This is a genomic window from Winogradskyella sp. PC-19, from assembly GCF_002163855.1.
GTDB lineage: Bacteria > Bacteroidota > Bacteroidia > Flavobacteriales > Flavobacteriaceae > Winogradskyella.
Window position 1 is genome coordinate 896,159 of sequence record NZ_CP019332.1, and the last position, 461,373, is coordinate 1,357,531.

At 33.3% G+C, this 461,373-nt stretch carries 421 protein-coding genes, 5 tRNA genes and 3 rRNA genes (2 of these 429 only partly in view); 182 read left to right on the forward strand and 247 right to left on the reverse strand.

What is annotated here, in order from left to right; genetic code table 11:
• Both carB and rpmH read right to left on the reverse strand, forming a co-directional pair.
• A protein-coding gene (gene carB, locus BTO05_RS04175) for a carbamoyl-phosphate synthase large subunit (protein WP_087491453.1) crosses the window boundary here: on the reverse strand, nt 1–1,677 show its 5' portion. It extends 1,179 nt beyond the left edge of the window; only the first 1,677 of its 2,856 coding nucleotides appear in the window; the start codon lies at nt 1,675–1,677; its stop codon lies beyond the left edge, outside the window.
• Between the two features lie 100 nt (nt 1,678–1,777).
• The gene (gene rpmH / locus BTO05_RS04180; RefSeq protein ID WP_087491454.1) at nt 1,778–1,939 is read right to left on the reverse strand and encodes a 50S ribosomal protein L34; all 162 of its coding nucleotides are present in this window, start codon (nt 1,937–1,939) and stop codon (nt 1,778–1,780) included.
• Nucleotides 1,940–2,099: 160 nt separating this feature from the next.
• Between rpmH and BTO05_RS04185 the strand changes: the two genes are divergently transcribed.
• Nucleotides 2,100–2,678, forward strand: a complete 579-nt coding sequence (locus BTO05_RS04185; RefSeq protein WP_087491455.1) for a hypothetical protein — start codon at nt 2,100–2,102, stop codon at nt 2,676–2,678.
• A 75-nt stretch (nt 2,679–2,753) separates the two neighbouring features.
• On the opposite strand, the gene BTO05_RS04190 is transcribed toward BTO05_RS04185, so the two are convergent.
• Entirely contained in the window at nt 2,754–3,695 is a 942-nt protein-coding gene (locus BTO05_RS04190) for a lytic transglycosylase domain-containing protein (RefSeq protein ID WP_087491456.1), read from the reverse strand.
• 42 nt (nt 3,696–3,737) lie between these two features.
• Nucleotides 3,738–4,406: an alpha/beta hydrolase gene (locus BTO05_RS04195; protein WP_087491457.1), complete on the reverse strand. Its 669-nt coding sequence runs from the start codon at nt 4,404–4,406 to the stop codon at nt 3,738–3,740.
• A gap of 182 nt (nt 4,407–4,588) precedes the next feature.
• On the opposite strand from BTO05_RS04195, the gene BTO05_RS04200 reads away from it, so the two are divergent.
• Complete coding sequence (locus BTO05_RS04200; RefSeq protein ID WP_087491458.1) at nt 4,589–4,885, forward strand: N-acetyltransferase; 297 nt, start codon at nt 4,589–4,591, stop codon at nt 4,883–4,885.
• Between the two features lie 72 nt (nt 4,886–4,957).
• Here BTO05_RS04200 and BTO05_RS04205 read toward each other — a convergent pair whose 3' ends face one another.
• Both BTO05_RS04205 and mtaB read right to left on the reverse strand, forming a co-directional pair.
• Nucleotides 4,958–5,449: a hypothetical protein gene (locus BTO05_RS04205; RefSeq protein ID WP_087491459.1), complete on the reverse strand. Its 492-nt coding sequence runs from the start codon at nt 5,447–5,449 to the stop codon at nt 4,958–4,960.
• 39 nt (nt 5,450–5,488) lie between these two features.
• Nucleotides 5,489–6,808, reverse strand: a complete 1,320-nt coding sequence (mtaB, locus tag BTO05_RS04210; RefSeq protein ID WP_087491460.1) for a tRNA (N(6)-L-threonylcarbamoyladenosine(37)-C(2))-methylthiotransferase MtaB — start codon at nt 6,806–6,808, stop codon at nt 5,489–5,491.
• Between the two features lie 72 nt (nt 6,809–6,880).
• Here mtaB and BTO05_RS04215 point away from each other — a divergent pair, with 72 nt between their 5' ends.
• Nucleotides 6,881–8,518 (forward strand): ABC transporter substrate-binding protein, encoded by a 1,638-nt coding sequence (locus BTO05_RS04215; protein WP_087491461.1) that lies wholly within the window; start codon nt 6,881–6,883, stop codon nt 8,516–8,518.
• Here BTO05_RS04215 and BTO05_RS04220 read toward each other — a convergent pair.
• The 3 genes from BTO05_RS04220 to BTO05_RS04230 all read right to left on the reverse strand — a co-directional run bounded on the left by BTO05_RS04220 (nt 8,505) and on the right by BTO05_RS04230 (nt 10,972).
• Nucleotides 8,505–9,413 carry a PD40 domain-containing protein gene (locus BTO05_RS04220; protein ID WP_198295257.1) on the reverse strand — a complete coding sequence of 303 codons (909 nt, stop codon included), beginning with the start codon at nt 9,411–9,413 and terminating at the stop codon, nt 8,505–8,507. The two genes, BTO05_RS04215 and BTO05_RS04220, sit on opposite strands and share 14 nt — an antisense overlap.
• Complete coding sequence (locus BTO05_RS04225) at nt 9,406–10,581, reverse strand: GlmU family protein (protein WP_087493283.1); 1,176 nt, start codon at nt 10,579–10,581, stop codon at nt 9,406–9,408. Before BTO05_RS04225 ends, BTO05_RS04220 begins: the two co-directional genes overlap by 8 nt.
• Before the next feature lie 139 nt (nt 10,582–10,720).
• Nucleotides 10,721–10,972: a type B 50S ribosomal protein L31 gene (locus BTO05_RS04230; protein ID WP_087493284.1), complete on the reverse strand. Its 252-nt coding sequence runs from the start codon at nt 10,970–10,972 to the stop codon at nt 10,721–10,723.
• Nucleotides 10,973–11,189: 217 nt separating this feature from the next.
• Here BTO05_RS04230 and BTO05_RS04235 point away from each other — a divergent pair, with 217 nt between their 5' ends.
• The 7 genes from BTO05_RS04235 (at nt 11,190) to BTO05_RS04265 (ending at nt 18,035) form a co-directional block, all read left to right on the forward strand.
• Nucleotides 11,190–11,720: a DUF4199 domain-containing protein gene (locus tag BTO05_RS04235; RefSeq protein ID WP_087491463.1), complete on the forward strand. Its 531-nt coding sequence runs from the start codon at nt 11,190–11,192 to the stop codon at nt 11,718–11,720.
• A 45-nt stretch (nt 11,721–11,765) separates the two neighbouring features.
• Entirely contained in the window at nt 11,766–12,716 is a 951-nt protein-coding gene (locus BTO05_RS04240) for a glycosyltransferase family 2 protein (RefSeq protein WP_087491464.1), read from the forward strand.
• Nucleotides 12,717–12,782: 66 nt separating this feature from the next.
• Nucleotides 12,783–14,510, forward strand: a complete 1,728-nt coding sequence (locus BTO05_RS04245; protein WP_198295258.1) for a phospho-sugar mutase — start codon at nt 12,783–12,785, stop codon at nt 14,508–14,510.
• On the forward strand, nt 14,511–16,337 hold the full coding sequence (locus tag BTO05_RS04250; RefSeq protein WP_087491465.1) for an ABC transporter ATP-binding protein: 1,827 nt from the start codon (nt 14,511–14,513) through the stop codon (nt 16,335–16,337).
• Between the two features lie 106 nt (nt 16,338–16,443).
• On the forward strand, nt 16,444–16,986 hold the full coding sequence (locus BTO05_RS04255) for an RNA polymerase sigma factor (RefSeq protein WP_087491466.1): 543 nt from the start codon (nt 16,444–16,446) through the stop codon (nt 16,984–16,986).
• A 103-nt stretch (nt 16,987–17,089) separates the two neighbouring features.
• On the forward strand, nt 17,090–17,590 hold the full coding sequence (locus tag BTO05_RS04260) for a hypothetical protein (RefSeq protein ID WP_087491467.1): 501 nt from the start codon (nt 17,090–17,092) through the stop codon (nt 17,588–17,590).
• A gap of 7 nt (nt 17,591–17,597) precedes the next feature.
• Nucleotides 17,598–18,035, forward strand: a complete 438-nt coding sequence (locus BTO05_RS04265) for a sensor of ECF-type sigma factor (protein WP_157662535.1) — start codon at nt 17,598–17,600, stop codon at nt 18,033–18,035.
• Between the two features lie 26 nt (nt 18,036–18,061).
• Here the strand turns inward: BTO05_RS04265 and BTO05_RS04270 are convergent, their stop codons facing one another.
• Complete coding sequence (locus BTO05_RS04270) at nt 18,062–19,144, reverse strand: WD40/YVTN/BNR-like repeat-containing protein (protein WP_087491469.1); 1,083 nt, start codon at nt 19,142–19,144, stop codon at nt 18,062–18,064.
• Nucleotides 19,145–19,323: 179 nt separating this feature from the next.
• Between BTO05_RS04270 and BTO05_RS04275 the strand changes: the two genes are divergently transcribed.
• From BTO05_RS04275 to BTO05_RS14105, 10 genes are all read left to right on the forward strand, one after another.
• Complete coding sequence (locus BTO05_RS04275) at nt 19,324–20,535, forward strand: RsmB/NOP family class I SAM-dependent RNA methyltransferase (protein ID WP_087491470.1); 1,212 nt, start codon at nt 19,324–19,326, stop codon at nt 20,533–20,535.
• A gap of 5 nt (nt 20,536–20,540) precedes the next feature.
• Nucleotides 20,541–21,539, forward strand: coding sequence for an endonuclease (locus tag BTO05_RS04280; RefSeq protein WP_087491471.1), 999 nt, complete (start codon nt 20,541–20,543; stop codon nt 21,537–21,539).
• 72 nt (nt 21,540–21,611) lie between these two features.
• Entirely contained in the window at nt 21,612–22,094 is a 483-nt protein-coding gene (locus tag BTO05_RS04285; protein ID WP_157662536.1) for a hypothetical protein, read from the forward strand.
• Between the two features lie 119 nt (nt 22,095–22,213).
• A complete protein-coding gene (gene purL / locus BTO05_RS04290) occupies nt 22,214–25,876 on the forward strand; it encodes a phosphoribosylformylglycinamidine synthase (RefSeq protein WP_087491473.1) in 3,663 nt (1,220 codons plus the stop codon).
• Between the two features lie 99 nt (nt 25,877–25,975).
• Nucleotides 25,976–27,751, forward strand: coding sequence for an AMP-dependent synthetase/ligase (locus tag BTO05_RS04295; RefSeq protein WP_087491474.1), 1,776 nt, complete (start codon nt 25,976–25,978; stop codon nt 27,749–27,751).
• Between the two features lie 166 nt (nt 27,752–27,917).
• Nucleotides 27,918–28,373, forward strand: coding sequence for a MarR family winged helix-turn-helix transcriptional regulator (locus tag BTO05_RS04300; RefSeq protein WP_087491475.1), 456 nt, complete (start codon nt 27,918–27,920; stop codon nt 28,371–28,373).
• On the forward strand, nt 28,373–30,781 hold the full coding sequence (locus tag BTO05_RS04305) for a 3-hydroxyacyl-CoA dehydrogenase/enoyl-CoA hydratase family protein (protein WP_087491476.1): 2,409 nt from the start codon (nt 28,373–28,375) through the stop codon (nt 30,779–30,781). The genes BTO05_RS04300 and BTO05_RS04305 overlap by 1 nt, the downstream gene beginning before the upstream one ends.
• Before the next feature lie 7 nt (nt 30,782–30,788).
• Nucleotides 30,789–31,982 (forward strand): acetyl-CoA C-acyltransferase, encoded by a 1,194-nt coding sequence (locus BTO05_RS04310; protein WP_087491477.1) that lies wholly within the window; start codon nt 30,789–30,791, stop codon nt 31,980–31,982.
• A 32-nt stretch (nt 31,983–32,014) separates the two neighbouring features.
• Entirely contained in the window at nt 32,015–33,826 is a 1,812-nt protein-coding gene (locus BTO05_RS04315) for an acyl-CoA dehydrogenase family protein (protein WP_087491478.1), read from the forward strand.
• 136 nt (nt 33,827–33,962) lie between these two features.
• Nucleotides 33,963–35,141, forward strand: a complete 1,179-nt coding sequence (locus BTO05_RS14105; RefSeq protein WP_198295259.1) for a nuclear transport factor 2 family protein — start codon at nt 33,963–33,965, stop codon at nt 35,139–35,141.
• 6 nt (nt 35,142–35,147) lie between these two features.
• On the opposite strand, the gene BTO05_RS04325 is transcribed toward BTO05_RS14105, so the two are convergent.
• Nucleotides 35,148–36,488, reverse strand: coding sequence for a M24 family metallopeptidase (locus BTO05_RS04325; RefSeq protein WP_087491479.1), 1,341 nt, complete (start codon nt 36,486–36,488; stop codon nt 35,148–35,150).
• A 61-nt stretch (nt 36,489–36,549) separates the two neighbouring features.
• On the opposite strand from BTO05_RS04325, the gene BTO05_RS04330 reads away from it, so the two are divergent.
• The 5 genes from BTO05_RS04330 to BTO05_RS04350 all read left to right on the forward strand — a co-directional run bounded on the left by BTO05_RS04330 (nt 36,550) and on the right by BTO05_RS04350 (nt 42,123).
• Nucleotides 36,550–37,701: a DUF6265 family protein gene (locus BTO05_RS04330; RefSeq protein ID WP_232459776.1), complete on the forward strand. Its 1,152-nt coding sequence runs from the start codon at nt 36,550–36,552 to the stop codon at nt 37,699–37,701.
• A gap of 69 nt (nt 37,702–37,770) precedes the next feature.
• Entirely contained in the window at nt 37,771–39,102 is a 1,332-nt protein-coding gene (locus BTO05_RS04335) for a M28 family metallopeptidase (protein WP_087491480.1), read from the forward strand.
• A gap of 47 nt (nt 39,103–39,149) precedes the next feature.
• On the forward strand, nt 39,150–39,908 hold the full coding sequence (locus BTO05_RS14235) for a M23 family metallopeptidase (protein WP_157662537.1): 759 nt from the start codon (nt 39,150–39,152) through the stop codon (nt 39,906–39,908).
• Nucleotides 39,909–39,910: 2 nt separating this feature from the next.
• A complete protein-coding gene (locus BTO05_RS04345; protein ID WP_087491482.1) occupies nt 39,911–41,551 on the forward strand; it encodes a M1 family metallopeptidase in 1,641 nt (546 codons plus the stop codon).
• Nucleotides 41,551–42,123 (forward strand): YdeI/OmpD-associated family protein, encoded by a 573-nt coding sequence (locus BTO05_RS04350; RefSeq protein WP_087491483.1) that lies wholly within the window; start codon nt 41,551–41,553, stop codon nt 42,121–42,123. Before BTO05_RS04345 ends, BTO05_RS04350 begins: the two co-directional genes overlap by 1 nt.
• A 6-nt stretch (nt 42,124–42,129) precedes the next feature.
• Here the strand turns inward: BTO05_RS04350 and BTO05_RS04355 are convergent, their stop codons facing one another.
• Nucleotides 42,130–43,593 (reverse strand): magnesium chelatase, encoded by a 1,464-nt coding sequence (locus tag BTO05_RS04355; RefSeq protein ID WP_087491484.1) that lies wholly within the window; start codon nt 43,591–43,593, stop codon nt 42,130–42,132.
• An 86-nt stretch (nt 43,594–43,679) separates the two neighbouring features.
• Nucleotides 43,680–44,828 carry a vWA domain-containing protein gene (locus BTO05_RS04360; protein WP_087493288.1) on the reverse strand — a complete coding sequence of 383 codons (1,149 nt, stop codon included), beginning with the start codon at nt 44,826–44,828 and terminating at the stop codon, nt 43,680–43,682.
• A 117-nt stretch (nt 44,829–44,945) separates the two neighbouring features.
• Between BTO05_RS04360 and BTO05_RS04365 the strand changes: the two genes are divergently transcribed.
• Together BTO05_RS04365 and BTO05_RS04370 are read left to right on the forward strand one after the other, a co-directional pair.
• Nucleotides 44,946–48,131: a WD40/YVTN/BNR-like repeat-containing protein gene (locus BTO05_RS04365; protein WP_087491485.1), complete on the forward strand. Its 3,186-nt coding sequence runs from the start codon at nt 44,946–44,948 to the stop codon at nt 48,129–48,131.
• A gap of 20 nt (nt 48,132–48,151) precedes the next feature.
• Nucleotides 48,152–50,104 (forward strand): S9 family peptidase, encoded by a 1,953-nt coding sequence (locus BTO05_RS04370; RefSeq protein WP_087491486.1) that lies wholly within the window; start codon nt 48,152–48,154, stop codon nt 50,102–50,104.
• 77 nt (nt 50,105–50,181) lie between these two features.
• Here BTO05_RS04370 and BTO05_RS04375 read toward each other — a convergent pair whose 3' ends face one another.
• Nucleotides 50,182–50,859, reverse strand: coding sequence for a Crp/Fnr family transcriptional regulator (locus BTO05_RS04375; RefSeq protein ID WP_087491487.1), 678 nt, complete (start codon nt 50,857–50,859; stop codon nt 50,182–50,184).
• Nucleotides 50,860–50,967: 108 nt separating this feature from the next.
• On the opposite strand from BTO05_RS04375, the gene BTO05_RS04380 reads away from it, so the two are divergent.
• From BTO05_RS04380 to BTO05_RS04420, 9 genes are all read left to right on the forward strand, one after another.
• Nucleotides 50,968–53,340 carry a heavy metal translocating P-type ATPase gene (locus BTO05_RS04380; protein ID WP_087491488.1) on the forward strand — a complete coding sequence of 791 codons (2,373 nt, stop codon included), beginning with the start codon at nt 50,968–50,970 and terminating at the stop codon, nt 53,338–53,340.
• Nucleotides 53,341–53,420: 80 nt separating this feature from the next.
• On the forward strand, nt 53,421–53,585 hold the full coding sequence (ccoS, locus tag BTO05_RS04385) for a cbb3-type cytochrome oxidase assembly protein CcoS (RefSeq protein ID WP_087491489.1): 165 nt from the start codon (nt 53,421–53,423) through the stop codon (nt 53,583–53,585).
• Nucleotides 53,586–53,609: 24 nt separating this feature from the next.
• Nucleotides 53,610–55,802, forward strand: coding sequence for a cytochrome-c oxidase, cbb3-type subunit I (ccoN, locus tag BTO05_RS04390; RefSeq protein ID WP_087491490.1), 2,193 nt, complete (start codon nt 53,610–53,612; stop codon nt 55,800–55,802).
• Nucleotides 55,803–55,808: 6 nt separating this feature from the next.
• Nucleotides 55,809–55,994: a CcoQ/FixQ family Cbb3-type cytochrome c oxidase assembly chaperone gene (locus tag BTO05_RS04395; RefSeq protein ID WP_087491491.1), complete on the forward strand. Its 186-nt coding sequence runs from the start codon at nt 55,809–55,811 to the stop codon at nt 55,992–55,994.
• Nucleotides 55,991–56,971: a cbb3-type cytochrome c oxidase N-terminal domain-containing protein gene (locus BTO05_RS04400; protein WP_087491492.1), complete on the forward strand. Its 981-nt coding sequence runs from the start codon at nt 55,991–55,993 to the stop codon at nt 56,969–56,971. Before BTO05_RS04395 ends, BTO05_RS04400 begins: the two co-directional genes overlap by 4 nt.
• 8 nt (nt 56,972–56,979) lie before the next feature.
• Nucleotides 56,980–58,404 carry a cytochrome c oxidase accessory protein CcoG gene (ccoG, locus tag BTO05_RS04405; protein WP_087491493.1) on the forward strand — a complete coding sequence of 475 codons (1,425 nt, stop codon included), beginning with the start codon at nt 56,980–56,982 and terminating at the stop codon, nt 58,402–58,404.
• A 10-nt stretch (nt 58,405–58,414) separates the two neighbouring features.
• Entirely contained in the window at nt 58,415–58,861 is a 447-nt protein-coding gene (locus BTO05_RS04410) for a FixH family protein (protein WP_087491494.1), read from the forward strand.
• Nucleotides 58,862–58,866: 5 nt separating this feature from the next.
• Nucleotides 58,867–59,568 carry a sulfite exporter TauE/SafE family protein gene (locus tag BTO05_RS04415; RefSeq protein ID WP_087491495.1) on the forward strand — a complete coding sequence of 234 codons (702 nt, stop codon included), beginning with the start codon at nt 58,867–58,869 and terminating at the stop codon, nt 59,566–59,568.
• Between the two features lie 39 nt (nt 59,569–59,607).
• Nucleotides 59,608–60,087, forward strand: coding sequence for a hypothetical protein (locus tag BTO05_RS04420; protein WP_087491496.1), 480 nt, complete (start codon nt 59,608–59,610; stop codon nt 60,085–60,087).
• A 79-nt stretch (nt 60,088–60,166) separates the two neighbouring features.
• Here the strand turns inward: BTO05_RS04420 and BTO05_RS04425 are convergent, their stop codons facing one another.
• The gene (locus BTO05_RS04425; RefSeq protein WP_087491497.1) at nt 60,167–61,000 is read right to left on the reverse strand and encodes a universal stress protein; all 834 of its coding nucleotides are present in this window, start codon (nt 60,998–61,000) and stop codon (nt 60,167–60,169) included.
• Nucleotides 61,001–61,043: 43 nt separating this feature from the next.
• Nucleotides 61,044–62,408 (reverse strand): oxygen-independent coproporphyrinogen III oxidase, encoded by a 1,365-nt coding sequence (gene hemN, locus BTO05_RS04430; RefSeq protein WP_087491498.1) that lies wholly within the window; start codon nt 62,406–62,408, stop codon nt 61,044–61,046.
• 145 nt (nt 62,409–62,553) lie between these two features.
• Here hemN and BTO05_RS04435 point away from each other — a divergent pair, with 145 nt between their 5' ends.
• The 3 genes from BTO05_RS04435 to BTO05_RS04445 all read left to right on the forward strand — a co-directional run bounded on the left by BTO05_RS04435 (nt 62,554) and on the right by BTO05_RS04445 (nt 64,856).
• A complete protein-coding gene (locus BTO05_RS04435; protein ID WP_087491499.1) occupies nt 62,554–63,135 on the forward strand; it encodes a superoxide dismutase family protein in 582 nt (193 codons plus the stop codon).
• A gap of 70 nt (nt 63,136–63,205) precedes the next feature.
• Nucleotides 63,206–64,378, forward strand: a complete 1,173-nt coding sequence (locus BTO05_RS04440) for an LETM1-related biofilm-associated protein (protein ID WP_087491500.1) — start codon at nt 63,206–63,208, stop codon at nt 64,376–64,378.
• A 49-nt stretch (nt 64,379–64,427) separates the two neighbouring features.
• A complete protein-coding gene (locus BTO05_RS04445; protein ID WP_087491501.1) occupies nt 64,428–64,856 on the forward strand; it encodes a DnaJ domain-containing protein in 429 nt (142 codons plus the stop codon).
• Here the strand turns inward: BTO05_RS04445 and BTO05_RS04450 are convergent.
• The 10 genes from BTO05_RS04450 to BTO05_RS04495 form a co-directional block, all read right to left on the reverse strand.
• Nucleotides 64,848–65,603 (reverse strand): LytR/AlgR family response regulator transcription factor, encoded by a 756-nt coding sequence (locus BTO05_RS04450; protein ID WP_087491502.1) that lies wholly within the window; start codon nt 65,601–65,603, stop codon nt 64,848–64,850. The two genes, BTO05_RS04445 and BTO05_RS04450, sit on opposite strands and share 9 nt — an antisense overlap.
• 35 nt (nt 65,604–65,638) lie before the next feature.
• Nucleotides 65,639–65,953 (reverse strand): 2TM domain-containing protein, encoded by a 315-nt coding sequence (locus BTO05_RS04455; protein ID WP_087491503.1) that lies wholly within the window; start codon nt 65,951–65,953, stop codon nt 65,639–65,641.
• Between the two features lie 2 nt (nt 65,954–65,955).
• Entirely contained in the window at nt 65,956–66,312 is a 357-nt protein-coding gene (locus BTO05_RS04460; protein WP_087491504.1) for a 2TM domain-containing protein, read from the reverse strand.
• Nucleotides 66,313–66,316: 4 nt separating this feature from the next.
• Nucleotides 66,317–66,643: a 2TM domain-containing protein gene (locus BTO05_RS04465; protein ID WP_087493289.1), complete on the reverse strand. Its 327-nt coding sequence runs from the start codon at nt 66,641–66,643 to the stop codon at nt 66,317–66,319.
• A gap of 5 nt (nt 66,644–66,648) precedes the next feature.
• On the reverse strand, nt 66,649–68,010 hold the full coding sequence (locus BTO05_RS04470; protein ID WP_087491505.1) for a histidine kinase: 1,362 nt from the start codon (nt 68,008–68,010) through the stop codon (nt 66,649–66,651).
• 14 nt (nt 68,011–68,024) lie between these two features.
• Nucleotides 68,025–68,648: a tetratricopeptide repeat protein gene (locus BTO05_RS04475; protein WP_087491506.1), complete on the reverse strand. Its 624-nt coding sequence runs from the start codon at nt 68,646–68,648 to the stop codon at nt 68,025–68,027.
• A gap of 25 nt (nt 68,649–68,673) precedes the next feature.
• Nucleotides 68,674–69,096 carry a DUF2141 domain-containing protein gene (locus BTO05_RS04480; protein ID WP_087491507.1) on the reverse strand — a complete coding sequence of 141 codons (423 nt, stop codon included), beginning with the start codon at nt 69,094–69,096 and terminating at the stop codon, nt 68,674–68,676.
• 183 nt (nt 69,097–69,279) lie between these two features.
• A complete protein-coding gene (locus BTO05_RS04485; protein WP_087491508.1) occupies nt 69,280–69,975 on the reverse strand; it encodes a tetratricopeptide repeat protein in 696 nt (231 codons plus the stop codon).
• Between the two features lie 93 nt (nt 69,976–70,068).
• Complete coding sequence (locus tag BTO05_RS04490) at nt 70,069–70,497, reverse strand: hypothetical protein (RefSeq protein ID WP_087491509.1); 429 nt, start codon at nt 70,495–70,497, stop codon at nt 70,069–70,071.
• Nucleotides 70,498–70,612: 115 nt separating this feature from the next.
• Nucleotides 70,613–71,545 (reverse strand): peptidylprolyl isomerase, encoded by a 933-nt coding sequence (locus BTO05_RS04495; RefSeq protein ID WP_087491510.1) that lies wholly within the window; start codon nt 71,543–71,545, stop codon nt 70,613–70,615.
• A gap of 124 nt (nt 71,546–71,669) precedes the next feature.
• Here BTO05_RS04495 and BTO05_RS04500 point away from each other — a divergent pair, with 124 nt between their 5' ends.
• The gene (locus BTO05_RS04500) at nt 71,670–72,128 is read left to right on the forward strand and encodes a hypothetical protein (RefSeq protein WP_087491511.1); all 459 of its coding nucleotides are present in this window, start codon (nt 71,670–71,672) and stop codon (nt 72,126–72,128) included.
• A gap of 2 nt (nt 72,129–72,130) precedes the next feature.
• On the opposite strand, the gene BTO05_RS04505 is transcribed toward BTO05_RS04500, so the two are convergent.
• Together BTO05_RS04505 and BTO05_RS04510 are read right to left on the reverse strand one after the other, a co-directional pair.
• Nucleotides 72,131–72,676, reverse strand: a complete 546-nt coding sequence (locus BTO05_RS04505; RefSeq protein WP_087491512.1) for a hypothetical protein — start codon at nt 72,674–72,676, stop codon at nt 72,131–72,133.
• Between the two features lie 18 nt (nt 72,677–72,694).
• Nucleotides 72,695–74,896 (reverse strand): RecQ family ATP-dependent DNA helicase, encoded by a 2,202-nt coding sequence (locus tag BTO05_RS04510; RefSeq protein WP_087491513.1) that lies wholly within the window; start codon nt 74,894–74,896, stop codon nt 72,695–72,697.
• Between the two features lie 96 nt (nt 74,897–74,992).
• Here BTO05_RS04510 and BTO05_RS04515 point away from each other — a divergent pair, with 96 nt between their 5' ends.
• The 4 genes from BTO05_RS04515 to lptB are packed head-to-tail and all read left to right on the forward strand — an operon-like array spanning nt 74,993 to nt 77,944.
• Nucleotides 74,993–75,958, forward strand: coding sequence for an SIS domain-containing protein (locus tag BTO05_RS04515; RefSeq protein ID WP_087491514.1), 966 nt, complete (start codon nt 74,993–74,995; stop codon nt 75,956–75,958).
• Nucleotides 75,958–76,794: a twin-arginine translocase subunit TatC gene (gene tatC / locus BTO05_RS04520; protein WP_087491515.1), complete on the forward strand. Its 837-nt coding sequence runs from the start codon at nt 75,958–75,960 to the stop codon at nt 76,792–76,794. The genes BTO05_RS04515 and tatC overlap by 1 nt, the downstream gene beginning before the upstream one ends.
• Before the next feature lie 4 nt (nt 76,795–76,798).
• Nucleotides 76,799–77,164 (forward strand): carboxymuconolactone decarboxylase family protein, encoded by a 366-nt coding sequence (locus tag BTO05_RS04525; protein WP_087491516.1) that lies wholly within the window; start codon nt 76,799–76,801, stop codon nt 77,162–77,164.
• Between the two features lie 39 nt (nt 77,165–77,203).
• Nucleotides 77,204–77,944, forward strand: coding sequence for an LPS export ABC transporter ATP-binding protein (lptB, locus tag BTO05_RS04530; protein ID WP_087491517.1), 741 nt, complete (start codon nt 77,204–77,206; stop codon nt 77,942–77,944).
• Nucleotide 77,945: 1 nt separating this feature from the next.
• Here lptB and BTO05_RS04535 read toward each other — a convergent pair whose 3' ends face one another.
• Together BTO05_RS04535 and BTO05_RS04540 are read right to left on the reverse strand one after the other, a co-directional pair.
• On the reverse strand, nt 77,946–78,743 hold the full coding sequence (locus BTO05_RS04535) for a TerC family protein (protein ID WP_087491518.1): 798 nt from the start codon (nt 78,741–78,743) through the stop codon (nt 77,946–77,948).
• 6 nt (nt 78,744–78,749) lie between these two features.
• Nucleotides 78,750–79,502: a CDP-alcohol phosphatidyltransferase family protein gene (locus tag BTO05_RS04540; RefSeq protein WP_087491519.1), complete on the reverse strand. Its 753-nt coding sequence runs from the start codon at nt 79,500–79,502 to the stop codon at nt 78,750–78,752.
• A 170-nt stretch (nt 79,503–79,672) separates the two neighbouring features.
• Between BTO05_RS04540 and BTO05_RS04545 the strand changes: the two genes are divergently transcribed.
• The gene (locus BTO05_RS04545; protein WP_087491520.1) at nt 79,673–80,698 is read left to right on the forward strand and encodes a PorV/PorQ family protein; all 1,026 of its coding nucleotides are present in this window, start codon (nt 79,673–79,675) and stop codon (nt 80,696–80,698) included.
• Between the two features lie 17 nt (nt 80,699–80,715).
• Nucleotides 80,716–81,885 carry a DUF4105 domain-containing protein gene (locus BTO05_RS04550; protein ID WP_087491521.1) on the forward strand — a complete coding sequence of 390 codons (1,170 nt, stop codon included), beginning with the start codon at nt 80,716–80,718 and terminating at the stop codon, nt 81,883–81,885.
• A 3-nt stretch (nt 81,886–81,888) separates the two neighbouring features.
• Here the strand turns inward: BTO05_RS04550 and BTO05_RS04555 are convergent, their stop codons facing one another.
• From BTO05_RS04555 to BTO05_RS04680, 26 genes are all read right to left on the reverse strand, one after another.
• Nucleotides 81,889–83,283 (reverse strand): sugar transferase, encoded by a 1,395-nt coding sequence (locus tag BTO05_RS04555; protein WP_087491522.1) that lies wholly within the window; start codon nt 83,281–83,283, stop codon nt 81,889–81,891.
• Between the two features lie 60 nt (nt 83,284–83,343).
• Nucleotides 83,344–84,360 (reverse strand): glycosyltransferase family 4 protein, encoded by a 1,017-nt coding sequence (locus BTO05_RS04560; RefSeq protein ID WP_087491523.1) that lies wholly within the window; start codon nt 84,358–84,360, stop codon nt 83,344–83,346.
• The gene (locus BTO05_RS04565; RefSeq protein ID WP_087491524.1) at nt 84,360–85,946 is read right to left on the reverse strand and encodes a hypothetical protein; all 1,587 of its coding nucleotides are present in this window, start codon (nt 85,944–85,946) and stop codon (nt 84,360–84,362) included. Before BTO05_RS04565 ends, BTO05_RS04560 begins: the two co-directional genes overlap by 1 nt.
• Complete coding sequence (locus BTO05_RS04570; protein WP_087491525.1) at nt 85,943–86,890, reverse strand: glycosyltransferase family 2 protein; 948 nt, start codon at nt 86,888–86,890, stop codon at nt 85,943–85,945. The genes BTO05_RS04565 and BTO05_RS04570 overlap by 4 nt, the downstream gene beginning before the upstream one ends.
• A complete protein-coding gene (locus tag BTO05_RS04575) occupies nt 86,880–87,854 on the reverse strand; it encodes an O-antigen ligase family protein (protein ID WP_157662538.1) in 975 nt (324 codons plus the stop codon). The genes BTO05_RS04570 and BTO05_RS04575 overlap by 11 nt, the downstream gene beginning before the upstream one ends.
• 341 nt (nt 87,855–88,195) lie before the next feature.
• A complete protein-coding gene (locus BTO05_RS04580; RefSeq protein ID WP_087491527.1) occupies nt 88,196–89,332 on the reverse strand; it encodes a glycosyltransferase in 1,137 nt (378 codons plus the stop codon).
• Complete coding sequence (locus tag BTO05_RS04585; protein WP_087491528.1) at nt 89,329–90,435, reverse strand: glycosyltransferase family 4 protein; 1,107 nt, start codon at nt 90,433–90,435, stop codon at nt 89,329–89,331. Before BTO05_RS04585 ends, BTO05_RS04580 begins: the two co-directional genes overlap by 4 nt.
• On the reverse strand, nt 90,435–91,715 hold the full coding sequence (locus BTO05_RS04590) for a glycosyltransferase family 2 protein (RefSeq protein WP_232459777.1): 1,281 nt from the start codon (nt 91,713–91,715) through the stop codon (nt 90,435–90,437). Before BTO05_RS04590 ends, BTO05_RS04585 begins: the two co-directional genes overlap by 1 nt.
• A 66-nt stretch (nt 91,716–91,781) precedes the next feature.
• Complete coding sequence (locus BTO05_RS04595; RefSeq protein WP_087491530.1) at nt 91,782–92,969, reverse strand: glycosyltransferase family 4 protein; 1,188 nt, start codon at nt 92,967–92,969, stop codon at nt 91,782–91,784.
• A gap of 32 nt (nt 92,970–93,001) precedes the next feature.
• Nucleotides 93,002–93,952 (reverse strand): DUF6625 family protein, encoded by a 951-nt coding sequence (locus BTO05_RS04600; protein ID WP_317041910.1) that lies wholly within the window; start codon nt 93,950–93,952, stop codon nt 93,002–93,004.
• A complete protein-coding gene (locus BTO05_RS04605) occupies nt 93,939–94,955 on the reverse strand; it encodes a glycosyltransferase family 2 protein (protein WP_087491532.1) in 1,017 nt (338 codons plus the stop codon). Before BTO05_RS04605 ends, BTO05_RS04600 begins: the two co-directional genes overlap by 14 nt.
• Nucleotides 94,956–96,047: a glycosyltransferase gene (locus BTO05_RS04610; RefSeq protein ID WP_087491533.1), complete on the reverse strand. Its 1,092-nt coding sequence runs from the start codon at nt 96,045–96,047 to the stop codon at nt 94,956–94,958.
• Nucleotides 96,040–97,425, reverse strand: a complete 1,386-nt coding sequence (locus tag BTO05_RS04615) for an asparagine synthase-related protein (RefSeq protein WP_087491534.1) — start codon at nt 97,423–97,425, stop codon at nt 96,040–96,042. The genes BTO05_RS04610 and BTO05_RS04615 overlap by 8 nt, the downstream gene beginning before the upstream one ends.
• A 28-nt stretch (nt 97,426–97,453) precedes the next feature.
• Nucleotides 97,454–98,629, reverse strand: a complete 1,176-nt coding sequence (locus BTO05_RS04620) for a glycosyltransferase family 4 protein (protein ID WP_087491535.1) — start codon at nt 98,627–98,629, stop codon at nt 97,454–97,456.
• Between the two features lie 38 nt (nt 98,630–98,667).
• The gene (locus tag BTO05_RS04625) at nt 98,668–99,426 is read right to left on the reverse strand and encodes a class I SAM-dependent methyltransferase (RefSeq protein ID WP_157662540.1); all 759 of its coding nucleotides are present in this window, start codon (nt 99,424–99,426) and stop codon (nt 98,668–98,670) included.
• Nucleotides 99,423–100,328: a glycosyltransferase family 2 protein gene (locus BTO05_RS04630; RefSeq protein WP_087491537.1), complete on the reverse strand. Its 906-nt coding sequence runs from the start codon at nt 100,326–100,328 to the stop codon at nt 99,423–99,425. The genes BTO05_RS04625 and BTO05_RS04630 overlap by 4 nt, the downstream gene beginning before the upstream one ends.
• 9 nt (nt 100,329–100,337) lie before the next feature.
• Entirely contained in the window at nt 100,338–101,279 is a 942-nt protein-coding gene (locus BTO05_RS04635; protein WP_087491538.1) for a class I SAM-dependent methyltransferase, read from the reverse strand.
• 13 nt (nt 101,280–101,292) lie between these two features.
• The gene (locus tag BTO05_RS04640) at nt 101,293–102,219 is read right to left on the reverse strand and encodes a glycosyltransferase family 2 protein (RefSeq protein ID WP_087491539.1); all 927 of its coding nucleotides are present in this window, start codon (nt 102,217–102,219) and stop codon (nt 101,293–101,295) included.
• Complete coding sequence (locus BTO05_RS04645) at nt 102,212–103,048, reverse strand: glycosyltransferase family A protein (protein ID WP_087491540.1); 837 nt, start codon at nt 103,046–103,048, stop codon at nt 102,212–102,214. Before BTO05_RS04645 ends, BTO05_RS04640 begins: the two co-directional genes overlap by 8 nt.
• A gap of 29 nt (nt 103,049–103,077) precedes the next feature.
• Nucleotides 103,078–104,007 carry a glycosyltransferase family 2 protein gene (locus BTO05_RS04650; RefSeq protein WP_087491541.1) on the reverse strand — a complete coding sequence of 310 codons (930 nt, stop codon included), beginning with the start codon at nt 104,005–104,007 and terminating at the stop codon, nt 103,078–103,080.
• A complete protein-coding gene (locus tag BTO05_RS04655; protein ID WP_087491542.1) occupies nt 104,004–104,819 on the reverse strand; it encodes a polysaccharide pyruvyl transferase family protein in 816 nt (271 codons plus the stop codon). Before BTO05_RS04655 ends, BTO05_RS04650 begins: the two co-directional genes overlap by 4 nt.
• Nucleotides 104,820–105,419, reverse strand: coding sequence for a CatB-related O-acetyltransferase (locus BTO05_RS14240; RefSeq protein ID WP_087491543.1), 600 nt, complete (start codon nt 105,417–105,419; stop codon nt 104,820–104,822).
• On the reverse strand, nt 105,398–106,675 hold the full coding sequence (locus BTO05_RS04665) for an ABC transporter ATP-binding protein (RefSeq protein WP_087491544.1): 1,278 nt from the start codon (nt 106,673–106,675) through the stop codon (nt 105,398–105,400). Before BTO05_RS04665 ends, BTO05_RS14240 begins: the two co-directional genes overlap by 22 nt.
• Nucleotides 106,676–106,680: 5 nt before the next feature.
• Nucleotides 106,681–107,544, reverse strand: coding sequence for an ABC transporter permease (locus BTO05_RS04670; RefSeq protein WP_232459778.1), 864 nt, complete (start codon nt 107,542–107,544; stop codon nt 106,681–106,683).
• Between the two features lie 96 nt (nt 107,545–107,640).
• Nucleotides 107,641–110,115 (reverse strand): GumC family protein, encoded by a 2,475-nt coding sequence (locus BTO05_RS04675; protein ID WP_087491545.1) that lies wholly within the window; start codon nt 110,113–110,115, stop codon nt 107,641–107,643.
• A gap of 3 nt (nt 110,116–110,118) precedes the next feature.
• Nucleotides 110,119–110,841, reverse strand: coding sequence for a polysaccharide biosynthesis/export family protein (locus BTO05_RS04680; protein WP_232459779.1), 723 nt, complete (start codon nt 110,839–110,841; stop codon nt 110,119–110,121).
• A gap of 175 nt (nt 110,842–111,016) precedes the next feature.
• Between BTO05_RS04680 and BTO05_RS04685 the strand changes: the two genes are divergently transcribed.
• The 6 genes from BTO05_RS04685 (at nt 111,017) to secA (ending at nt 119,268) form a co-directional block, all read left to right on the forward strand.
• Entirely contained in the window at nt 111,017–112,879 is a 1,863-nt protein-coding gene (locus BTO05_RS04685; protein ID WP_087491547.1) for an ABC-F family ATP-binding cassette domain-containing protein, read from the forward strand.
• A gap of 94 nt (nt 112,880–112,973) precedes the next feature.
• Nucleotides 112,974–113,744, forward strand: a complete 771-nt coding sequence (locus BTO05_RS04690; protein ID WP_087493291.1) for an O-methyltransferase — start codon at nt 112,974–112,976, stop codon at nt 113,742–113,744.
• Nucleotides 113,745–113,830: 86 nt separating this feature from the next.
• Complete coding sequence (locus BTO05_RS04695; RefSeq protein ID WP_087491548.1) at nt 113,831–114,517, forward strand: ABC transporter ATP-binding protein; 687 nt, start codon at nt 113,831–113,833, stop codon at nt 114,515–114,517.
• A gap of 215 nt (nt 114,518–114,732) precedes the next feature.
• Nucleotides 114,733–115,308 (forward strand): cob(I)yrinic acid a,c-diamide adenosyltransferase, encoded by a 576-nt coding sequence (locus BTO05_RS04700; protein ID WP_087491549.1) that lies wholly within the window; start codon nt 114,733–114,735, stop codon nt 115,306–115,308.
• A gap of 198 nt (nt 115,309–115,506) precedes the next feature.
• Nucleotides 115,507–115,728, forward strand: a complete 222-nt coding sequence (locus tag BTO05_RS04705; protein ID WP_034057512.1) for a DUF2795 domain-containing protein — start codon at nt 115,507–115,509, stop codon at nt 115,726–115,728.
• A gap of 180 nt (nt 115,729–115,908) precedes the next feature.
• On the forward strand, nt 115,909–119,268 hold the full coding sequence (gene secA, locus BTO05_RS04710) for a preprotein translocase subunit SecA (protein ID WP_087491550.1): 3,360 nt from the start codon (nt 115,909–115,911) through the stop codon (nt 119,266–119,268).
• A 186-nt stretch (nt 119,269–119,454) separates the two neighbouring features.
• On the opposite strand, the gene BTO05_RS04715 is transcribed toward secA, so the two are convergent.
• The 4 genes from BTO05_RS04715 to BTO05_RS04730 form a co-directional block, all read right to left on the reverse strand.
• A complete protein-coding gene (locus BTO05_RS04715) occupies nt 119,455–120,159 on the reverse strand; it encodes a peptidoglycan DD-metalloendopeptidase family protein (protein ID WP_232459780.1) in 705 nt (234 codons plus the stop codon).
• Nucleotides 120,160–120,251: 92 nt separating this feature from the next.
• Nucleotides 120,252–121,856 (reverse strand): hypothetical protein, encoded by a 1,605-nt coding sequence (locus BTO05_RS04720; protein WP_087491551.1) that lies wholly within the window; start codon nt 121,854–121,856, stop codon nt 120,252–120,254.
• Nucleotides 121,857–121,901: 45 nt separating this feature from the next.
• Nucleotides 121,902–122,474 (reverse strand): hypothetical protein, encoded by a 573-nt coding sequence (locus tag BTO05_RS04725; protein WP_087491552.1) that lies wholly within the window; start codon nt 122,472–122,474, stop codon nt 121,902–121,904.
• Nucleotides 122,458–123,003, reverse strand: a complete 546-nt coding sequence (locus BTO05_RS04730; RefSeq protein WP_087493293.1) for an RNA polymerase sigma factor — start codon at nt 123,001–123,003, stop codon at nt 122,458–122,460. The genes BTO05_RS04725 and BTO05_RS04730 overlap by 17 nt, the downstream gene beginning before the upstream one ends.
• 185 nt (nt 123,004–123,188) lie before the next feature.
• Here BTO05_RS04730 and BTO05_RS04735 point away from each other — a divergent pair, with 185 nt between their 5' ends.
• Together BTO05_RS04735 and meaB are read left to right on the forward strand one after the other, a co-directional pair.
• Entirely contained in the window at nt 123,189–123,779 is a 591-nt protein-coding gene (locus BTO05_RS04735; RefSeq protein WP_087491553.1) for a DUF2911 domain-containing protein, read from the forward strand.
• A 10-nt stretch (nt 123,780–123,789) separates the two neighbouring features.
• On the forward strand, nt 123,790–124,869 hold the full coding sequence (meaB, locus tag BTO05_RS04740) for a methylmalonyl Co-A mutase-associated GTPase MeaB (protein ID WP_087491554.1): 1,080 nt from the start codon (nt 123,790–123,792) through the stop codon (nt 124,867–124,869).
• Nucleotides 124,870–124,872: 3 nt separating this feature from the next.
• Here the strand turns inward: meaB and BTO05_RS04745 are convergent, their stop codons facing one another.
• Complete coding sequence (locus tag BTO05_RS04745) at nt 124,873–125,814, reverse strand: NAD-dependent epimerase/dehydratase family protein (RefSeq protein ID WP_087491555.1); 942 nt, start codon at nt 125,812–125,814, stop codon at nt 124,873–124,875.
• A gap of 109 nt (nt 125,815–125,923) precedes the next feature.
• On the opposite strand from BTO05_RS04745, the gene BTO05_RS04750 reads away from it, so the two are divergent.
• Complete coding sequence (locus BTO05_RS04750) at nt 125,924–126,628, forward strand: glycosyltransferase (RefSeq protein WP_087491556.1); 705 nt, start codon at nt 125,924–125,926, stop codon at nt 126,626–126,628.
• On the opposite strand, the gene BTO05_RS04755 is transcribed toward BTO05_RS04750, so the two are convergent.
• The 6 genes from BTO05_RS04755 to BTO05_RS04780 form a co-directional block, all read right to left on the reverse strand.
• On the reverse strand, nt 126,618–127,205 hold the full coding sequence (locus BTO05_RS04755; protein ID WP_087491557.1) for a phosphatase PAP2 family protein: 588 nt from the start codon (nt 127,203–127,205) through the stop codon (nt 126,618–126,620). The genes BTO05_RS04750 and BTO05_RS04755 overlap by 11 nt on opposite strands.
• Nucleotides 127,205–127,432: a hypothetical protein gene (locus BTO05_RS04760; RefSeq protein ID WP_087491558.1), complete on the reverse strand. Its 228-nt coding sequence runs from the start codon at nt 127,430–127,432 to the stop codon at nt 127,205–127,207. Before BTO05_RS04760 ends, BTO05_RS04755 begins: the two co-directional genes overlap by 1 nt.
• A gap of 4 nt (nt 127,433–127,436) precedes the next feature.
• Nucleotides 127,437–128,816: an MATE family efflux transporter gene (locus tag BTO05_RS04765; protein WP_087491559.1), complete on the reverse strand. Its 1,380-nt coding sequence runs from the start codon at nt 128,814–128,816 to the stop codon at nt 127,437–127,439.
• Between the two features lie 56 nt (nt 128,817–128,872).
• A complete protein-coding gene (locus BTO05_RS04770; protein ID WP_087491560.1) occupies nt 128,873–129,814 on the reverse strand; it encodes an NAD(P)H-dependent flavin oxidoreductase in 942 nt (313 codons plus the stop codon).
• An 83-nt stretch (nt 129,815–129,897) separates the two neighbouring features.
• Entirely contained in the window at nt 129,898–131,091 is a 1,194-nt protein-coding gene (mnmA, locus tag BTO05_RS04775; protein ID WP_087491561.1) for a tRNA 2-thiouridine(34) synthase MnmA, read from the reverse strand.
• A 97-nt stretch (nt 131,092–131,188) separates the two neighbouring features.
• Nucleotides 131,189–131,899: a toxin-antitoxin system YwqK family antitoxin gene (locus tag BTO05_RS04780; RefSeq protein WP_087493294.1), complete on the reverse strand. Its 711-nt coding sequence runs from the start codon at nt 131,897–131,899 to the stop codon at nt 131,189–131,191.
• A gap of 57 nt (nt 131,900–131,956) precedes the next feature.
• Here BTO05_RS04780 and BTO05_RS04785 point away from each other — a divergent pair, with 57 nt between their 5' ends.
• Nucleotides 131,957–132,994, forward strand: coding sequence for a fasciclin domain-containing protein (locus tag BTO05_RS04785; RefSeq protein ID WP_087491562.1), 1,038 nt, complete (start codon nt 131,957–131,959; stop codon nt 132,992–132,994).
• A gap of 120 nt (nt 132,995–133,114) precedes the next feature.
• The gene (locus tag BTO05_RS04790; RefSeq protein WP_087491563.1) at nt 133,115–133,552 is read left to right on the forward strand and encodes a hypothetical protein; all 438 of its coding nucleotides are present in this window, start codon (nt 133,115–133,117) and stop codon (nt 133,550–133,552) included.
• Nucleotides 133,553–133,963: 411 nt separating this feature from the next.
• Here the strand turns inward: BTO05_RS04790 and yidC are convergent, their stop codons facing one another.
• Together yidC and BTO05_RS04800 are read right to left on the reverse strand one after the other, a co-directional pair.
• A complete protein-coding gene (yidC, locus tag BTO05_RS04795) occupies nt 133,964–135,880 on the reverse strand; it encodes a membrane protein insertase YidC (RefSeq protein WP_087491564.1) in 1,917 nt (638 codons plus the stop codon).
• Nucleotides 135,881–135,972: 92 nt separating this feature from the next.
• Entirely contained in the window at nt 135,973–137,589 is a 1,617-nt protein-coding gene (locus BTO05_RS04800; RefSeq protein ID WP_087491565.1) for a CTP synthase, read from the reverse strand.
• Nucleotides 137,590–137,853: 264 nt separating this feature from the next.
• On the opposite strand from BTO05_RS04800, the gene BTO05_RS04805 reads away from it, so the two are divergent.
• Nucleotides 137,854–138,291 carry a hypothetical protein gene (locus BTO05_RS04805; protein ID WP_157662541.1) on the forward strand — a complete coding sequence of 146 codons (438 nt, stop codon included), beginning with the start codon at nt 137,854–137,856 and terminating at the stop codon, nt 138,289–138,291.
• A gap of 70 nt (nt 138,292–138,361) precedes the next feature.
• Here BTO05_RS04805 and BTO05_RS04810 read toward each other — a convergent pair whose 3' ends face one another.
• The 5 genes from BTO05_RS04810 to bshC all read right to left on the reverse strand — a co-directional run bounded on the left by BTO05_RS04810 (nt 138,362) and on the right by bshC (nt 144,440).
• Nucleotides 138,362–138,583 carry a DUF3820 family protein gene (locus BTO05_RS04810; protein WP_087491567.1) on the reverse strand — a complete coding sequence of 74 codons (222 nt, stop codon included), beginning with the start codon at nt 138,581–138,583 and terminating at the stop codon, nt 138,362–138,364.
• A 54-nt stretch (nt 138,584–138,637) separates the two neighbouring features.
• Entirely contained in the window at nt 138,638–139,183 is a 546-nt protein-coding gene (locus BTO05_RS04815; protein WP_087491568.1) for a DUF922 domain-containing protein, read from the reverse strand.
• 73 nt (nt 139,184–139,256) lie between these two features.
• A complete protein-coding gene (locus BTO05_RS04820) occupies nt 139,257–141,182 on the reverse strand; it encodes a LysM peptidoglycan-binding domain-containing protein (RefSeq protein WP_087491569.1) in 1,926 nt (641 codons plus the stop codon).
• A 37-nt stretch (nt 141,183–141,219) separates the two neighbouring features.
• Entirely contained in the window at nt 141,220–142,755 is a 1,536-nt protein-coding gene (gene guaA / locus BTO05_RS04825; protein WP_087491570.1) for a glutamine-hydrolyzing GMP synthase, read from the reverse strand.
• A gap of 89 nt (nt 142,756–142,844) precedes the next feature.
• The gene (gene bshC, locus BTO05_RS04830) at nt 142,845–144,440 is read right to left on the reverse strand and encodes a bacillithiol biosynthesis cysteine-adding enzyme BshC (protein WP_087491571.1); all 1,596 of its coding nucleotides are present in this window, start codon (nt 144,438–144,440) and stop codon (nt 142,845–142,847) included.
• Between the two features lie 141 nt (nt 144,441–144,581).
• Between bshC and BTO05_RS04835 the strand changes: the two genes are divergently transcribed.
• The 4 genes from BTO05_RS04835 to BTO05_RS04850 are packed head-to-tail and all read left to right on the forward strand — an operon-like array spanning nt 144,582 to nt 151,448.
• Complete coding sequence (locus BTO05_RS04835; protein WP_087491572.1) at nt 144,582–147,062, forward strand: M14 family metallopeptidase; 2,481 nt, start codon at nt 144,582–144,584, stop codon at nt 147,060–147,062.
• A gap of 32 nt (nt 147,063–147,094) precedes the next feature.
• Nucleotides 147,095–149,947, forward strand: coding sequence for a M16 family metallopeptidase (locus tag BTO05_RS04840; protein ID WP_087491573.1), 2,853 nt, complete (start codon nt 147,095–147,097; stop codon nt 149,945–149,947).
• A gap of 59 nt (nt 149,948–150,006) precedes the next feature.
• Nucleotides 150,007–150,975, forward strand: a complete 969-nt coding sequence (locus BTO05_RS04845) for an MBL fold metallo-hydrolase (RefSeq protein ID WP_087491574.1) — start codon at nt 150,007–150,009, stop codon at nt 150,973–150,975.
• Entirely contained in the window at nt 150,972–151,448 is a 477-nt protein-coding gene (locus BTO05_RS04850) for a DinB family protein (RefSeq protein WP_087491575.1), read from the forward strand. Before BTO05_RS04845 ends, BTO05_RS04850 begins: the two co-directional genes overlap by 4 nt.
• Before the next feature lie 56 nt (nt 151,449–151,504).
• Here BTO05_RS04850 and BTO05_RS04855 read toward each other — a convergent pair whose 3' ends face one another.
• A complete protein-coding gene (locus tag BTO05_RS04855) occupies nt 151,505–151,924 on the reverse strand; it encodes a nucleoside-diphosphate kinase (RefSeq protein WP_087491576.1) in 420 nt (139 codons plus the stop codon).
• A gap of 80 nt (nt 151,925–152,004) precedes the next feature.
• Nucleotides 152,005–153,051: an alkaline phosphatase D family protein gene (locus BTO05_RS04860; protein WP_087491577.1), complete on the reverse strand. Its 1,047-nt coding sequence runs from the start codon at nt 153,049–153,051 to the stop codon at nt 152,005–152,007.
• An 84-nt stretch (nt 153,052–153,135) separates the two neighbouring features.
• Between BTO05_RS04860 and BTO05_RS04865 the strand changes: the two genes are divergently transcribed.
• The 3 genes from BTO05_RS04865 to BTO05_RS04875 are packed head-to-tail and all read left to right on the forward strand — an operon-like array spanning nt 153,136 to nt 155,919.
• Nucleotides 153,136–154,152 carry a DHH family phosphoesterase gene (locus tag BTO05_RS04865; protein WP_087491578.1) on the forward strand — a complete coding sequence of 339 codons (1,017 nt, stop codon included), beginning with the start codon at nt 153,136–153,138 and terminating at the stop codon, nt 154,150–154,152.
• Complete coding sequence (gene gldI / locus BTO05_RS04870; protein ID WP_087491579.1) at nt 154,152–154,694, forward strand: gliding motility-associated peptidyl-prolyl isomerase GldI; 543 nt, start codon at nt 154,152–154,154, stop codon at nt 154,692–154,694. The genes BTO05_RS04865 and gldI overlap by 1 nt, the downstream gene beginning before the upstream one ends.
• Nucleotides 154,687–155,919 (forward strand): peptidylprolyl isomerase, encoded by a 1,233-nt coding sequence (locus tag BTO05_RS04875; RefSeq protein WP_087491580.1) that lies wholly within the window; start codon nt 154,687–154,689, stop codon nt 155,917–155,919. The genes gldI and BTO05_RS04875 overlap by 8 nt, the downstream gene beginning before the upstream one ends.
• An 84-nt stretch (nt 155,920–156,003) precedes the next feature.
• Here the strand turns inward: BTO05_RS04875 and BTO05_RS04880 are convergent, their stop codons facing one another.
• Nucleotides 156,004–157,470: an aminoacyl-histidine dipeptidase gene (locus BTO05_RS04880; protein WP_087491581.1), complete on the reverse strand. Its 1,467-nt coding sequence runs from the start codon at nt 157,468–157,470 to the stop codon at nt 156,004–156,006.
• Between the two features lie 61 nt (nt 157,471–157,531).
• On the opposite strand from BTO05_RS04880, the gene BTO05_RS04885 reads away from it, so the two are divergent.
• From BTO05_RS04885 to BTO05_RS04900, 4 genes are all read left to right on the forward strand, one after another.
• On the forward strand, nt 157,532–158,599 hold the full coding sequence (locus BTO05_RS04885; RefSeq protein ID WP_087491582.1) for a DUF3810 domain-containing protein: 1,068 nt from the start codon (nt 157,532–157,534) through the stop codon (nt 158,597–158,599).
• Between the two features lie 79 nt (nt 158,600–158,678).
• Complete coding sequence (locus BTO05_RS04890) at nt 158,679–161,648, forward strand: amidohydrolase family protein (RefSeq protein WP_410529718.1); 2,970 nt, start codon at nt 158,679–158,681, stop codon at nt 161,646–161,648.
• A gap of 20 nt (nt 161,649–161,668) precedes the next feature.
• Nucleotides 161,669–162,973 carry an amidohydrolase family protein gene (locus tag BTO05_RS04895; RefSeq protein ID WP_087491584.1) on the forward strand — a complete coding sequence of 435 codons (1,305 nt, stop codon included), beginning with the start codon at nt 161,669–161,671 and terminating at the stop codon, nt 162,971–162,973.
• A 13-nt stretch (nt 162,974–162,986) separates the two neighbouring features.
• Nucleotides 162,987–163,337: a hypothetical protein gene (locus BTO05_RS04900; RefSeq protein ID WP_087491585.1), complete on the forward strand. Its 351-nt coding sequence runs from the start codon at nt 162,987–162,989 to the stop codon at nt 163,335–163,337.
• A 110-nt stretch (nt 163,338–163,447) separates the two neighbouring features.
• On the opposite strand, the gene BTO05_RS04905 is transcribed toward BTO05_RS04900, so the two are convergent.
• On the reverse strand, nt 163,448–164,242 hold the full coding sequence (locus BTO05_RS04905) for a DUF6503 family protein (protein WP_087491586.1): 795 nt from the start codon (nt 164,240–164,242) through the stop codon (nt 163,448–163,450).
• A gap of 77 nt (nt 164,243–164,319) precedes the next feature.
• Here BTO05_RS04905 and BTO05_RS04910 point away from each other — a divergent pair, with 77 nt between their 5' ends.
• From BTO05_RS04910 to BTO05_RS04925, 4 genes are read left to right on the forward strand one after another with little or no spacing between them, the layout of a single operon-like run.
• A complete protein-coding gene (locus BTO05_RS04910) occupies nt 164,320–165,117 on the forward strand; it encodes a TrmH family RNA methyltransferase (RefSeq protein ID WP_087491587.1) in 798 nt (265 codons plus the stop codon).
• 8 nt (nt 165,118–165,125) lie between these two features.
• On the forward strand, nt 165,126–166,361 hold the full coding sequence (locus BTO05_RS04915; protein ID WP_087491588.1) for a M48 family metallopeptidase: 1,236 nt from the start codon (nt 165,126–165,128) through the stop codon (nt 166,359–166,361).
• A 27-nt stretch (nt 166,362–166,388) separates the two neighbouring features.
• Nucleotides 166,389–167,075, forward strand: coding sequence for a hypothetical protein (locus BTO05_RS04920; RefSeq protein ID WP_087491589.1), 687 nt, complete (start codon nt 166,389–166,391; stop codon nt 167,073–167,075).
• 1 nt (nt 167,076) lies between these two features.
• Nucleotides 167,077–167,841, forward strand: coding sequence for a M15 family metallopeptidase (locus tag BTO05_RS04925; RefSeq protein WP_087491590.1), 765 nt, complete (start codon nt 167,077–167,079; stop codon nt 167,839–167,841).
• On the opposite strand, the gene BTO05_RS04930 is transcribed toward BTO05_RS04925, so the two are convergent.
• The 6 genes from BTO05_RS04930 to rimO form a co-directional block, all read right to left on the reverse strand.
• Entirely contained in the window at nt 167,838–168,545 is a 708-nt protein-coding gene (locus BTO05_RS04930; RefSeq protein WP_157662542.1) for a hypothetical protein, read from the reverse strand. The genes BTO05_RS04925 and BTO05_RS04930 overlap by 4 nt on opposite strands.
• The gene (locus BTO05_RS04935) at nt 168,542–174,124 is read right to left on the reverse strand and encodes a T9SS type A sorting domain-containing protein (protein ID WP_157662543.1); all 5,583 of its coding nucleotides are present in this window, start codon (nt 174,122–174,124) and stop codon (nt 168,542–168,544) included. Before BTO05_RS04935 ends, BTO05_RS04930 begins: the two co-directional genes overlap by 4 nt.
• Before the next feature lie 32 nt (nt 174,125–174,156).
• Nucleotides 174,157–176,613 carry a hypothetical protein gene (locus tag BTO05_RS04940; RefSeq protein ID WP_087491593.1) on the reverse strand — a complete coding sequence of 819 codons (2,457 nt, stop codon included), beginning with the start codon at nt 176,611–176,613 and terminating at the stop codon, nt 174,157–174,159.
• 26 nt (nt 176,614–176,639) lie between these two features.
• On the reverse strand, nt 176,640–177,152 hold the full coding sequence (locus BTO05_RS04945) for a T9SS type A sorting domain-containing protein (RefSeq protein ID WP_087491594.1): 513 nt from the start codon (nt 177,150–177,152) through the stop codon (nt 176,640–176,642).
• 104 nt (nt 177,153–177,256) lie between these two features.
• Nucleotides 177,257–177,907 carry an outer membrane beta-barrel protein gene (locus tag BTO05_RS04950; protein ID WP_157662544.1) on the reverse strand — a complete coding sequence of 217 codons (651 nt, stop codon included), beginning with the start codon at nt 177,905–177,907 and terminating at the stop codon, nt 177,257–177,259.
• Nucleotides 177,908–178,239: 332 nt separating this feature from the next.
• Nucleotides 178,240–179,544 (reverse strand): 30S ribosomal protein S12 methylthiotransferase RimO, encoded by a 1,305-nt coding sequence (rimO, locus tag BTO05_RS04955; RefSeq protein ID WP_087491596.1) that lies wholly within the window; start codon nt 179,542–179,544, stop codon nt 178,240–178,242.
• 173 nt (nt 179,545–179,717) lie between these two features.
• Here rimO and BTO05_RS04960 point away from each other — a divergent pair, with 173 nt between their 5' ends.
• The gene (locus tag BTO05_RS04960) at nt 179,718–180,731 is read left to right on the forward strand and encodes a serine hydrolase domain-containing protein (protein ID WP_232459781.1); all 1,014 of its coding nucleotides are present in this window, start codon (nt 179,718–179,720) and stop codon (nt 180,729–180,731) included.
• Here the strand turns inward: BTO05_RS04960 and BTO05_RS04965 are convergent.
• The 9 genes from BTO05_RS04965 to BTO05_RS05005 all read right to left on the reverse strand — a co-directional run bounded on the left by BTO05_RS04965 (nt 180,728) and on the right by BTO05_RS05005 (nt 187,376).
• The gene (locus BTO05_RS04965) at nt 180,728–182,401 is read right to left on the reverse strand and encodes an amidase family protein (RefSeq protein WP_087491598.1); all 1,674 of its coding nucleotides are present in this window, start codon (nt 182,399–182,401) and stop codon (nt 180,728–180,730) included. The genes BTO05_RS04960 and BTO05_RS04965 overlap by 4 nt on opposite strands.
• A 103-nt stretch (nt 182,402–182,504) precedes the next feature.
• Nucleotides 182,505–183,479 (reverse strand): signal recognition particle-docking protein FtsY, encoded by a 975-nt coding sequence (ftsY, locus tag BTO05_RS04970; protein ID WP_087491599.1) that lies wholly within the window; start codon nt 183,477–183,479, stop codon nt 182,505–182,507.
• A gap of 140 nt (nt 183,480–183,619) precedes the next feature.
• On the reverse strand, nt 183,620–183,772 hold the full coding sequence (locus tag BTO05_RS04975) for a DUF4295 domain-containing protein (RefSeq protein WP_087491600.1): 153 nt from the start codon (nt 183,770–183,772) through the stop codon (nt 183,620–183,622).
• Nucleotides 183,773–183,784: 12 nt separating this feature from the next.
• A complete protein-coding gene (gene rpmG / locus BTO05_RS04980; protein ID WP_008271040.1) occupies nt 183,785–183,967 on the reverse strand; it encodes a 50S ribosomal protein L33 in 183 nt (60 codons plus the stop codon).
• Nucleotides 183,968–183,993: 26 nt separating this feature from the next.
• The gene (gene rpmB / locus BTO05_RS04985) at nt 183,994–184,230 is read right to left on the reverse strand and encodes a 50S ribosomal protein L28 (RefSeq protein WP_087491601.1); all 237 of its coding nucleotides are present in this window, start codon (nt 184,228–184,230) and stop codon (nt 183,994–183,996) included.
• A gap of 160 nt (nt 184,231–184,390) precedes the next feature.
• A complete protein-coding gene (locus tag BTO05_RS04990) occupies nt 184,391–185,641 on the reverse strand; it encodes a competence/damage-inducible protein A (protein ID WP_087491602.1) in 1,251 nt (416 codons plus the stop codon).
• A gap of 3 nt (nt 185,642–185,644) precedes the next feature.
• Nucleotides 185,645–185,986, reverse strand: coding sequence for an Hpt domain-containing protein (locus tag BTO05_RS04995; protein ID WP_087491603.1), 342 nt, complete (start codon nt 185,984–185,986; stop codon nt 185,645–185,647).
• The gene (locus BTO05_RS05000; protein ID WP_087491604.1) at nt 185,987–186,598 is read right to left on the reverse strand and encodes a fumarylacetoacetate hydrolase family protein; all 612 of its coding nucleotides are present in this window, start codon (nt 186,596–186,598) and stop codon (nt 185,987–185,989) included.
• Nucleotide 186,599: 1 nt separating this feature from the next.
• The gene (locus BTO05_RS05005) at nt 186,600–187,376 is read right to left on the reverse strand and encodes a 3'-5' exonuclease (protein WP_087491605.1); all 777 of its coding nucleotides are present in this window, start codon (nt 187,374–187,376) and stop codon (nt 186,600–186,602) included.
• A 244-nt stretch (nt 187,377–187,620) separates the two neighbouring features.
• Between BTO05_RS05005 and BTO05_RS05010 the strand changes: the two genes are divergently transcribed.
• A complete protein-coding gene (locus BTO05_RS05010; protein ID WP_157662545.1) occupies nt 187,621–188,259 on the forward strand; it encodes a suppressor of fused domain protein in 639 nt (212 codons plus the stop codon).
• Between the two features lie 199 nt (nt 188,260–188,458).
• Here the strand turns inward: BTO05_RS05010 and BTO05_RS05015 are convergent, their stop codons facing one another.
• The 4 genes from BTO05_RS05015 to recR form a co-directional block, all read right to left on the reverse strand.
• A complete protein-coding gene (locus BTO05_RS05015; RefSeq protein ID WP_087491607.1) occupies nt 188,459–189,787 on the reverse strand; it encodes a dihydrolipoamide acetyltransferase family protein in 1,329 nt (442 codons plus the stop codon).
• Nucleotides 189,788–189,905: 118 nt separating this feature from the next.
• Nucleotides 189,906–190,526, reverse strand: coding sequence for an HAD family hydrolase (locus tag BTO05_RS05020; RefSeq protein WP_087491608.1), 621 nt, complete (start codon nt 190,524–190,526; stop codon nt 189,906–189,908).
• Nucleotides 190,519–191,091: a phosphoribosyltransferase gene (locus tag BTO05_RS05025; RefSeq protein WP_087491609.1), complete on the reverse strand. Its 573-nt coding sequence runs from the start codon at nt 191,089–191,091 to the stop codon at nt 190,519–190,521. Before BTO05_RS05025 ends, BTO05_RS05020 begins: the two co-directional genes overlap by 8 nt.
• Before the next feature lie 10 nt (nt 191,092–191,101).
• On the reverse strand, nt 191,102–191,719 hold the full coding sequence (gene recR / locus BTO05_RS05030; RefSeq protein WP_087491610.1) for a recombination mediator RecR: 618 nt from the start codon (nt 191,717–191,719) through the stop codon (nt 191,102–191,104).
• Nucleotides 191,720–191,810: 91 nt separating this feature from the next.
• On the opposite strand from recR, the gene BTO05_RS05035 reads away from it, so the two are divergent.
• On the forward strand, nt 191,811–193,334 hold the full coding sequence (locus BTO05_RS05035) for a sodium:solute symporter (RefSeq protein ID WP_087491611.1): 1,524 nt from the start codon (nt 191,811–191,813) through the stop codon (nt 193,332–193,334).
• Nucleotides 193,335–193,338: 4 nt separating this feature from the next.
• Here BTO05_RS05035 and BTO05_RS05040 read toward each other — a convergent pair whose 3' ends face one another.
• Nucleotides 193,339–193,701 (reverse strand): CoA-binding protein, encoded by a 363-nt coding sequence (locus BTO05_RS05040; RefSeq protein ID WP_087491612.1) that lies wholly within the window; start codon nt 193,699–193,701, stop codon nt 193,339–193,341.
• Between the two features lie 99 nt (nt 193,702–193,800).
• On the opposite strand from BTO05_RS05040, the gene BTO05_RS05045 reads away from it, so the two are divergent.
• The gene (locus tag BTO05_RS05045; RefSeq protein ID WP_087493295.1) at nt 193,801–196,269 is read left to right on the forward strand and encodes an outer membrane beta-barrel family protein; all 2,469 of its coding nucleotides are present in this window, start codon (nt 193,801–193,803) and stop codon (nt 196,267–196,269) included.
• A 449-nt stretch (nt 196,270–196,718) separates the two neighbouring features.
• On the opposite strand, the gene BTO05_RS05050 is transcribed toward BTO05_RS05045, so the two are convergent.
• Both BTO05_RS05050 and BTO05_RS05055 read right to left on the reverse strand, forming a co-directional pair.
• Nucleotides 196,719–196,949, reverse strand: a complete 231-nt coding sequence (locus BTO05_RS05050; protein ID WP_087491613.1) for a hypothetical protein — start codon at nt 196,947–196,949, stop codon at nt 196,719–196,721.
• Between the two features lie 5 nt (nt 196,950–196,954).
• Nucleotides 196,955–197,965, reverse strand: coding sequence for a 3-oxoacyl-ACP synthase III family protein (locus BTO05_RS05055; RefSeq protein WP_087491614.1), 1,011 nt, complete (start codon nt 197,963–197,965; stop codon nt 196,955–196,957).
• 199 nt (nt 197,966–198,164) lie between these two features.
• Here BTO05_RS05055 and htpG point away from each other — a divergent pair, with 199 nt between their 5' ends.
• From htpG to rlmF, 7 genes are all read left to right on the forward strand, one after another.
• Nucleotides 198,165–200,051, forward strand: a complete 1,887-nt coding sequence (gene htpG / locus BTO05_RS05060) for a molecular chaperone HtpG (RefSeq protein ID WP_087491615.1) — start codon at nt 198,165–198,167, stop codon at nt 200,049–200,051.
• Nucleotides 200,052–200,228: 177 nt separating this feature from the next.
• Nucleotides 200,229–200,888: a carboxypeptidase-like regulatory domain-containing protein gene (locus tag BTO05_RS05065; RefSeq protein WP_087491616.1), complete on the forward strand. Its 660-nt coding sequence runs from the start codon at nt 200,229–200,231 to the stop codon at nt 200,886–200,888.
• An 11-nt stretch (nt 200,889–200,899) separates the two neighbouring features.
• Nucleotides 200,900–201,898, forward strand: a complete 999-nt coding sequence (locus BTO05_RS05070) for a transglutaminase domain-containing protein (protein WP_087491617.1) — start codon at nt 200,900–200,902, stop codon at nt 201,896–201,898.
• 305 nt (nt 201,899–202,203) lie between these two features.
• The gene (locus BTO05_RS05075; RefSeq protein ID WP_087491618.1) at nt 202,204–202,539 is read left to right on the forward strand and encodes a hypothetical protein; all 336 of its coding nucleotides are present in this window, start codon (nt 202,204–202,206) and stop codon (nt 202,537–202,539) included.
• 97 nt (nt 202,540–202,636) lie between these two features.
• Nucleotides 202,637–203,242: a Crp/Fnr family transcriptional regulator gene (locus BTO05_RS05080; RefSeq protein WP_232459783.1), complete on the forward strand. Its 606-nt coding sequence runs from the start codon at nt 202,637–202,639 to the stop codon at nt 203,240–203,242.
• Nucleotides 203,243–203,437: 195 nt separating this feature from the next.
• Nucleotides 203,438–204,619, forward strand: a complete 1,182-nt coding sequence (locus BTO05_RS05085; RefSeq protein WP_087491619.1) for an NAD-dependent epimerase/dehydratase family protein — start codon at nt 203,438–203,440, stop codon at nt 204,617–204,619.
• Between the two features lie 34 nt (nt 204,620–204,653).
• Nucleotides 204,654–205,559, forward strand: coding sequence for a 23S rRNA (adenine(1618)-N(6))-methyltransferase RlmF (gene rlmF, locus BTO05_RS05090; protein ID WP_087491620.1), 906 nt, complete (start codon nt 204,654–204,656; stop codon nt 205,557–205,559).
• Nucleotide 205,560: 1 nt separating this feature from the next.
• On the opposite strand, the gene BTO05_RS05095 is transcribed toward rlmF, so the two are convergent.
• The 3 genes from BTO05_RS05095 to BTO05_RS05105 form a co-directional block, all read right to left on the reverse strand.
• Entirely contained in the window at nt 205,561–206,466 is a 906-nt protein-coding gene (locus BTO05_RS05095) for a TIGR01777 family oxidoreductase (RefSeq protein WP_087491621.1), read from the reverse strand.
• A 64-nt stretch (nt 206,467–206,530) separates the two neighbouring features.
• Nucleotides 206,531–207,202: a tRNA (5-methylaminomethyl-2-thiouridine)(34)-methyltransferase MnmD gene (gene mnmD, locus BTO05_RS05100; RefSeq protein ID WP_087491622.1), complete on the reverse strand. Its 672-nt coding sequence runs from the start codon at nt 207,200–207,202 to the stop codon at nt 206,531–206,533.
• Nucleotides 207,202–207,717, reverse strand: a complete 516-nt coding sequence (locus BTO05_RS05105; protein ID WP_087491623.1) for a DUF4920 domain-containing protein — start codon at nt 207,715–207,717, stop codon at nt 207,202–207,204. Before BTO05_RS05105 ends, mnmD begins: the two co-directional genes overlap by 1 nt.
• A gap of 118 nt (nt 207,718–207,835) precedes the next feature.
• Here BTO05_RS05105 and BTO05_RS05110 point away from each other — a divergent pair, with 118 nt between their 5' ends.
• Nucleotides 207,836–208,906, forward strand: a complete 1,071-nt coding sequence (locus BTO05_RS05110; protein WP_087491624.1) for a branched-chain amino acid aminotransferase — start codon at nt 207,836–207,838, stop codon at nt 208,904–208,906.
• A gap of 31 nt (nt 208,907–208,937) precedes the next feature.
• Here BTO05_RS05110 and BTO05_RS05115 read toward each other — a convergent pair whose 3' ends face one another.
• The gene (locus tag BTO05_RS05115) at nt 208,938–209,324 is read right to left on the reverse strand and encodes a nucleoside triphosphate pyrophosphohydrolase family protein (RefSeq protein ID WP_087491625.1); all 387 of its coding nucleotides are present in this window, start codon (nt 209,322–209,324) and stop codon (nt 208,938–208,940) included.
• Nucleotides 209,325–209,377: 53 nt separating this feature from the next.
• On the opposite strand from BTO05_RS05115, the gene BTO05_RS05120 reads away from it, so the two are divergent.
• On the forward strand, nt 209,378–209,563 hold the full coding sequence (locus tag BTO05_RS05120) for a hypothetical protein (RefSeq protein ID WP_087491626.1): 186 nt from the start codon (nt 209,378–209,380) through the stop codon (nt 209,561–209,563).
• 52 nt (nt 209,564–209,615) lie between these two features.
• Here BTO05_RS05120 and BTO05_RS05125 read toward each other — a convergent pair whose 3' ends face one another.
• On the reverse strand, nt 209,616–211,637 hold the full coding sequence (locus tag BTO05_RS05125; RefSeq protein WP_087491627.1) for a dipeptidyl-peptidase 3 family protein: 2,022 nt from the start codon (nt 211,635–211,637) through the stop codon (nt 209,616–209,618).
• Between the two features lie 89 nt (nt 211,638–211,726).
• Here BTO05_RS05125 and BTO05_RS05130 point away from each other — a divergent pair, with 89 nt between their 5' ends.
• On the forward strand, nt 211,727–212,746 hold the full coding sequence (locus BTO05_RS05130) for an SRPBCC family protein (protein WP_087491628.1): 1,020 nt from the start codon (nt 211,727–211,729) through the stop codon (nt 212,744–212,746).
• Nucleotides 212,747–213,112: a fluoride efflux transporter CrcB gene (gene crcB / locus BTO05_RS05135; RefSeq protein ID WP_087491629.1), complete on the forward strand. Its 366-nt coding sequence runs from the start codon at nt 212,747–212,749 to the stop codon at nt 213,110–213,112.
• 54 nt (nt 213,113–213,166) lie between these two features.
• On the opposite strand, the gene BTO05_RS05140 is transcribed toward crcB, so the two are convergent.
• Entirely contained in the window at nt 213,167–213,766 is a 600-nt protein-coding gene (locus tag BTO05_RS05140) for a DUF1684 domain-containing protein (RefSeq protein ID WP_087491630.1), read from the reverse strand.
• A 231-nt stretch (nt 213,767–213,997) separates the two neighbouring features.
• On the opposite strand from BTO05_RS05140, the gene BTO05_RS05145 reads away from it, so the two are divergent.
• The 4 genes from BTO05_RS05145 to BTO05_RS05155 are packed head-to-tail and all read left to right on the forward strand — an operon-like array spanning nt 213,998 to nt 216,340.
• A complete protein-coding gene (locus BTO05_RS05145; RefSeq protein WP_087491631.1) occupies nt 213,998–215,209 on the forward strand; it encodes an MFS transporter in 1,212 nt (403 codons plus the stop codon).
• Nucleotides 215,210–215,365 carry a VOC family protein gene (locus BTO05_RS14245; protein WP_317041912.1) on the forward strand — a complete coding sequence of 52 codons (156 nt, stop codon included), beginning with the start codon at nt 215,210–215,212 and terminating at the stop codon, nt 215,363–215,365. It begins immediately after the preceding gene.
• Nucleotides 215,366–215,370: 5 nt separating this feature from the next.
• Nucleotides 215,371–215,586: a hypothetical protein gene (locus tag BTO05_RS14250; RefSeq protein WP_317041913.1), complete on the forward strand. Its 216-nt coding sequence runs from the start codon at nt 215,371–215,373 to the stop codon at nt 215,584–215,586.
• Nucleotides 215,587–215,596: 10 nt separating this feature from the next.
• Nucleotides 215,597–216,340 carry a DJ-1/PfpI family protein gene (locus tag BTO05_RS05155; protein ID WP_087491632.1) on the forward strand — a complete coding sequence of 248 codons (744 nt, stop codon included), beginning with the start codon at nt 215,597–215,599 and terminating at the stop codon, nt 216,338–216,340.
• A gap of 2 nt (nt 216,341–216,342) precedes the next feature.
• Here BTO05_RS05155 and BTO05_RS05160 read toward each other — a convergent pair whose 3' ends face one another.
• Nucleotides 216,343–216,786: an Lrp/AsnC family transcriptional regulator gene (locus BTO05_RS05160; protein ID WP_087491633.1), complete on the reverse strand. Its 444-nt coding sequence runs from the start codon at nt 216,784–216,786 to the stop codon at nt 216,343–216,345.
• Between the two features lie 115 nt (nt 216,787–216,901).
• Between BTO05_RS05160 and BTO05_RS05165 the strand changes: the two genes are divergently transcribed.
• Nucleotides 216,902–217,297, forward strand: a complete 396-nt coding sequence (locus BTO05_RS05165) for a hypothetical protein (RefSeq protein ID WP_232459784.1) — start codon at nt 216,902–216,904, stop codon at nt 217,295–217,297.
• Here BTO05_RS05165 and BTO05_RS05170 read toward each other — a convergent pair.
• The 4 genes from BTO05_RS05170 to BTO05_RS05185 all read right to left on the reverse strand — a co-directional run bounded on the left by BTO05_RS05170 (nt 217,294) and on the right by BTO05_RS05185 (nt 224,180).
• Nucleotides 217,294–218,844 (reverse strand): alanine/glycine:cation symporter family protein, encoded by a 1,551-nt coding sequence (locus BTO05_RS05170; protein WP_087491635.1) that lies wholly within the window; start codon nt 218,842–218,844, stop codon nt 217,294–217,296. The genes BTO05_RS05165 and BTO05_RS05170 overlap by 4 nt on opposite strands.
• 94 nt (nt 218,845–218,938) lie before the next feature.
• A complete protein-coding gene (locus tag BTO05_RS05175; RefSeq protein WP_087491636.1) occupies nt 218,939–220,057 on the reverse strand; it encodes a helix-turn-helix transcriptional regulator in 1,119 nt (372 codons plus the stop codon).
• 77 nt (nt 220,058–220,134) lie between these two features.
• Nucleotides 220,135–220,758 (reverse strand): DEAD/DEAH box helicase, encoded by a 624-nt coding sequence (locus BTO05_RS05180; RefSeq protein ID WP_087491637.1) that lies wholly within the window; start codon nt 220,756–220,758, stop codon nt 220,135–220,137.
• 5 nt (nt 220,759–220,763) lie between these two features.
• Entirely contained in the window at nt 220,764–224,180 is a 3,417-nt protein-coding gene (locus BTO05_RS05185) for a methylmalonyl-CoA mutase family protein (protein WP_087491638.1), read from the reverse strand.
• Nucleotides 224,181–224,626: 446 nt separating this feature from the next.
• On the opposite strand from BTO05_RS05185, the gene BTO05_RS05190 reads away from it, so the two are divergent.
• Entirely contained in the window at nt 224,627–225,724 is a 1,098-nt protein-coding gene (locus tag BTO05_RS05190; protein WP_087491639.1) for an OmpA family protein, read from the forward strand.
• A gap of 35 nt (nt 225,725–225,759) precedes the next feature.
• On the opposite strand, the gene BTO05_RS05195 is transcribed toward BTO05_RS05190, so the two are convergent.
• The gene (locus BTO05_RS05195; RefSeq protein WP_087491640.1) at nt 225,760–226,887 is read right to left on the reverse strand and encodes a TlpA family protein disulfide reductase; all 1,128 of its coding nucleotides are present in this window, start codon (nt 226,885–226,887) and stop codon (nt 225,760–225,762) included.
• Nucleotides 226,888–227,041: 154 nt separating this feature from the next.
• Here BTO05_RS05195 and BTO05_RS05200 point away from each other — a divergent pair, with 154 nt between their 5' ends.
• Nucleotides 227,042–227,746, forward strand: a complete 705-nt coding sequence (locus tag BTO05_RS05200) for a DUF4197 domain-containing protein (protein WP_087491641.1) — start codon at nt 227,042–227,044, stop codon at nt 227,744–227,746.
• A gap of 51 nt (nt 227,747–227,797) precedes the next feature.
• Nucleotides 227,798–227,992, forward strand: coding sequence for a Lacal_2735 family protein (locus BTO05_RS05205; RefSeq protein WP_087491642.1), 195 nt, complete (start codon nt 227,798–227,800; stop codon nt 227,990–227,992).
• A gap of 42 nt (nt 227,993–228,034) precedes the next feature.
• On the opposite strand, the gene BTO05_RS05210 is transcribed toward BTO05_RS05205, so the two are convergent.
• From BTO05_RS05210 to prfA, 3 genes are read right to left on the reverse strand one after another with little or no spacing between them, the layout of a single operon-like run.
• The gene (locus BTO05_RS05210) at nt 228,035–228,817 is read right to left on the reverse strand and encodes an ABC transporter substrate-binding protein (protein ID WP_087491643.1); all 783 of its coding nucleotides are present in this window, start codon (nt 228,815–228,817) and stop codon (nt 228,035–228,037) included.
• A gap of 36 nt (nt 228,818–228,853) precedes the next feature.
• Nucleotides 228,854–229,669, reverse strand: coding sequence for an orotidine-5'-phosphate decarboxylase (pyrF, locus tag BTO05_RS05215; protein ID WP_087491644.1), 816 nt, complete (start codon nt 229,667–229,669; stop codon nt 228,854–228,856).
• A 34-nt stretch (nt 229,670–229,703) separates the two neighbouring features.
• The gene (gene prfA, locus BTO05_RS05220; RefSeq protein ID WP_087491645.1) at nt 229,704–230,780 is read right to left on the reverse strand and encodes a peptide chain release factor 1; all 1,077 of its coding nucleotides are present in this window, start codon (nt 230,778–230,780) and stop codon (nt 229,704–229,706) included.
• Between the two features lie 445 nt (nt 230,781–231,225).
• Between prfA and BTO05_RS05230 the strand changes: the two genes are divergently transcribed.
• The gene (locus BTO05_RS05230; RefSeq protein WP_087491647.1) at nt 231,226–231,942 is read left to right on the forward strand and encodes an ATP-binding cassette domain-containing protein; all 717 of its coding nucleotides are present in this window, start codon (nt 231,226–231,228) and stop codon (nt 231,940–231,942) included.
• Here the strand turns inward: BTO05_RS05230 and BTO05_RS05235 are convergent.
• From BTO05_RS05235 to BTO05_RS05270, 8 genes are all read right to left on the reverse strand, one after another.
• On the reverse strand, nt 231,877–232,884 hold the full coding sequence (locus BTO05_RS05235; protein WP_087491648.1) for a DUF3078 domain-containing protein: 1,008 nt from the start codon (nt 232,882–232,884) through the stop codon (nt 231,877–231,879). The two genes, BTO05_RS05230 and BTO05_RS05235, sit on opposite strands and share 66 nt — an antisense overlap.
• 5 nt (nt 232,885–232,889) lie before the next feature.
• The gene (locus BTO05_RS05240) at nt 232,890–234,068 is read right to left on the reverse strand and encodes an AIR synthase related protein (protein WP_087491649.1); all 1,179 of its coding nucleotides are present in this window, start codon (nt 234,066–234,068) and stop codon (nt 232,890–232,892) included.
• 112 nt (nt 234,069–234,180) lie between these two features.
• On the reverse strand, nt 234,181–235,689 hold the full coding sequence (locus tag BTO05_RS05245; protein WP_157662546.1) for a carboxypeptidase regulatory-like domain-containing protein: 1,509 nt from the start codon (nt 235,687–235,689) through the stop codon (nt 234,181–234,183).
• A gap of 1 nt (nt 235,690) precedes the next feature.
• Entirely contained in the window at nt 235,691–237,265 is a 1,575-nt protein-coding gene (locus BTO05_RS05250) for a CsgG/HfaB family protein (protein WP_087491651.1), read from the reverse strand.
• 25 nt (nt 237,266–237,290) lie between these two features.
• Entirely contained in the window at nt 237,291–237,716 is a 426-nt protein-coding gene (locus BTO05_RS05255) for a curli assembly protein CsgF (RefSeq protein ID WP_087491652.1), read from the reverse strand.
• A gap of 14 nt (nt 237,717–237,730) precedes the next feature.
• Nucleotides 237,731–238,471, reverse strand: a complete 741-nt coding sequence (locus tag BTO05_RS05260; RefSeq protein ID WP_087491653.1) for a CsgE family curli-type amyloid fiber assembly protein — start codon at nt 238,469–238,471, stop codon at nt 237,731–237,733.
• Between the two features lie 20 nt (nt 238,472–238,491).
• Nucleotides 238,492–239,025 (reverse strand): hypothetical protein, encoded by a 534-nt coding sequence (locus BTO05_RS05265; RefSeq protein WP_157662547.1) that lies wholly within the window; start codon nt 239,023–239,025, stop codon nt 238,492–238,494.
• A 136-nt stretch (nt 239,026–239,161) separates the two neighbouring features.
• On the reverse strand, nt 239,162–240,358 hold the full coding sequence (locus BTO05_RS05270; protein WP_087491655.1) for a hypothetical protein: 1,197 nt from the start codon (nt 240,356–240,358) through the stop codon (nt 239,162–239,164).
• Nucleotides 240,359–241,098: 740 nt separating this feature from the next.
• Here BTO05_RS05270 and BTO05_RS05275 point away from each other — a divergent pair.
• Nucleotides 241,099–242,112: a glutamine synthetase beta-grasp domain-containing protein gene (locus BTO05_RS05275; RefSeq protein WP_087491656.1), complete on the forward strand. Its 1,014-nt coding sequence runs from the start codon at nt 241,099–241,101 to the stop codon at nt 242,110–242,112.
• Between the two features lie 94 nt (nt 242,113–242,206).
• Nucleotides 242,207–243,598 (forward strand): OmpA family protein, encoded by a 1,392-nt coding sequence (locus BTO05_RS05280; RefSeq protein ID WP_087491657.1) that lies wholly within the window; start codon nt 242,207–242,209, stop codon nt 243,596–243,598.
• Between the two features lie 57 nt (nt 243,599–243,655).
• On the opposite strand, the gene BTO05_RS05285 is transcribed toward BTO05_RS05280, so the two are convergent.
• Complete coding sequence (locus tag BTO05_RS05285) at nt 243,656–244,606, reverse strand: calcium/sodium antiporter (RefSeq protein WP_087491658.1); 951 nt, start codon at nt 244,604–244,606, stop codon at nt 243,656–243,658.
• A 164-nt stretch (nt 244,607–244,770) separates the two neighbouring features.
• On the opposite strand from BTO05_RS05285, the gene BTO05_RS05290 reads away from it, so the two are divergent.
• Both BTO05_RS05290 and BTO05_RS05295 read left to right on the forward strand, forming a co-directional pair.
• The gene (locus tag BTO05_RS05290; protein WP_087491659.1) at nt 244,771–245,130 is read left to right on the forward strand and encodes a BlaI/MecI/CopY family transcriptional regulator; all 360 of its coding nucleotides are present in this window, start codon (nt 244,771–244,773) and stop codon (nt 245,128–245,130) included.
• A gap of 1 nt (nt 245,131) precedes the next feature.
• Entirely contained in the window at nt 245,132–247,483 is a 2,352-nt protein-coding gene (locus tag BTO05_RS05295; protein ID WP_087491660.1) for a M56 family metallopeptidase, read from the forward strand.
• A gap of 44 nt (nt 247,484–247,527) precedes the next feature.
• Here the strand turns inward: BTO05_RS05295 and BTO05_RS05300 are convergent, their stop codons facing one another.
• A complete protein-coding gene (locus BTO05_RS05300; RefSeq protein WP_087491661.1) occupies nt 247,528–249,567 on the reverse strand; it encodes an endonuclease in 2,040 nt (679 codons plus the stop codon).
• Nucleotides 249,568–250,146: 579 nt separating this feature from the next.
• On the opposite strand from BTO05_RS05300, the gene BTO05_RS05305 reads away from it, so the two are divergent.
• On the forward strand, nt 250,147–250,299 hold the full coding sequence (locus BTO05_RS05305; RefSeq protein WP_087491662.1) for an SsrA-binding protein: 153 nt from the start codon (nt 250,147–250,149) through the stop codon (nt 250,297–250,299).
• Between the two features lie 44 nt (nt 250,300–250,343).
• On the opposite strand, the gene BTO05_RS05310 is transcribed toward BTO05_RS05305, so the two are convergent.
• Nucleotides 250,344–250,417 (reverse strand) — tRNA-Arg (locus BTO05_RS05310).
• Between the two features lie 87 nt (nt 250,418–250,504).
• Here BTO05_RS05310 and BTO05_RS05315 point away from each other — a divergent pair.
• The 7 genes from BTO05_RS05315 (at nt 250,505) to BTO05_RS05345 (ending at nt 254,947) form a co-directional block, all read left to right on the forward strand.
• Nucleotides 250,505–251,140: a Crp/Fnr family transcriptional regulator gene (locus tag BTO05_RS05315; protein ID WP_087491663.1), complete on the forward strand. Its 636-nt coding sequence runs from the start codon at nt 250,505–250,507 to the stop codon at nt 251,138–251,140.
• A 58-nt stretch (nt 251,141–251,198) separates the two neighbouring features.
• The gene (locus BTO05_RS05320; protein ID WP_087491664.1) at nt 251,199–251,756 is read left to right on the forward strand and encodes a YeeE/YedE family protein; all 558 of its coding nucleotides are present in this window, start codon (nt 251,199–251,201) and stop codon (nt 251,754–251,756) included.
• Between the two features lie 2 nt (nt 251,757–251,758).
• Nucleotides 251,759–252,175: a DUF6691 family protein gene (locus BTO05_RS05325; RefSeq protein ID WP_087491665.1), complete on the forward strand. Its 417-nt coding sequence runs from the start codon at nt 251,759–251,761 to the stop codon at nt 252,173–252,175.
• Complete coding sequence (locus tag BTO05_RS05330) at nt 252,175–252,975, forward strand: sulfite exporter TauE/SafE family protein (protein WP_087491666.1); 801 nt, start codon at nt 252,175–252,177, stop codon at nt 252,973–252,975. Before BTO05_RS05325 ends, BTO05_RS05330 begins: the two co-directional genes overlap by 1 nt.
• A gap of 68 nt (nt 252,976–253,043) precedes the next feature.
• Nucleotides 253,044–254,450 carry an MBL fold metallo-hydrolase gene (locus tag BTO05_RS05335; protein WP_087491667.1) on the forward strand — a complete coding sequence of 469 codons (1,407 nt, stop codon included), beginning with the start codon at nt 253,044–253,046 and terminating at the stop codon, nt 254,448–254,450.
• Between the two features lie 14 nt (nt 254,451–254,464).
• On the forward strand, nt 254,465–254,671 hold the full coding sequence (locus BTO05_RS05340) for a DUF2892 domain-containing protein (RefSeq protein WP_087491668.1): 207 nt from the start codon (nt 254,465–254,467) through the stop codon (nt 254,669–254,671).
• 3 nt (nt 254,672–254,674) lie between these two features.
• Entirely contained in the window at nt 254,675–254,947 is a 273-nt protein-coding gene (locus BTO05_RS05345; protein ID WP_087491669.1) for a heavy-metal-associated domain-containing protein, read from the forward strand.
• 53 nt (nt 254,948–255,000) lie between these two features.
• On the opposite strand, the gene BTO05_RS05350 is transcribed toward BTO05_RS05345, so the two are convergent.
• The 7 genes from BTO05_RS05350 to BTO05_RS05380 all read right to left on the reverse strand — a co-directional run bounded on the left by BTO05_RS05350 (nt 255,001) and on the right by BTO05_RS05380 (nt 261,511).
• On the reverse strand, nt 255,001–255,276 hold the full coding sequence (locus BTO05_RS05350) for an ATP-dependent Clp protease adaptor ClpS (protein ID WP_087491670.1): 276 nt from the start codon (nt 255,274–255,276) through the stop codon (nt 255,001–255,003).
• Between the two features lie 191 nt (nt 255,277–255,467).
• A complete protein-coding gene (locus tag BTO05_RS05355) occupies nt 255,468–256,502 on the reverse strand; it encodes a M57 family metalloprotease (RefSeq protein WP_087491671.1) in 1,035 nt (344 codons plus the stop codon).
• A 246-nt stretch (nt 256,503–256,748) separates the two neighbouring features.
• Nucleotides 256,749–257,585, reverse strand: coding sequence for a 50S ribosomal protein L11 methyltransferase (prmA, locus tag BTO05_RS05360; protein WP_087491672.1), 837 nt, complete (start codon nt 257,583–257,585; stop codon nt 256,749–256,751).
• A 131-nt stretch (nt 257,586–257,716) separates the two neighbouring features.
• Nucleotides 257,717–258,466 (reverse strand): triose-phosphate isomerase, encoded by a 750-nt coding sequence (gene tpiA / locus BTO05_RS05365; protein ID WP_087491673.1) that lies wholly within the window; start codon nt 258,464–258,466, stop codon nt 257,717–257,719.
• Between the two features lie 83 nt (nt 258,467–258,549).
• Nucleotides 258,550–259,626 carry an ABC transporter permease gene (locus tag BTO05_RS05370; protein ID WP_087491674.1) on the reverse strand — a complete coding sequence of 359 codons (1,077 nt, stop codon included), beginning with the start codon at nt 259,624–259,626 and terminating at the stop codon, nt 258,550–258,552.
• A 1-nt stretch (nt 259,627) separates the two neighbouring features.
• Complete coding sequence (locus BTO05_RS05375; protein ID WP_087491675.1) at nt 259,628–260,962, reverse strand: BT_3928 family protein; 1,335 nt, start codon at nt 260,960–260,962, stop codon at nt 259,628–259,630.
• A gap of 6 nt (nt 260,963–260,968) precedes the next feature.
• Nucleotides 260,969–261,511, reverse strand: a complete 543-nt coding sequence (locus tag BTO05_RS05380; RefSeq protein ID WP_087491676.1) for a DUF1599 domain-containing protein — start codon at nt 261,509–261,511, stop codon at nt 260,969–260,971.
• Nucleotides 261,512–261,606: 95 nt separating this feature from the next.
• Between BTO05_RS05380 and folP the strand changes: the two genes are divergently transcribed.
• Genes folP through BTO05_RS05405 form a run of 5 tightly spaced genes read left to right on the forward strand, consistent with a single transcriptional unit; the run spans nt 261,607 to nt 265,537 of the window.
• Complete coding sequence (gene folP, locus BTO05_RS05385; protein ID WP_087491677.1) at nt 261,607–262,434, forward strand: dihydropteroate synthase; 828 nt, start codon at nt 261,607–261,609, stop codon at nt 262,432–262,434.
• Complete coding sequence (locus tag BTO05_RS05390; RefSeq protein WP_087491678.1) at nt 262,435–263,094, forward strand: hypothetical protein; 660 nt, start codon at nt 262,435–262,437, stop codon at nt 263,092–263,094.
• A 36-nt stretch (nt 263,095–263,130) separates the two neighbouring features.
• The gene (cdaA, locus tag BTO05_RS05395; RefSeq protein WP_087491679.1) at nt 263,131–263,913 is read left to right on the forward strand and encodes a diadenylate cyclase CdaA; all 783 of its coding nucleotides are present in this window, start codon (nt 263,131–263,133) and stop codon (nt 263,911–263,913) included.
• Complete coding sequence (locus BTO05_RS05400; protein ID WP_087491680.1) at nt 263,913–264,701, forward strand: DUF3667 domain-containing protein; 789 nt, start codon at nt 263,913–263,915, stop codon at nt 264,699–264,701. The genes cdaA and BTO05_RS05400 overlap by 1 nt, the downstream gene beginning before the upstream one ends.
• A gap of 2 nt (nt 264,702–264,703) precedes the next feature.
• A complete protein-coding gene (locus BTO05_RS05405) occupies nt 264,704–265,537 on the forward strand; it encodes a DUF3667 domain-containing protein (protein ID WP_087491681.1) in 834 nt (277 codons plus the stop codon).
• Here BTO05_RS05405 and BTO05_RS05410 read toward each other — a convergent pair.
• Together BTO05_RS05410 and truA are read right to left on the reverse strand one after the other, a co-directional pair.
• Nucleotides 265,534–267,303, reverse strand: coding sequence for an ABC transporter ATP-binding protein (locus tag BTO05_RS05410; RefSeq protein WP_087491682.1), 1,770 nt, complete (start codon nt 267,301–267,303; stop codon nt 265,534–265,536). The two genes, BTO05_RS05405 and BTO05_RS05410, sit on opposite strands and share 4 nt — an antisense overlap.
• A 23-nt stretch (nt 267,304–267,326) precedes the next feature.
• Nucleotides 267,327–268,079 carry a tRNA pseudouridine(38-40) synthase TruA gene (gene truA, locus BTO05_RS05415; protein ID WP_087491683.1) on the reverse strand — a complete coding sequence of 251 codons (753 nt, stop codon included), beginning with the start codon at nt 268,077–268,079 and terminating at the stop codon, nt 267,327–267,329.
• 80 nt (nt 268,080–268,159) lie between these two features.
• Here truA and BTO05_RS05420 point away from each other — a divergent pair, with 80 nt between their 5' ends.
• Complete coding sequence (locus BTO05_RS05420; protein ID WP_087491684.1) at nt 268,160–268,654, forward strand: metallophosphoesterase family protein; 495 nt, start codon at nt 268,160–268,162, stop codon at nt 268,652–268,654.
• Nucleotides 268,655–268,713: 59 nt separating this feature from the next.
• Here the strand turns inward: BTO05_RS05420 and BTO05_RS05425 are convergent, their stop codons facing one another.
• Nucleotides 268,714–269,124, reverse strand: coding sequence for a DUF4293 domain-containing protein (locus tag BTO05_RS05425; protein ID WP_087491685.1), 411 nt, complete (start codon nt 269,122–269,124; stop codon nt 268,714–268,716).
• Between the two features lie 213 nt (nt 269,125–269,337).
• On the opposite strand from BTO05_RS05425, the gene rho reads away from it, so the two are divergent.
• Nucleotides 269,338–271,005, forward strand: coding sequence for a transcription termination factor Rho (gene rho, locus BTO05_RS05430; RefSeq protein WP_087491686.1), 1,668 nt, complete (start codon nt 269,338–269,340; stop codon nt 271,003–271,005).
• An 82-nt stretch (nt 271,006–271,087) separates the two neighbouring features.
• Here rho and BTO05_RS05435 read toward each other — a convergent pair whose 3' ends face one another.
• The 4 genes from BTO05_RS05435 to BTO05_RS05450 all read right to left on the reverse strand — a co-directional run bounded on the left by BTO05_RS05435 (nt 271,088) and on the right by BTO05_RS05450 (nt 282,586).
• Nucleotides 271,088–275,824 (reverse strand): T9SS type B sorting domain-containing protein, encoded by a 4,737-nt coding sequence (locus BTO05_RS05435; protein WP_087491687.1) that lies wholly within the window; start codon nt 275,822–275,824, stop codon nt 271,088–271,090.
• A 21-nt stretch (nt 275,825–275,845) separates the two neighbouring features.
• Nucleotides 275,846–277,597, reverse strand: a complete 1,752-nt coding sequence (locus BTO05_RS05440) for a PKD domain-containing protein (RefSeq protein ID WP_087491688.1) — start codon at nt 277,595–277,597, stop codon at nt 275,846–275,848.
• A gap of 12 nt (nt 277,598–277,609) precedes the next feature.
• Complete coding sequence (locus BTO05_RS05445; protein ID WP_087491689.1) at nt 277,610–278,062, reverse strand: hypothetical protein; 453 nt, start codon at nt 278,060–278,062, stop codon at nt 277,610–277,612.
• 192 nt (nt 278,063–278,254) lie between these two features.
• Complete coding sequence (locus BTO05_RS05450; protein WP_087491690.1) at nt 278,255–282,586, reverse strand: T9SS type B sorting domain-containing protein; 4,332 nt, start codon at nt 282,584–282,586, stop codon at nt 278,255–278,257.
• A 179-nt stretch (nt 282,587–282,765) separates the two neighbouring features.
• Here BTO05_RS05450 and folE point away from each other — a divergent pair, with 179 nt between their 5' ends.
• The 6 genes from folE (at nt 282,766) to BTO05_RS05480 (ending at nt 287,190) form a co-directional block, all read left to right on the forward strand.
• Complete coding sequence (gene folE, locus BTO05_RS05455) at nt 282,766–283,440, forward strand: GTP cyclohydrolase I FolE (RefSeq protein WP_087491691.1); 675 nt, start codon at nt 282,766–282,768, stop codon at nt 283,438–283,440.
• Between the two features lie 56 nt (nt 283,441–283,496).
• On the forward strand, nt 283,497–284,978 hold the full coding sequence (gene cysS, locus BTO05_RS05460; protein ID WP_087491692.1) for a cysteine--tRNA ligase: 1,482 nt from the start codon (nt 283,497–283,499) through the stop codon (nt 284,976–284,978).
• A 6-nt stretch (nt 284,979–284,984) separates the two neighbouring features.
• Nucleotides 284,985–285,218: a membrane protein insertion efficiency factor YidD gene (yidD, locus tag BTO05_RS05465; protein ID WP_087491693.1), complete on the forward strand. Its 234-nt coding sequence runs from the start codon at nt 284,985–284,987 to the stop codon at nt 285,216–285,218.
• 134 nt (nt 285,219–285,352) lie between these two features.
• Nucleotides 285,353–286,189, forward strand: a complete 837-nt coding sequence (gene lgt / locus BTO05_RS05470; protein ID WP_087491694.1) for a prolipoprotein diacylglyceryl transferase — start codon at nt 285,353–285,355, stop codon at nt 286,187–286,189.
• A complete protein-coding gene (locus BTO05_RS05475) occupies nt 286,189–286,677 on the forward strand; it encodes a DUF192 domain-containing protein (protein WP_087491695.1) in 489 nt (162 codons plus the stop codon). Before lgt ends, BTO05_RS05475 begins: the two co-directional genes overlap by 1 nt.
• A gap of 78 nt (nt 286,678–286,755) precedes the next feature.
• Nucleotides 286,756–287,190, forward strand: coding sequence for a hypothetical protein (locus BTO05_RS05480; RefSeq protein ID WP_087491696.1), 435 nt, complete (start codon nt 286,756–286,758; stop codon nt 287,188–287,190).
• A gap of 60 nt (nt 287,191–287,250) precedes the next feature.
• On the opposite strand, the gene secDF is transcribed toward BTO05_RS05480, so the two are convergent.
• The 5 genes from secDF to BTO05_RS05505 form a co-directional block, all read right to left on the reverse strand.
• Entirely contained in the window at nt 287,251–290,271 is a 3,021-nt protein-coding gene (gene secDF, locus BTO05_RS05485) for a protein translocase subunit SecDF (RefSeq protein WP_087491697.1), read from the reverse strand.
• Nucleotides 290,272–290,392: 121 nt separating this feature from the next.
• Nucleotides 290,393–290,941, reverse strand: a complete 549-nt coding sequence (locus BTO05_RS05490) for a hypothetical protein (protein ID WP_087491698.1) — start codon at nt 290,939–290,941, stop codon at nt 290,393–290,395.
• Between the two features lie 114 nt (nt 290,942–291,055).
• Nucleotides 291,056–291,706, reverse strand: coding sequence for a DUF4412 domain-containing protein (locus BTO05_RS05495; protein ID WP_087491699.1), 651 nt, complete (start codon nt 291,704–291,706; stop codon nt 291,056–291,058).
• Between the two features lie 71 nt (nt 291,707–291,777).
• Entirely contained in the window at nt 291,778–292,704 is a 927-nt protein-coding gene (locus BTO05_RS05500; protein ID WP_087491700.1) for a malate dehydrogenase, read from the reverse strand.
• A gap of 127 nt (nt 292,705–292,831) precedes the next feature.
• The gene (locus tag BTO05_RS05505) at nt 292,832–293,848 is read right to left on the reverse strand and encodes a DUF6588 family protein (protein WP_087491701.1); all 1,017 of its coding nucleotides are present in this window, start codon (nt 293,846–293,848) and stop codon (nt 292,832–292,834) included.
• A gap of 242 nt (nt 293,849–294,090) precedes the next feature.
• On the opposite strand from BTO05_RS05505, the gene BTO05_RS14180 reads away from it, so the two are divergent.
• The gene (locus BTO05_RS14180) at nt 294,091–294,237 is read left to right on the forward strand and encodes a hypothetical protein (protein WP_232459785.1); all 147 of its coding nucleotides are present in this window, start codon (nt 294,091–294,093) and stop codon (nt 294,235–294,237) included.
• A 240-nt stretch (nt 294,238–294,477) separates the two neighbouring features.
• Here the strand turns inward: BTO05_RS14180 and gyrB are convergent, their stop codons facing one another.
• Both gyrB and asnB read right to left on the reverse strand, forming a co-directional pair.
• Complete coding sequence (gyrB, locus tag BTO05_RS05515) at nt 294,478–296,430, reverse strand: DNA topoisomerase (ATP-hydrolyzing) subunit B (RefSeq protein WP_087491702.1); 1,953 nt, start codon at nt 296,428–296,430, stop codon at nt 294,478–294,480.
• A 285-nt stretch (nt 296,431–296,715) separates the two neighbouring features.
• Nucleotides 296,716–298,377: an asparagine synthase B gene (asnB, locus tag BTO05_RS05520; protein ID WP_087491703.1), complete on the reverse strand. Its 1,662-nt coding sequence runs from the start codon at nt 298,375–298,377 to the stop codon at nt 296,716–296,718.
• A 237-nt stretch (nt 298,378–298,614) separates the two neighbouring features.
• Here asnB and BTO05_RS05525 point away from each other — a divergent pair, with 237 nt between their 5' ends.
• Nucleotides 298,615–299,154, forward strand: a complete 540-nt coding sequence (locus tag BTO05_RS05525; RefSeq protein WP_087491704.1) for a DUF2911 domain-containing protein — start codon at nt 298,615–298,617, stop codon at nt 299,152–299,154.
• Nucleotides 299,155–299,201: 47 nt separating this feature from the next.
• On the opposite strand, the gene BTO05_RS05530 is transcribed toward BTO05_RS05525, so the two are convergent.
• Nucleotides 299,202–299,834 carry a 7-carboxy-7-deazaguanine synthase QueE gene (locus BTO05_RS05530; RefSeq protein WP_087491705.1) on the reverse strand — a complete coding sequence of 211 codons (633 nt, stop codon included), beginning with the start codon at nt 299,832–299,834 and terminating at the stop codon, nt 299,202–299,204.
• 72 nt (nt 299,835–299,906) lie between these two features.
• The gene (locus tag BTO05_RS05535) at nt 299,907–300,356 is read right to left on the reverse strand and encodes a Rid family detoxifying hydrolase (RefSeq protein ID WP_087491706.1); all 450 of its coding nucleotides are present in this window, start codon (nt 300,354–300,356) and stop codon (nt 299,907–299,909) included.
• A gap of 58 nt (nt 300,357–300,414) precedes the next feature.
• Between BTO05_RS05535 and BTO05_RS05540 the strand changes: the two genes are divergently transcribed.
• From BTO05_RS05540 to BTO05_RS05570, 7 genes are all read left to right on the forward strand, one after another.
• A complete protein-coding gene (locus BTO05_RS05540) occupies nt 300,415–301,953 on the forward strand; it encodes a helicase HerA-like domain-containing protein (protein WP_087491707.1) in 1,539 nt (512 codons plus the stop codon).
• Between the two features lie 353 nt (nt 301,954–302,306).
• On the forward strand, nt 302,307–302,516 hold the full coding sequence (locus BTO05_RS05545) for a hypothetical protein (RefSeq protein WP_157662548.1): 210 nt from the start codon (nt 302,307–302,309) through the stop codon (nt 302,514–302,516).
• An 11-nt stretch (nt 302,517–302,527) separates the two neighbouring features.
• A complete protein-coding gene (locus BTO05_RS05550) occupies nt 302,528–302,899 on the forward strand; it encodes a cupin domain-containing protein (protein WP_087491709.1) in 372 nt (123 codons plus the stop codon).
• Between the two features lie 5 nt (nt 302,900–302,904).
• Nucleotides 302,905–303,732 carry an alpha/beta hydrolase gene (locus BTO05_RS05555; RefSeq protein WP_087491710.1) on the forward strand — a complete coding sequence of 276 codons (828 nt, stop codon included), beginning with the start codon at nt 302,905–302,907 and terminating at the stop codon, nt 303,730–303,732.
• Between the two features lie 21 nt (nt 303,733–303,753).
• Nucleotides 303,754–304,521 carry a pseudouridine synthase gene (locus BTO05_RS05560; RefSeq protein WP_087491711.1) on the forward strand — a complete coding sequence of 256 codons (768 nt, stop codon included), beginning with the start codon at nt 303,754–303,756 and terminating at the stop codon, nt 304,519–304,521.
• Between the two features lie 68 nt (nt 304,522–304,589).
• The gene (locus BTO05_RS05565) at nt 304,590–305,546 is read left to right on the forward strand and encodes a YybH family protein (RefSeq protein WP_087491712.1); all 957 of its coding nucleotides are present in this window, start codon (nt 304,590–304,592) and stop codon (nt 305,544–305,546) included.
• Between the two features lie 35 nt (nt 305,547–305,581).
• Entirely contained in the window at nt 305,582–306,004 is a 423-nt protein-coding gene (locus BTO05_RS05570; RefSeq protein WP_087491713.1) for a VOC family protein, read from the forward strand.
• Here the strand turns inward: BTO05_RS05570 and BTO05_RS05575 are convergent.
• The 4 genes from BTO05_RS05575 to BTO05_RS05590 form a co-directional block, all read right to left on the reverse strand.
• On the reverse strand, nt 305,990–306,715 hold the full coding sequence (locus BTO05_RS05575) for a TIGR02206 family membrane protein (RefSeq protein WP_087491714.1): 726 nt from the start codon (nt 306,713–306,715) through the stop codon (nt 305,990–305,992). The two genes, BTO05_RS05570 and BTO05_RS05575, sit on opposite strands and share 15 nt — an antisense overlap.
• A gap of 9 nt (nt 306,716–306,724) precedes the next feature.
• Nucleotides 306,725–307,603, reverse strand: coding sequence for a bifunctional 5,10-methylenetetrahydrofolate dehydrogenase/5,10-methenyltetrahydrofolate cyclohydrolase (locus BTO05_RS05580; protein WP_087491715.1), 879 nt, complete (start codon nt 307,601–307,603; stop codon nt 306,725–306,727).
• A 30-nt stretch (nt 307,604–307,633) separates the two neighbouring features.
• Nucleotides 307,634–308,965 carry a signal recognition particle protein gene (gene ffh, locus BTO05_RS05585; RefSeq protein WP_087491716.1) on the reverse strand — a complete coding sequence of 444 codons (1,332 nt, stop codon included), beginning with the start codon at nt 308,963–308,965 and terminating at the stop codon, nt 307,634–307,636.
• 159 nt (nt 308,966–309,124) lie between these two features.
• On the reverse strand, nt 309,125–311,395 hold the full coding sequence (locus BTO05_RS05590; protein WP_087491717.1) for a hypothetical protein: 2,271 nt from the start codon (nt 311,393–311,395) through the stop codon (nt 309,125–309,127).
• Between the two features lie 97 nt (nt 311,396–311,492).
• On the opposite strand from BTO05_RS05590, the gene BTO05_RS05595 reads away from it, so the two are divergent.
• The 3 genes from BTO05_RS05595 to BTO05_RS05605 are packed head-to-tail and all read left to right on the forward strand — an operon-like array spanning nt 311,493 to nt 315,244.
• Nucleotides 311,493–312,008: an RNA polymerase sigma factor gene (locus tag BTO05_RS05595; RefSeq protein ID WP_198295260.1), complete on the forward strand. Its 516-nt coding sequence runs from the start codon at nt 311,493–311,495 to the stop codon at nt 312,006–312,008.
• 46 nt (nt 312,009–312,054) lie between these two features.
• Nucleotides 312,055–312,942, forward strand: coding sequence for a FecR family protein (locus tag BTO05_RS05600; protein WP_087491719.1), 888 nt, complete (start codon nt 312,055–312,057; stop codon nt 312,940–312,942).
• 13 nt (nt 312,943–312,955) lie between these two features.
• Entirely contained in the window at nt 312,956–315,244 is a 2,289-nt protein-coding gene (locus BTO05_RS05605) for a TonB-dependent receptor plug domain-containing protein (protein WP_157662549.1), read from the forward strand.
• Here BTO05_RS05605 and BTO05_RS05610 read toward each other — a convergent pair.
• Complete coding sequence (locus BTO05_RS05610) at nt 315,241–316,107, reverse strand: Brp/Blh family beta-carotene 15,15'-dioxygenase (RefSeq protein WP_157662550.1); 867 nt, start codon at nt 316,105–316,107, stop codon at nt 315,241–315,243. The genes BTO05_RS05605 and BTO05_RS05610 overlap by 4 nt on opposite strands.
• A gap of 110 nt (nt 316,108–316,217) precedes the next feature.
• Here BTO05_RS05610 and BTO05_RS05615 point away from each other — a divergent pair, with 110 nt between their 5' ends.
• Together BTO05_RS05615 and BTO05_RS05620 are read left to right on the forward strand one after the other, a co-directional pair.
• Entirely contained in the window at nt 316,218–316,952 is a 735-nt protein-coding gene (locus tag BTO05_RS05615; protein WP_087491722.1) for a bacteriorhodopsin-like, read from the forward strand.
• 106 nt (nt 316,953–317,058) lie between these two features.
• A complete protein-coding gene (locus BTO05_RS05620; RefSeq protein WP_087491723.1) occupies nt 317,059–317,607 on the forward strand; it encodes a YfiT family bacillithiol transferase in 549 nt (182 codons plus the stop codon).
• Nucleotides 317,608–317,610: 3 nt separating this feature from the next.
• Here BTO05_RS05620 and argS read toward each other — a convergent pair whose 3' ends face one another.
• A complete protein-coding gene (argS, locus tag BTO05_RS05625) occupies nt 317,611–319,383 on the reverse strand; it encodes an arginine--tRNA ligase (RefSeq protein ID WP_087491724.1) in 1,773 nt (590 codons plus the stop codon).
• 477 nt (nt 319,384–319,860) lie between these two features.
• Here argS and BTO05_RS05630 point away from each other — a divergent pair, with 477 nt between their 5' ends.
• Both BTO05_RS05630 and BTO05_RS05635 read left to right on the forward strand, forming a co-directional pair.
• Nucleotides 319,861–321,906 (forward strand): tetratricopeptide repeat-containing sensor histidine kinase, encoded by a 2,046-nt coding sequence (locus BTO05_RS05630; protein ID WP_087491725.1) that lies wholly within the window; start codon nt 319,861–319,863, stop codon nt 321,904–321,906.
• 40 nt (nt 321,907–321,946) lie between these two features.
• Nucleotides 321,947–322,591 carry a chromophore lyase CpcT/CpeT gene (locus BTO05_RS05635; protein ID WP_087491726.1) on the forward strand — a complete coding sequence of 215 codons (645 nt, stop codon included), beginning with the start codon at nt 321,947–321,949 and terminating at the stop codon, nt 322,589–322,591.
• Here BTO05_RS05635 and ctlX read toward each other — a convergent pair.
• The gene (gene ctlX, locus BTO05_RS05640; RefSeq protein WP_087491727.1) at nt 322,588–323,520 is read right to left on the reverse strand and encodes a citrulline utilization hydrolase CtlX; all 933 of its coding nucleotides are present in this window, start codon (nt 323,518–323,520) and stop codon (nt 322,588–322,590) included. The two genes, BTO05_RS05635 and ctlX, sit on opposite strands and share 4 nt — an antisense overlap.
• Before the next feature lie 112 nt (nt 323,521–323,632).
• Here ctlX and BTO05_RS05645 point away from each other — a divergent pair, with 112 nt between their 5' ends.
• Nucleotides 323,633–325,369: a M14 family metallopeptidase gene (locus BTO05_RS05645; protein WP_087491728.1), complete on the forward strand. Its 1,737-nt coding sequence runs from the start codon at nt 323,633–323,635 to the stop codon at nt 325,367–325,369.
• Here BTO05_RS05645 and BTO05_RS05650 read toward each other — a convergent pair.
• Together BTO05_RS05650 and BTO05_RS05655 are read right to left on the reverse strand one after the other, a co-directional pair.
• Entirely contained in the window at nt 325,366–325,755 is a 390-nt protein-coding gene (locus tag BTO05_RS05650) for a hypothetical protein (protein WP_087491729.1), read from the reverse strand. The genes BTO05_RS05645 and BTO05_RS05650 overlap by 4 nt on opposite strands.
• A gap of 64 nt (nt 325,756–325,819) precedes the next feature.
• A complete protein-coding gene (locus BTO05_RS05655) occupies nt 325,820–326,401 on the reverse strand; it encodes an NUDIX hydrolase (protein ID WP_087491730.1) in 582 nt (193 codons plus the stop codon).
• A gap of 119 nt (nt 326,402–326,520) precedes the next feature.
• On the opposite strand from BTO05_RS05655, the gene pyrE reads away from it, so the two are divergent.
• Both pyrE and BTO05_RS05665 read left to right on the forward strand, forming a co-directional pair.
• Nucleotides 326,521–327,165 (forward strand): orotate phosphoribosyltransferase, encoded by a 645-nt coding sequence (gene pyrE, locus BTO05_RS05660; RefSeq protein ID WP_087491731.1) that lies wholly within the window; start codon nt 326,521–326,523, stop codon nt 327,163–327,165.
• An 86-nt stretch (nt 327,166–327,251) separates the two neighbouring features.
• Nucleotides 327,252–327,647 carry an orotate phosphoribosyltransferase gene (locus BTO05_RS05665; RefSeq protein WP_087491732.1) on the forward strand — a complete coding sequence of 132 codons (396 nt, stop codon included), beginning with the start codon at nt 327,252–327,254 and terminating at the stop codon, nt 327,645–327,647.
• Here the strand turns inward: BTO05_RS05665 and BTO05_RS05670 are convergent.
• Complete coding sequence (locus tag BTO05_RS05670) at nt 327,644–328,372, reverse strand: biotin--[acetyl-CoA-carboxylase] ligase (protein WP_087491733.1); 729 nt, start codon at nt 328,370–328,372, stop codon at nt 327,644–327,646. The genes BTO05_RS05665 and BTO05_RS05670 overlap by 4 nt on opposite strands.
• A gap of 95 nt (nt 328,373–328,467) precedes the next feature.
• Here BTO05_RS05670 and rsfS point away from each other — a divergent pair, with 95 nt between their 5' ends.
• The 7 genes from rsfS to BTO05_RS05705 all read left to right on the forward strand — a co-directional run bounded on the left by rsfS (nt 328,468) and on the right by BTO05_RS05705 (nt 334,332).
• Nucleotides 328,468–328,839 carry a ribosome silencing factor gene (rsfS, locus tag BTO05_RS05675; protein WP_087491734.1) on the forward strand — a complete coding sequence of 124 codons (372 nt, stop codon included), beginning with the start codon at nt 328,468–328,470 and terminating at the stop codon, nt 328,837–328,839.
• Nucleotides 328,840–328,854: 15 nt separating this feature from the next.
• On the forward strand, nt 328,855–330,792 hold the full coding sequence (gene ftsH, locus BTO05_RS05680; protein ID WP_087491735.1) for an ATP-dependent zinc metalloprotease FtsH: 1,938 nt from the start codon (nt 328,855–328,857) through the stop codon (nt 330,790–330,792).
• Between the two features lie 103 nt (nt 330,793–330,895).
• Nucleotides 330,896–331,504, forward strand: a complete 609-nt coding sequence (locus BTO05_RS05685) for an LUD domain-containing protein (protein ID WP_087491736.1) — start codon at nt 330,896–330,898, stop codon at nt 331,502–331,504.
• Nucleotides 331,505–332,329 (forward strand): phosphatidate cytidylyltransferase, encoded by an 825-nt coding sequence (locus tag BTO05_RS05690; RefSeq protein WP_087491737.1) that lies wholly within the window; start codon nt 331,505–331,507, stop codon nt 332,327–332,329. It abuts the gene before it with no gap.
• Nucleotides 332,319–332,972, forward strand: a complete 654-nt coding sequence (locus BTO05_RS05695; protein ID WP_087491738.1) for a phosphatidylserine decarboxylase family protein — start codon at nt 332,319–332,321, stop codon at nt 332,970–332,972. The genes BTO05_RS05690 and BTO05_RS05695 overlap by 11 nt, the downstream gene beginning before the upstream one ends.
• Entirely contained in the window at nt 332,973–333,239 is a 267-nt protein-coding gene (locus tag BTO05_RS05700) for an acyl-CoA-binding protein (RefSeq protein ID WP_087491739.1), read from the forward strand.
• Nucleotides 333,240–333,258: 19 nt separating this feature from the next.
• Complete coding sequence (locus tag BTO05_RS05705) at nt 333,259–334,332, forward strand: NADH:flavin oxidoreductase (RefSeq protein ID WP_087491740.1); 1,074 nt, start codon at nt 333,259–333,261, stop codon at nt 334,330–334,332.
• A gap of 347 nt (nt 334,333–334,679) precedes the next feature.
• Here the strand turns inward: BTO05_RS05705 and BTO05_RS05710 are convergent, their stop codons facing one another.
• The 37 genes from BTO05_RS05710 to rpsL all read right to left on the reverse strand — a co-directional run bounded on the left by BTO05_RS05710 (nt 334,680) and on the right by rpsL (nt 360,995).
• Nucleotides 334,680–335,591: a dimethylarginine dimethylaminohydrolase family protein gene (locus BTO05_RS05710; protein WP_087491741.1), complete on the reverse strand. Its 912-nt coding sequence runs from the start codon at nt 335,589–335,591 to the stop codon at nt 334,680–334,682.
• A 69-nt stretch (nt 335,592–335,660) separates the two neighbouring features.
• Nucleotides 335,661–336,947: a citrate synthase gene (locus tag BTO05_RS05715; protein WP_087491742.1), complete on the reverse strand. Its 1,287-nt coding sequence runs from the start codon at nt 336,945–336,947 to the stop codon at nt 335,661–335,663.
• A gap of 159 nt (nt 336,948–337,106) precedes the next feature.
• Complete coding sequence (locus BTO05_RS05720) at nt 337,107–340,721, reverse strand: reprolysin-like metallopeptidase (protein WP_087491743.1); 3,615 nt, start codon at nt 340,719–340,721, stop codon at nt 337,107–337,109.
• Nucleotides 340,722–340,955: 234 nt separating this feature from the next.
• Nucleotides 340,956–342,248, reverse strand: a complete 1,293-nt coding sequence (gene eno / locus BTO05_RS05725) for a phosphopyruvate hydratase (RefSeq protein WP_087491744.1) — start codon at nt 342,246–342,248, stop codon at nt 340,956–340,958.
• Between the two features lie 196 nt (nt 342,249–342,444).
• Nucleotides 342,445–343,545 carry a glutamine-hydrolyzing carbamoyl-phosphate synthase small subunit gene (gene carA, locus BTO05_RS05735; RefSeq protein WP_087491746.1) on the reverse strand — a complete coding sequence of 367 codons (1,101 nt, stop codon included), beginning with the start codon at nt 343,543–343,545 and terminating at the stop codon, nt 342,445–342,447.
• Nucleotides 343,546–343,660: 115 nt separating this feature from the next.
• Nucleotides 343,661–344,134, reverse strand: coding sequence for a 50S ribosomal protein L17 (gene rplQ / locus BTO05_RS05740; protein ID WP_087491747.1), 474 nt, complete (start codon nt 344,132–344,134; stop codon nt 343,661–343,663).
• Between the two features lie 69 nt (nt 344,135–344,203).
• Nucleotides 344,204–345,196 carry a DNA-directed RNA polymerase subunit alpha gene (locus tag BTO05_RS05745; RefSeq protein ID WP_087491748.1) on the reverse strand — a complete coding sequence of 331 codons (993 nt, stop codon included), beginning with the start codon at nt 345,194–345,196 and terminating at the stop codon, nt 344,204–344,206.
• 98 nt (nt 345,197–345,294) lie between these two features.
• Nucleotides 345,295–345,900, reverse strand: coding sequence for a 30S ribosomal protein S4 (gene rpsD, locus BTO05_RS05750; protein WP_087491749.1), 606 nt, complete (start codon nt 345,898–345,900; stop codon nt 345,295–345,297).
• 204 nt (nt 345,901–346,104) lie between these two features.
• Nucleotides 346,105–346,488 (reverse strand): 30S ribosomal protein S11, encoded by a 384-nt coding sequence (gene rpsK / locus BTO05_RS05755; RefSeq protein WP_087491750.1) that lies wholly within the window; start codon nt 346,486–346,488, stop codon nt 346,105–346,107.
• 100 nt (nt 346,489–346,588) lie between these two features.
• Nucleotides 346,589–346,963, reverse strand: a complete 375-nt coding sequence (gene rpsM / locus BTO05_RS05760) for a 30S ribosomal protein S13 (RefSeq protein ID WP_087491751.1) — start codon at nt 346,961–346,963, stop codon at nt 346,589–346,591.
• A gap of 2 nt (nt 346,964–346,965) precedes the next feature.
• Nucleotides 346,966–347,082 (reverse strand): type B 50S ribosomal protein L36, encoded by a 117-nt coding sequence (gene ykgO / locus BTO05_RS05765; RefSeq protein ID WP_008269159.1) that lies wholly within the window; start codon nt 347,080–347,082, stop codon nt 346,966–346,968.
• A 25-nt stretch (nt 347,083–347,107) separates the two neighbouring features.
• Entirely contained in the window at nt 347,108–347,323 is a 216-nt protein-coding gene (infA, locus tag BTO05_RS05770; protein WP_007094967.1) for a translation initiation factor IF-1, read from the reverse strand.
• 10 nt (nt 347,324–347,333) lie between these two features.
• Entirely contained in the window at nt 347,334–348,683 is a 1,350-nt protein-coding gene (gene secY, locus BTO05_RS05775) for a preprotein translocase subunit SecY (RefSeq protein ID WP_087491752.1), read from the reverse strand.
• A gap of 10 nt (nt 348,684–348,693) precedes the next feature.
• Nucleotides 348,694–349,146 (reverse strand): 50S ribosomal protein L15, encoded by a 453-nt coding sequence (rplO, locus tag BTO05_RS05780; protein ID WP_087491753.1) that lies wholly within the window; start codon nt 349,144–349,146, stop codon nt 348,694–348,696.
• Between the two features lie 16 nt (nt 349,147–349,162).
• The gene (gene rpmD / locus BTO05_RS05785; RefSeq protein WP_045468968.1) at nt 349,163–349,342 is read right to left on the reverse strand and encodes a 50S ribosomal protein L30; all 180 of its coding nucleotides are present in this window, start codon (nt 349,340–349,342) and stop codon (nt 349,163–349,165) included.
• A gap of 13 nt (nt 349,343–349,355) precedes the next feature.
• Complete coding sequence (rpsE, locus tag BTO05_RS05790; protein WP_087491754.1) at nt 349,356–349,880, reverse strand: 30S ribosomal protein S5; 525 nt, start codon at nt 349,878–349,880, stop codon at nt 349,356–349,358.
• A gap of 6 nt (nt 349,881–349,886) precedes the next feature.
• On the reverse strand, nt 349,887–350,243 hold the full coding sequence (gene rplR, locus BTO05_RS05795) for a 50S ribosomal protein L18 (RefSeq protein WP_087491755.1): 357 nt from the start codon (nt 350,241–350,243) through the stop codon (nt 349,887–349,889).
• A 10-nt stretch (nt 350,244–350,253) separates the two neighbouring features.
• The gene (gene rplF / locus BTO05_RS05800) at nt 350,254–350,796 is read right to left on the reverse strand and encodes a 50S ribosomal protein L6 (RefSeq protein WP_087491756.1); all 543 of its coding nucleotides are present in this window, start codon (nt 350,794–350,796) and stop codon (nt 350,254–350,256) included.
• 13 nt (nt 350,797–350,809) lie between these two features.
• Nucleotides 350,810–351,208: a 30S ribosomal protein S8 gene (gene rpsH, locus BTO05_RS05805; protein ID WP_087491757.1), complete on the reverse strand. Its 399-nt coding sequence runs from the start codon at nt 351,206–351,208 to the stop codon at nt 350,810–350,812.
• Between the two features lie 80 nt (nt 351,209–351,288).
• The gene (rpsN, locus tag BTO05_RS05810; protein WP_042245225.1) at nt 351,289–351,558 is read right to left on the reverse strand and encodes a 30S ribosomal protein S14; all 270 of its coding nucleotides are present in this window, start codon (nt 351,556–351,558) and stop codon (nt 351,289–351,291) included.
• Between the two features lie 2 nt (nt 351,559–351,560).
• Complete coding sequence (gene rplE / locus BTO05_RS05815) at nt 351,561–352,112, reverse strand: 50S ribosomal protein L5 (protein WP_087491758.1); 552 nt, start codon at nt 352,110–352,112, stop codon at nt 351,561–351,563.
• Between the two features lie 2 nt (nt 352,113–352,114).
• A complete protein-coding gene (gene rplX, locus BTO05_RS05820) occupies nt 352,115–352,426 on the reverse strand; it encodes a 50S ribosomal protein L24 (protein ID WP_087491759.1) in 312 nt (103 codons plus the stop codon).
• Between the two features lie 13 nt (nt 352,427–352,439).
• On the reverse strand, nt 352,440–352,808 hold the full coding sequence (rplN, locus tag BTO05_RS05825; RefSeq protein ID WP_087491760.1) for a 50S ribosomal protein L14: 369 nt from the start codon (nt 352,806–352,808) through the stop codon (nt 352,440–352,442).
• Nucleotides 352,809–352,810: 2 nt separating this feature from the next.
• Nucleotides 352,811–353,068 carry a 30S ribosomal protein S17 gene (gene rpsQ, locus BTO05_RS05830; RefSeq protein ID WP_087491761.1) on the reverse strand — a complete coding sequence of 86 codons (258 nt, stop codon included), beginning with the start codon at nt 353,066–353,068 and terminating at the stop codon, nt 352,811–352,813.
• Between the two features lie 17 nt (nt 353,069–353,085).
• The gene (gene rpmC / locus BTO05_RS05835; protein WP_087491762.1) at nt 353,086–353,274 is read right to left on the reverse strand and encodes a 50S ribosomal protein L29; all 189 of its coding nucleotides are present in this window, start codon (nt 353,272–353,274) and stop codon (nt 353,086–353,088) included.
• Nucleotides 353,275–353,285: 11 nt separating this feature from the next.
• The gene (rplP, locus tag BTO05_RS05840; RefSeq protein WP_087491763.1) at nt 353,286–353,705 is read right to left on the reverse strand and encodes a 50S ribosomal protein L16; all 420 of its coding nucleotides are present in this window, start codon (nt 353,703–353,705) and stop codon (nt 353,286–353,288) included.
• A gap of 22 nt (nt 353,706–353,727) precedes the next feature.
• The gene (gene rpsC / locus BTO05_RS05845) at nt 353,728–354,450 is read right to left on the reverse strand and encodes a 30S ribosomal protein S3 (RefSeq protein ID WP_087491764.1); all 723 of its coding nucleotides are present in this window, start codon (nt 354,448–354,450) and stop codon (nt 353,728–353,730) included.
• A 9-nt stretch (nt 354,451–354,459) separates the two neighbouring features.
• A complete protein-coding gene (rplV, locus tag BTO05_RS05850) occupies nt 354,460–354,867 on the reverse strand; it encodes a 50S ribosomal protein L22 (RefSeq protein ID WP_087491765.1) in 408 nt (135 codons plus the stop codon).
• 5 nt (nt 354,868–354,872) lie between these two features.
• On the reverse strand, nt 354,873–355,151 hold the full coding sequence (rpsS, locus tag BTO05_RS05855) for a 30S ribosomal protein S19 (protein WP_008269180.1): 279 nt from the start codon (nt 355,149–355,151) through the stop codon (nt 354,873–354,875).
• A gap of 13 nt (nt 355,152–355,164) precedes the next feature.
• Nucleotides 355,165–355,992, reverse strand: a complete 828-nt coding sequence (gene rplB, locus BTO05_RS05860) for a 50S ribosomal protein L2 (RefSeq protein WP_087491766.1) — start codon at nt 355,990–355,992, stop codon at nt 355,165–355,167.
• Nucleotides 355,993–356,002: 10 nt separating this feature from the next.
• A complete protein-coding gene (gene rplW / locus BTO05_RS05865) occupies nt 356,003–356,293 on the reverse strand; it encodes a 50S ribosomal protein L23 (RefSeq protein ID WP_087491767.1) in 291 nt (96 codons plus the stop codon).
• A 6-nt stretch (nt 356,294–356,299) separates the two neighbouring features.
• Entirely contained in the window at nt 356,300–356,929 is a 630-nt protein-coding gene (rplD, locus tag BTO05_RS05870) for a 50S ribosomal protein L4 (protein WP_087491768.1), read from the reverse strand.
• Complete coding sequence (rplC, locus tag BTO05_RS05875; protein WP_087491769.1) at nt 356,929–357,546, reverse strand: 50S ribosomal protein L3; 618 nt, start codon at nt 357,544–357,546, stop codon at nt 356,929–356,931. Before rplC ends, rplD begins: the two co-directional genes overlap by 1 nt.
• A gap of 122 nt (nt 357,547–357,668) precedes the next feature.
• A complete protein-coding gene (gene rpsJ, locus BTO05_RS05880; protein WP_007650482.1) occupies nt 357,669–357,974 on the reverse strand; it encodes a 30S ribosomal protein S10 in 306 nt (101 codons plus the stop codon).
• Nucleotides 357,975–357,987: 13 nt separating this feature from the next.
• Nucleotides 357,988–360,114, reverse strand: coding sequence for an elongation factor G (gene fusA / locus BTO05_RS05885; RefSeq protein ID WP_087491770.1), 2,127 nt, complete (start codon nt 360,112–360,114; stop codon nt 357,988–357,990).
• Between the two features lie 6 nt (nt 360,115–360,120).
• The gene (gene rpsG, locus BTO05_RS05890; RefSeq protein WP_087491771.1) at nt 360,121–360,597 is read right to left on the reverse strand and encodes a 30S ribosomal protein S7; all 477 of its coding nucleotides are present in this window, start codon (nt 360,595–360,597) and stop codon (nt 360,121–360,123) included.
• 23 nt (nt 360,598–360,620) lie between these two features.
• Complete coding sequence (rpsL, locus tag BTO05_RS05895; protein ID WP_008269190.1) at nt 360,621–360,995, reverse strand: 30S ribosomal protein S12; 375 nt, start codon at nt 360,993–360,995, stop codon at nt 360,621–360,623.
• A gap of 178 nt (nt 360,996–361,173) precedes the next feature.
• Here rpsL and BTO05_RS05900 point away from each other — a divergent pair, with 178 nt between their 5' ends.
• The 3 genes from BTO05_RS05900 to rlmB all read left to right on the forward strand — a co-directional run bounded on the left by BTO05_RS05900 (nt 361,174) and on the right by rlmB (nt 365,387).
• On the forward strand, nt 361,174–362,862 hold the full coding sequence (locus BTO05_RS05900; protein ID WP_232459786.1) for a POTRA domain-containing protein: 1,689 nt from the start codon (nt 361,174–361,176) through the stop codon (nt 362,860–362,862).
• 93 nt (nt 362,863–362,955) lie between these two features.
• Entirely contained in the window at nt 362,956–364,593 is a 1,638-nt protein-coding gene (locus tag BTO05_RS05905) for an aryl-sulfate sulfotransferase (protein WP_232459787.1), read from the forward strand.
• A gap of 59 nt (nt 364,594–364,652) precedes the next feature.
• A complete protein-coding gene (rlmB, locus tag BTO05_RS05910; RefSeq protein ID WP_087491774.1) occupies nt 364,653–365,387 on the forward strand; it encodes a 23S rRNA (guanosine(2251)-2'-O)-methyltransferase RlmB in 735 nt (244 codons plus the stop codon).
• Nucleotides 365,388–365,396: 9 nt separating this feature from the next.
• Here the strand turns inward: rlmB and BTO05_RS05915 are convergent, their stop codons facing one another.
• On the reverse strand, nt 365,397–366,143 hold the full coding sequence (locus BTO05_RS05915; RefSeq protein WP_087491775.1) for a rhomboid family intramembrane serine protease: 747 nt from the start codon (nt 366,141–366,143) through the stop codon (nt 365,397–365,399).
• A gap of 86 nt (nt 366,144–366,229) precedes the next feature.
• On the opposite strand from BTO05_RS05915, the gene BTO05_RS05920 reads away from it, so the two are divergent.
• Nucleotides 366,230–367,507: a replication-associated recombination protein A gene (locus BTO05_RS05920; RefSeq protein ID WP_087491776.1), complete on the forward strand. Its 1,278-nt coding sequence runs from the start codon at nt 366,230–366,232 to the stop codon at nt 367,505–367,507.
• Here BTO05_RS05920 and BTO05_RS05925 read toward each other — a convergent pair.
• From BTO05_RS05925 to radC, 4 genes are read right to left on the reverse strand one after another with little or no spacing between them, the layout of a single operon-like run.
• Entirely contained in the window at nt 367,504–368,421 is a 918-nt protein-coding gene (locus tag BTO05_RS05925) for a cell envelope integrity protein TolA (protein ID WP_087491777.1), read from the reverse strand. The two genes, BTO05_RS05920 and BTO05_RS05925, sit on opposite strands and share 4 nt — an antisense overlap.
• Before the next feature lie 51 nt (nt 368,422–368,472).
• Nucleotides 368,473–369,159 (reverse strand): YjjG family noncanonical pyrimidine nucleotidase, encoded by a 687-nt coding sequence (locus BTO05_RS05930; protein ID WP_087491778.1) that lies wholly within the window; start codon nt 369,157–369,159, stop codon nt 368,473–368,475.
• Nucleotides 369,152–370,450 (reverse strand): polysaccharide deacetylase family protein, encoded by a 1,299-nt coding sequence (locus tag BTO05_RS05935; protein WP_087491779.1) that lies wholly within the window; start codon nt 370,448–370,450, stop codon nt 369,152–369,154. Before BTO05_RS05935 ends, BTO05_RS05930 begins: the two co-directional genes overlap by 8 nt.
• Before the next feature lie 3 nt (nt 370,451–370,453).
• Nucleotides 370,454–371,152, reverse strand: coding sequence for a RadC family protein (radC, locus tag BTO05_RS05940; protein WP_087491780.1), 699 nt, complete (start codon nt 371,150–371,152; stop codon nt 370,454–370,456).
• Between the two features lie 52 nt (nt 371,153–371,204).
• Between radC and BTO05_RS05945 the strand changes: the two genes are divergently transcribed.
• On the forward strand, nt 371,205–371,648 hold the full coding sequence (locus BTO05_RS05945; RefSeq protein WP_087491781.1) for a DUF1569 domain-containing protein: 444 nt from the start codon (nt 371,205–371,207) through the stop codon (nt 371,646–371,648).
• Nucleotides 371,648–372,244 carry an FMN-binding negative transcriptional regulator gene (locus tag BTO05_RS05950; protein WP_087491782.1) on the forward strand — a complete coding sequence of 199 codons (597 nt, stop codon included), beginning with the start codon at nt 371,648–371,650 and terminating at the stop codon, nt 372,242–372,244. The genes BTO05_RS05945 and BTO05_RS05950 overlap by 1 nt, the downstream gene beginning before the upstream one ends.
• A gap of 37 nt (nt 372,245–372,281) precedes the next feature.
• Here the strand turns inward: BTO05_RS05950 and BTO05_RS05955 are convergent, their stop codons facing one another.
• Nucleotides 372,282–372,683, reverse strand: a complete 402-nt coding sequence (locus BTO05_RS05955) for a phage tail protein (protein WP_410529719.1) — start codon at nt 372,681–372,683, stop codon at nt 372,282–372,284.
• Nucleotides 372,684–372,863: 180 nt separating this feature from the next.
• On the opposite strand from BTO05_RS05955, the gene BTO05_RS05960 reads away from it, so the two are divergent.
• The 7 genes from BTO05_RS05960 to BTO05_RS05990 all read left to right on the forward strand — a co-directional run bounded on the left by BTO05_RS05960 (nt 372,864) and on the right by BTO05_RS05990 (nt 378,624).
• Nucleotides 372,864–374,708 (forward strand): PLP-dependent transferase, encoded by a 1,845-nt coding sequence (locus tag BTO05_RS05960; protein ID WP_087491783.1) that lies wholly within the window; start codon nt 372,864–372,866, stop codon nt 374,706–374,708.
• A 1-nt stretch (nt 374,709) separates the two neighbouring features.
• Nucleotides 374,710–375,009 (forward strand): immunity 53 family protein, encoded by a 300-nt coding sequence (locus tag BTO05_RS05965; RefSeq protein WP_087491784.1) that lies wholly within the window; start codon nt 374,710–374,712, stop codon nt 375,007–375,009.
• 119 nt (nt 375,010–375,128) lie between these two features.
• Entirely contained in the window at nt 375,129–375,980 is an 852-nt protein-coding gene (locus BTO05_RS05970; RefSeq protein WP_087491785.1) for a helix-turn-helix domain-containing protein, read from the forward strand.
• Between the two features lie 90 nt (nt 375,981–376,070).
• Nucleotides 376,071–376,466 carry a hypothetical protein gene (locus tag BTO05_RS05975; protein ID WP_087491786.1) on the forward strand — a complete coding sequence of 132 codons (396 nt, stop codon included), beginning with the start codon at nt 376,071–376,073 and terminating at the stop codon, nt 376,464–376,466.
• Nucleotides 376,463–376,948, forward strand: a complete 486-nt coding sequence (locus tag BTO05_RS05980) for a DUF1772 domain-containing protein (RefSeq protein WP_087491787.1) — start codon at nt 376,463–376,465, stop codon at nt 376,946–376,948. The genes BTO05_RS05975 and BTO05_RS05980 overlap by 4 nt, the downstream gene beginning before the upstream one ends.
• Before the next feature lie 11 nt (nt 376,949–376,959).
• Nucleotides 376,960–377,802 (forward strand): SDR family oxidoreductase, encoded by an 843-nt coding sequence (locus tag BTO05_RS05985; RefSeq protein ID WP_087491788.1) that lies wholly within the window; start codon nt 376,960–376,962, stop codon nt 377,800–377,802.
• 69 nt (nt 377,803–377,871) lie between these two features.
• Nucleotides 377,872–378,624, forward strand: a complete 753-nt coding sequence (locus BTO05_RS05990; protein ID WP_087491789.1) for a hypothetical protein — start codon at nt 377,872–377,874, stop codon at nt 378,622–378,624.
• A 130-nt stretch (nt 378,625–378,754) separates the two neighbouring features.
• Here the strand turns inward: BTO05_RS05990 and BTO05_RS05995 are convergent, their stop codons facing one another.
• The 6 genes from BTO05_RS05995 to BTO05_RS06020 form a co-directional block, all read right to left on the reverse strand.
• Nucleotides 378,755–380,107 carry a UDP-N-acetylmuramate--L-alanine ligase gene (locus BTO05_RS05995; protein ID WP_087491790.1) on the reverse strand — a complete coding sequence of 451 codons (1,353 nt, stop codon included), beginning with the start codon at nt 380,105–380,107 and terminating at the stop codon, nt 378,755–378,757.
• Between the two features lie 65 nt (nt 380,108–380,172).
• Nucleotides 380,173–381,576 carry a TolC family protein gene (locus tag BTO05_RS06000; protein WP_087491791.1) on the reverse strand — a complete coding sequence of 468 codons (1,404 nt, stop codon included), beginning with the start codon at nt 381,574–381,576 and terminating at the stop codon, nt 380,173–380,175.
• 3 nt (nt 381,577–381,579) lie between these two features.
• Nucleotides 381,580–382,932 (reverse strand): HlyD family secretion protein, encoded by a 1,353-nt coding sequence (locus BTO05_RS06005; RefSeq protein WP_087491792.1) that lies wholly within the window; start codon nt 382,930–382,932, stop codon nt 381,580–381,582.
• A 9-nt stretch (nt 382,933–382,941) separates the two neighbouring features.
• Nucleotides 382,942–384,603 carry a peptidase domain-containing ABC transporter gene (locus BTO05_RS06010; protein WP_087491793.1) on the reverse strand — a complete coding sequence of 554 codons (1,662 nt, stop codon included), beginning with the start codon at nt 384,601–384,603 and terminating at the stop codon, nt 382,942–382,944.
• Complete coding sequence (locus tag BTO05_RS06015; protein ID WP_087491794.1) at nt 384,603–385,280, reverse strand: TetR/AcrR family transcriptional regulator; 678 nt, start codon at nt 385,278–385,280, stop codon at nt 384,603–384,605. The genes BTO05_RS06010 and BTO05_RS06015 overlap by 1 nt, the downstream gene beginning before the upstream one ends.
• A gap of 114 nt (nt 385,281–385,394) precedes the next feature.
• Nucleotides 385,395–386,348: a tetratricopeptide repeat protein gene (locus BTO05_RS06020; RefSeq protein ID WP_087491795.1), complete on the reverse strand. Its 954-nt coding sequence runs from the start codon at nt 386,346–386,348 to the stop codon at nt 385,395–385,397.
• Between the two features lie 171 nt (nt 386,349–386,519).
• Between BTO05_RS06020 and BTO05_RS06025 the strand changes: the two genes are divergently transcribed.
• Together BTO05_RS06025 and BTO05_RS06030 are read left to right on the forward strand one after the other, a co-directional pair.
• Complete coding sequence (locus tag BTO05_RS06025) at nt 386,520–392,933, forward strand: alpha-2-macroglobulin family protein (RefSeq protein ID WP_232459788.1); 6,414 nt, start codon at nt 386,520–386,522, stop codon at nt 392,931–392,933.
• 100 nt (nt 392,934–393,033) lie between these two features.
• Nucleotides 393,034–393,405 carry a DoxX family membrane protein gene (locus tag BTO05_RS06030; protein WP_087491796.1) on the forward strand — a complete coding sequence of 124 codons (372 nt, stop codon included), beginning with the start codon at nt 393,034–393,036 and terminating at the stop codon, nt 393,403–393,405.
• Nucleotides 393,406–393,455: 50 nt separating this feature from the next.
• Here the strand turns inward: BTO05_RS06030 and BTO05_RS06035 are convergent, their stop codons facing one another.
• The 4 genes from BTO05_RS06035 to BTO05_RS06050 form a co-directional block, all read right to left on the reverse strand.
• Nucleotides 393,456–394,010 (reverse strand): DUF664 domain-containing protein, encoded by a 555-nt coding sequence (locus tag BTO05_RS06035; RefSeq protein WP_087491797.1) that lies wholly within the window; start codon nt 394,008–394,010, stop codon nt 393,456–393,458.
• 88 nt (nt 394,011–394,098) lie between these two features.
• Nucleotides 394,099–394,614: a DUF4136 domain-containing protein gene (locus BTO05_RS06040; RefSeq protein ID WP_087491798.1), complete on the reverse strand. Its 516-nt coding sequence runs from the start codon at nt 394,612–394,614 to the stop codon at nt 394,099–394,101.
• A gap of 64 nt (nt 394,615–394,678) precedes the next feature.
• Nucleotides 394,679–395,677 carry a GTPase ObgE gene (obgE, locus tag BTO05_RS06045; RefSeq protein WP_087491799.1) on the reverse strand — a complete coding sequence of 333 codons (999 nt, stop codon included), beginning with the start codon at nt 395,675–395,677 and terminating at the stop codon, nt 394,679–394,681.
• A 91-nt stretch (nt 395,678–395,768) separates the two neighbouring features.
• Nucleotides 395,769–396,881, reverse strand: coding sequence for an adenylate kinase (locus BTO05_RS06050; RefSeq protein WP_087491800.1), 1,113 nt, complete (start codon nt 396,879–396,881; stop codon nt 395,769–395,771).
• 128 nt (nt 396,882–397,009) lie between these two features.
• Between BTO05_RS06050 and BTO05_RS06055 the strand changes: the two genes are divergently transcribed.
• From BTO05_RS06055 to BTO05_RS06065, 3 genes are read left to right on the forward strand one after another with little or no spacing between them, the layout of a single operon-like run.
• Nucleotides 397,010–398,164, forward strand: a complete 1,155-nt coding sequence (locus BTO05_RS06055; protein ID WP_087491801.1) for a 5-(carboxyamino)imidazole ribonucleotide synthase — start codon at nt 397,010–397,012, stop codon at nt 398,162–398,164.
• A gap of 2 nt (nt 398,165–398,166) precedes the next feature.
• Complete coding sequence (gene purE / locus BTO05_RS06060; RefSeq protein ID WP_087491802.1) at nt 398,167–398,649, forward strand: 5-(carboxyamino)imidazole ribonucleotide mutase; 483 nt, start codon at nt 398,167–398,169, stop codon at nt 398,647–398,649.
• Between the two features lie 34 nt (nt 398,650–398,683).
• A complete protein-coding gene (locus tag BTO05_RS06065; RefSeq protein WP_087491803.1) occupies nt 398,684–400,717 on the forward strand; it encodes a M3 family metallopeptidase in 2,034 nt (677 codons plus the stop codon).
• Nucleotide 400,718: 1 nt separating this feature from the next.
• Here the strand turns inward: BTO05_RS06065 and BTO05_RS06070 are convergent, their stop codons facing one another.
• Together BTO05_RS06070 and BTO05_RS06075 are read right to left on the reverse strand one after the other, a co-directional pair.
• Nucleotides 400,719–401,078: a hypothetical protein gene (locus BTO05_RS06070; protein WP_087491804.1), complete on the reverse strand. Its 360-nt coding sequence runs from the start codon at nt 401,076–401,078 to the stop codon at nt 400,719–400,721.
• Nucleotides 401,060–401,995 (reverse strand): T6SS phospholipase effector Tle1-like catalytic domain-containing protein, encoded by a 936-nt coding sequence (locus BTO05_RS06075; RefSeq protein WP_087491805.1) that lies wholly within the window; start codon nt 401,993–401,995, stop codon nt 401,060–401,062. Before BTO05_RS06075 ends, BTO05_RS06070 begins: the two co-directional genes overlap by 19 nt.
• 97 nt (nt 401,996–402,092) lie before the next feature.
• On the opposite strand from BTO05_RS06075, the gene BTO05_RS06080 reads away from it, so the two are divergent.
• The 7 genes from BTO05_RS06080 (at nt 402,093) to BTO05_RS06115 (ending at nt 405,832) form a co-directional block, all read left to right on the forward strand.
• Complete coding sequence (locus BTO05_RS06080; protein ID WP_087491806.1) at nt 402,093–402,596, forward strand: GbsR/MarR family transcriptional regulator; 504 nt, start codon at nt 402,093–402,095, stop codon at nt 402,594–402,596.
• A gap of 60 nt (nt 402,597–402,656) precedes the next feature.
• On the forward strand, nt 402,657–402,995 hold the full coding sequence (locus BTO05_RS06085) for a hypothetical protein (RefSeq protein WP_087491807.1): 339 nt from the start codon (nt 402,657–402,659) through the stop codon (nt 402,993–402,995).
• Nucleotides 402,992–403,333: a hypothetical protein gene (locus tag BTO05_RS06090; RefSeq protein WP_087491808.1), complete on the forward strand. Its 342-nt coding sequence runs from the start codon at nt 402,992–402,994 to the stop codon at nt 403,331–403,333. The genes BTO05_RS06085 and BTO05_RS06090 overlap by 4 nt, the downstream gene beginning before the upstream one ends.
• 343 nt (nt 403,334–403,676) lie before the next feature.
• Entirely contained in the window at nt 403,677–404,066 is a 390-nt protein-coding gene (locus tag BTO05_RS06100) for a hypothetical protein (protein ID WP_087491810.1), read from the forward strand.
• Nucleotide 404,067: 1 nt separating this feature from the next.
• Nucleotides 404,068–405,000, forward strand: a complete 933-nt coding sequence (locus tag BTO05_RS06105) for a TIGR01777 family oxidoreductase (protein ID WP_087491811.1) — start codon at nt 404,068–404,070, stop codon at nt 404,998–405,000.
• A gap of 21 nt (nt 405,001–405,021) precedes the next feature.
• Complete coding sequence (locus BTO05_RS06110) at nt 405,022–405,576, forward strand: sigma-70 family RNA polymerase sigma factor (protein ID WP_087491812.1); 555 nt, start codon at nt 405,022–405,024, stop codon at nt 405,574–405,576.
• A gap of 4 nt (nt 405,577–405,580) precedes the next feature.
• Nucleotides 405,581–405,832 (forward strand): hypothetical protein, encoded by a 252-nt coding sequence (locus BTO05_RS06115; RefSeq protein WP_087491813.1) that lies wholly within the window; start codon nt 405,581–405,583, stop codon nt 405,830–405,832.
• Here BTO05_RS06115 and BTO05_RS06120 read toward each other — a convergent pair.
• Nucleotides 405,815–406,648 (reverse strand): hypothetical protein, encoded by an 834-nt coding sequence (locus BTO05_RS06120; protein ID WP_087491814.1) that lies wholly within the window; start codon nt 406,646–406,648, stop codon nt 405,815–405,817. The genes BTO05_RS06115 and BTO05_RS06120 overlap by 18 nt on opposite strands.
• A gap of 121 nt (nt 406,649–406,769) precedes the next feature.
• Between BTO05_RS06120 and gcvP the strand changes: the two genes are divergently transcribed.
• From gcvP to BTO05_RS06140, 4 genes are all read left to right on the forward strand, one after another.
• Nucleotides 406,770–409,619: an aminomethyl-transferring glycine dehydrogenase gene (gene gcvP / locus BTO05_RS06125; protein ID WP_087491815.1), complete on the forward strand. Its 2,850-nt coding sequence runs from the start codon at nt 406,770–406,772 to the stop codon at nt 409,617–409,619.
• A 176-nt stretch (nt 409,620–409,795) separates the two neighbouring features.
• Nucleotides 409,796–410,854: a 3-oxoacyl-ACP synthase III family protein gene (locus BTO05_RS06130; RefSeq protein WP_087491816.1), complete on the forward strand. Its 1,059-nt coding sequence runs from the start codon at nt 409,796–409,798 to the stop codon at nt 410,852–410,854.
• 15 nt (nt 410,855–410,869) lie between these two features.
• Nucleotides 410,870–411,403 carry a methyltransferase gene (locus tag BTO05_RS06135; protein WP_087491817.1) on the forward strand — a complete coding sequence of 178 codons (534 nt, stop codon included), beginning with the start codon at nt 410,870–410,872 and terminating at the stop codon, nt 411,401–411,403.
• A 51-nt stretch (nt 411,404–411,454) separates the two neighbouring features.
• Nucleotides 411,455–412,303 (forward strand): glycosyltransferase family 2 protein, encoded by an 849-nt coding sequence (locus tag BTO05_RS06140; protein WP_087491818.1) that lies wholly within the window; start codon nt 411,455–411,457, stop codon nt 412,301–412,303.
• Here the strand turns inward: BTO05_RS06140 and pafA are convergent.
• Complete coding sequence (gene pafA / locus BTO05_RS06145) at nt 412,300–413,961, reverse strand: alkaline phosphatase PafA (protein ID WP_087491819.1); 1,662 nt, start codon at nt 413,959–413,961, stop codon at nt 412,300–412,302. The two genes, BTO05_RS06140 and pafA, sit on opposite strands and share 4 nt — an antisense overlap.
• A 114-nt stretch (nt 413,962–414,075) precedes the next feature.
• Here pafA and BTO05_RS06150 point away from each other — a divergent pair, with 114 nt between their 5' ends.
• Both BTO05_RS06150 and BTO05_RS06155 read left to right on the forward strand, forming a co-directional pair.
• Nucleotides 414,076–414,813: an MlaE family ABC transporter permease gene (locus tag BTO05_RS06150; RefSeq protein ID WP_087491820.1), complete on the forward strand. Its 738-nt coding sequence runs from the start codon at nt 414,076–414,078 to the stop codon at nt 414,811–414,813.
• Nucleotides 414,813–415,580 carry an ABC transporter ATP-binding protein gene (locus tag BTO05_RS06155; RefSeq protein WP_087491821.1) on the forward strand — a complete coding sequence of 256 codons (768 nt, stop codon included), beginning with the start codon at nt 414,813–414,815 and terminating at the stop codon, nt 415,578–415,580. The genes BTO05_RS06150 and BTO05_RS06155 overlap by 1 nt, the downstream gene beginning before the upstream one ends.
• Before the next feature lies 1 nt (nt 415,581).
• On the opposite strand, the gene BTO05_RS06160 is transcribed toward BTO05_RS06155, so the two are convergent.
• The 11 genes from BTO05_RS06160 to porU all read right to left on the reverse strand — a co-directional run bounded on the left by BTO05_RS06160 (nt 415,582) and on the right by porU (nt 433,374).
• Complete coding sequence (locus BTO05_RS06160; RefSeq protein ID WP_087491822.1) at nt 415,582–417,057, reverse strand: DUF389 domain-containing protein; 1,476 nt, start codon at nt 417,055–417,057, stop codon at nt 415,582–415,584.
• A 2-nt stretch (nt 417,058–417,059) separates the two neighbouring features.
• Nucleotides 417,060–418,142 carry a mannose-1-phosphate guanylyltransferase gene (locus BTO05_RS06165; protein WP_087491823.1) on the reverse strand — a complete coding sequence of 361 codons (1,083 nt, stop codon included), beginning with the start codon at nt 418,140–418,142 and terminating at the stop codon, nt 417,060–417,062.
• A gap of 31 nt (nt 418,143–418,173) precedes the next feature.
• Complete coding sequence (locus tag BTO05_RS06170) at nt 418,174–418,773, reverse strand: SprT-like domain-containing protein (protein ID WP_087491824.1); 600 nt, start codon at nt 418,771–418,773, stop codon at nt 418,174–418,176.
• Between the two features lie 16 nt (nt 418,774–418,789).
• Nucleotides 418,790–422,848 carry an FG-GAP-like repeat-containing protein gene (locus BTO05_RS06175; protein WP_087491825.1) on the reverse strand — a complete coding sequence of 1,353 codons (4,059 nt, stop codon included), beginning with the start codon at nt 422,846–422,848 and terminating at the stop codon, nt 418,790–418,792.
• A 138-nt stretch (nt 422,849–422,986) separates the two neighbouring features.
• Nucleotides 422,987–423,673 (reverse strand): SDR family NAD(P)-dependent oxidoreductase, encoded by a 687-nt coding sequence (locus BTO05_RS06180; RefSeq protein ID WP_087491826.1) that lies wholly within the window; start codon nt 423,671–423,673, stop codon nt 422,987–422,989.
• Entirely contained in the window at nt 423,663–424,661 is a 999-nt protein-coding gene (locus BTO05_RS06185) for a M28 family metallopeptidase (RefSeq protein ID WP_087491827.1), read from the reverse strand. Before BTO05_RS06185 ends, BTO05_RS06180 begins: the two co-directional genes overlap by 11 nt.
• A 214-nt stretch (nt 424,662–424,875) precedes the next feature.
• On the reverse strand, nt 424,876–426,501 hold the full coding sequence (locus BTO05_RS06190; protein WP_087491828.1) for a pyruvate dehydrogenase complex dihydrolipoamide acetyltransferase: 1,626 nt from the start codon (nt 426,499–426,501) through the stop codon (nt 424,876–424,878).
• Between the two features lie 3 nt (nt 426,502–426,504).
• Nucleotides 426,505–427,506 (reverse strand): pyruvate dehydrogenase (acetyl-transferring) E1 component subunit alpha, encoded by a 1,002-nt coding sequence (gene pdhA, locus BTO05_RS06195; RefSeq protein ID WP_087491829.1) that lies wholly within the window; start codon nt 427,504–427,506, stop codon nt 426,505–426,507.
• Nucleotides 427,507–427,641: 135 nt separating this feature from the next.
• Nucleotides 427,642–428,124: a cytidine deaminase gene (gene cdd, locus BTO05_RS06200; RefSeq protein WP_087491830.1), complete on the reverse strand. Its 483-nt coding sequence runs from the start codon at nt 428,122–428,124 to the stop codon at nt 427,642–427,644.
• Nucleotides 428,125–428,199: 75 nt separating this feature from the next.
• On the reverse strand, nt 428,200–429,459 hold the full coding sequence (gene porV / locus BTO05_RS06205) for a type IX secretion system outer membrane channel protein PorV (RefSeq protein WP_087491831.1): 1,260 nt from the start codon (nt 429,457–429,459) through the stop codon (nt 428,200–428,202).
• A gap of 63 nt (nt 429,460–429,522) precedes the next feature.
• Nucleotides 429,523–433,374 carry a type IX secretion system sortase PorU gene (gene porU / locus BTO05_RS06210; protein WP_087491832.1) on the reverse strand — a complete coding sequence of 1,284 codons (3,852 nt, stop codon included), beginning with the start codon at nt 433,372–433,374 and terminating at the stop codon, nt 429,523–429,525.
• A 266-nt stretch (nt 433,375–433,640) separates the two neighbouring features.
• Between porU and gldJ the strand changes: the two genes are divergently transcribed.
• Both gldJ and BTO05_RS06220 read left to right on the forward strand, forming a co-directional pair.
• Nucleotides 433,641–435,299, forward strand: a complete 1,659-nt coding sequence (gene gldJ, locus BTO05_RS06215; RefSeq protein ID WP_232459789.1) for a gliding motility lipoprotein GldJ — start codon at nt 433,641–433,643, stop codon at nt 435,297–435,299.
• Nucleotides 435,300–435,362: 63 nt separating this feature from the next.
• Nucleotides 435,363–436,646, forward strand: a complete 1,284-nt coding sequence (locus tag BTO05_RS06220) for a UDP-N-acetylmuramoyl-tripeptide--D-alanyl-D-alanine ligase (protein ID WP_087491834.1) — start codon at nt 435,363–435,365, stop codon at nt 436,644–436,646.
• 59 nt (nt 436,647–436,705) lie between these two features.
• On the opposite strand, the gene BTO05_RS06225 is transcribed toward BTO05_RS06220, so the two are convergent.
• The 10 genes from BTO05_RS06225 to BTO05_RS06270 all read right to left on the reverse strand — a co-directional run bounded on the left by BTO05_RS06225 (nt 436,706) and on the right by BTO05_RS06270 (nt 445,172).
• Nucleotides 436,706–436,780: transfer RNA gene (locus BTO05_RS06225), tRNA-Val, on the reverse strand.
• A gap of 41 nt (nt 436,781–436,821) precedes the next feature.
• Nucleotides 436,822–436,896 (reverse strand) — tRNA-Val (locus BTO05_RS06230).
• Nucleotides 436,897–436,957: 61 nt separating this feature from the next.
• Complete coding sequence (locus tag BTO05_RS06235; protein ID WP_087491835.1) at nt 436,958–438,175, reverse strand: bifunctional folylpolyglutamate synthase/dihydrofolate synthase; 1,218 nt, start codon at nt 438,173–438,175, stop codon at nt 436,958–436,960.
• Nucleotides 438,176–439,024: an energy transducer TonB gene (locus BTO05_RS06240; protein ID WP_087491836.1), complete on the reverse strand. Its 849-nt coding sequence runs from the start codon at nt 439,022–439,024 to the stop codon at nt 438,176–438,178.
• 45 nt (nt 439,025–439,069) lie between these two features.
• Nucleotides 439,070–440,236 (reverse strand): cell envelope integrity protein TolA, encoded by a 1,167-nt coding sequence (tolA, locus tag BTO05_RS06245; protein ID WP_087491837.1) that lies wholly within the window; start codon nt 440,234–440,236, stop codon nt 439,070–439,072.
• A gap of 32 nt (nt 440,237–440,268) precedes the next feature.
• The gene (locus tag BTO05_RS06250) at nt 440,269–440,661 is read right to left on the reverse strand and encodes an ExbD/TolR family protein (RefSeq protein ID WP_087491838.1); all 393 of its coding nucleotides are present in this window, start codon (nt 440,659–440,661) and stop codon (nt 440,269–440,271) included.
• A 1-nt stretch (nt 440,662) separates the two neighbouring features.
• Nucleotides 440,663–441,352, reverse strand: coding sequence for a MotA/TolQ/ExbB proton channel family protein (locus BTO05_RS06255; protein ID WP_087491839.1), 690 nt, complete (start codon nt 441,350–441,352; stop codon nt 440,663–440,665).
• Between the two features lie 60 nt (nt 441,353–441,412).
• Nucleotides 441,413–442,804, reverse strand: a complete 1,392-nt coding sequence (gene nhaD / locus BTO05_RS06260) for a sodium:proton antiporter NhaD (protein WP_087491840.1) — start codon at nt 442,802–442,804, stop codon at nt 441,413–441,415.
• A gap of 4 nt (nt 442,805–442,808) precedes the next feature.
• Entirely contained in the window at nt 442,809–444,035 is a 1,227-nt protein-coding gene (locus BTO05_RS06265; protein ID WP_087493298.1) for a Glu/Leu/Phe/Val dehydrogenase dimerization domain-containing protein, read from the reverse strand.
• Between the two features lie 75 nt (nt 444,036–444,110).
• On the reverse strand, nt 444,111–445,172 hold the full coding sequence (locus BTO05_RS06270) for an anhydro-N-acetylmuramic acid kinase (RefSeq protein WP_087491841.1): 1,062 nt from the start codon (nt 445,170–445,172) through the stop codon (nt 444,111–444,113).
• 91 nt (nt 445,173–445,263) lie between these two features.
• Here BTO05_RS06270 and BTO05_RS06275 point away from each other — a divergent pair, with 91 nt between their 5' ends.
• Entirely contained in the window at nt 445,264–446,406 is a 1,143-nt protein-coding gene (locus tag BTO05_RS06275) for an acyl-CoA dehydrogenase (protein ID WP_087491842.1), read from the forward strand.
• 58 nt (nt 446,407–446,464) lie between these two features.
• On the opposite strand, the gene BTO05_RS06280 is transcribed toward BTO05_RS06275, so the two are convergent.
• From BTO05_RS06280 to BTO05_RS06325, 10 genes are all read right to left on the reverse strand, one after another.
• Nucleotides 446,465–448,900 carry a helix-turn-helix domain-containing protein gene (locus BTO05_RS06280; protein ID WP_198295262.1) on the reverse strand — a complete coding sequence of 812 codons (2,436 nt, stop codon included), beginning with the start codon at nt 448,898–448,900 and terminating at the stop codon, nt 446,465–446,467.
• A gap of 96 nt (nt 448,901–448,996) precedes the next feature.
• Nucleotides 448,997–449,105: ribosomal RNA gene (rrf, locus tag BTO05_RS06285) — 5S ribosomal RNA — on the reverse strand.
• 107 nt (nt 449,106–449,212) lie between these two features.
• Nucleotides 449,213–452,033: ribosomal RNA gene (locus tag BTO05_RS06290) — 23S ribosomal RNA — on the reverse strand.
• Between the two features lie 162 nt (nt 452,034–452,195).
• A tRNA-Ala gene (locus BTO05_RS06295) sits at nt 452,196–452,269 on the reverse strand.
• Between the two features lie 73 nt (nt 452,270–452,342).
• Nucleotides 452,343–452,416: transfer RNA gene (locus tag BTO05_RS06300), tRNA-Ile, on the reverse strand.
• Nucleotides 452,417–452,511: 95 nt separating this feature from the next.
• Nucleotides 452,512–454,037 (reverse strand): 16S ribosomal RNA (locus BTO05_RS06305).
• Together the 16S, 23S and 5S rRNA genes with 2 tRNA genes alongside form the textbook arrangement of a ribosomal RNA operon.
• Nucleotides 454,038–454,629: 592 nt before the next feature.
• Entirely contained in the window at nt 454,630–456,585 is a 1,956-nt protein-coding gene (locus BTO05_RS06310; protein WP_087491843.1) for a putative porin, read from the reverse strand.
• A 106-nt stretch (nt 456,586–456,691) separates the two neighbouring features.
• Nucleotides 456,692–457,519 carry a hypothetical protein gene (locus BTO05_RS06315; protein WP_087491844.1) on the reverse strand — a complete coding sequence of 276 codons (828 nt, stop codon included), beginning with the start codon at nt 457,517–457,519 and terminating at the stop codon, nt 456,692–456,694.
• A gap of 18 nt (nt 457,520–457,537) precedes the next feature.
• Nucleotides 457,538–459,028 (reverse strand): RagB/SusD family nutrient uptake outer membrane protein, encoded by a 1,491-nt coding sequence (locus tag BTO05_RS06320; protein WP_087491845.1) that lies wholly within the window; start codon nt 459,026–459,028, stop codon nt 457,538–457,540.
• 12 nt (nt 459,029–459,040) lie between these two features.
• Nucleotides 459,041–461,373, reverse strand: the 3' portion of a protein-coding gene (locus BTO05_RS06325) for a SusC/RagA family TonB-linked outer membrane protein (protein ID WP_087491846.1). Its footprint extends 709 nt past the window's final position; 2,333 of the gene's 3,042 nt are visible here — the last part of the coding sequence; its start codon lies beyond the right edge, outside the window; the stop codon is at nt 459,041–459,043.

Here is a 461,373-nt window from a genome sequence, read left to right on the forward strand (position 1 = left end):
TACAGTGACTGTTCCATCAGGATATTCAACCTCGCTTTCAAAAGTTGAATAATAATATGGCGTCATCGCTTTAAACTCAGCAGCACAAGTATCTACGAGCTTATAAACTCTATTAATTTTTAGCTCTTTTCGTTTGTTGTACACTTGACTTTCAAGACAGCCTAACATATGGGCTATCTGACGATCACCATATCCTTTTTGTTTTGCTTCAAGTAATAAATCTCTATCGATAGTTTCGATTTTATAAGTAGAAATCTCCTTTTCAATCTGAAATAACTCTTCATATTGCTTTAAGAACCACATGTCGATTCTTGTGATATCATGAATTCTACTTAACGGAATACCCATTGCTATTGCGTCGTATATTACAAATACACGATCCCAACTTGCATAGGTTAACTTTTCGATTACCGTATCGTAATTTGTATAACCCTTTCCGTCTGCTCCTAAACCATTTCTTTTAATCTCTAAAGATTGTGTGGCTTTATGTAGAGCTTCAGAGAAAGAACGTCCAATTGCCATTACCTCACCAACAGCTTTCATTTGAAGCCCTAATGTTCTATCAGAACCTTCGAATTTATCAAAATTCCAACGTGGTATTTTAACAACTACATAATCTAACGTTGGCTCAAATAATGCCGAGGTAGATTTTGTGATTTGGTTGTCTAATTCATCTAAAGTATATCCAATAGCTAATTTGGCAGCAATTTTTGCAATCGGATAACCAGTAGCTTTACTTGCCAAAGCAGAAGAGCGTGAAACACGAGGATTAATTTCAATAGCAATAATTTCTTCTTGATCATCTGGACTTACAGCAAATTGCACATTACAACCACCAGCAAAATCACCAATACTTCGCATCATATGTATTGCCATATCACGCATTTTTTGCTGAGTTTTATCCGATAGAGTCATTGCTGGTGCTACAGTAATAGAATCTCCGGTATGGATACCCATAGGATCCATGTTTTCGATTGTACAAATAATGACAACATTGTCATTTTTATCTCTTAACAGCTCTAATTCATATTCTTTCCATCCTAACAAGGCTTTGTCTATCATCACCTCATGTATCGGAGAGATTTCTAAACCACGTGTTAGGTTTTCATCAAACTCTTTTTCGTCATAAACAATTGCTGCACCTGCACCACCAAGCGTAAAGGATGCTCGTATACATAATGGAAAACCAAATTCTTGCGCAATTTCTTTACCTTTCAAAAATGAAGTTGCTGTTGCTTGTGGTGCCATACCAACACCAATTTCTAACATTAACTCACGGAATTTCTCTCTATCCTCTGTAATATTAATTGCATCAATATCAACACCAATAATCTCTACACCAAAATCTTCCCATATACCTTTTTCATCTGCCTCAATACATAAGTTTAAAGCAGTTTGTCCACCCATAGTTGGTAATACCGTATCAATCTGTGGATGATCTTTTAAAATCTTAATTATAGATTTTGTCGTCAAAGGCAACAAATACACATGATCCGCCATTGACGGATCGGTCATTATAGTTGCTGGATTAGAATTTATTAAAATAGTCTCTATTCCGTCTTCTCTTAAAGACCGCAGTGCTTGAGAACCCGAATAATCAAATTCACAGGCTTGACCTATAATAATTGGACCTGAACCTATGAGTAAAATGGACTTGATGTTTTTGTTTTTTGGCATTTGATTAATTTATTTGATTTACAAAAATAAGTATCGTTTGGGTACAAAAAAAGGCGTTACACCTAAGTAACGCCTTTAAAATATTAACAATTGTTAATCATTATTTTTTATGTCTTAAATCTGAAGATACAGATAATCTTTTTCTTCCTTTAGCTCTACGACGCGCTAAAACTTTTCTACCATTAGCAGAAGCCATTCTTTCTCTGAAACCATGTTTGTTTCTTCTCTTTCTCTTTGACGGTTGAAACGTTCTTTTCGGCATGTCTTATATATTTTAAAATCTTATATTATTTATTAATACTGGGTGCTATCCCAAAACTGCGTGCAAATATACAACAAGTTTTTACTTTAACAAGTCTCAAATAAAAATTATTTTTAATTGTTTTTATTACCTTTGGCATCCGCAATTTATAACAAAATTTATGTTCAATAAAAATATAAAATTAGTCATCGCAGCAGCTATTATTGCTTTTGCAGTGTATCAATTTACAGAAGGAGAAATAGGGAATGGTATTATGTACATATTATTGTCATTGATATTCATTTTCTTATACTTTAAAAACGAAATGATTCTCTTGGCTTTTTTGAAGCTTAGAAAACAAGATTTTCCTGGTGCAAAAAAATGGTTAGATAAAATTAAGAACCCAGAAGGCGCCTTGGTAAAAAAGCAACAAGGTTATTTGAATTACTTAAATGGAGTAATGGTCTCTCAAACCAACATGAATGAAGCTGAAAAATATTTTAAGAAAGCTATTGACCTTGGATTATCCATGGATCATGATTTGGCAATGGCAAAATTAAATTTAGCTGGAATTGCTTTTAGTAAGCGCAGAAAACAAGAAGCTCAAAAACTTTTGGCGGAAGCTCAAAAACTTGATAAAAGAGATATGTTAGCTGAACAAATAAAAATGATGAAGCAACAGATGAAAAAAGCTTCGATTCCAAAACAACAATACGGGCAACCTACTTCTTCTAGACAGAATAGACGAAGTCGTCGATAGATGGTTAGATGAAATCAAAAAGCTCATTTTCTTAATTAAGAAAATGAGCTTTTTTTAGTACCTGTTATCTAAAAGTTACTTGTAAAATCCTTCTTTAGGAATTGCAATTTCGTAAAGCTTTCGTGATTTGTTGTTAAGGTGTGGTTCACGTAACCAAGGATTGTGAATTTTTAGAATCTTATAATTTATACCAAATTTTTCAGCAAATTTTGTAAAATCAGTAACTGCAGTATCAACTTTTACCTTTGTTGTTGGGACATATTTATATAAATGCTTTTCATTAAAATTAAAACCATACTTTTCTGCGTTATTTAAAATCTCTTTTAACGCAACAATTCTGAACATGTATCGGCCTGTTTCTTCTCCTAAAAGCAAATCGTAATAGTCGCTAACGTTTTGCTCTTTAAGTCGTCGTCCTATTCCGGCTTTGCCAGCATTATAAGATGCTGCTGCCAAAGTCCAATTTCCAAATCTTGCTTTGGCTTCTTTAAGATATTTACAAGCTACCTTAGTTGCTTTCTCTAAATGGTAGCGTTCGTCAACATTACTATTAATTTCTAAACCATTTTCTCGCCCAGTAGTTTTCATGATTTGCCAAAAGCCTCTCGCTCCTGCTGGAGAAACAGCATTTGTCAAGCCACTTTCGATAACTGCTAAGTATTTAAAATCTTCAGGAATTCCATTTTCTTTTAAAATAGGTTCAATGATAGGAAAATACTTCTGGGCACGTTTTAACATTAATAATCCATTAGATTGCCAATAGGTATTAACCAAAAGCTCTCGGTCCATACGTTCATAGATATCAGGATTGTCTAGTGGCAATGGCTCATCAGCGAAGTTTAAGTCCATTGGTACATCCAATGCATAAACATTATAGCCGTTTGTCACTTTTGGAGAAATATTACTCTTATCTGCATCAGTAACCTGATCAGAAGGACCTTTTTGCATAGCGAAAATAAAAAATCCTGAAAGCGCCATCAGGCAAATCACCGATAATATATTTTTAATAGTTTTCATATTAATCTTTTGTTTTAAATGTATTAAATAAACATGATGCTGTCAAGGTTTATCGTTAATTAGTTTTGGTAAATTTTCGTTAAACCATTTATACTTATTAATAATCATAATGTGTGTGCCACCTTTAATTACAATACAATCACCTTCACAAGAATGTGGAAATACAAAATCTTTATCACCATGAATATATATTGCGTCTGGGTTTGCCTCTTCCTCATCCCAGCAAACAACCTGTTCTATAGCCCAATCAAGATATGCCTTATCATTAACCGATAAGTATTTTTTATACAGTTCTACTCTTTTTTTTATAGTTTCACCAAAAGCATATTTTGCCAATAAATCTATATTACCAACTAATTGCGTTGGTAATATCTTGTAGGCTTTTGTGTACTTTAAAAGTTTGAAACGCTTTGGTAATTCATGATGAGACTTTACACTTGAAACTACGAAAAGCTTCTTTAAGCTCATATGTTTGCTCATTTCCTGTACCAAAATTCCTCCAAAAGAAACTCCCAAGAGTACAACGTTATCGTGACTAATATCTTTTATCATACGCTTTGCATATGATTCTAGTGATTCATTTTTATTCGGAATCTTCCATTCTAACCAATGAATTTGAAATTTATCTTCAGGAAGTTTTATATGCTCGAAAATCGTAGGATTTGCAGCCATTCCTGGCATTAAGTAAACATGAGTCAAATTATTCTTCATCTTTAAAATTATTATAAAAAATGCATAAAAAATACAATTCCAATTTCACCGAAAACCCTTACAACACTGATGTTTAACACAATAAATTCAGAATTTTATTAGAATTTTTGTACATTTGCACAAATCTATTGAAAAATATAGTTTCTACTCTAGCCAACCGCTAATTTAAAATACAAAAGATTATGACAGAGACCGCAGAATTAGTTGACAATGAATTTTTACGTCAATTTGAATTAAAGGTTGAAAAAGAAATGGCAATCATAGAGTATTCTTTACAAGAGCGTAAGATATTCTTAACAAAATTAATTATTCCTGATGCTATTAGGACCAGAGAGTTTGAATTAGAATTTATAGACATGGTATTTAGTAACATCAAGGAACGCAACATTTGTGTTGTTCCTACTAGTCCAGAAATCGCAAAATTTGTAAGAGGAAACAGGAAATATAAGCGTATGCTTCCTGTTGGGATTAGAATATAAAACATTACTTATTTTTAAATAAAAAAACCGAAGCAAATGCTTCGGTTTTTTTTATGTTTTTTTAATTGACAGCTATTTAGTATAACTAAGAGTCAAGTCTTTAGTTTCAATGACTTCAGTAAAATCATTATTGTAGATTCGTATTGCATTTTTGAAGACTCTAGTTAACTGCTTTCCACTAAATATAAATTCTTCGTTATTAGGAGCAATGACAACCGTATCTCCAACCGTTTTGTAGGTTGATGCAAAACCTAAAGCTCCTTTATTACAATTTACATCAAATACATATTTGCTATTATTTTTTGAAATCTTGACAATAGGGTTATATGTATTAACGGCATTTAAAGTACCATCAGACTTTATAGTCAAAACCTCTTTATTATCACAGTCAACTTCGTCCAATAAATTAGTACTCTTTATTCCATTTTTGTCTAAATCTATTTCTACACCAATATACCATGAAGACAATTTCCATTCACCATATAATGGATTTGTATCCTGACAAGATATTACTGTAAAAAAAGTTATAGAAATTAGAAGAAGAATTTTAAAAGTGTTCTTCATATGTAAATTACAATACGTATTAATTAATCCAAAGCAAAACTAATCTATAAAATCGAAACGAACTAAACCATCGTCATCAATTTTTGTGAGTTTTACATGATGTATTGTATTCACTAATTCAGGATTCCAAGGTGATTTCACTTTTACATAATTTTCTGTAAATCCATGAATATAACCTTCTTTGTTTTCGCCTTCAAACAAAACTGTCCTATTAGTATTTAATTGACATTCGTAATAAGCACGTCGCTTTTTGGCAGAAAGTCCACGCAACATTTTACTACGTTTTGCTCTAATATTTTTTGGAACTACACCATCAAAATCTGCAGCTTCCGTATTGTCGCGTTCAGAATAGGTAAAAACATGTAAATACGAAATATCTAACTCATTGAGGTAATTATAGGTTTCTAAAAACAACTCATCTGTTTCACCAGGAAAACCTACAATAACATCAACTCCGATACATGCATGTGGCATGACTTCTTTAATTTTAGCAACACGGTCAGTGTACAATTCACTCATGTAACGGCGTTTCATTTTTTTGAGTAAACTATTGCTTCCGCTTTGAAGAGGTATATGAAAATGAGGAACAAAAGCTCTTGATTTAGCAACTAGATCAATCGTTTCATTTTTTAATAGATTCGGTTCAATTGAAGATATTCGTAATCTTTCAATACCGTCGACATTATCAAGTTCAGAAACTAAGTCTAAAAAAGTATGTTCATGTCTTTTGTTTCCAAACTCTCCTTTACCATAATCACCAATATTGACTCCTGTCAAAACGATTTCTTTGATCCCCTTTTCTGATATTTCTTTAGCGTTTTGCAATACGTTTTTCATAGTGTCACTTCTAGAAATACCTCTAGCCAAAGGAATTGTACAATACGTACATTTATAATCACAGCCATCTTGTACCTTCAAAAATGCACGTGTTCTGTCACCTATTGAATAACTACCGACATAAAAATCGGCTTCTTCAATTTCGCAAGAATGCACTTCACCAAAATCGTTTTTGGATAAATCATTGATATAATCTGTAATCTTAAATTTTTCTGTAGCGCCTAATACTAAATCTACACCATCAACAGCAGCTAATTCTTCAGGTTTAAGCTGGGCATAGCAACCAACAGCAGCAACAAAAGCTTCTGGATTTGTTTTTTGCGCTTGTTTAACAATGGTTTTAAAACGCTTATCAGCGTTTTCGGTAACAGAACATGTATTTATAACGTAGATGTCCGCATTTTCTTTAAAATCAACACGATCAAAACCTTCGTCATTAAAGTTTCGAGCGATTGTAGATGTTTCAGAAAAATTAAGCTTACAACCTAATGTATAAAATGCGACTTTTTTTCTACCGTTCATTCTTGTATTTTTACTCGATAATAGAGATAAGAGCTTTTTTTCGAGGGCACAAATTTACAACTAATACTCAAAATGCTAAAACAAATATTAAGCTTTAGATCTTTAAAAATCAGTAGACTAATTTTTGTCATAACACTGATTCTAATTCAATCTTGCTCTGAATCGGTTACGGACAACAAAGATTATCTTGTATTTAGATATAATGAACACAGAAACATAAGCTCTCTAGACCCAGCTTTTTCAAAGGATTTAGCAGATATTTGGGCGACTAACCAGATTTTTAATGGACTTGTGCAAATGAATGACAATCTTGAAGTACAGCAAGCTATTGCAAAGACTTGGAAAATATCTGATAGTGCAAAAACGTATACCTTTACATTAAGAAATGATGTTTATTTCCATAAGCACAACTTATTTAAGCATGACTCTACACGCACAGTAAATGCATCAGATTTTGAATATAGTTTTAATAGACTTAGAGACGAGAAACTAGCTTCTCCTGGCAGTTGGGTCTTAAATAAAGTAGAAAGATTTTATGCCGAAAATGATTCGGTTTTCACCATAAAACTCAAACAACCATTTCCTGCTTTTCTAGGATTGCTTACTATGAAATATTGTTCAGTAGTACCTAAAGAAATTGTGGAATATTATGGAACAGATTTTAGATCAAATCCAATTGGCACTGGTCCTTTTAAATTTAAACGTTGGGAAGAGAATATAAAGTTAGTCTTAAGAAAAAATCAAAACTATTTTGAAAAAGACACAAAAGGAAATAAACTCCCAAAACTTGAAGCAGTTGCAGTTACATTCTTGCCAGACAAGCAAAGCGAATTTCTACAATTTGCTCAAGGTAATATTGACTTTGTATCAGGTTTAGATGCATCATATAAAGATGAAATTTTAACTACTAAAGGTAAACTAAAAGCCAAGTACATTGAAGACGTGAATATGATTCGTGGTCCGTATCTAAACACTGAATATCTTGCTTTTTTTATGGCAAGTAAGGTCAACGAAGTTCAGTCTCAAAAAATAAGACAGGTCATTAATTTAGGGTTTGACAGAAAAAAAATGATAACCTATTTAAGAAACGGTATTGGTATCCCTGCAAATGGTGGCTTTATCCCTAAAGGTCTTCCAGGTTTTGATGAAACTATTGGCTATTCTTACAATCCTGAAAAGGCCAAAGAATTACTGAGTCAATTCAAAAAAGAAACAAATATTAATAACCCAAAAGTTACGCTAACAACCACGAGTAATTATCTCAATTTCTGTGAATATATACAAAGAGAACTTCAAAAAATAGGTTTAGAGATTATTGTAGACGTTATTCCTGCTTCGAGTTTAAAAGATTTAAAAGCCAATGGTCAACTCGATTTTTTTAGAGCCAGTTGGATTGCTGATTACCCAGATGCAGAAAACTATTTATCGCTTTACTATAGCAAGAATTTCGCACCAAATGGACCAAACTATACGCATTTTAAGAATGACACATTTGATGCATTATACGAACAATCCTATTTAGAAACTAATTCTGAAAAACGTAAAGAATTGTATATTAAAATGGACAGTTTAGTAATGCAATCTGCACCAATCATCCCATTGTTTTATGACGAAGTTGTAAGGTTTACTAGAAAAAACGTAAATAATCTAGGAATTAATGCCACAAACCTTCTAGATTTAAAAGATGTTTCTAAATCTAAAATCCAGTAAAATAATAAATATCATCATTTCCTTTTCCTCTTAATCTTCTAGAGGTAAAAAAGCCACTCTTTCCATCTTCTTTTAAGAAGAAAGAAAAATCTTCACCGACACTGTTAATAGGTTCTGGGAGTAATTTGGGAATTATAGTTTCGTCTGTTTCTTTAAGATTATAACTATAAATATCATAGCCACCTATTCCGTTACGTCTATTAGAAGAAAAGTAAAGTATATTGCCCCTAGATATAAAAGGATATAATTCTGTTCTTGAAGAATTTATAGATTCGCTTAATTTCTCGGGGTTACCATAAGCGCGATGCTCGAAAACAGAAACTTTATATAAATCAGTTCTTCCTTTTGTACCCTCTATATTTGATACAAAATAAAGTGTTTTATTATCTGGGCTTAGAGCTGGGTGACCGTAATTAAAATCTTTATTACAAAACGGCAAAAAAGTAAAATTTGTCCAACCTTTACCTTTTACATATTCTGCACGTTGTAATTGTAAGTTATAGGTTTTAAAATCTTTACGGTTATTATCTCCAACTTCGAGAGCATTAGTGGTAAAGTACATATACCGTCCATCGTTGGTAAAAGTCGCTACAGAGATATTTTTTTTTCCATATCTATTACCTAGTACTGGTTTTTTTTGACTGAACTCTCCTTGAGTATCAACATTTGCTTCAATCAACGTAAAAAGTTGAGTTCCAAAACGGTCTTTAACAAGTTTCCCTCTAGCAGTTAATAAATTACGGCTATAAAACATTTTACCATTAAGCATGACAGGAGAAAAATGGTCTAGTTTATTATTAAGCTTTATGTTTTTTATTTTTATATTCTGCCCAAGACTTAAATTAGAGCAAAGTAAAAAAACAATAAAAATTTTATAAACTAAAAATTTAATCACGTCTAAACTTTTGGGTAGTTTCAAACACATGCTCTAATATTTTTTTATCCATCTCAGAAAAAGCAATATTTCGACGTTTCATTACAACTTCCGAAACTTCGAAGGCTTTATTTGTTTTGTAAGTGACAAAGCCTTTGCTTCCGCCCCAAGAAAAACTTGGTACAAAATTACGAGGGAAACCACTACCAAAAATGTTAGAACTAACACCGACAACAGTACCAGTATTAAACATTGTATTGATACCACATTTACTATGATCACCCATCATTAGTCCACAAAACTGAAGTCCTGTCTTAGCAAAACCCTCAGAATTATAATCCCATAACCTAACTTCTGCATAATTGTTTTTTAAGTTTGAATTATTAGTATCAGCACCTAAATTGCACCATTCGCCAAGTACAGAATTACCTAAAAATCCATCATGACCTTTGTTTGAGTATCCAAAAATCACCGAATTATTAACTTCACCACCAACTTTACTGAAAGGTCCAACAGTTGTTGGTCCATAAATTTTGGCTCCTAATTTTAAAACACCATTATTACAAAGTGCAAACGGTCCACGAACTAAACTACCTTCCATCACTTCTGCGTCTCGACCAATATAAATTGGGCCATTACTAGCATTAAGAGTTGCAAAATTTATTTTAGCACCTTTTTCGATAAAAATTTGTTCAGGATTTATCGTATTAACTGTGGCCGGAATTGGTTGTGATTTTCGGTTTTTGGTAATCAATTCAAAATCATCTGAAATAGCTTCTGCATTTTTTGAAAAAATATCCCAAGTATGTTCTATTTTAATAATATCACTTTCAAACTCAATAGCTTCAAAATTTGAAAAATCATCATGTTCTGCGCCTTCTTCGACACAAAAAGCAACTACATCTTCATCTTTAAAAATAGCTTGATTTATTTTAAGCTCTTTTACAAGCGCAATGATTTCGGTGTTTGGTAAAAAAGATGCATTAATCATTGTATTGATTTCCATCTCTACCATCGGAAATTTTTCAGACAAATAATCTTCGGTAATGGTAGTAGTGGTGTAATCTACATAAGACTCCCACTTTTCTCTAATAGTCAAAATACCAACTCTAATATCAGCAACAGGTCTTGTATAAGTAAAAGGTAATAAGTTGTTTCTGTTAGGACCGTCAAAAAGGATGTAGTTCATAAAAAACCAATGTTTGTTATTTGAAGTAAAAACCAATGTTTTAATGCTCCAAACGTTGAACATCAAATTTAATTGAATTATGGGTATAAAAAAAGCCTTTCTTGTTCAGAAAGGCTTTTGATAAAATATGTATATATGCTTATTTCTTGAATTTAGCATATTTGTTTTTGAACTTATCAATACGTCCAGCAGTATCTACTAATTTAGATTTACCAGTATAGTACGGATGAGATGTTCTAGAAATTTCCAATTTTACTAATGGATACTCTACGCCATCAACCTCAATTTTTTCTGCTGTATCGGCTGTAGATTTAGTTAAAAACACTTCATCGTTAGACATGTCTTTAAATGCTACTATTCTATAATTTTCTGGATGTATACCTTTTCTCATCACTAAATGCTTTAATATTTCGATTTTTTTCGAGGTGCAAATTTAATTATTTTTTACAAAACTACAATCTTTTTAAATCTTTATTTTATGTGATTTTCATTTTTATGTGTTGTTGGTCATAAAATGATATAGATTTCAACTTTATTTCAATCAAATTGTAACGTTTACGTATATTTATATACTTACTAACTGATTAATTAACTAACCTTAAAAAACCATGGAAAAATCAATTAAATCAAATGCCATCAATTATGGTCTATATTTAGGAATTGCGTTAGCAGCAATAAATATTCTAATTTATGTAATCGACATTAAACTTTTTAACAGTTTATTACTTGTTGCAGCGATATTTATTTCAATAATTGTGTTCGGAGTTTTGTCCATTAATTCATCTAAAAAAATATTAGGTGGCTTCATCTCATTTAAAAAAGCATTTACATCTTACTTCATAACAATTGCTTTAGGGCTATTTATAAGTTCGACTGTGTATTTTTTAATTTTTAATGTAGTAGATACGGAGGCTGCACAGATTCTAGCAGAAATGCAAGTTGAAAATCAAGTGAAAATGATGGAGAACTTTGGAGCTCCACAAGAGTCAATAGATCAAGCAGTAGTACAATTACAAGAAAATGACCCTTTCTCATTAGGAAATCAATTTTTAGGGTACTCTATTTTCCTTGTAATAATGAGTCTTATTGGTCTTATTGTAGCGGCAGTTACAAAAAAGAATGACCCTAACGAAGCTTAATTTTTTTATTTACATTTGAAGTCTAAACACTAGACCTCGAAACACATGAATATATCTATAGTCATTCCGCTTCTAAATGAAGCCGAGTCGCTAACAGAATTACACGATTGGATTGTATCTGTGATGCAATCCAATTCGTTTTCTTATGAAATTCTGTTCATCGACGATGGCAGTACAGATAATTCATGGCAAGTTATTTCTTCGCTTTCTAAAAAAGATACCAATGTAAAGGGTATTAGATTTCTTAAAAACTTTGGTAAATCTCAAGCGCTTCATGCTGGTTTTGCAGAAGTCACTGGTGATGTCGTAATTACTATGGATGCTGACTTACAGGATAATCCTGAAGAAATCCCTGAATTATATAGTATGATAACCGAGGATAATTTTGATTTGGTTTCTGGTTGGAAAAAGAAACGTTACGATTCTGTAATTGCAAAAAATTTACCATCAAAACTATTTAATTGGGCAGCAAGACGCACTTCTGGTGTTAAGCTAAATGACTTTAATTGTGGTCTCAAAGCTTATAAGAATATCGTTGTAAAAAACATTGATGTTAACGGAGAAATGCATCGCTACATACCCGTATTAGCTAAAAATGCAGGCTTTACTTCTATTGGAGAAAAGATTGTAAAACACCAAGCCAGAAAATACGGAACAACAAAATTTGGAATGAATCGCTTTATCAATGGATTTTTAGACCTGATTACTATTTGGTTCTTATCGCGTTTTGGTAAAAGACCAATGCATTTGTTTGGCGCCTTAGGTGTGATTATGTTTTTAATAGGTTTTACGTTTGCATTTTACATGGGTATAGATAAGCTTTTTCTAAATCCTTCAGGTAGATTAATTACTCAAAGGCCAACTTTTTATATTGCGCTAGCAACAATGATTATTGGAACTCAATCCTTTATTGCTGGTTTTTTAGGAGAACTTATATTGCGCTCTAAAAGAGATAACAAACGCTACCTTATAAAAGAGAATTTAAATCTAGATTAAATTCCATCATCATTCTTATTACCCATTATTCTAATTATGTACTTTTGTACCAATAATTAATAGACTATGTTGCATATAGAACCAGAAATTTTAAAAAAAGTAAACGAATGGTTAACACCAACTTTTGACAAAGAAACTCAGGAGAAAGTAAACCATATGGTTGCTGGTAACCCAAAAGAACTTAAAGAAAGTTTTTATAAAAATTTAGAATTCGGAACTGGTGGTATGCGAGGTGTTATGGGTGTTGGTAACAACCGTATCAACAAATATACACTCGGCAAAAACACACAAGGTCTTAGTAATTATTTAAAGCAATCGTTTCCTGACGAACAAGTAAAAGTTGCAATTGCATATGATTGTAGACACAACAGTAAAGTCTTCGGAAAAGTAGTTGCAGATGTGTTTTCGGCTAATGGCATACAAGTTTTCTTATTTGAAGACTTACGCCCTACTCCAGAGCTATCTTTTGCTTTAAAACATTTAGATTGCCATTGCGGTATTGTATTGACTGCATCACATAATCCACCAGAATACAACGGTTACAAAGTGTATTGGCAAGATGGCGGACAATTGGTGCCTCCTCAAGATGCTGAAATCATTTCTGAAATAAATAGTCTTGATTATTCTGAAATAAAATTTGAATCAAATGCAGATTTAATAAAATACATTGGTGAAGATGTCGATGATGTATTCATAAATGCATCTGTAAAAAATGGAAGCTTTGATACATCAGCAGAAGCTCGAAACAATTTAAATATTGTTTTTACTTCTTTACACGGTACGTCAATTGTTTCGATTCCTGAGACTCTAAAACGTGCAGGATATAACAATGTTCATATTGTACAAGAACAAGCAGAACCGAATGGTGATTTCCCAACAGTTGATTCACCAAACCCAGAAGAACCTGCTGCTCTTAAAATGGCTATGGAATTAGCAGAGAAAGTTAATGGAGATATAGTTATTGGTACTGACCCAGATAGTGACCGCGTTGGTATTGCAGTAAAAAACTCAGAAGGTAAAATTACATTACTCAATGGTAACCAAACCATGATTGTAATGACAGAGTTCCTTTTAAAACAATGGCAGAATAAAGGTAAATTAAAAGGGAAAGAGTTTATTGGCTCTACAATAGTTTCAACACCAATGATGAGTGTTTTAGCGGATTCATATAACACAGAATGCAAAATTGGATTGACTGGTTTTAAATGGATTGCAAAAATGATTAAAGACTTCCCAGAACTCGATTTTGTAGGTGGTGGTGAAGAAAGTTTTGGTTTTATGGTTGGTGATTTTGTACGTGACAAAGATGCCGTTACGTCGACATTATTAGCTTGTGAAATCGCTGCACAAGCAAAAGCAAATAGTAGTTCATTTTATGAGGAATTAATCAAACTTTACACAAAGCATGGCTTTTATAAAGAGCGTTTAATTTCATTAACAAAAAAAGGTATTGAAGGTGCCAATGAAATCAAACAGATGATGGTTGATGCTAGAGAAAATCCTTTAAAAGAAGTCAACGGCGAAAAAGTTGTCCTAATCGAAGATTACAAATTATCAGTTGCAAAAAATCTTCAAACACATGAAAGTTCTAAGCTAGATATTCCTGAGTCTAATGTCTTGATATATTATACCGAAAATGGAAGTAAAATAGCTTTAAGACCTAGCGGAACAGAACCAAAAATAAAATTTTACATCAGTGTAAATACAGAACTAGACAATGTGTCTGATTTTGATAAAACGGAGCAATTGTTGGAATCTAAGATTGATGCTATTCTAAAAGACATGAATATTTAGATGAACTATTTTAAACAAATCATACGCTTTGCGCTGCCTTACAAAACATACGCGGTACTAAACGTTATATGTAATATTTTTTACGCTTTATTTTCGGGACTATCCTTTATGGTATTAATGCCATTATTAGAGGTTTTATTTAATCCTGAAGCCGAAAAGCCAACATCAAAACCAGTTTATGAAGGTTTTACAGAGTTTGGGAATTATTTCAGTAATAGCCTTAATTATTACATTACAGATATAGCTGGGTCTGATGCTTCTAAAGCGTTAATTTTTGTTATAGTACTCATATTAAGTGTTTTCTTTTTAAAGAATCTTTTCAACTATTTAGCGATGTATTTTATTACGTTTTTACGTAATGGTGTTCTTAAAGATTTACGTAACGACTTATATGACAAAACATTAGAGCTTCCAGTTTCATTTTATTCTGAAAAGCGTAAAGGTGATATTTTAGCTCGTTTTGGGACTGATGTATTAGAAATTCAACACTCTTTTCTTTCAATTTTAGAATTGATATTTAGAGAACCGTTAACTATAATATTCACAATTCTTTTCATGCTTACAATTAGTGTAAAGCTGACAATATTTGTGTTTATTTTTATTCCAATTTCGGGATTTATCATCTCACTGATTGGCAAAAGTCTTAAACGTAAATCCGATAAAGTTCAAAAGGAACAAGGCACTTTTTTATCTATTTTGGAAGAGACTTTAGGCGGACTTAAGGTTATAAAAAGTTATAATTCTGAAAATAATTTTGCATCAAAGTTTCAAAATTCTACAAATCGTTTTTTTAAATTTTCAAATTCATTATTAAACCGAACAAATCTAGCAAAACCAACAAGCGAATTTTTAGGAATCGGTGTTATTGGTGTTTTACTTTGGTTTGGTGGTCGTATGGTTTTAGTTGATGGCACATTAGACGGCAAACAGTTCATCGTATTTATGGGACTTGCCTACAACATCTTAACACCTGCAAAAGCAATTAGTAAAGCTAGTTACAGTGTTAAAAAAGGTAATGCTGCAGCAGAACGAGTTTTAGAGATTTTAAATACTGAATCTCCAATAAAAGATAAAAATAATGCTAAGTCCAAAGACGACTTTAATTCCGAAATTGGTATTAATAACATCTCTTTTAAATATGAAGACGATTTAGTTTTAAAGGATTTCACACTAAAAGTCCCAAAAGGAAAAAGTGTTGCACTTGTTGGACAGTCAGGTAGCGGAAAAAGTACCATTGCTAACTTGGTGACACGTTTTTACGATGTTAATCAAGGTGATATTTCTATCGATGGTAATGATATTCGTGATTTGAAAAAATCCTCACTTCGCGGATTAATGGGATTAGTTACTCAAGACTCAATTCTATTCAACGATACTGTAAAAAATAATATCCTTATTGGAAAAGAAGATGCATCTGATGACGACGTTATTGAAGCTTTAAAAATAGCTAATGCTTGGGAGTTTGTTAAAGATTTAAAAGGTGGCTTAAATTTTAATATTGGTGATGGTGGAACTAAGATTTCTGGTGGACAAAAGCAGCGTCTTAGTATTGCACGTGCAGTTTTAAAAAATCCACCGATTATGATTTTGGATGAGGCTACCTCAGCTCTAGATACTGAGAGTGAACGTTTAGTACAAGTAGCTTTAGAAAACATGATGAAAAACAGAACATCAATTGTTATTGCACATCGCTTATCTACTATTCAAAATGCAGATCAGATTGTTGTAATGTCAAAAGGTCAAATAGCCGAACAAGGTACACATACCGAACTTTTAGCAAAAGATGGTGTCTACAAAAAACTTGTTGAGATGCAGAGTTTTGAATAATTAATGTCATTTAGAACATAGCGAAAAATCTAAACTTATTGCTTTTTACTAATTCAAATTAAACCATTTCTAATTACCTTAGTCAAAGTTTCAAATAACAGATTTGTTGACAGAAGAATTAGATTTAATATCACGTTTACAAAACGATGACACTAAAGAAACCGCTTTTAGAGAGTTATTATCTCTTTACAAAGAAAGGCTCTATTGGCATATTCGTAAAATTGTGATAAATCATGACGATACCGATGATGTACTTCAGAATACTTTTATTAAAATTTTCCGAAGTATAGATAAGTTCAAAGGAGATAGTAAGCTTTATTCTTGGATGTACCGAATAGCTACAAACGAATCGATTACACATATCAATAAAAATGCAAAACGATTAAAAATCTCTAACGAAGAAGTTCAGAATAACGTCATAAATAATTTGCAAGCCGATATTTACTTTGAAGGTAATGATATTCAAATCAAACTTCAGAAAGCTATTGCAACTTTACCGCAAAAACAACAATTAGTATTTAATATGCGCTATTTTGACGATATGAAATATAAAGATATTGCCAATGTATTAGAAACCAGCGAAGGTGCTTTAAAAGCTTCCTATCATATAGCAGCAAAAAAAATTCAAACCTTTTTAACCTCTGATTAGTTCTTAGAAATTTTATAAAGAAGAATTAAACCTTTTAGAAAATTAATAGTCAAAGAAACAGAAAAAGATACTGAAAAAGATACTGAAACAAGTTCAGCACAAAGTGAAAGAAGATAAATTACATAGCGTCAATTCAACTGGGTTTAAAACTCCAAAAGATTATTTTGAATCATTTGATGAAAAGTTAATGCAACGATTAAATGAAGAAAAATTAATGGAAGGCATTTCATCACCTGGTTTTACAGTACCAAAAGATTATTTTGCATCTGTTGAAACAGAGATTCTTAATAAAGTAACTTCTGAAAGTAACACTAAAGTTGTTCGTCTATTTTCAAGAAAACAATTGTATTTCGTTTCCGGAATTGCAGCTTCTCTCCTACTGATGCTTGCTATTTTTAATGGTTCGACCACTGAAGAGTTATCTGTAGAAATGGTAGAATCGTATTTTGAAAGTAGTGATATTAATAGTTACGAATTAGCTCAGATGATGTCAGATACAGATTTTTTAGAAGACGACTTTATTGTTACAGAAACAATTTATACTGAAGAAAATCTTGAAACTTATCTATTAGAAAATACAGATATAGAATCAATTATAGAATAAAATAATTATGAAAAAAATACTACTCATACTATCACTATTCTTTGGCTTAGTAAGCTTTGCGCAAAGAGGTCAAATGAAAGAACGAATAAAAGCACAAAAAGTAGCTTTTATTACTGAAAAACTAAGTTTAACTGCAGATGAAGCTGAAAAATTTTGGCCAATTTATAATGCTTTTGAAACCACAACAGATAATATTAGGTCAAAAGATCTTAGAGATGTTAAACAATCTGTAAGACGTAATCCTGACATGTCTGACGCTGAAGCTAATAAAGTATTAGACAAACTTCTTAAAGCTGAGAATAATATGCATAAAGCTAAGGTTAAATTAATTTCAGATTTAAAAGGCGTTATACCTGTAAAAAAAATTATTCGTCTCAAAAGAGCCGAAGATGAATTTAACAGAGAGCTATTAAAAAAATTAAGAGATAGACGAAAAAGAGATTAAAAAAAGAAGCCAATTGGCTTCTTTTTTTATCTAAACAGTAGTTTGCTAATTCTTCCTCGACCTGCAGTATAAGCAGTAGAGTCGTTCACAAATCTTAGAGCATAAAAACCTTCATCACTAAGATGTGTCCAAGATTGACCAGCGTCATTACTGTAGTCAATACCTTTAAAACCAACTGCAACTAATTCTTTAGCATTACTATTAGGCACATATTGGACGCAACTACGGTAACCAGGATTTTCTCCATCAGCAACTAATTGCCAGGTTTCCCCACCATCATTTGTTCTTATTTTGTTTCCAATATTTCCATCAGCATCTGTATAATCACCACCAATAGCAAACCCATTTTTTACATCATAAAAATCTAAAGAATATATGCCAGTAGTCGGTTTACCTTGCACAATTGGAGTATTAAAAATCTCCCATGTTTTGCCTTTGTTTGGTGAGTACAAAATGCGGCTAGCCATTCCACCAGTAGCAATCCAAGTTTCGTCACCTACAATGGCAATGTTTGTGTCACTTGCTGCAAAAGCGGCTTCACCTTCAACGGATTTCGGCAAAATATCGCATGATAATTTTTGCCATGATTCACCAGAATCTCTAGTGATAATAATACTTATACAATCGTCAGTTGGATCACCCATTGCGATACCTTCTTTATCATTCCAAAACTTAATTGCATCATAAAAAACCTTGTCGTGACGTTCTTCATAAACCATTTCAACACGTTTTGCCTTTTTGGATAATTTATAAAGTCTTGCTGGGTTTGCAATTGATAAAGCAAATAGATGACCATTAATTTCTTCTACAGCTCTAAAGTGTAAAGGTAAACTATCACCTTTGTAAACGTATTTAAAATGATTTTTACCATTTTTAACTTTAAAATCAGTGATGTCGATTTTTAATTCTTTATTCAATGCTCTTTTACCAAAATGGTCAGCACTTCCGTAAAACAAGTACTCCTCATTAAAATCTATGGCTCTAACGCTTAATGTAGAATCTACCATTATGTCTTCTACAACAATTTTTGAAATTAACTCAGGTCGCTTATAATCTTCTTGACAAGAAAAGAGGCAAATCACAAGAAATATTAAAATAAGGTTTCGCATTGGTTTTTAATTTTTGATAAAATTAATAAAATTAAAATCGTAGTTAATTACTCATTTATTTATCTTTCTACTGTTCAATAAATAAAGAAAAATAGAAGTATTAAACGTTTAATTACAAAGTAATTAATTAGTAGAATCATTAAATAATACTAACTTTGCACGCTGAATTTTTTTATACTATGCGACTACACAGAAACTTATGCTTTGCAGTAATTGATGGCTTACACCTAATCTTTAATGAAGGTGAATATGCCGACAAAGTGGTTCAAAAACTTTTGAAACGCGATAAGCGCTGGGGAAGTCGTGATCGCGGTTTTGTAGCAGAAACGGTGTACCAAATCGTTAGATATAAAAGATTATATGCAGAAATTGCTGATGTTAAGGAGCCTTTTCATAGAGATAATTTATGGCGGATTTTTGCTGTTTGGGCTACATTAAGAGGTATTACACTTCCCGATTGGAAATATTTTACAGATACACCAACACGAAAAATCAAAGGACGTTTTGACGAGCTTTCTAAAACAAGAAAACTAAGAGAATCTGTACCTGATTGGATGGATAACTTAGGACTTGAAGAACTTGGTGAAAAATTATGGACTGCAGAAATAGCTATGCAAAACCAGCAAGCCGATGTTATTCTTAGGGTTAATACTTTAAAGACAAATAAAAAAGATTTGCAAGCCAAATTGGCCTCTGAAGATATTGAAACCGAGTTTTTACCAAATCATCCATCTGCTTTAAAATTAGTAGAACGTGCAAATGTTTTTAAGACTGAAGCTTTTAAAAATGGTTGGTTCGAAGTACAAGACGCTTCTTCACAATTGGTTGCAGATTTTCTAGACGTAAAGCCGGGCATGAAAGTTGTGGATGTTTGTGCAGGTGCTGGTGGTAAAACATTGCATTTGGCGTCTTTAATGGAAAATAAAGGACAAATCATTGCTATGGATATTTACGAGAGTAAATTAAAGAAACTTAAAATACGAGCACGTAGAAACGGTGTTCATAATATTGAGTTAAAGGCAATTGAAAACACAAAACCTGTTAAGAAATTACATGGCAAAGCAGACAGATTATTAATTGACGCACCATGTTCTGGCTTAGGCGTTTTAAGACGTAATCCAGATGCTAAATGGAAATTACAACCTGAATTTATTGAGAATATTAAAAAAACTCAAGAAGAGGTTTTAGAACAATACTCTAAAATGGTAAAAGATGGCGGTAAAATGGTATATGCTACCTGCTCAATTTTACCATCTGAAAATGAAAAACAAGTTGAAAAATTCTTAACTTCGGAAAATGGAAAGAATTTTAAACTTGTAAAAGACAAAAAAATATTAGCCCACAAATCTGGCTTTGATGGTTTTTACATGGCCTTACTGGAAAAAAATTAATTCTTATGAAACACATTTACCAACTCTTTTTATTATTAGCAACTGGTGTTTTTAGCCAAACAGTTGTTCCTCCTGCAAATTTATCTACTTACTACGACAGTAGTAATATAGAATATTCCGCATCAAATTCAGACTTATATGATGAATTAGCAACTATCATTATAGGAAGTCACTCAACCTTCTTAACATATGGGCAAAGACATAATTTTTTATATGACGCAGACACTTCATCTAATGATCCAAATAATGTAACTCTTATTTACAGTGGTGACGTTCAACCAGACGACCAATGGTTATCAGGTAATAATCCTAACACACCTCAGACTTACAATACAGAGCATGTATATCCACGTTCTTTACTAGGCTCTGGAACTGCAGAAGCTGATTTACACTTGTTACGTGCTTGTATCATAAGTGTTAATTCGTTAAGAGGTAATGATCCTTTTAGAGATGGCTCAGGAAACTATTTCTCATCAAATAACGAGTTTTTTCCAGGTAATGACTGGCGTGGAGATGTTGCTAGAATAATAATGTACGTTAATCTTAGGTATAATGAACCATTTACTGATGTGGGTTCGCTTGCTTTATTTTTAGAATGGAACGCCGCTGACCCAGTAGTTGATAACGGAATAGAAGATAACAGAAATACAGTTATAAGCGGAGCACAAGGAAATAGAAATCCATTTGTAGATAATCCTTATTTAGCAACTTTAATTTGGGGAGGCACACCAGCACAAAACAGATGGACAGTTTTATCAACAGAAGATTTTGAGCAAGAGAAAATCAAAGTATACCCAAATCCTGTTCAAGGAAATGAAGTTACAATACTTTCTAACAAAGCGATTATAGCAGAAGTTTATGATGTGCTTGGAAAAAAAGTCAAAAAGCAAAATTTAACATCAAATCAAAAAAAGCTTAATATTGCTAACCTAAAAAAAGGTGTATACTTATTAAGACTAAAAACAGACAATGGCATAGTTACAAAGAAATTAATAAAACAATAATTTATCATTTTAAAAGCGACTCATAAAGTCGCTTTTTTTATGCCTATTTTTGAATACACTAATAATCAAATCATGAAATCAATTTTATTCTCATTTCTTTTTTTATTAACTATAAATTTAAATGCTCAAAAAACTGTTTTTTCAAAAGAATACGGTATCTCACTTACTGTACCTAATGACGTTTACAAATATGAAACTGAAGCAGTAACAGTATTAGGCTACGAGTCCGAAGATGAGAATTTATCAGTAGATATTGAGGTCTTTAACATAAGTGAACAACTAGAAAGCTTTATAAAATCTCAAAAAAATGGTGCCGTCAATACCGCCAAAGGCTTAGGCTTAAAGAAAGTAACTTATGGAGGAATCGTTCCAAATATTAAAAATGCACATTATGCTATTGCCCATGATTATTATGATGGTGAAGATAACCTAGTTTATGTTATTGCTGCCATCAACCCAAAAAAACAATTAGCATACGAAATCACAATTTACATGTACGATAATAATACCTCTGTTGGCAAAGACATTCTTAATAGTTTCAGGCTTATCAATTAATAGTCATTTACAAGTTTTAATAACCCGTGAATAACTCTAAATTTTCGATGGAATAATTTGCTTTTAATAGACTTAAAAAAACTAAATTTACACCTTCATAACTCAACAAAATTCACATAATGATTCATTTCTTCGGAAACCAAAACAGTAACGTATTTGCTGTTCAAGCAACAAAAGAATTATCAACAGAAACCATCTCAAAATTAGTATGGCTATTTGGCGACCAACCAAAAATAGAACAAGCATCAATCGATGCTTTTTTTGTTGGACCACGAGCAGCAATGATTACGCCTTGGAGTACAAATGCTGTCGAAATCACTCAAAACATGGGAGTTTCTGATATAATCCGTATTGAAGAATTTAAAGCTATAGATTCAGACTTTTCAGACTTTGACCCAATGATTTCTGAAAAATATAATAGTTTAACTCAAGATATTTTTACAATAGAAATTCAGCCAGAAGCCATTTTAAATATTGAAGATATTTCAGTATACAACCAACAAGAAGGTTTATCATTAAGTGAAGAAGAAGTTGCGTACTTAGAAGATGTATCAAAGAAAATAGGACGTCCATTAACAGACTCTGAAGTTTTTGGATTTTCTCAAGTAAATTCTGAGCACTGTCGCCATAAAATTTTTAACGGCACATTTGTTATCGATGATGAAGAAAAACCAACATCGCTTTTTAAGTTAATCAAAGAAACTTCGAAACAAAATCCTAACGATATTGTTTCAGCATATAAGGATAACGTAGCGTTTATAAAAGGGCCAAAAGTGGAGCAATTTGCACCAAAACGTGCCGATGTTCCAGATTTTTATACAACTGAAGATTACGATTCTGTAATTTCCCTAAAAGCCGAAACACATAATTTTCCAACAACTGTAGAACCTTTTAACGGTGCAGCCACAGGTTCTGGTGGAGAAATTAGAGACAGACTTGCTGGCGGAAAAGGGTCTCTACCTTTGGCAGGCACAGCGGTTTATATGACTTCATATTCGCGATTAGAGCAAGACAGACCTTGGGAACAAAAATTTGAGGCTCGTAAATGGCTTTATCAAACACCTATTGATATTTTAATTAAAGCATCAAACGGAGCTTCAGACTTTGGAAACAAATTTGGGCAACCGCTTATTTGTGGTTCAGTCTTAACTTTTGAACATGAACAAAATGACAGAAAGTTAGGTTACGACAAAGTTATCATGCAAGCTGGTGGTATTGGTTACGGAAAAGCTGACCAAGCTTTAAAAGACACCCCAGAAACTGGTGATAAAATCGTCATTCTTGGTGGTGAAAATTATCGTATTGGTATGGGTGGCGCAGCCGTTTCATCGGCAGATACTGGTGAGTTTTCTTCAGGAATTGAATTAAACGCTGTGCAACGCTCTAACCCAGAGATGCAAAAACGTGCAGCTAATGCAGTTCGTGGTATGGTTGAAAGCGAAGAGAATTTTATAGTTTCTATTCATGACCATGGTGCTGGTGGACATTTAAATTGCCTATCGGAATTAGTTGAAGATACTGGTGGGAAAATAGACTTAGACAAACTACCTGTTGGTGACCCTACATTATCAGATAAAGAAATTATTGGCAACGAATCTCAAGAACGTATGGGATTAGTTATTGCTGATAAACACCTCGATACATTACACAAAATAGCAGACAGAGAACGCTCGCCAATATACGATGTTGGTGAAGTTACTGGTGACCATAGGTTTACATTCAAGTCTAAAACAAATGGTAATTCGCCAATGGATTTGGCTTTAGAAGACATGTTTGGGAGTTCTCCAAAAACTATAATGACTGACAAAACTGTTGAACGTAATTATGGAGGAATTTCATACAATCCAGATGATATTTACGACTACCTAGACCAAGTGCTTCAGCTTGAAGCTGTAGCATGTAAAGACTGGCTGACTAATAAAGTTGACCGTTGTGTTGGCGGAAAAGTTGCCAAGCAACAATGTGTTGGCGCATTACAATTACCACTAAATAACGTTGGTGTTATGGCACTGGATTATAATGGTAAAGAAGGTATTGCTACCTCAATTGGACACTCGCCTATTTCTGGTTTAATTGACCCTATTGCAGGAAGTCGTAATAGTATTACTGAAGCATTAACCAACATCATTTGGGCACCACTAAAAGATAATTTAAAAAGTGTTTCATTATCTGCAAACTGGATGTGGCCTTGTAAAAATGAAGGTGAAGATGCTAGATTATATGAAGCAGTAAAAGCCATTTCAGAATTCTCTATCGATTTGGGTATTAACGTACCGACTGGTAAAGATTCATTATCAATGAAGCAAAAATACCCAGATGGCGATGTGATTTCTCCTGGTACGGTTATTATTTCTGCTGCTGCAAATTGTAATGATATTACAAATGTGATTGAGCCCGTTTTTCAGCATGGAAAAGGAGATATTTATTACATCAACATATCTCAAGACAATTTTAAACTAGGAGGAAGTTCATTCGCTCAAATCAACAATAAAATTGGCAGTAATACGCCAAGTGTAAAAAGCGCAGCTTACGTAAAAACTGTCTTTAACACAACACAGAAACTAATAAAAACTAAGAAAATTGTTGCAGGACATGATGTTGCTTCTGGTGGTTTAATAACAACTTTGTTAGAACTATGTTTTGCTGAAAATAATTTGGGTGCAGAACTAGACTTAACTGCATTGCAACAAAAAGATTCTATTAAAGTATTATTTGCTGAAAATTCTGGAATAGTGTTCCAATCCTCAGACAACAGTATTGAAGCTGAATTATCTGCAGCTAATATAGACTTCCATAATATTGGAAAAGTTACTAAAAGTGACACGCTAAGCGTGATTAACCAAAACGATGTTTTTACCATGACTGTTTCTAGATTAAGAGATATGTGGTACAAGACTTCATATTTACTAGACCAAAAACAAACGGCAAATGGTTTAGCAAAAGACCGTTTTAAAAATTATAAAAATCAGCCATTAGCTTATACGTTTCCTGAAAAATTTACAGGCGTTTTAGAAGATTACAAAAACAATACAAACAAACCGAAAGCTGCTATTATCCGCGAAAAAGGAAGTAACTCAGAACGAGAAATGGCAAATGCGATGTATTTAGCTGGTTTTGATGTAAAAGATGTACACATGACAGATTTAATATCTGGTCGTGAAACTTTAGAAGACATTCAATTCATAGGTGCTGTTGGCGGATTCTCTAATTCTGACGTTTTAGGTTCGGCAAAAGGTTGGGCAGGTGCTTTTAAATACAATGAAAAAGCAAACAAAGCACTAAAAAACTTCTTTAAAAGAGAAGATACCTTATCTGTAGGTATCTGTAATGGCTGTCAATTATGGATGGAACTAGACCTTATTAATCCAGACCATGATCTACACGGAAAAATGACGTACAATAATTCTGGTAAACACGAAAGCGCATTTACATCTGTAGAGGTTCAAGAAAACAATTCTATAATGCTTTCAACTTTAACAGGCACTACATTGGGTGTTTGGATTTCTCACGGTGAAGGTAAATTTAGCTTACCATATTCAGAAGACAAGTATGATATCGTTGCTAAATATGCTTATGAAGCCTATCCACACAACCCAAATGGCTCGGACTTTAATACAGCGATGTTGTGTGATAAAACAGGTCGTCACTTAGTAACTATGCCACACATTGAGCGTTCTACGTTTCCATGGAATTGGGCGAACTATCCAACCGACAGAAATGATAAAGTGTCACCTTGGCTAGAGGCGTTTGTAAATGCAAGACTATGGATTGAAAAGCAATAAATATTTGTTAAAAACTCATTCTCATTTTTAATCATTCAAAATACTAATGTTAATTTTCATATTTTCGTAATATTGCTTTCCTATAATTGAATTTTGACTATGACAGAAATAAAACGACTTTTTGATTTTCCGTACCACCAATTAAAGCATAATCCAAATGATAGCGCCTTGGTAACTAAATATGATGGAAAATGGACACCTATGTCTACACAAGAATATTTAGATAAGGCAAATGCGATAAGTCGTGCACTTTTGAGAATGGGAGTTCAAAAAGGTGATAAAATTGCCTTAATTTCTTCAACAAATCGTACCGAATGGAATATCATGGATATAGGTACATTACAAGTTGGTGCTACCAATGTACCAATTTATCCTACTATTTGTGCAGAAGATTATGAATATGTCTTAAATCATAGTGAATCTACATATTGCTTTGTATCTGATGCCGAAGTATTAGAAAAAGTAAATAAAATAAAAGCAAAAACTCAGCTTAAAGAAGTATATTCTTTTAACCAAATCGATGGGTGTAAGCATTACTCAGAATTATTTGAACTTGGAAAAGACGACAGTAACCAATCTGAGGTTGAAGCCCGTAAAGATAAAGTTAAATCTGAAGATTTAGCAACTATCATTTATACTTCTGGTACTACAGGAAAACCAAAAGGTGTTATGTTGAGCCACTGGAATATTACAAGTAATGTATTAGCAAGTTCACCTAGAGTACCTCTTCCAGAAACTGGAGGAACACGTGTATTAAGCTTTTTGCCTATTTGCCACATTTTTGAGCGTGTCCTAATTTATGTATACCAGTATGCTGGTACATCAATTTATTTTGCTGAAGCTTTAGATAAAATCGGCGACAACGCTAAAGAAATAAAACCTAACCTTATGAGTGTTGTACCTAGACTACTTGAAAAGGTTTTTGACAAAATAATGCTTAAAGGCGAAGACCTAACTGGTATAAAAAAAGCATTATTCTTTTGGGCTGTAAGACTAGGTGAAAAATGGGAACCTTACGGCGCCAATGGTGCTTTTTATGAATTTAAATTAAAGATAGCAAACAAACTTATCTTTAGTAAATGGAGAGACGCTTTAGGCGGAAATCTATACACTATGGTATCCGGAAGTGCAGCGCTTCAACCACGATTAGCTAGAGTCTTTGGAGCAGCTGGCATGAGAGTCATGGAAGGTTATGGGCTAACAGAAACCTCACCTGTCGTTTCCGTAGGATTATACAAGGACAATATGTACCAAGTAGGTACTGTAGGTAAACCAATACCAGATGTTGAAGTTAAAATTGCAGATGACGGAGAACTTTTAATAAAAGGGCCAAATGTAATGATGGGTTATTATAAAGACCCTGAAAAAACGGCTTCAGTAATGACTGACGATTATTTTCATACTGGAGATAAAGGAGAAATCACCCATGACGGATTCTTAAAAATTACTGGACGTAAAAAAGAAATGTTTAAAACTTCTGGAGGAAAATATGTCATTCCGACACTTCTAGAAAATGACCTTAAACAATCTTTATTTATAGAACAAGTTATGGTTGTCGGTGAAGGCGAAAAAATGCCGGGTGCAATCATTCAGCCTAACTTTGAGTTTATAAAAGACTGGATAGAACATAAAGGTCACGAAATTGGTACATCTGAAAGTGAGATTGCATCTTCAGAAATTGTAATAAAACGCATTCAAAAAGAAGTCGATAAATACAATAAAAACTTTGGGAAATGGGAACAAATAAAACGTTTTGAGCTCACACCTACTGTTTGGTCTATTGATAACGGTGAATTAACACCGACTATGAAAATGAAAAGAAACGTGATTAAAGAGATGTATAATCATCTCTATGAAAAAATTTATAGACCTTAACTTACACAGAAAATAATAATACAAACCTGCTCTTATAGCAGGTTTTTTTGTTCTTCTTATTTACTAGAAGATAAAAAATACTATGCGTGCATAATTTATTCACATATACTATGCGTGCATAGTATTTTTTATTATATTTGTTTCCCTAACACGAAAACGTTTGAGTTTGAAAGACAAAACTATAGACTATGTATTGAGAACAACTTGGTTGGCTATCAATAAAATGTATAACGAAGAAGCTGCGCAATTTGGTGTTACCATGGCTACAGGCTTTGCTTTGTTAAGTATAGATCCAGAAGAAGGAACACCTTCTACTTCTTTAGGTCCTAAAATGGGTATGGAAGCAACTAGCCTTTCACGAACACTTAAGACTATGGAAGAAAAAGGTCTCATCGTACGTAAACCAAATCCCGAAGATGGTCGTGGTGTACTAATCCATTTAACCGATTTCGGTAAAGAAAAACGAAACTATTCTCGTGATCGCGTTTTGACATTCAATAATGCAATAAGAGAAAATGCTTCTGAAGAAGAGTTATTAGGCTTCTACAAAGTCGCAGAGGTTATCAATCGCATGATTTCAAATAAAAAAATATACAATCAAAAAGAAACAATTCTAAAATAATGAGTAAACGTAGAATTAATAAAATAGCAATTATTGGCTCTGGTATAATGGGTAGCGGTATTGCTTGTCATTTTGCCAATATTGGTGTTGATGTCTTGTTATTAGACATTGTACCAAGAGAATTAAACGACAAAGAAAAAGCCAAAGGCTTAACTCTTGAAGACAAAATAGTCAGAAACAGGTTAGTAAACGATGCTCTAACAGCGTCTTTGAAGTCAAAACCTTCTCCTATTTATAAACAGTCTTTCGCAAAACGAATTACCACTGGTAATTTAGAAGATGATATTGCAAAAGTTGCTCATGTCGATTGGATTATGGAAGTTGTTGTTGAGAGATTAGATATCAAGCAACAAGTTTTTGAAAAACTTGAGAAACATAGAACTCCAGGCACACTAATAACATCAAATACCTCTGGTATTCCTATTAAGTTTATGAATGAAGGACGAAGTGAAGATTTCCAGAAACACTTCTGTGGTACACACTTCTTTAACCCTGCGCGTTACTTAAAATTATTCGAAATCATTCCAGGACCAAAAACAGATGCTTCGGTTTTAAAATTCTTAAATGGATATGGAGAACAATTCTTAGGAAAAACATCTGTAATTGCTAAAGATACACCTGCATTTATTGGAAACCGTGTTGGTATTTTCTCAATCATGAGTTTATTCCATACCGTAAAGGAAATTGATTTAACCATCGAAGAAGTTGATAAATTATCTGGCCCAGTAATTGGTCGTCCAAAATCAGCAACTTTTAGAACAGTTGATGTCGTTGGTTTAGATACGTTAGTTCATGTGGCTAATGGTATTGCAGACAATTGTAAAGATGACGAACGCTTAGAGCTTTTCAAACTTCCAGATTTCATCAATACTATGATGGAAAATAAATGGTTAGGAAGTAAAACTGGGCAAGGTTTTTACAAAAAAAATGTTTCTGCAGATGGTAAAAAAGAAATTTTAAGTCTTGATTTAAACACTTTAGAATATAGAGAAAAGAAACGTGCAAAATTTGCAACGTTAGAATTGACTAAAACTATTGATAAAGTTGCAGACCGTTTCAAAGTATTGGTAAAAGGAAAAGATAAAGCAGGAGAATTCTATAGAAAAAGTTTTTCGGCATTATTTGCTTACGTATCTAACCGTATTCCTGAAATATCAGATGAATTATATAAAATTGATGATGCTATGAAAGCTGGATTTGGTTGGGAACATGGTCCTTTCCAAATTTGGGACGCCATTGGTGTTGAAAAAGGAATTGAAATGATGCAAGCCGAAGGTTTAAAACCTGCTGATTGGGTTGCAGATATGCTAGAATCTGGAAGCGATAGCTTCTACTCTATCAAAGACGGTGCAACATACTTCTATGATATTCCAAAGAAAGAACAAGAAAAAGTTCCTGGACAGGATGCGTTTATAATTTTAGATAATATTAGAAAAACAACAGAAGTATTTAGTAATTCTGGAGTTTCAATTCAAGATTTAGGTGATGGTATTCTTAATGTAGAATTCCAATCTAAGATGAATACTATTGGTGGTGATGTTCTAGCAGGTATTAATAAAGGTATTGATTTAGCAGAAAAAGATTTTGCTGGATTAATCGTAGGTAATCAAGGTCCAAATTTCTCAGTTGGCGCAAACATCGGAATGATATTCATGATGGCTGCAGAGCAAGAATATGACGAGCTTAATATGGCTATCAAATACTTCCAAGACACAATGATGCGTATGCGTTATTCTTCAATACCAACAATTTCTGCACCTCACGGTATGGCACTTGGTGGTGGTTGCGAAATTTCATTACACGCAGATAAAATTGTTGCTGCAGCAGAAACTTACATGGGACTTGTAGAGTTTGGTGTTGGTGTGATTCCTGGTGGTGGAGGCTCTAAGGAAATGGCCTTAAGAGCATCAGACACTTTCAGAAAAGGTGATGTTCAATTAAATACACTGCAAGAATACTTCCTAACTATTGGTATGGCTAAAGTGTCTACCTCTGCATACGAAGCTTTTGATTTAGGTTTAATGCAACAAGGAAAAGATTTTGTTGTGGTTAATAAAGACCGTCAAATAGCAACAGCAAAGGCACACGCAAAACTAATGGCTGATGCTGGATACACGCAACCAGTAAAACGAAATGATGTTTTAGTATTAGGAAAGCAAGCACTAAGTATGTTTATGGTTGGTACAGATTCTATGCAAGACAGTAAATACATTAGCGAACACGACCGTAAAATTGCAAATAAATTAGGTTATGTAATGGCTGGAGGAGATTTGTCTGAACCAACTAGAGTATCTGAACAATACCTATTGGATATTGAAAGAGAAGCTTTCTTGAGTTTATGTACAGAACGTAAAACATTAGAGAGAATCCAACACATGCTAACAAAAGGTAAACCTTTAAGAAACTAAGAAAAAGATGAAAACAGCATATATAGTGAAAGCATATAGAACCGCAGTTGGTAAAGCACCAAAAGGCGTGTTCCGTTTTAAAAGAACAGATGAGTTGGCAGCAGAAACCATCAAACATATGATGAAAGAGCTACCAAATTTAGATCCAAAACGTATTGACGATGTTATTGTTGGTAATGCAATGCCAGAAGGTTCTCAAGGATTAAATATGGCGCGTTTAATCTCTTTAATGGGATTAGAAGTTATTGATGTTCCTGGTGTAACCGTAAACCGTTTTTGCTCTTCTGGAGTTGAAACAATCGGTATGGCTACAGCAAAAATACAAGCTGGCATGGCAGATTGTATCATCGCTGGTGGTGCAGAAAGTATGAGTAGCGTTCCAATGACAGGTTTTAAACCAGAATTGAATTACGATGCTATTGTAAAAACTGGTAACGAAGATTATTATTGGGGAATGGGTAATACTGCTGAAGCAGTTGCAAATCAATTCAATGTATCTCGTGAAGACCAAGATGAGTTTGCATACAAATCACACATGAAAGCGTTACGCGCACAAGCCGAAAACCGTTTTCAAGACCAAATTGTACCAATAAATGTTGAACAAACTTACATTGATGCGAACGGAAAGAAAGCGACAAAATCATATACCGTAACTAAAGACGAAGGTCCAAGAAAAGGGACCAGTAAAGAAGCATTAGCTAAACTAAGGGCTGTTTTTGCAGCTGGCGGAAGTGTTACTGCAGGTAACTCATCACAAATGAGTGATGGTGCAGCATTCGTAATGGTTATGAGCGAAGACATGGTTAAGGAGTTAAACTTAGAGCCAGTTGCACGTATGGTAAACTATGCTGCTGCAGGTGTTGAACCTCGTATTATGGGTATTGGTCCAGTAAAAGCTATTCCCAAAGCACTGAAACAAGCTGGTCTAAAACAAGATGATTTATCATTAATTGAATTGAATGAAGCCTTCGCTTCTCAATCTCTTGCTGTTATTAGAGAATTAGACTTAAATCTGGATATCATTAACGTTAATGGTGGCGCAATTGCTCTTGGTCATCCACTAGGATGTACTGGCGCTAAATTGTCAGTGCAATTATTTGACGAAATGCGTAAACAAAATATGCAAGGTAAATATGGTGCAGTTACCATGTGTGTAGGTACTGGTCAAGGTGCTTGTGGCCTATTTGAATTTTTAAATTAAGAAAGTAAAGAAATTAAGATTATATAGTAGTTATGGAAGCAACTCAAGAAAAAGAATTACTAAGAGGCGGACAGTTCTTAGTAAAAGAAACAAAATGCGAAGACGTATTTACTCCTGAAGATTTTTCAGAAGAACAGAATATGATGAAAGAAGCGGTGATGGAATTCAACGAGCGTGAAATCATTGCACACAAACCAAGATTTGAAGCTAAAGATTATGCATTAACTGAAGAAGTTATGCGCAAAGCCGGAGAATTAGGATTCTTAGGTGTAGCAGTTCCTGAAGCTTATGGTGGATTAGGAATGGGATTTGTTTCTACCTGCTTAACCTGTGATTATATTTCTTCTGGAACAGGTTCTTTTAGTACTGCTTTTGGAGCGCATACAGGAATTGGCACTATGCCAATAACATTATATGGAACTGAAGCTCAAAAACAAAAATACGTACCTAAATTGGCTTCTGGTGAGCAGTTTGGTGCTTATTGTTTAACTGAACCGGGTGCAGGTTCGGATGCTAATTCTGGTAAGACAACTGCTGAGTTAACTGCAGATGGAAAGTCTTATAAAATTAACGGACAGAAAATGTGGATATCCAATGCAGGTTTCTGTAGTGTGATGATAGTTTTTGCTCGTATAGAAGATGACAAAAATATTACTGGTTTCATCGTTGAATATGATGGAGATAATCCAAACGGAATTACTTTAGGAGAAGAAGAACACAAATTAGGTATTAGAGCAAGTTCTACACGTCAAGTATTCTTTAACGATACTGTTGTACCTGTAGAAAATATGTTAGCAGGTCGTGGCGAAGGTTTTAAAATTGCAATGAATGCTTTAAATGTTGGACGTATTAAATTAGCGGCTGCGTGTTTAGATTCTCAAAGACGTATAATCACTACTGGTGTAGAATATGCTACGGAAAGAAAACAATTTAAAACACCTATCGCTGATTTTGGTGCTATTAAAATGAAATTAGCCAAAATGGCAACAGACGCCTATGCTGGTGAATCTGCAACGTATCGTGCTGCTAAAAATATTGAAGACCGTATCGCTTTACGTGAAGCTGCTGGTAATACTCACCAAGAAGCAGAACTTAAAGGCGTTGAGGAATATGCTATTGAATGTTCCATCTTAAAAGTAGCCGTATCAGAAGACGTACAGAATTGTGCTGACGAAGGTATCCAAATTTTTGGTGGTATGGGATTCTCTGAAGAAACACCTATGGAAGCTGCTTGGAGAGATGCGCGTATAGCACGTATCTACGAAGGAACTAACGAAATTAATAGAATGCTTTCTGTTGGTATGTTAGTGAAGAAAGCAATGAAAGGTCATGTAGATTTATTAGGTCCTGCACAAGCTGTACAAAGTGAACTGATGGGTATTCCTTCTTTTGAAACGCCAGACTATTCAGAGTTATTCTCAGAAGAAAAAGCAATGATTGCGAAACTTAAAAAAGTATTTTTAATGGTTGCAGGTGCTGCGGTTCAAAAATTTGGTCCAGAAATGGAGAAACATCAACAATTATTAATTGCTGCTTCTGATATCTTAATCGAAATATATATGGCAGAATCTACAATTTTAAGAACTGAGAAAAATGCCAAACGTACAAGCGAAAAAGAACAATCCGTACAAATTGCTATGTCTAAATTATATTTATACAATGCTGTAAATATCATTGAAGATAAAGGAAAAGAAAGTATTATTTCTTTTGCAGAAGGCGACGAGCAACGTATGATGTTGATGGGACTTAAACGTTTTACGAAGTATACAAACTATCCAGATATCGTTGATTTACGTAACGAGATTGCTGAAAAAGTAAAAGCAGAAAACAAGTATTGCTTTTAATAAAATTTTGTTCTGAAGGATTAATTGCCGACAGATTGAAGTGGTTAAGTTTAAATTAGATTTTTAAAAGCCGATTTGTTTAAATACAAATCGGCTTTTATATTTCCGTATATTTAGATTTCAAATTACTTGCAATATGAAATTCAGATTACTAATACTCTCATTTTTTGTTATTACTACTACTCTAGCCCAAAACACAGAAGTTCATCTTTTTGATATTAAAAATACGGATGGCGAATTATCCTTAATCAATCAACGCAATGTGTCAAACAACGAAGGTTACGATAACCAACCTAGTTTTTATAACGATAATATCTTAACCTATGTTTCTACAAGAAATAATCAGACAGATATTGCCAAGTATAACATAAGAGATAAAGTTTCAAGCTTTATAAATAGTACACCAAATGGTGGTGAGTATTCTCCTGTAAAAATTCCAAATTCAAAAGATGTATCTGCTGTACGATTAGATAATGATGGTAAACAACGCTTATATCGTTATAATTTTAAAACAAGAGAATATACTGAACTAATAAAAGACTTAGTTGTAGCCTATTACACATGGTATGATAGTAACACTGTAGTTTCGGCAGTAATAGTAGATGATGGCTTAAATCTATTTGTAACAGATATCAAAACTCAAAAAAGCCGAAAATATGCCACTAATGTAGGGCGCTCGTTTCATAAAATCCCAAATTCTAAATTAGTAAGCTTTATCTCAAAAGAAGATGATAAATGGCTTATAAAATCTTTAGATCCATTAACGGGTGAGATAAAAACAATTATCCAAACAGTACCAGATGTCGAAGACATGTGCTGGCTTATTGATGGTAGTATTTTAATTCCAACAGCGAATAGAATCTACAAATTTAATCCAGAAAAAGATTCTCGGTTTTCGATTCTTAAAGATTTTGAAGATGATAATATCCAGAATATAACGCGTATTACCACAAATGAAATTGGCACGATGCTCGCTTTAGTATCAGAAGTATCACCAGAAGTTATTGTACAAAAACAATTAGACGCTTATAACGCAAGAGATATTGATGCATTTATGACCACTTACACCAAAGACATTAAGCTCTATAACTTTCCGAATGAATTACGTTCTGAAGGTCAAGAAGCTATGAAAAACTCTTACAAAGGCTTTTTTGAGAGCACACCTGATTTACATTGCAAAATATTATACCGTATCGTTACGGGCAATAAAGTCATTGACCATGAATTAGTGACTGCCAATGGCAGCACCTTTAAAGCAGTTGCCGTTTATGAGGTCGAAAATGGTTTGATTAGCAAGGTGACTTTTATAAACTAATTTCTGTTACTTAGAACCAATCAAAATCAAATCCTTTTGTGGTGCAATTAAATATTCTGCACCATCTTTTTTTACAACTGCCATCTCCTCTACCGAAATGGTTTTCACACCACCGTTGTCTAATTTCCAAGCATGGAAACCATCAAAAGCAAAGGTCATACCTTCTTTAATTAGCTTCTCTGAAGCTGGTCTTACATGTGAGGTTTGTGAGCCTCCAAGATTAGGACCAACATCGTGCGCCACATAACCTACAGGATGTCCTGTACTCCACATCACATAATCAGAACCTGCTTTTTCCATCAATACACGTTGTACTCTATCGACATCTACACCTTTTACGCCAGGTTTCATAGCAGTTAACGCTGCACGATTTCCTGCTTTACCGCTTTCCCAATAATGTAAAATATCATCTGGTGCTTTAGTTTCGCCATCTTCTAATACATAAGCAAAACGTTGTATATCGCTTACCCAACGGTCATAAACCTTTATACCAAAATCTATTTGTATCACATCGCCAGGCATAATCACTTTATCTGTAGCGTGCGAATGCCCACGGTCTTCACCAGAATTTACATTAGGATTTTGGTCTGGTGCCCAACCATCTTTGACACCATATTCAGTCATTTTTTGTTTTAAAAACTTAGCAATATCAGCGTCTGTTGACTTACCTGGAACAACTTGTTTATAAGCTTCAATTTGCCAATCGGCAGTAAGTTGTGCTGCTTTCTTTAAAATTTTAACTTCTGCTGGTAGTTTTATGGACAACCATTCGTAAACAACATCTGTTGATGGCACCAAACGGTCGGTATCTTCGCCAAGAAAATCTTCTAAATTTTGACGTTGCGTAAATGATAAACCATCAGCAACAGAATTGCTATCAGAGGAATTTACAGCAATAGCCTTAAAATCTTTTTTCTTAATAAAATCGACAGCCATTTTTACAGCAGACGTACCACGTTCAACAGAAACCACCTCATCATGGATATCTAAATCATCTAAAGCTGTGGCTTCACCAGATGGTGAAAATACTTTGGAGTGAAACCCTTCTGCATCGTTATAGAACAAAAATACCGCAGTACCACCAGCATTTTCGCCTCCGATATGGTCTGCCATTGGATCATTATTATTTTCTCTACAAATGGTTAACCATGCATCTACATTCGCATTTTTTAAAGCATTAGGCAGTAATGTATTTATGCGCTCCTTTCTAATCTCTGGCCATGGACTCTCACCCCAATACGTTTCAGGGTTAATTTCAGCAACTTCAGAGTTAGAAGATATTTTTGAATCTGTACAACCAATAATTAAGATGGTAATAAGAAGTAATAATGGATAAAATCGTTTCATTTTTTAACTTTATAGTATCTTGACGAAGATACACATTAAAAGAAAAAATAATTAAATACAAATGAAGTACATTTCAATTTTCACACTTCTCTTTTCTATTTGCTTTTATGCTCAGAACAAAACATTAGAACCAAAACTAGAAAACATCGCTTGGATTTCTGGCACATGGCATGGTGAAGCTTTTGGTGGTATAACCGAAGAAATTTGGAGTGAACCTTCTGGTGGCTCAATGATGGCAACCTTTAAACTTATTAATGATGGTAAAGTAACATTCTACGAAATTGAAATTATTCGTGAGATAGAAAACTCGCTTATACTCCAACTTAAACATTTTGGAGCAGATTTAAAAGGCTGGGAAACCAAAGATGAAACAGTAGATTTTCCACTCATAGAAATTACAGAAAATAAAGTAGTTTTTGAAGGTATGAGCTTTGAGCGTGTATCTAATACTGAAATGAATGTCTATGTAGACATAAAAGAAAACGGACAAACAGAGATAGTAAAATTTAACTATAAAAAGAAAATTAAAAAGCCTCTAAAACAACTTATTAAAGTAAAACAGGCAAGGATAAATCCAATAATTGATGGCGTCGCCAATGAAGATATTTGGAACACTTCAGAATGGTTACCCATTAATCAACTATGGCTAGGAGATTTATATACACCACAAGATTTTCAAGGACGTTATAAATTAGCTTGGACGTCTGATGCACTGTATTTGTTGGCTGAAATAAAAGATGATATTTTAATTGACAACGAAAAAGACCCATTAAAAACTTGGTGGAACGATGACTGCCTAGAAATATTTATTGATGAAGATAATAGTGGTGGAAACCATCAGTACAATCATAATGCGTTTGCTTATCATATTGCTTTAGATGGTAACGTCGTAGATATGTCACCAGATCAAAAAGGTAAACTCTATAATTCTCATATTAACTCGAAACGAATTACAACTGGTAATACTTCTATATGGGAAGTCAAAATTTCACTTTTTGATGACAGTTATAAGGACAATACCAAAAACAAACCCGTAAAACTAACCGCAAATAAAAATATAGGTTTTGCACTAGCCTATTGTGATAACGATAAAAGTCAAAATCGTGAAAATTTTATAGGATCAGTTGCTGTCCACGGTGATGATAAAAATCGAGGTTGGATTGATGCTAATATTTTTGGGACCTTATTATTATCCAAAGACCAAAAAAAGTAATTAACAAATATTTAAAAACTATTTCTTTACTAAAGACCTATTTTTAGAACGAATAAACACCATCAACTTATGAGAAAAATAATTTTAGCCATTGCATTACTAAATTTTACCTTCGGCCAATCCCAAACCGACCCAAAAATCTATGATATTATTGATGATGTATCAGAAGAACGCTTACGAAGTGACGTTAAGACATTAGCAGATTTTGGAACAAGACACACCTTGAGTGATACAATTTCTGAAACAAGAGGTATTGGCGCAGCACGTCGTTGGATAAAAGGACAATTTGATAATATCTCAAAAGATTGTAACGACTGCTTAGAGGTTTTTTACCAACAAGATTTAGTGAAAAAAGGCACTAATCAGCGTATCGTTAAAGATGTTATGGTGGTTAATGTGGTAGCCATTCAACGTGGTACAAAATACCCCAACCGATATGTGATTATGAGTGGTGATATAGATTCGCGTGTCTCAAATCCTGCAGACTATACATCAGATTCGCCAGGTGCAAACGACAATGCTACAGGAATGGCTGGCGCAATTGAAGCAGCTCGTGTATTAAGCAAATATAAGTTTGAAAGCAGTATTATTTATGTAGGACTTTCGGGTGAAGAACAAGGTTTATTTGGTGGGCAAGGTTTAGCTAAATACGCTCAAGATAACAACTGGGATATTGTTGGTGTATTAAATAACGATATGATTGGAAACATTAAAGGCGTAGATGGCGTTATTGATAATCGAACGTTCAGAATATTTTCAGAACCTGTTCCTGCTAATGAAAGTGAACGCGCAAGACGCGCAAGACGTTTTTATGGTGGAGAAGTTGATGGTATTTCGCGTCAATTAGCCCGTTATATTCATAAAAATGTAAAAACATACATGCCTGAAATGAATCCAATGATGGTATACCGTCTAGACCGTTTTGGTCGTGGTGGACACCATAGACCTTTTAATGATGTTGGTTTTGCAGGTATTCGTATTATGGAAGCTCACGAAAATTACACGCAACAGCATCAAGATATTCGTACCGAGAACGGCATCAATTACGGCGACACTTTTGAGCATGTAAATTTTCCATACTGTAAAAAAATAACTGCTGTAAATGCTATTAATCTGGCAAGCATTGCTTCTGCTCCACCAGCACCAAAAAATGTTGGTATTGGCGGTATCGTTCAGCCATCAGCTAAATTTAGTTGGGAAAAAGTAGATGGTGCTGTGGGTTATAAGATTTATTGGAGAGATACTACATCTCCAACTTGGGACAATAGTCGTTTTGTTGGTGATGTCAACCAATTTACATTAGATGGTATTGTCGTCGATAATTTTTTCTTTGGTGTAGCTGCAGTTGGTAAAGATGGGCACGAAAGTATAGTAGCATTCCCAAGTAAAATAATCAGATAAACATGATTAGAAATTGTTTCTGTATTTGCTTTATAATACTAGTGTTTGTGAGTTGTTCAAAAAAAATAACATCACCTAGCTTTATAGATTTCAAAGTCGAAAACGATTCTATTTATGTGATTTCAAAAAATAAATTACACTGTCCACTTTATGTAAAAGCTATACATAGAAAAACAAATAAAGAAATATTGAATCAACTCGAGTCAAAAGGGGAATCTGTAATCCTTAAATATCCGAAGAACGAAATTGATTCTAATAAGATACTTAAGCGTTACAAATTTGCAGGATATTACGGAAGATATCCATATCAAGAAAATGATACCAATCAAATGTATACTTTACCTTTTCAAAAAGGATATGAATCACTTGTGATACAAGGCTATGATGGCGATTTTTCTCATCATGGCTCTTTTTCGGCTAAATGTTTAGATTTCGAAATGGCAGTTGGTGATACTATTGTAGCTGCAAAAGATGGTATTGTTGTAAAAATTGTATCTGAACATAATAAACAAGGAACTACAGAAAGCTTCAAAAAATATGGCAATTATGTTATGTTGTATCATAAAAACAATACATTCTCCCAATATGTACATATCAAACAATATGGCAATTTGGTAAAAGTTGGAGATTCTGTAAAAGCTAAACAACCTATAGCATTATCCGGATTTACAGGATGGTCTACGTCTCCACATTTACACTTTGGTGTATATAAACCCGAAGTAAATGGACTAGAGTCAATTCCTATAATTTTAGATTCTATACCCGCAAAAAATATAAAACGTGGTCATATTTTAACCAAGAACTAAAAATGAAAATATTAAAACACATTCTGTTTACAGGAATAATCTTATCCTCTTCTTTAGGCATGGCTCAAGGTTTGCTTAATAAAAAAAATAATTTCACAAGACAAGACACACTTAGAGGAAGTATTACTCCAGAGCGCGAATGGTGGGATTTAACTTACTACCATCTAGATATTGAGGTAAAACCTGATGAAAAATTTATTTCAGGAAAAAACACCATTCAATATAAAGTTTTGAAACCTAATCAGTCTATACAGATAGACTTACAGTCACCCATGGAAATTACCAAAGTCGTTCAAAACGGTAAAGAACTAGATGTAAATCATGATGGAAATGCGCATTTTATTCAACTTGAAGAAAAGCAAAACATAGGCGATGTTAATTCGGTAATAGTGCATTACAAAGGTTTTCCTAGAGAAGCTAAACGTGCACCTTGGGATGGCGGGTTTTCATGGAAAAAAGATAATAACGGAAAGCATTTTATAGCCACGTCTAATCAGGGTTTAGGCGCCAGTGTTTGGTGGCCAAATAAAGACCACATGTACGACGAAGTAGACAGTATGCTTATAAGTGTTACTAACCCAAAAGGCTTAACAAACATATCTAACGGTAGATTGCGTAAACTCGAAGATTTAGGAGACAAAGTAAAGTCTCATTGGTATGTTAATAATCCAATCAATAACTATGGCGTCAATGTAAACATAGGAGATTACGTAAACTTTTCAGAAGTTTATAAAGGTGAAAATGGTAACCTTGACATGGATTACTGGGTACTAAAAGATAATCTTGAAAAAGCAAAAGAGCATTTTAAAGATGCTCCTAAAATGATTAAAGCTTTTGAGCATTGGTTTGGACCTTATCCATTTTACGAAGACAGCTTTAAGTTGGTTGAAGTTCCATATCTTGGTATGGAACATCAAAGTTCTGTAACCTATGGTAATCAATACAAAAAAGGCTACTTGGGAAGCGATTTGTCGCGAACTGGTTGGGGTTTAAAATTTGACTTTATAATTATACATGAAGCTGGTCATGAGTGGTTTGCAAATAACATCACTAATAAAGATGTTGCCGATATGTGGATTCATGAAGGTTTTACCGCTTATTCAGAAAATTTGTTTTTAGACTATTACTACGGTAAAGAAGCGTCTGCTGATTATGTTATTGGCACTAGAGCTAATATCAGAAATGACAGACCATTAATCGGCAAATACAATGTTAATAAAGAAGGCTCTAGTGACATGTATTATAAGGGTGCTAATTTATTGCATACCATCAGACAAATCATTGAAGATGACGATTTATGGCGTGAAATTCTAAGAGGACTAAACGAAGAATTTTACCATCAAACAGTAACAACTAAACAGGTCGAAGATTATATTAACAACTACTCATGGACTAGTCTTACATCCATATTTGACCAATATTTAAGAACTGAAAAAATCCCAAGACTAGACTATAAATTTGAAGACGATAAATTCTTCTACAAATGGTCTAATGTTATAGATGGTTTTGATATGCCAGTAAAAATAACTTTAGATAACGAGACGTCATTATTTTTTCCTGAAACCAAATGGAAATCTACACCTATAAAAACAGAAGTAATTGTTGTAGATAGAAACTTCTATATTGATACTAAAAAATTATAATGGAATTCCCTGAACTCTATTTTGAGCGTGATATCGATTGGTACGATTGGTTACTTACTAATCATGATAGTTACAAAGCTGTGTATTTGGTCTTCTACAAACTTGAAACCAAAAGACCAACCATGCGTTGGGAAGAGGCAGTAAAAGTAGCATTGTGTTTTGGTTGGATTGATGCCACTGTAAAGAGTTTAGGTGATGGAAAACGCATCCAATACTTCACTCATCGTAACCCGAAAAGTACTTGGAGTGCTCTAAACAAAAAGTATATTATCGAGCTTGAAGAAAAAAAATTAATTCAAGATGCTGGATGGAAAATGATTGATTTAGCAAAAAAAACTGGTACGTGGACAGCTATGGATGATGTTGAGAATGGCATTATCCCAGAGAATCTTCAGCAAGCTTTAGATAACAACCAACGCGCTTTTGAAAACTATCAAAACTTCTCTAAAGGTTATAGAAAAAGTTACTTATCATGGTTAACTAGTGCAAAACGTGAAGACACAAAACAAAAAAGAATCGCAGAAATAATAAGACTCTGCGATGCTAATATAAAAAGTCGAGATACTTGGTGAATTTTTTTACAACCCATTAATATAGCTTCCGTACGGATCTTGAAACTTTAATCCTTCTGAATATTTGTATTTACTCAATTTTTTAAATTGTGTTAGTCCCCAAAGAATAAACTCTTTTTCAAAATAGACGTCTTCTTTTTCAATATCTGGTTGGTAATCTGCAAGCAAAGCGTCAAGCGGTGTTACCTCATCTAATTTAGCTTTATATACAGCATCATTGAGGTTGTCTAAAAGCTCAAAACCATCGCTATTAAAAAACCATGACACTAAATCATCATAGGGTGTTTCTTCGTCTTGTTTCTGTAGTTTTTCAACCTTCGGAAAATACCTTGGGAATAAGGTTTTAATGGCACTATCTAATAAAGCATTCGCTACAAAATCGGCGCCTTCTTGCTCTCCTTCGTAAACCAATTCTACCTTACCAGTTATTGCAGGAATAATCCCAGTAAAATCAGATAATCTTACAGACGTATTAGTATCACCGTTAAGTAATGAACGACGCTCTGCAGTACTTAATAAATTCTGAAATGCTGTGATGCTCATTCTTGCGCTCACACCACTTTTTACATCTACGTATTCGCTTTCGCGAGCTTCGAAACTGATCTGTTCTAATAAGTCTTTTGCTAAATCTGGAATATGAATTGCTTCTGACTGTCGCTCATCTAATCGTGCTTCTTGTGCTGTTATAGTTCTTGCCGTATCTACATTATCTGGGTAATGCGTCAAAATCTGACTTCCAATTCTATCCTTTAAAGGCGTTACAATACTACCACGATTGGTATAATCTTCAGGGTTTGCTGTAAACACAAATTGCATATCTAAAGGCAAGCGTAACTTAAATCCTCTTATCTGTATATCACCTTCTTGTAGAATATTAAACAATGCTACTTGGATTCGAGCCTGCAAATCTGGTAATTCATTTATTACAAAAATACAACGATTCGCTCTTGGAATCATGCCATAGTGAATCACACGGTCATCGGCATAACTCAGTTTTAAATTAGCTGCTTTTATAGGATCAACATCTCCAATAATATCTGCCACAGTAACATCTGGTGTTGCTAACTTTTCAGCAAAACGCTCATCACGATGCAACCATGTGATTGGTGTATTATCGCCTTTTTCTTCGATTAATTCTGTAGCAAATCTCGAAATCGGTTGTAATGGGTCATCATTAATTTCAGAACCTTCTACAACAGGAATATATTCATCTAATAATTTAACCATCATACGTGCCAAACGCGTTTTTGCTTGACCACGTAATCCTAATAAATTAATATTATGTCTTGATAAAATCGCCCGTTCCAATTCAGGAATCACGGTATTCTCATAACCATGAATTCCTTCAAAAGTTGTGACTTTGTTCTTAATATTTTCAATTAAATTATCTCTCAATTCATCTTTTATTGATTTTGATTGATAACCCGCTTTTTTTAATTCGCCTAGTGTTTTTATATTTTCTATTTTCATAATTCAATTTTAGAGAAAATAAGATAAAGAGACATAGACATCTATTTGTGGTTTAATTTCTTTTTTCTATTCTCTTATTTCTTTTTTTATCCTTTAATCCTCTTTTTTCTATTATTCTCGTAATCTTCAAAAATCATTTCTCCCAATCCTTTCAAACCTGTATAAAATGCTTTACCTCTATTGGCTTGGGTAAACTCACGCACAAATTGCATCAAATATGGGTCTTCTGCAATCATAAATGTGGTAATTGGAATGTGTAAACGCCTCGCTTGTTGCGCCATAGCATAACACTTGTTAGTGATGTATGGGTCTAGCCCATTACTATTTTTATAATATTGACCATCAGGCAAACGCAAACAACTTGGTTTACCATCAGTTATCATAAAAATTTGCTTATTGGTGTTTCGCTTACGTCGAAGCATATCCATAGCTAATTGTAAACCTGCAACTGTATTTGTGTGATATGGTCCAACTTTGAGATATGGCAAATCCTTAATTTTAATTGGCCAAGCATCGTTCCCAAAAACTAGAATCTCAATAGAGTCTTTAGGGTAACGTGTGGTTATCAATTCTGACAACGCCATAGCAACTTTCTTTGCTGGCGTAATACGGTCTTCGCCATATAAAATCATACTATGGCTGATGTCAATCATCAAAACCGTACTCATCTGGCTTTTATGAAGTGTTTCTTCAACAACCAAATCGTCTTCAGTAAGATTAAAATCTCCTATTCCATTGTTAACTTGAGCATTTCGTAAACTTTCAGTCATTGATACTTTATCTAAAGCATCTCCAAACTGATACGCTCTAAAATCGCCAGTATGTTCATCTCCTAAGCCAACACCTTTACTTTTATGATTGCCTGCACCACTTCGTTTTATTTTACCAAAAATATGATCTAGCGCTTGTTGTCGGATAGCGCGTTCTGTTTTAGCAGTAATTGTTAATCTACCCTTTCCATCGCCTTCTCCATCGCCTTGACCAGTAGGGTCAATTTCTTCGCGGATATAACCTTTGTTCTTTAAATCTTCAATAAAATCATCAATACTATAATCTGGCGTAGTTAATTCATATTCTTTATCCAATTGACGTAACCAATCAATAGCTTCGTCAAAATCACCTGAAGTATAAGTGATTAACTCTTTAAAAATTTCAAAAAGCTTGTCAAAAGGTGACTGATGTGGCGCTTCGTATGTTTTAAATACAAAGCCCGTTTTTTTCTTTTTTTCCTGCATAGCCATGTAAAAATAATGCTTTTATAAGTGGTTACTAAAAGCATTAACATCACTTTTATAAATCCTTCAATAGTTTTCCTTAATTTTAAGCATTACTCTAACTAACCAATTTTTAAAATGAAACAATTTTTCTCTTTTGTTATGCTAATATGCATAACATTCCTTTCTGCTCAAGAATTCTCAATGGACATGGTTAAAAACATGGAACCTAGAAACATTGGTCCAGGTGGCATGTCTGGTCGTGTAACTGCGATTGATGTTGTAAACAATAATCCCGATGTAATGTACGTAGGTACTGCATCTGGTGGTCTTTGGAAATCTACTTCTGGAGGAATTAAATGGGAACCGATTTTTGACAAAGAATTAACGGCTTCTATTGGTGCTGTCGAGATACAACAATCTAACCCTAGCGTCATTTGGGTTGGAACAGGAGAAGGAAATCCACGTAACTCACTTAATGGCGGTTATGGCGTTTATAAATCACTTGATGGTGGGAAAACTTGGATGGCTATGGGCTTAGAAAAAACCCGTCATATTCATAGAATCATTGTAGACCCAACAAATCCAGACGTAGTTTATGTCGGTGCCATTGGTTCTCCTTGGGGTGAACATCCAGAGCGTGGTGTTTTTAAAACGACTGATGGTGGAAAAACATGGGATAAAATCTTATTCGCTAATAATAAAACTGGGGTTGCAGATTTAGTTATGGACCCAACAAACCCAAACAAGCTGTTTGTTGCAATGTGGGAACATAAACGTGACCCATGGTTTTTTAAATCAGGTGGCGAAGGTTCTTCATTACAAATGACACATGATGGCGGAAAAACATGGAAAAAAATTACTGATAAAGAAGGTTTTCCTAAAGGAGATTTAGGAAGAATTGGAGTTGCAATAGCTCCTGGGAAACCAAATGTTGTATATGCATTAGTTGAAGCAAAAAAGAATGCACTTTATAAGAGTGAAGATGGTGGCTTTAACTGGAAAATGATAAACAAAAAAAGCGATATTGGAAATAGACCTTTTTATTACTCTGAAATCTATGTCGACCCCCAGAATGAAAATCGTGTATACTCTGTTTTTACTTATGTAAATGTTTCTGAAGATGGTGGAAAAAACTTTAATCAACTAATGCCTGCTTATGGCGCAAATAATGGTGTGCATCCTGACCATCATGCTTGGTGGATTCATCCAGAGAATGGAAACTTTATGATAGACGGAAACGATGGCGGCATGAATATCACAAAAGATGGTGGCAAAACGTGGCGCTTTATAGGTAATTTACCTGTAGCTCAATTTTATCATATTTCAGTTGATAACGAATATCCTTATAATGTATATGGCGGTATGCAAGATAACGGTTCTTGGCGTGGCCCAGCATATGTTTGGCGTGCTCAAGGAATTCGGAATAGCTATTGGCAAGAGATTAGTTTTGGAGATGGTTTTGATGTAGTACCGGACAAAGACGATAGTCGTTATGGTTGGTCAATGAGTCAACAAGGATTTGTTAGTCGTTATGATTGGCAAACTGGAAATAATTATGGTGTTCGTCCAACACATCCAGATGCTGATGTGCAATTGCGTTTCAACTGGAATTCAGCAATAAATATTGATCCTTTTGATAATAGCACTATTTATTTCGGAAGCCAATTTGTACATAAATCAACAGATAAAGGCGAAACTTGGACAGTTATATCTGGCGATTTATCAACTAACAACCCAGAAAAGCAAAAACAATCTGAAAGTGGTGGGTTAACTATGGACGCTACTGGTGCTGAAAATCACTGTACTATTTTAGTAATTGAACCATCACCTGTAGAAAAAAATATGCTTTGGGCTGGCACTGATGATGGTCGCGTCCATTATACAACAGATGGTGGAAATTCTTGGACGGATGTGTCAAAAAACCTAAAAGGTTTACCAGAAGGTAGTTGGATTGCACAAATTAAAGCGTCTAATAAAAATAAAGGTGAAGCTCTATTGATAGCTAACGATTATAGACGTTTTAACTACACACCTTATGCCTATCGAACAAAAAACTACGGAAAAACATGGGAACGTATTGTAGATGAAAATGATGTACAAAGCTACACATTAGCAATTGTAGAGGATTTAGAAGAGTCAAACCTCATGTTCTTAGGTACTGATGATGGATTATATGTTTCTGTAAACGCAGGTGAAAAATGGACTAAATGGACCAATGGTTTCCCAACAACTTCGGTTAAAGATTTAGTAATACATCCTCGAGAACATGACTTAGTCATCGGAACTTTTGGACGCGCTGCTTGGGTCTTAGATGATATTAGACCTTTACGTGAAATGGCAAGTAACTCTTCAGTGATGAAGTCAAATATTACATTATTTGATCCACCAACAGCGTATCAAGCGTCATACCAACAACCAACAGGAAGTCGTTTTGGTGCAGACGCTATGTATCATGGCGAAAATAGAGCTGGTGGTGCTCGTTTTGCTTATGTTTTTAATAAAAAAGAACAGCCAAAAAAAGAGAAAAAAGATAATACCTCTGAACAAGAAGAAACAAAAGTAAAATGGGATTCTCTCAGTTTAAAGATTTATGATGGCACACGTTTAATTAGAACCTTAAAAAGAAAAGCGCCTAAGGAAAATGGATTGCAACGATGGACTTGGTATATGGATGAAGCTGGTGGAGATAGACCTTCTAGACGTATTAGAAAATCGACTAGAGAACCAGGTGGTGTTTCAGTGAAACCAGGTACTTATAAAGCAGTATTGCATTATGGTGACCAGACTTCTGAAACTATGGTCGAAGTAGCATCTGACCCAAGACTTAATGTTTCTCAAAAAAATATAGATGAAGTTTATGCGGCATCAAAAGAGTTAGAAAATATTTCGCAAACCCTTGCAGATGCTTCAAAACAACTAGTCGAAAGCAAAAATATAGCTTCAAAATATCAATCAGAACTTAAAAAGCTAGATAAAGAGACATATAAAGACCAAATGAAAGCCTCAGATTCTGTAGTTAAGTCTATTGATAAACTATTAAATAAATACTTCGGTAAAGTTGATAAACGTCAAGGTATTACTCGTAATCCAGAAGTAACAGCGTTACAACGTTTACGAACAGCTAGCGGTTATATTAGAAGTAGTCAAACTGGTTTGACAACAACAGAAACAACTTTAATGAAACATGCAAAAGACGCCGTTAAAGAATTACTTAACGAAACTAATACATTCTTTAACAATGAATGGAAATCTTACGAAGCTGATATGAAAACTTTGAAGACTAATCCATTCAAGGATACCAAAACATTTGGGATTGATTAAATCAACTAAAAACAATCATTATGAAAACAAAGATTTTAAGTTTTTGTATTGCTGTACTCTTATTTTCCTGTAAGGAAGATGCTAAAAAAACAGATGAAGCACAAAGAGAAGTTAAGCAATACTCTATTGAACAATTTATGGATAACGAAGCTATTGGTGGTGGAAGTTTTTCATACGACAACTCACAACTACTAGTTTCTAGTAACCGTTCGGGAATTTATAATGTCTACACAGTTCCTACAAAAGGAGGAGAAATGACAGCTATTACCCAATCAGATAGTACCTCTGTTTTTGCAAATGCTTTTTTTCCAGAAGACAACCGAATGTTACTTAGTGCAGATGGAAATGGTGATGAAATAAATCATCTTTTTGTAAGAGATTTAGAAGGAAACGTAAAAGATATTACTCCAGAAAAAGGTGCTAAATCAGATTTTTATGGCTGGTCAAAAGACAATAAGAGTTTATACTTTGGTTCTAATAAAAGAGATCCAAGATTTTTTGACGTTTATAAAATGAATTTAGAGGATTTTTCATCAGAAATACTATACCAAAATGAAGACAACTTAACGTTTAGCGGTATGTCCGATGATGAAAACTATTTTGCCCTAACTAAAAGCGTTAATACAAATGATAGTGATTTATTTATTTATAACTCAAAAACAAAAGAGAACATAAAAATTAATGAAAATCAAAGTGCTAATAGTTCTCAAGATTTTTCTGCAGATAATTCATTGTTTTATTACACCACAGATGATGGTGGAGAATTTTCGGTTTTAATGTCTTATAATTTTAACACTAAAGAACGTAAAAAAGTTCTTGAAAAGAAATGGGACATCAGCAGTAGTTATTTTACAAAAAACAATAAGTACATGGTTGTTTTTGTCAATGAAGATGGTAAAAATGCTATTGAAGTTTTGGATTCAGAATCCATGCAACCAATAAATTTACCAGATTTTGAAGGTAAAAGCATAACTAGTGTTGGTTTTAGTAACGATGAAAAATTAATGCGTATGTATGTTGGTGGTTCGAATGCACCTTCTGACTTATATACTTATAATTTTGAAACTAAAGAACAACATAGAATTAGTAATGTACTAAATAAAGATATTAATGCAGAAGATTTAGTCACTGCCAAAGTTGTACGTTTTAAGTCTTTTGACGGTGTAGAAATCCCAGCTATTTATTACTTACCTCATCAAGCATCTGCAGAAAATAAAGTACCAGCTATGGTTTGGGTACATGGTGGTCCAGGTGGACAAACACGTCAAGGATTTAGTTCTTTGATTCAGTATATGGTAAATCAAGGTTATGCGGTTTTAGCTGTAAATAATAGAGGAAGTAGTGGATACGGAAAAACATTTTATCAAATGGATGATAAAAACCATGGCGAAAAAGATTTACAAGACTGTGTAGAAGGTAAAAATTGGTTAGCTGAGCAAACTGAAATTGATGGTGATAAAATTGGAATCATTGGTGGTTCATATGGTGGCTATATGACCATGGCTGCCTTAACTTATACACCCGAAGAATTTGCCGTAGGTGTTAATCTATTTGGGGTTACAAATTGGATGCGGACTCTAAAAAGTATTCCTCCATATTGGGAGTCGTTCAGAGAATCTTTATATAAAGAGTTAGGTGATCCATACTCTGCGGACTCAACAAGATTAAAACGTATTTCTCCACTTTTTCATACAGATAAGGTAACAAAACCCTTGATTGTATTGCAAGGTGCACAAGACCCACGTGTTTTGCAAGTAGAATCTGATGAAATTGTCGCTGGTGTGAGAAAAAATAATGTTCCTGTCGAATATGTTTTATTTGAAGATGAAGGTCATGGTTTTGTGAAAAAAGAAAACCAAATTGAAGCCAATGAGCGTATCGTACAATTTTTAGACAAATACCTCAAAAAAGATGGTGCACCAAAAGATGGACAAGAACCTATGAACGAAAAGATTGAAGTTGAAACTAATTAGATGCAGTCTTAAACAATAAATTAAAAGAGCCGATAACTAAGTTATCGGCTCTTTTAATTTAATAGTGAATTATAAAATTATTGAATCCACTTTAAAGATTTTGGGTCTTCTATCTTTATCTTCTTACCAGATGTCGATATATATCCTGATTTTTTGAACAGTGACAAAATACGAATAGCAGACTCAGTTGCAGTTCCAACTATACTAGCATAATCTTCTCTAGATATTACGATACTTAAATAACCTTCATCATCAGTACCAAAATCATCTAAAATGTAGAGTAATGTTTCTGCCATACGTTGTTTTACTGGCTTTTGTGCCATGTCAACTAAAGTATTTTCAGATTCTCTTAAATCTGATGCCATCTTTTGTAAAACATCAAAAGTGAAGTTAGTATTTTTCTGTAAATCTGTCATGATTTCACTTTTAGGAATAAAACACATTTCCATATCATTAAGTGCGGTTGCACTTAAATTCGAAATTTCGTTAGATACTATTGAGCGTTTTCCTAATAAGCCACCTTTGACAACCAGTTTGACAACTTGGTCTTTTCCATTTTCACTAAGCTTAGATAATTTACAAACACCATCTTTTACACAGTAAACACCGTTTATAGATTCGCCTTCTTCAAAAATAACTTGACCTTTTTTGTAAATGTTACCTGTTTTACAAGCGGATACACGCATTAACTCATCTCTGGTTAATGCTTTTAAAGAGTTAAACTCTTTAACTATACAGGATTCACATCTACTCATACCTTTTGTTTTAACAACTATTTCAAATATAATAATTACATGACAAATATCATATTTTAAAGTGAGATGAAATGTAATCTTTGTTACAGGTATAAATGAGCAAATTTTATGGATAATACATCCTGTTTTCACTGTGGAGACGATTGTGGTAAACATCCAATCGAGTTTCAAGAAAAATCATTTTGTTGTAATGGTTGTAAGACTGTTTTCGAAATCTTTAGCGAAAATGAGCTAACATGCTATTACGATTTACAAAATTCTCCTGGAGCAATCCCAAAAGAGGTCGAAGGCAAATACGACTTCTTATCTCAGGAAAATATTATTGAAAAACTTACTGAATTTAGAAGTGATACTGTAGAAATTGCTACGCTATATATTCCGCATATCCATTGTAGTTCGTGTATTTGGATATTAGAAAACCTCAACAAGTTGAATCCAAATATTACAGACTCTCAAGTAAATTTTGGAAAGAAAACTGTTAGGGTTACCTATAAATCGGAAGAGACTGACTTAAGATCAGTTGTACTCCTTTTAAGTACCATTGGTCACGAACCCTATATAAGTTTGGACGATTTTAAGTCTACAGAAAAACATATAAACCGTTCGCTAATCTACAAATTTGGTGTTGCCGGATTTGGATTTGGTAATATTATGTTTTTGTCTTTTCCTGAATACTTTGAAGTTAATGAGTATTGGTTAGAGCAATATAAACATCTTTTTAGATGGCTTATGTTTGCATTGTCTCTACCGGTGGTTTTCTACTCTGCCCAAGACTATTTTATTTCAGCATATAAAGGACTAAGAGCAAAGATTTTAAATATTGACGTGCCGATTGCTCTTGGGGTTTCGGTGTTATTTATAAGAAGTAGTATTGAAATAGCTTTTGACCTAGGTTCAGGATTTTTTGATAGTTTGGCCGGTTTAGTTTTCTTTTTATTAGTTGGAAAATTCTTTCAGCAAAAAACCTATGATTTTTTATCTTTTGAACGTGACTACAAATCATACTTTCCAATCGCTGTAACTAAAATAAAAGACAACCAAGAAGAAACTATCCAAGTTTATGATATAAAAAAAGGTGATAGAATCCTTATTAGAAATGAAGAGCTTATACCTATGGATGGTATTTTAATTAATGGTCGTGCTAAAATTGATTATAGTTTTGTAACAGGAGAATCACAATCTGTATCCAAAAAATCTGGAGATAAACTATTTGCAGGCGGAAAACAAACTGCTGGAGTTATAGAACTAGAAGCTCTTAAGTCTGTAGAACAAAGTTATCTCACACAGTTATGGAGTAACGATGTATTCAATAAAAATAAAGAAGACGGTTTTACCAATATAACTAATAAAATAAGTAAACACTTTACGATTGCAATTTTGGCAATAGCTTTTATAGCAACGGCATACTGGCTCTTTTTCGATGCTAGTAAAGCAATAAATGTTTTTACAGCAGTTTTAATAATTGCATGTCCATGTGCTATTGCATTATCTGCACCATTTACTTTTGGAAATCTACTACGGATTTTAGGCAAACAAAAATTCTACATTAAAAATGCGAGTGTTATCGAACAGTTAGCACAAATAGATACTATTATTTTTGACAAAACTGGTACGATAACTTCTAATAAAACTAGTACAGCCGAATATGATGGTGAGACGTTATCTGATGACGAATCGCTGGTACTAAAAAACTCTCTTCGTGGCTCTAATCATCCGCTTAGTAGAACACTTTATGACATATTAAAAGCAAATGATATTGTTAGTTTAGATACTTTTGAAGAGTACATAGGTCAAGGTATTGAAGCCAAACACAATGATATAAATCTTAAAATTGGCTCAGCAAATTTTGTGGGTAATACAACCGAAAAAAAAGTTTTAAACACAACTGTTCATATTAGCAGCAATAATACTTATAAGGGAAAATTCACCTTTTATAATAGTTATAGAAAAGGTGTTTCTAAATTATTTAATCAACTAAAATCTAACTACGACCTAGTTATTTTGTCAGGAGATAATGAAGGAGAACGCGAAAATTTAAAAAAATTATTACCGTCAAAAACGAAACTAATATTTAATCAAAAACCAGAGGATAAACTCGATTATATCAAACACCATCAAAACGAAGGCGCAAAAGTCTTAATGATTGGTGATGGACTAAATGACGCTGGTGCACTAGCTCAAAGTAATGTCGGTATTGTCATTTCTGAAGATGTCAATGTCTTTTCGCCTGCTTGTGACGGGATTTTAGATGCCTCAAAATTTAAACAGTTATTCAATTACATAAGAGCTTCAAAATCAGCTATAAAAATTATAAAGTGGAGTTTTTTACTTTCATTCTTTTATAACATAATCGGATTATATTTTGCAGTTACTGGCCAATTAGCGCCTGTCGTTGCTGCGATTTTAATGCCCTTAAGTTCTATTAGTATCGTTGTATTTACAACGCTTGCTACTAACGTTTTGGGTAACCGATTAAAATGATAAAAAATGATTAGATATGATAAATGTCATGTTTTAAAAAAAGGTTCAACAGTATTTTTGAACCATAACTTCAAATAGGTATGAGCGTTATATATATATTATTAGCAGTCAGTATTATAGTTGCTATTGTTTTTTTTGCAGTCTTTGTTTTTGCTGTAAAATCAGGACAATACGACGATAGTTATACGCCATCTGTGCGTATGCTTTTTGAAGACGAATTGGTAAAACCAGAAAAAAAGAAATAACTAAATAAATCAATTACACTAACTATGGAAATTCAACAATTTTATTACGATAACAAAATCGTTAAAAAATTCCTCTATGCGACGATACTTTGGGGAGTTGTTGGTATGCTTGTGGGTCTTATACTCGCATTTATGTTTTTATTCCCTAACATGACTGACGGTATTTCGTGGCTAAGTTTTGGACGTTTAAGACCATTACACACAAACGCAGTTATATTTGCCTTTGTAGGTAACGCTATTTTTGCAGGTGTCTACTACTCTACCCAACGTCTCTTAAAAGCTAGAATGTTTAGCGATATGCTAAGTAATTTTAATTTTTGGGCTTGGCAATTACTTATAGTTGGTGCAGCAATTACATTGCCTTTAGGTTATACAACATCAAAAGAATATGCAGAACTAGAATGGCCTTTTGATATTGCTATTGCATTAATTTGGGTAGCCTTTGGTGTTAACTTAATTGGTACTATACTAAAACGTCGTCAACGTCACCTTTATGTGGCTATTTGGTTTTACTTAGCAACTTTTGTGACAGTAGCTGTACTTCATATTTTTAATAGCTTAGAAATTCCTGTTAGTGGTCTAAAAAGTTATTCTGTATATGCTGGCGTACAAGATGCATTAGTACAATGGTGGTACGGACACAATGCGGTTGCATTCTTCTTAACAACACCATTCTTAGGTTTAATGTATTACTTTGTACCAAAAGCTGCCAATAGACCTGTATATTCTTACAGACTATCTATTGTTCACTTCTGGTCGTTAATATTTATTTATATCTGGGCTGGACCTCACCACTTATTATACACAGCTTTACCAGAATGGGCACAACATTTAGGTGTAGCATTCTCTGTAATGCTTATCGCACCGTCTTGGGGTGGTATGATTAATGGACTGTTAACTCTACGTGGAGCTTGGGACAAAGTACGTACTGATCCCGTTTTAAAATTCATGGTAGTCGCAATTACTGGTTATGGTATGGCAACTTTTGAAGGCCCAATGCTTTCATTAAAAAATGTTAATGCAATTGCACACTTTACGGATTGGATTATTGCTCACGTACACGTAGGTGCTTTAGCATGGAATGGGTTCTTAGCCTTTGGTATGATATACTGGCTAATACCGCGATTATTTAAAACAAAACTATACTCAATAGGCTCAGCCAATGTACATTTCTGGATTGGTACATTAGGTATCATATTATACGCATTACCAATGTATGTTGCTGGATTTGCACAAGCAAGTATGTGGAAACAATTTCAGCCAGACGGAACATTAGTTTATGGTAACTTCTTAGAAACTGTTACTGAAATTATGCCAATGTATTGGATGCGAGCTATTGGTGGTACACTTTACATAACCGGTATGTTAGTTCTAGTTTATAACGTTATTATGACTGTAAGACGTGCTGAAGTTAAAGTTACTGACGAGCTTGCTGAAGCACCAGCTTTAAAGCGTGTTTCAAAACGTCGTGTCGCTGGCGAGGGTTGGCACACTTGGTTAGAACGTAAGCCAGTTCTGTTAACAGTTTATGCAACAGTTGCTATTTTAATTGGTGGTATAGTACAAATTATTCCAACACTGGTTGTCGAATCTAATATTCCAACAATTAGTAGTGTAAAGCCATACACACCTCTAGAATTAGAAGGACGAGACATTTACATCCGTGAAGGTTGTGTTGGCTGTCACTCACAAATGGTACGTCCTTTTAGAAGTGAAGTAGAGCGTTATGGCGAATACTCAAAAGCAGGAGAATATGTGTATGATCACCCATTCCTATGGGGAAGTAAACGTACAGGTCCTGATTTACATCGTGTTGGTGGAAAATATACAGACAGTTGGCACTTAAGTCACATGTACGACCCACAGGCGATGAACGAAAAATCAATTATGCCACGTTACCAATGGCTTATTAAAAATGAGTTAGATAAATCCATGACCGAAAAGAAAATGGAAGCTATGGTAACATTAGGTGTTCCTTACTCTGAAGAAGAAATTGCTAACGCACAAAAATCTATGTTAGAGCAAGGTGCCAGTATAGAAAAGAATCTTTACGATGACCCTGACTTTGTAAAAAGTTATGAGGCAGATAAAGCTTCAGGTGATTCTGATTTTGTAGAAATGAAGAATCGTGAAATTGTAGCGCTTATAGCTTATCTACAGCGTTTAGGCACAGATATAAAAGTGAAAGAAATTATTGAAGAAACTACTAAAAACTAACGTATTATGTTCAAATTTATAAAAGGCCATCTCGAAACTATCACAGGTATAGAAATATACCCTATGATATCGCTACTCATATTTTTTATCTTTTTTGTAACACTCTTTTATTGGGTATTTACAGCAAAGAAAGACTACATCACTAAGGTGAGTAATCTACCTTTAGATAACCAAAACGAAACATTATCATGAGAAAGTTAATCCCTTCATACATAAGAATACCAGCTATATTTTTTATTATCGCTGGTCTGACAGAATATTTTGTAGAATCAGGAGACCAACCTGCATTCATGGAAAAACCAGTAGTATTGGTATTTTTATTACTCGTTTTGGTCATATTGATTGCAATTGAAAGTATCGTGTCCGCAATGGAAAATGTGCTTTTTCAAAGTTTAGATGAAGAAGCCAAAGCAAGATATCTAGCAAAACAAAAAGAACCTTCTAAACTCGTATTATGGTTAAAAAATACTTACACGAAACTTGTAGGTACAAAACCTATAGAAGAAGAAGGCGAAATTATACTTGATCATAATTACGATGGCATAAAAGAGCTAGATAACAACTTACCGCCATGGTGGGTTTATAGCTTTTACATTACCATAATTTTTGGTATTATATATATGGTACGATATCATGTATTAAATGCAGATGACCAATTTGTAGAATTCGAAATCGAATATGCAGAAGCCCAGCGTGCCATTGAAGAATACAAAAAGAACGCAAAAGACTTGGTAGGTGTAAATACAGTAGAATTATTAGCTGATGCATCAGATTTAAAAGCTGGAGAAGCAATTTTTGTTGCCAAATGTGCAGTTTGTCATAAAGCCGATGGTGGTGGTGGAATTGGTCCTAATTTAACGGATAAACATTGGATACTTGGCGGTGGCATCAAAAATGTATTTAAAACAATTTCTGAAGGTGGTCGTGACGGAAAAGGTATGGTATCATGGAGAACTGAAGGTCTAAAACCATTTGAAATGGCACAGGTAGCTAGTTATGTCTTACAATTTGAAGGCACAAGTCCTGCAGAACCTAAAGCTGCTGAGGGTGAAATCTGGGTTGATGAAACAGCAGCAGAAGAAGCTCCTAGTACTGAAAGTGAAGAAACTACTGAAGATACAGAAGCAGATGTTATTACTGAAGGTAAAACCATTGCATCTAATAAATAAAGTAAAAAATGGAGACCCCAAGTAACGAAGTCTTTAGAGATTCTATTGGAACCATCGGTGAAGATGGCAAACGTAGTTGGGTGTTTCCAAAAAAACCGTCAGGTCCGTTTTGGGAAAAACGAAAACTAGTAAGTTATATTTTACTTGCATTTTTATTTGCTGCACCATTTGTAAAAATTAACGGCAATCAGTTTTTGATGTTTAATGTTTTGGAGCGTCGTTTCAATATTTTTAGTTTTCCGTTTTGGCCTCAAGATTTTCATTTGTTTGTAATCTCAATGATAATTTTAGTCATTTTTATTACATTTTTCACTGTTGGATTTGGACGTATTTTCTGTGGTTGGGTTTGCCCACAAACCATTTTTATGGAAATGGTGTTTCGCAGAATTGAATTCTGGATTGATGGTGACAGAAACAAACAACGTAAGTTAGCTAAGCAAAAATGGGATGCCGAAAAGATAAAAAAGCGTGTCTTTAAATGGTTCATTTTCTTAGTGATTTCCTTTTTAATTGCCAATGTGTTTTTAGCTTATTTAATTAGTGGAGACAAACTACTAAGCTATATTTCGGAAGGTCCATTACAACACTCAAGCACCTTAATTTCATTACTAATATTTACTGCTGTATTTTATTTTGTTTTTGCTTGGTTTAGAGAGCAAGTTTGCATTATTGCCTGTCCATATGGACGCTTACAAGGTGTCTTATTAGATACAAAATCTATAGTTGTCGCTTATGACTACAAACGTGGTGAAGCAGAAAATGGCAGAAAGTCTTTCCGAAAAAATGAAGATAGACAAGCACTAGGTCATGGTGATTGTATTGATTGTATGCAATGTGTCCATGTCTGCCCAACAGGAATTGATATCCGAAACGGTACCCAATTAGAGTGTGTAAACTGTACCGCTTGTATTGATGAGTGTGATACCGTAATGGAAAAAATAAATCTTCCAAAGGGATTAATTCGTTATGCTAGCGAAGAAAATATTGAGAACAAAACAAAGTTTAAGATAACAGCTAGAATGAAGGGTTATATCGCAGTCCTTACAATTTTAACTGGTATTTTATTTGGTATGCTAATGCTTCGAAATGATGTAGAAGCAAATATATTGAGATTACCAGGACAACTATATGAGCAAAAGGGAGAAAATATTATTAGTAATGTCTACACCTATAAATTGGTCAATAAGACATCACAAGATATCGAAAACATAAGCTTTAAAATTAGAAATAAAGAAGGCGAAATTAAATTAGTCTCTAATTCAGATAGTTTTAGCTTAAAAGCACAAGACATTGCAGAAGGCACACTTTTTATAGAATTAAACAAAAGTGATTTGTCTGGTGATAAAAACAAATTAACAATAGACGTTTATAGCAACAAAAAACTTATTGAAACTACTAGTATAGGTTTCTTAGGTCCAAGAAGTTACAATTAAAAATAGAATTATGAAAATCAACTGGGGAACAGCAATAGTCATAGCATTCGTGGCATTTATTTCTTTTATCATGTACTTTGTTATAAGCATGAGTACTGACAAAAAGTTTGACCATGATTTGGTAACTGAAGATTATTATCAACAAGAATTAAAATACCAGGATGATATTAACAAGGTCGAAAATGCAAAAAAACTAAATCAAAACATAGAATTTAAGAAAACTAATGAAGGCATTATTTTAAGTTTTCCCAAAGACCTAAATACCAATAATATAAAAGGAAAAGTGTTCCTATATAGACCATCTAATAAGCAACTAGATTTTGAGATGCCTATCTCATTGTCTAATCACAATTTGCTCATACCTGACAATAGTTTGTTAGATGGTCGTTGGAACATTAAAATTGATTGGTCTTATAAGGCTGATGAATTTATGTTTAAAAAAGAATTTAATTACTAAAGATAATGTTAGCAACAGCTTTTGCATTAGGCCTTTTAGGAAGTTTACATTGCGTTGGTATGTGTGGGCCTATTGCCTTTATGTTACCTGTTGATCGTTCTAATTCTTTTAAAAAAGTTACGCAAATTGCTATTTACCATTTTGGGCGGTTATTAGCTTATAGTCTTATTGGTTTGGTATTTGGTATTGTTGGCAAAAGCCTTTATATTTTTGGTTTACAGCAACAATTATCAATAATTATAGGAATATTAATGATTGTTTTAGTCATAATACCATACAAGACTATTGGTAAATACAATTTATCAAAACCTCTACATCGTCTCATTTCAAAGGTGAAATCGTCACTAGGAAAAGCTCTAAAAAAGAAAACTGCCGACACCTTTTTAACCATAGGTTTTTTAAATGGATTTCTCCCATGTGGTTTGGTATACATGGCAGTTTTTGGAGCTATTGCTTCAGGAAGTTTGGCTAAAGGAAGCTTATATATGTTGCTATTTGGACTGGGAACTATTCCGCTAATGACTACGGCAATTTACATTGGTAAATTCTTAAATAGTTCAGTAAAACAACACATTCAAAAAGCAATTCCAATATTTGTTGTAGTGATTGGTGCATTATTCATTGTAAGAGGTTTAGGGCTTGGTATTCCTTATATTTCACCAGAACCGGTTGTAGAAATGGTTACAGGTAATATTGATTGTCATTAAAAATTTTAATTTTAGAGTTATATTCTAAATTAAAAATTGATGCAACAAAATCTGACAAATACATCACCAAAACATATTATAAAAACGCTAACTATTATTCACGCTGCTTTTATAGCTGGCCCTTTTATTTTTAGCTTAGTTATTCTTTTTATCTCATCAGAAATATCAATATTCAATACCGATAATATCCCAGCAGCTTATTATATCATTCCTTTTGTTGCTCTAATAATTATATATGCAGGTTTAAGGTTTTTTAGAAATCAATTATCTAAAATTGACAAACAGTCACCGCTAAATCAAAAGTTAGTCAATTATCAAACAGCATTTATTATAAAATGTGCATCTATTGAAGCTCCTGCATTTTTATGCATCATGCTAACTATATTATCTGGAGAAACTGTTTTCTTAATAATAACCTGGTCTATTTTATTGTTCTTATATACAATAAGACCAAAAAAAGAAAAGGTTATTGCAGACTTAAGTCTAAGCTTTGATGAACGTAAATTATTGAATGCATAAAAAAACACCAACGTTATTAAACGCTGGTGTTTTTTTTTACTTAAATAATTGCTAAATAATTATTTACCCATTTTAGGTATTAAATTTTAAATGTCATTACTGGTAATGTTGAGTGGTTAGCAATATCCTCAGAAATACTACCTTCAAAGAAATGTGCTAAACCTTTTCTACCATGAGTAGCAACGGCTATTAAATCTGCGCCAATGTTATTAGCAAAATTAAGAATACCTTGCTCTACAGAATAATCAGATACTACATGTACATCAGATAAAGACTCAAGATTACCATCCGCTTTTTTCAAAAAAGAAGATACCAATCTGTCAATTTCAATAGAACTTTTAAAGCTTGTATCTGGCGTATTTACATAAATCAAATTCATAGTGGCATCTAACTTATTAAAAACAGCCTTAGCTTTTAAATAAGCTTCTACTGCTTCCTCAGAGAAGTCACTAGCAAATATCGCTGTATCAAACTCTACTAAAATAGGATTCTGTTTAACGATAAGTACTGGTATATCAGCGTGTCTAACTACTTTTTCTGCATTCGAGCCAATAAGCACCTCTTTAACGCCACTTGCACCATGAGATCCCATAACGATCAAGTCTACTTGTTGCTCATCAACTATATCATTGATCTCTTTAAAAACCTTAAAGTGTTTAATTACTGGTGTAATCTCAACACCTTCCAAGAATGGACGGTCTAGAAATTTACTCATCTTTTGTTCTGCTAGTTTTAAATAAAAAACAGCTTCTTCTCCAATAGAACTTCTACTTGCTGTATAGACAGCGTTTGATAGCTCTAGCATGTGTAATACTATAAGTTCTCCATTATGTTTTTTTGCAATTGAAGCAGCAGTTTCTAAAGCATATTCAGAATGTTCAGAAAAATCTATGGGTACAATAATTTTTTTCATGATTTATATTTTTTTAATTTATACTAGATTGATTTCTAAAATACTAAATTGTCATAGAAAACAGTTGTGTTTCTGGCTTTTTTCGTTGTAATAACAAATCAAAAGCCATACAAATATTTCTTATAAAAGGTTTTCCTTTTTCTGTGACCTGTAATCCTTCACTTTCGAAAAATAACAAACTATCATTTTCAAACTCCCTAAGTTTTATAATCACTTCAGGAAGCTCATTAAATTTTGTGTTTGAAGTATTCCAATATGTTTTAAATTGACACATAAGATTCAAAACATGACTTCTAATAATCAAGTCTTCGTCATTAAGGCCATGACCTCTGTATACCGGAATAATATTAGCATCTAACAAATGATAATACTCTTCAATAGATTTTACATTTTGAGCAAATGCATACCAACTATCACTAATAGCAGAAACACCAAGTCCAATCATTCCTTTAGTTTTTGATGCTGTATATCCCATGAAATTACGGTGAAGTTTACCGCTCTTCATCACAGTATATAGACTGTCAGACGTTAAAGCAAAATGATCCATTCCAATTTCTTTATAACCTATAGTCTCTAGCAGTCTTTTACCTATATCGTATTGTTGGCGCTTGCCTTCTCCTGATGGTAAGTCTTCACTTTTGTATCCACGCTGACCATTACCTTTAATCCATGGCACGTGGGCATAACTGTAAAATGCAATTCGGTCTGGTGTTAATAGATTTGTTTTGGCAATAGTCTCAATTACATCAGCTTCGGTCTGAAATGGTAATCCAAAAATAATATCATGACCGACAGATGTATAACCAATTTTTCTGGCTAACTCAGTTACTTTTTTTACATTTTCAAAAGGCTGAATACGATTTATAGCCTTCTGAACTTTAAGATTATAATCTTGTACACCAAAACTAACACGTCTAAATCCTAAATCGAATAGCGTTTTTAGGTGTGCTTCTGTGGTATTATTTGGATGGCCTTCAAAACTAAACTCATAGTTTTCCGCCAAGTCTGAAGTTAATAATAATTCAGAGATTAGAAATTTTAAATTTTCAGGCGAAAAAAATGTCGGCGTACCTCCACCAAGATGTAATTCCTTAATTCTTGGTCTTCCTCCTAAAACATCTCTATAAAGTTTCCATTCTTTTAAAAGTGCTTTTATATAAGGTAACTCTACATCATGTCTTTTTGTAACACGCTTATTACATCCACAAAATGTACACATACTTTCGCAAAACGGTAAATGCAAATACAAGCTTAGACCTTCGGTAGTATTACTTTGTAAAAAAGTCTGTCTTAGAGATGATTTCCATTTGTTTAACGAAAATGAATTAACATCCCAATATGGCACCGTCGGATAGCTTGTATATCTCGGTCCTGCCACGTTATATTTATTTACAAGTGAATTGCACATACCTATTTTATTGATACTCAAAATTACTAGTGTAACTTTGTTTAAAATATGATATTTATCATATAGGTGATTTTTACGAAAAAATTAAGTATTTGCATAGCCGATACAATCTGTGTAACTTTACTTCAAACCAAAAAACTGAATAATGAAAAATTTAAAATTAATAGCCTTTCTTATATCCTTAACCTTTGTATTCGCTTGTAAAAACGAGAAAAAGACTGAAGAAGTCATTGAAGTAGAAGAAATTGAAGAAATAAAAACACCAGAAAAAGAACAGTCTGGCATGGTTATGACTTTATCTCCTAAAAGTGGCAGTACAGTCAACGGAACTGTAAATTTCATATACGAAAACGGAACTGTAAGTATGACTGCTAATATGACTGGTTTAACGGAAGGAACGCATGCCATTCACATTCATGATAAAGCAGATTGTTCGTCTGATGATGGGAAATCAACTGGAGGTCACTGGAACCCAACAGCACAACCTCATGGTGAATGGGGAGACGAAAAAGGGTATCACAAAGGTGATATAGGAAATTTTGAAGTTGGTACAGATGGTATTGGTAAGGTTCAGTTTAAGACTGACCAGTGGTGTATTGGATGCGGAGACCCTAACAAAGATATATCAGGAAAAGCAATAATTGTTCACCAAGGTACTGATGATTTCGTATCCCAACCAAGTGGAGCAGCTGGTAAACGTATCAGTTGTGCTGGAATTATTGAATAATAAACCTTTCTGACTAATCATAAAAAAGCTACTTTTATGGTAGCTTTTTTATTTTAAATTAACCAAACCCATGAATCCTTCTGCCAGCGGCTGGATAAAAAAAATACTCACTGTACTTCCTAAAAGTTCAATTTTAAAATTTGATAAACATCAATTTTACAATAAACTTAAGGATACCGGTTTTATATACGGTAGTAACATTAGCTGCCTTTGTGGTTTGGTTAAAGACAAAGATTTTAATCAAGAAGAACGCTGTAAAGTTAATCTAGTTAGTGCTTTTTATTACATACATCATACAGAAAAAAATAGTACAGACTTTACACAAAGTATCGTTGATTTTTATAAAGCAACTGACGAGCATAAACGCTCTTTCTTATCAGGACTTTTTGGTGAGCCTGAAAAAGACAGACTCCTTGAGCAGATTATCCATAAACGTATTCATATAGATGATAATATCATTACTAAAAATTTTAATTATTTTTTAATTAATGCCTTTCTCTTTATTGATATTATCGGATACCATCATTTTTTGACATCCCCAGATGACACCAAAACTTACATCTCAGATTTTGAGTCGGATTTAGAAACAATTGTGTTTGCTGTTTTGGACTCAAAAACTAACAAAACTGAGTATGACAATAATTTGGTGAAACTTTTTGAAGCTTCATTAGGTCACAAAAACAGAAAGCGTAGTGATGGTAATGATGTCGCAAAAACAATAACAGAACCTTTAGAAAAACTTTATGTTATTGATACGGTTTGTATGGCATCTTGGAGTGATAAACAAATTGATAAAGAAGAATATATATATCTAAATCAGTTACGTAAAGATTTACAAGTTGACACAGAAACTTTAATACAATCAGTCGATGATATTAATACGTTTTATGAGCTTAATAAAGAAAATATTTCGTTTTTAAGTGCAAAAAATCTTGCACAAAGTTTCTATGACAATAGTAGCAGTATTGTTACTAGACTTATAAAACGAAATAGTAAGCGTTTACTTAAAGAACTTTCTCAGAGTAAAGAAGCCATGCTTTTATTATCGCAATCTACAACTCGAAACCTAACTGATGAAGAGCAAAAAAAGATTCAGAATCAGTTATTAGACATCTTTAAATCTATACCTAGCTTAGCGATATTTATGTTACCTGGAGGTATGTTATTACTACCATTATTTGTAAAGTTCATTCCTAAATTGTTACCATCTGCTTTTGACGAAAATCGTATTGAAGACGATTAATTGTAACAATTTTAATGTATCTGTGACTTACAGATAAAGCCTTTACAAAATGATTACTGACTATTACTCTATACTTAGTGTTGATAAAAATGCTGATTTAGAAACCATTAAAAAAGCATTTAGGAAACAAATTGCTTTATATCATCCAGAAAATAATAAATCACCAGAAGCGAAAGAGAAGTTTGATATAATAATCGAAGCGTTTAATGTACTTTCTAACAACAAAAAACGTGCTGAATACGATATCATCCTAGAAAAAAGCTTTTCTAACAAACCGATGGTTATTACTCCCAAAGAAGAAAAAACTTATGAAAATTGGCAAAAAGAAGCCAAGAAGAAGTCTAAAAAGTCTTGGGAGTCTGACTTAACAGATTTATTACTTCTTGATTTATTTTTGGATGTCAGCATGTTTGGTGTCTTTGATGATTTTGGAGATATCATCGGAGATAGCCTAGGTGATGTATTCGACTTATTCTAACCAGTTTTTAAAATCTTTTACACGCTCTCTTGCTACAATAATATCTTGCTCCTTAAAAGTATTCAACTTTATTTGTAATCGAGAGTTTGTATAACTCACCATGTCTTTTATAGCATTAACATTGACATAAAACTTTCGACTAATACGAAAGAATACGTGTGGTTCTAATTCATTTTCTAGTTGGTCTAAAGTCGAATCTAAAAGATAATTTCTTCCTTCATTAGTGTAAGCATAAGTACCCTTATTTTCACTATAAACACATTCAATATCCTCTATGTTAATTAGTTTGAGATGCTGTCCGACTTTTACAGAAAAACGCTTCTTATATTCACGTTCAATTGGATTAACCAAAAGATTTTTTATGTCATTAAAATCTAGTGTGACTGCTTGTTTTTTTGGAGCATGCTCTTTGAATTTATCTACAGCGATTTTTAAATCTTCGTCATCTATTGGCTTTAATAAATAGTCAATACTATTGAGTTTAAAAGCCTGCAGCGCATACTCATCGTAAGCTGTTGTAAAAATTACAGCAGACTTAATCTCTACAGCGTCAAAAATCTCAAATGATAACCCATCACTTAACTGTATATCTAAGAATATTAAATCAGGATGTGTATTATTCTGAAACCAGTCTATAGCCTCTTCAACAGAATGCAACATCGTTTCTGCATTAATATCAATTGCGTTGAGCATACGTTGTAATCGTCTTGCTGATGGTTTTTCGTCTTCTATAATTATAACATTCATAGTACTACTTTCAGTAAATTAAATTTTAAACTTTTTTATTCCCAGTTTTTATGGTCTTTTCCCATAAATTCTTTGAGTTTTTTGTCTTCCCATTTTTTATTAAAAATAAAGTCACTTTTAAAGACTCTTATTCCGTGAAGCAAAATAAAAAAGCCCCAAACGAAAAGCGTAGAATAGTTTATAGCGAGAATGGCATCAGTATACTCTGTATCACCAATTATAATATTATTCCAGATAATAAATCCAGTCATCACTAAATATCCAGCTAAATGAACATAGAAAATCCTAAGTTTAGAAACTTTTTTTTGAGCTTCTAGATACATACGTTTATTCTTTTCCTGTTGATTCATGATTATTCGTATTCGTTAAATTTATTACGCTCTTTCTCTATAAATTCATCAATTTTACGTTGTTCCCAATTTTTTCCTAACAAAAAATTAAAACCAAAGACTCCTATAAAATGGAACGCTAAACCAATACCCCAAAAGAAAGCAGTTGCGTAAGTACCAAAGCCTGTAAATCCTTCATTTGAATTAAGAGCAATTAGTAAGATTAAAAATATATTAACAATTACATAAGCTGCTAAGTGCCAATAAAAGCCTATAATAGCTTCTACTCGTTTTTTGGCGCGAATGTAAGCATCTTCATTTCTATAATCTTGTCCAGAAGACTGTTCGTTTTTGTAAGGTTCTATACTATACTTTTCCATAATTCTATTTTTTTTGTGCGTTTTTTTCCTCTTCCATGATTTGCTGAATTTTTCGTTCTTCCCAATCGTAACCTAATAGTGATGGTAAAATAAATACTGTAAAGGCATGCACTAATAAGATAAGTCCCCATATTATCCATGAACTTAGTGTACTAAAGCTAAATAAATCTGCTGTAAAAGCATCCCAACTATCTAAGTTGTTATAAACTTTGAATCCCGTGATGATAGAATTTATTACTAGATAAACAGTAAGGTGCGAGTAAAATTTTCTTAATTTTTCTACTCTATTTTTTGCGCGCTGAAATTTTGAAATTGATTCTTGATTTTTCATAATCTTTAGTTCCAACGGTTATTATTTTCTTCTTTACGCATAAATTCTTCAATTTTACGTTCTTCCCACTTGGCACCAAATGCGCCATCATTTACAAATACTTTATAGGCTTGAAAACATAAACTTAATCCCCAACCTAGCATCGGAAACCAAAACCATTGAATCGTATTACTTGAATAGCGGTACCAAATAAATATTAAAAAAGGTATAACTAAGCAATACGATACTAAGCTACCGTAAAAGCCTTTAAGTTCTTCAAGACGTTTACGTGCTTTTACGTAACTATCGTCTAGTCTGTTTTGAGGTAATTGTGATTGTCTCATGATTGATACTTGTTTTGTGAGCATTGGTATTGCGACTGCAAAGTCTTCTGCTCGTTGATTGATGATAACTTTTTTATTTGATAACAGTTGATAACGCTGCTTTATATTTTCTAATCCTACACCACTACTCTTTTTTACAATTTGCTTTTTCTGAAGGTTATTCATAACTACCAAATAACCACCATCTTCGTATATTTTAATATGCAGTGGTTTACTTGATGTAACCATATTATGCTTTACTGCATTTTCTAAAAGTAACTGTAATGATAGTGGCACTACACGACTTTCTGGATTTGAAGCTTTCTCTGGTATTTCGAAAATTATACTGTCTTCGAAACGCATCTTCAGTAAAGACATGTAAGTTTTGGCAAACTGTAACTCTTCATCTACTGTAACTAAATCCTTACTTTTTTGTTCTAAAACATATCTATATACTTTAGATAAAGCTGTTGTAAACTTCTGAGCACTGTCCGGGTTTTCTTCTATTAAGCTTGTTAAAACATTTAAACTATTAAATAAGAAATGTGGGTCTAACTGATTTTTTAAAGCATCGAACTTAGCACTTGCTGCACCTGCAATAACTTTTTGCTCTTTTATTTTTGTTTTTTGATACCTATTGTAAAAATAGATGACATAAAAAACTGAAATTATTGTAAGTGTAATCCATAAAGCAAAAGAATAATCCTGCCAGCTAGTCGTTTCAATAAATCTTTTGAACGAAACTCCTTCAACAAATCTAGAAATCATAACTCTCAAAATAAATATTGTAATTAGAGTTACTAAAATTGCCCCTGTTATCCCATATGAAATTCTCTTTATAATTTCATAACTAGTAAATTTGAGTTTTAATACATAATTAAAATAAATTGAATTAACATAACTTATGGCAAATGTATAGACTTGATAAAATGCAAATTCAATCACAAACTGATTAACATCTTTATAGGTAAACATATCTTTTGATAATAGCTCACCAATAATAAATATTAAGCAACCTATAAGAAATGTTATTACTACACTTTTAATTGATTTTAGATTTAGCATTTTTGATTTTTTAATTACTCTTTACAGCCTTTAATAGCTTGTTTCGCTCTATTTTTCCCCCAAGTTGGATGGTATTTACTTTCTACTTCAAAAGCATCAAATAATACTAGTGAACTTTCTAACTCTTCACAATAAGGTTTTGGGTCTTGACCAAAATATTTTGCAGAACCCATTGCCCAATCCGCTTTACACATAACAACTCTAGGATTTTCAGGAGCAATCTTGTAAGCGTTATTATACAATTCCGAAACCTTTGCCGCATACTTCATTCCGTAAGTCCTACCGTCAAATGCTACCCAATTAGTATATATCTGCCCTTGCATCACTAAAAGCTCTGGATTATTCTTACTTAAAGCCATTGCAGTATTCAAATGCTCTTGCGCTTTTTCTAATTGGGCTTTTAATACAGTTTCGTCTTTTACATTCCAACTTTTTATACTATTGATTTGTGCAATGTAGTAATGAGGTAACCAGTTGTCTTTTTCTGCATTTGCTATACGCTCAAACAAATTTATAGCTTCATCTGGTTTATCAGATTGCCATAGCTCAAAGGCCTTATCCATACCTTTTTCAAACTGTGTTTGGGCTTGATTAAAACCAGAAACTAGAATTGTACAGATGATGATTAATTTTTTCATGATGATGTATTTTATTGATTGATGTTTATAATGTAATATCTATAGTTTTATCGCTTTTTAATTCAAACTTGGCATCTTTCCATTTTGGTGGCCCCATAAATCCTTTAGCATTATTTGAGCATCCATAATCTTCTTTAGGTATACCCATAAAATTGGTGTCCATTTTTCCATTATCATTTTCGTCATGTATAAAAGATATAGCATAAGTTCCTTCTGGGATATCAGTAAATGTTATTGTACTCTTCTCTTGGTCTATTTCACCAATTGCATCTTTAAAACGGTCTTTTAAAAACTTGTTTTCTTCATCGTATAGACCGATTAATATTTTACCGTCATTACTTTCTAGTCCACTGATATTGACAGTAATATCGTGACTAGTTACATTTTGCATTCCAAAAAAAGCAGCCTTAATAGCTAACATGATTAATATTTTAACGAGTGTTGACATGATGATTATTTTTTATTTGATTCAAATATCCGAAGGTCTTCTTGATAAAAAAACCAATATTTACTCAATTGTAGTTTTTTTATGATGAATTGTAATATACTAAAAAAAGCATCTGAAAAATGTAATTTTTGAGCACAAAAAAAGCAGCTATTATAAGCTGCTTAAAAGAGATTTGGTTGAATATTACTTACTATCGTAAGCATCTATATATTTTTTTGCTCTTCGATTTCCATTATTAATTTTATAAGCTTTTTTATAATTTTTATAAGCATTAAGGCTATCACCGGTAACCAAATACGCTTGACCTAAACTATCATAAACATTATGTTTATTAGGGTGCAGTTTTGTATTCATTTCAAAAATAGCAATAGCATCTTCAAAATTTTCTTCTCTAATATATTTATAACCTATTCTATTAAATTTATACTGGTTTATAAACTCACTTAATGAGTCTTCTGCTTTAATCTTCAGTAAACCTTCGAGTGCCTTATCAAAATTCTTTTCTGCGATATATTGACTGGGTGTTTTGTAACCATTAGGTGCTTTAAGATAGTCATAACTTAAACTATCTGAATTAGTTTCCGATATTATAGAAAGGTAACGTTGGTTGGTTTCAGGATGCTTCAAAAAACGCAATTTTTTATACATATCTGGAACAAAAAACTCGTTTAACTCAGTAACAACTGGCTTTGTTTTCACACCGCGCCAGTTCATAAACATTGTATTGCCTTCATAAGAAATAGCAATAACATCATCGGCATTATATAAATAAGAGCCCTCTGTTTCTTTTTTGAAAGCTTCCGTGTATTCAATGGATTTTGTACAACTATATACTAGAAACAAAAGCATTAGAACTGAAAAATAAGTTTTGATTTTCATTTTTAATATGGATTGATTGGTTAACTAAAAGCAAAAAAGTCTCACTATTACTGAGACGAATATTTCAGAAAAATGTTACTCTAAAGTCTAATATTATTCCGCAGCCTCTGTAATTCCCTTATTCCTAGCCCAATCTATAGCAACTTCAAGGCTTTCGAAACGTTGAATTTTTTTATTGAAAAATAAATTTTCTATCATAGTATTCATTACACCATCTTTAGTTTTTGAAACAATACCATAACCTCTTATACTATAACTATGAGAAAAGAACTTTAACCAATCATTTGGTTTTACTGCGTAAGAATTAATGCGATTGGAAATATAAACTAAATTATTACCTGTTTTTCCAAAAAAATCCACAATATCATCGACAACCTTTTTTCCATGGTTATCCCATGAGTATGTAATACCATAGTTGTTTTCTGAAACTACAAATCCTTCAAAAATGTAGACGTCTCCGTGACTATAATTAAACTCTTTTATAACGTCCTTATAAAAAGGAGAATCTTTTACATGCATCATTATTTGGGGTTATAATGGAACACTAAATTAGAAAAAAATAATCGGCAAATAAATTTAAACTAAAAAAGCTCTGAGTTATAAAACATCAGAGCCTTTATATAGTTTAATTAGGTATTTACTTTACATCCATTAACTCAACATCAAATACTAATGTTGCATCTGGTGGTATAACACCGCCAGCACCAGCACTACCATAGCCTAAATCACTAGGGATAACCAAACGTGCTTTATCACCAACATTAAGCAAGCAGATACCTTCATCCCAACCTGCTATTACTTGTCCTACACCAACTTGAAAATCTAATGGCGCATTTCTTTTGTATGAAGAATCAAAAACCGTACCGTCTGCTAATTGACCTTTATAGTGTACAGAAACTGTATTCCCTTTTTCAGCTTTTTTACCTTCTCCTTTTTGGATGACTTGGTAACGTAAACCAGAGGCTGTTTCTTCAAAACCAGCAGATATTTTATCTAATTCTGCTTTTTTTGCTTCACGCTCAGCAGCTACTCTTTTTTCTCTAGCACCTTCAAAAGTTCTAAATGCCTCTACAGCATTAAATTTTTCAGCTGCATCTCCTACTCTTACAATTTCTAAGCTTTCGATTGTATCGCCTTGTGCAACAGTATCTACAATATTTTGTCCTTCAACAACATTTCCAAAAACAGTATGCTTACCATCTAACCAATCTGTAGCTATGTGAGTAATAAAAAACTGGCTACCGTTTGTTCCTGGACCAGCATTGGCCATTGATAATTTTCCTGGAGCATCGTGCTTTAAATCTGGGTGAATTTCATCATCAAATTTGTAACCTGGATTACCAGTACCTGTACCTTGTGGGCAACCACCTTGAATCATAAAATCAGGAATAACTCTATGGAATTTTAAACCATCATAGTAAGGCGTTCCTTGAGGTTTAGCTGAATTTTCTAAATTTCCTTCTGCTAAAGCCACAAAGTTACCAACTGTACCAGGTGTTTTTTCAAATTCTAGATTAACTAAAATTTTACCTTTTGAAGTATTGAATTTTGCGTATAAACCGTCTTGCATTGTTCTATGTTTTATTTAAAGCTGCAAAGATAATGCTTTAAGTTACAAGTAAAAAGTCGAAAGTGTAAAGTTTACCTGTACTGCAAAATGGAAAATAATCTTAGTTTTGTTGAAAAAAAAAGAGATGAATTTTATCACCAAAATAAAAGCTGCTTTTGGTAATCCTAGAGCAATGGAAAAGTTACATGTCGATGACCATACAGAAGCTATAATAAAAGATGTTGAAAATACACCTTTTGGGGTTTCTGAAAATAATGTTCTGTATGCAGGTTTGAATGAATTGGGTGGTTATTTCTTTTTTCAGACTGTTGTTGTTGGACAGTTTCATATCAAAACCATAAAAGGTGCTACACTGACTTTAAAAGGTGAAGAGATAGAATTACAGTTAAATTCTGATATGTTAGAGTTAGAATCAGATTACTCTAACGTTTCTAATAGAAGTATTACTAAAATAGACTTCCAAATTGAAGAAGCTGATATCAAAATGCTTCAAAATAGTAAGATTAAAAGTATTCAATTAAAAGCTAAGAAGCAGGATATTTTGTTCACGAAGTATGTTGGTGACAGTGATGAGGAAGAGTAGAATTATTTTAATTTATTTTTAAATTCAATCTCAAATTTTCTTAATATTTTTTTATTAGAAAAGTAAAGCAATGGATTGGGAGTTTTCCCTAAAGCGAAAGAAATACAGTTCACAAAAACTTTGTTTTCGTTATAAAGTATTACAATTTGCTTACCATAACCTGAAAACGATTTTAATTCATTGACTTCTATAATACTAACCTTGTCTTCTGTCTTTATTGCCCATTTTGCATTATCACTTATCTGTTTAATAACTTCTAAATTCTCTATTTCAGAAATTCCTGATAGTTCTTTAAAATTATACATTTTTGCAATAAAATAAATCACATAAACCAACAAAGAAAATATTAATAAAGACATAAATAGAGATGACAAATAATTTTCATTATTTACCATATTATTATAAAGATATGATGTAGCGATGCATAATAATAAAGTAATATGAAGTGGTATCAATCCATGTTCCCATATTTTAGTTACCAGTGTTTTGTTTGAAACTAATTTTTTATTATCGATAGATTTTTTAAAATCAATACTCTCGAAATTCATCTAAAAACTATAAAGTAATTAATTCGCAACCTCACTCATAAACTTAATACGATACAAGCGTAGTTCCTCGTCATCGTAATCGCCATCAAACTCATCAATGGCAACGTCTATTTTATCAGTTTCAGACTCCATAAAGTAGTCATGGATTTCTTCTTGCTGGTCTTCGTCCAAAATATCGTCTATCCAATAACTAATATTCAGTTTAGTTCCAGAAAAGACAATTGCTTCCATCTCTTTTATAAAATCAGGCATTTCCATTCCTTTTGCAGATGCAATATCTGATAGTGGCAACTTTCTATCTACGTTTTGGATAATATATAGTTTTAATGCGGAGTTACTTCCAGTAGATTTTACGACCATGTCTTCTAAACGCTCAATATCATTTTCTTCGACATAGTCAGCAATCATACTCACAAAAGGTTTTCCAAATTTTTTGGCTTTTCCTTCTCCGACACCGTTTACATTAGACATTTCTTCTAATGTTGTTGGATATTTTAGTGTCATATCCTCCAAGGAAAATTCTTGAAAAACTGCATATGGCGGCACATCGTTTTGTTTTGCTACGCGACGCTGTAAATCTTTTAGCATTTTCATTAGCGTTTCGTCAACAACAGCTCCACGAGATTTTGAATTCGTAATAATATTATCGTCTGTAGTTTCGTCAAACGTATGGTCTTCTGCCATCATAAAAGATGTAGGAGACGCAATAAATTTTTGACCAGCATCAGTTATCCGTAAAACACCATAAGTCTCGATGTCTTTTTTTAGAAGTTTACCAACTAAAATCTGACGTATCAATGCCATCCAATGTCTAGCGTCTTTATCTTTACCAATACCAAAAAATGGTTGTTGGTCAGTTTTATGAGAGGAAATTAAAGCATTGGCATTACCAACAATTACTTGTACTAAATCTTTAGCCTTGTATTTTTGGTTGGTCTTATCAACCACGTCTAAGACAATTTTTACATCGTCTTTAGCTTCTTTTTGTGGTTTAGGAAAACGCACATTATCATCCATATCGCCACCATCTCCAGTTTCGTTATCAAATTCTTCGCCAAAATAATGTAGAATAAACTTACGTCGCGACACTGAAGTTTCTGAGAATGCAACGACTTCTTGTAAAAGCGCATGTCCAATCTCTTGCTCTGCGACAGGTTTTCCTGCCATAAATTTTTCGAGCTTCTCAATGTCTTTATATGCATAATAAGCCAAACAATGACCTTCGCCACCATCTCGACCTGCACGACCAGTTTCTTGATAATAACTCTCAATACTTTTTGGGATATCATGGTGAATCACAAAACGTACATCTGGTTTATCAATTCCCATCCCAAATGCTATTGTCGCAACAACAACATCAGTATCTTCCATCAAAAACATATCTTGATGTTTCACACGAGTTTTTGCATCTAAACCAGCATGATAAGGCACAGCTTTTACACCATTGACTTGTAATACTTGTGCTAATTCTTCAACACGTTTACGACTCAAGCAATAAACAATTCCAGATTTTCCTTCGTTTTGTTTTACAAAACGAATAATATCTGCATCAACATTTTTTGTTTTTGGACGTACTTCGTAATATAAGTTTGGGCGATTAAATGATGCTTTAAACTTTACAGCCTCAGGAATACCTAAACTCTTTAAAATATCTTCTTGTACCTTTTCTGTAGCTGTAGCAGTTAATCCCACAATTGGAATATTATCACCAATACGCTTTATAATATGTCTTAGATTTCTGTATTCTGGTCTAAAGTCATGACCCCATTCGCTTATACAATGTGCTTCGTCAACAGCCATAAAAGATATGGTAACTGTTCTTAAAAACTCTACATGCTCTTCTTTAGTCAGTGATTCTGGTGCGACATACAAAAGTTTTGTGACACCATTAGTAATGTCATCTTTAACTTGTCTGACTTGTGTTTTATTTAATGAAGAATTTAAAACGTGAGCAACACCTTCATTTTCTGATACACCTCTAATAGCATCTACCTGATTTTTCATCAATGCGATTAAAGGCGAAACCACGATAGCAGTACCTTCTTTAATCAATGCAGGCAATTGGTAGCATAAAGATTTTCCTCCACCTGTTGGCATAATAACAAAGGTATTATTACCTGCTACTACATTTTTTATAACGTCTTCTTGTAATCCTTTGAATTGTGAAAATCCAAAGTATTTTTTTAGTTCGGCATGTAAGTCAATTTGTGCAACGTTCATTAATCCCTATTCGTAATTTTATATTTACCTTTGCATGAAGTTTAAAGATAACAAAAATCTTTAGAATTAAACATTATATCAAAATACGAATTGATTTTGAAAACTGAATCCTCTATTCTAGATATCGCAAAGTCTACAATAACTATGGAAAGCAATGCAATTGCTAACCTTGTTGACTTATTAACTGATGATTTTGCAAATGCTACCGAACTCATTTACAACTCCAAAGGCCGTGTTATTATTACCGGAATTGGAAAAAGCGCAATCATAGCCAATAAGATTGTCGCCACTTTAAACTCTACAGGAACGCCATCTGTTTTTATGCACGCCGCAGATGCAATACATGGAGATTTAGGACTAATCTTGGAAGATGATGTGGTCATTTGTATTTCAAAAAGCGGAAATACACCAGAAATTAAAGTTTTAGTTCCTCTTATAAAAAATGCTAAGAATAAAATGATTGCTATTACAGGCAACAAAGATTCATTTTTAGGACAGCAAGCCGATTATGTACTTAATGCTTATGTAGAACAAGAAGCTTGTCCAAACAACTTAGCACCTACCACAAGTACAACAGCGCAATTAGTTATTGGTGACGCTTTGGCTGTTTGTCTTTTAAAACTCCGTGGATTTTCGAGCAGAGATTTTGCAAAATACCATCCTGGTGGCGCATTAGGAAAACGTTTATATCTCAGAGTTAATGATTTGTCATCGGTAAATCAAAAACCTGAAGTGACATTAGATGCTAGCCTAAAAGAAGTTATCATAGAAATTTCTGAAAAAATGTTAGGCGTCACTGCTGTTACACAAGACTCAAAAATAGTAGGCATAATTACTGATGGCGATTTGAGACGTATGCTTAGTAAAAGTGATGATATTGCACATTTGACTGCTAAAGAAATTATGGGTAGCAGCCCAAAAAGCATAAGCGAAGATGCCATGGCCGTAGACGCTAAGGAAGTTATGGAAGAGTTTGGTATTTCTCAATTATTAGTTGAAAAGGACGGAAAGTATGCTGGTGTTGTTCACTTACACGATTTAATAAAAGAAGGCATAATCTAATGGCAAAAAAACCTGTTGACGAAATGTCTTTTCTTGACCATCTTGAAGATTTAAGGTGGCATCTTATTAGAATTACAATAGCTATTCTCATAGCTGGTATTGTAGCATTCTGTTTTCCTAAGATTCTGTTTGGTGTTATTATTTTCGGGCCAACAGAAATGACTTTCCCAACATACCAATGGTTATGTGAAATGTCACAGATGATGGGTATTCAAGATACGACCTTTTGTGCAGACAGGTTTCCATTTGACTTACAAAACAGAGCTGTTGCAGGACAATTCTCAACTCATATATGGACATCGATATATGCCGGTTTTATAATAGCATTTCCTTATGTCTTATATCAATTATGGCGATTTATTAGTCCAGGTTTAAAGAAAAATGAACGTAAAAATTCAAGAGGATTTATTATTGTTGCTTCTTTTTTATTCTTTACAGGTGTCTTATTTGGATATTATGTCATTACACCGTTATCCTTTAACTTTTTAGCTAATTATAGCATAAGTGATTTGGTTGTTAACGACTTTGATTTAGACTCTGTTATAGCTGTTGTAAAGTCTTCTTCGTTGGCTTCAGGATTAGTATTTGAACTTCCAATTATTGTTTATTTCTTGACTAAAGTCGGTTTAGTCACTCCTGAAATAATGAAAAAATACAGGAAATTCGCCCTAGTCATTGTATTAATAATATCAGCAGTAATTACTCCACCAGACCTTAATAGTCAGGTAATTGTAGCTGTTCCAATTTTAATACTATATCAAGTTAGTATATTAATTTCGCGAATAGTTGTAAGGAATCAAAAAAGAAAAGAACGAAAACAGAAAGCAAAAGCATAAAAAAATGTCAGACGTTGTAAAAGAATTTAATGAGTACCGTTCTAAAATGAACGATAAAATATTAGCAGATAAAAATAAGATTGTAAGACGCATCTTCAATTTAGACACCAATGCATTTGCAGCTGGTGCTTTAGATGTAAAAACAAAAGAACTACTTGGTCTGGTTGCCTCTACAGTATTGCGTTGTGATGACTGTGTAAAGTATCATCTTGAAACAGCCTACAAAGAAGGTATTACAAAAGAAGAAGTAAGCGAGACTTTAGGTATTGCCACTTTAATTGGAGGGACAATTGTTATTCCTCATTTGAGACGTGCCCACGAGTATTGGGAAGCTCTAGAAAATTCTGATTTCGTTTCGCCTTCAAACTAAAATTGTATTTTTACCGTTCTAGAGTATAGAAAATAATAGATGAAATTACACGCCGAAAATTTAATGAAGTCCTATAGTGGACGAAAAGTTGTAAAAGATGTCTCGCTTGAGGTTAATCAGGGAGAAATTGTAGGATTACTTGGACCAAATGGTGCTGGTAAAACGACTTCTTTTTACATGATTGTAGGTATTATAAAACCTAACGGCGGAAACATCTATCTTGAAGATAAAAACATCACCAATTATCCGATGTACAAACGTGCTCAAAATGGTATTGGCTATTTGGCACAAGAAGCTTCAGTTTTCAGAAAACTAAGTATTGAAGACAATATCTTAAGTGTTCTTCAAATGACAAAACTGAGCAAAAAAGAGCAGCACGATAAAATGGAATCACTAATTGAAGAATTTGGTTTGGGACATATCCGTAAATCTCGCGGTGATTTGTTATCTGGTGGTGAACGTCGTCGAACAGAAATAGCCCGTGCTTTAGCTACCGACCCAAACTTTATTTTACTTGATGAACCTTTTGCTGGTGTTGATCCAGTTGCAGTTGAGGATATTCAGCGAATTATTGCTAAACTGACTAAGAAAAATATTGGCATACTTATTACTGACCACAACGTACAAGAGACACTTGCTATTACTGATAGAACATACCTTATGTTTGAAGGTGGTATCCTAAAAGCTGGTATTCCTGAAGAACTTGCTGAAGACGAAATGGTGCGAAAAGTTTATCTTGGTAAAAACTTCGAGCTTCGTAAAAAGAAATTAGAATTCTAAATTACTTATTTGCTTCCTTCAATAATTTCTTCTGATATCGTCCTTGAACAATATCGACTATAACCAATACTACAATTACAAAATAGAAAGTAGTTTTACTCATTGGAACAATTTCTTCCCCAAAGATTTTTAGATGTGCTAAATGGCCACCTTCTGTAACAAGCATTATCCCTACTATAAAAAGAATAAATAAGCCTAGCACTTCATACATTCTATTTTTTGCTAAAAATGTTGAAATACGGTCTGCTAAGAACAACATCAATAAACCACTAGCAACAATAGCGATAGCCATAACGATAAATGCTGTTGTTGAGTTTTCTATTTCGCTAGTCAAACCGATAGCCGCTAAAATAGAATCGAATGAAAACACTAGATTCATTATAACAATACTTACTATAACCGCATTTGACGACTTAGTACCTTTAGAAGCATCTTCTACATCAATAGTTAAATCTTTTAGAGAAATCATATGCCAAATTTCCTTTATTGCTGTGTAAATTATAAACCCGCCACCCGCAAGTACAATGAGACTATGACCATTAAAAGCAAACTCTAAAACATCTTCCATTTTTCCTGTTAAAAAAGAAAATGGACTTTGAAAATATCCTATCAATGACACCAACACAAAGAGCAATACAATCCTTAGAGCTATGGCTATTAGAATTCCAATTTTACGTACGCGTTTTCTATCCTTTTCAGGTGCTTTTTTTGACTCTAAAGAAATGTATAAAAGGTTGTCAAAACCGAGAACTGCTTGTAACATAACAAGCATGAGTAGTGTGAAAATAACTTGAGCCATAATAATTTATGAGATTGATTTTTGTGTAAATATTGAAACTAAAATGTAGGATAAAATGATTATTGGTATTGCAATAAACTTAAAAATTACTAATAAAATAATACTTGCAATTAAAAACAAGTAGCGGAGGACATTAGGTTTAAAGTCCCAAGTTTTGAATTTTAAAGCAAACAATTTAATATTAGCATTTAGTAGATAACAACTAATTATTGTCAAAGCTATCAAAAACCAAAGTTGACCAAATAAATTAGCAATCGTAATAGAATATTGGTAATGCAAAATTAATGGCAAAGACAAAATCAGTAACGTATTTGCTGGAGTTGGTAGACCTTTAAAATAATTCTGTTGGTCTTCATCTATATTAAATTTAGCCAACCGATATGCGGATGCTACCGTTATTAATAAACCAATCAAAGCTACTGGAGTAATTTCTACTCCTACCCAACCAACAGTTTTATTCCATGTGTTATCAATGACAAAAGAACTGTCGCCGCCTAAGGCATCTTTAATTAAACCATACATTACTATACCTGGTACAACACCACTAGTAACTACATCTGCTAAAGAATCTAATTGTAATCCCAACTCGCTTTGAACATTTAGTTTTCGTGCTAGAAGTCCATCAAAAAAATCAAAAAATATACCCAAAAAGACAAATAAAGCAGTACCAACGTATTGTCCTTGAACTGCAAAAAGAATAGCTACACAGCCCGAAAATAAATTAAGACCCGTAACAATGTTAGGAATGTGTCGTTTCATTCTATTAGTTAGTTTCTGTAAAAATAGAAAAGTATTTTAGTTCTAACCATATCGTATACAATAACTGCTAAGTTTTATAGTTTAATAGAAACAAAATATTGTGCATCTTTGTAAAAAATTTGTTCTTGAAAAAGTACTACTTTATAGTCTTGGTCTTTGTTTCGCTTGCTATGTCGGGACAAACCACAAGAAAATACTCCAATGAGTTTATGAATATTGGTGTGGATGCTGCAGCTCTAGGTATGAGTAATGCAGTAACTTCACATACCAGCAATGTAAATTCGGGGTATTGGAATCCCGCAGGTTTGGTAAATATAGAAGATAACCAACTCGCCTTAATGCACTCCAGCTATTTTGCAAATATTGCTAACTACAACTATATAGGCTATGCAATGCCTATAGATGATAGAAGCGCTGTTGCAATATCAGTGATAAGATTTGGGGTTGATGACATATTAGACACAACTCAATTAATTGATGACCAAGGTGTTATCAACTACGATAGAATAAACACATTTTCGACTGCAGATTATGGTGTGACTTTATCCTATGCGCGTAAACTACCGATTGATGGTCTAAATTATGGTATTAATGCAAAAGTAATTCGTCGAGTTATTGGAGATTTTGCAACAGCTTGGGGATTTGGTTTTGATGTTGGTATTCAATTTGAAAGCAAAAACGATTGGAAATTTGGTTTTATGGCTCGTGATATTACAACAACTTATAATTCATGGGCAATTGACGAAGAGCAATTCGAAAAAATTAGTGGAGCAATTGATGGTCAAAATCAAACCTTACCAGAAAAGTCTGAATTGACATTACCTAAACTTGAGCTTGGTGTTTCAAAACTGTGGACTTTTCATTACGATTATACCTTATTAGCCGCTTTTAATCTTAACGCACGTTTCGCAGAAACTAATGATGTAATCTCTACGTCTTTTGCGAGTTTTGCACCTGCTTTAGGTTTTGAATTTGGCTATACAGATTTAGTATTTCTAAGAGCTGGCGTAGGAAATTTTCAGAATGAATTACAAATAGATAACTCTGAAAACTTAACTTTTCAGCCAAACTTTGGTGTAGGTTTTAAATATAAGGGTATTGAAATCGATTACGCATTCACAGATATTGGAGACCAAAGTGCCGCATTATATTCTAATGTGTTTTCAGTGAAGCTAGATTTCAGTATTTTTAGATAGAAATTCCAAACTTACTTATGAAGCTTAATCTATACTTTCTCACTTTATTATTCTTTTTCAGTTTTAGTTTTTCTCAAAACATGCAGCTTTCTTCAAATGCAGAAATATCTGTATTAACTGTCGGTCAAGGCGACAATCTCAATGACGCTTTTGGTCATAGTGCCTTTAGAATAAAAGATAGAAATAGTGGACTTGATGTGGTTTATGGTTATGGAAGATATAATTTTAACACACCAAATTTTTATTTAAAATTTGCGCAAGGCAAGTTGAATTATTTAATGGGGAAAAGAAAGTTTTCAGATTTTTTTGAGTTATATCGTTTTTACGACAGAACAATCGAGGAGCAAAAATTAGACCTATCGCAGGAGCAAAAACAACGTCTTTACAACTACCTTATTAATAATTACAAACCAGAAAATAGAGCTTATCTCTACGATTTTTTTTACGATAATTGTGCAACTAAAATTAGAGATGTCGCCAATGTCGCTAGCAATAGAACCATCATTTATCCCGAATTAAATAACGAAAATAAAAAGTCCTTCAGAAATCTAATACACGAAGAGGTAGGCCACAATACTTGGGGAAGTTTTGGGATTGATATAGCTTTGGGCTCAATTATAGATAAAACTGCAACACAAGAAGAGCAGATGTTTTTGCCAAAATACATTTTTGAAAGCTTCGGAAATGCAAACATAAATGGAAAACCATTAGTGAAAAGTACTAATACTATCTACAAATCTAAACATGGTGTAAGTTATAAGACTAGTTTTTTTATAAGTCCGATTTTTATAATGTGTCTTATTGCTGCAGGTATACTATTTATAACTTATAAGGATAATAAAGGTAATAAAAGGTCTAATTGGCTAGACGTTATACTTTTTTCAATCTCTGGTATTTCGGGAGTTTTATTACTATTCTTATGGTTTGGTACTGACCATACAACTACAGGATACAACTATAATATACTATGGGCTTTTCCGCTAAATCTTTTTACTTTATTCCAATTTTTTAAAAAGACACCAAAAAAATGGTTTAGAAGTTATTTGAAATTTTTAATAATCTTACTCGTATTAATGTCAATGCATTGGACAATTGGTGTGCAAGTATTTGCAATAGGTTTACTGCCACTTCTAATTGCGCTTATGGTTAGATATATTTATCTTATTAAATATTACAAAACTGTCTAGCTATTACTGTCCTCTGTAATATAAAACTGTACTTAAAGTTTTTAGTATGATATTTAAATCTAGGAATGGACTACGATGTTTTATGTAATATAAATCGTATTGCAATTTGGTAAGACTTTCTTCAACAGATCCTCCATATCGGCTATTCACTTGAGCCCAACCGGTAAGACCAGGTTTGACGATATGCCTAGTTTCGTAAAATGGTATTGAACGAGATAATTCAGCCACAAAAAATGGACGCTCTGGTCGTGGTCCGATGATACTCATTTCACCTTTGAGTACATTAATAAATTGTGGAATTTCGTCCAAACGTGAACGCCTTAAAAACTTGCCAAAATATGTGACTCGCACATCGTCCTTAGTTGCCCATTGCGCTTTTTGCGATTCGGCATCAACAACCATAGTTCTAAACTTAAAAATTGTAAATAGCGTACTATTTCTTCCAATACGTTCTTGAGTGTAAAATAAAGGTCCTTTATTCCCTATAGCATTTCCAATTAGTAAAAAAGGAATAATCGCTATCATAAATAATAGTCCAAAAAATGAAAAAATGATATCAAACGCACGTTGAAAAAACTTATATAGCTGATTTTCGTTGTTTCTACTAAATGGAAAGTATTTGTAAAAGTCTTTCCCTACATATTGAATAGGTACTTTATTAGTGACCTCTTCATAAACCTGAGTATACTCTCTGATTTTAAAACCACGCTCTAATAATAGCATCAATTCATGGTATAAATCTGGTGTAATATTTTCTGCATTATTAGCCGCAATTATAATCTCAGATATTTGTTCGTCAATAATAACATTTGATAAGTGCTTAGTAGTATACTCTTTTAGACCTTTATACTTTATTGAATCGTTATTGTTTTTTTCACTATTGATAAATCCAATAAATCTATAATTTGAGTCCGCCGACGTTAATGTGCTAACAACATTATCAATATTTGGTAATTCACCTACCAAAAGCACATGTTTATAAAAACGTGGTGAAGCAATAAGTATATTATATAATACACGCCATAAAAAAACGGACGCTATTAGCGCAATATAAAAATAGATGATTTGTAAACGTGCTTCTGGTAAAAAAGGGGTAATTATTGGAGTCAGCAGATAAAAGAGTACTACTGTAGACATACATAAAACTATGTTTTTGAAACTGACATCTAGCTTACTAGCTTGCTGCAAATCATAGATTTCGAATATAGTTCCGAATATAGAAATATAAACGGCTAACACTATCAGAGGAACCGTATTTTCTATACCAATATTTAGATATTCGAATCCAAAATAGTTAGAGAGCACAAAAATGCCCAAAAATGCCATAATAATATCAATCAGTCGCAGTAATACCTTGCGCTCTGAAATCTCAAAGTGTATGGCACTATTTTGTTTCATTAATTAGGAGATAGTTGGTGTTGTAAAGATAAATCTCTTGAACAGAAAACAAAACAAATCTTAAAGTGCTTTAAAAATAGCATGCCATTCATTTTTTAAAGACTGCCAATCAAAACGTTCTGCGTTTTTCCTTGTATTAGTAGATAGCTTTACCCTTAATTTTTCGTCTTCAAAAATTCTAATAATGTTTTCTGCCATTGCCTCCGCATTATTTTTTGGTGACAAGAGACCTTCTTCTTCATTTTTTATCAAATAAGCAATACCGCCAACCTTTGTACTTACTAATGGAAAGCCTAATGCCATTGCTTCAATAATACTTACCGGCATATTATCATAATTGGTAGTATTCATAAAAATATTGTAATCTTCAGAGATATTAATCCATTCTTTTTTTGTCAATTTACCAGTAAACTTAATATTGACACCTGTCTTTTTTGCATATGCTTTAACTTTTTCCAAACTACCGTCCGTATCTGGTCCTACCATGCAAAGTTCTGCTTCATGACCCAATTCTTTCAAACGTATCAACACCTCTATAGCCATAATAGGATTATAAATTTTTGAAAACGAACGCACCCAAAGCAACCTGATTGTATTAAATGATTTAGGGTAAACTGCATAATTTTCTAACGAAATGCTATTAGGTATATATTCGACATTATCATATCCTTTTTCAGAAAAAGCATTTTTGAGATATATTGAAGGTGAAATATTTTTAAAACTATTATCAAATATTGAAGCAGATAATTTTGGGTTTTTATCTAAACGTTCTGGTAAATTTCCACCATGAAGTATAGGTAGATAAGGAATATTAAATAATCGACACACTAAACTACAAGTGTAGGCATAATAAAAATTTTGCGTACTGTAAGTATCTATTAAAACTGCATCCGCCCATTTTGAATTCCATATGCAACTCCATATCATATGCAGTAATCGAAGGAATTTATTCCTTTTCGAAGAAGCATAGCGCAAATTATAGCCTTCAGACTCAAGCAAAGCTCCTAAAACCTGTATTGATGATACATTGGTTTTTGAAGAGTCTAGGTTATTTCCTATGTAAAGAATTCTATACATTATAATTTATAAAGATATAAATCTCCTTCCTCATTTAGAATCTCTAAAGATTCTATTATTTTGTTGGTAACCATATGTGTTGCACCAATAGTCTTAACAAACTCTACTTTATTTTTATCATCATGAAAACTTTCTAAAATTTTTCTTCTATTGTACCAATTAATTAATCTTGCTGGATTTCCTTCTATCAGCATAGATGCTCCTTTAAAGTCTAAGATAACTGAACGCTGTGACGACACTCTATACAAGTGACTTGCATAAATAACAGCATCTATATTTGTATGTGTTTTTATGAAGTATGCCATCTTATCTTGATTTGAAATGCTTTTAACTGACTTAGGTCTTAGGCTTAGGTTAGAAGGCAAAATAGTTCTAAAAATATCATCTCCAAATACAGGTATTTTATTAAATAAACTTATATGACAGACTATTAAACTTACTACAAATACAATCGAAATTTTGAGCATATATTTATTAAAAACTTCATATTTTTCAAGTAAATAATCAATCAGAAAAAACATTGAAAGATAATATGGTATAATAACTAGTTTTTGTATTCTGATAAGTTGAAAGGACATCCTAATATTAGTATCCATCACTGAATTAATAACATCTTCTATATAGACAGAAATATTTGGTAAAAAAATTAATGCTAGAGCTGAGAATAATATAAATTTTGCTCTTTTTCCTTCAGATTTATCACGGAGACATAATACGAGGTAACTAAGAAATGGGATATAAAAAAACAGATATTTTATATCCATCCATTGGTTTATATAATATATTGGTTTAGAGAATTTTAAAGAGATACGTTCGCTAAAAGCTGCTTCGAATAATTCTAAATCATAATCAATAGTTGAATTGGTATATGTGAAATATGTAATAATAAAAGGTATCATTCCAAGGATTACTGCCAAAAAACATAATAGTATCAAATAGTAATTAACTTTCGAGTTGTCGTAATACATCTTAGCAATAGCATAAATCAAGAACAACAAAATACCTCCTAACCCACTTATGGGATGAAAGTTAAAAAGTAAACCTATTAAAAACGAAGCTAAAAAAATTCGTATCAATACATTTTTTTTAAATATTAAAAATGGTATGGGTATTAGGGTAAAATATAGTGTTCGCGGAAGTAATAAATCCAAATTAGAAACACCCCAAAACTCAAAGCCAGGTAGCCAAATGACACCTTTTAAAAGCAGAGAAAAAATAAGTGAAAGAAAAAATTTATTTGAAAAATTATAAAAAATATAAAACCATAAAATACCATATAGCAGGTGACTAAATGTGTTAAGAATATTTAATGCTAGAATATAATTCTGATTTACAAGATTTGAAATGAAGTGTAAACATTTTACAAAAAAAGGTGTGTAATATTCAACATTTTTAATGTCATTCAAATAAAGATCATTCTGAAATAAATTTGGATTATCTAATTTTTGAATTATTGGAATTATATTATGCAAATCAGTAGATAAATCACTGTATTTGTAATCTAACCCTTCAAAAAAATAACCTACACAAACAATTAAATTTAAGGCAATAACGATTAAAAAAATGTTTGTCTTCTTATGTTTCATTTGCTAGGCCTAGGAGAATTTTCAATATCATTATTAATTACTTGTAACAGTAATTGAAAACCGAGAATAATACATAAAGTAATTATCATTATGGTGCCTGTAGGTGTAAAAATATCTCGAGATGAGTAATATATCCAATTGTAAACACCATATACTATACCGAATAAAAACAATGGCAAACCAAATATCAAATACACAGATGATATATTAAAGTCGTATATAAAATAGCGCTTAACGATTCTACTTATAAATAACCTTATAAGTTTAGGAAGAAAAACAAAAGGCATTTTCCACACTTTCATATTTGATGTCTCATCTCCATAAACCGCACTCATCGGCACATCTACTATTCTTGCTTTCTGAAAATATAATTCTGACAAAATTGAGGTTTCAAAGAAATATCTGTTACTAAGTTTTTGAAAATTCATTTTTGTTAATGAAGCTGTTTTTATGGCAAAAAAACCATTTGTAGGATCAAACACATGCCAATATCCTGTCGCCGATTTTGTTAAAAATGACAATATTAAATTACCTATTTTCCTAATAAAGGGCATTTTACGCAACTTAGCAAAATCATGAAAACGATTCCCTTTTGCATAATCCGCAGTGCTTTGGATTAATGGTTTAAGTAAATCAGGAATATATTTACTCTCCATTTGACCATCAGCATCCACTTTTATTAAATAGTCCATGTTATCAGTTATTCCAGCTATAAAACCTTTTTTAACTGCGCCACCAACACCAAGATTTACTTCACAATCAATGATTTTCACTTTTAAAAAAGTGTTAACCTGACTAGGTATTTCTTCTAAGCTTGCATCGTTAACCAAATAGATTGTATCTATATATTCTGGTAAATTCTTAATAACATCTGCAATAAAGTCTTTAGCATTATAATAAGGGATTATGACACCAATTCTATAATTATTTAAATCAAAATCCATACTTAAAATATCTCGGTGAAATTAATAATGCTACTACAAATAAAAATAAGCCTAATAATGCGAACACTGGTCTAAAAATATATAAATGCTCTCCAAATAACAAGGTTACCATCATTGCCAAAACTACGGCTTTTAAAAAAACACCCAAGGTTTTATAAGTTTTAAAGTTTATGAATAGATAACCCAAAAGCCAAATTACATAAAAAAATAATCCAACTAAACCAACTTCGTTAATGAGCGTCAAATACATATTATGAGGCGAATTACCTGGAAATAGCATTCTATTATTAAAACCAGCTCCAAAAGGCACAACATATAAATTATCCTTTAAACTCAGTAAAAAACGTGTTTGTAATTCTTTTCTTCCAGCACCCAAATCCTCATATAACTCAGTTACGTTACTATCTCTAAGTTGTTCTTTATTACTTATTCGTGATTCAATTCTATACTGATAAACTTCAACTATTTTATTCCTTATTTCTGGCACAAAAAATGTAATTCCAAATAATAAAACTAAAGAAACACCTAAGCTTACTAGCATTTTACCAGGTTTAAATAGAAGTACTATTGCTAAAAGAATACCAAGGGCTAAATAAGATGTTCGTGATCCAGAAATTAATAGGTTTACTACAGACAGAGATATAGCTATAAAAGCTAAAGTTCTATTAATTTTTATACGCTTCTCTAGGGATAAAGCTAGAAGTGCCGCAATTGATAAAAACATTGTTAGCCCCAATACAATTTTATTTGGCCCTAAAGTACCAGACAAAAAACCAAGATAATCTCTTCTGTCTATTTCGCCCCATAAAAAATCTATAAAGCCAAAATTCTGAAGTAAAACAATAGCATTTTCAAAAATAACTAGCCCAATAAAAAAAGTAACAATTTGCTTATAGAACTTTTTTTCTCTTAAAAATACGAGAAAGAATAAATAAGCCGTTGAGAATACAAAAAGATGATACATAAACAGAATTGTACGTAAAATCCAAATTATTTTATTGATATAAATGCTAAAAATAAAAGTAAAAATCATTGTAATTAAAGCCCAAAAAATAAATAAAAACAGCCTATACAGATAAGGTTTTGCCTTTATATATAACATAAAATATGTTCTATATTTTATTAGGTAATAGAGCAAAAACAAACCTGTAAAATCATACAATCGTAACTCGTTTTGACCAGTTAAACTGTAGCCCATAACTTTTAGGTTGTAGAAATAACTCAACAATGTTAAAAACAAAATAATACGCAGGGTTTTATTTTTCCTGATGTAAACCATAAATGCTTTTAGCTGATTGTAATCACTCATATGGCAGCACTGGTTAATATACCTTCTACTATTTTGGAATTATAATTGTCATAAGAGAACTTTAAGACTAAATCTTGATTAGTCATTTTAAAAGTTAGATTATCGGGTTTATCAGACAATAAATCTGCTAAGACTTCCTCTAATTTTTCAGCAGTTACTTCAGACAACAATATCCCATTATCTCTGTCAATAACGTATTGTGCTATAGATGAGATATTTGAAACTACAGGAATGCATCCAAAATTCATTGCTTCGGCAATTACCTTCGGAAAACCTTCAGATGCAGTTGTAGGCATCAAGAAAAAATGTGACTTTTTATAAATATCAAAAACATCTTTTCTATCTAAAAAACCATAAAATTTAAAGTTAATCTTACTATCATTAGCTAAGTCTAAAAACTTTGATTTTTCTGTACCATCACCAACCAAATGAACTGCTTCCACTCTATCCTTTAATGAAGGCTCTAAATTTTTGAAAGCATTAATAATTCTACCCACACCTTTTGGTGTTTCCAAACGACCAACATAACAGAAACTCAATTTTCCGTTCGTTTTTTTTGATGCTGTAATGGATTTTCCTTCATTTATATTATCCTCAGTTAAGCATGGGTTTTCAAATGTTATACAATGTGCAGGTTGATTTTTCCATTCTCCATTAATGGTCACTTTCCGTCTTTGATATTTTAACAAAAAACGTTGCAAAGCATAACTCAAAGGCGCATCATTTTGATTCCAATTACCTGCATACTTATACCAACCTTGCTTTTTAGAAAACAATGTCAAATAAGGAATTAAATATGTACCAATACCTGTGGGTGTACGCAACTGAAAATAATCTACCTTCTTTAGAATTGTAGATATAATACCAATAGTTTTAGGCGCGTTAAAAATAATTCTAAATTTATCTGTAAAAGTTTTTCCACCTGAAGATGGTATTTCAATAAATTTAATTTTATTCGATTTATAAGCCATTGTACTGGCCGGCGCAACACCATGATAAAGCATAGATGCATGATAAATTTCATCAAAAATATCTAATAAATGATTAATTTCATTTACAGTCGGAGCCCAACCTAAAATTTGTCCATCAGTGGACATATAATGTTCGGTATGTGAAATTATTAAAAGTTTCAAGATTTTATAAAAGATATGTAACGTTTAATTATTTGACTCCATTGATGTTTTTCTGCCCAAATTTTAGCTTTAACTTTATAATGTGGTAAGTTATTAAGTATTTGAAATATTGCGTTCTCAAACTCTTTAATTTTAGAAGAATCCACCAATAATCCCGAATTTTGATGATTAATAGCGTCTTCAATCCCACAATTTCTTGACCCAATTGTCGGTAGTCTAAAATAATTAGCTTCTATCAAAGCTATACCGAAACCTTCTATATCACCTGATGCAGTATTTTGACTTAGCATTACAAAAATATCAGAACTACGATAAAAATCATGAAGTTTCTCTACACCAACATGACCATGAAATGTAACATATTTAGAGACACCTAAGTTGTCACAAAGACGTCTGTATTTATCAATTTCAGTTTTTAAACCTACACAATGGTAATGTAAATCTGGATATTTTTTAATAAGACTAGGTAAATATTCAATAACTTTAGCTTGTCCTTTGCGTTCTGTCAAATTTCCGACAGTCAATAAACTTGGTGAACCTTTTAAATTTATAATTGAGGCTGCACTCGATGAAAAATTTGAAATTTCAAATCCATTTGGTATGACCATGGTGTTTTTTAACTTCAAATGTGAAACTAAATTTTTTGTATAATTAGAAACTGCTATAACTTTGTCAAACCGCTGTAATGAAATACTTATCGATTTTTTTAGATTTTGATTTGAAAAATTAACTTCTGTTCCATGAATTACAGCTATAACTTTAGCCTTAATAATTGGCTTTAAAACAGCACCTATCCACAATGGAAACTTACCAGAACAGATTAATACATCCGCAGACTTTGACAGTTTAAAAGATAACCAAATGCGTTTTAGATACATTAAAGAACGTATCGACACTTTTTTTACACGGTATATTTTACTTTTTAAACTCTTATCAAATATAACTTCTTGATTTGAATCTGCACGTTGGTCTGCAATGACAGAAACTCTATAACCAGACACTGTAAGATTCTCTGCCAAATTACAAGCATGATTTCCTATTCCACCAGGTAGCGGAGGAAATTCCGAAGTTAAAATTACAATGTGCTCTTTCTTATCAGACATTACAAACGCTCAATCTTAGGACCTATTTTAAGTTTCCTTGTTGCCAAATTCCAAGATTTTATAATCTGATATATTAGAATTGGTGCTATCAATATAGCCAAAAACGCCCCTAAAACAGATAAAATTTTGTTTCGTTTAAGCCTGTAAGGTAACACTGAAGCTGGAATTGTTTTTATTAAAGCTAATTTAGAAAGCTTATTACCAAAATAAAATCTAAAATAATAAAGAACACTTGGGATAGGCCTTGGTACAAACCAATTTTGAGTTCTAAATGCATCCCAAGCTCCAAATTCTCTTAAACCACCTATTGGTGCTTTTACATCTAAGCAATAAGCTTTTGGATTAGAAACGCTCTTATAGCCCTCTAAAAAACAACGTAAGCCAAAAGCGCCATCTCCCATTCTACCTTTCTCAAACTGTCTATCAAATAAGCCGACAGTTTTAAATATGTCTTTTGATAACATCGCATTACCTGTCGCAAATTGCTCTGAAATAGTAAAAAAATCTTTATCCTTTGAAATAGACTCATTCTCAGGGAAAAATATCCCAGCCGAAATATCTGCATTGAAATAATCTAAACATTTTAAATGTTCGGATAACCAATCTGGCTTAATACGCACATCATCTTCAGAAAAAGCTATTAAACTACCATTAGCTTCTTTAATAGCCGTATTCCTTGCTAACCACAAAGCTTTTTCATCTTGATATATTACAATTATTTTTAAACTGAAATCATTATAAAATTCTTTTGTAAAGCCGTCAGATTGGTCTACCACAATAATCTCAAAATTTTTGTATGTCTGCTTTTCAAAATCTCTTAAAACCCTATTTAAATAATCATATCTATTTAAAGTTGGGATAACAACGCTGATTAAAGGCTGCTTATCGTGAAACTTAGATTTGAAATTCTCAGGAATTTTGGAGTGAAACGGAACTTTGTACAGTGAAATTGGATTTATTTTTTGTGATTTTAAAAAAGCTTTTATCTCATTTATTGGATTTTTAAAGCTTAATAATCGCAGTACTAGAATATAAATCAACCAATGCTTTTTATAATATTTAGCAATAAAATTATATTCATCTTGAATACTTAATTCATCAAATGTCTTGTAGAATTCAGCTTGACCTAAAAAACCTCTTTTATAAGCTTGCCAAGACAGGTCGTAATTTTTGGCAGTTTTAGAACTGTAATTAACATCTTCATTTAAAAGAACCTTTATTTCTTCTGATAAGGAACTGACAATGGGAAAAACAGAATTTCCATTTATGTCGTACCTCATAAAATAACTCGTAGGTTGTATGTATTTTAAAAATGAAAATATCATTTATTCTATTTGAAACATTAATTACTTTGACAATATATTAAAGAATCTTACAAACTGTTTCTGCTGTTTTTTAATTGTAAAATTTAACTTTACACGTTGCTGTGCATAACTTCTTATACTAAACATTTTTTTATCGGATAGCTTAATTACTTCCTCTATTTTTTCTGCCAGTGCTTTAGGGTTTCGTTTTGGAATAACCCAACCACTTTTTGAGTGTTCTATATTTTCCGGCAAACCTTCGGCATCCGAAACTATGCATAACAAACCCATAGATTGAGCTTCTAATGCAGCATTACAAAATCCTTCAGTTATGCTATATTGAATAAAAACATGAGATTTCTTATAAAGATTAATGACATCGTCTTTTGCCTTTTTGCCAACTAAATGTATATTCTCGGTCAAATCAAGCTGATGAATTGCATAAGTAACTTCCTCGAGCAATGGGCCATCTCCCACTATAGTATATTTAAAATTAATGCCTTTAGATTTTAATAATGCTAATGCTTCTAATGTATAAGAAAAACCTTTTTTCCAATGTAATCTTGAAACACTAATTAGGTTTACAAAACCATTATCCTTTTTAAAATCCGTTAACTCAACAGTAAAAAAATCTGTATCAATTGCTGGCGTAATCTTTTCTATTGGGATGTGTTTGGGCAAACCTTCAGCTCTTAATTTTAAAATTAAATCATCAGAAATAGCATGCACTTTATCTACATTTTCCCATAACAACGTATAACATCCAGGATGTTTTACAGGATAAATACATATATCAAAGCCTCTGATACTTACACCCATTTTTGCTCCAATAGCTTTTGCTAAATGTTTTTTTTGTAATGCTAAAGTTGCAAATCCGAAATGCAACCAATTTAAATCCGCACTTAAAATATGGACATTCAGGTATATTTTCTTAAGTATATTTAATAAAGATGTATGTGCGTTTTTTTCTAATTGATAAAAATTTTTGATTCTTGGGAAATTTGAAATAACAAGCCAAAAAACAGAAAACAGATTTATTAGAACAATAAATAGATTTTTACTTTTAGCTTTTGCAACTTTAACTGCGCACAAATCAAAATCTTTATTTTTATGTTGAACAAATAGTGTTATATCTGCACCGGCATCTTGCAACCCTTTTATTTTCGAAATAAAAAAGGTTTCAGAATAACCTGGTGTTTGCGACAGAACAATTCCTATTTTTTTACTCATTTTATTGACTGAATAGTCATTTAAAAGTTTCTTTATTTAAATAGTTTTTTTATTACCAAATCTAGCTTTACACTTAAAACTCTCAAATAGTAATGGGTTATATTCTTATGAAATCCATATTTAGAAATATAAAATTTATCAGAACTAATGTCCCAATTGGGATACTTAAAAAATTTGCTTCGTTTTTCTGAAATGTAATGATAATGTAAAAACCTCTCTTTATTAGTTAAATTTGATTTTCCTGATTTAAATACTTCTATTGTTCCTTTCTCATATTTAATTAGCATCCCATAATCTATCGACTCTTTTATTAGGGTTTTAAAATGTACATACAAATTAGATTTAAGAAGCACTTTAGTAAAACTTTCAATCTCAGTAGGTATACTTAATAAATCTTCACCTTTCATCAAAGCTCCAAAAATTGAAAATCCTTTTATATTTGCTCTAGAACATTCATCAAACCCAAGGTAAGTTGGTGTTTCAAAAACTCTTTTCCAATCCTTAGACTTTTTAAATAAAGAGTTTACAACTTCTACATTTTTATACAATGCAAATGAACCAGAAAGCCATTCTTGTCGGAAAGATAAAACCTCATAGTTTTCAAGTGTTGGGTCATCATATAAAAAATGGTTTAAATTCCCAAGTACCAAATCAATATCTATATGTCCCCAAAAGTCAACCTCTTTAATATAATCTTGAAAAATATATCCATAACAAGGTTTTAAGTCACAAAGTTTATAAGCATTATCGAACTCAGTATTTATACCAATTTTCTCCTTAATTAGAGTGGTTAATTCCCTTAAACTAAATGGTATAATTTTAAAGTTACTGGGCACAGTTTTTTTGTAAACGATATTGGTAAAACAGAGAAAATCATAGTCTGGATTGTATTTTACCGAATTTAGAAATAGGGGAAAATACTTTGGGAAATTTTTACCAAAATATGGGATTATAAATGTTATTTTCTTTCTACTTGACAACACTAAAATTTGTCTTATAAGATTTAACGATTAATTTCAAAGCGATTTTAAGCACAAAATCACTAGCAGATAGGACCAATATTGAAATAAGAAACTGAAGCCAAATAGGTATATTTAATGGTGATATTTCAGCTTTTAATCTAGTATTAAGTTGTTGTCTGCTTTTAAAACCTTGTTTTCTTTTTATCATTTTTACAAACGATGCAAATACCTTTCTTTTTAATATAGTTTTAAATATTTCTAGCCTCTCATGATTTTGATAATAAGGTATATAGTGCTTAACATATTGTTCCCAATAGGTGTATAAATAATCCTGCTTATTGTGAATTCGGGACACAGTAGAATCGGGATGTCTGTTATAGAAATAAACTAAACGATTGACGTAACCGATATTTTTAAACAAACCTAACCTTATATGAAAAGCGGCATCTTCTCCAATTAAAATTTCTTCTGGAAAAAATCCAATATCATCAAAAACTTTTTTTCTGTGTAAAAAAGCAGGTGGACCAACTAATTTTGAGAAGTGTGTAAACCAAAGTAGTCCTTGTTTGGGCTTTTGAATTTGCTTTGGGTTATATATATCTCCTTTTGTTATGAAATTTTCTAATTGATATATATCTCGCGTTAAATCCCCAAAAACACTATCCAAATTTGGATATTTAACCAATATTTCTATCAACACATTAATTGCATCTGGAAAAAGTCTATCATCGACATCAAAAAAATAAATAAAATTACCTGTAGCTTCTTCTATGCCTTTATTTCTAGCAGCACCAGCACCTTGAGTTTTTGCTCTAAATAGATGAACTCTATTGTCTTGTGCAATAATATCTTTGATTTCAGATTTAGAATTATCTGTAGAATTGTTGTCTACAAAAATTAATTCAAAAGGTAATTTGATCTCTTGCCTAATAATCTCGTTATACGCAGGTTTTATATAGCTTTCGCCATTAAATACAGGTATGATAACTGAACACTTATTAATATTTCCTTGGTCTTTTATCATTTATTTAAGCATTGAAGCATATAAATTTTCATGATTTTTAATAAACACACCAATGCTATAATTTTGAACAATATGTTGACGCATTAATGTTGCTACTTCCTGATGATTACTTTCGTCTAAATTTAATACTTGCTCAATTTTTTCTTTTAAACTTTTTGTATCTCCTTCAAAAATAAACTTATTAAATGGTCTTAATATATCTTTTATTCCAGAAACGTTTGACCCTATTACCAAACACTGAGACGACATAGCTTCAACTAGAGCTATAGGAAAACCTTCGCCTTTTTTTAATGTTGGTATAACAAATAAATCTGCCATATTTAGATACGGTCTAACATCCTGTTGTGCTCCTAAAAAACGAATATTATTAGCTTTGTATAGTGACTTTAAGTTTTTTGCGTAGTCATTAGTGTCGCTTCCTATTATAAGTAGTATAATATTACGGTTTTTTATGTTTATAACAGCCTCTAACAAGCGTTCAATTCCTTTTACTCTGACTAAATTTGCAACAGAAATTATAACAAAGTCCGATGGTTGTATACCCAATTCAGTTTTTAATTCATTATTAAGCTGTAAAGGTTTAAAATAGCTAGTAGCTACACCTAGAGGCATGTAAATAACTTTATCTAAATAAGGTTTAAAAAACTCTGAAAGCATATCTTGATTAATAGCTACTACTTTGGTGCTTAATTTTGTACGCCAACGCCAAGATTTATTACCCCAACCCATAGCTTTTTTTGTATATATAAAAGGAATACCAGCCAACTTTGCCGCCACTGGTTCTGTAAAATCAGAACTCCAATGCCATGAATGAATCACATCAAAATTATGCTTTTTAAAAAAGTTTTTTATTTTTAAAATACGTTGCGGTAAAGTAATTAGGGGTTTGTAGTTTTCGGCTACTGTAAAAATATGAATTGGAACGTTTAAGGCTTCTACTTCTTTAAAAAAACTACCGCGATCATGGTTGCAACACACATGTGGTTCGAACTTTGAAGTGTCTATGTGTTTTACCAAATCATAAACTACTCTTCCGCTACCTGCTGTGTCAAAATTAGGAATTGTGAATACTATTTTTATTCGTTTATTCAAAATTTGAGTTTTGGTTAAATTTGGCTAAAACTAACAGCATATTTAATGCATGTGCATTGTTTAAAGCATCTTCATTATAAAAGGCTTTTAGATATTTTTGAATGAGTGGTTTTGGAATTAGATTTGATAATGAAGATTCATTAATCGTATTTAATAATTTTTTTTTGTTTTCTTCTCCCAAAAATTGAAGTTCCCAATTACGTTGGACATACTGTTTTCCTAGTACAGATTTAAAACTGCGAGTGATTTTATTATTTATTTTATATGACCATGTTTTAATATGGTTTTTATTATTGTAATTAAAGAGATTATAAGGTCGCTTATCTTGCCAAATGACATTTGCTAATTCTGGATTTCGTTGTTTTATATATTCTATCTGAATTTTACGACCTGCTAAATAGTCTTCTGGAATTGTACATATAAATTCGCACATTCTATCATCATAATATGGTAATGTTATGGGTTTAGCTTCCTTAAAAACAGAAAGATTAACTGATGTCCATCGTGGTGCCCAATATTTAGATTTAAAAGCACGTAATCTCGCATTGGTATTTTCAATGTCTATTTTGTTTAGGCTTTCTGACAATCTAAAATGCAAATACAACTTAAAATCCCCTTTTAGATGCCATGATTGCCATAACTGTTCGGCAAAATCTAAACCGCCCCGTTTTAGTAGTTTTTTAGTTAAAAGTTGAACTTGTTCTTTATGAGATAAGTTATCTAAGTTATAATTATCAAATAAGACGTCACCCCAATGACCAAGCGAAAAAACATCTCCCATTTTAGAAAACTGTTCAATAACGGCCATTTGTCTTGAGCTTGTAAAATCAGAATAGCACTTATTTATTTGTGCTAAATCGTTTATTTTATCCCATAAATAACCTTTCTTTATTTCAAAAGCTTCAAAATTAAAATTACAAACCTCAGCAATTTTTTTTGCCAATTTTGTTTCTGCATATCCGTTGATAAACTCGTAACTATAAGAAGACACATCTGCATTTAAATGTTTTAATGCTGCAGCCTGACTCCTACTGTCTAATCCGCCAGACAATGGTAAGATAACTTTTTTACCATCTGTTTGTTCTTTAACAATAGTTTCAAAAAGTGTTGCAAACTCATCAAGTGCTTGAGAAAATGTAATGTTTCTAGGTGTATAATGCCAATTAAAGTAGCTTTCTGATTTTTGAAGTTTGTTCTCTTCTAATAAAGTGTTTTCTGTTGCTGGCCGTAGTACTTTTCTGTTTGTAAAATAGGTGTCATCTTCTAAAAAAAATCCTATTGCCGCAAATATGCATATTGCTTTATAATCAAGTTCTGAATCACCACCAGTATTAACTTCGATTTGATGTATTGGTATAATTGGAGATTTGATTTGCATAACGTTTACTCAGACTAATATATGATTTTTAGTTCATGACTGACTTATACAAATTAATAAACTGGGCAATATTTTCTTTAGTATTAAACTCAGACTTTATAAGTTCATTTGCATTTTTTACAATATTACTTAATTCTTTATTTGAAGTTTGTGAATAGTCTATTACAGCATCTGCGATGGCTTTTGGGTTACGAATTGGAACTAACCAACCTGTTTCCCTATGTTTTACAACTTCTGACATACCGCCACAGTCTGATGAAATTACTGGTAAAGACATCGCCATGGCTTCTAAAACCACATTAGCAATACCTTCATTTAGACTTGGTAAAAGAAGCAAATTTGATGTTGCCATTAGGCTAAATACATCTTGCTGAGAAAGACCGTTAATAATTGTTACACTGTCTTGAAGATTTAACTGATTGATTTGAAACAATAATTCTTCATTATTACTATGCATAGCAACAATAGTATAATCAACTAAAATGTTATTATCCTTAAGAATTTTTATAGCATCTAAGGCATATCGATATCCTTTTATCCAATGATATCGACCAACTGATAGTATTTTTATTTTTTTTGATTTAATACCAGAATTACTTGTCTTGACGAATAATTCTTCTGACAATATAGAATGAATCACTTGAGTTTTGCTCTCTAAAGCTCCATATTTAATAGCTTCTTGGGAAATTGCATGTGACACAGCATGAAATTTATCTACTTTCGGAAAATTATCTCTGTAGGATTGTGCTAAAACTTTGTCCTTAATTGGTGAGTAATTAATATGAGAACCTAATAAACTAAGAACGATTTTCACATCTAACTGCTCTTTTAAAAATAGCCATTTTTCTAAATCTTTTGCCCATTGTATATGGAAAACATCTGGTAAATGAAGCATTACACCAGCAGCTTTTGAAACAAAAATAAATTTTGAATACCTAGACTCATATTTATTATGCTCTTTAAATATCACCTTTATTCTATTAGGATACTTAAGTAGTACTAACAATAATCTGAAAGCTGTTACAGTAAGTTTACCAATTTTAGACTTGTAGTTATATACTATCTTAGTATTCTGGTTTATATTATTGTATTCTCCATTTTTGGTACCAAATAAATAAACTGTATTATTTTTAGAAATACCTTTTATTAGGTTTTCTATAAACGTTGTACTTGGTATTGCTCCTGAATATATTGCTACTTTCACCCTAGACTTTTTTGGCTTTAATTTAAGCTATTAGATAATTAATATTCTTGTTTCTCTAAAACACACATGATACTTGATGAAAACCATTTTGAAGGATAGCGCTCTACATATTTATCAAAAAAAAACTTAAAAGCTAGCCGATGTAATTTATAAATAACTTTTTGAAAAAAATTATGCTTTTGATGTACATTGTAAGGAAATGTCCCAAAATAAGAGAGATGTTTTATTTTCAAATTATTTCGCTCTGCAAACTTTTTAAAAACCTTTAAGGACATAATTTTTAGGTTATGCGTCTTCAAATTATTGTAATCATTAACGTATTTGTACCATTTTATGTAACCTCGCATATTTGGTAACATAATAAGCATACTACCATTGGGTTTTAAATATTGCATGTGTAAATCTAGGATTTTATCATAATTCTCAAAATGCTCAACAAATCCATTTGATGTTACATAATCGTATTTTTTTTGGGGTATATATGTTGTGAAATCTTTTTTTAAAATTTCATATTCGTTAATTCCCATAACATTATAGCAACCTTTTATCTGCTCGGTATCAGAATTATAATCTAGACAGGTTGTGTGAATCTTATATCTCCATGATAAATAAGCCAAAAACCGGCCTGGATACCCACCAATCTCAATAAGGTTTTTTTCTGGTTCAATATCACTTAATAATATATTCCAGTACTTTTCGTAAGGTTTACAGACATAAATAATTTTCTCCTTATTGGCGTAACCTTTTGCATAGTACTTTTCCCAGTATTCTTTTGTGGTAAGTAAAGAGTCTTTCAAAATAATGTTTTTAATTTTCGTTTTACTTTAGCAATGAACCCATGAGATTTTATTTGAGATTTAAAAAAATAACGATTGTTTTTTATAATTTCTGGGAAACGTCTTTTAATTCGTCTATAGTACATATCCTTACTACCTTCAATGTAAAGATTAGGTTCGTCGATATATATTGATTTTAAATGGTCTTGCATCAACTTAAACGAATCAATCTTTGCTTGTACTTTTTTTGCTGTTTCAGAACTTACATTTCCTTTCGTGTGATGTCTATATAATACTCTTGCATCCTTAACAAACTTAACTTCTGTACAGTTAAGTAAAACCCTAACAAAATATTCGGCATCTTGGTTGATAATTATCGATTCATCCCAAAAACCTGCCATATCAATTAATCGTCTTGGAACCAAATAACATAATGGCGGAATCCATTTTTTACCAAGTGCATTTAAATATAGTTTTGCTGACGAAAAATTTTTAGCATAGGGCAAAAGTTTTTTAAAATTCGCTTCTGAAACATCAGAATGAAACCTATCCCAATCACAAATTGCCACAGTAGTATTACTAGACTGATTTAAAATATTTACTTGCAATCTTAATTTTTCAGAATCCATATAATCATCAGAATCTAAAAACTGAACGTAGTCACCTTTACTATTAGTTATCCCCAAATTACGGCACGGATTTGCGCCTTTGGTTATATCAATTGGTCTTTCTATAAAAGTAAATCTACTATCTTTTGATTGATATTCTTTTAGTATAGATTTTGTACCATCACTAGACCCATCATCAATCATCAAGCATTCCCAATTTGTGTAAGTCTGGTTCAATACAGAATTAAGAGTATCGTTTATTAAATCTACTCTATTAAATACTGGAATTATGATTGAGACCAAGGGTTGTTTCATCGTATCAAATTAATGAGATTTTACAAAATACAACGCTGTATGATCATGACTAGGTTTCATAACTCTATTATAAATAGACTTTAAAGTTTTTATGCTAGCATTTTTTAATGAGTTTTGGTGTGTGTGGTATAATGGCAATTCAACAGGTCTCAACTTACATAAAGCTGCCATTTTGATGATACTTGCCGAAGAAAAACAATTGATATGCTCTAACGGTGCTACAGAGTTTAGAGAGTTTATACTTCCTTTTGGCGCTTGCCAGTCATTTTTTGCAAGTCTTGATTTTATATCACCTCCATTTGGTACACTTATTTTTATAATACCATCTTTTTTAAGTGCATTAACTAATAGTTTTAAATCAGTCAATGGATTTGGAATATGTTCAAAAACTTGTTCTGTATGGATATAGTCAAATTTTGAGTTATACAAATCATCCCAGGCTATAAGTTTAATTCCATTTGCTTTTGCCAACTCAATTTTCTTATCCGATAATTCTAGGCCATATGCGTTTGCGCCCATGGCTTTAACCATCTGTATCCATTTGCCCCAACCCATTCCAAAATCCAAAATATCTAAGGCTTTGGGCTTTTTATTGAAGTGTCTTAAGATGCTTATAACTTCAGTAGCAATTTGATTAAAATATGAGAATCCAAAATTTTCGGTTCTTTCGAGTGTCTTTTCTGGATTTATCCAATGATTATAAAGCGTAAACATTAATTCGTCATTTGGAATATATTCCTGATAAACCAAATCACATGTATTACAGTTTAAAAGATTAAAATTTTGGTCTTTTAAATAATTTAAATCTATCTCACCACCTTGAGACGTGTAAAAGTTAGTTAGGTATTCTTTCAAAACAACATCTTCGTAAGGCAAACTGTAAATTACCTTAGAGTCATTGGTATGACAAGCTGGACAAATTTCTCTTTTTACAATATACTTACTTGCCATAACGGTGATGAAATTACAGATAATTTGGTCCTATTAGAGCATTTATTTCTCTGCTTTTTTGTATCTCTTTAAATATTTCCTTAATTAGATATCTCTGCTTTAAATAGCCATTAAATGTAGCTATTTCAAATTTAATAAACGCTTTGATAGCGCGTTTAAAATATTTATTTCTCTCGTAATTAATATCAGATTTGCTTACTGTTAGATTTAAATCTGCATATTTCATTTTTAGATTTTTCTCAAAGCTATCAAAATATGATTTTGAAAAAGGTTTTACGTTCTTTTTACTTCGGTTTTCTCTATCATGCCGAATGTAATTATTTGTTACTACACCTATTTTTAATCCATGGTATTTCAAGCGTTGGCAATAATTATCATCTTCTCTATAATGAAAAAAAATAGGGTCAAAACCACCAATTTTCTGTAATGTTTGATTTGGAATTAACCATGCTGCCGCATTAACAAATGGTAGGTCGAAGATTTTTGACAACTTATTATTATCTAAAATAGTAGCCTCTAGCTCTCGGTTTGCTTTTATAAATACCGAAAACCAATGATCTAATTTTAAACCTTCTCCATTTAAATGAACTGGGCTAATAATACCATAATCCTTATTCTCAGTAGCTAATTGGACTAGATTTTTTAGCGTATTCTTCTCTAAATACGCATCCTGATTAAGTAAAAAAACAAAATCAGTTCTCAATTCAAGCGCTTTTTTTATGCCTAGATTATTAGCTTGACCAAATCCAAGGTTTTTATTTTGAGATAAGACGATACATTGAGGAAAGTGTGTTGCTATATACGTCAATGTATTGTCTTTACTATTATTATCTATTATAATAATGTCTGACTGTTGGGTTGACTTTAATATACTTTGCAAGCATTTGTCAATCCACGGCATAGCATTATATGTTACAACTATCGTAAACACCTTAGTCATAACGTTTGTCTTTTAATGTTCCGTCAGTAGATAGTCGCCACGAACTTGAGGCATTGCAACTATTCATAAAAAATTGAGTCTCTTTGGATAGATTATCGGTATCTATATACCAACTTAGGTGTTTTGCTATATAAGGAGAGGCAGTTCTTATGCCGCTTAAAAACCTACCATCTTTTGCATGATATTTTGGTCTGTACATTGCAAATGTAGTATCTATGTTGGCTTCGTAAAGCTCTGCAGATAAGGGTTTGAGCCACCATTGTGTTTCCCATTCAATAATTTTTAATTTATTTTTATTTGTGTTAGGAATATCATCAATTTTAAGGCTTAAACCTACTTTGGTAGCTTTACTGTTTGTATTTAATATTTTTATAAATAGATTCATAAAATTTTCAGCATTTTCATGAAGTGGCAAAATATCTGGGTCTGTAACTACGTAATAACCGCCAGCGTACTTTTTGTAAACTTCAGGAACTTCCCAAAATACCTTATGACCGTAATTTTTTTTCAATCTTTTAATCGCTACAACAGATTTGATTTCATTAAAATAATCTAATAAGGGCTTGTAAGTAGAATTGTTGTCAATAATTATAATATTTCTAAAACCAGAGGAAAGTAAATAATCAATGAGTTGTTTTAAATAAGTAAGTTGATTAAAACTGATAATTATAATTGGTATTGATAAAACATTTTTCTCTTGTGCTATTGCAAGTCTATTAAAATAACGATTTACCAATTGATTATAAGCAAATTTAAAAACCAACTGAAGCTGACTTAATGTACTATAAGCACCTAGTTTTTTAGATATGTTTCTCAGTAGACTTTTCATTATAAATCAAACCTTAATCTCATTAAGGGCTATTTAAATTTTAAAGGATTATAGTATTTTTTAAATTTCAGTAATTTAGGATATTTGGAGACTAAACTTATCCAATAAAACATATCAGAAATATAGCTTTTTTTCAGAGATTTTCTGTTTCTCCATAAACAAGTCCAAAGTTTAAAAAATCTGTAATCGTTAATATTTTTTTTAAAAGACCAATTTAAAAGAGACTCATACATTAATTTTCTGTTTTTGATATATAATGCCTCATTACCTCTAAAAACATTAGTATCATGCACGCCACGCAAAGCAACTGGCGTATCAATTACTCCTCCAATTAATTTACATTGTAAAGCCATTTTAAGATACAATTCTGTATCCTCGGCAACACTCAATTTTGGATTAAAAAAACCTACACTGTCAAAAACTCGACGATGTACGGTGAGTCCATCTCCTGAAAAATAACCTTTATGCCCAATTGGTGTCATTGACTCAAATAATTTTTCTGGAGGAATAACTTCCCATACAGAAAGTAGTTTTAATTTTTCTTTTTCTTCAATACTACAATCTATATAAAAATGCGAGCCAATTGCATTATAAACACCATCTACGGAATTGTCATTATTAAAGATTTTCTTATCCATATCAAAGCGATGTGGTAAGTAAAAATCATCTGCATCTAAAAAAGCTATGTAAGTACTTTTAGCATTTTGTATACCAAGATTTCTACTTTTAGAGCGACCTTTATTAACACCATACTGATGTCTTAAAACGACCAACCTTGGCTCTTTTTTTTGAATTTTATATAGCAAATCTAAAGTACTGTCTGTACTACCATCTTCAACAACAACAACCTCTACTACATCTTTTTGACTAAAAGCAGATTCTATGGCTTTTTCAATGTATTTTTCGCCATTGTAAACCGGTATAATAACAGAGATGTTGAAAATCTTGAGATTACTCATATTGCAAAAGGACAAACATTCAATAAACCTGAAGAGAGCTCATTTACGACTTCTGGCTTTGGCAAAGCAATATCGCTGTAGTGCTCAAAAAAGGTATTTATATCGGTATTATTAAGTTTTGACTTAGAAATTATAATTGGCTCAGGATAATCTAAACCAACGGAATTAAAATAATCATAAAACTTAATATCATCACCATATAAGTTATCTGAAAATTTTATCCATAACGCAGGAATACCATATGAATGAGCAACAATTACACCATGTAAAGATGATGATATAATTTTGTCACATTCAACGATTTTATCAACTGTATTTTCAATATTATTTGTTAAGAAGTTTATCAGACCTATATTTTTATTTAAAAACTCATTTTTTTCGAAGATTTTGTTATCAACATAATGTGGAATAATACCTACATCATAACGCTTTTCTAATTTTGGATTATACAATTTTGGCAACAAAATTGCTGGATCACCATAAACTTCTGGCACACTATAATTCTTTTGTAAAAGATATTGTCTGGTTTGCGGACCTCTTACAGCAAGAAATGTTGCGTTTTTGACTTCGTCTGTTTTACTAATAATTCCGCTTCCCCAAACAATTGATTTTTCTGTAGCCACAGTTATTATACTACCGATTGCTAAATAATGTTTTGGCGTGATTAAACGTTTTTTATTGGGGTTAAACCATTTTACTTCTTTGCCAGAAATTTTTTGAACTATATATTTTGATAATAAGTCTCCAAAATTTTCAGGCTCATCTAAACTGAGTTTTGATTTTGACCACCAATATAAATTTAAATGTCCCATTTATACTTCTGATTTAAGAGGATTTAAATTTAAATCTGTGAAGAATAATAATTTATTTTTTTCAATTTCGGATTTTGACATATGCCACCATTCTAAATTTTCTAGATATAAAATGGTTTCTTCATTAAATCTGTTTTTAATCTTTTTGGCTGGAACTCCAGCGTATATTGCATAATGTTCAACATCCTTGGAAACTACACTTCCTGCACCTATACATGCACCGTTTCCTATTTTTACTCCCGGTAATATAGTAACATTATCTCCAATCCACACATCATGTCCAATAGTTATTGATAAATGGTTTGGGTCTTGTATTTTATAGGGTAATTCCTTAAAATTATTTCTATAAAATGTATATTGGATTGAAGCAAAATTATAATTATGGTTAGATTTTATTAAAGTAATATTTCTACCAAAAGCACAATAGTTACCAATTTTTATAATTCCTTGGCCACGTATTATAAAACCACCATTGTGATAAGTTTCGATACCAGTCGATAAAAACTCTGAATTACTTATTAAAAAAGGTGGCTTTTTTACCACAGTTTCTCCAATCAGATACTTTTTAAAATATTTTTTTAATGTTCTTTTAACTCCCATTTTGCATGATTGTATGTTAAATATCCTCCAAAGGGAATTTTTCCAGTCTTAAACACGTCACTTTCTTGTATAACAAAACTTAATGCATTCTCAATAATTTCAATTGTTTCATTTGAATTAGCCAAAGCAAAAGTTAATATATACTCGCCTGGCATCAAATTAAAGTCATCGATCTTAACATTCAATATAAAATTACTTTTAGCTTCTAAACTATGGTTAAGCATTTCATGAGAACGTATTGCACTTACCTTAATATCGTTACTATTTTTGATTATTATACTTGCCTTAATATTATTTAACTTAATCGCGTTACTTATGAAAAGTTCAAAATGGATAGCTTCTCCCATGTAGAATAGATCCGTTAATTTTTTTTGCGAATTATAAAGGTTGACTTCTTTTAAGTGAGTATCTTTTTTCTTTAAATCTAAAGTTAACTTTCCATTATTTCGACTATTAAGCTGATTTGACTTTAAATATTGCTTAATAACTTCACTAACATCTCCGTTCTTAACTACATTTCCATTTTCAATTAATAATGCTCTAGTACACAGACTATCTATAGCCACCATATTATGACTTACAAATAGCACTGTACGACCTTCACCTCTGCTTATATCTTGCATTTTACCAACCGCCTTTTTCTGAAACTCGGCATCACCAACAGCCAAAACCTCATCAATGACCAAAATATCTGGCTCTAAAAATGCAGCTACAGCAAAAGCCAACCGCACTGTCATTCCGCTACTGTAACGTTTTACAGGTGTATCTATGTATCGCTCACATCCAGAAAATTCTATAATTTCATCTAGTTTATCTGAAATTTCGGATTTGGTCATTCCTAATATAGCGCCATTTAAAAACACATTTTCTCTACCTGTCAATTCCTGATGAAAACCGGTACCTACTTCCAACAATGAGGCAATGCGACCATTAAACTGCACTTTGCCAGTTGTTGGCGCCGTAACTCGAGATAATATTTTTAATAGTGTAGATTTTCCGGCACCGTTCTTACCAATAATCCCTAATACTTCGCCTCGATTGACTTCAAAATTTATGTCTTTTAAAGCCCAAACATAATCGCTATTTCCTTTTGAAGACCTATCATTATCGTCACCAATTTTCAGAAATGGATTTTCTTTACCACGAACTCTATACCAAAATCGTTTTAAATCATCAACAAGCGTACTCGCACCAACTAATCCTAAGCGATACTGTTTACTTAAATTACTGACTTTCAAAATTATTTCGCTACTCATAATAATTATACGGTATCAATAAACGTTTTTTCAGTTTTATTAAAAATAACTATTCCTAAGAATAAAACACATAATGTTACTAATCCCGAAATTAAAAGACCTTGCAGCGATATTTCTCCAGAAGATAAAAGCATATATCTTGCTGCTTCAATAAAATAAGCTATTGGGTTATACTCAACTAACCAAGCAAAATTTGGTAATTTTTCTCGCATTAACGCTATCGGGTACATTACCGCAGAAATATACATTAAAAGTTGAATTCCAAAATTGAGTAAATATTTTAAGTCGCGGTATTTAGTTACCATAGAAGAAATTATCATACCCAATCCTAAACTTAGCATTGCCATAAAGATTATTAAAACTGGAAACAAAAATGCACTTTTATGGAGTGCTATAGAAGCACCTGCAAAATAGTAATAAACATAAAATGCCATAAAAATAAGCAGCTGAATACCAAACTTAAATAAATTGGATATTACCGTAGACATAGGAGAAATTATTCTCGGAAAATAAACCTTACTAAAAATATTAGCGTTGGACGTAAACGTGTTAGACGTTGTTGTAAGGCAATTTTTAAAATAGTTCCAAACAGTTACACCTGCTAGGTTGAATAAAAATGGAGGCACAGTTCCTGTTCCAATATTTGCTACTTTATTAAAAATTAAAGTAAATGTTAGTGCCGTAAATAAAGGCTGAATGAGATACCATAATGGCCCTAAAATGGTTTGCTTATATACAGTAACTATGTCTCTTTTTACAAAAAGCAACAACAAATCACGATACTGCCACATTTCCTTAAAATTAAAGTCAATGAGTTTTCGTTTTGCAGAAATTGTATAAAGCCACTTATGAGTTTGATTGGTTTTCAACGACAACTTTTAATTTTAGATTAGCAAGTACAATTTTAATTAATATCACTCTGCAGATACACCAAAGTATATAAACATTAGGTTATAGTAAAATAATTATTTTCCTCTAAAAAAACGCTTTATGCGTTTTGACCAACGCTTATTTTCTTTTTCATGATAAGCATCTCCATAACTTCCATAACCATAGCCATAACCATAGCCATTGCCATAACCATAGGCACTTCCTGTTTTATGGCGATAAAAATTAAGCAAAAAGTTAACGTTTTTTAGTTCTCCTTTTTTCACTTTAGAATTAACCAAAGCCAACATACCTTTTTTTGTGTAGTTTAATCGTACCACAAAAATAGTAGCATCTACATACTGAGTTAGTTCTAATGCATCAGTCACCAAACCTAATGGTGGCGTATCTAAAACAACAATATCATATTTCTCTTTTAACTCTCCTATAAACGTATCCATACGCTCACCAATTAATAATTCTGAAGGGTTTGGTGGTATTGGGCCAGATAGAATTAAGTCTAAATTTGGAATGTGGGTTTTATGTGTAATATCATCTAAGTCACTATCATTAATCAAATAATTTACAGCACCTTTGTCGTTCTTAACCTCAAAATCTTCAAATATTTTTGGTTTTCTTAAATCCAAACCAACCAAAACTGTTTTTTTGCCTGACAATCCAAAAACAGTAGCTATATTAATTGATGAGAACGTTTTGCCTTCGCCACTAACAGAAGATGTAAATAGCATTGTTTTGGCAAGGCTCTTTTTATTGTCACCATAAACAAATCTTAAACTAGAGCGTATAGCTCTAAAAGATTCTGCAACGGCTGACTTTGACTTCTCAAAAGCTACAAGATTATTTTTGTACGCATACTTACCAACCAGTCCAATGATTGGAATGTTTGATAATTGCTCGACATCATCCACAGAGTGAATATTACGATCCAAAATAAAAATTAAAAGAATAACTAAAACAGGTAAGATAAACCCAAACATAAATGCTGTTGCATAATTTAAAGATTTCTTGGGACCAATCGGACCATTACCAACATCCTTGGCAGGATCAATCATTGTAATGTCAGATATATTAGCTGCTTTAACTATTTCGGCTTCAGATTTTTTTGCTTGGTAAACATTATAAGCCTCTTGACTAATATCTAATTTACGCTGTATTTTTAAAAAATCTTGTTGCTCCTGAGGTAACTTTTTTAATTTACCTCTTAAATCTCCAATCATACCATTTAGAGAACTTAACTGTAAGTTAATTCCTCGCCTAGCTGCACTGATGAGTTCGAATGCTATGGCTTTTTCCGTATCAATTTGTGCATCTAAACGGCGTATAAGTATTGAACCTTCTCGTGCAGTTTTTTCTTGGTTTTGACGTTGCGTTGCTAAAGCATTCAATTTACTTATGCTATTTAACAAACCAGACTCGTCAATACCTACCGAAGATGGTGCAGCAATCTTTGATAAGTCTGTTTTAGTCTGTAAATAATTCTCAAGATTATTTAAGTAGTTGATTTTTGTTCGTTCAAACTGTCTATCAGCCTCATACTGTTTTAGCTGCTCTGAAGTATTTGAGATATCATCAGGTACATTAAATACTTTGTTAGAAGACCTAAACTTATTCAATTCTTTATTTACATCATTAATAGTATTCGATACATTACCTAAAGTACTATCAATAAAAGCTATTGTATTTGTTGCATATAAATTTTTGGTTCGCAATTCTGTATCTCGTAAAATTTCTACTGTAGCATTGAGATAATCAACAATTTTAGATTTATTATAACCAGACTGAGCCAAGGTTAAAACAGTAGAACTTCCTTTAAAAAAACTAACTTTTACACTATTTTGAAATCCTGATACTAATGCATCAAAATTTAAAAAATTAATAAAATATTGCTTAGAAGTGTCTGCATTTCTACCTTCTCTTTTTGTAACTACACCATTAAAAAATGGTAGAGATACTGTTTCACCGTAAGCGAATTTTTGTTTGAATACACCTGGTGATACTTTAATAGTTTTCACTATTCGGTCTGAAAAACGTTGTCCTTTGACTGAGGTGAGTTCTTGAAAATTATAAACTAGCTCAAAATTATAATCATCAATAGATTTAATCTCAATTGGTTTACCTAACATTTGAAATTGCTTCTTATCTATATTAACCTCAAATGGAGAATTTTTATATATATCAAGCAAGTGGTATTCTCCTTGCTGTAAATATTGTTTGTAAAACTGAAGTGAGTCAACAACTAGTTCATTATGCCTTCTAGTCGCTAGTGTGGTCATTACCTTATCAGTTTTACCTGTAACTCCTCCCCAATTAAAGGAAATACTAGTGTTTGAGGTAAAAAAAGGATTTTGTTCAGTTTCTACAGATACTAAAGCGTTCAATCTATAAATATTCTGCTTTCTTACATTAAAATAGTAGGCAATACAGATTCCAATACCAATTGAAATAAGAATAAAAAACCAATTCTTTAAAATTTTAAATAAGAATCCCCTAAAATCAAAATTTAATTTACTTACTAAATCTTCAGAACCAAAATCATCTTCAAAACCTGCCATAAACTATAGTCTATCTATCAATAAAATTGTACTTGTTATAACTGTTACAACGCCTAAGATTGCAGTAAATGTTTGCAAACCATTTGTACCTGTACCCAATGATTTTTGCACTAAGGGATCTACAATAATAACATCATTTGGTTGTATGTAATAGTAAGGCGATTTCATAACATTAATGTCCGTTAAATCTAAACGATGTATTTCTTGACCATGTGGATATTGCCTAAGTATACGTACCGATTTACGATTTCCTTCAATGGGAATATCACCAGCATTAGCAACAGCTTCTAAAATAGTAGCACGTTCTTGAAATATGACCTGTGATCCCGTTGAATTTATTTCTCCTAAAGTCGTGTAACGTAAACCAGCTAGTTTTGCCGTGACAAATATTTGTGCAAACTCATTGAATTCCTTTTCTAAAAGACGTTGATTTACAAGCACCTCGATATCTTCAAGTGTCATATTAAGCACTTCAAAATCACCTAATTGCGGTATTTTTATTTTACCTCTCAAATCGACAGTAAAACCATCAAAATATGCACGTTCCTGTGAACTTGCCTCTAACACACCTTCTCCTGTAGGATTAAAAATCGTAGCGTTTTCTTGATTTAATACCTTGATTCTAATGTTTAAGATATCATTAATCTGTACACGATAAGGTTTTTGTTGTTCTACTAAACTTGGTATACTATCGTTAGAATTGCCTTTATCTTGAAGGTAAATCAAATCCTTTTGAGGTACACAGGACGTACATAAAAAAAGGCCTAAGCAAATAACAGCCAACAAATACCGAGTCATATATAAAATAGGTTTACTCACAAATATAATCTAACGCTAGAAATAACAAAACTATTGAGTTGCTTTTTGGATTAATTCTCATATTTGCAAAAAACAATACAACTTGAATTATCTTAACGTTGAAAATATATCAAAATCTTATGGCGAGCTAGAATTGTTTAGTAACATTTCATTTAGTATCCATAAAGACCAAAAGATTGCTTTTGTTGCCAAAAATGGTAGTGGAAAATCATCAATCTTGAATATTTTATCCGGAAAGGACACACCTGATTCTGGACAAGTTGTAGTACGTAAAGGTTTACGGTTAGCTTTCTTAGACCAAGAACCCAATCTCGATGGAAATCTTACTATCGAAGAAACTATTTTTGCAAGTGATTTACCAATACTTAAGGTTATAGAAACTTATGAGAAAGCACTTCAAAATCCTGAAGATACAGAAGCTTATCAAGATGCTTTTGAAGCCATGGACAGACATAATGCCTGGGAATTTGAGACGCAGTTTCAACAAATATTGTCTCAATTAAAGTTAGATGATTTAAAGGCTAAAATTAGTATGCTTTCTGGTGGACAAAAAAAGCGATTATCATTAGCACAAGCACTAATTAGTAAACCTGATATTTTAATATTAGACGAGCCTACAAACCATCTTGATTTAGAAATGATAGAATGGTTAGAGGATTACTTTGCTAAAACACAGCAGACCTTATTTATGGTAACACACGACCGTTATTTTTTAGAACGTGTCTGTAACGAAATCGTTGAACTAGACCATGGTAAAATGTATACCTACAAAGGCAATTACTCTTATTACTTAGAAAAAAAAGAAGAACGCATTGCTAACGAGCAAACCGAAGTCGGTAAAGCCAAACAGTTATTTAAGAAAGAATTAGATTGGATGCGTCGCCAACCTAAAGCCAGAACTACAAAATCTAAAAGTCGTATTGAAGATTTTTTTGAAATAAAATCAAAAGCGCATCAGAGACGAAAAGACCAAACCATTGAGCTCGAAATCAATATGGAACGTTTGGGCAGCAAAATTGTAGAAATGCATAATGTATCAAAATCATTTAAAGACAAAGTGATTTTGAATGGTTTTGATTACAACTTCAAAAAAGGAGAACGTATTGGTATTATCGGAAAAAATGGTACCGGAAAATCTACTTTTCTGAATATGCTAACACAATCCATGCAACCAGATGGTGGAAAAATTGTAATTGGAGAAACTGTAAAATTTGGTTATTACACTCAAGGTGGCATCAAAGCAAAACCAAATCAAAAAGTGATTGATGTCGTTAGGGATTATGGAGATTACATTCCTTTAGCCAAAGGACGACAAATTAGTGCTCAACAATTATTAGAACGTTTTTTATTCGACCGAAAAAAGCAATACGATTTTGTTGAAAAATTAAGTGGTGGCGAACAAAAACGTTTATACCTGTGTACCGTTTTAATTCAGAATCCAAACTTTCTGATTCTTGATGAGCCGACAAATGACTTAGATATTGTAACGTTGAATGTATTAGAAAGTTTTCTGATGGATTTCCCTGGTTGCTTACTTGTTGTATCTCACGACCGATATTTTATGGATAAAATTGTAGATCATTTGTTTGTTTTTCAAGGTGAAGGCGTTGTCGATGATTTCCCAGGTAACTATTCTGATTATCGTGCTTATGAAAGCAGCCAGCCAAAACAAGAGACTAAAGTTGAGAAAGCAGAAAGTATTACAGTCGTAAAGCAAAATCAGACCAATAAACTATCTTACAACGAGCAGAAGGAATATAAAAACTTAGAATCAAAAATACGCTCATTAGAATTGGATAAAAAAACTAAAGAAGCTGAGTTTTTAAATCCTGATTTATCCCAAGAAAAAATCGCTAAACTTTCTGAAGAATTACAAGTTATAATAGACACTATTGAAGAAAAAGAAATACGTTGGTTTGAATTAGCTGAGAAGTTTGAGAGTTAATAAAACAGAGATGTCATTCGGAGCGATAGTGAAGAATCTCATTAATTAAACCATCAGACTCTTCAGTCCCTCGTCCTTCTGAATGACAAAAAATATGTACCAAATAATTACATACATAAAATTCCTTTTAAAATCAACAAACCAACATGGTGTGCATTCTCCTTTTATGTATGATTTTGTAACCAAATGCCTTTACGATAAAAAAAAATACGATACCTATCTTGATTTAAAAGCTTACAGGAACGGGTTATTAAATTCTGAAAAATCTCTTGAAATCACTGATTTTGGAGCTGGCTCAAAACTATTGGATGCCAATAAGCGTAAAGTCTCTAAAATGGTAAACATCTCTAGTAGTAGTTTTAAAGACACTAAATTATTATACAGAATATCTCAATATTTTAAGTTTAAAAACACTTTAGAACTTGGCACATCGTTAGGTGTTGGTACACAAGCTTTAGCTTTAGGAAATCCTAGTAACCAAATCACAACAATTGAAGGATGCCCTAATACATTTCGGTTTTCTGAAGGTAAATTCAAAAAACTACATCTATCAAATATAATATGCATCAATTCAGATTTTGAATCGGCAATTAATAAATTAGAAGCAGAACATTTTGACTGTATATTCTTCGATGGGCATCACAAAAAAGACGCTACTTTAGAGTATTTCAACTTACTTTTAACAAAAGCGCATAACGATTCCGTTTTTATTTTTGACGATATCTATTGGTCCAAGGACATGACGCAAGCGTGGGAATTGATTATTTCAAACTCTAAAGTCACAGCATCAATAGATTGCTATAATTTTGGCTTTATTTTTTTCCGAAAAGAACAACCTAAACAACATTTTAGAATCAGGCTGTAACAACATTCAGATTTTAACGTCTTATTCAGATAACAGCTTTCAAATTCTTTTATCTTGCAAAAGATTTAGCCAAAACACTAACAAACATGAGTGACAACGTTATTGAAATCAGAAATATAATCAGAGATTTTAAACTCGGTCAAGAAACCGTACATGTACTTAAAGGTATTGACTTAGACATAAAACGTGGTGAATATGTAGCCATTATGGGACCTTCAGGTTCTGGAAAATCTACTTTAATGAATCTTTTAGGTTGTTTAGATACACCTACAGCTGGTTCATATTTATTAAGTGGTAACGATGTCAGTGAAATGACAGACGATGAATTGGCTGAAATCAGAAATACAGAAATTGGTTTTGTTTTTCAAACCTTTAATCTTTTGCCAAGAACTACAGCCTTGGATAATGTTGCCTTACCTATGATTTATGCAGGTGCTTCAAAAAAAGAGCGTGTTAACAGAGCATCAGAAGTACTTACCGATGTAGGCCTTGACGACCGAATGGACCACAAACCAAATCAACTTTCTGGTGGTCAACGCCAACGTGTTGCTGTTGGACGTGCATTAGTCAATAGACCATCTATTATTCTTGCAGATGAGCCAACAGGAAACCTTGATTCTAAGACTGGTACCGAAATCATGGCACTTTTTGATGAAATCCATGCCAAAGGAAATACGGTAATTATGGTAACACATGAAGAAGATATTGCTGCACACGCAAAACGTGTTATTCGTTTACGTGACGGAATTATAGAAAGCGATACTTTTAATTAGAAAACACTTCTAATCCTAAAATTAGGTTTCGTTACAATGTCTTTTTTCTTAAGTAAAACCTCTACAACTTGACGAAGAGATAAATTCATTGATTCTTACTAAAAGAAAAAAAAACGAAAACTCCAAAAATAATTTCTATTCGTTTTACTTTATTTAAAGTTAAAACTTATAAAATAAGTGGTAATCTTTAACACTGAAATTCATAAATTTGATTTATGAAAATCTACACTAAAACAGGTGACAAAGGCACCACTGCCCTATTCGGAGGAACTCGTGTTCCTAAACATCATATACGCATAGAAAGCTATGGTACTATTGATGAGCTCAACTCTCACATAGGTTTAATTAGAGACCAAGCTATTGACCCTATGCATAAAAAAGTTTTGATGGAAATCCAAGACCGTTTATTTACGGTTGGCGCTATTTTAGCAACTGACCCAGAGAAAGCCACTTTAAAAAATGGTAAAGACCGCTTAAATATTCCTAAAATTTCAGAAGCAGATATAAAACTTCTAGAAGAAAACATGGATAGTATGAATGCAACTTTACCACCGATGACACATTTTGTTTTACCTGGCGGACATCAAACCGTGTCATTCTGTCACATAGCTAGAACTGTATGTCGTCGTGCAGAGCGTTTAGCGAGTCACCTTAATGATTTAGAACCTTTTCAACCTGAAACATTAATGTATATCAACCGACTATCTGACTATCTATTTGTATTGGCACGAAAGTTGTCTCATGAGTTACAAGCAGATGAAGTAAAATGGATTCCTAAAAAAGAATCTTAAGTTTCATTTGCCTAGGATTTGCAAATGCAATACGCTAATCCGAAAAGGTATAAGATTATACGTTCTTTTATAGTAATGAAAAACAGGATTATGAATCGTTTTTAAAACTAAATTCATAACAAGCATTAAATAATTTGATTTTTTCTTGACTTTTTAAACTAAAAAATTATTTTTGCAAAAATTAAAACGCAATAGCAAATGTATTGGACACTAGAATTAGCATCGCATTTAAGTGATGCACCATGGCCAGCAACTAAAGATGAGTTAATCGATTATGCGATTAGAACAGGTGCACCTTTAGAGGTTACTGAAAACTTACAAGCTATAGAAGACGAAGGTGATTCTTACGATTCTATAGAAGAAATTTGGCCAGATTATCCAACTGACGAAGATTACCTCTGGAACGAGGACGAATATTAATATTATAAAAATATACTAAAAAAAGTCTCTTTCGTTTTTAACGATATTGAGACTTTTTTTGGTTAATAAGGTTTTATCAAACCTAATACAAACCGTATATTTGAAATCCTTTCGAGGGACAAATAAAAGACTAACATAAAAGCACCTTTTTTAGGTAGCTTTTTACAAAATATAACCAAAATGGGATTACTAGATTCAGTACTTAAGGTATTTGTTGGAGACAAATCCAAACAAGACGTTAAGTCTATATCGCCTATCGTAAATCAAATAAAAACTTTTGAAAAAGCTTTGGAAGCCTTATCTCATGACGAGTTAAGAGTTAAGACTACAGAATTTAAAGCCAAAATAGCCGATGCTCGCGCTTCATTTAACGCACAAATTGATGAGCTTAACATCAAAGCAGAAAATACTGAAGATATTGATGAGCGTGAAGATATCTATCAAGAAATTGATAGTATAAAAGACGAAATCTACACAGTAACAGAAGACGTCTTAAACGAAATACTTCCTGAAGCTTTTGCTGTAGTTAAAGAAACTGCAAAACGCTTTGTAAACAACACACAAATAGAAGTTACCGCTAACGCTTTTGATCGCGAAATTTCTGGTGATAATGATTATGTAACTCTTGATGGAGATAACGCACTTTGGGCAAACTCTTGGGATGCTGCAGGTAAACCTATTACTTGGGACATGATTCACTATGACGTACAGCTCATTGGTGGTATTGCAATGCACCAAGGAAAAATTGCAGAGATGCAGACTGGTGAAGGTAAAACACTTGTAGCAACACTTCCTGTTTACTTAAACGCATTAGCTGGTCGTGGTGTACACTTAGTAACAGTAAATGATTATTTAGCAAAACGTGATAGTGCTTGGATGGCACCATTGTTTCAATTTCATGGGTTAAGTGTAGATTGTATTGATTATCACAGACCAAACTCTGATGAACGTCGCAAAGCTTACAACGCAGACATTACATACGGGACAAACAACGAATTTGGTTTTGATTACCTACGTGATAATATGGCACATTCACCAGATGATTTGGTACAGCGTCCACACCATTATGCAATTGTCGATGAGGTCGATTCTGTATTAATTGATGATGCACGTACTCCATTAATTATTTCTGGACCTATACCAAAAGGAGACGAGCACGAGTTTGATGAACTAAAACCAAAAGTTCAACAAATCGAAGAAGTACAGCGTAAATATTTAGTTGGTGTTTTGGCAGAAGCAAAAAAACTAATTGCTGCTGGAGATACTAAAGAAGGTGGATTCCAATTATTACGTGTTTACAGAGGTATTCCAAAAAATAAGGCATTAATTAAGTTCCTATCTGAAGAAGGTATTAAACAACTCCTTCAAAAAACAGAAAACTTTTATATGCAAGATAACAATAGAGAAATGCCAAAAGTTGATGCAGAACTCTATTATGTTATTGACGAAAAAAATAACCAGGTTGAATTATCTGATAAAGGTGTAGAATTTTTATCTGGTAAAGACGACCCAAATTTCTTTGTGATGCCAGAAATGGGAACCGAGATTGCAAAGATTGAAAATAAAGGCTTATCCTCAGAAGAAGAAGCTGCTGAAAAAGAAGTATTATTCCGTGATTTCTCAGTAAAATCTGAGCGTATACATACTCTAAATCAGTTATTAAAAGCATACGCTCTTTTCGAAAAAGATACGCAGTATGTCGTTATGGACAACAAAGTAATGATTGTCGATGAGCAAACAGGTCGTATCATGGATGGTCGACGTTATTCAGACGGATTACACCAAGCGATTGAAGCTAAGGAAAATGTAAAGATTGAAGATGCTACACAAACATTTGCTACAGTAACACTTCAAAATTACTTCCGTATGTACCGCAAACTATCTGGTATGACTGGTACTGCAGTTACAGAAGCTGGCGAGCTTTGGGAAATCTACAAATTAGATGTTGTAGAGATTCCGACAAACAGACCAATTGCACGTGATGACCGTGAAGATTTAGTTTACAAAACAAAGCGTGAAAAATATAACGCTGTTGTAGACGAAGTAACCAAATTATCACAATCTGGTCGTCCAGTATTAATTGGTACAACATCAGTAGATATTTCTGAATTACTAGGGAAAATATTAGCGCAACGTAAAATCTCACATAACGTTTTAAACGCAAAGCAACATAAACGCGAAGCGGATATTGTTGCAGAAGCAGGAAATGCGGGACAAGTAACGATTGCTACAAACATGGCAGGTCGTGGTACAGATATTAAATTGTCTGATGAGGTTAAAGCTGCTGGTGGTTTGGCTATTGTTGGTACAGAACGTCACGATTCGCGTCGTGTAGACAGACAATTACGTGGTCGTGCTGGTCGTCAAGGAGATCCAGGAAGTTCACAATTCTATGTATCTCTTGAAGATAATTTAATGCGTCTTTTTGGTAGTGAGCGTATTGCTAAAATGATGGATAAAATGGGCCTTAAAGAAGGTGAAGTTATTCAGCATAGTATGATATCCAAATCTATTGAACGTGCACAGAAAAAAGTAGAAGAAAACCAGTTTGGTGTTCGTAAGCGTTTACTAGAGTATGATGATGTCATGAACGCTCAGCGTGAGGTTGTTTACAAACGTCGTCGTCATGCATTAAACGGTGTTAGACTTCGTGTGGACTTAGCCAATATGATTTTTGATACTTCAGAAATTATTACAGAGGCAAATAAAGAAGCCAACGATTATAAGAATTTTGAGTTCGAGTTGATTCGTTATTTCTCAATGCCATCACCAATTTCTGAAGCTGAATTCAATAAAATGGGTGCTCAAGAAATCGCAGGTATCGTTTATAAAGAAGCTTTTGCACATTACAGAGAAAAAATGCAACGTGCAGCAGACTTGGCTTATCCAGTAATCGAAAACGTATATAATACGCAACGTGACAAATACAAGCGTGTCGTTGTACCTTTTACTGATGGTACAAAAACATTGCAAGTTGTCACAGACTTAGAAAAGTCTTATGAAACAAAAGGAAAGCAGCTAATTAACGATTTCGAAAAAAATATTTCTTTAGCCATAGTTGATGATGCATGGAAAACGCATCTTCGTAAAATGGATGAACTTAAGCAGTCTGTACAATTAGCTGTACACGAGCAAAAAGACCCATTACTAATTTATAAGTTTGAAGCTTTCGAATTGTTCAAAGTCATGATTGACCAAGTAAATAAAGATGTCATTTCTTTCTTATTTAAAGGTGAGATTCCTCAAGACACTGCGAACAATCTTCAAGAAGCTAAAGCGCGTAAGCAAGTAAAAACACAAGAGCAAAAAGAAGAAATCCAAAACATGGATGAGCGTGCTGCAGAAAGCCGTTCTGTCGGTGAAGGCGCATCTCGCCGTCAACAACAAGTCGTAGAGACTATTGTACGCGACCAACCAAAAATTGGGCGTAATGACCGTGTCACAATAAAACATGTCATGAGTGGTGAAGCCAAAACTGTAAAGTACAAACAAGCCATACCTTTAATTGATAAAGGCGAATGGGTTTTGGTAGATGACTAATAAAACATATAATGTCATTCTGAGCACAGCGAAGAATCTCACATAATTAAAATCCTGATACCTTACGTATCAGGATTTTATGCTTATAGTTGACTTTGTCATTTTAAAACCCGAACTTCGTTTAACGCTTGATAAAAAACATTGAAACGATTTTTTATCAGTGGAACATTAAACGAAATCCTCTATTTACTCCAACCTCAACAACAAATTTGGATTTGGGCAATTGGTTTTATAAAACTCTAAATCTTTCTGATTAGAAACACCAGGATAATCGCCAATGTAATCTTCGATATCTTTTATAACCTGAAAATGTAGATGTGGTGGATAATCACCGTTAACTTTGGCTGTACCCAAAGTAGCAATTTGCTGTCCTTTTTCTATCTTTTCTCCTACTCTTTTTTCATTCAGAGAACTTTTGCTTAAATGCCCATAAAGTGTATAAAACTCTAAAGCATCTATACTGTGTTTTAGTATTAGTGTTGGTCCATAATTTCCAAATCCAAAATTATCTTTAAAACTATGTAATTCGGCATCTAATGGCGTATAAATTGGCGTATTGACTTCAATCCATAAATCTATGCCTAAATGGATGTTACGTTCTGTTTCTTTATTTTGTTGATTAAAATGGGAGCTCCGATTGTAAATACCTCGTTTTTCGATATAGCCACCATAGGCTATTTTTGCTTTTGATGTTTTTATATGATTCCAGATATACGTTTCCAAATCTTCAGAAGAAGATACATTGACTGCTTGTAAATCAGGATTATTTACACATAAATCTAATGGTACATAATCGTCGTTTGCATATGCTTCTCCAAGAACTGGAAAAGTGTCTAAAGATTGTAATACACTATCAAAAGGTGAAGTGGGCATAAATAAAAAATTTCCCATAAAAATACAAATCTATTCTATGGAAAACAGGAAAGAAAAATTGTAATTGTGAGGATGAGATGCTGAATCTAGTTCAGCATGACAAACTCTTTTTAATCTACATTAACATTACTATACTTTGCATTAATGACGATAGATTTACCAGAATTGCCATTAACGGTTTTTGTTTTTGTGATTTCGTTATTAAATTTTGAACGCTCGCCTCTAAACATTAAGCTATAATCTACCTTTGGTAATTTTACCCAAGCATCACTATTTTCTAATACGATATTAAGGTTACTAAATGTTTCTAGGATATTGTGTATCGCTAGTTCTCCAAAACTTCCATCAATAATATTATTACCCGATAAATAATCGATATTAATATTAGACGAGTTTGAATTTAGAGTTAATCCTTGTACATTTTTTAATAGTGCATCTTTAACGTATTTAAGGCTAAGTGTGCCGTTTTTCCAGTCGTTAACCAAAACTTTAGAGTAAGAAGCATTGATGGAAGTGTCACTTCCATCAATGTCTTGTGCTAATAAAGTTGTGTGAGATAAATTGCCTTTTGCATTGTGTATTAATGAAGCAATTTTGAGTTCTCCATGTCTTACATTAAGCATAAGTTTTGCCTTTTTTGGCATCTTAATTTTTATGACACGTTTTACTTGACTGTTACCACCTGAGCTGTAACCTCTTGCAAAAACAGATTCTCTTCTATTACGCATCTCATCTCTTCTACTTTCTAATTCTGCTCTACGCTCTAATAAGGCTTGTTTTCTGACTTCATTTCGTTCTAATAAAGCTTCTTTTCTATCTTGTTGACGCTCTGCTAATTCTTGCTCTCTTTTGGCTCTATACTGCTCTTTTCTTTTGGCATCTTGTTCCATTTGTTTTTCAAAACGCTCTCCAAATTCCTCGCCCCATTTCTCCATGTCTTTACCGAATTTCTCACCAAACTCTTCACCCCATTTTTCCATATCCTTTTCAAAACGTTTCCCGAATTTCTCTCCCCATTTCTCCATGTCTTTTGCCCATTTACCTTCAAAACGCTTACCGTATTCTTCGCCCCATTTAGCCATTTTTTCTTCATAACCTGAGTCCGCAAACTTCTTAGCCCATTCTTCCATGCGTTTCTGTAATTCTTTTCCGCCTTCTTTTTCATATTTTTTGCTCCATTCAGCTAAATATTTCTCACCATCATTCTGATACTTATCGTAATCGAACTTAATAGTATTTACACCTTCTGGTAATTCTGGAAGCTCAGGAAATTCAGGCATCTCAGGAAGTTCTGGCATTTCAGCTAGGCTTAACATTTCTGGTAAATTCTTAAGCGCTGGCATCTCTGGTAAATCTGCTAAATTAAACTCTAAATCTTTTAGGATATCATCATAAGAACCTTCTGCAAATAATACTGGTCTTCTTCCACCTTCTGATGATATGATTACATTATCCATTGAAGCATCGATATTGAGATTCCAAGCTTTTAAAGACTTCTTCAATTCTTCGTCAGACAATTTTGTGCTTTCAACATAAGCTTCGACTTCTACAACATCTTTGTTCCATGTTTCGATTTCAATTTCGACATAATTGGTATTTAAGTCTACGACTACATCTTTATTAACTTTAATAGTCTGAGATGTTTTACTTTGCTTCTTTTGTGCAAAACCTATAGTGGTGATTAAGCACAAGGTTAAAATTCTAAGTGTGTTCATTTTGTTTGGTTTTAAAACTGTTCGTTTTTTGATTTATAATTGTGATTAGATACTTACTTCTTTAAAAGTGTCTTCGCTAAACTCTTGTAATTTTTCCTTTAGTTGCATAACTAGATTCAATCTAAATTTTAGATTATCAATTAATGCGTCCAACGTTTCTTCGTTAGGTCCATTATCGTTTAGCTCTACAGTTAAGTTGTCATATTCTGAATTTAATTCTTTAAGTCTTGCTATGTATCCGTCTACAAGACCTTTGTTATCTGGCGTTAGATTAACTTTAGATAGTTCTAGATTGATACTAGCTAGATAATAATCTTCGACTTTTTTTAGGTCTGGAGAAATGTCTCCCATTGTTTTTATCTTATCAGTTGTTACAACTTCTGTTGGCTCTATTGTTGGGTCTACAGGTGTATTAAAAAACTGAAAAGCGCCATAACTTAATCCTAGTAACACAATAACACTTGCTGCAATATTTAAAAATCCGAAATGGCTAGATTTCTTTTTCTGCGGTAACGCATCGTCTAGCTTATCTAAAAAGCGTGCTTCGTGTCCTTGAGACATTTTTATGCTCTCGTCTTTAGGCTGATTTTTAAATAGGTCTTTAAGATTCTGTCCCATTTTTTTGTGTATTTAATAATTCTTTTAATTTTCCTTTTCCTCTCGACAGTTGCGTTCTTGAAGCAACTTCAGAGATGTTCAATATTTCTGATATTTCTTGATGATCATAACCTTCGATTAAATACAACATCAATACATATTTATATTTTTCTGGTAATTGTTGCATGGCTGTTTTTACATCTTCGATAGTAACATTATAATCAACAGACCAATTATCATCTTCTTCAACCACTTTGAGTTGTACGTCTTCCAAATCAACCAATCTCTGCTTTTTAGATTTTAGTAGGTCAATACTTTTGTTAACTACTATTCTCTTTAACCAAGCTCCAAAAGTTACTTCGGCTTTATACTGCTCTAGTTTTGTAAATGCTTTTATAAAAGACTCTTGAACAACATCTTCTGCTTCCATAGTATTCTTTACAAAACGCTGTGCCACGATAAGCATACCATTACAATATTGGTTATACAGTTTTAACTGCGCCTTTCGGTCGTTTTTCCTACATTTTTCAATAATGTCTACTTGAAACATGTTTGGTTTGATATTGGTTGTTTTTGATTGGTTTGTATTAAAGACGACACAAAAAAATGAATGTTGCAAAAAATTGAAAAAAAACTCAAAATAATTTATTTGTCTTAAAATTAAATAGCCTTAGTTCATAAATTTAGGGATTTCGATTATCTTTAATTTTTTAAAATTATGACCTCTATAGATTTATGTTGAAACGCATCCTGATTTTTCTATCCATAGCAACCGTTGCTTTATTACTGTATTCTGTTTTTGTAGAAAATATTTTTTCGCCACCATTAAGTCCAAAAGACTCTGCAGCAATAGAACTTAATGACCTAAAGCTTGAAGTTGAGTACAATAGACCATCAAAAAGAGAACGCGAAATTTTTGGTGCCTTAGTACCTTTTGATCAAGTTTGGAGAACTGGTGCAAATGAAGCTACTACTTTTTCTTCTAATAAAGATTTAGTTATACAAGGTATGCTTTTGCCAAAAGGCAAGTATACTTTATGGACTGTACCAATGGAAAATTCTTGGAAAGTGATGTTTAATTCAGGGCAATATAAATGGGGTGTTGACGAAAAAATGGAACCAATGTGGGATCCAAATTACGATGTTATAGAATTAGAAGTCCCAACAGAAAAAGTAGATGGTACAGTCGAAAAATTTACTATAGCTTTTGATAATACTACTGGAAATCTAAAACTAACTCTAGCTTGGGATGCTACTAAAATTGAAGTCCCAATACAAGAAGCCAGTTTAGGAAATAATACAAATAGTATGAAACGCAGACAATAACGAAATCGAAGTGGCAAAATCTGATACATCCAAAACATCTGTATTAAACGAAAAGGAAGGTATTAAAGCACCAAATTCTTTAAGTTCAGTTTCTGCCAAAGCCATTAAATCAAAACGTCAAAAACAACCTTCTGTCGATGATTTAGTTAAGGGAATTATAGACGGAAATATCACAGCATTAAGTCGCGCTATTACCCTAGTAGAAAGTACTAACCCTAAACATTCCAAAAAAGCAAATAAAATTGTAACCGCATGTTTACCTTACGCTAATAATTCTATTAGAGTTGGTATTACTGGTGTACCTGGTGTTGGTAAGAGTACGTTTATTGAAGCCTTAGGTAAGTATTTAACCCATCAAAATAAAAAAGTTGCAGTCTTAGCTGTTGACCCAAGTAGTTCGTTGAGCAAAGGCAGTATTTTGGGCGACAAAACGCGCATGGAAGATTTGGTAAAAATCAAAAATGCATTTATCAGACCTTCGCCTTCGGGAGATTCACTTGGTGGTGTTGCACGTAAAACTCGCGAAACTATTATTCTTTGTGAAGCTGCAGGTTTTGATACGCTTTTGATTGAAACTGTTGGCGTAGGACAGAGTGAAACAGCTGTACATAGTATGGTCGATTTCTTTTTGTTATTAAAACTTGCTGGTGCTGGAGACGAACTTCAAGGTATAAAACGTGGTATTATCGAAATGGCAGATGCTATTGTCATTAACAAAGCTGATGGAGAAAACGTAAAAGCAGCAAAATCTGCTAAGCTAGAGTTTAATCGGGCATTACACTTATATCCGGAAAAAGCCTCGGGTTGGACTCCAAAAACAGCTTTATGTAGCGCATTACATAATGAAGGCATCTCTGAAGTTTGGGAAATGATAACCAATTATGTTTCTAACACTAAAGAGACTAATTATTTTGATAGTCATCGCACTGAACAAAATAAATTCTGGTTACTACAAACCATAGAAGAACGCTTAAAGTCTAACTTCTATAATAAATCTGAAATAAAATCCGAACTACAAAAACAGATTGAACTTATCGAATCTGGAAAGACAACACCTTTTAATGCTGCTGAGTACTTATTAGGACTATAAACCCTAAAGAAAATTTTCCTGAAACCATTTAACCTGAGCCTCAACACTTTCTAATAAAGTTGTTTGTGGATTATAACCTAAAAGATTTCTAGCTTTATCAATATTAGCTTTTGTTCGGAGTTGGTCTCCAGCTCGTTTTGGCTTAATATCTATCTCGATAGGTTTTCCTAAAACTTTAGAAACTGCATCAATACCATCTTGTGTGGTATGCTCTACCTCTGTACCAAGGTTGATAATCTCGCCATCTACCTTGGCTTCATTACCCACAACACTTACAATACCATCAATAATATCGCCTACATAGGTAAAACTTCTTAGATGTTTATCGCTTCCTTCAAATAGAGGAAAAGCTTGACCCTTTATACCTAAATCAATAAGTTTAGTATACATCTTTTCAGGTCGTTCTCTTGGACCAATGACAGAATATAATCGTAAACTACAAGCTTGCATTTGATTTTCTCTACTTTTTTGAAGTACCAATTGTTCAGCTGCGAGTTTAGTAACACCATAATGCGACGCTGGTTTTGGAGCAACATCTTCCGAAAAAGTTGCTTGTAGACCATAAATTGAGGATGTTCCAATATTTACAAAAAGTTTAAGCGACTTACAGCTTAATGCAAAATCAACAAGATTTTTTGTAGCGATTACATTATTAGAAAAATAATCTTCAAAAGTTGAAGTTTGAGAAATCCCAGGTTGAGCGGCGAAATGAAATATATAATCGAAATCAGTATCTAATGTCTTTCCAAAATCTTCGGAACGCAAGTCCGTTTTTATAATCTTTGCGCCTTTTGTTTCAACAGCGTTTGCGTTTAGTGTTTTTAAGTCTAGACTGTAATAGTCTGAAAAATTATCAATTCCGACTACAGAATGTCCTAAATCCAAAAAACGCTCAGCACAATGCGAACCAATAAAACCAGCAACTCCGGTAATTAATATTTTCATGTTGACTTAAACTATGCGTTACAAAGTAACAGCTTTTTTTTGTTTTAATCCTATGCTCCAAAAAGTAAACTAAAAAGAATATTTTTATCGTAATAAAGTTGAATCTAAAATGAGTCGCACATTTACAATTATAATTCCTGTTTATAATGAGGAAGATAACCTAGAACGCCTTGAGATGGCATTATTAAACTTTCTCAATAGAGTATCTATACCTACTTCTATACTCTTTGTAAATGATGGGTCTACGGATAATAGTAAAACAATGATTGAATCTATTTGTTTACGTAACAATGCGTTTAACTTTATCTCCATTAAAACAAATAAAGGTCTAAGCACTGCATTAAAAGCAGGTTTTGATTTTGTTGACAGCGATTTGATTGGGTATATGGATGCTGACCTTCAAACATCACCAGAAGACTTTAATTTATTACTTAAGCACATTGACGATTATCACCTAATAACTGGAGTTAGATTAAGTAGAAAGGATACTTTTTTTAAAAAAATAACTTCAAAAACAGCTAATGTTGTTAGACGCATTTTTACGCGAGATGGCATGGATGACACCGGTTGTCCGTTAAAAGTTATTCATTCAGACTACGCAAAACGCATCCCAATGTTTAGAGGACTACATCGTTTCTTACCTGCTATGATATTACTACAAAATGGAAAAATAAAACAAGTACCTATCAGGCACTTTTCAAGGATTAAAGGGAAATCAAAATTTAGTCTAAGGAATAGATTTTTTGGACCATTAATAGATTGTTTTGCTTATCTATGGATGAAAAAAAAATATGTCAACTATACTATTGAGTAGAAGAAGTCATCGGAAAATACTTTTTGGCAATAACACCATAAAGTTTATAAAAACCAAAACCAGAAATAGCTCCGAATGTCATACCACAAATGATATCAATAGGAAAATGCACTCCAACATATATGCGGCTGTAAGCTACTGTTGCACTCCAAAATAAAAGTATAAATATTAAATTTTTATAATACGGTCTTAATATAAGTCCACCAAATACAGCAGCTGCCATCGAATTAGAAGCATGTCCTGAGAAAAAGCTACGATTTGTACTACAACGCTCTGCAATATAACGTATGGTATCCATTATTTCTTCGCAAGCACATGGCCTAAATCGCAATACCGAACGCTTAACAACATTTGTCATCTGATCTGTAAATGTTATCATAGCTGCAATTACAACTGCCATAACTAATAGCTTTTGCCAACCATATTTCCTATAAATAAGAGTTAGTAATATGGCGTAAAGTGGTATGAAGGTTAATTTATCTGTTATGACCAACCATAGTCCATCCCATGTTTCACTTCCTAAACTGTTTAGAAAAACAAATAATTGAGTATCGTAATCTAATAATTGCTCTAACATTAATCGTCGTATCTAGCTACTTCTCTATCGTAAAAATCTGTGGCTTGCTGAATATAATTTTCAGTCTCAGTTTCAAGTTCCTTTTGATCGTGCTGATCAAATTCTTCAAACCACTCGACTTCATCGTTTTCAAGATTAATTATAAATCTTGGAAACTCTGTATGAATGATAAATATAGCGTTTGGATAATCTGTATTATCGCCAAGTATAAATTTTGGTAACTCCATAATTTTAATTTACGTTTTTTAATATTAAACGCTTTGTCAAATATACAAACCTTATGTATAATAAAATCGCTGCAGAAGTTAATCCTGCTAATAATCCAATCCATATACCCAAGCTACCATAAGCGTCTGCCTTTCCTAAAAAATAACTAATAGGAAAACCTATTAACCAATAAGCAATAAAAGTTATTATAGTTGGTATATAAACGTCTTGAAGTCCACGTAACGCTCCTAAAACTATAACTTGTAAACTGTCTGTAATTTGGAATACAGCAGCAGCTAATAATAAAGTCGCAGCAATTTTAACAACTTCAGCAGTATCCAAAGCGTTAACTGGGTCATCAAAATCTACATACAGATTAGGCAGCATACTATTAAAGATTACAAAGACCAAAGCAAATATTACAGCGAAAATAAAACCTAGGAAAAATATAGATTCGGCTATTCTTTTTAAGGCTTTAAAATCCTTAAGTCCTTTTTGATTTCCTACACGAATCATTGCCGCTACACTTAATCCCATAGCAACCATAAATGTCATTGAAGATAAGTTAAGCGCTATCTGATTAGCTGCTTGAGCGTTTCGACCTAATGTTCCGCTAAGCCAAATAGCTGCAGTAAATATTCCTACTTCAAAAAACATTTGCATAGCACTTGGCAAGCCTAAATTGGTAAGTTTTTTCAGAGCTTGCTTTGTTAATGTGAAGAAATTTATCCCAGTAACATAAAGTCTAGATTTTTCACGCTTAGACAATAAAAACCATAAATAAAATAGCATTACAAAACGTGACACTAATGTTCCAACTGCTGCTCCAACAATTCCCATTTGAGGAAAACCAAACTTTCCAAAAATCAATATATAATTGATTATTACATTTAACACATTAGCAATTATAGTAGCATACATCGGATATTTTGTCAAGGACATACCATCACTAAACTGCTTAAATGCTTGAAAAATAATTAATGGCACTAATGAAAAAGCAACCAAATCTAAATAAGGTAATGCCAGAACAACCACTTCTTCAGGTTGATCCATAATGTACATTAGGGGCTTGGCAAATAATAGTAATACAAAAAGTATAAGTGATAAAAGTGTACATAAAAATAAGCCGTGTTTGAAGGCTGATTTTCCTTTCTCAAAATTTCCTTCGGTATCTGCTTCTGCTACTAATGGTGTAATTGCAGTTGAAAAACCGATACCAATTGACATAGCAATAAAAATAAAACTATTACCCAAAGATACTGCTGCTAATTCTGCAGCACCCAATTGACCTACCATAACGTTATCCACGAAACTGACAAACGTATGACCAAGCATACCCAAAATCACTGGTGTTGCTAACTTTAAGTTGTATGAAAATTCTTTGGTGTAGTTGCTTAAAACCATGGCGCAAAAGTAGCAGTTTTGCTTTTAGAAAAATACGCATTATAAATCTATTTATATTACAGAATAGCAATACACTTCTTAGCCTCCTCAAATTCAGCAACCATTTCCTCAACAATTTTAGAAACAGGTTTTATATCATGAATTAATCCTGCAATTTGACCAATCTCCAATTCACCATCTTCTAAATCGCCTTCAAACATACCCCGTTTGGCGCGTGCACGCCCAAGTAATTCTTTTAGTTGCTCTGGTGTTGGTCCAGTCTTATATAATTCTTGAACCTCATTATAGAATTTATTTTTTATCAAACGTACTGGCGCTAATTCTTTTAAGGTCAGCTGCGTATCACCTTCTTTAGCATCAACAACAACTTCCTTAAAAGCTTTGTGCGCAGAAGATTCGTCACTAGCGACAAAACGACTTCCAACTTGTACGCCATCTGCTCCTAAAATCATAGTAGCTAACATAGCTTTACCAGTAGCAATACCACCAGCTGCAATAAGCGGAATACTTAACTGCTCTTTTACCATTGGAATTAATGTCAGTGTTGTTGTTTCGTCACGGCCATTGTGACCACCAGCTTCAAAACCTTCTGCAACTATAGCATCCACACCTGCTGCTTCTGCCTTAAGTGCAAATTTGACACTGCTTACCACATGAACAACAGTTATACCTCTATCCTGTAACCACTTGGTCCATGTCTTTGGATTGCCCGCAGAAGTAAAAACAATCTTGACGCCTTCTTCTAGAATGATATCCATAATCTCTTCAATATTTGGATATAGCATAGGTACATTGACTCCAAAAGGTTTATCTGTTGCTACTTTACATTTTTGAATATGTTCTCGTAAGACATCTGGGTACATTGAACCTGCACCAATAAGACCTAATATTCCTGAATTACTAGCAGCAGAAGCTAAACGCCAGCCACTATTCCAAATCATACCAGCTTGAATGATTGGATATTTTATATTAAAAAGTTCAGTGATTTTATTTGCCATTAATTTGATTATTTAATGGCATAAAGTTAAGGAAAAGATACTTCGACAAGCTCAGTATCGTATTAAATTATAAGCTTGAAATATTATGAAATAACACCCGAACCAATTAATTCGTCATCTAGATACCAAGCTACAAATTGTCCTTCTGTAATTGCGGATTGTTTATTTTCAAATTCAACATATAAACCTGATGCTACTTTGTGAAGTGTAGCATTTTCTAAAACTTGACGATAACGAATACGAGCTTTGACTTGCATGTTTTCGCCATCTGATAATTGTAAATCTTCACGAACCCAATGTAACTCTTCATTTTTTACAAATAAAACAGAACGGTATAATCCAGGATGTTTATTTCCTTGCCCTGTGTAAATAACATTTTCGTTGACATCGGTATCTATTACAAAAAGAGGCTCTACAGTTCCACCAACTGCCAAACCTTTGCGTTGTCCTTTGGTAAAATAATGTGCGCCTTGATGCTTACCAACAACTTTACCGTCAGAAGTAGAATACTGTATTTTATTAGCATGAAAAGCGAGCTCACTCTCTTTAGAATCAAAGCGAGGAATAGATTTATGGTATGCTTCTAAATTTTCTGGAATTTCGATAATAACACCTTCTTTTGGCTTTAATTTTTGTTGTAAAAACTCTGGAAGTCTTACTTTTCCAATAAAACAAAGTCCTTGAGAATCTTTTTTATCGGCTGTTATTAAATCTTGCGTTTTTGCAATTTCTCTAACCTCGGGCTTAGTTAACTCTCCTATTGGAAATAAAGCCTTTGCGAGTTGAGCTTGCGATAACTGACACAAAAAATAAGATTGGTCCTTATTGTTATCAACACCTGATAATAATTGATGTACTTTTTCTCCACTTTTTTCAATCGTTGCTTTACGGCAATAATGTCCGGTTGCCACATAATCAGCTCCCAATTCTAAGGCGATATCCATAAAGACATCAAATTTAATTTCGCGATTACATAATACGTCTGGGTTTGGTGTGCGTCCGTTTTCGTATTCTTTAAAGATGTAATCTACAATGCGTTCTTTGTATTGCACACTTAAATCAACTGTTTGAAAAGGTATACCTAACTTATCTGCCACTAACATAGCGTCATTGCTATCTTCTAACCATGGACATTCATCAGAAATAGTTACAGAATCGTCATGCCAATTTTTCATAAATAACCCAATGACCTCATAACCTTGTTCTTTTAGAAGGTATGCTGCTACACTTGAATCTACGCCTCCAGAAAGGCCTACTATGACACGTTTATTATTCATTATAATCTATAACTTAAAGTGGTGCAAATTTAAAAAATAAATGCCCATAATGGGCAGTTATTGTATTGGAAAGATGAATCTAATGTATTGATATAATCTATTGCTTTTTAAAGAGAACCTTATTGTCATCATGGTCTACTTTTCTAACTAGTTTTCCATTCTTGAAATATTCCCAATTACCAGTTTTTAGATTAACTTTAAAGCTCCCAACAGCTTCAAGATTACCATCCAAATCGAAGTATGTTGTTTTGCCGTCTAACTTATCATTTTTATAAAAGGACTCTTGTAAAACTTTATTAGACTCAGAATAAATTTTTAGTACTCCATTTTTCATTCCGCCTTTGTATTGTGCTTCTTCAGCTAATACTCCATTAATAAAGAAAACTTTTCGATTACCTTCTAACTGACCATTTGGATTGTAGCTTTCTTCAATCATAACAACATCAGAGTTTTTATGAAAAAACAGCCATTGACCGATAAACTTTTTACCATTCATGTTACCCTTACTAATGACATTGCCATTAGAAGTCATAAAAGTAACATTTGCCTTATTGTCTTTGAGATTAAAAACTTTTACAGCACTCAAGACACTTTTCTTTCTTTTGAGTTTATAATACTTAAAAGTATCTATTTCTTTTCCATGATTAAATTTACCTTGATACCGAACTTGGTCAGTATTTGGGTAGTTTTTCTTCCAAATACCGTGTCTTTTACCATTTTCATCGAACTTATTAACTTCATTCTGAGACGATACCGATGTTAAAGTTATTGTAAAAAAAATAGCCAGAAGTATGTTTTGTTTAATCATTTTATATTTTTGCTGAACAATCATGAACAAGAATTATTAATTTAAAAACTCAAAAAAATGAAAATTATTTCAAAAACTTTCAAGTTATTAACAGTATTTTTATTGGTTTTAGGAATTACTGGATGTAGCGACGATGATGACAACACTCCTACAAGAACTACTGTAGTAGACTTAGCTGTCGCAAACGGATACACATCACTTGCAGCTGCATTACAAGCAACTGATTTAGTAACTACACTTCAATTAGATGGCGCTTACACAGTATTTGCACCTTCAAATGATGCTTTTACTGATTTATTAAATGCAACAGGATTAGATTTAGCTAATTTATCTACTGCTGAAGAAGAATTAGTTAGACAAATACTATTAAACCATGTAATCATAGGCACTGAAGTTCCTTCATCAGCCATTACTGCAACTGGAATATATGCAAATACTGGAGCTGATGCCCCAGGAAATAACAATTTGAGTATATATGCAAGAAACAATAACGGAGCTTTTGAAATAAATGGAGGTACAACAACTACTGCTGGTGCAAACGTTGTTTTAGCTGAAGCAAACCAACAAGCTGATAACGGTATTATACACGGTATTGATAAGGTATTAGCTTTACCAACTGTAGTCGATATGGCATTAGCTAATCCAGAATTTGGAAGCTTAGTGGCATCATTATTAGAGGCTGATGGTAGTTCTGCTAATCCAATGTATATAGCTACACTATCAACTGCCAATGGTACAACTCCGGCTCCATTTACAGTATTTGCTCCAACAAATGCAGCATTTCAAGCATTATTGGACTCTAACATGATGTGGAATACACCTGCAGATATTGATGATGATTTATTAAATGCTGTACTGGCTCATCATGTATTGGCTGCACAAAACGTACAGTCTGGTGATTTAAACCAAACAGGTACTACAAGCCCAACAACTTTACAAGGACAAACAATAGACATAACACTACCTGGTACAAATGGCAACATCGCAGATGTTGTTGATGGTGCCGGAAACGACGCAGGAATTATTGCTGTAGATGTACAAACATCAAACGGTGTAATACACGTTGTAAATGCTGTTTTATTACCAGCATCTTAAATTCGGAAAATCGAGGCTGATTACCTCATTTTTATATTGATTGATTTAGTTAGTAAAAGCCTTCCTCCTCGGGAAGGCTTTTCTTTTGTATTATATTTATCTAAACTATTAGTATTACAAATGACAGACTCCAATAAAGAATTAACTACAAAAAAACTTTACAAAACAAAATCTATTACTCTTGCTACCTTTTTTGGTGGACCATTAGCAGCTGGATATTTAATAGGAGAAAATTTTAAGGCATTAGGCGAAAGAGATAAAGGTCTTAAATCTAAAATAATTGGAGTAATAGCAACTTTAATACTTTTTACAACAATATTCTCAATACCAGAAAAAGTAATGAGTAAAGTACCTAATTCTATAATCCCCATAATTTACACTGGACTTATTTGGTTTTATGTAGAATGGTCTCAGGGAGAATTTCTTAAAAAACATGAAGAAAACGATAAGTCTTTCTTTTCTGGTTGGAGGGCAAGTGGAATAGGTTTAATTTGTCTTTTAATTATTTCTGCTGGTATTTTTAGTTATATCTATATAGATTCTAATAATCCAGCATAAGATATTTATGACACAAAAATTTCTGCATTTTCTACTAATGAAGAAGAGTCTCTAGAATTTTATAATAATATTGAAAGAAAAGGAAGAATATCTCTTTTAAAAGAATTAGATAATAAAGTTATACCAGCATGGGAAGACAATATCAAAATAATAAATGAAATTAAGACTATTGAAGGCTTACCATCTGATTTATTAGAAAATAATAAAATTCTTTTGAAGTATTCGGAATTACGACTTGAACTATTTTCACTAACAAGAAAGGCTATTAACGAAGACACAAACAAATACGACTTTAAAATCGGTACATTAAATTCAGAAATAAATAGCACTATAGGTCAATTGGAATAGATTAATAAAAATAAAAAAGCCACAACAGATGTTGTGGCTTTTTTATTTTTATTAAATGGCAAATTACTTTTTCTTATTACGTTGCTGCATTTGCTTTTGTTGCTCTGCCTGCTCCATCATATCAGCCATTTTTTTCTGGAAACGATTCTGCTTTTTAGGTTTGCTCTTACTAACCTGAATCTTAGCTAATACTTTTTCTTCATCGATGATGTAGTTTTTAATAACTAACATAATACCAATACTAATTAGGTTAGAGATAAAGTAATATAAACTCAATCCTGAAGCATAATTATTAAAGAATACTAACATTAATAGTGGCGAAAAGTATATCATATACTTCATCATTTTACTCATATCTGGCATACCTTCTTGAGTTGGTTGGTTTGCCATTTGCTGACCTGTTGTCATTTTCATGTAGAAGAAAATGGCAATAGCAGCTAATATTGGAAATAAACTTACATGATCTCCATAAAATGGAATATTAAAGCCTAAATCTAATACAGAATCATAAGAACTTAAATCATCAGCCCAAAGAAAACTTTTTTGACGTAAATCAAATGCCGTTGGGAAGAACATAAACAAGGCGTAAAATACTGGTATCTGCATTAAACCTGGTAAACAACCACTCAGCGGACTTGCACCTGCTTTGCTTTGTAGTGCCATTGTTTCTTGCTGTGCTTTTAGCTTATTGTCTTTATGCTTTGCTCTAATAGCATCTAATTCCGGCTTTAAAATTTTCATTTTTGCTTGAGACAAAAACTGCTTATACTGTACAAAAGATAATACAATCTTCACCAAAATAGTCATCACTATAATAGCAATACCATAAGGTAAGAAACCACTTAAAAAGCCAAATAATGGAATAAAAATAGTTTTGTTAATCCATCCAAAAATACCCCAACCAAATGGTATACTTTCTTCTAGATTTTTATCGTATTCTTTCAGAACTTTAGCATCTGTTGGACCATAATATAATCCCATTGATGTGTCAAAATTGCCACCGCTTAAATTTAATGGAAACTTAGATGCGTATAATTTTGTGTAAACAGAATCTACTTCTTCATCTAAAACCAAGTCTTTAGAAGACATATTTACCAATTTTAATGGAGAATCTGGAACTAAAATGCTACTAAAAAAGTGTTGTCTATAGGATAACCAAGCGACATCAGAAACCACTTCTTCATCGTCTTTCATCTGAGCAAGCTTATCTATTTTATCGCCATCGTGTTGGTAAGTTAAGCGTGTATATCTGTTTTCGTAAGTAATACTTTGGTCATGACTGTAACCTTTGAGTTTCCAATCTAAGCTCATCTCTTGAGAGCTATTGACTACATTGTCTAAACCTTGAGATTTGATTGACAAATCAATCATATAATCATTAGGCTTTAACTCATATCTATACTCTAAATATTGAGACTCAGACACCTTTAATTTCATCGAAACAATAGTGTTATCTCCGCTTTTGGTAACACTAGGCTGAAAGTATAAACTTTCAGTATTTAAAATACGGTTGTCTGTCGTTGCAAAATTAATATTGAAATTAGTATTACCGTCTTTCACCAAATAAATTGGTTCATCATTATGGTCAACAAATGGTTTAAGTCTTACTTCCGATAGGTGACCACCTTTGTTATTAAATTTTAATGCCAAAAGCTCAGTCTCTACATCTGTTGTGGCATCTGTAGCTGATGGTAGTGTTGATGCATACGCAAACGACCCTAACTTATTCTGAAGTGCAACGCGCTGTAAAGAATCAGTTGCAGAAGCATTAGAGTAATCTTCAGAAGTTGTCACTTTAGTTGTTAAAGCTTGTTCTACTTCTTTTGCCTTCTTGTCAGCTTCAATTTTTTCTGTCTCTGCTTGTTTTTGTGCTTCTAACTCTTCTGGTGTTGGCTGGTTTTGCCAAAAATACCAAAGCATAATTCCAAAAAGGAGTACAAATCCTATGATTGAGTTAATGTCAAATTTCTTTTCTTCCATATGTGTTATGTCGCAAGAGCGACGCTATATTGATTAGTTGTATTGCATAACCCAAAAAGCTATCCAAAAATCTTACTTGTGCCAAACTGACACTATTTTTTTGTCTTATAATCTAAAGCTGCTGCTACAAAAGATACAAAAAGCGGATGCGGATTAGCAACCGTACTCTTATATTCAGGATGGTATTGTACACCAACAAACCAATTATGAGTTGGGATTTCGACAATTTCTACCAAACCAGTTCCAGGGTTTAAACCTGCGGCTTTAAGTCCAGCTCCTTCAATTTGAGATTTATAATCGTTATTAAATTCAAAACGGTGTCTATGACGCTCTTTAATTTCGGTATGACCATAAGATTTGTAGGCCAAACTATCACTATCTAGTTTACAATCCCATGACCCCAAACGCATCGTGCCACCTTTATTTACAACATCCTTTTGTGATTCCATCAAATCTATTACTGGATGTGGTGTATTTTCATTCATCTCGGTAGAATTAGCATCTTTAAGACCCAAAACATTTCGAGAATACTCTATGACTGCCATTTGCATACCTAAACAAATTCCTAAAAACGGAATGTTATTTTCTCTGACATAACGCACAGCATCTATTTTCCCTTCGATACCGCGTTCACCAAATCCTGGCGCCACCAAAATACCGTCTAAATGCCCAAGTTTTTCTTTAACGTCAGTTGCAGACAAATATTCTGAGTGTATCGACTCTACATTGACCTTTACTTCGTTCTCAGCACCTGCATGTATAAATGCTTCTAAAATAGATTTGTAAGAATCTTGAAGCTCTACATACTTTCCTATCAATCCGATTGTAACTTCACTTTTAGGGTTCTTATGACGCTTTACAAAAGTATTCCACTGACCTAAATCCGGAGCATTACTAGTAAGTTTTAGTTGTTTTAAAACTACCTTATCCAATCCTTCGTCCAACATTAAATTTGGAACGTCATATATGGTAGAGGCATCAATAGATTGTATTACCGCTTCTTCTTTGACGTTACAAAAACGTGCTAATTTATTTTTAATACCATCACTCAATTCGTGCTCCGTACGGCAAACCAAAATATCGGCTTGTACACCACTTTCCATTAAAGTTTTTACACTATGTTGTGTCGGCTTAGTTTTTAGTTCTCCCGCAGCAGATAGGTATGGCACAAGAGTCAAATGAATTACACAGGTATTACCTTCTCCTAAATCCCATTCTAATTGACGTACAGCCTCAACGTATGGTAAAGACTCGATATCACCAACAGTACCACCAATTTCGGTAATGACAATATCGTAATCACCAGAATTACCTAAAATCTGAATACGGTGTTTTATCTCATCTGTAATATGCGGAATAACTTGTACCGTTTTACCTAAAAACTCGCCGCGACGCTCTTTGTCAATAACACTTTGGTAAATACGACCAGTAGTAACATTATTGGCTTGTGATGTTGGCACATTTAAAAAACGCTCGTAATGCCCTAAATCCAAATCCGTTTCTGCACCATCATCAGTCACATAACATTCGCCATGCTCATAAGGATTTAATGTACCTGGGTCTATGTTAATGTATGGGTCTAATTTTTGAATGGTCGTTCTGTAACCTTGAGCCTGAAGTAATTTGGCTAAAGATGCTGCTATAATGCCTTTTCCGAGAGAAGACGTTACACCGCCAGTTACAAAAATATACTTTGGATTTGTTGTCATGTTGCGCTATTAAACGCAGGCAAATGTACGAAATAAAACCACTTATTTGATAATTGTTTTGGGTTTGTTTTGATGAATTAATCGGAGGTAACATACTTGACTTTATAGATTTTTTCATCTAACTTCGTTTATGTTAGACTGAGCTAGTCGAAGTCATGTCTGATAAAAAATATTAAAAGGATTTTTATCAACGAAGCATCATTTGAAATTTCTATGAAAACACTATTTGAAAATTATATAACCAAAATTAACTTGAATAGATTAATGAAAGACATATTTATTAACGCTCCTATCTCAGCTTTAATATTTAGTTTATTTATATCTATTCTGACATGGACAAAACCGAATATTAATCAAATATTGATTTTTATATTAGTCTTCGCGATATTAAAATCATTCAAAACTCTAAAACATAATTACAGAAATCACTTAGAGAGAATTTTACTTGACTATGAGAATGGAAAAATAATTATTAATCAAATAAGACCATCAATAAAAAAGACTGAGACAATAATTAATTATAAAGAAATAAGGATATCTGAAATTAGACATATACCTATTTCTTGGTTTTCTTTTGAAAACTATTTTTGGATCTCTGACAAGTATTCAAAAATTAAAATCTCTACTGCTAGTAATGAAAATAGAGAAATCAATATAAATGAAATTTACTCTGAATTAAAGAACCTTCAACAACGTGGATAATTCATTGCTAGTTTAGTTACTGAAACACTCAGCTAAATTATACTCATAATCATTAAACGAATCTAAAAAATCAAAACTCTCTGCGTATCGTATAAATCAACTCCTCTAACCCATTTACTTTGATTTCATACATCTGTTGCATCATATTACCTAGCTTTCCTTTCGGGAAGCCTTTTTGTTTAAACCAGGTATAATAAAATTCTGGTATATCCACTAGGTATTGGTCTTTGTACTTACCAAAGGGCATTTTGTATTTAGCGAGTTCTATTAAGGCTTGTTTATTAGGCTGCATAAAAAACGCTTCGACAAGCTCAGCGTAATATTTAGTTTTAATTTTTATCTTTTGTTATTGAGCTTTAAAATCTTCGAGTTTTTTGAGCTCAGCAACTATATAATCGTCCCACTTTTTTTGTTGCACTTTGTCAATGGAGTGATTTGTTTCTTCGTCGTATAAATTCTGCATAAGCGAAGATGCTTTGCTAATTTCCTTATACAAATTATTAAGTTGACCTCTTAATCGTGATGATGCTTTGAGTTGACTTATCTGCTGTCTAAACTTACGTGCATGTAATTCTGTAATGTCAAAATGCAATTGTTCATGTCTTAGTATATGTGCATTAGCATCTTCAATTTTGTACCAAGACTCTGTTGGATAAAATATACACTCGACATCTGCTGTAAAACCCGTAATCCTATTACCTGTTTTACTTATAGAAAACCCAAATGAAATCCCTGATGCTGTTAACGCTGCTGCATCTGTATTAGGGTTTGGTTTGCCTTTAAAATCTTTCCAAACCAATGGTTTATCTTCTTGCCATGCAGCTGTTTCTAAGTCTTGATTTTGACTAAAACAAAACGATGAGATTAATAAGAAAGCGAAAAGAGTTTTCATCAAAAGCAAAGATTTAATTTTCAATATAACGCTATTGAAGATTTCTTATTACACGAAGCAAGTTCAAAAGCGATTACTCTTTGACCTCAACAATCTTAAGGTTGTCATACTTTACGATATACATGGCTTCGTTGATATGACCACCAAAAGTTTTTTTATTATAACGGAACTTATTCTCGATATATTCGGTTTCTAAGTTTTCTTCAGAGCTATCAAAACCGTCTTCGTTAGCAGATAAACGTAATAAAACATCTAATACTAAATCAAAACCACGCGTTGCATATTTACTTGGAGACACACCATATCTACGTTTGTAGTCTCTGATGAATCCGGCTTCATTATCTGTATCGTACTGTTTATTAATTGTCGCATAATGAAACTGTAAGTTAGACAGATGATAATTATTATCAGGATCATTACTCTCAAAAGCACGGCTCTTATTTGTAGTTGTCAAAATTATTTTAATATCGTCTATAGACAACCCATTGAGCAAACTAATAATACTAGAACCAAAGGAGACGTCATCAGTTTCTAAAAACACAATATTTTTCCCTTTTTTAAACATTCCTTCAAAACGAGTTGGGTAAATAAAATATTCGTCCTTACCTTTATTTTTTCCTTTTTTTGCCACCTCAGAAAATAGCTGTTTTGCAGCTGGAAACTGAGATTTAAGGTTGTTACTTTCTGCTCTATGCTTTTGGTCTGCTATAATAACCACCTGAACTTTAGCACTGTCTTGTTTAATATAGTCAACCATCTTTTTGGACAGAATCTTCCTGTCCGGAATAGTTTGATAAACATTACTAGACACTTTTGAAGGCATTGCTAATGGTGCAAAAACCGGAACAGCATCTCCTTTTACCTCTGATGTAAAACGGTCAAAAGTTTTGGTCATCATTGGTCCAATAACAGCATCATAATTAGAAAAATCTTCTCTATCTGCAATACTAGCTACCTGTGATGTTCTATTTTGTGTATCGAAAACTTTTAAATCTACGCTTATACCTAATGATTTTGCCGAATCTAATGCCATTAATGCGCCAGAATGAAAATCTAAAGCTGTACTTAAAATTTTATCAGATTTCATGATAGCTTTTGCTTCGGCTACTGAGTCTAAATCTATTTTATGCAAATTAAAAGGTAATAGAATCGCAAGTTTTTTAGTAGAGGTATTAATTATATTATCTCTTAAATCTGTAGTATTAAAATCTCTATCTAGACTAGTGGTAGCAACCTCAATATCTTTTGGCAATCTTAAAACCATACCGCTTTTTAAACCCGAATCTGCAAGTCCTGGATTTAAAGCTTCTATCTCTTCTTGAGTTAAACCTAACTTTATTTTTAATCTGTAAAAACCTTCTTTAGGCAAAACCTCGTAGTAATTAAACTCGGTATCAGTTGCTTTCTCCTCATTGTTTGCAATATTAGGCACATTAAGTACGTCACCAGGCTGAAGAACATCTTTTATGTTCGGATTTAAATCTTCTAATTCCTGTACTGTTATCGCAAATTTATAAGCAATACGCCATTTACCTTCTTTTGGTCTTACAGCGTATTTTTTTACAGTATTAGATAAGGTTTGCTGTGAGACCACTGTTTTGAATCGTGGAATCCTGATGCGGTCACCTTTTCGTAAGTTTTCTGAATAAAGTCTTGGATTTGCCTTTTTAATCTCGGCTTCAGTTACATTATATTTTTTTGATAAACCGTAAAGTGTTTCTTTTCGTTTTACTTTATGCTTTTTATAATCTATGGCTTCTTTTGATTCTTCTTCGATAGCAACATTCTTAACCTTAGAATTAGGAATAATGAGCATAGTATCTGTTCCGAAGTTATTTTTGGCATCAGGGTTTAATGCTAAAATATCAAATGGTGTTACTAAATATTGTTTAGCAATACTCTCAATAGTTTCTCCGGCTTTTACTTTATGTGTCTTGTAATTTTGAGCACTAAGACCGATTGTAAAAATGGAAAATAAGATGATTAAAAAATGCTTCATATTATATTATCTAAAACTAATTATTGCACACAGAACGCTATTCCCATTCTATAGTTGCTGGTGGTTTTGAGCTTATATCATATACAACTCTATTGACACCTTTTACTTTATTTATAATTTCATTCGAGGTTTTTTGTAAAAACTCGTATGGTAAATTTACCCAATCTGCCGTCATACCATCTGTACTTTCGACAGCTCTTAGCGCGACACATTTTTCGTATGTTCTTTCATCTCCCATCACACCAACACTATTGACTGGAAGTAGCATTGCTCCTGCTTGCCAAACCTTGTCGTACAAATTCCAAGAGCGCAGATTATTGATAAAAATCGCATCTACTTCTTGTAATATACGAACTTTCTCTGGTGTTAGATCTCCAAGGATTCTAATTGCCAATCCAGGTCCAGGAAACGGATGACGCCCTAATAACTGGCTATCCATATTCATACTTGCTCCAACACGTCTTACCTCATCTTTAAATAAAGCCTTTAATGGCTCTACCACTTTTAGCTTCATAAAATCTGGTAATCCTCCAACATTATGATGACTCTTAATTGTTGCGCTTGGTCCTCCAGTTGCCGAAACACTTTCAATAACATCTGGATAAATCGTGCCTTGTGCCAACCATTTTACATCTTGTATCAAATGTGCTTCGTCATCAAAAACCTCAATGAACATAGCCCCAATAGTTTTTCTTTTTTCTTCTGGGTCACTCTTTCCTGCTAAGGCATCCAAAAAGCGTGCCGAAGCATCAACACCTTTAACGTTAAGCCCCATACCTTCATATTGGTGTAAGACATCATCAAACTCATTTTTACGTAACAAGCCATTATTTACAAAGATGCAGTACAAATTTTTTCCGATGGCTTTGTGTAATAACATAGCCGCTACAGAAGAATCTACACCACCAGATAAACCAAGAACGACTTTATCGTTTCCTAATTGTGCTTTTAATGCATCAACTGTTTCGTCGACAAAAGCATTTGGTGTCCAATCTTGTTCAACTTTAGCAATTTTTACTAAAAAATTTTGCAGTAATTGATGTCCATCTGTTGAATGGTATACTTCTGGATGAAACTGAATAGCATATGTTTCTTCACCCTCAATTCTAAAGGCTGCATTTTCTACATCTTCGGTACTAGCCAACAAAACTCCGCCAGTTGGTAATTTTTTAATCGTATCGCTATGGCTCATCCAAACTTGACTACCTTCATGGATGTTTTCGAAAAAATCATCGTTTTCTTTCACGAAACCAAGATTGGCTCGACCATACTCTCTTGTATTAGATTCTGCGACTTCACCTCCAGAAAAATGAGCCAAATATTGTGCGCCGTAACAAACAGCGAGCATTGGTTTTTTTCCTCGAATATTAGTCAAATCTGGATGAAGTACATCTTCGCCTCTTACAGAGTTTGGACTACCAGATAATATGACAGCTTTAAAACTATCTGAATCTGTTGGAATTTTATTGAATGGATGAATCTCGCAATAGATGTTTAACTCTCTAACGCGACGGGCAATAAGCTGTGTGTATTGCGACCCGAAATCTAAAATTAGGACTTTGTTGTGTTGCATGCACAAAAATAGTAATTGATTTCAGATTTGCGATTGACGAATTACGATTTTTTGAATAGTTTTTAACAGTGTTTTAAACTCTAAAAAACTTACATCGTTATAATGGTAAATTCTCCTTTTAGAGGTTTTAAAGAATCTATTAACTCTGGTATTAGAGCATCTCCAAATTCTAAGTATGATTCAGAAAAATTAGTATTTCTTTCTTGCAAGCTATTATTTGGGAATAATTGATTTTGCAAATCTGTTGCTCTTTCAATTTCATCTTTTAATTTTATTTTTTGAGCTTTTAATAATCTCTTTTCGAGATGTTGCAAGCCTTTGACTTGTTTTTTCACTTGTGCATCTACCGCTCCAATAAAAGACTTATCGGTTTGCTCAGCCAAAGTATACAAATGATGAAACTGCTTTTGTAAATGTTCTAACTGTTCAGAGAAATCGATATCAATATTAGATATATTTCGGACACGTTTGTTAATAAAGCTATCACGTTTTAAGAATAAGTGAGATTCTGAAATACCCAAAGCTTCCTGTTTTTTTGCTTGTTTTTCAGTTTTAATTAAAACAGAATTACGCAACAAAAGAATCGGAAATGTGACATTTTGAGTTTCAAAATTAGACTTTAACTGAAACCAATATGCTAGTTCTCCACCTCCACCTATATAACATAGGTTTGGTAAAATAGCCTCTTGATAAAGTGGACGGATAATTACATTTGGCGAAAAACGCTCAGGCTCATCATTAAGATGCTTAATCAACTCATCTTTTGTCCAAGTGATATCAGTGTTATTCACTTTAAATGTATCAGTTTCAAAAACAATACGTTCTCTTAGATTTTTATCTAAATAGAATAAATTGATTTCACGAGGATTAACTTGAATGTTTAATCCTAATTCTTCAATCTTTTTATTAGTTTTAGATACAGTTTTATAAGCTGTTTGTTCTAATAACTCTTTTTGCATTTGTGGGATAAAAAGACGCTTCAACTCTTTATCATCTGCATCTAAAATGACTAAACCGTATTCCGCAAAAAGTGTATTGGCTAAATATCGTGTTGCATCTGCAAGGTTATTATGATTAACATATGCGTCGCGAAACAATTTTTTTAATTGTTCTGCATGTCGACCTGGGCCAAATTCTGCAGAAACTATATCCAAAACATCGGCTAAACCATTTGTATCAAAACGACCAACTGCGCCACCATCTTCTCTATTCCATTGGATTTTTTTACCCCTAAAATTGAAATAATTAATCTCGTCAAAATCATGATCTTCTGAAGCCATCCAATATATTGGAACAAAATTATAATCAGGATAAGCTTCCTTTAACTCTTTTGTTAAATTAATAGTCGATACTATTTTATGCAAAAAGTATAATGGTCCAGTAAATAAATTAAGTTGATGACCAGTTGTAATAGTAAATGTTTTCTCTGATTTTAAACTTTCAATATTAGTAATTGTCAATTCAGATGCTTCAATATTTTGATATTGACTCTTTAAAGTTTTGGCTAAAATACTTCTTGAATGTGATGATACTGATAAGCTTTTCTCTTCTATTTGAACTTTAAAATTTTCAAGATTTGGAAAACGACCATAAAGCGATTTTAACTTCGGATTTTCATCCAAATAGTCGCATATCAACGAAGAAAAGTAATTTGTGTCTCTAAACGAAATACAGTTGGTTGGCATGTAATGGTTATTATTATGGCATAAATATACTGCAAGTGTAAAAGACAACTGCTAATATTTAGTTAATATGATTACTAAAACAAGTATTCTAAATTGCAGTTTTTATTTTTACTAGCTTTATTGCTTATTAAAATCAACCACATGCATAAATATTTATTCTCGACAGTTCTTACGTTTTCAATTGTATTTTCAAGCTTTTCTCAAAATATCCCTAGCCCAGATGAATTTTTAGGCTATCCAATAGGAACACAGTTTAGTCGACACCATCAAGTACTAGACTATTTTAAAGCTGTTGCTAATGCTGTTCCAAACCAAATAAAAATTGAAAAATATGGCGAAACTTATGAGAGACGTACACTAAGTTTAGCGTACATCTCTAGTGAAGAAAACATCAAAAGGTTAAACGATATCAGAGAAAATAATCTTAAAAATGTAGGATTATTAAGTGGTCAAGCTATCAATCAAGAGATTGCTATTGTATGGTTAAGTTATAATGTTCATGGAAATGAAGCATCAAGTACAGAAGCGTCAATGCTTACACTATATAAACTTCTTACAGAAAAACAAGATTGGTTAAAAAACACAGTAGTAATTTTAGATCCATGTATAAATCCTGATGGTCGTGACCGCTATGTCAATTGGTATAACGAAACGACTAGTCAGCCTTATGATATAGATCAACAAGCCAGCGAACATAACGAGCCATGGCCAGGCGGAAGACCTAACCACTATCTATTTGACCTGAATCGCGATTGGGCTTGGGCAAGTCAGATAGAGTCAGCTTCAAGATTAAAAGTCTATAATAAATGGATGCCACATATACACGTGGATTTTCATGAGCAAGGTATTAACGAACCCTACTATTTTGCGCCAGCTGCTGAACCATTTCATGAAATAATTTCGGATTTTCAACGTGATTTCCAAACCGAAATAGGTAAAAACCATGCTAAATATTTTGATAATGAAGGTTGGCTATTTTTTACTCGCGAACGTTTCGATTTGTTTTATCCGAGTTATGGAGATACGTACCCAACTTATATGGGTGCCATCGGTATGACTTACGAACAAGGCGGACATGGACGTGCTGGTTTAGGAATTTTGAATGATGAAGGACATGTTTTAACCTTAGTCGAAAGATTGACGCATCACACCACAACTGGACTTTCTACTGTGGAAATAGCCTCTAAAAATGCAAAAAGACTAAATGATGAGTTTGGAAAATTCTTTGACAATAGAGGTTTAAAGTACAAGAGTTATGTCCTTAACGGAAATCCTGACAACTTAAATAGCCTAAAGTCTTTGTTAGATAAACATGATATCCAATATGAAAATGCTACATCTAGTAAAGCATCTGGATATAATTTTAAAACAGGAACTTCAGGTAGCATCGATACTGATGGTAATTCATTAGTTGTACATACCAATCAACCAAAAGGTAAAATGGTCAAAGTATTATTTGAACCTAATGCAAAATTGTCAGATTCATTGACCTATGATATTACGGCTTGGAGCATGCCATATGCTTACGGCTTGGATGCTGTGGCTAGTACAACAAAAATTGCAAGTTCTAAATCATTAAAACAGCAAAAATATTCGCCTTTGTCCGAGGCGTACGGTTATGTTAGTGATTGGAATTCGATGAAAGATGCTAAATTTTTAGCGTCATTATTAAAAGCAAATTATAGAGTACGTTTTACAGAAAAACCTTTTACTTCTGGTGGAAAAGATTTTGGACGCGGTTCGTTGATTATTACAAAAGGTGATAATGCAAATATGGAAAATATGCTCGTAACCTTAAATGACATTGCAGCAAAACATAACAAACAACTATCGACTATCAATACTGGTTTCTCGCAACGTACTCCAGATATTGGCTCACCTGATATTAAGTTGATTAACAAACAAAAAATAGCAATCCTTTCTGGAGAAGGCACATCGTCTTTAAGTTATGGTGCGCTATGGCATTTCTTTGAACAGCAATTAAAATATCCAGTAACATCAATTAATACAGATAATTTAAGCCGTACAAATCTTGATAAATACAACATTTTAATTATGCCTAGCGGATATTACGGTAGCATACTTAATGAAGATATGATGAATTCTTTAAAAGATTGGGTTCGTTCTGGCGGTAAAGTTATTGCCATTGATGCCGCTTTAAGAAGTTTTGCAGGTAAAGATGGTTTTAGTTTAAAATATAAGGAAAACGAAAGTGAAGAAGCCTCTGATAATCTTATTCCGTATGCTGAACGCGAGCGTCAATATTCAAATAATATGATAACTGGTGCAATCTTCAAAAGTAAAGTAGACACAACGCATCCAATGGCTTTTGGTTATGAAGAAGATTACTTTACATTAAAAATTGGAAGCTCCACTTATAGTCTATTGGATAGAGGTTATAATGTGAGTCATATAAATGACACCAAGGTATATTCAGGATTTTCTGGCAAAAATGCACTAAACAATCTCGGTAATACGTTAGTATTTGGAGAAGAACGTATGGGTAGCGGTAGCTTTATCTACATGGCAGACAACCCAATGTTTAGAAGTTTCTGGGAAAATGGAAAACTATTTTTAGTGAACTCTATTTTCTTTGTAAATAATAATGCATTCGAATTATAAAATACTTAGACAACAAAATAAATAACCAACTCATGAAAATATTCAGATTTGTATCAATCGCTTTCTTAACAGCACTTCTTATAGTAAGTTGTAAAGATGAAACTACTAAAAACGAAGACCAATCTTCAGAATTAAAAGTAGACTACGAGAAATTCACCCTTGACAATGGACTAGAAGTTTTATTTCATGTAGACCGTTCTGACCCAGTTGTAGCAGTATCACTAACAGCACATGTTGGTTCTGCTAGAGAGATTGAAGGTCGTACTGGATTTGCTCACCTTTTTGAACATTTATTATTTTTAGAATCAGAAAACTTAGGAAAAGGCGGGCTTGATAAAATGAGTGCACGTATTGGTGGCTCTGGTGCAAATGGTTCAACAAGTCGTGACCGTACAAACTATTTGCAAACGGTACCAAAAGATGCTTTAGAAAAAATGATTTGGGCCGAAGCAGATAAACTAGGTTATTTTATCAATACTGTAACCGAACCTGTTCTTGCAAAAGAAAAGCAAGTTGTAAAAAATGAAAAACGTCAGTCTGTAGATAACAGACCTTATGGTCATACACAATATGTGATTGACAGTAATTTATATCCAAAAGGACATCCGTATAGCTGGCAAGTTATAGGCTCATTAGAGGATTTACAAAATGCTACATTACAAGATGTAAAAGACTTTTTTAACCGATGGTATGTACCTAACAATGTAATTTTAACCATTGCTGGTGACTTTGATACATCACAAGCAAAAGAATGGATAGAAAAGTATTTTTCTGAAATTCCACGTGGCAATGATATTCCTACTCTAGCAAAACAGCCTGCTAAACTAGACGCTTCAAAACATTTGTATTACGAAGACAATTTTGCTCGAGCGCCTAGATTAACAATGGTTTGGCCAGGCGTACCACAATATCATGAAGATTCATATGCATTAAGTGTTTTAACTCAGTATTTAACAAACGGAAAAAAAGCACCTTTAGACAAAGTTTTGGTTCAGGACGAACAACTCACAAGTTTTGTTGGTATGGGTGAGTACAATTCTGAAGTGTCTGGACAAATACAATTAAGCGTAACAGCTTTTGACCAAACAGAGTTAGATGATGTTGCAAAGGCTATTCAAAAAGGATTTGCAGATTTTGAAGCTAATGGTATTTCGGAAGCCGATTTAAATCGGATTAAAGCTGGTCAAGAAACTAATTTTTATTCTAGTCTGTCTAGTGTTTTAGGAAAAGGTGCACAATTAACGCAATACGAAATGTTTGCTGGTGACGCAGGTTATATTACAAAAGATGTTGAGAATATTTTAGCAGTTACACCTGAAGACGTCATGCGTGTTTACAATACTTATATAAAAGACAAAAATTATATCGCTACGAGTTTTGTGCCAAAAGGACAAGCCAATTTTGTATTGGAAAATTCTGAATTAGCACAAGTTGTGGAAGAAAAAATTATAGAAGGCGCTGAAGAAACTTTTGACGCATCTATCGTTGCCACATACGAAAAAACACCATCTAGTTTCGACAGAAGTATCGAGCCACCTTACGGAGATAGTCCTGACGTAAAAGTTCCAGAAGTTTGGAAAACTGATTTAGAATCTGGAATCAAAGTATCAGGTATAGAAAATGACGAAGTTCCACTGGTACAATTTCAACTAAAAATAAAAGGCGGAATGCTTTTAGAAAACCTTGACAAAATTGGTGTTTCTAATATTATGGCAGATTTAATGTCACGTGGTACAAAAAACAAAACACCAGAGCAATTAGAAACAGAAATTGAAAGTCTTGGTGCACGCATCAACACATATGCTACTGATGACGCAGTTTACATAACCGGAAGTTGTTTATCAAAAAACTATGAAGCCACGATGAATTTGGTGTCAGAAATACTTTTGGAGCCACGTTGGGATGCCAAAGAATTCGACTTAATCAAGCAAAGCGTAACCTCCAGTATTCAACGCCAAAAGGCAAATCCAAATGCGATTGCAGCAAACGAGTATGCTAAATTATTATATGGAGAAAATCACATTTTAGCTCAAAATAATCAGGGTACTGAAGCTTCGGTTGAAGCTATTACTATCGAAGATTTAAAAAATTATTATAATACTAATCTAACACCAAAATTAGCATCTTTAAATGTGGTTGGTGATATCTCAAAAGCAGAGGTGACAAAAAACTTAGAATCTATTAATACAAGATGGGAAGCAAAAGATGTAACTATACCAGAGATACCAACTGTACAAGCTCCTGAAAAAGGAACAGTATATTTTTATGATGTACCTAACGCAAAACAATCACAGTTACGTTTTGGCTATCCAGCGCCTAAAGCCACAGATGATGACTATTTTGCTGCTGGTGTCATGAATTACAGACTTGGTGGTGGCGGTTTTGCATCGCAACTCACCCAACAATTACGTGAGGGCAAAGGTTACACCTATGGTATTCGTTCGCGTTTTAGCGGTGACGAAAACTCAGGAAATTTCACCATTTCTAGTGGTGTGAGAAGTAACGTCACATACGAATCTGCAGCTTTAGTTAAAGACATATTAGATAACTATGCAAAAGATTTTGACAGTAATGATTTAGAAGTCACTAAAGGTTATACCATAAAAAGTAATGCACGCGCTTTTGAAACACTCGGCGCAAAATTACGTATGCTATCAAACATAAGTGACTTAGGTTATGATGACGATTATGCAAAACAACAAGAAGAAATTGTTAAGGCATTGACTGTAGAAGATATGAAGTCTTTAGCAGGTAAATATCTAAGACCTGACCAGATGATTTATTTAGTTGTTGGCGATGCTAAAACACAATTAGATAAATTAGAACAATTAGGTTTTGGAAAACCGGTTTTACTAAACCCTACTTTCGAAGCTTTGGATAAGTAAAACAAAAATGAATAATGTAAAGGTGTTTTTTTTCTATATTTAAGACTAAAACACCTTTTATGTTTTATAAATACATTCTATTTATACCATCCTTATTATTGCTGTTTGGATGTGAAAATAAATCCGCTACTACAGAAATAGAATTTTCAAATTCTAAAACCATTTCTAAAACATCATTAGTTGTTTTAGGTGTTGCTCAAGATGCAGGCTATCCTCAAATTGGATGTACAAAATCTTGTTGTATTAATACATGGAATAATTTTACCCCAACTTTAGTTACCAGTTTAGGTATTGTAGACAAAACAACACAAAAAACATACTTATTTGAAGCTACTCCTGATATTAAATTTCAAATTAAAGAATTATCATCTTATTTAAAAAGTGATAAGATTGTAATGCCAAATGGTATTTTTCTAACACATGCCCACATGGGACATTATACAGGTTTAATGCAATTAGGTCGTGAAGCCATAAACTCTAATAATATTCCTGTATATGCAATGCCTAGAATGTATGAATATTTGAACTCAAGCGGACCTTGGAATCAATTAATTGATTTAAAAAATATTAATTTAAAACCTATAAATGATGGTATTGAAGTAACTTTGAGTTCGACTTTAAAAGTAACTCCTTTTATTGTTCCGCATAGAGGAGAATATACAGAAACTGTTGGCTATAGAATTTCTGGACCTAATAAGACGGCTTTATTTATTCCAGATATAGACAAATGGAATAAATGGAAAACTCCGATTGAAGAAGAAATTAAAAAGGTAGATTACGCATTCATAGACGCAACATTCTATAAAAATGGTGAGATTGGAAATAGAGATATGTCCGAGATACCGCATCCTTTTGTTGAAGAAAGTTTAAAACGTTTTAAAAATTTGACTTCAAAGGATAAATCTAAAGTACATTTTATTCACTTTAATCATACGAATCAGCTTTTACAACCGAATTCTGAAGCGCAAAAACAAGTCAAAATATTAGGATATAATATTGCTCAACAAGGACAAATCTTTGATTTATGATTAATAAAAATATAGAATTACTTAGTAAACACTTTAAATCTATCTTCTTCGGCGGTAATTGGACAGCAGTTAATGTTAAGGATACATTAGATTCAATTGTTTTAGAAGAAGCAAATTATAAAGTTAATAACTGTAATACAATCGCACATTTGATTTTTCATATTAACTACTATATCGAAGGTGTGTTACCTGTATTTGATGGTGGTAATCTAGATATTAAGGATAAATTCAGTTATGACGCACCGATTTTTAAGAATGAAAGTGAATGGAAAGATTTCAAGGTTAAGGTTTTAAAAAATGCCGAAGATTTAAATCATAAGATATCACAGCTAAACGAAGACCAATTATTTCAGCCATTTGTTGCTGAGAAATACGGTACCTATTATTCAAACATTCATGGTATTATAGAACATACACATTACCACTTAGGGCAAATTGTAATTCTAAAAAAACTTATTGAGAATAAGCTTTAAAACAAAAAAGCCGATGCAATTGCATCGGCTTTTTATATTATAATTTTTATGAAGTCCTAAAACATTTCTCTTCCAGAAAAATGAAAAGCACCTTCAATAGCAGCGTTATCATCGCTATCACTACCGTGAACAGCATTTTCTCCCATAGAAGTTGCGTACAGCTTACGTATCGTACCTTCTGCTGCATCAGCGGGATTAGTAGCGCCGATTAAGGCTCTAAAATCTTCTACAGCATTGTCTTTTTCTAAGATTGCTGCAACGATAGGACCACGAGTCATAAACTCGACTAATTCTCCAAAAAACGGACGCTCATTGTGTACAGCATAAAATGCTTCAGCATCAGCCTTTGTCATTTGCGTTAATTTCATTGCTACGATTCTAAAACCTGCAGTGTTGATTTTTTCTAATATTGCGCCAATGTGTCCATTTTCAACAGCATCTGGCTTTAGCATTGTAAACGTTCTGTTAGTTGCCATAATTTTTCTTTTTTTGTATTACCAAAATTAGTTTCGGTTTTTCGCGTGCAAAAATACGCTATTTTGTAGAATATACAAGCCTAATATTGCTGTGTAATTTCTTGTAATTTTCTATTATTATCAGCAAACATTTGCATGGTAATTTGCGATTTTTTGAAATCAAAATTTAGTAAACCATAACTTTTTCCAGAAACTACTTTACCTACTCTATATTTATTATTCTCACCTGAAAAATTGGTATAACTGTGAGTAAGGCCGCTAGATGTAAAGTCGATTAATGGATAACTCAAACCCTCTACACTCATTCTAGAAAATTCTGAAATGTGTCTATCGCCTGAAAGTAATAACACACCTTTGGCTTTAGAATTAACAATTACATTTTGCAACTTATTTACCTCATGAGGAAAATTACCCCAAGTTTCGAACCCATGTTCCTTTGATAAAAATTGTATACTACCTACAATAATATTAAAATTCGCATTTGACGATTTTAGCTCATTATTTAACCATTGCCATTGGGTTTCTCCCAAAATAGTAGTGTCCGTATTCTTTGTAGGTTTGTAACGTTTTTTTGTTTGGGTATCTTTTTCTAATTCAGACCTAAAATAACGAGTATCTAATACTATAATTTTTATAGATCCTTTATCGATTTTTAAAACTTCGGAATAATAAATACCTTCTATATTTCTTCGTTTATCAGTTTCTGAAACACCCATGAAGTCAAGAAATAGCTGCTGGCTTTCTTTTTTCATGGTATATTCTGCACCAGCATCATTTTTGCCATAATCGTGATCATCCCAAGTTCCTAAGATTTTTGTTCTGGAGACTAACTTTTTATATTCAGGATGTGCTATTTGTTCTTCATATGCAGCTTTAAGCTCAGACATGTCATATGTGTCAGAGTAAATATTGTCACCTCCCCAAATCCACAGATTAGGATTTTTGGCTAAAATATCATCCCATAAATCATTTGCACTGTATTGCTTATTACAAGAACCAAAAGCAATAGTAAAATCTGCTTCAGCGACTTTACTTTTATTATCGGTTTGAATAGCTGTTTCGTTTTTAGTTTTACATCCAAAATTGAATAACAACACTAACAAAAGGGCTTTATAAATTAGCTTCATAACTTAAAAATTTACTTCAAATATAATCTAAAATATAGCTAAAGCGCTTCAAAGATTTGTGATTAAATTGTATATTCGTCCGTTATGAAAACAGAAGAAATTTCAGCAGTTAAGGACGTATTAAGCGTACCGAAAAAAATAGTTATTATTCCTCATAGAAACCCAGATGGCGATGCTATAGGCTCAACTTTAGGATTAATGCACTATTTAAAGCAGCAAAAGCATGAAGTCACTGTTGTAGCTCCGAATGATTATCCACATTTTCTAAAATGGATACCAGGAGAATCTACTATCGTAAAATTTGATACACAGCGTGAAGTTTCCGAACAACTTATAAATCAAGCAGATATATTATTTACATTAGATTTTAATGCTTTACACCGAACTGGCCACGATATGGGTGCCTTTTTAGAGCAAAACCAAGCTTTAAAAATAATGATTGACCATCATCAAGCACCAGACGATTATGCAAAATATATGTATTCTGATGTTACTATGTCTTCGACTTGTGAGATGGTATATAATTTTATTGAAATGCTTGGTGATACTGATAAAATAACCGCAGATATAGCGACATGCATTTATGTAGGTATAATGACAGACACTGGTTCATTTCGATTTAGGTCTACCACAAACAGGACGCACCAAGTTATTGCTAATCTCATCGAAAAAGGTGCTGACAATACCGAAATACACAATCAAGTATATGACACAAACAGCTATAGTAGACTTCAACTTTTAGGTAGAGCGCTTCAGAATTTAAAAGTCATTCCTGAATACAACACCGCTTACATTACACTGTCACAAGCGGAGTTAGATAAATTCAATTTTAAGAAAGGTGATACTGAAGGTATTGTTAATTATGCCTTGTCCATACACAATACTATTTTAGCAGCCATTTTTATTGAAAACACTCAAGAAGGTATTATTAAAATCTCATTACGAAGCAAAGGCGATTTTTCAGTCAATGAATTATCTCGTGCACACTTTAATGGTGGTGGTCACACAAATGCTGCTGGTGGTCGTAGTGAAAGTTCTTTAAAGACAACTGTTGAAAAATTTATTGCTATATTGCCTGAGTATAAAAGCCAACTCACATAATGAAAAACCTACTTTTTATTCTTATTCTGGCTAGTGCTTTTTGTAGCTGTAAATCTCCTGAAGCAAGACCTCCTGAAGTTGTTAACTCAGGTTCTTTTATAAAAGAATCTGTAGAACGTAATAAAGCCCTAAATAAAGCTGAGCGTGAAAAAATCCTAAAACTTATTGCTAGTTTACCAGATAAAGATTTTGTGACATCCGAAAATGGCTTTTGGTACCATTACAACTCTAAGGTCGAAAATGACGCTCAAACACCGCAATTTGGAGACAAAATCACTTACACTTATAATATCTCTGATATTAATGGAAATGAAATTTATTCAGAAGATGATATTGGACAGCAACACTATATCATGGATAAAGAAGAGTTATTTTCTGGACTTCGAGAAGGTTTAAAATTAATGAAACCTTCAGAAAACATAACATTTATTTTCCCATCACAAAAAGCGTATGGCTATTATGGTGATGACAACAAAATTGGTACAAACGTACCATTAATTTGCAACGTAATTTTAAAAACAATAACCCAAAACAATGATTAAGAAACTATTTATTCCATTTGCAGCATTACTTATAATTGCTTCATCGAGTTGTAAAGAACCTAAATATGATATCGAAGATGGACTTTACGCAGAAATCGTTACCTCTAAAGGTACTATGGTTGCTAAGCTGCATTATGACGAAGTTCCAGTAACTGTAGCAAATTTTGTTGCTTTATCAGAAGGTAATCATCCTTTAGCTGAAGAAAAATACAAAGGAAAACCGTTTTATGATGGTATTACATTCCATAGAGTAATGAACAATTTTATGATTCAAGGTGGTGATCCTACTGGTACAGGAAGTGGAACTCCAGGTTATAGATTTGCAGCTGACTTTAGCAAAGAATTAAAACATGACAAGCCAGGTATATTATCTATGGCTAATAGTGGTGGCATAAACACAAATGGAAGTCAATTTTTTATTACTGAAAGACCATATCCAAGAGGTGATTTCTTCGATGCAGAAGGAAACTTAAAGCCTTGTGACCAGCGTGGCATTAGTTGCCATTCTGTATTTGGAGAGCTAGTTATAGGTCTAGAAGTACAGGATTCTATTTCTAATGTAGAAGTCATAGACCCAAGAGCAAGAAACAACAAGCCAGTTGAAGATGTACTAATAAATAAGGTTAACATTATAAGAATTGGTAGAGATGCAAAAAAGTTTGACGCTCCTAAAGTGTTTCAAGAGAATATGCCAAAAGTTGAAGAAACTTTCAATGAATTAAGAAAAGAGGCTGCTAAAAAAGCTGAAGAGGCTAAACTTATTGCAGAGGAAAAGAAAGCCAAAATAGCTTTAGAGTTTAAGCCTACAATAGATGATTATGCTTCAAAAGCAAAAACATTAGCTTCAGGTTTAAAAATGCACTATTTAAACAAAGGAACAGGTGAAAAACCAAAAACTGGTCAAACAGCTATGATCAATTACCAAGGTTATTTCACTGATGGAAAATTACTAGATAGTAATGTAAAAGAAGTTGAAGAAAAATTTGGTATGCTTAATCCTCAAAAAGTTCAACGAGGCATGTACGCTCCTGCTCCTATGAAGATAAGTCCAGATGCAAATTTATTTCCAGGATTTAAAGAAGCATTAGCTACATTACGTGTTGGTGATAAAGCTTTTTTCTACTTTCCAAGTCATTTAGCTTATGGTGAAGCAGGAAGACCTCCAGTTGTTCAACCAAACACCGATTTAGCTTTTATTATCGAAATGGTGGATATTCAGAAATAATAATATAAATAAAAAGAGCAGCTTAGTTGAGTTGCTCTTTTTTTTTGTGAATACTGAATCAAGTTCAGCATAAAAAAAATTGTATTAATTTTTTTCTGGTATATTTTCCAAAATCTCTAAAACAAATTTCCAATACTTCTGTGCCGATGAAATCTGAGCACGTTCATCTGGTGAATGTGCACCTTTAATATTTGGCCCAAAACTAATCATATCCATTTCTGGATAATTTTGACCTAAAATACCGCACTCTAGTCCTGCATGGCAAGCAGCAACGTGCGGCTTTTCTCCATTATTAAGTCTTTCGTAAATTGGTACCATGACTTTTAAAATATCAGAATCCATATTTGGTGCCCAACCTGGATAATCACCAGAAAAATCTACTTCACAACCCGTTAATTCAAAAGTAGCTCTTAGTGTATTTGCTAAATCTAATTTTGAAGATTCTACAGAACTACGTGTTAAGCAACCAACCTTAATGTGACCATCTTTGACTATTACTCGCGCTAAATTATTAGACGTCTCTACCAATTCCGGTATATCTGGACTCATTCTATAAACACCGTTTAATGCAGCATAGATTGCTCTTGTCAATCCTTCTTGAACACCTAAGTCCATAATTTTATTAGGAGTTTCAGCCTTAGAAATTACAATTTCTAATTCCGGTTCCATGGTTTTAAACTCTTTCTTTATTGTTTCAGAAAGTTGATTTAATTCAAAATTAAAAGCGTCTTCGCGAACGGCATCAATCACCACAATTGCATTACTTTCTCTAGGAATGGCGTTACGTAAACTTCCGCCATCAATTTCTGAAATTCGCAATCCAAAATTCTCAAAACCATCAAACAATAAACGATTCATAATTTTATTGGCATTACCTAAACCTTCGTGTATTTGCATGCCCGAATGTCCACCTTGTAAGCCTTTTACAGCGATTTTATATCCAATTTTAAACTCTGGTGTATTTTCTTCAGCATATTCACGAGCTGCAGTAACGTCAATTCCACCAGCACAACCTACACCTATTTCATCATCTTCTTCGGTATCTAAATTCAAAAGAATCTCTCCTTTAAGCAAACCTCCTTTTAAACCCATGGCACCAGTCATTCCTGTTTCTTCATCGATTGTAAATAACGCTTCTAAAGCTGGATGTGCAATAGTACCACTTTCTAAAACTGCCATTATTGTAGCAACACCAAGTCCGTTGTCTGCACCCAAAGTGGTTCCTTTTGCCTTAACCCAATCACCGTCAACAAACATATCAATGCCTTGGGTGTCAAAATCAAAAACCGTATCGTTATTTTTTTGATGTACCATATCCAAATGACTCTGCATCACTATTGGCTTTCTGGACTCCATACCTTCTGTGGCTGGCTTACGAATAATTACATTTCCAACTTCATCTTCTATAGTCTCTAGTCCTAGTTTCTCTCCAAAATCTTTCATGAATTGTATGACACGTTCCTCTTTTTTTGAAGGTCTTGGAACTGCGTTTAAATCTGCAAATTTATTCCACAAAGCTTTTGGTTCTAATGCTCTTATTTCTGCACTCATAATTATCTTTTTTAAGTCCTGTAAAGATAATTAAACTAAAACTATTTTCTATTTTTGAAACATGCGTATTACAAAAAAAGGAGCATTACTTATTTTTTTAGGATTTCAGATTATACTTCTTAATATCCTGAAGTATTTTCCGGAATTTATAGAACGATATTATAGTAATGGTCTATATATATTTTTATCTAAATTAATGCGCTATTCCTTTGGTTGGGTACCATTTTCAGTTGGTGATATTTTATACACTTTCGCTGGTATTTATTTAATACGCTGGTTTATTTTAAATTTTAAAAACATCTACAAAGACACTATTAATTGGCTTTTAGATATTACCTCAGTACTTTCAATAGCATATTTTGCATTTCACCTGCTTTGGGCATTTAATTATTACAGACAACCACTACACAAGTCATTAAATCTAAAAGCTGATTATACTACCAAAGAGTTAGTGTCATTTACAGAGAAACTAGTTAAAAAATCAAACGCAATTCACAATAGATTAAGTCCTAATGATTCTTCAAAAATTGATTTTCCATATTCAAAAACTCAAATTTTTGATAAAGTAAAACCTGGCTATGTATCACTATCAAAACAATATCCTCATTTAGACTATAGTCCACAAAGTCTTAAAAAATCAATTTACAGTATTCCATTAACTTACATGGGATTTTCAGGTTATCTAAACCCATTTACTAACGAGGCGCAGGTTGACGGATTGATTCCTACATACAAATACCCTACGACATCGTGTCACGAAGTAGCTCATCAGTTGGGCTACGCCGCAGAAAATGAAGCTAATTTTATTGGTATGCTTGCTGCTGTAAATAATAACGATTTATACTTTAAGTATTCGGGCTATACATTTGCCTTACGTTATTGCTTAGCCGAAATATACAAACGAGACCCTGAGCATTATAAATCCATTTTAAGTTCTATTAATATTGGGATTTTGAAAAATTACCAAGAAGTCCAAGATTTCTGGAAGTCGTATCAAAATCCATTAGAACCAGCTTTCGAAAAAACCTTTGACACATTTTTAAAAGCAAATAATCAATCTGCAGGAATGAAAAGCTATAGTTACATTGTTGCTTTGCTAGTTAATTTTTACGATAACAATCCGCTATAAAAACGTTAAAAGTTCTTAATTAAAATGCAGATTTAGACATAAATATTATCTTAGAATTCTAATTTAACCAACTATTTTTATGATTAAAGCTTATTTACGGCTGCTCATGTTCATGTGCAGTTTCTCGTTATTTGCACAAGATTATTTTCCTAGTAATTCTGGAGTAAAATCAAACAACTCCAATTACATGGCGTTTACAAATGCAAAGATTCATGTATCACCAACAGAAGTTATTAAAAACGGAACGCTTCTTATCAAGAATGGCAAAGTAGTTAGCGTTGGTAAGTCCGTTAGTATTCCAAAAAACACAACTAAGGTTGATTTATCTGGAAAATCTATTTATCCATCTTTTATAGATTTACACACCACATTTGGTGTAACGAAACCAAAACGTGGAGGTAGCGGACCCTCTTACGGACCAAGTCGTAGTGGTTTCTATTGGAACGATCATATTATGCCAGAACAAGATGTTATGGCGAATTTTAAATATGATGCTAAAGCAGCTTCAGAATTACATAAACTTGGTTTTGGTGTTGTAAATACACACATGCCAGACGGTATTGCTCAGGGGACAGGTGCATTAATTGCACTTAATAATGATGCTGATAATTCACTTCGCGTAGTTGACGGAGAGACTACTCAAAATTTTTCATTTAGAAAAAGTGTAAAATCTCGTCAATCTTACCCTTCTTCAATTATGGGAAGTATGGCACTTTTACGTCAAATATACGACGATGCCAAATGGTATGCTGGTGGAAATGTAAATACTAGAGATTTATCACTTGAAGCTTTAAATGGAAATAAAAATCTTCTTCAAATATTTGAAGCTGGAAGTCGATCAAATCTACTTCGCGCCGATAAAGTTGGTGACCAAAGTAATGTACAATACACTATTGTTGGTGGTGGTGATGAATATGAGCGTTTAGACAAAGTTAAAGCAACGAATGCAACCATTATTTTACCAATTAATTTTCAATTGGCTTACGATGTAGAGAATCAATTCTTATCGTCTTTACTCTCTTTGAGTGATATGCGTGCTTGGAACCAAGAACCACACAACCCAAGATTATTGGCAGAAAACGGTGTAAAATTCGCTTTAACAACACACGGTTTAAAATCTAAAAAATCGTTTAAAAGCAATTTAATGAAAGCCATTAAAAACGGACTTTCAAAAGAGAAAGCTTTAGAAGCTTTAACAACAATTCCTGCGCAATTATTAGGAAAGTCTAATATGCTTGGTTCATTAAAAACAGGCAGTTATGCCAATTTTTTAATTACATCTGGTGATGTTTTTGACAGTAAAACCAAACTCTACGAAAACTGGGTTCAAGGTATGCAACACGTCATTACAGATATGACTATAAAAGACATTGATGGCGACTACAGTTTTAAGTTGGCTGGCACAGATTACAAACTTAATATCAGCGGAAGCTCAAGTAAGGCAAAAGCTAAATTAGAGTCTGGAGAGAAAAGCTTAGGTACAAAAGTAAGTTACTCTGGAGATTGGTTAAATCTTACAGTTAAAACGCCAGACAGCACAAAGAACGAGTTTATGCGTATTGCTGTTAATACTATAAACAGCAACAATTTAAATGGAACTGCAATAATGCCAAACGGTAGTGAATACTCGTTTTTTGCAACAAAAGCGTCTAAAGAAGAAATAGCAAAATCAGAAGAATCTAAAAAAGAGGATTCTAAAGAAAAACCATTTATGAGTCCTGTTACCTATCCTAATTTAGCTTATGGTTTTACAGAAAAACCAAAAGCTGAAACTCTATTATTTAAAAATGCTACGGTTTGGACTAATGAAAGTGATGGTGTTCTCGAAAATACAGATATATTAATTAAAGACGGAAAAATAGCAAAAATTGGTAAAGACATTTCAGACCGAAATGCCAAAACTATTGATGCAACCGGAAAGCATATCACATCTGGAATAATTGATGAGCACTCACACATTGCTGCTGCTTCGATTAATGAAGGTGGGCATAACTCTTCAGCGGAAGTTACAATTGAAGATGTAATCGATGACGAAGATATTGATGTGTACAGAAATCTTGCTGGTGGCGTAACTTCTATTCAGATTTTACATGGGTCGGCAAATCCTATTGGAGGACGTTCAGCTGTCATTAAATTAAAATGGGGAGAAACAGCAGATGATTATGTGTATGATAATTCTCCAAAATTTATAAAATTCGCATTAGGTGAAAATGTAAAACAATCGCGTGCTAGACGTAACGAGCGTTTTCCACAATCTCGAATGGGTGTAGAGCAAGTTTTTATTGATTACTTCAGTAGAGCAAAAGCTTATGACAAAGCTAAGAAAAGTGGCAAACCTTACCGTAAGGACACTGAAATGGAAGTTTTAGCTGAAATCTTAAACGGCGAGCGATTTATTTCTTGTCACTCGTATGTGCAAAGTGAAATTAACATGCTCATGAAAGTAGCAGAGCAATTCAATTTTAGAATTAATACATTCACACACATTTTAGAAGGTTACAAAGTTGCCGATAAAATGAAAAAACACGGTGTTGGCGGTTCTACCTTCAGTGATTGGTGGGCTTATAAATATGAAGTTAATGATGCTATTCCTTACAATGCGGCAATTATGCATAATGAAGGTGTAACGGTAGCTATTAATAGTGATGATGCCGAAATGTCGCGTCGCTTAAATCAAGAAGCTGCAAAATCTATTAAATATGGTGGTGTTAGTGAAGAGGAAGCCTGGAAGTTTGTAACTCTTAATCCAGCTAAACTTTTACATCTAGATGACCGTGTTGGAAGTTTAAAAGTAGGCAAAGATGCTGATGTTGTTTTATGGACAGATCATCCACTTTCAATTTATGCAAAAGCCGAAAAAACAATTATTGAAGGTGTAACGTATTTCGATTTAGAAAAAGACAAGCAAATGCGTAAAGCTATTACTAAAGAGAGAAGCGAGCTTATAAACTTGATGCTACAAGATAAAAACAAAGGCTTAAAAACACAACCTGTTAAGAAGAAGGAAAAAGTATTGTTGCATTGCGACTCTAAAGATTCTGGACTTTAATCAGCTTTAAATTAATTAAGATGAAAAACATAAAATATATAGCAATACTTCTACTCACAGTAAGTTTTAGTTTTGCGCAACAAACACCAGCGGCAAAGCAATCCGAAGATATAGCTATAATAGGTGCAACTGCGCATATCGGCAATGGCACTGTCATAGAAAACAGTATTATTACGTTTTCTGATGGAAAAATAACCAACATTGGAGACGCCAGAACAATGAAAATTAATACAGCTTCAATGGAAGTTATTAATGCTTCAGGCAAAAATGTATATCCTGGATTTATAGTCGCAAACGGAACTTTAGGATTGGTTGAAGTTGATGCTGTAAAAGCTTCTAGCGATTTGTCAGAGTTGGGAACATTTAATCCCCACATTAGAAGTATCATTGCTTACAATGCAGAATCTAAAATTGTAGAATCAATGAGACCAAACGGTGTCCTTCTGGGGCAAGTTGTTCCACGTGGTGGTCGTATAACGGGCACATCGTCTGTAGTACAATACGATGCTTGGAATTGGGAAGATGCAGCCATAAAGACTGATGATGGTATTCATATCAATTGGCCAAGTAATTTTAGCCCTGGTCGTTGGTGGCTTGGAGAAGACCCAGGATTTAAAGTAGATAAAGGTTATGCAAAGCAAGTTAAAGAACTCGACATGTATTTTAACGAAGCTAAAACGCACAACGCAGGTGCAAAAAAAGAACGTAATCTGCCTTTTGAAGCTATGGCTGGTTTGTTTGATGGTTCTAAACACCTATACATTAATGTTAGTGGAGAAAAGAACATAAGAGATGCTGTAAACTTTGCAAAAGCACAAGGCGTAAACAAAATCACTATCATTGGTGGTTACCAAGCTTCTAAAATTGCAAACTTTCTAAAAAACAATAATGTATCTATTTTTCTAGATAGAGTTCACTCAAGGCCAATGTTTGAAGATGAAGATTATGATTACAATTACGCTCATGCAAAAAAACTAGTTGATGCCGGAGTTTTAGTAGCATTAGAACCAAGCGGACAAATGGAACGTATGAATTCTCGAAATCTTCCGTTTTATGCAGGTACGACTGTAGCTCATGGATTAACTAAAGAACAAGCGTTACAACTTATTACTCAAAATCCTGCTAAAATTATGGGTATTGACAATATGTACGGTACTCTTGAAGCTGGTAAAAGTGCAACACTATTTATTAGTGAAGGTGATGCTTTGGATATGCGAACTAATATTGTAACCGCAGCTTTTATTGATGGTAGACAGCTAAGTCTAGAAACACATCAAACTAAATTATGGAAACGTTATTCTAATAAATTCAGTCAAAAAGATTAAAAAATATTTTTTAGTGGAAACATTAGAAATTGTATTTTCTCTGTCAATAATTATAATAATACTTTTCTATTTTATTAACTTAAAAATAGAAAACACTCGTTGGCATAAAGATGAATCTGAGGCTATTTACAAAAGTATTTCAAGATTTTTTAAAAAGAGAAATTATGAAGTTTGTAAAATTGACATTGTAAAAGAATCATTAAAAAAATCAAAACTTAAAAGTTCAATACTACAAGAATATACATATACGAGGTTAGTGGTGATTATGGATTCGAAACGTAATAAATATGAAACCATAATAAAAGTCAAAAAAAGTTTTGTTTTTGGAACTTCTGTGAATTTAATTAGGCAACAAATAATATAAAAAAATGCGAACCTGTTGGTTCGCATTTTTTTATTTATCTATTTCATTCAGAAAGAAGTGAAAAATCTCATTCTCTAAAAGATTCTTCACTTCTTTCTGAATGACAAAAATTACTCAATAATCTTAGCACCTTCTGGCATACCAAACATGCTATTCTCAGGAGCATCTTCTGATATTACAATGTTAGAAAACTCCCTTACTCTTGCTACTTCTGTTGGTTTTTGGTCTTCAACTTTATACCAGGTTATACTGTTAGGTAAAACCAAACCATTTAGGGTTTGCCAATCGTCATATCGTATATAACTGAATTTTTTACTTTTTTCTTCCTGACCAAAAGTAACCGTATAGGCCAACCATTCCATTTGTCCAGTTTCATCATTATAATACACGATATATTCATCATTTGGTGACAAACCTACGCCTGCCTCATAAGAAATGAGTACTCCAGGGTATGTCTTTCCTTCGAACGATAATGGCTCCGCATCTTCATATACTATACCATCATCACCAACAATAAATGGCATTGCGTAGAAATACATCATCAATCCTTTATAGAACTTTGCATTGCGTTTATATTCTTGACCATCCTTTTCATTCACCCATAAAGTTCGTCCATCAAAACCAGCAGAATATGTTGGTGTATCTCTTAGTTCGGCTCGAGTTTTCAGATTTGTAGTTACCACTTCTGTTCCGTTTGGATTTTCCATGGTAAATGCTAATGTTTTCATCTTATTCCAGTTGTCAATGCCGCCATGTGCATCAAAGACTTTTGTAATGTTTTCTGGATAGATACTTGTTGTGATATCTTCTTTAGTTATTTCTTCAATGACTGTAGATTCTTTTTTATTCTCTTTACACCCAACAAATAATAATGCCAGTGTGAATACAAATAGTAAATTTTTCATGTGTATATTTAAATTGGTTTTTAGATGAAGCTTTGGACGTTACATTTCCTGTAAAATTACATTACTTTTGCTACTATATGCACAAATCTATTACAAGTCCGCAAAATCCATTTATAAAACAGCTTATTAAGTTGAAAGATAAATCTCGAGAACGTAAAAAAACGGGACAATTTTTACTCGAAGGCAAACGCGAATTATCACTTGCTATTAAAGGTGGATATACTATTGAAACACTACTCTACTTTCCAGATCTGTTTTCAGAAAGTGAGGCGAAAGCTATGGAGCATTACACAATAGAAATTATTGAAATTTCGAAAGAAGTATTTCAGAAATTAGCATACCGTAGTACAACCGAAGGCGTTATTGCTGTCGGAAAAACAAAACCACACACACTCGAAGAGTTAAAACTAACATCTAAAAATCCTTTGATTTTAGTTGCTGAAGCTCCTGAAAAACCAGGGAATATTGGTGCTTTACTTAGGACTGCAGATGCTGCAAACGTTGATGCCGTGATTATTGCCAATCCTAAATCAGATATTTATAATCCAAATATCATACGTTCTAGTGTTGGTTGTGTTTTTACAACAGAGATTGCCGCTGCAAGTAGTAAAGACGTTATTACCTATTTACAGAAATACAATTTTAATATTTTTAGCGCCATCCTCCAGGAATCCGAGCCATATCACACACAAGATTACACATTACCAACAGCGATTGTTGTTGGTACAGAAGCTACTGGATTAACACAAGAATGGCGTGATGCTGCAACACAAAACATAAGTATCCCAATGCAAGGCGTTATAGACTCTATGAATGTTTCTGTGGCTGCTGGTATTTTGATTTTTGAAGCCAAAAGGCAGCGTGATTTTAAATAATTTTATAAATGAATTCAGAAATTCTTTTTTACATTATTATAGGCATTATTATTATCAATTTTATAAAAGATAAAGTACTAGATGCCTTAAATGCAAAACATTTTAATGATAAAATACCAGACGAGCTAGTCGATGTGTTTGATGAAGATGCTTATAAGAAATCACAAGACTATAAAGCGGTTAATTATAAGTTTGGGATTTGGTCATCTCTATTCTCATTAGTTATAACTCTTGGATTTCTATTTCTAGATGGATTTGAATATGTTGACACTATTGCTAGAAGTTATTCTGAAAATTCTATTATAGTCGCACTATTGTTTTTTGGAATTATTATGATTGCTAGTGACATTATCACCACACCATTCGCTTATTACAAAACTTTTATTATTGAAGAAAAATTTGGTTTCAATAAAACAACAAAAACAACTTTTGTATTAGATAAAATTAAAGGATTACTAATGATGTCTATTGTTGGAGGTGGCATACTATCCTTAATAGTTTGGTTTTATGAGCTAGCTGGCCCACAATTTTGGTTGTATGCATGGGCTTTGGTTACCTTTTTTACGGTATTTATGAATATGTTTTATTCGCGATTAATAGTACCATTATTCAATAAACAAACACCTTTAGAAGATGGAGATTTGAGAGACAAAATTTCTAACTATGCCAATTCTGTTGGTTTTAGTTTAAAAAAAATATTTGTTATCGATGGCTCAAAACGAAGTACAAAAGCCAATGCCTATTTTTCTGGATTTGGTAGCGAAAAAAGAGTGACACTTTTTGACACATTAATTAATGATTTAGATGAAGAAGAAATTGTTTCTGTATTAGCTCATGAAGTTGGGCATTATAAACAAAAGCACATTATTTTTAATTTATTCGCTTCAATACTATTGACGGGATTAACGCTGTATATTCTCTCTATCTTTATTTCTAACCCATTACTATCAAATGCAATTGGTGTAGAAACTGCTAGTTTTCATGTTGGTCTAGTCGCATTTGGATTACTCTACTCACCTATCTCTGAAATAACTGGGCTTATCATGAATTATTTCTCACGTAAATTTGAGTATCAGGCCGATGATTATGCAAAGAAAACTTACAAAGCCGAGCCTTTAATTACTTCTTTGAAAAAGTTATCTAAAAACAGCTTAAGTAATCTGACGCCTCATAAAGCTTATGTTTTTATGCATTATTCGCATCCCACACTTTTAGAAAGAATTAAGAATCTAAGCCTTAAGTAATCTTATCTTTACATTACAAATTAAGGTATGGCGCAAACAGTAATTGTTTCATTTTTTAAATACAAAGGCCGAAAGAATAAGTGGCAAGCTTTAGGCAGAATGGGACGTCCACCAATATCTAAAAAGAAAATTAAAGGCTTGACATTTTGGAGACCGTTTGGTGCAGGAAGTGGCAACGGTTTTTCAATATGGCCAGATTGGTCATTGTTTGGATTACTTACCGTTTTTAATTCTGAAGATGAAGCAAACGACTTTTTAGATTCTGACGTTATTTCAGAATATACTGATACTGCATCAGGTTTTAGCCATATTTTGATGCATTCCATAAAAGCTCATGGCGAATGGAGTAAACAAAATCCATTTATTTCAGAAGTTAAATACGACCCATCTAAACCCATAGCTGTGATTACAAGAGCTACAATAAAACCAAAATTAGCCTATAAATTTTGGCGATATGTACCATCAGTTTCTAAATCGATGAATGGACACGACGGTTTAATATTCTCAAAAGGTATTGGCGAATGGCCGATTTTTATGCAAGCTACATTCTCGTTTTGGAAAGAAGGTCAACACATGATGGATTATGCCTATAAAAATAAAAAGCACGCAGATATGGTAACTAAAACAAGAGAATTAGGTTGGTATTCTGAAGAATTATTTTCGCGTTTTCATCCGTTTGACATTAAAGGAAGTTTGATTGATTTTGAAATTTAGTATGAAAAAAAGTGCTTTATTAATCCTTATCCTTTTGTCAGTTTCGTGTATTGACAGACATAAAACCAAAATTGCTGTCGTTGAAACTAGTGAAATCAAAACAGATACTATCATTGAACAACCAAAGCTTGAAAACGATTTTCTTTTAGGGAGATTTGATTATAAGTCACATCCTGAATTTGCTAAAGTCGCCTCTGAATTTTCTTCTAAAACACTATATCTTCAAAAAGAAACCTATGCCGCATTTTTGAAGATGCAAAAAGCTGCAAAAGCAGATGGTGTCAATCTAACTATTATATCCGGCTCAAGAAATTTCGCTGAACAAAAAGCTATTTGGAACAGAAAATGGAAACGCTATAATAGTCTAACACCAATTGAGCGTACTAAAAAGATTTTAGAATATAGTTCAATGCCATCGACTTCTAGACATCATTGGGGAACAGATATGGATTTAAATAATTTATCGAATTCTTATTTTGCTTCAGGAACAGGAAAAAGAATCTATGGCTGGTTAACTAAAAACGCAAATAGCTATGGTTTTTACCAAGTTTATAATGACAAAACAAAGGGTAGAACAGGTTATAACCTAGAACGCTGGCATTGGTCTTATTTACCTTTGGCTTCAAAATATTTAACCGCTTACAATTCGCAAATCACCTATCAGAATATTTTAGATTTTGAAGGCTCAGAATATGCAGAACAGGTGAAAGTGATTGAAGAGTTTGTGAATGGGATTTCGATAAAAGCAAAAAACTACGTCAATTAATTTTGAACTTCAAACTGGTAAACATCAGTTTCTGAAGTGTTTCCTTCTGCATCTTTAGTTTCTACTTTCCAATAATAAATTGTTCCTGGTATTACTGATACCGTCAAATTGTTTGTACTAGTATCACTAGTGTTTAAATCTGGTGGATTAGTACTTCCGAAGTAAACGTCATAACCAACTATATCATCATCTACATCACTTCCGTTCCATTGCAAATTTACAGAGTTGGTTGTTGCTATAGTTTCTGCCATCATTGGAGAAACTATTTCGGCCTGAAATGGCGCATAGGTTTGTATTGCTTCACCTTCGTTATAAAAATTCCAAATTTCACTTAGGTAAATTTCATTTTGATACACATAAGAAACAGACCATCTAAAAGCATCTGCACGATTTATGGTTACAGGAAAAATAAAATCTTCGGTTTGAAATTCTGAAACAGTGCTTGTAGACAAATTTTCGACTGTGAGTGTATAGCTTTGAGCGTTATTATTTGTTGTCCATTCAAAAAGAACCGTACTTGTAGTAGGTGTTACGTTTGTACCTTCAGTACACAGAGAATTTTCAAACGGAAAAATTAACTGTACTGCTTCGACCTCATCTGGGATTTCTCCGCTTGGAATCATTGTATTTATATTATCATCTGTAGTGTCTTTACATCCTAGTATAAAAACCATAAAACAAATTATTGCTATTATTTTTTTCATTGCTTGATAATTTTATAAGTAGAAACTCTAGTTTTTGATTGTATAGAAATGATATATAAACCAGCATCAATGTTATTGGTGTTAATGTCTAGCTGTTGCTCTTCGGCAAAATAAGTCTTATTATAAACCAGTTTTCCTACCATAGAATAGATATTGACCGTTATATTTTCGTCTAATACAACATTGTTAATCTTTAAAATATTTGTGAAAGGATTTGGCGAAACAACAAAGTCTTTTGTATTAAATATAACCTCTTCAAAAACGCCTTGACAGTCTAAATCTGTACTAACTCTTAACGTGTTTATTCCTTCTTTTAAATCAAGTACAAGTGCTGGATTAAATGTCGTAAAGGTTTCGTTATTAAACTCGATATTATAACTGATACTACCAGACATATCCAGAGCAATTCTACTTCCTGAAGCTACCCTACTTGAAAAAACTTCTAGAGCATTTGGTTCTGTAATAACTATGGTATAACATACTTCGTAATCTGGCCATTCTTCGATAGTTATACACATTTCGTAGGTACCAGCCAAAAGATTAAGTATGTCAATATCATTTGTAAAATTATATTCTTGAAAGAAATCGTTCCCAGTTAAGGTCACGGTATACGCATATAGCTGCTGCGAAACAATATTTATGTGACCGTCATTAGCATTTTGACATGTTTCACTTAAAATAGAAATCGCAAAATTATTATTAGACAAATCAGGAAATGGACAGCCAAATAAATCTACTGGTGTACCAAAAATGGTGCCCGGGCATTGGTCATCTACATTAGGAACGCCATCATTATCTGCATCTATACAAACCACTTGGTAAGCAGCTGTATTATCTATATTCCAATTATCATAGAAGCCATCAAAGTTATTAAGTACAGCAGGTGGATTATCTACAAGAACACAAGCTAAATCTGGATTATCAGTAGCGTTAAAAGTTTGAATGTTTTGGTTATTTCCATTCTGTAAATTAAGTTGATCTGCAATAAAAGCGTTAGACTGACAAAACAAAACAGTAAGATTTATGTTTTGAGTTACACTTAAACTACTTATAAAATTAACGTTACAGTTTAATTCCTCTAAATTAATAAGCGTATCAACATTAAGCGCTGTAAGTGAATTATTGGAAACGTCGATATTTACAAGGCCCGTATTTGAAGTAAGGTTTAATGTAGCTAATTGATTATTTGGGAAATTTAAAAGTGTAAGGTTGGTATTATTAGAAACGTCAAGCGTTGTTACCTGATTATTTGAAGCTTCTAAGAGTTCAAGGCTATTATTATCAATAAGATTAATAGTAGTTAATTGATTATCAGAAATATTAAGATCAACTAAATTTGATAGATTTGAAATATCAAGGTCTTGGAGTAGATTCATTGAAGCATTCAAATTTATTAAAGCTGTATTATTACTTAAATCTGCCAGAGTAACACTATTAATTTCAAAATCTAAATCTGTCAAAGCTATGAAATCCTCAATACCTGTTAAGTCTGAAATTGCTTGTTCACTTATATCTAAATTTGTAATACTGTTTATATTTTGTGTTGGCACATAATCGTCTAAAGTACCAGAATCAAAACCAGAATTTATTAGAAATTGTTCAAAATTATCATCGGGTACAAACGTCTGACCATAAAAGCAATCTACTGCAAAATCCACATCTGTATCTACGAGCCATGTTGCTCCAGCTGGCACTGTCCCTGTATCGGTTTCAATACAATCTAAATTTGGATTGTTCTGGGCATCTAAATTTAGTAATATATCATTTTGTGTATTTTTTACAGTTAGCACCTCTAAAAGATTAGAACTGCAATAAATATCAGTTACAAGTTGATTTTGTTGAAAATCAAGCTCTGTTATAGTATTTTCTTCACAATTAAAAACTTCTAAGGATGGTATTTCACTTGGTAGAAAACTCGTAAATAAGTTATTTGAAATATTTAAATTAGAAAGATTTATGTTACTATCTAGATCAAGATTACTAATAGAGTTGTTTGAACAATTTAGTGTTGAAAGGTTTAAATTATTTGACACATCTAAGCTTAAAAATTGATTATTGGACACGTTTAAATCTATCAAATTATCATTATTACTGAGGTCGATTGTTGACAAATTATTAGTAGAGACATTGAGTGTTTCTAGAGCTGCGAAATCTTCAACACCTATTAAGTCTGTAATAGCATTTCCGCTAACATCTAAAGTCAATAAACCTTCTATATTTGCAGTTAACACATAATCATTTAAAGGAGCGACATCTAAACCTAAATCGATAAGTGCTTGTTCAAAATTATCGTCTGGGACAAAGGTTTCGCCAAAATTACAGTCTTCATTATATTCTGTAAAACTATCTTTTTGCCAACCTGTACCAATAAAACTAATATCATCTATTTGAATACAATCTAAGTTGGGATTTGAAGTTGTATTAAGTAACGTAATGTCTGGGTTTATTCCATTCTGAAGATTTACACCTTCAAATAAATTATTAGAAATATTAATAGAAATACTGTTAGGACAAAATTCTGTTTGGTCGGGTTGTGCCGTACAAGCAGAAATGGCAAATGTGGTTAAATCTAGATTGCCCTCAATTTGATTACTGCTAGCATTTAAGGTTTTTAAACTTCCTAAATTAGCTGATAAAACTAAGCTTACTAACTGGTTTGAGCTAAAATCAGCTTCAATAAGATTGCTGTTATTACTTAAATCTAACGTGGTAAGTTGATTATTTGATAAAGCCAAGTATTTAAGAGTAACATTAGTATTTAGAATTAATTGTTGTAAATCATTAAAGCTAACGTCAATATTTTCTATAAGTGTATTGGATGTTACATCTAATTGAGTAAGACTATTTTGAGATGCAAATAGCTCTACTAAATTTACATTATTAACCAAATCAATTGTTGTCAATTGATTAATCAAAAAGTTTAACACTTCTAAGCTTGTATTTCCGCTTACATCAAGTTGGTTTAACGTATTAGAACTACAATTAAGTGTAATTAGTCCTTGATAATTAGTTATATCAAAAGCTGACAAATCGTTATTTGCACAATTTAAATTTATCAATGTTGTATTTGGGCTAGCAGATGTTACTAAATTATTTATTTGGTTATTACTGCAGTCTAAATTTTTTAAATCAGCATTTGCACTGATATCAAGATTTGTTAAACTATTATTAGAAACAAAAGCACCTGTTAAAAGTATATTATTAGTTAGGTCAAGTGTTGATATATTATTATCTGAACAATCTAAGGTTAAAAGATTATCAAGTTGCGTTGTATCTAAATTTTCTATGTTATTTCCTGCGCAAAACAAATCTGTTATATTTACTGAATCATTAATATTTAATACATCTATAGCATTAGAATTACAATTTATACGCTTTAAAAACAATAGTTCACTAACATCTAAGTCTTCTAAAAAATTCCCATTACAGTCTAACTCTTCAAGTAATTTAAAATCTTTTATGCCTGTTAAATCCAAAATACTTGAATCACTGATATTCAAAATTTGAATTTGCTCAATATTTGAAGTTAGTACTACGCCATCTATTACTGTATCTAAATCTAAATCTATCAGAGCCTGTTCAAAAAATGTATCTGGTATTGTTGTAAAACGGCTATTTTCACAGTCGCCATTATAATCTGCAATATCATCTTTTTGCCATGTCATAGGAATATTCGCCAAAATGGCGTCATCAACATTGATACAAAATAATCTTGGATTAATAGTAGCATTAAATGTTGTTAGTAAATTATTATTTCCGTTTTTAATATTTAAAGTTTCTATTAAATTGTCGTTACAAAGCAATGACGTTAAATTGATATTTGCTGTCAGGTTAAGCGATTCAATTTGATTATTAGAAGCATCTAAAATTGAAATTGCAGTATTGTTTTCAAGGTTTAAAACTGATAGCATATTACCTGAACAGTTTAAATTACCAAGCATTGCAAAATCTTCGATACCAGTTAGGTCTGCAATTGCAAGATTTGAAACATCTAAATCGGTTAGACTAGAAATATCTACTGTAGGTACAAAGTTATTAAGTGTACCATCCGTATCAATACCTTGATCTATGAGATATTGTTCAAAATTATCATCAGGAATATAAGTACCACAATCTAAATTGTATGATGCAGAAGCATCTTTTAGCCAACCAGCTGCAGCATCAGAAAAAGCCGCATCATCAACTTGTATACAAAACAAGTTAGCGTTATTTGTTGCATCAAAAGCCATTATTGCAACATTATTACCGTTAGCTAAGCTAAGCGCAAATAAATTATTATTACTGCAAGAAATACTTGAAAGTACTGTATTTAATGTTAGATTTAAATTTTCTATTTGATTAAAAGAACAATCTAAAACTTCTAAAAGTGTGTTATTCTGTAAATTTAAATTTATAAAAATATTACCTGAACAATTTAAAGTATTTAAAGCTACGTTATTGCTTACATCTAATTCTGATAAATTATTATTTGAAACATTTAACTGAAGTAGTGCTGTATTATTTGAAAGATCTAGTTTTTCAAATACATTAGTATCGTCATCTATATCTGTTAAATTATTGTCTGAAACATTTAGTTGAAGTAATGCGGTATTATTTGAAACATCTAGTTGTTCTATACTATTGCTACTGATGTCTAAATTTTCAAGGGCAATGAAATCTTCGATACCTTCTAAACTTAAAATACTAGAATTAGAAACATCTAAATCGGTTAGTGTGCTAATATTCATTCTAAGCACAAAATTGTCTAATACATCATCAAGACCCTGATTAATGAGTGCTTGCTCAAAATTATCATCTGGTACGTAGGTAAAAATATCGACACAAGCCACATCACTGAAATAAGTAAAATCGTCTATGACCCATCCGTTTGGTGTAAAACCAGTATCAATTTGAATACAAAATAAATCTGAGTTACCAGAAGAGTCAAAGAATATTAATAAATCGTTGAAACCATTTGCAACGACCAAATCATTTAAATTATTACGAGATACATTAATTGTTGAAGAACCTTGACATAAGGTTGGCGGATTTGTTTGTGGATTTGGGCAAGCAACAGTATTTATATTTGTTAAATCTAAACTTGTCAATATATTATTTGAAGCATCAAGATTTTTTAAAACTGTATTTGTTGATAAATTTAAGATACTAATTTGGTTAGATGAACAAAATAAACTTTCTAGGTTTGTATTGTTACTTACAATCAATTCTCCAGTAATTCTATTATTAGAAACATTTAGTAAGGTTAAATTAGCATTATTAGAAACATCTACTTGTTCTACCCTATTATTATTACAAACTAAGACTTCTAAGCCCGTAAAATCCTCAATTCCAGTAAGGTCTGATATATCTAAATCTACAAGATTTAATGTTGTTACATCAGATATCCTATCTGTAGGTACAAAACCATCAACCATACCATCACCCATACTATTTGCGTCACCTATGATTACTACAGCCCCATCAGCTGAATGTGTTTCTAAATAATTCTCAAAATTAGTATCTGGTATAGCTGTTTGTGCTTGTACTACAAAACAGCAAAAGAACGTTGTAAAAATTAAGAATTGGAATCTCTTTTTCATAATACGATTTTGCATTAAATCTTAGATTATTCTTAATTTTTTGATTGATTCATTACTTCTTTATGGTAATGAAGCTGTTTGTCTAATTTCTTTTTTAAGGCATCTTTAAGCTTTGATTTGAATGCTGCATCTTCTCTTAGTTTTTTCCAAACAAAATGTTTTTTCGTATCAACACCTTCATCTTGCATACTCTTTTCAGCTAATAATAAACCATTTTCTACATCAGCATCCGTTATTTCGTAATAAATAATATCATCTTCAATATTATAATTTCTCCCATCTGACGAGACGCCACTATTTGCTATATCCGAATCAGCAGGTACTGTATTTCCGTTTTCAATAGCAGTAATTCTACTTAATGTTTTTTCTAAAACGTTTTTAAGCTCATCTATTTCATTTTGTTGCTGTGAAATCTGATTTTCTAATTTTTCAATAAAATGACTTGTATCATTAGCGTTTAATCCAACAGCAACATTAACATAATTAAAACCTGGTTTTGATTTAACAGCTTCCCAAGCTACACCAACTATATTTTTTATATCACTTGAAGTAATTTGATTTGGTGATATAGCTTTACCAAACCCATCATTATTTCCACTTGGGACAATATAATCACCGATATTAACTAAACCATAAACTTTTACTGGTACTTGACCCATAAAAGCCACTTTTTCGTAATTTTTCTCAAGATGTGGTTGGGGCAAAGCTCCTAAAACTGCTGGTTTATATGAGATTACCATCTTTCTTTGGTTATTATCTGTATTTTTAGAAATTTTACCACCGTTGGCACTCACAATATCTCCGTAAGACATGGCCTCATTGAGGTTTTCTCTTAATAAATACTCAGCATAATCTCCAGCACCTGAAGCATAAGATACACCTTTGAAACGTTGTTTATGGTAATTATAAACATCAAGATTTCTGAAAGCAAAAGCTTCATTTGCTATTGCTGCAAGTTCTTTAAGTACTTCTAATGCTAAAATTGCAATATCTCCTGCTATTGGGGATGGTCCAGGCGATACTACACAAGCTCCAAAACCAACACAAGGTCTAACATCTGCCGAAGAACTAACAAGCTCTATGCCCGCAACTACAACGTCAACTGTTTGCCATACTAAATCTAAAGTAGCATCAACTTGATCATATTTTAGTGCTAACAAATCCATATTATAATCAGCATTGTTAACAAATTCACTTTCATCTGTTTCTCCTTCAATTCGTCCCCACATCATTGGTGCACCAGTATAACTTGCTACGGTTTCGTATGATGTTGTATTCCCTGCCGGAACATCATCTGTAGTTGGCACCTCGAAAAAATCTATTCCTATTTCATTAAAAAGACCTACAATTCCATCTGAAATATCTCCACCATTATAGGCTGGTTCTCTTAAGGCAGTACTTGGAGGTGTATCGTCCCAAAATGAAATAAAGTTATTTTTATTTGTTGTATCAGTTCCATTAATTTTAATGGCTATCCCTTGGTCTGCACCTTCAACTAATAATGGATAGGAATTGATGTTTTTATCATCATTTGTAAATCCTTGAAAATCTTGGTCTGCTAATGTAGATGCAATCCTTACTTGTTGGTTAGAGTCAATATCAACACTTCCGTTTAAACTGGTCGATTCTGTTACTGTCAAATCTGTTGCAGTTAAATCTCCAAAACCAGCTTCGCCATTTACTGTTAAATTTTCTAATGTCGTATCACCAAGTACGTCTAAAGTACTCTGTAAACTAGTAGCCCCAACGACATCTAAAGTACTTCCTAAGTTAGTGACATCTGCAACAACTAAAGTGCTACCTAAACTTGTAGCTCCTAGAACATCTAATGTTCCATCTAGGTTACTATTACCACCAACTTGTAAATCTCCAGATAAATCTGTAGGGTTGTTTCCTGTAACGCTCAAAGAATTATTAATACTGGTTTCTCCATCTACATTCAATGTACCTGTTAGGTTGGTTGCATTTCCATTATTAACATCCAATGAACTATTTAAATTTGTTGGGTTTTCGACTTGGAGCTCGCCATTTAAAAAGGTATTGCCATCAACAGTTAATGTGCCAGATGCCGTAATATCTCTATGTGATGCATAAGGAAGAAACGTCAACTCTTCAACACTAATAAGTGAAAAATCACTCCCTGCTTCAAAATCTATTTCAACCTTTAAGAGTTTTGTTTCTCCATCCCAATTTATAGTTCTAAATGCATCATTATCCTTACCTATTACAACATTAACTCGACCAAACTCATCAGTATCCGTAAATACAATTTCTTGGAACTCTGCAGGGTTTTGATCATTATCGCCATTGATTATTGAAAACCTAATAGCGATAGATGTACTTGGTAAAAAATTACCTGAAGAATCTACACCAGGCAAATCCGTAGCACTTGGATTTATAATCACAGCTTGATAGGTTAAACCGTCTGTCTGTGAAAAAACTTGAGAGGTTAAGCATAGAATAAATGCTAGAGTAATTATTCTTTTCATAATTAGTGATTTTAAAATTTAAATATTTAGATTTTAATAAGCTTTGTATTAAAGCTTTTATTTTTCGATGTAACTTTTAGAAAATAGGTTCCCTTTTGTATGTGTCCCAATTGTAAATTAATGGTCTGTGAAGCAGTATGTTTATCTGAGTATATTAGTTTACCTAAAACATCAAAAAGTTGGATATTCACATTATTCTTAATAATGCTTGAAAACGAAATATTTATGTCTCGGGTAAATGGGTTAGGATGAACTTTAGCATTTAAGTTTACAGTTGTATTTACAGTTGAGTTTAAATTTTCTAAAGGCTGCTGGTAACCTTGTCTAACAATGTAACCGTTACTACTTGAGTGTGTACCAATAACGCTAGCCTGCCCGACACTTTGGCTTACTAAATATGTTCCGTTTGCTGTAGCTACTGTCGTCGATGAACCAGCAGTACCTAAGTTAGAACTTATAATTCTATACTCAGATATAGTTTGCCCAGAAACACTATTCATAAAGCAAAAAAATGAGATTATTTGTAAAAATGTTTTCATATTATTTTGGTTTTTTACTCTGCTGTAATTTTATCCAATGTATTACTTAATCTTTATCGTCTTTAGAGATTAATAATTTGTCCACCTTTTATCTACTAAAATTCTCAATACCCGAAATCACAATTACAATTAGGTAGATTAATTATAAAACCTATACCAAATTGGTGCGCATTTAAGTTTAATGATTCTGATGTATCTCCTGAATTTATCAAAGCTGTTTTTCCATAACTATAAACTGCCGTAATTGCTGCATATCGTGATAATGGATATTGCATCTCTAAACCACCTCTAAAAAACAAAATGGTGTTATTGAATTCTTCTTCTCCAACTAGATTAAAAACTCTATTATTTATTGTTTGATTCCCTCTAACTAAAAACTCTGGTGATACATTAAGATTTGCCAAAAATGTAAGGTCATTAAGTTGGAATAATTGAATACCTAAACCTGCCTTGAGTCCTAAATAAGAAACATCCCACTCAAAGAAATTATCAATAGTATTTGCACTACCAATAGCACCGTAACTATTATAACTTGCTCCCAATGACAAAAACAATGTCTTAGCAGGATTGATACTTTGCCTGTAACCCATGCCATAATAGACGTTTGATGTAGATAATAAATTATCTAATGGCTGGCCTTGCGAGTTTTCATAGTCAAATGAAGACAGAGTCGAACCAATTTCGAAATAGAGTTGTTGACTCGAACATAAATTTACTGATAGTAATATCAGTAAAAAAAACACATAATTTTTCACCCTTTTTATTTTTGTTGCGAACGAAGGTAGTTTTTAAAATTAACTTATGAAACAAAAAATATAATATCCACCTTTTGTTCAACTTGCTTTAAAGCTTGTCCACCACTTGTCCTCTTACTTTATTTTTTATTGACAGTATTTCAAAACAAGTTTACGAAGTCATTAAAATAATGACCCTTAAATTTTGTGGTGTCTTGCACTGGTTAAGTCAATAGGTTTCCAGATGCAAGCCGCTGCAAAAGTTATTTAACCAATAAAAAAGTAATGGCAATTATTATAATCTATAAATTGTTAAGCGCAATTATTAAGGGTAGACAAAAATCTGCTATTAATTAAGAAATCACTTCGCCGTACAAATCAAAATCCTCTGCTTCAATAACTTTAATTGTTGCAAACTCACCAGTTTTTAAATAAGTTTTAGTAGCATCAATGCGGACTTCGTTGTCTACATCTGGAGAGTCAAACTCGGTACGCCCAATAAAGTATTCGCCTTCTTTTCTATCGATAACTACCTTAAATTCTTGACCTATTTTCTGCTGATTCAATTCCCACGAAATCTGAGATTGGATTTCCATAATCTGGTTTGCTCTGTCGATTTTAACGTCTTCAGGAACATCATCTTCAAGGTTGTAAGCATGTGTGTTTTCTTCATGAGAATAAGTAAAACATCCTAAACGCTCAAAACGCATCTCCTTTACCCAATCTCTGAGTGTTTCAAAATCTTCTTGCGTTTCACCTGGATAACCAACAATCAATGTCGTTCTGATAGTCATTTCAGGAACTTTAGCTCTAAATTCCTTGAGAAGTTTCGTTGTTTTCTCTTTAGTGGTTCCGCGACGCATACTCTTTAATATAGAATCAGAAATGTGTTGTAACGGGATATCTAAATAATTACAAATCTTTGGTTCACGTTTCATGATGTCTAAAACGTCCATCGGAAAACCAGTTGGAAATGCGTAGTGCAAGCGGACCCAATCAATACCATCTACTTTTACTAAGTTTTCAAGAAGTTCAGCAAGGTTTCGCTTTTTATATAAATCTAAACCGTAATAGGTTAAATCTTGAGCAATAAGTATTAATTCCTTGACGCCGTTTGCAGCTAGTTTTTCAGCTTCAGTCACTAAATCTTCAATAGGTGTTGATTTATGCTTACCACGCATTAATGGAATTGCACAAAAACTACATGGTCTGTCACAACCTTCAGCAATCTTTAAATAGGCGTAGTTTTTTGGTGTTGTCGTTAGACGTTCGCCAATTAATTCGTGCTTATAATCTGCGCCCAAAGCCTTTAATAAACCCGGTAATTCCGTAGTACCAAAATACTGGTCTACGTTTGGGATTTCCTTTTGTAAATCTGGTTTATATCGCTCACTTAAACAACCTGTAACAAAAACCTTATCTACATCGCCATCTTCCTTTTTTTGCATGTAATGCAATATGGTATTTACACTCTCTTCTTTGGCATTATTTATAAAACCACAAGTATTAATAACAACTACATTTCCTTCTTGTTCGTGAACAACGTCCTTACCACTAGCCTTCAATTGGCCCATCAATACCTCACTGTCGTAAACATTTTTACTACAACCAAGGGTTACAACATTTATTCTGTTCTTCTTAAGAGTTTTTGTACGCATAGTCTTTTAAATCAGCATGCAAAGATACATAATGATTTAAGATTTTAGTCTTATAAAATTAAACCTTTATTATATTCGTCAGTCCAATTAAAAACCTATTTATAAAACGCATGAGAACCAACTTTATGTTTTTTGTCCTAATATCGCTACTTTCATGTAGCTCTACAAAAAACATGTCTGAAATTCCGACAAATGACAATTCGGACACTTACTTCCCACCTTTAAATTCTGATTCATGGGAAACTATATCTACCAATGAACTTGAATGGGATGAGGATGCAAAAGTAGATTTATTCGATTTTCTCGAAAATTCGAATACTGAAAGTTTTATTGTGCTTCATGAAGGTAAAATTGTTATAGAATCCTACTTTAATGGTGCTAATGCCTTTACAAACAATCCATGGTTTTCTGCAGGAAAAACATTAACAGCATTCACACTTGGAATTGCCGAACAAGAAGAATACTTAGATATCAATGAAGCTTCAAATTTATATTTAGGTACTAATTGGAGTAGCTTATCTTCTGACCAAGAAAATGCGATTACTGTAAAAAACCATGTAACGATGACTACCGGCTTAGATTACTCAGCAGATTTTGCATGTACTGACCCAGAATGTTTAACATTTTTAAATACTCCCGATTCATTTTGGTATTACCATAATGCACCATATACTCTAACACAATCAATCATTTCTGGAGCTATAAATTCAGATCTTAATTCATATTTCAATACAAAGCTTAGAGATAAAATTGGTATGCAAGGTACATGGATACCTTTTGGATTTAATAAATTTTACTTCAGCAATGCAAGAAGTATGGCTAGGTTTGGACTTTTGTGTTATAACAAAGGTATCTGGGATAACACAGAAATTTTAAATGAAACTTACTTTAATAACATGACAAACACCTCGCAGAATTTAAATCCTGCTTATGGGTATTTGTGGTGGTTAAACGGAAAATCATCATATATTTTACCCAGCTCATCATCTTCTTTTAGCGGAAAATTAATACCAAATGCACCTGATGATTTAATTGCTGGACTCGGTGCAAACGACCAAAAATTGTATGTTGTTCCTAGTAAAAAACTAGTAATCATTCGCATAGGTGGCAACGGTGACGAAGGTCAATTAGGCCCATCTAGTTATGACAACACATTATGGCAAAAAATTTCAGCTATGATTGATTAATTATAATTCTTTGGTGCTACTCTTTCATTTGATGCTTGTTCATAAACATAAGCCCATTCTAACAATTGCTTTTCACGCAAACGACCAGAAATAAAGGTTAGTCCCATTGGTCTACCGTTATCCTGATAACCCATTGGTACAGTTAATGCAGGATATTCTGCTACTGCTGCAAAACCAGCATGATAATTATTTATAGATAAAAACCCATCTAAACTTTGAGCTCGCATAGGCTTATCAAAATATGCTCTACCATTTGTTTTTAAAGTATCTTGAATTTTAGCTAAGAAATCCGCATCGCCTTTATCATTAGCTATGCCTTTAAATAAATTTTGACCGTAAGGCATTGCTGTTAATGAATCTTTTAGATTGAAGGCCATAAAATCCTCAATCGTTCGCATTTTAATGTCTTTATTAGCGCAACCTTCCATATAAGCAGGTAAGTCTTTCTTCATATCAAGATTTAAAAGACGAAGAAAGTTAGGCAACCCTAATTTTTCTTCTTCTATCTCAATGATTATAGCGCCTTGCGCTTTTAATACTCCAAGTGCTTTTGTATATAAAGAATCTTCTAACAATCGTTTTGGTGCACCAAAACGTTTTCCATTTACACTAGCAGATTTAATATTCTCATAATAAAAACCATTATCTAAAAGAGGATCTATTGTTTTTGAATCTGCTGAATCTGTTCCGAAAATAGCATCTAATAAGATGGCATTATCTTCTACCGTTCTTGTTATTGGTCCTGCTGTATCTAAAGTTGAAGAAATTGGTACTACACCAGTACGACTGACTAAACCAATAGTAGGCTTTAATCCTACTGCCGAGTTGCTACTTGCTGGCGATAATATTGAACCTGATGTCTCACTACCTATTGCTGCAGCACAAAAATTTGCTGAAACTGAAACACCGCTACCAGAGCTAGAACCTCCTGTATCTATGATACGTCTACCATAAGGGTTTAATGTTTGTCCACCAACAGCCGAATAGCCACTTGGGCAATCACCACAAAAGAAATATGCCCATTCGCTAAGGTTAGCTTTTCCTAAAATTAATGCGCCTTTTGATTTCAGTTGCTTTACTAAAAAAGCATCTCCAGTTTTGTTATTTAATAATGCTGTTGCTCCTGCTGTAGTTACCATTCCGTCAGCATTTACATTATCTTTTAAAAGAATTGGCATACCAAAAATAGGATGCATACCTTCTTCAAACTCTAGGCCATCAGCTTCTTTAGCTTGCTCTATAACACTTGGATTGATAGATATTACAGAATTTAATGACAAATCATTTTCTCTATCAAACTTTCTGATTCGGAATAAATAAAATTTGGTTAGTTGTTCGTAATTAAACTTGCCTTCTGAAATGTGTTTTTGCAAACTAGAAATATCAGCTTCAAGAATTAAAGGCTTCAATTTATTATAATTGGCTTCTGTAAAATCTGTCATCTGTGAGTTGATACCTTCCCAGATTTGTGCCTTTGTAATTACTTTAGAATCTAGAACTTTAAACTCTCTGAAATCCTTGGTAGAGATAGCACTTAAATCGTCATCTGTATTAGTATTATCTACAACAGTTTCGGATTCACTAATTGGTGTTCGTGGCTCGTTGGAGTTCGGAGCATCTTTACAAGAAAAAACAAATAATAATAAAAGAAGTGTAATGTATCTAGACATGGTTCGTATTTTTTATAAAAATACGAAAAAGATATACTCTAATTAAACGAAAAGACCTCGCAATTTTAGAACTGCGAGGCCTATAATTTGATATTTTTTATATCTATTTAAAGAAACTATCTACAAACTCATATTTATTAAAAACTTGTAAATCTTCAATACCTTCTCCTACGCCAATATATTTTACAGGAATTTGAAATTGGTCACTAATACCAATCACTACACCGCCTTTGGCAGTACCGTCAAGTTTAGTAACAGCTAACGATGTTACTTCTGTCGCAGCAGTAAACTGTTTGGCTTGCTCAAAAGCGTTTTGACCAGTCGAACCATCTAATACTAAAAGTACGTCGTGTGGTGCATCGCCAACAACTTTTTGCATAACGCGCTTTACCTTGGTTAACTCATTCATTAAGTTAATCTTATTGTGTAAACGTCCGGCAGTATCAATAATAATAACATCAGCATCTTGATTAACACCAGATTCTAATGCGTCAAAAGCTACAGATGCTGGGTCACTACCCATTTCTTGTCTAATCATCGGTACATCTACTCGGTCTGCCCATACTTGTAATTGATCAATGGCTGCTGCTCTAAAAGTATCTGCAGCTCCGAGGACAACTTTTAAGCCTTGTTTTTTAAACTGATAAGCCAACTTACCAATAGTTGTTGTTTTACCAACACCATTAACACCAACAACCATTAACACGTAAGGTGTTTTTTGACCATTATCTTGTTTTGGTAATTGTGGAATTGTATAATGGGTTTCTTCTCCAGAATTAGTTTCAGAAAGTAAACCTGCGATTTCTTCACGAAGGATTTTATTAAGTTCTGAAGTTCCTAAGTATTTGTCTTTAGATACACGCTCTTCAATACGCTCTATAACCTTAAGTGTTGTATTAACCCCAACATCACTAGTAACTAAGATTTCTTCTAAGTTATCTAAAACATCGTCATCGACTTTAGATTTACCAGCTACAGCTTTGTTTAATTTATTAAAGAATGACGATTTAGATTTCTCTAAACCTTTATCTAGGGTTTCCTTTTTTTCTGAGGAAAATATTTTTTTGAAAAAACTCATGTAAAATTAATTTCTATTCAGAGTACAACAATCTTGCCTTTTGAATACTACTGCTAAGTTGTCAGACATCGTCCAAATATAGCCATAAAAAAACTGCTTTCAAATGAAAGCAGTTTTATAAATATTGTGTGTTTTAGCGCTTATTTTTTCGCTAAAAAATCTTTGACAAATTCTGGTGCCATTACTGACTCCACAAATGTGTAAGCTCCTGTTTTCGGAGATTTCACCATTTTGATAGCTTTTGTCAAACGCTTTGATCCTGTTTGTAAGGATGCTACTGATTTCTTTGCCATAATTTCTGTGGATTATTTGATTTCTTTATGAACAGTCATACGCTTAAGGATAGGATTAAATTTCTTAATCTCCATACGGTCTGGCGTGTTCTTTTTGTTCTTTGTAGTAATATATCTTGAAGTTCCTGGCTGACCAGAAGCTTTGTGCTCTGTACACTCTAAGATGACTTGTATTCTATTTCCTTTTTTTGCCATTGTAAATTGACTTTAGCTTTATGCTATTATTTGTAAAATCCTTTTGCTCTAGCTTCTTTTAATGCTGCAGAGATACCAATCTTGTTGATAGTCTTTAATGCAGATGTAGAAACCTTTAATGTTACCCACTTATCTTCCTCAGGAATGTAGAAACGCTTCTTTACTAAATTAGCGTCAAACTTGCGTTTTGTTTTATTCATGGCGTGAGATACATTGTTCCCAACCATTGCTTTTTTCCCAGTAAGTTCACAAACTCTTGACATTGTATTCTTTCTTTAGGTATTTGTATTTTTCGTTGTTTTCTTGCCTAAATCCCTGATTTACATGCAACTGTTAAGCATAATGAGTTACAATTAATCTTAAGATATTTTTTAACAAGGGTGCAAATTTAGTAAATCTTTACATTTTGACCAATAGAAAGCGTTATTTATTTACGATTTCTTTTTGTAGCATTTCAAAGGCTTTATTTGTTGCCTTTTTAATGGTCTTTTCTCTTTGGTTTGAAAACTTAAAAACTTCGGCATAAGCCTTATCTTTTGTAGCTATACCAATCCATACAGTACCAACTTCTGCATCTGCATCTCCTTTTGATGGGCCAGCATTACCAGTAGTACTTATAGCATAGTCTGTTTTGTATAAATCTAAGACACCTTTTGCCATAGCTTTAGCCACATCTTCACTAACCACAGAGTGCTTATCTATAACATCTTCAGAAACTCCGAGAATATCAATTTTAGATTTGGTTATATAAGTTACTACACTGCCTTTAAAGTACTTTGAAGCACCAGCATTAGCTGTTATGGCTTGGGCTATACTTCCGCCTGTGCAACTCTCTGCTACTGCAATTGATTTTCCTAGCTTAGATAATTGATTTCCAATTATTGCTTCTAAAGACAAATGGTCTTCTTCAAAACCAACAAAAACATCATCAATATAAGGCAGTAATAATTGAACTTGCTTATCTATTTCTGCTTCAACCACAGATTTATCCATAGCTTTTGCAGACAACCTTAATCGTACACGACCCAAATTAGGTAAATAGGCTAATTTGATAAACTCTGGAAGATTCTCTTCAAACGTTTCTATTCTATCAGCAATAGCACTTTCACCCAAACCATAAGTCAGTAATGTTTTGTGTTTTATATATGGAAATTTGAAACGTTTACGTAATTCTGGAAGTACCTCATTAGTAATCAAGGCTTTCATTTCGTAAGGTACACCAGGTAACGAAATAAAGATTTTTCCGTTTTTTTCTAACCACATTCCTGGTGCAGTTCCAAATCTATTGGTTAGTACTTTACATTTTGAAGGCACTAATGCTTGTGTTTTATTACTCGCAAGAATTGGGCGCTTTATATATTTTTTGAAAATATTTTCGACATGGGCTAAAACCTCAGCATTTTCTATTAATGTGTCGTCAAAATATTCGCAAAGTGTATGTTTTGTAATATCGTCTTTTGTAGGTCCTAAACCACCAGTGATGATAATGATATCAGCATTTTCTTCAGCTTCTTTTAAGGCTTTTAAAATATGAGATTTCTCATCTTGAATAGATGTGATTTGGTAAACCGAAACACCAATTTTATTGAGTTCCTTACCTAAAAAAGCAGAATTTGTATCTACGATTTGCCCGATGAGAATTTCATCGCCAATGGTGATAATTTCGGCATTCATAATTTACAGACCAAAATCTTTTTTGATTTCATTGACTGTGTTTTCTACAGCAGTCAGTAAAATCTGAAGCGGTTCTGAGACGTCATTATTAGTTTGCTCAAACTTACCCCAATCTTGTACCAAAATCAGCTCGTCATAAACGCCAAGCTCAAACAAATCGATAGTCGGCTTCATCTTATGTGCCGCTTGATAGGTTTCTTTATAATCTTTTGCTGGTACTGAGTTGCGTAAACGCTCTGCATCTTCAGGAACTTCTTCTAAAAAAGCAGCTGCTAATGCAGCAACGAAATCTTCGTCATTATCTGCAAGCTCTCTTACGCGATCTAATTTATAGTGTTCTGGCATTTATTTTACTTTAATTGAGAAAACTTCTTCGTCTTCTATATAACCTTGCAATTTGTCGTTTGCAAAAACTTTGCCAACTCCTGCTGGTGTTCCTGTAAAGATAATGTCTCCAATCTTTAAAGTGAAATATTTTGAGACATATTCGATAAGTTCATCAACTTTCCAGAGCATTAATTCTGTATTTGCAGACTGCACAATGTTATCGTTCTTTTTTAAACTAAAATTTATAGTATTGATATCCTGAAACTTAGACTTAGGCAACCACTTTCCTATAACTGCTGCACCATCAAAAGCTTTGGCTTTTTCCCAAGGTAATCCTTTTGCTTTTAATTGTGCTTGGAGGTCACGTGCCGTAAAATCGATACCTAAACCTACCTCATCGTAATATTTATGTGCAAATTTTTTGGCTATATGTTTACCTACTTTATTGATTTTTACCAAAACTTCGACTTCGTGATGAACGTCGTCTGAAAACTCTGGAATAAAAAAAGGTTGCTTCTTTAGTAATATCGAAGTATCCGGTTTTAAGAATACAACTGGGTCAGTTGGGCGTTCGTTTTCGAGTTCTTTGATATGGTCAGTATAATTACGACCGATGCAAATTAATTTCATACTAACCTAACTTATTATTAAACTGACTTAACTTAATTGCTGTTAATACCTTTTTGGTATATAACGGAAAATCTGCATTGAGTAACCACCCAAAATAACCTGGCTCTTTTTCTAATACATCCAAAACGCGTTTTCCTTTGTGCTTACCAAAAGAAAAACACTCTTCACCTTCTTTGTTATATGCAATAAAACCTGCAAAATCGGCAAACTTTTTACGAGAGCTAAACTCTGCTAAGAAATTAGCATCATTTTCTAAGTCATCGTAGCGGTCTAATTGTGCTTTTAAAACCTCATAAGTGGCTTTGGTATCCGCTTCTGCACTATGTGCATTATCCAAACTCTTATCGCAATAAAACTTATAGGCAGCCGATAATGTACGTTGCTCCATTTTGTGAAATATGGTTTGCACATCTATAGATTGGCGATTTTTCATATCAAAATCTACATCGGCACGAAGCATCTCTTCTGCCAATAAAGGAATATCGAAACGGTTGCTGTTAAAACCTCCTAAATCTGAATCCTTAATCATATTATGAACTTCCTTAGCTAACTCATTAAACGTTGGTGCATCTATGACATCTGCATCCGAAATCCCATGAACTGCAGTCACTTCTGCTGGAATAGGAATTGTCGGATTTACCTTTTTGGTATAGGTTTCTTCTTTGCCATCTGGGTAGACTTTTAGGATAGAAATCTCTACGATACGGTCTTTGGAAATATTAATACCTGTGGTTTCTAAATCGAAAAAACAAACAGGTTTATTAAGGTTGAGTTGCATAGATTTTGTTTTGAAAACCAAAGGTAATTAGAATTCAAACAATACCCCAATCCTAAACTTGACTTTCGATTTTTAAAACACTAACTTCGTTTAACGCTTGATAAAAAACATTGAAACGATTTTTATCAGTGGAACATTGCCAGTAATATTGAAGAACCGAAATCGAATGAAAATAATCAAGTATAAAACGATATTACTGATTTTAATTTCAACTTTCGCATATTCCCAAAAGAACGAGAAAAAAATGAATAAAAACGTCCCAAACAGTGTTGAAATAGTTGACAATCATTTAGACCAATTTTTTGACAAAAACGCTGACATAAAAGTATTTGACGAAATAGAATCTGAAATAATTCACAGAGATGTTTACTTTATAAAAGCTACTGAAGATAGACCTTATCATATTTTATTGAGTTGCGGAATGAGTGCTTTACCAATGAAAGTACCTGAAGATATTGAATCATCTGAATTTGCAGAAGTAATGATATTGTTGCCAAAAGAGTGGAATTTGGAATATGAATCTTACAGTGATGAGCGGAATTATTGGCCAATTAGAATTATGAAAGAATTAATGATGCTTCCACACCCAAATAAAACTTGGTTAGGATTTGGACACACTCTCGGACACGAAGATGACGAAGAACTTGCTGATGGAATTGGTTTTAATTCTGTAATGTTGGCTCATTCAATGGAGTTATCTGACGAGTTTACTCAAATCGAATTGGAGAATAATAAATCAATTGATATTTATACAATCATTCCGCTTTATAAAGAAGAGTTAGAATTTAAAAAGAAAAATAGTGCAATGGACTTACTTGAGAGATTTGACAAATTTGGAATTGAGGAAATTGTAAAAGTTGGAAGAAAAAATGTATGTGAATAAAATACTACTGGCAACAATGTATAACCGCAATTACGGCGGATTCGACTACGTCCGAATCCACTCGGAATTGCGAGCGTCAGTTATTAATCGAAAAATAGTAACTTAAAAACCGTAACTGACGGTTATACGAGACCGTTAAACGAAACAAAAAAAACACAGTTCAAAAACTGTGCTTTTTCAATATATAAAATTGGTATTATTATATCTCTCTATCCATATCCCAAGACTCTAAATAGTCTTTGACCGCTTTTACAAACTGTCCACCAAGTGCACCATTTACAACACGGTGGTCGTAAGAGTGAGATAAGAACATACGGTAACGGATACCAATAAAATCGCCTTCTGGTGTTTCGATAACCGCTGGTACTTTACGTATGGCTCCTAAAGCCAAAATACCTACTTGTGGCTGGTTAATAATTGGTGTACCCATAATACTACCAAATGTACCTACGTTAGTTACGGTATATGTACCACCTTGTATATCGTCTGGGTTTAGTTTTGCTAAACGCGCTCTGTTGGCTAAGTCATTAACCTTTTTAGCCATTCCTAAAAGATTCAATTGGTCTGCATCTTTTATTACTGGTACTATTAAGTTTCCATCTGGTAAAGCTGCTGCCATACCTAAGTTAATGTGTTTCTTTTTGACAATACTATCGCCTTGTACAGAGATATTCATCATTGGGAAGTCACGCAATGCTTTTGCAACAGCTTCCATAAATATTGGTGTAAAAGTTAAGTTTTCGCCTTCACGCTTTTTAAAGCTGTCTTTATATTTTTTACGCCAGTTCCAAATGTTAGTGACATCGGCTTCTATAAACGATTGTACATGTGCAGACGTTTGTACAGAATCGACCATATGCTTGGCTACTAATTTGCCCATACGACTCATTTCTAGGATTTCGTCATCTCCAGAAGCTACTATTGGAGCTGCTTTCTTTTCCACAGGTTTAGCTGCACCTTGTGTTGCGGCTACTGCTGTTTTTTGAGCTGTGTCTTGACTTGGCGCAGGTGCTGAACTACGTGATTTTAAATACGACTTAATATCGTTTTTAGTAACACGACCGTCTTTTCCTGTTCCAGAAATTGTATCTAATTCGGTTTGAGAAATACCTTCTTGCTTGGCTATATTTTTTACTAATGGTGAGTAAAAACGCTCTCCTGTAGATTCTATTGGCGCTACAGTTTCTTTAGCTGCAGTTACAGATTGAGCAACTTCGGCAACCTCTTTTACAGCTTCTGCTTTTGGTGCTTCAGCGGCAGGAGCTTTTACCTCTACAGTGTCACCACCTTCAGTTTCAATTACAGCTATAGTTTGTCCAACTTGTACAACGGCATCAACATCAAATAATTTTTCGACTAGTATACCATCTACTTCACTTGGTACTTCACTATCTACCTTGTCTGTTGCAATTTCTAAAACAGCTTCATCTGCTTCAATAGTTTCACCAACTTCTTTAAGCCATGAGGTTATGGTTGCTTCTGCAACACTTTCTCCCATTTTAGGTAACTTTAGTTCAAACTTTGCCATATCTATAATTTGGTAGTCGTTATTTCGTAATCGAATGCAAAATTAATAAAAAAACAGATATTTTACTGTCAATTCACTAAATATTAATCAAAATTTAGCATTCGTAATATCGGTTAAACTACTTTGTTTTTCGCACTTCAAAATTAATCAAATTCTCTTTTAGCCAGTTAGAAAATTTAGTATTTGGATTAATAATTATATTCTTTTTTGCGATTTTGATAATTGGTACATCGTCTATATGGTCTGTAATAAAGACATCTACAGACTTAAGATTGTTCTTTTTAAAATAATCCAGAAGGTTTTCTTTCTTTCGGTCTCTAAGATTTTCAAAGTCTGAAGTAAATCCATTTTCTGGAATATCAGTTGCCAAACAGACATCAAACCCTTCAGTCTTTGCAATATGTGTTGCATAACAACTTGGTGCAGCTGTGGCCAATATTTTGATATCAAAAGAAGTATCTGAAATTTCTTTTAATTCGTTTTTATGCTTTGATAATTTAGAAATGAAATCGGTGTAATCAATATCCAAATTTCTGATTATCAACAAAACTCGATATTTCATTTTGGCGTGAGATATTAGATTAAAGAGACGTTGCATGATTACAATTATTAATGGCAAAAACCGAAAAATAGCAACTCTAATAAAAAAGTACTTCACTAAAAAAAATAAAAACTCATGAAACGTATTTCTATCATATAACGTTCCGTCCAAATCTACGACCAACACTTTTTTAGTCATGGCGTTTGGTTTTGTAGTCTAATGACCATGGAAAACGCACCAGTGTGTTTTTAAACATATAATAATCTGGATCAATAATTGAATGAGAACTTGTCCATGAAATAACTGCAGTTTTAATCTCTGAATTCGGAAACTGTTGTTGTAATGATTGTATAACGGATTTAATGGTAATACCTGAATCTAATGCATCATCGAGAATTAAAATAGTATTTACGGCTTCAGGCTTTGACTTTATTATAATCTCTAAATCTGATTGAATTTCTTTTAGTTTTCTATTAAGATTCAAGCGGTGTTCCATGCGTCTTAAACCATCTAAAAGTGTGCTTGGAGTAGCTTTTAAATACTTCTGCAGAAAACTTCTTTTCTTTATGCTTTTTGTTGAATCTCTTTGCAATTTTACAGTTGTAAATTCAATATTTGGCTTAGCTGTTTTTTTAAACTCTTCTAAGACAAATCCACCACCATTTAAAATACCAACCACAACATCTGGTTTGATATCTACCATTGAAAATAGCTTCTCACAATTTTGTTGAAAAGCAATTTTATGTAGTGTTGTGACTTTCAAAATTGAAGATTTATAGTTTTAAAGATGCTTCAAACGGAACACGATCTATAATACTACGACCAAGAGTGACCTCATCGGCATACTCTAATTCATTTCCAGCAGCAATTCCGCGTGCAATAGTCGATGTTTTGATATCGTAATCCTGAAGCTGCTTAAAGATATAGAAGTTTGTGGTGTCACCTTCCATCGTTGGACTCATAGCAAAAATAAGCTCCATTACTTCGCCTGTTTTTACCTTACTGACTAAGGCATCGATGTTTAAATCTTGTGGCCCAATACCATCCATTGGCGAAATCTTTCCGCCTAAAACATGATACAATCCTTTAAAAGAACCTGTGCTTTCAATAGCCATAACATCACGGATATCCTCGACAACGCAAATCAATTCTTTTTTCCGCATTGGGTTTGTACATATTTCGCACAACGCTTTGTCGCTAATATTATGACATGATTTACAAAAATTAATTTCTTCACGGACTTTTTGAAGTGCACTTGCCAGCAAAAAAGATTGCTCTTTGGGCTGTCGTAACAAATGCAGTACCAAACGCAAAGCTGTACGTTTACCAATACCAGGCAATTGTGACATTTCGTTAACTGCATTTTCTAAAAGTTTTGAAGAAAATTCCATAATGGCGAAGTTACTTATTTTTTAAATTTTGGAATGAATGGTATTGGTATTTCTAAAAAGTTTATTTTCGAAACAATAAATTTTATGTTTTATGTCTCCGACTTCCATCCTACTCATTATAGCTACATACTTTGGCGTTTTAGTGCTCATATCGTATTTCACAGGTAAAGAAGATACTAATGCTGCATTTTTTAAAGCGAACAAATCTGCACCTTGGTATTTAGTAGCTTTCGGAATGATTGGCGCATCTTTAAGTGGTGTGACATTTATTTCGGTTCCGGGATTAATTGGCGGACAAGAATTCGCATACATGCAAGGTGTATTAGGATTTTTTGTAGGCTACTTTGTAATTGCTTTTGTACTACTTCCGCTCTATTACAAATTGAATATAACGTCCATATACCAATATTTAGAGCAACGCTTTGGTATAGTAAGTTATAAAACTGGTGCATTTTTCTTTTTACTATCTAGAGTTACAGGAGCTTCGTTTAGACTATTTTTAGTCGCTTTAGCCATGCAATATATTGTGTTTGAGCAAATGGGTGTGCCGTTTTGGCTTACGGTTGTGATTTCAATTTTACTAATCTGGATATACACCTTTAAAGGCGGTATAAAAACCATTATCTGGACAGATACACTTCAGACTTTAGCTATGCTAACAGCTGTAGGTTTGGCTATCTATTTAATAAACGACAAACTGGGCTGGAGTTATACTGAATTTTTAAGCTCTGATACATTTGCTGAAAAAGGACAAATCTTTTTCTTTGATGATGTAAATGCCAAAACTTATTTCTGGAAATATTTCTTAGGTGGTATTTTCATCACTATAGCCATGACTGGACTTGACCAAGACATGATGCAAAAGAACCTCACTTGTAAAACCGAAAAAGACGCACAAAAAAATATGATAAGTATGTCTATACTTTTGGTTATTGTAAACTTTGCATTTTTATCACTTGGTGCATTATTATTTATTTACTCTGAACAATTTGGAGTACAAATACCAAATGTTGATGGACGCGTTCGTACAGATTTATTGTTTCCAGAAATTGCAATGAATCAAAATCTAGGAAAACCGTTAGCCGTCATTTTTATTATTGGTTTAATCGCAGCTGCATATTCTAGTGCAGATAGTGCATTAACATCACTTACTACTTCTTTTTCTGTAGACTTTTTAAATATTGAAAAACGCCCTGTTGAACAACAAAAACCTTTACGAAAAAAAGTACATGTAGGTGTTTCTGTGGTTTTAGTTTTAGTAGTAATTCTATTTAATATGTTGGATGGAAATGTTGTTAGTAATCTATTTAAATTCGCCACATTTACATATGGACCTCTACTAGGTTTATTTGCATTTGGAATTTTAACCAAACGTCATATTAAAGATAAATATGCTTGGATTGTAGCTCTACTTTCAATTTCATTAAGTTTTGCTATTACACTTTTACCAGAATCAGTAATCGGTAAGTATCAATTTCATTGGGAAATATTAATTCTAAATGGTTTTATAACCTTCTTAGGATTGCTTTTGATTTCAACTAAAATAAACATGAAATCTAAAAAAGAAATATCGGATTTACTTGAAGATAACGAGGACGCTAAGAAAATAGCCTAAGTTTCTAATACTGATTAGTTCCTAATAAAACTAAAGTGCAAGCCACTTCATATTCAATATTATTATCGAGTAATAACTTATAAAATTCAGGGTTTTCAGTCCCAGGATTAAAGATAACCCGTTTTGGATTTAGGCTAATAATGTAATCGTAATATTGCTCTTGACGTTTTGGATTTAAGTATAACGTTACCGTATCAATATTTTTATAATTCAACAATTCTGTATCGATATTAACGCCAGCAACTTCACCTTCACGTAAACCAAAAGCTTTGACAAGATGATTGTATTTCACCAAGCGATTAATAGCAATATTTGAATAACGTTCTGATTTTAAAGATGCTCCGAGGACTAAAGTTTTCTTACTCATAAAAATTTGTGTTAAGATATGTTAAAACAGGTAACAAGACATAAAAGTAGTCGTCTTAACAATAACAAACTATCAATCAATCAAAAAACAATCAAATCAATGAAAAACTATTTCATGTGGGTTGCCCTATTATTTTCTTTTGTGGCAATCGCTCAACCAAATTCAAATTCAGAAATTAAAGATGGCTCGATATCTGGTCGCGTCATGGATGCCACTTTAAAACAGCCGCTTCCGTATGTAAACATTATTATCAAAGACAAAGATGGTAAAGTAATTACTGGTGGAATTACAGATGACTCAGGTAATTTTTCTATTGGAAAAATCCCTGAAGACACAGTATTAGTAGACATTACTTATATAGGTTACAAAACAGTAACAAGAACTGTAGTGCTCGAAAAAGGAAATTACAAAATCAATCTCGGTGATATTAATCTAAGTGAAGATGCAGAAAGTCTTGACGAGGTAACTGTTGTCGCTGAAGTATCCACGATTCAACAAAAAATTGACAGAAAGGTTGTAAATGTTGGAAAAGATTTAACAACAGCTGGACCAACAGCTTCGGATATAATGAATAATATTCCGTCTGTAAATGTAGATCAACAAACTGGTGCTGTTGCCTTACGTGGTAACTCTAATGTACAGGTTATGGTTGATGGAAAACTATCTAATATACCTGCAGCACAGTTATTAAAACAAATTCCTTCGACGTCAATTAAACAAATAGAGTTAATTACTAACCCTTCAGCAAAATACAATCCTGAAGGCATGAGTGGAATTATTAACATTATACTTTATAAAAATGTAAATATTGGTTTTAATGGTAATCTTAATGTCGGACTTAGCTATCAAATTGAGCCAAAATTTAATAGCTCTATTGATGCAAATTACCGAAATGGGAAGTTCAATTTTTATGGAAGCTATGGCAATAGCTTCTCTGACAATGTTAATGAAGGTCGCTTAGCTCAGACACAAACTGGTCTAACCCAGACTTTGGATATACTAAATGAGAACGATACACATCTTTACAAATTTGGAATAGACGTTTATTTAAATGAAAAAAATACGTTATCCATTTTTACCAATCAAAATGTATTTGATGGCTCTGCGATTGTCGGTACAGAATTGACAAATACTATGAATAATAGCACGCAACTGCAAAGTATTTTAGGAGAAAGTGATAATACAAGTCAACAATATAATTTTAATTACAAATATGATATTGATGAAGGTCATAATATAGAATTAGAAGTTGATCATAATATTTTTGACAGTAATAGCGATACAAATAACTTATTTTCTGGAAATAATATTAGACCAAATTTCGCGGAATTTACAGGAACTAATAGAACAAGAACTACTATAAATCTTGATTATGTGTATCCAATTTCTGAATCTGCAAAACTTGAAACTGGTTTGCAAGCACGATTATTCGAAAACAATCTTAATTACAACTCTGATGCTCGTGTATTAAATTCAATGGGGATGTTTATACCAACACAAACTGCATTTGACTACACTAGAGACATATACTCTGCTTATGCTAGCTACGGTAAACAACTTGAAAAATGGTCATATCAAATAGGTCTTAGAGCAGAAAGTGTAGAAGTAGACGCCTTTGCGGTTGATACAGATTTAACAGACAATTCGACAATAGACTTTCCCTTTGAGAACGATTATTTTCAGCTATATCCATCAATGTTTGTTAATTATAAAGCATCAGACAAGAATGCATATCAGTTTAGTCTAAGTCGCCGCGTTGATAGACCTGGAGTCGGTGATGTAAATCCTGTGCCAGAATTTAATACAGCTATAATATCGGAATTTGGAAATCCTGAGTTGGTTCCTCAATTTACAAACTCAGCAGAGTTTAATTACACACGCCAACTTAAAAAAGGAAGTCTGACAGCAGGCGTATTCTACAGACTTATTGAGGACGAAATTAATCAAGTTGTTATTGTCGACAGATCTGATTTAAACTCTGGTCGTGTAATATTAACAAGAGGAAATTTTGATACAACAAGCGCATATGGTTTTGAAATATCTAGTAGTTATAAACCAACAAAATGGTGGAGCATAAATGCAAGTTTTGACTTATACAATCAAAAACAAAAAGGTATTGCTGAGTCTATCGACCCAACTTTATCAAACCCAACTGAAAATGACATTATAACATCTGTAACTGAAGTTGATAATTTAATCATGAATTTTAGAATGTTTAATAATTTTAAAGTATCTAAAAAGTTATCCTTTTCTGCCTTTGCGTTTTTTCGCAACAAAGAAACTGGTCTAAATTTTGAAGTTGACCCTATTTACTTTCTTAATCTAGGCATGCGTTACAGCTTCTTGCAAGACCAACGTGCAACATTTAGCTTAAACTTTAATAATGTTTTAGACACTCAAGAAGTTAGTGTTTTTAGCGCACGTCCTATCCAACAACAAGTAAATTTTGAAGGTGAGTTTAAGCAAATATTTGCCGGATTATCATATCGATTTGGAGGTGGTAAATACAGAGCTAAATCTAGAAAAAACAGAGATAATGACGAGAAAAACGATGGTGGTTTCTTTTAGAGAGTACTATATTTTTAATAACCTTTCTTAATAGTTGATGGTTAGTGTTAGTGTTAGGTTATTAAACAGAAACCCGAAGCAAATTTGTTTCGGGTTTTTATTTGGCATACGGTTTGATAAATAGATTATGTAATGATAATTAATACTTATCGACTTATCCTATAACTAGTTAAGGTTAGCAATTATTTGAGTTAGTCTTCAAAATAAAAAAACTAAAATTAGATATAGTAAAATCCAAAGGTTGTCCGCCTTTGGATTTTTTTGTTAATCTGGCGTTAATAGTGTTAAAGTTTGCAATAAAAGAAAAGAAACTACGTCTATATAATTGATAAGTTTTTTAAGTGATTATAAGCTAAAATTGAGCTTATAATTAGTGTTAGTTAATTTAGTTAATAACTAGAGAAGCCGAAACTGGGGAGTTTCGGCTTTTTTTATTTTTTTGATTCTAATTATTTCGAATATTTATTCTTGATGTAATTTGCGTAAATCATAAACGTCACTAAGATAGACATAGACATCAACCCAATCATAACCATATTCTTACGTTGAAAAAGAGTTTCTTTAAAAGCATTTGTTGCTGCAGAAATCAGAAATAAGTTACCAACAAAACAGATAATTGCAAATACAATTACAACTAACTTACTTGGATGAGTTATAAAACTTTTAGACTTATCAGTCATCTATATTACCATTTTATAATTGCACTTCCCCATGTAAAACCACTACCAAAAGCTGCAAGTACTACATTATCGCCTTCTTTTATTTTGCCTTCTTCCCAAGCTTCAGTTAAAGCAATTGGAATAGATGCTGCTGTCGTATTACCATAACGCATAATATTATTATACACTTGGTCATCGCTTAATCCAAATTTTCGCTGAATAAATTGTGCTATACGCAAGTTGGCTTGGTGCGGAATTAGCATATCAATACTTTCTTTTTCTAGATTATTCTTTGATAAACCTTCCATTATGACTTCACTAAAACGAACAACTGCATTTTTAAATACAAACTGTCCATTCATATACGGAAAATAACTTTCATCATTTGGGTCGTTTTCAGCAATTATATCGTTCACCCAACGTTTTCCCATTCCTGGAGCAATCAAAACTAATTCTTCGGCATGTTCTCCTTGAGAATGCAAATGCGTAGACAATATGCCTTTTGTTGTGTCTTCTTCTCGTGATAAAACTGCTGCGCCAGCGCCATCTCCAAAAATTACGGTAACACCACGACCACGAGTCGTTTTGTCCAAACCGTGAGAATGTAATTCGCTACCAATAACCAATATGTTTTTATACATACCTGTTTTGATAAAATTGTCTGCCACGGATAGTGCATATACAAAGCCTGAACATTGATTACGTACATCTAATGCGCCTACAGTTTTTATATCCAACGCATGTTGTACTTGCACACCAGGACCAGGGAAATACATATCTGGACTTAAAGTCGCAAAAATGATAAAGTCAATATCGTCTTTATCAATACCAGCACGTTCAATAGCAACTTTAGCGGCTTTGACACCCATAGTTGCAGTAGTATCTCCACTTCCTTTTTCTACCCAACGACGTTCTTTAATACCAGTTCTTTCGGTAATCCACTCGTCATTAGTGTCCATAAACTTGGACAAATCGTCATTAGTAACAACATTATCTGGCACATATTTGCCTAAGCCTATTATTTTTGAATTGTACATAAATGTAATATTAAGGGAAAACAAATTTAACCAAATAAGACCACAACAAAATAGTATTCGTTATGCACGCATAGTATATAAAATTATGTCATCTTGTCATTTATTTACACTTGGTATTTTATTTGAATAACAAATGAAAGTATAGTAAAACATAAAAACTACACTTCTGCTATTGCAGAAATGACAAAATCAAAATATCATGACAAAAGGAAACATTAATGTATCGGTAGAAAACATCTTTCCATTAATTAAAAAATTCTTGTACAGCGATCACGAAATCTTTCTTCGTGAGCTAATAAGTAATGCCACTGACGCAACTTTAAAGCTGAAACACTTAACCAATATTGGTGAGTCAAAAGTTGAATATGGTAATCCACAGATTGAGGTAAAAATTGACAAAGATGCTAAGAAGCTACATATTATTGACCAAGGTTTAGGTATGACTGCTGAAGAGGTTGAAAAATACATAAACCAAGTTGCTTTTTCTGGAGCTGAAGAATTTTTAGATAAATATAAAGACTCTGCCCAAGATTCAGGAATTATCGGGCACTTTGGTTTAGGCTTCTATTCTGCGTTTATGGTTGCAGATAAGGTAGAAATCATAACTAAATCTCATAAAGACGAACCTGCAGCACATTGGACTTGTGATGGTTCTCCAGAATATACACTTGAGGCATCAGAAAAGACAGAAAGAGGAACAGAAATTATACTTCATATTGCAGAAGATTCTACAGAGTTTTTAGAAGACGATAGAATCAGTGCACTTTTATTAAAGTATAACAAATTTATGCCTGTACCAATTAAGTTTGGTACAAAAACTGAAACGTTACCAAAACCAGAAGATGCAAAAGAAGACGAGCCTGCACCAACACAGGAAGTTGAAAATATCATTAATAATCCAAATCCAGCATGGACAAAACAGCCTGCAGATTTAGAAGAACAAGATTACAAGGATTTTTATCGCGAATTATACCCAACACAGTTTGAAGAGCCTTTATTCAATATCCATTTGAATGTAGATTATCCTTTTAACTTAACAGGTATTTTATATTTTCCGAAAATGTCTGCAGATATGCAGATCCAAAAAGATAAAATTCAATTATACCAAAATCAAGTATTTGTAACGGATAATGTCGAAGGTATTGTACCAGAATTCTTAACCATGCTTCGTGGTGTTATTGACTCGCCAGACATTCCTTTAAATGTGTCACGTAGTTACTTACAGGCAGATGGTGCGGTTAAGAAAATTTCGTCTTACATAACTCGTAAAGTGGCTGATAAGCTTAAGTCAATCTTTAATAATAGTCGTGAAGATTTTGAGGCCAAGTGGAATGACATTAAAATAGTTATTGAATACGGAATGCTATCTGAAGAAAAATTCTTTGAGAAAGCAGATGCTTTTGCATTATACCCAACTGTAGATGGCAAGTATTATACTTTTGAGGAGTTGACAAATGCTATAAAAGCAAAGCAGACAGATGAGGATGATAAAATGGTAATTCTTTATGCTTCTGAGAAAGATGCGCAACATGCATATATCGAAGCTGCAAAGGCAAAAGATTACGAAGTTTTATTGTTAGACTCGCCTATCGTTTCTCACCTAATTCAAAAATTAGAAACCACAAAAGAGAACATTTCTTTTGCTCGTGTAGATGGTGACCACATTGATAACTTAATCAAAAAAGAAGATACCGCTATTTCGAAATTATCTGAAGACGAAAAGAAATCTTTGGATGAGTTGTTGAAAGAAGTTGTACCATCAGAGAAGTTTATGGTGCAATTGGAAGCTATGGATAGTAATGCGTCACCATTTATGATTACACAACCAGAGTTTATGCGTCGTATGAAAGAGATGCAACAATCTGGTGGTGGCGGAATGTTTGGAATGGGCAACATGCCAGAAATGTATAACCTTGTTGTTAATACAAATTCTGAATTGGTTGGAGAAATCTTAAACACAAAAACCAAAAAGAAACAAGAACGCTTAATCAATCAAAGTCTCGATTTGGCACGTTTGTCTCAAGGTCTTTTAAAAGGAGAAGAGTTAACAAACTTTATTAAGCGTAGCTACGATATGATTAGATAGTTTTTCATTAAAAAACTAATATATAGACAAAACCACTTTGCAAAAACAAAGTGGTTTTTTTGTGACTATCTCTAAAGTGTTTTTCACTCATCAAAAGGTAGTGTTTACTAAATATCGGTTTTAAAAAGTAAAATAGAAGTCTAGGTTTGATTTATAATAACACTAAAACTATTTATTATGAAAAATCAATTAAACCTTAAGGTTAACAAACCTTGTTTAGAAAATTTCAATCAATTCGCACCTACAGAAAAAGGTGGGTTTTGTAATTCTTGCACAAAAGAAGTCATCGACTTTACAGCAATGAAAGATGCCGAAATTGTAAACTATTTTAAAACAAACTCAGACGAAAATACGTGTGGAAGATTTAGGAGTCATCAACTAAAAACTTATGAAGATCCAAACAAAATAGAAACAAGATTCAGTTTTGCAAGCCGAATTGGTATTGCTTGTCTCGCTTTATTTTCTTTTGGAGTAATACAAGGGCAAAATACTAAAACCGGTAAGGTAAAGGTGACAAATACAATACAAAATGAAGGTATTGTAGTAAAAGGTAATGTCTCTGAAGGCACAATCCCATTACCTGGCGTAAATGTAATCCTTAAGGGTACCAAAATTGGGACTCAAACAGATTTTGATGGTAACTTCACTTTTCCTCAAAAACTAAAAAAAGGAGACGTCTTACTATTTAGCTACGTAGGTATGGAATCTCAAAAAGTAGTTATTAATGACGGGAAATCAGCTTCTAAAATTGCTTTGAAGGTAAACATGGAACTCGACGAAATTATAATCATGGGAGATGTAGCCTCAAAAAGAGTATTTAAATCTAGAAGAAACTAATCCGTATTGCTATGAAAAAGATTCTTCTTTTATGTCTTATTGTGCACTCATTGAGCATTGCTCAAGTTTCGGATTTTAAATCTATCGATTTTACTAAAGCCGATAATATTGCAAAGCTAAACAAAGGCGCTAGTCTAAAAAATATGGGCAAGTTAGTTCACAATTTAACTTACAAACTTCCTACAGAAATTGAGAAATTTAGAGCTATACATACTTGGGTTTGTGAGAATATAAAAGGAGATTATTCGCAAACATCAAAAGCACTAAGAAAAAAAAGACGTTTTAAGGATAATCCTGAAACCTATCTTGTTTGGAATAAAAGGTATCGAAAAAAAGCTTACAAAAAGCTATTACGTTACAAACGCACCATGTGTACAGGTTATGCTTACATTGTTAAAGAATTATGCTTCTTAGCAGGCATAGAAGCCAAAATCATAGATGGTTATGCTAGGACATTTGATGCAAATATAGATGCTTTAGAGTTTCAAAATCATTCATGGAATGCCATAAAGATTAATAACAAATGGTATTTGTGTGACACGACTTGGTCTAGTGGCTATATGAATGAAAATTCAGTATTTATAAAAGACTATAACGATGGCTACTTTTTAGCTGACCCTTTGTTATTTTCAAAAAACCACTACCCGATTGAAAAAAAATGGCTTTTGGTAGACACCTTGACTAACTCAGACTTTGTCCCTGGACCAATAGTTTATGGAGAAGCTTTTAAATATAATGCAACACCTATTTTTCCGATAGAGATGGAAGTAAAAACCGCAAAGGGTAATGCAGTAAATTTTAGTGTTAAATCTGAAGATGTTGCTTCAGAAAAGGTTTCGTTGTTGCACACATTTCGCAATGGTGAAAAAAAACTTGATATAACAGATGTATCTAACGAAAAAGGGTTAATAAAGTTTAAACACCGTTTTAAGAGAAGAGGTTATTACGATATACATCTAAAAATTGAAGATGACATTATTGCAACTTATACGATTAATGTGACCAATTAAGCATTACACTAAAACACAGATTAAAACCACTCTAAATACTTGGAGTGGTTTTTTTATTAAGAAAATATGCTTGATATTTATACTAATGAAAGTCAATCTCAAAGACCGTATCAATTTTTGTAAAACTGCAGTAAAAAAACACTTGTTTTTGATACTTGGCGGATTTCTCTTTATTAGTATCGGATGTATTTTAATCTACATTGGTACTATAGTCAATAAGGACAGTGTTTTCTTTTATATTTTCGGAGGTTTTTTTTATCTCTTTCATTCTATTTATATGGATTTACACATTGCCTTCTAGCTTTATGTTTTACTACGAAAAAGCCTTATTTAAAAAATACGGAAGCTATACAACAGCGACTATTATAAGTAAAACCAAAGAAGACCACTCTTACGAAGATGGTATTGGGAAGCATAAAAAGCATGTCGAGTTTTACATGTATCTAATCGAATATCAATTTAACTACAACTCAAAGGATTACACTAATCATTTTTATTTAAATGAAAAAAAAGTTTTTGATAAGTTAGAAATAGGTAACGACATACCTATAAAATTCTTAAGAACCAATCCCAAAGAGTCAGATCCAAGGCGACAAAAGCTATGCATTAACATAGGTCTAAAAAGAACCCTATGTAGTTAAAAACTTGCTAATCAACCATTTATTTTGTCACAATAACATCTTTTCACTAACTTATAAGGGATATGTTAAGTATGTGAAAAGCGATAATTCTAAAATATTGACAATCCTAAAAGGCCTTTCTTTTTCAGAATCCGAAATTGAGATTATAGAGTCTGTATTCCATAAAGCAAGCTACTCAAAAGGGACTATCATATTAAAAACAGATGATGAAGTAAACTACCAGTATTATACATTAAAAGGCAGTTTACACTCATATTACTTAGATAATGACGGAAAAGAACATACTGTTCAATTTGCAATTAAGGATTGGTGGATAAGTGATTATACTGGTTTTTTTACGGACTCTAAAGCCATACTTAATATAGAAGTAATACAAGATGCCATACTATACAAAATCAGTAAACAGGATAAGGAAAAGCTTTACGAAAGGATACCTAAAATAGAATCATTTTTTAGAAAAAAACTTGAAAGTGCTTTTGCAGCTTTTCAAAAAAGAATTCTTGGTACTATCTCTCAAACAGCCACGCAACGGTATTTAAACTTTATAAATACATATCCAGATATAGAAAAGAGTGTTAAGAATTACCACATAGCTTCATACTTTAGGTATAACAACAGAGAGTTTAAGCCGAATACGGAAAGAGTTATCTTCAAGATGAATAAATTAACATACATCAATTTAGTTCATCATTCAATATTGTAAATTTGCAAAATACTCAGGAAAATACCCCCATTTTCCTAAATGAATAATAGCTGAAAAAGCGCAATTTCTTATACAAATTGCGCTTTTTATATTTGTACCTAAATAGTCGTCCTTACACAAAAGTTTTTACTCAGCAAATTAGAGAATATTTGAGATTTATTCTATTTATTTTAAATTTATAGAAATCTAACATCTATGAGAAAGAAAAACACAAGGCGTGACTTTATAAAAAAAACGACATTGGCAGCAATGGGAATGCCTTTAATAGGGTCGTCACTCGTAAGTTGTTTAGAGAATAACACTTCAGCAAAGACTTTAACAGATATTAATGACATCAAAAGACTAAAGATACTCATACTTGGAGGTACTAGTTTTTTAGGTCCACACCAGGTCAATTATGCGGTTAAAAGAGGTCATGAGGTATCAATATTTACTCGTGGAAAAACTAAGCCAAAATTATTCAAAAATGCTTTTGAAAAAGTAGAACATTTAATCGGAGATCGCGAAGACAATCTCACAGCATTAAAAAATAGAAAATGGGATGTAGTTATAGACAACTCTGGCAGAAAAGTACAGTGGACAAAAGACACAGCAAATCTTCTTAAGGACAATGTTGGCATGTATATGTACACATCGTCAACAGGTGTTTATTACCCATATTTAGATGCTTCAATAAGCACAAAAACTCCAATTGTTTTAGAATTACCGAAAGGTCTGACTGAGGACGAAAAATATGAGCATGACTATGGCATTATGAAGGCAAAATCAGAGTTAGAAGCTTTGAGTATTTTTGGCAAAAACAGATTTGTAGCAATTAGACCAACTTATATGCTTGGCCCAGGAGACAGAACTGACCGATTTGTACATTGGCCCTTACGTCTTTCTAAAGGTGAAGAAATATTGGTGCCTGGCAAAAAAAATGACCTAGTGCAATACGTAGATGTTCGTGATGTTGCCGAATGGTTTATTAGACTTGCCGAAAATAGTCAAGCTGGTACATTTAACGCTGTTGGCCCAAAAGAAAAGCAAAACGTATTGGATTTTGTAAAAGAAGCTTCAACAACATTTAATAAAGCATCTACATTTGTACTAGTTGATGATTACGATTTTTTAAAAGAAAATAATATCTACTTTCAGATTCCTTGGGTAATGCCTGATAAAAAGCATTTTGGTTCTGCTAGAATTGATAACAAAAATGCAATTGCTGCAGGATTAACCTTTAGACCATTGAAAGAGACAATCTTAGATACTTATAATTGGTGGAATTCTGATATAATTGATGCAGTTAGAAAAGAAAATTATGAAACAAATAAAAACACTTTATTAGCAAAAGAGAAAGCTTTATTAGCAGAGTGGTCAGAGTTACATAAAGGTTAAAACGCTTACCTTTACAGCATAAAACGAACATACATTGCCCAAAAACAATAAGCCTCAAGAAACAAAATCAAAACTTCATCCTAGAAGTCAACATCGCGAACGTTATAATTTTGATATTCTGATTGAAAAATCACCGGAACTTAAAGCATTTGTTTCACCAAATAAATACGGTGATTTGTCAGTTAATTTCTTTGACCCAAAAGCTGTAAAAGCCTTAAACAAAGCATTATTAAATCACCATTATAATATAGCGTATTGGGATATCCCAAACCAGTTTTTGTGCCCACCTATTCCTGGACGAGCAGATTACATTCATTACGTTGCTGATTTACTTGGCGATACATCACGAAATACAAAAATTAAAGGCTTAGATATTGGTACTGGTGCAAATTGTATTTATCCATTAATTGGTCATCAGAGTTATGGTTGGCAATTTGTAGGAACAGATATTGACGAAAGTGCAGTAGAATGCGCAAAAGATATTATCTCTAAAAACAAAAATTTAAATGATTATATTGAAATTAGGCTTCAAGAAAATACGGCTAATAAACTAAAAGGTATTTTGCATTCTGACGAACAAATTACATTTGTCATGTGTAATCCCCCATTTCATGCTTCGGCAGAAGAAGCTAAAAAAGCAACGCTTAGAAAATTAAGGAACTTAAAAGGTAAAAACCATAATAAAGCAACTCTTAATTTTGGCGGACAGCATAACGAATTATGGTGTAAAGGTGGCGAATCTCGTTTTATTAAAGATCTTATTTATGAAAGTAGGCACTTTTCAAAACAATGCAAGTGGTTTACAACTTTGGTTTCAAAAGAATCTACTTTAAAAGGTATATATACAGATTTAAAAAAAGTAAAAGCTAAAGAAGTGAAAACAATTGACATGGGACAAGGCCAAAAGATAAGTCGTATTGTTGCTTGGAGCTTCGAATAACTTAATTTAACAAGTCTTGAAGTGCAGGTTCTAAATTGGGAAATGTAAATTCAAAACCTTCTTGCTCTATTTTTGAAGAACTTACACGCTGACTTTCAAATAATAAAATATGCATTTCTCCAAGTGCTAGTTTCATCGCAAATTTTGGAATATTAGGTAAAATCAATGGCTTGCTTAAAACTTTAGCAGATGATTTTGTGAGTTCTGTATTGCTTACTGGATTTGGAGCAACTGCATTATAAACACCCGTCAAACCATGTTTAACAGCATATAAAAATAAGTGGGCTAAATCTGTAACGTGAATCCAACTTTGCCATTGCTCTCCACTACCAAAAGCTGCACCAGCACCAAACTTTATAGGTTTTATAATTTCAGGTAGCGCACCACCATTTTCTGACAAGACTAACCCAATTCTAATTTTACAAACATCAAGTCCAGAAGATTTGAAGCCATCTACAGCCTCTTCCCATTTCTCAACGACTTCACCTAAAAATGTATCAGAAACAGTATCAAAATCCTCTTCGTAATAGTTAACCAAAGACGATGGATATATACCAATAGCACTTGCTGAAACTATTTGTTTAATATTAAAACTGTTGTCCTCTATTGATTTTTTTAAAAGCTTTGCTGTTAGTGTTCTACTTTCTAAGATTTCTTTTTTGTAAGTATCTGTCCAGCGTTTAGAAATAGATGCTCCTACTAAATTTATAATAGCATCAACGTCTTCAAAGCATGACTTATCGATTTCACCTGCAACAGGATTCCAATAAAACCCTTTATAGTTATCTTGGCTTTTTAATTTTGATTTAGATGTGGTTAAGTAATTAACTGCAATACCATCTTTGAGACAAAGTTTAACTATTTTTTTCCCTACTAAACCTGTTGCACCTGTAATTAAAACCCTCATATTTATAAATCTTAAAACAAAGATACATGAGGTGAAATTCGCATATACAGACTTTAATTAAGATTTAACGTTTTATAGCACGAAGCATATGCCGTTTATTTGGTGGCCCTTCAAGACGCTTGACAATAAAACCTACTGCTCTTAATGCTCGCTTAACGGTACCTTGCACTGAGTATGTAACCAAAACACCATTTGGTTTTAAAGCTTCATACATGAGTTTAAAAATATCTTCAGTCCATAATTCTGGCTGAACTCTCGGTCCAAAAGCATCAAAATAAATGACGTCAAAATTTTCAGTATAATTTATATCTTTAAATAAAACATGCTCTTTTTTTAGTTTAAAAAAGTCTGAAATTTTGACATCCTTATGCCATGACGATCTATGAAGTTCTTCAAATTTAACTTTATGCTTTGCAGAAATTAATTCGACATAGTTTAAAACTTCTATTTCCTCCTGTAAAACAGGATAAGCTTCTACTCCAACATAACTAATACTTAAATTGCGTTTTTCGGCTTCAATAAGTGTCAAAAAAGCATTTAATCCAGTGCCAAATCCCATTTCAAGAATTGAAATATTTTTTTCATTAAGTTCTGAATTAAAAAAAAGCAAACCATGTTTTAGATACACATGATTTGCTTCGTTTATTGCACCATGAACAGAATGGTATTGTTCATTCCACTCTTCAATCTGAATGGTTTTAGAACCGTCTGCCGTAGTTATGATTTTTCGTTTCACTAATTTGCTAATAAAACACCATCTGCTTCAAAAGACAAAGTCACTTCTGGCTCTGTAATTTTAGCAATTTCTTCTGGAGTCTTACCTGCATCTTCTGCATAATGTTTTAAATCCTCAACAGAAGTTTCCTTAACAAAGGCTATTCCATTTACAACAACTTCTCCAGTAGCATCTAATGGCATAAAAAAGCCATAGTCTTTAAAGGTTACTCGTACAATTTTATCATTACCCATATCAAGCTTCATCCAGCATCCTTTTTTTGAGCATACTTCAGTAATTTTTCCTTTCATTTTTGCATTAACAGTATCTCCAACCTTTATGGCATCAAAGTGAGCCATCATACGTTCTGATGTTAAAGCATCTGCATCAGTTATTTCTTTTCCAAAACTACTGTAAGCTAACTCTTTAGATACTTCTTCTGTACTTACATCTTGTTCTACTTCATTAGATTTAGTTTCATTTTTACAAGAAACTAGTAATCCAAATACTAGTAATAGGGTTAAAATATTTTTCATTTTTATTTTGATTATTGTTAATAAATAGTATTACAAATTTACTAAATTTTAAGGTAAAATTAGGCTTTAAAGCGGTAATCATTGCGTATTTTTGCAGCATTAAAAACAGCACATACCTATGAGTATAATTACATCTAGCGATATCGATTTAGTAAAAGCACAGACTTCAAAAATAAACGCTGTTGATTTTGACAATTTAGCCTTTGGACGTGTTTTTACCGATCATATGTTTACATGTGATTTTAAGGATGGTGAATGGCAAAAACCAAAAATTATACCTTACCAAGCAATGACGCTTGAGCCTTCTGCTCGTGTGTTTCATTACGGTCAAGCAGTTTTTGAAGGTATGAAAGCTTACAAGGACGACAATGGCAAAGTATTTCTATTTAGACCAGACCAAAATTTTGAAAGAATAAATAAGTCTGCTGCTAGAATGGCGATTCCAGAATTTCCGAAAAAACACTTTTTTAACGGTCTAGAAACCCTATTAAATTTAGATAAAAATTGGATTAAACCTGGTGTTGGTAGTTCTTTATATTTAAGACCTTTTGTTATTGCAACTGAACCAGCAATTGCAGCTTCTCCAGCTGCAGAATATCGTTTTATGATTATATGTTCTCCTGCTAAAGCTTATTACAATGAACCCGTACGTGTTTTATTTGCTGAGAAATACAGCCGCTCAGCTGATGGAGGTGTAGGTTTTGCAAAAGCTGCTGGTAATTATGGAGCGCAATTTTACCCAACAAATTTGGCACAAAAACTAGGTTTTCAGCAAATTATATGGACGGATGCAAGTACTCACGACTACTTAGAAGAAGCAGGTACAATGAATATATTCTTTAGAATAGGTGATAAATTATTAACAGCTCCTAAAAACGATAGAATATTAGACGGTATAACTCGAAAAAGTATTATTCAACTAGCCGAAGATTTAGATATAGAGTGTGAGGTGAGGCGTGTTAGTGTGAAAGAAATAAAAGATGCTGCAAAAAATGGCAGTCTAAAAGAAATTTTCGGAGCAGGAACGGCTGCTGTAATAAGCCCAGTATCTGCTTTTGGACATAAAGGAGAAGTTTTTGAACTTCAAGAAAAAGAAGATTCTTATGCTAAGCTGTTTAAATCCAAATTATTAAACATACAGCATAATCTTGCTGAAGATAAACATAATTGGAGACACGAAGTAAAATAAAAAAGGGAGCCAAATGGCTCCTTTTTTTATTTTATGATTCTAATATTTCTTTAATATTGGGTTTAAAATAGTTTGGCCCTTTTAAAACCTTCCCGTCTTCTCTGTAAATTGGCTCTCCATCTTCGCCAAGTTTACTCATATTACTGCGTTGAATTTCTTTAAATACTTCTTCAATTTTGTATTGCATTCCATGCTCTATGATTGTACCACATAAAATGTACAGCATATCTCCTAAAGCATCTGCTACCTCAACTAAATCATTTTCATTTGCCGCCTCTAAATATTCTTCGTTTTCTTCACGCATAAGTTTATAACGAAGCATATTCTTTTCTAATCCTAAATCTGCCTTTGGTGTTTCTCTATGTCCTATTTTAAAAGCTTTATGAAATGCTTTAACAGCATTGATTTTATCTTGCATATCTTGTTGGTTTATTACTATGGTTATCCTTAAATTTGCATAAAAATAAGAAGATGTTTACGACTGGTCAATTAGTTTTTGGAATATTATTTTTTATTGCCTTTGCTACGGTAATCGCATTTCAGTATCGTAAAGATTTAAAACTTCACAAAAAATACTATAAAGGCACCATTTGGATACTTCTAGCTTTTATTGGTTTTATTGCGCTAATAGCTGCAGTGAAATTTATGTATATGTAAAAAGCAGCTACTTTCGTAACTGCCCTTTTTAAATTATAATATCGTTTTATAATTAATTCTTAACCGGCAAGAAACTATATGTCTTACTGTACTCAAGCATTTGCTGAGGAAAACCTTCTGGTTGTGTTACTTTTATTGCAGTAATCTCACCTTCATCATTCATCTCTGGAACTAAAACAGGATTTACAAAACCACTGTAAGGTGCAGAAGTAAATTGTTTGTTACGCTCTAAAACTTCAGCATGTATTGCTTGATCTACTTTGACACCATAACCTTCTACCAAAGCTTCAACAGCAGCATAGTCACCTTCAGATTTTATACGTTGCGTTTCGCGTAGTAACTGCCCAAAAAGGTCGTGTAATTTTTCGTAATCATTAATATTAAAATACGTTTTACCGTCTCTAGTTACTTTTTCGATTACATTATCAGCTTTTCCTTTTTCAAAAGCCCAAGCCGATACCCATTGTCTGTTTACCATATGTGCTTCTTCAACATCATCACCTAAGTTTAGTCTAATTAATTGTGTCATTAAACCATTTCTAATATAACCATCGTATGCAGCTTTTCCTACAGACTTCCAATCATCAACTAATCCCAATTCTTGTAATTTTGGGCTGTATAAATAATAAAGCCCAACTAAATCTGCACGACCTTCTTCTAAAGTAGATGCGTACTTTTTAAGAGTTTCTTTAGTCTCTCCTACTCCTGGATTTAATTGTCCAGAAGCGTGACCGATTACTTCGTGTAAAGCTGTATGTAATTTATCTCCTATTTGACCATACTCTTCTTCTAATTTTAACTCTTCTTCATCATGAACAAACTCTTTTAAGCGTCCTGTACTTCCTGCATTGTTATAGGCATTGATAATATTTCCAAGTGATACAGATTTACTTCCGACTTCTTTACGTATCCAGTTAGCATTTGGCAAGTTTACTCCTATTGGTGTACTTGGTGACGCATCACCAGCTTCGCCAGCAACAGTTACAACTTTATAAGTCACGCCAACAACGCTATCTTTTTTGTGCTCATCCATTAGAGGAGAGTTATCCTCAAACCATTGTGCGTTTTCTGATAATACAGACATCTTTTTTGACATATCAAAATCATTAATCTGCACTATAGTTTCGTAACTTCCTCTATAACCAGATGGGTCATTATATACTTCAATAAAACTATTAATGTAATCTACATTACCATCTGTTGCCGCAGTCCAAGCCACATTATAATCGTCCCAAATTTGTAAATCTCCTGTTTTGTAATAATCTATTAAAAGACCAAGTGCATTACCCTGAGCTTCATTCTCAGCAACTCCTTTTGCTTTTTCCAACCACTTTACAATTTCATCTATAGCATTACCGTATAAACCGCCTGATTTATAAACACGTTCTTTTAACTCACCATTCTCTTTAACCAGTTGAGAATTCAATCCATATGATAACGGTCTGTCTGGATTAGGTGATTTTTTCTTTTTATAAAAACTTTCGACATCTGCTGTAGTAACATCAGGGCCATAAAAATTTACGGCAGATTCTAATACATTATCAATACCATTAGCTAAGTTAACTTTCTTTGAATCGGCATCGCTAAAAATAGCGTTATAAGCCATCCCATCTAACTTGGTGTTTGTCGCTTTAAGTATTTCATTAAAATATCCCTCATCAAAATCAGGCTTTAATTTATCGTTTGAATAGTGATGATGAATCCCGTTACTAAACCAAACACGTTTTAGATAAACGTCAAAAGCTTTCCAGTTATCAGTCGTTTTGTCACCAGAATAATTGGTGTAGATGTTTTCTAAAGCAGCTCTAATAGCCAGATTATGACGGTAATTTTGGTCCCACATAATATCACGACCAGCTAAACCTGCTTGCGTTAAATAGTATACTAATTTTTGCTCTTTTAGAGTTAAATTCTCCCATCCTGGAATTTTGTAGCGTAAGATTTTAATATCAGCGAATTGCTCGACATTATAACTGAATTCTTGAGTTTCTTTGACATCTTCTTTCTTATCTTCTCCGCATGAAAAGAAAAGTGAAGACACTAAAGCAATACTCAATATTGATTTTAATTTCATTTTAATTAGATTTTAGTTGTACACAAATGTAACATTTAAAAGACATATCATAAAATTGCTATCTTTGATTATTAACTGAAATCAATCCTATGAAAGCTCTAAAATATATTCTTTTTCTGCTTCTAATTTTAGCCATTGGACTCGCCATATATATAGCTGTGCAACCCAACTCTTTTGAAGTTGAAAGAAGTCGAACTATAGATGCACCTGCGCAAGTCGTATATAATAATGTTATTGATTTTAAAAACTGGGAAGCATGGAACTCTTGGAAAGATGAAGACCCTACTATTGTAATGACAATGTCAGATAAAACAGATGGTGTTGGAGGCTCATATTCTTGGACAGATGAAGACGGTATCGGTACTATGAAAACAACAGATGCAGTTACCAATACATCAATAACGCAAGAAATGCAATTTGGAGATTTCCCTAAATCAGATGTAAAATGGTCGTTTACACCTAACGAAGATGGCAGTACAAAAGTCACATGGAATATCTCAGGAAAAGACTTACCATTCGGTTTTAAAGCTTTTGCTACACTAATGGGTGGTATGGAAAAACAAATTGGTCCTCATTACGAAAGAGGTTTAGAAATGCTTGACGACGTAATTATGCAAGATATGAAGCGCTATTCGATAAAAGTTGAAGGACTTACTGAACACAGTGGCGGTTTTTATCTTTACAATACAACATCTTGTAAAATGGGAGATTTCAAACAAAAAATGCAAGAAATGCTTCCTAAAGTTGGCGGCTACGCCATAAGTAATAATATTAGAATGGCTGGTGCGCCTTTTGTTATTTACCACAAATGGGACGAAGCCAATGATGCTGTTATGTTCTCTTGTGCAATCCCGACAAGTTCAAAAATTACGACTACAGAATCAGAAATATTAACAGGGCAATTACAATCTTTTAAGGCTGTGAAAACTATACTTTACGGAGACTATGAGAATCTTAAAGAAGCTTGGGAAAAGACCATGACTTATGTAGAAGATAATAATCTTGAAAGTCCAATAGACGCAATAACTCTAGAATCTTATTTGACTGACCCAACTAGTCAACCTAATCCAGCAGATTGGATTACAGAAATTTATATCGAAGTAAAATAGATGAAACAATTTTTACTTGTATTCTTAGGTGGTGGTTTTGGAAGCGGATTACGTTTTTTAGTCGGAAAATGGCTTAATAGTTCTGAGAGCGGGATACCATATGGCACTTTTGCTGCCAATATAATTGGTAGTTTACTCATCGGAATAATACTTGGTATAGCAGCAAAGAATGATGGCTTATCAGAATCTCAAACTCTACTTTTAGCAACTGGATTTTGTGGAGGCTTTACAACCTTCTCGACCTTTGCTTACGAGAATCATATTTTTCTAAAATCTGGTGATTTTACATCGTTTGCCTTATATACGATAGGCAGCTTTATAATTGGTTTTCTTGCTGTTTTTGGAGGAATGTATTTGGTGAAATAGACTTTTTAGATGAGTTAGACTCTTTAGATGCTTAAATCATTAACTCTCTAACTTCTACTTTTTGAAATTTTTAACTCCTGCCTCAACCTTTAAATCTAGATAATTAACACGCGGAACAATTGGGCAAGAGTATTTTTCATTGTATGCACATAAAGGATTTTTAGCCTTATTAAAATCTATTTCAATACTATCACTTTCAGAAATTCTTAAGTCAAGAAAGCGACCTCCAGCATAAGTTCCCTCTCCGTTTGTATTATCTAGAAAAGGTAAGAAAAGATAATCCTTATATTCTTCTGAATTCATGTTCTCTTCACCTTGATATATGTTTAAGGTAAAATCTCTTCCTTTTAATTTAAAACTTGCTACTGCATAGATACGCTCACGAGACAATCGACTTGTTGTCGTTTTCATATTAAACCATTTTGACTCTGGTTTTCTTTCAATCTTAGCATTTACTATATAAGTTGAGTCAAAAGAAAAAAAGTTTAGACCTTCAAAATTCTTTAAATCTTTGGCTTTTAAAGGTGATTTTGATGCATCCTTAAATGTGTTATTTAACTTAATTTGAAAAGGCGTTTCTCCAACAGTAGCAGACTTTTTTTGAGAACATGCTAAAACAAAAAAGAACACTATTAAAAACTTTATAAACTTCATTATTTAATCTTTTTCAGTTTCAAAAATACAACTTATACATTTTTTTAATAGCTTTGGTTTCAAATTAAATGAAAGATCCAATGAAATTTTCGATTGTGACATGTAATCAAAAACAGTCTTCTTTATATAGAAGGAGGACTTTTTGTGTGTTATGATATTGATATATTTAACTAACCAAAACCATGAAAAGTCCGACAATTATTTGTTGGACTTTTTGCTTTTATAGAACTAATGAAAAAATTATACGCTAACTACATTGAATCTTTTACAGGCTTATCTAAAGAGATTTGGTATTTATCATTTATATCTCTAATAAATAGAGCTGGGACAATGGTTATCCCATTCTTATCTTTGTATCTGAAAAATGATTTAAAATATGACGAATCACAAATAAAATGGTTTTTTGTATGCTTTGGTATTGGTTCTGTATTAGGCTCATGGCTAGGCGGAAAATTAACTGACAAGGTTGGTTTTTATAAAGTAATGATTTTCAGTTTATTCTTAACAGGTATTAACTTCATCATTCTGCAGTATATAACTTCTTTTACATATTTATGCCTAGCTATACTGATTACTATGAGTATTGCAGATAGCTTTCGTCCAGCTGTTTTTGTATCTATTAAAGCTTATAGCAAACCAGAAAATCAAACAAGGTCAATAGCGTTATTGAGACTTGCTATAAATGCAGGTATGGGAATTGGGCCTACGTTAGCAGGATTAATAATTGTAACTAATAATTATAGTTCTTTATTTTGGATAGACGGCATTACGTGTATTGTAGCCATTATTTTATTTTATAATCTTGTAAAAGCACCTACAAAAAAATTAGTTTCAACTAATAACATAATAACAAAAAGAGATAAAAACAGTGTTTATAAAGACTTTTCTTTCTGGATATTTTCTAGTATTTGTTTCTTATTCGGAATGGCATTTTTTCAGTTATTCACTATATTTCCACTATACTACAATCAAATATTTGAGCTCAACGAGTTTAAGATTGGACTCATAATGTTTATCAATGTGGCGATAATTGTAGTATTCGAAATGCCGTTTATTAATTATTTAGAAAAAAGAATAATACTAGTTACCAAATACATTGCTATGTCTTGCTTGCTATTAAGTTTAAGCTTCTTTGTACTATATCAAAACTATTGGATTGGTATACTTATAATTAGTATAGTTATTATTACATTTAGTGAAATGTTGGGTTTTCCATACACTAATAAATTTGCAATAAAAAGAGCTAAAGAAGGCTTAGAAGGTAGTTATATGGCAATGTATAGTGTGTCTTTTTCACTAGCTCATATATTTTGCCCTTTACTAAGTTTTAGTATAATTGAAACCTATGGGTATCAGTCAAATTGGCTTATAACAGGTTGCTATTGCTTATTAGCTGTCGCACTATCGTATTGGCTCAATAATCGAATAAAAAATAAATTGTGAATGAACTTAAACCAAGTCACTATCCCATCATTAGATGTAGAGAAAGCAACAGAATTTTATAAAACCTTGGGGTTAACCTTAATTGTAGAGGCTTTACCAAGATATGTACGTTTTGAATGTCCTAACGGCGACTCGACTTTTCAATTCACAAAGTAGATACTTTGCCAAAAGGTGATGCTATCGTTTTATATTTTGAAGTGCAAAACCTTAAGAAAGAAGTAGAAAATCTGAAGCAAAAAGGCATTCGCTTTAGCACTAAAATTATAGAGCAATCATGGCTTTGGAATGAAGCTCATTTATCTGATTTAGATGGAAATAAAATCATTATTTTTCATGCAGGTAAAAATCGTAAAAGTCCACCTTGGAGAATAAAATAATCATCAAAAAATGAAAAAGATATTAATCTTACTAATTGCGCTGATTTACATTAGTTGTAATAATAAAGTTGAACCAACACAAGACCAAGTTGAAAACACTTTTACAAAAAAGCTATTGCCAAAATTAGAACCCAACCGCTATAATGTAGCGTTCTTAGTTATGGATGGCACTTATAATACAGAGTTAACAGCACCTTATGACATTTTTCAACATACAATTTTTAGAGAAAACATTAAGGCGATGAATGTGTTTACTGTTGCTAATACAGATGAACCGATTACAACGTTTGAAGGTATGCGTATACTTCCAGATTACAATTATTTATCTGATGACCTGCCTAAGATTGACATATTGGTCGTACCAAGCGCAGAGCATCATTTGGACACAGATTTGGAAGACGAAGCGATGATGAATTTTGTGAAAAAGGTAGATAAAGATGCTGAATTTATAACCTCACATTGCGATGGCGCTTTTGTTTTAGCTGAAGCTGGATTACTAGATGAAAAAGTATCTACAACCTTTCCGAGTGATGTAGATAAGATGCGTGAAAGATATCCAAATCTAGATATTAGAAAAGAAGTGCTTTTTATTCATGACGGAAAATACATCACCTCAGCTGGTGGTGCCAAAAGTTTTGAAGCTGCATTATATCTATGCGAATATCTATACGGAAAAGAAATTGCTCAAAGTCTCGCTGGTGGTTTAGTGATTGATTGGAATGTGGATGATGTACCGCACGTTGTAGTTAAGTAAAATTACTTCAACTGTTTTACTGGATTCTGTCTAACAACATCACTTAATACTATTTGTGTTTTGGTTTCGCCATAAACGATTAATTGGTCTATAAATCTCTCGAGATGTTGTTGATTTTTAAGCACAACTTCCATGACAATATTTTCGTTGCCTGTGACACGATAGCAATTAATTACCTCATCGTAGTTTTTTACTTTCTCTAAAAAAGGTTTCAACATACCCATAAAAGCACGTAATGTGATAATAGCTTTTAATTGGTTACCTGCTTTTAATGGCGAAATTAAAATTGTATAAGATTCAATAATTTCGGCATCTTCCATCTTTTTTATACGCTCAGCAACTGCTGGCGAACTAACACCGACACGTCTTCCAATTTCAGAATTATTCATTCTCGCGTTTTCCTGTAAACACTTTAATATCTGCCAATTAAGAGAATCTATAGCCATTTAATGTTTTTAATAAAAATTAACTTATAATTTAAAGCAAATATAACTATTTACCTTAAATACTAAAGCTATAAATGCTTTTGAGTGACTAAATTCGTTTGAAATTACTATTAATTTGAATTATTCCTTGCCATCACATTTGTCTAATATTCCGCTATATCAAAAAGCGATGGACATTTTTATTTTATCTCGAAGTATTTCGACATATCTTAATGATGATTTATGTTTACTAGACATTGATGGAAAAGAAAATAGCGACATCTACTTTACTGGTGATATTATTCAGCAATCTCAAAGTTTAGCCCCAGAAATTATTAATGCAGAACTCGAACGTTTTTCTGATAAAAAGAATAAGCATATCGAAAGTTTAGACAGACTAACGCAAAGACTTTATAATAACTGTAAGCGCTTAGAAAGTTCAAAAAGTAATGGTAAAGACTATCTGCCTATTTTACGCAATGAGCTGAAAAAATTCAAGAAACTGCAGCGTACTTGGATGTTGACGCTTTAATTTTCCAGCTTCTTTCTAATTAAGTTTTTATACTTTTTTAATTCGCTTAAAACCTTTTTTCGTAATAAAAATAAGCCAATCATATTAGGCACCATCATAGCAAAAACCATAGCGTCACTAAAATCGACAACGGCATTTAAAGTTGCAGCTGCTCCTATGATTGTAAATACACAGAATATTATTTTGTAAACATACTCGGTAGATTTTTTTCTTCCAAATAGAAAACTCCACGATTGGTAACCATAGTAAGACCAAGAAATCATTGAAGAAAACGCGAATAAAATCACAGCTACCGAAAGTAAATAAGGAAACCATGAAATACCACTTTCTAAAGCCGTAGCCGTTAAAATAACACCTTCTTCACTATTTAAGGCTATAGTTGTATCAACGCTTCCAGTAATAATCAAAACCAAAGCCGTCATAGTACAAACAACTACAGTATCTATAAATGGCTCAAGAAGTGCTACTAAACCTTCAGATGCAGGATAATTGGTTTTTACAGCACTATGAGCAATTGAAGAACTTCCTATACCAGCTTCGTTACTAAAAGCGGCACGTTTAAATCCTTGTATTAAAACGCCAACAAAACCACCACCAATACCTTCAGGACTAAATGCACCATCCCAAATCGCTACGAATGCATCTGGTATTTTTGAAAAATTTAAACCTAAAATGGTTAAGACAGCTAATATGTATACCACTACCATTAAAGGCACAACCTTATCTGTGACTTTAGCAATTTTTTTGATTCCGCCAATTATGACGATTCCAACACAAATGGCCATAACCAAACCAAAAATCCAACCTTGCCCAAATAGGAAACTTTCTTCACCACCAGTTACATATTCAAAAAGTTTGAAGGCTTGATTAACTTGAAACATATTTCCGCCACCAAACGAACCTCCGATACACATTACTGCAAAGAGTACTGCCAGTACTTTCCCAAACTTCTCAAAACCTTTTTCCTTAAGTCCTTTTTTTAGATAATACATAGGACCGCCATAAACGGTTCCATTTTCATCTACTTCGCGATATTTAACACCAAGTGTACATTCTACAAACTTTGACGACATACCTAACAATCCTGCTAAAACCATCCAAAATGTGGCGCCTGCACCACCAATAGACAGTGCTATGGCTACACCAGCAATATTTCCTAACCCAACGGTTGCAGAAACTGCTGCAGTTAATGCTTGAAAATGACTTACTTCACCTTCGGCCTGGCCTTCTACTCTAATTGTATCTGGCTGGTCACCATCTATCGTAGATACCGAATCTGAGACTGAGACTTTTCCATCTGACTCAAACTCATCATAATCGCCTTTTACAACTTTAATTGCGGTTAAAAATTCTCGGAAGTTTATAAGCTTGAAATAATAGGTGAAATAGCCTGCTCCTAAAACTAAAACAATAAGTACCCAAGGAATGCCTATAGTTTCTGTTATAGGAATTTCGGCTAAAATGGCATCTACAAACCATTGTGTAGCATTACCAAATTGTGTGTTGATTTGTTCGTCTAAAGATTGATTCTGAAATGATAAAAACATCTGATATTATTTTTTGGCAAATTGTTCAGAATCTCAAAAAAGGGAAAGGTTAAGCAGTGTTCATTTTTTTTACCATTAATGCTTAAGCACATGCTTAATCACTAGAGTCTAATGTAGAATACTGGAGCAAATCATTAGATTCAGCATAATTAATAAGTTGCTCTTTCCCTGCATTACCACTAATATTCAAAAGTTTTTTTATCTGATAAATATGCGTCTGAAAACCATCTAAACTTATATGCATTGCTTCGGCAATTTCAGGATATGATTTGTCTTTTCCGAGTAAAGCTAAATTTGCCAATACTTCTTTTTGTCTATCCGAAAGCTCGATCAAGCTTAATTTTTGAAGTTCTTTAAGTTCCACTTTCATGGATTTAATGGTATCTAAATGGCTTTCGTTTGCTAATTCGACTTTAGATATTTTTTTATTTAAAATTGAATTTTCTTCGGTTAAGTCTTGAACTAAAGATTGCTGTTGCTCTTTTTCAGATAAAAATTTCCAACTATAAAGTAATATTGAAAACAATAGGATAAATAAAAACTTAAATGAAATCGATGTGATGCTACCAACAACTGCCCAAAAACCTTGGTCTATAATTTGAACAACCTGGTCTTGAGGAATAATTCTGTGAGAAACTGCTATGATAATTAGTAAGAAAAGTGCAAAAGTTGGCAAATACATAAACTTCATCTGGCGGCTTTTGAAAGCTTTATTTAACTCAAACAAAAGCGAAATTGCCACAAAAACTGAAATTGGTATATCAATGAGCCAAATAAAATTATTGCTTATGTTTTCGTTACTGTAAGATGTCGCTATAAATACAAAAGCTATCATACCTAAAACAGCAGAAAATAAACCGATGAATTCTTTTGTTGTAAAACGTTCTACTAATCTAACAAGAATACTACGTTCTTGATTATGTTCTATTGAAGGCAAAGACAATAAAATACATAAGGAGTTTGCTAAAGATATCACAACACCGAAATAAATAAGAGACTTATCTGTACTTGACCAACCAATAATATTCACAAATAACACATTGTAAAATGCACCAAGGCCCCAAACAAGAATTGCCAATCCAAACCACTTGATTCCATTAATAGCATCAAGCTTTGTACCTCGTTTTTTTTCTTTCACATAAATACGCTGAATGACAATAGCTGTAATTAAACAGACAATCATTGTCACAGTATATTCAATAGTTTCGAGCATAAAATATTTTGAATTATTAAATATAAAAAAATCCCTTGATGAAAAGGGATTTAGATATATAATGTTGTCTGGACTAATTATTTATTTGTCTTCATTTTTAGAACTTGTGCATTGGACATATAACCATTTTGGTAGTTCTTAATCTTAGAGTTAAGCTCTTCAGCTATAATCACTGATTGAAATTTATCCATACTTTCGGTAAGTCTAAGAATATGGTTATAAGCATTATTACGACCCATAAAATCTGCATCTTCAATTACAAATAATTGAATCTGTCCTAAGTGTAATGCATTCTGAAAATAAAGTTTAGAAATAAAAGCTGGAGTTCCTATAACAATGTCTTGCCCGTAATAAATTTCAACTTTTTGTTTTTCAAAATCATATCGCTCACTTGTCCCATAAACACGTAAATCAGTGTTTTTTGTGAATTTTTCGAATTCTTCTTTAAGCTCTACTATTTTTTGCTGATTTTCGACAATAAATAAGGCTCTTGGCGAATCTTCAAAAGCTTCTGCTTTTAGTTTGTGAATTGTATGTATAATTAAGGCTGTTGTTTTACCACTTCCTTTTTTACCAATAACGTAAGCATCTGCACCACCTTTTATTACTGGCAGTACTTCTTTTTGAAACGGTAGAGGCGCCTCAAATTTTAAATCTTCAAGCGACTCTTTTAATAATAGATTTAGCTTTTTGAATGACATATAAATTACATGTTTCTTCTATATTGTCCACCTACCTCAAATAATGCACTTGTAATTTGTCCTAGAGAACATACTTTACAAACTTCCATCAATACTTCAAAAATATTTTGATTATTTACCGCTTTATGCTGTAAATCTTTCAATAATTCTGTAGTATCATGAGCCGCATTCAAGCTCTTTAAAGTTTGTATTTGGAATTCTTTTTCTTCTTCTGTAGCTCTAATGACTTCTGCTGGTTGAACAGTTGGCGAACCTTTACTACTTAAGAATGTATTTACACCAATAATTGGAAATTCCCCATTATGTTTTAGTGTTTCGTAATACAAACTTTCTTCCTGAATCTTACTACGTTGGTACATAGTTTCCATAGCGCCTAATACACCTCCACGCTCAGTAATTCTGTCAAACTCTAACAGTACAGCTTCCTCTACTAAGTCAGTAAGTTCTTCTATTATAAATGCGCCTTGGATTGGATTTTCGTTTTTAGCTAAACCCAATTCTTTATTTATGATTAATTGTATTGCCATTGCACGACGCACAGACTCTTCTGTTGGTGTTGTAATAGCCTCGTCATAAGCGTTTGTGTGTAACGAGTTACAGTTATCATTAATCGCATATAATGCTTGTAGCGTTGTACGGATATCATTAAAATCAATTTCTTGAGCGTGCAAACTACGACCTGAAGTCTGGATATGATATTTCAGCATTTGTGCTCTAGGATTGGCGCCATATTTATTCTTAAGAGCTTTTGCCCAAATTCGTCTTGCCACACGACCAATTACTGAATATTCTGGATCGATTCCATTTGAAAAGAAGAATGACAGGTTTGGCCCAAACTTATTGATATCCATTCCACGGCTTAGGTAATATTCTACATAAGTGAATCCGTTAGACAATGTCAATGCCAATTGTGTTATTGGGTTAGCGCCAGCTTCGGCAATATGATACCCAGAAATTGAAACTGAATAAAAATTTCGAACGCCGTTATTTATAAAATACTCTTGAACGTCACCCATTAAACGAAGTGCGAATTCCGTTGAAAAAATACAGGTGTTTTGTGCCTGGTCTTCCTTTAGAATATCAGCTTGAACTGTTCCTCTAACTTGAGAAATCGTTTTTGCTTTAATTTCTGAATAAATATGTGATGGTAAAACCTGGTCACCAGTGACTCCAAGAAGCATTAAGCCTAAGCCGTCATTACCTTCAGGTAAATCGCCATTGTATTTTGGTCGCTCTTTACCTTTGTAAATATCAACTATCTTCTTCTCTACCTCTTTTTTAAGGTTATTTTCTTTAATGTAGATTTCGCATTGTTGGTCAATGGCAGCATTCATAAAGAATCCAAGCAACATTGGTGCTGGTCCATTAATTGTCATACTTACAGATGTCATTGCATCAGCAAGGTTAAAGCCAGAATATAGTTTCTTTGCATCGTCTAAACAACAAATAGAAACACCTGCATTACCAATTTTCCCATAAATATCAGGTCTATAATCTGGGTCATTACCGTAAAGCGTTACACTATCAAAAGCTGTAGACAAACGCTTTGCTGGTAAGCCCATACTGACGTAATGGAAACGTCTATTGGTACGCTCAGGTCCGCCTTCACCAGCAAACATTCGTGTTGGATCTTCGCCAGTTCTTTTAAAAGGATATAAACCTGCTGTATAAGGGAATTCACCGGGTACATTTTCTTGTAATGTCCATTTTAAGATATCGCCCCAAGCTGAGTATTTCGGTAACGCTACTTTAGGAATTTGTGTGTGTGATAATGACTCTGTATGTGTATCAATTTTTATTTCCTTGTCTCTAACCTTAAATGTGTAAACAGGATTTTTGTATTTATTTACTTTATCGTCCCAACCAGTAATGACTTCCCAATTATAAGGATCAAGGTTCATTTTCACACGGTCAAATTCTGCAATTAACATTCGAACAAAATCTTTTCTCTCAGCTTCGTTAGTATGTGAAAAGTCAATTTCCAATCCAGACTTATCCAGACTTGGTGTTGAACCAACTACAGACTCTACAGTCTTAAATATTCCATATAATTTTTGTGCAACTTCGACTTGAGTTAGAGCAGTTTGGTCGTACGCACGATTACTCTCTGCAATTTCAGAAAGGTAGCGTGTACGGTTTGGTGGAATCACAAAAATCTTCTCGCTCATTTCTTTAGAAATCTCGAATGTCGATTTTAATTCAGCATCTGTTTTCTCTACCAATTTATCCATAATAGATTTGTAGAGTGTATTCATTCCTGGATCATTGAATTGAGATGCAATGGTTCCAAAAACTGGTAAGTCATCTTGATGTACATCCCAAAGATTGTTATTACGCATGTATTGTTTTTTCACATCGCGTAATGCATCAAGAGCACCTCTTTTATCAAATTTGTTTATGGCTACTAAGTCCGCAAAATCAAGCATATCGATTTTTTCGAGTTGGGTTGCAGCACCAAATTCTGGGGTCATTACATATAAAGCTACATCACTATGCTCCATGATTTCAGTATCAGATTGACCAATACCAGAAGTTTCTAAAATAATTAAATCAAACTCAGCAGCTTTTAAAACTTCAATGGCTTCATTTACATATTTTGATAATGCTAAGTTTGATTGACGTGTTGCCAAACTACGCATGTAGACACGAGGTGAGTTAATAGCATTCATACGAATTCTATCACCTAAAAGAGCTCCACCAGTTTTACGTTTTGAAGGATCCACAGAAACTAACCCTATCGTTTTATTAGGAAAGTCTATTAAAAAACGTCTTACAAGCTCATCAACTAATGAGGATTTACCTGCACCACCAGTTCCCGTAATTCCTAAGACTGGTGTTTTTGAGGTTTTATTCTTTTCTTCAATAATTGATAATGCATTTTTTGCTACATCTGGAAAATTCTCTGCTGCTGAGATAACACGAGCTATATGCTTTGGATTTTTCTCATTAAGTGTATTTACTTCACCATTTAAACTATCTCCTATTGCATAATCAGCAGTTTGTACCAAATCATTAATCATACCTTGAAGTCCCATTGCTCTTCCATCATCTGGCGAATAAATTCTAGTTATACCGTAATCCATCAATTCTTTGATTTCTTCTGGTAAAATAACGCCGCCACCGCCGCCAAATATCTTTATATGCCCAGCACCTTTTTCTTTAAGTAGGTCATACATGTATTTGAAATATTCATTATGTCCTCCTTGATAAGACGTCATCGCTATTGCATTTGCATCTTCTTGGATAGCTGTATTCACAACTTCTTCTACACTTCTATCATGACCTAAATGAATAACTTCTACTCCAGTTGATTGTATGATACGACGCATTATATTGATTGCAGCATCATGCCCATCAAAAAGAGAGGCTGCTGTAACTATACGTACTTTATTCTTTGGTTTATAGGGTGCGACTTGTTCCATTCGTAAAATTGTTGCTTTTTAGAGCTGCAAATTTACTGAATTTAAAAAAATCATAAGCTTTTGTTATGAAATGTTTAATTTAAAAAATATCAATAAAAATTTTACAGTCAAATTCTTCGTTTATCATTGGTTTATTTAAATAAAAAAAGAAGCGTTTTTTTGCAAAAAAAGTCAAAAACACTAAGCCAACTCATATATAATAGCTTTAAACAGTAAAAAAAGGCACTTAATCGAAAAAAAAAGGAGCCATAATTAATGTGGAAACTTTAAAAGTAAACTAACATATAGATTTGCAATACAATTGGGGAGATTGAGTGATTCTTTAAAAAATCTAAAAATTTTGTTAATTTTTTAGATTTTACTTACATTTAAAATTCTATTAATTTAAAAATCAACTTTTTACAAACAAAGAATTAATTAACACGAACCATTAACAAAAACAAATTATGAAACAAAAATTATTATTATTCTGCTTTTTAGCAGGTGTAGCTTTTACCTACGCTCAAGACTTACCAAGCAATCCTACTCCAGGAAAATGCTACGTTAAATGTATAACTAAAGATACTTTTAAAGAGGTTACTGATACATATCAGGCTTCACCAGAGTACACTACATTAAAAGTTCAACCAGAAACATACAAAACTGTTGAAGAACGTGTATTAGTAAAAGAAGCAAGCAAGCGTTTTGAATACATTCCTGCTGTTTATGAAACTGTTGAAGTATCTTATGTAAAAAAAGAGGCTGGTACTGCTCTTAGCATCATACCTGCAACTTTTGGAACTAGTTCTAAAACATATGAAACTTATCCAGCTACATCTGGTTGGGAATATAAAGTTTTAGAAGATTGTCCTTCAGTAAATAAGGATGATTGTGTTGCTGCGTGTTTTGTTGAGTATCCAGCACAATTTAGAGAAGTATCATTTACAACTCTAGCTTCTGATGCAAAGACAACTAGCGAACCTGTTCCTAGCAGAAATGCTACCTACAAAAAGAGAGTTGTTAAAACTCCAGCTAGAATGAATGAAATTGCAATCCCAGCAGAATATAAAACTATCACAAGACAAGTTGTTGACACTCCTGCTAGAACAGTACCTTCTACTATATCTTCGAGATCTGATACAGTAACTAGAACAGTATTAGACCAAAAAGGTGGAATTTCTACTTGGGAAGAAGTTGATTGTGAGTTATTAGACCCTAATGTATTACCTGTATATTACGAACTAGGTAGTGCTCGTTTAACTGGCGCTTCTAAGAAGACTATTGATGAAACATTATTACCTATGATGAGAGATTCTAAAGTAAGTGTTGAGATTATGTCCCATACAGATTCTAGAGGTAATGATTCTTTTAACCAATCTTTATCACAACAACGTGCTAATTCTGTAGTTAACTATTTAGTATCTAAAGGAATCTCTAGAAGTAGATTAACTGCTAGAGGTTTTGGAGAAACTAGATTAAAAAACAGATGTGCAAACGGTGTAGATTGTTCAGAAAACCAACACCAACAAAACAGACGTACAGAGTTTAGAGTTTTATCTAACTAATCTGAATTAAGTTTTAATATAAAAAAAGCGCCTTTTTAAGGTGCTTTTTTTGTTATAACATATTTAGGATAATCTGCAGTTTCTTTATTGACTTTAATACCATATTCCTCTAGATTACTTTGCATAAACTCAAAGTACTTGTAGTGTATTTGCCAATCGTGTCTACTGTATAAATGCTTATCACTTGCAGAAACTACAACTGGTATATCTAAAGCTTTTGCCAATTGGTAAGAAACATCTTTAAGACTTACATTATCGGCTTGTATATCATTATCACTAACCAAATATTTAGATTCTGACCCAGCCCAATTTATTTGAGTTGTATCCCAAAATTTTGGACTTCTAACCTTTAGAGCTATTACCTCACCAGTTGCTATACTTTCAGTAACCTGAAGCCCCATTTTGTCTAGTACTTGTAAATCAATATTTTCTTCATCAGCCTTTGTCTTATTTATATAAACAGTATATGATTTATTGAAAGATGGAGAAACACCGATTTGTTTATGATATATATTAGATAAATAACTTAATATTTCTTTTACGCTACCTGTTAATTTTAAATAACCGTAACTATAACTTACGCCTAATCCTTCAGTTATAGTCTTATTAGATTTTATTTCTATATCATTTTTAGGTCTATATTCTTTTACGAAAGATTCCCTTGAATTAATAACTTTTAGAAATCTATTAAGTGGTTTTCTCACTCTATTTCCCCTAAGAAATCTACTTAGTTGACTTGGTTTTAAATCAGACGGATGACCTTGCCAAAGCTTATCACCTTTTGCATTAAATAATATACCAGCAGGAAGCGAAGTAATATTATACTGATTAAAAGTACTTTTATTATCATCAACAACTATAGTCAATTCTGTTGGATTTTTATTTATGAATTTTTCAACTTTTGCAGGATTTTCACTTGAAATTGATATGACATGAAAATCTTTAGGATATTGCTTCTGCAATACTGTAAGTAGCTTTTTTGAATATACACATGGCCCGCACCAGGTTGCCCAAAAATCTACAAAGTAAAGTTTATTAGACTCAGTTTCTACAATACTAGATTGTTGTAATATTTCTGAAACTCTAATTTGAGCATTGCTAGAAAACACAACTCCCATAAAACATATGAGAAAAAAAATAGTTTTTAATCCTAATCTCTTCATAATATAATCATATGACCATTTAAGTCAAATACCGTGCTAAAGTTACCATTATTATTAATAAATATTATCACTCAAACATATTTACAATATTTATGTATTAACGCTAGTTTTATATTTAAATTTGAATTTCAATTAAATTATAAACATCAGTATTATGAAAAAATATATTCTTTTATTAGTATTTACTATGATTATTACATCTTGTGCTGAATTACAGCAAGTCGTTAATCAACTACCACAAGCAGGTACAATAAGCAATACCGACATAGCAACTGGTCTTAGGCAAGCACTAGATTTAGGGATTGACAAACAAGTTACAAAGCTTACCCAAAAAGATGGTTTTTTCAAAAATGAATTGGTAAAAATCTTACTGCCTGAAGAATTACAAAAGGTTGATAAAACACTACGTAGTATTGGATTAGCAAGTCTAGCAGATGAAGGCCTGAAAGTACTGAACCGAGCAGCTGAGGACGCAGTAAAAGAGGCGACTCCAATCTTTGTAAGTGCTGTAAAAGGAATAACGTTTGATGATGCAAAAAATATTTTATTAGGTACTGAAGATGCAGCTACACAGTATTTGGCATCAAAAACACAAACAGAACTATACAATAAATTTAAACCTGTTATTAATAATTCCTTTAGTAAGGTAGGCGCTGACCAAATATGGACTAACCTTATTACAAAATATAATAATTTACCCTTAACTAATAATGTCAATCCAGACCTTACAGATTATGTTACAGGTGAAGCTCTGAAAGGTGTTTATAAGATGATAGCCGTTGAAGAAAAGGAAATCAGAAATAAAATTTCTTCAAGAACCACAGGTTTACTTAAAAAAGTATTTGCATTGCAAGATTAATAACACTTATTTTTGATATTTTTATGTTCTAAATGTTAAACTAACACAACCATGTCTAGTGAACAAGCCTTAATCTCAAAAAAAAGAAAACTAAAACAAAAGTATTTGTTTTTAATTGAAGACGCCTATAACCACAAACAAATAGATCAGGCATACAGTGATTTATCAGAATTTAAAGCTATTAAAGTTTTGAATAAAATCAACCAATTAAAGTTTGTTATTTCAGACAGTCAATTTAGGATTTAATTGATGAGCCGAAGTCGGCAAATTAATTATTGGCTTCTTTTTTTAATGGCTTAATGTTCTGAAATAATTGTAAGCATATTTTAGTCTGCTTCCGTACCACGAAAACATTTCGCCATCTACTACTATAATTTTTTTATTAGGAAATAAAATATTCATTTCTTTTATGTGAACATCTTTAAATGGAAATGGCTCACTAGAAAGGATTATAATCTCAACTTCTTTTAATCTTAAATTATCTAGTTTTACTTCAGGGTAACGTGTTTGAGCCTTAAATACGTTTTCAAATCCAGCTTCACCTAACATATAATCTATATATGTATTTAATCCCGCCACCATCCAAGGTTTTTTCCAGATAAAATAGGCTGCTTTTTTCTTGCTTGATTCCTTAGTTTCAATCTGAAATTGTTCACGTTCATCCTTAATACTTTTTACTAATAATGCAGCCTTTTTATCAACCTGAAATAATTTCCCATAAGAATTAATTAATTGATAAACATCGTCTATATCGTAAATATCACTAACATGAATTGGAGCAATCTCTTTTAAAGCATCAATAATCTCTTTTGAATTCTCTTCCTTATTACAAAGAATAATGTCAGGGTTTAGTTTCTTTATCTTCTGAAGATTAATATTTTTAGTACCACCAACAACTGTCTTTTGTTTTAGTAATTCCTTTGGGTGAATGCAAAATTTAGTTATACCTACAATTGAATCTATTAAACCCAAATCCACCAACAACTCTGTTTGTGATGGAACTAAAGAAATTATACGATTTGGTGTTTCTTCTAATTGAATTTTTCGATTTAGTTGGTCAATGTATATCATGATGAGATGCTGAATCTAGTCCTGCATGGCAATTACTTATTTTGAAAGTATGGATTGCATTTGCTGTTGCAATTCTTCAGCTTTTTTAGCAGCAGCGTCTGCAAAACTTTCATCTTGTGATGCATAAATAATCCCTCGAGACGAGTTGATTAGCAACCCAATATCTTTTGTCATTCCGTATTTACAAACTTCTTGAAGATTTCCACCTTGAGCACCAACTCCAGGGACTAGTAAAAAACTGTTTGGAATTATATTTCGAATATCGGCTAAATATTCGGCTTTTGTAGCACCAACAACGTACATAAGGTTTTCAGAATTTTTCCAAGTCTTGGAAGTTTTTAAAACTTCTTTGTAGACTTCTACTTCATCAATGGTTTTTGTCTGAAAATCGAAAGCACCTTGATTAGACGTTAATGCTAGTAAAATAGTATGTTTGTCTTTAAAAGCTAAAAAAGGTTCAACAGAATCTTTACCCATATATGGCGCCACAGTAACGCTATCAAAACCTAAATCATCAAAAAAAGCTTTTGCATACATAGTGCTAGTGTTACCAATATCACCTCGTTTGGCATCAGCAATTGTGTAAATTTCAGGATGGTTTTCGCTTAAATAATTAATGGTCTTTTCTAAAGCCTTCCAACCTTTAATACCGTAAGCTTCGTAAAAAGCTGTGTTAGGTTTATAGGCCACACAAAGATGATGGGTTGCATCGATAATTGCTTTATTGAAAGCAAATATTGGATCTTCTTCTTCCAATAAATACTTAGGAATTTTATTTAAATCTACATCTAATCCTATACAAAGAAAGGATTGTTTTTTATGGATTTGTGCTATGAGTTGTTGTGTTGTCATTGTATAAAAAGAGCCTCAATAAAGAGGCTGAAATTCAAATTACATCATCGTTAGCTTTCAATAACTCTGTATTTTCGGCTAACATTAATTCGTCTACTATTTTTTGAATATCTCCATTTATGATATTTGACAAATCATAAAGTGTCAAACCTATTCTGTGATCTGTAACACGTCCTTGAGGATAATTATAAGTTCTAATCTTTGCACTTCTGTCTCCAGAACTAACCATACTTTTTCGTTTTTCAGAATCAGCAGCCTGTTGTTTTGCTAACTCTAAATCATATAAACGAGAACGTAAAACTTTTAAAGCCTTTTCTAAGTTTTTATGAGATGATTTTTGATCTTGACAGCTTACTATCATTCCAGTTGGTTCGTGATGTAATTTAATTGCCGAATACGTTGTATTTACAGATTGACCACCAGGACCAGTAGATGTTGTACGCTCAATACGGACTTCTGTCATATCCAACTCATAATCAAACTCTTCTGCTTCTGGTAAAACCATTACAGTAGCTGCACTTGTATGCACACGACCTTGAGTTTCTGTTTGAGGTACACGCTGCACTCGATGCACACCAGCTTCAAACTTCATTGTTCCGTAAACATCTTCACCAGATACCTCAAAAATTATTTCCTTAAAACCACCAGAAGTTCCATCACTTGTGCTAACTACATCAACACGCCATCCTTTGTCACTACAATATTTTGAATACATACGGTACAAATCGCCAGCAAAAATACTTGCTTCATCACCGCCAGTTCCTGCTCTAACTTCAACAACAACATTTTTTGCATCGTCAGGATCTTTTGGGATAAGCATAAACCTAATATCTTCTTCGAGTTTATCAATAGATGCCTTTGCTTCATCAAGTTGCATTTTGGCCATCTCTACCATTTCGGCATCAGAACCATCTGCAATAATCTCTTCTGCTTCGGCCATATTGTCTAATGACTCTTTATAAATAACACCTTTATCAACGATTAATTTAAGATCTTTATATTCTTTCATCAGCTTTGTATAACGCTTCTGATCTGATATAATATCTGGTTGTATGATAAGGTCATTAACCTCATCGAATCGTTGTTTAATTATCTGTAATTTCTCTAACATCTATCATCAAAATTGAGGGATAAAAATACGATAAATATTCAATTTTACTTGGTGTTTCTTAACTACATATCAACAACAAAAAATAATTTAAAATTGTCTACGTTATCAAATGTATATGCATCGTCTCCTAGCTATACTTGCATTTTATAAGCCGTTTGTGGTTTGGTCATTAGTTATAACTGCCGTGATTGGATTTTTAAATTCACATCTAGCACCTGCACTAATTATTAAATTATTTCTTACGGTTTTTGCGTGGTATTACGTTCACGAAACCTCTCAGAGAAGAAAATTAACCTTTTACAAGAATTTAGGAATATCTCCGCTAAAGCTATTTTCAATTATATTTATGATTGATTGTATATTGACTATTGTTTTTCTAACTATTTTTAAAGAATTCACATAAAAATAAAACCGCTTATTAATTTATGATATAACAATTACTCTAATGATTTTCGAAATTGACAATGTAGAACTGTACTTTAAAAACAAACGTATTTTAAACGGTATTTACCTAAAAGCAGAAACTGGAAAAGTGACAGGAATTTTAGGCAGAAACGGTTGTGGAAAAACAAGTCTTCTGGATATTGCTTTTGGAAACTTGAAACCAAAGTACAAGCTTGTCAGAATTGATAGCAAACCCGTTTTAAAATCATTATATAAAACAGGATTTGTAAAATACTTGCCTCAATACGATTCTGCTCCAAAGGGTTATAAACTTAATAGGCTTTTTGATTTATTTAAAGTTAATTGGAATGGTTTTACAGAACAGTTCGAAGAGTTTTCCACCTATCATAATCATAAATTTGGTAAGCTCTCTGGCGGCCAACGTCGATTTATTGAAATTTATCTCATTTTGAAAAGTAAAAGTGAAATTGCATTTTTAGACGAACCTTTCAATGATATTTCGCCACTAATGATTGATGGTGTAAAAGCTTTAATTACTGAAGAAAAAGCCAATAAGATAATTATCTTAACCGACCATAAATACGAAGATGTTATTGATATTACGGACGACCTTTATTTTTTAAACAACGGCAGCACAAAATTAATAGATAAGCTTACTGAGCTTGAAGATTATGGGTATCTACCAACTAATTCACTTATTAATTGTACTTTGCTTTTGCAGGACTTCATTGAGGTTAACTACAAATCCTATACCTAAAAGCTGTTTCCATTGTAATTTTGGTCCATCAATTACTATTGTTTCGTTAGTTATCTCGTTTTGTGTGACTGCGGTTTTTATGTCATCATCGTAACGTAAATGAGAACCAAACATCGCGCTAATGTATTTATTTACCTTAAAATCAAAGTTAATTTCCCACTCAATATCAATGTTACCAAATCGATTAAGGTAATCTGTATATAGACGTATCAAGCTATTTACTTTAACGTTTTCAAATATTTCATCTTCAAATTGATTGGTCAACAATATGCCAAACTCTGTTCTTACGCTTTCACCTGATTCCAAAAGGTTTCCATCCATATCAAAAATAGCTGGATTGACACCAAACGCCCCAGAATTTGCTAAACTTTGATCTAAAACAAAAGTGGTTTTTAGTGTAACTGGTGAAGCGTAAAAGGATAGTTTTTCAATATGCCTACCATACTCTAATCCAGTTCCTAAAAACAAATATGCAGGAGCCATGAAACGAGAAATAGGGTCTTCGTCTGGATTATTAAAACCATCAGCAAACTGAGTATTAAAACTGAATCTAGTTGAATAAAACCAATTACTATTCTCACTTTTTTCATACCCGAAATTTGAAATTATTGATATAGCATCTTCCGTTTTTTGAATAGGTTGCGCTTGTTGTTTATTTAATCCATAACGTAATTGCAGTGATGAGTTCCAGAATAGTTTTGCGTTTTTATAATTTGCAGTAGCTTTACCATTAAGGATGGCTGAGATAGAATTTACACCACCGGAATTCCAGTTTGTAAAGGACACTTGATTAAAATACAAACCTAAATCTTCATTAGTTTTCCAACCATAATCTTTGGTTTTATCAATTACAGGATTAATAAATAAATCGCTTGGTTGAGACCACAAATTACAAGAGATAAAACCTAAAAAAAGGAAACTAAAAATTTTAGAAACACTCATACCTATTAATAAGTAAATTTACCGTAAGAACTTTTGATAGTTAACCTTTTAGTTTCTGAAGCTTTGACACGACCAATAATTTGTGCATCTACATTGAATGATTTTGAAATAGCTATTATATCTTCGGCAACTTCTGGCTTAACATATAATTCCATACGATGACCACAGTTAAATACTTGGTACATTTCTTTCCAATCAGTCTTTGATTGTTCTTGTATAAGTTTAAATAATGGAGGAATCGGGAACATATTGTCTTTGACAATATGCAAATTATCTATAAAGTGTAAAATTTTTGTTTGTGCACCACCACTACAATGAACCATACCGTGAATACTATCACTTTTATACTTGTTCAAAATTGCTTTTATGATTGGTGCGTATGTCCGTGTTGGCGATAGCACCAATTTACCTGCATCAATTGGTGAATCTTCTACAGAATCAGTTAATTTTGTTTGTCCTGAATACACTAAATCTTCTGGTACAGCGGCATCGAAACTTTCAGGATACTTTTTTACTAAATATTTATGAAATACATCATGACGCGCAGAGGTTAAGCCATTACTTCCCATACCACCGTTGTATTCTGTCTCGTAGGATGCTTGACCAAAGGACTCTAAACCAACGATTACGTCACCTTCAGAAATATTAGCATTATCAATTACATCACTACGTTTCATTCTAGCAGTAACTGTAGAATCTACAATTATTGTACGTACTAAATCTCCAACATCTGCAGTTTCGCCTCCGGTAGAATGAATAGTAACTCCAAAGGATTTTAAATCTTCAATCAATTCTTCAGTACCATTAATAATTGCAGAAATAACTTCACCTGTTATTAAGTTTTTATTTCTTCCTATCGTAGAAGATAGCATAATATTATCTGTAGCTCCTACGCATAGTAAGTCGTCGATATTCATAATCAACGCATCTTGAGCTATACCTTTCCATACAGAAACATCTCCTGTTTCTTTCCAGTACATATAAGCCAAAGAAGATTTTGTACCCGCACCATCTGCATGCATTATTAAACAGTAGTCATCATCATTTGTTAAATAATCAGGCACTATTTTGCAAAATGCTTTTGGAAATAAACCTTTATCTATATTCTTAATAGCGTTATGTACGTCTTCCTTAGAGGCTGAAACGCCACGTTGGGCATATCGTTTACTGATGTCTTGGCTCATTATTAATTTTATTTACCACAAAAATAATTTAATAAATGTCTATATCTAATTACTGGAACAAAAAAAGCATTCAAAAATAATTGAATGCTTTTTTTGTATTTCAAATTGTTTATTATTCAAAGTCTGGCATGCGTGCATCTTCAGCAAATATGAGTCTCGCAAAACCAACATCGACTGGTGAAGTATCTGTTATTAAGATATTTTTCTGAGAAACACCATCATTTGATGTATTCGTAAAAATTATTTCGGCCTCGTTAGGTGTAAAGCGACAATCAAAATCATTAGTTCCTGCTATTTTAGTATCAGAGAGATCGTTAGTTATAACTGTTGCTCTTTCGTAAGTAAAAATCCTCGAATCTAATTGCCTGTAATTAGGACTTTCAAATCCGGAAACATCGTGCCAGTATAATATAAATTGATTGTCTATAGAAATATCTAATCCTCCAGCAGCTCCAGAAACTCCAGATAATACAGTATCTAATACAGTGCCTGAGCTATCAATAGTAAATATTGAAACATTATAACCATTGACATCATTCGTTTTTAAAGCAATTATAGATTCGTCTGCACTTATAGAAACTTCTGTAATAAAACTTCCATCTGAAGTTTGATAGATTTCTTGTAAACCTGTACCATCAACATTAATGCTATATAATCTATCAAAATTAGGATAGATTAGTTGTCCGCCATTTTGCGTCCAAGAAAAGTCTACTTCATTTAGGTTAAAAGCATTTACAGGTACTTGTGAGGTAATTTGTTGTTTATTAGAACCATCCTTATCCATAATAAAAATGTGAGTCTCTGAACCTGCGTTAGACAAAAATGCTATTTTATCTGCAGCTGTATTTTGTCGTGGTCTATAACTATTAATACTAGATGATGTTAAAAATAAGTCATTTCCTAAATCGTCAGTTGAAAAAATAACATTATTACCATCAATTTCTCTAACTAACACGTGTCTGTTATCTGGAGCCTCTATAGTTTCAAAAACACTAACTTCACTTTGAATAACCTCTTCATTAATATTGTCTTTTGCTCCTACTTGCCAGAAATACTTCAGCCCAAATCTTAAACCAGATATATCTACCATTGTATCGTTTACTATTGAAAATGACAGGATTTCCTCATCAAAATTATTTCTCAACTCTATTGAGTATGTAATCTCATCTTCATCTGGGTCACTACCTATCCAGACCAAAGTTGTATTTAACTCAACATCGATAGCATTATCAGATGGTGTTACTAATATTGGTGTATTTGGAGGTCTATTATTAGCAGTCTCAACATCTAACTCAAAAACAACATTTACAGTTCCGTCTGAAGTAATTTCAGCAGCTTCAAACGCAGATAAAAAACCATCTAACTCTGCTTGAACTGAATATTGGTCTACCGGTATTTCTTCAATTATAAATTCCCCGTTTTCGTCTGTAAATACTGTACTAGAGTTTGGATTTGTAGAGATTTTAACATTCTCTAAAGGAGTATTAGTACCATTAGTTACCACTATACCTGTTAATGTTCCTTTTTCAAAATCGCTTATGGCGTCTTCGCTACAACTATAAAGAATTACAGCCACGCACATTACAATTGTATACTTAACATACCTCGTGATATTCTTCATATTAGTTTTCATTATTTTTTTTAGTTTCTTTCTGTGATTTCTTATTCGCTTTTCTAAGATTTTTTAACTTTTTGCGATCTTCTTTTTCAGCAGCTTTCATTTCGTCTTCAGCAGTTTTACCAAAGTTTCTTTGGCTTTCTATGTTAGAGTCTCTTAGTATTTTTAGCTCTTTCTCCTTGAGTCTTCTTAACTCTCGTTCTCTTGTACCTTCATATTTAGGTGGATTTAGATAAAAATTTAGTCCTAATCCAAATCTGTAATAAAAGTCATCTCTTTTTCCACTAATTACACCATCTACCTCGTCACTAAATGTTATGTTGTGCTCACCAAATATATTAATACCTAGCTTATCAGAAAGCATATATTCTAATCCTAAACCATATTGAAACTTTAAATCGATTTCTGATAAATCATTTCTACCGTTAGCTCCAAATCCGGAATAAATAAATGGCGTTAAATTATCATAGGGTAAAATTGTAAACTCAGCATTAAAATCTAAGGATGTAAATGATTCATCTAAGAAACCTTCATTTCTTAAGTTAAACTGATTTAAAGAAGTATTAATATTAAGAAATGGCATGAGGTATCTTTTGTAACCAACACGGCCAAAGATTTCCGGCCTTGGGTTAGGTAAATCACCATCTATTATACTTGTTCCTGCAGCAATGTTTACTACAGACTTTCCTCTTCTGTCTCTATACAGTCTTTCGTTAAGCTTCGTAGTTCTTGCCAAACTTTTTTCTTCGTAATAATCTTTTAATAAAGCATTAACCTGATTCTCATCGTTATTTTTTGGAGACCAAAGCTTATCTGAAATACCTTCAATCACCAACGAATGTACTGCTTTCTCAATGGCTTCTGTTACTGCTAATTGTATTGGCTCGTTGCGAGTAAATCCAGTTTCAGCTTCTAATAATCTTTGAAAGCTTACAAATCTGAAATAATTTGCATCCAATGCTTGAGACAAAATTGTTTTTGAAACATATACTGTTTTTAAAATTTCTCCCGTTGAAGTAGATACAGCTCTTAAATATATAGTAACTCTGTCTTGTCTATATTTTGTTGAGCCACCAATACCAAAATATCGAGCACCAATACCACCTGTTATGGTGTTAGTATCGTAAGAGACTATTCCTCCTTCTAATAGAATTCCTGCAAATAATAGAGGTCGTAATCGCTCTGGTGTAGTTCCGTTTACTTGAGCATATTCATCACGAGTAGACTTAATGATTTGTCTTTCATTAAGAAGGTTACTTAAATTCTCTCTTTCTGTTGCTACAAACCATTTAGAATCCTCTAGTGCTTTTAATAAAATTGATGTTGAGCCTTGTGTTACAGCAGTACTGAATGTACTACCATTTTCTGTAGGCTTAAACTGTCCTGTTTGGTCTCTAAAATTATAGACACCAACTACAACAGGCTGCTGTGGCTCAGGTAAAGTAGATAACAATTTACTTACTCTAGTGTCTTCTCCTAAGCGAGCAATCTCCTCAGTTACAGGCTGATTAAAGTAAGTACCACAACTAAATATAAATATCATTGAAAACAACGATATATATAATTTACAATTTTTCATAGGTTTGGTCTAGTAAATATTAGGGTTAGTTGCCTCCACCAGGAATAACAACTTGAGTTTGGTCTCCGTTATTAGTATCTAAAATATCAATAACTAGCCCTTCTGTAGATTCGAAAATTTCAACAACCAAGGAACCAAATGAAAACGTCCCTGGAGCTAATTGCCCATCATCTCCAAATTGTTGACTAAATAACGATCTAGATATTTGATTTAACAATTGGTTATTAAGATTCTGACTAAAACGCTCAAGCTCGCTTTGTTGTTGATTCCTTGTTTCTTCGTTTGGGTCTGTAAAGGAATTCTGTGCTTGGGCACTTTGTAATAAAAATTGGTAATTAAAGGTATCACCACCAAAAAAAGGATTTACTGCGCGGTAAACAAATTGTTGTGAGTAACTATTTTGGATAGAAAAACCACCTATAAAACAAGCGATTAACAGTATTTTTTTCATAATGATGTTATTAGTTAGTATTGTTTAATATAATTTTTTTGACGCTCCAAAATAGTAAAATATTTTGAAACATTTTCTATGGCTATTGCTGTCTGCTGTTTAATATAATCTCTTTTGGGTTGGGTGAAAAATTTATGTACTAATTTATCACCAACACTAATTTCCATAATTGTACTTCTACCAAAACTAAATTGCTCAACAATTTTTACAACTTCTTTACCATTTATTCCTTTTAACCTATAAGCTGAATAAAACTCGACATAAAAATCTCGACCCGGTTTTGTTTTTGTGTTTTCTGTAACCAAACCTCTTAATCCAATGTAATCATTTTTTTTGTTAGATTTAGTTGAAGAATTATCATTTTCGTCATCATTTAATAAAACGCGCCGATCTTTTGCAACTAACTTATTTTCTGAATCAAAAACTAGTATTACGGCGGTAATCTTGTCCTTCGTATTTGGATTAATACTCACTTCTTCTAATGTTATCTTTTCATTAGGCTTCAAAACAAAACGCTTAGATTTTTCAGCTTTAAGAACATCTCCTGTTTGGAAATTCTTTCTATAGATAAACATTTGGTATCTTAAACTTTTAATAAGGTCTGTTTTACTGGAAACAGTTCCCATAATGCCTAATAATTCTGAAACATTTTTTGTTTCAATTTTTGCTATGATTTCTCTATTTGTTTCTTGAGATATGGCACTGATATTATATAAGAAAGAAAGAAAGAAAAATATGTACTTGGTTATTTTCAAAACCTGTAATTTTGGTAGAGTTAGAAACTACGAATAATTAAGGTCTGATTATTTCCGGTGATTCGGAATGAGAGATTTTCCGTTAAACTATTTGTCCCAAACTTCTCGAAACGTAAATTATTTCCGTTTTGTAAAACTTGGAGTGATGAGTTACTTACATTACCAAAAGAGAAATTAGTTATAGCATTATCATTTCCATTTTGTATGAGACGTTCTGTAGTTTGAAGAATAGAATTACTACTTTTTATTGTATTTCTGTCACCTATTTGTATGTACTCAAGACTAGAATTAGCTGAATTTGTTTGTGAAACAGCTATATTACTATCACCTATTTGATTAATGACCACGATATTTCTATCACCTATATTTGTATTTGATTGTCTTCTTTGAATTGCCTCAACTTGATTTAGTAGAAGATAGTTTGAAGTAGATTGTTTGAAATTATATATTTCAGAAACACGTTTTGTTTTACTATTATCTGTTTCAGTCTTATCTTGAGACAACACATAAGATGGTAATAAGCAAAATATCATAAGGAATATTAAGTGTCTCATTCTTTTTTGTTTATTTTTATTTAAATATAAACAAAAGAAAGGAGATTATACTCTCCTTTCTTCTGTTTTTGAAGATATTGTTGTCTTTTAAAAGGATAACATTATCTAAAAAATTATACCTAATTAATTGTTATAATTAGTTAGACTGTAATGTAAATGCAGTATTTGATACACCAGTTTGTCTGATGATGCTAGAATGGAATTCTCCCATTTGAGCAACTCGTGCATAGTTAGCATCTCCTCTTTGTCTTACAAAACTACCGTTTAAGAAACCATTTTGCATAGATAATACACCGTTAAAATCACCTCTTTGTAATACATCAGAAGAGTTAGCCTCACCTATTTGTAAGTTGTTAGAAGAGTTATTATCACCACGTTGTACTGTTAATGCCCAGTTATCTACACCTTCTTGGCCTTGACCACTTTGGTTGTTATCACCTTTTTGGTCAGCGTCAGCAGTGTTAAAAGCACCTAATTGTAATTGTAAAGCATCGTTCCCATTACCATCTTGAAGAACATCAGCATCATTCATGAAACCTTCTTGGTCTTGAGTTGAAACGTTACCGTTACCATATTGTGATGTCAATGCATTATTTGCAACTATAGATTGGGTTTGAGTAGTTGTGTTACCGTTACCTTGAGAAAGATTACCAGCATAGTTATCATCACCAGCCTGCGTTTGTGTAGAAACATTGTCGTTTCCAAATTGGAATGACTCAGCAGTGTTAAAAGCACCATCTTGGTCTTGTGTAGCACTATTACGGTTTCCTACTTGCCATACATCTCCGTAATTACCAGGACCTCTTTGGTTTTGGTCAGAAGCATTACGGTTACCTTGTTGTGTAGACCATGCAAAATTACCTGTAGCCATATTACTACCTGTACTTTGATCTTGTACAGCATCATTACCATTACCATACTGTTCTACAATAGCAGTATTGTTATCGTAACGTTGCTTTTGGTAAGAATCATTTCTGTCACCTATTTGCTCAACAGTAGCACTGTTAAACTCAGCCCAACCAACACCTTGATCAATTTCAGCGTCATTTCTAACACCATCTTGGAAAACATCAGCAAAGTTAAAATCGCCGTCTTGTTTTACAGTAGATCTGTTTTTTGTACCTTCTTGTAAAACAAAAGTAAGATTTCCAACTCCTCCTAGTGGATTCATTTTACCATCTTGTGTAACTTTAGATTTGTTCTCATCTCCGAATTGAGCAACATAAGCTTCGTTACCAACACCATCTTGGTCAGTATTACTTTTGTTACCCTGAGCAAGAGAAACTCCTCCGCACAATAATAATGCCGCAGCACCTAATACATAATTTTTCATAATTTTTAATTTAATGGATTATTTAATTAATTTTTAATATTCGTCATAATAACTAAAATGCAAAAGCGCTTTTAATCAATATGATTTTCTGACTCATTCATTAAGAATGAAATATTTTACAAATAGTGATGGCTAACCAAAAATATTTACATTAAAAATTTTAATGTTTAACCATAACTATTAATTAATAATTATTGCTTCATTTTTTTCAAAATGAAAATATTTTTTGGGGGAAGGGATTTATTGGAAAGATGTGTAAAATTTAAATCTTAGCCAATGGATTTATTAATAGCTTTTTTTGTGTCTATTATTTAACAATAAACAACATTACAAATCTAGCTTATAATATTTAAAGTAAAAAAGTAGATAAACGAGTATTTATAGTTTTTCATCGAAAAGTGCAAAATACATGCATTATTCTCAAAAAAAAAAGTCTTGAAGACACATATTTTAGGAAATCATTAAATTAATGTATTAATTACGTAAACACTACATAACCAGTAAGTTTAGGTAAAATCTTACACCAAGTCCAATTATAAGTTAAAAGCATTACAGTTATAATTAAGCGATTTAATATTAACTACTAATTCTACATTTTAGAAGCAAAAAATTATAATTAAAAAAGTGATATGCCACTTCTAGTGAGAATTTCATAAAAACAACCAGACACTCACAATTTATTATTACAAAAGTTAAAAAAAAATTATATTTGATCTTTCGTAAATTTAACACAACACAAAATGAGCAAATCCAAGTTAGAGTACATTTGGTTAGATGGTTACAAACCAACACAAAACATGAGAAGTAAAACTAAAGTTGAAGAAGACTTTAGTGGAAAACTTGAAGATTGTCCTGTTTGGTCTTTTGATGGATCGTCAACAAAACAAGCCGAAGGTGGATCTTCTGATTGTTTATTAAAACCAGTAGCAATCTATCCTGATCCAGCAAGAGATAACGGATATTTAGTAATGACTGAAGTTTTAAATGCAGATGGAACTCCGCATGAATCAAACGGCCGTGCTACAATTGACGACGATGACAACGACTTCTGGTTCGGTTTTGAGCAAGAATACTTTATAATGGATAAAGATACGCAGTTACCACTTGGTTTTCCAATTGGTGGTTATCCAGGACCTCAAGGTATGTATTATTGTTCTGTTGGTGGAAGAAATACTCATGGTAGAGATTTTGTAGAAGAACATGCAGATTTATGTATTGCAGCGGGTCTTAACTTTGAAGGCATAAATCAAGAAGTTGCTTCTGGTCAGTGGGAATATCAATTATTTGCTAAAGGCGCAAAAAAAGCAGGTGATGAAATTTGGGTTTCACGTTATTTACTAGATAGACTCACTGAACAATATGGGTATTACATAGAGTACCACCCAAAACCTGTAAAAGGAGATTGGAATGGTTCTGGTATGCACGCAAATTTCTCAAATACGACATTAAGAACTTGCGGTTCTCAAGAAACTTATGAGAAAATATGTGAAGCATTTAGACCAGTTGTTAAAGAACATATGGCTGTTTACGGAGAGTTTAACGATGAGCGTTTAACTGGATTACATGAAACAGCTCACGTTGATGACTTTTCTTATGGTATTTCTGATAGAGGAGCTTCAATTAGAATTCCAATAATTACTGTAGAAAAAGGTTGGAAAGGCTGGTTAGAAGATCGTCGACCAGCTTCTAATGGCGACCCTTATAAAATTGCAGGTCGTATTATAAAAACTGTAAAATCAGCAGACATTTCTTAAATAATCTTATATAAATAAAAAAGCGACTCAAAATTGAGTCGCTTTTTTATTTATATATTTGAGCCTATTATTCAAAATAACTAATGTTTAAATTATGGGGAATTTATACAAAATAGTTTTAGTTTCTTTTTTATTTTTCAGCTTTCAAAACACTAATGCTCAGGACGAATATAATCCTTGGGCTATAAGTGTCGGATTCAATGCTGTAGATTACTTTCCTGTTGGTCAACCAGATCCACAAGGTGATTTATTTGATGAATTTTTTAATGTTAACGACCACTGGAATATTTTTCCTATGCTCACAAAGATTGAAGTATCTAAATACTGGAAGAATCGAATTTCATTTTCTGCTTCAGCTTCTTTTAACAGAATCAAAAAATTTGGCACCAACATAAATCCATCATCCGGTAAGGAAGAAAATAACATCGTTGATAATCTAGCATATTACGCTTTAGACGGCTCAATAAATTATAGTTTTACAGACGCTACAATTAACAATTTAGAACCATATATCGGTGCAGGTGGTGGTTATACATGGCTAAACTCAATTGGTTCTGGAACATTAAATGGTTCTTTAGGATTACGCTATTGGTTTAGCGAAAAAGTTGCTTTTAATCTTCAAAGTACGTATAAACATGTTTTTGAAGTATATGGATTTAGACATTTTCAGCATACAGCTTCGGTTGTTTATAAATTTGGCGGGAAAAAAGATACCGATCGTGATGGGATTAGTGATGATATAGACGCTTGTCCTGAAAAACCAGGTCTGCTAAAATATAATGGTTGTCCTGATACAGACGAAGATGGCATTAGTGACCCTAATGATAATTGTCCAAAAACACCTGGATTAGAAGCATTAAATGGTTGTCCTGATGCTGATAACGACGGTATTACCGACAGAAATGACAAGTGTCCAAATACAGCGGGTCTAGCGGCTCTAAATGGCTGTCCTGATGCTGATAATGATGGCATTACAGACCAACAGGATAAATGTCCTGAAATAGCTGGACCTTTTAAAAATTACGGTTGTCCTTGGCCAGATACAGATGGAGACGGTGTACCAGATAAAGATGACAAGTGCCCAACTGAAACCGGCACTTTAGCTAATGGTGGTTGTAAAGAATTTACAAGAGAAGAAGAAAATCTAATCAATCAATACGCTAGAGTTATCCTTTTCAATCCTGGCAGAACAGATATTAAAGAAGAATCAAAAAATATATTGCAAGATATTATAACCATAATGAAAAATAACTCTACTGCAAGATTTTACATCAATGGATACACTGATAGCGTTGGTCCAGCTTCACAAAATCTAAAATTATCAGAAGAGCGTGCAATTGCAGTTAAAAATTACTTGGTTATAAACGGAATTAATCCAAACAGATTAAGATCTCAAGGCTTTGGAGAAGAAAACCCAATAGCAACTAATATGGTTATTGAAGGTAGACGAAAGAATAGACGTGTAGAAATTATATTAGCTAAATAAATACTATAACCAGAACAAAAAAAGAGCAACAAAAAAGTTGCTCTTTTTTTGTTCTGGTTAACTAAACGCTAAGCCTATAAAAATGAGATAAGCTACAAATAGTAAAAGACCTTTTTTACGACCTATTGAAAAACGTTTTCCTAAAAAAACTAAAGGAATCAAAACAGCAGCAAAGCCAATCATCCAAAAGATATTTGTAGATAGTATTTTTGGTGACTCCACGGCTATCGGTTTAATCATTGCTGTTAAACCTAATACTGAAGCTATATTAAATATGTTAGAACCTATTAGATTACCTAAAGATATAGCTTTCTCCTTTTTTAATGCGGCAATTACTGAGGCAGCCAATTCTGGCACACTTGTACCAATAGCAATTACTGTAACAGATATTGCATAATCACTAATACCAACAGCTTGAGCTAAGCCTTTAGCACCATCAACCAACCATTCAGAACCATAGTATAGTCCTGCAGCTCCAATAATAAGCCATATTCCTATTTTAAAATTTGAAACTACTGCTAAACTTTCATCTATATCTTCAGCTATAATACTTGCTTTTGTTTTCTTTCTAGAATCTCTGATAAGTAAAATCAAAAACATAACTAATACCGTAAATAAAATCGCACCCTCAACTGCTGAAAGTAGGTTATCATTACTCAGAAAAAAATATAAAGCAAATGACATAAACATAAGCATAGGCCAGTTAAGCTTATAAAATTCTCTATCAACTATTAAAGGTGATATAATTGCAGTAATTCCTAATACTAAACCGATGTTTGCAATATTAGAGCCTATTACATTACCTAAAGCGATATCACTTACACCATCTAAAGCGGCTTGTAAACTAACTAATAACTCAGGTGCCGATGTCGCAAAGGAGACAACCGTCATACCTATAACAAGCTTTGAAAGTTTTAATTTAAATGAGAGCCCAACCGATGCTCTTACCAAAAACTCACCTCCTACTACAAGTAAAACTAATCCTAAGATTATGAGTAATACATTCATTTATATTCAATTTTTTGCGAAGATAGTATTTCCTTTTCAACTATATCTTCTATTCTTTTTGAAAGGATAAAAACTAAATTTTTCGTTAAATAACTACAAAAATAGTTTAATAACTATAAAAATAGTTATATTTGAAATCTATTCATTATCTAAAAAAACAAACAATGCAAAAGCTTACTAATAAAGAAGAAGAAATCATGCACATCTTATGGCAACTTAAAAAGTCTTTTGTAAAAGATGTTTTAGCAGAAATAAAAACTGACAAACCACATTATAATACATTATCGACAATCATAAGACATCTTGAAGAAAAAGGATATGTTGCTTATAATGCTTACGGAAAAACGCATCAATACTACCCTATTATAAGTAAAGAAGATTATAAATCTAAATTTATGAATACTGCAATTGCCAACTACTTTAACAGCTCTTATAAAAACATGGTATCCTTTTTTGCAAAAGAAGAAAAGATTAGTGTAGATGAGCTTAAAGAAATTATTGACCTCATAGAAAAAAAGAAGTAACATGGAATACTTAATCAAAGTAAGTGCACTTATTGTATTACTCTATTTAGGTTATACGATTTTTCTAAAAAAGGAAACTTTCTTTAGCCATAATCGTTGGTTTTTACTTTTAGGATTAGTGGCTGCATTGATTTTACCTTTAATCGTGATACCTATATATATTTCTGTTGAGCCTATCTCTATTTCTGAAACACCTATGAATTTTATTATAGATAACTCTACAGGCATAGTTCAAGAAACACCTTTTGATTGGTCACAACTACTAAAATTAATTTATGTTATTGGTGTTATAATTTGTTTGACACAATTTGTATTGCAATTTGGTTCACTTTTAATTTTATTATTAAACAATACTAAAAACAAAGATGGCATTTACACATACGTTATTGTAAAAAATAGAATATCTCCTTTTTCATTTTTTAAATGGATAGTATATAACCCAAATCTATTTTCTAATGAAGAATTGCAACTTATTATAAATCACGAAAAAGTGCATGTACGCCAATGGCACTCATTAGATATAATTGTTTCTAGACTAGCCTGTGTATTCTTTTGGTTTAATCCGTTAATATGGTTTTACCATAAAGATATTCAACAAAATCTTGAATATATCGCTGACGAAAATGCACAGCGTAATTCTGACTCAGAGAAAAATTATCAACACTTGTTACTTAAAACTAGTGTTGGTAACAACAACAGCAATCTTACATCAAATTTTTATAATTCATTAATCAAAAAACGAATCGTTATGTTACAAAAAAGCCGATCAAAATCAGTTAATCGCTGGAAATCGATATTTATTTTACCTCTTTTTACCATTTTTCTAATGAGCTTTAATACTGAAGAAGTTTTCATAGAAGCTGAAAAACCTTTAGTAGAAAATGCAATAAGTGAAAACACACCAGATTTTAAAAACCTAAAGCTTATCGAAATCATTTTTTCAAAGGATACTTCTAACGAAGAGATTAAAAGGTTAAAAGCCGAATTAAAGGCTCAAGACATAGATATGATAATCAAAAACATCAAAAGAAATAAAAAGGAAGAAATTATAAAAATTAATATTTCATTTGAGTCTAAAAATAGCTCAACAAATTACAGTGTTAGTGATAACAATGCGATAGCTCCTTTTTATTTCAAACTAGATGACAATAATAACATGAGTGTTGGTGCTTTTAAGAATGAAATCATTGAAGTTGAAGAGCAAGAAATTATTGAAGTCATTGAGGAACCACAAGTCATTGAGGAACCACAAGTCATTGAAGAAATAATAGAAGTCATCGAAGAAGAAGAAGGAAACAAAAGGAAAACCAAAACCTTTGTAATACGTCAAAATGGTAATACTACTAAAATAACTGGAGATACAATTCATATTATCGAAAGTAACCCAAAGACCAAAGGAAAATATATTTTTAGAACAAAAGATTCTATTGTAGTTGGAAAACCAAACACTGCTTACACATTTAAGTCTAATGGTAATGCAAAGGTTAGTTCAAATAGCTTTACAATAAAGACGGACTCTATTAATTACAAAAACACCATCAGATTCAGAAATTCTAAAGGTAAGAACCCTATTTATATCGTAAACGGTAAAGTAGCTTCTAAAAAAGATTTGAAAAAAATGAATCCAAATAAAATTGCTGAAGTCAATGTAATAAAAGGTGATAAAGCTACTACCTTATATGGTAAAAATGCAAAAGATGGAGTAATAGAAATAAAGACTAAAGGGAAAGCGAGTAAAAAGAAGAACCCATGGCAAATCTCCAAAATTGAAGCCACTGATGTTTTTAAAACTTCAACAAAAGAAGAGCTAAAAAAGTTCCTAAGTACAGCGAACAAACCTTTAATTGCTATTAATGGAGATATTTTAGAAAATATAGATGTTAAAGATTTAGATTATTCGATTATTAAATCTATTTCTATCGTTGACGATAAAACAGCTACAGAAATATATGGCAATCAAGGAAAAAATGGCATAGTAGTCATAACTACTAATGAAGCAAAAAACAGATTTGAAAGATTAACACAAAACAACGAAGACTATAATGTACAAGTTGGTTCTATTAGATTTGTAGATGATAACAAGGACAATAAAATGGTTTTACATTTTATTACTAAAAACACTCCGAACAACTTAATGGAAACTCATAAAAAAGACCTTGCCGCTAATGGGATTACTGTAAAATATTCAAAATTAAAGCGCAACAAAGAAGGTGAAATTATACGACTCAAAGTATCGGTTAAGGATGAGGACGGAAATTCGAGTGTAGGTTCTTTTAATAACGCAAATGGCATACCTACGATTAATTTCGGAAAATATGGTGATGATTTGGTGGTAAGTTCTAAACCGCTTTAACTTTAAATAAAAAAAGCCTGAACATTTGTTCAGGCTTTTTTTATTTATTTGATTACTAATCTTTTTGTCTCTATTAAACTACCATCAGTAAATCTCAAAAGATAGACACCCGAAGCTAAATCTATATTAACAGTATTGGAAGTGTTTGGTTTTAAAGTTTCAACTTTTCGACCTTCAATAGACAAAACTTCAATTATCGTCAAAGATGTTATACCTTCAAATTTCAAACTATTTTTTGCTGGGTTAGGAAAGAAAGTAAAACGATTTAACTCCTTATTATCTGTACTTAAAGCTCCATTATATATCATTCCTACTTTATCTCCCCAAATGTAGTCAACCAAATCTGGTAAGTCAATAAACGGATTTCTATTACGTTGCCACTCAAAGACAATATTATTTCTATTCATTTCAAAATCATCAGGAGCATCATCTTCGTGCCATTGTAAAAGTGTTGCTAAATCGCCCAATTCTCCTGTACGAGGAAAAGGTAATTCTGGAAAACCATTCACTAAAGACAAACCGTTATACCTTAGCTCCATATACATGGTAGTTCTAGCAACATCACCTCTAAAACTTGTAGATACTGACATATCGCTTTTTATAGCGCCATTATATTCCTCATCTCCAAAATTATTACTGTAGTTTCTATTATTTCTACGGCTATTTTCTGGTCCATCAGCAACTCTTAAGGCGTGTGCATCAGAATAGCCATGCCTTAAAGAATCAGCATTTGTATTTAAAAATCCAAAATTCATTTCAGTTGGTACCTCATCATAATCTTCCCATTCATCAAAATCGCCTCTGGATCTAGGAAAAGTATGTTCTCTGTTCCATTTTCCTGTACTACTACCTGTATTTTGACGGTCTAGTTTAGCTCTTGTCTGTTCCGTGTATAACATCCAGACTTCATTACTATTTGATGGATTTTGGTCTGCATCTTCCAAAATATTATAGACTGTTGCATAACTATAGTTTCTAACAACACCTTCTTCTGCAATAATTGCTGTAATAGCATCTCGTAATTGCTGACCAGACTTGCCGTTTAAACTACTGTAATAATCTGCAGGTTGTGTACTCGTTACCTGATCGTAAGTTGGATTTAATGGTGATCCCCAAGCTGCCATTGTAAAATCGTTATCTACGACTCTTACCAATATAAAATTGTTTCCTGCAACTGGTGGATTAGTCACTGTTGTGGGCTGAAACTCTTCTTCTAAATTCTGAATTTCGATAATAAGTTCCTCATCTCCTTCATCTAAAACGTCATCTAACAGCACAATAAACGTAGTTGCAGTTTGCTCACCTGCTAGAAACGTAATATTTGTAGAACCCGAAAAATCTCCTGTTGTAAAACCATCATTATCCAATGTAATATTAAATGTTGTGGTCTCCGAAACTGGCAACTCTGAAGTGAAAGTTATCGTAAAATTATCACCTTCTTCATAAGCAGTTTCATCAACAGATACTGATATAGGATTAAGTATTACGCCACTACCTTCATTAATCTGTCTTGGCGATGGTAAACCCACAGAATAGGTTCCATCATTATTTCGCTTAATTGAATTTGTGTTATTACCTGAACCTTCATTAATTTGCTGTAAACTTGAAAATCTTGGATCTGCTCTAAACGTATTTAATAAAACTGTATCATCCGCATCAGAAGTATCATAAACAATCACATCCATTAAATTATTGATGGTCGCTGGTGTTAAATTTGGAAAATCATCTGGCGTTCCTGTATAAATAGCAACAGCATCTGCTCCATTTTGTATTACACTTACAGGAATAATAATTTGAGGGTACGGCGAAACAGATGTACTACCAATTAATAAAATACCGTTGCCATCGGTTTTTTGCCCATCTAAATCAATGACTAGGTAACTAGAATCGTTACCACTATTAGAACCATTAAAAAAAACTAAAACTCGGTTAGATATAACCTGATTTGGCATAGCTGATTTTATTTCGATAAACTCCAGATTGTCTGTTCCAGGTGTATCGCAATCTAGTTCATTAATTACCAAATCTTGAGATGAAGCTAATGCCGATAAAAACAACAACACAAAAAGGGGAAAATTTCGCATATTACTATTCTTTTAATTTTTGCAAATATACACTTAATACTCGCTCATAAACGTTAAATAATAATCGCCAAAACTTTTAGAAAAAACGGAGTCGCATTAATTACATGTTTTGCAAAAATTATTTTGAAAAAAAGATAGAATACTTAAAAACACCTCTTTTAAAGTAAAAATTTCCCTTGGTTTTCAAAAACCACTACAAAAACACCCTACAATTATTACATATATTAATTAAAATTAAACTTTTTTGTTACATATTATAATTTAAATTAAGAATACAATGTTTAAATATGAAACTTAATTCATTTTTATAGTTATAAATACATATTCAAATTCATAGATATATTAAAAAGTATTTGGTAGAAGGTAATTAGCCTATATATATTGAAAACTCAATCAAGAAATTATAGTAAAATATTAACCTTTAAAACCTCTAAAACATGCTAACTATTGTAAAAGTAATTGTAGAAATCATTTTCTCAATTTAAAAACCAAACCAACCAATTAAATTCAATCAATCAAAAAAACTTAGCCAAAAGCTAAGTTTTCTTTTTTTAGATATATTTGAAAACTGAAATTATTATGAAGAAAACAGTTTTTAAATTTTTAGCTAAAGTCAACAAAGTAGTATTACCATCTTATACTAAGAGAAGACTTGACCTTACAAAAGCAACAAAATTACAATTGGCAATTTTTGGTTGGCGATTGTATGTTACTAAAAATGCTTTGGATTAATGAAATAAAAAAAGCAAACTATAATATAGTTTGCTTTAAATCAGTGACCTCGACAGGATTCAAACCTGTAACCTCTTGAGCCGTAATCAAGTGCGCTATTCAGTTGCGCCACGAGGCCTTTTTTTAATTGGGTGCAAATATAATACAATATTTAAAAACCCACCAAACAATTTATTCCAAAAATCGAAATGTTTATTTTTGAAACATGATTTCAAAGAACACTCTTCAACCTTTTGGCTACTTATTTGATTCTGAATTAATAACAAAAATCTCAGAAGTAGCTCGCTTGGTATCATTTAAAAAAAATGATATCATCATAGATATAGGACAAAGCTTAGAACATATTCCCTTATTAATTAACGGAAATATTAAGGTATTGCGAGAAGACAAAAATGGCGAGGAACTATTACTTTATGTTCTCGAATCTGGTGATACTTGCGCCATGTCACTAACGTGTTGTATGGCAAAATCCGCAAGCAAAATTAGAGCAGTAGCAGATGAAGACACTAGTGTTATAATGATACCTATATCATACATGCAACTATGGTTTAACACTAATCAAAGTTGGAGAAATTTTATTTTAGAAAGTTATCAAGAACGTTTTGATGAAATGCTAGAAACTATTGATTCTATTGCATTTCTTAAAATGGATGCGCGATTGTATAAATACCTGACTGACAAAGTAAAACTGACCGCTTCAACCACATTAAATATTACACATCAAGAAATATCCGAAGATTTACACACCTCTAGAGTTGTAATTTCTAGACTTCTAAAACAAATTGAAAACGAAAAGAAAATAAAACTTGGACGGCATAAAATTGAAATACTTAAGTTTTAGTAACTTTTGTAACATTAACTAAGCTTCAGAATTATATTTTTGCTTAAAAATTATATTCATGGAATACCTTTTACAACCTTGGCCTTGGTATATATCAGGACCACTTATCGCTCTAATAATGTTTACACTTCTGTATTTCGGAAGAACTTTTGGAATGTCCTCTAATCTTAGAACACTATGTGCCATTGGTGGTGCAGGTAAAAAAGTCACCTTTTTTAAGTTTGATTGGAAAGCGCAACGCTGGAACTTAATTGTTGTTCTTGGGGCAATTTTTGGTGGATTTATTGCACATTATTTTTTATCAAATCCAACTGATATTAATTTAAGCCAAGAAACTATTGCAGACTTGACTGCCTTAGGATTTAATGATGCTGGCAAAACACTTTTACCTCCAGAATTATTTAGTTGGGAAAATATTTTTACAGTAAAAGGAATGCTTATCCTAATTATTGGTGGTTTTCTTGTTGGCTTCGGAACACGTTATGCTGGTGGTTGTACTTCTGGCCATGCAATTACTGGTTTGAGTAGTTTACAATTACCGTCTTTAATCGCAGTAATTGGCTTTTTTATTGGCGGTTTAATTATGATTCATCTTATTTATCCAATCCTATTTTAATTATGAGTAAGTATATAAAATTCTTTATAGTAGGTATCATTTTTGGAATTGTTTTGGTAAAATCCGAGGCTGTTTCATGGTATAGGATTTTTGAAATGTTTAAATTTCAATCTTTCCATATGTATGGTATTATTGGTTCGGCAGTAACAACAGGTATTGTATTATTGTTAATCTCAAAAAAATTAAAAATAAAAACAATTGAAGACCAATATTTAAAAGTCCCAAAAAAAGCTGATGGTTTTAGAAGATATATCATTGGAGGAAGCATTTTTGGTCTTGGTTGGGCACTTGCAGGAGCATGTCCTGGCCCAATGTATATTTTATTGGGTACTGGAGTATTTTCAATATTAATAGTTATTGCAGCAGCAATTCTTGGCACATATACATATGGTGTCTTAAAAGATAAATTACCGCATTAATGGATAATCATGAGATATTAGGTTATACGGCTTCGGTAATTGCAGGAGTGATAATGGGTTTAATTGGCGGCGGTGGTTCTATATTGACTGTTCCAATTCTTGTATATTTATTAGCATTTAATCCAATCGTTGCAACAGCCTATTCCCTATTTGTTGTAGGTGCAACATCTACTATTGGTGCTTTACAGAGTTTAAGACGTGGACTTGTAGATTATAAAGCAGCAATTATTTTTGCTATCCCATCGATTATTGGTGTATATCTTACCCGTAAGTTTTTAGTTCCTGCATTACCAGATGTCATGTTTGTAATTGGTGACTTTAAAGTTACAAGTGGCATTTTTATAATGCTAGTTTTTGCCATTGTAATTTTGTTGGCAAGTATATCAATGATTACTAAAAAAGTAAACAGCATTGATGATGGTGAGTCAGATATAAGTTATAATACTTTTATAGTATTAATATTAGGTTTAGCTACAGGAATCATTAGTGGTTTTGTCGGAGCAGGCGGCGGATTTTTAAACATTCCTGTTTTGGTATTCTTTGTAAGACTACCCATGAAAAAGGCAATTGGAACATCTTTATTTATAATTTCTATTAAATCTTTGATAGGTTTCCTTGGTGATATCGAACATATAGATATCGATTGGGTATTTCTCTTAAAGTTTACCTTTTTCTCGATAATTGGAATACTTATAGGTATATATCTTTCTAAATTTATCAATGGCAAAAAACTAAAAAAAGGCTTTGGCTTTTTTACATTAGTTATGGGTACTTATATCATCCTTAAAGAACTGTTTTGAGCTATGTGACAAATGTCACATTCCAAAACAACAAGTTTATTAAATTTGTATTACGAAAAAATTAAAACATGAAAATAGAACAATTATATACAGGTTGCCTCGCACAAGGTGCCTATTACATAGAATCCGAAGGAGAAGTTGCTATTATTGACCCTTTAAGAGAGACACAGCAATACGTAGATAAAGTTGAAGCTAATAATGCTAAAATCAAATATATTTTTGAAACTCACTTTCACGCTGATTTTGTTTCAGGTCATGTTGATTTAGCAAAAAAAACTGGTGCGACTATCGTTTTTGGACCAGGAGCAAGCACCGAATACGACATACATTCTGCATCAGATAATGAAGAATTTAAACTTGGTAAACTAACAATTAAAGTACTTCATACACCAGGTCACACTTTAGAATCATCGACTTATTTATTGATTGACGAAAACGGGAAAGATCATGCGATTTTTTCTGGTGACACTTTATTTTTAGGAGATGTAGGACGTCCTGATTTGGCCATAAAGTCAGACTTAACAAAAGAAGATTTAGCCGCAATGCTTTTTGATTCTTTACGTAACAAAATCATGCCTCTAGCTGATGATGTTATCGTATATCCTGCTCATGGTGCAGGTTCTGCTTGCGGAAAAAACTTAAGCAAAGAAACTGTTGGTCTATTGGGCGAGCAGAAAAAAACAAATTATGCTTTACGTCCTGACATGACTAAAGCAGAATTTGTAGAAGAAGTTTTGGATGGTATTGCACCACCTCCGCAATATTTTGCTAAAAATGCAATGATGAATAAAACAGGCTATTCAACTTTTGAAGATGTTTTGAAGAAAGGAGATTCTCCACTAAACCCAGAAGAGTTTGAGGCCTTAGCAAACCACGAATCCGCTTTAGTTTTAGATGTACGCCCTCAATCTGAATTTATAAAAAGTCATATCCCAAATTCAATTTTCATTGGATTAAATGGAGGATTTGCACCTTGGGTTGGCGCCTTAATAACTGATATAAAACAACCGATAATTTTAGTTGCGCCTAACGGCAAGGAAGCAGAAGCCGTAACACGTTTATCTCGTGTAGGTTACGATAACACATTAGGTTATTTACAAGGCGGAATAGATGCCTGGATAGGCTCAGGAAGAGATATAGAAACATTAGAATCTATTTCTGCAGATACATTTGCCGAACGCGTAAAATCAGGTGACATTAATATTTTGGACGTACGCAAAGACGGAGAATATACGGCATCACATCTTGAAGATGCTCAACATTTTGCATTAGACTTTATCAACGACAATATGAATGAAGTTGATAAAAACAAAACTTATCACATCCATTGTGCAGGCGGTTATCGTTCTGTTATCGCTGCTTCTATACTAAAAGCTAGAGGTTACAATAATTTGGTTGATGTTGCTGGTGGTTTTGGAGCTATTAAAAAAACAGATTTACCGACGACAGACTTTGTCTGTCCTTCAACTCTGTAAACAAATTTATTATTATGAAAAAAAATGTAAGTAACATTGACAAAGGACTTAGGGTTCTTATCGCTTTGATTATAACACTACTATATTATTTTAATATTATTGATGACACACTTGCATACATATTAATGGGACTTGCGATTGTTTTACTGATAACTGGTCTAATTAATTTTTGTCCTTTATACAAGATTCTAGGTGTTAGTACGTGTAAAATAAAAAACTAAAAGATGGAAAAAAAAGCTTTAAAAATTCAGAATCTGAAGTGTCATGGTTGTGCAAACACGATTATAAAGCAACTTTTAAAATTAGATGGTATTTCGGATGTAACTGTTAATAACGATACAGATGAAGTTTTTTTAAATGTTGAAACTGACAATCAATTGGAGTTGGTAACTAAAAAGCTTTCTGACTTGGGTTATCCATTAGTTAGCCAAAACAACTCTTTACCAAAAAAAGCTAAATCTTACGTGAGTTGTGCTGTTGGTAGAATGAGTAAATAATTAATAGCAAACTATATATAAAATAAAATCCCGCAATTGCGGGATTTTTTAGTTTATTGAATTTCTGCACTCAGGCCAGCTTGCAATAATTTGGAACATCGTGGTTTTAAATCATCATAAGAACCTGTTTTTACGGCACATTTTCCTTTATAGTGAACAAGCATTGCGCACTGCTCTGCTTGTAGCGGTTCGTGATCACATGCATATATCAAAGTATCGATGACATGGTCAAACGTGTTAACATCGTCATTAAACAAAACTATTTCATTCTGTTTGACTACTTCCTCTTCAATTAATAACTGTTCTTTTACTTTCTCTTGAAAATCCATTAAATAAAGCTCTATTAAGCTAATTTATAAAATATTAGTTATTAAAACGTAAAATAGTTATAATCTCGCATCCCAAATATGTTAAAGTTTAGGCTTCGCTATTAGTTACTATACTTTTTCATTCCTTAAAAACAAAAATGAGTTACTTCCCTATTAAAGGAAAGTAACTCATTTCATTAAATTAAGAGATTTTAGTTACAAGGACCTAACAATGTCCAGCCACTAGATACGCGCTCATATAAGTTTCCAAAATAAGTAACACGGTCACCAATGCTATAGCTTACACCACTTTGCCACTCAGAAACACCATCGCAAGGACCAGTTGGAGCTTCCGGATACATAAACTCTAAAGCTATTATATCATTTCCATTAAATTCTCCATCTTCACTTGTAGAGAAACAAGCTTGCATTACGGATGTCAAATCTCTTCCTGTTGGCGTACCTGGAATATGAACTGCACCGTCTGAACCTGTACCTTCATTACCTTGAGAAGAGGCTGGACAACTTAATCTATCAAACCAATCAGAGTGTCTAAATCCAACAGAATGACCAATTTCGTGAGTAATTACATGCTCATTTACGTTTGTAGAAAACTGTTCGATATTATAAATCTGAACAAACTTATTTGGCTCTCCACTAGAATTTGGAAAACCAGCAACGCCACCTTGACTATTTGGCGTATTTACTGTATTGTCATAAACCACCATATCAGCAGCTTGAAAATTTGTTCCAAAAGTTAAATTAAATTGTAAGGTAGTATTTAAGTTATTATAATTGTTAACTGACCATTGCAAGGCAGTTTGTGCTTTTGAAGATAGTGCTTGACTACCGCCAGTATAACCTAAAATATCTATTGTTCTATTGGCTCCTTCTACCAAATTAAACGTGCGATATTGACGACCATTACTTTCTGGATTTATTAGTAATTCTAGCTCATCTCTAGTGAATGTAATATCGTTACCAATGTAAATTCTTTCTTCTACTGTTCCATCTGGTAAATGAAAATTACCTACAGATACTGTACCTACATCTATGTCTAAAGATTTTATCGAGTTCAATAAAGCCGTATCGGTTATTACAGTTCTATTCTCTAAGTTAGTCGTATTAAGAAAGCTATCATCAATATTTAATACTTCTTCTTCCGCATTTCCGTCCTTTTCACAGGCAGTAAAAGTTAATGCTAACGCAGATAAAAGTATGAGCCAATTTTTGGTTAAATTCTTCATTTTTGAGTGTTTTTTTGTTAATAATTTGTTTTGGGTTGTTTACGTAAAACAAAACATAGGAAGGTTAGCGAGTCATCAATTAATGCTCTTAAATAGTTCCTAAAAGTGAATAATATTATCTCTTCTAAATTACATCTAGAAAACGAGAAAGTGTTACGGAAAAACCGCATATTTTTAACAATTCCTTAACTTTTTAGTTAAAATTATAAGCAGTTAATCGATAACAAACAAAAATGTTAAAAAGTGTTAATTATTAAACATTAAAGAAGCCCAATTATTTCTAATAATTTTGTCATTAAGATGCAATGAGTTTTTGGCACACTCAGCTTCAATAATTGAAATATCGTCTTCATAAAAACCGCTTAAAAAGAGATAGCCATTTTTATTTAAAGATTTTGCATATTTAGATATATCAGCTAACAGAATATTACGATTAATATTCGCTATAATGATATCGTAGTTTTTTTCATCTAGAAGCTTAACATCACCTTCATAAACTGAAATTTTATTACAGTCGTTTCGCTCTACATTTTCTAAACTGTTTATATAGCACCAATTATCAATGTCTATAGCATCTAGCTTATTGGCACCAACTTTTTCTGCTAAGATTGCTAAAACACCGGTTCCACAACCCATATCTAAAACCGATTTATCTTTAAAATCATTTTTTAGAATATGCTGAATCATCATATGCGTCGTTTCATGATGTCCAGTACCAAAACTCATTTTTGGTTCTATAACCAAATCATATGCAGTTTCGGGCTTATCATGAAAAGGTGCGCGAACTGTAACTTGATTATCTACAACTATTGGCTTAAAGTTCTTCTCCCATTCAGCATTCCAATTGGTTTGCTCAATTTCATTAAATTCAAAAGTAATTTGAAATTCATCAGAATCTAAAACTTGAATATTATCTAAAACATCTGTGTGCCATTCTTCTTTTTGAATGTATGCTGTAACACCGTCTTGATTTTCTACAAAACTCTCAAAACCAGCATAACCTAATTCCGCAATTAGAATTTCAACAGCTGGTTGTAAAGGTGAAACTTTAAACTCGTAACCTATATAAATTGTGTTTGACATTTTAACCTAAATTTTGGTCATTTCGAAGTGAGAATTTATTCGATTGAGAAATCTCATAATTTCGAAAATAGTTTTATGTGAGATTCCTCGTCGCTGCGCTCTGTCGGAATGACAAATTTTATTTTTTTAAATCAAAATGCATTAACGATTGCAAAGAAATCTTCCGCTTTTAGTGATGCACCACCAATCAAACCACCATCTACGTCTGGTTTTGAAAAAATCTCTTTGGCATTGTTTGGTTTTACGCTTCCGCCATAAAGGATAGAAACACTGTCAGCAACTTTATCTCCATACTTACTAGCTAATGTTTTACGTATAAAAGCGTGCATGTCTTGAGCTTGGTCAGGGCTTGCTGTTTCGCCAGTACCGATTGCCCAAACTGGCTCATAAGCCAATACAATATTTTTATAAGCATCAGCATCTAAATGGAATAATGCATTCTCAATTTGGCTACCAACAATAACCTCTTCGTTACCAGATTTTCTATCTGCTAATTCTTCTCCAAAACAAAAGATAACACGTAAATTATTAGCTAAAGCAGCATCTACCTTTTTAGCTAGAGATGTATCTGTTTCGTTAAAATAAGCACGACGCTCGCTATGCCCTAATATTACCGTTTTTACACCAATACTTTTAAGCATACCTGCACTGACTTCACCAGTATATGCGCCGTCTTCTGCAAAATGCATGTTCTGTGCAATAACTTCAATATCATCTTGTCTTAGTGACTGAAATGCTTGCCAAAGATTTGTATAGCTTGGAGCTATCATTACCTCAGCATTTGAGGTTTGATTTTGTTTTTTTAAATCAGAAATCAACGATTGTGTTTGTGACAAACCGTTATTCATTTTCCAGTTACCGGCAACTATATGTTTTCTCATGATATTGATGTATTGAATCTTATTTTAGAATTACAAAAGTAAGCGTTTAAAGTCGAAGTTTTATTGACAAATCTCATGTATTACTACGTGAGTTTAACTCGTGGGTCAAGCATAGCATATATCATATCAACTAGTATATTAATAATAATAAAACTTGTAGCAATAACTAATACTGCACCCATAATAACAGGTAAGTCCAAAGTATTTAATGCATTTACAATCTCTTTTCCAAGGCCATTCCACCCAAAAATATATTCTACAAAAACAGCACCAGCAAGCATAGAAGCAAACCAACCAGAAATTGCAGTTACTACAGGATTTAAAGCATTTTTAATTGCATGGTTTTTTATAATCTGAAACTCACTCAAGCCTTTTGCTCTGGCCGTACGAACGTAATCTTGATTCATCACTTCAAGTAATGAGTTTCTCATGAGTTGAATAATTACAGCCAAAGGTCTAATACCTAAAACAATTGCTGGCAGAATCAGATTTTTCCATTTAATGTTTACAGTTTCCCCAAAATCATCAAGCTCGTAAAGACTACCTGTCATTTCTAAATTTGTGTATTTATGTAATACAAAACCAAATAACCAAGCAAACAAAATGGCACTAAAAAAAGAAGGAACACTCATTCCTAATGTGCTGAAAACTTGAATACTTCTATCAATCCAAGTATCCTTTTTCAACGCCGAAATCACGCCAAAAATCAATCCTAAAATCATAGCAATAATTATTGCCGATACTGCTAAAACAAATGTATTTGGTAAGGTCTCGCCAATGACTTGACTTACTTTTTTCCCTTGTTTTGCAAATGACGCTCTTAAGTAAGGTAATTTGATTGCAGTTGTAGTTTTACTAATAGTGAATAATCTTAAACCTGAATATTTATTATCATCAAAATAAGTATAATCTTCTGTTTTAGTAGAATGAAATGATATTGGCGATAAATCGTTTAGATAATACAAGTATTGAGTTCCAAGAGGTTTATCAAAGCCATACTTCTTTTTTACAGCTTCGACCTGCTCTGCTGTTTGATTTTGTCCTAGCATCATTTTTGCTGGGTCACCAGGTAAAACGGTAAACAATAAAAATATAACTGTAACTACTCCTACTAATGTAAGAACTGCATAAAAGATTTTATTTAGTAAGTAGTTGAGCAGACTATTGATTTTCTTTTAAAATTATTTCTACCAAAGAAGTGTAATTAGTTTTATCCACTGAATTTATTGAATCTAAGAGCCTTTTAACTACTTCTTTATCTTTATAAACATATACTTCTTCTATGTTCTCTTCTGCAATTGAATTCGAAGCTTCTATAGTAGAAATTTTTCCGTCAATTACATATACAGTTCCATCATCTTTTTTTGCAATTATATCTCTTTCAGACTCTGGAATTTCTTTAAGCTGAATATCTTCAATATCATTCCAATGTACTTTATTAACCACTGTTCCGTTTTCAAGGATAAAAATCCCAGGGTTTGCACGCACAATTGTTTTTACCACTTTTTCATCACACAAATAGGTTTCAAAATTTAAATTATAGTCTGCTTTTAGTTGCTGCTTAGCTTCATTACCTGAGGCTGATAATCCAATTACCGTATAACCTTTTTTGATAGCATCGTCCGTAAAGTTTTTTAGCTTTAACAAACCTTCTTTTTCAGAATTATAAACATTATACATTGTAACCATCACAAGATTATCCTTCTCTAAGAAATAATTAGTCAAATCTTCCTCATCTGATTCAATTGTAAAATCTTGAATTGAAGGAATATAACCTGCATCAATCTCCTTGGTTTCGACACCGATATATTCGCCACCTTCAACATTAGGGTAACTTCCGTTAGTAACAAATTCTTGTTCTTCGCCGTTAACTTTAAAAGTCCACGTATATTCTATTATTGGTTTAGCTGCATCTTCTGGGATTGCCATTTCATCCTGCAAATTATTACCAATCTTATAGGCTCTAAAATCTATTGCTGGCAAATGCATCAATACATGGTAAGCAAACCAAAGCGAAACAATAAAACTCAACAAGGAAATAATTGAATTTGGTAAACTTTTGAAAATTGGTTTTATATACTTTCTTCCAATATATAACACAAGTATTAAAACTAGAAGTACAACATCTTTAGTAAAACTCTCCCATGGTGTTAATTTTAAAGCATCACCGAAACATCCACAGTCTTTTACTTTATCAAAATACGCCGAATAAAACGTTAGGAATGTAAAAAATACTATCATTCCTAAAAGCATCCAAATTGTAAATTTTTTCTTGTAACCAATTAATAAAAACACACCCAGAACGACTTCTAAGACTACTACAAATACAGAAATAGCTAATGCATAAGGCTCTAAAAACGGAATATTTAAAACGTCTGAACTAAAATATTCTTGTAGTTTATAAGAAAAACCAAGAGGGTCATTAAGTTTTATAAATCCTGATATGATAAATAAAACACCAACAAAAATTCTACAAATTTGAACTATGTATTTCATACTTTTCTATTTTCCTTCACCTAAGTGAATCATTGCAAAAACTGCGTAATTAATCATATCTTGATAGTTGGCGTCAATACCTTCACTCACAATTGTTTTGCCAGCATTATCTTCAATTTGTTTAACTCGTAATAATTTCTGTAAAATCAAATCTGTTAGGCTACTAACACGCATATCTCGCCATGCTTCGCCATAATCATGATTTTTATCCAACATTAGTTGTTTTGTTATACCAATATTTTGGTCGTAAAGTTCAGTAGCTTCTTTAGTGTCCATATCTGGCTGTTCGACAACACCTTTTTCGAGTTGCACTAAAGCCATGACACAGTAATTTATAATCCCGATAAACTCACTTACTTCTCCTTCATCTACCTTTCTAACATCGTTTTGTTGCAAACTACGTATACGCTGCGCTTTTATAAAGATTTGATCAGTTAAAGATGGTAATCTCAAAATTCGCCATGCACTTCCGTAATCACTCATTTTGTTTATAAATAAGCTTCGACATTTGGCAATTACCGCATCGTATTCTTTGGACGTATTAGACATTCGTTTCCTATTATTTTTGCGTAAATTTCGCATAAATAAATCAGAAGTTCAAAGTTTTTGGAATTTGGTTTTTAACAATTGAAAATAAACGATTTATGACAATCAATTGCAAAGGGCGACTTATAGATATATCACAACCTAAAGTCATGGGTGTTTTGAATGTTACACCAGATTCGTTTTATGATGGCGGTAGCTATAAAGATAAAGCAGATATACTGAGACAAGTAGAAAAAATCTTGACTGAAGGTGCAACTTTTATTGATGTTGGTGGCTACAGTTCGCGTCCTGGTGCTGATTTTGTTTCTGAAGAAGAAGAGTCAAATCGTGTGCTACCTGTTATTGAATTAATATTAAAAGAATTTCCTGAAGCCTTAATCTCCATCGATACATTTAGAAGTCAAGTAGCCAAAAAATCTATTGAAACTGGTGCCGCATTGATTAATGATATTTCAGCAGGAAAACTAGACAACAAAATGATTGAGACTGTTGGTAAACTTGGTGTACCATACATTATGATGCATATGCGAGGTAATCCAAAAACTATGCAACAACAAACTAATTACGAAGATTTAGTCAAAGATGTTATTAGTTATTTTGGTGAACGAATAGCAGAAGCCCATAAAGCAAAAATTAACGATATTATTATTGACCCAGGTTTTGGTTTCGCAAAAACACTTGAACAAAATTTTAATCTGTTGAATAAAATGGACTTACTTAAAATAACAGACAAACCCATTTTAGCAGGTGTTTCCAGAAAATCAATGATTTACAAAACTTTAAACGCAACAGCAAAAGAAGCTTTGAATGGCACAACTGCTCTGAATATGATGGCTTTAGAAAATGGTGCATCTATACTACGCGTACATGATGTCAAAGAAGCTATGGAATGTATAACACTGTTTAACAAACTAAAATCCAACTAAATGCGGTATTTATCTTTTTTAATTATTCTTGTTTTATTTAGTTGTGATACTAAAAAAGTTATTCAACTTCCGGAAATTGAAAACACTGAAATAACTGAGGTTCTTGATGTTTCTCCAGCTTATATATTTTATGATGAAACTCAACCAGACTCCACATTATTCAATAGAAAAAATCTTATAAGTACTACCAATTGGTTGGTCAATGTAGACAAACGATTGACACTTAAACAAGCCATACCGCATATACAATACCTGCAGAACAAACGCAAAAAGGCTAGTATGCATAAAAATGAAAATGCTAGAAACTACTTTACCTGTAATGATACTAGTATTGAAAATTTAGGATTTTTGGAGTTTACGGATGTCGCCTTTTATTTTGGAGACAACAACTTGCAATCTAAATATGAAAACATTGATTCTTGCTGGATAACTTTTGAAAGTTTAAATCTAGTTACTACATCTTCTTCTTTAGACTTTAATTTCGAGTTTTCGAAAAAAAACTTTACACATGCTTTAGAAATACTTAAACAAGAATGTGATGAATCATCCAAAATCTTACTCTTTTTTAGTTCAAATATGAGTTATCAAGATTATATAAAAATAAAAAGTCAAGTAATCTCATTTGAAACTATTATATCAAATAATGAATTCTTTTATTAAACCTAATTTGTTAAATTAGCACAAAACCACTAACCTTTGAGCGACATTAATCTTTTCGATTTTAGACTAATAGACTTTGTTGATGTCTTTCTGGTGGCTATTCTGCTCTATTATATTTACAAATTAGTTAGAGGTACTGTTGCTATAAACATCTTTATAGGTATACTTATTATTTACTTAGTTTGGGTAGTTACTGATTACCTAAACATGCATCTACTCTATCGTATTGTCGATGGTTTCATGAAGGTTGGTATTATAGCCTTGATTGTGGTTTTTCAGCCAGAAATCAGAAAGTTTTTACTCATGGTTGGATCTACTAACCTGTCTGGTAAACGTCGTATTTTCAAAAACTTTAAATTTTTAAATAGCGATACAGAAACTACTAATGATGTCGAAGCTATAGTAAATGCTTGTGTAAAAATGGGAGCTTCAAACACTGGTGCTTTAATTGTTATTGAGCGTAACAATAATCTAGATTTTTTGACCAATACTGGTGATGAGATGAACATTACAGTATCACAACCCATCTTAGAAAGTATCTTTTTTAAAAATAGTCCGTTACACGATGGCGCTTTAATTATAGATAACAATATTATAAAAGCAACACGAGTTATTTTACCTGTAAATAATGAAGTTACCATACCAAAACGTTTTGGTTTAAGACATCGTGCAGCATTAGGTATTACTGAAAAAACAGATGCTTTAGCATTAGTTGTAAGTGAAGAAACGGGTAGTATTTCTTATGTGAAAAATGCAGAGTTTGTGATGTACAAAACCAAAGAAGAATTGGTAGATAAGATTAAGAAAGATTTGATCTAATGGTTTGTAAAAATTGCAATAAACAACTCTTAGATACACAAAAATTCTGTGATGAATGTGGTGCTAAAGTCATACAAAACAGGCTTACTCCAAAAATTCTAACACAACAAATAAATGAAGAATTTATATCTATTGATAATAAATTTTTAAGAACGTTTATTGGTCTTTTCAAAAGACCAGAAAATGTTATTAATGGATACATTTATGGTACAAGAAAAAAATATATAAACGTGCTTCAGTATTTTGCAATTGGTTTGACATTAGCAGGAATTCAGTTTTATATAATGAAAACGTTTTTTATCGAACAATTAGAAAACCCTTTTCAATTCACTGGAGAATTAAAAGAAAGTAATGAATCTACCCAAAAAACTATAGAAAGATTCATTGGAGATGGTGGGAATTTTCAAAGCTTAACCTATATATTAAGTGTCCCTTTTTCTGCGGTTGGCACATGGTTAACCTATAAATTTACTGGCTTCAAAAAATTTAATTTCACTGAACATGTCGTAATTAACCTCTACTATTCTGCACAAGTCATTATTACCTCATCCATTCTTTATATTATAGCAAGTGCTGTAGGTATTAATTTTTTAGTTTCTTCTATACTTATATCTCTTATTATATTTTTTTACCAAGCTTATGTTTTTAAAAGAGTAACAAATCATAGTAGTTTAGAATCTATTGCACGAATCATAGTTTCTTATTTTGTCGTTGGTATTCAAGTTATAATACTTTTAATGATTTTCTTTTTAGTTGCCATTATACTAAAAACTACTAATATTATTTAATAATGAATTGTAAAAACTGTAAAACAGAATTAAGCATTGATAGTAGCTACTGTAATACTTGTGGTGGTCGTGTGGTGCGAAATAGATTGACTTTCAGAAATTTATTTGAACACATCACTGAGACTTTTTTCAATTTTGACAATAAACTATTAAGAACATTTATCGATTTATTTACAAAACCAGAACGTGTTATAGCTGGTTATATCTCTGGAGTTAGAAGACAATACGTTAACCCAATAAGCTACTTGGCATTAGTATTAACTATTGGTGGATTATATATAATTATTCTCAATAAGTTTTTCCCAGATGCATTGGCAGGAATGTCAAATCCCTATGGAGTAAAAGGTCAGGAGGAAGCAGTTAAGAACAGTATGTCTATAATGAGTGAATATTACTCTATAGTTATGGTACTTTTTGTCCCTGTTTATGCTTTATTTTCCAGATTAGTTTTTATCAATAGAAAAGAATATAACTATACTGAGCATATTGTAATGGCAATGTACATTATTGCCCAATATTCTTTAATAAGTTCAATTTTGAATATTGTATGTTTAGTTTGTGGCATAAATGCTACAATACTTGGCTTGTTTTCAATCTTTTTCCAGGTTGGTTTTTTCGCATATTGTTACAAGCGTATCTACAAGATATCTGCAGCAGGTATGATTTTAAGAACATTATTCTTTTTAGGCATATTAGCTGTGATAATGGTATTACTTATAATCGCTGGTGTTGTTTTTGCTATGATTTTTAAAGATAATCCAGCAGTTATTGAGTTTATGGAATCTCAAAAAGCCATATACGAGAGTCAACTTCCTGTAAAAGACTCTATCAATTAGACAACTTCTGCCTTCAAAAATTGTACTTCATAAAGATTACGGTAATACCCATCTTCTTTTTCAAGAAGTGTTTTGTGATTACCAATTTCGACAATTTGCCCAGCATCCATAACTATAATTTTGTCTGCTTGCTGAATAGTTGCTAAACGATGTGCAATAATTATAGATGTTCGACCTTCTGTTATTTTATCGGTTGCATCTTGCATCAATTGCTCAGAATACGAATCTACAGAAGAAGTTGCTTCGTCTAAAATAAGAATACTAGGATTGGTCATATAAGCTCGTAAAAACGAAATTAATTGACGTTGCCCTGATGATAACATCACACCACGTTCCTTTACATTATAGTGATAGCCATTTGGTAGACCAGAAATAAAATCATGAATACCAATAGCTTTTGCTGCAGCAATAACGTCTGCTTCTGATATATTAGGATTATTTAGTGTAATATTATTTAGAATAGTATCTGCAAATAGAAAAACGTCTTGTAGAACAACAGCAATTTGTTCTCTTAATGAGTTTAAAGAAAACTTTTCAATATTAGTTCCATCTACAGCAATTTCACCAGAATCTATATCATAAAAACGATTTAGTAAGTTAATGATAGTAGATTTTCCTGCACCAGTGGCACCAACAATCGCTATTGTTTCTCCAGAATTTACATCTAGCGATACGCTTTTAAGCACCTCTTCGCCTTTGACATAAGAAAAACGAACATCTTTAAACGACAAATCACCCTTAAAATGTGCTGCTTCTAATTGCCCTTTATCATTAATTTGAGACTCAGTATCCAAAACTTTAAATACACGATCCGCGGCTACCATACCCATTTGAAGCGTATTAAACTTATTTGCGATTTGATTTAATGGTCTAAATAACATCGGAATAAACATCGTAAAGGAAACGAGTTGTCCAAGTGTTGTTATTGAGTTCTCTCCAATTATATTATAACCACCAACAAGTATAATAGTAGCTAAAGTTACAGAGGATAAAAATTCGGCTATTGGAAAGAAAATAGAGTTATACCAAACGGTTTTTAACCATCCTTTTTTGTGACGCTCGTTAATTTTTGTAAAGTTTTTGTATTCAGTCTTTTCTCTAGTAAAAAGCTGAAGAATCTTCATACCAGTAACGCGTTCTTGTACAAAAGAATTAAGGTTAGAGACTTCGGTACGCACATCTTCGAATGCACGCTTCATATAACGCTGAAAGATTTTAGTAGCAAAAACTATTAGTGGTAAGGTTACAAAAACAATCAAACTCAACTTAGCATTAATGTAAAGCATTACGCCTGCTACGACAACCATTTTTAGTATATCACTAAAAATCATAAATAAGCCTTGCCCAAAAATATCGGCAATACGCTCCATGTCAGTTACAGCTCTTGTTATCAAAACACCTACCGAAGACTTATCATAGTAAGTCATTTTAAATTTAAGCATATGCTTAAATAACTTTACTCTAATATCTTTTACAACAGATTGACCCAACCAACTAGCATAATAAATAAAAAGTAATTGACACACTACCTCTAATACCAAAAGGGTAATCATTATCATTACGTAAAACATAAAACCATCATACACTCTTGGTGTTATGTTTACATCAATAGCTTCTTTTAAAACATATGGTCGTGCGGCACCAAAAACAGCTAATCCTATGACACAGATTAAAGACAAAATAAATACCAAACGATATGGTTTTATATAACCTATTAAGCGTTTAAATAAACTAATGTCAAATATTTTTTTTTGGTTTTCTGCCATTTATGCTGAATTTATTTCAGTATCTATTTATTATTTGCTTGTATGGATTCAGGATATAAAACTTCAGTCAAATATAAGCCTTTTGCAGGCACTGAAAATCCAGCTTCACTCCTATCTTTTGATGCTATAATACGATGCATATCTTCAACTTTTGCTTTCCCCAAACCAATAGTAACTAATGTACCTACAATAGCTCTAACCATATTTCGTAAAAAGCGATCTGCACTTATAGTAAAAATCAACATATCATTGTCTTGTTTCCACTGCGCATATTCAATCTTACAATTATAAGTCTTAACATCAGTATTACTTTTTGAAAAACACTGAAAATCCTGATACTCCAATAAGATATCAGCTGCTTCATTCATTTTTTGTACATCTAAATTCTGATGCATATAATGTGAATAATCAAATAGAAAGACGTTTTTCTTCAAACTAATTTTGTAATCATAGCTACGCTTTACAGCATGAAAACGCGTATGTGCATCGTCATTAACTCTAAAAATAGATTGAATGGCTATATCCTTTGGTAAAAATGAGTTAAGCTTAAATGTTAGATTTTGAGTATCAATAATTTTATCTACATCAAAATGTGCGAACATCTGAGATGCATGAACACCTGTGTCGGTACGACCTGCACCTGTGATACTCACCTGAATATTCAATACTATTGATAGCGCCTCTTGAATAGTCTCTTGAACCGTGACTGCATTAGGCTGAATCTGCCAACCATGATAAGCACCTCCATTATATGACAATTGAATAAAATACCTCAAAAACCTTTATTTTTGCTTTTAAAAGCAACAAAGATAACTGTTTTTACTGCTAAAGAAATACTAAAAATTAAAGATAAGATTTGAAAAGAATTCTACTTCTATCAGACACACATAGTCATATTGATAAGAAAATTCTAAAATATGTACAGCAAGCTGATGAAGTCTGGCATGCAGGAGATATCGGAGATTTAAAAGTGACAGATGCCATTAAAGAATTAAGACCACTCAGAGCCGTTTATGGTAATATTGACGACGCAAAGGCTAGAGCAGAATATCCCGAACACAGTCGTTTTATGTGTGAGGACGTAGACGTGTGGATAACTCATATAGGTGGTTACCCTCCAAATTATAATATTAGAGTAAGAGAAGAGTTACTCCTAAATCCTCCACGACTTTTTATTTGCGGGCATTCTCATATTCTAAAAGTAATGCCAGATAAAAAACTTAATCTATTACACATGAATCCTGGAGCTGCTGGAACACATGGATTTCATAAAGTTAGAACCATGCTTAGATTTACTATTGACGGTAAAAAGATTGATAATCTTGAAGTCATTGAATTTCCAAGAAAATAAAAACCTCGAAGTTTTCACTTCGAGGTTTTTCGCACTAATACTACTAAGATTTTAGGTGTTTATCGTAATCTATCTACAGATTTTACAAGATCCTCGTCCTTTTTTATTGCCTTATTTGCTAAGACTAAAAACACGATAGAAAAAATAGGAAGAATCATCCCAATACCTTTCTCAGAAACCAAAGTTTCTCCAGATAAACTTAGAGACTGATACACGAACACTCCTAGTAAAATAAAGTTTAATATTATATTAAGTCGTCCCAAAACAAATTGAGACTTTCTATTTTTAAAACTAAATATCGATATCAAAGATAACAATGCAGAACCTAAAAACAAGCCTAAATACAAGTAGTTATCTTTGGCAAACACAAGTCCCTGATTTATATCTGTATACAAATCAAATACAAAAATCAAACCTGCCGAAATCCCAAAAGCAATTAGTAAATAGAGAGTTTGTATACGTTGAATCATTGTTATTCTTATAATTAAAGCACAAAATTAGCAGTTTATTTTTAAATGATATACCTAATTTTAAATAAAAATTGTATTATTGCAGTAGTGCTTTAGCAATCAAATTGTTGCAAAGCACCTCTTCCGATTTAATTTCTCATTTTCTTTTATTGTATTTCATTAGAAAATTTTAAATAATCAAACCCATTATTATAATTCTATACACTCATATTAATGTTTGAAATTTCACAGTTAAAAGCAAAAAAACTACCTGAATTACAGGAGATTGCTAAACAACTAAAAGTACCAAAGTACCGTTCTTTAAAAAAGCTAGACTTGGTTTATCAAATCCTAGATTACCAAGCAGCAAATCCTGCTGCGGTTAAAGCTGTTACCAAAGAAGACAATAAACCTTCTGAAGAAAAAACTGAACAAAAGCAACCGCAACAGCGCCAAAAAAGAGCACGTGTTCAAAAACCTCAACAAGAGAAAAAAGAACAACAAAAAATGGATTTTGAGGATAAATCTTCTAATGTAAAAGCTGAAGATAATTCTAATACTAAGCCTCAAAAGCACTCAAAAGATTTAAAGGATTCAAAAGATTCTAGAAACGACAATAAGCAACCTCAAAAAAAGGATGACAACCGTCGTAATCAAAATCAAAATAAAAATCAGAATCAGAAAAACGATAATAACAATCGTAACAAAAATCATAACAAAAATCATAATCATAAAAACAATGGCAATAAGGATAACAGAAATCGTTACCGTGAGCCAGATTTTGAATTTGATGCAATTATCGAAAGTGAAGGTGTCTTAGATGTGATGCAAGACGGTTATGGTTTTTTAAGATCCTCAGATTATAACTACCTAACTTCACCAGATGATATTTATGTATCGCAATCACAAATTCGTTTGTTTGGATTAAAAGTCGGTGATACTGTTTTAGGGCAAGTAAGACCTCCAAAAGAAGGTGAAAAGTATTTTCCTTTAATCAAGGTTAGTAAAATCAATGGACAAAGTCCGCAGGTTGTAAGAGACCGTGTTGCTTTTGAACATTTAACACCATTATTTCCGAAAGAGAAATTTAATATTGCTGAAAAGCAATCTACAATTTCGACTCGTATTATGGATTTGTTTGCACCTATTGGTAAAGGACAACGTGGTATGATTGTATCGCAACCTAAAACGGGTAAAACGATGTTACTAAAGGATGTTGCAAATGCAATTGCAGCTAATCATCCTGAAGTGTATCAAATGATTCTATTGATTGATGAACGTCCTGAAGAAGTTACTGATATGCAACGTAATGTTCGCGGCGAAGTCATTGCCTCTACTTTTGATAAAGAAGCACATGAGCATGTAAAGATTGCAAATATTGTATTAGAAAAAGCAAAGCGTTTGGTAGAATGTGGTCACGATGTGGTTATTTTATTAGATTCTATAACGCGTTTAGCAAGAGCATATAACTCCGTACAGCCAGCATCAGGTAAAATATTATCTGGTGGTGTAGATGCGAACGCGCTACACAAACCAAAGCGTTTCTTTGGTGCTGCACGAAATATAGAAAATGGTGGTTCGCTTACAATTATTGCTACAGCATTGACAGAAACAGGCTCTAAAATGGATGAAGTAATTTTTGAGGAATTTAAAGGTACTGGTAACATGGAACTTCAGTTAGATCGTAAGATTAGTAACCGTCGTATTTTCCCTGCTATTGACTTAACATCTTCTAGCACACGTCGTGATGACATATTATTAGATGCAAATACAATACAACGTATGTGGGTAATGCGCAAATACCTAGCAGATATGAACCCAGTTGAAGCTATGGAGTTTATTAACGACCGATTTAAACAAACTAAAAACAACGAAGAGTTTTTAATTTCTATGAATAGCTAAAAACTTAAGTTTTATACTATAAAAAAGCCTTTGAAGAAATTCAAAGGCTTTTTTTATTTTAGATTTTATTAATAACTACTAATTATCGCTTCAATGCAAAGTGTGCGGTAAACGTTCGTCTTTCGTCATTAATTGGCTCATTATATTCTAGGGTAAACCAATAATCGCTGCTAGGCATATTGTTACCGTTATATGTTCCATCCCAACCTGGACTTGTAGGACTTAATTGTTTTAATAACTTTCCATAGCGGTCGTGAATATATATAACTGCAGCTGGTTGAGAGTCGATTCCTCTAATAGTCCAAGTATCGTTATTACCATCCCCGTTTGGCGTAAAGAATTTAGGATAATCTATTACTGTTATATTTTCATATAAAATTCCACAACCTAAAACATCTCTAACAGCTACTAAATGTTCTCCACCTGTAACGTTTTCAAATTCTCCGCTTAGTTCCCAAGGTCCATTATCGAGACTATATTCATATTCACTATTTCCTGTAGCAGTGGCAACAATCATATTATTACCAGTGAATGTTTGAGATACGACCTCTACATCTAAAGAATCAGGAATACCACCTTCAACAACAACAGTTTCGTCAAAATTAGTACACATTGTTACCGTCGAAGTTGTTGTATCAGTAACTAAAACACTGTAAGTTCCTCCTTGAGTCGGAATTAAACTTGACCCAGTTTCAGTCGCAAGTACATCACCATTAAAGCTCCATTCAAAAGTGTAATCTGCATCAGATAACTCAGTATCAATTACAGGAGGAATCGGAACTTCAGCTTCATCATTGCTACTTAAACATAAAGTATAAGTATCATCCAAATCGAATATTGGTAATAAATTAGTTTGAAGTGTAACCTCAGCAATTTCAAAACACTCGTCTGGCCTTATATTACTACTAACTCTCGCATAAATTGTTTGAGGATTTGTGTTCACAAAGTTTTCATATAGTAACGGTAAAGGTTCTTCATCATTTAAAGCATCCTCTTCAGAAAAATGAAAACTAATACTGATATCAGCTAGGTCTTGAGTTCCTATAATATTTGGGATTCGAGATTCTAAATCGAACTGCGTTGAGCCATCATTATCACCAACAACATCGCATTCTTCATAAAAATCATCTAATGCAAATGCTCCGTCCAAGACTTCAATATTAAAAGATTGTGTACTTACTGAACAGCCTGTCATATTATTTGTAATTGCTACAAAAATTGGCTGAGGATTGCTCGTATTTTCATATGGACTTACTAGTGCATCCACTAAATTATCTGCATCAGCTTGAGAATCGTGATAAGTCACTGTAAATAGTGTTGATTCTTGACCATTTAAAATTTCAGCGTCTTTACTTTCTAAATCAAATTCAAATAAGAAGTCCGTGTTGTTTTCACATTCTAAGAAATCTGTGACCACAACGCTATCATCTGGTAATGGATTGGCATTGAAGGTTACAGTACTGCTATTAGGACAAACATCTGAAACGGAGTATTCAATTGTATAAGCCGCACCTGGTGTTCCGCCTGTAACTTCTCCTGTTGTAGCATCTATTACTGCGCTATCTGTAGGTGTAGGATTGAAAGTAAAAGTTCCGCCAGCTAATCCCGTTATAGTTGCTAAACCTCCATCACAAGTTGGAGCTACAGTAAAGCTTGCATCATCTTCCTGAGTTACTGTGACATCTTGGGTTGAGCTTTGTGGACATGTTCCTGCAGTTGTATATTCTATAGTATATGTTGTAGCTGATGTACCACCTGTAACTTCACCAGTTGCAGAGTCTATGACTGCACCATCAGTTGGAACTGGATTTAATGTAAATATTCCTCCTATATCACCTGTTATTATTGCGGTTCCACCATCACAAGTTGGCGTCATTGTAAAACTCGGGTCATCTGCGGTAAGTACTGTAACATCTTGACTTGAAGTGTCTGGACAAGCACCTGCTGTTGTATATTCTATGGTATAAGTTGCAGCCGATGTTCCGTTTGTAACTTCGCCAGTATCAGCATCAATTACTGCGCCATCTGTTGGTACAGGATTTAATACAAATGTTCCTCCTGCATCTCCAGTTATCGTTGCTGTACCACCATCACAAGTCGCTGTCATCGTAAAACTAGAATCGTCTAAAGTTAATACGGTTACATCTTCGGTATTTACTGAAGGGCAAGTACCTGATGTCGTATACTCGATAGTATACGTTGTACCAAATGTTCCTCCAGTGACTTCACCAGTAGCAGCGTCAATAACAGCGCCATCTGTTGGGACTGGATTAAATGCAAATGTTCCTCCTGCAAGTCCTGTTATGGTTACTGTACCTCCATCACACGTTGGTGTCACTGTAAAACTTGCATCATCAGCAGTAATTACGGTAACATCTTGTGCCAGAGTCTGAGGACAAGTACCTACAGTTGTATATTCTATTGTGTAAGTCGTACCAGAAGTTCCTCCTGTAACTTCTCCTGTTGTAGTATCTATTACCGCGCCATCTGTAGGTGTAGGATTGAAAGTAAAAGTTCCACCAGCTAATCCTGTTACAGTTGCAGTACCACCATCACATGTTGGCGTCATTGTAAAACTCGGGTCATCCGCTGTAAGCACCGTAACATCTTGGGTTGAGCTTTGTGGACATGTTCCTGCAGTTGTATATTCTATAGTATATGTTGTAGCTGATGTACCACCTGTAACTTCACCAGTTGCAGAGTCTATAACTGCACCATCAGTTGGAACTGGATTTAATGTAAATATTCCTCCTGTATCACCTGTTATTGTTGCTGTACCACCATCACAAGTTGGCGTCATTGTAAAACTCGGGTCATCTGCGGTAAGTACTGTAACATCTTGACTTGAAGTATCCGGACAAGAACCTGCTGTTGTATATTCTATGGTATAGGTTGCAGCTGATGTTCCGTTTGTAACTTCGCCAGTATCAGCATCAATTACTGCGCCATCTGTTGGTACAGGATTTAATACAAATGTTCCTCCTGCATCTCCAGTTATCGTTGCTGTACCACCATCACAAGTCGCTGTCATCGTAAAACTAGAATCGTCTAAAGTTAATACGGTTACATCTTCGGTATTTACTGAAGGGCAAGTACCTGATGTCGTATACTCGATAGTATACGTTGTACCAAATGTTCCTCCAGTGACTTCACCAGTAGCAGCGTCAATAACAGCGCCATCTGTTGGGACTGGATTAAATGCAAATGTTCCTCCTGCAAGTCCTGTTATGGTTACTGTACCTCCATCACACGTTGGTGTCACTGTAAAACTTGCATCATCAGCAATAATTACCGTGACATCTTGTGCCAGAGTCTGAGGACAAGTACCTACAGTTGTATATTCTATTGTGTAAGTCGTACCAGAAGTTCCTCCTGTAACTTCTCCTGTTGTAGTATCTATTACCGCGCCATCTGTAGGTGTAGGATTGAAAGTAAAAGTTCCACCAGCTAATCCTGTTACAGTTGCAGTACCACCATCACATGTTGGCGTCATTGTAAAACTCGGGTCATCCGCTGTAAGTACCGTAACATCTTGGGTTGAGCTTTGTGGACATGTTCCTGCAGTTGTATATTCTATAGTATATGTTGTAGCTGATGTACCACCTGTAACTTCACCAGTTGCAGAGTCTATAACTGCACCATCAGTTGGAACTGGATTTAATGTAAATATTCCTCCTGTATCACCTGTTATTGTTGCTGTACCACCATCACAAGTTGGCGTCATTGTAAAACTCGGGTCATCTGCGGTAAGTACTGTAACATCTTGACTTGAAGTATCCTGACAAGCACCTGCTGTTGTATATTCTATGGTATAGATTGCAGCTGATGTTCCGTTTGTAACTTCACCAGTAGCTGCATCAATTACTGCGCCATCTGTTGGTACGGGATTTAATACAAATGTTCCTCCTGTATCTCCAGTTATCGTTGCTGTACCGCCATCACAAGTCGCTGTCATCGTAAAACTAGAATCGTCTAAAGTTAATACGGTTACATCTTCGGTATTTACTGAAGGGCAAGTACCTGATGTCGTATACTCGATAGTATATGTTGTACCAAATGTTCCTCCAGTGACTTCACCAGTAGCAGCGTCAATAACAGCGCCATCTGTTGGGACTGGATTAAATGCAAATGTTCCTCCTGCAAGTCCTGTTATGGTTACTGTACCGCCATCACACGTTGGTGTCACTGTAAAACTTGCATCATCAGCAATAATTACCGTGACATCTTGCGCTAAGGTTTGAGTACAAACACCTGATACAGTATATTCTACTGTGTATGTTGTACCGGAAGTTCCACCTGTAACTTCTCCCGTTGTCGTATCTAATACTGCACCATCAGTAGGTACAGGATTGAAAGCAAAAGTACCTCCTGTATCACCAGTTATGATTGCGGTGCCTCCATCACAAGTTGGAGTTAAAGTAAAACTTGCATCTACATCTGAATCAATTACATTAATTTCAAAATCGATTGTATCAAAACAATCTGTATTAAAATTATTTTCTATTCTTATAAAAATAGTTTCAGATGTAAAGGCATTCATATTGGTATACAAACCAATAATTGGGCTTGCATTGTTTTGAGCATCAGCTAATGTATTATGATAACTTACAGAAACATCTGTTTGAGTTCCAATTACAGTAGCATTAAAGGTTGTAAAATCAAAATCCCAAAATCCATCGTTGTCATCATCACAAATTATTTGATCATCTACTGGATTAGCAACAGGAATTGGTGCGTAATTAATTAGTATGTCATCTGTATCTATACAACCCGCAGCATCAGTAACTGTAACTAAATATGTTCCTGAGTTTGGAGACATTACTGTTAAAGTTGGATTTGTTTAACCAACTAAATCAACCCCATTAAGAGACCATTGGTAAGATGTAGCTCCTACAGTAGTTGCGTCTAAATCAACATCCGCGTCACCTTCACATTGGTTAACGTCTGCACCTAAATCTACAGTAAATGGACTATTAGTAGTCACAGTAACATCATCAGTAACTATTGTAATATCTCCGTTACAGTTAGTATAGGTAACTTGTGCAGTATATGTGGTTGAAGCGTCTGTTGGACAAACCTCGAAACTAGCATCTGTACTTAATACATTACCCATATCATCAAGCCAGGCAAATTCAACAATACTTGGTCCAGCTGGTGTAAAACGCCATGCTTCGTCAGTTGCAGTCCATCCGCCGCCTTCGTTAGTATTTCTTCCTGGTGGTACAAAAGCTTCTGTACCTGCATCGTTTTGAATACCTATAACTTTATTATTGTTCCAACTACCACAAAATGGTGCATTCTCAACATAAATATCTATAACGTTTGTTGTCTCATAAAAAACAGCCATATGAGTAGCTAACTCTGAATTACAATTCCACATTGGTACATTATAAAAACTTACTGCCAAAACTCTGTTTGGTGCTGTACCTATGATTTCCCAAGCTATTTCGTCACTACCGTTACCAACTGATGGATCAATATCATGTAAAGGTGTAAAAACATTTACCTCAGATAAAGCCGGGTCTGTGTTATTAGGTAGTGGTAAATTACTTGGATTAAAATCATTAGTAGTATCTCCGGGATCAACATCGAATCTGATGACTCCATTAGAGCCTACTTGAAATTGTGTCTCGATATCGTCAAAAAAGCAAAAATCAAATGGTAAATCTTCAACATCATCCCATTGATCATCAATATTAGTGTTAACAGAATTTGTTAGACCATTAAAAGAAAAAGGCGGCACAAAAGGAATACTATTTACAGTATAGGTACTTGTATCCCCTATATCTAAAAACGATGCTGTTAATGTCGTACATGTTTCAGTACAAGGAATATCTATATCAGCACCTGCATCTACAGATGGATTACCTGGGCTAGTAGAGCCTATTTGCGCAGTTAAATCAATACTATTGGTATTTGTACAACCAGCCGTATCTGTTATTGTTAATGTCACTACAAAAAGACCAGCAGTTGTGTAGGCATGAGTTACAGATTCTCCCATGGCTGTATTACCATCACCAAAATCCCAAAGATAGGTAGCTCCTGTACCTCCTGTAGAAAATGTACCGCTACCATTAAATGTTATAACTTCATTTTCATCTGCAACTACAACATTCGCAGCACTTGAATCTGGTATTGTACTATCAACATTTGCGATAATATTTTGACAAGGCGTAAAACAACTAATATCAGCAGCCCAACCTATTGTATTACCGCTACCATTTGTAGTCCAAACAAAAGTCAAACAACCTGATGTGTTAGCTACACTTGGCTCGACCAAACCTGGACTACTCGTTCCAGAAAACATACCAAGTGGCGGTGCAGTAGCATCAGTACCATCAAAAATAGAAAGTATATCAATACCATCTTGAGAACTAAATGTGGTAAAATTAATATTTATTGCATCTCCTGGGTTATCGGGACATATGGTTATCGTAAAATCTTCATTTCCTGAATAGTTACCCGAAGAACCACCAGAATCTAAAAATGTACCCATACATTGATTAAATGTACCGTCTTGCATTAATAAATCCTGACTAAAAACCTGTACAGAAAAGACAAAAAACGTAAATAATAGTATTTTTTTAAACATGTTAGGGGAATATTAATGCTGTGGTAAAATTGTTATTAGATATTGCGTATTATAAACTCGATAATACTCTGCTCTTTTTCTTGAAAAGAAATTAAACCCATATTTCAAAGGGTTAAAACTCTCAACGTTAAAGGAATTATCTTTTTGTAAGCCGGGGTTTATTGACTTAACAAGTTTCACTTGCGATAATCTCTTTAAAGAGCTTAAATCCTTTTTTTCGTAACGTTTGATAACAACTCTATTTCTAAGTATATCTTTAAACGAAAGGAGTCTTTGCGGATTATTATAAACCAATTTATCTGCATAGTCTCCATAAACCTCATCAATAAAAGCACGTTCTTTTGACGTTAAAGGCTCTGATAAATTATCACTATATTTTGCTAGTGGCAATGCTTGCTTTTGTGATTGTCCAAAAAGGCTTAGTCCTAAACAAACAAAAAACACGAGAGATATTTTTTTAATCATAGCGTATACTTAAAATAGTCAGGGAATTTAATAAAATTTTAACAATTACACAGCACTTTGTCTAAGTTCTCGTTATTATGACAGATTTTCTGACATAAGAGCTATTAACAGATAATAAAACCTAAGTTTTAAATAAAAAAAGCCTTTAAATTTCTTTAAAGGCTCTTAATTATAAATCAATTTTAAAATATGTTATCGTTTAAGTGCAAAATGTGCACTAAATGTTCTGGATTCGTTTGTTATTGGCTCGAAATACTCAAGGGTAAACCAATAATCACTACTTGGCATTCTGTTACCATTAAATGTTCCGTCCCAACCTGAGCTAGTTGGGCTTAATTGTTTTAGTAGTTTTCCATAACGGTCATAGATGTAAATCACTGCTGCAGGCTGCGTATCAATACCTTTTATATTCCAAGCATCATTATTACCATCTCCGTTTGGAGTAAAGAATTTTGGGTAATCAATTACCGTAACTATTTCAGAAATTATTCCACAGCCTAATATATCTCTGGCATAAACCGTATGCTGACCACCAGTTACATTTTCGAAATTAGTATCTAATTGCCATGGGCCATTGTCCAAGCTATACTCATAAGTACTGTTTCCTGTTGCCATCGCAATAATCATATTATTACCATTAAAAGCCTGAGAAGTTACCTCAACTGTAAATGTATCTGGTATTCCGCCCTCAATGACTTCTGCAGAATCAAAATTTTGACACATAGTCACTGTAGATGTAGAGGTATCTGTTACGACAACATCATAAATTCCGCCTTGTGTTGGAGTTAAAGTTGGACCAGTCTCTGTCGGCAATACGACACCGTCTAAACTCCATTCAAAACTATAATCCGAAGCAGGTAATTCTGTATCTAAAACTGGTGGTACATCTACTACAGCTTCGTTATTACTTGTAAGGCATAAAATATATTCGTCTTCTAAATCAAAAATCGGAAGTAAATTCACTTGTAAGGTTACCTCTGATATAGCAAAACATTCTGCTGGTCTTATAACATTACTTACTCTAGCATAAATAACTTGGGAGTTAATCACAAAATTTTCATACAATAGTGGTAATGGATTAACATCGTTAAACGCATCATCAAAACTAAAGTGATAACTAATACTAAATGCTAATGGGTCTTGACCATCTAGAATAATTGGGCTTCTTGAAGCTAAATCAAACTGAGTAAACCCATCATTATCATTAACAACATCACATTCTTCATATAAATCGTCAAGAGCTTCTGCGCCTTCATTTATTTCGATATTAAATGTTATGGTACTTACGGAACAACCTGTAGTGTTATTTGTAATAGCAACAAAGATAGGTTGAGGACTACTTGTATTTGTGTATGGACTTGCTAATGGGTTTGTTAGATTATCTGCATCAAGTTGGGTTTCGTGATATGTAACCGTAAACTGCATTGGGTCTTGTCCATTTAATACTTCTGGTGTTTTTGTTTCTAAGTCAAAATCGAAAAAGAAATCCGTGTTGTTTTCGCACTCAAAGAAATCTGTTACCATGACATTATCATCAGGAAGCGGATTTATCACAATATCCAACTCTACAATTGCAAAACAGTTATCAGTATTTGTAACTCTAACAAATATAGTCTCTGATGGGCTTGTATTATTGTAAGCTGAAGGTGTTGGAATGGCATTACTTCCAGCAACAGCTTCGTCATAATCTAAATGATATGTTGCAGAGACATTAGTTTCTCCATTAAAAATGAAGGCTTCTCGTTGCCTCAAATCAAAAGTTTCTACCAAATCTCCTGCTGTAACATCATCACACAAAATAATTGGGTCTGGATTAAGATTTGGCATTGGGTTTATAGTTTCGAGCTCAAACTCACCTATACCTAAACAAGAATTATCAACATCACTATCAATCCTGTAAGTAATTGTTTGATTAAACGGAGATGCTGTATTTATATGATTTGATATGTCTGGAATCGCATTAATTTCTGCCAATGCATCTGCAGTTGTTTCGTAATAAGTAACCGTAATTATTTGACCTGGAGGAAACAATCCAACAATTTGAGGTGTTGCATCACTAAAATCAAAAGTCGTGATTCCGTCTGTAATATTAGCATCTACTCTTGTATCATCACACTCTTGATAAGTTGGTATTAAAAATCCAGGAGGAATTGAAGTTGTGGATACAAATAAATCTAATTGCGCAACTCTATGACAGCCATCTGCATTTTCTGTTCTTACAAATAAAATATCTGGATTTGAAGATGGGTCAGTATTCGTATAAGCAGTAATATTTGGAATTGGATTATTACCTGTATCGGCCTCTGCAAAAGACATATGGTATGTAAATGTTTCAGCAGCTGAGTTAGTAGAGATTAAAACCTCAGATTCGGTTAAATTAAAATCTGAAATACCATCAGTATCAGTGTCACATTGTAATAGACTTACCATATTTGTAATAATCGGTAAAGCATTGACTTCTAAATCTACAGCAATAGTTTCATAACATAATATGTTATCATTATTCTCTACTCTGGCAATAATTTGCCTATCATCAGTGTATAAGTTGGTAATCGCTCCAGAATCATTGTCTGCATCGGCTTGATTTAAGTGATAACTTACTGTAAACTGCATTGGGTCTTGACCATTAAGAACAAAAGTATCTATATCTGCAGGTCCAAGCGGAAAATCAACAAACCCATTTGTATCATCGCCATCTGCATTATCATCACAAACTCCGTATGTATAAGTTGAAGGTGTTGGCTGATCAAAGACATCTATTATAAAATCGGATGTTGCATAACAATTTGCATTATCTACGTTTTCAATTCTTGCCACTATAGTTTGTTGTTGATAGGCCATTAAATTAGTGTAAGGCGAAGCTATTGGATTCGCATCGGCATCGGCGTCTACTTGATTCTCATGAAAAGTAATAGAATATTGAGCCATAGCCTGTGTGCCCAAAACATCTGGCTGCAATGCATCAAAATCAAAATTCCAAAAACCATCATTATCGTTGTCACAAATTAATTGATCTGCTACTACTCCAGCTGTTGGTGTATCAAAGACATCGATTTCTAAATCAGTTGTTGCATAACAATCTGTATTAATATTATTCTCTATACGCACAAAAATTGTTTCTGAAGTATAGGCTATCTGATTAGTATATGTATTTGGTAACGCCGCAGTATTCGCATCTGCATCTGCTAATGTAGGGTGAAATGTTACTGCATAGTCTGTAGTAGGTTGTGTACCTAAAACTGTTGTACGTAATGCGTTTAAATCAAAACCCCAAAACCCATCGTTATTGTCATCACAGACTAATTGATCGTCTACAACATTAGCAGTTGGAGTATTAAAGACATTAATATCAAAACTTCCCGTACTAGCACAATCAGTATTATTTGTGTTTTCTACTCTTATAAAAATGGTTTCTACTGTGTATGCTGTTGCATTAGGATATAATCCTGTTATAGGATTCATATCCATTTCAGCATCACTTAAGGAATTATGATAACTTACCTCAACATCTATCTGAACACCTACAACAGTTGTAGTTAACGTTGAAAAATTGAAATCAAAAAAGCCATCATTATTGGTGTCGCAAATTATCTGATTTTGTACGGGATTGACTGTTGGCAAAGCTGTAACAGTAATTTCTATAACATCGTCATCTGAGTTACCCAAATTATCTGTAATTGTAACTTGATATTGACCAGAGTTAGAAACCGAAATAGAAGACATACCATCAGTACCAGGTATTGGTACAAAACCAGTACCATCATCGTATTGCCAAGCATAATCTACAAAATCAGGATCGCTAGTTGGATTTGCATCTAAAGTTGTTGAAGATAATTCACAAATATTTTGATCAGGTCCCAATATACCATTAACATCTATAATGCTACAGTCTGTAGATCCACCACCTGGAACTCCTAGGTTAGTTTGAACAATTTCGATAGAACCTGGTATACCTGGTTGATTTGGCCCAGTTCCATAATTAGCAATGAGTATTAAATAAAACTCTCCTGATTGCGCGTTATTTATAGTTAGAGTTTCGGTTGGCGCACCTGAATAACTACAATCAACGATATTAGAATTGTCTAAATCATTTTGGTAGTATGTAGTTCCAGAATTATCTTGAGGACAAGTTGGACAAGTCGTGTTTATATTATTACAGTTTCCTGTGTCATTAGAAAAAGGTCCCCAAGCAATAAAATCCACATCAATTCCTGTTCCAGGTCCATCGTTATTAATGCCATCACCATTATTATCTTCCCACTGATTTATGGTAAAAGCTAAATTTCCTGTTTGATCTACTTGCATAAAAAACCAAGATGGCCTCGGTGCATCACCTAAACAACCTATTGGTGTATTAATATTAGTAGAATTATCGATATTATTCTCAAAAACATAAGTACCAGAATTATCAGAACAAATTGGACTTGCTTGATCACAGGTTACTCCACCTGGCACACTAAACTGTCCATAGGACAAAATTGAAAAGCTTAAAAACAGTAAAAAGTATATGTGTTTTTTGAACATTTGGAGTATAAAATTTGAGTCACCTAAATTAATAAAATCTTAGCCAAGAAACTGATTTCTGTTAAGTTCTTGTTATAATAACGTGTTTACTTATGTAACAAGTATATTTATAAAACTCCCACCTTAACTATACTATATTATTTACTTATCTTTGCATAATCATTTTACACATCATATAAATGAAAATAGATAACGATTTTGATATAGACGCTATAGGGGATGACCATATAGGAACTTCTAGTGACACACCTCTAAGAGAGGATGCTTTTGAGTTAAGTGACTCTGAAAAAATTGAGAGTATAAAAGCAGATGTAAAACATATCCTTGAAATCTTGGGATTGGATCTTAATGACGATAGCCTTCAAGGCACACCAAAACGTGTTGCAAAAATGTTTGTTAACGAAATTTTTAGTGGCTTACACCCGGATAATAAACCTAAGGCATCAACATTTGACAACAAGTATAAATACGGCGAAATGCTTGTCGAAAAAAATATCACAGTATATTCGACTTGTGAGCATCACTTATTACCGATTGTAGGCAAAGCGCATGTGGCTTATATTTCAAACGGAACAGTTATAGGATTATCCAAAATGAATCGTATTGTCGATTATTATGCAAAACGCCCACAAGTACAAGAGCGTTTAACTATTCAGATTGTGAGAGAATTACAGGAGGCTTTAGGTACAGACGATGTTGCTTGTGTTATTGATGCTAAGCACCTTTGTGTAAACTCACGAGGCATCAAAGATGTTGCTAGTAGCACTGTTACTTCAGAATTTGGTGGAAAATTTAAAACCAAAGAAACACGCCGCGAATTCTTAGATTATATTAAATTAGATACTGAATTCTAAGCCTACAAAAAGTTCAGAAAAAGTATTTTAATTTTACAAAAATCAATCATTCCATAATGGCTTTATATACAAATCAAAATATAAAAATCTATAACTCGCTTTCGGGCGAAAAGGAAAATTTCACTTCTATTAACGAAGGCTATGTTGGTATGTATGTTTGTGGACCTACGGTTTACAGTAATGTGCATTTGGGCAATGTCCGAACTTTTATGTCATTTGACATGATTTTTAGATACTTTAAGCACTTAGGTTATAAAGTACGCTATGTACGTAATATAACAGACGCTGGTCATTTAGAAAATGATGCTGACTTGGGTGAAGACAAAATCACCAAAAAGGCACGAATTGAGCAAATAGAACCTATGGAAATTGTACAGCGTTATACTGTAGATTTTCATAACGTATTGCAAACATTAAACTTTTTACCACCTAGTATTGAGCCTACTGCAACTGGTCATATCATTGAACAGATTGAATTGATTGAAACTATAATTGAAAACGGTTTTGCATATGTTGTAAATGGCTCTGTATATTTTGACGTTCACAAATACAACGAATCTAACGAATACGGAATTTTAAGCAAACGTAAATTAGAAGACCTTATACATAATACCAGAACTCTAGACGGACAAAGCGATAAAAAAAATCCTCAAGATTTTGCACTTTGGAAAAAAGCTGAAGACACTCACATTATGCGATGGCCAAGTCCTTGGAGTGACGGATTTCCGGGATGGCATTTGGAGTGTACTGCCATGAGCACAAAATATTTAGGTGAGTTTTTTGATATTCACGGTGGCGGAATGGACTTAAAATTTCCGCATCACGAATGTGAGATTGCACAAAACCAGGCTGCGAAAGGTCAAGCACCAGTTAAGTATTGGATGCATGCCAACATGCTTGAGCTTAACGGAGCACGTATGAGTAAATCCTCAGGAAACTATATCAATCCAGCTGAATTATTTTCGGGTCAAAATGATATTATGACAAAAGGTTTTACACCAGGAGTTATTCGCTTTTTTATGATGCAAGCTTCTTATCGTAGTATTTTAGATTTGACTAACGATGGATTATTAGCTGCAGAAAAAGGCTTTAATCGTTTAATGGATGCTATTGGTAATATTGATAAACTAAATACTAGCGATACGTCTTCATTTGATGTTATTGCATGGAAGCAAAAGTGCTACGATGCAATGAATGATGATTTTAATACACCTATCTTAATCGCGCATTTATTTGAAGCTGCAAAACTTATAAATCAGGTTAATGACAATTCAGCTACAATAACTAATGAAGATTTAGAAGAGTTGAAAGTAACTGTAAATACGTTTACTTTTGACATCCTGGGCTTAACAAATAATGAAGCTTCAGATAGCGGGACAGAAAAGTTAAATGCTGCACTAGAGTTGTTAATTAAACTCAGAAAAGAAGCACGAATTAATAAAGACTTTGCTCTTTCTGACCAAATCAGAGATGAGTTGGCTGATGCTGGTATTGAATTAAAAGACGGTCGAGAAGGCACAACATATTCTGTAAAATAGTAGGCTATCAAAAAATTTCTTACATACCCGTTTTTATTTTTAATTAAGGTGTATCAGAAATTAATTTCTCCATTTACTCCAGCTAGTTGTAGATATCAACCCACATGTTCTCAATACACAAAGGAAGCCTTAGAAATTCATGGCTTTTTTAAAGGTGGTAGATTAGCTGTTAAGCGAATTTTTAGTTGTCATCCTTGGGGCGGAAAGGGTTTCGACCCAGTTCCACCAAAAGAAGATTAATATTCAAACATCGTCATTCAGAGCATAGCAAAGAATCTTTATTTATATCTTTCTAATTCTTTAGATTCTTCAGTCGCAAACGCCTTCTGAATAACAATAAATATTATATTTACGACTTAAACAACACTCAATATATGCACGCTTTAGAAATCGTTTGGGATCCCATTAAATTTTTGGATTTAGGTTTTTTTAAACTTCACTTTTACAGTGTGATGTGGATTGTTGCATTTGTTCTTGGGTTTTTAATAACCAAACGAATCTATAAAAACGAAGGCGAATCAGATGAATCGCTAGACTCATTATTCATTTACTCCGTATTAGGTATAATGTTAGGTGCTAGATTAGGTCATGTTATCTTTTACCAACCAGACTTAATTACTGATGATTTCTTCAGTATATTTTTGCCTTTTAAATTTAAAGGCGGTTTTGAGTTTACTGGATTTCAAGGCTTAGCAAGTCATGGTGCTGCCATTGCTATGATTATTTCTATGTACTTGTACAATAAAAAGGTTTTAAAAAAAACTGTTTTATGGATATTAGACCGTGTAGTTGTTCCAGTGGCGTTAGGTGCTGTATTTGTTAGAATCGGAAATTTCATAAACTCTGAAATAATTGGAAAAGAAACTGGCAGTGATTTTGGTGTTGTTTTTAAACAACTTGGAGAAACTGTGCCAAGACACCCAGCTCAATTGTACGAAGCTGGTTGTTATATTTTTGTGTTTTTAATACTATTTTATTTCTATTGGAAAACCAAAAAATCTGAACAACAAGGATTTTTATTTGGGCTATTTTTAGTGTTACTTTGGTCTGTTCGTTTTGTAGTAGAATATTATAAGGAACCTCAAAGTGGCGAATACCTTTCAAACGCCATAGGTAATGTTTTGAATAATGGACAAATCTTAAGCATTCCATTTATAATCATTGGTCTGTATTTTATGTTTATTTACAAACCAAAGACAAAGTTAGCTTAATGGTTTTTGGTAAGTTTCTAAGACTACTATTGCTACTAGTATTTACTCTATGTGTTATTGCTTGTAAAGATTCAAGTAGTAAAAAAGAGTCAAAATCACTTACTATAACTTTCAAAAAAGAAGGTGTTTTACAACTAATAGAAGCTTCAAAAGATTCTATTATAAAAGAATTAGATATCGAAATTGCAGATGATGAGTATCAAACCCAAACTGGTTTGATGTATCGTGACAGTATGGAAGATAATCAAGGGATGTTATTCATTTTTCCAAATGAAGCGCCTCGTAGCTTTTACATGAAAAATACACGTATTCCTCTTGATATCATATATATTTCTGCTGACAGTACTATTGTTAGTTTTCAGAAAAACGCAAAACCTTTTGACGAAACTTCTCTCCCTTCAAATGCAGCTGCAAAATTTGTATTAGAAATTAATGCTGGGCTAGCCGACACTTGGCAATTACAAATTGGTGACAAGGTGGATTTTTAATATTTTAATTTTGTTCCAAGTGTATGGTTTACTTAAATCAAATTTTTAATTTTATATTTAAGAATCAATATCACTATTATGAAATTTTCAAAGCGCTTCTCACTACTTCTTAGTGCATTATTGTTATTCTGTTCATTTTCTTTTATTGGTGCCGATAAATCTTATGTAGGCAAGTGGAAAGGTAAAGACAAAGGCGATATTGGCTTTTTGACCTTAACAAAACACAATTATGCAACTTTTGAATTTGACGGTGAAATTATGGGAGGAAAATCCTATAATCATCAAGGTATAACCGCTGCACTAAAGTATAGAGTTAATACAAAAAAGAGTCCAGCAACAATAGACTTTATTATCTGGGATAAAAAAAAAGCTATTGAAGTTGGTAGGCTAAGAGGAATTTTTAAAATGAGTAGTAATCTGCAAATGCAAATGGCTATAAATTTTAGTGGCAGTAATCATAGACCCAAAGACTTCTCAATAGACAGTATTACTTTTTTGCGCGAAAGTGAATAGAAAAAAGACAAATAAAAAAGGCTGCCAAATGGCAGCCTTTTTTATTTAAGATATTGGAGATTAAGCCAATTCTTCACCTTCTTCTTTTACCTTCTTTTTTAAAGATTCTGCAGCATCACCTTTTTTGGCAGTATCATACATAATTGGTGTTGCAATAAATACCGATGAATATGTACCCACTAATACACCAACAATTAAAGCGAATAAGAATCCTCTTAACGAATCTGCACCTAAGAAAAACATAGCTAATAACACCACTAATGTTGTTAACGATGTATTTAATGTTCTACTTAATGTACTGTTTACAGAAGCATTAATCGTTTTACCTAAACTCCATCCAGAATGTTCGTTTAAAAACTCTCTAATTCTATCGAAAACGACCACGGTATCATTCAGCGAGTAACCAATTACAGTTAGGATTGCTGCAATAAATGCTTGATCGATTTCCATACTAAAAGGCATCCATTTCCATGCAATTGAGAATATACCTAATACAATCAATACATCATGGAAAACTGCTGCAACAGCTCCAAGAGAGAATTGCCATCTCTTAAAACGAATTAAGATATAAAGGAATACAACTACTAAAGAACCTAATATTGCCCAGAATGAAGATTTTTTAATATCATCGGCAATAGTTGGACTTACTTTACTTGACAAACGTTTTCCAATATTCTGATCACCCGAGCCATCCAAGAATTCTTGGTAAGACATACCGTCTGGCAAATATGGTTTTAATGCTTCAAATAATGTAGACTGTACTTTTTCATCAGCTTCAGTAGAGTTATCTTCTACTAAATATTTAGTAGAAATTTTTAACTCATTATCATTACCAATAGTTTTTACTTCGGCACTCCCAAAGACATCAGCTGCATTTAACGTTTTTGATACTTCTTCTGTACTTACTGATTGTGCAAAACGTACTTGGTAAGTTCTACCACCAACAAAATCAATACCTTGATCTAAGTTATTTGTAAATAAAGATGCAATACCAGCAGTTATTAAGATTCCTGAAATCACATAAGCAATCTTACGCTTTGCTAAGAAATTAATATTTACGTTCTGTAAGAAACCTTTAGTTAATGCTGTAGAGAAATTTAATTTTCCACCACGACCTAAATACCAATCGATTAGCAATCTTGTGATAAATATTGCTGTAAATAATGATGTTAAAATACCAATGATTAATGTTGTCGCAAAACCTTTAATTGGTCCTGTACCGAATACAAATAAGATTAATGCTGTTAAACCTGTTGTTATATTTGCATCTAAGATTGAAGATAATGCGTTAGCAAAACCATCTTTAATAGCTAGTTTCTGGTCTTTACCCTTAGCCAACTCTTCTCGAATACGCTCAAAAATAAGTACGTTTGCATCAACCGAAATACCAATTGTTAATACAATACCTGCAATACCTGGTAATGTTAATACAGCTCCTAATCCTGATAGTACACCAAAGATTAAAAGAATGTTGAATAATAACGCGATGTCTGCAAATCCTCCAGCTTTACCGTAATAAAAAATCATCCAAAGTAATACGAAAGCTAAAGCTAAACCAAACGAAATCATACCAGAATCGATTGCTTCTTGACCTAAAGATGGTCCAACCTCATCCGCTTGAACTATTTCAGCAGATGCAGGTAACTTACCAGCTCGTAATACATTAGCTAAATCGGTAGCCTCTTCTAGAGTAAAAGAACCTGAAATTTGAGAGTTTCCTCCTGCAATTGGTCCTGTACTTACACCCGGCGCAGAGTAAACAATATTATCTAAAACGATAGCTATATTTCCTCTCGTTTCGTAAGCTACTTTGGTCATAGCTTCCCAAGTTTTTGCACCTTTTGCATTCATTTGCATACTAACCGCAGGACGATTTAATTGATCATAATCCTGTCTTGCATCAGTAATAACTGCACCGCTCAATTCTGGTTCGTTATCTCTATTGCCTTTAAGTCCATATAATTCAACAAATTCAGAATCTTTATCTGCTGGTTTTCCCCAAGCAAAACGCGCATAACGTTGTTCTGCTGGTAATAAATCACGATTAGCTTCAAGCATTTTTAAAACTTCAGCCTTGTCTTTAGCCAAGAAAGAACCTATTACTGGTCCACCTTGTCCTAAGCCTTGAATACCTAGTGGGTTTGTATTTTCTTGTACTGCAGTAGAATCGTTTTCTATCTGACCAGTCAAATCTTCAATAAGACTAGAGGTAGAATCTGTTTCTTCAGCAGCTTCAGCTTCTTCAACTGACTCTTCAGAAGTCGATTCATTTGCTTTTTGAGCTTCAATTAGACGTTGGTTAACCTGTAATAAGTAACCTGCTAAATCTTGAGTTGTGTACGTTTCCCAAAACTGTAATTGAGCAGTTTTTGTGATGATGTCTACAACACGCTTTTTGTCTTTAGCGCCTGGTAATTCGATTAAAATACGACCACCATTACCTAAACGCTGAATGTTTGGAGATGTAACTCCAAAACCATCAATACGATTACGTAAAACTTCGAAAGCAGAGACAATAGACTCATCTACTTTTCTTGTAATGACACTTTTAACTTCATCATCAGACATATTGAAGGTAATGTCATCACTTAATGTACGATTGGCAAAAATATCTGGAGACGCTAATTTTGTTTCACCTTTAATTTCATCAAACGCTGTATAAAATGACTCTAAGTAAGAATCCTGAGAATCCTTTTGTAATTCATCTGCATTTTCTAAAGCTTGGTTAAAAATCGGGTCTTTACTATTGTTTGCCAATCCTTTGAGGATATCTTTTACAGAAATCTCAATAATAGCATTAATACCACCTTTAAGGTCAAGACCTAAATTCATGGCATTGTCTTTAACATCACTGTATGTAAATTGACTTACACCTAAAACATTGTAGACCTCTTTATTGTTAAGTGAGTCTAGGTAACGTAATTCACCAGCATTGACATCACTATTGTTGTCATATTTGGCTTGTGCAAATTGCTTTGCTTCTTTTTCGAGCTGATTGGCTTTGAACGTAAATGATAATTGGTAAATACTTACCAATCCAAATAGTACAGCAAACAGCTTTACTAATCCTTTGTTTTGCATTGTTTTTAATTTTATATCGAAAATCTTTCGATAATTAATTTGTAATAAAAAATTTAATTGAAATGAGAATTAAACATTCTCGGTCGGAATTCAGTAATAAATCAAACTGAATATGTTTTGATTAAGCTAGTGGTCCTGCTCTGACCTCTGGAATATTATGAGATGTATTATCTGACACAAATACTATCAATTGATTAGCATTGTATACAACTCTTAAATCAAAGTAGGTCTTAGAAGTTTCAGTTAAAACAGGAAACTTAAGCACATCTGGATTAAACGAGCGGTCACTCTTTATATTAAGTGTATAAACTTGTTGACCTTCAAAATCCCATGACGAAGTACTTCCACTTTTAATCTGAAAGATATCAAGACTATAATCTTTACTACTATTTTTTGTCGAATCTGATGAATCGTCAAAGGCTATTTCGACTTTATTTGAAAGGATTTCTTTAACATTACTAACTGCTTTATCGCTATGATAAGCAATTCGAAAAAATCCATTTTCTTTTGAAGTAATCGAGATACTTTTTGCTCCGATTTCTTCAAGAAAATTTGAAATAGAAGCTAAAGAATCCTTAGTTTCAACTTCAGAAAATTGTGAGTCTGTAAACTGAATTACAACTTCTTGGTTGGCCTTAGGATTTTGGTACTGCTGAGCTAGGCCTAACATAATGAGGCTTAACACAAAACTTAAAAAGTACCATTTTTTTAGCATGCGCCAAATATAAACAAAAAGACTGCTTTTAGAGCAGTCTTTATTATAGAATTATTCAAGTATTTAGTATTACATTTTAGTGTAACCTTCTGGTGGTGTTAAACTAAACTTGTTGTCATCAATAGATTTTGCCTCCATCTTTGTTACCTCTGATTTAATAACAATTTCTGCTCCCATCTGATTCATTTTTATAACCATATACAATGGATAACCGTCTACTTTTTCTCCCAACATAGCTGTTTGCTGTGTTTTTACGCCTTGAATTTTATCAGTAATAAACATCTCCATAGTCATTTCTGCTCCATCTTGGTTCATGGTTATTATATATTGTTTTAAGTCATAGCCAAGTACATTCTTAGTTTCGCTACCTTCAGTGACAGTGATGTTTTTTAACATTTCCTCAGTAACCTCGACCTTTTGAGACGTGTATTTTTTTCCTAATCCGGGCATATCCGTAAGTTGTAATAACTCATTAGATTCTGCATCAATAATAACGGTTACATCACCTGACATTGGGTTTGAAGATTCAGTTCTTGTTTTAGCTCCGTCTACATAAGTTGTTGTTATCATCTCTCCAATTTCTGACAACATTGAATTAACGTCTTCGTTAGACGAAGACATCGTTTGCTTCATAGTTATTTCACCTTCTGTAAACTTTTCTTGTGCAATCGTTGTTAAAGACAATCCCACAGCTACGATAAATAATAAAAACTTTTTCATAATGTTTGTAAAATAAAAGCCTTATTAGCGTAACCAATAAGGCTTAATTAATATTTATAAAATTAATTTTTTTATAATTCTAAAAGACCATTAGTCTTTTTAACACCTTCGGCACTTGCTTTCATGTGTTCTTTTTCGGCATCACTTAAAGATACATCTACAATTTTTTCGATACCGTTACGACCTAAAACAACTGGTACACCAATACACAAATCGTTTAAACCATACTCACCATCTAATAAAGTAGAACATGGGTAGATTTTCTTTTGGTCGCATGCAATAGCTTGTACTAAACCAGATACCGCTGCACCTGGCGCATACCATGCTGATGTACCTAATAAGCCTGTTAATGTTGCTCCACCAACTTTGGTATCTGCAGCAACTTGCTCTAAACGCTCTTCTGATAAAAATTCAGAAACTTTGATAGAATTACGTGTTGCATGAGATGTAAGCGGTACCATACCTTTATCGCTATGACCACCAATTACCATTCCGTCTACATCACTGATTGGTGCTTCTAGAGCTTCAGCTAATCTATACTTAAAACGTGCTGAGTCTAAAGCGCCACCCATACCAATGATTCTATGCTTTGGTAAATCTGTAGTTTTATGGACTAAATACGTCATCGTATCCATTGGATTACTAACGACTATAATAATAGTGTTTGGAGAATGTTCTACTAAACTTGCAGAGACTGTTTTTACAATACCAGCATTTATACCAATTAATTCTTCACGAGTCATACCTGGCTTACGAGGAATACCCGAAGTAATTACACAAATGTCGCTATTTGCAGTTTTAGAATAGTCGCTTGTACTTCCTGTTATTTTTGTATCAAAACCATTTAAAGATGCTGTTTGCATTAAATCCATGGCTTTACCTTCGGCATAACCTTCTTTAATGTCCAGTAAAACAACTTCAGAAGCAAAATTTTTAATTGCGATATACTCGGCACAACTAGCACCTACGGCACCTGCACCTACTACAGTAACTTTCATTTGTATGTTATTTTTAGTTGATAATTTATTTGATTTGCAAAGTTAAGTTATTGCGCATTAATTACAGTGTTTATACATTAGTATTATGGGTCTAAAGACTAAAATTAATTTTTATTTAACAAATTTTCTATCTAAACCCAAAATTAATTCCTACAGAAAAAGCATCGAATTCAGAAATATGATACTCGGCATTGAGTCTAAAAAATCCTAATTTTAATTTTGTTCCAATAGTACCTCTAAGCGCAGAAACTTCGCTCGAAACTGAAAAAGGATCTGTTATTGTTTGTGATGATAATGCACCTTCTGTCACAGTATAATCTCCCAACAAATCAGAATCTGAAGTACCTTTAATGTAACCTATTCCGCCATAAAAATTAATTACAGGAAATTTTGTTGATGCTATAGCCTGAAATAACCATGTGTTAGTATCGTTTTGGACTCGCTGGTTATCACCTGCAATACCTGATGTGTCCGTTAAATCATAAGAGCCGTCCAAATGGGTATAAGCCACTAGACCTGAAATCGAAATTGGTAAGACCTTGTCACCTGGTAACCATTCTGTGATTTCAAATTGTAAACCAGCACCGTACATACCGATTTCTACGTCATCTGTCTTAATATTTGGCACATAACGAGCTTTTAACTCCAAACCACTACCTAAACCTAAAGATCCTTGGACAAAAGCTGACGGTACTAAATTTGCGCTAGAATCACCAATACCAGTTGGTAATTCTATCTGTCTGGTCTGATTACCAAAGATTGGGTCCTCATACTCTAACTCTACAATTATTGGTGGATTATTATCTCCTAAAACTGTAGCCACATTTTGAACATTTGGTCCTTGTACAAATTGCACATTATTGTAATCCGCTGTGTTTAAACTAAATGTTTTACTGTCATCATTTACTAAAGATGCATTAGCGACTACAGATACTTCGAAACCTAAAAGTGGTTTGACTTTTCCAGAGTTAAACCAATTGGCATTCATACTAAACATTAAGGCATCTGAGCCTGGCGCTAAGTAGTCATTGGCAAATCGTTGGGCATCCTCGACACCTGCGGCTAAAAGTGCATCGATATCACTTTGAGCCTTTACAGTTAATACAGATAGTATTAATACTATTGAATAAATTTGTTTTTTCATTTTGATAGATTTATGGGTTTTTCTACTTACGAAAAAAAAGATTATCTGGTTTTAAAACCTTTCTTTAATTTTTATCGTAAGTATATAGATAACACATTTTTTTAATATAAAACTATATCAGCATGAAAAAATTAAAAAAGCAATTTCACTAATTATTGTCATTATACCTTTTATAACATTAGGTCAGGAGGACAGTTTAGATAAAAACAAAACTTCGCATTACGAAAAAAGAGCTGCAGAAGATGCTAAATACGAGCAAAATTTTAAAGCAGAAACAAAAAAAAGAAGAAAAGAAATTCTGGAAAGACCAAAAAGAATATGAAAAGGACTTAAAACGTCGTGACCGAGAAGCTTACGAAGCATACATGCAAGGTAAAACAGATGCTTAGGAAGAGTATTATAGTCACTGTAGTGACCATTGTCATCATAGTCATTTTATTATAGCCATGCGAGATACTATTATTATGGGTACCACGAACACTACTACAGACAACCAAGACGAAGTTCTTTTAGCACCAATGTACGTGTGAGCACACCTAGAATTCGTTTAGGATTCTAATTAAGGAAATCAAAAAAAAGAGCTAACGAAGTTTCGTTAGCTCTTTTTTTAGTATTACATTCTAAACAATCTATGCATCAATATTCGCATAAATAGCATTCTTCTCAATAAACTCTCTACGCGGTGGTACTTCGTCACCCATAAGCATTGAGAAAATACGGTCTGCTTCAACACCATTTTCAATCTGTACTAATCGCATTGTTCTAAACTCAGGGTTCATTGTTGTGTCCCAAAGCTGCTCTGCATTCATCTCACCTAGACCTTTGTAACGTTGTATTTTTGAACCATCTCCGAAAGTAGTAACGATATCATCTCGTTCTGCATCACTCCACGCATATTGCTTTTTAGCACCCTTTTTAACTAAATATAATGGCGGTGTTGCAATATATATATGTCCATTTTCAACCAACTCTTTCATGTATCTAAAGAAGAACGTTAAAATCAGAGTAGCAATGTGACTACCATCAATATCGGCATCACACATAATTACAACTTTATGATATCTCAATTTTGAAAGATTTAATGCACGAGGATCTTCTTCAGTACCAATAGTTACTCCTAGTGCTGTAAAGATATTCTTGATTTCTTCGTTTTCAAAAACCTTATGCTGCATCGCTTTTTCAACATTAAGAATTTTACCTCTTAATGGTAAAATCGCTTGAAATGCTCTATCACGACCCTGCTTTGCTGTTCCACCTGCTGAATCTCCCTCGACTAAAAATACTTCACATTTAGCTGGGTCTTGCTCAGAACAATCTGATAGTTTTCCAGGTAAACCTCCGATACTCATAACTGTTTTACGCTGCACCATTTCACGAGCTTTTTGTGCCGCATGACGTGCTTGCGCCGCAAGTATTACTTTTTGTACAATGGTTTTTGCATCGTCTGGATTTTCTTCTAAATAATCCGTCAACATTTCTGAAACCGACTGACTTACAGCAGCAGAAACTTCACGGTTACCTAATTTTGTTTTGGTCTGACCTTCAAACTGAGGTTCTTGAACTTTTACAGATACTATAGCAGTTAACCCTTCACGAAAATCATCTCCAGCAATATCAAACTTTAACTTATCTAACATTCCTGAACCATCAGCATATTTTTTTAATGTGTGTGTAAGTCCACGACGAAAACCTGATAAATGTGTACCACCTTCATGTGTATTAATATTATTTACGTAAGAGTGTAAATTTTCGGAATATGATGTATTGTAAATCATTGCTACTTCTACTGGCACACCATTTTTTTCACCTTCAAATGCGATAACATTTTTCATCAATGGTTCACGTGTAGCATCTAAGAAAGTGATAAATTCCTTTAAACCTTCTTTAGAATGAAAGGTCTCTCCTTCAAAAGAACCATCTTCTTTAGTTCTTCTTTTATCTACTAAATGAACTGTAATACCTTTGTTTAGATATGCTAACTCTCGCATACGACTTGCCAAAGTATCGTAGTTATATTCTAGAGTTTGAGTAAATATTGTTGAATCGGGCTTAAAAGTAACTGTTGTTCCTCTTTTGTCAGTATCGCCAGTAGTTTTTACAGGGTACATCGCTTTACCACGTTCATACTCTTGTTCGTAAACTTTACCTTCTCTAAATACTGTTGCTTTAAGATGCTCAGATAAAGCGTTAACACAACTTACACCAACACCGTGTAAACCACCAGAAACTTTGTATGAATCTTTATCGAATTTACCACCAGCACCAATTTTAGTCATTACAACTTCTAATGCAGATACACCTTCTTTTTTGTGAAGTCCTACAGGAATACCACGACCATCATCTTCTGTAGTAATAGAGTTATCTTCATTTATTGTCACTGTAATATTATCACAATGACCAGCTAAAGCCTCGTCAATAGAGTTATCTACAACCTCATAAACTAGATGGTGTAAACCTCTAACTCCAACATCACCAATATACATGGAAGGACGCATACGTACGTGCTCCATTCCTTCTAAAGCCTGAATACTATCTGCAGAATAACCGTGTTCGTTAAAGCTTTCTTTTTTTTCTTCGCTCATAATTATTTAAAATAAATTTTAGTCTAATTTAATGTCATAAAAAAAGACGCATTTGCGCCTCTTTTGAGTACTATCAAAGATAAGAATAAATAAAGCCTTTTAAAAGCTTTTTATCGATATAAGCTCATATTTATCAACATTTGTTAATTACTTAAAAGCGTCTTAAATCGCCTAAAAAGTACTTTAAATTAGATTTAAAGATTATTTTTTATTCTCAAAATTTATTAAAAAACAAAAATCCCGCAAAAGCGAGATTTTGTTATTACAATTTTCTAATTTTTTGGATTAATACGCCTCATCATGGACATTAGCTATAGCTCTACCTGATGGGTCATTCATATTTTTAAAAGCCTCATCCCATTCTAAAGCTGTTGCTGTACTACAAGCTACACTTGCTTCTTGTGGAACGCTTAGTGCAGCTGCATCGCTAGGAAAATGTCCTTCAAAAATAGTACGATAATAATACTCTTCTTTATTTAAAGGTGTGTTGATAGGAAAACGGAATGCAGCATTTTCTATTTGCTCGTCAGTGACCTCTCTTTCTACTAATTCCTTTAATGTATCAATCCAGCTATAACCAACGCCATCACTAAATTGTTCTTTCTGTCTCCATGCTACACTTTCTGGAATCATATCTTCAAAAGCTTTACGAACTACCCATTTTTCCATACGCTCACCGTTAATCATTTTATCTTTTGGGTTAATGCGCATAGCAACGTCCATAAATTCTTTATCTAAAAAAGGCACACGACCTTCAATACCCCAAGCTGCTAAACTCTTGTTAGCTCTAAGACAATCGTACATATGCAACTTATCTAATTTTCGAACGGTTTCTTCATGAAACTCTTTAGCATCAGGTGCTTTATGAAAATATAAGTAGCCTCCAAAAATCTCATCTGCTCCTTCTCCGGACAACACCATTTTAATTCCCATAGACTTAATAACTCTAGCCATTAAATACATTGGCGTAGACGATCGTATGGTTGTAATGTCATAAGTTTCGATATTATAAATAACATCTTTTATAGCATCTAGACCTTCCTGAATTGTAAACTTAATTTCGTGATGAACAGTTCCTATATAATCCGCTACTTTTTTTGCAGCTGCTAAGTCTGGTGAACCTTCTAGTCCAACAGAAAAAGAATGCAATTGAGGCCACCAAGCTTTCTCTTTATCATCAGCTTCGACACGTCTTTTAGAATATTTTTTTGCAATTGCAGATGTTACTGAAGAATCTAATCCACCTGAGAGCAATACGCCATATGGGACATCACTCATTAATTGTCTATGTACTGCATCTTCTAATGCTTGTTTTACATCTGCAATACTAGTTTCATTTTCTTTTACGGCATCATAATCTGTCCAATCACGGTTATACCATTTTACAAATTCACCGTCTTTACTAGACATGTAATGTCCCGGAGGAAATAGTTCTATTTTTGTACAAATACCTTCAAGAGCTTTTAGTTCTGATGCCACGAAAAATGTTCCGTTTCTATCCCAACCTATGTATAAAGGAATAATTCCCATATGATCACGTGCTACAAAGTAATCGTCTTTTTCAGTATCGTAAATAGCAAATCCAAAAATACCATTCATTTCGTCAACAAAATCATGACCCTTTTCTTTGTAAAGCGCTAAAATGACTTCGCAATCGCTTTCTGTCTGAAACTTATAATCTGGAAACTGCTTACGCAACTCCTTATGATTATAAATCTCTCCATTTGCTGCAAGTACCAATTTTTTATCATCAGTAAACAAAGGCTGTTTACCTGAAGTTGGATCTACAATTGCTAAACGTTCATGAGCCATTATAGCTTTGCTATTACTATAAATTCCGCTCCAATCTGGACCACGGTGTCTAATACTTTTTGCCATTTCTAAAACCTGTGGTCTTAAGGTTTCTGAATCTTGCTTTATATCAAAGGCGCATACTATTCCGCACATAACTTTTATTTTTAAATATTATCATAAAGCAAATATGATTTTAAAGTTTTAATTATTAAACATATGAGTTATTATTGCTTTCATTTTGTAATAAAATACACATAATCAACATTTATTTGATATAATTATTGACTTTAAATCTCCTTTTTACTATCAATATGTAAATTTTAATAATTTTTTACGACTTATCGTTTCAATTACAAACTACTTTTACATTCAATAAAACTTAATTCACTCATGAAAAATTCAAAATTATTTACAACTATCGCTTTTGCATTTATGATGCTAGTATCATTCAATGTTGATGCACAAAAATTCAGACCTTTAGACAAGAGTCCTATGGATGCTGCTTCTATTGGTCGTGGGACTAAACAATTAGCTAAAGTTTATTATAGTAGACCTCAACTAAAAGGGAGAACTGTTGGTACTGATTTAGCACCATATGGAAAAGTATGGAGAACTGGTGCAAACGAAGCTACACAACTTATATTGAATGTTGATATGAAGCTTAATGGAACAACATTAAAAGCTGGTACATACTCAATATTCACTATTCCTGGTGAAAAAGAGTGGGAATTTATTGTAAGCTCAGACTTAAACAATTGGGGTTCTTCGGGCTATAAAAAAGATAACACCGTAGCTAGTATTAAAGTACCTGTAACAATGGGAGAAGAATCTTTAGAAGCTTTCTCTATGGCATTTGCACCTTCTGATGATGGCGTACATTTACACATGGGTTGGGACAAAGTCAGAGTTGCAGTTCCTTTTGTAAAATAAAATAACTTTATTTCCATAAAAAAAGCCTTGAGAAATCAAGGCTTTTTTTATGGAATATTCAAATATTTATGCGTTTGCAATGAGACTTTCCATTTAGGATTCGCCATGACATAATCCACAATTTGGGGTACCATTTTATCACGTTTACTCCATTCTGGCTGTAGATATAAAATACAATTATCATTTACTTTTTCAGCTTGCTCTTCAGCAAATCTAAAATCATCCTTATTATATATGATACATTTTAGTTCATGAGCCTCAGCATATACTTCTTCGGTTGGAAGTTTATTCTTTTTTGGAGATAAACAAATCCAGTCCCATTGACCGCTTAATTTGTACGCTCCAGAAGTTTCAATATGCGTTTGAACACCTTTAGCTTTTAATTGCTCAGTCAATGGATTCATATCCCACATTAAAGGTTCTCCACCAGTTACTACAATTGTATTGCTATATTTTACTGCATTATCAACAATCTTTTCAGTTTCTGTTGGCGGATGTAACTCTGCTAACCAACTTTCTTTGACATCGCACCAATGGCATCCAACATCACAACCACCAATACGCACAAAGTACGCTGCAGTCCCTTTATGATAACCTTCACCTTGAATGGTATAAAACTCTTCCATTAAAGGCAAAAGTTGGCCTTTATCTATCAATTCTTGTCGTTCTCTTCTCGTCATAGCTTGCAAAGATAGTTATTAAGTGTAAAGTAAAAAGGGATACAATACTAAATACAAAACACTTTTGATGTTTTAGTATTTAGCAGCAACAACCTCAATCTCGATACTAGCTCCACCTGCCAAACCACCAGCTGCGAAAGTTGTTCGCGCAGGCTTCTTAGTAAAATATTGTGTATAGACTGTATTAAAAGCCTTAAAATCATTGATATCTTTTAATATAACAGTACATTTTACAACATTATCTAAAGTTAAATTATGCTGTTTCAACACATCTTGAATATTTAGAACAACTTGTTTCGTCTCAGCTGTAACACCACCAGTTACTAATTTTCCTATTTTATGGTCTTTACCAATTTGTCCTGTTAAGAATAGAAGATTCCCTGTTTCAACCGCATCACTAAAAGGCACATTGGCACGAGTAGGCTCGTGAGATTTATGAAAGATAATTTCAGAATTTGAATTATTACAAGACTGAAAAAATATTACAAACAAAAAACAACTTATTGAGAGATATTTAGACATAAAATTCTAGTTTTAAACTTGACTAAAATTACACTATTTTTATACAAATTTTGAGACAATGCAGGATAAAGACACTTTCTTTAAACATATAACAGAAGGAAACACTTTTAAAGGCGAATCAATTACACTTGGCGCAGCTATGCTTGATGGGGAAACCATGACTAACGCTTACGTAAAAGTACCACTAAAGACTATGAATCGTCATGGACTAATCGCAGGTGCTACTGGTACAGGAAAAACAAAAACGCTCCAAGTTTTGGCTGAAAATTTATCTGAAAAAGGTGTACCTGTTTTACTAATGGATATTAAAGGAGATTTAAGTGGATTAGCCCAACCAAGTCCTGGTCATCCTAAAATTGATGAACGTCATAAAAAAATTGGACTACCATTTGATGCCAAAAAGTTCCCTGTAGAAGTCATGACATTATCCGAACAAGATGGTGTTCGTTTACGTGCTACAATTAGCGAATTTGGTCCTGTATTAATTTCAAGAATTTTAGATGTTACTGAAACACAAGCAGGTATTATTTCTGTAATTTTTAAATATTGTGATGATAATAAATTACCACTTTTAGATATTAAAGATTTTAAGAAAATTCTACAATATGCCACTGGTGATGGTAAAAAAGAATTTGAAGAAGCTTATGGTCGTATCTCCACAGCCTCTACAGGAGCTATCTTAAGAAAGCTTATTGAGATTGAGCAACAAGGTGGTGACCTATTCTTTGGTGAAACCTCATTTGACACATCAGATTTACAACGTATTGACGAAAACGGTCGTGGCTATATTAATATAATTCGATTAACAGACATACAGGATAAGCCAAAATTATTTTCGACATTTATGTTAAGTTTATTGGCTGAAATTTATTCTACTTTTCCTGAGCAAGGCGATAGCGGAAGACCAGAACTTATTATGTTTATCGATGAAGCCCATTTAATTTTTAATGAAGCTTCTGATGCGCTTTTAAATCAGATAGAAAGTATTGTAAAGCTAATCCGTAGTAAAGGTGTTGGTCTTTATTTTGTAACACAAAACCCTACCGATGTCCCAGAAGAAGTATTGGGGCAATTAGGTTTAAAAGTCCAGCATGCATTACGTGCATTTACTGCTAAGGATAGAAAAGCCATTAAACTCACGGCACAAAATTATCCAGATACCGATTATTATGATACCGCAGAAGTATTAACTTCATTAGGAATTGGCGAAGCATTAGTATCGGCATTAGATGAAAAAGGAAAGCCAACACCTTTGGCAGCAACCATGATGCGTGCACCGATGAGTCGCATGGATATTTTGACAAAATCTGAATTAGGAAAACTTTTATCTGATTCAGAATTAGCTAAAAAATATAACAAAGAGATAGACCGTGAAAGCGCTTATGAAATGCTTACGGAAAAAATAAAACAAGCCGAAGCTGAGGAAGCCAAAGCAAAAGCAGCTGAAGAAAAAGCGAAACTTAAAAAAGCAGAATCTAAACGAAAATCAACGTCTACAAGAAGGCGTTCTTCAAGACAAAATCCTTTACTAAAAGTATTGACTAGTCCAACTGTAATTAGAAGTGTTTTAGGGATTTTGACAAAAATGATGCGCTAAACAAATTTTATGCGATTTCTAGTTTTACTAATTTTTGTGCTCTCTATTTTTAGCTGTAAAAACGAAGAGAAAGCACAGGTCAGAAACCATTTCTAGTCGCTAAACACAGTATAGGACTTATTAACGATTCAACTCAGGTTAAAGATTTAAAAAAGATTTTTGCTAACGACTCAATACTTAGTTATAAAGAAGACGATAGCTTTATCGGTGGTATTAATTTTATTGATATTTACGAGAAAAACGGAAATCAATTACTAAGTATTTATCCAACAGATTCTCATGACTCAACAGCGACCTTAGATTTTGTAATCTTAAAAGATTCGAGGTACAAAACAGAAAAAGGTATTTCGAATTTGAGCACTTATAAAGATATTATGAGAGCTTACACCATATCTGAAATTGATAATCTAATTGATGATATTAAAATAAGGGTTGAAGAAATTGATGCTTCATTTATAATAGATAAAAAAGAATTAGTCACTAACTTTGACTTTGGAAAAGAGATTGATTCTACCCAAATTTCTGATACAGCAAAAGTGTCTAGATTCATTATAAATTTTTAATAGTATTCTGCATGTCAAATTCAAAAAAGTATAAAATTCAAAATTCTCCTTTTGTAGTACCTACAACTGATGGTAAGGTAATTAAAGAACATTTTGGAAATGCCACAGATGGAAATTCTGAAATTAGCATTGCTCATATGGTAGCACCAGCTGGTTGGTCAGAACCTTTTCAAACACCAGAGTTTGACGAGTATACATTTATCATAAAAGGAAAAAAACAATTTATTATTGAAGGCGAAACAATAATTCTAGAGGCTGGACAGTCTATAAAAGTTGAGAAAAATACACGCCTACAATATTCCAATCCTTTTACTGAACCTTGTGAGTATTTAGCGATTTGCCTACCAGCCTTTTCAATAGATGCGGTTAATAGAGAAGATTAGCAAAAATGAGCAGTTTTATAATAAAATCAATCGGAAACGCACTTAATGCCTCAAGTTACATTTCTTCAAAGTACGCTTCAAACAAGGCTTTAAAATTATTTGCAACGCCAAGAAAAGGCAACTATATCAGTCAACAAGAAGCGGTCATAGATTCAGCAGTTGTCGAGACTTTGACTTTTGAAAATTTAAATATCAAAACCTACAGATGGGCTGGTCGTAATAAGACTATTCTTTTAGCACATGGTTGGGAAAGTAATGCATCTCGCTGGGAATATTTATTAGAAGATTTAAAAGAACAAGACTATAATATTGTTGCTCTTGATGCTCCTGCTCACGGAAACTCTGATGGTAACCAATTTAATGCCATTTTATATTCTGAATTTATAGGTGTCGTTATCAAAAAATTTCAACCTGAAATACTTATTGGCCATTCTGTTGGCGGTATGGCTAGTGTTTTTTGTTTGCACAATCATGATTTACCAAGTATAGAAAAACTAGTGATTTTAGGAGCTCCAGCTCATTTTACAGGTGTGTTTTCGAGATATAAACAAATGATGGGTTATAACAAACGTATCTCAAAGGGTCTTGACAACATCGTTAGTGAGCGCTTTGGCCAATCAGTAGATTATTTTTCGGCCGCTAATTTTTCAAAAGATTTTAAATTCAAAGGCTTAATCGTACATGATAAGAAGGATAAAATCATTCCTTATGAAGATGCTTTATTATTTGCTAACCGCTATAAAAACTCAAAATTAATAACCACTGAAGGTTTTGGCCATGGACTAAAAGATAAGTCAATAACGCCTAAGATAATTGAGTTTATAAATGGTTAATCTTTATCGTACTTTTGCAACATGTCCGAAAATCTAACAAGACTTAATAAATACCTCAGCGAAGCTGGCTACTGCTCGCGTCGTGAAGGTGACCGATTAATTGATGCTGGTCGTGTAACCATCAATGATATTGTACCCGAAATGGGTACAAAAGTTGCCGAAGGAGACGTTGTAAAAGTTGATGGCGAAATAGTTGGTGGTCGTAAAGAGGCTTTTACATATTTGGCATTTAATAAACCTGTGGGTATTGTTTGTACGACTGACACACGTGTTGAAAAAGACAATATTATAGATTACATTAACTATCCAAAACGTATTTTCCCAATCGGACGTTTGGATAAGCCAAGTGAAGGTCTTATTCTTTTAACTGATGATGGTGATATAGTTAACAAGATTCTTCGCGCTAGTAACAATCACGAGAAAGAATATATCGTTACTGTTGACAGACCAATTTCTCAAACCTTTGTAGAGCGAATGTCTGGTGGAATTTACATAGACGAATTAGAAAAACGCACAAAACCTTGCAAAGTCCGTAAGATTGATAAATTTACCTTCAGTATTATATTAACTCAAGGTTTGAATCGACAAATCCGTCGTATGTGTGACTATCTAAATTACGATGTACAGACATTAAAACGTGTGCGCATCATGAATATAAAACTCGATATACCACTTGGCGAATATCGCGAATTAACCAAAGAAGAATTTAAAACACTTAGCGAGTTAATTAGCGAATCGAAAAAAAATTATGATGAAAATTCAGGAATACAACGCCGAAAAAGACGTTAATTTATTCCTAATTAGGTTTTGATTTGGTTTTTGATTTCTAAATTTAAAGGAATCAATCACTAAAAATCATGAAACCAATTTATCTCTATCTCTCAGTATTTCTAATATCCACTATTAGTTATTCCCAAACTGATTACTCTGCTTCTAAGGAGCATCCATTTGGATTGGCAAACCCCGAAGCGCCTCAAGAATTAAGAGATTTTCAGCCATTAATTGGCAAATGTAATTGTAAATCTACTTCACGTAATCCAGACCAATCTTGGGCAGAAGCTATTGATATGACTTGGGAATGGAAATACATAATGAATGGTATGGCTGTACAAGACGAAACCATAAAATCTGACGGCAAACACTCAGGAAGTATCCGACAATTTATTGCTGATAGTAGCAAATGGTATGTACATTACTATTCATCTGGATCACCAACTACTAAGTTACCAACCTGGGAAGGCAATAAAAAAGAGAATGGAAACATAGTACTTTACAAAGAACAAAAAGCTCCAAACGGAACTGACGGATTCTTTAGACTTACTTTTTATGATATTAGTACATCTGGTTACAAGTGGATTGGCGAATGGGTAGACAAAACTGAAACAGTAACTTTTCCCACTTGGAAAATAGATTGTAAACGAGTAACTGATGAAAAATCCGACTTAACAGTCATCAAAGACAATATTTCTGCATTTTCAAAAGCCTACATGAGTGGTAACATAAATGACTTAGTAAACATGTATACTGATGACGGGAAAATTTTCCCAAATAATTTAAAAATCTTAGAAGGTAAAACGGATTTAAAATCATATTGGACCATTCCTGAAGGTGTGAAAATTCTTCACCATAAAGTGACACCAACAGAGATTAAAATAGAAAATGATATTGCTTATGATTATGGGTACTATGAAGGTAAGACACTTACAAAAGAAAAGGAAGAAATCTCTTGGCAAGGGAAATACATTATCATTTGGAAAAAAATCAATAATGAATGGAAAATTTATTTAGATATTTGGAATAACGTTAGACCCTAATCGTTACTTTTATTGAAAATTTTTAAACTAAAGACATGTCTCAATTAACACCTTTTCACCTTGCAATTCCAGTACATGATTTGACTTTATGCCGAAATTTTTATACCAATATTTTAAATTTTGAAGAAGGCAGAAGTAGCAACCATTGGGTAGATTATAACTTTTTTGGTCATCAATTGGTAATTCATCTTAAAGAACAAGAATTGACAGAAGTACCAACAAATTCAGTTGATGGGAAAGACGTTCCTGTGCCTCATTTTGGTGTTGTTTTATCCTGGGAAAAATTTCAAGAATTTTCAGAATTGTTAAAAACTAAGAATATTGAATTTATAATTGAACCTTACATAAGATTTGAAGGTTTAGTTGGCGAACAAGCCACTATGTTTTTCAAAGACCCATCAGGCAATGCCTTAGAGTTTAAGGCATTCAGAGATATGAGTCAGTTATTTGCTAAGTGATTTTTTTCTTTTAGAAAAATGAAACGGCAAGTAAATAATAATAAACATCGGAATTATTATCAATTGCGCAACAATAATATAATATGGCCAATCACCAAAATGATTCAATAGACTTGCCGATTTAGGTTTTTGATTTAAATAAAAATAATTGGCGTCCAAAAGATAATTTAGGATTACCATAATTATAACATAAACCTGAAGTGCAAAAAATGATTTAAAAACACTTTTTAATTTGGGTCTCATTTTAAAAACAAAAATAAAATAAAAGATAATGGTCAATAATCCTAGGTGTGCAATCCAATATCTAAAATAATCAAAGCTCGGAAATCCCGTAGTAATGTCTGGAGTGATAACTGCTTGTAATGTACCGCCGATAATCCAAAAAATCAAGACTTCAAACATCCAATATTTACGATAGTATGTAAAGACAGGAATTAGTAAAGCCAACAAACTACATAGGTACAGCGGTAAATCGGTCTTAAAATTATATACATCTAAGCATATCCTATAAAGGTGAAAGCTAATTACTGATAATGACACAAACCATGCGAAGAAATGTATAAATTTTTGCTGTTGACCTTTATCTAAATTCTTTATTGAATAATTGATGCTCCAAATAGTTAATATTGTTGCAATAACTATTGGTAAAACATGCTGAAGACTTCCTATAGCAACAGATAGAGATGCAACAGAAAGTATCAATATACCCATAAAATATTACTAATTTTTTCTATGTTGCTCTCTTGCCAAAAGTGTATTTTTTAATAACATGGCAATTGTCATTGGACCAACACCTCCAGGAACTGGGGTGATATAACTTGCTTTTTTACTGACATTATCAAAATCGACATCACCAGTAATGTAATAGCCTTTTTCAGAGTCATCAGGTACACGTGTAATTCCAACATCAATGATTACAGCATCGTCTTTTACCATCTCGGCTTTTAAAAATTTAGGAACACCCAAAGCAGAGATAATAATATCTGCTTGAGAAGTAATTTGCGTTATGTTTTTTGTGTGACTGTGAGTTAATGTCACTGTAGAGTTCCCCGGAAAACCTTTTCTCCCCATCAAAATACTCATAGGTCGACCTACAATATGAGAGCGACCAATGACAACCGTATGCTTTCCTTTAGTTTCTACTCCGTAACGATCTAATAACTCTAAAATACCAAACGGAGTTGCAGGAATAAAAGTTGACATGTCTAATGCCATCTTTCCAAAGTTTGTTGGATGAAAACCGTCTACATCTTTGTCTGGATTTACAGCCATTAATACTTTTTGCGTATTAATTTGAGGTGGTAAAGGTAATTGAATGATAAAACCGTCGATATCATCATTTTCATTAAGTTCCTCAATCTTATCCAAAAGTTCAATCTCACTAGTAGTATTAGACATACGTACCATTGTAGATTCAAAACCAACACGCTCACAAGCTCTTACCTTACTACCAACATAAGTTAAACTCGCACCATCGTTACCAACAATAACAGCTGCAAGATGTGGCACTTTTTCTCCATCGGCTTTCATTTTATCAACTTCTGCCTTGATTTCGTTTTTTATGTCGTTACTGGTTTTTCTTCCGTCTAAGATTGTCATGTTGGTTGTGTTGTTGTGTTGTTATATTTATTAGCGTGGCATATTTTTCATCATTTGCATCATACGCTTTCCGCCTCCACCTTGCATCATTTTCATCATTTTGCTCATTTGCGTAAACTGCTTCAATAATTGATTAACCTCTTGGACAGATGTTCCAGAACCTTTAGCTATTCTCTTTTTACGACTAGCATTCATTAGTGAAGGATTAGAACGTTCTGTCGGCGTCATTGAATGAATTATAGCTTCAATACCTTTAAAAGCATCGTCATCAATATCTACATCCTTCATCATTTTTCCTGCACCAGGTATCATACCAACCAAATCCTTCATGTTACCCATTTTCTTGATTTGTTGAATCTGTTTTAAGAAATCATCAAATCCAAATTGGTTTTTAGCAATTTTCTTCTGAAGTTTTCTTGCCTCTTGCTCATCGAACTGCTCTTGAGCACGTTCAACAAGAGAAACAACATCTCCCATTCCCAGAATTCTGTCAGCCATACGCGATGGATAGAACACATCAATAGCCTCCATCTTTTCGCCCGTACCAATAAACTTAATAGGCTTATTAACTACAGATTTTATCGAAATTGCGGCACCACCACGTGTATCACCATCTAATTTTGTTAGGATAACCCCATCAAAATTTAAAATATCATTAAAAGCTTTTGCTGTATTTACTGCATCTTGACCAGTCATAGAGTCCACCACAAAAAGTGTCTCTTGTGGCTCAATAGCTTTATGTATATTAGAAATTTCGGTCATCATAGCTTCGTCCACAGCTAAACGACCAGCAGTATCTATAATAACTACATTATGCCCATTAGCTTTTGCATGGGCAATACCTGCTTTAGATATAGCAACAGGATCGTCATTACCTCTATCACTAAAAACCTCGACACCAATCTGCTCACCTACGACATGCAATTGGTCAATCGCTGCTGGACGATATACATCACAAGCAACCAAAAGTGGTTTCTTTGTTTTTTTATTTTTTAAGTAGTTTGCTAATTTTCCAGAAAATGTTGTTTTACCAGAACCTTGCAAACCAGACATTAAAATTACAGATGGATTACCAGAAAGGTTAATACCTTCGGCATCACCACCCATAAGTTCGGTTAACTCGTCCTTTACAATTTTGACCATTAACTGTCCTGGCTGAAGCGTAGTCAATACGTTTTGACCTAGTGCTTTTTCCTTAACAGTGTTTGTAAATTGTTTGGCTATCTTAAAGTTAACATCGGCATCTAAAAGCGCACGTCTTACTTCTTTTAAAGTTTCAGCAACATTTACCTCTGTAATGCTACCATGTCCTTTGAGTACATGTAAGGCTTTATCTAACTTATCACTTAAATTATTAAACATATTATCGTTTCTTATATAACAAGTGGCAAATTTAAGAATTTACAAGCGATAATCGAAGTCGATAGATAGACAATTTTCAACTTATATAAATAAAAAGAGCCACTATAAAAGCGACTCTCTTCAACTACTAACTAAAAAATGTAAGCGGAATAATTTTTCTTAATCACATATTTTATCTAAAGTCATTTGATCATCACCTCTATGGAAAATTAATTGTTCTCCTGTACACTCTACAACAGTCCAAATACCTGAAATAGCTTGAATATTTGGTGCAGAAATTCCGTCGAAAGTTACATCTACACCACCATCGTTATTTGTTTCTGTAGACCAAAAACTTGTAACCGTATCATCATTCTCTGTATTAGTGATTATTAACTCTTGTCCGTCATTAAAATCCAAACGATAAGTTATTAGGTTATCATCTCCGTTTAGCTCTGTAACTTTCCATTTACAATTCATCAAAATACCATCTACATCGCCTTCTGTACAAGAACTGTTACTACAGTCCTCTAACTTTAATAACAGTTCAAAAACTTCGAAATCATTGTCAATTTCGACTCTAACATAAATCGTTTGAGGCGCAGTAGAATTTATATATGATTGTGGGTTTGCAATAGGGTTTAAATTACTATCAGCATCTGCTATACTGGTATGGTAAGTCACCACATCGGCAGAAGGTGTACAATTTGCAAACGCAATTGTTAAATCAAAAGTTTCAAAACCGTCATTACCTTCATCACATAATTCTATAACAGCATCAAAGCTTGAGAAACATTCAAAAGGATTTGGGTTGTTACAATCCTCTACAACCAACTCTACAGGATATTTCAAGTACTCATCTTGGTTGCTTATCAATGCAACTCTAACATAGACTGTCTGTGGATTAGTTGTATTTGTATAAGAGGTTGCATTTCCTAAAAAATCTGTATTATTTTCTGCACCTGATAATGTCGTATGAAATGTTATTATTACTGGAGCTCCACTATTATCACACGAAGGCACAGCTTCATAGATATTAAACTCAGCATAACCATCATTGTTATCATCGCACTTAACTAGTTCTACACCTTCTTCCGGATAACATTCAAAAGGGTTGTCATCAAAGCATTCTTGTTCTAAATGAAGTATATTATCATCTTTAGATAGACCATAAAATCCTTCGTTACACTCAACTACATCCCAATTTCCAGAGAGTACTTCATAATCGCCTGTAAGGTTTAAAACTAAGGTTAGTACATCTGCATCTACACTAATATTCCAAGTTCCGACTTCAATAAATTCATTATTGGTATATATCTTAACTATTCCTTCTTCTGTAAATACAAATTTATTGTCTTGATTATTTAGAAGACTTGTACCTGCAAACCAGAAACATTCTACTAAATCATTTGACAAATCTTCTGCTGAACAGTTTAAATCTGTTTCACAGTACTGCTCAATAAGCATAGACTGATCATCTTTTGTTAGATAAAACTCATCCTCTTCACATTCGACAACTTTCCAGTTACCACCTAAATCTTCAAAATCGGTTGATAAAACTAAATAGACTAAATCTCCGTCTTCAATAAGTTCCCAAGTATTTCCTTCAGAAAGGACTTGATTGTCGTCAATAATTATATCAAAAGTAAAATCTTCATTAAATTCTAATTCAAAACCTTCAAATTCAGGGAAACTTGTATAAATCTCAATCTCCCATTTACATTCTTTTAAAGTTTGTCTTATTTCATCTACATCACAGTTTTCAAAATCGTCATCATCGCAATCTTCTTCTACTGATGATATAGCATCAGACAATTCTGTGTTAGAATTAACCTCTACCGTTTCTCCGTTTGCATAAACTAAAGTTACTGGGAAATTTAGTGATACTAAGTTTACATCGTCGTTGTCAAGATTCTCTAAAAATTCGTAAAGTGCTTCGTTATCTTCTATAGTTACAGTATCTATAATGACAAATTCAGCATTTAGGACTGAGAAGGAAATTGGGTAAACAAAATCTACGCATTCTATAACATCATCGTCTATACAATCTTCTAATAAAGCTTCAAGTTGGTCTTGGTTTTCGATAACTGTTTCTGTGTAATCTGCATCGATGATAGTTATTGGAAAAACAAATTCAGGAATTTCGTCTTCAAAGTTTTCGAGTAACTCTTCTAACTCATCAATACCTTCTTGATTTTCTATAGTAATTGTAATATTACCAACGATTACTGTCACAGGTAAGGCAACTGAAAAACAACTAGTATTATCGATAACATTATCTTCAGAAACTGCATTTGCAGATGTCCTAAGCATTAAGTTAGATAATACAGAATTAGCCACAATAACTTCTTCTGCATCTGGCTCATTAAGTTGGACAACTTCGTCTTGACATGAGGCAAAAAAGAGTGTTATCAAGAATAATAAAAAGTAGGATTTAATTTGGGTTTTCATGATAATTGATTTTGGTTATTTGTTATAAAACAGGTGAGTTTACTTTTTTCCTACCCTAAGTTTTAATTTTTATAAATTTACAGCAATAGAAATTTTTATGCCCAAACAAATTCATCAGAATAGCTGTGAAGAACATGTTTATTCAACGCTGTTCAGAAAGCACTCAAAAAACTTACATGATTTTTTATATTATAAGTTTGGCGAATTGCTGAATCCAAAAGACAAAGTCCAAGATGCTTTTATAAAACTTTGGGATAATTGTGCTAAAGTACCACCTGAAAAAGCCAAGAGTTTTTTGTTTACTACGGCGAATAACATGATGCTTAATGCTGTTGCTCACCAAAAAGTAGTTTTAAGACACCAACAAAAACCGCAAAAACATAGTACTAACGAATCGCCAGAATTTGTACTTGAGGAAAAAGAGTATAATGAAAAGCTACAAAAAGCTTTAGCAAATTTAACAGAAGCCCAACGTGTTGCATTTTTGATGAATCGTGTAGAAGGTAAACGTTTTAAAGAAATAGCTGAGTTACTTGACATATCTGTAAAAGCTGTTGAAAAAAGGATTTATGGAGCACTAAAAAAATTAAGAGAAGATATTAAGGAATTATAGGTAGGAGTTTTTATTACTTATCTGTTATATAGTTAGAATGCATAAAATGAATAGAGACGAACTCATAAAAAAATGGCTTGATCATAATCTTAATCCAAAAGAACAAAAGGCTTTTGAAGGATTAGAAGATTATGATGCTTTAATCAAACTTTCAAAATCTACCGAAGGTTTTAAAGCACCAGATTATTCAGTAGATTTAGAATACAAATCTATATCAACTAAACTTAAAACTAAAAGTCATAATAATTGGTTTAAGCCTTTGCTAAAAATTGCAGCTGTTCTTCTTATTGGTTTGGCTACTTTTTATTTTACATCAACACGAAATACAGAAGTAAAAACAGATATTGCACAAACTAAATCTATTGGTTTACCTGATGCTTCTACAGTAAATCTAAATGCCCAATCTACCTTATCATATAACAAAAAATCTTGGTCGGATAATCGAGAAGTATCACTTAACGGTGAAGCTTTTTTTAAAGTTGCAAAAGGCTCAAAATTTGACGTCATTACAGATGATGGAAAAGTCACTGTTTTAGGGACAGAGTTTAATGTCATACAACGTCAAAACTATTTTGAAGTCACTTGTTTTGAAGGTTTAGTTGCTGTAAATTATAATTCAGAATCTTTGAAACTTAAGCCAGGAAAAAGATTTGTAGTTATCAATGGCAATATTAAAAACGAAATAGAAAGCAATAACAAGCCAAGTTGGCTGGCCAAAGAAAGTACTTTTGCTAGTAGACCATTGCAACTAATAATCAACGAATTAGAGCGTCAGTACAACGTAAGCGTTGATGCTAGTAAAGTAGATACCAATCAATTATTTACTGGTAGTTTTACACATTCAGATATAGATTTAGCATTAAAATCAATAACCTTACCTTTAGGTATAACCTATACCAAAAGCAATTCTGTTGTTGTTTTACAAAGTGAATAGTTTCAAAACTTTATTGATAATCCTTTTAATAGGAGTTTCGCTTCATGGTTTTTCACAAACCACAAATGAAAAGCAACCACTTGCCAAAATTTTAAAACAGATAGAAACAGAATTTGATATTAGATTTTCTTTTGCAGATAAGACCGTAAATGGTATTGATTTATTATTTGATAAGAGCAAGTTTTCAAATCTAGAAGACATTATAAAATTTCTTGAAAAAAAAACAGGACTTACTTTTAATAAACTAAGTGAACGTTTTTTTTCTGTAGAGCAACAAAAAACTGAGTCTAAATTAAAGACATATAGCCTTCAAAAACTAGATGAAGTCGTTGTACAAAACTATTTAACTACGGGTCTAGCAAAAACTATAAATGGTTCTGTAGAAATTACACCTCAAAAAATTGGTATACTTCCTGGGTTAAGCGAACCTGACATTTTACAAACCATTCAAACTTTACCAGGAATAACAAGTGTCGATGAACGCATATCAAATATAAATATTAGAGGTGGAACTAATGACCAAAACCTTATCCTTTATGAAGGCACAAGGATGTATCAAACTGGGCATTTTTTTGGACTTATATCTGCATTTAATCCTTACTTAACAGACAAAGTAAATGTAACTGTAAACGGTACAAAAGCAAAATATGGCTCTGGTGTTTCGAGTTTAATAAGTATCGAAAATTCTAATGAAATAGGTCGTAAATCTGAATCTGGTGCAGGATTTAACTTATTGAGTATTGATGGGTTTTCAAAATTTCAATTATCAAAAAAAACTGAATTACAACTATCTGCAAGACGTTCATATACTGACGCCCTTTTAACACCTACATACGACACTTATCTTGAACGTATTTTTAATAACTCAGAACTTGGAGAATACCAAACTCCAACAACGCAAGTACAACAAAATGAAAATTTCTTTTTCTACGATACTAGCCTTAAGTTTTTATATGACATTAACGATAATTCTAAACTAAGAGTCAATGCAATAACAATATTTAACCGTTTAGATTATAATGTTGTTGCAGATAATTTAACAGCTCCTATCACAGAAAGTGAGCTGAGTCAACAGAGTATTGCCGGAAACATTGTTTATGAACAAAATTGGTCAAATACCATTTCAATGACTGGTCAACTAAGCTACTCTAATTATCGATTAATTGGTAACAACAGCATCAATTTATCGAATCAAGAAATTACTCAAGAAAATGAAGTTTCTGATTTAGGGATAAGGATAGATTTCAATAAAACAATTGATAAGAACTTAAATTTAAATTTTGGGTATCAACTCAACGAAATTAGTGTCTCAAATCTTGATGACGTTTCTAATCCTGAATTTAGAAATTTTGTTAAAGAAGTTATTGGGACACATGGTGTTTATGGTGAAGCGCAATTTACTTCAAACTCAAAAAATACATATGCTAGAATAGGTTTAAGAGGAAACTATATAGACAAACTTGATGATATAATTTTTGAGCCTCGCTTAGTCTTTTCTCAAAGATTCTTAAATGACTTTAGATTAGAAATTTCTGGGGAATCAAAAAACCAATCTATAACTCAAATCATAGATTTACAGCAAGATTTTTTTGGTATCGAAAAAAGAAGATGGCAACTTGCTAACGGAAATGATGTACCTGTTGTAAAAAGCAATCAATTCTCTTTAGGTTTAAACTATAAAAAGAGCGGCTGGCTTATTAGTGCCGAAGGTTATACCAAAAAAGTCACTGGTCTGAGCTCTAGGTCCCAAGGGTTTCAAAACCAATTTCAATTGGTGAACGCTACTGGAGGTTATACGATTTACGGCATAGATATTTTGGTAAACAAGCAGTTCAAAAAATTTGGAACTTGGCTTAGTTATACTTTTAGTAAGAATGATTTTGAATTTGATAACTTAAATAATAATGAATCGTTTCCTAATAATTTAGATTTAAGGCATATAGTCAATTTTTCAACAACTTACGAGATTGAAAATTTAAAGCTATCGGCAGGAGTTAATTGGCGAACAGGAAAACCTTATACTGAGCCTTCAGTAAGTCAATTAAATTCTGGTGTTCTTATCTATGAGTCACCGAATGCAAAACGTATACCTGATTATATAAGAACAGATATTTCTGCTCGCTATAGTTTTGAATTTGCTGAAGGTGTCAATGCGGAAGTAGGTGCATCAATATGGAATGTACTAAACAAACGAAACATCGTTAATAGATTTTATTCAAGAGACGCAAATGGCCCCATTATTCAAAACGATGAGTTTGCCCTTAGCTTAACGCCCAATTTTAGTTTTAGATTAAAATTTTAATGCTTAAAAATTTTAGTCATCACTATCACATGAGGAAATGTTATAGCCGCTAAAAAAGAAAAGAAAAAGGCATAAAAAGAATCATTGTTACTTATTAAGAATTCAAAAAAGAGAAAAAGACTAACAACAGAAACCAGCCAATACAGAAAAGAAGATTTTATATAATCCAGTACTGAAACTTTATCTACAGTTTTAGATAGGTATTTTATCTGGTCCATAAGCGATGGTAAAGCATGCCAAACCACAAAGTAAATTGCAAACGCCCAAATCAAAGATGCTGTTTTAAATACAATAAAAAATACCAATAGATAAAAAAGCTCCGCAATTGGGTTTTTAATGTTATTCCAAACTATAGCAAAAGAGACTCCAAATATTAATAAACTTATTATTAGTGCATATTTGAAAAAATCGTCTGGCAGCTTTACCTCAGTTATCTGTCTTACAACATCGGCACTTTCTTTACTATTTGTGTACAACAAAAGAAATATAACTGCACAGCCATACGAAGCAAACACAATTTTTTTAATTAAGTAACTATGGTAATCTATGTCATGAAAATGCTGTTCTCCAAAATGATAGCCACTAATAAGAATAAAGAAAATAAGGGTTAAAAAAGGAACAAAATAAAACATCGCTGTACCCAAAAGGACTATTAGAATGTATAAAATCAGTGATTTATAAAAACTTAAATTATACTTCTTATAAACTTTTTTTATGATTTTGATATCGTTTGCACCATGAAGTAATCCTACCGAAAAAATAAAAAAACAAGCAACATTCTCTTCAATCGCTGGCGACAGATATACCGCAAGCCAAAGACAGGCAAAGGTTACAACGATATTAAAATTATGAGTATTTGACAAAATATAGCTCTTAAATTATGTTTTGTGTAAAAATTTTCACAAAATTTTAAACATTATATGTTTAATATTTTGTAAATTTACTTAAACAAAATAACTAATTAAATAAAATTATGAACAATTTATTACTTGCAATCGCTGACGTAAGCAAAATAGCTACGGACGATTATGTTGGTTTTACATTCTTTGTTGGATGTATGGCAATGATGGCGGCTTCGGCCTTTTTCTTTTTATCAATGAATAGTTTTGATAGAAAATGGAGAACTTCAATCCTAGTTTCTGGTCTAATTACATTTATCGCTGCAGTACATTATTGGTACATGAGAGATTATTGGGCTTCTAACATGGAATCTCCAACGTTTTTCAGATATGTTGATTGGGTGTTAACAGTACCGTTAATGTGTGTTGAATTTTACCTTATTCTAAAAGTTGCAGGAGCTAAAAAATCTCTAATGTGGCGTTTAATCTTTTTATCTGTAGTAATGCTTGTCACAGGATATTTAGGAGAAGCAGTGTACAGAGATAGTGCTTGGTTATGGGGATTAATTTCTGGTATAGCATATTTTGTAATTGTTTACGACATTTGGTTTGGAGAAGCAAAAAAATTGGCTTTAAAAGCTGGTGGCGCAGTATTAAAAGCACACAAAACACTATGTTGGTTTGTATTAGTAGGCTGGGCAATTTATCCTATTGGATATATGGCAGGTACTCCAGGTTGGTACGAAAGTATGTTTGGAGGTTTAGCTATGGATGTTATCTATAACATTGGTGATGCGGTAAACAAAATAGGCTTTGGTTTAGTAGTTTATGGAGCAGCAGTTGCTTCTCAAGCTACATCTGAAGCTTAGTTTAGATTTTATTAGTTAGTAAATTCTATTCAAGACCGCCTTTTTAGGCGGTCTTTTTGTTTTTATTACAATCTGAAAGTCATATTTTTATGACTAAATCATAAAAATGAAATCATTAGAATTAGAATTAGAAAAGTTAAAATATCCAATTGGAGAATTTATAACTCCTGATAACATAACAAAGTCACAAATTAATACTTGGATTTCTGATATTGAAGTATTTCCAAATTCTATTGAATCTGAAACAATAAACCTCAGCGAAGCAGAATTAAATTACAATTATAGACCAGAAGGCTGGACCATAAAGCAAGTTGTTCATCATTGTGCAGATAGTCATATAAACAGTCTTATACGATTTAAATTGGCATTAACGGAGGATGCTCCAACAATAAGACCTTACTACGAAGACCGCTGGGCAAAACTAATTGATTATAATCATGATATAAATTCATCTTTACAAATTTTGAAAGGTGTTCATGCAAAACTTGGAATACTATTAAGAAGTTTTTCTGATGAAAATTTAAAAAGAAATTTTATTCATCCAGAACATGGCAAAAGTTTTACACTAGCAGAAACTATTGGCACCTATGCTTGGCATAGCAATCATCATCTTGCTCATATTAAACAAGCTCTAAAATACAAAGGGCAGTTTTAAAAACTACATACGCTCAGGAACATCAATCCCAAGTACATTGAATGCATTTCTAATAGTCAGACCTACTTTTCTTGAAAGGCTTACTCTAAACGCTTTTTCATTATCAGTATCAGCACCAAGAATAGATACATTTTGATAGAAAGAGTTAAAGTCTTTTACTAAGTCATAAGTATAGTTAGCAATTAAAGCTGGACTGTGTTGCAAAGCAGCATTCTGTATAACTATTGGAAACTGCTCAAGTTGCTTCAGTAATTGCTTTTCTTTCTCATGCAAAGATAGTTTTCTAGTATCAAAATCAGAGTTTGAAGACTTTCTTAATATAGACTGTATTCTTGCATAAGTATACTGTATAAACGGACCTGTATTTCCCTGAAAGTCTATAGACTCTTTAGGGTCAAACAGAATTCGTTTCTTTGGGTCAACTTTTAATATGTAATACTTTAAGGCACCCAAACCGATTGTCTTGTAGAGCTCTTTCTTTTCTGTTTCAGAGTAATCTTCTAGTTTACCCAACTCTTTCGAAATCTCTTCGGCAGTAGTTGCCATTTCTTCTATTAAATCATCAGCATCGACTACGGTTCCTTCTCTACTCTTCATTTTACCGCTTGGTAAATCTACCATTCCATAGCTTAAATGAAATAGGTTTTTTGCCCAGCCAAAGCCTAGTTTCTTGAGTATCAAAAACAGAACTTTAAAATGATAGTCTTGTTCATTTCCTACAGTATAAACCATACCACCTACATCAGGGTAATCTTTAATACGTTGTATTGCAGTACCAATATCCTGAGTCATGTAAACTGCGGTACCATCAGATCGTAATACGATTTTTCTGTCTAATCCATCGTCTGTTAAGTCACACCAAACCGAACCATCTTCGTCTTTTTCAAAAACACCTGTTTTCAAACCTTCAGCAATAAACTCTTTACCTAAAAGATAGGTTTGGCTTTCGTAATAATATTCATCAAAGTCTACACCAATATTTTTATAAGTAACTTCAAAACCATCATAAACCCATTGGTTCATTTTTTTCCATAGCGTTACAACTTCTTCGTCACCAGCTTCCCATTTACGAAGCATTTCTTGAGCTTCTAACAAAATTGGTGCATTTTTTTTAGCATCATCTTCAGACTGACCTTCTGAGACTAATTCTGCAATTTCTTTCTTGTATTCTTTATCAAACTTTACATAATAATTACCAACAAGCTTGTCACCTTTTAAACCAGTGGATTCAGGTGTTTCTCCATCTCCAAAACGTTTCCAAGCCAACATACTTTTACAAATATGTATACCTCTATCGTTAATAATTTGTGTCTTGTATACTTTTTTACCTGAGGCTTTTAAAATTTCGGCAACACTGTATCCCAAAAGCACATTTCTTACATGACCAAGATGAAGTGGTTTATTGGTATTTGGTGAAGAATATTCTACCATTACCGCTTTATCCTCTTTTTTATTGACATTACCAAAAGTCTCATCTTCAGTTATCCCTCGAAAAAAATCAAGATAATATTTGTCACTTATTTCGACATTCAAAAATCCTTTAACAACGTTAAAAGCTTTTACTAGTTCTACATTATCAACTAAGTATTGACCAACTTTTTCGCCAATTACAACAGGATTGCCTTTGACTACACGTAGCATCGGAAAAACCACAACAGTAATATCTCCTGCAAACTCTTTTCGAGTAGCCTGAAATTCTACTGTAGATAAATCGGCTTTAAACAATGACTTTATTGCCGCTTTTACATGTATTTCTAGTGTATTTTGAAGACTCATTTGTATATAAAATTAATTCTTACCTATTGTAATCATAAACAACCGCAAAGATATATCTTTTATTAAATTATATAGGCAAGTAATAGCGATCTAAAATTTATAACCAATTATCTCATAAAACTTACCAATCATAGAATTGACTTCAACGAATGCTTATTACCGAATAAGATGTAAACCACTAGTAATCAATATAATAATAAAAAAGTGCATTTCATCGATGAAAGTGTAGTTCTGCCAATAATTTTACCTTTAGTCGATTGGTCTATTTTTTTGAAATTTTCAACAGACACTTCGTCTGATTTTTTGGTTTTAAATCTTAAAAATTAGTAAATTAAGTAGCATTTAGTGATTTTTGGTCAGCTATTAATTGAAGGTCTGAAGTATTAAAAAATACCTAAGACATTATATACCTTTCCTATCCCTCTCAGAAAGTTGGCCAAAACACAATATAAATCTGTGCTCTATAGTCACTGCTTTATGAAGCAATTTATTTTATACGCCATCTGCCTGTTCACTGCACTAAGCTTTGCTCAAAACGCAAAGATAGACAGTCTGACTGTACGTCTGGCCTATCAAAACCAAGACTCCACAAAAATGGAGACTTCGCTTCTACTTATCAAAGAATTATATGATGTCAAAGACTACAGCAAAGCATTACTTTATATCGACCAAACTACTGAGATATCAAAAACCCTCAATTATAACAAAGCTCTTGCAGAGTCTAATTACATAAAAGCTCTTATAAATAATGCACAAGGTGAGCAATCCAATGCTGTCGCTAATTTTGAAATCGCTAGAGATTATTTTAGTACTTTAAAAGATACTCTAGGTATTGCCAAAGTGAATAATAATCTTGGTGTTATAGAGATAAAAAGAGGTAATTATAAAAAAGGACTTCAGAACTCTTTGTCAGCAATTTCAATTTTTGAGGAAAAGGATTTAAAAGACGACTTAAGCAAAGCTTATAATAACCTTGCCGATGCTTATTACAATACTAATAAACTAGATAAAGCATTACAATACAATAAAAAAGCATTAAGTGTTAGAGAAGAGCTTGACGATTTGGAAGGGATGAAAAATTCCTTGAAAAATTTAGGATTGTTATACGCCTTAAAAGAAGACCATAGACGTTCTATTGACAGCTACGAGCGTATGCTTACATTACTGGACCCGAAAAAGGATAAAGCCATAAAGAGCGAAGTATCTACAAGCTTAGGTAAATCTTATTTATCAATTGACGATAAAGATAAGGCTGCAGAATATTTAAGAGAAGGTCTTGCTTTCAGTAGAAGACAGAAAGACGATCTCGGTATCTTAAGATCATTAAATGCTTTTGGTGAGCTAAACATCAAAAACAAAAGATTAAAACTTTCAGAAAACCAATTATTTGAAGCATTTAAACTAGCTAAGAAATTAGAAAATAATAATGAGTTGCTTTACAACCTAAGACTAAATAAAGAATTAGACTCAACTAGAGGGTTTTACGAAGACGCTTTTAATTGGCAAAACCAATATTACCAGTTAAAAAGAAAACTAGACAAAGCTAAAGCTGATAGTTTACCTAGTGAATTTGAAACAACTGAAGAACCAGAGATAATAACTCCGCCTTTAATACAAAAAGAGGAAATAAATAAACCTGAAAACTCTGATATAACAGCAACGAAACCTGATAAAAAAGATATTCTCTTAGTATATGGGTTAATAGCTGGCTTAGTTTTTATGACGGCTTTACTAATATTCAGTTACTTAAAAGGCTCAAAAGACAGTAAAGAGAAAAAGGAGTTCTCTAAAGAGAATAAAAAACTAATCACTAAAAATGCTCAACTTGAAGAAGTTAATCAAGTAAAAGACAAGTTGTTTTCGATAGTATCACATGACTTAAAAGATTCTATATCTTCTATCAAAGCATTTTTGGATTTACTAAAAGATGGAGGAATTAGCAAGGAAGAGTTTAATGACCTCATCCCTGAACTTAGCGAAAATGCAAACAACGCATCTTCACTTCTATTCAATTTATTAAACTGGTCTAAGTCACAAATGCAAAACCTGCAACCAAAACCAGAACTTTTTAATATTCAAGAAGTCTTTCAAATAAAAATGTCGTTAATAGAAAAAAAGGTGAACGACAAAGGCATTATACTTATAGACGAATCTCGTCGTGAATTTGTTTATGCTGATCGAAGTATGCTAGAGATTGTAATCCAGAATTTAATTACCAATGCTGTTAAGTTTACTGGTAAAGGTGATGTTATTACTGTATCAAATCAAGATTATAACGGAAAGGTCTTAATTTGCGTAGAAGACACTGGAATTGGAATATCAGAAGACAACCAGAAAAAACTCTTCAATGCAAAAAAGAATTTTACGACTATTGGTACTGAAAATGAAAAAGGTACAGGATTAGGATTGACGATTTGCAAAGATTTAGTAGAACTTAACGACGGTCGTATTTGGGTTGAAAGTACTCCAAACATAGGAAGTAAATTCTTTATTGAGTTACCAAAAGCGGCACTTTCTGAATAAATTCTCTGTATATTTAAGGCTAACTAAATCAAGCCTTAAAATGAAAAAAATTACTATTCTTTTAGTTGTAGCTACATTATGTTTTTCTTGTAAGGATAAATCAGAATACAATCGTGAAGCATCAAAAATCACAGATAATAACTATTTAGATGAATTATATGCGGTAATGCAAGGTTCATACAATTCTGAAATACAGTCTCAAGTAGATTCTACTTACTATAATATTTCATTGCACATGTACTCAATCTGGGAAGGTAAAGGGCACTATCTTTATGTTGAGCAAGCTTTAAATAGTATGCAAAGTAAGCCATACAGACAACGTATCTATAAACTAAATAAACTTACTGACAGCACCTATACTTCAGAGATATACAACTTACCGACTGCCGATTCGATATGGATAGGAAAATGGAAAACGCCAAAAGCGTTTGACGTTATTACTCCAAAAGATATTAGCATAAAATCTGGATGTGAAGTTGTTTTAAAACGTATAAGTAAAAATCACTACCAAGGAAAAACAGGAGATACTACTTGCATAAGCACAATGCGAGGTGCATCATTTGCTAGAAGCGAAGTCGAAATTTTAGAAGATAAAATTATTTCCTGGGATCGTGGATTTGACGCAAAAGGGAATTACGTTTGGGGTGCCGAAAAAGCAGGCTATATTTTTAATAAGCTAGATTAAACTTTTGGCAAAAACACTTCTGCCATCATGCAACGTGCGCTACCACCACCACAAGTTTCAATAGTTTCAAGAGAACTCGATATAATTGGACAATGCTTTTCAATTGCTGCAATCTGTTGTTTAGTCAAGCTATTACATGCTGCTTGACTCATTATCAAGTAACGCTGATTATCTTTTCCTCTAAGTTGCAACATATTTCCTGCAAATTGATGCATCTGAGTTTCAGTAATGGATATAATTTCTTTTCCGTCTTGTTTTAGGTTTTTGACAATATTTTTACGCTCTTTTTTATCATCAATAGTATCCAAACAAATCACTGCAAAGTTTTCTGCTAAACACATCATAACATTGGTATGATAAATCGCTAAACGTTTACCATCAACTGTTTGATTGGCTGTAAACACAACAGGCGTATACTCAAAATCTTCGCAAAATTCTATAAACAAATCTTCATCAGCTCTAGGCGATAAGGCACAATATGCTTTACTATTAACACGGTCTAAGAGTAAACTCCCAGTACCTTCTAAAAAGACACCTTCATCTTCTGCCGATGTGTAATCGATAATATTCTCGATTTTAAAGCCTTCTTTTTCAAGACGAATAAAAACTTCATCACGTCTTTCTTTACGTCTATTTTCTGCAAACATTGGATAAATTGCAATATCCCCATTACCATGAAAGCTGACCCAATTATTTGGAAAAACAGAATCTGGCGTATCCATCAATTCATCATCAATTTCTACAATTACATTAATACCAACAGCTCTTAACTTTTCTACAAATACATCAAACTCTTCTTGAGCTTTACTGTTTATTTCAGCGTTTTTGATGTCTAAGTCTTCTTGAAAGTAATTATTGACGGCCGTTTCTTCGTTCATCCTAAAATTAACTGGACGAATCATTAATATAGTATCAGTAGTTTGTTGCATATTACAATTTATAAAGTGATGCAAAATTAGTCATTTTTACAATCTGAATTTTAAGCAAGGAAAAGTTTTTCTGCTCTAAATTGCCTAAGTTTGAAAATCAAGAATATACACCATGAAAAAACTTCTATTTCTATTATTAATAATCGTTTCGTGCAAAGAAAACACTAAATCTACTGATTTTGATTTTACTACTGTTTTTGAAAAAAGTCAAGGATTAGAGACCGCCACTTACCAAGAAACGATTTCCTACTATAAAGAACTAGCAAATAATTATTCTGAAATATCTATCGAAGCTATTGGAGAAACAGATTCCGGAAAACCATTACATATAGTTACGTTAAACCCAAATGCTAACGGATTTGATTTTGAAAAACTTAGAAAAGACAACAGAATTTTACTCATAAACAATGGCATTCATCCAGGTGAATCTGACGGTATTGACGCCACTATGATGCTATTCAGAGATTTTGTTAATGGTAAAATTCAAGCTCCTAAGAACACTGTCTTAGTTACCATTCCGATTTACAATGTTGGTGGAAGCCTTAATCGAAATACAGGTACAAGAACAAACCAAAATGGACCAAAAGCTTATGGTTTTAGAGGTAATGCTCGTAATTACGACCTTAACCGAGACTTTATAAAAACAGATACTAAAAACGCAAAAACGTTTGCAAAGATTTTTCATTTGGTACAACCAGACGTTTTTATTGACAATCATGTAAGCAATGGTGCAGATTATCAATACACTTTGACACATTTATTTACGCAGCATAACAAACTTGGAGGAGAATTAGGCAAGTACTTACACACCGAAATGATGCCGCAATTAGAAGAAAAACTCGAAGCCAAGGATTGGGATATTACACCTTATGTCAATGTCTTTAACCGTACTCCAGAATCAGGATTTTCACAATTTAAAGATTCACCAAGATATTCAACTGGCTATACAACACTATTCAACACTTTAGGGATGATGGTCGAAACTCATATGCTAAAACCATATAAACAAAGGGTTGAAGGCACATATGAACTCATGAAAAGCATGGTCGAAATAACAGAATCACAAGGTAAAAAGATTTCAGATTTACGAAAAAAGCAGTTTAGTACTTGGACAGTAGGTAACGATTATCCTTTAGCTTGGCAGATAGATACGACTAAATCTTCTACACTAAATTTTAAAGGTTTTGAAGGCCAAATGATAGAAAGTAATTTAACTGGAGCAAAACGCTTAAAGTATTACAGTAACAAACCGTTTGAGAAAGAAGTTAAGTATCAAAATTATTTCAAATCAACGCATACAATCAAAATACCAAAAGGGTATATTATTCCTCAAGGCATGCATCATGTAATAGACCGATTAAAGCTTAATAATATTGAAATGACACAACTTAAGAAAGACACTTTAATTACTGTCGAATCTTATAGAATCTCGGATTACAAATCGCGTACATCACCATACGAAGGGCATTATTTGCACTACAATACTAAGGTTAAAGCGTCTAATGAAAAATTCAATTTTACAACAGGTGATTATTTAGTAAACGTAGACCAAAAAGGTTTGCGTTACCTACTTGAAACTCTCGAACCAACTGCGCCAGACTCATTTTTCAATTGGAATTTTTTCGATACTATTTTACAGCAAAAAGAAGGCTTTTCGCCTTACGTTTGGGAAGACAAAGCTTCATTATTATTAAAAGCTAATCCTAAATTACAAATCGAATTTAATGTCAAAAAAAGCTACGATAAAGATTTTGCAAACAACTGGTATGCACAATTAGATTGGCTACATAAAAAATCAAATAGTTACGAAAAAGCACATATGCAATATCCGATTTACAGATTGCATTAAATCTTTTGATACCTAACTCCACAGGCCTCAATACATACTACAAAGTAGGTTAAAAATTGACCATCAATTTCAAACTGATACTCAAAATCCTGAAGACCACAGTCTTCTGTTGTGAAGGACATGTTTTCAGCAGAAAAAGTACCTGATGTACTTTCTAATGTATTCTCAAAAATATTACAAAGTGAACCATTAGATGTTATGGTTCCATCAGCGTTAAAAGTGATGATTTGGTCACTTGTTACTGGCATAAAAACTCCACTTCCATCACCTGGATCTGCTAATCTGGCAACCATTCTCCAACTACCTAACAACTGGGCTTCAGATTCATCTTTATCACATGAAAAAAGAAGTACGGTAATAAGAATTAAAATTAATTTGTTCTTCATTATTGGACCTATTCTAATTTGTAGATACAGAAATTGTAAAGAGGTTGCGTGTTAAAATTAAAAATTACACCAAAAGTTTTATATTAGCGTAACTATTCTCTAGTGCTTTTTTTACTTTTTTCTTACCTAACCATTTGGTTTTGGTAATACCTTCTTTTTTTTGAGGTTTTAATTTCCCTTTGTAATTGGTTGACATTTCAAACCAGTAGGTAATCTTAATGCGATATCGACCTCGACGTTTAAAAATGTGATATGTAGTCGGTAAAGGTTTAGTAATCTTTAAATTTTTTACTTTAGTTTCTTCTTCGACTTCACGGATAGCAGTTTCTTCGATAGTTTCTTTGCCTTCAACTTTACCTTTTGGCAAATCCCATTTATTATTTCGGTATATGAAAAGGATTTTTCCTTCTTCATTATAGACTTTTCCGCCACCAGCAATAACATTTGGTAGTTTTTTTAAAAAGTTTTTTAAAAGTTTTTCTTCCTTTTTTCCGACTAAATAAACAGCTTTTAAATCGGTCCGATTAAGCGTTCTGATAACTTTAGCTAAATCCACAGATTTCAATAAATAAACTTTAAAGTCAGTTTCTTTATCAATCTTGGTAGTTAAATAAATAGGTTTATCTCCAACAAAAATGGTATGCATTAATCTAATGACTTATGTTTTGATATTGTAAATGTATTCTTTTTTACAATACAGATTTTGAATTAAAATTAATTTTAAATTAAAATTTGACACACTTTTAATTTCATTAATTTTGTAACATGATTTTTAACAAAGACATCGCCAAAAAAACTGCAGAATTATTACTACAAATCAATGCCATTAAATTGCAACCAAACGACCCATTTACGTGGGCTTCAGGCTGGAAATCACCTATATACTGTGATAATCGCATTGTACTTTCTTATCCACAAATCAGAAACTATGTCAGAGAGACATTAGCAAGACAAATTGAGGATATCTACGGAAAACCAGATGTGATAGCCGGTGTAGCAACAGGAGCAATTGGTATCGGAGCATTAGTAGCTGATTATCTAAATCTTCCGTTTGTGTATGTTAGACCCGAAGCCAAAAAGCACGGAAGACAAAACCAAGTCGAAGGTTATATTGAAAAAGGACAAACTGTTGTTGTCGTTGAAGACCTAATTAGTACCGGAAAAAGTAGTCTTAATGCTGTAAAAGCACTAAAAGAAGCTGAAGTAAATATCAAAGGAATGGTAGCAATTTTTTCTTATGGTTTTGACGTTGCAGACAAAAATTTTAGTGATGCAAATATTGATTTACACACGCTTGGAAATTACGAAAGTTTACTAGAACAAGCCTTAGACACAAGATATATCACTCAAGAACAGCAAGACATTTTAGCACTTTGGAATGCAAATCCAAGTAAATGGAATGCTAATTGATAATACACGTTATGTAGTTAAGGACTAAAATTTTTTCAGTAAACTATTTTGACTTAACAGTTTAAAATTAACAACAATAAAAACACATGAATTTAGAATCTCCAAAAGTAACTTTAGATAAATCTGCTGAAGAAACATTTAATTTTTTGTCAGACGTTAAAAATTTTGAAAAACTAATGCCTGAAAACATTAGCAAATTTGAAGTCTTAGATACTGACAAATTTTTATTTGCATTAAAAGGAATGCCAGAAATCGTTCTAAAAAAGAAAGAAGCTACACCAAACAGCAAAATCGTTTTAGGTGCAGCTGGTGGTAAACTAGACTTTGCTTTAACTGCTGATATCACAGAAATTGAAGCTAATAAAAGTGACGTTAAACTAAATTTTTCTGGTGAGTTTAATGCTATGATGGCCATGATGATTAAAGGTCCTATCAATAAATTTTTAGAAACCCTGGCTACAAATATGCCAACAGCAGTTTAGTATAACAACTGCAGTTCTTTTAGATCATAAGTTTTTCTTACATCATCTTCAAGACGTAATTTTAATTTACCATCATCTGTTACACCTTCTATAAAACCTGAAAATATCTGGTCGTCGGAAGTTTTAAAAGTTGATGGTTTTTTTATGCGAAACAATTTAGTTTCATACTCTTTTTTGAGTGACTCGAAATCGTTTTCTAATTTTTGTAAATACAATTGAATGTGTTTTAATACATGATAAAAAACTTCATCCTTGTTATAGACCACACCAGTAATTAAAGACATAGAAGAGGCATTGGGTAAATCATGAAAAAATTTCTGATTAATATTAAGTCCTACGCCTATAATTGTACCTTCAAGCTTATTGTTTTTTACCACATTTTCAATAAGAATACCAGCTATTTTTTTGCGTTCTGACAAAATGTCGTTAGGCCATTTTATATTTATTTTAGGGATTTGTAATTCTCTCAAAGCGTTAGCAATTCCTAAAGCTACGGCCATACTGATGTAAAACTGTTCCGATACTTTTAAAAAAGAAACATCCTTAAACACACTAAAAGTAAGGTTTTTTGACACTTCGGCTTGCCAATTAGTGCCCATTTGCCCACGACCTTTAGTCTGTTGTTCAGTCACAACCACAGTAAAGTCTTTTGGTGTCTTTTTTAAACAAATAGTCTTTAGATAGCTATTGGTCGAGTCGATGGCATCAAGTTTGATTATATACATTATAATACATCAATTATTTTTATGGTTTTCTTATGAAAATTAGGGTTAACGAGAACTAAAAAAGTAATAACTTTGTATAAATTTAAAACATTTTAATGACGGAAAGAAATAGCAATGCCGATCAACTAATTACAACGATAATAAGTGGTATCGAAGACGTTAAAGGAAAAGAAATTATACTTTTAGATTTAAGAGAAATAGAAAATACAGTTTGTGATTATTTTATTATTTGCGAAGGTACATCTAATACACAAGTTAACGCAATAGTAAGTTCCATACAAAAACAAGTCAGTAAAACAACAAAAGACAAACCTTGGCATATCGAAGGTACTGATAATGCCGAATGGATTTTAATGGACTATGTCAATGTTGTTGTTCATGTTTTTCAAAAACACATTAGAGAATATTACGATATCGAAAGTTTGTGGGGAGACGCAAAAACGACACAAATAGAAACAAGCATTTAAAAAGAAACGCTACGAATGGCAAAAGACAATAAAAATTCAAACAAAAAACCTAAAGTAAGTCCTTATTGGATTTACGGAATAGTAATAGCGGTTATTTTAGGACTTCAGTTATTTGGAGGTAACGCTTTTCAAAGCTCTAAGGTAATTAAGACTTCAGAATTTATAAATTACCTAGAACAAGGCGATGTCAAAGAAGTTGTTATTATAAGTAACACAAAAACTGCGAGAGTTTATTTAACTGATGAAGCCATCAAAAAAGACATTCATAAAGACACGCAGTCTAAAGGAATTTTACCTTCAGGTAATGTTCCTAACTACACACTAAAGTTTGGTGATTTAGGAAATTTTGAAGATAGAATTGATGAGATAATTACTAAAAATAATTTATCAACTTCTAGAAATGCTGATATTGAGAACAATGCCTTTGGTGATTTCTTATTATCTCTATTACCATTTATCATAATTATAGGAGTTTGGATTTTTATCATGAGACGCATGTCTTCTGGTGGCGGTGGCGGAGCTGGCGGTCAGATTTTTAACATCGGAAAATCCAAAGCAAAACTATTTGACGAAAAAACAGATACAAAAACATCTTTTAAAGATGTTGCAGGTCATGAAGGTGCTAAAGAGGAAGTACAAGAAATTGTTGATTTCCTTAAATTCCCTGAAAAATATACGTCTTTAGGAGGAAAAATTCCCAAAGGTGCATTACTTGTAGGGCCTCCAGGAACAGGTAAAACTTTATTAGCAAAAGCAGTTGCTGGTGAAGCAAAAGTGCCTTTCTTCTCGTTATCAGGTTCTGATTTTGTAGAGATGTTTGTCGGTGTTGGAGCATCGCGTGTAAGAGATTTATTCAAACAAGCAAAAGAAAAATCACCTTCAATAATTTTTATTGATGAGATTGATGCCATAGGTCGTGCAAGAGGAAAAAATAACTTCTCTGGCTCAAACGATGAACGCGAAAACACTTTAAATCAGTTACTTACTGAAATGGATGGTTTTGGCACAAACACAAATGTAATTGTACTTGCGGCAACAAACAGAGCTGATGTTTTAGATAGTGCATTAATGCGTGCTGGTCGTTTTGACCGTCAGATTTATGTAGACTTACCAGACGTCAGAGAACGTAAAGAGATTTTTGAAGTTCACTTACGTCCTTTAAAGAAAGAAGAAACTCTAGATATTGATTTCTTAGCAAAACAAACACCAGGTTTTTCTGGTGCAGATATTGCCAATGTATGTAATGAGTCTGCTTTAATTGCTGCTCGTAAAGGTAAAAAAGCTGTAAACAAGCAAGACTTTTTAGACGCCGTTGATAGAATTGTTGGTGGACTAGAAAAGAAAAATAAAATTATTACACCAGACGAAAAGAAAGCTATCGCTATTCATGAAGCTGGTCATGCTACAGTGAGTTGGATGTTAGAACATGCTGCACCACTTGTCAAAGTTACAATTGTACCAAGAGGTCAATCCTTAGGTGCTGCTTGGTACTTACCAGAAGAAAGACTTATTGTTAGACCAGAACAGATGCTAGACGAAATGTGTGCAACTATGGGTGGTCGTGCTGCTGAAAAAGTAATCTTCGACAAAATCTCTACAGGTGCGCTTAGTGACTTAGAAAAAGTGACCAAACAAGCAAGAGGTATGGTAACCGTATATGGATTAAGTGATAAGGTTGGTAATCTTACGTATTATGATTCTTCAGGTCAACAAAGTGGATTTACAAAACCATATAGTGAAGAAACAGCTGTACTTATTGATAAAGAAATATCGAGTATTATAGAAGAGCAATACCAACGTGCTATAAAAATACTCGAAGACAACAAGGATAAGTTAACAGAATTAGCTGAAGTTCTTTTAGAAAAAGAAGTCATCTTTAAAGATAATCTTGAAAAAATATTCGGAAAACGTCCTTTTGAAAAGGCCGAAATTATTTCAGAGGAAGAAGAATAGAAATAGATTCACTTAACGAAAAAACTTAAATTAGCCCAGAGTTAGTTTAAGTTTTTTTATATTTGGGTAATTGACTAAAAATGCGCCTAAATCGTATCTCTAAATGAGTTTATTCAGAAAAATTTTTGGAGGAAAATCCCCTGGTTCCGAAGAAAAAGTTCCTAATGAAGAACGAGGCAAATACATGCCCGATATTAAACTCCCTGTTGATGAGCGCTTTACAATTAATTTTAAAGCAAATGGCGGTAAGTTTTTATACTGCGAGAATATCGAAGAAGTCTACAACTCTCTAGAAAACATTATTTCAGAAAACGATTGGGATGACAAAAAAGTTTTTCTGTTAGACGACAGATTAAGCGAATTATTCAAAGGTTTTGATTTAAAAGCTACAAAAAAGACATCTGAAAGCACCTATTTTTTCTCTACTTGTGAGTATCTAATATCTGATGATGGTTCTTTATTAATATCTTCAAACCAAATTGCAGAAAAAAAGCTTAAAGAATTACCTGAAAATTTTGTTATTTACGCCACTACTAGTCAACTCGTAGAGAGTATTGGTGAAGGTTTAAAAGGTATAAAAAACAATAATAAATCAAAAATCCCAACCAATATCACCACTATAAAGCACTTTAAAACTAATGAAGACAAAGACTTCTTAACCTACGGAAGTAGTGCTAAAAATTTGTACTTATTACTTTTAGAAGACTTATAAATGAAGGAACTTTTAACGCGCGCTATCTCTGGCATTCTTTATGTCACTTTGTTGATTGCTTCAATGTATTGGGAAAATGCACTACTTATTGTACTCTATATTTTTGGTCTTATTTCCCTAGCAGAATTTAATAAACTTATAAAATTAAATGCACTTGTAATCACATCTGCAATTTTCACCTTTTTATATTTTGGGTTTTGGTATTGGTGTATGATTCATAACTCTAATACAGGAACTAACGAAGCTATACAGATACTATTAGTAATCACCATATTTGTAAATCTCTTTCTGATTAAGGATTTATTAACCGAAAAGAAGATTCCTCTTTTTGAGTCTAAACGCTATATTACAACGACCTTTTATTTATCAAGTGGATTTGTGTTTATGTTCTTAATTGCAAATTATCTTAATTCATTTACACCATTTTTACTCTTAGGAAGTTTTATTCTGGTATGGATTAATGATAGTTTTGCCTATTTGGTGGGGAAGAATTTTGGAAAGCAAAAGTTATTTCCGAGCATATCTCCTAAAAAAACTGTTGAAGGTTTCTTAGGAGGATTATTTTTTGCATGCGTTTCAAGTTATTTTATTTCAGTGTATATAGGCACGCTTGGATTTACAAGTTGGCTTATTTTAGCAATAATAGTCAGTGTTTTTGGTACTCTTGGAGATTTAATCGAATCTAAATTCAAACGTCAAGCGCAAGTAAAAGATAGTGGCGTGATAATGCCTGGTCATGGAGGACTGTTAGACCGACTAGATAGTATTATCTTTGCAGCACCATTTATATATTTATTTCTAAGAATTTTAAGTTATGTTTCATAAAGAAGGCCACAAAATTATACTCATCACGCTATTTATAGTCGTTGCTTCCATATTTGCAATAGACTATTTTGTGCATTTAGAATGGTTGCGAAAAACCCTAATGCTTTTGGTTTTAGCATTCTTTATATTAATCCTTCAATTCTTTAGAAACCCAAAACGAAACACTCATGCTAACGAAAAACAAGCCTTATCGCCTGTTGACGGAAAAGTAGTTGTTATCGAAGAAGTTTTTGAAAAAGAAGTTTTTAATGACAAACGTATTCAGGTTTCGGTATTTATGTCTCCTATAAATGTGCATGTGACGCGATATCCAATATCTGGAAAGGTATCATTTAGCAAATACCATCCAGGTAAATATTTAGTCGCTTGGCATCCAAAAGCTAGTGAAGAAAATGAGCGTACTACAGTCGTTGTAGAAAATGAAGGTTTTGGAAAAGTTTTATACAGACAGATTGCTGGTGCATTAGCAAAACGAATTGTCAATTATGCTAAAGTTGATGTTATGGCAAAACAAGGCGATGACTCTGGATTTATAAAATTTGGTTCGAGAGTAGATTTATTTTTACCTTTAAACTCAGATATTAAAGTTGCACTTAACCAAAAAGTAAAAGGTGGTGAGTCTGTGATTGCAGAAATGAAATAAATGAGTCAGACGGATTTAGATAAAGAATTTGATACTGCCGTAAAACGGGTAAATGATCACACAGACCCATTTCCTGCGGATTTTTTATTACGCCTATACGCTTATTACAAAAAGGCTACCAATAACTACGGTAGACCAAGCAGTAAAAAGCAAATCATTAATGCTTTTAAGACCAACGCACTTTTTCAAGTACAAGACATCTCCGAAGACGAAGCCAAACGTCAATATATAGACTTGGTAAACCGTTACTTTTTATACGGTAAATAACCCTTAATTTTCACTTACTATGGCATTACCAAATGCACCATTGCGTTTTAAAAATGGAGCGCAAATGACTAACCGTTTTATGCTAGCACCTATGACCAATACCCAAAGTCATGAAGATGGCAAGCTATCTGACGAAGAATACAATTGGTTAACGATGCGTGCCAAAGGTGGTTTTGGTCTAACCATGACCTGTGCATCGCATGTGCAATTTATAGGCAAAGGTTTCCCTGGACAATTAGGTATTTATGACGACTCTCAAATCGAAGGTCACCAACGTTTGGTAAAAGGCATTAAAGCACACGATAGTTTGGCGGTGATACAATTACACCATGCAGGTATGCGAACGCCCGAAGATTTAATTGGCGAGCAACCTGTCTGCCCATCACCTATCGAAAAGCACAATGCACGTGGCTTATCGTTAGATGAAGTTTATCAATTACGAGACGACTTTATTACAGCAGCTGTACGCGCACAAAAAAGTGGTTATGATGGTGTCGAAGTCCACGGTGCGCACGGTTATATATTAACGCAATTTTTGAGTGCCGATATTAATAAACGAGACGACCAATATGGCGGTAATTTAGAAAATCGTGTACGCTTATTATTTGAAATTGTCGATGGTATCAGAGTCACTTGCGGCAAAGACTTTTTATTAGGCGTACGTTTGTCTCCTGAGCGTTTTGGTATGCAACTGAGTGAAGTAAAAACAGTTTGTACACAATTGATAAACGACCACGATATTGACTTTTTAGACATCTCACTTTGGGATGTGTTTAAACAACCTGAGGAAACGCAACACCAAAACAAAAGCCTACTCCAACATTTTGCAGATATAGACTATAAAGATGTGAAATGGACCGTTGCAGGAAAAATCAATACCGGCAAGGACGTATCTGATGTCTTAGACGCTGGTGTAGATTTTGTATCTATAGGTCGTTCTGCCATTTTACACCACGACTTTCCTAAAAAAGTAATGGCTAATCCAAATTTTGAACCTACCGAAACACCTGTAAATACTAACTACTTACACAAGGAAGGCTTAAGTGAAAAATTTGTGACTTACATGAAACGCTGGCCGAACTTTGTAAAATAGTTAAATTAAAATATCCGTATTTATACGGATAGAATTATCATTTGTTTTAACGAACTTCGTTTAACAATCGATAAAGTCAATTAAAACTGAATTTATCTTAACGTTGGTGAGTAATTGCCTGCGGCACGTAGAATCGCGTTTTGCAAACGCTCCCTTTCTACTAATTACTCACCAACGTCCACTGTTAATCTCGCCTCCCAATTTTATTGTATATTTAGTCAAGTCTACGAGAACTCCTCACGAAACTACACACAACTGTATGTATAACAAATGAGGCGCGATTATGGCTTCTCGTGAGGCACGCCTCACTCGCCATACACAGTGGACGTTAAACGAAAATCCAAAGTTTAATCCCTAATCAAAGGCATCGTACTACAACGTAGTAAACCTTCTTGTTTGGCAATCTCGGCATATGGGACTTCTTCAACAGTAAAACCTTGTTCGCGTAACCACGTATTTAAACGTGTAAAGTTTTGCTCGGAGATAATCACATCTTCCGATATGGAAAAGATGTTACTATTCATATCATACATTTCGTCTTTGGTAATTTCAAATACATTGTCTTTACCAAAATAATCGACTAGCCATTGGTATTCTTCTTCAACTAAAAAACCATTTTTATGGATAATAGCTTTGTCCTTACCTATCGGTTGAAAACAGCAGTCTAAATGCAGTGCGTTTTCTTTTGGGTCAGTGTTAGACTTTCGCAATTCAAAAGCCTTTACTTTTTTATGTGGAAATAAATCTTGTAATGCTTTTACGGCTTGGACATTAGTACGCGCCGTAATATAATCTGGGTAATCGTCACCTGAGTATGTACCGATAAAAATATAATCGTTCCAAGGCATAACGTCGCCACCTTCGATATGACACTCGTCTGGTAAGATGATACGGTTCTTTTTTTCTACTGTACTCCAAACATACTCTGTCGCTTCTACTTCGCGCTTACGGTCTGGCAAAATATTAGCGATGATAATTTTGTCTTCAATAACAAAAGAGATATCACGAGCAAAAATTTGGTTGTAATCTTCTAAAACTTCAGGACGATATACTGTGACATCGTACTTCTCTAAAACGGCAGCAACAGCTTCCATTTCGGCAATCATATCTTCTTCTTTAGGATAGGTACCAGCTAAAACGTGTTGCTTACTTTTTGGGTCGTAGCAATCTTCGGGTTTTGGCGTTGGACCATTGCTTTTGGCAGTGCCTAAAATGACAGCTCTTAATCGAGAAGTTTCGTTTTGTATATGAAGTTTCATGTAGAGGAAAAGGGTGTTTTGTGGTAACAGAAAAAAGCTTCATAATTTCTTATGAAGCTTTTAGTGCTTTTATCTTTTTTCTATTGGTGCAAATGGTCTTAATGTTTCGCCCGTGTATAATTGACGTGGGCGACCGATTGGCTCTTTGCGCATGCGCATTTCTTTCCACTGTGCAATCCAACCTGGTAAACGACCTAATGCAAACATTACTGTAAACATTTCTACAGGTATACCCATAGCACGGTAAATAATCCCAGAGTAGAAGTCTACGTTTGGATATAATTTACGGTCTACAAAATACTGGTCTTCTAAAGCTTCTTTTTCTAAACCTTTAGCGATATCTAAGATTGGGTCTTCGACACCTAAATCAGACAATACCTCATCGGCAGCAACCTTAATGATTTTTGCTCTTGGGTCAAAGTTTTTATAAACACGGTGACCAAAGCCCATTAAACGGAAAGGGTCACTTTTATCTTTTGCCTTAGCCATGTACTTCTTAGTATCTCCACCATCTTCTTTGATAGCTTCAAGCATTTCTAATACAGCTTGGTTAGCACCACCATGTAATGGTCCCCAAAGTGCAGAAATACCTGCTGCTAGAGAAACAAAAAGTCCAGCGTGTGATGACCCAGTAATTCTTACTGTAGATGTCGAACAGTTTTGCTCGTGGTCTGCATGTAAGATTAATAATTTGTCTAGAGCATTAACTAAAACTTCATTTTGCTCATAATCCTTGTTAGGATTTTTGAACATCATCTTCAATACATTTTCTACATAGCCCAAGTTATCATCTCCATAATCTAGTGGTAACCCTTGCTTTTTACGCATCGTCCAAGCTACCAATACTGGAAACTTACCTAAAATACGCACAATAGCATTGTACATTTCTTCTTCAGAATCTACATCTACAGAAGATGGATTAAATGCTGTTAAGGCACTTGTCAAAGATGATAACACACCCATTGGATGTGCAGACTTTGGAAACGCGTCAATGATTTTTTTGATATCGTCATCTACAACTGAATGCGATTTGATATCTGCATGAAATTTATCTAATTGTTCTTTGTTTGGTAACTCACCAAAAATCAACAAAAAAGCCACTTCTAAGAAGTCTGCTTTTTCAGCTAATTCTTCAATAGAATAGCCACGATATCTCAGGATTCCTTTTTCGCCATCTAAAAATGTAATGGCACTCTCGCAGCTTCCGGTATTTTTATAACCAGGGTCAAGTGTAATAACACCTTTTGTGCTTCCTCGGAGCGCTTTAACATCTATAGCAACTTCATTCTCTGTTCCTGTAATTAATGGAAACTCATATTTCTGTCCATCAATCTCTAATATCGCTTTATCTGACATATATACTTGTGATTTTTTATTGAATTTTAAAAGGGTTACAAAATTACGAAATCTACATCGATTTCGTGCGTCTATTTATAACGGTTTTAACAAAATTTAAACCACAAAAAAAGCTGAAATCCATTTCTAGATTTCAGCTTTTTAAAACGATAAATAAATCTATCGCTTTATTACTATTTTTTTATCGACCGTAAATTGGTCTGCTTTGATTCTAACGATATATAAACCGTCAGAAATATTATTCGTTGAGACTGTAATCGTATTACTATTTGTTGTGTAGTCTTTGTTAAGAATTTCTATTCCTCTTATATCAAATAACTGCACGTTAATATCATTGAAATTTCTTCCAAAAGCAATATTAAAATCTCCTTTATTTGGATTAGGATATAAATTAAAGTTGTTAGTGTCTAATTCGTCTAAGCCTAAAACAACATTAAAACTAAATTCTTGTCCACCCAAAATAGCACTATCATTTCCTTCTACAGAAAACTTAAAGCTATCTGCTGGAGTGCTTGAACCATCATGTGTATAAGACAATTGATTATTAGCTATAGTTGTTTGTGTAAAAGTATCTCCAATGTTAACTGCTACGCCATTATTAAACAACGTTCCGTTAGCCGGTAATTGCGTAATGGTATAAGTTAAATCGTTATTAGCTGCTCCAGGTTGTTCTACTTGCAACTCCAATAAGCTTATCGCTGTAGAAGCACCTTGATTTAATCCCATATCGACTTTGTTGACGATAGTAACATCATTTACAATTTGTAACTCACCACAAATAGTAACGCTAAATGCATTAAAAGTTCCGCCTTGAGAATCTGACTCTCTATCTGTCGCTAATAAGACCCAAGTTCCTTGTCCGTTGGTACCATCAAATCTAGAAAAAGCTTGACTAGGTAAAACATTACCACTAACTCTTGGTGTTCCTGAGCAGGATAATGAAGAACCTGCATCAGTAAAAGTAACATCGAAATTACTTCCTGAAGAACAGTCTCTATTATAAACCTCTGCAAATAAACCAGCAGGTGAACTAAATTGCATCTTTATATCACCCACATCTGAATGGGTCGCATTCATGTAAAATGTAACATCATTAACTATAATATCATCTGGCACATCTACTCGAGCACTTACCGCATTATTTGAAAATGTTTCCCACTCGTCATCATTATCTTCATAATATTCATTATCATAAGTTATACATACATCATTAGCAGTTTGAAATACAAATATTTCACCAAAACTACCTACTAAACACGTGTTTTCTGGTCTAACTCTCCAATAGTAAACTGTACCAGCAGAAAGAGACGTGGTTTGGTACTCAGTAGCATTAATCACTGTCGCAGATTCAGCCAATACAGCAAAATCTGGTGTTGTCGATATTTCTATATCATATTGTGAAGCACTACTTAATGCATCCCAGCTTAATAGTTGATTTGCAGATTGATTTCTTGCACCATTTGTAGGACTTATAAGATTGACATTACCAATGGTGTTATCAAATACATTTAATAATACATCGAAAGTTTCAGTAGCTGATGTTGTTTGTCCTTCACCTTGAATAGTAATCGGATAATTACCAGCAGTAATTGCTCCTGTATTAGAAATTGTAAGTGAAAAGCTCCCAGCTGAGTTTATAGTTGTTGTAGATAGTGTTGCAGAAGTTCCTGCTGGAGCTCCAATAACTGTTAAATCTACATTTTCTGTAAAGCCTGGAGCTGGTGTATAATCTAAATTAAATATAGCGTCAGAAGGCTGACATACAGACACTGTTGGATTTGCTGATGCTAACTCAAAGGTTCCTGCTTTGATTTCAAAATCTGCATTAGATAAATCAAAGAATATATTACTAGCTGCCTCAATTTTAATTCTGTTTGTTGTACCAATATTGTTAGGCACAGTTATATTTTGCGAACCATCATTGGTAACATTGGATGCTAAGGTTACTGGATATGTATATCCGCCATCAGTAGATAATAATATGTTTACGTTTGGAGATAACGTGTTTGTACTATTTACATTCCATGTAATAGTTTCTGTTGCTCCAGTGTACCAAATTTCACCACCAGTATTTGGGGATGATACTAAGAACGGTCCAGCTGAACCAGAAACTGTGATAACAGTATTGTCGTGATCTGTTTGACCTCCAGCAACTGCATTGTCTCTTACAGTAAGTCTAAAGTCTAATTGACGAGCTACACTTGGTAAAACTTCCCAAGTTGGTGTTGTATTATTAATAACAGCTTCTAAATTTGGAAACGTTCTTGTTGGGTCTGTAACCGGAAAATTTGTTCTAAATACTGGTCCACCTGCATTTGTAGATAATGGTGGCTGAGCATAAGTACCGTCATTATCGTACTGCTCCCAATTATAAGTTAATACATCTGCTCCATTAGGATCTGAAGAACTGCTTCCATCTAATATAAAAGGTGTAGAAAATGGTATTGTATAATTAGAACCTGCATTAGCCGTTGGCTCTATATTAGAAATAGATATTTCTGTTTCACAAGCATCAGCTAGAATAGATGATGACATCTGTACAATACTTCTTGCATGAAAATACCCATCACTATTATCCTGAACGTTTGGTGCACAAATACCAGCGTATCCCATAATTGTAGATGCACTACCTGGCTCGTAATCATCACTAACTTTAGAACCAAAGCAAGCATTATAATACGTATGACCAGCACCATATTGGTGACCAATCTCGTGCGAGACATAATCAATATCAAAAGGATCGAACTCTGGTGTTACAATACCTGTTACGCCTCGACCTTTATTAGATGTTGAGCATGGACTTGTCCCTGCAATTCCACCACCACCTGTAGAAAACACGTGTCCGATATCATAAGCTCCAGCTCCAATTAATCCAGTAATATTAGATGTGTTTACGCCTATCATTTGACCTCCACTATAATTATCGTAAGGTTCTGGGTCGCCTCCTACCGAAAATCCATTTTCGTAGATCAATAAATCATTGTCTGGTACCAATTGAAAAGTTACCGCAAAATCTCGCTCATAAACAGAGTTAACTCTTGCCACTGTAATTACCATAGCTGCAAGAGCATCCGCTTTTGCATTACCGTTACCTGCGTTACCATCATTGTGGTAAGCTGTATATTCAGAAGTACAAGCAATTGCTATTTCATATCTTCTTAAAACTCCATCTTGAACATTTCGTTCAATTTGACTTGTATCAAAATTTTCTTCAACTTCATTTTGAACATCATCTGCATAACATCTCCAATTGTCAGAAGTGCTTCTTGTATAATCAAATCTGTTATACACTAGGTAATTTGAAGTATCACCTTTAGCATAAGGGTCAATATAAACTGTTTTTTGTCCTGTAATGACACCCCTAAATCCTTGAGATGTTATTGTAAAATAAATTTTATTTAATGGGTTAGAGATACTTTGTCCATAGTATGTTGAAATAGCTGGATACTTTGAAGCTAAATCTGGATGCATAACATCTGTTTTTTGAATCCTATAGCTTTCTATTGCACCGTCTGGATTAGGAAATTGAGTGATGATATCAGAACCTCTCATACTATTCGAAATACGATTAGGTGCTGAACTAATAGCATCAGTAAGCCTATTCAAATCCAAAGCAAATACTTTGTAAACATTAGGTATTATAACTCTGTTTAAGCTTTTAGTTCTGCTAGAAAGTTGAGACTCTTGTTGTTCTTGCCAAACACTAGATTGAGCTTGACCGAAAAGTGAAAGCATCAAAAAGCTCGATACGATTAATAGTAAAGTTTGTTTCATAGTAGGTTAATTAAATGATTATAAAGAAATTGGGGCTTCTTTAATTCTTTGTAAAACTAATACTATTTGTAAAAAAATCAAGTAAAAACATGATTTTTTACCGATTAAGTGTGTTTTTTTAACGATTAAAAACTGTTTTTGAAGCGTATTTACAGATTTTACTTACAAATTTAATGATACCACAAAAAAAGCAGCATATGTAATGCTGCTCTTAATTAATATTAAATGTTCTAATTAACTTATCTTAAAGGCATTTTGCTGAGGAAAATAAGCTACTTCTCCTAATTCTTCTTCGATACGTAATAACTGGTTGTATTTTGCCATACGGTCACTACGTGATGCAGAACCTGTTTTAATCTGGCCAGTATTTAATGCTACTGCTAAATCTGCAATAGTATTGTCCTCAGTTTCACCAGAACGATGTGACATTACAGACGTATAACCTGCATTATGTGCCATGTTAACTGCAGATATTGTTTCAGTTAATGTACCTATTTGATTGACTTTTATTAAAATTGAATTGGCAATACCTTCAGAAATACCTCTACCTAAACGCTCTACATTAGTTACAAACAAATCGTCACCAACTAACTGAACTTTATCACCAATCTTATCGGTTAGATATTTCCAACCTTCCCAATCGTTTTCGTCCATACCATCTTCGATAGATATGATAGGGTATTTTGATGCCAATTCTGCTAAGTAATCTGCTTGCTCTTGACTTGTTCTTACTTTTCCTGATTCGCCTTCAAAAATTGTATAATCGTATTTACCATCTTTATAGAATTCTGCAGCAGCACAATCTAGAGCAATCATTACATCATCACCTAGATTGTAACCAGCATTAGCTACAGCTTTTGCAATTGTTTCTAAGGCATCTTCAGTTCCTCCTGCTAAGTTTGGCGCAAAACCACCTTCATCACCTACTGCTGTGCTTAGATTTCTGTCATGCAATACTTTTTTAAGATTATGGAAAATCTCAGTTCCCATCTGCATTGCGTGTGTAAAGTTTTTTGCTTTTACTGGCATAACCATAAACTCTTGGAAAGCGATTGGTGCATCTGAGTGAGAACCACCGTTGATAATGTTCATCATTGGCACTGGCAATGTATTAGCTGAAACCCCACCAACATATCTATATAATGGCATTGCTAACTCGTTTGCCGCTGCTTTTGCAACTGCAAGAGACACACCTAAAATAGCGTTAGCACCTAATTTTGATTTATTCGGTGTACCATCTAAATCTATCATTAGCTTGTCAATAGCATTTTGTTCAAAAACAGAAACACCTAATAACTCTTGAGCAATTATTGCATTGACATTCCCTACAGCTTTTAATACGCCTTTACCCATGTAAGTGTCACCGCCATCACGAAGTTCAACCGCTTCGTGCTCACCAGTTGAAGCACCAGAAGGCACAGCTGCTCGTCCCATAACACCGTTTTCTGTAACTACATCTACTTCTACAGTTGGGTTACCTCTACTATCTAATATTTGTCTTGCGTGAATATTAATTATAATGCTCATTTTATACTTTTTAAATTATTGGAATCTTCAAAAAATGACTTAAGTCGTCATGAATCTTTATATATTATTGTAAAATTACGAAAAAAACATACTGTATTAGTGACAAAAGTCAGTATTGCGATTAATAATTACGCAAATGTTTTCGGAACTAAAAAATGGCAACGAAACTTATGTTTTGTTGCCATTTATTTAATAATTATTTTTTCAAGTTACCTATAAACTCATCAAACAAATATGTTGAGTCGTTTGGTCCAGGACTTGCTTCTGGATGGTATTGTACAGAAAAACAGTTTTTATCTTTTATTCGAATTCCTGCTACAGTATCATCGTTAAGATGCACGTGCGTAATTTCGATGTTAGAATTGGCTTCCGTTTCTTCTCTATTAATAGCAAATCCGTGGTTTTGAGACGTGATTTCTCCTTTTCCTGTTAACAGGTTTTTTACTGGGTGATTTATACCTCTGTGACCATTATGCATTTTGTATGTAGAGATTCCGTTGGCTAAAGCTATAACTTGATGGCCTAAGCAAATACCAAATAGAGGTTTATCTTTTGCTATAATTTGTTTAGCCACTTCTTGCGCTTCAACTAATGGCTCTGGATCGCCAGGACCATTAGACAAGAAATATCCATCTGGATTAAATGCTTCTAAATCCTCAAACTTAGAATTATAAGGAAACACTTTAATGTAAGCATCTCGTTGCGCTAAATTACGTAGGATATTCTTTTTAATACCTATATCTAATGCCGCTATTTTATAAGTTGCATTTTCATCTCCGTAGAAGTAAGGCTCTTTAGTAGATACTTTTGAAGCTAACTCCAAACCATTCATACTCGGTTGTTCTGCTAATTTCTTTTTTAAACTTTCAATATTATTAACATCAGTAGAAATAACAGCATTCATTGCACCATTGTCTCTTATATAGCTAACTAAAGCTCGAGTATCTACATGAGATATGGCTAATGTATTATTTTTATCAAAAAAGTCTTCTAGAGATCTATCGGCTCCAGGTCTTGAATATTCAAAACTGAAATTTTTACAAATTAATCCAGCAATTTTGACTGAGTCTGATTCGACTTCACTGTCTTTTGTTCCGTAATTTCCAATATGAGCATTAGTAGTTACCATCAATTGTCCAAAATATGATGGGTCAGTAAAGATTTCTTGATAACCAGTTGTTCCTGTATTGAAACAAACTTCTCCAAATGCAGTACCTTCTTTACCAATAGACTTACCATGAAAAATAGTACCGTCAGCTAAGAGTATAAGCGCTTTTTTTCTTTGTTTGTATTTCATTTGCTGTGTTGTTGTTTTTAGTTTCTTTTTAAAAAACCTTGGTTGTACAAAATTCCAAAAAAAAAGGATAAACTGAAACAGTCTATCCTTTATATTTATTAATGCTTATTAACATTTATTCTTCTTCGTTAGTAGCTTTAGTATCTACTGGTGGTGTGGCAACAGCTTTTTTTCCACCTCTTCTACTTCTACGAGTCGTTTTCTTAGCAGCTTTATCTGCATTGTATATCTCGTTATAGTCTACTAACTCAATCATTGCCATATCAGCGTTATCACCAAGTCTGTTTCCTAATTTGATAATACGAGTATAACCTCCAGGACGTTCACCAATTTTAGCAGCAACGTCTCTAAATAATTCAGTTACAGCTTCTTTTTGTCTAAGTTTAGAAAATACAATACGTCTGTTGTGTGTTGTATCTGTTTTAGACTTAGTAATCATTGGCTCAACAAACTGTTTCAAAGCTTTAGCTTTTGCTACTGTTGTGTTAATACGTTTGTGTTCGATTAAAGAACAAGCCATATTAGCTAACATTGCTTTTCTGTGAGCAGTCTTACGACCTAAGTGATTGAATTTTTTTCCGTGTCTCATGACTTTTGTTTTATCATCTTGCTACCAAACTCTTTTTTGAGGAGCAAAATATGATTATTAAAATTTGTGTTAGTCTTTATCTAACTTGTATTTACTTAAATCCATTCCGAAGTTAAGACCTTTAACGTTTACTAGTTCTTCTAGCTCAGTTAAAGACTTCTTACCAAAGTTTCTGAATTTCATTAAATCGTTTTTGTTGAAAGATACTAAGTCTCCTAGGGTATCTACTTCTGCAGCTTTTAAGCAGTTAAGCGCACGTACAGAAAGATCCATATCAACTAACTTAGTTTTTAATAGTTGTCTCATGTGAAGTGACTCTTCATCATAAGTTTCAGTCTGTGCAATTTCATCAGCTTCTAAAGTGATACGCTCATCAGAGAATAACATGAAGTGATGAATTAATATTTTTGCTGCTTCAGTCAATGCATCTTTTGGATGAATTGATCCGTCAGTTTGAATTTCGAAAACTAATTTTTCGTAATCCGTTTTTTGCTCAACACGGAAATTTTCGATTCCGTATTTCACATTTTTTATTGGTGTGTAAATTGAATCTGTAAAAATTGTACCTATTGGGGCTGAAGCTTTTTTGTTTTCTTCTGCTGGCACATAACCTCTACCTTTTTCAATTGTAATTTCCATGTTAATGTTAACTTTTGGATCTAGGTTACAGATAACTAAATCTGTATTTAATACTTGGAATCCAGAGATAAACTTTTGGAAATCTCCTGCTGTAATTTGCTCTTGACCTGAAATAGAAATTGTAACAGTTTCGTTATCTACTTCATCAATTTGACGCTTAAAGTTAACTTGCTTTAAGTTCAAAATCATTTCAGTTACATCTTCTACTACACCAGAAATTGTAGAAAACTCGTGATCTACTCCTTCAATACGAACAGAAGTGATTGCAAAACCTTCTAAAGAAGATAATAATACACGTCTTAATGCATTACCTACTGTTAAACCATAACCAGGCTCTAATGGTCTGAACTCGAATTTACCTTCGAATTCATTAGAATCTATCATGATTACTTTATCGGGCTTCTGAAAATTTAATATTGCCATATTTTCTTCGTTTTGATTGTTGCTTGGTTGCGCGGTTTATAAGTTTGAAGAATTCTAACAAACCCTTTGGCCAAACACCAATATGATTAATTTATTTCTTATTTAGAGTAAAGTTCAACGATAAACTGTTCGTTGATTTGCTCAGGAATTTGGATACGTGCAGGTACAGAAACATAAGTACCAGATTTAGTATCGTTGTTCCAAGTAATCCATTCGTAAACATTGCTAGAATTAGCTAATGAATTAGTAATTGCTTCTAAAGATTTAGATTTTTCTCTAACACCAACAACGTCTCCAGCTTTTAATTGGTAAGAAGGAATGTTTACCTTTTCACCATTAACTGTAATGTGTCTATGTGATACTAACTGACGTGCACCACTACGTGTCGGAGCAATACCCATTCTGAAAACAACGTTATCTAAACGAGATTCACATAATTGTAATAATACTTCACCTGTAATACCTTGTGCTGCAGTTGCTCTTTTGAACATGTTTCTGAATTGCTTTTCTAAAATACCATAGGTGTATTTAGCTTTTTGCTTCTCCATTAATTGGATTGCATATTCAGATTTTTTTCCACGACGACGGTTGTTTCCGTGTTGCCCTGGAGGATAATTTCTTTTTTCGAAGGCTTTGTCATCTCCGAAGATAGCTTGACCAAATTTTCGAGCTATTTTAGTTTTAGGACCAGTATATCTTGCCATTTTTAATTTGTTTTGAAAGTGATTTTAGAATTAAGGTCTTATGCTTATCCTTCTAAATCGTTTGCCTTTCGTTGATACTTGTTTATAATTTTTCAGTTTGCAAATTTACACAAAATAAACTAATAACAATACGCTAGTATCGATATTAGTTTATAATGATAAAATTTGTCTTATTATATAGTCAAACCTGATATTAATATCAGATTATACTCTACGTCTTTTTGGTGGACGACAACCGTTGTGCGGTAAAGGAGTAACATCAATAATTTCTGATACTTCAATTCCTGCGTTGTGTATAGATCTGATAGCAGATTCTCTACCATTACCAGGGCCTTTTACATACACTTTTACTTTCTTTAATCCAGCTTCTTTTGCAACTCCAGCAGCATCTTCTGCAGCTAATTGAGCAGCGTAAGGTGTGTTCTTTTTAGAACCTCTAAAACCCATTTTACCAGCTGATGACCAAGAAATTACGTCACCTTTTTTATTTGTTAAAGAAACAATGATGTTGTTAAAAGATGCAGTTATGTGCGCTTCTCCAATAGCATCAACTATTACTTTACGTTTTTTTGTACTTGACTTTGCCATATTTATTAGTTTTTAGTTAATAGTGAATAGTCGCTAGAATCCTAAACCTTTTATAATTTCGAACAGATTCCTTCCAACGTCTATAGACTAAAGACTATTTTTATTTAGTTACTTTCTTTTTGTTAGCAACTGTTTTTCTTCTTCCTTTTCTTGTACGAGAGTTGTTCTTAGTACGTTGTCCTCTTAATGGAAGACCTGCTCTATGACGGATTCCTCTGTAACATCCGATATCCATTAAACGTTTAATGTTTAATTGAGTTTCTGAACGTAATTCGCCTTCAATCTTGAAAGTTCCTACAGCTTCACGGATTGCTCCGATTTGGTCATCTGTCCAATCTTGTACTTTAGTGCTTTCATCAACTTTAGCAGTTGCTAAAATTTCTTTTGCACGACTTCTACCTACTCCGTAGATATAAGTTAAAGAGATAACTCCTCTTTTTTGTTTTGGTATGTCTACACCTGCAATTCTTGCCATAACTACCCTTGTCTTTGTTTGAATCTAGGATTCTTTTTGTTAATTACGTAAAGTCTTCCTTTTCTACGTACCAATTTGCAATCGGCACTTCTTTTTTTAACTGATGCTCTTACTTTCATCTGTTTTGATTTTTAAATACTAATATTAGTATCTGTAAGTTATACGAGCCTTAGTTAAATCATAAGGACTCATTTCTAATTTTACTTTGTCACCCGGCAATAACTTAATGTAATGCATACGCATCTTACCAGATATGTGTGCTGTTACAATATGACCGTTTTCTAATTCTACACGGAACATTGCGTTTGATAATGCCTCTATAATTGTACCGTCTTGCTCTATTGCTGCTTGTTTTGCCATCGTATAAATATTATTGAGCTACTGCTTTTCTATTTTTACCTGATTTCATCAACCCGTCATAGTGCTTGTTCAACAAATAAGAATTTATTTGTTGCATAGTGTCTATTGCAACTCCAACCATAATTAATAGTGATGTTCCACCGAAGAACAATGCCCAACCTTGTTGTACACCAATTAACTTTACTACAAATGCTGGGAACACAGCAATAAGCGCTAAGAAAATAGAACCCGGTAAGGTAATTTGAGACATGATTTTGTCTAAATATTCTGAAGTTTCGCTTCCTGGACGAATGCCAGGAATAAAACCACCACTACGTTTTAAATCATCTGCCATTTTGTTCGTAGGAACAGTAATAGCAGTATAAAAATATGTAAATACAATAATTAAAAGTGCAAATACTAAGTTGTACCAAAATCCGAAGATATCAGAAAAATTAGCTTGCATCCACTGACCTGCATCAGTTCCTTCCAACCAAGAAGATCTACCTATCAATCCAGGTACAAACATAATTGCTTGTGCAAAGATTATTGGCATTACACCTGAAGCATTTAATTTCAATGGTAAAAACTGACGAGAACCAAATACATTTTTCTCAAAACCACCAGTAGCAGTTCTTCGAGCATATTGCACTTGTATTTTACGCACAGCCATTACTAATAATATTGAAGCTAATATGATTAAGAACCAAATTACAATCTCAATTAATATTAACATGAAACCACCGTTTCCTTCTAATCTAGATGCTGAGTTTAATAAGAATGATTGCGGTAATGTAGCAATAATACCTACCATAATTAATAATGATATACCATTACCAATACCTTTGTCAGTAATCTTCTCACCCAACCACATCGCAAAAATACAACCTGTAACTAGTATTACTATTGAAGAGAAGTAGAATAAACCACCTGTACCTAATAAGAAGGCACTAGAAGGAATACCTAAACTTGGCAAACTTACTAAGTAACCTGGCGCCTGAACTAAACAAATAGCAATTGTTAACCAACGTGTGATTTGATTAATCTTCTTACGACCACTCTCTCCTTCTTTCTGTAATTTCTGTAAATAAGGAATAGCAATTCCCATTAACTGAACTACAATCGAAGCCGATATGTAAGGCATAATACCTAAGGCAAATACTGATGCGTTAGCAAAAGCACCACCTGTAAAGGCATTTAATAAACCAAGAATACCACTACCTGTAGTTTCTTGAATTCCACCCAACTGAGTTGCATCAATACCAGGCAAAACTACTTGAGCACCAAAACGATATACCAATAATAACCCAAGAGTTAATATTATTCTATCCTTAAGCTCTGTAATTTTCCAGACGTTTTTTAATGTATCTATTATCTTCATTCTAAATATCTTATAAAGTTACAGCTTCACCACCAGCAGCTTCAATAGCAGCTTTTGCCGACGCAGTAAATTTATGAGCTTTAACTGTTAATTTTGATTTTAATTCGCCTCTACCTAAAATTTTAACCAGCTCATTTTTACCAGCTAATCTTAATTCTACAAGCGTATCAAAATCTACAGTATCTTTAATCTTCTTTGCTTCCACCAATTCTTGTAATGTATCCAAGTTTACACCTTGATACTCTACTCTGTTAATGTTAGTAAAACCAAATTTAGGTACACGTCGTTGTAATGGCATTTGACCACCTTCAAATCCTAATTTTTTAGAATAACCAGAACGTGACTTTGCTCCTTTGTGACCACGTGTAGCGGTACCACCTTTTCCAGAACCTTGACCACGACCAATGCGCTTTCCTTGTTTTTTTACTGAACCTTCTGCAGGTTTTAAATTACTTAAATCCATTGTTAAGTTATATTTTTTAAGCTTCTTCTACAGAAACTAAATGTTCTACTTTCTTAACCATACCAAGGATGTTTGGTGTGGCATCGTGCTCTACAACTTGACCGATTTTTTTAAGACCTAAAGCTTCTAATGTTAACTTTTGTCTTTTTGTACGGTTAATTGCGCTCTTAACTTTCTTTACTTTAATCTTTGCCATCTTGTCCTAATGATTATCCGTTAAATACTTTTTCAAGTGAAATACCTCTTTCCTTAGCGATTGCACCAGCATCCCTTAGTTGCAATAAAGCATCAAAGGTAGCTTTTACTACGTTATGAGGGTTAGATGATCCTTGAGACTTAGATAATACATCATGTACACCTACGGCTTCAAGAACTGTTCTTACAGCACCACCAGCAATAACACCGGTACCAGGAGCAGCTGGAATAATATTTACTCTAGCTCCGCCAAATTTACCTTTTTGTTCGTGTGGCAATGTTCCTTTTATGATAGGAATCTTAACTAAGTTTTTCTTAGCATCTTCTACGGCTTTAGCTATTGCTGTAGCAACGTCTTTAGATTTCCCTAAACCATGTCCTACAACACCAGCCTCATCACCAACTACTACGATAGCAGAAAAACCAAATGCTCTACCACCTTTAGTTACTTTAGTAACACGTTGTACGCCTACCAAACGGTCTTTTAAATCTAAACCTCCTGGTTTTACAAGCTCTGCGTTTTTATATTTTTGATACATAATGTCTTAAAATTTAAGTCCTGCTTCTCTAGCACCTTCTGCTAATGATTTTACTCTACCGTGGTATAAGTATCCACCTCTATCAAAAGAAATAGTCTCAACACCAGCTTTTAATGCTTTTTCAGCAATTGCCTTACCAACTAAAGCAGCAACTTCGGTTTTATTACCTTTTGTACCACTTACGTCTTTATCTCTTGAAGATGCAGCAGCGATAGTTTTACCAGTCACGTCATCTACGATTTGAGCATAAATTTCTTTATTACTTCTAAAAACAGATAATCTTGGTCTAGCTTCAGTACCAGATACAATCTTACGTATTCTGTTTTTTATTCTTTGTCTTCTTTCGTTCTTTGTTAATGCCATAACCTTACTATTAAGCTGATTTACCTGCTTTTCTTCTTATTTCTTCACCAACAAACTTAACACCTTTACCTTTATATGGTTCTGGCTTACGGAATCCGCGAATTTTAGCTGCTACTTGACCAACTAATTGCTTGTCGTGCGACGTTAACTTAACTATTGGATTTTTACCTTTTTCAGAAATTGTTTCTACTTTAACTTCTGGAGCAATATCCAAAATTATATTGTGTGAAAAACCTAAAGCTAAGTCTAATTTTTGTCCTTGGTTTGATGCTCTATAACCTACACCTACCAATTCTAATTCTTTAGTCCATCCTTTAGACACACCCTCAATCATGTTAGCGATTAAGGCTCTATACAAACCATGTTTTGATTTGACTTCTTTCTTTTCAGACTGACGCTCTAATGTAATAGTAGCATCTTCTATTTTAATATCAACACCTGTGTACTCTTGAGTTAATTCGCCTAATTTACCTTTTGCAGTAATTACACCATCTTTAACTTCTACTGTTACACCTTCAGGAATTGAAACTGGATTTTTACCTATTCTTGACATATCTTCCTGATTTTTAGTAAACGTAACATAATACTTCGCCACCAACGTTTTCTCTCTGCGCTTGTTTACCTGTCATAACTCCATGAGAAGTAGAAACAATTGCAATACCTAAACCATTTAAGATTCTTGGCATTTCGTTAGCGCCAGCATACTTACGTAAACCTGGTGTACTGATTCTTTGAATTTTTTTGATAACAGACTCTTTTGTGTCTTTATTGTACTTAAGAGCAATCTTAATTGTCCCTTGTACAGTTGAGTCATCAAATTTGTAACTTAAAATATATCCTTGGTCGAATAATATTTTAGTCATTTCTTTCTTTAAATTAGATGCTGGTATTTCAACCACTCTGTGGTTGGCTTTTACTGCATTTCTAACTCGCGTAAGATAATCCGCTATTGGATCTGAATACATAGTTATTAATTTGCGGAATCGGTTTTTGGTTGTAGAACCTTTCTACACCAAACCTGAAACCAATTTATAATTCTTTATAATTACCAGCTTGCCTTTTTGACACCTGGGATTAAGCCTTGATTAGCCATTTCTCTAAACATAACACGAGAGATACCAAATTGTCTCATATAACCTTTTGGTCTACCTGTAAGTTTACAACGATTATGTTGACGGATTGGCGAAGCGTTTTTTGGTAACTTTTGTAATGCTTCGTAATCTCCAGCTTCTTTTAAAGCTTTACGTTTAGCAGCATATTTAGCAACCGTTTTTGCGCGCTTTACCTCGCGGGCTTTCATTGATTCTTTTGCCATAATTAGTTCTTTTTAAAAGGTAATCCTAGTTCTGTTAAAAGTGATTTTGCTTCTTTATCAGTATCAGCTGTAGTTACAAATGTGATATCCATACCCGAAATTCTGTTGATTTTATCAATATCAATTTCTGGGAAGATAATTTGCTCTACAACACCTAAGTTATAGTTTCCACGACCATCAAAACCAGTAGCTTTGATACCGTTAAAATCTCTAACACGTGGTAATGCGGAAGTGATTAAACGATCTAAAAATTCGAACATTTGCTCTCCTCTTAAAGTTACCATAGCACCAATTGGCATACCTTTACGTAACTTAAATGAAGCGACATCCTTCTTTGATAAAGTATGTATAGCTTTCTGACCAGATATTTTTGTTAATTCATCAACAGCGTGATCAACTAATTTCTTATCTGCTACAGCAGCACCAACACCTCTAGATATTACTATCTTAGTAAGCTTAGGTACTTGCATTACATTCTTGTAACCAAATTCTTCTGTAAGAGCAGGAACAACTTTGTCCTTGTACTCTTGTTTTAATCTTGCAACGTAAGCCATAACTAAATTACTTCATTAGATTTTTTAGAAAATCTCACTTTATTATCACCATCCATTTTGTAACCTACTCTTGTAGTTTCTCCTTTACCTGTTAATAAAGATAAATTTGACACGTGGATAGCTGCTTCTTTCTCTACGATACCACCTTGAGGACTCTGTGCACTTGGTTTAGTGTGTTTCTTTACCATGTTCACACCTTCTACGATGGCTTTGTTCTTTTCTATCAATACTTTAAGTACTTTACCTTCTGAGCCTTTGTGGTCTCCAGCAATTACTTTTACAGTATCTCCAGTTTTTATTTTAAGCTTTGTCATTTTTCTTAATGTATTAAAGCACTTCTGGTGCTAATGATACAATTTTCATGAATTGTTTATCACGAAGCTCTCTTGCTACTGGTCCAAAAACACGTGTTCCTCTCATTTCACCCGTTGGGTTTAAAAGCACACATGCGTTATCATCAAAACGGATGTAAGATCCATCAGGACGTCTAACCTCTTTTGCAGTACGTACAACAACAGCTGTAGAAACAGCTCCTTTTTTGATACTACCATTTGGTGTCGCAGCTTTTACAGAAACTACTATTTTATCACCAACTGATGCGTAACGTCTTTTTGTACCTCCAAGAACACGGATAGTTAATACTTCCTTTGCTCCTGTGTTGTCAGCTACTTTTAATCTTGATTCTTGTTGTACCATAATTACTTCGCTCTTTCAATTATTTCTACTAATCTCCAACATTTAGATTTACTCATAGGTCGTGTTTCCATGATCTTTACAGTATCTCCGATATTGCAGTCGTTTGTTTCGTCATGAGCAACATATTTCTTTGTTTTCAAAACGAATTTTCCATACATAGGGTGTTTTACCTTTTTTACTTCGGCAACTACTATTGACTTTTGCATTTTGTTGCTAGTCACTACTCCTATACGTTCTTTTCTTAAATTTCTTTTTTCCATCTTTCAGCAGAATACAATTAGTCTTGTCTATTAGTTAACTCTGTTGCTATACGAGCTACGACACGTCTTACGTTACGTAACTGGATAGGATTCTCTAAAGGAGATATAGCATGTGCCATTTTCAGGTCTGTATAACTCTTTTTTGTCTCACCAAGTTTCTCTTGTAACTCAGCTGTCGATAGCTTTTTAATTTCTGATTGCTTCATAATACTTTTTATTAAGCTTCGTAATCTCTAGCTATTATAAACTTAGTTTTAACTGGAAGTTTTTGTGCTGCTAGACGTAATGCTTCTTGAGCTGTTTCTAATGGCACTCCACTTATTTCAAATAAAACACGACCTGGTTTTACAACTGCTGCCCAATATTCAACGGCACCTTTACCTTTACCCATACGTACTTCAAGAGGTTTCTTTGTGATAGGCTTGTCTGGAAATATTTTAATCCATAACGACCCTTCTCTTTTCATGTAACGAGTAGCTGCAATACGTGCTGCTTCTATTTGACGTGCAGTAATGAACGTTGAGTCTAGGGCTTTAATACCGAAAGTACCATTTGATAACAAATGACCTCTTCCCGCATTTCCTTTCATACGTCCTTTTTGCTGCTTACGAAATTTTGTTCTTTTAGGCTGTAACATTTTCCTTGTTTACTTTAAAAAATTACTTTCTACGACGTTGGTTTCCACCTTTCTTGTTTCCACCACGTCCACCTTTTCCTTTTTGTTTAGATAGGCCAACTAATGGAGAAAGTTCTCTTTTTCCATATACTTCACCTTTCATAATCCAAACTTTAACACCTAATCTACCATAAGTAGTATGTGCTTCAACTAAAGCGTAATCGATATCTGCTCTAAAAGTAGATAAAGGGATACGTCCTTCTTTGTAGTGTTCAGAACGTGCCATTTCAGCACCATTCAAACGACCACTAATTTGGATTTTGATTCCTTCAGCATTCATACGCATTGCCGCAGCAATAGCCATCTTGATTGCACGTCTGTATGAAATTCTACTTTCAATCTGACGGGCAACAGAAGCTCCTACTAGATACGCATCTAACTCAGGTCTCTTGATTTCAAAGATGTTCAATTGAACTTCTTTTCCAGTAATTTTCTTAAGCTCTTCTTTTAACTTGTCTACCTCTTGACCACCTTTTCCGATAATAATACCAGGTCTTGCAGTAGTGATAGTAACGGTTACAAGTTTAAGCGTACGCTCAATTATTACTCTTGACACACTTGCTTTCGATAAACGAGCGTGAACATACTTTCTAATCTTATCGTCTTCGGCTAACTTGTCTCCATAGTCATTACCACCGTACCAGTTAGATTCCCATCCTCTGATAATACCTAAACGATTTCCGATTGGATTTGTCTTTTGTCCCATATCTCTATCTTAGCTTTGTGTTTTATTTAATGAATCTACCACAACTGTTACGTGGTTAGATCTTTTTCTTATTCTATGTGCTCTACCTTGAGGTGCTGGACGTAGTCTTTTTAACATTGTACCACCATCTACTCTAATTTCTTTTACAAATAAATTAGCTTCCTCAATATCAGCGTCTTCGTTTTTAGCTTGCCAATTAGCGATTGCAGATAATAACAACTTCTCTAGACGACGTGATGCCTCTTTTGGGCTAAATCTAAGAATCTGAAGAGCTTGCTCTGCCTTTTTACCTCTAACTAAATCCGCTACTAAACGCATTTTACGTGGTGATGTAGGACAGTTATTTAGCTTAGCAAAAGCAACTTGCTTTTTCTCTGCCTTAATGGCGTCTGCCATTTGTTTTTTACGACTTCCCATGATTCTTATTTTTTACCTTTATTTTTTGCACCTGCGTGACCACGGAATGATCTTGTTGGTGAAAATTCTCCTAACTTATGACCTACCATATTCTCAGTAACATATACTGGAACAAATTGTCTTCCATTATGAACAGCTATTGTTTGACCAACGAAATCTGGAGAAATCATAGATGCTCTAGACCAAGTTTTGATAACTGTCTTCTTGTTTGAAGCTACATTTTCAGCAACTTTCTTTTCTAACTTATAATGGATGTAAGGTCCTTTTTTTAATGAACGTGCCATACTACTTTCTTAATTATTTCTTTCTACGTTCTACAATGTACTTATTACTCGCTTTGGTCTTAGAACGTGTTCTATAACCTTTAGCAGGAATACCATTTCTTGATCTTGGGTGACCTCCTGAAGATTTACCTTCACCACCACCCATTGGGTGATCAACTGGATTCATTACTACTGGTCTTGTTCTTGGACGTCTTCCTAACCATCTACTTCTACCAGCTTTACCTGATACCAATAATTGGTGATCTGAATTAGAAATAACACCTATAGTAGCCATACAGTTCGCAAGAATCATTCTTGTTTCACCAGATGGTAATTTGACAGTAGCAAATTTACCATCTCTTGCCATTAACTGAGCAAATGCACCAGCACTACGGGCCATCACAGCACCTTGACCAGGACGTAACTCTATACAAGAGATAATTGTACCTAAAGGTATTTCACTTAATGGCATTGCATTACCTATTTCAGGAGCTATACCAGTTTCACCAGATACTATTTTTTGACCTACTTGTAAACCATTTTGAGCGATAACATAACGTTTCTCACCATCCTGGTAATTAAGTAAAGCAATAAATGCTGTTCTGTTTGGATCATACTCGATTGTCTTAACTTCTGCTGGAACTCCAGTTTTGTTACGTTTGAAATCGATAATACGATACTTTTTCTTGTGACCACCACCAATATAGCGCATGGTCATTTTTCCTTGACTGTTTCTACCACCAGACCTTTTTTTCGGAGCAAGCAAGCTTTTCTCCGGCTTATCAGTAGTAATGGCGTCAAATCCATTAACTACTCTAAATCGCTGGGCTGATGTAATCGGTTTTAATTTTCTTACTGACATTGATGTCTAATTACATGTTAGCGTATAAATCTATTGTTTCACCTTCCGCCAGTTGTACAATTGCTTTTTTAACAGCATTTGTTTTACCATGTTGCACACCAGTTTTTGTAAACTTAGTCTTGCGATCTGGACGGACATTTATTGTACGAACTTTTTCAACAGAAACTCCATAAGCAGCCTCAACTGCTTTTTTGATTTCTACCTTGTTCGCCTTTGTATTCACCTGAAATGCATATGCATTAAGCACCTCGCTTTGCATAGTTGCTTTTTCAGTGATTATCGGTTTTATTAAGATACTCATCGTTTTCTATTTACTTAAATTCGTTTCAATTCCTTCTAAGGCACCTTCTAAAAGAACAACTTTATTAGCGTTCATAATTTTATAAGTGCTTAATTCTGAGCTAGTTATAACTTCAGAGCGTTTTAAATTGCGCGACGACAAATATACATTATTATTTGAGTCACCCAACACAAACAGTGTTTTTTTGTTTTCTACCTCTAAGGCTTTCAATACATTAACAAAATTCTTTGTTTGTGGTGTTTCGAAACTAAAGTCCTCTAACACAACGATTGAATCTTGATTTGCCTTGATACTTAGTGCAGATTTACGAGCTAAACGCTTAACATTTTTGTTAAGTTTAAACCCGTAATTTCTTGGTCTTGGTCCGAACATACGTCCACCACCTTTAAATACACCAGACTTAATAGAACCAGCACGTGCAGTACCTGTTCCTTTTTGTTTTTTAATCTTACGTGTACTTCCTGTAATCTCTGCTCTTTCTTTAGCCTTGTGCGTTCCTTGTCTTTGATTAGCCAAGTATTGCTTAACGTCTAAATATACAGCGTGATTGTTTGGTTCAATAGCGAATACGCCTTTAGAAAGCTCAGCTTTTCTACCCGTATCTTTTCCTTTTATATCTAAAACTGATACCTTCATTACTTCTGAATAATTACGTAAGAGTTTTTGTGTCCTGGGACACAACCTTTAACTACTAGTAAGTTCTTTTCAGGAACTACTTTGTAAACTCTTAAATTTTGAACTTTTACTGTGTCTCCACCCATTCTTCCTGCCATTTTCATTCCTTTGAATACTCTCGCAGGATAAGAAGCAGCACCAATAGAACCAGGAGCTCTTAAACGGTTATGCTGACCGTGTGTCGCTTGACCTACACCAGCAAAATTGTGACGTTTTACTACACCTTGAAAACCTTTACCTTTTGAAGTTCCTGCGATATCCACAAACTCTCCTTCGATAAAGTGCTCTACAGTGATAGCATCACCTAACTTGTACTCCGCATCAAAACCTTTGAACTCAGCAACTTTGCGCTTTACAGAAGTACCCGCTTTTTTAGCATGACCTAAGTCTGCTTTAGTAGCGCTTTTTTCTGTCGCGTCATCGAAACCTAATTGTAGTGCACTATAACCGTCCACTTCTTCAGTTCTGACTTGGGTAACGATACATGGTCCAGCTTCGATTACTGTACATGGAATGTTTTTTCCATTTTCATCGAAGATGCTGGTCATACCGATTTTTTTTCCAATTAACCCAGACATATTTATTATTATTTAATTATTAATTCTTGTTTAAAACTCAAGGCTGAAAATACGTTTCAGCCTTGAATTGTATTTTTTTCCGTTTTTCCTTTGCTCGCAGCTCAGGACATGTTTAGTTCAAATTATACTTTGATTTCTACTTCAACTCCACTTGGTAATTCAAGTTTCATTAAGGCATCAATCGTCTTAGAAGATGAAGAGTAAATATCTAATAATCTCTTGTAAGAGCTTAATTGAAATTGTTCTCTCGACTTCTTGTTTACGTGTGGTGAACGTAATACAGTGAAAATTTTCTTGTGTGTTGGTAAAGGAATTGGACCTGTTACAACAGCACCTGTACTCTTTACTGTTTTTACAATCTTATCAGCAGACTTGTCAACTAAATTGTGATCGTAAGACTTTAATTTTATTCTAATTTTTTGACTCATTTTCTATTTAGTTTTAAGCTTCTACGCCTTTAGCTGCTGCAATTACTTCCTCTGAAATATTCTTCGGAGTCTCAGCATAGTGTGAAAATTCCATTGTTGATGTTGCTCTACCTGAAGACAAAGTTCTTAACGTCGTAACGTAACCAAACATTTCAGATAATGGTACAGTAGCTTTTACAGTTTTAGCACCAGCTCTATCTCCCATATCACTAACTTGACCTCTTCTTCTATTTAAATCACCTACGATATCACCCATATTTTCTTCTGGAGTAATAACTTCTAGCTTCATAATAGGCTCCATAATCACAGCTTTTGCAGCTTTTGCAACATTTTTAAAACCTAACTTAGCAGCTAATTCAAAAGATAGTTGATCTGAATCCACATCGTGATAAGAACCATCTTTTAAAGTAATTTTCATAGCATCTACTTCGAAACCAGCTAACGGTCCATTAACCATTGCCATTTTGAATCCTTTTTCAATTGAAGGGATGAATTCTTTAGGAACATTACCACCTTTAATAATAGATTCGAACTGAAGACCTATTTGACCTTCGTCTGCAGGCTCAATAGTAAATACGATATCTGCGAATTTACCACGACCACCAGATTGTTTCTTATAAACTTCTCTATGGTCTGCTGAAGCTGTAATAGCCTCTTTATATTCAACTTGTGGTTGACCTTGGTTAACCTCAACTTTAAATTCTCTCTTAAGACGATCTACAATTACATCTAAGTGTAACTCACCCATACCAGAAATAATAGTCTGGCCTGAAGCTTCGTCAGAACGCACAGTAAATGTTGGATCTTCCTCAGCTAATTTAGCTAAGCCCATCCCTAATTTATCAACATCTGCCTTAGTCTTAGGCTCAACCGCGATACCAATTACTGGATCAGGGAAGTCCATAGATTCTAAAACTATAGGATGCTTCTCTGCTGTTAATGTATCTCCTGTTTTTATAGATTTAAATCCAACAGCAGCTCCAATATCACCAGCTTCGATAAAGTCAATAGCATTTTGTTTGTTAGCGTGCATTTGGTAGATACGAGAAATACGTTCTTTTTTACCTGAACGATTATTCAACACATAAGAACCTGCATCTAAACGACCGGAATACGCTCTAAAGAATGCTAAGCGACCTACGAAAGGATCAGTTGCAATTTTAAATGCTAAAGCAGCGAATGGCTCCTTAACATCTGGCTTACGAATCTCTTCTTGTTCAGTATCTGGGTTAACACCTACGATACCTTCCTTATCAGTTGGAGAAGGTAAGTAGCGACATACTGCATCTAATAAGAATTGTACACCTTTATTTTTAAAAGCAGAACCACAAATCATAGGAATGATTGCCATATCCATTACAGCAGCTCTAAGTGCAGCATGCACTTCGTCTTCTGTAATAGAATCTTCATCTTCCATAAACTTCTCTAATAAGTTTTCATCATAGGATGCAACTTCTTCGATAAGTAAAGCTCTGTATTTTCTTGCTTCTTCTTTAAGCTCTTCTGGAATTTCGATAACATCAAAAGTTGCCCCTTGAGTTTCATCATGCCATACGATAGCTCTGTTTTTTACTAAATCAATAATACCTTTAAAATCTATCTCATCACCAATGTTTAAAACAATTGGCACAGCGTTAGACTTCAACATATCTTTAACCTGTTGACAAACACCTAAAAAGTTAGATCCCTGACGGTCCATTTTATTTACGAAACCGATTCTTGGCACTTTGTAGTTATCAGCTAGTCTCCAGTTAGTTTCAGATTGTGGCTCTACACCATCAACTGCACTAAATAAGAATACTAAACCATCTAATACACGTAAAGAGCGATTTACCTCAACAGTAAAATCAACGTGACCAGGTGTGTCAATAATATTGAAGTGATATCCTTTAGTTTCTGGCGTTGGCTCTCCATTTTCAATTGGAAACTGCCATGTACAAGTCGTAGCCGCAGAAGTAATTGTAATACCTCTTTCCTGCTCTTGCTCCATCCAGTCCATTGTTGCAGCACCATCATGTACTTCACCAATTTTATGAGAAACACCTGTATAATAAAGAATACGTTCTGTAGTAGTAGTTTTTCCTGCATCAATATGTGCAGCAATACCTATATTTCTTGTGAATTTTAAATCTCTTGCCATTTCTAATTAAAATCTAAAGTGAGAGAATGCTTTGTTTGCTTCAGCCATTTTATGAGTATCCACTCTTTTCTTAACGGCTGCACCTTCTTCTTTAGCAGCAGCTAATACTTCTGATGCTAAACGTTGTGCCATAGATTTTTCGTTTCTTTTACGAGAATAGCTAATTAACCATTTCATCGCTGTAGAAACTTTACGGTCTGGACGAATTTGCATTGGTATTTGGAATGTTGCTCCACCAACTCTACGACTACGTACTTCTACGTGAGGCATAACGTTAGAAAGTGCATCTTTCCATACTTCTAGTGCTGTTTTTTCGTCATCATTTTTTTTCTCTTCAACAATATCAATTGCATCATAGAATACTTTAAAAGCTACAGACTTCTTACCATCCCACATCATCATGTTAACAAAACGTGTTACTAACTGATCATTAAATTTTGGGTCCGGTAAAAGCGGTCTCTTTTTTGCTGCTCTTTTTCTCATGTCTTCTTCTTAAAGTTTTAAAATTACTTCTTAGGGCGTTTTGCACCATACTTAGATCTACGTTGTGTGCGACCAGCAACACCTGCTGTATCTAATGCACCACGAACGATGTGATATCTAACACCTGGCAAATCTTTTACCCTTCCACCTCTAACCAATACTATCGAGTGCTCTTGTAAATTGTGACCTTCTCCACCGATGTATGCATTTACTTCGTTTCCGTTTGTTAAACGAACCCTAGCTACCTTTCTCATTGCTGAGTTTGGTTTCTTAGGTGTCGTTGTATAAACACGAGTACACACACCACGTCTTTGAGGACACGAATCTAAAGCAGCCGATTTACTCTTCTTGGTTATTTTGGCTCTTCCTTTTCGTACTAATTGTGAAATTGTTGGCATATATTTCTATATAAATTTTTGTTAACCTCTCTTTAGAGGGCTGCAAAGGTAGAAATATATCTTTATAATTCAAATAGTTGACAATTAATTTTACAAAGAAATTTTAATAATGATTCTTTGACTATACATTTAGATGTATTTTTACGTTGTCTTACTATAATTTTCGCCTAAATTAATTATGAATAAACAGTTGTTTTTTGCCCTGATGATTGTATTGCCATGCTTTACGTCACTAACTTTTGCTCAGAACATACTCTTAAATGTAACTGGCGAATCTAAAGTTGCCACAAAAAAAATAGATTCTGTTGGCTATACAAAACAATTCCCAAACTTTTTATCTCTTGAAACAGAAGTTTATACATTAAAGGATAAACTGATTAGACTTGGTTTCATTGACACAAAAATTAATGAATTAAGAAAACAGAATGACACCACTTTTAATGCGTCTATATATATAGGACAAAAACTAAATCGTATTCGCGTATTATTTAATCCTGAATTTGATATTGAATTACTGAAATTTTCAGAAGTAAACATTAATCTTAATTACTTTGAAGTAGACATTAAAAATTTGGAGACTACCTTAGATTTACTTAATAAAAGAATAGCCGAACAAGGTGACCCATTTTCAATTTTAAAATTGCAAAATATCAGAAAAGAAAATAAAGATTTAATTTCTGCTAACTTAAATATTGAAACCAATCAAAAAAGAAGAATAGATAAAATCATTGTCAAAGGTTATGAGAAATTTCCGAAATCATTTATCAAGCGTTTTCTAAAACTAAAACCTGGGCAATCTTTCAGTCTTGAGGGTATTAAGTCAAAAACAGAAAAGCTTCAAAACTTAAGATTTGCTAAAGAGCTAAAATCTCCAGAAGTTTTGTTTACCAACGACTCCACTACTCTTTATTTATATACTGAAAAAACTAAGAGTAATAATTTTGATGGGTATCTTGGTTTTGGTACTAATGAAAACACTAATCGTATCGATTTTGATGGTTATATAGATTTGCGCCTAATCAATAATCTAAACTTTGGTGAGACCTTAAGCTTGTTTTACAAAAGTGATGAAATCGACCAACAAACATTTGATGTAAAACTTAATGCACCATATTTATTTGGCTCTCCGATTGGTCTTGATGTTGGATTAAATATATTTAGAAAAGATTCCACATTTTCTACAACGACACAACAGGTACGATTAAATTATCAAATTAATGCTAACCATAGAATAAGTGCAGGTATCAAAGGCTCTGTTTCCAGTGATTTGTTAGGTTCCAATACTATATTTCTTAATGATTACACCTCTAATTACTATCAGGTTGGCTATAACTATGTGAAGCCGCAATTTTATGATTTATTGTTTCCCATAAATTTCTGGTTTGATATCAACACTAATTTTGGAAACAGAACTCAAGATGGTAATGAACAAAAACAAAATGCATTTACGTTAGAAGCCTATAAAATCTTCAACTTAAATGATAGAAATAGTTTTTTCCTGAGGCTTACTGGTGCATCATTAAGCTCGGATAATTATTTAGATAATGAATTATATCGTTTTGGAGGAATAAACTCCATTAGAGGGTTTGAAGAAAACAGTTTAGTTGCTAATTTATATGGAGTCATTAATACTGAATATAGGTATAGATTAAGCAATACCATATATGTACATTCTGTATTTGATGCTGCATATTTTGAAAATGAAATTACCAATACTAAAAATAAACTTTTTGGATTTGGTATTGGACTTGGATTATTGACTAAAGCAGGTTTATTTAAACTCAATTATTCTAGCGGAAAAACAGAGAATATACCTTTTAAATTATCGGATTCTAAAATTCATGTAAGTTTAACAGCTACATTTTAATACATCAATTCTTTCCGAATACAGTTAAAAAAATAATAAAATGCAAATAAATCATTAGGTTTGCAAAAAAAATGCAATTAACTTATTGATATTATGAAAAGAATTTTACTCTGTTTTTTACTATTATTCTCTATAGTTACTACAAATTCGCAAAACACGATTGGTACAACATCAATTAATCCAAACGTAACTGAAGGCTTCACTCTATTTACGATTAATACTGGGACATATTTAATAAATAACTGTGGAGAACTTATTAATTCTTGGACAAGTACTTTTCCTCCAGGAAATGCAGTTTATTTATTAGATGATGGTAGTATTCTTCGTGCTGGAAAAACAACTTCAAATAATGTTCCTATTGGAGGACAAGGAGGTGTAATAGAAAAATACGATTGGGATGGAAATTTGACTTGGCAATATTTCATTGATACACCTACACAGAGACAGCATCATGACATATACCCAATGCCTAATGGAAACATATTGATTTTAGCTGCAGAATTGATGCCTGAAGCAGAAGCTCATCAAGCTGGTAGAGATCCTGCAAACCTATCTAGCACAAGCCTATACAATGAACAAATTATCGAAGTTACTCCCGTAGGTGCATCAGGAGCAACTGTAGTTTGGGAGTGGAATGTTAAAGATCATTTAATTCAAGATTTTGACATGTCTTTAGATAATTTTGGAGTAGTTGAAGATAATCCAAACTTGTTAGATATTAATTACACTTCAAGCGGAAGTGATTCAGCAAATTGGTTACATTTTAACTCTATTCAATATGATGAGACTTTAAATCAAATTGTAATTAGCAGTCGAAATGTAAGTGAGATTTACATTATAGACCACTCAACTACAACGGCTGAAGCTGCGACAGGTGCTGGAGGAACTTACGGAAAGGGTGGAGATTTTTTATACCGATGGGGAAATCCTGAAGCCTATAAAAGAGGTACTCCTGCAGACAGAAAACTTTTTGGTCAGCACTTTCCTCAATTTATAAGAAATAGTGTTTCAGATAATGGTAAACTAATTGTTTTTAATAACGGAAATGGTAGAACACCATCATTCTCTGAAGTATTAGTTTTGAATCCACCAATTGATAATCCAGGTGTTTATACGAGTGACCCATTATTACCTTATGGACCATTAACACCAGATTACACATACACTGCTCCTGTTCCAGGTGATTTTTATTCGTCAATTATTAGCGGCGCACAGAGACTTTCAAATGGCAATACACTAATTATGGAGGGCACAAAAGGAAGGATTTTTGAAGTAAACCCTTCAGACACTATACTTTGGGAATATTTCATCCCTATCAATGTAATAGATGGCACACCACAAACGCAAGGCACTGACCCAAGTTCATTCTCAAATGGATCATTTAGGGCTACAAAATACAGCGAAAGCTTTGCTGGCTTTGATGGAAAAGATTTGACACCAAGCGACCCTATAGAAATTAATCCTGATATATCTTCTTGTTTGCTTGCCCTTAGTGACGATGATGTTGTATTATCTACAACTTCTATATACCCAAATCCAACTCAAGATTTTATAAATATAGAATCAACAATGTCCATAGATAAAGTTGAAATTTATAACATTTCAGGAAGCAAAATTGTTGAAAAAAGAAACTCTCAAAGAATAAATCTTACCAATTTAGAAAGAGGTGTTTATTTCCTGAAAATATATAGTAATGGTAATACTGTAAGCAAAAAAATACTAAAGCAATAAAATATAATTTACGAAATAGAAACCACCTTAAAAAGGTGGTTTTTTTATACCTTAGCGGCATGAAAAACGAGACTACAATTTTTGGATTACGCGCTATCATTGAAGCTATAAATTCCGGAGAGCAAATCGATAAAATTTTCCTTCAAAAAGGAATGCGAGGTGAATTATTTCAGGAGTTAGAGCAAGTTATTCGTCAAGCTAGAGTAAATGCATCCTATGTACCCGTAGAAAAATTAAATCGTTTATCAAAAGGAAATCATCAAGGCGCAGTTGCACAGATTTCGCCAGTGGCATTTCATGATATTGAAGATTTAGTGATTAACACTATTGAATCTGGAGTAACGCCTTTATTTCTTTTACTTGACCAATTAAGTGACGTTCGTAACTTTGGTGCTATAGTTAGAACGGCTGAATGCACAGGCGTTTCAGGAATTATAATCCAGAAAAAAGGAGGTGCACCGATAAATGGAGATGCAATTAAAACTAGTGCAGGTGCTGTTTTTAAAATCCCTATTTGTAAAGTAGACCACATAAAGGATGCTGTTTTTCATATGCAAGCCTCAGGTATTAAAGTTATAGCAGCAACTGAAAAAGCTAAAAATTTTATTTACGATGTTTCTTTGAATGAGCCTTGTGCAATTATTATGGGTTCAGAAGGACGAGGCATTAATCCTTCTGTATTAAAAGCTTCAGACGAACAAGCCAAACTCCCTATACTAGGTGAAATAGAATCTTTGAATGTTTCTGTAGCTTGTGGCGCATTTTTATATGAAGCTGTTAGACAGAGACAGTAATCTAGGCAATTACTCTTCTTCTTTATTTTTGAATATATATTTTATTTCAATTTTACGTTTTTGAAGTTTTTGTTCAGAATCTAATTCAACTTCAGGCTCAAATTCGATAAAGTTTCCGTTTTCATCAAAATGCTTCATAAATGGGTCATCTTCTTCATCATAAGTTTCAGTTTCCCAAAGGTATTTTTCTGGCTTAGCAATTCTGCTTCTAAATATTAGAGCAAAAACAAAACCTGTAATTAATCCACCCAAGTGTCCTTCCCAAGACATACCATCTTTTATTGGAAATACATACCAAATCATACTACCATACAAAAAAACTATAATAAGCGATAGTGCAATTAACCTATAATACTTAGCAAAAATACCTTTGAAAAAGATAAAACTAACAAGCATATAAATAACACCACTTGCACCTATATGATTCCCAGTTTTTCCTATAAACCATGTTAGCAATCCCGTGACTAAAACACCAAAAAACAGAACGCGCCAAGCTATTTTTTTATAAAAATAAAAGAGCGCCATTGATAACATTAATAACGGAATGGAATTATTATATAAATGACTTAAATCAGAATGCAAAAATGGGCTTGTTAGAATACCCAAAAGGCCTTCGATTTTTTGAGGATATATACCAAAATGCCTGATACCAGAATCTATTCGTACCTGATACCAAAACACCAACCAAATAGAAAAAACCAATAATAATGGATAGACTATTACAGAGTTAGAATATTTGAATTGTTGTTGACTCATAAACAAATTTACAAGTTAGTTGTCAAATTTCTAGCCAACTAACGTTTATATGAAATATTGTCACTCTGATTTTGTAATTTTAACCTATGAATATCCCACTAGCAGAACGGCTTCGTCCTAAAACTCTTAACGATTACATTAGCCAGACACATTTGGTTGGAAAAGATGGTGCGCTTTTTCAACAGATAAAAAGTGGTGTTATTCCTTCTTTAATTTTATGGGGTCCACCGGGTATTGGCAAAACTACTTTAGCAAATATTATAGCTAATGAATCCGAACGTCCATTTTTTAAGTTAAGTGCAATAAATTCTGGTGTTAAAGATATAAGAGAAGTTATTGATAAGGCCAAGAAAAGTGGTGGCTTGTTTACTGCTAAAAATCCAATTTTATTTATTGATGAAATTCACCGATTTAGTAAATCGCAACAAGATTCTTTATTAGAAGCTGTCGAAAAAGGTTGGGTAACGCTGATTGGTGCTACAACAGAGAATCCCAGTTTTGAGGTGATTGCCGCACTACTCTCTCGTTGTCAAGTTTATATTTTAAACTCCTTTAGTAAAGACAATTTAGAAGCATTATTGAATCGCGCCATGACGGAAGACGAATTGCTATCTAAAAAGAAAATAAAACTCAAAGAAACTGAGGCTTTATTAAGATTATCAGGTGGTGATGCTCGGAAATTGCTCAATATTTTTGAACTTATCGTTACGTCTTACAGTGAGAATAAAATTACGATTACAAACGAGGCTGTTTTAAAGCAAGTCCAAACCAATACAGCTAGATACGACAAAACTGGTGAACAGCACTATGATATCATCTCAGCATTTATAAAATCCATTAGAGGCAGTGACCCAAATGCTGCTGTATATTATTTAGCGCGTATGATTGAAGGTGGCGAAGATGTAAAGTTTATTGCAAGAAGACTTCTTATTTTATCAAGTGAAGATATTGGTAATGCAAATCCAACAGCCTTAGTAATTGCGAACAATACATTCCAAGCAGTATCGGTAATTGGAAACCCAGAATCACGCATAATACTTAGTCAATGCGTGACTTATTTAGCAAGTTCTCCAAAAAGCAATGCTGCTTATGAAGCTATTGGTAAAGCGCAACAATTGGTCAAAGAAACAGGAGATTTATCTGTACCACTAGCTTTGAGAAATGCGCCAACAAAATTGATGAAAGAGATTGGTTACGGAGATGCTTACAAATACTCTCATAAATATGAAAACAACTTTGCAAAACAAGAATTTTTACCTAAAGAAATTAGAAATACACAACTATACTCACCAGGGAATAATGCCAGAGAAAATGCCCAAAGGCAATATTTAAAACAACTTTGGAAAGAAAAATACGGATACTAAAACTTAATATTTAGTGGCTTTTTAGTATCGTTTTCAGAATAAAACCAAGTATCACCTTCTTTAAAAACAATAGCATTTTTACCTTTTACAGTAAATACGTTTGGTGCTGCAGTTTTTAAAATTACCATAACAACTTTTGGAGTAATATCTACAAGCTGAAATCCTTTGTCTGTTGGTTGTGCATAAAGTAAATCTGAGTCTGTTATAGATTTAGATTTCTCTAATTCTAATCTTTTACGTTGCTCATTCTCTAATTTATTTTTTTCTTCTTCAGTTTTTCTTTTAAGCTCTAATTGTGCTTTGGCTTCTGCTTCTTGCTTAGCTTTTTCGAGCGCTTTATGTTTTTTTAATTCTTCAACTTCTTTTTTTAAACGCTCAACTTCTGCTGTTGCTTTTTCGGCTTCAGCATCTGTATCAACATTTTCAACTTTTGATGCAACTGTAGATTGCTGCTTGTTTTTTAAGGCACCTTCAGAATTTGGATTATACTTATAATCCAAAAACTTTACACTTTCAAATGCTTTCCTTATGGCTATAGGATAGGCTTTTTTTAAATCTTTTTCCTTAGTCTTACCAATACTTGACATAAATATTTGGTTTCCATAGCAATCTTTAAGCTCTATTTGTAGTTTGGTAGAAAAAACACCAGATGCTTTTACAACATCTGCATACATGGCTAGACAACGATTATTGAATAAGTCCTTTGGCAATTCTTCTTCATCAAAAACAGCTTTAAATCCGTTAGAGTTAAATAAATATCTTGTTAGAGAATTAACCCTATACTTATCTTTCCCTTTTACAAAATCAAATTGTAGAGGCACGACCACATACTTATAATCATTTAAATCATTCTGCGAAAATGCGCTTAATCCAATTAATAAAACTAAAACACTAAAAATTAATCTCTGAAACATTACTCTATTTTTATCTTGTAAATATAACTTTTGTTTTATTAAAATATGGAGCTAGAATAAATCTTTAAGTGTACTCAGTTGTGTAATTCGATGGTAGTTTTCATTATAATCAGAATTTTTATAATCAAAATATAATGCTTCCATACCTACACCAATGGCTCCTCTAATATCAGCTTCAAGACTATCGCCAATCATTACACTTTGCTCTGGCTTAGCATTAGCTAAATCCATGGCAAAATTGAAAATCTTAGGATTTGGTTTTTTTACGCCTACCATTTCAGAGTTGGTTACCGTATTAAAATATTCTTTAAGATTAGAAGCCTTCATCTTTTTTTCTTGCGCTTCTTCGAAACCGTTAGTTATTATATGTAATTCGTACTTTCCATTTAAATAATCTAAGACATCGTGAGCCCCATCAAAGACATGATTAAAAGTTGATAGATACGTAATATAATCTTCCGAAAGATTATCAATTAATTGATCTGATACACTCATGTTAATTTCATTAAAAGCCTCTTTGAGACGACCATACCTTAGTTCTTGCTTAGTCACTTGTTCTTCCCGATATAGCTTCCAGTATTTGAAATTTATAGGCTCATAAACATTTAAAAAATCTTCTAAAGCCACATCTACATCATGTATCTTAAAAATTTTACCGAAAGTCAATCCTGAATTTTTATCAAAATCCCATAAAGTATGGTCTAGATCAAAAAAAATGTGCTGTATTTTTTTATGCATCTATCGAATTTAAAATTTGATTAAAAAGTGTTTTAAAACCGCTCCAAGTTTCATCATTACTCAATGAATAATTATGAAAAACTGGACTAAAAGTTCCATCTACTTTTTTTATAGCATTAATAAAACGCTCTAAAGTTTGCTGTTTATCTAGTTGGGATTCCTGTTTTAACAAAGCAAAATCCATACAGTGATAAGAATGAATCTGTAAAGGTGTTTGAACCTCATAGTCTAAGTCATAAAATTGAAAAGGCGTACAAGTTCCTGCTCTAAAACCTAAAACATTAATATAACCCATTGTATGCTCTTGAGGGATTTCTAACTCAACAGCGTTTCTGTAAGTCGATGGCAAATTAAGTTTAGAATGTGAATTGCGAATTGCCATAAGATTGACATTCGTTACGACCTCCATTTTCTGTTTTTCTTTTTTTAAAATATCTAAATTATCTAAAGAAAAATAAGAAGCTTTTAGCCCAATATTACAATAATCACCAACAGATTTTATTAGTGCAACAAATTGCTTTTTATTAATACTAATATTTTTATCGAATGTCGAATATGCACCAATTAAAAAGAAAACAGTAAACTTAAAAGACGTACTCTTTTGTCTATTAATAAGCCAACCAAAAGTATCAAAAGGGTCTCTCTTTAGACCTAATAATACTGAAATCCGTTCATAGAATTGACGGAATTTTAGCCTGAATATATCTCCAAAAATACCACCAATAGTTCGTAATAAACCTTTATAACTGTACTTGTAGGCACATGGTACATCTATAACCGGTTCAATTTTATATTGACGCTCTGGAAAATCATATTCAGGAAAACGCTCTTGCAAAACTACTTTTAGCTTATAAGCCCAAATATCTACAATAGGTTCTTGCAGAAAATTCTCAGTATATGCCAAACTTTCTGAAGCCAAAAAACGACCAAAATCGTCTTTTACATGAGGTAAATATTCTTCGTAACGACTTAGTAAATAAAAAGATGCAGCAAAAATATCGTAAGGTAAATCGCTCCTGTCTCCTGCTGCAAAAAATCCTTTGGTGTCTTCCCAGTCGTTGACAGTAATGTCAATATCCGAAAGACCTTGCTCAAAAAGCAAACTGTGACTTTGCACAAAAATCTCTTTGCTTAAGGGCTGTTTTGCATAAGACATTTTAATAGAATCGTGGGCTATAAAATCTTCAATTTTTGAAGTAAAAGACACCTCTAAACCTAATATTCTTTTACACAAATGCTTAAATGTATAGGTTAATCTAGGTGTGATTTTATGTGTGTAGACTAGAAGCATTAATTAGAGTATATTTTCATCAGCAAAACTAAAATATGCTTTTTCGGTTACAATTATATGATCTAAGACTTTTATATCTAAACTTAAAGCTGCTACTTTTAGTTTTTTTGTAATATCTATATCGGCTTGACTAGCTTTTAACGTCCCTGAAGGATGATTATGACATAATATTAAAGCAGTAGCTCCGACCTCTAATGCTTGCTTTAAGACCAAGCGAACATCTACCAAAGTACCAGTAATTCCACCCTTACTTAATTGCTGTTTTTGCAAAATTTTATTTGAATTATTTAAATACAGAATCCAGAATTCTTCATGAGACAATTCTCCCAAAACGGGTTGCATAATATCATAAACATCACGACTGCTAGTTATTTGTTCTAGTTTTACAGCACCTTCTAATTTTCGGCGTCTCCCTAACTCTAATGATGCAGCAATAGTTATGGCTTTTGCTTCTCCAATACCTTTGAAATCCATTAATTGCTTTAATGATACTTTACCCAAGGCATTGAGATTATTATCAACACTTGCTAAAATACGCTTACATAAATCTACAGCACTTTCCTCTCTATTTCCTGAACCAATCAGAATGGCTACAAGTTCAGCGTCACTTAAAGCTGATTTACCTTTATCGCGAAGTTTTTCTCTAGGTTGGTCGTCTTGTGACCAGTTCTTAATAGAAAATGAATTTAAATTTTCTGACATGCTCTAAAGATAAAAAATTGTAAATTTCAATATCAATTAAAATCAAACAAATATGAAATCCTTTTTTGAAGACAATGTTTATGAAGAGATTACAACTCGACTAAACAACATCGACCCGAAATCTCAACCAAAATGGGGTAAGATGAATGCTGGACAAATGCTAAATCATTGTCAGATGCCGCTTAATATAATTTTAGAGAATGAAGATTATGGTGTAAAACCTAACTGGCTTATTAATTTACTATTTAAAAAATCGATGTATAGTGATAAACTTTGGAAGAAAAATATGCCGACAGCACCTGGCTTTAAAATAACCGAAGAGAAAGATTTTGAAGAAGAAAAAACAAAAATCCTAAGGCTTTTATCTGATTTAAACATGCAGCAAAAGCGAAATGATTGGCAACCTCATCCTGCATTTGGAAAACTTACTAAAGACCAATGGGGAAAGATGCAATATAAACACCTTGACCATCACTTAAGACAATTCGGAGTTTAATGAATTATCCTCCAAAAAAACACCAAGATGATGACATCAATCATATGATTGAGGTCATCAAAACTTACCCTTTAGCAACCGTTATTTCAGTTAGTAACAATGAACCTTACATAACGCATTTACCTCTAGTTTATGAAGACAACAAACTTATTGGCCATATTGACATTTATAATCCACAAGCCGAATTATTAAAAGATAATAACGATGTAACTATTATTTTTTCTGGCCCTGAATGTTACATATCACCAAGCATTTATAGTACAACTCAGTTACCAACATGGAATTATATCAAAGTACACCTCAAAGGAAAAGTTAAAGCTATAAAAAGCAAAGCTGCATTGAAACAGTCGTTAATTACAATGACAGAATTTCTGGAAACACCAGACCACAAATATGTTTTAGAGCCAGATAATCCGAGGCTAGATAGAAATTTAGATTATATCGAAATGTTTGAAATTGAAATCACAAATTGGGAAGGGAAATTTAAATTGTCACAAGACAAGAAACCAAGAGATATCAAAGCTGCTAGACAAGAATTGATTAAAACCAATCAAGAAAGCATAAAACAGTTTTTGGATAAAGTGTTTGAATACTAAAAAAGCAACTTATCGTTACTTTTTTAGTATTTTAAATTTAACTCCTTGACGGATAAATACCTTGGAGAGCTATTATATAATTAAGACTCAATGTTGGTAAGGTTTTAGCATCGTCTCCTTTACTAACTGAAGTATTTCCTCTTCGATCTCCTAGCCTGCTAGTCGGAAGCCCTGGTCCTGTTCCTGGAGCGATTGGTGTTCGTCCTCGTAAATCTGGCAAAGCAAATGTTGTACGACCGTCACCTCCGTAAGTTGTTCCTAAGATAGAAAACAAAGCAGAGTTTGATGATATGGACAATAATTGCCCTTCACACAATGCCCATCCTCGTGGTGCAAAATTACCAGCAAATAGTTTTACTTCACCAATCATAGCATCTTGGGCATTCCCTGAAAAACTCATGGACACAAATAACACTGTTATTAATATTAGTTTTTTCATATTGAAAGAATTTAAAGTTAGACTTAAATATACAACTATAATTAGCTACCTAGAAAACCCATTTCATTTAAGAAAACATAACAGTAATTTATTATATTTCTCTGCGACAAAATAGCAGCATTACATAAAGATTAAAAACATCTAATATTATATCTTTGAAAACCATATAAAGTGGAAATTATGCAAGACCAAAACACCCATAAATATATTAAAGCTGTTCTAAAAAATATGCCTTCAGATTGGCTGAATCTAACGACTCACCGATTAGATATTTACAATGAAGCATTAGCAAAAACAGAGTTTAGCACTGAATTTGAGAAATTATATCAATCAAATAATTCAGGTGTAGTAGCGCTAAACAATTTGCCAACAGCATACGATTATATAAGACTTGGGCATCCTTTGTCTTCAATTTTAGAATGGGCAATTGCTAAAGCTTATAGTATAGCATCAAAACAGGTTATTAGTTTTTCTTCTCAAACAATGCCTATTCAAGCCATATTAAGAAAGAATCTGCTGGAAAATAAAAAAACACTAATCACGTATTCAAATGCATTACCACGTGAGTTTAATGATGAGCTTCTTAAAACTGTTTACGGTTATAGTTTTGAACTAAAACAAGTCGAAAGCCCAGAAGCAATAACTGAGTTTGATGGTAGTCTGATTTTTGTTTCTCAAGACCATAGAATTACAACAAAACATTTGAATCCTACTATTGATTTTCAAATAAATCTGTATGAAAATTTAGGGAGTATATTAAGTATCCATAAGCAAGAAAATAGCGATTACGTTTCAGAAATTCAGCATGTAAGGCGACGCGAAAGTATAGCCATGACACCTCATGACACATTAACTGCTTTAAAGCATCTTGTTGAAGGTACAATTATTACAAATCAAGACAGTAATCGTGATAAAAACAAGACTAGTGTTTTAAAAGCTATCCAGACAATTACAGGTACAGACGGAAATCCGTTAGTAGGCTCAAGCGGATTATCCGTGCAATACGCTATCATGATGGGATTAATTGATGATGCGCAACAAAATCATCCGAATAAAGCAATTAAGTTTATTGTCCCTACAAACTGTTATGGCGGTACAAATGACCAAGCAAGACGCGTCGCTGCTTGCAACGAAAATGTTGCTATTGTAGACTTAGAAGTAGATGGCGATAATGATATGGTCAGTAGTCTAAAAACCGTTTTAGACAATATTGCGAAACAAGATGCAATTCCGTACATCATTGCCGAAATACCAACAAATCCAAGAGTTGAAGTCCCAGATTTAGAAGAATTAAAATCTACCTTAACTAAAGAAAGAACAACACTGTCTGGAGCTATTGCTATTGAACCTGTTTTTATTTTAGACCAAACATTTTGTCCAAATATTCAGTTTTTAGCTGAAGGCGAAATACTTTCCACAGGTAAAGCGATATCTTATGCAAGCGGCTCAAAATTCCCTAGTGGCGGAAAATGTACTGCTGGCTATTGCGTTGGAAATTCTAATTCAGAAAGCCTAATGGAAAAAATTGCGATTCACCTATCGATTTGTGATAATGAAGCAACGGATTTTCAATATCAAATGTTAGCCGAGCAAATGCCGTCGATGAATCAACGTATTGTAGACGCTTATAAAAACACACGAGATTTTGTATCTTTTATAGAAGAAAATCTTCCAGATGCTAAAATTAATTTTGTCAGTGAAGAACTAGCAGAGCGAGGATTTACGCCTTCTGTTTTTTCGTTAGACTTACCAACAAAAGGAAATACTGACGAAGAACGAGAAGCTTACAAAAGACAACTAAATCACAAGCTCATTAATTTGATGATTACCAAAATTCCTGAGGAAAGTAAATATTGTGTAAGCTACGGTCAATTAAAAGGGTGTTATTGGACAATACCAGCAACCTCAACACAAGGTACAACTAAAGAAGGGGACAAAGATTACATTGCGCGTGTGGCGCTTTCTGGCAACATGGATTTAGAACGCCATAAAGCCGTATTTAAAGAATTTGTAGCAGATATTTAATATGGATATTATAGATTGGATACAAGATTGGTTTGCGAATAATTGCGACGGCTCTTGGGAAAAGAATGAAATTATACAAATCACCAATATTGATAATCCAGGTTGGGAAGTCGAGATTGATATTTCCAAGACATCTATCGCAAAGCTTGAGGTTAAATGGATACTTAACGAAAATGGCAAACAAGATTGGTACGGCGTAAAAATTGAAAACCAAAAATTTACTGCCGCTGGAGATATTAAAAAATTACCTTTTTTACTAAATCTATTTCGCGAAATGATTGAAAAGGTTGAGCATCAGTAAGACTTGATTTTCTCAATAAAAAAACTGAACTTCGTTATAGACCGATTAAATCATATTAAAAAGTGACTTATATCATTACGGCTAGCAATAATTAAAATCGAATAAAACAATCTATAAAGGTGAATCGAGAAATTATAGATATAAATGACTATACAATCTTATTGGAAGAAGCTTCTTCCAATAACAACTTAATAGATTCATGTTTTTTTGACGAACCTGTAATTGCAATAGCTTTTTATGGCGCTGGTGATGTTGGCCTCAACGTAAAATTTGATGGTCAAACAAAAGAATTCCAGCATACAAAAGGTATGATTCTATCATTTTATGCTGATGATAAAGTGGAGTTTGAACATCACGTTTCTATGCTAAAGCCACTGCAATGTTTGGTAATAGCTACAACTATTAGAAATATAGATAAACTACCTAATGGTGAAGGACAGTTTTTAGAACAATTCTTAAATCAATTAGTACACCCAAAAGATCATTATGTTGAAGGTCCAGTATTTAATATGAGTCCAGAAATGTTTCAGTTAGTAGAGCAATTCTTTAGCAATACTTATGAGGGCAAAATTAAAATGATGTTTTATAAAAGTCATATCACCGCTTTACTTTCTCATTATTTTGGACAATTGGCAAAACAACAAAACACAAAACTTGATAATTCGCAATTAGAAAAAATCAACTTTGCTCAAGAAATTTTGCTATCGGATTTAGAAAACCCACCTTCCTTAACAGAGTTGGCCAACAAAATCGGAACCAATACCAATAAACTTAAAATAGAATTTAAAGCACAATTTGGAGTTCCTGTTTTTAAATACCTACAAAACGAACGCTTAAAGAAAGCCTATAGTTTAATTAAAAACGAACAAAAAACAATTCAAGAGGCTGCTTGGGCTGTAGGATACGATAGTCTTGGCTCTTTCTCTAACGCTTTTGAAAAAAAGTTTGGCTATAGACCCAGCCAGGTATAGAATTCTTTTCGAATAAATCATAATTCTTTTTGAATAAGTGGCTGGAAAACAGCTGCAATAGATTTGTATCATAATTTAAAAACAATAATTATGATTAATAAATTTGTGTTCAGTATTCTAAGTTCCATTTTGATTTGGTTTCTTGGCGTTTGCTCTTTTCTTCTATCCTTTTACATTCCGATAATTGATAATCTAGATTTACAAGCAAACATTGTATTAGCTTTTGCATTAATACCTAGTGCATGTTTAGGTACGTATTTATTCTATAAAAAGAGTTACCTAAAACCTTATGTTTTAGCTATAATTTCCATAGTAGTAATTACAATTCTAGACGCTTGTATCACGGTTCCTATATTCTTAATTCCGATTGAGATTAATCATTTAGAATTTTTTACTGACCCAAAATTTTATGCTATTGCAATTGAACTCTTCCTAATAATAATGTATTTCGGGAATCATCTAACCAATAAAAAAATCAAAGCATGAAAACTATTGTGTTTTTTATAACGGTAATATTGAATGCTCTTTCCACAGGTTTTTTCTTTGCTTGGTCCGTCTCAGTCATCTTAGGAACAAAAAAAGTAGGTAACCTTACCTATATAGAAACCATGCAAAGCATTAATAGAGAAATTTTAAATCCAGTATTCTTTATTGTGTTTTTAGGAAGTTTAATCGCATTAGCATTTACAACTTGTCTTCAGTTTAACAACAAGCCTGTGTTTTGGTTAGTTCTAGCTTCAACAATAATATATCTAATCGGCACTTTTGGAATTACCGCTTTTGGGAATGTTCCCTTAAACAATGAACTAGAAGCATTAAATATTACCAAGCTTAACTTAATAGAGCTGAAGGATTTTAGAACCTATTATGAAAGTGCTTGGAATCAATATCACAGTATAAGAACCATATCAAGTATAGTTTCATTTACCCTATTACTTATATCAATATTTATTAAAAAATCATTTTAAAACAATTCATTATGAAAACAAACATTTTAGTTATCGGAGGAACTGGCAAGACTGGTCGCCGAGTAGTAGAACAATTACAAAATAAAGGTATTGAACCTAGAATAGGTTCAAGAAATGCATCACCAGGCTTTGATTGGGATAATAAAGATACTTGGGTAAAAGCCTTAAATGGTATTAAAAAAATGTATGTCACTTACTATCCTGACTTAGCTGTTCCTGGAGCAAAAGAAGCTATTGAGAGTTTAACATATTTAGCTAAAGAATTAGGTGTTAAAAAAATGGTATTGCTTTCTGGAAAAGGAGAAACCGAAGCAGAAGCTTGTGAAGAAATTGTGATGCATTCTGGTTTGGATTACACCATTGTAAGAGCCTCTTGGTTTAACCAAAACTGGAGTGAAAGTTTCTTTTTAGAACCTATTCTATCAGGAGAAGTAGCATTACCAATGTCTGATGTTTTAATTCCATTTGTAGATGCTAATGATATTGCTGAAGTTGCCGTTACCGTTTTACTTGATGATTCTTATAATGGTGAAATCATTGAGGTAACAGGCCCAGAATTAATCACATTTAAAGATATTATTGACATCATTTCAAAAACGAGCAACAGAAATTTGAACTTTTATAATATTACACTAGAGCAGTATGTAGATGGGATGAAACAAATGCAAATACCAGATGATGTCGTTTGGTTGATTGAGTATTTGTTCAGTCACGTTTTAACCAATCCTAATAATCAAATAGTGGTAAATGATATTGAACGTGTTTTAGGTAGAAAAGCAAAAGCATTTTCAGAATATGCAGAAGAAACTGCCAAGACTGGAGTTTGGAATGAAGCAATAACACAAACCAACTAAACAAAAAATCGAGGCTCTAGATAGTACTTAAAGCTAATTAGAGCCTAAATTATTTGAAATAATAATAAAATGATAGTTCCATGTCCATTAATAAAACCAAAATACTACAAGTCTCTATTAATAGATTTAGCAAATTTTGTAAGACGTCCTATAGATAAATCATCCATAGAAAAAAGTACCGCTCAAAAAATATATGACACTATTGGTCTCTTTTTTATAAAGATAATTTTTAGCATAACAGTTGCGTCACTATTGCAGCTTATCTATGAGCCTGAGAATCTGACATCGGTTAGTATGTCCGATAGATTTGGCCCACTAGCCTTGCTTTTAGTTGGTGGCATTATCCTACCCATATTTGAAGAAATCACTTTTAGATTATCGTTAAAATTTAGTCCAATTAATTTTGCCTTAACCTCTGGAACATTTACCTATTATATAATGACTAAAGCCGTTTATAAAAGTCGATTATCTTTGGTAGATGATACGTTTTGGTACAGAATCATAGTCGCTGTAATTATTTTACTAATTGCTTTTGTATTATCCAATAGAAGTTCTATAAGACAAATCTTGGAGCAATTTTGGAAAAAACATTTTAGACTTATTTATTATGCATCATGTATCAGTTTTGCTTGGCTACATATCTTTAATTTTGAGTTGAATCTAACTAATCTTTTATTACTGCCAATATTAACACTTCCACAATTATTTAGTGCAACCATCGCAGGATACACAAGAGTAGCTTTTGGATTAAAATATCCTGTGTTATTGCATATGATAACCAATACTCTATTTCTATCCTTAACTTTATTACCTCTTGATTGATTTTTTATGGACTTACAATCTTAAAGAGGATGAATTGAAAATGGTTGGCTGTCTAATTAAAAAATACGACCTTCGTTATCAATCGATAAAATCAATTAAAACTGAATTTATCTAGAGATAACGAAATCTCCTAAAGCAGATTTTTCACCTCATTAAAATCCAAGCCACCATAATTTCCAGAGCTCATTAAGAGCAATGCTTTGTTTTCAAAATTCTGTGAGAATAAAAAGTCTTTAAAATCTTGTGGATTGGTGTAGATTATTAAATCGTCTCGCTCAAAAGCATTAGCGATTTGCTCATGAGTGACTTCTTCTAGTTTTTTTATCTCTACCGCATGTGGTGAATAAAACACTACGGCTTTATCTGCTGCGTCTAATGCACCTTTATATTCCTTTAAAAACTCCGCATTAAGGCTACTATAGGTATGTAATTCTAAACATGCCAATAACTCCTTGTCTTTATATTGCTGCTTAACAGCTTCAGTGGTCGCTTTTACTTTACTTGGCGAATGTGCAAAATCTTTATATGCGACAGATGTACTAGATTCGGCTATTTTTTCTAAACGTTTGCTGGCACCTGTAAAGGTAGAAATGGCTTCGTAAAAATCATCTTCATCAATACCCATGTGTTGGCAAATCCATTTGGCACCAGCTAAATTATTGAGGTTGTGAGCTCCAAAAACTTCAATTGGCATTGGTCCTTCTGGTGTGTCTAATAAAGTTTCACCATTTTCTACGGAATATTCTGGTGTTTGGTAAGGTAATTTACGTATTTGATTTTCTGAGGCTTCGACAACACGCTTTACTTCAGCATCTTCTTCGTTATAATTAATACTTCCGCCACGTACAATAGAGTCCACAAAAATGCTAAACTGCTCTACATAGTTTTCATACGTTGGAAACACATTAATATGGTCCCAAGCAATACCACTTATTAAGGCAATATTAGGTTTGTATAAATGAAATTTTGGGCGTCTATCTATTGGCGAACTTAAATACTCATCGCCTTCAAGGACTATAAAATCATTGTGCTCGGTAAGTTTTACCATAACATCAAATCCTTCGAGCTGTGCACCAACCATATAATCCACATCGCGATCATGGTAATGCATCACATGCAAAATCATAGATGTAATAGTCGTTTTTCCATGGCTTCCACCAATAACAACACGTGTTTTATTTTTGGATTGCTCGTATAAAAATTCTGGATAACTGTAAATTTTGAGACCTAATTCTTGCGCTTTTAATAGCTCAGGATTATCGGCTTTGGCATGCATACCCAAAACTATAGCGTCTAAACTTGAAGTGATTTTTTCAGGAAACCAACCGAAACTTTCAGGCAGTAAACCTTTAGCGTCTAACCGCGATTTTGAAGGGTCAAAAATAGTATCGTCACTTCCTGAGACGTTGTATCCTTTGTTATGAAGCGCTAAAGCTAAATTGTGCATTGCTGCACCACCAATGGCGATAAAATGTACATTCATAACGCAAATATAATTTATAGACTTGAGACTGCTGAATATAGACCTTATTAAATATAATCTAAGTATTAAAGCTCTGGATTGACCGCCAAACTATTAAATAACTTTGCTTTGGTATTAAAAAATTTATTCTGAATTTCAATAGCTTTAAGTTGTCCTTCGATAAGTTTTGACTCACGAGAGTTAACTAAGAAAAGAGAACTTTCTCCTAATTGAAATTTGCGTTCTTCTGCTCTAAGCATCAACTGATAATCAGAGACCATCTCGACCGTAATTTCGTTTTGAGTAACATATGAATCCAACTCTTGCTTTAGACCATTAATCTTGTTCTGAAGGTTAACGCGAGTCGCATTAATTTCAAATTCGGTATCACTTAACTTAATCTTAGCCAGTTTCAAATCACCACGCTCTTTTCTTAAAAATAACGGCATACTAACATTTACACCACCTTTATACTCTTGAGTATTGAACGAACGTCCAATATCAGGAGTTTCAGTCAAGAAATTATATTCCAAATCTACACGCGGCAACAACATGTTTGCTTTCAGGCGTCTTTCGACATTTAAACTTTGACGCTTAAAATCTAAAGATTGAATTTTTGGATGCTGATCAATTACCACATCTTGATTTCGTAATTGGTCTAGATTAAATGTTGCATCAACTATTGGCTCTGTCTCTATATCTGGCACAACATTAGGTTGCAACTCTACAGGAATATTATTTTCTAACCACAAAAAAGTCGACAATTCTAATGATGCTTTCATCATTTTAACGCGTGATTGCTCCAAACTCAGCTTTCTACTATTAAAAGCTATACGAGCTTCTGTAGCATCAATTTGAGCATTTTCTCCTAATTCTACGCCACGAACAATACCACGGTAACGCTGCTCTGCATTAACAAGAAAATTTTCGAAGAGCTTTAACTCATTATAAGATTTTAACCATTTGAAATATACTTTTGACGCTTCAAATAATATATTGTTGACATAAATATCTCTATCGGCTTTGGCTTGTTCTCTAAACAATTTGGCTTGTTTAAGGGATGCCATTCTATCATTAATAAGTAAACCTCTTAAAACAGGAACCGAGACTCCTGCAGAATACAAACCATCTTCTGGTACAAAAGCTTCAGGATTTAAAAAATCACCTGTATTTTCTTCAAAAGAGGCTTTCAGCTCCACACCAAACCAAGTTGGTATTTTGAAAGTTCCGTTGAGTTTATCAAAATACTCTGTGCCTTTAAACTTTTTTCGGTCGTAATCGACGTCAATTTTTGGGTCAAATGCACCTCTGGATTTTAATAATTTTGCCTGACTCTCGTCAATGACGAGATTGGCTTGTTTTACAATAGGATGAAATTTCTTGACATAGCCTAAATATTCATCAAACCGCAATACATTAGACAAGCTATCTACTTGCGCAAAACCGAACCATGCAAAAGCAATAAAAATGATTGAAAATATCTTTTTCATCTATTATTTCTTTTTGGCGTTTGCAACCTCTGATGGTTGATAATAATTTGGTGGAAAACCATTGAGCTGTCTCCAAAGCTCAAACCAAATTGGCACATCTTCCAATAATGCCATTGTATATACTCCAGAACCTGGTCGCACCTCTTCTGGCCATGCTGGACTTTCTGGGTCAGGCTTTAATAATATTCTAAACTTTCCGTTCCGTTTGGTAATAAAACGCTCTACAGCTACCACTTCTGCACCGTAAGTTCCGTAAGATACATTTGGCCAACCACTAAATACAATTGCTGGCCAACCGTCGAACTGTACACGGACTTTTTCGCCTTTATGGATTAATGGCAAATCAATAGGATCTATAAAAGTTTCAACGGCTAAGTCTACATTTTTTGGTATGATACCCACAAGTTCTTCTCCTTCTTTAAAAGTCTGACCAATTCCACCTCTTAATGCCGTTTGTATATAACCATCATAAGGTGCTGTTATGTATTGCAAGTCGTTTCTTATGCTGTAATTAGATACCGCATTATCCAGTTTTGTTACTTGTGCTTCTGTATCAAACTGGCTTGATTTCGCAGATAGTTTTTCACTTTCTGCTTTTGAAATTTTATCGACGTACTCTGCCTTAATTTTTGAAATCTCAATTTTTGCATTAATGACTTCGTTTCTACTAGCCAACAACTTAGCTCTTTGAGAAATCTCTTTAGATTTAGTTGATTGGAGCTTTACAGCTTCATCTTCAACTTTTCTTCGGGCAGTAAAACCTTCTTGAAACAATGAGTCTGCTCGCATATACTTTATCTTGGCAATACGCAAATTAGTTTCTGCTGCTTCCAAATCTATACTGTCAGACTCTACTTTAAGAGACGCTTGTAAAATTTTATTTTCTGCAATTTCTAATTTCAAGCTTCGCTCTCTTATTAAAGCACCAATACGTGCATCTTGGGCATCTGCTTTTCCGGCATAAGATTTTACAGCAAAGGCTTTTGCATCCCTTTGTTGCTCTGTTCGTTTTACTAAATCTGGATCAAAGTATTCGCTTTTAACCTCAGCAATTTTCATTATAGTATCACCTTTTTTTATAAAGTCACCTTCTCTAACAAACCACTGCTCAATACTACCCGGAATTGGAGATTGAATTGTTTGTGGACGTTGCTCTGGTGTAAGACTTGTAACACTACCTCTACCCGAAATATTTTGAGTCCAAGGTAGAAATAACACTATGATTCCAATGATAGCAAAAGCTCCCAAAAAACGATTAAAATACTTGTAATAATATGTATGAAAAACGCGCTGACCCGACTTAGAACCTGAAATATCTACAGATTTATGTAACTGATTATTTGATATATTAAGCATGTCTTTAGTTTAAATAATTTTACCATCTTTTAATGTAATAACCTGAGTGCAATTCGATGCCCATTTGTTATTTGTACTGACTACTATTAATGCCCATGGATTTGAAGCATCAGATAAAAATTTTATAATATCTGATATTTCATCCGGTTCAAAATGCTCTAATGGATCTTCTAGAATTAATAGTTTTGGTTTACCTACAATTGCTCTGGCCAAAACAATACGCTTTACAACTGTGAAAGACGTTCTTTTTCCTTCTGGATAAAGCATGGTGTCTAAACCATCTGGACTTTCTTTAATAAAAGATGTTAAACCAACTTTTTTAGCCGCTAATAACAAATCCTCCTCGTTAACATCTGTATTACCAAAAGTGATGTTTTCTCTGATTGTACCTTCAAATGGGGATTCATCTGCTAATGATAGCCCTAAATGAGATCTGTAATAGTTTAAATTAATATTCTTAATATTAGTATCATTGACATAAACCATTCCCTTTAAAGGTTCAATAATACCTGATAGCAATCTTAACAAAGTCGACTTTCCTGAGCCACTTTCTCCTTTGATTAAAATTCTACTTTTAGACTGAATGTTCAGTGATACATCCGTCAAAATATTTTGCTCTCGTGATGGTACGGCATAAGTGACCTTATCTAATTGTAAATTAAATTCATTTTCAAAATTTGGCTTGCTCCCAGTTTGGCTTTCGATTTGCTTATCTACAACTTGCCCCATTTTTTCTAAAGACGTTAATACGTCGTAAAATGGCTCTAATCCTAAGATTAATTTCTCTACAGAAGCAATGACCAGAAGGATTATAATCTCTGCAGCAACAAACTGTCCAATATTCATTTCTTGATTTAATACTAGTAGACCTCCAATAATTAATAAACCACCAGTAACCAATACCTTGAATCCTATCATTTGAATAAATTGGATGACTAGAATTTTAAAGTGACTTTCCCTCGCCTGCAGATAACCATCTACTAACTCGTCATTTTTATTTAAAGCCAGGCTAGTTTTACCTGATAACTTAAAACTAACAACGACTCTTGCCACTTCTTGAATCCAATGTGCAACTCTATACTTGTGTTTAGACTCTAAAAGACTTGTTTGCATTCCTTTTTGAGCTGTATACTTAAAAACTACGTAAATAAGAATCAGTAATAATATACCGAAAGCAATAAAAAAAGGATGGTAGAATGATAATAAGATCAGAGCAAACAAAATCTGTAATACTGCCGCTGGCACATCGACCAAAATTTTAGACAGACCTTTTTGTATCGTAAGCGTATCAAAAAAACGATTGGCCAATTCTGGTGGATAATAATTTCGTAATTCTTCCATCTTTATCTTAGGGAAACGATATGTAAACTCAAAAGAGGCTCTAGTAAAAATACGCTGCTGTATTGTTTCGATAATTCTCATTTGCATTAACTGAAGAACACCCACAAATGACACACCCAATGTTACTAATATAACGAGTACTAACCACGATGTACTTACTTGTGCCCCTTGAATTAGGTTAATAATAGCCTGAATTCCTAAAGGCAATGTCAAAGCAACTAAACCCGAAAAAATAGCATAATACAATATCTGCTTTATTGCCTTACGCTCTAATTTTAATAGTCCAACCAAGCGTTGCCAAGGCGTCATAATTTTTTTAATACTTGTCATTATTTATTTTTTATAGCGTTTATAGCTAACTCTTGAAAAAAGCTAGTTGGTGTTACTTTATTATTACAATCTGTTATTGACGTAAAGTGCTCTTTTAAAAAATGTTGATGTAATGCACCTTCTATTATTGTACTAGACGTGCTTAAAGCAAATTTATAGTTAGGGCTTATTTCCAAAATCATATCGCCAAGTCGATGAACAAGTCTTTTATACACCACGAAATAACCATCTTTATTTTCTGTGTCAACTTCTTTAGTCAAGTATGCTTTAGAATTTTCATTAATGATTATTCTATTAAGAACAACCTCATTAATGTGTGAAAAATTATTATCCTCTTTTATGGTTCTAGTAACAATTTCTATTGCTTTTTTTAGCTTCTCCTCCGAATTTGATAGGTTCATTGTAGAGAAAACTAACTGATACTCTATCCAAGCCCAATACCAAGATGTCAGATATAATAATAGCTTGTGCTTACTTTCAAAGTATCTATAAATCGAACTCTCGTTAGAACCGATTTTAGTTCCAAGTTTTTTAAATGTGAAATTATCAAAGCCAATATCATCTATTAAAACGATACTATTACCAATGATTCGTTTACCTAAATCTGAAGACTCAGGGTCTTTTAGAAAGATTTTTTCTGGCACAGAAATCTTAATGCTTGAAAGTAAATTTTTCATTATTAATTATTTTGATTGCGAAAGTAATAGTATTACTATCATTTTTAAAGTAATTAACAAATATTTAGCTATCATTCAACAGCTTAGAAAACTCTTAATAAGATGAAAAAAAGTTTATTCTCCTGTGATTACAGCCTTTTCTTTAAGCGCTTGATTAAAATCTGAACGGATAGTTAGGGCTTTATCGATATAGACTAACGCCTTTTGCTTATCTTTTTTGTGCTTATATATTTGAGCTAATCTGTAATAAGCCCATTCTTTTGGCACACCATCAGCCGCGGTATAGTTTTTAATATATTCATGTAGGCAACGTTCTCCTTTATCTAATTGCACATTATAGTCTGCAGAGACTTTACCTAATTGATAATGTAGTGCATTTCTATTGTGCTTCTCTTGGGAAGCCTCAATAGTTTTAATGGCTTTTTCAGGTTGATTATTAGACTCATAAAGATTGGCTAATTTTTCAAAACAATTAACCGAACCTCCAACAACTACGGCCTTCTTATAATATTTTTCTGCTAATTCTGGTTCGTCATCATATTCGTAGATATAACCCTTTGCCAAATAACCATCAACCTTTGATAATACTTCGAGCTCATTAGCGTATTTTAATGACTCCTTTTTGCTTCCACCTATAATTCCAGGCAAAGACATATACAGCTCTACTAAAGCCCAGCGGGTATCTATATGCTTTGGGTCAAATTCTGCAGCTTTTAAAAAAGCTTTTTTAACATCGCCAATAATTCCTAAAGCCTTAATCTTACTAACACTCAAGGCTTTCATTCCTAAAGCACCACCATATTTATAATGATAATTGGCATTGTTGCTCTCTAGTTTAGTCAACTTTTTATACTGTTCTATGGCATTATCCCATTTTTTTTGATGGCCATAGGCATCTCCCAAAAGTTCAATAGCTTTTTTATCAGAAGTATTACTTTTTACATATTTCTGCATTAAAACTTCTGCATTTTGATACTGCTTTTTATTTATAAGGATAACAGCTTGCTCTTTTGGTGCCTGACCTAAAAGCAAAAACGGAATAAATAACAAAAGAATATATAATCTCATAACTCAAACAAAAATACGACTTGTATCTATAAAACGGACGTTCTAATTTTAGATTGCTTACAGTTTTTTCACTTTTAAAATTACTAACTTCACTCACCCAAATGGCTCAGTTACCAATACTGTGTTTTTTGGAATACCTTTTGAAGGTATTTTGCTGAAAATTTTAAAATCATGAAATACTTTATCTCAATATTTATGCTCGTCTGTTTTGCTTCTTTTTCTTATGCTCAATCTAACTACTATGACACACAGTGGAAAGACGTTCAAAAACTAGAGAATGATGGCTTAAGTAAATCTGCCTCAGAATTAGTGGACAAAATCTTTACACGAGCCAAAGGCGATGAAAATACGGTTCAGAAAATAAAAGCATTATTATACCAAAGTAAATATTTGCAAATCTTGGAAGAAGATTCGCAATTAAAGATTGTAAGTAATTTTAAATCTGAAATTGAATCTAACGATATTGTTACACAACGTTTATTAGAAAATTTACTTGCAAATATATATTGGCAATATTTTAAACAGAATCGTTATAAATTTTACAACCGTTCAAAAACAGAACAAAAAGCAAGTGATGATTTTAGAACATGGGATTTAACAACACTTTTTAAAGAAATCCATACGTTTTTCGAACGCTCATTACAAAATGGACTGCTGTTACAACAAGAGCCTCTGGATAAGTATGACCTAATCTTAAATACCGTAAAAAACTCTAAAGACTATAGACCTACACTATTTGACTTTTTGAGTCAAAACGCTTTAGATTTTTACAAAACTAGTGAAAATGCCATAGCAAAGCCTGCCTACAAATTCAATATTGATGACATTAAATATAGTGATGTAAATGCTAATTTTTTGAGTTTAGAAATAACATCAAAAGATTCTGTTAACCTACAGCTGAATGCCTTAAAAATCTACCAAAACCTTTTAAGATTTCATCAAAAAGATAAAACGTCTAAAGCTTTTGTATCTGCAAATATCGAGCGTTTAAATTTTGTAAAACAGAATGCTACTTTCGGTAATCCTGAAACGGAAATCATAAAAACGTACCAATCAGAATTAAATGCCATTAAAAATAATGCTGTATCTGCTTTATATAGTTTTGAGATAGCTAGCGAACTTGTAAACCAAGCTACAAACTACAATCCGAATGCTGAAACCGATTCTGAAGCATTACGCTGGAAGAACAAAGAAGCACTATCTATTTGTGAAGAAACAATTTCTAAATTCCCTAAAAGTAATGGTGCACAAAAATGTGAGATATTAATCAAGCGCATATATCAGCCCAACCTAAGCTTAAAAACAGAGCGCTACTTACCTATTGACCAACCAGCATTAATCCAGGTCAATTACAAAAACCTTGAAAAGCTCGATTTTGATATTTTCAAAGTCAGTCTCAAACAACTAAAAAGATTCAATCGCATCTATCGAGCTGATGAAAAACAAAAATTCATCTCAAAATTACAAACGCATAAAACGTTTTCAAGTCCTCTTAAAAACGAGGATGATTATCAAAATCACAGTACCGAATTGGTGCTTCCAAATCTAGAAAATGGACTTTATATAGTGGTTGCAAAAACCAACACGTCTGTCTTTGCAACAACGGATATCCAAGTAACCGATATGGCCATGGTAGAAGCACAAGAAAATGAACACATCATATATCAAATCATTGATAGAAATAATGGCAAACCTATTGCTAATGCTAAAATTGAATTAAAGTATAGAACAAACCGAAATTACGACAGAGAACTCAGTAAAAAATTTACTACCGACCAGTATGGAAAGTTCTATTTTAAGAAAAATAATAACCGATATAATAATGTATATGCTATCGTTTCAAATGCAAATGAAACAGGAGTTTTTGGAAAATCTTATATCAATAGGTTTTATAAAAGAACCAAAAATACAGACACTAATTACAGAACTTTTATCCTAACGGACCGCAGTATTTATAGACCAGGCCAGACGGTTTACTTCAAAGGTATTTCTACTAAAACTGAATTTAAAAACCCAACAATTGTTGCTTCTGAAGAAAAAATTACAGCAACATTGCATGATGTTAATGGACAGCAATTGAGTGAATTGGAATTCACGACTAACGAATACGGTTCTTTTAGTGGGGAATTTATCTTACCAAATGGTGGATTGACAGGTAATTACTATATAAAAACAACCTCGAATATAATGGGCACATCTACCGAATATTTTTCAGTAGAAGAATACAAACGTCCTAAGTTTGAAACCAATTTTATTCCAGTTACAGAAACCTTTAAAGTTAACGATAGTGTCACCGTAAAAGGTAATGCCATCGCTTTTGCAGGAAGTAATATTACAGATGCCCAAGTTGTTTACCGTGTTAAGCGTCAAGTGCGCATGCCGCGTTGGTATTATTGGGGTCGAAACAGCTACAATTCCGAAGCCCAAGAAATTACTTTTGGGGAGTTAAAAACAAACGCTAAAGGTGAATTTGAAATCACTTTTAAAGCACTACCTGATGAAAGTGTTTCTAAAGAAAATCTGCCTGTTTTTAATTATGAAATCACCGCAGATGTGACTGATATTAATGGCGAAACACGAAGTGCTTCAACAACAGTTCGTGTGGGTTACCATGCACTTACAGCAAATATCGGCGCACCGCAGCGTATCGATAAGTCTGAAAAAGAAACGGAGTTAAGTATTACAACATCTAACCTTAATGGAGAATTTGTACCAGCAAAAGGAAGTCTAAAAATCTTTAAACTCAACGCTCCAGATTATGTATTGCGAAACAGACCTTGGCAAGCTCCCGATTATAAGCTATTGAGCGAAAATGATTTTAAAACAAAATTCCCACATTGGTCGTATGATGATGAAGTAAATGTTCAAAATTGGAAAAAAGGCAAAGCTGTTTTTGAGACTAATTTCGATACCGAAAAGTCTAAATCTATAGTCTTAAAACGCATAAAAAAATGGGGTTCTGGCACTTATATAATCGTTTTAGAAAGCAAAGATAAATTCGGTCAAACTGTAAAAGACCAAGCTTATACTTATCTATTTAGCGACGCAGACAAAACTTTAGCAGACTATAAATTATTTGATATTAGCTTAGATAAAACAGAATATAATTCTGGAGAAACTGCTGTTTTAACTTTTGGAAGTTCCGCAAAAGGAGTTAACGTTACCATAGAAATTGAAAAAGATGGAAAACTTATTGAAACCAAAATACATCAACTCAATAATTCTAAAAAAACTATAGAATTACCAATTGACAAATCTGATATTGGTGGCTTTGTTGTGCATTACAGTTTTTCTGCTTTTAATGATTTTAAAGCTGGCTCAATCACTATAAATGTACCTTATCCTAAAACTGATTTAGAAATCCAAACAAGTACGTTTAGGGATAAACTACAACCAGGACAAGATGAAACTTGGCAGTTTAAAATGAAAGGACCAAAAGGTGATAAAGTTGCAGCTGAAGTTTTAGCAAGTATGTATGATGCATCTTTAGACGAATTTAAACCACATAGCTGGAGTTTTAATCCAATTTACAGACCAAATTACAGTGTTAGATTTTATAAAAATAGCAATCAAAGTTTTGGCATCTCAAACTTTAGACGTAACAATAGTTTTGAAAGTATCCCAAGTTATCCTTATCAAGGTTTTGATAGTTTGGATTGGTTTGGGTTTTATTTTGGGAATGAACGTTTATCACGTTTGACTTATAGAAGACAGATTAATGAAAAGAATTCTAAAATAACTGGTTCTTATCTTAGTTCAATAAAAAATGACTCTATCAAGGGCATTGTTACCGATTTTTACGGAGATGCTTTACCTGGTGTAAATATTATAATTGATGGCACATCAAAGGGAACTCAAAGTGATTTTGATGGCAGATTTTCTTTAAAAGCTAAAACTGGACAAACTCTTAATTTTTCTTTTCTTGGAATGAAATCTATTTCTCATAAGATTAATAGAGACAATTTCCTCAATGTTGTTTTAGCTGAAGATTTAGGCACATTGGATGAAGTTGTAATTACAGGTTATGCAACAACCACAAAAGCAAAGTCATCTGTAAGTAGCGTTAGAGTTGAAGCTGAAATGCTTGAAGACAGACCAAATGCAGGTTTTGTTCAAACTTTATCTGGTCAAGCTCCAGGATTGGAGGTTACGGTAGATGATTCAGTACCAGGTTCAAATATAAATCCAAACAAAGCAACAGTACAAATCCGCAAAAACCTACAAGAAACAGCATTCTTCCTTCCGCAGTTACAAACAGACAAAGATGGTAATGTCAGTTTTAATTTTAAAGCACCAGAAGCTTTAACTAAATGGAAATTACAGTTACTCGCACATACAAAAACTTTAGAAAGCACTGTTTCCCAATTTGAAGCTGTAACTCAAAAAGAATTAATGGTTACACCAAATGCGCCTCGCTTTTTGCGTCAAAGCGATGAAATTGTTATTAGTACTAAAATTGCTAATCTTACTGACAAATTAATAACTGGACAAGTTCAATTAGTATTGGAGGATGTTATTACTGGAAAAGAAATATCTCAGCAATTGGTCGATTCAAATATCTCAGCAACCAAAAGTTTCTCTGTTGATGCAAAAGGCAACACACAAGCTAGTTGGACATTAAACATACCTGATAACCTACAAGCTGTACAATACAAAGTCATTGCCCAATCCGAAGATTTTAGCGATGGTGAGCAAAACGTCTTACCTGTTTTGACCAACAGAATGTTAGTTACTGAGACTTTACCAATGTGGGTACGTTCTAATCAAACGAAGACGTTTAGTCTAGATAAACTTAAGGACAATACCTCAACAACTTTAAAAAACCATAAGTTAACTTTAGAGATTACATCTAATCCAGCTTGGTATGCAGTACAAGCGTTACCCTATTTAATGGAGTATCCTTATGAGTGTAATGAGCAAACATTTAGTCGCTACTATGCAAATGCTTTGGCACAACATATTACTAAGTCTAACCCAAAGATTGAAGCTGTTTTTAACCAATGGAGACTTCGACAAGCTCAGTCCGACGCGTCAACAGATGCGTTACTGTCTAACTTGGAAAAGAACCAAGAGCTAAAATCTCTTTTAATTGAAGAAACGCCTTGGCTACGAGATGCAAAATCTGAATCTGAGCAGAAAAAACGAATTGCTTTACTATTCGATTTAAACAAAATGAACAGCGAGTTACAATCATCTATTCGCAAATTAAAAAACAATCAGCATAATTCTGGTGCTTGGCCTTGGTTTGATGGCGGACGCGACAACAGATACATTACACAGCATATTGTTTCTGGTTTTGGGCATCTAAATAAACTAGGTGTCATTCAGAACAATAGTGAAGAATCTATGATTGAAAAAGCCATTCAATATTTAGATAAAGAATTTGTAAAAGAGTATAAAAACCTTAAGAAATATAATTCAAAAATAGACCTAGACAAAGACCACTTGTCTTACACACAAATGCATTATTTATACGTTCGTAGTTTTTATCCAGAAATTAAAGTTTCAAACGAAGTCAACAAAATCATGGATTACTACAAAGGGCAAATCCAAAAATATTGGTTAAGTCGTTCGCTTTATGCAAAAGGACTAATGGCGTTGATAATGCATAGAAATAATGATAGTAAAACATCTAGTAAAATCCTTAAGTCTTTAAAAGAAAATAGTGTTACTTCAGATGAATTAGGCATGTATTGGAAAGCTAACACAGCATCTTGGTATTGGCATCAAGCACCTATTGAAACACAGGCATTGCTAATTGAAGCATTCTCTGAAGTTGGTTCTGTTATTCAGAACGAAGTGAAGAATCTAGAAACCGTTGACAATCTTAAAATCTGGTTGCTTAAAAATAAGCAAACCAACAAATGGGAAACAACCAAAGCAACTGCCGAAGCTGTTTATGCATTATTACTTCAAGGTAGCGAATGGCTTGATGTTAGTGAAGCTGTTGATGTAACAGTTGGTGACAAGGTCATTTCTCCTTCAAAATTAGAAAATGTAAAAGTTGAAGCTGGTACTGGTTATTATAAAACCTCATGGAATGGAAAAAGTATAAAACCAGAACAAGCAAAAGTTACATTATCTAAAAAAGGAGAAGGTATCGCTTGGGGTGCATTATACTGGCAATATTTTGAAGATTTAGATAAAATTACTTCTGCAGAAACACCATTAAAACTAGAGAAAAAGCTATTCTTAAAAACTAACACAGATACTGGAGAAGAAATTTCTGAAATTACAGAAAACACAAATCTAAAGGTTGGTGATTTGGTAAAAGTTCGGATAGAATTAAGAAGTGACCGTGATATGGAATTCTTACACCTAAAAGATATGCGCGCTGCAGGTTTTGAACCCATAAACGTATTATCGCAATACAAATGGCAAGATGGATTGGGTTATTATGAAAGTACAAAAGATGCTGCAACCAATTTCTTTATAGACTATTTACCAAAAGGTATTTATGTTTTTGAATACGATTTGAGAGTTAATAATGCTGGTGATATGAGTAATGGTATTACAACGATTCAGTCCATGTACGCACCTGAATTTAGCAGTCATTCTGAAGGAATTCGAGTTAAAATAAATTAGTAGTTTGTTAGTTTAAGGTTGTTGAAACGACAAAATTCGAGTGAGGTCAAAAAAATAATTTAGTACCTTACAGAATACTAACTAATAAAATTTTATAATTATGAATTCAAAAGTCTTTATGATTTTACGAATCTTACTGGGTGTTTTTGTCCTAGTTTTTGGAGTGAATAAATTTGCTGGGTTTTTACCAATGCCAGAATTAAGTGCCGATGCTGGTGCTTATTTTGGAGCACTAACAAGCGCTAAAACAATGACACTAGTTGGTGTTGTAGAAATTGTCGCTGGATTAGCTTTACTACTTAACAAATATGGTGCATTATTAACTTTAATACTAATGAGTATTTCTGTAAATGCTGTATTATTTCATGCAGTTTTAGACCCTGCAGGTATAGCTGGAGCTGCAGTACTATTAATTCTTAATATTGCTGTACTATACGGTTATAAAGACAAATACGAAGCTCTATTAAACTAAGATTATATAAAATAATGGTATAAAAAAGAGGCTTTGAAAGCCTCTTTTTTTTACTTAACACGTTTACTTATCATCGCTAATTGTCCCATATGATTTGCTTGATGCTCCATAACATGAAACCATGCCCAATGATTTGTCATTCCTCCATTTTTTTCTGCAAACCATTCATCATCTTTTTCCTTTAAAAGTTTTTTGGTTTTCTTTCTAACCTCGTCAAATATATCTAGGTAATACTTTATCGGTTTTCCTTTAAATTCTGACCTTGCCTTATCTCCTAGACTTAAAGCAGTTCCCCATTTTTCTTCCTCTTCTTTATTAAATGCTCGACCTTCAAAAGTATAGACTTGGTAATATGCTTCTGTTGCTGCTAGATGATAAATCATAGCGCCAGGTGTATTGGCATTTTCGTCCAATAAAAAATCGGTGGATGTTTGATCCATGTTTTTTACAATGCGTTCTACTCTAGCCTTTAATCCATCTAACATAGATACCATATTACCAATATCGTTAGAGTAACCTCTTGGTGGCTTTACCTCCATTTGTGCATTCGAAATTGCAAAAAGACAAACGAAAAGAATACTAAAAATAAGTTTTGAATGTTTCATTGATTGAGAATTTAGTTTACATAAATGTAAACTGAAAGAATCAATTTATCAGAGGACTTAACAACACCTTAACGAAAGACAAGGAATACTACTTTTTTGGAGGATACTTACTTAGTACTTTTTCTATAAGCTTAGCGAAGCTTTCTTCTCGTTTTTCTGGCGTGTTTCCATAATTAGAAATGGTTGTAATGGCTTGCCAAAACACACCATTTTTAGAATCGTCTACAAATTCGATACTAATTTCTCGCATAGTTCTATTTTGACCAACAGGGATACCAATAGTTACGCCACCACCAACATTACGACCTGTACCTCCAATACCAACACCAACATTACTATTTGAGTTAGAAGTCACTTCAGCAGATTGAATATCTATATTAAAACTTGGTGTTTCAGATTTTTCAAACCCCATAGATTTTAGTTTGGCGTCTAAAGCACGAAAAAGACGTTTCTCGTCTAACGGATTGAATCCAGATTTTAAATCTGAGTAATAATTATAAGTTTTGTATTTCGTGAAGTCAGTGCCCTTTTCGTAATCATAATCTACAAAAGCACCACAAGAGGTAAATAACAACAGTATTGAAAGGAATTTTAACAGTTTCATCTTTTTATTTTAAAGATACTAAAAATTGAAACTGGGTTTAAAATTTTAACTATTCCGTAAAAAGTTACTCATTTAGAATTTTCCAAAGTTTATCTTTTAATTCTTGAATACCTTGGTGTGCAACAGATGACATAAACATATAATCAATATTCAAACCTTTATCGAGTTCGACTTTAAGTTCAGCCTTTAACTCATCATCTAACAAATCAGATTTAGATACTAAAAGAAAACGTTCTTTATCTAGCATTTCCGGATTGTAGCGTCTCAACTCATCTAACAAAACCTCGTACTGTTTAGCAATATCATCTGCATCTGCAGGTACTAAAAATAGTAATATTGAATTTCGCTCAATGTGTCTTAAAAAATAATAGCCAAGACCTTTTCCTTCTGCAGCACCTTCGATAATACCAGGAATATCTGCCATTACAAAGGATTTAAAATCACGATACTCTACAATACCGAGATTTGGCTTTAACGTTGTGAACTCATAATCTGCAATCTTGGGTTTTGCTGAAGTCATTACAGACAATAAGGTTGATTTACCAGCATTTGGAAAACCTACTAAACCAACGTCTGCTAAAACTTTAAGTTCAAGAGTAATATGTCTTTCTTCTAGAGGAATACCTGGTTGTGCATAACGAGGTGTTTGGTTAGTAGAGCTTTTAAAATGCCAGTTTCCACGACCACCTTTTCCACCTTCAGCAACAATCTTTTCTTCTCCTTCTTCAGTGATTTCAAAAAGAATATCATTTGTTTCTGTATCTCTGATTACTGTTCCAAGTGGTACATCAAGATACATATCTTCTCCATCAGCACCAGTACTTCTACCAGAACTACCGTGAGAACCATGACCAGCTCTTATATGCCTTTTAAATTTAAGGTGTAAAAGCGTCCAAAGATTAGGATTACCTCTAACAATGACGTGACCTCCACGACCACCATCACCACCATCTGGACCACCTTTTTGAATATATTTTTCGCGGTGTAAATGTGCAGAGCCTTTTCCTCCGTTTCCAGAAGATACGTGCATTTTTACGTAGTCTACAAAGTTTCCTTCAGTCATGTTTTCTTGCCGCGAAAGCGGTAATCTTTAATTTATATTACGCAGAGTTTTAAGACCTTTCGACTGCGCTCAAAGTGATATAGCGATTCGATTAAAGTCTATCTAAAACCTCGCTTAACCGTTCTGTAATTTCTTCAATACTACCAACACCATCAACACCAAAATACTTTTCTTGAGCTGAATAATAGTCTTTTAATATTGCTGTTTTGTTGTAGTATTCTTTAATACGGTTACGTATAATACCTTCATCAGCATCATCTGCACGTCCACTTGTTTTTCCTCGTTCTAATAAACGTCCAACCAAGACTTCGTCTTCAACTTCTAGAGCAACCATGGCGTTAATTTGAGAATCTTTAGAGTTCATTAACACGTCTAAAGCTTCGGCCTGCGCATTTGTTCTAGGAAAACCGTCAAAAATAAAACCATTAGCATCTGCATTTTTTTCTACTTCAGCATTAAGCATATCTATAGTAACCTCATCAGGAACTAATTCGCCTTTGTCCATGTAAGACTTAGCTAAAGTTCCTAAAGCAGTTTCATTTTTTATGTTATATCTAAACACATCTCCTGTAGAAATATGTACTAGATTGTATTTGTCTTTCAAAAAATTTGCCTGTGTACCTTTGCCTGCTCCTGGAGGTCCAAATAATACAATGTTAATCATGTGTTGTGTAGTTTTTAGTTGATATACTGCTGGTAAATCACGTCCTAACCCATTATAATCCAAGCCGTAGCCAACAATAAATTTATTAGGAATATCTAAACCAACATAGTGTAATTTAAAGTCTTTTTTGTAAGCTTCTGGCTTATAAAATAACGTAGCAATAATGAGTTGCTTTACGTTTTCGTTTTTAAAAATGCGGTGCACTTCTTCAAGCGTGTTACCAGAATCGATAATATCTTCAAGAATCACTACTGTTCTGTCAGTTAAATCTTGAGTCAAACCTATTAAACGCTGAATATCTTCAGTAGACTTAACACCATCATAAGATGCTAATTTTATAAAAGTGACCTCGCAAGGATGAGGATACTTTTTTACAAAATCACTTACAAACATGAAAGAGCCGTTAAGAATACCAACAAAAATGGGCATTTCGTCCTTTAAGTCTTCTGCAATAGCATCGACCATTTGTTGAACAGTAGCTTGTATTTTCTCTTCTGAAATAAATGGTTTGAAATATAAATCCTGTAGCTTAACTAGCATGTTCTAATTTTAAAAAGGCAAAGATAATCATTTGATTGACGAATGACGATTTTTGATTTACGATTTACTAGAGTTCTCTTATTATAATGTATTTTTGTTTAAAATTTTCAAAGCTTCATAATCAGGACATGAACTACTTTTCTTCAGATTTTAAACTTGGTATTTTAGGTGGCGGACAATTGGGCAAAATGATGCTCTACGCAACTCGAAAATTTGATATTGCCACAAAGGTCATTGACTCCAACAAAAACGCACCTTCAAGGTTAGCTTGTGACGAATTTGTAACTGGCGATATTCTAGATTACGATACAGTTTTAAAATTTGGGCGTAGTGTAGATGTATTGACTTTTGAAATTGAAAACGTAAATGTTGATGCATTAGAGACTTTAGAAAATGAAGGAAAAAAAGTATTTCCGTCTTCGAAGACTTTAAGAACAATACAAAATAAAGCCACACAGAAATTATTTTACACTGATAATAACATTCCCACAGCACCATTTTCTCGATTTGCTTATGCTTCGGAAATTGAAGATGCTATTGAAAACGGTGGATTATCAATTCCGTTTGTTTGGAAAAGTGCACGATTTGGGTATGATGGTCAAGGTGTAAAAGTCATCCGAAATATTTCGGACTTAAAAGATTTACCAAATACAGAATGTATTGCCGAAGCTTTAATTCCCTTTAAAAACGAATTAGCAGTAATTGTTGCAAGAAATGAAAACGGAGAGATAAAAACATATCCTACGGTAGAAATGGAATTTCATCCCGAAGCCAACCAAGTAGAGTACGTTTTGTGCCCAGCAAGATTGCCAGATAACATCACAAAAAAAGCAGAAGATTTAGCTTTAAAAGTTGCAGACGCCTATAAACATGTTGGGCTTTTGGCTGTAGAAATGTTTTTAACTAAAGACGACAAGGTATTAGTTAATGAAGTCGCACCAAGACCTCATAATTCTGGACATTACAGTATCGAAGGAAGTTTTACTTGCCAATTTGAACAGCAATTGAGAGCCATTTTAAATTTACCGCTAGGTAAAACAGAAAGTAAAGTAGCAAGCGTTATGGTTAATCTTGTAGGTGCAGAAAATCATTCAGGAAATGTCCTCTACAAAAACATTGAAAAAATAATGGCTATGGATGGTGTAACGCCTCATATTTATGGAAAGAAACAAACACGTCCTTTCCGAAAAATGGGACACGTAACTATTATTGACAATGATATAAATCAAGCTAGAGCAATTGCTCAAGAAGTAAAAGAAACCATACAAGTTATAAGTAAATAATTATGAGTAAAGTAGCCGTAATCATGGGAAGCAAAAGCGATTTGCCAGTAATGCAAGACGCCATAGATATTTTAAAAGGTTTTGATATTGAGGTCGAAGTAGATATTGTTTCTGCACATCGTACACCAGAAAAATTATTTGATTTCAGTAAAAACGCACATAACCGAGACATCAAAGTCATTATTGCAGGCGCTGGTGGCGCAGCCCATTTACCCGGTATGGTAGCCTCATTATCACCATTACCTGTAATTGGTGTTCCTGTTAAAAGTAGCAATTCTATTGATGGCTGGGATTCTGTTTTATCTATTTTACAAATGCCTGGTGGCGTGCCAGTCGCAACAGTTGCTCTAAATGGAGCGAAAAATGCTGGTATTTTAGCGGCCCAGATATTAGGAACTGCAGACAATTGTGTTTTGGACAAAGTAAAAGTTTACAAAGAAGGCTTAAAGGCCAAAGTCATTGATTCTGCTAAAGATTTAAAATAAGATTCCTTTTACTCCAGACAACAAATATAAATTTATGAGTATCCTAAATAAACCCTTCAATACCTCATACAATACGGCTCCATTTTCTGAAATAAAAAATGAAGACTTCTTACCTGCATTTAAAACAGCTATAAAAAAAGCTAAAGCAGAAATCGATGCGATTGTAAAAAACTCTGAAGCACCAAGTTTTGAAAATACAATTGAAGCTTTGGATTATTCAGGTGAAGAATTGGATAGACTTTCGAGTATATTTTTTAATCTTAATTCTGCAGAAACAAATGATGCTATTCAAAAAACAGCACAAGAGGTTTCTCCATTACTATCCGAGTTCAGTAATGATATTACATTAAACGAGGATTTATTTAAACGTGTAAAAACTGTTTACGATTCTAAAACTGGTTTGGAGCTAACTACTGAACAGGAAACACTTCTTGATAAGAAATACAAAAGCTTTTCAAGAAACGGTGCAAACCTAGCAGATAATAAAAAAGATAAACTCCGTGAGATAGATAAAGAGTTAAGTCAATTAAAATTAAAATTTGGTGAACATATTTTAGCAGAAACGAATAAGTTTGAAATGCTTCATACTAATGAAGCTGACCTTTCTGGTTTGCCTGACAGCGCTAAAGAAGCAGCAAAACAATTAGCAGAAAGCAAAGGAAAAGATGGTTGGTTAATCACATTAGATTACCCAAGTTACATCCCTTTTATGACGTATGCAGATAATCGCGAATTAAGAAAAAAGTTATCTAAAGCTTTTGGGAGCAAAGGCTTTAAGGGAGATAATTTAGATAATCAAGATATTGTACTAAAAATCGCAAACCTCAGAAATGAACGCGCAAAATTATTAGGCTACAAAACACATGCTCATTTTGTTTTGGAAGAGCGCATGGCAGAAACACCAAATAATGTACAGAATTTCCTTAACGAATTACTAGAAAAAGCAAAACCTGCTGCAAAAAACGAATTCAAAAATCTCGAAGATTTTGCTAAAGAAATCAATGATATTGACCAGTTGCAAAAATGGGATTCGGGATATTATTCAGAAAAACTAAAGCAAAAATTATTCAGTTTAGATGATGAGCAATTAAAACCATATTTCAAGCTAGAAAATGTAATCAATGGTGCATTTACTGTGGCGCAGAAATTATTTGGATTACAATTCGAAGAAATTGATACAATTGATAAATACCATGAAGATGTCTTGACTTACAAAGTTATTGACGATTCTGGTGATTTAGTTTCTATTTTTTATGCAGATTTCTTTCCAAGATCTGGCAAGCGTAATGGCGCTTGGATGACTTCTTTTAAGCCACAAATGATTAAAGATGGCCGTAATCATCGTCCACATATATCAATAGTATGCAACTTTACCAAACCTACTCCTACAAAACCTTCGTTACTTACATTTAATGAAGTCACTACCTTGTTTCACGAGTTTGGACACGCACTTCATGGTATGTTAGCAAATACAACATATCCAAGTCTATCTGGCACTAACGTATATTGGGATTTTGTAGAATTACCAAGTCAGATTTTAGAAAATTGGTGTTACGAAGAAGAAACATTAAAATTGTTTGCAACACATTACAAGACTGGAGAGATTATTCCAATGGATTTAATAGAAAAAATAAAAGCATCATCTACCTTTCATGAAGGTATGCAGACACTTCGTCAATTAAGTTTTGGAATGCTAGATATGGCTTGGCATGGTAATGAATCACCGCAAGACATTAAATCTGTAAAAGATTTTGAAACCAAAGCTTTTGCAGGAACAAATTTGTATCCAGAAGTAAAAGAAAGTTGTATGAGTACAGCGTTTGCACACATTTTTCAAGGTGGTTATTCGTCAGGATATTATAGTTACAAATGGGCAGAAGTTTTAGATGCTGATGCTTTTGAATATTTTAAAGAAGAAGGTATTTTTAATAAAACGGTTGCAAATAAATTTAAAACATTTGTACTATCTCAAGGTGGTACTGAAAACCCAATGTTATTATACAAACGTTTTAGAGGTCAAGAACCTAAACCCGAAGCTTTACTTAGACGAGCTGGATTGATAAAATAATTTAATCCACCACTTTAATAACATCACAAGGTTCTTTATAGACTCTTCTATTACCTATTGAATCAAAACACTTTTTAAACGGTGCTTTATCAAACCAATCTAGTGGGTCTTTTTTCATTTTCTTAAATGTGGGTAATATGCCTTGATCTAGTCGTTTTATAACAGAACTATGGATATTTATCTTACCATTATTGTAATTCTCTCCATTTTCAATAAGGTATAAAGGTATATCACGATTTCTTCTCCTATAGAAAAAGCCTAAAAAATTATCTTCAGAATCATGGATTTTTGCATTAATGTGATTCTCAGTAACAGGAGAATCATTAAACAGATTATAAGTCTTTAACTCATTATCATCCAATTTAATGACACATAAGATATTTCTGGACTATCGGTATATCCACCACCAACATCGCTATGAGCTCCAGAAAACCAAACCTCTTTTACAACATCATCTAAGGTTTTATTTCGTCTTAACTTTATATTATTACAACTTGATAAAATCGGTGTAAATATTTGTGCTCTATTATCATCAAGTGCAACAGCATGAAAAACTTTATTAACATTTACATATTGGTTAAGATGACTGTTATTAGGGTTGCAAAATTTTTCTTTATAATCTGGTGCAGCTAAAGCCTCGACATTATCAAATAGACCTAAAACCTCAATATCGACTTTAGGCATTCTTGTAATTGTTTGATTATTTTTAAGCTCCCATTTTTTTATAACCTTTCCTACATTACGTTGCCTTTCGGTATGTGTTCTGTTTTGTCGATAAGCAGTGTATATTTTTTTTATAAGACGCATTTGCTTAACACTATCTACATGCTTTTCTAATTTAATCATACCAGCGGTATAAATAAAATCTGTTAGAACCTGACAAGTAAAAGCACCTCTGCTAAAGCCAAATAAATGAATTCTATCGCCTCGTTGTTTTTTGTAGCGTTTCATCAAAAAGTCATAAGCCTCAACAACATCTCTTTTGACACCAACACCAAATGCCATGCCTGAAATCTTGAAATCTTTTCCTCCTCCAACACCAACTGTGTAAAAAGAATCTAAACTATCACTTTGTTTAGCAAGTAATCGCAATTTGTTAATATTTGTATTGTCCTTGGGTGTATTTGCTGTTCCATCAATAAATATTAAAATATCCTTCGGAGCGTCAGAATTTAGATTTGGAGTTACTAACGGTGCAGTAGATTTACAGCCAAAAATCAACAAACAAACGACTGCATATATACTTTTTTTACAATACTCTTTTAATGTAGAAATCATAGATTTACAACTATTAATGCTCTAATTTATAAAAAGGAATTGAAAAACAAACTTTCAATAATTATTGAAAGTTTAAAAATTATTGTATATTTGTACTATGGAATACAAAGAAGCAAAAGAAAAGTTCATAAGTACCTGGGGAAGTTTAGGTACACTTTGGGGTATCAATAAAGCGATGGCCCAGATACAAGCTTTACTTTTTATATCCACCAAACCTTTGTCGATGGAAGACATAATGGAGGAGTTAAAAATCTCTCGTGGAAATACGAGTATGAATTTACGCCAATTAATGGATTGGGGTATTGTTACCAAAGTATTAGTTTCTGGTGAACGCAAGGAATTTTTTACTACTGAAAAAGATGTGCAAGAATTAGCTAGAGTTATTGCTAAGGAACGTAGTCGTAGAGAAATCAAACCTGTTATAAAAGTTCTTGACGAAGTCTCATCAATAAAAGATGATGGTACAGAAAAAACTAAAGAATTAATTAAACAAACAAAAGCATTGCATAACCTAACCAAAGATGCCGATGCAATGATTAATAAATTAATGGACCAGAAACGGAACTGGTTAACAAAATCAGTTTTTAAACTACTGAAATAAGAATATATTTTTTTAAATCTAACTTTCAATATTTTCTGAAAGTTTAAAATATTAGAAATTATGAAAATTATTTACTACCTAAACAAATTCACATTTTACACAACTCTGTTATTATACATAACACTATTCTTAGGCTTATACTCACAAATAGTTTTAGGAGTTCTACAAGTTATAAGTGCATTGATATTGTTTTTATACTGGAAAAAATTTAATCAGAAAATAAAAGAACAATTATACCTCTATTGGCTTATTGCAATTATATATGGTGTTTGTTGGTTGTTTGACTGGAAAGGTTTTAACGATTCATTTATAATGATTTTTGGCATAATCATTCTACCAATGAGCATTGCTACTTACTTCTTCTATATTCTAAATAAGATTAAAAATATAGAATTATGAAAAGCTACTACAGAGATAATAAATTGATGACACTAGTACTACTAGGGATTTCACTAACGTTTTGGGGCGCCATGTTTGCGCTACCTATTCTGGGTCTATATCAATTAGGTATCACTTTTAAGTATAACACAAATAGAGATAAGCTTAAAAAAGCTAGTAAAAAAAGATTAAACTTTTATCTAGTTAGCCTAATTACTTTAATAATAACAACTATCGTAATGAACAATATTAGAGATATGGAATTAGGTATAATGACAATGTGGTTTTTATGCGGTTTCATTTTAGCACTTATACATTTAAGTATCTCCTATAAAATCAAACACCAAAATGAATTATAACATCATCACATATTTTATCTACTTACCAATCATTTGTTTTGTAATGATAAAAATTGGCTGGCTATTTTATAAAAATGGTGAAGTTTTTTTACTAAATCTTTTAGACAACAAAGAGCTAGTAAAAAGCATTAACAACTTACTTCTCATTGGGTATTATTTAACCAACATCGGATACGCTATAATAACAATTGCCTACTGGGAACGAGTTGATTCTGTTTTTCAACTTATAAATACACTATCGTATACATTAGGAAAAATAATACTGCTTTTAGCCTTTATGCATTACAACAATATATTCTGGCTGAAGTATTTAAATAAATCTAAACTCTTAAATCAATAAATTATGGAAAATTCAAAAATTATTATCGGCTACATTATTTATTTACCTATCGTTATTAGTTTAACCATTTACATATCAAAAATGCTTTTTAAAAATGGTAAGCTCTTTATGATAGATATTTTTAAAGGGAAGGAAGACATAGCAATAGCTACTAATAAACTATTTGAAATTGGTTTCTATCTTATAAACATTGGATTTGCTTTGTACATCATGAAAATATATGGTTACAACCATAATTATGACATAAGCAACCAAACTCTGATGGAAATATTGAGCAAGAAGATTGGTGGTTTCACAATATATCTGGGAGTAATGTTATTTTTCAATCTCTTTTTATTCTTCAGAGGAAGAAAAAAATCAAGACAAGTTATAAGAACCACAAAAGTTTTATAAGATGAAAAAAATAATCATCGCTGGCGGAAATGGTTTTCTAGGTAAAATCCTAGAAAACTATTTTTCCAAAAAAGGATACGACATAAAAATATTGTCTAGAAAGCCAAAGGCCAAAAATCATATTCTATGGAACGGAAAAGAACTTGGCAATTGGACAAAACACTTAGAAAATACAGAGGCTATAATTAATCTTGCTGGAAGGTCTGTAGATTGTAAATATACTGAGGTTAATAAAAAAGAGATTTACAATTCACGCATAGACTCTACCAATATTTTGGGTTTAGCAATCAATCTTTGTGAAAATCCTCCTAAATTTTGGCTTAACTCATCGACATCTACAATATACCAAGACTCGTATACAAAAGAAATGACGGAAGAAAATGGTGACATTGGTGATGACTTCTCAATGAATATTGCCAAATCTTGGGAAGAAGCTTTCATAACTATCACAAATCCAAAAACAAGGAAGATAGTTTTAAGAACATCAATAGTCTTAGGTAAAAATGGTGGTGCTTTTATTCCATTAAAACGCTTGGTTAAATTTGGACTTGGTGGAAAACAAGGACACGGCAAACAAAAAGTTAGCTGGATACATGAATTGGACTTTGCACGTGCAATCGATTTTTTAATGTCTGAAAATCAAGAAGGTATTTTTAATATTGTTTCGCCAAAACCGACAGATAACAAAACGTTGATGCAAACTATAAGGAAAGTTCTTAAATTCCCTTTTGGGATTTCACAACCTAAATGGCTTTTAAAAATTGGAGCAAAACTGATCGGCACTGAAGCAGAATTGGTTTTAAAGAGCAGGAATGTTATTCCAGAAAAACTTTTGAAAAATGGATTTGAATTTAAATACAACACTATTAATGATGCCATAAATTCATTAAATATTAAGCAACTTTATTGTCATTTTTTTAAACTATTTTTATAGTCAGAAAATAGGTCCTAAATAATGGCAGAACATAAAATAAACCCTAACGATTGGATTAAACGCTATTCTGACTATTTATTTAACTACACAATTACTCGTGTTAGTGATAGAGAAATAGCGCAAGACTTGGTCCAAGAAACTTTTTTAGCTGGCTTAAAATCTATGGCTAACTTCAAAGGAGAAGCAAGTGAACGCACTTGGTTGATTGCTATATTAAAACGAAAAATCATCGACCATTACCGCAAAATAAATTCTAATAAAGGCAAAGCAGAAGTGCGCATGTCTTATAATAGTGATTCTGAAACTGAAGGCGATTGGTTAGAAGAACGTGTAGCTGACCCATTTGACAAAACAGCTGAAGACACTATCGAAAACACCGAATTAGGAGTTGCTATTCATAATTGTTTAGACAAACTCCCTAAAAAACAGGGTAGAGTTTTTAAGATGAAAACTTTATTGAATTACGAAACGGAAGCCATTTGTAATGAAATGGATATTACTGCGTCTAACCTTTGGGTAATTATACATAGAGCAAGAACTGCTATGGCTAGTTGCATGGAAGAAAATTGGTTTTAATATTATGAGTAAACTAAAATTAGAATGTCACGAAGCAAATCACATTTGTGACAAAAATCAGTATAAAGAAGCTACATTTATGGAAAAGGTGATATTAACCATCCATTTAATGTACTGTAGAGCGTGTAGAAAATACACTGCCAAAAACACTAAATTAACTAAGTTAATTAAGAATCCTAAAGTAGAAACATTAGATGATTCAGCGAAAAATAAATTGCAACAAGCTTTTGAAGCAGAACTAGGAAAACAACAATAAAATTAATAACCAAACAATAGGTATTGCTTCAACCAAAAAAGCACTATAATATTTAGACTGCTTTTCAGAAGAAAGGACTAAAAGCATTAGTGTCAATAAAGTAATTATTAGAGTTGATATTATAGAACTATAATCATTTTTAACTTTCAAAAATTCTAAAAACAGAAAAACCAACAATAATAGTAAACCTATAATTTTGGTTTTTTTTGTGCCAATTTTTTGAGGAATAGTAGCTAACTTTAAGCTATCATATTTTAAATCCCTAATCTCAAAGGGCAACATTAAAACTATTACAAAACAAAATCGCTGTAAAACAGTAATAAAGACATCTGCAGATATTTCGACATAAGTATTCAATACAGGAATTAAGACAGTAACTAAACTCCAAACAAGTGCTATAATATAAACTTTTGCGCCACCAACTTCTCTTAGGTTTTGCTGATCATCAAACAAATATTTCTTTGGAATCAAAGGTATAGCGTACAAAAAAGTAATTAGCCCGAGTACCACTATCAAAATCCAAACATTACTGTTGAGCTGAAAAAAATAATACCCCATCAAAAGAAAAGCGATAGCCGAAAAAACTTGGATAATCTTTAGCCAATTTGCCAAGCTTCGATGATGAAACTTAGCTAACCCAAAATATTTCACAAAATTATAACCCGAAATTGATGCAAAAAATATAAAATAAAGTACGTTTTTACTATATGGTAAGTCAAACTGAACAAGTGTAATCCAAGTCATTGCATACACTGCTAATGCTACATGAATACTACTGTTTAAATAAAAATTAAAAATAGATTTTAACACCTTCACTATGTAAAAATAACTAAAGTGTTAATAACGTATCATATCAGTTAAAAACTTTAGTATTCGTTAACTAAAAAAAAGTGCATATTCCGTATTTTTGCATATCAAAAAAAGCTACTTAAAGAGAATGGATACAACATCTTTTGCATTACGACACATTGGCCCAAGCCCACAAGAGCAAAAAGCCATGTTAAACACCATTGGTGTAACAAGTATTGAACAGTTAGTTTCTGAAACTGTACCAGCAGATATTCGTCTTAAAAAAGACTTAGATCTTGAGGCAGCTATGAGCGAGCAGGAATATTTAAATCATATTTCAGAGCTTTCAAAACTTAATAAAGTTTTTAAATCTTACATCGGTTTAGGATATCACCCAGCAAATTTACCTGCAGTTATACAACGTAATATTTTAGAAAATCCAGGTTGGTATACAGCTTACACGCCTTACCAAGCTGAAATCGCCCAAGGCCGATTAGAAGCGCTTCTTAATTACCAAACCATGGTAATTGATTTGACAGGTATGGAAATGGCAAATGCATCTCTTTTAGACGAGAGTACTGCTGCTGCCGAAGCAATGAGTTTATTATTTGCAGTCAGAGAACGTGCTCAGAAAAAAGCAGGTGTTAATAAATTCTTTGTATCTGATTTAGTATTACCACAAACAATAGATTTACTAGAAACACGTGCTATACCCATTGGTATTGAGCTTGTCGTTGGTAATGAGGCAGAGTTTCATCTTTCTGAAGAATACTTTGGTGCATTATTACAGTATCCAGGTAAAAATGGGCATATCACGGATATCAAAAGTTTTATAAAAAATGCAAATAGCTTTGGTGTAAAAGTTGCTGTAGCAGCAGATATATTAAGTCTAGTAAAACTTGAAGCTCCTGGAAAATTTGGAGCAGATGTTGTCGTTGGTACAACACAACGTTTTGGAATCCCAATGGGTTATGGTGGACCACACGCAGCTTATTTTGCAACAAAAGAAAAATACAAACGTGATGTTCCTGGTCGTATCATTGGTGTAACTAAGGATTTGGATGAAAATCGTGCATTACGTATGGCGCTCCAAACGCGAGAGCAACATATTAAAAGAGATAAAGCAACATCTAACATATGTACAGCGCAAGTTTTATTAGCTGTAATGGCTGGAATGTATGCCGTTTACCATGGACCAAAAGGTCTAGAATTTATTGCAAATAAGGTTAAGAATTCTGCATCGACTTTAGCTAATGCTTTAGCAGATTTAGGATTAGAGCAAGTTAACTCTCATTATTTTGACACACTTCAGATTAAAGCAGATGCTGTTAAAACAAAGTATGAAGCTGAAAAAAGAGAAGTCAACTTTCACTACCCAGATACAAATACAGTTACAATAGCAATCAATGAAACAACTACTGTAACTGATTTAAATCAAATCATTGAAATATTTGAAGTCGTTAGTGGAAATAAAACAGCACAAATCTCTGAAGTTTCTGAAACAGAAACCATTCCAGATAGCTTAAAGCGTACGACAGAGTTTTTAACTTTTGATGTGTTCAATAAATATCATTCCGAAACGGAATTAATGCGATATATAAAGCGTTTAGAGCGCAAAGATTTAGCATTGAACCACTCAATGATTTCATTAGGGTCTTGTACAATGAAGCTAAATGCAGCTTCAGAGATGTTGCCTCTTAGTTGGAGCAACTGGGGAAATATGCACCCATTTGCGCCAGTATATCAAGCTGCTGGTTATAAAGTAATGCTAAACGCGTTAGAAAACCAACTTACTGAAATCACAGGTTTTTCTGCCACATCTCTACAACCAAATTCTGGTGCTCAAGGAGAATTTGCTGGTTTAATGGTTATTAGAGCTTATCATGAATCTCGTGGTGATAGTCACAGAAACATTTGTCTAATTCCATCATCTGCTCATGGTACAAATCCAGCGAGTGCGGTTATGGCAGGAATGAAAGTCGTTGTAACTAAAGCATCAGACAATGGAAATATTGATGTAGATGATTTACGAGAAAAAGCTGAATTACATAAAGATAATCTTTCGGCGTTAATGGTAACTTATCCATCCACACATGGCGTTTACGAATCAGAGATTAAAGAAATCACTAAAATCATTCACGATAATGGTGGTCAAGTTTATATGGATGGCGCGAATATGAATGCACAAGTTGGTGTTACAAATCCAGGAAATATTGGTGCAGACGTATGTCACCTTAATTTGCATAAAACATTTGCAATTCCTCATGGTGGTGGTGGACCAGGTGTTGGCCCAATCTGTGTTGCTGAGCAACTAGTACCATTTTTACCAGGAAACGCAATTATTAAAACTGGTGGACACCAATCTATATCAGCGATTTCTGCTGCGCCTTTTGGTTCTGCGTTAGCTTGTATTATTTCTTATGGCTATATCAAAATGTTAGGTGCAAAAGGGTTAAGAGAAGCTACAGAAGTAGCCATTTTAAACGCCAACTACATCAAAGAACGTTTAGAAGGTTATTACCCAACTTTGTATGTAGGCGAAAACGGACGTGCAGCACATGAAATGATTATCGATTGCCGTGCATTTAAAGAAAAAGGTATTGAAGTTGTTGATATCGCGAAACGATTAATGGATTACGGTTTTCATGCGCCAACAGTGTCATTCCCGGTTGCAGGCACTATGATGATTGAACCAACTGAAAGTGAAAACAAAGCAGAAATGGATCGCTTCTGTGACGCCATGATTTCAATAAGAAAAGAAGTAGATGAAGTTTCTGAAGACGAACCAGATAACGTACTTAAAAATGCGCCACACACTATGACAATGCTAACTTCTGACGAATGGTTATTTCCATACACAAGAGAGAAAGCTGCATTTCCATTAGAGTTTGTTGCAGACAATAAGTTTTGGCCAACTGTAAGACGAGTTAATGAAGCTTATGGTGACAGAAACTTAATCTGTAGCTGTGCACCTATTGAAGATTATGTAGAAGCATAATTACTTATAAATGAATTTAAAAAAGCATCCAGAAATGGATGCTTTTTTTATGGTTTATTCACAAAAACAAATGAAAACTAAGAATATCAAAAAAATAAGAGGTTTTTAGGGCTAAAAGACTGAGAATTCATTTTATTAATTAGCTTAGTAAATTAGTTATACCAAAAAAATAAAAAATGGCTATAAAAATAACAGGCACTGGAAGTTTTATTCCAAAAAGCATTGAGAGGAATGAAGATTTTCATAATCACGAGTTTTTAAATGCAGATGGTTCTTCAATTGATTATCCAAACGAAGTTATTGTAGAGAAATTTAAAGCTATTACTGGTATTGATGAACGTCGTTATGCAGACAATCAATTAACCTCATCAGACCTTGCTTTTTTAGCTGCACAAAAAGCTATTGACGATGCTGATATAGACATGGAAACTATTGACTACATAATCTGTGCTCACAATTTTGGAGACGTAAAACACAATACTGTACAAAGTGATATTTTACCATGTTTAGCAGCTAGAGTAAAACACCGCTTACGTATCAAAAATCCAAAATGTGTAGCCTATGATATTTTATTTGGCTGTCCAGGTTGGGTCGAAGGTGTAATACAAGCTCAAGCTTATATTAAAGCTGGTATGGCTAAGCGTTGTTTAGTTATAGGTAGTGAAACCTTGTCACGAGTAGTAGATAAACATGATAGAGACTCAATGATTTATTCAGATGGTGCTGGCGCTAGTATTATAGAAGCAATAGAAGGCGAAGATGGAATTTTAGCTCATGAAACTGCTTCTTTCACATATGATGAAGCTTACTATTTATTTTTCGGAAAATCGAATAACAAAAATATAGAATCTGACACACGCTACATAAAAATGCATGGTCGTAAAATTTATGAGTTTGCATTAACCAATGTAGCCCAAGCTATGAAAAACTGTTTGGATAAAAGTGGCATCGATATCTCTGAAGTTAAGAAAGTATTGATTCATCAAGCAAATGAAAAAATGGATGAAGCGATTATAAAACGCTTTTACAGGTTATACAAAGCAAAAGCTCCAGAAGATGTTATGCCTATGAGCATTCACAAATTAGGGAATAGCTCAGTAGCAACTGTACCAACTTTATTTGATTTAATTAGGAATAACGAACTAGATAATCACAAAATTAATAAAGGTGATGTCATTATTTTTGCTAGTGTAGGTGCTGGCATGCACATTAATGCTATTGTTTACAGGTATTAAATTGAATTTGTTTATATGTATAAAAAATTCCCGCATAAGCGTTATAAACATACACTTCAATTTTTAGAATCACATATTTCTACTTCTGAATCAATTCTGGATTTAGGTATTGAGAATCCATTTACCAAAGTAATGAAAGACCATAATTATAAGGTCGAGAACACTAAAGGAGAAGATTTGGATATTGATACTTCTACAATTGAAGATTCTGACGCTAGTGTAGTAACTGCATTTGAGATATTTGAACATTTACTATCTCCTCTAACTGTATTAAAATCAATCAAAGCGAATAAACTTGTTGCTAGTATACCTCTTAGACTATGGTTTTCTCCTGCTTACAGAAGTAAAACAGATATGTGGGATAGACATTTTCATGAATTTGAAGATTGGCAATTCGATTGGCTTTTAGAAAAAGCCGGTTGGAAAATTATAGATTCGAAAAAATGGACTCATCCAACAAAAAAAATAGGCATTAGACCAATTCTTCGTTGGTTTACACCTCGTTATTATATCGTTTATGCAGAACGCATAAAAAATACCAAAGACTAAATCCAAGATTTAAAATCGGTTTGTTTAGATTTGAAATAATAAACAAATAGTTTGAAATTTTACATTGTCATTCCTGCTCATAATGAAGATGATTCTATTACCCTAACTATAGAATCGCTAGCAAACCAAACCCTATTACCAAAAAAAGTTGTTATAGTTAATGACAACTCAACCGACAATACACAAACCATTGTAGAAAAATTTGTAGATAAATACGAATGGTTAACTCTAGTAAATAATCAATCTTCAGACCTACATCTACCAGGCACTAAAATTATTAATGCTTTCTACAAAGGTTATAATACACTTGACGAAAATTATGATATAATATGCAAGTTTGATGCAGATTTAATTTTCCCGATAGATTACCTTGAAAAATTATCAATTCAATTTAAAGAAAATGATAAACTTGGCATGGCTGCTGGCTATTGTTATATTGAGCAAAATGGAAATTGGACAATTGAAAGCTTAACTAATAAAGATCATATACGTGGTGCCTTAAAAGCCTATCGAAAAGCTTGTTTTATTCAAATTGGAAAATTAAAACCATCTATGGGATGGGATACAGTAGATGAGCTTTTAGCTAAATATTACAATTGGGAAATACTTACTATTGAAAGTTTAAAAGTTAAGCATCTAAAACCTACTGGAGAAAGCTATAATAAAGCTTCAAAGCACCTACAAGGTGAGGCCATGTATAAGCTTAGAAATGGAATAGTAATAACAACTATTTCTGCATTGAAAATGGCTTTCAAAAAAAGAAAAATAAGCGAATTCGCAAATCAAATGTCAGGTTACTTCAAAGCAAAGCTTAATAAAACTGAACATTTAGTAAACGAAGACCAAGGTAAGTTTATCAGAAAGTTACGCTGGAAAGGAATATTTAGTAAGCTATTTTAATCCAACACAAAACCTAAAGGTTTTCCTGTCGCGCCATTAGGGAAACTAATCCCCAATAATGCTGACATTGTAGGTGCGATATCAGGAATCACGGTTTTTTCTAATGTTTCACCATTCTTAATACCTTTTCCGAAAAATAGTAACGGTACATGAGTATCATAGTTAAGTCCACTACCATGAGTAGAACCTGTTCTACCGTAAGGAATATGAGCAATATCATTAACCACGATTACATCTCCAGAACGCTTTTGATTAAATCCATTTTGCAATAACATTTCTATTCCCGAAGTAAATTGTGTTGAGTTCATCGTTGTTGCTGTATAAACCTTTGAAATATTAGGATAACTAATCTGCTCATCAACCAAATCTTGTTCTACCTGATGAAGATTGAAATTAAGCTCTTTCAACTTTGCTTTGTTAAAGAAAATCTGATTATTACTTACATTCTCAACAACGTCTTTTGTTCCGTATTTTTCTTCTAAAAAAGCAGTGAATTTTTTCTTTCTAGCATTGAAATCTAAGTATCCTGCTGGTATTTTTACTGACTGTAAATATGCTGGCACTTCAACTGCGCCGTGGTCAGCAGTTAAAAAAACGGTATACTCACTTACGCCTACTTCAGAGTCTAAAAATTCAAAAAAACGTTCTAAATCTTTATCTAATCTTACGTATGTATCTTCTATTTCTTTTGAGTTAACACCAAAATTATGACCGACATAATCAGTAGAAGAATAACTTAAGGTTAATACGTCTGTGATATTATCCTTTCCTAAAGCTTCGCCTTTTATTGCAGCAATTGCAAAATCTGTGGTTAAACTATTTCCATATGCTGTAGCTTTCAAAATATCAAAACCATCATTTTCGTCTTTTAATTTTGATAAATCGTATGGGAAAGTTGCTTTTTCTTTTCCTTTGAAACCAGCTTCAAAATTATTATCATCACTGCCACTTTCTATATATGCATCTATATCATAAAGTGTGTCCCAAATTTTAAAATAAGACTCTGCCGTATTAGAATCATTAAAATCATTTACCCATTTAGGCAAATCGTTTCTGTAAAAAGAGCTTGTAATCCAAACACCTTCATCCTTACCATGAAACCAATATGCACCGTCAGCTGTATGGCCTGCTGGCAAGATAGCACCTCTATCTTTAATAGCAATACCAATTGTTTTACCTCGCATTTGAGTAAATAATCTATTCTCGTCTGCAAAACTCGTCGTTAACATTCTATGTGGTGACATTTGACCTGCATCTGCATCTGTACCTATTGATTTTACATCCTCGTCGCCTGCACAATAGACTGTTTTTTTATCTACTTTATTGTACCAATTATTCGAAATAATACCATGATATTTTGGAGTCGTACCTGTAAAAACTGAAGCATGACCTGGACCAGTATATGTAGGCACATAATTAAAATGATTATTTTTACAGTTATAACCTTCTCTAATCATACGCTTAAAACCACCTTCTCCAAATTTAGAATCAAAACGTGTTAAGTAGTCATATCTCATTTGATCTACTACTATACCTACAACTAACTTAGGGTTTTTGGATTGAGATGTTATTAGTCTTTGATTTTGAACTACACTGTCTTGAGCATTACAAGATAATAACACAAAACATACAGAGTATATTAAAGCGATTTGTTTCATATGGTAATTGAATAACAATTGAGGTGCAAAAATAGAATATTATAACCGATGTTAATTTAATAAATCATTAATTAACGCATAGTTTTTCATAATTTAGCGTCAATAAATGACTATATGAAATACCTACACAATATTGGTGTTTACTTTTTAATGATTAAAGATATGTTTCGCAAACCTACCAAATGGTCTGTAATGCGTACATTAATCCTTAAAGATATTGATGACTTAATTATCAACTCCTTAGGTATAGTTGCTTTTATTTCATTTTTTGTTGGTGGTGTTGTCGCCATACAAACATCACTAAATATATCAAATCCTTTGATTCCAAAATATCTAGTTGGCTTTGCGACTAGACAATCAATAATACTAGAATTTGCACCAACATTTATATCTATAATTATGGCAGGTAAGGTTGGATCTTTCATAACATCTAGCATTGGAACTATGCGAGTAACTGAACAAATAGACGCACTCGAAGTTATGGGTATAAACGCCTTAAATTATTTAGTATTCCCAAAATTTATTGCACTTTCACTCTATCCTTTTATTATATCAATTGCTATGTTTTTGGGTGTTTTAGGTGGATTAGCTGCATGTGTTTATGGTGGTTACGGTACGCTTGAAGATTATATTGAAGGTATTCAAACCGATTTTATACCTTTTCATATTATATATGCTTTTTTAAAGACGCTTGTGTTTGCTTTTTTATTGGCAACAATACCTTCTTTTTATGGCTATTATATGAAAGGTGGTGCTCTTGAAGTTGGTAAAGCAAGTACAACATCATTTGTTTGGACCAGTGTTGTTATCATTTTAGCAAATTACTTTTTAACCAGTTTACTTTTAGGCTAATGATAGAAGTTAAAGATTTACATAAGTCGTTTGGAGAAGCACATATCCTAAAGGGTATTAGTACTAGTTTTGAGAAAGGGAAAACTAATCTTATTATTGGTCAGAGTGGTTCTGGTAAAACGGTTTTTCTTAAGTGCTTACTTGGTCTTTTTGAATACGAAGAAGGAACAATTGCCTATGAAGGGCGAATCATGAAAGATTTGACACCAAATGAAAAGCGTGATTTACGAGCTCAAATAGGTATGGTATTTCAGGGAAGCGCGTTGTTTGATTCTATGACTATAGCAGAAAATGTTATGTTTCCGCTTAGGATGTTTACAAAACAAAGTAAAAGTGAGATGGAAGATCGTGTGAATTTTGTTCTAAAACGAGTAAATCTTCCTGATGCACATAACAAAATGCCTAGTGAGGCTTCTGGTGGTATGCAAAAGCGAGTAGCAATTGCACGTGCAATAGTCAATAATCCAAAATACTTATTTTGTGACGAACCAAATTCTGGACTTGACCCTAGAACTGCTATTGTTATTGATAACCTTATTCAAGAAATCACAGATGAATACCAAATGACAACTGTGATTAACTCTCATGACATGAATTCTGTTATGGAAATTGGTGAAAAAATTGTTTTCCTAAAAGATGGACTTAAAGAATGGGAAGGCTCTAAAGAGACAATTTTTAGAACAGAAAATAAAGCAGTTACAGACTTTGTTTACTCTTCTAATTTATTCAAAAAAGTAAGAAAGATGTATATTGAAGAGAATCAATAAGCTAATCGCGTTTAACCCTTATTTTATCTGTCTTCAAAACTTGTTTTAACCAAGAGTATAATTCTTTTTCTTTTACCAATACAAGACTATCACTTAGCGTAGCTTTCCAAGCTATGTTAGCAACATTCAAAGTATCTATTTTTATAAAATCTTTTGATTCTAACATTTTACCATAACTAAAATATTCTAAGTCTATAAATCTAATTTTGGCGTCTTTAGCTAACGTAGAAAATGGGAAGTCTTCTCTATTATTTGACTCTAGTTGTTGGTTTAGCCCAGTGATATTTTCCTTAAGTTCTACTATTTCTTTTTGTAAGCCAGATATAATATTGTCTTTTTCATCTAGGTCGGTGATGGCTCTATCGTAAGCATCTGAAATTTTATCTATACTCCTATTTTTATTACCAATAATATCTAAACTCCAGTCACTTATGTATTCATAATTTTTCAGCTCATTTCGTAAATCTGTTTCTGTAGCTAAAGCTATTTCTCCATTAAAATAAAGAGTCAAAGTCTTATTATCATAATCCGGTATTGGTCTCTGTAGCCACAAATCAATATTAGACTCTACTTCGTTTTTCATAAATGCCTCATAATCATTTTCCATACGAGTCTCTTTTATAAAATCAATAAACTTTATCATTGGCCAAATCATTACAAGTATGGCTACTAAAGAAGCTAATTGAGATATGCGCTTTCTCTTTTTTGAATTCGCATATTTAATCATTGGAAAGCGTAGTATTTTTAAAACCAAAAATGTTGCCAATGCAATAAATATGGTATTGATAGTAAATAAATACATAGCTCCTACGAACGCTGGCCAATCATTTGCTAAGCCGTATCCTGCTACACAAAGAGGCGGCATTAAAGCAGTAGCAATAGCTACACCAAAAATAACTGATGCTATAGTACCTTTTTTAGTTCTTGCTATAATAAGTGCTAAACCACCAAAGAATGCAATTAAGACATCTCTTATATCTGGCTTTGTCCTTGCAAATATTTCGTTATTTCCAAGGTCTGCTGTTGGAAAAAACTTAAAGAATAAAAAGGCCGTTAACAAACTTAACACAATCATGATTGCTAAGTTTATTAATGACTTTTTCAAAGTGTCAATATCATTGATAGCTATGGACATACCAATACCTAAGATTGGTCCCATTAAAGGCGAAATTAACATCGCTCCAATAACAACAGCTGTTGAGTTAGCATTTAACCCTACAGAAGCCACCATTATTGAACAAACTAAAATCCAAGCTGTTGCACCTTTAAAAGAAATATCTGCTTTTATAGCGGCTACAGTTGCATCTCTATCGGTATCATCTCTAAAATCTAGTAACTCACTCAGAAAACCGGAAACACTTGCAAAAAGTCCTTTCGCGTCTTGCCTTACGGCTTCTTTTTTTTCTTTTACAGATTTGTCTTTGTCGATTTGTTTATTTTCTTCATCAGAAAAATTGAATTTATTCTCTTCACTCATAATTATCCATATTGTTCTCCAAACTTATCCTTAACTGCCTGTAAAACTTTTTTTATGTCTTGCTCTTTAGTTTTAGGAAAGATAAGTAAAACTTCATCTTTATCTACAATTATGTAATCCTTAAGTCCGTCTATAACGACAACTTTGTCGTTTTTAGTTCGTATCATATTACCTGAAGCATCTTCTGTCAAAGTCTTTGCATTAACTATAGCATTATCCGAAGTGTCTTTATCAAGTTTATCATAAAGACTTCCCCAAGTACCTAAATCATTCCAATCGAAAGTTGCTGGAATAACATAAACATTTTTACTCTTTTCCATGATGGCATAATCTACAGAAATATTTTCTGCCTTCTCATAATTATCCCTAATGAAATCATCTTCAAATTCAGTATTATAGACAGGTATTCCTGTTTTAAATAGTTGAAATAATTTAGGTTGATTATTTTCAAATGTTTCAACTACAGTTTTAACGCTCCACATGAAAATACCTGCATTCCACAAAAAATTACCTTGACTCAAAAACGATTTCGCAGTTTGATAATCTGGTTTTTCACGAAATTGATTAACTGACTTAATATTTGATTTAGAATCTTTGTCATATTCTATATATCCATATCCTGTATTTGGAAAGGTAGGAGTTATTCCCAAAGTCATTAATGCTTTATTATCTGAGCAATAATCAAAAGCTTGCTGAACGTTATCAGTAAATGAAGCTTCATCCTCTATCCAATGATCGCTTGGAGCGACAATCATAACTGCATCTGGATTCTCTTTCTGAATTTTTAAAGATGCATATAAAATACACGGTGCTGTATTACGCATCGCAGGTTCTAAAACTACTTGACGCTTTGTAACGTTTGGTAATTGTTCAAAGACAAAATCATTATAACGCTCATTTGTTAGAATGAAAATATTTTCTTCTGGAATAAGCTTTGCTAAACGATTAAAAGTTTTTTGAATCAGTGTATCTCCAGTTCCTAGCATATCGTGAAACTGCTTTGGAAAATCCTGTGTACTGACAGGCCAAAATCGGGAACCGACTCCACCAGCCATTAAAATTGCATAATAATTCTTGTTCTTCATGAAAATTAGTTTTGACCTGTACTTCTGAATTTTAATTATCTAATAATTCCACTTCAGCATTTGGATTAAACAAATATAACTTACCTGAACCTATTTCTAAGCACTCATAACGTTTTCTACGCTTTGCGCCTTTCTTAAATATACGTCCATTATAAAGCTTAAATGTTACACCTTCTTCTATTTCGAAGATATAAGTTTTATCATTGTCTTCATCATATTGTTTTAACGCCAATGCCAAATGGATGTCTGTATCACTAGAAGCCTTTGGATTTTTAAAATGTTTTGCTAATAACGGCAGTAAGTCTTTTGGAAATATTTTCGGATTTAAAAAGGGTAACATTAAATGCTGAAAGCTCTGTTTCCACTCTTTACCGTGAGGTTTTATAAAACGACCATGTTTTTGATATGCCTCTAAGTGAGCTATCTCATGAATCAATGTCACTAAAAACCTATACAAGTTAAGATTAGAGTTTACTGTAATCTGATGTTGGCCGTTTGGTAACTTTCGGTAATCACCATGCCTTGTTTTACGCTCTTTTTTGACTTTAATAGATAGATTATCATTACTAATTAAATCTTGAATTAATGGTATTGCCTGTTGAGGGATATAATCAAAAAGTGTTTTTTGCATTGAGTTAGGCTAATTTCTATCTATTAACAACTACCATAGTAGATCTACTATTCACTCGAAGTAAATATAAACCTGATGAGGCATTTTTTAGCTTTATACTAGTAATTCCATTATCAGGATTAAAATCTTTTTGAGTAAAATCAATTTTACGACCTCTAATATCAAAGACATTTATCACATCCTCACTTGATGTTTGGGTAATAAAAAACTGTTGGTTACTTGTTGGATTTGGATAAATCTTTTGTTTAGTAATGTCAACATCATCAGAACTTAAGTTTGCTTGGAAATAAGGTATAGCAAAATCAAATGTATCATCAGCAACTTGTTGGCCGATAAATCTTCCAGGAATATCATCCGCTGGCGGATGAATTCCACCCCAAATACGTGATAAGCTTGTTTGATCTGATGCATCTCTATAGGTAGCCCATTGTAAGACTATGTCTTGAGAAGGTCCTTTTTCAAAGACTAAAAACTCGTCTTTTTTAGCTATAAACTCTCCTATTCCTCCTGGAAAAAAAGGATCTCCAGTAAGCTTAGTTAAAATCTCTGAAGCTGCTCTAGAAAAAGTTGAGTGACCAGACACATATCCTGCAAAAGGTGGTGTAACAAATGTCGGTCGTTGATATGGATACCAATCTTCTGCCAAAATCCAACCAACACCTGCGGTATCAGTTGTTGGGTCATTAATAAAATCATGACCTTTCCAAGTGTATAGTTTTATTTTATCAATGTGTTGACCAAAAAAGCCTTCTAAAGGATCACCTGCTTCAACTAATTCGATATATCCTGGAATTAGTTTAAAACCAGAGACGCTATAATTTGGCAACATTGGGTCACTACTTTGTCCTTGTTCTGCTCCCATGTAACGGATTGCAGATATTGGTCTTACATAATCGTACCACCCTTTTACACTCCAAGCTGAAATAGCAGAATCGTGCATTGCACCACCAAGAATAAAATACGCTTTAACATCCCATTCTAGTGCTTCCAAAATTTCACCTTGACCTTGAAAACGCTTTTCAAATAGAGGATGGTCATTTACATAATTTAATATTGTAAACCAATGTCCTGGAGGTGTTTCAGAATCTGGACCATCAGCCCAAAATTCAGCTAAAACTCTTGCATAATCTGCTCGAGGTACAGTATTATTTTCGTAAGCAGCAGAAGTTACAGGATTCATAGAATGACCTGTACCAATATCACCTCCATCTGTAAAATTATAAAAAGAAGGGTAATCTACTGCACTTGTTGGAAAGTTAGCAATATCAGTATTACCGATAGCTCCTGGCGAAATATCAATCATAACACCATCTGATGGATCCATATGTGATTGCCAAACAGACACCATAGAAAAACCCCATTTGTATTGCTCGCTTTCTATGTCTTCGATTGTCGTGTTAATTTGGGGAGGAGTTATCGGATTATGAAAAACACGATAGTCATCTCCATCTCTATTAAATACAGTAACGTCTTCTTCCTTTAAAGCAAAACCATTAACATTTCCCCATTCTGGACTTAAAAATTCTGGCACATTACCTTCAACGACATTACCACCTTGATCTATAAAAGTGTCTAATCCTAACGGCTGCCATCTGTTCGGGTCTACCATTGGCGGATTATTACTAATCTCTAAATTATAGGCTTGATTAATTGGTTCATAATAGTCATTATCAAATCCTGTAACTTCTCTTGAACCATCTTGCAAACCGTAATCTATAATTGTCTGAGCAACAAAATTACCTAGACTAGCTGCATCTCCTGTATTATAAAGTAGTGAGGTAAGAGATGTATCATAGCCTAGACTACTCATTAATAAATCTATGCGGTCTTGGTTTGCCTGCGCTCCTGGAGAATTTTGAAAACGATAAGACAATAATCTATACATGGCATAACTTATCGCCTTTTTTGTAGATTCATCATCTGATTCTTGAGGCGTAAAGTCTTCCAATGTACTCGAAAATCCATGGACTGTATCTCCAATAAGATATGGTGTAGCTTTATCACTGTTATATAAAGCCCAAATATCAAACATAGCAACACTGGTATGAAATAAGTTGCGAGCATGAACTGTTGGACGCGCAAAATCTCCACGAATGGCACTAAGTAATGCCTCATTCCATAATCGGGATATTGAAACATTTGAAGGTAAATTATTTGCTGAAAGTGTAATGTTTATTGTCTCTGTTAAACTTGAGCAATTACTATCCATTTCTGTCACAGAAATTGTTCCTTGAGGCTCAATCTCCCATAATACCGTTATTGTATTTGTGCCTTGACCACTTAATAATTCTCCACCTTCAACATGCCAATCTGCAGTTGAACCAGCGGATATTGAATAAGAATATGTTTCTGTACTATAATACCCAGCATCAATATTACCTACTATACTTTGTGATTGTAGATATGTACAATTGCCGTCATCTAAGGTTGCTAATGGGTTATAATTACATGAAATTGAATCTGTACAGCCATAAACTTTTTGACTAGGCAAGATGTTTAAATTTGTAATTGAATCACCTTCTACAGCTTTAAAAGTCGCGTTTACAACAAGTGCACTATTGCTACTATTATACGTTTCTACCAAACCAGAGGGCCAAGTGATTTCTATTGAAGTAATACTCGTTTCATCATCTAAACCAAAGTGAATAGCCTGTAAACTCTGACCCAAAAACCCAACACCAGAATGATATCTAATTATTGTTTCTGAAGATGTTGTCAATTTTATGATTGTACCAATAGCATCCCTATTTGATGTTGTGCCTTCTAATTGTAATTTAAAATAATTTTTTGCAGAAGTTACATCATCATAATTCAATAAAGTATTTTCATATAAAAATGAAGTCTGATTACTGTTTGTAATAAACAAATCAATATCTCCATCATTATCATAATCGAAATCTACAGCTTCAACACTAACTGTTTGCGTATTTAAACCTAAAGTTGCTGACGCATCTTCGAATGTATTCATTCCTTCAGCATGTAAGTTTTTGAAATAAAAATTTGGTTCCGTGCTTCGCATTGCTTCTTCAAAACCATTAGCTATAAATAAATCTTCATCACCATCTAAGTCAAAATCAGAGAAACGAGTTCCTTTAGACCATTGTGTGTTACCTAAACCTAATATCGCAGAATTTTCGGTAAACGTATTATCACCATCATTTGTATATAATGCATTACCATCAACACCAGTTACAAATACATCAAAGAAACCATCATTATTGTAGTCTCCTATTGTAATTCCAGTCTCACCAGAAGAAGTATTAACTCCATAAGTCGACGCTTGATTTGAAAATGTCATCCCTGCATTATTAATGAATAAATCATTAGCTGCATTTAGGTGATGCGTAGAAATCAAATCTATAAATCCATCAGAATTAAAATCAAATGGCAAAGCTGTGTAACTTGCCAAATTAGAACCCATTGGCGCTTCAATACCTGAAGATGTTGTCACATCAGTAAATGTATTATCACCATTATTTTTATAAAGTTGATTGCTTCCACACTCGCTCCAGTCATTTATATAAATATCCAGAAAACCATCATTATCATAGTCAAACCAAGTAGCACCCATATTTCTACAAGTATTAAGGTCGTCAAAACCAGCTATACCTGAAAAATCAGCAAAAGTTCCATTGCCTAAATTTCTAAACAGCTGCACCTTAAAAGAATAAGTTAAAAACAAATCTGGGTGTCCATCATTATTGTAGTCACCCCATGATGCCCCACTTTTTTGACCATCTAATCCAGCAAAATCAGCTCCTGCTTCCCCAGGAAGTAATAAATCTGTTAAACCTGCTATATCTGTGACGTCAGTAAAAGAACCATCATTATTATTTCTAAATAATCGACTTAATGTTTTTGGAGAATTTTCATCATCTGGCGCCTTAGCGACTACAAAAATATCTAAATCGTTGTCGCCATCATAATCAGCAACCGCAACACCATTGTTTTCTTCTAAAACCCCAAGTCCGACAATATCTTCTACACGATTGAAAGTTTGGGCTGAAAGGGTCTCGATTGAAAAACTCAAAATTATTGAAAGCAGTGTGTAATTTGCGAGTAATTTTCTTAGCATATTCTTCTTTTTTGCTAATATAAAAATTCTCTTAATAATTTGTTAACATAGCTTATTCATTAACACTTACATGCGCTAAAATTCAGATTTTAACGATAAAGCACTAAGGTAATGTAGGAATATTGAAACGAAAAAAAATTACGGTGTAGAGTTAGAAACCTGAAGCACTTTACCGTTATAATATTTATTTCCATTTAATGAAAAATCAAAAATATATTCTGCCATTTCTAAAGCTGTTGTTGGTGCTTGATATCCAGGAAACGCTTCTTCTAACATTTCGGTTTGCACAGCTCCCAAAGCAAGAATATTAAACTGTGGACCTGTTTCTTTATATTCTTCAGCTAAAAGTTCGGTTAGCGTAATTACTGCGCCTTTACTAGAACTGTATGCTGCTAATCCCGGAAACTTCATACTACCTTGGATGCCACCCATCGAACTAATTGTCAATACGTGTCCATTACTCTTCATAAATGGTAACACAATTCTTGTCATTTCGGAAACCCCAAAAACGTTAATCTCATATACTTTTGCAAAATCCTTAAATGTTGTTTCAGCAAAAGGCTTATTTAATAATACTCCAGCATTATTTATTAAAACATCTACATGTTTCCATTCTTTTGAAATAAACATTTCAATTTTTATATAATCATCTTCATTTTGTAAATCAAAAGCAAAGGATGTAACGCCATCTAAATTAAGATTAGTAATAGGCTTATCGTTTCTAGATAATGCTAAAACCTTATGTCCTTGTTTTGCAAAAAGTTGAACCAATTCAAAACCAATACCTCGACTTGTTCCTGTGACTATTATGTGTTTACTCTGCATTTAGATTTATTTCTTTTGTAGGTGTGTTAATCATTTTTTCTATTCCAGGAATCATCTTATTAATAACACTGCTCATAAATTGAAAATTCATTATTTGAGTCTCATCACCTACTTTGTGGTAATAGTCAAAATTTGTTAAATCACAAGAAGAAATTGTATGACTTGGCACATTAAACTCTTGAAAAAATGCATAATTATCTGAACGTCTAAATAGACTATATTGCTTTGAAACTTCAGAAAACCCAATGATATTACTCCCTTGATATTGATTGAATTTTGAAGCAAAATTTGACTTATCGTAACCAGTTAAAAACACTTCATAATCTCTATCTTTAAATGGTACACCGAGCATTTCAAAATTAATCATCGTATATAAGTCAATATCTTCGTTTTTTAGTTTTTTTGCTAAGTGAGCAGATCCACGTAATCCCATTTCTTCAGCAGAAAACAGTGCAAAAATGACGCTTCTTTTATTGCTTTTTTTAGCGGCAAAATATTTTGCTATAGTCATTACTGCAGATGTTCCTGTTGCGTTATCATTTGCACCATTTGCTATAGAGTCATTTTCCACTGCTTTACCAAAACCAATATGATCATAATGGGCACCAATAACAATAAATTCATTTTTTAGATTATCATCATTTCCTTCTATGTATCCAACAACATTATATCCACTAATACTATCTTCTGCTCTGGATTTAAATTTGAAGTCATCTCTATAGCTTTTAAAATATGGTTTTACTCCATATGACTCTAGTTGTTTTTGAATATACGTAGCCGCTTCGTTAATACCTTCAGTTCCTGTGTTTCGTCCTTTTAACTCATCCGAAGCTAAATACGTAACAATATCTTTAACTTCATCCGATGTAATGGTTATTGACTTAGAATCTTCTCCTTTTTCTCCGTCAACACCATCTTTTCCTTTTGTCTTAAAAACACAAGAAGTAATAATTAGAGATAAGAAAACTAAAACTGTATATTTTTTCATGATGATTTATTTAATTCTTAAAGATAAAAAAACCTGATTCAAAATAAATTCAAATCAGGTCTATTCTTTGTTTTCTTTTGATATTAGTCTATTTGGAAAAGATAATCCAACAGCAAACGCTCCTGAGAACTGTTTTTCTTGAGATTGATAAAAATATGTAAATCCTAGATCCACACCGTGGTTTTTACCAAGCTCTAAACATAAACGCTGAAAATTAAACTAACATGGTCACAGGGTTTTCGATATACCCTTTTAATGTTTGTAAAAATTGAGCTCCAGTTGCTCCATCTACTGTTCTGTGGTCACAAGCTAAAGTCAATTTCATTGTATTTCCTGCAACGACTTGACCATTCTTGACAACTGGTTTTGCTACGATAGCACCAACTGATAAAATAGCTGAATTAGGTTGATTTATGATAGATGTAAAACTCTCAATACCAAACATACCTAAGTTAGATATAGTAAATGTACTACCTTCCATTTCGTCAAGAGTTAACTTCTTATTTCTTGCTCTACCAGCGTAATCTCTAACTGCCGCACCAATTTGAGGTAAGCTTTGCTCATTTGCAAAACGTACAACTGGCACAACTAATCCATCTGGCACAGCTACAGCGACACCAATATGCACATGATTATTCATACGCATTTTGTCATCAAACCACTGAGAATTAACTTGTGGATGCTGACGTAATGCCAATGCACAAGCCTTAACAATCATATCATTGAAAGAAATCTTAGTATCTGGAATAGAGTTGTATTGTACACGGAATGCAATAGCATTATCCATATCAAACTCTACATTTAAATAGTAATGTGGCGCTGAGAATTTAGACTTAGCTAAGTTCTTTGCAATTGCTTTACGCATGTTACTGTTTGCAACCTCATCAAAATCTTCTTGACCTGTTGGTACAAATTTAGCCACTGGTGCAGACGATGTCGCGGCCGATGCTGGCGTAAAGTTTTCAATATCGCGTTTTACGATACGTCCATTTTCTCCGGTACCTTTTACTTGATTTAATTTAATACCTTTTTCTTCAGCCATTTTTTTGGCTAAAGGCGAAACGAAAATTCTTTCTCCTGAGTTCGAATTTGAATCTGATGCTTTAGGAACTTCTTGCTTCGGTGTATCTTTTTTAGGAGCTTCAGCTTTTAATTCTTTCTTAGTTTCTTTAAGCGCTTCTTCTTTTGCTGGTGCTCCAACTGTAAAGTTATTAGCAACACCAGAAACATCTGTTCCTGCAGGACCAATAATTGCTAATAATGCATCTACTTTTGCAGAATCACCTTCTTGTAAACCTACATGTAATAATGTACCTGCATTGAAAGACTCAAACTCCATTGTTGCTTTGTCTGTTTCAATCTCGGCCAAAATATCACCTTCTTCAACGTTGTCACCAACTTGTTTTAACCAAGTTGCGACTGTTCCTTCTTCCATTGTATCTGAAAGTCTTGGCATTGTTACTACAGTTACACCTTCTGGGATTTCAGTATTTGAAGCTTCTTTAGTAGACTCTTCAGTTTTACTAGATGTACTATCTTCTTCTTTAGAATTCCCTGAAGATTCAAAAGTACTTCCATTCAATAGACCTGAAATATCTTCACCCTCATCACCAATTATAGCTAAAAGTGAATCTACTTTTGCAGTTTCACCTTCTTGAATTCCTATATGCAATAAAGTTCCTTCATTAAAAGATTCAAACTCCATTGTAGCTTTATCGGTTTCAATTTCTGCTAAAATATCACCTTCTTCTACTTTATCACCTACTTGTTTTAGCCATGTTGCAACTGTACCTTCTTCCATGGTATCGCTCAATCGCGGCATATTAATTACTTCTGCCATAGCTTACTTGATTTTATGGTCTATAAAAGGATAATCTTCTTGCTCATATACTGCATCGTACATGACACTTTTTTCTGGATAAGGCGATTCTTCTGCGAATTTTTCACATTCAGAAACTAAATCCTTAACACGCTTATCGATAACTTTTATATCATCTTGAGTAGCGTACTTCTTTTCTAGAATAATATCTTTTACTTGTGTAATCGGGTCAATTTTTTTGTATTCATTAACCTCATCTTTAGTTCTGTAATGTTGTGCATCTGACATTGAGTGACCTCTGTAACGGTATGTTTTAACTTCTAGAAAAGTTGGTCCTCCGCCACTTCTTGCACGAGAAATTGCCTCGTCAAAAGCCTCTGCCACTTTAATTGGGTTCATTCCATCCACTGGTCCACATGGCATTTCATAACCTAAACCAAGCTTCCAAATATCTGTATGGTTTGCTGTTCTTTCAACACTTGTTCCCATTGCGTAACCGTTGTTTTCACAAACAAAAACTACTGGTAAATTCCATAGCATTGCTAAGTTGAAGGTTTCATGTAATGAACCTTGGCGTGCCGCACCATCACCAAAGCAACATATCGTTACTGCATCTACATCGTGATACTTGTCTCCAAAAGCAATACCTGCTCCAAGAGGTATTTGTCCACCTACAATTCCATGACCTCCATAAAAACGGTGTTCTTTTGAAAATATGTGCATAGAACCTCCAAGACCATTTGATGTCCCAGTAGCTTTACCATATAATTCTGCCATAACACGCTTTGGGTCAACACCCATACCTATTGGTTGCACGTGATTACGATATGCCGTTATCATCTTGTCTTTAGTCAAATCCATAGCATGCAAAGCGCCTGCTAGCACAGCTTCTTGACCATTATATAAATGAAGAAAACCTCTTACTTTTTGTTGAATGTAAACGGCTGCAAGTTTATCTTCAAACTTTCGCCAGAATAACATGTCTTCGTACCACTTAAGGTAAACTTCCTTTGTAACTTTTTCCATCTATCTAATTGTATAAATATGAATCTGCTTTTTTATCAAGAAAACAGAATAACAAAAATAATATTTTAAGCCATAACGAAGAAACACAATTCTGTAAAAATTGCAGGTTATTTCGCAAATTATATTACGAAAACGTTACAGTACCGAACTTTCAAAAACCAAAGGTAATAAGTTGGATAAAGATTTAGATTTTACAACCTTACCTTTAGCTCCCATAAAATATATTTCAATTGGTATATTCTGCTTAACCTCATATTCAGCAATGGCTTGCCTACAAGCTCCACATGGCGGTATTGGTTGTAGTGTTTGTTGATTTTGAGAAGACGCCGTTAATGCCATTTTTAGCATTTTTGCTTTTGGATATTTAGCCCCAGCATAATAAATTGCTGTTCGCTCGGCACATAAACCTGAAGGATAAGAGGCGTTTTCTTGATTACTACCAGAAACGACTTCTCCATTATCTAGTAAAATAGCAGCGCCAACATCAAATTTAGAATATGGAGAATACGCATTATTACGAGCATCGACAGCATTACTCATTAGCTTCTGTATTTCTTCCGGAAGCTCACTAATTGAATCGTAAACTTGTAATGTAGTTTCAATTTTTACTTCTTTCATTTGAGATGTGTTAAGACAAAAAAACTATTGCTTTTGGACAATAGTTTAATGTTTATAATTTAATAATTTACGATTTTAATATTCAGTGTAAGTACCATCACCAAAATTGAATGTTAATGAAAAACGTAATGTATTTTCTAATGGACTCTGAACTCTAGAGGCAGAGAACAAATAAGATAAGTCTAAATTAATAGTAGTGTACTTAAAACCTGCACCTAAAGCAAAAAAGCGTCGAGCTCCTTTTTCTTCAGATTCGTTAAAATATCCAGCTCTTAAAGCAAAAGAATTATTGTACGTGTACTCTGCACCTAAAGACCAAGTAAACTCTTTTAATTCTTCACTAAAACCACCTGGTGCATCTCCGAATGATTGAAAAATACCAGATAGAAAACTTACGTCGTTACTTTGACCTTCAATTATTACGTTTTCTGCTGATGCATCCATTTGTTCTTGGGTTTGAGTATCTCCATCTGCTGGATCGAATACACCATCATTATTTGCATCAGTAAATACTATTCGTTCTCCAAGACGCGGCGGAGTTGGCACTAAAAGCTTAGCAACCTCTGCAGTCACAGCTAATTTACTGTTTTGGTCAAAAATGAAATCAAAACCACCACCTAATCTTAAATTAGTTGGTTGAAATACATCTTGTCCGCCATCATCATAGCTAAATTTTGGACCTAAATTCTGGATTGCAAAACCTGCTCTCCAACGGCCATTAAAATCATTATATGCATTTTCTTCGCTTTGATAATATCCTGTAATATCTGCTCCAAAAGAACTCCCTGCGTTTGCATTTGGGTCTACTTGCCCAATACGTAATGCTGACCTAAAATATCTTAAACCAACCGCCATTGCGAACTGGTCATTGAGCTTTAAAGAATATGCTACATCAAGAGCATACTCGTTAGGCTTTACTGGAACACCAGGAGTTGTTGCATCCTGTGTCAGAACAATCTCACCCAAACTAAAATATTTAACACTTGCTGATACAGCACTATAATCACTTAATCTATTAAAATACGTCGCGTAACTAATAGATATATCATTAACTAAACGCGTTAAGTAAGGCGTAAAACTTACACCGACTCCAGATTTCGTCTCTGAAAAAGCATATTTAGCAGGGTTGTACTGTTGTGAAAAACCGTCAACAGATGTTGCTACACCCATATCTCCTAATGATGCTGACCTAGCGTCAGGTGCTACAAGCATAAAAGGAATACCTGTGGTTATAACTCGGCTATCATTTGTATTTGGTATAATTTGAGTTGTATTTTGAGCAAATGTGATATTGACTGATACAATTGCTAATATAAAAGTTAAGATTTTTTTCATTCTAAATGGTTGTGTAATGAACTACTAAATGTAGTTTTGAGTGTTAACAAATATAATTTAATATTATAGTATTACAAGTTTTTCTATTTTTTCAATCTGTTTATTTAAACGTTGGGATTTGACTTTTAGTTTATAAATGTAGACACCTTTTCCAATTTTATCACCAAAATCGTCTAGTCCGTTCCATACAATATCTCTCGATAAGGTGCTTGTTGACTTACCAGAGGTGTTAGTCTGTCCATTTAATGTTTTAACTAGTTTCCCTGATACCGTAAATATCTGCACTGAAATATCAAGTACATCGCTACTATTATGATTAAACCAAAACTCAGTGTAGTCCACAAATGGATTTGGATAATTAAGTACGTTATCAATAACTAATTCTTCATTATTATTAAACACTTCGAACTGTATCTCTGAAGTAGAAGAATTATTATAAACATCCCAAGCCTTTAATGTCAATGTATGCATTCCTGCTTCTAAATCTCTGAAAGCAAAAGTCACAGTTCCGTTTGTAAAATCATCCAAGCTTGCTTCGTAATAATCATTAAGTACAAATGGATTAGTTTCATCACCGTCTAAAATAGCAGTAATATCGTGACCAATACCACTTGCAGTGTTTATACCATTGTCATCTTGAAGCTTTGCCAATAATGTAGGTGACTCATTTGTTATTCCGCCAGAAACAAAATTTTCATCATTCATAAACAGATTTATAACTGGACCAATATTGTCTTCTTCTGCATTTTCATTAATTCCACCAACCTGAATATCGAAACTATAGCCGGTTTGATCTTCTAAAACGTTATTTCGTTTTGCATAAAAACTTACTTTTCCTTGTCCAACTGGTATACCGATATCTCTTGGCACTACAAAATTAAAATCGAATTGTCCATTAGTAATCGTGGCTTGACCCTTAAATAAAATTTCGCCTAATGTAGTAAAATCAAGTATTATTACACCATTTGCATCCGACGTGTTATCATTTGCTAAGGTACTTCGATCAATATCCTTATCAAAAACCGTTGCAGTTAGAATTCCATTATAATTACTTAAAATATTTCCGTTAACATCAACAACTTCTCCAGACATTTTTACTTTCCCTAAAGCCTCAAGCACATCAGTAGTTTGAGTAATCGGTGTATCGTTAATCTGAGTTAATCGAATACTAGGTCTAGGTATTGCTAATTTCATAGCTGGATCACCAATAAAATGAACGAGTCTTTTTTGTGCACTTCCAGAAATAATTGGATCTAATTTTGTAAGACGTAAAGCTTCCGCCATCGTAGGATAGTCATTTGAGCCATAAGCGAACAAATAATCTTCTAAAACTTTATTATAATTTGTACCAACAGTAACAAAAATTTGACGAGTTGTTGTAATTAGTCCTACAGCGCCACCTTTAGTGTTCCAATATGTAAACTCTCCAGCTGTCTGTAGGTCAGGATTATCGTATTTAGTATACTCACAAGTTACAGTGACAAAACAATTAAATCGACAGTTATTATTAATACTTTGAGAATCGTTAATATCAAAAATACGTTCGCCAGCCAAACCTAGTTCACCACCATGTCCAAAATAATTTACTAATAAAACACCAACATCAATTGCATTTTTGAAGGCATCATTGACTTCAGGGTATCTATCTCCACCAGAAGATGATTGCTGTTGAAATGAATCAGAATGTACTTTTATAGAATTAAAAAATGGTTTCTCCGCTCTTACTTCTGTAGCAACATCATCTGTAGTCTGCTGTAGTACTCTTTCAAAAGGTTCGTCAACATCATCAGAAACTAATAATATATTATTCCTCCAACTCCCATAAGATTCTTTAGCATAATAGGCCTCGATTTTATCTACAATTTCTTTAGCTCGTTGCGGACTATCTGCAAGCATCCTTCCGACCGCAATATCTAATCTATTAAATGTAGCTAGTGTTCCTTCGTTATCATCCATTAATCCATAAAAATCATCTGATATTAATGAGCTTGTCACACTAAAACTATTTAAAGAAAACCAAGATGGCACAAAGTTGGTATTGTTTCTTAATCGGTCTTTATAATCGTAGGATGCATCTCCAAAAAGACCAACATATTTTACACTTTTATCAACTGAACTTGCATTATTGTAGACATATCGCACAAAATTACGAATGGCTGCAATATCTTGATTTCCTGTACTGAACTCATTGTATATCTCTTGAAGCGTTACTACCTTTACGGTAATATTATTTTGATTTCGGTTAATATTAGCGAGTCTTTCTGCCTGGTCTAAAAATAATTGTGGCGTAATCAATAAATAATCAACATCTTGAAACTGCCCTTGATTATCTGTAAGAATTGTTCCTTTTAAATTTTGATTAAATAGCTGGCTATTAGCATCTCGTTTGGGGTCCAAAAAATCTGAATCGGAAAATGCTACATAATTCCGAGCTTCTCCTGCATTAGTTTTAAAACTAAATTCTGAAGATTGGTTTTCGTTTTCGACAGATTGAATATTGTAGACATCTGTAATATCCCAAATCTGTTCAACTCCTGATGCATTAGCTAAATTATATTGAACAATTCCTGAACTAGAAGCTACTGTACTATTTTGGAAAAACAATTGCTCATTTGCATATTGCAATTGCCTTGTTGCCTCAACTGTAATATAATCGATATATGCAGATGCGATAGGATTACCTCCATTATTGTATTCTAAGTCTATATTAACTGTTTCACCTGTAATACTAACATCACTATTAAAAAAGGCGGATGTACCGTAAATAAAACTATCGGGGTTAATAACAGGTAAATTCACATTTGCAGTATTACCATTTACAGTTACGCTCATAGAACTAGGCAACTCTGAAACCGAACCAAATACAACCCTAACATCAACAGGTACAGAAGTATCTACATTAGGAATCTCAAAATTATAAGAACGTTGTGTCTCTATATCAAACTTATCTCCAAACCAGCGTCTACCAAGTTTTACTAGATTATACTCATCCACTTCGTAAAAATCAAAATCTTGAAACGTATTTATGATAAGGTCTGCCGTTTGATCTATTTGATTAATATTAGAAATGCGCTTACCATTCCCCGAACTTATGTTCACATAGTAATATGTTTTGTCAGTGTACAAATTAATATTTGTATTCTGTTCTTGATTAAATCCTTGTGGTCCATTTGCGTAAAACAAAATATAATCTTGATTATCAAAACGTCCGTCTTGCTCACCTACAAATTGAATTGCATTTTCTGTAGGATCGATAAGACTTGGTTCAGAATTAAGATAAGGTAACATATCACCTCCGTTACCATAAATTTTTATATTTCTTGGGTCTACAGAATTAACATTAACACCCAACTGACTCAAAAAATTCTTTGACAGCCTGTGTACACCTGTAGTGTCTACATAAAACCTATACCATTCGCCTGAAGCTAAAACAGAATTACTTATTGCAGAAAAAGAACTATTATTTGATACACGATTTGTAGAACCTAAGGTGTAGTTAACCGTAAAACTCACTATCTTTTTATAAGAGTTACCGTCTTTAATGATTGGGCTTAATTCAAAATACACCGAACGTTTTCCTCTACCGTTGATATTAACAAGTTGAGTTTTTGGTTCTGAATACAAGGAAGTAGTGTTTAAATCTTTCAACTCAGCTTTTGAAATTGAGTTGTAAACCACATTACTTAAAGTCACAGAAGATTCATTTATTAATCCGCTTTCAGACCACTCTGCAAAATAAATTAAACCTTGTTCTGCAGAATAGCTAAAATGTTCATCATCAAAAGAAGGTACTACCACTTTTGCATAACCTGCTTCTAGGTTTTTATGTCCATCCCAATTAATTGTAAACTGCTTTTGCTGAGCAAACGAAAAAAAACACAGTAATATGTAAACAATAGTAAAGCTCTTTTTCATGGTAAATAAACGCACAAGTTTATACCTTATTATAAGGTCACAATTTTTATTTCAAAAGTACAACAATAATTTATTTTAGCACTCGTTATTGATAAGTGAATTCAGTGGTTAAAACAACAAAAAGTCCGTTGTAATGAATAAAAAACAGGATGAAATGCATATTTTTTTGCACTTTATCGATAAAAAATGTTGTTTGTTTGTCTTTAATTACTATATTGCACGTCAATTTAAAAGAACTTACTTAATCGATAGTTATGAGAAACGTCATGAATTTTAAATTATTAGCAGCCGCAGCCCTAGTAGTTACTGCTTTTAGTTGTAAACGCTCATCAAACTCCAGTAATGTAGATAGCGCTACTGGTTGGGCTATAAATGACAAACAAGGTGGTTTTCAATACAACACCAAGTTTAAAGAACAAGAGACACCTCCAGGTACTGTATTTATAGAAGGTGGTACTTTTACCATGGGTAAAGTACAAGATGATCCAATGCACGATTGGAATAATTCTCCATCACAACAACACGTACAATCATTTTATATGGATGAGTCAGAGGTAACTAATGTCAATTACCTTATGTACTTGGACTATTTAAAAAGTGTATATCCTCCTGAAGACCCAAATTATGCTAACATATACAAAGGAGCACTTCCTGATACTTTAGTTTGGAGAAATCGTTTAGGATATAATGAAATGATGACAGAAAACTACTTGCGTCACCCTGCTTATGGTAATTATCCTGTTGTAGGTGTAAGTTGGATACAAGCTGTAGAATATACAAGCTGGAGAACAGATAGAGTTTCTGAAATGTCTTTGCAAAAAGCTGGGTATTTAGAAAGAGATTCTCAATACACAGCTGAAGGTGGAAGTACTTTTAGTACAGACACATACATAAATGCTCCAACTAAAACTTATGGAGGAAATGATTCTATCATTAATCCAATAAAATCTAGAAGACGCGTACAAGTTAACGCTAAAGGTGATACTATAAATGTTTATGCCAAAAGAGAATCTGGCCTTATTGGTCCAAAATATAGATTACCTACCGAAGTAGAATGGGAATACGCCGCACTTGGAATGAGTGAGCTAAGAAGTTATAACATCTACAGAGGTCGTAAGAAATACCCTTGGGATGGTCAATATACGCGTTCTGGAAGTCGTGCTAAGCGTGGTGACCAATTAGCAAACTTCAAACAAAGTAAAGGTGATTATGGTGGAATTGCAGGTTGGTCTGACGATGGTGCTGATATCACTCAAGAAGTGAAATTTTATGAGCCTAACGATTATGGGTTATATGATATGGCTGGTAATGTTGCGGAATGGGTTGCTGATGTTTACAGACCAATAGTAGATGATGAATTTAACGATTTTAACTACTATAGAGGTAACACATATTACAAAAATGCTATAAACGATGATGGTAGCGTTAAGATTGTTCAAGAAACAGTTTATGACACATTAAGTAATGGTAAAATAGTTGCACGTAATCTTCCTGGAGAAATTGAAACTGTACCTGTCGATGAAGATGAAACTTACCTTAGAACAAACTTTGATAGAAGTGATAACAGAAACTTTAGAGACGGTGATCAAAAATCATCAAGATACTATAGAGATAATTTTGAAGACGGTGAAGAAGGAGAGTTTGATACTAGAAAAGTATACAACTCACCAAAACACAAAATAGATCAAGATTCTGCTAGTGGAAAAATGCTAAAAGAATATGATAAATCTTCAAGAAGAACGTCTTTAATAAATGACGAAGCTCGAGTTTTTAAAGGTGGTTCTTGGAAAGATAGATCTTACTGGATTGACCCTGCACAACGTAGATTCTTCCCACAAGATATGGCAACAGATTATATTGGGTTCAGATGTGCAGTATCGCGTGTTGGCTCTAAATCTAAGACTAACAAAAAGAAACGTAACTAATTTAGTTTCTTAAAATATAGTTTAAAGTCCTAACATTTTTTAGGACTTTTTTATTTTTATAATATGAATACAAAAGCCTTATACGAGATATTTTTAAAATACAAATCTGTATGTACAGATACACGTAAACTCAAAAAAAACGATATCTATTTTGCTCTAAAAGGAGATAACTTTGATGGTAATAAATTTGTAAAGTCAGCATTAGAAAATGGCGCTAGCTATTGCGTCGTAGATGATGCTTCAATAGTAGAAATGTCGGATAAAGTTATAGTAGTCGAAGATACTTTGACAACTCTTCAGCAATTAGCAAATTATCACCGTAATCAATTAACTTACCCAATAATCGCCCTAACTGGAAGTAATGGTAAGACAACTACAAAAGAATTAATACTTAGTGTACTCTCATCTATTTACAAAGTAAAAGCGACTAAAGGCAATCTCAACAATCATATTGGAGTGCCATTAACACTACTAAGTTTTACAAAAGGTTTAAATTTTGGTATTGTTGAAATGGGAGCAAATCATCAAAAAGAAATCGAATTTTTATCTGCAATCGCAGAACCAAACTTTGGTCTTATTACAAATTTTGGCAAAGCACATCTCGAAGGTTTTGGCGGAGTTGAAGGTGTTATTAAAGGCAAATCAGAGCTATATGATTATTTAAAAGCTAATCAAAAAACAGTTTTTATAAATACAGATGACGAAAAACAAATACAACAGATTGGTGATTATAATAACATAGTAACCTTCGGTGAAAATACCGAAAGTAATTGTATCATTTCATTTAATGGTGCAAACCCATTTGTTTATCTTTCTTATAATAATATTTCAATTAAAACTCAACTTATAGGTAGTTACAACTACAATAACATTGCAGTTGCTGTAGCTATAGGAAAACACTTTAAAGTACCCACGTCTAAAATCAAATCGGCTATAGAAGCTTATCAACCCGATAATAATAGATCTGAAATTCGTGAGATAAAATCTAATAAAATAATATTAGATGCATACAACGCTAATCCTACAAGTATGTTAGCCGCATTAACAAATTTTAAACAATTAGAAGCTGAAAAAAAAGTACTATTCCTAGGAGACATGTTTGAACTTGGCGAGTCTGCTTCAGAAGAACACCAATCCATTGTTAATTTTTCTGAAAGAAATTTTGAAGACAACATTTACTTAGTTGGAGAAAACTTTTATTTGACTCAAACAAATGAAAAAACCAATAAATTTTCTTCATTTGAAAATCTAAAAGCAGCACTAAAAACTAAGTCAATTCAAGACACTACCATACTAATTAAAGGTTCAAGAGGAATGGCTTTAGAACGAATACTAGAAATCCTCTAATAGTGTTTATAAATTCTAAAAAACAAAAAAATCCATTTCTTTTGAAATGGATTTTTTTGTGGGTCATACTGGATTCGAACCAGTGACTTCTACCCTGTCAAGGTAACACTCTGAACCAACTGAGTTAATGACCCAATGTATAAACCAAAAAAGTCTACATTTCTGTAGACTTTTGTGGGCGCGAAGGGATTCGAACCCCTGACCCCTTGGGTGTAAACCAAGTGCTCTGAACCAACTGAGCTACGCGCCCGATAATTGGATTGCAAATATAGACTAGTTTTTAAAATCTCAAAAGAATTTCAATAAAAAAATTATAATATTTCTGCAACTACAAAAGTACTTCCTCCTATATAAATACAATCCTCTTGATTAGCAGTAGATTTAGCTTCTGAATATGCGTTTTCTACTGAAGAGTAAACTTTGTAATTAAAGCAATTTTTCTTAAAAAATCCTGCTAACTTTTCAACTTCAAGACCACGTGGCACATTAGGTTTAGATAAATAGTAGTTAGCAGACGTGGGCAAAAGGGAAATAACTTCCTCTAAATCCTTATCATTTACAACGCCAAAAACAATATGTAACTGTCCTAAGCACTCTTTGTCTAGCTGACGCATAGTATGTTTTAGACCTTCTTTATTATGGGCAGTATCACATATAACTTTCGGATTCTCATTTAGTATCTGCCATCTTCCCATCAAGTTAGTATTATTAACAACATTAAGAAGTCCATTTTTTAATTCTTTATTAGAAATTTTAAAATCTTTAATATTTAAAATCTCAACAGATTGTATTACGGTTTTTATGTTATGTTTTTGATATGCGCCTTTTAAATCACTTTCTAATACAGTATCAATTATTTGATCTGCAAAATAAATTTGCGCATTTACTTCTTCTGCCTTTTGCTTAAATACAACTTCAGTTTCTTGATGAGTCTCTCCTATAACAATAGGAATATTAGGTTTAATAATACCTGCTTTTTCTGATGCAATTTTGGGTAATGTATTACCTAAAAACTGAACATGATCCAAACCAATATTTGTAATAACTGATAACTGAGGCATAATAATATTTGTTGAATCTAATCTACCGCCAAGTCCAACTTCTATGATAGCTATATCAACTTTTTCTTTTGCAAAATAATCAAAAGCTAGACCTACTGTCATTTCAAAAAAAGATAATGAATTAGCTTCAAAAAAAGCCTTATGCCTTTCGACAAACTTCATCACAAACTGCTTGGAGATATCTTTTCCATTAATTTTTATACGCTCACGATAATCTTTTAAATGTGGTGAAGTGTATAACCCAACTTTATAACCAGCTTCTTGCAAAATGGAAGCCAACATATGACTACAAGATCCTTTACCATTTGTCCCACCAACATGAATGGATTTGAATTCCTTTTCAGGGTTTTTTAAATAATCAGCTAAAAGAATGGTGTTCGAAAGATTTTTCTTGTATGCAGACTTACCTTTAGATTGATACATTGGCAATTGATTAAATAGCCAATTAACGGTGTCATGGTAATTCATTTAATTGCTAACATCAAAATTGATACTTATAAAACCTACCTGCTCTGATGGTGCATTTGCATCGGCTCGCCATTTATGAGATAAGGCAATTTTTTTTGCAGGTTCTAATAAACAAGGATGCGTATTTGTAGAACCCTTGGCTCCTGGCGTCGCAGAAATAACTTTTCCACTTCTGTTTACTTTAATTTCAACGATAACCAAACCGTACTCATTGCAATCTTGTTTGAATATTTTCTTGCTCGGTCTACCTCTACCACTTAATCCGTAACCTACGCCACCTTTCCCAGGTCCTGAGCCTCCAAAATAACTAGGTGCATATGGGTATCCATTTAACTGTCCTTTATTCCCAGGATTATTATCATCACCTTCTCCGCCATCATCGTTAGCTTTAGAGTTTTTTACACCTCCAATAAGATTATCTAATTTCTTTTTCTTTTCAGCATCTTCTCTTTTCTTTCTTTCTTCTGCTTCACGCTTCAAACGCTCGGCTTTTTCAGCCTCAGCTTTTGCTTTAGCCTCAGCAGTTTTCTTCTTTTTAATAGCTATAGCTTCTTCAGAATCTTGAGTTAAAACCTTTTCAGATTTTTCTACAGTTTTATTAGTTTCAGCCTGCTTTTTTTCAACCTTTTGCGGTTCAGCTTTTTTCGGAATATCAGCTTGTCTTGGTTTGCTTAATGGTTTATTTCCGCTACCCGTATTATTAGTACCAAAATTAACAGCAACACCGTACTCTTCTGGTGGGTCCATATACTGTGGTCCCACAACAAAAATGAGTAGCATTAATATCAGCAATATTAACGTCGTTATCTTTGCAGAATTTTTTTCGTGTTTAGTTTTTAGATACTTCATTATACCTCAATATTCAATATACAAACGGATAACTCAGTTGAAATATTATTGCTCTGCAAACCTAATAGTAGCAGAAAATTTATCAACAACTGGTTTTCCTTGTTGCAGCGCCGGTTCTAATTTAGGTAGCATTTTAGCTACTCTGATTGCTTCTGCTATCAGTTTTGGGTCAGCTGCTCTAGCTCTTATATCAATAATCTGACCATTTTTATTTATGTTAAAATAAATGGTGATTTTTTGGTCTCCTGTGAAACCTAAATCTGACGCAATAGTTTTATTAAATCTATCATTTACAAACTGAGAGACCTTATTACTCATACATTTTTTTCTTTCCAAATTGTTCTTTCCCTCACAACCAGGATAGATAGCGCCTTCTTGACTTAATTTAAAACCGTTTGTAGTACTTCCTCCATTTTTATTTTTTGCAACGGGCGCGGCAGCACCAGCTGCCTTTTTATCTGCATCAGCCTTTGCTTGAGCTGCTCTTGCTGCGGCTGCTTTTTCTGCTTTAGCTTTTGCTTCCCTAGCTGCTTTTGCTACTCTATCCGCTTCAGCTTTTGCTTCTCTAGCAGCTTTTTCCTTTGCTTCTTTTTCTGCCTTTACCTTAGCTACTCTATCAGCTTCAGCTTTATCAGCTCGAGCTTTTGCTTCACGCTCAGATTTTGCTTTTGCGGCAGCAAATTTTTCAGCTTCTATTTTTTCTTTAGCTTTTTTTTCTGCCTCAAGTTTCTCAGCAACTTCTTTTGCTTCTTTAATTTTTAAAGCTTCTTCCTTTTGTTGAGCTAGTAGTTTTTCTGCAGCCTCTTGCTTAGCCGCCTCTTCTTTTGCAGCCTCTTCTTTTGCTTCAGCTTCAGCTTTTTCTTCTTCCAAAGCTTTTTCGAGTGCTTCTATTTCTGCTTGTTCTTGTTTAATCTCTTCTTCAGTGACCTCTTCTACTTCCTCTTCTTGGACAGGGTTTTCTTCTGTTAACTCTTCAGAATCTACAACTTCTTCTTGAGTATCATCTACAATCTCTTCAGCCTTTGATGGGCTATCTGCAGCTGCTTTATTATTTACGACACTTGGTTCACCAAAATTAATGGCAACACCATATTCTTCAGGAATTTCCTTATAAGGTGCACCAACAACAAACATTAGCAGTGCAATAATTAACACTGTCAATCCTGTTATTTTGGCTGAATTACGCTCGTGTTTTGTATTGAGGTACTTCATGGTTGGCTAGATTAAATTTGGGGTAATCTACATTAGTTGGATTTTACAGCTAATGTCGATTTTATCTTATTCCTATTGGCTATATCCATAATAAAAACCACATGCTTTAAATCTACATCTTGGTCTGACCTTATGGTAATTGTTGGCGAGTCTGAACTTCCAACTTTTTCTATAACAGCTGCCTCTAATTGATTTTTTGGCACTTGTTTTAAATCTACAAAGTATTGCAAATCTTTATTTACACTAACAGATACATTTTTAGTTTGCGTTGTTTTACTACTGGATTTTGGTAATAATAAATCAATAGCTTCTGCCGAAACTAATGTAGACGCAATCATGAAAAATATCAATAACAGGAATACAATATCCGTCATCGACGACATATTAAATTCTGGTGTGACTTTATTTCTCCCGCGTAAATTCATACTAGATTGGTTCGTTTAAAAGGTCTAAAAACTCTACGGAATTTGCTTCCATTTTATAAACCACTTTATTAGTCTTTACTACTAAATGGTTGTAAGCTATATAAGCAACAATACCTACAATTAGTCCACCAACTGTGGTTGTCATTGCCGTATAAAGTCCATCGGCTAGAGTTTTGATATCTATTGAACCTCCTGAATTGGCAATTTCAAAAATTGACAAAATCATACCTATTACAGTTCCTAAGAATCCTATCATCGGTGCAGCTCCGGATATTGTTGCAAGAACACTTACATTCTTCTCCAAACCGTAAATTTCTAAACGCCCTGCATTTTCAATAGCTGTGTTAATATCATCCAATGGTTTCCCTATTCTAGAAATACCTTTGCTAATTAGTCTTGATACTGGTGAATTGGCTGTCGCACAAAGATTTTGAGCAGAATCAATTTTTCCATCACTCACATAATCTCTAATCTGATTCATAAAATTAGAGTCTACTTTAGAAGCCTCTTTAATAGCAAAAATACGTTCAAAATAGATATATATGGCAGCCACAAATAGTAGCGCTAGAATAAGAATAATAACAATTCCAGCTGTACCACCAGTTGTAATCAACTCTATAATGGATAGTGTTTTTTCTACTGATTCGCCTTCAACTAAAGCGTCTGCATCTTGTAAAATAGTGTTTAACATAGTAGATTATTGGTTTTAATTGATTTGGTATATAACGTATAAAAATTAATAAACGTGTGTTTAGAATAAAGTTCTTGTAACCATAAAGGCAGCCGCACCAGCAATAAAGCCGACTAATGCTAACCATGATATCTTTTTTAAGTACCAGAAAAAATCTATTTTTTCCATACCCATTGCTACAACTCCAGCAGCAGAACCTATAATAAGCATACTTCCGCCTGTTCCTGCCGAATAAGCTATAAAGTGCCATAATTCGTTATCAATTGGTTCAGAAAACATACCTAAACTTGCGGCTACTAGAGGAACATTATCAATAACTGCAGAACCTACTCCTAGAAGTAATACTACCAAATCTGATACACCTTCTCCATGAAGCTCTGTTCCCATCATTGGCATGGTATCTTGCAATGTATTTGCGAAACCAAATAAAACGCCCAACGATTCTAAAGCAGCAACTGCCATTAAAATCCCTAAGAAAAATAATATACTTGGCATTTCTATTCGAGATAACGACCTGTGAACTGGGCTATGTTGCTCGTGACCCATTCCTTCACCCTGTTCGACTTGAGATAATTGAAAGCGAGAACTTGTGTAAATTTCTGCAAATATTGCAACTATACCAAGTGCTAACATCATACCAACATAAGGCGGCAAATGTGTAACTACTTTGAAAAAAGGTACAGAAACAATCGCTCCAAGACCTAAGAACAACATTGTAGAACTAAATCTGTTTTTTGGTTTACCATCATCTTCTTGTAATTCTAACTCTCCTCTGAAAGGTTTTAAAAAAGACGCTATTAATGTTGGCACTACCATACATAATACTGAAGGGATAAAAAGGTATAAGAATAATTTCCCTGTTGAAACTTTATCGCCAATCCATAACATAGTTGTCGTAACATCACCAATTGGAGACCAAGCACCTCCTGCATTGGCTGCTATTATTATTAAACCTGCATACCAAATACGAATATCCCTGTCTTTGACGATTTTTTGAAGTATAGAAATTAAAACAATCGTAGCTGTTAAATTATCTATTATGGCTGATAATATAAATGCCAAAATAGAAAATAACCATAATATTTTACGCCTGCTTCTAAATTTTACGGCTGCTTTTATTGTTGAAAAACCATCGAAATAATCAATAATTTCTACAATAGTCATGGCTCCCATTAAGAATATTAATATCTCTGCAGTTTTACCCAAATGATGCAATAACGTTTCTTCCATCATGTGCATTTTTTCTTCATGCCCAAGCATTCCGAAATTCTCCATTAAAGTATGCTTTGCAGAATCAAACCATTGAGGAAAAGCGTCAATCCCAAGAGATATTAATGCCCAACTTATTGCCATCATTACTAATGCCGGTATAAGCTTATCAATTTTGATTGTATGCTCTAAAGTGATGGCTAAATAGCCAAATACAAATACTAGAATTATTATAGTTTCCATAGGATTAAATTAGTTGTTTTAGTGCAATTTCGAAAGCTGTTGCACTGATTCCTGTTTTGTTTTTATTATTAGAATATAAATTTTGAAGCGCTGTTTTAATAACTTCAGAGGTGTCTTCGAAGATAGCATCATCTGTCATTTGCACTTTACGCTCCATAAAATAAGCAAAAACTCTTGCCATACCGCAGTTAGAAATAAAGTCTGGTATCAAACTTACTTTATTATCTGTATGCTCCATAATTGGTCCGAAGAAAATTTCTTTATCTGCAAATGGTACATTAGCGCCACAAGAAATAACTTCTAAACCTGTCTCAATCAATTGGTCGATTTGGTTTTGAGTAATTAAACGAGATGCTGCACATGGCGCAAATACTTCTGCTTGAAGTGACCAAACACGCTCATTCATTTCTTCAAACGGAATGAGGTTATTATTACCTAATGTATTTCCATTTTTGGATAAGTACATTTGTTTTACTTCTTCAAATGAAAAACCTTCTTCGTTGATTAAACCTCCAACACGGTCAATAATTCCAACAACCTTAGCTCCCATTTGAGCAAGGTAATATGCTGCCGCTGCACCTACGTTTCCAAAGCCTTGTACTATTGCGCGTTTTCCTTTGATACATTCTCCCTGGATATCGTAGAAATGCTTAGCTGCTTCCGCTACCCCAAATCCCGTAATCATATCGGCTACAGTATATTTTTTTGAAACATCTGGAGAGTACTTAGGATTTTCAATAACCTTAATAACTCCATGACGCAATTGACCTATTCTATTGATTTTATCCGCAGCGGTTGGTTTAAAGTGTCCTTCAAAAACACCTTCTTGAGGATGCCACACACCGCTTTCTTCAGTAATTGGAATTACCTCATGGATTTCATCAACGTTTAAATCTCCGCCAGTTCCATAATAACTTTTAAGCAGTGGAGATACAGCTGCATACCAACGTTCTAGAACACCTTTTTTTCTTGGGTCTTTTGGATTAAAATTAATCCCTGATTTAGCGCCGCCAATTGATGGACCGGACACTGTAAACTTGACTTCCATTGTTTTTGCTAATGAAAGTACTTCATTCATATCCAAACCTTCGCGCATTCGCGTTCCGCCACCTGCTGCTCCTCCTCGAAGCGAATTTATAACAGTCCAACCCTCGGCTTCTGTTTCAGCATCGTTCCAATGAAAAACGATTTCTGGCTCTTTGTTTTCGTAAGTATTGAGTAAATCTTTGATTAGAGACATTAGTTAGTTTTAGTGGTTAACAAATATAAAAAACTATAAAGGCATTCTATTAATTATGCGTTAATTTTAAGGATAAAATATTTGTCCTGAAGAATGGTTTTTACTGGCACCCGTTACGCTCATAAGACAATTAACTTCATTTCTATATTTTAAGACACCTAGAAGCCCAAAAATTAATGCTTCTTTATACTCTACAATTGTTGAATTGGGTATGATTATAGTAGTTATCGAAAGTGTACTTAACCTTTCGATAAGAAATAAATTATATGCGCCACCTCCAGTAATTAATACTTTTGACTGTTTTAGGTTTAAACATTTTGCAATTTGAATTGCCGCATGTTCAACTACTGTTTTTAAAATATCTTTTACTTCTAAATTATAAGACTCAATAATTGGAAAGACTACATTTTCAACCCACTCTAAACTTAAAGATTTTGGAGCTTTAAGATTGTAAAACTCAAGATTATCTAATTCTTCTAAAAGTGTATTATTGACTGTTCCTGATTTTGCTATGTTGCCCTTATCGTCGTAATCGAAACCTAGTTTTGCAACATAATAATTCAAAATAATATTTATAGGACAGATATCGAAGGCAATTCTTTGATTATTATTTTCAAAAGAGATATTAGCAAATCCTCCTAAATTAATGCAATAATGATAATCACTAAATAAGAGTTTGTCACCAATTGGGACTAATGGTGCTCCTTGTCCACCTAATTGAACATCTTGAACTCTAAAATCACAAATAATTTTAAGCTTCAAAACATCTGCTAATATTTGTTGATTTCCTATTTGATAAGTGTAACCTTCTTTTGGGTTATGTAAGGCTGTATGTCCATGAGATGCAACAAAATCAATATCTTGAATATTATTTGAACGGATAAAAGTTGAAATTTCGCTAGCTAATAATTTAGAATAATCATTATCAACCTGCTTTAAATCTGATTTTGAGAACTGAGTCAAAGTTTTTAGTATTTGCTTCCATTCTTCAGAATATGAGATAGTTTCAAACTTTAATATTTCAAACTTCCATCTATTTGTGTATACATATTTTGAGTACAAAACATCTATTCCGTCGAGAGAAGTTCCTGACATGACAGAAACGACATTGTAATTCCGTGTTAACATATTAGTAAAAATAGCATTATCTATTGAAAATAAAACAACAAACAGTTATCTTTGCATCGAATTTTTAGGAAATCAATAAAAAATAACTTGTATGGACTTTAGCTTAACAGAAGAGCACTTAATGATACGCGACGCAGCTCGTGATTTTGCACAGCAAGAATTATTACCAGGCGTTATAGAACGTGATGAAAAACAATCTTTCCCTAATGAATTGGTTCGCAAAATGGGCGAACTTGGTTTTATGGGTATTATGGTAGACCCAAAATATGGAGGAAGTGGCATGGATTCTATTTCTTACGTTTTGATTATGGAAGAATTATCTAAAATTGATGCATCTGCATCGGTAATGGTTTCTGTAAATAATTCATTGGTTTGTTATGGTCTTGAAGCTTATGGTACAGAAGAGCAAAAACAAAAATATTTGACAAAATTAGCTACTGGTGAGCAAATTGGCGCTTTCTGTTTAAGTGAACCAGAAGCTGGTAGTGATGCAACATCTCAAGCTACAACAGCAATTGACAAAGGTGACCATTATGTTTTAAACGGAACAAAAAACTGGATTACTAATGGTGGCCGTTCTGACGTATACCTAGTAATCGCACAAACGGATAGAGAAAAAGGACACAGAGGAATTAATGCTTTTATCATTGAAAAAGGTATGGAAGGTTTTGCTATTGGCCCAAAAGAAGATAAGTTAGGTATTAGAGGAAGTGACACACACACGCTTCAATTTAACGATGTAAAAGTTCCTAAAGAGAATAGAATCGGTGAAGATGGCTTTGGTTTTAAGTTTGCAATGAAAACACTTTCGGGTGGACGTATTGGTATAGCTGCACAAGCTCTTGGTATTGCTTCTGGTGCCTATGAATTGGCTTTAAAATATTCTAAGGAACGAAAAGCTTTTGGAACTGAAATTTGCAATCACCAAGCGATTGCCTTTAAGTTAGCAGACATGTATACAGAAATTGAAGCTGCACGTATGTTAGTTATGAAATCGGCTTGGGATAAAGACAATGGTAATAACTACGATATGTCTAGTGCTATGGCTAAATTATACGCTAGTAAAGTAGCCATGGAACAAACTGTTGAAGCTGTACAAATACATGGTGGAAATGGTTTTGTGAAAGAATACCACGTAGAGCGTTTAATGCGTGATGCTAAGATTACTCAGATTTATGAAGGTACTTCTGAAATACAAAAAATTGTAATTTCAAGAGGGGTTATCAAAGGATAATAAACCCAGTATTGATAAATAAGAAGGCTTCAATTAATTTTGAGGCCTTTTTTTAATCTTATTTTTTTGAAATTTCGTCTAGGACTAAACGTAATTCTCCGTAAGTGTACTTATTATCTATTTGATGCTTTAAATCTGAAAGGTTATCAAACTTATATTTAGGGATAAGTTCTTTTAGTTCTTTATAATGTCTTTCAGAGATTAAATCTGTGATTTTCACTTCCCCTGAAGAAATGAAGCTAGCTAGGTGACCAATTACAGTATTAATATTTAATTCTCTCTCAAAAGCTATTTGTTCTGGCGGTTTTCCATTTTTGAATAACTCTAAGGATAAACGCTTCGTGTCACCCTTTTGACGTTTCGGTATTGGCTTTTCAAATATTTCGACTTCATTTGAAGTTTGAATATCGTTTTTATCACAATATTCTCTGATGGCTTTTAGAATTCTCATTCCATATTTATCCACTCTTGTTTTACCAAAACCATTAACTTCTAGTAGTTGCTTTTTGTTAGTTGGAAGCGTTTCGCACATTTCATATAATGCTTTCTGAGTGAATATTTGATAGTGGATTAAATCTTTCTCTTGTGCTATTTCATTTCTTAATTCTCTTAAAAGTTCAAAAAGCTCAACATTTGTTGTCCCATCAATCACTGATTTTCTGGGCTTCTTAGGTTTATCTTTAGCTAAGAAAACTGATTTTGCTCTTGCCTCTAAGAAAGTAGGTACATCAAAACCATTTTTCAGTTTGTTAAAATATAGCTGTTTTGAGGCTATTAACTCCTCAATAGAGTCTAGTTGTTTTACTAAATCTTTTTCTATGGTTTTATTATCGGTCGTAAAGCCGAAATTTTTGAAAGGTGTTACTATATTAGTTCTGGTTTGTGTATTGTAATATTGAATTGCTTTTTTAAAACGATTCTGGATTTCAGGAGTTTCTTGTGGTGTTTTATCGTCAACTATTAAGGAACTTAATTGAGTTTTAAATCCGTTAGCTACTTTAAGCAGACTTATAATACAATCTCTCATCGTATTTAAAGGAGTTTCTATATTACCTTCTATACTTCCTCTATTTTTATAATAGATATCTAAAACACGATTGAGAGGATATAAAAACATATAAAAATCGAATAGCTCTGAAATTAAATTTAATTGAAACTCAGATTTAGATTGTTGAAGAGTTTTCTCATCAGGTTGATTTTCTTCTGCTTCCTTATTAAAAGAAATTATATTACTGTCACTGATAATTTGACTTGAATTGATTTTACTTTTCAACACCAAACCTTCCAAACTTTTACAACGACTTAATGCGACATAAGTTTGTCCATGTGCAAAGGCTGCTTGAGCATCTATGATTGCCTTTTCAAATGTCAAACCTTGACTTTTGTGTATGGTGATTGACCAAGCTAGTCTTAATGGTATTTGAGTAAATGAACCTATTTTATTCTCAGTTATAGCATTAGTTTCTTTATTTACCGTATAGTTTATGTTTTCCCATTCTTCTGGTGTGGTTATAATGTTGAATTCATCATCAGGGCATTTAACAACGACTTCAGTTTTATCCAAAAAAATCACTTTACCAATCTTACCATTAAAGTAACGCTTCTCTGGAGAGCTATCGTTTTTAATAAACATCACTTGAGCTCCAACTTTGAGTTCTAATCCTTCTTTATTAGGATATGAAAACTCTGGAAACTTTCCTTCGACTTTTGCCTTATAGACTTTAGACTTAGTTTTAAGTTTTTCTAATTCTGAATTATTAGTTTGTTCTGCTCTGTTATTGTGAGTATTTAAAGAAATATAACCATCATCTTCTTTTGGTGCAAAATCAGGAATAAAACGTTTATTTAATTCATCAGCGGAAGATTGAGTTAACGTGTTTGTTCTTATCTCATTTAAAATGTCAATAAATTTAGGATTATCTTGTCTATATATATGTTTAAGCTCTACCGTTATTGCATTAGATTCTTGATAAGCAAGACTAGAAAAGAAAAATACGTTTTTATAAAATGGTTTTAGTAAGTGCCACTCATTTTCTTTCACCACAGGAGATAACTGTTGTAAATCGCCAATCATCAAAACTTGTACTCCTCCGAATACTTTTGATTTATTTCTAAAACGTCTTAGTGTTTTATCAATACCATCTAGCAAATCGGCACGAACCATACTAATCTCATCAATGATTAATAAATCTAAAGACTTAATAATATTGATTTTTGTTTTACCAAATTTTCTATTAAATCCAAATGAGTTATTTAAATCTTGATTAGGAAGAATTGGCCCAAAAGGTATTTGAAAAAAAGAATGGATGGTAACACCCTTAGCGTTGATTGCTGCAACTCCTGTTGGAGCAACTATAACAACTCTTTTTAAAGAATTCTTTTTTAATTTATGAAGAAAAGTTGTTTTACCTGTACCAGCTTTTCCCGTTAAGAACACATTTCTATCTGTATTATTAACGAAATTCAAAGCTAAGTCTAATTCTTTATTTGCCAATCTCTTCTTATAAACTACTAAGCTAACTATTAAAATTAATTTAAGAAAAGTCAAAACAAAAAAATCCTCATTATCAAAAGATAATGAGGATTCTAAAAAAGGCGGCGACCTACTCTTCCACAGTAAGCAGTACCATCGGCGCAAACGGGCTTAACTTCTCTGTTCGGAAAGGTAAGAGGTGAGCCCCGTCGCTATAACCACCTTAAGTCTTTCGGCGTTGGCAGATAAATCTGCTTTACCGTATATAATAACATATTGAAAAATGATTCATGAATAATAATTTAATTATTGAACTTTATAAAAAAACAGGCGTACAATAAGCCTACGGGTTATTAGTACTACTTGGCTATGACATTACTGCCTTTACACCTATAGCCTATCAACGTGGTCATCTCCCACGACCCTTTAAAGAAATCTCATCTTGTGGTGGGTTTCGCGCTTATATGCTTTCAGCGCTTATCCCTTCCGAACGTAGCTACCCTGCAATGCTACTGGCGTAACAACAGGTACACTAGAGGTTCGTCCAACTCGGTCCTCTCGTACTAGAGTCAGATCCACTCAAATTTCTAACGCCCACAGTAGATAGAGACCGAACTGTCTCACGACGTTCTGAACCCAGCTCGCGTGCCACTTTAATGGGCGAACAGCCCAACCCTTGGGACCTTCTCCAGCCCCAGGATGTGACGAGCCGACATCGAGGTGCCAAACCCCCCCGTCGATGTGAGCTCTTGGGGGAGATCAGCCTGTTATCCCCGGAGTACCTTTTATCCTTTGAGCGATGGCCCTTCCATACGGAACCACCGGATCACTATGCTCTACTTTCGTACCTGATCGACCTGTATGTCTCTCAGTCAAGCTCCCTTATGCCATTGCACTCTACGCACGGTTACCAAGCGTGCTGAGGGAACCTTTAGAAGCCTCCGTTACTCTTTTGGAGGCGACCACCCCAGTCAAACTACCCACCAAGCACTGTCCTTTCAGTGAAAGTTAGACTCTAGATAAGCAAAGGGTGGTATTTCAACAATGACTCCACAACGCCTAGCGACGCCACTTCAAAGTCTCCCACCTATCCTACACATTACTTATCCAAAGCCAATACTAAGCTATAGTAAAGGTTCACGGGGTCTTTTCGTCCCACTGCGGGTAATCGGCATCTTCACCGATACTACAATTTCACCGAGCTCATGGCTGAGACAGTATCCAAATCGTTACACCATTCGTGCAGGTCGGAACTTACCCGACAAGGAATTTCGCTACCTTAGGACCGTTATAGTTACGGCCGCCGTTTACTGGGGCTTCATTTTAGATCTTCGCCGAAGCTAAACCCTCCACTTAACCTTCCAGCACCGGGCAGGTGTCAGGCCCTATACATCATCTTTCGATTTAGCAGAGCCCTGTGTTTTTGATAAACAGTCGCTTGGATCTTTTCACTGCGGCCCATCTTACGATGGGCGACGCTTCTCCCGAAGTTACGCGTCTATTTTGCCTAGTTCCTTAGCCATGAATCTCTCGAGCTCCTTAGAATTCTCATCCCAACTACCTGTGTCGGTTTAGGGTACGGGCTGCTTCACTCGCTTTTCTTGGAAGTCGATTCGCTAGATTATCACCGCGACCGTAGTCTTAGTGTACTATCAGGACATTACTGTTCCCTTCAACGCACAATTCCGTCTGTGCGCACTAACTATTCGCCTCCGTCACTTTTAGTGTGAGCAGGTACAGGAATATTAACCTGTTGTCCATCCACTACCCCTTTCGGGTTCGCGTTAGGTCCCGACTAACCCTCAGCTGATTAGCATAGCTGAGGAAACCTTAGTCTTTCGGAGTGCGGGTTTCTCGCCCGCATTATCGTTACTTATGCCTACATTTTCTTTTGTAGCTTCTCCAGCAAAGCTCACGCTTCACCTTCGACGACACTACAATGCTCCCCTACCACTTTTACAAGTCCATAGCTTCGGTAGTATGTTTATGCCCGATTATTATCCATGCCGAACCGCTCGACTAGTGAGCTGTTACGCACTCTTTAAATGAATGGCTGCTTCCAAGCCAACATCCTAGCTGTCTAAGCAGTTCAACCTCGTTTATTCAACTTAACATACATTTGGGGACCTTAGCTGATGGTCTGGGTTCTTTCCCTCTCGGACATGGACCTTAGCACCCATGCCCTCACTGCTGATTAACATTTTATAGCATTCGGAGTTTGTCAGGAATTGGTAGGCGGTGAAGCCCCCGCATCCAATCAGTAGCTCTACCTCTATAAAACTATAAATCAACGCTGCACCTAAATGCATTTCGGGGAGTACGAGCTATTTCCGAGTTTGATTGGCCTTTCACCCCTACCCACAGGTCATCCGAAGACTTTTCAACGTCAACCGGTTCGGTCCTCCACTGTATGTTACTACAGCTTCAACCTGCCCATGGGTAGATCACACGGTTTCGCGTCTACCACTACTAACTAAAGCGCCCTATTCAGACTCGCTTTCGCTACGGATCCGGACCTGAAGTCCTTAACCTTGCTAGCAACGGTAACTCGTAGGCTCATTATGCAAAAGGCACGCCGTCACGGATAAATCCGCTCCGACCGCTTGTAAGCGTATGGTTTCAGGTTCTATTTCACTCCCTTATTCAGGGTTCTTTTCACCTTTCCCTCACGGTACTAGTTCACTATCGGTCTCTCAGGAGTATTTAGCCTTATGGGATGGTCCCCACAGATTCACACAGGATTACTCGTGTCCCGCACTACTCAGGATACTGCTATCTTACTACTCTTTACTTATACGGGACTATCACCCTCTATGGTTGCTCTTTCCAAAGCATTCTAATTCATTATAGCTCAAATATCGCAGTCCTACAACCCCAGCATTGCCGTAACAATACTGGTTTGGGCTAATCCAATTTCGCTCGCCGCTACTATCGGAATCACTTTTGTTTTCTTCTCCTCCGGGTACTTAGATGTTTCAGTTCTCCGGGTTCGCCTCCTTACGGATAACATGTCTTCAACATGCTGGGTTGCCCCATTCGGATATCTACGGATCAATTTGTATGTGCCAATCCCCGCAGCTTTTCGCAGCTTATCACGTCCTTCATCGCCTCTGAGAGCCTAGGCATTCCCCATACGCTCTTATTTAGCTTATTGTACTTTTGTCTTTTTAATGAGTTACATTATTAATAGCAGCTCGTGACTTACTATTAACAATTAAATTATTATATCTATAACAGGTAAACGATTACCTATTATAAATTTCATGTATCTTTTTCAATATGTCAATGAACGTTTTTCAGTATTAAAACTGAATTGTGGAGAATATCGGAGTCGAACCGATGACCTCCTGCGTGCAAGGCAGGCGCTCTAGCCAGCTGAGCTAATCCCCCATTTGAAATTCAGAACTTTTGAGTTCAGAATTTTGAATTGTGAATCCCAACTTCTAGAATTTCCTTTAATTAGTAGTCTCAGGCAGACTCGAACTGCCGACCTCTACATTATCAGTGTAGCGCTCTAACCAGCTGAGCTATGAGACTCTACTTAATTATTTTATAAAATTAAATTAACAGCAAGAGAATAAAATCAAATCTAATCTTTGATTTTTTATTATAAATCAGTCGTCTTTCTCTAGAAAGGAGGTGTTCCAGCCGCACCTTCCGGTACGGCTACCTTGTTACGACTTAGCCCTAGTTACCGATTTTACCCTAGGCCGCTCCTTACGGTGACGGACTTCAGGCACTCCCAGCTTCCATGGCTTGACGGGCGGTGTGTACAAGGCCCGGGAACGTATTCACCGCATCATGGCTGATATGCGATTACTAGCGATTCCAGCTTCACGGAGTCGAGTTGCAGACTCCGATCCGAACTGTGATAGGGTTTGTAGATTCGCTCCTGGTCGCCCAGTGGCTGCTCTCTGTCCCTACCATTGTAGCACGTGTGTAGCCCAGGACGTAAGGGCCGTGATGATTTGACGTCATCCCCACCTTCCTCACAGTTTGCACTGGCAGTCTTGTTAGAGTTCCCGACTTGACTCGCTGGCAACTAACAACAGGGGTTGCGCTCGTTATAGGACTTAACCTGACACCTCACGGCACGAGCTGACGACAACCATGCAGCACCTTGTAGATAGTCCGAAGAAATAGCTATCTCTAGCTAATGCAATCTACATTTAAGCCCTGGTAAGGTTCCTCGCGTATCATCGAATTAAACCACATGCTCCACCGCTTGTGCGGGCCCCCGTCAATTCCTTTGAGTTTCATTCTTGCGAACGTACTCCCCAGGTGGGTCACTTATCACTTTCGCTTAGCCACTCAGACCGAAGTCCGAACAGCTAGTGACCATCGTTTACGGCGTGGACTACCGGGGTATCTAATCCCGTTCGCTCCCCACGCTTTCGTCCATCAGTGTCAATACATTGTTAGTGATCTGCCTTCGCAATTGGTATTCTATGTAATATCTATGCATTTCACCGCTACACTACATATTCTAACCACTTCACAATGATTCAAGATAACCAGTATCAAAGGCAATTTTACGGTTGAGCCGCAAACTTTCACCTCTGACTTAATTATCCACCTACGGACCCTTTAAACCCAATGATTCCGGATAACGCTTGGATCCTCCGTATTACCGCGGCTGCTGGCACGGAGTTAGCCGATCCTTATTCTTATAGTACCGTCAGCTCTCCACACGTGGAAAGGTTTCTTCCTATATAAAAGCAGTTTACAACCCATAGGGCAGTCTTCCTGCACGCGGCATGGCTGGATCAGAGTTGCCTCCATTGTCCAATATTCCTCACTGCTGCCTCCCGTAGGAGTCTGGTCCGTGTCTCAGTACCAGTGTGGGGGATCCCCCTCTCAGGGCCCCTATCTATCGTTGCCATGGTAAGCCGTTACCTTACCATCTAGCTAATAGAACGCATACTCATCTTTTACCGATAAATCTTTAAAGTAATTTCCATGCGAAATTTACTTACTATGGGGTATTATTCTTCATTTCTAAAGGCTATCCCCCTGTAAAAGGTAGATTGTATACGCGTTACGCACCCGTGCGCCACTCGTCAGCAAAAGAGCAAGCTCTCTCCTGTTACCGTTCGACTTGCATGTGTTAGGCCTGCCGCTAGCGTTCATCCTGAGCCAGGATCAAACTCTTCATCGTTAAATTTTTAAGTGTTTCCACTATTATCTTCAACAACTAATTTAGAATTTTCAAAGTCTCAATATGATTTATTCTCTTGTTTAATTTTGTCGTTTCCAACAAAATCTTACGCTGTCAATTCAATATGTTAATGAACGTATTTCTTAAATTCTCTTAAGGCGTTTATCTCTTAAGCGGGTGCAAATATAAAATGCTTTTTTGTTTCTCACAAAATAAAAATGAAAAACTTTTATTTTATTTTTTTAACCCTATAATACTCTAAAAGAACTTCTCAAAACAAAACTATTTCGCCGTTTTGAGGGTGCAAATATAAAACCACTTTTTAATCTCACAATACTTTTTTCAACTTTATTTTTAAGTTATTTACTAAACTTCACTAAAACCCTTAATACAAAGCACATACAAACCAAAATATTTTAAAAAAATACCTTAGATTTAATCATACATGTATACCTTATTAATTGTATCCTGATTAGAGAAACTTGTAAATACCCTTTTTAACTAACTACAAACTAATAAAGGTAATTATGACCTTTTCACTAAGAAATAAAAATATGTCTGTTAAAATGGGAACTAAAAGGATAGTAAATAGTTATAAGAAGAAGTTCCAGACGAGACCAAACCTTACCGTGAAATCTCTGTAAGGATTATTTGGTGCTGAGAAATAATCATAGCCAGTGAACGAGGAATTAAAATGTTCAGCTTTTAAGAAAATTCTTGTCTGCCTGACTTTTGCATTAATAAAAAAATCTAATCTTGGGAAGCCACCTATCTTAGTCTGATTTTGTGTGTAGAACTCAGCTAATAAAGGATCGTAACCATTACCATTATATTCTGTGAAATAATTTAGGATAACACCTGCTTGAAACTTTAGAGCCTTTTTGAATACTTCGTCCGCATAATAAAGTGTATTTCTAGTAATTATTGCGGGTACATTCAACACATCATCATCACTTATCACATTTTGGTACATAATTGTGTTATCTAAAGCAAATTTACCTAGCCGAAATTCTTTTTGTGCTTTAAATCTTAAATACTGTATTGATTTATTGTATTGTTTAGGTTTTATAACCTTAATATCATTTTGAATACTTTCAAAATTAAAGAAAGTATAATTATCAATATTGGTCATGTCTAAACTTATGCTTACATATTTATTTGAATTTATATTTACTGCTAATTGCTGAGATTTTACTGTATCAAAAGCATCAATATAATCCCAGTTATAATTTATGTAACCACTTTGATTAAGTAAGAAGTTGTAGTTTGGTAAACTTGTACTTATGTATAAACCAGATTCTAAATCTATTTCTTCAGAAATTTGATAAGTCAGGTTTGCATCTATAAAATTACCTTTTATGACATCTGATAAGTTTGCACCAATACTTCCATTTAAAGAAAATTTACCTATTTTATTTTTATAGCTTCCTTCAAAACCAAAGAAATCTTCTTTAATTCTATTTGTGACACTTTGATTATTGATATTAACCAAACTATTGTAACCATAGTTAATATTGTTATAATTTATTTTAAAACCAAAATTACCAAACATGTTGTTTTTAAATAAAACTCCAAAATCTGCATAAAAATCTTCAAGTGTGACTTTATCTGCAATTACATTACTAAATGAAGATCCAAAAAAATCATTAACAGCTGTTGATTGATTATATTCATAAAACTTATCTTGAAAATAAATAGTATTATTAATTGATAAATCACTACTCCTTGTACTACCCTTTTTCTTGAAAATATCATAAGACTGGTTAAGATAGAATCGTTTTCCTTCAAGACTGTTTTCCGCATTTTCAAAATTAGGATCAAAAACTGAACGATCATTAATTTCTTCTTCATTATCAATAAAACGCTGTACATCAGCGTCAGTAATTCCTCCATTCTCTTGATTTAATAAATCCTGCATAGTAATATGACCCCGCATCCGATATCTTTTATTTTTAGTCTGATAATTGGTTGTGAATCTAAAATTACCTGTACTAGTAAGTGCATTTTGATAGTTTCCTAAAGACCTTAATCCTTTATAGGCTATTGAAAAATTAAATTCTTTTGATGTATTGACAGTAAAAAAAGCATCGAGATTTTGACCTTGAGCGAATACTGTTTTAAAATACAACTCTGTCAAAGGTGTAGGTACATTATAATAATTTATATCTTCAATTTCCTTATAATTAAAATGTCTAGCCTGGGCAGAAAAAGAAGGTTTTATTCTATCTAAGGAGGCATTAAAACTAAGAGTATTATATGTTTGTCCAGTGTTTGCAAACTGAATAAGATTGAAATTATCTTTACGTAAATAATTATACTTATATTCTTTTTGAATTGTTAATGTTGTATCTACATAGATAGTATCGTTCTTAAAATTAATTATCAAGTATTTATTTATTTTAGTTTTCTCTTTGCTTGAAGTATTCTTTTTTTCTTTTGAAATATTGTAAGTATCAGAAACTATAGTATCCTTTTTCTTAAGTCTTTCTTGACTTAGAGCAAAAAAAGAAAAAGTAAGGCATAAAAAAGACAATAAAAATCTACTCATTTATAGGTATAAAAATTTATAACGTAAAATTAATCAAATAAAGTATAACGCATAAAAAAAGCGGCTCTTAAAAGAGCCGCTTTTATATGTTAATAATCGCTTAAAATTATTGATTCACACAGAAATCTACTGCTTCAGCACTACTGACATAGTCAGGGCCAACACCACCATTTCTGAATCCTGGATTTGGAACTGTACTAACATCAAGTCCAGGTATACCACCTAAACCATCTGAATCATCAGCAGCAATTAAAGCACCACAAGATAATGTATATGTTGCACCATTATCACCCCAATAATCAAATACTCTTAATGTATAACAACCATCAGCTAAAGTGAAGTTGTAATCAATAGAACTGTTTGCAGGTAAATCAGTCGGATAACCAGCTCCAGTACCATCAGTCTGAACAGTAGCTCCGGTTGAATCTAATATATCCCAGAAAGTTTCGTTACCATAAGTATCAGTATTTATGGTTAAAGTGTAATCATTACAAGGTACATTATCATCAACAATAGTTATTGTTTTACTAACAGAATTTACTCCTTCTCCACCAATACCAACTGGTAATCCGCTAGTAGAAGATAGAGTAAAAACTACATCAACATCACCATTAATGTCATCGTCATCAACAGCACTAAATGTGACTGTTCCTGATGTTTGACCAGCAGGTATAGTTACAGATGGACCAGGTGTTAATGTATATCTAGATGCATCACCAGTAACATCAAAGTTAACAGTGATATCTGTAGCTTGTGGGCTACCTAGTATTGCTGTAACACCTACATCTACACCACCATTTTCTGTAATGGATGTAGCAGCAGCATTTTCTAATTGTATGAAGCTATCTTCTCCAAAAACAATTAACTCTTCCTCACAGTTCTGTAAAGACAACGCTAAACATACTAGAGGAATAACTTTTAATATTTTTTTCATAATACTTATTTTTTTTTATTAATAGCCAGGGTTTTGCTCTGCTCCTATAGCTGGATTAGCATTAATCTCTACAATAGGAATTGGTAATGTAAATCTAAAATCACTAGCAGCTAATGTACATGCTCCACTCTGGATTCCACATGCTATAGGATCTCTGTTAATACCTCTACCGCCAGCAACACCCGAACGCTTTAAATCTTTATATCTATGACCTTCATAAGCCAACTCTATCTTTCTTTCATCCAATACTGCACCTACAGCTTCCGAAACTGAAGAAGGAAGTGCTACTGTTTGTGCTGAACCAAATCTAGCAGTTCTTAATTGCTGTAGTAAAGTCTGTACACCTGTGAAATCACTTTGGTATGCTCTTGCCTCTGCAGCAATCAATAACATCTCCGATGATCTAAATACTTTTAAATCATTCATTAATGGACGACCTTGTGATCCAGGATATTTTTGGATAACTAAAACATCATTGTTTACTGGGTCTGGATCATTTTGATAATCTGGACTAATTATAGATGTTGGTGATACCATTACTGTCTCACGAACGTCTCCAGGTAATAAAGCATCGTAGATACTTCTGTCCATTTCAAAATATGGAGAACCAGATAAGGTAGCATTAACAAATGCAAAACGAGCTCCTGCCCATCCACCTGCGCTTACTGAACCTGTAGCTCCTTGTCCATCAAAACCATCGTTTAATACACGCTCCATTTTCCAAATGATTTCAGTATTATCATTATCAAACCACATGTTTGTATACTGAGTTGTATCTGCTAAACCATAACTAGATAATAATGAATTAGCTAATGTTTGAGCTGTTGGATAATCTCCTCTAGTTAATGCAATTCTAGCTCTAAAAGCTCTAACTGCATCTTTAGAAGCAAACGTAGTGTTAGATTGATCTACTAATCCTGATTCAGCAATGGCTAAATCAGCATTGATGTAATCCCATAAAGCACCTGTAGTATCACGTAGTGGCTGGAAACTTAAACCAGGTACAAAATCCACAACTGGTGCAGCTAAAGTTGCATCATTTGTTGGGTCTGGACTGAAATATAATAACAACTCAAAATTTGCATATGCTCTGATAAAATGAGCTTGAGCTAAAGCATTGTTATAATCAGCTAAATCAGCAGCATCTGGCGTAATGTTAGTTGCAGCTTCAATAAGCACTGAACATCTGTTGTTTAATGCATAGTTACGTACCCAGAAGTTAGATGCAGCTACACTACCGGCGTTGATTACAAAGTCATACAAGGCAAATCCTTGTCCACCAGAATCAAATCCTATTGCTAGCTCATCTGTAAAATTAGACGATAGTGCAATCTCTGGTGTAGTATCTAGTTGACCGTATAAAGCCAATAGACCGTTTTCTAAATCAGCAACAGTTCTGAAGGCGTTCGCCGCACTCAGTCTACCTGGCTGGTCTATATCTATAGCGTCGTTACAACCCATTAGCAATGCTAAGAGTCCGACGAATATTATTTTATTTATTTTTTTCATACTGTTATTTTTTTAAAATCCTAATTCTAATCCGAAAGAAATTGTTCTTGGCGTTGGATATTGTCTAGATCCATTGCTACGTGTTTCTGGATCAAAACCTCTCCACTCAGTGAATGTTAACAAGTTCTCACCGTTTAAGAAAATTCTAGCATTTGTGAAACCAGTATTTTCTAAAGTTTCAGATGGGAATGAGTATCCAAAACTAGCAAAACGTAATCTTAAATAATCAGCACTTCTTAAGAATCTATCCGATCCAGGAAATGAATTTAAGTTAGTTGCATTAAATCTTGGTTGATCAGTAACATCACCTGGTTGTTTCCACGCTCTTAAGATATCAGTAGATAAATTAAACTGACTAACAGCTGTAGGGTCTACTAAATCTGCATAATCATTATCAAATCTATCAACACCTATTACATAGTTCCATTGTGTAGTTAAGAAAAATCCTTTATAATCTAAATCTAAGTTAAAACTACCATTCCAATCTGGAATAATGTTTTTATCTATCCAAACTCTGTCGTTATCAGCATCTGGATTTTCAGTAGTGTTCCCGTTAGCATCTAAATATAATAAATTACCAGTTGCTGGGTTAACACCTGCATATTGTAGAGTAAAGTACTCTCCTAATATACCTCCATTACGACCAAGACCGATAATCTCTCCTTCTGGGTTAGGAACTTCTTGTAATTCAGTTTGATTAAAGTTACCTACAACTCCAACAGTCATACCGAAACCACCTTCAGACTTAGGTCTGAAAACGTCATAAGACACAGTGAAATCAACACCACGGTTATATAATAAACCTGTATTTGCTGGTTGACCTGTAAAGCCTGTAGTCGCAGATAATGGAGTTTGCTGAAAAAGATCGCTTGTCTCTCTTTCGTAGTAATCTATACTACCTCTTAATTTGTTATCCCATACACCAAAGTCAAGACCTACGTTTAAAGAAGATACAGTCTCCCAAGATAAATCTCTGTTACCTACTTGTGCCAATGTAATCGCACTAATGTTTCCGTAACCACCTGCAGTTGTAAATAAATCTAAGAATCTATCTGGAGCAGAGAATAATCCTCCACCTACGATATCTTGGTTACCCGCAGTACCATAAGATGCTCTTATCTTTAAGTTATTGAAGTCAGAACCTTCCATGAAGCTCTCGTTAGATATGTTCCAACGACCAGACACAGAGTAGAAAGTACCCCATCTGTTAGACCCAGAGAATCTGTAAGATGCATCACGACGTACAGTTGCACTAAGACCAAATCTAGTATCATAATCCCAATCCGCAGATCCGAAGTAAGAGAATAAACCAGCGTTTCTTATAGTAGCATTTGCTTCGTCATTAAATAATCCATTTGCTTGTTGTACTAAACCAGCACCATCTCCAGGAGAGAAAGTTGCAGGGTTAAGACCGTTTGCAAAATAACCGAAAGCTCTTAAATGTGCTTTAAAGTATTCAGTGTATAGACCTACATCTACAGTATGCTTACCAAATGCTTTGTTAAAGTTTAACGAAGTTACTTGGTTATAAGAAAATACTCTTGTGTTATTTTGTTGTTGGAAACCAGAAGTTGGGTTCTCAGCGCCACCAAATAACAATGCGTTAAATGATGTTGGGCCTTCAGCTCTTAAAGCATCCTCTGCTTGATAATCAGCAGCAGCTACCACATTTGCAGATAACCAATCCGTAAACTTATAGTTAAAGTTTGCACTACCTACAATTTTAACCTCTTCATCGAATCTTGTAAAAGTATTCAATCTATCTAATAAGAATAAAGGTGTATTAGTAAATGATAATGGTGATAATAAAGCAGCACCATTAGTATAATCATCAGCAGTAATGTATGGTACAGAAACAAAAGCTCCTAATACATAGTTACGATTAATAGCTCCAGAACCAATACTGTTAGGCTCGTTAGACTTAGAGTAGTTTACTGTTAAGTTAGTACCATAGTTAAACTTACCATTACTTGATTTACCAGAAACGTTAGAACGAATATTAAAACGTTTTAAATCACTCTGTCTTAATATACCTTCTGTATCTTGAAAACCAAAAGATGTAAACTGTGATGTATTTTCACTACCACTAGATAAAGAAACCGTATGACTTTGTGTTACACCTGTACGGAAGAAAAAGTCTCTCCAGCTAAAGTTAGGAGCAGCTGCAATTTGAGCATCTGTTAAAGGCGTTCCGTTTCCAGGGTTAAATGCACCTGTACTTACACCAGCACCAGCACCGTTTCCTCTTTCTCTTTCATAAGTTAATAATTCTTGTGATGACATCGCGTTGTAATCATTGTCTTGAAGACTACTGTAAGAAACAAAACCGTTGTAGTTAATCTTTA

Coding starts and splice junctions, on each gene's coding strand:
- rpmH (WP_087491454.1), bottom strand. CDS start 1,939: ATGCCGAAAAGAACGTTTCAACCGTCAAAGAGAAAGAGAAGAAACAAA.
- BTO05_RS04185 (WP_087491455.1), top strand. CDS start 2,100: ATGTTCAATAAAAATATAAAATTAGTCATCGCAGCAGCTATTATTGCT.
- BTO05_RS04190 (WP_087491456.1), bottom strand. CDS start 3,695: ATGAAAACTATTAAAAATATATTATCGGTGATTTGCCTGATGGCGCTT.
- BTO05_RS04195 (WP_087491457.1), bottom strand. CDS start 4,406: ATGAAGAATAATTTGACTCATGTTTACTTAATGCCAGGAATGGCTGCA.
- BTO05_RS04200 (WP_087491458.1), top strand. CDS start 4,589: ATGACAGAGACCGCAGAATTAGTTGACAATGAATTTTTACGTCAATTT.
- BTO05_RS04205 (WP_087491459.1), bottom strand. CDS start 5,449: ATGAAGAACACTTTTAAAATTCTTCTTCTAATTTCTATAACTTTTTTT.
- mtaB (WP_087491460.1), bottom strand. CDS start 6,808: ATGAACGGTAGAAAAAAAGTCGCATTTTATACATTAGGTTGTAAGCTT.
- BTO05_RS04215 (WP_087491461.1), top strand. CDS start 6,881: ATGCTAAAACAAATATTAAGCTTTAGATCTTTAAAAATCAGTAGACTA.
- BTO05_RS04225 (WP_087493283.1), bottom strand. CDS start 10,581: ATGAACTACATCCTTTTTGACGGTCCTAACAGAAACAACTTATTACCT.
- BTO05_RS04230 (WP_087493284.1), bottom strand. CDS start 10,972: ATGAGAAAAGGTATACATCCAGAAAATTATAGAATAGTAGCATTTAAA.
- BTO05_RS04235 (WP_087491463.1), top strand. CDS start 11,190: ATGGAAAAATCAATTAAATCAAATGCCATCAATTATGGTCTATATTTA.
- BTO05_RS04240 (WP_087491464.1), top strand. CDS start 11,766: ATGAATATATCTATAGTCATTCCGCTTCTAAATGAAGCCGAGTCGCTA.
- BTO05_RS04245 (WP_198295258.1), top strand. CDS start 12,783: ATGTTGCATATAGAACCAGAAATTTTAAAAAAAGTAAACGAATGGTTA.
- BTO05_RS04250 (WP_087491465.1), top strand. CDS start 14,511: ATGAACTATTTTAAACAAATCATACGCTTTGCGCTGCCTTACAAAACA.
- BTO05_RS04265 (WP_157662535.1), top strand. CDS start 17,598: ATGAAAAAAATACTACTCATACTATCACTATTCTTTGGCTTAGTAAGC.
- BTO05_RS04270 (WP_087491469.1), bottom strand. CDS start 19,144: ATGCGAAACCTTATTTTAATATTTCTTGTGATTTGCCTCTTTTCTTGT.
- BTO05_RS04275 (WP_087491470.1), top strand. CDS start 19,324: ATGCGACTACACAGAAACTTATGCTTTGCAGTAATTGATGGCTTACAC.
- BTO05_RS04280 (WP_087491471.1), top strand. CDS start 20,541: ATGAAACACATTTACCAACTCTTTTTATTATTAGCAACTGGTGTTTTT.
- BTO05_RS04285 (WP_157662536.1), top strand. CDS start 21,612: ATGAAATCAATTTTATTCTCATTTCTTTTTTTATTAACTATAAATTTA.
- purL (WP_087491473.1), top strand. CDS start 22,214: ATGATTCATTTCTTCGGAAACCAAAACAGTAACGTATTTGCTGTTCAA.
- BTO05_RS04295 (WP_087491474.1), top strand. CDS start 25,976: ATGACAGAAATAAAACGACTTTTTGATTTTCCGTACCACCAATTAAAG.
- BTO05_RS04305 (WP_087491476.1), top strand. CDS start 28,373: ATGAGTAAACGTAGAATTAATAAAATAGCAATTATTGGCTCTGGTATA.
- BTO05_RS04310 (WP_087491477.1), top strand. CDS start 30,789: ATGAAAACAGCATATATAGTGAAAGCATATAGAACCGCAGTTGGTAAA.
- BTO05_RS04315 (WP_087491478.1), top strand. CDS start 32,015: ATGGAAGCAACTCAAGAAAAAGAATTACTAAGAGGCGGACAGTTCTTA.
- BTO05_RS14105 (WP_198295259.1), top strand. CDS start 33,963: ATGAAATTCAGATTACTAATACTCTCATTTTTTGTTATTACTACTACT.
- BTO05_RS04325 (WP_087491479.1), bottom strand. CDS start 36,488: ATGAAACGATTTTATCCATTATTACTTCTTATTACCATCTTAATTATT.
- BTO05_RS04330 (WP_232459776.1), top strand. CDS start 36,550: ATGAAGTACATTTCAATTTTCACACTTCTCTTTTCTATTTGCTTTTAT.
- BTO05_RS04335 (WP_087491480.1), top strand. CDS start 37,771: ATGAGAAAAATAATTTTAGCCATTGCATTACTAAATTTTACCTTCGGC.
- BTO05_RS04345 (WP_087491482.1), top strand. CDS start 39,911: ATGAAAATATTAAAACACATTCTGTTTACAGGAATAATCTTATCCTCT.
- BTO05_RS04350 (WP_087491483.1), top strand. CDS start 41,551: ATGGAATTCCCTGAACTCTATTTTGAGCGTGATATCGATTGGTACGAT.
- BTO05_RS04355 (WP_087491484.1), bottom strand. CDS start 43,593: ATGAAAATAGAAAATATAAAAACACTAGGCGAATTAAAAAAAGCGGGT.
- BTO05_RS04360 (WP_087493288.1), bottom strand. CDS start 44,828: ATGCAGGAAAAAAAGAAAAAAACGGGCTTTGTATTTAAAACATACGAA.
- BTO05_RS04365 (WP_087491485.1), top strand. CDS start 44,946: ATGAAACAATTTTTCTCTTTTGTTATGCTAATATGCATAACATTCCTT.
- BTO05_RS04370 (WP_087491486.1), top strand. CDS start 48,152: ATGAAAACAAAGATTTTAAGTTTTTGTATTGCTGTACTCTTATTTTCC.
- BTO05_RS04375 (WP_087491487.1), bottom strand. CDS start 50,859: ATGAGTAGATGTGAATCCTGTATAGTTAAAGAGTTTAACTCTTTAAAA.
- BTO05_RS04380 (WP_087491488.1), top strand. CDS start 50,968: ATGGATAATACATCCTGTTTTCACTGTGGAGACGATTGTGGTAAACAT.
- ccoS (WP_087491489.1), top strand. CDS start 53,421: ATGAGCGTTATATATATATTATTAGCAGTCAGTATTATAGTTGCTATT.
- ccoN (WP_087491490.1), top strand. CDS start 53,610: ATGGAAATTCAACAATTTTATTACGATAACAAAATCGTTAAAAAATTC.
- BTO05_RS04395 (WP_087491491.1), top strand. CDS start 55,809: ATGTTCAAATTTATAAAAGGCCATCTCGAAACTATCACAGGTATAGAA.
- BTO05_RS04400 (WP_087491492.1), top strand. CDS start 55,991: ATGAGAAAGTTAATCCCTTCATACATAAGAATACCAGCTATATTTTTT.
- ccoG (WP_087491493.1), top strand. CDS start 56,980: ATGGAGACCCCAAGTAACGAAGTCTTTAGAGATTCTATTGGAACCATC.
- BTO05_RS04410 (WP_087491494.1), top strand. CDS start 58,415: ATGAAAATCAACTGGGGAACAGCAATAGTCATAGCATTCGTGGCATTT.
- BTO05_RS04415 (WP_087491495.1), top strand. CDS start 58,867: ATGTTAGCAACAGCTTTTGCATTAGGCCTTTTAGGAAGTTTACATTGC.
- BTO05_RS04420 (WP_087491496.1), top strand. CDS start 59,608: ATGCAACAAAATCTGACAAATACATCACCAAAACATATTATAAAAACG.
- BTO05_RS04425 (WP_087491497.1), bottom strand. CDS start 61,000: ATGAAAAAAATTATTGTACCCATAGATTTTTCTGAACATTCTGAATAT.
- hemN (WP_087491498.1), bottom strand. CDS start 62,408: ATGTGCAATTCACTTGTAAATAAATATAACGTGGCAGGACCGAGATAT.
- BTO05_RS04435 (WP_087491499.1), top strand. CDS start 62,554: ATGAAAAATTTAAAATTAATAGCCTTTCTTATATCCTTAACCTTTGTA.
- BTO05_RS04440 (WP_087491500.1), top strand. CDS start 63,206: ATGAATCCTTCTGCCAGCGGCTGGATAAAAAAAATACTCACTGTACTT.
- BTO05_RS04445 (WP_087491501.1), top strand. CDS start 64,428: ATGATTACTGACTATTACTCTATACTTAGTGTTGATAAAAATGCTGAT.
- BTO05_RS04450 (WP_087491502.1), bottom strand. CDS start 65,603: ATGAATGTTATAATTATAGAAGACGAAAAACCATCAGCAAGACGATTA.
- BTO05_RS04455 (WP_087491503.1), bottom strand. CDS start 65,953: ATGAATCAACAGGAAAAGAATAAACGTATGTATCTAGAAGCTCAAAAA.
- BTO05_RS04460 (WP_087491504.1), bottom strand. CDS start 66,312: ATGGAAAAGTATAGTATAGAACCTTACAAAAACGAACAGTCTTCTGGA.
- BTO05_RS04465 (WP_087493289.1), bottom strand. CDS start 66,643: ATGAAAAATCAAGAATCAATTTCAAAATTTCAGCGCGCAAAAAATAGA.
- BTO05_RS04470 (WP_087491505.1), bottom strand. CDS start 68,010: ATGCTAAATCTAAAATCAATTAAAAGTGTAGTAATAACATTTCTTATA.
- BTO05_RS04475 (WP_087491506.1), bottom strand. CDS start 68,648: ATGAAAAAATTAATCATCATCTGTACAATTCTAGTTTCTGGTTTTAAT.
- BTO05_RS04480 (WP_087491507.1), bottom strand. CDS start 69,096: ATGTCAACACTCGTTAAAATATTAATCATGTTAGCTATTAAGGCTGCT.
- BTO05_RS04485 (WP_087491508.1), bottom strand. CDS start 69,975: ATGAAAATCAAAACTTATTTTTCAGTTCTAATGCTTTTGTTTCTAGTA.
- BTO05_RS04490 (WP_087491509.1), bottom strand. CDS start 70,497: ATGATGCATGTAAAAGATTCTCCTTTTTATAAGGACGTTATAAAAGAG.
- BTO05_RS04495 (WP_087491510.1), bottom strand. CDS start 71,545: ATGCAAGACGGTTTATACGCAAAATTCAATACTTCAAAAGGTAAAATT.
- BTO05_RS04500 (WP_087491511.1), top strand. CDS start 71,670: ATGAATTTTATCACCAAAATAAAAGCTGCTTTTGGTAATCCTAGAGCA.
- BTO05_RS04505 (WP_087491512.1), bottom strand. CDS start 72,676: ATGAATTTCGAGAGTATTGATTTTAAAAAATCTATCGATAATAAAAAA.
- BTO05_RS04510 (WP_087491513.1), bottom strand. CDS start 74,896: ATGAACGTTGCACAAATTGACTTACATGCCGAACTAAAAAAATACTTT.
- tatC (WP_087491515.1), top strand. CDS start 75,958: ATGGCAAAAAAACCTGTTGACGAAATGTCTTTTCTTGACCATCTTGAA.
- BTO05_RS04525 (WP_087491516.1), top strand. CDS start 76,799: ATGTCAGACGTTGTAAAAGAATTTAATGAGTACCGTTCTAAAATGAAC.
- lptB (WP_087491517.1), top strand. CDS start 77,204: ATGAAATTACACGCCGAAAATTTAATGAAGTCCTATAGTGGACGAAAA.
- BTO05_RS04535 (WP_087491518.1), bottom strand. CDS start 78,743: ATGGCTCAAGTTATTTTCACACTACTCATGCTTGTTATGTTACAAGCA.
- BTO05_RS04540 (WP_087491519.1), bottom strand. CDS start 79,502: ATGAAACGACACATTCCTAACATTGTTACGGGTCTTAATTTATTTTCG.
- BTO05_RS04545 (WP_087491520.1), top strand. CDS start 79,673: ATGTCGGGACAAACCACAAGAAAATACTCCAATGAGTTTATGAATATT.
- BTO05_RS04550 (WP_087491521.1), top strand. CDS start 80,716: ATGAAGCTTAATCTATACTTTCTCACTTTATTATTCTTTTTCAGTTTT.
- BTO05_RS04555 (WP_087491522.1), bottom strand. CDS start 83,283: ATGAAACAAAATAGTGCCATACACTTTGAGATTTCAGAGCGCAAGGTA.
- BTO05_RS04560 (WP_087491523.1), bottom strand. CDS start 84,360: ATGTATAGAATTCTTTACATAGGAAATAACCTAGACTCTTCAAAAACC.
- BTO05_RS04565 (WP_087491524.1), bottom strand. CDS start 85,946: ATGAAACATAAGAAGACAAACATTTTTTTAATCGTTATTGCCTTAAAT.
- BTO05_RS04570 (WP_087491525.1), bottom strand. CDS start 86,890: ATGGATTTTGATTTAAATAATTATAGAATTGGTGTCATAATCCCTTAT.
- BTO05_RS04575 (WP_157662538.1), bottom strand. CDS start 87,854: ATGTATCATCTTTTTGTATTCTCAACGGCTTATTTATTCTTTCTCGTA.
- BTO05_RS04585 (WP_087491528.1), bottom strand. CDS start 90,435: ATGTCTGATAAGAAAGAGCACATTGTAATTTTAACTTCGGAATTTCCT.
- BTO05_RS04590 (WP_232459777.1), bottom strand. CDS start 91,715: ATGAGGTACGACATAAATGGAAATTCTGTTTTTCCCATTGTCAGTTCC.
- BTO05_RS04595 (WP_087491530.1), bottom strand. CDS start 92,969: ATGAGTAAAAAAATAGGAATTGTTCTGTCGCAAACACCAGGTTATTCT.
- BTO05_RS04605 (WP_087491532.1), bottom strand. CDS start 94,955: ATGATAAAAGACCAAGGAAATATTAATAAGTGTTCAGTTATCATACCT.
- BTO05_RS04615 (WP_087491534.1), bottom strand. CDS start 97,425: ATGCAAATCAAATCTCCAATTATACCAATACATCAAATCGAAGTTAAT.
- BTO05_RS04630 (WP_087491537.1), bottom strand. CDS start 100,328: ATGAAACAACCCTTGGTCTCAATCATAATTCCAGTATTTAATAGAGTA.
- BTO05_RS04635 (WP_087491538.1), bottom strand. CDS start 101,279: ATGGCAAGTAAGTATATTGTAAAAAGAGAAATTTGTCCAGCTTGTCAT.
- BTO05_RS04640 (WP_087491539.1), bottom strand. CDS start 102,219: ATGACTAAGGTGTTTACGATAGTTGTAACATATAATGCTATGCCGTGG.
- BTO05_RS04645 (WP_087491540.1), bottom strand. CDS start 103,048: ATGAAAAGTCTACTGAGAAACATATCTAAAAAACTAGGTGCTTATAGT.
- BTO05_RS04650 (WP_087491541.1), bottom strand. CDS start 104,007: ATGAGTAATCTCAAGATTTTCAACATCTCTGTTATTATACCGGTTTAC.
- BTO05_RS04655 (WP_087491542.1), bottom strand. CDS start 104,819: ATGGGACATTTAAATTTATATTGGTGGTCAAAATCAAAACTCAGTTTA.
- BTO05_RS14240 (WP_087491543.1), bottom strand. CDS start 105,419: ATGGGAGTTAAAAGAACATTAAAAAAATATTTTAAAAAGTATCTGATT.
- BTO05_RS04665 (WP_087491544.1), bottom strand. CDS start 106,675: ATGAGTAGCGAAATAATTTTGAAAGTCAGTAATTTAAGTAAACAGTAT.
- BTO05_RS04675 (WP_087491545.1), bottom strand. CDS start 110,115: ATGGCAGGTTTTGAAGATGATTTTGGTTCTGAAGATTTAGTAAGTAAA.
- BTO05_RS04690 (WP_087493291.1), top strand. CDS start 112,974: ATGTACCAAATAATTACATACATAAAATTCCTTTTAAAATCAACAAAC.
- BTO05_RS04695 (WP_087491548.1), top strand. CDS start 113,831: ATGAGTGACAACGTTATTGAAATCAGAAATATAATCAGAGATTTTAAA.
- BTO05_RS04700 (WP_087491549.1), top strand. CDS start 114,733: ATGAAAATCTACACTAAAACAGGTGACAAAGGCACCACTGCCCTATTC.
- BTO05_RS04705 (WP_034057512.1), top strand. CDS start 115,507: ATGTATTGGACACTAGAATTAGCATCGCATTTAAGTGATGCACCATGG.
- secA (WP_087491550.1), top strand. CDS start 115,909: ATGGGATTACTAGATTCAGTACTTAAGGTATTTGTTGGAGACAAATCC.
- BTO05_RS04715 (WP_232459780.1), bottom strand. CDS start 120,159: ATGGGAAATTTTTTATTTATGCCCACTTCACCTTTTGATAGTGTATTA.
- BTO05_RS04720 (WP_087491551.1), bottom strand. CDS start 121,856: ATGAACACACTTAGAATTTTAACCTTGTGCTTAATCACCACTATAGGT.
- BTO05_RS04725 (WP_087491552.1), bottom strand. CDS start 122,474: ATGGGACAGAATCTTAAAGACCTATTTAAAAATCAGCCTAAAGACGAG.
- BTO05_RS04730 (WP_087493293.1), bottom strand. CDS start 123,003: ATGTTTCAAGTAGACATTATTGAAAAATGTAGGAAAAACGACCGAAAG.
- BTO05_RS04735 (WP_087491553.1), top strand. CDS start 123,189: ATGTTGAAACGCATCCTGATTTTTCTATCCATAGCAACCGTTGCTTTA.
- BTO05_RS04745 (WP_087491555.1), bottom strand. CDS start 125,814: ATGAAAATATTAATTACCGGAGTTGCTGGTTTTATTGGTTCGCATTGT.
- BTO05_RS04750 (WP_087491556.1), top strand. CDS start 125,924: ATGAGTCGCACATTTACAATTATAATTCCTGTTTATAATGAGGAAGAT.
- BTO05_RS04755 (WP_087491557.1), bottom strand. CDS start 127,205: ATGTTAGAGCAATTATTAGATTACGATACTCAATTATTTGTTTTTCTA.
- BTO05_RS04760 (WP_087491558.1), bottom strand. CDS start 127,432: ATGGAGTTACCAAAATTTATACTTGGCGATAATACAGATTATCCAAAC.
- BTO05_RS04765 (WP_087491559.1), bottom strand. CDS start 128,816: ATGGTTTTAAGCAACTACACCAAAGAATTTTCATACAACTTAAAGTTA.
- BTO05_RS04770 (WP_087491560.1), bottom strand. CDS start 129,814: ATGGCAAATAAAATCACTGAACTTTTTAATATAAAATATCCAATCATT.
- mnmA (WP_087491561.1), bottom strand. CDS start 131,091: ATGAATAATAAACGTGTCATAGTAGGCCTTTCTGGAGGCGTAGATTCA.
- BTO05_RS04780 (WP_087493294.1), bottom strand. CDS start 131,899: ATGATTAAACAAAACATACTTCTGGCTATTTTTTTTACAATAACTTTA.
- BTO05_RS04785 (WP_087491562.1), top strand. CDS start 131,957: ATGAAAATTATTTCAAAAACTTTCAAGTTATTAACAGTATTTTTATTG.
- BTO05_RS04790 (WP_087491563.1), top strand. CDS start 133,115: ATGACAGACTCCAATAAAGAATTAACTACAAAAAAACTTTACAAAACA.
- yidC (WP_087491564.1), bottom strand. CDS start 135,880: ATGGAAGAAAAGAAATTTGACATTAACTCAATCATAGGATTTGTACTC.
- BTO05_RS04800 (WP_087491565.1), bottom strand. CDS start 137,589: ATGACAACAAATCCAAAGTATATTTTTGTAACTGGCGGTGTAACGTCT.
- BTO05_RS04805 (WP_157662541.1), top strand. CDS start 137,854: ATGAAAGACATATTTATTAACGCTCCTATCTCAGCTTTAATATTTAGT.
- BTO05_RS04810 (WP_087491567.1), bottom strand. CDS start 138,583: ATGCAGCCTAATAAACAAGCCTTAATAGAACTCGCTAAATACAAAATG.
- BTO05_RS04815 (WP_087491568.1), bottom strand. CDS start 139,183: ATGAAAACTCTTTTCGCTTTCTTATTAATCTCATCGTTTTGTTTTAGT.
- BTO05_RS04820 (WP_087491569.1), bottom strand. CDS start 141,182: ATGAAGCATTTTTTAATCATCTTATTTTCCATTTTTACAATCGGTCTT.
- guaA (WP_087491570.1), bottom strand. CDS start 142,755: ATGCAACACAACAAAGTCCTAATTTTAGATTTCGGGTCGCAATACACA.
- bshC (WP_087491571.1), bottom strand. CDS start 144,440: ATGCCAACCAACTGTATTTCGTTTAGAGACACAAATTACTTTTCTTCG.
- BTO05_RS04835 (WP_087491572.1), top strand. CDS start 144,582: ATGCATAAATATTTATTCTCGACAGTTCTTACGTTTTCAATTGTATTT.
- BTO05_RS04840 (WP_087491573.1), top strand. CDS start 147,095: ATGAAAATATTCAGATTTGTATCAATCGCTTTCTTAACAGCACTTCTT.
- BTO05_RS04845 (WP_087491574.1), top strand. CDS start 150,007: ATGTTTTATAAATACATTCTATTTATACCATCCTTATTATTGCTGTTT.
- BTO05_RS04850 (WP_087491575.1), top strand. CDS start 150,972: ATGATTAATAAAAATATAGAATTACTTAGTAAACACTTTAAATCTATC.
- BTO05_RS04855 (WP_087491576.1), bottom strand. CDS start 151,924: ATGGCAACTAACAGAACGTTTACAATGCTAAAGCCAGATGCTGTTGAA.
- BTO05_RS04860 (WP_087491577.1), bottom strand. CDS start 153,051: ATGAAGCTAATTTATAAAGCCCTTTTGTTAGTGTTGTTATTCAATTTT.
- BTO05_RS04865 (WP_087491578.1), top strand. CDS start 153,136: ATGAAAACAGAAGAAATTTCAGCAGTTAAGGACGTATTAAGCGTACCG.
- gldI (WP_087491579.1), top strand. CDS start 154,152: ATGAAAAACCTACTTTTTATTCTTATTCTGGCTAGTGCTTTTTGTAGC.
- BTO05_RS04875 (WP_087491580.1), top strand. CDS start 154,687: ATGATTAAGAAACTATTTATTCCATTTGCAGCATTACTTATAATTGCT.
- BTO05_RS04880 (WP_087491581.1), bottom strand. CDS start 157,470: ATGAGTGCAGAAATAAGAGCATTAGAACCAAAAGCTTTGTGGAATAAA.
- BTO05_RS04885 (WP_087491582.1), top strand. CDS start 157,532: ATGCGTATTACAAAAAAAGGAGCATTACTTATTTTTTTAGGATTTCAG.
- BTO05_RS04890 (WP_410529718.1), top strand. CDS start 158,679: ATGATTAAAGCTTATTTACGGCTGCTCATGTTCATGTGCAGTTTCTCG.
- BTO05_RS04895 (WP_087491584.1), top strand. CDS start 161,669: ATGAAAAACATAAAATATATAGCAATACTTCTACTCACAGTAAGTTTT.
- BTO05_RS04905 (WP_087491586.1), bottom strand. CDS start 164,242: ATGAAAAATTTACTATTTGTATTCACACTGGCATTATTATTTGTTGGG.
- BTO05_RS04910 (WP_087491587.1), top strand. CDS start 164,320: ATGCACAAATCTATTACAAGTCCGCAAAATCCATTTATAAAACAGCTT.
- BTO05_RS04915 (WP_087491588.1), top strand. CDS start 165,126: ATGAATTCAGAAATTCTTTTTTACATTATTATAGGCATTATTATTATC.
- BTO05_RS04920 (WP_087491589.1), top strand. CDS start 166,389: ATGGCGCAAACAGTAATTGTTTCATTTTTTAAATACAAAGGCCGAAAG.
- BTO05_RS04925 (WP_087491590.1), top strand. CDS start 167,077: ATGAAAAAAAGTGCTTTATTAATCCTTATCCTTTTGTCAGTTTCGTGT.
- BTO05_RS04930 (WP_157662542.1), bottom strand. CDS start 168,545: ATGAAAAAAATAATAGCAATAATTTGTTTTATGGTTTTTATACTAGGA.
- BTO05_RS04935 (WP_157662543.1), bottom strand. CDS start 174,124: ATGAAAAAGAGATTCCAATTCTTAATTTTTACAACGTTCTTTTGCTGT.
- BTO05_RS04940 (WP_087491593.1), bottom strand. CDS start 176,613: ATGAAAAGAATAATTACTCTAGCATTTATTCTATGCTTAACCTCTCAA.
- BTO05_RS04945 (WP_087491594.1), bottom strand. CDS start 177,152: ATGAAAACATTTTTACAAATAATCTCATTTTTTTGCTTTATGAATAGT.
- rimO (WP_087491596.1), bottom strand. CDS start 179,544: ATGCGTACAAAAACTCTTAAGAAGAACAGAATAAATGTTGTAACCCTT.
- BTO05_RS04960 (WP_232459781.1), top strand. CDS start 179,718: ATGTCTGAAATTCCGACAAATGACAATTCGGACACTTACTTCCCACCT.
- BTO05_RS04965 (WP_087491598.1), bottom strand. CDS start 182,401: ATGTCTAGATACATTACACTTCTTTTATTATTATTTGTTTTTTCTTGT.
- ftsY (WP_087491599.1), bottom strand. CDS start 183,479: ATGAGTTTTTTCAAAAAAATATTTTCCTCAGAAAAAAAGGAAACCCTA.
- BTO05_RS04975 (WP_087491600.1), bottom strand. CDS start 183,772: ATGGCAAAGAAATCAGTAGCATCCTTACAAACAGGATCAAAGCGTTTG.
- rpmG (WP_008271040.1), bottom strand. CDS start 183,967: ATGGCAAAAAAAGGAAATAGAATACAAGTCATCTTAGAGTGTACAGAG.
- rpmB (WP_087491601.1), bottom strand. CDS start 184,230: ATGTCAAGAGTTTGTGAACTTACTGGGAAAAAAGCAATGGTTGGGAAC.
- BTO05_RS04990 (WP_087491602.1), bottom strand. CDS start 185,641: ATGAATGCCGAAATTATCACCATTGGCGATGAAATTCTCATCGGGCAA.
- BTO05_RS04995 (WP_087491603.1), bottom strand. CDS start 185,986: ATGCCAGAACACTATAAATTAGATCGCGTAAGAGAGCTTGCAGATAAT.
- BTO05_RS05000 (WP_087491604.1), bottom strand. CDS start 186,598: ATGAAATTAATTTGCATCGGTCGTAATTATACTGACCATATCAAAGAA.
- BTO05_RS05005 (WP_087491605.1), bottom strand. CDS start 187,376: ATGCAACTCAACCTTAATAAACCTGTTTGTTTTTTCGATTTAGAAACC.
- BTO05_RS05010 (WP_157662545.1), top strand. CDS start 187,621: ATGAATAAAAACGTCCCAAACAGTGTTGAAATAGTTGACAATCATTTA.
- BTO05_RS05015 (WP_087491607.1), bottom strand. CDS start 189,787: ATGGCAAAGTTTGAACTAAAGTTACCTAAAATGGGAGAAAGTGTTGCA.
- BTO05_RS05020 (WP_087491608.1), bottom strand. CDS start 190,526: ATGACTAAAAAAGTGTTGGTCGTAGATTTGGACGGAACGTTATATGAT.
- recR (WP_087491610.1), bottom strand. CDS start 191,719: ATGGAATTTTCTTCAAAACTTTTAGAAAATGCAGTTAACGAAATGTCA.
- BTO05_RS05035 (WP_087491611.1), top strand. CDS start 191,811: ATGTCTCCGACTTCCATCCTACTCATTATAGCTACATACTTTGGCGTT.
- BTO05_RS05040 (WP_087491612.1), bottom strand. CDS start 193,701: ATGAGTAAGAAAACTTTAGTCCTCGGAGCATCTTTAAAATCAGAACGT.
- BTO05_RS05045 (WP_087493295.1), top strand. CDS start 193,801: ATGAAAAACTATTTCATGTGGGTTGCCCTATTATTTTCTTTTGTGGCA.
- BTO05_RS05050 (WP_087491613.1), bottom strand. CDS start 196,949: ATGACTGATAAGTCTAAAAGTTTTATAACTCATCCAAGTAAGTTAGTT.
- BTO05_RS05055 (WP_087491614.1), bottom strand. CDS start 197,965: ATGTACAATTCAAAAATAATAGGCTTAGGCAAATATGTGCCAGATAAT.
- htpG (WP_087491615.1), top strand. CDS start 198,165: ATGACAAAAGGAAACATTAATGTATCGGTAGAAAACATCTTTCCATTA.
- BTO05_RS05065 (WP_087491616.1), top strand. CDS start 200,229: ATGAAAAATCAATTAAACCTTAAGGTTAACAAACCTTGTTTAGAAAAT.
- BTO05_RS05070 (WP_087491617.1), top strand. CDS start 200,900: ATGAAAAAGATTCTTCTTTTATGTCTTATTGTGCACTCATTGAGCATT.
- BTO05_RS05075 (WP_087491618.1), top strand. CDS start 202,204: ATGTTTTACTACGAAAAAGCCTTATTTAAAAAATACGGAAGCTATACA.
- BTO05_RS05085 (WP_087491619.1), top strand. CDS start 203,438: ATGAGAAAGAAAAACACAAGGCGTGACTTTATAAAAAAAACGACATTG.
- BTO05_RS05095 (WP_087491621.1), bottom strand. CDS start 206,466: ATGAGGGTTTTAATTACAGGTGCAACAGGTTTAGTAGGGAAAAAAATA.
- BTO05_RS05105 (WP_087491623.1), bottom strand. CDS start 207,717: ATGAAAAATATTTTAACCCTATTACTAGTATTTGGATTACTAGTTTCT.
- BTO05_RS05110 (WP_087491624.1), top strand. CDS start 207,836: ATGAGTATAATTACATCTAGCGATATCGATTTAGTAAAAGCACAGACT.
- BTO05_RS05115 (WP_087491625.1), bottom strand. CDS start 209,324: ATGCAAGATAAAATCAATGCTGTTAAAGCATTTCATAAAGCTTTTAAA.
- BTO05_RS05120 (WP_087491626.1), top strand. CDS start 209,378: ATGTTTACGACTGGTCAATTAGTTTTTGGAATATTATTTTTTATTGCC.
- BTO05_RS05125 (WP_087491627.1), bottom strand. CDS start 211,637: ATGAAATTAAAATCAATATTGAGTATTGCTTTAGTGTCTTCACTTTTC.
- BTO05_RS05130 (WP_087491628.1), top strand. CDS start 211,727: ATGAAAGCTCTAAAATATATTCTTTTTCTGCTTCTAATTTTAGCCATT.
- crcB (WP_087491629.1), top strand. CDS start 212,747: ATGAAACAATTTTTACTTGTATTCTTAGGTGGTGGTTTTGGAAGCGGA.
- BTO05_RS05140 (WP_087491630.1), bottom strand. CDS start 213,766: ATGAAGTTTATAAAGTTTTTAATAGTGTTCTTTTTTGTTTTAGCATGT.
- BTO05_RS05145 (WP_087491631.1), top strand. CDS start 213,998: ATGAAAAAATTATACGCTAACTACATTGAATCTTTTACAGGCTTATCT.
- BTO05_RS14245 (WP_317041912.1), top strand. CDS start 215,210: ATGAACTTAAACCAAGTCACTATCCCATCATTAGATGTAGAGAAAGCA.
- BTO05_RS05155 (WP_087491632.1), top strand. CDS start 215,597: ATGAAAAAGATATTAATCTTACTAATTGCGCTGATTTACATTAGTTGT.
- BTO05_RS05160 (WP_087491633.1), bottom strand. CDS start 216,786: ATGGCTATAGATTCTCTTAATTGGCAGATATTAAAGTGTTTACAGGAA.
- BTO05_RS05170 (WP_087491635.1), bottom strand. CDS start 218,844: ATGTTTTTATCATTTCAGAATCAATCTTTAGACGAACAAATCAACACA.
- BTO05_RS05175 (WP_087491636.1), bottom strand. CDS start 220,057: ATGCTCGAAACTATTGAATATACTGTGACAATGATTGTCTGTTTAATT.
- BTO05_RS05180 (WP_087491637.1), bottom strand. CDS start 220,758: ATGTCATTCAAAAAGCTAAATCTATTATTAAAAGAGTCGCTTGAAGAT.
- BTO05_RS05185 (WP_087491638.1), bottom strand. CDS start 224,180: ATGGAACAAGTCGCACCCTATAAACCAAAGAATAAAGTACGTATAGTT.
- BTO05_RS05190 (WP_087491639.1), top strand. CDS start 224,627: ATGAAACAAAAATTATTATTATTCTGCTTTTTAGCAGGTGTAGCTTTT.
- BTO05_RS05195 (WP_087491640.1), bottom strand. CDS start 226,887: ATGAAGAGATTAGGATTAAAAACTATTTTTTTTCTCATATGTTTTATG.
- BTO05_RS05200 (WP_087491641.1), top strand. CDS start 227,042: ATGAAAAAATATATTCTTTTATTAGTATTTACTATGATTATTACATCT.
- BTO05_RS05205 (WP_087491642.1), top strand. CDS start 227,798: ATGTCTAGTGAACAAGCCTTAATCTCAAAAAAAAGAAAACTAAAACAA.
- BTO05_RS05210 (WP_087491643.1), bottom strand. CDS start 228,817: ATGATATACATTGACCAACTAAATCGAAAAATTCAATTAGAAGAAACA.
- pyrF (WP_087491644.1), bottom strand. CDS start 229,669: ATGACAACACAACAACTCATAGCACAAATCCATAAAAAACAATCCTTT.
- prfA (WP_087491645.1), bottom strand. CDS start 230,780: ATGTTAGAGAAATTACAGATAATTAAACAACGATTCGATGAGGTTAAT.
- BTO05_RS05230 (WP_087491647.1), top strand. CDS start 231,226: ATGATTTTCGAAATTGACAATGTAGAACTGTACTTTAAAAACAAACGT.
- BTO05_RS05235 (WP_087491648.1), bottom strand. CDS start 232,884: ATGAGTGTTTCTAAAATTTTTAGTTTCCTTTTTTTAGGTTTTATCTCT.
- BTO05_RS05240 (WP_087491649.1), bottom strand. CDS start 234,068: ATGAGCCAAGACATCAGTAAACGATATGCCCAACGTGGCGTTTCAGCC.
- BTO05_RS05245 (WP_157662546.1), bottom strand. CDS start 235,689: ATGAAGAATATCACGAGGTATGTTAAGTATACAATTGTAATGTGCGTG.
- BTO05_RS05250 (WP_087491651.1), bottom strand. CDS start 237,265: ATGAAAAATTGTAAATTATATATATCGTTGTTTTCAATGATATTTATA.
- BTO05_RS05255 (WP_087491652.1), bottom strand. CDS start 237,716: ATGAAAAAAATACTGTTAATCGCTTGTTTTATAGGTGGTTTTTCTATC.
- BTO05_RS05265 (WP_157662547.1), bottom strand. CDS start 239,025: ATGAGACACTTAATATTCCTTATGATATTTTGCTTATTACCATCTTAT.
- BTO05_RS05270 (WP_087491655.1), bottom strand. CDS start 240,358: ATGAAAAATTATGTATTAGGTGCTGCGGCATTATTATTGTGCGGAGGA.
- BTO05_RS05275 (WP_087491656.1), top strand. CDS start 241,099: ATGAGCAAATCCAAGTTAGAGTACATTTGGTTAGATGGTTACAAACCA.
- BTO05_RS05280 (WP_087491657.1), top strand. CDS start 242,207: ATGGGGAATTTATACAAAATAGTTTTAGTTTCTTTTTTATTTTTCAGC.
- BTO05_RS05285 (WP_087491658.1), bottom strand. CDS start 244,606: ATGAATGTATTACTCATAATCTTAGGATTAGTTTTACTTGTAGTAGGA.
- BTO05_RS05290 (WP_087491659.1), top strand. CDS start 244,771: ATGCAAAAGCTTACTAATAAAGAAGAAGAAATCATGCACATCTTATGG.
- BTO05_RS05295 (WP_087491660.1), top strand. CDS start 245,132: ATGGAATACTTAATCAAAGTAAGTGCACTTATTGTATTACTCTATTTA.
- BTO05_RS05300 (WP_087491661.1), bottom strand. CDS start 249,567: ATGCGAAATTTTCCCCTTTTTGTGTTGTTGTTTTTATCGGCATTAGCT.
- BTO05_RS05305 (WP_087491662.1), top strand. CDS start 250,147: ATGAAGAAAACAGTTTTTAAATTTTTAGCTAAAGTCAACAAAGTAGTA.
- BTO05_RS05315 (WP_087491663.1), top strand. CDS start 250,505: ATGATTTCAAAGAACACTCTTCAACCTTTTGGCTACTTATTTGATTCT.
- BTO05_RS05320 (WP_087491664.1), top strand. CDS start 251,199: ATGGAATACCTTTTACAACCTTGGCCTTGGTATATATCAGGACCACTT.
- BTO05_RS05325 (WP_087491665.1), top strand. CDS start 251,759: ATGAGTAAGTATATAAAATTCTTTATAGTAGGTATCATTTTTGGAATT.
- BTO05_RS05330 (WP_087491666.1), top strand. CDS start 252,175: ATGGATAATCATGAGATATTAGGTTATACGGCTTCGGTAATTGCAGGA.
- BTO05_RS05335 (WP_087491667.1), top strand. CDS start 253,044: ATGAAAATAGAACAATTATATACAGGTTGCCTCGCACAAGGTGCCTAT.
- BTO05_RS05340 (WP_087491668.1), top strand. CDS start 254,465: ATGAAAAAAAATGTAAGTAACATTGACAAAGGACTTAGGGTTCTTATC.
- BTO05_RS05345 (WP_087491669.1), top strand. CDS start 254,675: ATGGAAAAAAAAGCTTTAAAAATTCAGAATCTGAAGTGTCATGGTTGT.
- BTO05_RS05350 (WP_087491670.1), bottom strand. CDS start 255,276: ATGGATTTTCAAGAGAAAGTAAAAGAACAGTTATTAATTGAAGAGGAA.
- BTO05_RS05355 (WP_087491671.1), bottom strand. CDS start 256,502: ATGAAGAATTTAACCAAAAATTGGCTCATACTTTTATCTGCGTTAGCA.
- prmA (WP_087491672.1), bottom strand. CDS start 257,585: ATGTCAAACACAATTTATATAGGTTACGAGTTTAAAGTTTCACCTTTA.
- tpiA (WP_087491673.1), bottom strand. CDS start 258,466: ATGAGAAAACATATAGTTGCCGGTAACTGGAAAATGAATAACGGTTTG.
- BTO05_RS05375 (WP_087491675.1), bottom strand. CDS start 260,962: ATGAAATACATAGTTCAAATTTGTAGAATTTTTGTTGGTGTTTTATTT.
- BTO05_RS05380 (WP_087491676.1), bottom strand. CDS start 261,511: ATGTCTAATACGTCCAAAGAATACGATGCGGTAATTGCCAAATGTCGA.
- folP (WP_087491677.1), top strand. CDS start 261,607: ATGACAATCAATTGCAAAGGGCGACTTATAGATATATCACAACCTAAA.
- BTO05_RS05390 (WP_087491678.1), top strand. CDS start 262,435: ATGCGGTATTTATCTTTTTTAATTATTCTTGTTTTATTTAGTTGTGAT.
- BTO05_RS05400 (WP_087491680.1), top strand. CDS start 263,913: ATGGTTTGTAAAAATTGCAATAAACAACTCTTAGATACACAAAAATTC.
- BTO05_RS05405 (WP_087491681.1), top strand. CDS start 264,704: ATGAATTGTAAAAACTGTAAAACAGAATTAAGCATTGATAGTAGCTAC.
- BTO05_RS05410 (WP_087491682.1), bottom strand. CDS start 267,303: ATGGCAGAAAACCAAAAAAAAATATTTGACATTAGTTTATTTAAACGC.
- BTO05_RS05425 (WP_087491685.1), bottom strand. CDS start 269,124: ATGATTCAACGTATACAAACTCTCTATTTACTAATTGCTTTTGGGATT.
- rho (WP_087491686.1), top strand. CDS start 269,338: ATGTTTGAAATTTCACAGTTAAAAGCAAAAAAACTACCTGAATTACAG.
- BTO05_RS05435 (WP_087491687.1), bottom strand. CDS start 275,824: ATGTCTCCAAACTCAGGAACATATTTAGTTACAGTTACTGATGCTGCG.
- BTO05_RS05440 (WP_087491688.1), bottom strand. CDS start 277,597: ATGTTTAAAAAAATACTATTATTTACGTTTTTTGTCTTTTCTGTACAG.
- BTO05_RS05445 (WP_087491689.1), bottom strand. CDS start 278,062: ATGATTAAAAAAATATCTCTCGTGTTTTTTGTTTGTTTAGGACTAAGC.
- BTO05_RS05450 (WP_087491690.1), bottom strand. CDS start 282,586: ATGTTCAAAAAACACATATACTTTTTACTGTTTTTAAGCTTTTCAATT.
- folE (WP_087491691.1), top strand. CDS start 282,766: ATGAAAATAGATAACGATTTTGATATAGACGCTATAGGGGATGACCAT.
- cysS (WP_087491692.1), top strand. CDS start 283,497: ATGGCTTTATATACAAATCAAAATATAAAAATCTATAACTCGCTTTCG.
- lgt (WP_087491694.1), top strand. CDS start 285,353: ATGCACGCTTTAGAAATCGTTTGGGATCCCATTAAATTTTTGGATTTA.
- BTO05_RS05475 (WP_087491695.1), top strand. CDS start 286,189: ATGGTTTTTGGTAAGTTTCTAAGACTACTATTGCTACTAGTATTTACT.
- BTO05_RS05480 (WP_087491696.1), top strand. CDS start 286,756: ATGAAATTTTCAAAGCGCTTCTCACTACTTCTTAGTGCATTATTGTTA.
- secDF (WP_087491697.1), bottom strand. CDS start 290,271: ATGCAAAACAAAGGATTAGTAAAGCTGTTTGCTGTACTATTTGGATTG.
- BTO05_RS05490 (WP_087491698.1), bottom strand. CDS start 290,941: ATGTTAGGCCTAGCTCAGCAGTACCAAAATCCTAAGGCCAACCAAGAA.
- BTO05_RS05495 (WP_087491699.1), bottom strand. CDS start 291,706: ATGAAAAAGTTTTTATTATTTATCGTAGCTGTGGGATTGTCTTTAACA.
- BTO05_RS05500 (WP_087491700.1), bottom strand. CDS start 292,704: ATGAAAGTTACTGTAGTAGGTGCAGGTGCCGTAGGTGCTAGTTGTGCC.
- BTO05_RS05505 (WP_087491701.1), bottom strand. CDS start 293,848: ATGAAAAAACAAATTTATTCAATAGTATTAATACTATCTGTATTAACT.
- BTO05_RS14180 (WP_232459785.1), top strand. CDS start 294,091: ATGCTAAATACGAGCAAAATTTTAAAGCAGAAACAAAAAAAAGAAGAA.
- gyrB (WP_087491702.1), bottom strand. CDS start 296,430: ATGAGCGAAGAAAAAAAAGAAAGCTTTAACGAACACGGTTATTCTGCA.
- asnB (WP_087491703.1), bottom strand. CDS start 298,377: ATGTGCGGAATAGTATGCGCCTTTGATATAAAGCAAGATTCAGAAACC.
- BTO05_RS05525 (WP_087491704.1), top strand. CDS start 298,615: ATGAAAAATTCAAAATTATTTACAACTATCGCTTTTGCATTTATGATG.
- BTO05_RS05530 (WP_087491705.1), bottom strand. CDS start 299,834: ATGACGAGAAGAGAACGACAAGAATTGATAGATAAAGGCCAACTTTTG.
- BTO05_RS05535 (WP_087491706.1), bottom strand. CDS start 300,356: ATGTCTAAATATCTCTCAATAAGTTGTTTTTTGTTTGTAATATTTTTT.
- BTO05_RS05540 (WP_087491707.1), top strand. CDS start 300,415: ATGCAGGATAAAGACACTTTCTTTAAACATATAACAGAAGGAAACACT.
- BTO05_RS05550 (WP_087491709.1), top strand. CDS start 302,528: ATGTCAAATTCAAAAAAGTATAAAATTCAAAATTCTCCTTTTGTAGTA.
- BTO05_RS05555 (WP_087491710.1), top strand. CDS start 302,905: ATGAGCAGTTTTATAATAAAATCAATCGGAAACGCACTTAATGCCTCA.
- BTO05_RS05560 (WP_087491711.1), top strand. CDS start 303,754: ATGTCCGAAAATCTAACAAGACTTAATAAATACCTCAGCGAAGCTGGC.
- BTO05_RS05565 (WP_087491712.1), top strand. CDS start 304,590: ATGAAACCAATTTATCTCTATCTCTCAGTATTTCTAATATCCACTATT.
- BTO05_RS05570 (WP_087491713.1), top strand. CDS start 305,582: ATGTCTCAATTAACACCTTTTCACCTTGCAATTCCAGTACATGATTTG.
- BTO05_RS05575 (WP_087491714.1), bottom strand. CDS start 306,715: ATGGGTATATTGATACTTTCTGTTGCATCTCTATCTGTTGCTATAGGA.
- BTO05_RS05580 (WP_087491715.1), bottom strand. CDS start 307,603: ATGACAATCTTAGACGGAAGAAAAACCAGTAACGACATAAAAAACGAA.
- ffh (WP_087491716.1), bottom strand. CDS start 308,965: ATGTTTAATAATTTAAGTGATAAGTTAGATAAAGCCTTACATGTACTC.
- BTO05_RS05590 (WP_087491717.1), bottom strand. CDS start 311,395: ATGAAAACCCAAATTAAATCCTACTTTTTATTATTCTTGATAACACTC.
- BTO05_RS05595 (WP_198295260.1), top strand. CDS start 311,493: ATGCCCAAACAAATTCATCAGAATAGCTGTGAAGAACATGTTTATTCA.
- BTO05_RS05600 (WP_087491719.1), top strand. CDS start 312,055: ATGAATAGAGACGAACTCATAAAAAAATGGCTTGATCATAATCTTAAT.
- BTO05_RS05615 (WP_087491722.1), top strand. CDS start 316,218: ATGAACAATTTATTACTTGCAATCGCTGACGTAAGCAAAATAGCTACG.
- BTO05_RS05620 (WP_087491723.1), top strand. CDS start 317,059: ATGAAATCATTAGAATTAGAATTAGAAAAGTTAAAATATCCAATTGGA.
- argS (WP_087491724.1), bottom strand. CDS start 319,383: ATGAGTCTTCAAAATACACTAGAAATACATGTAAAAGCGGCAATAAAG.
- BTO05_RS05630 (WP_087491725.1), top strand. CDS start 319,861: ATGAAGCAATTTATTTTATACGCCATCTGCCTGTTCACTGCACTAAGC.
- BTO05_RS05635 (WP_087491726.1), top strand. CDS start 321,947: ATGAAAAAAATTACTATTCTTTTAGTTGTAGCTACATTATGTTTTTCT.
- ctlX (WP_087491727.1), bottom strand. CDS start 323,520: ATGCAACAAACTACTGATACTATATTAATGATTCGTCCAGTTAATTTT.
- BTO05_RS05645 (WP_087491728.1), top strand. CDS start 323,633: ATGAAAAAACTTCTATTTCTATTATTAATAATCGTTTCGTGCAAAGAA.
- BTO05_RS05650 (WP_087491729.1), bottom strand. CDS start 325,755: ATGAAGAACAAATTAATTTTAATTCTTATTACCGTACTTCTTTTTTCA.
- BTO05_RS05655 (WP_087491730.1), bottom strand. CDS start 326,401: ATGCATACCATTTTTGTTGGAGATAAACCTATTTATTTAACTACCAAG.
- pyrE (WP_087491731.1), top strand. CDS start 326,521: ATGATTTTTAACAAAGACATCGCCAAAAAAACTGCAGAATTATTACTA.
- BTO05_RS05665 (WP_087491732.1), top strand. CDS start 327,252: ATGAATTTAGAATCTCCAAAAGTAACTTTAGATAAATCTGCTGAAGAA.
- BTO05_RS05670 (WP_087491733.1), bottom strand. CDS start 328,372: ATGTATATAATCAAACTTGATGCCATCGACTCGACCAATAGCTATCTA.
- rsfS (WP_087491734.1), top strand. CDS start 328,468: ATGACGGAAAGAAATAGCAATGCCGATCAACTAATTACAACGATAATA.
- ftsH (WP_087491735.1), top strand. CDS start 328,855: ATGGCAAAAGACAATAAAAATTCAAACAAAAAACCTAAAGTAAGTCCT.
- BTO05_RS05685 (WP_087491736.1), top strand. CDS start 330,896: ATGAGTTTATTCAGAAAAATTTTTGGAGGAAAATCCCCTGGTTCCGAA.
- BTO05_RS05690 (WP_087491737.1), top strand. CDS start 331,505: ATGAAGGAACTTTTAACGCGCGCTATCTCTGGCATTCTTTATGTCACT.
- BTO05_RS05695 (WP_087491738.1), top strand. CDS start 332,319: ATGTTTCATAAAGAAGGCCACAAAATTATACTCATCACGCTATTTATA.
- BTO05_RS05700 (WP_087491739.1), top strand. CDS start 332,973: ATGAGTCAGACGGATTTAGATAAAGAATTTGATACTGCCGTAAAACGG.
- BTO05_RS05705 (WP_087491740.1), top strand. CDS start 333,259: ATGGCATTACCAAATGCACCATTGCGTTTTAAAAATGGAGCGCAAATG.
- BTO05_RS05710 (WP_087491741.1), bottom strand. CDS start 335,591: ATGAAACTTCATATACAAAACGAAACTTCTCGATTAAGAGCTGTCATT.
- BTO05_RS05715 (WP_087491742.1), bottom strand. CDS start 336,947: ATGTCAGATAAAGCGATATTAGAGATTGATGGACAGAAATATGAGTTT.
- BTO05_RS05720 (WP_087491743.1), bottom strand. CDS start 340,721: ATGAAACAAACTTTACTATTAATCGTATCGAGCTTTTTGATGCTTTCA.
- eno (WP_087491744.1), bottom strand. CDS start 342,248: ATGAGCATTATAATTAATATTCACGCAAGACAAATATTAGATAGTAGA.
- carA (WP_087491746.1), bottom strand. CDS start 343,545: ATGAAATACAAACAAAGAAAAAAAGCGCTTATACTCTTAGCTGACGGT.
- rplQ (WP_087491747.1), bottom strand. CDS start 344,134: ATGAGACACGGAAAAAAATTCAATCACTTAGGTCGTAAGACTGCTCAC.
- BTO05_RS05745 (WP_087491748.1), bottom strand. CDS start 345,196: ATGGCAATATTAAATTTTCAGAAGCCCGATAAAGTAATCATGATAGAT.
- rpsD (WP_087491749.1), bottom strand. CDS start 345,900: ATGGCAAGATATACTGGTCCTAAAACTAAAATAGCTCGAAAATTTGGT.
- rpsK (WP_087491750.1), bottom strand. CDS start 346,488: ATGGCAAAGTCAAGTACAAAAAAACGTAAAGTAATAGTTGATGCTATT.
- rpsM (WP_087491751.1), bottom strand. CDS start 346,963: ATGGCAAGAATTGCAGGTGTAGACATACCAAAACAAAAAAGAGGAGTT.
- ykgO (WP_008269159.1), bottom strand. CDS start 347,082: ATGAAAGTAAGAGCATCAGTTAAAAAAAGAAGTGCCGATTGCAAATTG.
- infA (WP_007094967.1), bottom strand. CDS start 347,323: ATGGCAAAACAAGCAGCAATAGAGCAAGACGGTACAATTATAGAGGCA.
- secY (WP_087491752.1), bottom strand. CDS start 348,683: ATGAAGATAATAGATACATTAAAAAACGTCTGGAAAATTACAGAGCTT.
- rplO (WP_087491753.1), bottom strand. CDS start 349,146: ATGGATTTAAGTAATTTAAAACCTGCAGAAGGTTCAGTAAAAAAACAA.
- rpmD (WP_045468968.1), bottom strand. CDS start 349,342: ATGGCAAAGATTAAAGTAAAGAAAGTTAAGAGCGCAATTAACCGTACA.
- rpsE (WP_087491754.1), bottom strand. CDS start 349,880: ATGTATCAAAAATATAAAAACGCAGAGCTTGTAAAACCAGGAGGTTTA.
- rplR (WP_087491755.1), bottom strand. CDS start 350,243: ATGGCATTAACAAAGAACGAAAGAAGACAAAGAATAAAAAACAGAATA.
- rplF (WP_087491756.1), bottom strand. CDS start 350,796: ATGTCAAGAATAGGTAAAAATCCAGTTTCAATTCCTGAAGGTGTAACA.
- rpsH (WP_087491757.1), bottom strand. CDS start 351,208: ATGTATTCAGATCCAATAGCGGATTATCTTACGCGAGTTAGAAATGCA.
- rpsN (WP_042245225.1), bottom strand. CDS start 351,558: ATGGCAAAAGAATCAATGAAAGCCCGCGAGGTAAAGCGCGCAAAAACG.
- rplE (WP_087491758.1), bottom strand. CDS start 352,112: ATGGCTTACGTTGCAAGATTAAAACAAGAGTACAAGGACAAAGTTGTT.
- rplX (WP_087491759.1), bottom strand. CDS start 352,426: ATGACAAAGCTTAAAATAAAAACTGGAGATACTGTAAAAGTAATTGCT.
- rplN (WP_087491760.1), bottom strand. CDS start 352,808: ATGGTACAACAAGAATCAAGATTAAAAGTAGCTGACAACACAGGAGCA.
- rpsQ (WP_087491761.1), bottom strand. CDS start 353,068: ATGGAAAAAAGAAATTTAAGAAAAGAACGTATAGGAGTAGTGACTAGC.
- rpmC (WP_087491762.1), bottom strand. CDS start 353,274: ATGAAGCAATCAGAAATTAAAAAGCTATCGACAGCTGAGTTACAAGAG.
- rplP (WP_087491763.1), bottom strand. CDS start 353,705: ATGTTACAGCCTAAAAGAACAAAATTTCGTAAGCAGCAAAAAGGACGT.
- rpsC (WP_087491764.1), bottom strand. CDS start 354,450: ATGGGACAAAAGACAAATCCAATCGGAAATCGTTTAGGTATTATCAGA.
- rplV (WP_087491765.1), bottom strand. CDS start 354,867: ATGGGAAGTCGTAAAAAACAAATGGCAGACGCCATTAAGGCAGAGAAA.
- rpsS (WP_008269180.1), bottom strand. CDS start 355,151: ATGGCACGTTCATTAAAAAAAGGACCTTACATCCATTATAAGTTAGAA.
- rplB (WP_087491766.1), bottom strand. CDS start 355,992: ATGTCAGTAAGAAAATTAAAACCGATTACATCAGCCCAGCGATTTAGA.
- rplW (WP_087491767.1), bottom strand. CDS start 356,293: ATGAGTATCTTAATAAAACCGATAATCACTGAAAAAGCAACTATGCAA.
- rplD (WP_087491768.1), bottom strand. CDS start 356,929: ATGAAGGTATCAGTTTTAGATATAAAAGGAAAAGATACGGGTAGAAAA.
- rplC (WP_087491769.1), bottom strand. CDS start 357,546: ATGTCTGGGTTAATTGGAAAAAAAATCGGTATGACCAGCATCTTCGAT.
- rpsJ (WP_007650482.1), bottom strand. CDS start 357,974: ATGAGTCAAAAAATTAGAATAAAATTAAAGTCTTACGATCACAATTTA.
- fusA (WP_087491770.1), bottom strand. CDS start 360,114: ATGGCAAGAGATTTAAAATTCACAAGAAATATAGGTATTGCTGCACAT.
- rpsG (WP_087491771.1), bottom strand. CDS start 360,597: ATGAGAAAAAGAGCAGCAAAAAAGAGACCGCTTTTACCGGACCCAAAA.
- rpsL (WP_008269190.1), bottom strand. CDS start 360,995: ATGCCAACAATTTCACAATTAGTACGAAAAGGAAGAGCCAAAATAACC.
- BTO05_RS05900 (WP_232459786.1), top strand. CDS start 361,174: ATGAATAAACAGTTGTTTTTTGCCCTGATGATTGTATTGCCATGCTTT.
- BTO05_RS05905 (WP_232459787.1), top strand. CDS start 362,956: ATGAAAAGAATTTTACTCTGTTTTTTACTATTATTCTCTATAGTTACT.
- rlmB (WP_087491774.1), top strand. CDS start 364,653: ATGAAAAACGAGACTACAATTTTTGGATTACGCGCTATCATTGAAGCT.
- BTO05_RS05915 (WP_087491775.1), bottom strand. CDS start 366,143: ATGAGTCAACAACAATTCAAATATTCTAACTCTGTAATAGTCTATCCA.
- BTO05_RS05920 (WP_087491776.1), top strand. CDS start 366,230: ATGAATATCCCACTAGCAGAACGGCTTCGTCCTAAAACTCTTAACGAT.
- BTO05_RS05925 (WP_087491777.1), bottom strand. CDS start 368,421: ATGTTTCAGAGATTAATTTTTAGTGTTTTAGTTTTATTAATTGGATTA.
- BTO05_RS05930 (WP_087491778.1), bottom strand. CDS start 369,159: ATGCATAAAAAAATACAGCACATTTTTTTTGATCTAGACCATACTTTA.
- BTO05_RS05935 (WP_087491779.1), bottom strand. CDS start 370,450: ATGCTTCTAGTCTACACACATAAAATCACACCTAGATTAACCTATACA.
- radC (WP_087491780.1), bottom strand. CDS start 371,152: ATGTCAGAAAATTTAAATTCATTTTCTATTAAGAACTGGTCACAAGAC.
- BTO05_RS05945 (WP_087491781.1), top strand. CDS start 371,205: ATGAAATCCTTTTTTGAAGACAATGTTTATGAAGAGATTACAACTCGA.
- BTO05_RS05950 (WP_087491782.1), top strand. CDS start 371,648: ATGAATTATCCTCCAAAAAAACACCAAGATGATGACATCAATCATATG.
- BTO05_RS05955 (WP_410529719.1), bottom strand. CDS start 372,683: ATGAAAAAACTAATATTAATAACAGTGTTATTTGTGTCCATGAGTTTT.
- BTO05_RS05960 (WP_087491783.1), top strand. CDS start 372,864: ATGCAAGACCAAAACACCCATAAATATATTAAAGCTGTTCTAAAAAAT.
- BTO05_RS05965 (WP_087491784.1), top strand. CDS start 374,710: ATGGATATTATAGATTGGATACAAGATTGGTTTGCGAATAATTGCGAC.
- BTO05_RS05975 (WP_087491786.1), top strand. CDS start 376,071: ATGATTAATAAATTTGTGTTCAGTATTCTAAGTTCCATTTTGATTTGG.
- BTO05_RS05980 (WP_087491787.1), top strand. CDS start 376,463: ATGAAAACTATTGTGTTTTTTATAACGGTAATATTGAATGCTCTTTCC.
- BTO05_RS05985 (WP_087491788.1), top strand. CDS start 376,960: ATGAAAACAAACATTTTAGTTATCGGAGGAACTGGCAAGACTGGTCGC.
- BTO05_RS05990 (WP_087491789.1), top strand. CDS start 377,872: ATGATAGTTCCATGTCCATTAATAAAACCAAAATACTACAAGTCTCTA.
- BTO05_RS05995 (WP_087491790.1), bottom strand. CDS start 380,107: ATGAATGTACATTTTATCGCCATTGGTGGTGCAGCAATGCACAATTTA.
- BTO05_RS06000 (WP_087491791.1), bottom strand. CDS start 381,576: ATGAAAAAGATATTTTCAATCATTTTTATTGCTTTTGCATGGTTCGGT.
- BTO05_RS06005 (WP_087491792.1), bottom strand. CDS start 382,932: ATGCTTAATATATCAAATAATCAGTTACATAAATCTGTAGATATTTCA.
- BTO05_RS06010 (WP_087491793.1), bottom strand. CDS start 384,603: ATGACAAGTATTAAAAAAATTATGACGCCTTGGCAACGCTTGGTTGGA.
- BTO05_RS06015 (WP_087491794.1), bottom strand. CDS start 385,280: ATGAAAAATTTACTTTCAAGCATTAAGATTTCTGTGCCAGAAAAAATC.
- BTO05_RS06020 (WP_087491795.1), bottom strand. CDS start 386,348: ATGAGATTATATATTCTTTTGTTATTTATTCCGTTTTTGCTTTTAGGT.
- BTO05_RS06025 (WP_232459788.1), top strand. CDS start 386,520: ATGAAATACTTTATCTCAATATTTATGCTCGTCTGTTTTGCTTCTTTT.
- BTO05_RS06030 (WP_087491796.1), top strand. CDS start 393,034: ATGAATTCAAAAGTCTTTATGATTTTACGAATCTTACTGGGTGTTTTT.
- BTO05_RS06035 (WP_087491797.1), bottom strand. CDS start 394,010: ATGAAACATTCAAAACTTATTTTTAGTATTCTTTTCGTTTGTCTTTTT.
- BTO05_RS06040 (WP_087491798.1), bottom strand. CDS start 394,614: ATGAAACTGTTAAAATTCCTTTCAATACTGTTGTTATTTACCTCTTGT.
- obgE (WP_087491799.1), bottom strand. CDS start 395,677: ATGACTGAAGGAAACTTTGTAGACTACGTAAAAATGCACGTATCTTCT.
- BTO05_RS06050 (WP_087491800.1), bottom strand. CDS start 396,881: ATGCTAGTTAAGCTACAGGATTTATATTTCAAACCATTTATTTCAGAA.
- BTO05_RS06055 (WP_087491801.1), top strand. CDS start 397,010: ATGAACTACTTTTCTTCAGATTTTAAACTTGGTATTTTAGGTGGCGGA.
- purE (WP_087491802.1), top strand. CDS start 398,167: ATGAGTAAAGTAGCCGTAATCATGGGAAGCAAAAGCGATTTGCCAGTA.
- BTO05_RS06065 (WP_087491803.1), top strand. CDS start 398,684: ATGAGTATCCTAAATAAACCCTTCAATACCTCATACAATACGGCTCCA.
- BTO05_RS06075 (WP_087491805.1), bottom strand. CDS start 401,995: ATGATTTCTACATTAAAAGAGTATTGTAAAAAAAGTATATATGCAGTC.
- BTO05_RS06080 (WP_087491806.1), top strand. CDS start 402,093: ATGGAATACAAAGAAGCAAAAGAAAAGTTCATAAGTACCTGGGGAAGT.
- BTO05_RS06085 (WP_087491807.1), top strand. CDS start 402,657: ATGAAAATTATTTACTACCTAAACAAATTCACATTTTACACAACTCTG.
- BTO05_RS06090 (WP_087491808.1), top strand. CDS start 402,992: ATGAAAAGCTACTACAGAGATAATAAATTGATGACACTAGTACTACTA.
- BTO05_RS06100 (WP_087491810.1), top strand. CDS start 403,677: ATGGAAAATTCAAAAATTATTATCGGCTACATTATTTATTTACCTATC.
- BTO05_RS06105 (WP_087491811.1), top strand. CDS start 404,068: ATGAAAAAAATAATCATCGCTGGCGGAAATGGTTTTCTAGGTAAAATC.
- BTO05_RS06110 (WP_087491812.1), top strand. CDS start 405,022: ATGGCAGAACATAAAATAAACCCTAACGATTGGATTAAACGCTATTCT.
- BTO05_RS06115 (WP_087491813.1), top strand. CDS start 405,581: ATGAGTAAACTAAAATTAGAATGTCACGAAGCAAATCACATTTGTGAC.
- gcvP (WP_087491815.1), top strand. CDS start 406,770: ATGGATACAACATCTTTTGCATTACGACACATTGGCCCAAGCCCACAA.
- BTO05_RS06130 (WP_087491816.1), top strand. CDS start 409,796: ATGGCTATAAAAATAACAGGCACTGGAAGTTTTATTCCAAAAAGCATT.
- BTO05_RS06135 (WP_087491817.1), top strand. CDS start 410,870: ATGTATAAAAAATTCCCGCATAAGCGTTATAAACATACACTTCAATTT.
- pafA (WP_087491819.1), bottom strand. CDS start 413,961: ATGAAACAAATCGCTTTAATATACTCTGTATGTTTTGTGTTATTATCT.
- BTO05_RS06150 (WP_087491820.1), top strand. CDS start 414,076: ATGAAATACCTACACAATATTGGTGTTTACTTTTTAATGATTAAAGAT.
- BTO05_RS06155 (WP_087491821.1), top strand. CDS start 414,813: ATGATAGAAGTTAAAGATTTACATAAGTCGTTTGGAGAAGCACATATC.
- BTO05_RS06160 (WP_087491822.1), bottom strand. CDS start 417,057: ATGAGTGAAGAGAATAAATTCAATTTTTCTGATGAAGAAAATAAACAA.
- BTO05_RS06165 (WP_087491823.1), bottom strand. CDS start 418,142: ATGAAGAACAAGAATTATTATGCAATTTTAATGGCTGGTGGAGTCGGT.
- BTO05_RS06170 (WP_087491824.1), bottom strand. CDS start 418,773: ATGCAAAAAACACTTTTTGATTATATCCCTCAACAGGCAATACCATTA.
- BTO05_RS06175 (WP_087491825.1), bottom strand. CDS start 422,848: ATGCTAAGAAAATTACTCGCAAATTACACACTGCTTTCAATAATTTTG.
- BTO05_RS06180 (WP_087491826.1), bottom strand. CDS start 423,673: ATGCAGAGTAAACACATAATAGTCACAGGAACAAGTCGAGGTATTGGT.
- BTO05_RS06185 (WP_087491827.1), bottom strand. CDS start 424,661: ATGAAAAAATATACAGTTTTAGTTTTCTTATCTCTAATTATTACTTCT.
- BTO05_RS06190 (WP_087491828.1), bottom strand. CDS start 426,501: ATGGCAGAAGTAATTAATATGCCGCGATTGAGCGATACCATGGAAGAA.
- pdhA (WP_087491829.1), bottom strand. CDS start 427,506: ATGGAAAAAGTTACAAAGGAAGTTTACCTTAAGTGGTACGAAGACATG.
- cdd (WP_087491830.1), bottom strand. CDS start 428,124: ATGAAAGAAGTAAAAATTGAAACTACATTACAAGTTTACGATTCAATT.
- porV (WP_087491831.1), bottom strand. CDS start 429,459: ATGAAAAAAATCTTAACTTTTATATTAGCAATTGTATCAGTCAATATC.
- porU (WP_087491832.1), bottom strand. CDS start 433,374: ATGAAAAAGAGCTTTACTATTGTTTACATATTACTGTGTTTTTTTTCG.
- gldJ (WP_232459789.1), top strand. CDS start 433,641: ATGAATTTTAAATTATTAGCAGCCGCAGCCCTAGTAGTTACTGCTTTT.
- BTO05_RS06220 (WP_087491834.1), top strand. CDS start 435,363: ATGAATACAAAAGCCTTATACGAGATATTTTTAAAATACAAATCTGTA.
- BTO05_RS06235 (WP_087491835.1), bottom strand. CDS start 438,175: ATGAATTACCATGACACCGTTAATTGGCTATTTAATCAATTGCCAATG.
- BTO05_RS06240 (WP_087491836.1), bottom strand. CDS start 439,024: ATGAAGTATCTAAAAACTAAACACGAAAAAAATTCTGCAAAGATAACG.
- tolA (WP_087491837.1), bottom strand. CDS start 440,236: ATGAAGTACCTCAATACAAAACACGAGCGTAATTCAGCCAAAATAACA.
- BTO05_RS06250 (WP_087491838.1), bottom strand. CDS start 440,661: ATGAATTTACGCGGGAGAAATAAAGTCACACCAGAATTTAATATGTCG.
- BTO05_RS06255 (WP_087491839.1), bottom strand. CDS start 441,352: ATGTTAAACACTATTTTACAAGATGCAGACGCTTTAGTTGAAGGCGAA.
- nhaD (WP_087491840.1), bottom strand. CDS start 442,804: ATGGAAACTATAATAATTCTAGTATTTGTATTTGGCTATTTAGCCATC.
- BTO05_RS06270 (WP_087491841.1), bottom strand. CDS start 445,172: ATGTTAACACGGAATTACAATGTCGTTTCTGTCATGTCAGGAACTTCT.
- BTO05_RS06275 (WP_087491842.1), top strand. CDS start 445,264: ATGGACTTTAGCTTAACAGAAGAGCACTTAATGATACGCGACGCAGCT.
- BTO05_RS06310 (WP_087491843.1), bottom strand. CDS start 456,585: ATGAGTAGATTTTTATTGTCTTTTTTATGCCTTACTTTTTCTTTTTTT.
- BTO05_RS06315 (WP_087491844.1), bottom strand. CDS start 457,519: ATGAAAAAAATATTAAAAGTTATTCCTCTAGTATGTTTAGCGTTGTCT.
- BTO05_RS06320 (WP_087491845.1), bottom strand. CDS start 459,028: ATGAAAAAAATAAATAAAATAATATTCGTCGGACTCTTAGCATTGCTA.